The sequence below is a fragment of the Mycobacterium sp. URHB0021 genome (genome assembly GCF_054057895.1).
This window is the reverse complement of sequence record NZ_JBSRZT010000002.1, coordinates 5024745-5478612: the sequence shown is the minus strand read 5'-3', so window position 1 is coordinate 5478612 and position 453868 is coordinate 5024745. Positions and strand designations below refer to the sequence as shown.

Sequence of the window (453868 nt, the reverse complement as noted above, 5' to 3'; positions counted from 1 at the left end):
CCCTGTCGCTGCCGTCACCTGCACCCGCCGCGCCGGCCGCCGCCACGGCGCCGCCGTCGTGGGTCGTGCGCATCTCGGCGCCGACGGCCGCGCCGCAACTCGTGGCTGTCGCGCCCGTCGGCTGGGTGGATCCGCTCTTCGGGCTGACCGGATTGTTGTTGATCCCGATCGCCGGTGCCGCTCTCGGGTACCGGCAGGCCCGGGCGGCCCAACATGCCAAGAGTTTCCGTCAGGCGCTGCCCCAAGCGTGATTACGTGCGCAGATCCTTGCGCAGGATCTTGCCCGACGCCGACTTGGGAACCGCGTCGATGAAGGCGACCTGTCGCACCTTCTTGTACGGGGCGACGTGGCTGGCGACGAACTCGATCACGTCGTCCTCGGTCAGCTCGGCGTCAGACTGCTTGACCACGAACGCCTTCGGCACCTCTTCGCCCTCCGCGTCCTGGACGCCGATCACCGCGGCGTCGGCGATCGAGGGATGGCTCAGCAGTACCGCTTCGAGTTCGGCGGGCGACACCTGGTAGCCCTTGTATTTGATCAGTTCTTTGAGCCGGTCGACGATGTACACGCAGCCGCACGCGTCCACCTGCGCCAAGTCGCCGGTATGCAGCCAGCCCTCGTCGTCGATGGTCTCCCGGGTCGCCTGTTCGTTGCCCAGATAGCCGGCCATCACGTTCGGGCCCTTGTACCACAGCTCCCCGGTGTCGCTGAGACCCTCTGCGGGAGGTTCGATCTCGGTGCCGGTCTCGGGGTCGACGATCTTCGAGGCGGCGTTGGAGATGGTCCATCCGACCGAGCTGAGCGGGGCGACCGACCCCATCTCCCGCTCGCCGCCGTCGAACGGGGTGATGTGGCTGACGGGGCTCAGCTCGCTCATGCCGTAGCCCTGAACCACCCGGCACCCCAGCCGTTCGGCGACGGCGCGGCCGGTGTCGGCATCCAGTGGTGCCGCACCCGACATCACGGTGTCCAGTGAGGTCAGATCGAAGGAATCGATGAGCGGGTGTTTGGCCAGGGCGACCGCGACGGGCGGCGCGATGAAGGCAATGGTGACCTTGTGATCCTGGATGTTGCCCAGGAAGTCCCCGAGGTCGAAGCTCGGCATCACCACCAGCCGCGCGCGGGCGTGCAGGGCGGCGTTGAGCAGCACCGTCATTCCGTAGATGTGAAAAAACGGCAGCACGGCGAGGACTACATCGTCGGCCACCATTCCGTGCAGTGGACGGATCTGCGCGACGTTGGCCACCAGGTTGCGGTGGGTCAGCATCACGCCCTTGGGATTGCCGGTGGTTCCTGAGCTGTAGGGCAGCACCGCCAGGTGTGACGACGGGGCGAAGTGCACCTGCGGCGGCGGCGCTCCCGGGCCGAGAAACTCCGCGGCGTTGGGATGACCGCCGGCATCCTTTCCCTCACCGTCGAGCACGATCAGATCGCCGTCGGCGATTCCTGCAGCCGCCGCGGCCTCTTTCGCCTGCGCCAGCAGGCCCGCAACGGTGATCAGCATCCGGGCGTTCGAGTCGGTCAGCTGCTTGGCGATGTCCTTGGGGGTGAAGAGCGCATTGATGGTGGTGGCCGTCGCGCCGGACCGCAGAATGCCGTGGAATGCGACCGCAAAGCCCGAACTGTTCGGCGACAGTAGGCCGACGACGTCGCCGACGCCGATGCCGCGGGCGGCCAGCGCCCCCGCGAACCCCGAGATGCGGCCGATCATCTCGCGGTAGGTCGTCTCCCTGCCCGACTTCGCATCCACCAGAGCGACCCGATCGAGATCGGTGTCGTCGACGCTGCCGAACAGGAAGTCGTAGACGCTCGTGGACGGGATGTCGACTTCGGGAAAGGGACTCGCGAAACTCATGGCGCCTCCGATCGAATCATGGCTGGGCAGTGTGTGCCCCGCCGGGTCACAGTTCGTCGAGCTGCTTGATCAACCTTTTCGGCGCCGTCAGCCGGAACGATGCGTCGATCAACTCACGCACCTCGTCCCAGTTCACCTTCTTGCGGGCCGCGAGGTCCAGCCCGAGCCACCCCGACGGGCCCATGTAGGCCGGGTAGAAGAAGCGGGTGTCGCGTTCGAGGGCCTTGCGGTCGCTCTCGTCGACCTTGACCAGGATCGAGTACGGGTACTGGGCGTACTCGCCTTTGGTTTCGGTTTTGACACTGCCGCCGTACATCACGAAGATCTTCGGCGCGCAGAACACCGGCCTGCCCCACGAGATCTTCTCGAACGCCTCGGGGAAGCTCAGGGCGATCCCGCGCACGTCCGCCAGGCCCGGATCGCCATCGCTGAACATGATCGGGTGCGGCATGCCGCCAGCGTAACCGGGGGCTTGGTTACCGGAGTCGGGTGTCGGGACGCTCCGATAGCCTGCCAGGGTGAGCCCCAAGGCAACCCCCGGCGCCGAAAAGGCGCTTGCCGAGCAAGCCGACGAGGCGCCGGACGCCGACGTGCGTCGCCGCTGGCAGGAACTGGCCGACGAAGTGCGCGAGCACCAGTTCCGGTACTACGTCCGTGATGCCCCGATCGTCTCGGATGCCGAGTTCGACAAGCTGCTGCGCGAACTGCAGGCACTCGAGAACGAACACCCGGAGTTGCGCACACCCGATTCGCCGACCCAGCTTGTGGGTGGCGCCGGATTCGCCACGGACTTCACCGCCGCCGAGCACCTCGAGCGGATGCTGTCCCTTGACAACGTCTTCACACCCGAAGAGCTCGCTGCGTGGGCGGCGCGCATCAAGAGCGAGATCGGCGATGACGCGCACTACCTGTGTGAGCTGAAGATCGACGGGGTCGCGCTGGCGCTGGTCTATCGCGGCGGCCGCCTGGAGCGTGCGGCCACCCGCGGCGACGGCCGCACCGGCGAGGACGTCACGCTGAACGCCCGCACGATCGACGACATCCCGGAAAAGCTCACTGCCACCAAGGAATTCCCGATCCCAGCGGTGCTGGAGGTGCGCGGCGAGGTGTTCTTCCGGGTCGCCGACTTCGAGGACCTCAACGCCGGGCTGGTCGCCGAGGGCAAGCCTCCGTTCGCCAACCCCCGCAACAGCGCGGCGGGTTCACTGCGGCAGAAGAATCCCGCCGTCACCGCGCGCCGCAAGTTGCGGATGATCTGCCATGGCCTCGGCCGGGTCGAGGGGTTCACTCCGAAGACGCTGCACGACGCCTACCGCGCGCTCAAAGCGTGGGGCCTGCCGGTGTCCGAGCACACCGCCCAGGTGAAAGGCCTGGATGCAGTCACCGAGCGCATCGCGTACTGGGGTGAGCACCGCCACGACGTCGAGCACGAAATCGACGGCGTTGTGGTCAAACTCGATGAGGTCGCGCTGCAGCGGCGGCTCGGCTCGACCTCGCGCGCACCCCGTTGGGCGATCGCCTACAAGTACCCGCCCGAAGAGGCGACCACCAAGCTGCTGGACATCCGCGTCAACGTGGGACGCACCGGCCGGGTGACACCGTTCGCCTTCATGGAACCGGTCAAGGTCGCGGGTTCGACCGTGAGCCAGGCGACCCTGCACAACGCGTCGGAGGTCAAACGCAAGGGTGTGTTGATCGGCGACACCGTGGTGATCCGCAAGGCCGGCGACGTCATTCCCGAGGTGCTCGGCCCGGTCGTCGACCTGCGTGATGGCACCGAACGCGAATTCGAGATGCCCACGGTGTGTCCGGAATGCGGCACCACGCTGGCCCCGGCCAAAGAGGGTGACGCCGACATCCGCTGCCCAAACACCCGGTCGTGCCCGGCACAGTTGCGGGAGCGGGTGTTTCACGTCGCCGGGCGCGGCGCGTTCGACATCGAGGGCCTGGGTTACGAGGCCGCGGTCGCACTCCTGCAGGCCGGCGTCATCACCGACGAGGGCGACCTGTTCGCCCTCACCGAGGCCGACCTGCTGCGCACCGACCTCTTCACGGTCAAGGGTGGCGAGCTGTCCGCCAACGGCAAGCGCCTGCTGGCCAACCTCGGCAAGGCCAAGGCGCAACCGCTGTGGCGTGTGCTCGTGGCGCTGTCGATCCGTCACGTCGGTCCCACCGCCGCCCGCGCGCTGGCCACCGAATACGGAAGCCTGGACGCAGTCATGGCGGCCTCTGAAGAGCAGCTGGCCGTTGTCGAGGGCGTCGGACCGACCATCGCGGCCGCAGTGATCGAGTGGTTCACGGTGGACTGGCACCGGGCGATCATCGACAAGTGGCGTGCGGCCGGTGTGCGGATGGCCGATGAGCGCGACGAGAGCGTCGAGCGGACTCTCGAAGGCCTGTCCATCGTCGTCACCGGCTCGCTGCCCGGGTTCTCCCGCGACGACGCCAAGGAGGCCATCGTGGCGCGCGGCGGCAAGGCCGCCGGTTCGGTGTCGAAGAAAACGGCCTACGTGGTGGCCGGCGATTCACCCGGCTCGAAATTCGACAAGGCCGTCGAACTCGGTGTGCCGGTCCTGGACGAGGACGGCTTCCGTCGCCTCCTGGACAGCGGCCCCGACGGCATCTGACCGACCGCGGTTTGTCGCCCCCCACGACCGGGAACCCGTTCTGCCGACGGCGACAAGGGAGTTCTGATGGCAATCTGCGACACCTGCGGAAACCACTACGACAAGTCCTTCACCGTGACGTTCAGCGACGGCCGCACGGCGACGTTCGACAGCGTCGAGTGTGCCGCTGTGCAGCTGGCGCCCGAGTGCCTGCACTGCGGCTGCCGCATTCTCGGTCACGGCATCGAGACAACCGACGGCATCTTCTGCTGCGCGCATTGCGCACGCAAAGACACCAACGCCGACGTCAACGACCGCTACCCGGTGCCGGCCGGAGGTTGATCGGTCAGCGCAAGATCGTCGCCACGATGCCGGCCAGATAGCCGAGCCGGGCCACCTCGGACGGCCGGAAGTGTGGCCCACCCGCGCGGCCCAGCATGACCGCGGTGCGGTTGTCGCCAAGTGGAGCGGCCGCCAGCGTGGTGTCCATGTCGCGCCACACGCGCGGCACCCAGCCGGCCGTTTCGTCGAGGGCCACCGCGTGGTCCAGCGGCAGCCAGGGTGTCTGGGCCGCCTGCGTTTCGGGGGCGCCGGGACTGCCGACAACCCGCTCTTTCCCCGAGTCGGTCAGCCGCACGACCGTGCACCAGGCGACGCGCAGAATCAGCGGAGCCTCGTCGGCAAGCACCTGCAGCTGCTTGAGCTTCCCGTCCGCCGCGGCGACATGGTCGATCAGCTCCAGTTCCCGATGGGCTTCGAGCAATCCGGTGTGCGGCCGGATGCTGTCCACGTAGACGCCATCAAGGTGCTCGGCGGCGGTGATGAGCATGTCGGGCATCGTCCCTGGCGGCAGCTCGACCACCAGATCGTCGATCGCGTAACCGGCTGCGCGTTCCACCACGTCAAGGGACAGGATGTCGGCGCCCACCGAGCCGAGCGCGACGGCGAGCGAGCCGAGGCTGCCCGGTCGGTCCTCGAGCTGGACCCGCAGCAGATACGAAGGCACGGCCAACACTGTTTCACAGCGTCTGCCCCTGAGCACTCCCGGCGGATTGACGCGCATGCGGGGATGAGGACCCGCTGTGACTAGGCTTGCTTGTCGTGTCGCAGATCTCCCGAGACGAGGTTGCCCACTTGGCGCGCCTGGCCCGACTTGCGTTGACCGATGCTGAGCTGGACAGCTTCGCCGGACAGCTCGACGCGATTCTCGGTCATGTCAGCCAGATCCAGGCCGTCGACGTCACCGGTGTCGAACCCACCGGCAATCCGCTGACGGATGTGAACGTGTTTCGCACGGACATCCCCGAGCCTTGCCTGACCCAGCAGCAGGCGGTGGCCGAGGCGCCGAAGGCCGTCGACGGCAGATTCGCGGTTCCGCGGATTCTGGGGGAGGCCGAATGACCGGCAACGACGTAATCCGGCTGGACGCGGCGACGCTGGGCGCCAAGATCGCCGCCAAAGAGGTGTCGTCGACCGAGTTGACCCAGGCGTGCCTGGATCAGATCGCCGCGACCGACGGCGAGTACCACGCGTTCTTGCACGTGGCCTCCGAACAGGCGTTGGCCGAAGCGGCCCGGGTGGACGCCGCGATCGCCGGCGGCGACGCGCCGCCGTCGCCGCTGACCGGTGTGCCGCTGGCTCTCAAGGACGTGTTCACCACCATCGACATGCCGACGACCTGCGGATCCAAGATCCTCGAAGGCTGGACGTCGCCGTACGACGCGACGGTCACCGCCCGGCTGCGGGCCGCGGGTATTCCGATCCTGGGCAAGACGAATATGGACGAGTTCGCGATGGGTAGCTCGACGGAGAACTCCGCCTACGGGCCCACCCGCAACCCCTGGAACACCGATCGGGTGCCCGGGGGCTCGGGCGGCGGCAGCGCGGCAGCGCTCGCGGCTTTTCAGGCGCCACTGGCGATCGGGTCGGACACCGGCGGCTCGATCCGCCAGCCGGCCGCGCTGACCGCCACCGTCGGGGTCAAGCCGACGTACGGCACGGTGTCGCGGTACGGGCTGATCGCCTGCGCGTCGTCGCTGGACCAGGGCGGGCCCTGCGGGCGGACCGTGCTCGACACCGCGCTGCTGCACCAGGTGATCGCGGGTCACGACCCGAGGGACTCCACCTCGGTCCACGCGCAGGTTCCCGACGTGGTCGCGGCCGCACGTGCCGACGGGGACTTGAAAGGTGTGAAGGTCGGCGTGGTGCGCCAGCTGCGCGGTGAGGGCTACCAGGCGGGGGTGCTGTCGTCGTTCAACGCCGCGGTCGAGCAGCTCACCGCCCTTGGCGCCGAGGTCAGCGAGGTCGACTGCCCGCATTTCGACTACTCGCTGCCGTCGTACTACCTGATCCTGCCGTCGGAGGTGTCGTCGAACCTGGCCCGATTCGACGGGATGCGCTACGGCCTGCGCGCCGGTGACGACGGAACGCACAGCGCCGAAGAGGTGATGGCGTTGACGCGAGCATCCGGCTTCGGCCCGGAAGTCAAGCGCCGCATCATGATCGGGGCCTACGCGCTGTCAGCGGGGTACTACGACGCCTATTACAACCAGGCGCAGAAGGTCCGCACGCTGATCGCCCGGGATCTCGACGAGGCATATGAACGTGTCGACGTGCTGGTATCGCCTGCCACTCCGACCACCGCATTCGCGCTGGGGGAGAAGGTCGACGATCCGCTGGCGATGTACCTGTTCGACCTGTGCACACTGCCCCTGAACCTGGCCGGCCACTGCGGGATGTCGGTGCCGTCCGGCCTGTCGCCGGACGACAATCTGCCGGTCGGCCTGCAGATAATGGCGCCCGCGCTGGCCGACGACCGGCTCTACCGGGTTGGTGCAGCCTACGAAGCGGCACGCGGACCGCTGCCAACTGCGCTGTAAGGGGAGAGGATGGGGTAATGCGGACGCGAGGAGCAGGAGGGTAGATGCGCATCGGAGTTCTCACCGGCGGCGGTGACTGCCCTGGGCTGAACGCCGTCATCCGTGCGGTCGTCCGGACCTGCGACGCCCGCTACGGGTCCTCGGTCGTCGGCTTCCTCGACGGCTGGCGCGGCCTCCTCGAAGACCGGCGGATTCAACTGGCCAACGACGACCGCAACGACCGGCTGCTCGCCAAGGGCGGCACCATGCTGGGTACCGCGCGGACGAACCCGGAGAAGTTGCGCGCCGGGCTCGACCAGATCAAGCAGACGCTCGACGACAACGGAATCGATGTGCTGATCCCGATCGGCGGGGAGGGCACGCTGACGGCCGCGCACTGGCTGTCAGAAGAGAACGTCCCCGTCGTCGGGGTACCCAAGACCATCGACAACGACATCGACTGCACCGACGTGACATTCGGCCACGACACCGCGCTGACGGTGGCGACCGAGGCCATTGACCGGCTGCACAGCACCGCCGAGTCCCATCAGCGGGTGATGCTGGTGGAGGTGATGGGCCGCCACGCCGGGTGGATCGCGCTGAACGCCGGCATGGCCTCAGGTGCCCACATGACGCTGATTCCCGAGCAGCCATTCGATGTCGAGGATGTGTGCCGGCTGGTGAAGCGGCGCTTCCAGCGCGGCGACTCGCATTTCATCTGCGTGGTGGCCGAGGGCGCCAAACCCGCCGAAGGGACGATGCAGTTGCGCAAGGGGGGCATCGACGAGTTCGGGCACGAGCGCTTCACCGGGGTCGCGCAGCAACTCGCCCTCGAGGTGGAGAAGCGCATCAAGAAAGAAGTGCGGGTTACCGTGCTGGGCCACGTCCAACGCGGCGGCACGCCGACGCCGTACGATCGCGTGCTGGCCACCCGGTTCGGGGTCAATGCCGCTGACGCCGCGCATGCCGGGGAGTACGGGATGATGGTGTCGCTGCGCGGGCAGGAGATCGGGCGGGTGCCGCTGGTCGATGCGGTGCGCCAGCTGAAGCTGGTGCCGCAGAGCCGCTACGACGACGCCGCCGAGTTCTTCGGCTGAAGTTCTTTGGCGAGACTGCTCACAGGTCGGCTGAATCGCCCATCCCGCGATCTGGCCGCAGTCTCGACGAGTCCTTCGGCCCTGATTACTAGGATCGAGACCATGACCGTCGCTTCCGCCGCAGAACTCCTCGACTACGCCGACGTCCTGGCACGATACGAACCCGTGCTCGGCCTCGAGGTGCACGTCGAACTGTCGACGGCCACCAAGATGTTCTGCGGCTGCGCCAACAAGTTCGGCTCCGAGCCCAACACTCAGGTATGTCCCGTGTGCCTGGGCTTGCCGGGCTCGTTGCCGGTGCTCAACCAGACGGCCGTCGAATCGGCGATCCGCATCGGGCTGGCGCTCAATTGCGAGATCGTGCCCTGGTGCCGCTTCGCCAGGAAGAACTACTTCTACCCGGACATGCCGAAGAATTATCAGATCTCGCAGTACGACGAGCCGATCGCGATCAACGGCTATCTCGAAGTTCCGCTCGACGACGGCAGCATCTGGCGCGTCGAGATCGAGCGTGCCCATATGGAAGAGGACACCGGCAAGCTGACCCACCTGGGCAGCGACACCGGCCGGATCGAGGGTGCGACGACGTCGCTGATCGACTACAACCGCTCCGGCGTCCCGCTCATCGAGATCGTCACCAAACCGATCGAGGGTACCGGGGACCGCGCCCCGGAGATCGCCAGGGCGTACGTCACCGCCTTGCGTGACCTGTTGCGCGCCTTGGGTGTTTCGGATGTGCGGATGGATCAGGGCTCGATGAGGTGTGACTCCAACGTGTCGCTCAAACCCATCGGTCAGCAGGAGTTCGGCACTCGGACCGAGACCAAGAACGTCAACTCGCTCAAGAGCGTCGAGGTGGCGGTGCGCTATGAGATGCGCCGTCAGGCGGCGGTACTGACATCGGGCGGCCGGATCGTTCAGGAGACCAGGCACTTTCACGAAGATGGCTACACCTCACCGGGGCGCAGCAAGGAAACTGCGCAGGACTACCGGTACTTCCCGGAGCCCGATCTGGAGCCGGTGGCGCCGGACGCCGAGCTCGTCGAGCGGCTGCGGCAGACGATTCCCGAACTTCCGTGGTTGTCGCGCAATCGGATTCAACAGGACTGGGGTATCTCCGACGAGGTTATGCGCGATCTGATCAACACCGGTGCGATCGACCTCATCGCCGCGACCGTCGGGCACGGCGCCTCCAGCGAGGCCGCCCGCGCCTGGTGGGGGAACTTTCTGGTACAGAAGGCCAACGAGTCGGGCGTCGAGCTCGATGCACTGCCGATCACCCCGAAGCAGGTGGCGGCGGTGGTCAAGCTCGTCGACGACGGCAAGCTGTCAAACAAGCTGGCCCGCCAGGTGATCGAGGGTGTGCTCGCCGGCGAAGGGGAGCCCGAGCAGGTGATGACCGACCGCGGCCTGGTCGTGGTGCGCGACGACTCGCTGATCCAGGCCGCCGTCGACGAGGCGCTGGCCGCCAACCCCGATGTCGCGGAGAAGATCCGCGGCGGCAAGGTGCAAGCGGCGGGTGCGATCGTCGGCGCGGTGATGAAGGCGACCAAGGGACAGGCCGACGCCGCGCGGGTGCGCGAGTTGGTGCTGCAGGCCTGCAGCTAGGCCACCGTCAGGTGTAGAAGGTGCGAGGCTGTACGTCGCCGGTCAGGTAATGCGCTCCGACTTCGAGCTTCTTGTAGTCGACTGGATCATGCAACGAGTGCGTGCGAATGTTGCGCCAGTACAGGCCCAGTCCGACCTCACTGCGAGTCGAACTCGACCCGGTTGCCTCATATACGCGCGATGCGACGTCCAGAGCGGTCTCGGCGGACATGATCTTGGCACGCGCGATGCCGACCTCGACTTCGGCGCGGTCAGCGGCGGTGATGTCACAACCGCGAGCGATGAAGTCGTCGAGGCGTGCGTTCCAACGGTCGGTGAGAGCCTCGGTGGCGGCCACTCGCGCCAATAGCTCACCAAACAAGCGTTGCACGAATGGATCACGCGAATAGTGCTCGGCCGAGCCGAGTGGCCAAGCCCGTGGCGGGCGAACGTGATACGGCGAGCCTGCTCTAGCGCGCCTTCGGCGATGCCCAGGTACATGTTGGCAAAACCCAGCTGACTGGCCGGGGATGGAAGGGTCGCGTACGGCTCAGCGTGCCATTCGCCCAAGACGTCGTCGGCGTGCACGAACACGTCGCGGAATTCGACCGAACCGCTCGCAGACAATCGCTGCCCTAGCGCATCCCAGTCGTCAACGTGGGTGACCCCGGCCCGGTCGTGCTTGACGACAGCGGCCAGCACACGGCCGCTGCCCTCCTCAACACCCATGATCACCGTCACGTCGCCGGTGGCGGCACCAGTCGAGTATCGCTTGCGGCCGTTGAGCGCGTAGCCCGATTCGCATGGAGCCAGGGAAAGCGCGGGGTCGATCGGATTGACCGAATCACCCCACAGCCAAGTGCTCGACGCCGATGCCTCGAACCAGTGCTGCCAGCGTTCTGCATCCCCGATGAAGACGATGCCCGACTGAGTGATGTAGCTGTATGCCAAGAGTTGTGCGATCGACGAATCGGCCCGCGCCAATATCCGTACAGCCCGCAGAGCGGTGCTCCAATGCCCACCCGGTCCGCCAAACTCGGTCGGTATCAATAGGTTTGCCAAGCCGGATTCCTTCAACAGCTTGAGTTCGGCATCAGCCTGTTGATTGGCACGATCGCGTGTCAACGCGTCAACGGCCAGGGTGGCGGCCACCCCTTCTGCGATCGAATCCCATAGCTGCGATTCAGATTCACTGGGTGCAGTCGTCCACGGAGTGCGTGCCACTGAGGCTTCTCTTGTGTGTGTCGATGGCCGTGAGCAGCCGCTGTCATATCGCACCGCCGAAAATCAGACAGCGCCGAAATTATTTGTTTTCAACGCCGTTCAGTTTGCAGAAAGTCCTAGTTGCGTTGGTGAACTTCCCGAGCGACGCATCTGGCGCCGGCGCCCGCGAGCGACTCGCCGACCGCGTCTCGCCGCGGCTCGGCGTTGGTTACGTGTTGTCCGCGTTGCTGCGCGGGAAGCCACCGCCCTGCGGGAACAGCGGGAACACGACGTCGTCGAGCTTCTCGGCGTCGCCGGAGGTCTTGTTGACCGTCGCACCCCAGACGTTGCCGTCCGCCGACAGTTGCAAAGCCCAGGCGTGCCCGTGCTGGTCCTGCCGCACCACCTCCGGCTCGCCGGTGACCGCGCCCGTGTCGGGTGCGAGCCGCACGGCCACCGTCTGCTTGGTGTTGACGAGGTTCACCAGCACCGTGCCGTCCAGCGCGGCGCAACCGGCCACCCCCGGTTTGTCGGGCCAGGTCCACACCGTCGACACCTTCGAGTCCTTGGTGATCCGTTGCAACCGGTCGGCCGTCGGTGTCCGGTCGGTGACGTAGAGCGAGCTGTCCGACGGGTCGATGCACATGTCGCCGCCGGCTCCCATGCCGGAAAGCGCCGTTGTCTGCGGCGCCTGGTTGACCGTGGTGGGCTGCTCGATGCGCAGCACCTTGCCGGCCAGCGAACCCGGATCGGCGGCCAGCGCGGGGTCACCCGCGTCGCCGGTCTGGACCAACAGCGTGGTCGGGCTCGTGAAGATCAGCGACCCGGTGTTCCCCGTCGCACCCTTCGGGATGCCGGTCAGGATCGGCTTGGGGATGTCGTCGTCGGCGATCCGGATCACCCGGTTGTCGGTGGGGGTGCTGACGTAGGCGTACATCAGCCGGTCCTGGGAGTAGGTGGGCGAGAGCGTGATGTCCATCAGCCCGCCGTCACCGCTCGGGTCGACCGGGATGACCAGCTTGACCTTGGGTTCTGCGCTGACCGACACCTGTTTGACCGCGCCGGTGACGCGCTCGGCCACCAGCGCCGACTGGCTGTCCGGCAGCATGATCAGACCGCTGGTGCTTTCCAGGCAGCCCTGCATGACACCCGGCGCGGGGCAGGCCTTGGGGAACGGCTTGGGCGGCAGCGGCGGCGGTGGTGGCGGAGTGGACGACGGCCCGGGCGCCAGCTCCGGTTCGGTGGTGAACGGCTGCGACTGGGCCGAATCGAATCGGGCGCATCCCGACCCGACGAGCAACGCCGCACACAGCAGGGCAAGCACACCCCGCACGGGCCCGCGCAGTTTCATGCTGGCCAGGTTACGGATTGTTCAGCGGTACGCGCCACGCTCGCTCCTGCGGCGCGGCTACGAATAGGGCGGCCAAAGCACCGCGCCAATCCTCCATTAAGGGGTGACTAGCACTTACGCTGGGAAACGTGACCAGTCATCCCCATGACCCACGCCCCTGGCAACGGCCCGACGACATGTCCGGGCGGCCCGCGTCTGCGAGCCTGGTCGACCCGGAAGACGATCTACCCTCCGCGACCTACGGCGGTGATTTCGAAACCACCGCGATCCCGCGCTACGACTCTGCGAAGTCCACGACCGACCAACCGTTCGGGCTCATCGGCGATCCCGAACCACTGCCGTATGTGCAGCCGGCCGACCGTCATACCGTGAACCCGTATGTGGCGGCGGAGCCGACGGAGATCGAGCCGATCGACGCCGACGACCGTATCCGCGACCGGCGCGGAACCCAGGACCTCGGGCTTCTGCTGCTGCGCCTCGCGGTGGGCGCGCTGCTGATCGGACATGGCCTGCAGAAGGCGTTCGGCTGGTGGGGAGGTCCTGGCTTGTCCGGCTTCCAGACGTCGTTGAGCGAGCTGGGCTTCAAATACGCCGACATCCTGACCTACGTGGCGACAGCCGGCCAGATCGCTGCCGGTGTGCTGTTGGTGCTCGGTCTGTTCACGCCGGTGGCGGCGGCAGGAGCACTGGCCTACGCGATCACCGGCATCCTCGCCGATGCCATGGCGGCCCACGAAGCCGCGAGGCTGTCGTCGTTCCTCACCGACGGTCACGAATACAAGGTCATCCTGGTATGCGCGCTCGCAGCCATCGTTCTGATCGGCCCCGGACGCTACGGGCTGGATGCCGGCCGCGGCTGGGCCCGGCGCCCCTTCATCGGCTCGTTCGCCGCACTCGTGCTGGGTGTAGGTGCAGGCGTCGCCGTCTGGGTGCTGCTCAACGGCGGCAACCCGCTGGCCTAGTCCGGGCCTAGTTGTAGGGGTTCGGCACCCGGCCCCCGCTGGCCTCGGTCAGAAGCGGCAAGGTCGCGAACGTCACGGCCGGAAGGCGTACTTCCGTGCCGTCCTTGCGTCGCGCCCGCGCCCACGAGCTCTTCCCGAAGCGCAGCCCGTCGATGTCATCCCAGGCGACCGTCTCGCTGGCGGTGAGTGTCCGCACGGTCACGGTGTCCCGGTCGGCGACGGTGCGGTAGCGGATGACCAGCACCGACAACAGGACCGGAATGACGAGAACCAGCGCGAACCACGGTGGCCCCGCGACCACCAGAGCCAACAGGCCCAGGGCCAGAAAGCCGACCGCGAAGTGGGCCATCGGCGAGATGCGGATCACGACCGGAGCGGTCGGCGCCGAGGGGGAGTTCACATCGCCATCCTCCCATCGCGGCGGTTGCTGGCCCGACCCGAGTGCCAGTTCCGCACATCCGCCGGGGACGGCAATTTGACCTTTGACCAGTGCGGAGGTTACCGTCGGTTGTTATGCAGGCCTCGGGATTGCTCGTAGTAATTGGTAAGCGCGTTGATGCCGCGCTTGCCCGCTGCCGGGCATAGCCACCCGCATCAACGCGCGACCCTCGTACAGCAGCCCAGCTGACGGGGGTTTTTTGTTGCCCCACCACCGATTTGAGATCCTAAAGACCGATCCGAACAGGATTCACGAGATATGAGGACACCGTGAGCGCACCCACCACGCGACCACCGGACCAGTCGGCGACCCCGTCGAACGGGGGACATGCCGCGCCGGCCGCGAAGCCGGCACCGAAGGCCGACCCCGGGCAGTCGAAACGGATTGCGCCGCAACAGCTCACCGGCGCACAGGCGGTGATCCGGTCCCTGGAGGAGCTCGACGTCGACGTCATCTTCGGTATCCCCGGCGGTGCCGTGCTGCCCGTCTACGACCCGCTTTTCGACTCGCAGAGGCTGCGCCACGTGCTGGTCCGCCACGAACAGGGCGCGGGCCATGCGGCAAGCGGATATGCCCACGCCACCGGCAAGGTCGGCGTCTGCATGGCGACCTCGGGCCCCGGCGCCACCAACCTGGTGACACCGCTCGCCGACGCCCAGATGGACTCGATCCCGGTGGTGGCGATCACCGGACAGGTCGGGCGCGGGCTCATCGGCACGGACGCCTTCCAGGAGGCCGACATCTCCGGCATCACCATGCCGATCACCAAGCACAACTTCCTGGTGCGCAGCGGCGACGACATCGCGCGGGTGCTCGCCGAGGCGTTCCACATCGCGAAATCCGGCCGCCCGGGCGCGGTGCTGGTCGACATTCCGAAGGACGTGCTGCAGGGGCCGTGCACCTTCAGCTGGCCGCCCGTGATCGACCTGCCGGGCTACAAGCCCAACACCAAACCGCACAGCAGGCAGGTCCGCGAAGCGGCGAAGCTCATCGCCGCTTCGCGTAAGCCGGTGCTCTACGTCGGCGGCGGCGTCATCCGCGGCGACGCCACCGAGCAGCTGCTGGACCTTGCGGAACTGACCGGCATCCCGGTTGTCACCACGCTGATGGCCCGCGGCGCGTTCCCGGACAGCCATCCGCAGAACATGGGGATGCCCGGCATGCACGGTACGGTCTCCGCGGTCGCCGCCCTGCAGCGCAGCGACCTTCTGATCGCACTGGGCACCCGTTTCGATGATCGGGTGACGGGCAAGCTCGACTCCTTCGCGCCCGAAGCCAAGGTCATCCATGCCGATATCGACCCGGCCGAGATCGGCAAGAACCGGCACGCCGACGTGCCGATCGTGGGCGACGTGAAGGCCGTCATCGGTGATCTGATCGAGGCGCTGCGCCGTGACGGAACCATCGACTCGATCAAGATCGACGACTGGTGGGAGTACCTGCGCGGCGTGCAGTCGACGTACCCGTTGAGCTACGGGCCGCAGAGTGACGGCAGCCTCAGCCCTGAGTACGTCATCGAATCCCTGGGCAAGCTGGCCGGCCCGGACGCGGTGTACGTCGCCGGCGTGGGGCAGCACCAGATGTGGGCCGCACAGTTCATCAGGTACGAGAACCCCAAAACCTGGCTGAATTCCGGCGGGCTCGGGACCATGGGTTTCGCCGTCCCCGCGGCCATGGGGGCCAAGTTCGGCCGCCCGGAGGCCGAGGTGTGGGCCATCGACGGCGACGGCTGTTTCCAGATGACCAATCAGGAGCTGGCGACCTGCGCGGTCGAAGGTGCGCCGATCAAGGTCGCCATCATCAACAACGGCAACTTGGGCATGATCCGGCAGTGGCAGACCCTGTTCTACGGGGAGCGGTACTCGCACAGCGATCTGGGCACTCACACCCAGCGCATCCCGGATTTCCTGAAGCTGGCCGAAGCGCTCGGCTGCGTCGGATTACGTTGTGAGCGTGCCGAAGACGTCGAGGACGTGATCAACCAGGCGCGTGCGATCAATGACCGCCCGGTGGTGATCGACTTCGTCGTCGGCGCCGATGCCCAGGTGTGGCCGATGGTCGCCGCCGGCACCAGCAACGATGAAATCCAGGCGGCCAAGGGCATCCGTCCGCTCTTCGACGATCCGGAAGAGGGGCACGCGTGATGGCGACCAGCGGATCGATGCCGACGCACACGCTGTCGGTGCTCGTCGAGGACACCCCCGGCGTGCTCGCCCGGGTGGCGTCGTTGTTCTCCCGGCGCGGCTACAACATCCAGTCGCTGGCCGTGGGCGCCACCGAACAAAAAAACATGTCCCGGATGACCATCGTCGTCTGCGTCGACGAGTCACCGCTGGAGCAGATCACCAAGCAGCTGAACAAGCTGATCAACGTGATCAAGATCGTCGAACAGGAGGAGGACAACTCCGTTTCCCGCGAACTGGCCTTGATCAAGGTACGCGCGGACTCGACCACCCGCAGCCAGGTGATCGAGGCGGTGAATCTTTTTCGCGCCAAAGTCGTTGATGTCTCCAATGAGTCGTTGACGATCGAGGCCACCGGTACCCCGGCCAAGATCGAGGCGTTGCTCCGAGTTCTTGAGCCTTATGGCATCCGCGAGCTCGTTCAGTCCGGTGTGGTGTCCCTGTCCCGTGGTCCACGCGGCATCGGCACGACCAAGTAGAAGCCCAAATAACAAGTCAAGGAAGAAGATTCACAGTGGCAGTAGAGATGTTCTATGACGACGACGCCGACCTGTCGATCGTGCAGGGACGCAAGGTCGGCGTCATCGGTTACGGGAGCCAGGGTCATGCGCATTCGCTGAGCCTGCGCGACTCCGGTGTGCAAGTGAAGGTCGGTCTCAAGGAGGGCTCGAAGTCCCGCGACAAGGTCACCGAACAGGGCCTCGAGGTGGACACCCCCGCCGAGGTCGCCAAGTGGGCCGACGTCGTCATGCTGCTGGCGCCCGACACCGCGCAGGCCGAGATATTCAAGAACGACATCGAGCCGAATCTGGAAGACGGCAACGCGCTGTTCTTCGGCCACGGCCTCAACATCCACTTCGATCTGATCAAGCCGGCCGCGAACGTGACCGTCGGCATGGTGGCACCGAAGGGCCCCGGGCATCTGGTGCGTCGTCAGTTCGTGGACGGCAAGGGCGTGCCGTGCCTGATCGCCATCGATCAGGACCCCAAGGGTGAGGGCGAGGCGCTGGCGCTGTCCTACGCCAAGGGCATCGGCGGCACCCGCGCGGGCGTCATCAAGACCACGTTCAAGGAAGAGACCGAGACCGACCTGTTCGGCGAACAGGCCGTATTGTGCGGTGGCACCGAAGAACTGGTCAAGGCCGGGTTCGACATCATGGTCGAGGCGGGCTACGCCCCCGAGATGGCCTACTTCGAGGTGCTGCACGAACTGAAGTTGATCGTCGACCTGATGTACGAGGGTGGCATCGCCCGGATGAACTACTCGATCTCCGACACCGCGGAGTTCGGTGGCTACATCTCGGGTCCGCGCGTCATCGACGAGGGCACCAAGGATCGGATGCGGGCCATCCTCTCCGACATCCAGGACGGCAGCTTCGTGAAGAAGCTTGTCGCCGATGTCGAGGGTGGTAGCAAGCAACTCCACAAGCTTCGCCAGGAGAGCGCCGAGCACCCCATCGAGGTCACCGGTAAGCAGTTGCGGGACCTGATGAGTTGGGTCGACCGGCCCATCACGGAGACGGCCTAGCACTTGCGGTTTCGGCGGTTTGGTCGCCCCCAACGCGACCATACCGCGCCGAAATCGCCGGAAGACGAGGAAGGGGTCGGTGAGCCAGAGATCCCTGTCGGACGGCGACGACCCGACGCTGCCCCGGTACACGGTGCGGGCCGTCGCGGAGCGGCTGCGGGTACCGACCGCGACTCTGCGCAGCTGGAATCAGCGCTACGGCGTCGGGCCAGTCGACCACACCCCTGGGCAGCACCGGCTCTACAGTGAGGCGGACATCGCGGTCCTTCGCCAGATGCGCGTGATGATCGGCCGGGGAGTCAACGCGGCCAGCGCGGCCCGGGTGGCGTTGGACGCGCTGGCCCCACAGCGCACCGAGATATCCGCGGTGCTGGACGCGGCGTCCGAGTTGGACGTCGCGACGATGAGCGAACTGCTGGACCGCAACGTGCGCCACCACGGTGTCGTCGACACCTGGGATCGCTTGGTACGCGCGGCCTTCGCGCAGATCGAGGCCCGTCAGGCAGACCGCGGCGGCTGTATAGACATCGAACACGCGTTGTCATGGACCGTGTCACGGACGCTGCAACGGGTACCGATGGCCGCCGCCGACGGTGGCGCACCCGTCGTCCTGGCGTGCACCGGAGCCGAGACACACACCCTCGCGCTGGAAGCGCTCCGGGCGGCGCTGGCGGAGTGCGGGCGCCCGGCGCTGATGCTGGGCGCGACCGTCCCGGCCGCGGCACTCGTCGACGCGCTCGCGCACCGGCGGCGCCCTGCCACGGTCGTGCTGTGGGCACACACCGCGGCAACCGCCGATCCCGGGATGGTCAAAGCCGGTCGCGGCGCTGGCGCCGTGGTTGTCGTGGCGGGGCCGGGCTGGGACCCGGCGCTGACCAAGGGCATGTCGCGGCTCGAGACGTTGTCGGACGCGGTGCGACATCTGACGATGTGACGCGTCGTTTGCGCATCGATCGGGTATTTATGACGGATGCCCGACATGACGCTGAGGACTGATGAAGAGTTTGTGGTGCTCCTCGACGAGGATGGGCGAGCGGCCGGAACGGCGGCCAAGGCCGCGGTGCATCACGATGAAACGCCGCTGCACCTGGGCTTCTCCTGTTATCTCTTCGATGCGGACGACCTGGTTCTGGTGACGCGACGTGCCCTCGGCAAGCAGACATGGCCCGGCGTGTGGACAAACTCCTTCTGCGGCCATCCGGCGCCGGGCGAGGATGTGACCGACGCCGTGCGGCGGCGAGCCCGACGCGAGCTGGGCGTCACTGTCGGCGCGCTCGAGTGTGTGCTGCCGCGCTACCGGTACCGCGCGATCGCCGCCGACGGCACCGTCGAGAACGAGATATGCCCGGTGTTCTGCGCCCGCACCGGTTCGGCGGTGTCAGCGGCGCCCGACGAGGTGATGGACTGGCGTTGGGTGGCATGGGACGAACTGCGTGCCGCGGCCGGGGTGCCTTGGGTGATCAGTCCGTGGGCGGCCGAGCAAGTGTCTCTGCTCCAGAGCTCCATTACTTCTTGGCGGGATCGTGTCCCCAGTTCATCAACGAGTAGCGCCACGCCGACTCCTTGATGTCTCCCGAGGGCCGCTGGGCCAGGTGCCGGTGCGCATAGCCGACCACTTTGCGCATGTGCCGGTAGTCGTCATCGGTCAGATCCGATCTCTTGGCTTGCAGGAGTTCGATGATCCGCCGACCGCTGGCATGGCCGGTCGACTCGCCCCCTCCGTCCTTCTGCCCAACTTTCTTCGATTCCTCGGTCTTCAGCCATTTTTCGAGCTCGCCCGGTGTCATGTTGACGGTGTCGTGGAACTCTTTCCATGTCTCCGCACTGTCATCTGTCATCGCGAGGACATACCCGTGCGCTGCGGGTGCGAAGCTCGAACAGGCGCTCGGCGTATTCGATGTCATCCCGCCACAGCCTGCTCGCGGCTCGCCGCATGAAGGGTCTGATCAACGGTGCGGCGTGCAACGCGCGCGCGAATCCCGGCCGGTCGGAGTGAGCGATCACGGCCTCCAGGACCGCCGTGCGTGGGCGCCCGTCCGGGCCGGGGCCGAGTGGTGTGGCGTGCGTTTCCACCACGCTGCCCGCGCCCTCGCCGTCGATGATGCGCATCAGGATGGTGCGCGGTTCAGGGCTGGTGAACTCGGCCACAACCGGGACGCCCAGCCGGCCGACCCGGAACGACACAGCGACGAGGAAACGATCGAGCTCCTCGGGCAGCTCATCGTCGACGCTCGGCGACGAGAGCACCTCGAGCCGGGTGAACGAGTAGGCGTGGAACCACGACCCGTGCCACGGGTCCATTCTGTTGGCGATCACATCCCGCGGCTCACATGTGCCGGCCAGCCGTGCGACCGCGGACATCCGCGCCCCTTCTGGCCGAAGGGCAAGCACCGGCCGCTCGGTGGGCTCCTCACCGCCGACGCCGTCGAGCCGCACCCAGGCGAGCACACCGTCGTCGTATGCGGGGTAGGGCGCCCAGCCGAACGCGGGCCGGCCTTCCAGGCGCAGACCGTGCCAGGCACAGACCAGGGCACCGCAGTCGACGCGTCCGGTGGACAGGTCGGCGCCCAGATGTGGGCAGGCGCCCGGTCCGACGTGCAGCGTCCCGCCTTCGCCACGCCAGGCGACGATCTCCACCCCAGCGACGGTGGCGCCGAACGGTCGCGCACCGATACGGTCAGCGGCCGCGAACGCGTACCAGTTGCCGCTGGGCCGGCGCTGCGAGCGCTGCAACGCCGACTGGATGACGGCGGGTGCAGCGTCACGGTAGGTGGCTCGCTGGGCGGCCCACGCCTGGCGCGAAAGGAGTTCGAACGGCAACGTCTTCGCCAACTTGGCCGCCCAATCGGTGAACATGGTCATCCCGTCGTCTTGGCAGTGCGTTCGGCCAGTCGACGCAGCAGTGCCCAGCGCCCCTGGACGGGCACGGTGTACAGGTCGTGGCCCCTGAGTCCGAACTGCTTGAGCAGCCGGTTCGCCGCCGCCCATCCGGTGGTCGCTGCGCGTTCCATCAACGCCACCGGCAGGTCGATCCGGATGCCGTCACCGGCCAGCGCCAGGCGATCGTGCGGAGTGTCGACGGACGGGCGACCGGCGAAATCGCCGGGCCGGAACCGTGGGCAGTCGTCTCGGCACAGCAGTCGCTCGCCCACGATGGCCGCTCGTTTCGTCTCCGGGTACAGCTCGTGTAGGCGTTGCAGCAGCCGGTCGCGCAGGTCCTCGTCGCGCCGGGTCACCGCATAGGAATGCAGTTCGACGACCGAACCGCCGGTGCGGTGGGCCCATTCGGCCGCCTGGCGCTCGTACCGCTCGAGCACGCTGATGTTGTCCAACGGGGGCAGGCCACCCGTGCCGAGGAATGGCGGACGGTCGCCGTTCACCGCGGTGTCCAGCCACAGCCGGTGCACGACGAACGGCGGCGCGGTGCCCATGCCGGCAACACGGGCGCGCCAGCCGTCACCGCCAAGGCCTGGGGAGCGCGCGACGATCCGCTGCAGACCGGCCACATCGGTGGCCAACACGACGCCGTCGGTTTCGAGGCGGCCCGCGTCGTGGTCGACGACACATCCCTCGCCGACCTCCACTGCCGTCACCGCGGTGCCGGTGTGAAAGCCCACACCACGTGATTGCAGCGTCTCGCGGAGCGGATTCCACAGTGCCGTGTCGAAATTCGCGTTGGCGACGTCGAACACCAGGCCTTCGCTGGAGCCGAGGAAGTAGATGTGGAACATGGCGGCCAGCTCGGCCGCCGACAATTCCGCCGGTTCGGCGAAGAAGCTGCGCGAGAACACCTCGAACGCCAGATGCCGCGCCGCGTCGGGAAAATTGATGTCCCGCAGGAACGTCTCGGCGTCGCGGCCATCGAGCAGATCGTAGATGCCCGGCACGGACACCGCCGCCAGCGGGGCCGCCGCACGGGCGTCGAGACGCACCAGATCCCGGAACCGGAACGTCGGGCTGCGCAACGCGAAAGCCGCCGCGTTGAGCGGCGGGGTTCGAGGCAGGCCGCGGAACGTGTCCCGACGGCCGTGTCCGTCGATCAGCGGGTAGTCCTCGACCGGGGTGAGCATCGACAGTTCAGGGTCGATGCGCCGCAGCAGGTTTCGTAGGTTGTAGTACTGGCGGAAGAATGCGTGGAAGCCACGGTTCATCGCGACCGGCGTGGCGGCCACCGATTCGGTCCAGCCGCCGACCCGGCCGCCCAGATACGGTTCCCGCTCGATGACGTCGACGGTGACCCCCCGTTCGGCGAGACCGGTGGCGGCGGCCAGACCGGCGATGCCCGCTCCGACCACCACTGCCCGCGGGCGCCGCGGCAGCCGCCCGGCGTCCGCCAGCCCGGGGGCCGCGATGTGGGTCACCCGCCGTCGATCCGTCATCGCGGGCGCCTCGGCGAGAAACGTGTGCACGATGTTGCGTTGCCAACCTGGCATCGTCTCGCTGCGCACCGCGGCGAACCCGTTGTCGCGCAATCGCCGACGAAACGCCGAGGCGCCGTCGAACTCGTTCACGCTGCGGCGCAGATACCGGTAGAGCGAGGCGTCGCCGGTACGCCACCGACCCGCGGGAATGATGATCGTCGCGCACACGGTGTTCCAGATCATCGTCGCCGGCCGGGAATCGCGTACCGAGTACTCGTGGACGGCCAGAACCGCTCCCGCGCGCAGCAGTGCCCGGAAAGCGCGCAGTTGCGCGTCACGGTCCGCGACGTTGCGGATGAGGTAGGCGGCCAGGATGCCGTCGAACGGACCCCGAACACCCGCGTCCTCGAGGTCTTCGATGCGGCTGTGCACGAACCTGACCGCGGACGGCCACGGCTTGGCGGCAGCTTCGGCGAGCATACCGGCTGAGCCGTCGACCGCGACGATCTCCGCATGCGGGGCCGCGGCCAGCAGGGCCGCGGTCGAGGCGCCGGTGCCGCACCCGGCGTCCAACACGCGCAGACCGCGGCCCGAGTCCGCAAGCCCCATGCGTTGCGCCGAGATCCGCAGGTGGTGGTGATAGCCCGGATTGGCTCCGACCAGTCTGTCGTAGGCGGCGGCGCCCGCATCGAATGCGGACGGGACATCGGCGACGCTCACCGCTTGACCTCGGTGTCGTGGCGCCCGCGCTGGCGTTCCCACAGCAGCAGCACCGCCGTGACGAGTGCCCAGCCGAACAGGAAATCCTCGATCGGGATGTCGTACGGGAATCGGACGCCGCTGGTGTGGTGCTCATCGTAGATGACAATGGGCGCAGTGAGTTTGGTGAGCCAACCGTCGACGGGTATCTGAAACCCGAACACGATCACCATCGAGATCCAGTAGGCGGGCCTGCGAAACAGGCCCGTGTGCAGCACCCCGAACTCCAATGCACAGACCGCGGCGACGGCGACGAGTGCAGGAAGCGTATAGCCGAGCCCGGTCACGGCGCCCGCACCCGGTGGCGCCGCAGACGTCGCAGGAACGCGAGAATGGCGTCGACGGCGGAATACGTCAGCAGCCCGCAGACCGGTATCACGACGAAGAACAGCAACTCCTCGAGCGGTATCGAGCCCGGCAACCGCACACCTGTGACGAACCGGGGGTTGTAGGTCCAGATGTCGGCGGCGATGGCGACCGCATCCCAGACGATGAAGACGACGGCCACCGGAACCACGGCGAACACCAGCCGCCGAAGCTGGCGGTACACGCCGTCACCGAACATCTCCAGGGGTGCGGTGATCAGCAGGCACGCGCCGAGCACGAACAGGTACTGCCAGCGGTCCAACCTCATGCCCCCTTGTTGAGCAGCCTGGCCCGCCATGCCCTCGCCAGTCCCGTGGCGGCGACCTGCGCGCGCCGCCGCGTCCCGACGGTGGCCCGCTGGCTGAAAATGGCGAAATCGGTCTCCTCGATGCGATCCAGGATCTCCGAGTACAGCGTCAACGCAGCCGCCACGCAGGGACGAGACCGCGGATGCAGCAGGGCGATTCCCCGCGCTGCGTAGGTGTAGATGCGACGGGTGGCGGCGTGCTGCTCGATGAGGGCGCGACGCACCCTGGCGTCGGTGCGCTTCCGATCGTGGCACCACGTCAACACGTCGCGATCGACCTGGTGGGCGGCGAGTTCGTCGGCGGGCAGGTAGACGCGCCCGCGCTCGAGATCCTCGTCGACATCACGCAGAAAGTTGGTCAACTGGAACGCTTTTCCCAGGGCTGCCGCGTACGGCGCCGCTTCCTCTCTGGGGGCCACGGTGCCGAGCACGGGAAGCAGCTGCAGCCCGATGACTTCCGCCGAGCCGTACATGTACCGGTCCAGTGCGGCACGGTTCGCATAGTCGGTGGTGGTCAGGTCCATCCTCATCGAGGCCAGGAAGTCGTCGAACAACTCCCACGGGATCCCATGGGTGCGGGCGCTGTGCACCACCGCGGCCAGCGCCGGGTCGTCATCGCTGGGCACGCCCTGCACCAGCCGGTTGAACATCGCAGTGGCCAGCTGTTGCAGTGCATCAGCGCGCTCGGCGATGGTGACGTCCGGATCGAAGTCGTCGAGGATGTCGTCGGCGCGCCGGGCGAACCCGTAAAGCGCGTGCACGGCGGGACGTTGGGCGGGGGCGAGGAGCCTGGTGGCGAGGAAGAACGTCCGACCGTGTTGCGCGTTGATCATCCGGCAGCGCCGGTACGCGTCCCGGAGCGAAGGATCACGGACTCCCGCGGCGTCCAACTCAGAACTGATCATGTGTGCACCACCCGTGGACGTGAGCTGTGGGCCGGAACGCCCGTTATTCGATCGGCCGCCAGTCGCCCGGAAATCAAGGCCGTCGGCACCCCGACACCGGGTACCGTCGAAGATCCGGCGAGCACGACGTTGTCTACGCCGCGGACGGTGTTGGCCGGACGGAACGGCCCGGTCTGGCCGAAGGTGTGCGCGAGGGCGAACGGTGTGCCCGCCGCCATGCCCTGCCGTGCCCAGTCGGCAGGGTTGACCACATGAAGCAGCTGGGCGTCGACTCCCAGCTGCGGCAGGCGATCGATCACGACATCCATCATCTCGTCCGCGTATGAGGTACCTATGGTCGACCAATCAACCTGTCCGACAGCGGTATTCGGCGCAGGAGCCAGAATGTACAACAGATCCCGGCCCGCAGGCGCCAGGGTGCTGTCGCCTGCGGTGGGACGGGTCACCAACAGCGACGGGTCGCCCATCAGTCGGCCGTCGTCGATGATGTCACGGAACGTCTGACGCCATGCGTCGCCGAAAACCATGGTGTGGTGGCCGATTTCATCGGTCACGGCTCGGCACCCGACGTGCGCGACGACCGCCGACGGCGCGGGGCGCAGCGGCAGCAGCCGGCGTGGCGTGCGTTTCAGAAGACGGTACGTCTGCGGCAGTTCGGTGGTGAGCACGACGGTGTCGGCCTCGATTCGGTCGCCCGCCCTGGTGCGGACGGCCCCGACGCGTCCGTTAGCCCACTCGAGTGCGGAAACCGCTGCTTCGTAACGGAACTCGACGCCTGCATCCGTGGCCGCGGCGGCCAGCGCATCGGGGAGCGCCCGCATGCCCCCGCGGGGGAAGTACACCCCTGCGATGGTGTCCATGTAGGCGATCACGGCGTACACCGCGAGTGCGCGCTGCGGCGGGAGGCCCGCATAGAGCGCCTGGAAGGTGAAGACGCGCAGCAGGCGCTCATCGGTGATGTATCGGCGAATCATCCTGTCCCAGCGGCGGAAGCCGCCGATCGCGGCCAACCGTGCCAGCTGGGGGGTGAGTAGCGACAGCGGCGAGTCGAAGTTCGATGCGATGAAGCCGTCGAACTCGACCCGGTAGAGCCGCGTCAGCCAGTCGCGCAGCCGGAGGTAACCGTCGGCTTGCCCGCCGCCGGCGAAGCGTTCGATCTCGGCGGCCATCGTGGCGCTGTCGCTGTGGACGGCCAGCGCACTGCCGTCGGCGAACGACGCGTGGTAGGCGGGCTCGATCTTCATCAATTTCAGCCGCTCGCCGGTGGATTCGCCGACGGCGGCAAAGGTGTCGTCGATGATGTCGGGCATCGTCAACACGGTGGGGCCGGTGTCGAGGTGATAACCGTTGACGTCGGCACGGCCGACCCGACCGCCGGGGTGTCGACCACGCTCCACCACCGTGACCCGGCGACCGCGGCCGGCGAGGTGGAGCGCGGCTGAGAGTCCGGCCAGCCCCGCGCCGACCACCACGACGTGATCCGTGCGTCCTTCGACGGTGCGCATCAGGCGGCCCGCTGGGCGCAGGCGGCGGCCATGCTGGTCAACGCCATCTGGACTAGCGGGTCGAGGTGACGCGAGTCGATCCAGTCCAGCGCGCGGGTCAACCGCTCCTCGATCATGTGCTCGATCCACTGCGGCGCGCCGGTCGCGGTGATCAGCGACCGCCAGCGGCCGACGTCCACCTCGTCGACGGCGCGAGCGCTCATCAGCTCGGCCAGTTGCCGCCGCAACGACGATCCGGCGAGGTGATGCGCGGCCACCACGACGGACGTCGCCTTCTGGTCGGACAGATCGCCGCCGGCGGGCTTGCCGGTCACCGACGGTGACCCGAAGACGCCGAGGAGGTCGTCGCGCAGTTGAAACGCCTCGCCGACGGCCTCGCCGTAACCGCTCAACAGCGTCATCACCCGCTGCGGGCAACCGGCGAGCGCGGCACCGACTTCGAGCGGTCGGCGAACGGTGTAGTTGCCGGATTTGCGGCGCGAAACATCGAGCACGTCGTCGAGCGCCGGAAACCCGCCGGCGTCGTTGACCAGGTCGGCGAACTGACCGATCGCCAGTTCCGCTCGCATGGCGTCATACCGGGGCCACGCTCTGGTCAGGGCGGACTCGGACAGCCCGCTCTCCCGCAGCATCTGTTCCGCCCAGACCAGGCACAGGTCGGCCAGTAGCACCGCCGCCGACTCGCCGAAGCGGTCAGCCGAACCGCGTAGACCCCGGTCGCGGTGCCACTGTGCGAACGCCACGTGGGCGGACGGTCGGCCGCGCCGGATCGGGGAACCGTCCATGACATCGTCCTGCATCAGCGCGAACGCGTGCAGCAGCTCAAAGCTGGCTGCCGCCCGAAGCGCGGCCTCGTCTTCGTGGGCGCCGCACAGCCAGCCCAGGTACATGAAGGTCGAGCGCAGACATTTGCCGCCGTCGACGAAGCGCAGCAGCACTTCTTCCGCCACGTCGACGCCCGATCCGCCGAGGGCCCGGGCGCACCTGCCCGCCACGAATCGCGCGACCTCGGTCAACACGGCCTCGCGTGTCGCGGTCCGCCAGCTCTCGAACGATGCCTGCTCCTGGCCGATGCGCGTGATCGCAGTTCCGTGCGCCGTGCTCGCCGCGCGGACGTCTACCTCACCGGCGCTCAACGACGTTCTTCTTCCTCATTCGGGCGTGTGTATGGATGTCACTACCCCAAAGGGGGGCTGACGAACCGCTTCAGTGGCCTCGGTTATACCCAGAAACCGGTCCGCGATGCATCGAATGTGCATCGAATGCTATCCGGGTCGGCGATTTCGTCGGGCAGCGCCACGCTCAGCGCAGCTAGGCGGAGGACAAACCGCTCAGGATGTGAAGCGGTCGGTGACGGTGACGACGCGTCTGGCCAGGTGGTCGAGCGCGTTGTTGGTGGCTTCGTCGAATTCGCCGATGTTGTCGTGGTCGGCGATGAGACCGGCACCGTACGGGTTTCCGTCGACGAACTTCACCGGGTCGGTATAGCCCGGCGGAACGATGATGCCGCCGAAGTGCATCAGGGTGACGTACAACGTGAGCAGCGTGGTCTCCTGACCGCCGTGCTTGGTGTTTGACGAGGTGAAGCCGGCGTAGACCTTGTCGGCCAGCTTGCCCTCTGCCCACACGCCGCCGAGCGAGTCGAGGAAATTGCGCATCTGCGAGGCGACCGAACCGAATCGCGTCGGTGAGCCGAAGATGACCGCGTCCGCCCACAGGACGTCGTCGGTGGTGGCGGGCGGGAGCTCCCTGGTGACCTCGTAGTTCGCCGTCCATGCCGGGTTATGCGCGAACGACACCGGATCGCGGGTTTCGGCGACATGCCGGACGCGCACCTCGGCGCCGGCCGCTTCCGCCGCCGCAGCCACACGCTTGGCCATCGACGTGCCGTGTCCGGTCGCCGAATAATAAATGACCGAAACCCTGCTCATGGCGACAAGCTTAGGCTGGGACCGACCCTGCGTTCGTCCACGGGAAATCTATCCAGCGATCTGTGCGACGCCAGACGTAGTCGCAGTCGCGGCGACGTCGTCGTTCTTCGCGTCACATATCTGAGAACGGTAACCCGCGCATGCGCTGCTCGTAGCGCTCGTTCGGCAGAGCGTCGCGCGGTGAGCCATGCGGGCTTTGCGGCAACGCCGTGATGGCGCGCCCTGCCGGGTTGACAGTAGATACGTTTGCTCTTGGGTGTTCGGGCGGGTAGTCCCGTTCCGGCGCATCCCGACACTCAGGCATCCTTTTCGACCTGCAGACAGGGCGAGTTCCACGCATCGCGAAGCACAAGGGATGCTTGCGCGATGGCCGACGATGCCCCGGCGAAATCTTGGACCGGGTTGAGCATGATGAAGTCGCACAGGGTGCCGTGCGAGCGCTCCCGCACCGCCGTCATTCTGGATGCATACGCCTCGGCTTCGTCGCGCAGCAGGTCGTGTTCATCGACGATGACAAACGCTTCCGGCAATCCTGCAACGTGCTCGAGACCGGCCCACAGCGACGCGATCAGTGCGTCGCCATGCTCCGACGCAAGGTGGGAACTCCAGAACCAGGTCATTTCCCTGGGCCGCTTCGCGAGGATCGTCAGCACACCGCCACGCCTGTTCGCGACGGCGTGACGGGTGTCGGGCGGGCGGTCGTATCCGATGGACACCACCGCGGCATGCGCGCCGACCGACAGCTCTCTCACCAGTCGGTCGTGGGCTGACGCATCGCCCGAAACCCAGCCGCCACCATGCAGATACAGCACCACCGGAAGCCTTTCAGCACAGCCGGCCGGTCTGACGATGCGGAGCAGCACCCGGGAACCGCCCACGTCGAGGGCGGTCCACCTGTTCTCGACATCTGGCCCGCTGTTCGCAACGGCCTGTTCCTCGACGTGATCGCCCGCCATTGCGTCACCCATCGATCGGTCGGTGAGATACGTCTCGCACCGCGTCGGCCTTCCCCCGCGTCGGGCCGTCTTCGGCCTGCGAGGCGTATCGGCGAAGGTCGTGAAGCTGACCGACGACCACCCCCGGGCGGTACCGCAGCCTCTCGGTGCCGACTGCCGCGCTTCGACATGCGGCACGGATGTCGAAGCGCGCGGCCATCGCCGTGTCCCGCCGGTTACTCGGGCCAGCCGTTGCCGAGGATGATGTCGACGAAATCGTCGCGGACGAACGACGAGTCATAGTGTTGCAGCACGTCAGCGTTCACCGTTCCGAATGTGCTGTGCGGGCGATGCCGGAAGCCTTCGTTGAAGGCGTGCAGGATCCGGCGCTTGAAATCCGGCCGGGGATGAGCGGCGGTGACCGCGGCGATCTCCTGCGGAGACAGGTCGTCGCGCCCGATACCCAACACGTCGGTCTCCACTCCGGCGGTGACCAGTGCGATTTCGGGATCAAGGAATTCGGGCACGCCCGGGGTGGTGTGCAATGCGATGCTCAACCACACCGTCCGCGCGTCGGCCTCGTCGACACCGTGCTGCAGTAGAAAATCGCGCGCCGCGTTGGCGCTGTCGACCTCGAAGCGCAGGGTCGACGTTTCGCGGAAACGCGCAGTCAATCCGAGATCGTGGAACATCGCGCCGACATAGAGCAACTCGAGATCCGGGTTCAGTCCGCGCAGCCGGCCCTGCAGCGCGCCGAAGAGGAAAACACGACGCGAGTGGTCGAACAACAGATCGTCCTCGGCCTCGCGAATGAACTCGGTGGTCTCCCGAACCATGGCCGTATCGGGGATGTCGACGCCGGCGATCGAGCCGGTCAGTGGGATCGTCATGGTCAATCTCCTTGATCTGGCGGACGAATGCGGGTGCTCGCTACGTTAGAGGCTGCCTCGGGCACGCCCGTGGCGGTATCCGCCGCTGGCTAGCCTTCGCGGCTAGCGCACTGCCCAGTGGCTTCGACTAACCACGGGCACCGCCGGGCCAGGCACTGTCGGTACCGAGAACGCGGTCGAGTTGGCTGCGCGAGCTGATGCCGAGCTTGGCGAACACCTTTCGCAAGTGGTACTGGACAGTTCGCGCGCTGATGTACAGGCGCGCCCCGATCTCGGGATTGGTGAGTCCGTCGCGCGCGAGCTGTGCGACCTGATCTTCTTGAGATGTCAATTGTCGGCCGGAGGAACCGGCGACGCGCTGGCGCGTGGTCCCGCCCGCGGCCTGGAGCTCGCGGTGTGCCCGTTCGGCGAATGCCTCCATACCCATTGCATCGAGCATGCCGTGCGCAATGCGCAGCTGCGCACGTGCTTCGGTGTGGCGTCGTTCGCGCCGCAGCCATTCCCCGGACAGAAGATGGCTGCGGGCGAGCTCAGTGCGAATGCGGGTACGGCCCAACCGCTCTATCGCTTCCGCGTACAGCGTCTCGGCGTCGGCTCCCTCGGTCAACAGTGCCTGTGAACGCGCCTGGATGCCGAGCGCCCAATCGGTTCCGCTGGCACTGGTCATCTCGGTGAGGCCGGCGAGCGCGCGCGCCGCGATGTCGAGTTCGCCGCAGCGCGCCGCGGCCTCGACCAGTTCGACCGCCGCCCATGGTGATACCCCGAGGTCGAAAGGTTCCGGCTCGGTCGCGCGCACAGCGGCCCCCATGGCGGCCCGGTAGTCGCCGATACCGTTGTCGAGGACGGCCTCAGCCCACCGGGCAACGGTGAGCCCGACGCCTTCTCCGCGGCGAAGGACGTCCCGGTTGGTCTCCGCGATCAGCACTGCGGCCTCGGACCGGCGACCGCGGAAGGCGGCCAGGGTCAATGCGCCGTACGGAGTCAGGCTGTCACCGGTGGCGTCCTTGACCGTCTGTGCCTCCTGGTTCATGGCCTCCACAGCGGTCAGGTCGCCGGAGAAGAGCATCATCACCGCACGCGAACTGAGTGCGAGCGGCAGTTCGGTCAGCGCGCCCGCCTCGCGTGCGAATTCCACGTGGCGTGCGGTGAGGACGTCCCAGCTTTCGTCATCCCAGACATGCAGCGCGGCGATGCCCGTCAGCCACATCCACCGAAGCTGCTGTTCTGACGTCGTCTCGCTGCGCGCGGTGTCGACCGCCCGCCGCAAAATCGGCAGCCCCGCAGTGTATCCGGAGTTGTAGTGCGCACACAGACCGTCGAGCAACAGATCGGGCAACCGCGGTGCCGCGGGCGTCGGCGACGTCTCCGCGGCGTGCGCGACTTCTCGCACGCCACCGCCCGCGGCCAGGACTCCGGCGAACATCGCCGCCGAGAACGCCTCCACGTACGTGGTGCGGGAAAGGCCGGCGTCAATCGGCTGGAGCCGTTCGGCGGCCTTCAACAGAAGCGGCGGCGCGTCGCTCCCGCGGCCGGTGACATGGGCCAGCCGGGCCCGGACGAGGTCCGCGCGGGCACGCTGAAAGTCGTTGAGCGGTCCGCCTTCCGCCATCGCGAGCAGATCCAGAGCGGCGTCGAACGCGCCGGCTTCGACTTGGGCGGATGCGGCCGCCAATGCCCGTTCGGAGCGCAAGGCCGGATCGAGCGTCAGCGTCGCAGCCCGCTGGTGGAACGCGGCCGCGGCCGCCAGCCCGCCCCGCGCCCGCGCACGTCCCGACGAGCGTTCCAACTCGTCGGCCACGTCGTCGTCCGGACCGGCCGCGGCGTGCGCCAGGTGCCAGGCGCGCCGGTCAGGATCATGTCGCGAGTCCGTCACTTCGGCCAGTGCACCGTGTGCCACCTGTCTGTCATGCAGTGACGCCGACCGGTAGACCGCCGAGCGCACCAGCGGGTGCCGGAACCGCACCCGTACGCCGAACTCGGCCAGTCCCGCCTCGACCGCGGGGGCCGCGGCGTCGGCGCCGATGCCCAGCCGCGCGGCCGCCGGCCAGAGCAGCCTCGGATCGCCGAGCGGCTCGGCCGCTGCGAGCAGGAGCAGGCGGCGGGTCTGTTCTGGAACGGCGTCCACTCCACGCTGAAAGCTCGTCTCCATCGCGGTCGAGAGCGCCATGGTGCCGGGCAGCCCGAACCCACCCGCCAACTCCTGCACACTCAGCCTGCGCGGCAGTTCCAGCAGGGCCAACGGGTTGCCCCCGGTTTCGACGACGATCTGGTCACGCACCCGTTCGTCCAGCGGGACGCTGAGCACTGCGTCCAGCAACGCACGCGCGTCCGATTCCCGCAGTCCGCCGATCGGCATCTCGGGAAGTGTCCTCATCTCGGGATGCGGGAGCCTGGATGCCACGATCAAGGCCACCGACTCGGCGACCAGTCGGCGTGCCACGAACGAGATGACCTGCACCGAAGCCTGGTCGAGCCACTGCAGATCGTCGACCAGGCACACCAGGGGCCGCGTCTCGGCGACGTCCGCGAGCATGCTCAGGACCGCGAGTCCGACCAGAAGCCGGTCGGGAGCGGGGCCCGTGCTCAGCCCGAACGCCGTGCTGAGGGCCTCGCGCTGGGGCGCGGGTAGACGGTCGAGACGGTCCAGCATGGGTCCGCACAGCTGGTGAAGGGCGGCGTAGGCGAGTTCCATTTCCGATTCCACGCCGGATGCCCGGGCGACCTGGCACGCTTTCGCCTGCTCGGCCACATAGTCCAGCAGGGCGGTCTTGCCGAAACCGGCCTCGCCGTGGACCACCAGGACCCTGCTCTCACCTCGGCGCACCGCGGCCAACAGGTGTTTCAGCTCGTCGCATTCGGCCTGGCGGCCCCTGAGCCCCAGGTTCCGGTGTCGCGAAGTCTCCGGCACCACGGCACCGAAGCTATACCGCATTCGCGGTCGCTGCTTGCGATGACAGCAATACCTGTCGCAATATCTGTCAATCTCGGTCCGCTAGGGCGACAACCTCGGCAGCCGGTCGATGCCGAACTCGCGGCGCAACACCGTTCGCGCTGCGTAATAACCCGACATGCCGTGCACGCCGCCGCCGGGCGGCGTCGCCGACGAACACAGGTAGGCCTTCGGAATGGGTGTGCTCCACGGGTTGACCCGCGGCGTCGGACCCGCCAGAGCGTGCAACAGCGTGTTGCCGCCGACGCCGATGTCGCCGCCGACAAGGTTCGCGTTGTGTCCGGCCAACCGCGCGGCGGTGATCGAACGCACCGCCACCACGATGTCGCGAAAGCCCGGCGCGAAGCGCTCGAAAATGCATGTGACGGCTTCGGCCTGGTCGACAGTCGAGCCCGATGGGACGTGGGCGTACGCCCACAGCGGCCGCCGACCGTTCGCGTCGATGCGGCCCGGATCCGCAAGATGGGGCAGGGCGGCGAGCACCATCGGCCATTCCGCGTGCCGACCGGCGGCGACCTCGCGTTCGGCGCTCGCCATCTGCTCCCGGCTGCCGCCCATGTGCAGGGTCGGCGCGGCGGCAGGGCGCGGATCGGCCCACGGAATTTCACCGGCGAGCACAAAATCCACTTTCGCCACCCCGGGGCCGAACCGATAGCGCTGCAATGTCTTCGCGTAGCGGAGCGGCAACCTGTCGCGGTAGATGGACAACAGAGCGGTGGGGGCGGTGTCGTAGAGGACGACCCCCGATGGTGGTTCGGTGATCTCCTCGCCCGCCGTCAGCGTGCCGCCGTGCGCCGTCAAGTCGGCGATCAATGCGTCGGGGATGGCCTGGCTGCCGCCGACCGGAATCGGCCAGCCGACCGTGTGCGCCAACGTCGCGAGCATCAGCCCGGCGCCGGCGGACACCAGTGACGGCATCTGCGAAATCGTATGTGCAGCAACGCCGGTGAACAGCGCTCGGGCGTCGGCGCCGGCGAGTACGCGCCATGCCGGGGTGCCCTGCTCGAGCAGTCGCCGCGCCACCTGGACCGCGGCGATCGGATCCGGTGGAATCGAGCGCTTGTCGCCGAGCAGGAGCTTGAGCACACCGCCCTCGCGGGCCACCAGCGGGCCGAACAGACGCCGCCACGATTGTCCCTCGGTCAGCTCGGCGCAGGTGCGGTCCAGGTCGTGATAGCCGACGGCGGCGGGCCTGCCGGGCAGCGGGTTGGCGTAGGCGACCTCGGGCACGTTCAGCGTCACCCCGCGGGACGGCAGGTCGAACTCGGCCAGAAACGGCGAGGCCAGGGCGAGTGGATGCACGGCGGAGCAGACGTCGTGCGAGACCCCCGCGAATATGGGGTCGGGCAGGGTCCGCGCGCCGCCGCCCAGGGTGGGCTGCGCCTCGAACACCTGTACCGACAGGCCGGCGCGGGCGCAGATGACGGCGGCGGCCAGGCCGTTGGGTCCGCTGCCCACGACGGTGACGTCCACGCTGGCGATTCTCCCGCCCACCATCCGGTCATGAGGGCCTATTAGTCTGGCCGGGTGAGTCTCCCCGTTGTACTGATCGCCGACAAACTGGCTGAATCCACCGTCGCCGCGCTCGGCGACCAGGTAGAGGTCCGCTGGGTGGACGGCCCGGACCGTGAGAAGCTGCTGGCCGCTGTGCCGGAGGCCGATGCCCTGCTGGTGCGCTCGGCGACGACCGTCGACGCCGAGGTGCTCGCCGCGGCTCCCAAGCTCAAGATCGTCGCCCGCGCCGGCGTCGGCCTGGACAACGTGGACGTGGACGCCGCCACCGCGCGCGGTGTGCTGGTCGTCAACGCGCCGACGTCGAACATCCACAGCGCCGCCGAGCACGCCTTGGCGCTCCTGCTCTCCGCCGCTCGCGAGATCCCGGCCGCCGACGCGTCCCTGCGGGAACACGCATGGAAGCGGTCGGCCTTCTCCGGTACTGAGATCTACGGGAAGACGGTCGGCGTTGTCGGCCTCGGCCGCATCGGCCAGCTCGTCGCCCAACGACTGGCCGCGTTCGGCACACACGTGGTCGCGTACGACCCCTACGTGTCACCGGCGCGGGCCGCACAGCTGGGCATCGAACTGCTGACGCTCGACGAACTGCTGTCGCGCGCCGACTTCATCTCGGTGCATCTGCCGAAGACTCCTGAGACGGCGGGGTTGATCGGCAAGGAGGCGCTGGCGAAGACCAAGCCGGGCGTCATCATCGTCAACGCGGCGCGCGGCGGCCTCGTCGACGAGGAGGCACTGGCCGAGGCGGTGCGGTCCGGACACGTTCGCGGGGCGGGCATCGACGTGTTCGCCAAGGAACCGACGACCGAGAGCCCCCTGTTCGATCTGCCCCAGGTGGTGGTCACGCCGCATCTGGGCGCCTCGACCGGCGAGGCACAGGACCGCGCGGGCACGGATGTCGCGGCCAGCGTGAAGCTGGCGCTGGCCGGTGAGTTCGTTCCCGACGCGGTCAACGTCGGCGGCGGCGTCGTCGGTGAAGAGGTGGCGCCCTGGCTGGATCTGGCGCGAAAGCTGGGCGTGCTCGTCGGTGTGCTGTCCACCGAATTACCCGCCTCGCTGGCGGTGCAGGTCTGCGGTGAGCTGGCTTCCGAAGATGTTGACGTACTGAAGCTTTCGGTGCTGCGGGGGTTGTTCTCCGCGGTGATCGAGGATCCGGTCACGTTCGTCAACGCGCCGTCACTGGCCGCTGAGCGTGGCGTGCAGGCCGAGATCAGCACCGCCACCGAGAGCCCCAACCATCGCAGCGTGGTCGATGTGCGGGCGGTCTATCCCGATGGCTCGGTCGCCAATGTCGCGGGCACATTGTCGGGTCCGCAGTTGGTCGAGAAGATCGTCCAGATCAACGGCCGCAACTTCGATCTGCGCGCAGAGGGGGTCTATCTGATCGTCAACTATCTGGATCAGCCGGGAACATTGGGCAAGATCGGCACCCTGCTCGGCACCGCCGATATCAACATCCATGCCGCGCAACTCAGCGAGGATGCGGACGGACCCGGGGCGACGATTCTGCTGCGCGTCGACCGCGACGTGCCCGCCGATGTGCGTTCGGCGATCTCCGAGTCCGTCGGCGCGAAGCTGCTGGAAGTGGTGGACCTGTCGTGAAACTGGCGATCATCGCCGGTGACGGCGTCGGCCCCGAGGTCATCGGCGAGGCCATCAAGGTGCTCGACACCGTGCTGCCCGGCGTCGAGAAGACGAACTACGATCTCGGCGCCCGGCGCTATCACGCGACCGGTGAGGTGTTGCCCGACGGGGTGCTCGACGAGTTGCGCGACCACGACGCGATCCTGCTCGGTGCGATCGGGGATCCGTCGGTACCGAGCGGCCTTCTCGAGCGGGGCCTGCTGCTGACGATCCGCTTCGCACTCGACCACCACATCAATCTGCGGCCAGCCCGGCTGTATCCGGGAGTGACGAGCCCGTTGGCCGGTGACCCGCAGATTGACTTCGTGGTGGTCCGCGAGGGCACGGAAGGCCCCTACACCGGCACCGGGGGAGTGATCCGCGCGGGCACACCGCACGAAATCGCCACCGAGGTCAGCGTCAACACCGCATTCGGTGTGCGCCGCCTGGTACACGACGCCTTCAACCGTGCCGCACAACGCCGCAAGCACCTGACGCTGGTACACAAGATCAACGTGTTGGCCTACGCAGGGGACCTGTGGTGGCGCACAGTGCAGGAAGTGGCCACCGAGTATCCCGATGTCGAGGTGGCCTACCAGCATGTCGACGCGGCAACCATTCATCTGGTCACCGACCCGGGCCGATTCGATGTGATCGTCACCGACAACCTGTTCGGTGACATCATCACCGACCTCGCCGCGGCGGTGTGCGGTGGGATCGGGCTGGCCGCCAGCGGCAATATCGATGCGACGCGGGCGAATCCGTCGATGTTCGAACCGGTGCACGGTAGCGCCCCCGACATCGCGGGTCAGGGCATCGCGGATCCGACCGCGGCGATCATGTCGGTCGGTCTGCTGCTGTCACATATCGGCGAGCTGGAGGCCGCGGCCCGGGTCGACAAGGCGGTCGAGCAGCATCTGGCGACCCGGGGGCAGGAGAAGTTGTCCACCGTGCAGGTCGGCGATCGGATCGCCTCGAGCCTCTGAGTCGTCCGGTGGCGACCCTCCGACGGCAGTGCTGGCTGTTTGCGATCGGTTCGTCGTTGTTCGCGATCGCCACCGTGCCGGGGCTGTCCGCACTCGCCGGCGCCGGTCTGGCCAACCTGTTGTGTTTCATCGGCTCCTGGTTCTTCACCACCGCGGGCTGGATGCAACTGGTGTTGTCCGGGCCCGCCATGCGGATCGGGTGGTTCTCGGCTGCCACGCAATTCGCCGGCACGATTCTGTTCAACATCAGCACAGGTGCTTCGTTGTACGCGCATGCGGTCGGCCCGGAGCGGCGCCTGGTGTGGGCGCCTGACGCCGTGGGATCGGCGGCATTTCTGGTGAGCGGGGCGCTCGGTGTCGTCGCGGTGACCGCCGTTGTCGGGATCTTCGAGCTCAAATCCCGCGACTGGCAGGCGGAGTGGATCAATGTGATCGGGTGCGTGGCCTTCGGGGTGTCCGCGCTCGGCGCGTTCGTCACCAAAACCGGAGTGACGGAGGACGCCCTGCTGGCCAACGCGGGCACCTTTGTCGGCGCGCTGTGCTTCCTGGCCGCCGCGTTACTGGTGCTGCCGCGCGACTCGCACGCCGGTGACGGGCCCGCGGACTCCTAGGCTTCGCCACGTTGGTGCACCGATTCCACCGTGTACAGATGAGGATCGAAACTGATCGCCATCGAGGCGGCCTCACCCATGTGCTGCCGGGCCGTCGGATCCGCGAGCATCGCCCGATAAGCCTCTACGCTGTCCCACTGCGCGTAGTTGAGGACCCGGGTGCGATCCGTACTGACGTGGATGTTCGCCGACCGGAATCCCGGCCGCTTGCGCATGACGTGTTCGGTTGCGGTGTCGAGCAACGCCGCCAGGTCGGCGGCCCTGTCCGGGTCCACCGTGAAGACGTTGATCAGGGTGGCGTAATCGCTGTTCATCTCGATTGTCGTCATCGCCTTCTCCTTGTCAGGTTCCTTACATTGAAGACCATAGCACTGATGTAAGGTTCCTGTCATGGAGCGTCCTGAAACCGAACCCGCCGTCGGCTATCTGATCAAGCGCGTTCAGCAGTCGTTTCGGCGACGTAGCGATGCCGCACTGAGATCGACGGGATTGTCGATGGCGCAGTACGCCGTCCTGCGGGCGCTCGTCGACCATCCGAATGCCTCCGCATCCGAGTTGTCGCGCCTGTGCTTCGTCACCAGGCAGTCGCTGCAGGACGTGCTCGCCGGTCTGCGGTCGGCCGGACTGGTCGGTGAATCGGGGGAACGCGCGCGTGGGCGCGCTCGATCACTGGAGTTGACGGCTGCGGGAGCGAAGCGGTTGAAGGCCGCACACGCCGCGGTGATCGGTGTGGAAGCGATGATGCTGCAAACGATCTCGCCCGCTGCGCGCCGCCAGGCCGTTGCGGTGCTGATCCGGTGCGCCGAGAATCTCGAGGCGGGCTCAGGGCTCTGACAAGTCAACCTGGCTCGGGCTCGACCGGAACGAACGGCAGCGCAAGAAGCGGAAAAAGCGCGCAGACGGCGAAAGCCGCGGCAAAGCCGGCGATCCCGATCAACCCGCCGAAAAGCGGTGGTGCGATCCCGGCCGTCAGCAATTGGCTGGTGTTCTGAGCGCCCAGGGCGCGCCCACTCCAGAACGGCCCGGCGATCTCGGCGATCGCGGTGAACGCCAACCCGTTGTCGGACACCGTGATCACCGACGCGACCACCATCAGCGCGACGCTGATGGGGGAGTCGAACCAGTCGGTCAGCGCGAGCAGCCCCATGGCGACGGCCGCACCCACCGCGATCGTCCGGATCGGCCGCAGCCGTGAACCGACCAGATCCGACCAGCGGCCCGCGGCGATGCGTCCGGCGGCGCCGCACAGCTGCGCGACCGTCACCATCGTGCCCGCCGCCCCGGCCGACCAGCCGCGGTCGGTCATCAACCAGGCCAGGGTGAACGTCCACACCACGGCCTGGGGTACGACCAGCAGCACCGAGACGGCGTGGATGCGCCACAGCACCGCAGAGCCGCGATACGGGTTGGCCAGATCCTCTTCTGCCGCCTCATGCCGCGGCGGTCGCGGGGGGTCCTTCACCGCGACCGCGCACACGACCGCGGAGATCGCGCACACCACCGCCGGGAACAGAAGCGCCACCGACACCCCGTGACTCTCCGCAAGCCGTGGAATCACCAACGCGCCCAACCCGACTCCCAACGGCTGAGCTGTCTGTCGGATGCCCATGACCAGGCCGCGCTTTTCGGGCGGGAACCAGCCGACCACCAACCGGCCGCTGGCCGAGTTGCTGCTGGCCGCGGCCATCCCGCCGAGAAGGAGGAACGCACCGATGGCGATCAGCGAGTGCATCGACGCGGCCGCGAAGGCCGCTGCCGCCGTCAGCGCCGAGCCCACTGCCAACACAATGCGCTCGCCGACGCGGTCCACGAGATAACCCCAGGCGATCAACGTGGCCACCATGCCGAAACTCGCCATCGACGACAGCAGGCCGGCTCTGGCGAGATCGAGTCCGCGCTCGGAATGCAGGGTCGGGATGAGGAACGCGGCGCCATTGATGAAGACGTTCGCGCATAGCGTCGTGGTGAGCGCGATCACCAGCATTGACCAGCGTCGCACGGTGCTAATCGTTTCGACGGACATGGGGCCATCGTCGCATGTCGTCTCACAATGCTGAATATGCCTTCCAAATGGTGAGATTCGTAGATGAAGGGGCGGCCGGGCGCGGCTCGGGCAATGGCCACTAGGCTGGGATGATGCGTCTTGGTCGAATTGCCAGTCCCGATGGAGTCGCCTTCGTGAGCATCGAAGGGCCGACCGACAACCCGACCGAGGCGATTGCCAAGGAAATCGCCGAACATCCATTCGGAAATCCGGAGTTCACGGGTAGGCAGTGGCCGCTCGCCGACGTACGTCTGCTCGCGCCCATCCTGGCGAGCAAGGTGGTGTGCATCGGAAAGAACTACGCCGCGCACATCGAGGAGATGGGTGGGGGATCGTTCGACGATCCGATCATCTTCATGAAACCCAATACGTCGATCGTCGGTCCCAACATCCCCATCCAATTGCCCGCGGATGCCAGTCCCGTGCACTTCGAGGGTGAACTGGCCGCCGTGATCGGCCGTCCGTGCAAGGACGTCCCGGCGGCGCGTGCCGCCGAGAACATCCTGGGTTACGCGATCGGCAATGACGTGTCGGCGCGCGACCAGCAGAAGAAGGACGGTCAATGGACCCGCGCCAAGGGTCACGACACGTTCTGTCCGATCGGGCCGTGGATCGTCACCGACGTCGACCCCGCCGACCTGGCGATCCGCACCGAGGTCAACGGTGAGGTCAAGCAGGACAGCCGGACGTCGCTGATGATTCACGACGTCGGCGCGATCATCGAATGGATCTCGGCGGTGATGACGCTGCTACCGGGTGACCTGATCCTGACCGGCACGCCAGAGGGTGTCGGCCCGATCGAGGACGGCGACACCGTGAGCATCACCGTCGAAGGTATTGGCACGCTGACCAACCCCGTTGTGCGCAAGGGCAAATCATGAGCGTTGAAGGTGCGGCGGTGCGGGTACGGTTCTGCCCGTCGCCGACGGGCACGCCACACGTCGGGCTGATCCGGACCGCCCTGTTCAACTGGGCCTACGCCCGCCACACCGGAGGCAAACTCGTCTTCCGGCTGGAGAACACCGACGCCCAACGCGACAGCGAGGAAAGCTATCTCGCGATCCTCGACGCACTCAACTGGCTCGGGCTGAACTATGACGAAGGCCCCGACATCGGCGGCCCCTACGCGCCGTACCGGCAGTCCGAACGCGGTGAGATCTATCGCGACGTGGTGCAGCGACTGCTGGATGCGGGCGAAGCCTACGAGGCCTTCTCCACAGCCGAGGAGGTCGAGGCCCGGCATGCGGCCGCCGGCCGGAACCTCAAGCTCGGGTACGACAACTTCGACCGCAACCTCACCGACGAGCAGCGCTCGGCCTTGCGGGCCGAAGGCCGCAGCCCTGTCGTGCGCCTGCGGATGCCCGACGAGGACATCACCTGGCATGACCTCGTCCGGGGCCAGACCACGTTCGGGGCCGGTACGGTGCCCGACTTCGCTTTGACCCGGGCCAGCGGAGATCCGCTGTACACCTTGGTCAATCCCGTCGATGACGCGCTGATGAAGATCACCCACGTGCTGCGCGGCGAGGATATTCTGCCGTCCACCCCGCGCCAGATCGCGCTGTATCAGGCGCTGATTCGCCTCGGCGTGGCCGAACGGGTGCCCGAGTTCGCACACCTGCCGAGCGTGCTCGGAGACGGCAACAAGAAGCTGTCCAAGCGCGACCCTGAGTCGAATCTGTTCGCACATCGCGACCGCGGCTTCATCCCCGAAGGGCTGCTGAACTACCTGGCATTGTTGGGCTGGGGCATCGCCGAGGACCGCGACGTCTTCAGCCTCTCCGAGATGGTGGCCGCGTTCGATGTGGTCGACGTCAACTCCAATCCCGCCCGGTTCGACCAGAGGAAGGCCGATGCGCTCAATGCCGAACACATCCGCCTGCTGAGCGAGGACGACTTCGCCGCGCGACTGCGTGCCTACTTTCTCACCCATGGCCACAACGTCGGCCTGGATGACGCCCAGTTCGCCGAGGCGGCCCGGCTGGTGCAGACCCGCATCGTCGTGCTCAGCGACGCGTGGGGTCTTCTGAAGTTCCTCAACGACGACGAGTTCGCGCTCGACGAAAAGGCTGCGGCCAAGGAATTGCGCGCCGACGCGGTCCCGGTTCTCGCCGCAGCGGTGACTGCGCTCGAAGGCGTCGGGGAGTGGACCACGACCCACATCGAGACGGCGCTGAAGCTGGCGTTGTTGGAAAATTTCGCGCTCAAACCGCGGAAAGCATTCGGGCCCGTCCGGGTGGCGGCCACCGGCGCATCGATCAGTCCGCCGCTGTTCGAGTCGCTGGAACTGCTGGGCAGGGATCGGACCCTGCGCCGGCTGCGCGCGGGACATGAGTACGCGGGCGTCGAGGCGTGAGAAAGCACCCGCGAATCTTTTGGTAGTCTGCACGTCGGCCCGAAAGGAAACGCGGCGGCAGCCAACCGTCGCTCACCGAGGGCCGAAAACGCCTGTGACCAGTGGTTATAGGTCGCCATGGGGTATGGTGTAATTGGCAACACAGCTGATTCTGGTTCAGCCATTCTAGGTTCGAGTCCTGGTACCCCAGCCAATCACTGAATTAGGTCGGCATACCGGCTTGCGTTATGCTGACTTCTCGTTCTGGCCCCCGTCGTCTAGCGGCCTAGGACGCCGCCCTCTCACGGCGGTAGCGTGGGTTCGAATCCCATCGGGGGTACCAGTTTTTTCCGTCGAAACTGCGGCAAGATCGCGGTTTCTTCGAATTTTGCGATCTCCCCGCAGTCTCGCCGAGTGACTGCGGCCGCTCGTTTGTGGCTCAGAGCCGCCGGGTGAGCGCATCCGCGGCGGCCAGAAGGTCGGCGGCCCAGCGCATACCCGGTCGCCGACCCATCCGGTCGATCGGTCCTGACACCGACACCGCGGCGATCACGTTGCCGCGGCTGTCGCGCACCGGCGCCGAGACGCTGGCCACGCCGGGCTCGCGCTCGGCTGCGCTCTGGGCCCAGCCGCGTTTCCGGACCTCAGCCAGCGTCCTGTCGGTGAATCTCGCGGCGGGCAGCACCGCCTGCTGGGTAGCGGTGTCCGCGTAGGCCAGCAGCACTCTGGCGCCGGAGCCGGCCGTCATGGGCAGCATCGTGCCGACCGGCACCGTATCGCGAAGGCCGGCAGGCGGTTCCAGCGCGGCCACACAGATCCGGGAGGTGCCCTCACGCCGGTAGAGCTGCACACTTTCGCCGGTGATCTCGCGCAGCCTGGGCAGCACTGCGGCACCTGCGGCCAGCAGCGGATCGTTGACCTGGCCCGCCAGTTCCGTCAATGCGGGACCGAGTCGCCAGCGCCCTCCGCCGTTGCGGGTGAGCAGCCGATGCGCCTCCAAGCCCGCAGCCAGCCTGTGCGCGGTTGCGCGGGGCATACCCGTGCGCTCGCAGAGTTCAGCCAGTCCGCACGGCGATTCGGCCACCGCGTGCAGCACACCCACCGCTTTGTCGAGCACTCCGATACCGCTATCCTGTCTCACATGCAGATACTAACTTCCCAGATTGTGAGATAGTCAACTATGACCGCCATCGACAAGCCACGCACCATGGCACAGAAAGTGTGGGACGACCATGTCGTCGCCCTGGGCGCCGGTGAGGGTGCTGCCCGCGAGCCCGACCTGATCTACATCGACCTCCACCTCATTCATGAGGTCACCAGCCCACAGGCGTTCGACGGGCTGCGGATCAATGGACGCACGGTCCGGCGCCCCGACCTGACCATCGCCACCGAAGACCACAACGTGCCGACGATCGATGTCGACAAGCCGATCGCCGACCCCGTGTCACGTACTCAGGTGGAGACGCTGCGTCGCAATTGCGAGGAGTTCGGGGTTCGGCTGTATCCATTGGGTGACGTCGAGCACGGCATCGTGCACATCATCGGGCCACAACTCGGACTCACCCAGCCGGGTACCACCGTGGTGTGCGGTGACAGTCACACCTCGACCCACGGAGCGTTCGGCGCGTTGGCGATGGGCATCGGCACCTCGGAGGTCGAGCACGTCCTGGCGACGCAGACGCTGCCGTTGCGTCCGTTCAAGACGATGGCGGTCAACGTCGACGGTGTGCTGCCGCCGGGAGTGAGCGCCAAGGACATCATCCTGGCGGTCATTGCGAAGATCGGCACCGGAGGCGGTCAGGGCCACGTCCTCGAATACCGCGGCAGCGCCATCGAATCGCTGTCGATGGAAGGCCGGATGACGATCTGCAATATGAGCATCGAAGCCGGTGCGCGCGCCGGCATGGTCGCCCCCGACGAAACCACATTCGAATTTCTGCGCGGGCGCCCGCACGCGCCGAAGGGTACCGACTGGGATGACGCAGTCGCGGCGTGGAGCCGGCTGCGTACCGACGAGGGCGCCGAGTTCGATGCCGAGGTCTACCTCGACGCGGCGACGCTGAGCCCATTCGTCACCTGGGGCACCAACCCCGGGCAGGGCGTGCCGCTGTCGGCGTCGGTGCCCGACCCCGCGCTGATGTTCGACGACGGTGAACGACAATCAGCCGAGAAAGCGTTGGCCTACATGGATCTTCGTGCCGGCACGGCGATGCGCGACATCCCCGTTGACGCCGTGTTCGTCGGTTCGTGCACCAACGGCAGGATCGAGGATCTGCGGGTGGTCGCCGACGTCCTGAGGGGCCGCAAGGTCGCCGACGGGGTGCGGATGCTCGTCGTGCCCGGCTCGATGCGGGTGCGCGCACAGGCCGAATCCGAGGGCCTCGGCGAGGTCTTCACCGCCGCGGGCGCGGAGTGGCGGCACGCCGGCTGCTCGATGTGTCTGGGCATGAACCCGGATCAACTTTCGTCCGGCGAACGCTGCGCGTCGACATCCAATCGCAACTTCGAGGGCAGGCAGGGCAAGGGCGGCCGCACCCATTTGGTGTCACCGGCCGTCGCCGCCGCCACCGCTGTTCGCGGCACCTTGTCCTCTCCAGCCGATCTGACCCAGTAACAGGAGAACGTGATGGAAGCCTTCAAGACTCACACCGGCATCGGCGTGCCACTGCGGCGGTCGAATGTCGATACCGACCAAATCATCCCGGCGGTCTATCTGAAGCGGGTCACCCGAACAGGTTTCGAGGATGGATTGTTCGCGGCCTGGCGCAACGATCCCGCATTCGTCCTCAATATGGCTCCCTTCGACAAGGGATCGGTTCTTGTCGCCGGTCCCGATTTCGGCACCGGCTCGTCGCGAGAGCACGCGGTCTGGGCACTCATGGACTACGGCTTCCGAGTCGTCATCTCATCTCGCTTCGCCGATATTTTTCGGGGCAACGCGGGCAAGGCGGGGCTTTTGGCTGCCGAAGTCGCCCAAGATGATGTGGAGCTCCTGTGGAAGCTGATCGAGCAGAATCCGGGGCTGGAAATCACTGTGAATCTTCAAGATCGCAACGTGGTCGCAGGAACGGTCATGGTGCCGTTCAACATTGACGATTACACCGCCTGGCGGCTGTTCGAGGGATTCGACGATATAGGCCTTACGCTGCGTAAACTCGATCAAATCGAGTCCTTCGAGGAGCGCAGGCCGGCCTGGAAACCGAACACTCTGCAACCCTCCGAATAGGCGCCGAACGGCTGAAATCACGGTCCTCAGAACCGGTTCATCAGGGGCCCGGTAGGAGGTCAAGGGCGGCAACCGGATTGCCGAAATGTTCGCTAGCTACGGTTGAAATTGCGCGTGGCTCTTGGAAATCAGTGGTGAAAAGGTTTACCGTGTCCTCTAGTCGGTCCAAAGAGGACCACTGGGTCTCGGAGGTTTTGAATGAACAAAGCGGAGCTCATCGACGTACTCACGGAGAAACTGGGCTCGGATCGTCGGCAAGCAACAGCTGCGGTGGAGAACGTTGTTGACACCATCGTGCGTGCGGTTCACAAGGGTGACAGCGTCACCATCACGGGCTTCGGCGTTTTCGAACAGCGCCGTCGTGCAGCCCGTGTCGCGCGCAATCCGCGCACCGGCGAGACGGTCAAAGTTAAGCCCACCTCCGTGCCGGCATTTCGGCCCGGCGCTCAATTCAAAGCGGTTGTTTCTGGGGCACAGCGCCTCCCGGCGGAAGGACCAGCAGTGAAGCGTGGCGTAACGGCGGGAACAGCGCGGAAGGCCGTCAAGAAGGCCGCCGCCAAGAAAGCAGTGAAGCGGACTCCGGCCAAGAAGACGGCCACGAAGGCCGCTGCCAAGAAGACGGCGGCGAAGAAGGCCCCGGCCGCCAAGAAGACGGCGACGAAGGCCGCAGCCAAGAAGACAGCGACGCGCGCCCCGGCCAAGAAGGCGGCGGCGAAGAAGGCTCCGGCCGCCAAGAAGGCTCCGGCCGCCAAGAAGGCTCCGGCGGCCAAGAAGGCTCCGGCCGCCAAGAAGGCTCCGGCCGCCAAGAAGACGGCACGCAAGGCGCCGGCCAAGAAGGGCCGCCGCTAAGTCACACAGTTCGGTTTCAGGCACGCCGCGGGACATTGCGACCCGCGGCGCGTCTGTGTGCCGTGAGAAGGGCTAGGGCGCTTCGGACTCCGACGCCGCCCACCGTTTTGCATTCATTCCGCCGCGGCGCACTCGCCCCGGGGCACTACTTCTTGGCGGCCAGTGCGCTGCCGATGTGTTCGGCGGCCACCAAGCGGTGCTGTGCCATCGACATCACCCAGGTGCTGCCCTTGCGGTTGCGTGATTTGTCGGGGTGTACCCCGTCGCGGTCACACCACCACTCGATGAGATCCGGAATCACCTTGCCCTGTGTACAGATCACCGGGGTGCCGTCACCGGCCGCGATCTCGAGAACGCGGCGCCGCGCCGCCTTGCGATTCTCCGGATACTCCTCCTCGGTCAGCAGAGACTCGTTGTGGATCGTCGTCCCGAGCTCCTCTGCCAATGGTTCCAGTGTTTGATGGCAGCGCACCCGGTCGGCGGCATACAACTCGGAAGCACCGAATGCCAGCAGTTGGCCGACGAGCGATTCGGCCTGGGCGCGGCCGCGCTTGTCGAGTGGCCTCTTTCGATCGTCACCCTTGTACCGGGATTTGCTGCCCGCGGTGGCGTGTCGGACGATCAGTACCGATTTCGTGTCGATCGGCAGCTTGTCGAAGCGCCGCAACACTTTCCGATCGTCCGGATATTGGAGCTGATTGAGGGCTTCCGATACGGGTAGCCACTTCAGCTCGTCGACCTCGTCATTGGGATTGAAATCGCCGTCGACGCAGCGCGCCGCCCAGTACCGCACCTTCTTGATGCCGTGGTCGACGGGATAGCTCACCGCGGTCAGCCGGCGCCCGAGGATCGCCGTGTACCCGGTCTCCTCGTGCACCTCGCGGACCGCGGTGACGGGTTCGGTCTCACCGGAGTCGACCTTGCCCTTGGGCAGCGACCAGTCGTCGTAGCGCGGGCGGTGGACGATCGCGATCTCTACCGACGCGTCAGACGCGACATCGCCGATGGAACGCCACAGCACGGCGCCTGCGGCCAGAACAACCTTGTCCACCGGGGTCATGTCTCGCGGCATGTCCTTCGGCACGTCAACTCCTGCTGGTCATTCGGGCCGGTCAGGTCGTCACCGTCACGGATGTCGACGGCCTTCCATCAACGAGACCTGATGATCCCGCACATTCTCGCCCTCGTGCGGGGAGGCCGTCCATTTCCCGTCGACGCCGAGTTCCCAGCACCGGGTGCGCGGATCCATCGCGGAATCGAATACATCGTCCAGTTGCGCGGTCAGCCTCGGATCCTTCACCTGTGCCATCACCTCGACCCGCCGGTCCAGATTACGATGCATCATGTCGGCGCTGCCGATCCAGAACTCGTCGATGGCGTGGAAGTGAATGATTCGCGAGTGTTCGAGGAACCGTCCGAGGATCGAGCGCACCACGATGTTGTCGGAGTAGCCGGGGGCGTGCGGCTTCAGTGCGCAGATGCCGCGCACCACGACCTCGACCCGCACACCTGCCTGCGACGCGCGGTAGAGCGCGTCGATGACCTGCTCGTCCACCAACGCGTTGGCCTTCAACCGGATCAGGCCGTCGCCGCCGTCTCGATTGGCGGCGATCTCGCGTTCGATTCGCTCGATGATGCCCTTGCGCACACCATGTGGAGCGACCAACAGGTTGCGGTAGGAGTCCTTGCGTGAGTAGCCCGTGAGCGAATTGAACAGATCGGTGAGATCCGCACCGATGTCGGGCGCGGCGGTCAGCAGCCCGACATCCTCGTACAGCCGCGCGGTTTTCGGGTTGTAGTTGCCGGTTCCGATGTGGCAGTAGCGCCGGATCGTCGATCCTTCCCGCCGCACCACCAGGCATGTCTTGCAGTGCGTCTTGAGCCCGATGAGTCCGTAGACGACGTGCACGCCCGCCCGCTCCAGTGCGCGGGCCCATTTGATATTGGCCTGTTCGTCGAACCGGGCCTTGATCTCAACGAGCGCGACGACCTGCTTGCCGGCCGCGGCAGCGTCGATGAGCGCGTTCACGATCGGTGAGTCACCCGATGTGCGGTACAGCGTCTGTTTGATCGCGAGCACGTTCGGATCGGCGGCGGCCTGTTCGATGAAACGCTGAACGGTGGTGGAGAACGAATCGTAGGGGTGATGCACCAGCACGTCACCGTCTCGCAGCGTCGAGAAGATGCTCTTCGGTGTTTCGCGCTCACCGAACGCAGGCGGCGTCGCGGGCACGAACGGCGGATCCTTCAGTGCCGGCCGGTCCACCTTATAGATCTGCCACAGCGAGGACAGATCGAGCAGCCCGGCGACCTCGATGACGTCGCCGGGGTCCACGTCGAGTTCACGCAGGAGAAGCTCCAACATGCTCTCGGTCATGTCGTCGGAAACTTCCAGGCGGACCGGGGAACCGAAGCGCCGGCGCGCGAGCTCGCGCTCCAGCGCCTGCAGCAGGTCTTCGTCGCGATCCTCTTCCACCTCGAAATCCGCGTTGCGCGTGATCCGGAACGCGTGATGCTCAACGATTTCCAGACCCGGAAAAAGCACGTGCAGGAATGCGGCGATCAACTCCTCCATCGGCAGGAAGCGAACCACATGGGACGTCCCCTGACGGGGGGATAGCTCCACGAAGCGGTCGACGTTGTCGGGCACCTTGATTCGGGCGAAGTGCTGGCCGCCGTCTTCGGGATGCCTGACGGTGATCGCCAGATTCAGGCTCAAACCGCTGACGAACGGGAAGGGGTGGGCCGGGTCGACCGCCAGCGGCGTCAGAACCGGGAAGACCTGCTCGTGGAAGTAGGTGGAGAGCCGCCCCCGTTCGGCATCGTCGAGTTCGGTCCATGTGACGATCACGATGCCTTCGTCGGCGAGTGCGGGACGCACCGAGTCCAGGAATACGTGCGAGTGTCTGCTCGCGATCTGCTGGGTGCGCTCGCTGATCCGGCGCAACTGCTCGCGCGGTGACAGGCCGTCGGCAGAACGCACCGAAAGCCCCATCTCGTCGCGCCGCTTCAGTCCCGCGACGCGCACCATGTAGAACTCGTCGAGGTTCGACGCGAAGATCGCGAGGAACTTCGCCCGCTCCAGCAACGGCAGTGAGGTGTCGGCGGCCAGCGCGAGGACACGCGCGTTGAAGTCGAGCCAGCTCAGCTCGCGGTTGAGGTAACGGTCATCGGGCAGTGCGTTGTCGATGGCGGGAGAGGTTGCCGCGGGGGGCGCCTCGGGCGCCGAGTCGGCGGGATGGACCACGGCCGACCGAGTGACCGACTCCACTTCCCCCGGTCGGGTCTGGGCTTCGGCTTCTGTCATTCCTCAGATGATTCCCTATCGACCAGTTCTGTAGCCAGCGCGGTCGGCGATCACGTCGCTGTCATTCACCTCGTCCGCCCGATGGCCTGTGCAGTCGCCGTACCCACCCCCAGTCGTCGCGCCACGAGCAGGTCGTCGGGTGTGTCGATGTCACACCGCAGTCCCGGCCATGCGCCAGTCAGCTCGATCGCCCCTGAATGGCGATGCTGCTGAGCCGAATCACGGCCGAAGCGCGGCTCGAGCCCCACCCCGAAGGCAAACAGCGCCGACGTTCCCGTTCCGTGTCGATCGCCGACGAAGCTACGTGGGTGGGCGCGCGCGGCGTTGATCGCCTCGGTCAGCTCCTGTGGCTGCAGTGCGGGCAGATCACCCTGCAGCGCAGCGACATTCGGCGTCTCTTCACGTACCGACGCTTCGGCAGCCCTGATGGCGTTGTTCAGTGGGTTGCGGTGGCCATCCGGTGTCGGGTCCACCAGCACGCGGGCACCGAGCTGTCGGGCGGCCTCGCCGGCAACTTCGTCCGGAGTGACAACGGTGACCGAATGCAATGCGGGAACCGTCGATATCGCCGTGATGGTGTCGACCAACATCGCCAGCACGACGCTCTCACGGGTCGCGGCCGAGAAAACCGGCGCCAGCCGGGTCTTCGCCGCCGCGAGCCGTTTCACGGCGATCACCAGCCCGACATCTGCGGTGCCGCTCATGTGCGCCATCCTGCCAGTAGCCGCCGCGCTAGGGTTGGAGCCGTGGTCGAGGCGACTGTGATGGGTGCCGGCGCATGGGGGACGGCGCTGGCCAAGGTGCTGGCGGATGCAGGCAGCGACGTCACGCTGTGGGCACGCCGTCCCGAATTGGCCGCCGAGATCAACGACACCCACCGCAACACCGGTTACCTCGGCGACGTCGAGTTGCCCAAGACGATCCGGGCGACCAGCGACCCCGGCGAAGCGCTTTCCGGTGCATGCACCGTGCTGCTGGCGGTGCCATCGCAGACGTTGCGGGCCAATCTCGAAGGCTGGAAGGACTCGATCGGCGACGACGTGACGCTGGTGAGCCTCGCCAAGGGGATCGAACTGGACACCCTGATGCGGATGAGCCAGGTCATCATGCAGGTCACCGGGGTCGACTCGGCGCGGGTTGCCGTGGTCACGGGGCCCAACCTGGCCAGCGAGATCGCCGACGAGCAGCCGTCGGCCACGGTCGTCGGGTGCACCGACTCGGGCCGCGCGGTGGCGCTGCAGCGCGCGATGGCAACCGGGTACTTCCGTCCGTACACCAATGCCGACGTCATCGGCGCCGAGGTGGGCGGCGCCTGCAAGAACGTCATCGCGCTCGCCTGCGGCATGGCGGCGGGCGTCGGGCTGGGCGAGAACACCGCGGCGGCGATCATCACCCGCGGACTGGCCGAGATCATGCGACTGGGAATCGCGTTGGGCGCCAAGCCGGCCACCCTGGCCGGCCTGGCGGGGGTCGGGGACCTGGTGGCCACCTGCACCTCCCCCCACTCGCGCAACCGTTCGTTCGGCGAGCGGCTGGGCAAGGGCGGCACCATGGAGACGGCCCAACGTGCCGCCGGTGGGCACATCGCCGAAGGGGTTTCGTCGTGCGAGTCGGTGCTTGCACTGGCGGCCAGTTACGACGTCGAGATGCCGCTCACCGATGCGGTGCACCGGGTCTGCCACAAAGGCTTGTCGGTCGACCAAGCGGTTGCGCTGCTACTCGGACGCAGCACCAAGCCGGAGTAGGGGACGTGGACGGTACCTACGGCGACTCCACTCGTAGCGTGAAAGCCGTTGGCTCGGAAGCCTTTCCGGGTGCGGCCGTGGCGCCGCTCCTGGTTCAGGCATCCGCTTACCACATCCCGCCCAGTGAGGACGACAGCCTAGATACGTATGGCCGCAAATCGAATCCGACTTGGCGGCAATTGGAATCGGCGCTGGCTGAACTGGAGGGCGCCACCGCCGCCGTGGTCTTCAGCTCGGGCATGGCCGCGATCACGTCGGTGCTACGCGTGCTCACCAAGCCCGGAACGACACTCGTCGTGCCCGTCGACGGCTACTATCAGGTTCGCCGCTATGCCCAGGAGTACCTTGCGCCGCAAGGGATCACCGTTATAGAGGCAAGATCCGCCGAGATGGTCGATGCCGCCTCCGGCGCCGATGTGGTGTTCGCCGAAACCCCCGCCAACCCGGGTCTCGACGTCGTCGATCTGCATCGCCTGGCGTCGGTCTGCCGCGGTCGTGGTGCGACACTCGTCGTGGACAACACCACCGCCACACCACTCGGCCAACGGCCGCTCTCGTTGGGGGTTGACCTGGTGGTGGCCAGCGCGACCAAGGCGCTGTCGGGCCATCACGATCTTCTCGCGGGTTACGTCGCAGGCAGTCACGCCGACATGATCGCCGCGGTCGAACACGAACGGCTGCTCGCCGGTGCGATCCTCGGCCCGTTCGAGGCATGGATGGTGCTGCGCAGCCTCGGCACCGCCGGTCTGCGGTTCGAACGGCAGTGCCAGAACGCTTCGGCGGTCGCGCTGATGTTGCGAAGCCATCCAGCGGTGCGGTCCGTGCGATACCCGGGGCTGCCCGACGATCCGTCGCATGCGATCGCCACCAGGCAGATGAAGCGCTACGGCGGCATCGTCGCGATGGAGCTGGACAGCGCCGCCGGTGTGCACGCGCTCGTCGAGCGCAGCGCCCTGCTCGTCTCGGCCACCAGCTTCGGCGGCATTCACAGCTCGGTGGACAGGCGTGCCCGGTGGGGGGATCCGGTGAGCTCGGGCTTCGCCCGGATCTCGCTGGGCATCGAGGACACCGACGACCTCATCGCCGACATCGAACAGGCCCTGAGCGGTCATGGATGACAGTTCGGCACAGGACATCACCTTTGCCGACCTGGAAATGCTCGTCGCCTTCGCCCGCACCGAACACTTCGGCAACACGGCGGCCGAGTTGGGCATCAGCGTGGCGACGGTACAGCGCACCATCCGGTCGCTGGAACGCAAGCTCGGTGTTCCGCTGATCGAACAGGCCGGCCGCCGGGTGCGCATGCTGCGGGCGGGCAACGTCCTGGTGCGTGAGGCGAACGCGGTGCTGCGGGCCAGGCAGGACGCCGTCGACAACACTCTGGTCGACGCGGGCCATCCGCAGCGGCTGCTGCGGATCGCTCACACCTTCTCGCTCGGACTGGGATTCGTCCCGCGGGTGCTGGCGGAGCTGCTCACCCAGCATCCCGGCCTGCGGTTCCGGTGCTGGCAGGGCGCGGCCAACGATGTGGTGGCCGCACTGCTGCGCGGCGAGGCCGATGTCGCGTTCACGTCCGTGGCGCCGAGCGAACAGGATTTCGTGGTCGAGCCGCTGTTCATCGAATCGCTGTTGCTGGCGGTGCCGGCCGAGGATCCGTTGGCACAGGAGACCAGGCTCCCGCTGCGTGCGGTCCGTGACCGGTCCTTCGTGTCGATGGAACTCGGGTCGAGCAGCCGTGCGCATATGGTGAATGCCTGTGCCAGAGCGGGTTTCGTTCCCCGGATCACCATCGAGGGAAACGACTTGTTCGTGGTCGAATCCATGGTGGGCGCGGGGCTGGGGGTGTCGATAGTGCCCGAGGGGATGACCGACCACCAACACCCAAGCGTGGTGCGGATCCCGATCATCGATCCGACGCCCGCCGGCCGCACGGTGTTCCTCGCCTATCCGCGGGCCGGCGCGCAATACAAGAGCGTGCACGACCTGGCCAGGATCGCTCGCGGCCATGGCCGACGGCTCCAGAAATCGTTGCAAGAATTGCAATGATTGCGACGGGGGACGGTGTTGTTCCTCGTCAACGACGTTCTTAGTCTCGCTCACATGCCAACTACTGCTGTGATGCGGACCACGGACTTCTGCGACCGGCTGCTCGACGCGGCCGCCCGCCCGTTGACCCCCGCGGTCGCCGCGGCCGCGCAACGGTCCTTGTTCAACGTGCTGGGCACTGTGGTGGGCGCCGCGTGGTCACCGGCCGCCGACGCCATCCTCGGTGCCGCGCGCGAGCTCTCCGGCCGCGGCCGTGTGCAGGTACTGGGCCGGCCCGACATCCTCGACGAGCACTGGGCCGCCCTGTTCACCGGAACCGCCGGTCACTACGACGACTTCGACGACACCCACCTGGCCACCGTGATTCATCCGGCGGCTTCGACGCTGGCGGTGCTTGTCGCGCTTCACGATTCAACGGCTGCGTCGGGTGAGCATTGCCTTCGGGCATTCGCGCTGGGTTGCGAGGCTCAACTGCGGATCGGAAAAGCGATCTCACCGAACCATTACGACCGCGGATGGCACATCACCGGAACGTGTGGGGTCTTCGGTGCGACGGTGGCCGCCGCGGTGCTGCTCGGTCTGGACGATGCCGAATTCCGGGCCGCGCTCGCGGCGGCGTCGACGATGACGATCGGTCATCGCGAGGGCTTCGGGTCGATGACCAAGCCGTTTCACGCCGGAAAGGCCGCGGCCAATGGCGTATTGGCGGCGCGGCTGGGGTTGTCGGGTTATCAGGGCATCGCCGATCCGCTGGGCGACACCGGGGTACTGACGATGTTCGCCGATTCGGTCGACGACGACGAGTTGCTTCGTCCGTGGACCACCGACTGGGAGCTGGAGCGCAACACGTTCAAGCCCTACCCGTGCGGCATCGTGGCGCACCCGGGGATCGACGCCGCGATCGGGGCGGGCGGCCGGATCGACGACGTGACGGACATCGAGTCGGTCGAGGTGAGTTGTCATCCACTCGTGCCGGAGTTGATGGGCGTGCTGCAGCCCGCTGACGGGCTGCAGGCCCGGTTCAGTGCGCGCCACGGTGTGGCCGTGGGGTTGTTGGATGGGCGGGCGGGCCTTCGCGAATTCTCCGACACCCGTGCGACCGCTCCCGATGTGGTGCGCCTGCGTGGTGTCACCGCGTTGGTGCCCAGCAGCGACTGTGCGCGCGATGAGGCCACCATCACCGTGCGTCTGGTGAGCGGCCAGTTGGTCATCGTGCACGTGCCCCACGCCCGCGGCAGCCTGGCCAGGCCCCTCACCGAAGCCGAACTGCTCGGAAAGGTCGATGCGCTGACCGAGCCCGTACTCGGCGCGGGAAGCGCCGCAAGGATCCTGCAACTCGTCGACGGGATCAATTCCGCGGCGGGCTTCGCCGACATCGTCGCCGCCGCGCGTCCGCGGCAGAACGGACAAGCACTGTGACATTCACCGACCACATCATCGGCATCATCAACACGACGCCCGCCGAGCAGGAACTGGTTGCGGCACGCACCCACCTCGAAGCCCTTCATGAGGCGCTGCGAGGGGACGACTGGCCGCTGGCCAACGCCCACCCCGGTGGATCGCCGACGGCGATGAACCGGGCATGGCGAATCGCGATGCAGACCAAGGCGGCTGGACAGGGCTGGCGTTGGCATGCAATCGGCGTCACTGCCGTTGCACTGCAAAATGTGCCATTAGATGCCGTGGCCGAGGAAGCGGCGTCGGCCGTCGCCGCCGGGTGTGCCGTGGCCGACGAGATCGCGGCGGTGCTCGGGTCGTCCGACGCGGCCGACCGGTGGAGCCATCGCAGCATTGCCGGACTCCTGGGCGCCGGTGCCGCCGCCGGTCGCCTCCTCGTACTCAACGACGCCCGGCTGCGCAACGTGGTGGGTCTGTGCGCGACCCAGGCGGCCGGTCTGCGCGACGTGGACGAATCCGAGTCCGGGAGCGTGCAGCTCGCCAAGGTTGCCGCCGACGCGGTGGAGGCCGCGATGCTCGCGCGACATGGGTTCACTTCGGCTGCCGACAGCTTGGGCGGACGTCGGGGGCTGTTGGCGCTGCTGGCGCCGGATGTAGCTGCCGCACGGTATGAGGCTGCACAAGGTTCTGAAGCTTCGACGGCCGCGGGAACGTCAGGGGTTAGGTGATGACTCGGGCGGAGAGCGTCCCCGTTGCCCACGGTGACCAGGACGCTCTGGTCGACGATCACCAACCGGCCGCGCCCGAACGTTCCGTCCTCGCCAAGTCACCGGGCGCCCAGGCGATCTTGGGCGTCGTGGCGGCCGGCTTCGGCGCTGTCGCACTCACCGACGCGTCCGGCCTCCCGATGTTCGGCAAACACGGCGTGCCGGGCCCGGGAATGTTTCCGACCGCGCTCTCGGTCGCCGTGGTTGCGCTCGGGCTGGCACTGGCGGCGGTGTCGGTCGTGCGTCGCCTCCGAATCGGTCGTGCGGCCGAGGGCCAGATGAAGGGCGTCGGAAAGGAGTTTGTGCGCGCGGGGAGCGTGTGGGTCGGCCTGACAGCCAGCCTCCCGTTGATGGGGTTGATCGGATTCGTGCCGGCGACCATTCTGCTCATCGCGTATCTGGTGCTGCTCATCGAACGCATCAGAGGGCTCAAGACCGTCGTGGTGATCGTCGCCGTCCCGGTGATCGCCTACGCCCTCTTCGTCTTCGTCCTCGGCGTGGAGTTGCCCACCGCCGCATTCTTCGAGGGCGTGTGAGCCACCGTCATGACGCCGCCACGGCGTCGCAAGAGGAGAAATGATGGACGCGCTGCACAATCTGCTGACCGGATTCGGGTCCGCGTTCACCCCGATGAACCTGTTCTGGGTGGCCGTCGGCGTCGTGATCGGAACCCTGATCGGAATTCTGCCCGGGCTGGGACCTCCTGCGACGCTGGCGATTCTGCTACCGGTCACCACCAGCCTGCCCCCGACCACCGGCCTGATCATGATGGCCGGCATCTACCATGGCGCCAAGTTCGCCGGTGCCACCACGTCCATCCTGTTGAACATCCCCGCCGAAACCTCTTCGGTGGTCCTGTGTCTGGACGGCCACCCGTTGGCGCGCAAGGGACGGGCCGGCCCCGCGATGGGCATGTCGGCGATCGCCGGATTCATCGCCAGCACCTTCGGGGTGGTGGCGCTGACGTTCGCGGCGCCGGTGGTCGCCCATGTGGCACTGGGTTTCGGTCCGCCGGAGTATGCGGCGCTGATGGCGTTCGGCCTGCTGCTGGTGATCCTGCTGGCCAGTGAGTCGCCCCTCAAGGGGTTCCTCTCGATGTGCATCGGCCTGCTGTTGTCGACCATCGGAATCGACATCTTCACCGGACAGCAGAGGCTGACGTTCGGATCACCCGCACTGTTCGACGGAATCGAGTTCATCGCGATCAGCGTCGGACTGTTCGCCGTCGGGGAGGTCCTGCTCAACGCCGAGAAGAAGATGGGCCGAAGAGTGTTCACCGTGCCCAAGGGCATCAGGAACCTGCTGCCCACCAAGGCTGATCTCAAACAGTCGCGACTGGCCATCGCAATGGGGACAATTTTCGGCTTCTTCATCGGCGCACTGCCCGGCGGCGGTTCGACCGTGGCGTCCTTCCTCTCGTACGAGCTTGTGAAGCGGACGTCGAAGCATCCGGAGAAGTTCGGCAAGGGCGCGATCGAGGGTGTCGCGGGCCCCGAGGCCGCCAACAACTCCGAATCGAGTGCAGCGATGATTCCGCTTCTGTCTCTTGGTCTCCCGGGGACCGCCAGCACCGCGGTGATGCTGGCGGCCCTGCTGCTCTATGGGCTGCAGCCGGGTCCGTTGCTGTTCACCGATCACCCCGAGATCGGCTGGCCGGTGATCGCGAGCCTTTACATCGGCAACATCATGCTGCTCGTGCTGAACCTGCCGATGATCCCGATCTGGGTGCGGATCCTCAAGATTCCCTACTGGGCGCTGTATCCGGCCATCCTGGTGCTGGCGGTGGTCGGTGTGTACAGCGTGCGCAGCTCGATGACCGACGTGTACCTGATGGCGATCTTCGGTCTGCTCGGCTATCTGTTCGGCAAGCTGGGCGTACCCGCGGCGCCACTACTGATGGCGTTCGTGCTGGGGCCGATGGCCGAGAACGCGGTGCGGCAGTCGCTGGTGCTGTCGGACAACGATCCGCTGATCTTCCTGGAACGGCCGATCTCGGCGACGATCTTGGGCGCCGCGGTCCTGGTCGGTCTGGGATTGGTCGTGATGGGGCGGCAGCGGAGGTCGGCGCAGGCGAGACTGCTGGGCGAACCGGCCGAACTCGTCGGAACGAAAGGCGAATGATGGACGTTGCGCGGATCTCGAGGCGCAGCATGCTGATCGGTACCGTCGCCGTCGCACTGGCCGGTTGCGGACTGCAACGCGGCGGATTGCAGAACGGCGTGCCCAGTCGCACGCAGGTGGTGGTGCACACGGGCCCGGGCGGTGGCAGTGACGTCTTCGCCCGCCAGGTCATCAAGTTGATGCAGACCGACCGGCTGATCGACAGCTCCTGGCCGGTGCGCAATCAGACCGAGGGTTCCGGCATCGGGGCGATGTCGTATCTGAGGGGCCGCAAGGGCCGTTCGGACACCATTGCCGCTGTCACGCCCACCTGGCTCGTCACGCCGCTGACCCTGTCGGGCACCTCGGTGTCGATCACCGAGTTGAAACCCATCGCCGCGTTGCTGATCGAACCGCAGATCGTCGCGGTGCGGGCCGACTCGCCGTTCCACACGGTGAAGGACTTCATCGCCGAGGCGCAGCGCAGGCCCGACGGGCTGGTCCAGGTCGGCGGTTCGATCACGGCGACGGATTCGTTGACCGGTAAGGCGTTGCAGGCACGGACCGACACCACGTGGAAGTACCTGACGTTCAGCGACAGCGGCCAGCGGATCGCCGCGCTGTTGCGCAACGACGCACAGATGATGATCGGGGCGTCGACCGATTTCGTGGACCAGGTCAAGGTCGGGGCGATCAGGGTGATCGCCACCGTCGCCGACCGGAAGGTCTCGACATTTCCCGAGCTCACGTCGATCAAGGCGCAGGGCCTCGATGTCGGTCCGCTGCCCGAGGAATTCCGCGGGTTCGTCGGCCCACCGGAGATTCCGCAGCGGGCGCTGAAGTACTACCAGGACACCTTCCACACGTTGGTGAGCGCGCCCGGATGGAATGAATTCGTCGACGAGAATGGTTCCGTGACAGAGTATTTGGACTCAGGCAAATTCGGTTCGTTCCTCAAGCAGCAGAATGATTCGCTGGTCACATTGATCAGCGGGATAGGCCTGGCCGACCAGTGACGACCACTAACGATGCAGCCGTCGGCCTGACCGGCAGACTCGCTGATTTCGCTGCTACGCTGCGGTTCTCGGACCTTCCCGGCGACGTCGTACACGAGGCCAAGCGTGCACTGGTCGATCACGTCGGCGTTGCGATGGCCGCCGCGGCGCACCCCGCCGTCGGCGCGATGCTGCGGGCTTCGCAGCGGTCGGCGGGGCCTGGCGCACACACCGTGATCGGCCGGCCCGAGACCAGGGCACTGGTTTTCGCCGCACTGGTCAACGGATTCGCCGCGCACCTGCTGGACTACGACGACACCTTCAATCCGGGCGATACCACGGTGCACGGAAGCGCGCCGGTGTGGCCGGTGATCTTCGGTCTGGCCGAGCGCATGCCGCTGTCAGGTGCGGACGCGTTGGCGGCCTTCGTGGCCGGCTTCGAGACGGAATGCCGGGTGGGCCGGGCGGCGGGGGACGCGCACTATGAAATCGGTTGGCACGTCACGGGAACCGTCGGACATCTCGGCGCGGCCGCGGCGGCGGGCCGGGTACTGGAGCTGTCACCATCGGTGTTGGCGCAGGCCCTGGGCAGCGCGGGTACCCAGGCGGCCGGCCTCAAGGCCGTCTACGGCACCGACGGCAAGGCGCTGCATGCCGGTAAGGCCGCGATGGACGGCCTGCTCGCGGCGATCATGGCCGACGAGGGCGTCAGCTCTTGCACCGACATCGTCGAGGGTGCCCGCGGCCTTCTCGCTGTGATGTCGTCCGACTCGTCGCCGGGCAAGCTCGTCGACGGTCTCGGTGAGCACTGGAACCTGTTGTCCAACGGGTACAAGGCGTATCCCAGCGGTTCGCTGACGCATCCGTCCATCGACGCCGTCCTCGCGCTACGCGCCGAATTCGGCTTCGGCGCCGCCGACGTCGCGAGGGTGCGCGCCACGGTGAATTCGAAGGCCGCGACGGTCACCGGCAAGGTGGACCCGCGCACCGGTCTGGACGCGAAGTTCAGCCTGACCCACGGTGTGGCGGTGGCATTGACGGCGCCGCGTCCACGACTGGATCACTACACCGACGCCGCGGCGCTCGATCCGGAAATCTCCGCTCTGCGGCACATCGTCGACGTCCGAGCCGACGATGCGGTGGGTAAACGCGCCGCGGTGGTCACCGTCGATCTCACCGACGGCAGGTCGCTGAACCATCGCGTCGAGAACAACACCGGCACCCCCGACAACCCCATGACGGATGCGCAGTTGTCCGCCAAGTTCACCGACAACACTGCGCCCCGGCTCGGCGCTGACAACGCGGCGCGACTGTTGGATGCCTGCTGGAATGTCGAAAGGGCCAAGGAATTCGACGATTTGGTGCGGTTGATGGGAGTGCGGCAGTGAGCGGTGTCGCAGTGGTCACCGGTGGTGCCCGCAACCTCGGACGAGCGATCGTGCTCGCGCTTGCCCGGTCCGGCTACCATGTGGTGGTCAACGCGCGGACGGATCTCGAGGGCGCTGAGAAGGTGGCCGCCGAGGCCCGCGAGATCGGCGTGAGCGCGGTCTGCGCGCTCGCCGACGTCGGTAGCCCCGAACAGGTGCAGCGCATGTTCGCCGCCGCCGACAGCCTGGGCCCGGTCCGGGTGCTCGTCAACAATGCGGCGGTGCGCACCCATGTGCCTGCCTACGACGTCACGGCTACCGACTGGGAGTCGGTGCGGTCGGTGACCCTGGACGGGGCCATGCACTGCGTGTTCGAGGCACTGCCCCGGCTGCGGTCTGCGGGGGGCGGCGCGATGGTCTCGATCATCGGCGGCAATGCGCTGCGTGGGGATGCGCGTCGCTTTCACGTGTCGGCGGCCAAGTACGGGCTCGTCGGCATGACGAAGGGGCTGGCTGCCGCGTGCGCACCCGACGGTATCTCCGTCAACGCCGTCTCGCCCAGCCACATGGAACCCGATCCTGGGATGGCGGCTGCCGAGCAGGAGACGCAGCGGCGCCGTGACGCCGTCGCCGATGCCGTGGCATTCCTGGCTTCACCGTCCGGCGTGGATGTGACCGGCCAGCTGATCGAGGTGGGCGCCGCCCGGTGATCGCCACAAAAGTCGTGGTCGCCATGGCCGGCCGTGCGCCGCGCGATCAGGACGGTAGCCTCTCTAGGTTGTGACTTCCCGCGACCAGACCGGCGCCGCCGGTCGCGTCCGCGTCGCCGTCGTGTACGGCGGACGCAGCTCAGAGCACGCGATTTCGTGTGTTTCCGCAGGTAGTATCCTGCGCAACCTCGATCCGGAGCGCTTCGAGATCGTCGCCGTCGGCATCACGCCCGGCGGATCATGGGTGCTGACCGATGGGCGCCCCGACGCCCTGGCGATCACCGATGGGCGGCTCCCGGAGGTGAGCGGAGCGTCGGGCACCGAACTCACGCTGGCGGCCGATCCGCGTCGCAGCGGACAGCTGCTGTCCCTGGGCCAGGGTGCGGGGGAGATGCTGGCCTCGGTCGACGTCGTCTTCCCCGTGCTGCACGGCCCGTACGGCGAGGACGGCACCATCCAGGGCCTGCTGGAGCTGGCCGGCGTGCCGTACGTCGGCGCAGGCGTGCTGGCCAGCGCGGCGGGCATGGACAAGGAGTTCACCAAGAAGCTGCTCGCCGCGGAGGGCCTGCCGATCGGGGACCAGGTGGTGCTGCGGTCACGCCAGGGATCGCTCGAACTCGATGACCGTGAACGACTCGGGCTGCCGGTGTTCGTCAAGCCCGCACGCGGCGGCTCCTCGATCGGTGTGAGCCGGGTGACCGCATGGGATCAGCTGCCGGCGGCCATCCAACAGGCCCGCAGGCACGACCCCAAGGTGATCGTCGAGGCGGCGATACCCGGGCGCGAATTGGAGTGCGGCGTACTGGAATTCCCCGACGGTCGGATCGAGGCCAGCACGGTCGGCGAGATCCGGGTGGCCGGTGTCCGGGGACGCGAGGACGGGTTCTACGACTTCGAGACCAAGTACCTCGACGATGCCGCCGAACTCGACGTGCCCGCCAAGATCGATGACGAAATCGCCGACGCGGTACGCCGACTGGCGATCCGGGCGTTCCAGGCGATCGACTGTCAGGGCCTTGCACGCGTCGATTTCTTCCTCACCGAGAACGGGCCGGTGATCAACGAGATCAACACCATGCCGGGCTTCACCACCATCTCGATGTACCCGCGGATGTGGGCGGCCACCGGAGTGGACTATCCGACGCTGCTGACCACCATGGTGGAAACGGCACTGAAGCGCGGTACGGGTCTGCGCTAACCCACCGGTGCAGGGTCGACCGGCCTGGCGGGCAGCTTCTCGGCGATGAGGTCGGAAATCTCCTGGATGGGCGTCGGTCCGGCACCCTGGGGCAGCGTCAGAGCGATGTAAACGGCCCTGTCGACGGCGAACCATGTGCTGCGGCCGCCATCTTCCCCGGCCCCTCCTTCGCCCACACCGTCTTCTCCCACCCGGAACCACTGGACCTGGTCGACCACCTGGAGCGGAACGCCCACGACGAACTCGCCGGGACGCTCGACCCCGCAGCGCAGGATCACCGCGTCACCGTCGTCGGCGGGCCGCCATGCCGCCGCGCCGGCCGGGGCGGGATCGGCCGCCTGTGCGCGGTGATAGTCGCCCAGTTGGTCCGGGAGGCTGTCGGTCAGCGCGCCGCAGTCCGTGCTGTCGGCCTTCGGTGCCGGGACGCCGACGATCGGGAGGGGAGGCTGCGTGACGGGGCTCTGCCGAAGCGCCGCGAACACCAGAATTCCGACGACGGCGCCGATCGCGACGAGGACCGCCGCGATGAGCAGTCCCCGCGGTGGGCCGTCGCGGGTCTCGTCATTCACATGCAGAACTCTAGGGCTGCACCCCATTGGCGATGGGACAGGTCAGCGTGCGCGTGATTCCGGTGACCTGCTGCACGCTCGGAACGACGGTGGCCTGCAGGTCGCCGAGGGTGTCTGCGCCGATGCGGACAACGACGTCATAGGGTCCGGTTACGTACTCCGACGTCAACACCCCGGGAAGGGCGGCGAGTTGCTTGGCGACGACCTCAGCGCGGCCCACCTCGGTCTGGATCAGCATGAAAGCCTCGACCACCCGCTGGTCCTCCTTTTCGCTGCCTCGCCTTGCACGCCGCCGGGACCAAACGTACCGCAGGTCGGGCCGGTGTTCAGGCCGGGAATGATGGGGGACATGGCGATCGATGAGCCCGGCCAAACGCTGGCGGAACTGGGCGAGTTCACCGTGATCGACCGGCTGGTCGCGCGACGGCAACAGCCGCCCGAGGTGGCGCTCGGCCCGGGCGACGACGCCGCGGTGGTCAACGCGGGCGACGGGCGGACGGTGGTGTCCACCGACATGCTGGTGGCCGGGCGCCACTTCCGGCTGGACTGGTCCACCCCCCACGACGTCGGACGGAAGGCGATCGCCCAGAACGCCGCGGATATCGAGGCGATGGGGGCGCGCGCCACCGCGTTCGTCGTCGCGTTCGGCGCACCGGGAGACACCCCGGCGACCCAGGCCGTCGAATTGTCCGATGGCATGTGGCACGAGGCCCGGCTGCTGGGTGCCGGGATCGTGGGCGGCGATCTGGTCAGCGCCCCGCTGTGGGTGATTTCGGTGACCGCGCTCGGCGACCTCGACGGCCGTGAGCCAGTCCGCCTCGACGGTGCCCAGCCGGGTGACACGCTCGCAATCGTCGGAGAGCTGGGTCGCTCTGCTGCCGGATATGAGTTGTGGCACAACGATATTGAGGGTTTCGACATGCTTCGTCGTCGCCATCTGGTGCCGGAGCCGCCGTACCGTGAGGGCCGGGCTGCCGCGGATGCGGGCGCCACCGCGATGACCGACGTCTCCGATGGGCTGCTCGCCGACCTCGGCCACATCGCCAAGGCGTCCGGCGTGGGCGTCGACGTGCGGACGGCAGCGCTGACCCTCTATCGGGACGCCGTCGCGGACGCCGCCCGTGCCGCCGGGGCGGATGCGTGGGCGTGGGTGCTCAACGGCGGCGAGGACCATGCGCTGGTCGCGGCGTTTCCGGGCGAGCCGCCCTCGGGGTGGCGGACGATCGGCGTGATTGTCGACGGACCGTCCCGGGTGTTGGTGGACGGCGCTGAATGGACCGGAAGTCGGGGCTGGGAGTCGTTCTGATCAACCGCTCCCACTAGGTTGAACTGTCGTGACGGCACGACCGCTGAATGAACTCGTCGACGAAGGCTGGGCCCGCGCACTGGAACCCGTAGCACCCCAAGTGACTCAGATGGGAGAGTTTCTCCGCACCGAACTCGCCGCAGGCCACCGGTATCTGCCGGCGGGTCCGAGTGTGTTGCGCGCATTCACTTTTCCGTTCGAGCAGGTCCGTGTGCTCATCGTCGGCCAGGACCCGTACCCGACGCCCGGCCATGCGGTGGGGCTGAGTTTCTCGGTCGGCGCCGACGTACGTCCACTGCCACGCAGTCTGGACAACATCTTCAACGAGTACGGCAAGGACCTCGGGTATCCGGCGCCCGCGACCGGCGACTTGACGCCGTGGGCCCAGCAGGGCGTGATGCTGCTCAACAGGGTGCTCACCGTGCGGCCGGGCAATCCGGCCTCGCACCGAGGCAAGGGTTGGGAGGCCGTCACCGAGTGCGCGATCCGGGCGTTGGTGGCCCGCAACCAGCCGATGGTGGCGGTGCTGTGGGGTCGTGACGCCTCCACGCTGAAACCGATGCTGATCGGGGAGGATTGTGTGGCGATCGAATCGCCGCACCCGTCGCCGCTGTCGGCGTCGCGGGGGTTCTTCGGTTCGCGACCGTTCAGCCGCGCCAACGAACTGCTGGAAAAGATGGGCGCCGATCCGATCGACTGGCGCCTGCCGTAGTGGCGACCGGCTCGAGAACCCTAGGCGTCAGGCGACTCGTCTGGTCTTCGCGCGAGCGCTCATCGTCTGGTCTTCGCGCGAGCGCTCATCCGCGCGAGACTTTGCCGGCCTTGAGGCACGACGTGCACACATTGACACGCTGCTTGTTTCCACCCGGGCTGCTCACGGCGCGGACGGTCTGGATGTTGGGATCCCAGCGACGGCTGGTCCGGCGATGGGAGTGCGAAACCGACTTGCCGAAGCCGGGGCCCTTCCCGCAGATATCGCATACGGCAGCCATGTGAACTCCTTGGATCAGTACTTGGGGTCTGGGTTCGGTTCGCCGCGACCGATCGCGGCTCGTCCCGACAACCTGACCAGAATACCGGCCGCCGAAGGTATCGCCAAAATCGGCCGATGGACGTCGCGCAAGCCGCGCCGCCCTGTCCACAGAGGACAACGTTCGATCGGTGGTGTCGCCGCCACTGACTAGGCTGTCGCCCACGACAGCTGGGCGGGTTTCGTGGTGTCTGGTGCCACGTGGGTTGGAGGTGGGATGTCGGCTCGACGGCTCGACGCCTCAGCGTTACGGGACTGGGCGCATACCGCCGTCGGTGACCTGATCACCCACACCGACGAGATCAACCGGCTCAATGTCTTCCCCGTTGCCGACGCCGACACCGGGACGAACATGCTGTTCACGATGCGTTCGGCGTGGGCGCAGGCCGATGCCGGCCCGCACAGCGACGACGTCGTCCAGGTCACCGCGGCGCTGGCCTCCGGGGCGCTGCACGGAGCCCGGGGCAACTCGGGCGTCATCCTGTCGCAGATCCTGCGCGGGCTGTCCGACGTCACCGCGACCGCCGCCGGCGAGCGGGAAACACTGGCCGACATCAACGCGACGGTCTTCGCGGCCGGTCTGCGGCACGCGGTCGGTCTGGCGGTGGCGTCCATGGGCGAGACGGTCCGGGGAACCATCGTCTCGGTGCTGCAGGAGGCGGCGGCCGCCGCGGAACGGGCGGCCGACGACGGTACCGGCCTCGCCGACGTGGTCGTCGCTGCGGCCGATGCGGCTGCTACCGCCCTGACCAAGACCACCGAACAGCTCGATGTGCTCGCAGAGGCCGGCGTGGTGGATGCCGGCGGACGCGGTCTGCTGGTACTGCTGGATGCGATGTGCTCCACCATCGCCGGCCACGCCGCCCGCCGTGAGGCGTACGAACCGTCGTCGCCCGGGGACGCGGTCGCGACAGCCGGCGCATCCTCGCCACGATTCGAGGTGATGTACCTGCTGAGTGGGTGCGACCCGGCCGGCGTCGAGACGCTCCGCGACCGGCTGGATCAGCTGGGCGAGTCGGTGGCGATCGCCGCGTCGGGCGCGGCCGGTCACGGTGGTGGCCACTATTCGGTGCACGTGCATGCCGACGACGCCGGCGGCGCCGTGGAGGCGGCCCTTTCACTGGGCACGCCGAGCAAAATCCAGATCACCTCGCTCACCGGCGAGGCCGGGTCACGACCGTCCGGCGGATGGACCCGGGAGCGAGCCGTCCTCGCGGTGGTCGACGGCGACGGAGCCGAAAAGCTGTTCGCCGGCGAAGGTGCGCAGGTGCTGCGGCGGGAGACCAACGTTCCGGTCAGCGCGAAGCAGCTGCTGCACGCCCTGGTCAACACCGGTGCCGCGCAGATCATGGTGCTTCCCAACGGATACGTGGCTGCCGAGGAACTCGTCGCGGGATGCACGGCGGCAATCGGCTGGGGCATCGACGTGGTGCCGGTGCCTGCCGGGTCGATGGTGCAGGGACTGGCGGCGTTGGCGGTCCACGACGCGGAGCGCCAAGCCGTCGATGACGGCTACACCATGGCGCGCGCGGCAGCCTCGGCGCGGCACGGCTCGGTACGCGTCGCCACCGAGGAGGCGCTCACCTGGGCGGGAACCTGTAAGCCGGGCGACGGCCTGGGCATCTCGGGCGACGAAGTGCTCGTCGTTGGTGACGACGTCAGCGCCGCCGGCGCCGGCCTGATCGATCTGCTGCTGTCCGCGGGCGGCGAACTGGTGACCGTCCTCACCGGTGCCGGCGCCGATCCCGGGGTGGGGCGGGCGCTGCAGGACCACGTCCACAGTGAGCACCTGGGAGCGGAGTTGGTGACCTATCACACCGACCACGACGGCGACGCGCTGCTGATCGGAGTCGAGTAGCCGTGGCCTCGCTCACCGACCGGCTGGATTTCGTCCTCGGCAAGAAGGCGGCCGGGCCGCTCGAGGAACACTTCGGCATCCGCACGGTCAACGACCTGTTGCGCCACTACCCCCGCAAGTACAGCGACGGCATGACGGTGCTCGGCGAGGGGGAGGAACTCGAGGAAGGTGACCACGTCACCTTCGTCGATGTCATCACCAAAGCGGACGCGAGGTGGACGACCCGGCCGCCGAAACGGGAGTACCTGGTCGTTGCCCTGGGCGACCGGCGACCGAAGGTGACGGCGACCTTCTTCAACGCGAAGTACCTGAAGAACACATTGGTCGAGGGGACACGCGTGATGCTGTCCGGCGAGGTCGGTTTCTTCAAGGGCACGCTGCAGCTCACCCATCCCGCGTTCCTCGCGCTGCACGCCAGCGGCAAGACCACCGGAACCAAGTCACTGCGGACGATTGCGTCGGCGTCCGGCGCCACCGGCGATGAGCTTCTGGCCGCATTCGAGCGCGAGTTCTTCCCGATCTATCCCGCCAGTAAGAAACTGCAGAGCTGGGACATCTACGCGTGTGTGCGTCAGGTGCTGGACGTGCTCGATCCGGTCCAGGATCCTCTTCCGGAAGCCTTTGTGCGGCAACATGGTTTGGCGTCCGAGGACGAAGCGTTGCGGGCCATCCACCTTGCCGAGAACACGGCCGAGCGTGAGCGCGCGCGGGAACGCCTGACCTACGACGAAGCCATCGGCCTGCAATGGGGGCTGGTGGGTCGGCGGTACGGCGAGCTGAGCGAGTCGGGGCCCCCGGCTCCGTTGCGAGACGCGGGCCTCGTGGTGGCGATGCGCGCACAACTGCCGTTCGAGTTGACGGACGGCCAGAAGGAGGTGCTCGACGTCATCTCCGACGAGATCGCGGGCACCCGCCCGATGAACCGCATGCTGCAGGGTGAGGTGGGGTCCGGCAAGACCATCGTGTCGGTTTTGGCAATGTTGCAGATGATCGACGCCGGCCATCAGTGCGCCCTGCTGGCCCCGACGGAAGTGCTTGCCGCCCAGCATGCCCGATCGATCCGCGACGTGCTCGGTCCGCTGGCCATGGCGGGGCAGCTCGGCGGCGCGGAGGGTGCGACACGGGTCGCCCTGCTGACGGGATCGATGTCAGCCCAACAGAAGAAGCAGGTGCGCGAGGAGGTTTCGGCGGGGGAGGCCGGAATCGTCATCGGGACGCACGCGCTGCTACAGGACGCCGTGGAATTCGGGAATCTCGGCATGGTGGTCGTCGACGAGCAGCACCGGTTCGGCGTCGAACAACGGGACCGGCTGCGGGCCAAGGCACCTGAGGGCCTCACGCCGCATCTGCTGGTGATGACCGCGACACCGATCCCGCGGACCGTCGCACTCACGGTCTACGGCGACCTGGAAACATCGACGCTGCGTGAACTGCCGCGGGGTCGGCAACCCATCACCACCAACACGATCTTCCTCAAGGAGAAGCCGGCGTGGCTGGACCGGGCGTGGAAGCGCATCATCGAGGAGGTCGCCGACGGTCGGCAGGCATACGTCGTCGCATCGCGCATCGACGAGGACGACAAGACAGCCAACGACAAGAAGGGCGGCCCGCCCGCGACCACCGTCGTGGAGCTTTTCAATCGTCTCCAGCGCGGTCCGTTGTCCGGTCTGCGGATCGGCCTGATGCACGGCCGGCTCTCCGCCGACGAGAAGGATGCCGTGATGGCGGCGTTCCGTGCCGGACAGCTCGATGTGCTTGTCTGCACCACGGTGATCGAAGTCGGTGTCGATGTTCCCAACGCGACCGTGATGCTCGTGATGGACGCCGACAGATTCGGGATCAGCCAGCTGCACCAGTTGCGTGGGCGAATCGGGCGGGGACAACATCCGAGCCTGTGCCTGCTCGCCACCAAGCTGCCCGATGGCTCCAAGGCGGGGCAACGACTCAAGGCTGTCGCCGGCACGTTGGACGGGTTCAAGCTGGCCGATCTGGATCTCGAAGAACGCAGAGAGGGCGATGTGCTGGGGCTCAGCCAGTCCGGTCGCGCCATCACGCTGCGGTTCTTGTCGCTCTCGGCGCATCTGGAAGTCATTCTGGCTGCCCGTGAGCTTTGCGAGTCGCTCTACGCGAAGAATTCGCAGCATCCCGGAATGGCAGTGTTGGCAGCGCAATTCATCGACACGGACCGCGTCGAGTATCTGGACAAGGCGTGAGCCGTAACCGGCTGCCGTGGCTGGTGGCCATCGTTGCGCTGGCACTGGTCGTGGCCTACCAGTCGACGGTGGAGGGTAGCCATCGCGCCGCCGAGTTCACCGCGCAGGCCGATATCCCCACAATCGCACCGGGTGTCGACGTACTCGCGGGCATCGCCGAGATACCGGTGCGCCTGCGTGGCCATGACTACCGCCGGGACGCCTTCGGTGAATCGTGGACCGACGACAATGCCGCCCCCGGTGGCCACAACGGATGCGACACCCGCAACGACATCCTGGACCGAGATCTCGTCGACAAGACCTATGTGTCAATCAAGCGGTGCCCCAACGCCGTCGCCACGGGCACACTGTATGACCCGTACACCAATGCCACGGTGGCGTTCACTCGAGGCAACCAGGTCGGAGCGTCAGTGCAGATCGACCACATCGTCCCGCTGGCGCTGGCGTGGGATCTGGGCGCCCGCTACTGGCCCGACGACATGCGGCTGCGGTTCGCCAACGACCCGGCGAACCTGCTCGCGGTTCAAGGTCAGGCCAATCAGGACAAGGGCGATCACGAACCGGCGGCCTGGATGCCCGCGAACCATGCGTTCTGGTGCCAGTACGCCGTGCAGTTCATCGCGGTGCTGCGGGGCTACGGGCTGCCGGTCGACGCGCCGTCGGCCCCGGTTCTGCGCGACGCCGCCGCGACCTGCCCCGTGAGCTGACGGCCCAGGCCGGCGAGCTGCCTCAGCGTTTCTGAGCTGTCGACTCCCCAGAAGTGTCGCGGTCCAACACTTCGTCGGTGGCGGAGTCGATGCTGACGGCGGCCGGTACCGCCTCGGTCCGCATCACGGCCGGGCGCAGTCGTTCGGGCAGCACGCGCAGGATCGCGGCGATCACGACGACAATGCCGACCGCACAGCCGGCGATCACCGCGGCCGGTGCCACCGGGAAGATGTTCTCGAGGAGCATGTAGCCACCGAAGAGCAGGAACAGCGCCGCGGCAGTCAGTTGGATGAGCCGCTCGGGAAGGTGCTTGCCCGCGACAGCTCCGACCACGATGGCAAGTCCGTCTGCGGCTACCATGCCGAGCGTGGAGCCGATCCACACGCCGACCCAGTCATGGTCGGCGGCGAGGGTGATCGTGGCGAGCATCGTCTTGTCGCCGAGCTCGGCAAGCACGAACGCGGACGCGACGACGAAGAACGCGGGTGCAGTGGCCTTCTGGGCGCGGCTCGCCTCGTCATCGGAGAGTTTGTCGCCTCGCAGCGTCCAGAACCCGAAGAAGACGAACATCGCACCGGCGATCAGCCCGAGCAGGTGCGTCGGCAGGGCAGCGCCGAGGTAGTGCCCGATCGCGACCGAGAGAACGTGTACGGCGGTGGTGGCGGCGGCGATGGCGGCCAACACCACCCACCAGCGATAGCGCAGCGCGAACATCATCGCCACCAGCTGAGTTTTGTCACCCATCTCGGCGATGAAGATCACGGCGAAGCTCAGCAGCAAGGCGGAAAGCACCCACGACTCCTTGGTCGGTGGCTGCCGGTCGGGGACGTGGTACCTGCCTCCGGCCGGCAACCTGAACGGTCAATGCGGCCGAAGGTCTCGCCCACCGGCTACTGATCCGGTCCGGGTAACCGGGCCGCGCGGTGTTACCGCGAGACCAGTATGTCGATTATCCGATTTGGGGCTACTCCCCTTCGCTTTGCCGAGGCTACCCGTTCCTGCGCCGTCCACGCAACTCGACGTGAGCGAAACCTCAATGCGCTCAACAAGTTTGGGTTCCGCCCAAGTAAAGTTGGCGAGCCCAAAACCTCGCTGCCGGGATAACCGGAACTCCAGTAAAGGGTGTGCGCCGGTCTCGTATCGGGCCGCCCCGATCGCCGGTTCGTCAATTTCTGTACCCACTCGAGTTGGGCGTCGATCCCGCCGACGGCCCACATCAACTCGACGAAGGAATCCGGATAACCGTTGTCGGCCAATTGCCGCACGGTGTCGGCCACTGCGCCAGAGCCGTTCCCGGGGCGACATTGATCCGGACGTGGGCGCCGATGACCAGCCGATGCCGAATCCGGCGAGCAGCCGTCCGCGGCTGACTACATCGATAGTGGTGAGCTGGCGCGCCAGTTGCACCGGCGGATACCAGGGTGCGTTGTCGCGACCGTACTACCTCAACCTGAAAACAGACGCGTGCTCATCGCAGCACCGGGTGGTCCAAAAGCCCTGTCCGCATGGAGGTTCGGGGAAGGTTACCGATTCGAGCCTCTGGTTACCACGGTCGGTACCCGCCTTTTGGGCCGGTGACGACAGACTCGCGTCAGGTACCCGTGTACTCGTCGGGATTCGGCCGGAAGCGGGTGCCGCTGTCCAGGCCGTTGAGAGTGGCCATCTCGTCGTCGGTCAACTCGAAGTCGAACACGTCGAGGTTGGACTTGACGCGCTCCGGTGACGAGGACCGGGGGATGACGATGTTGCCCAGCTGGATGCTCCAGCGGATCAACACCTGCGCCGGGGTCTTGCCGTGCGCTTCGGCCACCGACACCACGGTCGGGTTGTCCAGCAGCCTGCCCACACCCAGCGGCCCATAGGCCTCGGTGGCGATGCCGTACCCGGCGTTGACGGCCCGCAACTCGGCCTGGTTCAGCAGCGGATGCAGCTCGATCTGGTTGACCGCCGGTGTGAAGAACGCCAGGTCGATGATGTCCGAAAGGTGCTCCGCGTGGAAGTTGGCGACCCCGATGGACCGGGTCACGCCGTCCTCCTTGGACTTCATCAGACCACCCCAGCTGTCGACGTACTTGCCCTGCTCGCCGGCGGGCCAGTGGATGAGGTAAAGATCGACGTAGTCCAGTCCGAGCCGCTGCAGGCTGGCCCGAATGGAGTCCTGCGACGACTGGAAGCCCTGATCGGCGGTCGCCAGCTTGGTGGTGACGAACAGCTCCTCGCGGGGGACCCCCGACGCGGCGATCGCCCGGCCCACCACCTCCTCGTTACCGTAGGCGGCGGCCGTGTCGATCAAACGGTAGCCCGCCTCCAATGCCGCCAACACGGACTGCTCGGTCTCGCTGTCCGACAGCTCGCCGACGCCGAGGCCGATGATCGGGATCGTGTTCCCGTCGTTGAGCGTGACCGTGGGGATCGCAGCGGCCTGCCCGTGCGATGTGGTCATAACACCTACCCTGTCGAATTGAACGTTCGCGGATCGGGACCCTGTCGAGTTCCATCGCAGTTTTCTCGGGGCCACCGACTTGGGGAAGACGATATTACCGATTTGTATATGCCACCTAATCAGAACCTGCACAGGCGTTTTTCTCTGCGTTGTCGGCGTCGCCGGTCACCGCAGGGGTCGGATGTGCGCGAAGGCCTCAAATATGTCGATGTCGGCGGTCGTCTCCGGCAGAGGCCAACGAATGAGACAGAGGTCGAGGTAGCATTCGCGCACCCTCGAATTCGTCATTCACTGTGATCGAGGGAGCCGCCATGGATCAAAACCTGCCAATACAACCGCCACCCGCCGACCCGCCGAAGGGCCCGGCGCACCCGGCGTCAACGGTTCGGATCAGCCGCAGAGAGGCATTCGTCAACACCGCTTCCAAGGTGACTCTGCGTTCCTTTCCACGGATCCCGGACCCCGTGAAACGCCTTTTGTTGGGCCGCCGTTCGATCACCATCGACGGCAACACGCTGGACACCACGATGCAGTTGTTTCTCGCCGCGCAGCGCGCGGCAGGCCTCGACGGCCTCGTCTCGAGCCCGGACGTCGCCATCGCCCGGAACCAAGTGGAGATCACCGCCAGCGGGTTCAGGCAGGACATCCTGGTCCAGTCGGTGAGCAACCTGTCGATTCCCGGCCCGGCGGGCCCGATCAGGGTGCGCCATTACCGCACCGCGCAGTCCCACGCACCGCTGCTCGTGTTCTTTCACGGCGGTGGATTCGTCATCGGCAGCCTCGACACACACGACGACCTCTGCCGGCTGATCTGTCGCGACGGTGGCATGCATGTGTTGTCGGTGGACTACCGGAGGGCCCCGGAACACAAGGCGCCCGCCGCATCCGAGGACGCCTTCGCGGCATACCGCTGGGCGCTGGAGCACGCCGTCGAACTCGGCGCCAACCCCGACCGTGTCGCCGTCGGTGGGGACAGCGCAGGCGGCAATCTCGCCGCGGTGGTGTCGCTGCTCGCCCGCGACGGGGGCGTTGCCTCGCCGGCACTCCAGCTTCTGATCTATCCGATGGCCAACCCACGCGGGGAGACCAGGTCGTGGACGCTGTTCGCCGAGGGGTTTTTCCTGACCAGGCGCCACCACGAGTGGTTCATGGACCACTACCTCAACGGCGCCGACGTCGACGACACCGACCACCGGGTCGCGCCGCTGCTGGCCGACGACCTGAGCGGTCTTCCGCCTGCGCTCGTGCTGACGGGAGGATTCGACCCGCTCCGCGACGAGGGCAAGGCATACGCCGCGGCCCTGCTGAAAGCGGGGGTGAGGGTCGACCACCGCCACTTCGGGTCGCTCATCCATGCCTTCGTCAATTTGTTTCCTCTCGGCGGAGACAGTGCGATCGCTACCGAGGAAATGATCTCTGCGCTGCGGGGCCATCTCGCCCGCGGTTGACGGACGGACGATCGGCCGCCGGTACTCTTGACGCGTGGCTACCAAACCGAAACGCCCGGCTCGTTACGACCTGAAGGCAGCGGACCGCAAGCGCAACCTGGCGATCCAGATCGGCTTGACCGCGGTCGTGGTGATCTTCGCCGTGGGACTGGTGCTCTACATCGTGATGAACGGCAAGACCACTCCGGCGTCGGGCGAAGCCAAGGCCATTCGGGTGGCGTCGAGCAATGTCATCAAGAAGGAAGGCAGCTCGGACCCCAAGGCCGTCATCTCGATGTACGAGGATTTCCTGTGCCCGCACTGCGGCGAGTTCGAGCAGCAGTTCGGCCCGACGGTGAGCAAGCTCATCGACACCGGCGCGGTGGCCGCCGATTACTACATGGTCGGCATCCTGGACTCGCCGCAGAATCAGAACTACTCGGCGCGGGCGGGTGGGGCCGCCTACTGCGTGGCCGACGAGAGCAACGAGGCGTTCCGCCGCTTCCACGCCGCGCTGTACGCCCAGCAGCCAGGCGAGACGGCATCGTCCTTCCCGGACAATGCCCGACTGATCGAGATCGCGCGCCAGGCCGGCGCCGGCGGTTCGGTGCCGGACTGTATCAACAAGGGCCGCTACGTCGAGATGGTGCAGGGGTTGGCGGCGGCGTCCGGCATCACGGCTACGCCGACGATCCGGATCAACGGCCAGGACTGGCAGGCCACCACTCCCGATGACCTGGTCAAGAAGGTCAAGGAGATCGTCGGCGACGTGCCCGGTCTCGACGGGGCGGCCCCGCCGGCCGCTCCGGCACAACCCGCACCCGCATCATGACCGTCACCGCACACAGCCCGGTCGAACCCACCGAGTCCGCGGCGGGGGAGTCGAGTGCGGTCCGGGTGAGCAGGGCCAGCGCGGTATGGATCCTGATCGCCGGGGTCGTCGGCCTGGCCGCGGCCCTCACGCTGACGGTCGAGAAGATCGAGATCCTGATCAACCCGAATTACGTGCCGTCCTGCAGCATCAACCCGGTGCTCTCGTGCGGTTCGGTGATGCAGACGCAGCAGGCGTCGGCCTTCGGCTTCCCCAACCCGCTGATCGGCATCGTCGCCTTCACCCTCGTCGTCGTAACGGGCGTGCTGGCCGTCGCCAAGGTGTCCCTGCCGCGCTGGTACTGGGGCGGCCTGGCGGCCGGAACCCTCCTCGGCGTTGGTTTCGTGCACTGGCTGATCTTCCAGAGCCTGTACCGGATCGGGGCGCTGTGCCCGTACTGCATGGGGGTTTGGGCGGTCACCATCCCGCTGCTGGTCGTGGTGTCCTCGATCGCGCTGCGACCGCTGGCAGGAAACACGGCGGCCCGGGTGCTCTACACCTGGCGGTGGTCGCTGGTGGCACTGTGGTTCACCGCGCTGATTCTGCTGATCCTCGTGCGCTTCTGGAATTACTGGTCGACCCTGATTTAGTCAGCAGTCCGCGACGGTTAGGGTAGGACGTGATTCCTGGAATTTCCAAAGTCCTTGTCGCTAATCGCGGGGAAATAGCGATTCGGGCTTTCCGTGCCGCCTTTGAGATGGGCATCGCGACTGTCGCGGTGTATCCGTACGAGGACCGCAACTCCCTGCACCGGCTGAAGGCCGACGAGTCCTATCAGATCGGGGAGAAGGGCCATCCGGTCCGCGCCTATCTGACGGTTGACGAGATCATCCGCGCGGCGCGGCACGCCGGCGCCGATGCCGTCTATCCCGGCTATGGCTTCTTGTCCGAGAACCCCGAGCTGGCGGCCGCCTGTGCGGCGGCCGGCATCACCTTCGTCGGTCCCAGCGCCGAGACGCTGGAGCTGACCGGCAACAAGTCGCGCGCCATCGCGGCGGCGCGCTCGGCCGGCCTACCGGTGCTGGCCTCCTCCGCGCCGTCGGCCTCGGTCGACGAGCTGGTCGAGGCGTCGACATCCATGCAGTTCCCGCTGTTCGTCAAGGCGGTGTCCGGCGGCGGCGGCCGCGGGATGCGCCGGGTGACCGGCCCCGAGGCGCTGGCAGAGGCGATCGAAGCCGCCAGCCGCGAGGCGGAGTCGGCGTTCGGCGACCCGACGGTCTATCTCGAGCAGGCGGTGATCAACCCGCGCCACATCGAGGTGCAGATCCTGGCGGACACCGCTGGCAATGTGATGCACCTGTTCGAGCGCGACTGCAGCGTGCAGCGCCGCCACCAGAAGGTGATCGAGCTGGCGCCGGCCCCCAATCTGCCCGCCGACCTGCGTGCCAAGATCTGCGCCGATGCGGTGGCCTTCGCCCAGCAGATCAACTACTCGTGCGCGGGCACCGTCGAGTTCCTCCTCGACGAGCGCGGCCACCATGTGTTCATCGAGATGAACCCGCGGATCCAGGTCGAGCACACGGTGACCGAGGAGATCACCGACATCGACCTGGTGGCCAGCCAGCTGCGGATCGCGGCGGGACAGACACTGGCCGATCTGGGATTGAGCCAGGAGTCGTTGCAGATCCGCGGGGCGGCGATGCAGTGCCGCATCACCACCGAGGATCCCGCCAACGGATTCCGTCCCGACACCGGCCGCATCACCGCCTATCGTTCTCCCGGCGGCGCGGGCATCCGGCTCGACGGCGGCACCGTGCTCGGCGCCGAGATCAGCGCGCATTTCGACTCGATGCTGGTCAAACTCACCTGCCGGGGCCGCGACTTCCAGGCGGCGGTAGCCAGGGCACATCGCGCGCTCGCCGAATTCCGCGTCCGCGGCGTCTCGACGAACATCCCGTTCCTGCAGGCGGTGGTCGACGACCCGGATTTCCGCGCGGGACGGGTCAATACGTCGTTCATCGATGAGCGTCCGTACCTGCTGACGGCGCGGGCGCCGGCCGATCGCGGCACCAAGATCCTCAACTATCTGGCCGATGTCACAGTCAACCAGCCACACGGTCCGCGTCCGTCGACGGTGTATCCGCACGACAAACTGCCCGAGATCGACCTCGGCGCAATGCCGCCGCGGGGCAGCAAGCATCTGCTGACCGAGGTCGGCCCGGAGGGCTTCGCCCGGTGGTTGCGCGAATCGAAATCACTCGGTGTCACCGAGACGACGTTCCGCGACGCACACCAGTCGCTGCTGGCGACCCGCATCCGCACCTCGGGCCTGCTGATGGTGGCGCCCTACATTGCGCGGATGACCCCCGAGCTGCTGTCCATCGAATGCTGGGGCGGCGCGACTTACGATGTGGCGCTTCGGTTCTTGAAGGAAGACCCGTGGGAGCGCCTGGCCGCGCTGCGCGAGGCAGTGCCCAACATCTGCCTACAGATGCTGCTGCGCGGCCGCAACACGGTGGGTTACACGCCGTATCCGGAGTCGGTCACCCATGCCTTCGTGCAGGAGGCCACTGCAACGGGGATCGATATCTACCGCATCTTCGACGCGCTGAACAACATCGAGTCGATGCGGCCGGCGATCGACGCCGTGCGGGAAACGGGCACGGCGGTCGCCGAAGTCGCGATGAGTTACACCGGCGACCTGTCCGACCCCAACGAGAACCTCTACACGCTCGACTACTACCTCAAGCTGGCCGAGCAGATCGTCGACGCCGGCGCCCACGTGCTGGCCGTCAAGGACATGGCCGGACTGCTACGGCCGCAGGCCGCGACCGCACTGGTCGGCGCACTGCGCAGCAGATTCGACCTGCCGGTGCACGTGCACACGCACGACACTCCCGGCGGGCAGCTGGCGACCTACTTCGCCGCCTGGCAGGCCGGAGCGAATGCCGTCGACGGCGCGGCCGCGCCGTTGGCGGGCACCACCAGCCAGCCCTCGTTGAGTTCGATCGTCGCCGCCACCGCACACACCGAGTACGACACCGGGCTGTCGCTCTCCGCGGTGTGCGATCTCGAGCCGTACTGGGAGGCGCTGCGAAAGGTGTACGCGCCCTTCGAGTCCGGGGTTCCCGGCCCGACCGGCCGGGTGTACAACCACGAGATCCCCGGCGGCCAGTTGTCCAATCTGCGCCAGCAGGCGATCGCTCTCGGGTTCGGTGACCGGTTCGAGGAGATCGAGGCCAACTATGCGGCGGCCGACCGGCTATTGGGCCGCCTGGTGAAGGTGACGCCGTCATCCAAGGTCGTCGGCGACCTGGCCCTGGCGTTGGTTGGCGCCGGGATCAGCGCCGACGAATTCGCTTCGGATCCATCGCGTTTCGACATTCCTGATTCGGTGATCGGTTTCCTGCGCGGCGAGCTCGGGGACCCGCCCGGCGGCTGGCCGGAGCCGTTGCGCACCAAGGCGCTTGCCGGCCGGCCCGCCGCCAAACCCCTGCAAGGACTCAGCCCCGAGGACGAAGGGGTGCTTGCGCTGGCAGGACTGAAGCGCCAGGCCGCATTGAACCGGCTGCTCTTTCCTGGTCCGACAAAGGAATACGAGGCCCACCGCGAGCTGTACGGCGACACCTCCAGTCTGTCGGCGAACCAGTTCTTCTACGGGCTGCGACACGGCGACGAGCATCGGGTGAAGCTGGAGCGTGGCGTCGAGTTGCTGATCGGGCTGGAGGCCATCTCGGATCCCGACGAGCGCGGTATGAGAACGGTGATGTGCATTCTCAACGGCCAACTGCGGCCGGTGGTGGTTCGAGACCGCAGCATTTCCACCGAGATCCCGGCGGCGGAGAAGGCCGACCGGACCAACCCCGGCCACGTGGCCGCGCCGTTCGCCGGTGTGGTGACCGTCGGGGTTTCGGTCGGTGACCAGGTCGCCGCCGGACAGACGATCGCCACCATCGAGGCCATGAAGATGGAGGCCGCCATCACCGCACCGAAGGCCGGGAAGGTCGACCGCATAGCGGTTTCGGCCACCGCGCAGGTCGAAGGTGGCGATCTGCTCATGGTGGTCAGCTGACTCGCATCGTCGCCGGCACACTCGGCGGACGGCGAATCACGGTGCCGCAGCATCGATCTGGACGCGGCACCCGGCCGACCACCGACCGCGTGCGTGAAGCGCTGTTCAACGTGCTCGCGGCGCGCATCGAGTTCACCGGTGCATCGGTGCTCGACCTGTACGCCGGCTCCGGTGCGCTGGGCCTGGAGGCGCTGTCACGCGGGGCGGCGTCGGCACTGTTCGTCGAGGCCGACCACCGCGCGTGCGCCGTGATCGCCCAGAACATCGCGTCGCTCGGGGTGGTCGGGGCGACGGTGCGACGCGGGAGTGTAGGGGCGGTGCTCGCGGCGGGTGCCGATCGGCCGGTCGATCTGGTATTCGCCGACCCCCCTTACGAACTCGGCGAAACAGAGGTCGGCGAGATCCTCGCGGCACTCGTCGAAGGCGGCTGGACGGAGCCGGGCACGATAGCGGTCGTCGAGCGAGGCGCATCGGGGTCCGCACTGAAATGGCCTGATGGCTGGACGGCGTGGCCGCGGCGGCGCTACGGCGACACCCGCCTGGAGCTCGCCGAGCGGATCTGAACTGCTGATAGCGTCATCGATCATGAGCGGCGCGGTATGCCCCGGGTCCTTCGACCCGGTGACACTCGGCCATATCGACATCTTCGAGCGGGCGGCCGCACAGTTCGACGAGGTCGTCATCGCGGTGCTGATCAATCCGAACAAGCAGGGCATGTTCACCCTCGACGAGCGCATCGCGATGATCGAGGAGTCGGCGGCACACCTGCCCAACCTTCGCGTGGAGTCCGGCCAGGGGCTGGTCGTCGACTTCGCCAAGTCCCGCGGACTCACCGCGATCGTCAAGGGTCTGCGCACCGGTACCGACTTCGAGTACGAGCTGCAGATGGCCCAGATGAACAAACACATCGCCGGTGTGGACACCTTTTTCGTCGCGACCACTCCGCGCTATTCGTTCGTGTCGTCATCGCTGGCGAAGGAAGTCGCGACGCTGGGCGGCGACGTCCACGAATTGCTGCCCGACGCCGTCAACGTGCGGCTTCAGGCAAAGCTCAAGGATTAGCGGCCGCCACCGACGGGTAGACGAGGGATTGGCGCACTCAATCGCGCCGAAAACCAAACTTCACCGAATTTGCGAGGTACCGCCGTGGTCGAAACATTCGTTCAATCCACCGATGACGTGGTCAAGTTTTTGCGGGACCAGCACAACCTGATCAAGGACATGTTCGACGAGGTGCTGTCCGCTTCCGAGCCGAAGGCCCGCGAGAAGGCGTTCACCGAGCTGCGCGCGCTGCTGGCCGTCCACGAGACGGCCGAAGAGATGGTGGTCCATCCTCGCGCCAGGGCCCTTGACGGCGGGGATGCCATCGTCGATGCCCGGCTGAAGGAAGAACATGAGGCCAAGGAGCAGCTGTCGAAGCTGGAGAAGATGGATATCGGCTCCGACGAGTTCCTCGATGAGCTCACGAAATTCCGCGACGACGTCGTCGAACACGCCGAGCGCGAGGAAAACGAAGAGTTCAGCAAGTTGAAAGACAAGCTTGACTCCGGTGACCGGAAGCGCATGGTGGCCGCGGTGCAGGCCGCCGAGGCCATCGCGCCGACGCGCCCTCATCCCGGCGTCGAGTCCGCGAAGGCCAACTTCGCCGTCGGGCCGTTCGCCTCGATGCTCGACCGCGCCCGCGACGCCATCAACGCCGTGCTTCGATAGTCAGGGCGCGCTGGGCAGCGTCGTCGCGTTGAAGCACAGCCTGCCGAAGCACCGGCCCAGCTGAAGCTCGGCCCCATCCGGTGTTGACATAATGTGCAGGAAGCAATTCACACGAGAGTTGCGGCCTGGGGTGCGGGCACGGCAAAAGCAGCCGGTGGGCGACACACCGGTGGCGGAAGCTGAGTCACATGGGTAACACCAGGCACACTGGTAACTGTCAACTACGCCTGGAGGGTGTCGCCGTGTACCGAGTCTTTGAAGCGCTTGACGAGCTGGGCGCGATTGTGGAAGAAGCCCGCGGCGTGCCGATGACCGCGGGCTGCGTCGTACCCCGCGGTGATGTCCTCGAACTGATCGACGACATCAAGGACGCGATACCCGGCGAGCTCGACGATGCCCAGGACGTGCTGGATGCCCGGGACGCGTTGCTGCGCGACGCCAAGCAGCATTCGGAGTCGATGGTGTCGACGGCCACGACCGAAGCCGATTCGCTGATCAACCACTCGCGTGCCGAGGCCGACCGGCTGCTGGCCGACGCAAAGGCACAGGCCGACCGGATGGTCGGCGAGGCCCGCCAGCACAGCGAGCGCATGGTCGGGGAGGCCCGCGAGGAGGCGACCCGCCTGGCGGCCACGGCCAAGCGGGAGTACGAAGCCGCCGTCGGACGCGCCAAGACCGAGGCCGACCGCCTCATCGAAAACGGAAATCTGGCCTACGAGAAAGCGGTTCAGGAAGGCATCAAGGAGCAGCAGCGGCTGGTTTCGCAGACCGAAATCGTCCAGACGGCCACCGCGGAGGCCACCAGACTGATCGACTCGGCACACGCCGAGGCTGATCGGCTCCGCGGCGAATGCGACATCTACGTCGACAGCAAGCTCGCCGAATTCGAGGACTTCCTCAACGGGACATTGCGCTCGGTCGGGCGTGGGCGCCATCAGCTGCGCACCGCCGCAGGCACGCACGACTACGCCGCGCGGTAGCGGCGCTGGCCGAATCCGCCGTCGTTCGCGGTAGCGGCCGCCGTAGGATTGCATTCATGGCGACGCATGCGAAGACGGCGGCGCGCCGCGACTCACGATCGCCGCTCGTGATCAACGTTTCCCGGCTCGGCCGACGGCCCGGTTCGATGCTGACCGTGCACGAGACGGTGCCCAGCCCCTCGCGCATCGGGCTCGACCTGATCGCGATCGACGAAGGCGCGCCCCTCGAGCTGGATCTGCAGATTCAATCGGTGTCGGAGGGCGTGCTGGTGACCGGAACGGTATCGGCGCCGACGTCGGGGGAGTGCTCGCGATGCCTGACGCCGATCACCGGGGATGTCGAGATCGATCTGACCGAATTGTTCGCTTATCCCGATTCCGCGACCGATGAGACGACGGAGTCCGACGAGGTGGGCCGAGTGGTTTCCCGAGGCGGGGCTGACACCGTCGATCTCGAGCAGCCGATCGTCGACGCCGTCGGGCTCGCGCTGCCGTTTGCGCCGCTGTGCGGACCGGATTGCGTCGGGCTGTGCCCGCAATGCGGCGTCGCGCTGGCCACCGCCGAGCCGGGACACCACCACGAGCAGATCGATCCGCGCTGGGCGAAGCTGTCCACGATGCTGGATCGGGATGACAAGTGAGCGCCGACCGCGCGGAGCTCCTCAAGGCGCTGGGTGTCGAACTGTCCGCCGAGCTACTCACCATGGCGCTGACCCACCGCAGCTTCTCGTACGAGAACGGCGGCCTGCCCACCAACGAGCGGCTGGAGTTCCTTGGCGACGCCGTGCTCGGGCTGACCGTGACCGAGGAGCTGTATCACCGCCATCCGGACCGCTCCGAGGGCGACCTGGCCAAGTTGCGGGCCAGCATCGTCAACACCCACGCGCTGGCCGATGTCGGACGCCATCTCTCCGATGCCGGTCTCGGCTCGTATCTGCTGCTGGGTAAGGGCGAGGAGAATTCGGGTGGCGCCGACAAGTCGAGCATCCTCGCCGACGGAGTCGAATCTCTGCTCGGAGCAATCTATTTGGAGCACGGAATCGCGGTGGCGCGTGAAGTGATCCTGCGGTTGTTCGGGTCCCTGATGGACACCGCGCCGACGCTCGGAGCGGGTCTGGACTGGAAGAGCAGCCTGCAGGAACTGTCCGCATCGCGGGGAATGGGCGCGCCGTCCTATCTGGTCACGTCCACCGGTCCTGACCACGACAAGGAATTCACGGCGACCGTCGTCATCACCGAAACCGAGTACGGCAAGGGCGTCGGCCGCACCAAGAAAGAGGCCGAACTCAAGGCCGCGGCGGCGGCGTGGAACACGCTCGCTCCTGGTGTAGATGCCTGAGCTTCCCGAAGTAGAGGTCGTTCGGCGGGGGCTGCAGGCGCACATCGCGGACAAGACGATCACCGCCGTGCGGGTGAATCATCCGCGGTCGGTCCGCCGTCACGAGGCGGGTCCGGCCGACCTGACGGCCCGGCTGCTGGACACCCGCATCACCGGTACCGGGCGCCGCGGCAAGTACCTCTGGCTGACGCTCGACGACGGATCGGCGCTGGTGGTGCATCTGGGGATGAGCGGGCAGATGCTCCTCGGGCCGGTCCACAACGAGGGGCACCTGCGGATCGCGGCCCTGCTCGACGACGGCACCACGCTGAGCTTCGTCGACCAGCGCACGTTCGGCGGCTGGATGCTCGCCGACATGGTCACCGTCGACGGCACCGATGTCCCGGTGCCGGTCGCGCACGTCGCCCGCGACCCGCTGGATTCGCGGTTCAACCGCGATGGTGTCGTTACGGTGTTGCGGCGCAAGCATTCCGAGATCAAGCGTCAGTTGCTCGACCAGACCGTGGTGTCGGGTATCGGCAATATCTACGCCGACGAGGCACTGTGGCGGGCCAAGATCAACGGCGGCAGGCTCGCCTCGTCGTTGACCCGCAAGCAACTCGGGGAACTGCTCGATGCCGCCGCCGAGGTGATGACCGAAGCGCTCGGGCAGGGCGGCACATCGTTCGACTCGCTGTATGTCAACGTCAACGGCGAGTCGGGCTACTTCGAGCGTTCTCTGGACGCGTACGGACGCGAAGGCGAGCCCTGCCGCCGCTGCGGTGCGGTGATGCGGCGGGAGAAGTTCATGAACCGCTCCTCGTACCACTGCCCCAAATGCCAGCCGCGCCCCCGCGCCCGTCGCCCCTGACTGCGCCGAGAAGGAATGCGGGGCTGCAGCTACGCGCTGTTGACGACGAGGAATTGTGTTTCGGCGAAAGGTAGAAAAGAGCCATGACGGAACTGTGGGTGGAGCGCACCGGTGTGCGTCGGTACGCCGGGCGAAGCTCGCGCGGCGCGGAGGTGCTGGTCGGCTCGGAGGACGTCGAAGGCGTCTTCACACCCGGCGAGCTGATGAAGATCGCGCTCGCCGCCTGTAGCGGGATGAGTAGCGACGCTCCACTGCGCCGGCGCCTCGGCGACGACTACACCACCACGATCCAGGTGTCCGGACCTGCCGATCGCGACCAGGAGCGCTACCCGCTGCTCGAGGAACACATGGAACTCGACCTGTCCGGGCTGTCCGAAGATGAGGTGGCGCGGGTACTCACCGTCGTGGCGCGGGCGATCGATCAGGTCTGCACCGTCGGCCGGACGCTCAAATCCGGGACAAAAGTGACGTTTGAGGTCAGTGATGCAGGAGTTAGCTGAGGTACGTCTGACAGCATGGGTGCACGGCTACGTTCAGGGGGTCGGCTTCCGCTGGTGGACGCGGTCCCGGGCACTGGAACTCGGATTGACCGGCTACGCCTCGAACCGGCCCGACGGCCGCGTGCAGGTCGTCGCGCAGGGCCCGCGAAACGCCTGCCAAAAGCTCCTTGAACTGCTTGAAAGCGGAAAGACGCCGGGCAATGTCGCCAAGGTCGTCGCCGATTGGTCAGAAGCCGGCGACTCGCTAGCGGGGTTCACCGAGCGGTAGCCCGACCGGCGGTAGTGTGGCACGTCGTGCACCTCAAGAGCTTGACGCTGAAGGGCTTCAAGTCCTTTGCTTCCCCCACGACTCTGCGTTTCGAGCCGGGGATCACATGCGTCGTCGGGCCGAACGGGTCGGGTAAGTCGAATGTGGTCGACGCGCTGACCTGGGTGATGGGTGAACAGGGGGCCAAGACCCTTCGCGGCGGCAAGATGGAGGACGTCATCTTCGCCGGGACGTCCTCGCGCGCGCCGCTGGGCCGCGCCGAGGTTACCGTCACGATCGACAACTCCGACAATTCGCTTCCGATCGAGTACTCCGAGGTGTCGATCACCCGCCGGATGTTCCGCGACGGAGGCAGCGAATACGAAATCAACGGCACCAGTTGCCGATTGATGGATGTCCAGGAACTGCTGTCCGACTCGGGCATCGGCCGCGAGATGCATGTGATCGTGGGTCAGGGCAAGCTCTCCGAGATCCTGGAATCGCGTCCGGAGGATCGGCGGGCCTTCATCGAAGAGGCCGCCGGGGTGCTCAAGCACCGCAAGCGCAAGGAAAAGGCCGTCCGCAAACTCGATTCGATGTCGGCCAACCTCGCGCGACTGACGGATCTGACGACCGAACTTCGCCGGCAGCTCAAACCGCTCGGCAGGCAGGCCGAGATGGCCCGGCGCGCCCAGACCATCCAGGCCGATCTGCGCGATGCCCGGCTGCGCCTGGCCGCCCACGACCTCGTCACCCGCAAGGCCGAGTTCGACAACACCGACCAGGCCGAGACCAGTCTGCGTCGAGAACACGACGAGCTGGCCACCGGGCTGGAGACCAAGACCGTCGAGCTGCAGGCCCACGAGGCGGCCGTGGAGGCGCTGAGCCAGCGCGCCGACGTCGCCCAACAGAGCTGGTTCCGGCTCTCGGCGCTGGCCGAACGGGTGAGCGCGACCGTCCGCATCGCCAGCGAGCGGGCACAGCACCTGGACGCGGAGCCGGAGGTGTCCGGCGGCCCGGACCCCGACGCCCTCGAAGCACAGGCCGAGGAGGTGGCCGAGGAAGAACGGCAGCTGCTGGACGAGCTGACCGAATCCCGCACCCGGCTCGAGGCCACCCGCGCCGAGCTCACCGAATGCGAGCGCGTCGCAGCCGAGGCCGAACGCGCGCACCTCGCCGCCGTGCGCGCCGAAGCCGACCGGCGCGAGGGACTGGCGCGGCTGGCCGGCCAGGTCGACACCATGCGCACCCGCGTGGAATCGATCGACGAATCCGTCGCCCGGCTGTCCGCGGGCATCGACGAGGCGGCCACCCGCGCGCAGCAGACGCAGGCCGAGTTCGAGACCGTGCAGAGCCGGGTCAGTGAGCTCGACGCCGGCGAGGTCGGGCTGGACGACCACCATGACCGCACCGTCACCGCGCTGCGGCTCGCCGACGAGCGCGTCGCCGAATTGCAGGCCGGCGAACGCGGCGCCGAACGTCAGGTGGCTTCGCTGCTGGCGCGCATCGAGGCGCTCTCGGTCGGCCTCGACCGCAAGGACGGTGCCGCCTGGTTGCAGAACAATCTCAGCGGAGCAGGGCTTTTCGGGTCGATCGCCAACCTGCTGAAGGTCCGCCCGGGTTACGAGGCGGCGGTGGCGGCGGTTCTCGGCGCGGCCGCCGACGCCGTTGCCGCCGAGAGTTTCGGAGCCGCCCGGTCCGCGGTGGCCGCGCTCAAGGAGTCCGACGGTGGGCGCGCCGCGATCGTGCTCGGCGACTGGCCTGCGGCGTCCACCGTTCCCGCGGCGCCGCCACCGGCCGGCGCGGTGTGGGCGATCGATCTGGTGGACACTCCACCGCGGTTGCAGGGCGCGATCACGGCGATGTTGTCCGGTGTCGCCGTCGTCGCTGATCTGACCGCGGCGCTCGACCTGGTGGCGACCCGGCCCCAGCTGCGTGCCGTCACGACCGACGGAGATCTGGTCGGCGCGGGCTGGGTCAGCGGCGGCTCGGACCGCAAACCCAGCACGCTCGAGATCGCGTCCGAGGTGGAAAAGGCACGCAACGAACTGGCCGCCGCCGAGAAGCAGGTCGGCGAGCTGTCTGCGGCATTGTCCGGCGCGCTTGCCGAGCAGGCGTCCCGCCAGGACTCGGCCGAGCAGGCCCTGGCCGCGCTCAACGAATCCGACGCCGCGATATCGGCGATCTACGAACAACTCGGTCGGCTCGGCCAGGACGCCCGCGCCGCCGACGACGAGTGGCAGCGGCTCATCCAGCAGCGCAACGAACTCGAGGCGGGCCGCACCCGGACAGTCGAGGAACTCGCCGAACTCGAACAGCGCCTGCACAATGCCCAGCAGGAGCCGACGTTCGAGTCCGAACCCGTCGACCGTCAGGAGTCGATGGCCGCCGCCGAGGAGGCCCGCACCGCCGAGGTGGAGGCGCGGCTGACCGTACGTACTGCCGAGGAGCGCGCGAACGCCGTTCGGGGACGGGCGGATTCACTGCGTCGCGCCGCCGCCGCCGAGCGGGAGGCGCGAGTGCGGGCGCAGCGGGCCCGTGAGGCACGCGTACACGCCGCCGCCGTGGCCGCCGCGGTTGCGGAATCGGGCCGCGTGGTCGCCCAGCGACTGGGCGCCGTGGTGTCGGTGGCATCACGCATCCGCGATCAGGTCGCCACGGAACGTCAGCAGCGGGCCGCCGCACTGGCGCACGCCCGCGAAGAGGTCAACGTGCTCGGCGCCAAGATCGCCTCGCTGACCGACGCGCTGCACCGAGACGAAGTCGCGAAAGCCCAAGCGGCACTGCGTATCGAGCAACTCGAACAGCAGGTACTCGAGCAGTTCGGGATGGCGACCGCGGACCTGGTCGCCGAGTATGGGCCCGACGTCGCACTGCCGCCGTCGGATCTGGAGATGGCCGAGTACGAGCAGGCCCGCGAACGCGGTGAGCAGGTCACCGCGCCTGCGCCGATGCCGTTCGACCGGCCGACCCAGGAACGCCGGGCCAAGAAGGCTGAGCGGGAGCTCAACGAGCTCGGCCGGGTCAACCCGCTGGCACTGGAGGAGTTCGCCGCGCAGGAGGAGCGTTACAACTTCCTGTCGACTCAGCTCGAGGACGTCAAGGCGGCCCGCAAGGATCTGCTCGACGTCATCGCCGACGTCGATGACCGCATCCTGCTGGTGTTCGCCGAGGCGTACGCGGACGTGGAACGCGAATTCCAGCAGGTGTTCTCGACTTTGTTCCCCGGTGGTGAGGGCAGGCTGCTGCTCACCGATCCCGACGACATGCTGACCACCGGCATCGAGGTCGAGGCCCGTCCACCCGGTAAGAAGATCAAGCGGCTGTCGCTGCTGTCCGGTGGCGAGAAGTCGCTGACGGCGGTCGCCATGCTGGTGGCGATCTTCCGGGCCAGGCCGTCGCCTTTCTATGTGATGGACGAGGTGGAGGCGGCGCTCGACGACGTGAACCTGCGCCGGCTCATCAGTCTGTTCGAGCAGCTTCGTGAGCGCTCGCAGCTGATCGTGATCACCCACCAGAAGCCGACGATGGAGGTCGCCGACGCGCTGTACGGCGTCACCATGCGCGACGACGGCATCACCGCGGTGATCTCGCAGCGCATGCGCGGCCAGGAACTGGTCGCCAGCACCAACTAGCCCTCGACGCGGCTGACGGCTCCTCGGCGCAACTCCACCAGGTTCGACGCGCCGCAGCCGTGCAGGCAGATCAGCAGCTCGTCGACGAAACGTTGCAGCCAGTCCACCACCGCGGCGGGGGATTCGATGGCCGGGGCGAGCAGCGGCTTGGCGACCGCGACCGCGTCGGCGCCCATCGCCAGCGCCTTGGCGGCGTCCATGCCGGTGCGAATTCCGCCGGAGGCGACGAGCGGGATGTGGGGCAATGCCCGCCGGACCTCCTGCAGCGCCTGGGCAGTCGGGATGCCCCACTCGGCGAGCGCCGGATAGCGCACCTCGCCGTAGCGGACGAATTGTTCCACCCGCGCCCACGACGTGCCGCCCGCTCCGGCGACATCGACCGCGGCGATCGGCAGGTCCACGAGTTGGGCCGCCGCGGCCGCACCTATGCCGTGGCCGACCTCTTTGAGCATCACCGGATAGCCGATCGATCCGGCGATCTCGCGCAGCCTGGCAACCGATCCCGAGAAATCGGTGTCACCCTCGTGTTGCATCGCCTCCTGAAGTGGATTTGTGTGCACCGCAAGCGCATTGGCACCAACATCGTCGAGCACCCCGGCGAGCGCCGGCACGATCGATTCGCTGAGCTGAGCCAGTCCGATATTGCCGATCAGCAGTGCGTCGGGAGCCAGGTCCCGGACCCGGAAACTCGTCGATGCCGCCGCGTTGTCGAGCATGATGCGCTGCGAGCCCAGCATCATGCCGATCCCCAGTTCCTGGGCCGCGGTCGCCAGGTTGCGATTGATGGTGGCCGACAGTTCGGCGCCGCCGGTCATCGATCCGATCAACACGGGTGCCCGCAACCGCACACCGAGGAACTCGGTGCCCAGCTCGACGTCGTCGAGATTGGTCTGGGTGAGCGCGTTATAGGGCAGCCGGTAGCGCTCCAGGCCGGTGGTCACCGTCTGGTATTCGACGGCTTCGGTCAGGCACACGTCGATGTGGCGCCGTTTGCGGCTGCCGAGCTTCGTAGCGGAGGCGCCGGGGTCGAGCGTCACCGGCTAGTCACCCTGACACAATGGCCTCGTGACAGGGACCGGGATAGAGCTGTGGATCGCAATAGCGGTCATCGCCATTCTGCTGGTGGTCGCCCTGGTCGTCGGACTGGTGCGATACCGGCGCCGACAGATCAGGCTGTCCTCTACAGACACTGCCACGCCGATCGACCGATCCGGTGGATATACCACCTCATCAGGCATCACGTTCAGCAAGTCGGCGCCTGCCGAGCCGGTCGAACGCATCGACACCAGCGGGCTGCCTGCCGTCGGCGATGACGCCACCATTCCGCGCGACGCGCCGAAACGGCCCATTGCTGACGTGCAGCTGCCGGATACGCCGGTCCGGGAGGCCGGGCCGACGCTCCCCGAGACGGCGCCGCCACCCGTAGTGCCGCCCGCGCCGCCGCCACCCGTAGCGCCGCCCGCGCCGCCGCCACCCGTAGCGCCGCCGGCGCCGCCGCCTGAGGTAGCGCCGCCGCATGAGGTAGTGCCCCCCGCCCCGCCACCCGAGATGGCGCCGGTCGAGGAAGAGACGCCGGTGGCGGTCGAGGAGATCGCACCCACGGAGGGCCGGCTGGACCGGCTGCGCGGGCGGCTCGCCAAGTCGCAGAACACCCTGGGCCGCAGCATGCTGGGCCTGCTCGGCGGCGGCGACCTCGACGAGGCGTCGTGGGAGGAGGTCGAGGACACGCTGCTGATCTCCGATCTCGGCCCTGTCGCCACGGAATCGGTGGTGACCGCCCTGCGGTCGCGGATGGCCAGCAGCCGGGTGCGGACCGAGGCGGATGCGCGCGCGGTGCTGCGCGAGGTGCTCGTCGCCGAGCTGCAGCCCGCTCTCGACCGCTCGATCAAGGCGCTGCCGCACGATGACAAGCCGTCGGTCCTCCTGGTGGTCGGCGTCAACGGAACCGGCAAGACGACGACGGTGGGCAAGCTGGCGCGGGTACTGGTCGCCGACGGTCGCCGGGTCGTGCTCGGCGCCGCCGACACATTCCGCGCGGCCGCGGCCGACCAATTGCAGTCGTGGGCGTCTCGGGCAGGTGCGGAGGTCGTGCGCGGTGCCGAGGGAGCCGACCCGGCATCGGTGGCCTTCGACGCCGTCGACACCGGCATCGAGCACGGTGCCGACGTCGTCGTGATCGACACCGCGGGTCGGCTGCACACCAAGACCGGCCTGATGGACGAGCTCGGCAAGGTCAAGCGCGTCGTCAGCCGGCGTGCCGCCGTCGACGAGGTGCTCCTGGTGCTGGATGCGACGATCGGGCAGAACAGCCTCCCGCAGGCCCGGGTGTTTGCCGAAGTCGTGGACATCACCGGTGTCGTGCTGACCAAACTCGACGGCACCGCAAAGGGCGGAATCGTCTTCCGCGTACAGCAGGAATTGGGTGTTCCGGTCAAACTCGTCGGCCTCGGCGAAGGTCCGGACGACCTCGCTCCGTTCGAGCCCGGAGCGTTCGTCGACGCCCTTCTCGGCTGAGGAGAGCTCGTCAAAACGCACGATGTAACACCTGCGAAACGTAAGCGGCGCATCCGTTCACACGAGCGAAACGCAGTAGCGTCGTAGCCGAAACAACCACTCAGCATTGTCTTGGACCAGGCCAACGGTCGCAAAACCTTTGCGGCCCTGCCTTGTCGAAGGAGGAAACGGCGAGTGGACGGATTCCCGATAATGGGCATCCCCGACACCGGGGATACGGCATGGATGCTGGCGTCATCAGCGCTCGTGCTGCTGATGACGCCAGGTCTGGCGTTCTTCTACGGCGGCATGGTGCGCGCCAAGGGCGTCCTCAACATGATCATGATGAGCATCAGCGCGATGGGTGTCGTGACGGTGCTGTGGGTGCTGTACGGCTACTCGATGGCATTCGGCAACGACGTTGGCAATCTGTTCGGTAACCCGGCGCAGTACTTCGGCCTCAAAGGCCTCATTGCCGGCAATGCCTCAGCGGCGGTTGTCGCCGATCCGTCGGCCGGAGTCGAGGCCGCAGACGCCGTCAACATTCCACTCGCCGGGACGATCCCGCAGCTCGTGTTCGTGATGTTCCAGTTGATGTTCGCGATCATCACCGTCGCGCTGGTCTCCGGCGCCGTCGCCGATCGGCTCAAGTTCGGCTCCTGGTTGGTCTTCGCGGGCTTGTGGGCGACGTTCGTCTACTTCCCGGTTGCGCACTGGGTCTTCGCGTTCGATGGGTTCACCGCCGAGACCGGTGGCTGGATCGCCAACAAGCTCAAGGCGATCGACTTCGCCGGTGGTACGGCGGTCCATATCAACTCTGGCGCCGCGGGTCTGGCGTTGTGCCTCGTGCTCGGTCGGCGTAAGGGTTGGCCCACCTCTCCGATGCGGCCGCACAACTTACCGTTCGTGATGCTGGGTGCCGGTCTGCTGTGGTTCGGCTGGTATGGGTTCAACGCCGGTTCGGCCCTGAGCTCGGGTGGTATCGCCGCGACGACGTTCGTGACCACCACCGTGGCGACCGGAACCGCCATGCTCGCCTGGCTTCTCGTCGAGAAGATCCGTGACGGTCACCCAACCACCCTGGGCGCGGCCTCGGGCATTGTCGCCGGCCTGGTCGCGATCACGCCTTCCTGTTCATCGGTCAACGTGTTCGGCGCGCTCGTCGTCGGATTCCTCGGCGGCGCGATCTGTGCGCTGGCGGTCGGGCTGAAATTCAAATTCGGCTTCGACGATGCACTCGACGTGGTCGGGGTTCACATGGTCGGTGGTCTCACCGGCACCCTGCTGATCGGCTTCCTCGCCACTCCGGAGGCGCCCGCTGCCGTCAAGGGCCTCTTCTACGGCGGTGGATTCGATCAACTGTGGCGCCAGGCGGTGGGCGCGTTCGCAGTTCTTGCGTACTCGTTCATCGTTACGACTATCTTGGCGTACATCCTGAAGTTCACCATCGGCCTGCGCCTGGGTGAAGAAGACGAGGCCGACGGCATCGACGAGGCAGAGCATGCCGAAACCGGCTACGACTTCGCAACTGTCGGAAGCAGCTCGGTTCTCGGCCGCAGCTCGGAGGAATGAGGGAAATGAAGCTGATCACTGCGATCGTCAAGCCGTTCACGCTCGAGGACGTCAAGACCGGCCTTGAGCAGACGGGAATTCTCGGAATGACCGTCAGCGAAGTGCAGGGCTACGGACGCCAAAAGGGCCACACCGAGGTGTATCGCGGCGCGGAGTATTCGGTCGATTTCGTGCCGAAGGTCCGCGTCGAGGTCGTGGTCGACGACTCCGCCGTCGACAAGGTGGTGGATGTCATCGTCCAGGCCGCACGCACCGGCAAGATCGGTGACGGCAAGGTCTGGGTGAGCCCGGTCGACACCGTGGTCCGGGTGCGCACCGGCGAGCGGGGTGCCGACGCCCTTTGAGCCATCCGTCAGTTGAGACGCCGTCTCCCGGCAATGCACCGTGTGAGCGCTGATAGTCAGGCCGGGGGAGGACACGAAATGGCAAAGCAGAGACCAGATCCCGCCTCCGGGGCCCCTCGTTGGGAGGGGCCGGCGGCGGGCTTGTCGCGTCCGGCCACCGATCTGGCGGCCGCGGCCGGACAGCTGCTCAAGGGTGGTTCGCGTCAGCTGGATTCGGCCGCACTGCGAGATGCGTTACTGGACCTGCACGAGTTCTGGCTCACTACCAAGGCCACCGAGATCGGCATCACGCCCACCAGCGGCTTCGCGATTGTCGCCACCGGCGGGCTGGGACGTGGCGAGCTGTTGCCGTATTCGGATCTCGACCTGATGCTGCTACACGACAACATGCCCGGTGACGCGGTGAGTCAGGTCGCCGAGTTGTTGTGGTATCCGTTGTGGGACGCCAACATTCGGATCGACCACAGCGTGCGTACGGTGCCGGAGGCAATCACGGTCGCCGGTGAGGACATCTCCGCGGGACTGGCCATGCTGGAGGCGCGGCACATCGCGGGCGACTCCGATCTGTCGACCCTGCTGGTCGGCGGCGCTCGTCGGCAATGGCGCACCGGGATCGCCTCTCGTTTCGACGAACTCGTCGCGCACACCGAGGCACGGTGGCAGCGCAGCGGCCAGATCGCGCACCGCGCCGAGCCTGATCTCAAGGGCGGCCGCGGTGGACTCCGCGACATCCAGCTGCTCAACGCGCTGGCGATCGCGCAACTGGCCGACGTCTACCCGAGCCGCTCGTTGGCCTCACCGATCGCCACCCTGGGCGAGGCGCACCTGGCGCTGCTCGACGTCCGCACCGAACTGCACCGGGTATCCGGCCGCGGCCGCGAACTATTGCTCGCCCAACACGCCGACGAGATCGGTGCCGCCCTGCGCATCGGCGACCGATTCGACTTGGCACGCGTGATCTCGGACGCCGCGCGGACCATCAGTTTCTACGTCGACGCCGGGCTGCGCACCGCCGCGAATGCGCTGCCGCGGCGCGGCCTGGCCGCCTTCCGCCGGCCCGTGCGCCGTCCAGTCGACGAGGGCGTCATCGAATTCGCCGGTGAGGTGATCCTGGCGCGTGATGCCCGGCCCGAGCGCGACCCCGGCCTGATCCTGCGTGTCGCGGCCGCGTCGGCCACCACCGGTCTGCCCATGGCTGCCTCCACGCTCGCCCGCCTGTCCGAGACCGCACCGGAGCTGCGGATGCCCTGGCCGCGGCAGGCCCTCAAGGATCTGCTGGTGCTGCTGGCGGCCGGACCACCGGCGACCTCGACCATCGAGGCGCTCGACCGCACCGGACTGTGGGGCCGGTTGTTCCCCGAGTGGGGCGCGGTCCGCGACCTGCCCCCGCGCGACGTCGTGCACATCTGGACGGTGGATCGCCACCTCGTCGAAACCGTTTCGCGGGCAAGCGCTTTCACTACCCGGGTGTCCCGGCCCGACCTGCTGGTGCTCGGCGGACTGGTGCACGACATCGGCAAGGGCCGCGGCGGCGACCACAGCATCATCGGCGCGGAGTTGGCCACGCAGATCGGCACGCGGCTGGGGCTGTGGCCCTCCGACGTCGAGCTGCTCTCCACGATGGTCCGCCACCACCTGCTGCTGCCGCACACCGCGACCCGTCGTGATCTGCAGGACCCGAAGACCATCGCCGAGGTCGTCGACACGTTGGGCGGGGACTGGGTCCTGCTCGAGCTGTTGGCAGTGCTGGCCGAGGCCGATTCGCTGGCTACCGGCCCGGGCGTGTGGGGGGACTGGAAGGCGTCGCTGATCGGCGACCTGGTCCGCCGCTGCCGTCTGGTGATGGCGGGCGAACCGCTTCCGCAACCCGATCCCATCGATCCGCGTTTCCTGTCGCTCGCCTCCGACGGCGTGCACGTCGAGCTGACGCCGGGGGGCAGTCCGCACATCTACAACGTCACGATGATCGCGCCCGACCGCCGCGGATTGCTGTCGAAAGCCGCCGGGGTGCTCGCGCTGAACTCCCTGCGCGTGCACTCGGCATCCGTGAACGGGCACGACGGGTCGGCCATCACCACCTTCGTGGTATCGCCACACTTCGGGTCCCCGCCCGCCGCCGAACTGCTGCGGCAGCAGTTCATCCTCGCCCTGGAGGGGGAACCCGACGTGCTGGCGTCGCTGGATCGCCGCGACCGCGACGCCGCCCAATACGGCACCGGACGCGCGGGTGAGACGCCGGCCGGGGTGCCGATCAACCATGCCCCGGCACCGCCGCGGATCCTGTGGTCGGACGGCGCGGCGCCGGGCGAGCTGATCGTGCAGATCCGCGCCACCGACCGGGCCGGCCTGCTGGCCCGGCTGACGGCGGTGTTCGAACGCGACGGCGTGGACATCGCCTGGGCCAAGGTCACCACCCTGGGGTCGTCGGTCGTCGACGTGTTCGGCATCACCACCGTCGGAGACGCCGGCGAGGTCCGCGCCGACCTGGAGCGCGACCTGTTCGCCGTGCTACCGGCGCCGGCGCCGGCGAAGCGGGTTTCCGAGGCCAGTTAGGGCCGGCCGTTCCGGGCCCACCCGCGTGCGGGGCGAGAGCGCAGACACTCAGGGAAGTAGGCTTGCGGCGTGTTTGAATCGCTATCCGACCGGCTGACCGGCGCCCTGCAGGGGCTGCGCGGCAAAGGGCGGTTGACCGACGCCGATATCGACGCGACGGCCCGCGAGATCCGGCTGGCGCTGCTGGAGGCCGACGTATCGCTGCCCGTGGTGCGCGGGTTCGTCGCCCGCATCAAGGACCGCGCCAGGGGCGCCGAGGTTTCCGGCGCGCTCAACCCCGCCCAGCAGGTCGTCAAGATCGTCAACGAGGAACTCGTCGCCATCCTCGGCGGCCAGACTCGTCAGCTGGCGTTCGCCAAGACCCCGCCGACGGTGATCATGCTCGCCGGTCTGCAGGGCTCCGGTAAGACGACATTGGCCGGCAAGCTCGCGAAATGGCTTCGCGAACAAGGTCATACGCCCCTGCTCGTCGCATGTGACCTGCAGCGGCCCGGTGCCGTCAACCAGTTGCAGATTGTCGGGGAACGCGCCGGTGTCCAGGTGTTCGCGCCCCATCCGGGCGTTGGACCGGACGGCCGCAGTGGCGATGGACAGGCCGGTCCCGCAGATCCGGTCGCCGTCGCCGCGGCCGGTCTGGCCGAGGCCAGGGCCAAGCACTACGACGTCGTTGTTGTGGACACCGCGGGCCGACTGGGCATCGACGACGAGCTGATGGGTCAGGCGGCCGCCATCCGGCGGGCGGTCGACCCCGACGAGGTGCTGTTCGTGCTGGACGCGATGATCGGCCAGGACGCCGTGACCACCGCGGAGGCGTTCCGCGAAGGCGTCGGCTTCACCGGCGTCGTGCTGACCAAGCTGGACGGCGACGCCCGCGGTGGCGCGGCCCTGTCGGTGCGCGAGGTGACCGGCGTGCCGATCCTGTTCGCGTCCGCCGGTGAGAAGCTCGAAGACTTCGACATCTTCCACCCCGACCGGATGGCCGGCCGGATCCTCGGCATGGGCGACGTGCTCACCCTGATCGAGCAGGCCGAGCAGCACTTCGACGCCCAGAAGGCCGAGGAGGCGGCGGCCAAGATCGGCTCCGGGGAGCTGACCCTGGAGGACTTCCTCGAGCAGATGCTGGCCATCCGCAAGATGGGCCCCATCGGCAACCTGCTCGGCATGCTGCCCGGCGCCGGGCAGATGAAGGACGCGCTCGCCGCCGTCGACGACAGCCAGCTCGACCGGGTCCAGGCCATCATCCGGGGCATGACGCCCGCCGAACGGGCCGACCCGAAGATCATCAACGGCTCACGACGGCTGCGGATCGCCAACGGCTCCGGGGTGACGGTCGGGGAGGTCAACCAGCTCGTCGACCGGTTCTTCGAGGCGCGCAAGATGATGTCGCAGATGGCCGGACAGATGGGAATGCCGTTCGGCCGCAAGGGTTCCACCACCCGCAAGGCGGCGAAGAACAAGAAAAAGGGCAAGAAGGGCGGGCGAGGACCGACACCGCCCAAGACGCGCAATCCGTTGGGCGCAGCCGGGATGGCTGGAATGCCGCCCGGGTTCCCCGACCTGTCGAACATGCCGAAGGGCCTCGATGAGCTGCCGCCGGGCCTGGCCGACATCGACCTGTCGAAGCTCAAATTCCCCAAAAACTGAGCCGGACAACTGATTTGACCTCGAGCACAGCTCTGCATGTTCGTGGCCGCGGATTGCCGGACGGAGAGCCGGTGGAGTGGTGGATCGTGGACGGCCACCTCAGTGTCGAGCCCGTCGGTCCCGCCGAGACCGTCTTCGATGGCGGCTGGATCCTGCCGGGACTGGTCGACGCGCACTGCCACGTCGGGCTCGGCGAGCACGGGGAGATCGAACTCGACGAAGCGGTCACGCAGGCGGAGACCGAGCGGGCCGCCGGCGCGCTGCTGCTGCGTGACTGCGGTTCGCCCACCGACACCCGTAGCCTCGACGACCACCCCGACCTGCCGACGATCATCCGCGCCGGGCGGCATCTGGCCCGGCCGAAGCGGTATCAGCGCGGCTTCGCGATCGAACTCGGCGATGAGTGGCAACTGCCCGACGCGGTGGCCGAGCAGGCGCGCTGGGGCGACGGCTGGGTCAAGCTGGTCGGCGACTGGATCGACCGCGGGATCGGCGATCTCGCGCCGCTGTGGTCCGACGACGTGCTCGAGGCGGCGATCGAGGCCGCCCACGCCAACGGGGCCCGCGTCACCGCGCACGTGTTCAGCGAGGACGCCCTGCCGGCGCTGATCAGGGCGGGCATCGACTGCATCGAGCACGGCACGGGGCTCACGGACGACACCGTCGACCTGATGGTGCAACACGGCACCGCACTGGTGCCCACGCTGATCAACGTGGAGAACTTTCCCGGCTTCGCCGATGCCGCGAGTAAATACCCGGTGTACGAGCGCCACATGCGGGAGTTGTACAAGTCCTGCTATCCGCGGATCGCGGCAGCCCGCGAAGCCGGTGTGCCGATCTATGCGGGCACCGATGCGGGCAGCACGATCGCGCACGGCCGCATCGCCGACGAGATCGAGGCGCTCAAGGGCGTCGGCATGACGCCGACCGAGGCGCTCGGTGCGGCGTCGTGGGATGCCCGCGCGTGGCTGGGCCGGCCCGGGCTGGAGCACGGCGCGCCTGCCGACCTGGTGTGCTACACCGAGGATCCGCGGACCGGCGTCGGCGTGGTCGACGATCCCGCCGCGGTGATCCTGCGCGGCCGTGTCTATTAGCTGCGAAGGTGCACGAACTCGCGGTTCGCCCGGCGTGTCGGCCGCAGACACGCACGCTCGCATGAGTGAAGGCGACTACGGGGATTGGCTGAAACCCCAGTCGAAGAGCCCGATGGCCTGCCCGTAGAGATCGCCCGTGCCGTACATCTCGACCACGATCAGCCGCCGGTTGCCCCGCTGGGCGGCCGTGACGAAGGTATTGCGCGCCAGGTTGGTGAAGCCGGTCTTGCCGGCGAACGTGCCGGGATAGCGCGTCAGCAGCTGATTTTGGTTGGTGATGGTCTTGCCGGGAAACTGCGCGGACTGCTGCCGCATTATGGCGGCGATCAGCGGGTAGGCCAGCGCGGTGCGGTAGATGACGGCGAGGTCATGGGGAGTGGTGATCGATTCCCATCCCGGCCCGTCGAGCCCGGACGGTGACGAGGCCTTGGTGCTCCGAGCGCCCAGGCTTGCGGCCTTGCGGTTCATCGCAGCGACCGCAACCTGCTGCCCGCCGAGCATGTCGGCGAGCATGTTGGCGGCGTCATTTCCCGACACCATCAGCAGCGCTTCCAGCAGCTGGAGTGTGGTGTAGGCCTGGCCGGGCTTCAACCCCACACAGGAGCACTCGACCTCGGTGTGAGACTGGTTGGCGCGCGCGAAGTTGTCTGGCCGAAGGTGTTCGAGTACCACCATGGCGAGCAGCGGCTTGATGGTACTGGCCGGTGCGTGCGGTTCATAGGGGTTGCGGGAGGCCAGGATTCGCCCGGTGTCGAGGTCGGCGAGCAGCCATGCCTCGGCGGGGCCGTCCGGAATCGCCACCGTGCCTGCGGGCTCGATGCCGGGTTCGGCCGACGCCGCCGCGGTGGCTACGACCGTCAGCAGAAGCGCGGTAGCCAACGTGGCCAACACTTTTCGCACGGCCGCTGAGCGTAACCGGTGCGGACATTTATTTCGGTGGCGCCGAGATCTCGGATCCGTTGCAGATCAAGAACTTTTGATACCGCTAGGTTTTAGAGCGAACCAACGCTGACCTGACGGTCCTGGGCGAAGCCCCAGTCCAGCAGGCCGGCGGCCTGGTCCCAGTACGTCGGGCCGCCTTCCTTGATCAGGCCGTACATCATTGCGATCACCAGACGACGCCCGTCGCGGTCGGCGGCGGCGACGAACGTCTTCTTCGCCGCGTCGGTGAAGCCGGTCTTGCCGCCGAGCGTGCCGGGGTAGCGGTGCAGCAGTTCGTCCTCGTTCACGATCGGCCTGTCGCCGGCGTCGGACGGGAACATCGCCGCGGGCTGCGCGGTGATCTGGGCGAACGTCGCATTGGCCATCGCGGCCCGGAAGATGATCGCCAGATCGCGGGGTGTGGTGGCGCCGGAGCCACCAGGGCCGTCCAGGCCGGACGGGGTGCTCGCGTGCGTGTTCAGCGCGCCGAGGGAGGCCGCCTTGGCATTCATCTTCGCCACCGCGGTGTCATACCCGCCGATCATGTCCGCCAGCGCATTGGCCGCATCGTTGCCCGACATCAGCAGCACCGCGTCGAGCAGTTGGCGTGCGGTGTAGGTGCGGCCGGGTTTGATCCCGGCGCAGCTGCACTCGACATGAGTGTCCGCGTCGGTGCCGACAACCGTCGCGTTCAGGTCGGGCAGCTCATCGAGTGCCGTCAGCGCCAGCAAGGTCTTGATCGTGCTGGCCGGTGGGTGGGCGACGTCCATCTCGCGGCCGGCCAGGACCTGACCGGTGTCCATATCGGCGACGATCCATCCCGGGGCGGGCCCATCGGGGACCGGCACACTGCCGACGGGCTGAATGTCGGCATCCGCCGATGCGATCGGCGCCACGGACCCGAAGACCACAGCCAGACAAGCGGCGACTACCGCAACGAACCTACCCATGGATACAGCAGCTTAACCCCGATGACTGATTGACGCCCTGCCGGTGTTGAATCGACGCATGTTGAGCCTGGAAGAGATCTCCGACCGCCTCGAACTCGGGAAGTTGCTCATCGACTACTCGGAGGCCGTCGACGGCCGTCGCTTCGACGAACTCGACGAACTCTTCACGGCTGACGCCTACATCGACTACCGCGCCACCGGCGGAGTCGACGGCACGTATCCGGAGGTCAAGAAGTGGTTGGCGGAAGTCCTGCCTACGTACTTCTCGGTGACCTCGCACATGTTGGGGTTGCCGTCGCTGCGCATCGATGGTGACCGTGCGACGGGCCGGACCTTCTGCTTCAACCCGATGGTGCTCAAGGGCGACAAGCTGGCCATCATGCAGGTCGGCGTCTGGTACGAGGATGAGTTCGTTCGCACTGCCCAGGGCTGGCGGATGAGCAGGCGCGTCGAGGAGAAGTGCTTCGACAAGGTGATCTGACTCCGGCACGCGGTGCGCTGAGGCAGGAATTTCACTGGTAGCGCCTGGTCTGGCACAATGGGCGGCTGTCTGCTCGCAACCCGCTCGTCATGACTCGGAGTGATCCGCCTCCGGCTCCTCCCTGGGCGCTTGCGCGGTGGTCACACACGTAAGGCAAAACCGGGTCAGGGCGTCCGCCCCGATCGCTGAATTGCAGCGTGGCAACCTCAGGAGAAGTGCTTCATCATGGCTGTGAAAATCAAGCTCACCCGGCTCGGCAAGATCCGCAATCCCCAGTACCGAATCGCCGTTGCCGATGCGCGTACGCGCCGCGACGGCCGCTCGATCGAGGTCATCGGCCGCTACCACCCGAAGGAAGACCCGAGCCTCATCGAGATCGACTCGGAGCGCGCCCAGTACTGGCTCGGAGTCGGTGCCCAGCCCACCGAACCCGTCCTGGCGCTGCTGAAGATCACCGGTGACTGGCAGAAGTTCAAGGGTCTGCCCGGTGCCGAGGGCACGCTGAAGGTCAAGGAGCCCAAGCCCAGCAAGCTGGACCTGTTCAACGCCGCGTTGGCGGCGGCGGACGGAGCGCCGTCGGGCGAGGCGACCCAGCCCAAGAAGAAGAAGGCGCCCGCCAAGGCGCCTGCCAAGAATGCCGAGCAGACCCCACAGGTTGCCGACACGACCGAGCCCAAGGCCGACGCGCCGGCCGAGCAGGCCGCACCGGCGGAGTCGGCTGCGCCGGCCGAGTCGGCGGCGTCGGCCGAGACCACCGAGAGCTGAGCGCGGCGATGAGCTCTGTCGTCGTCGACGCCGTCGAGCACCTCGTTCGCGGGATCGTGGACAACCCCGATGATGTTCGGGTCGACATGGTGACCAGCCGCCGAGGGCGGACCGTCGAGGTGCACGTGCACCCTGAGGACCTTGGCAAGGTCATCGGTCGGGGCGGGCGCACCGCGACGGCGCTGCGCACACTGGTCGCAGGCATCGGCGGCCGCGGCATCCGCGTCGACGTGGTGGACACCGACCAGTAGCAGTGGACCTCGTAGTCGGGCGGGTCGTCAAAGCGCACGGCATCACCGGTGAGGTCGTCGTCGACGTCCGCACCGACGATCCCGACGGCCGGTTCGCGCCGGGCAGCACCCTGCGGGGGCGAGCCAAGGGTGGCGCCGTGCGCGACTACGTCGTCGAGTCCGCCCGCGACCACGGTGGCCGGCTGCTGGTCCGGCTCGCGGGCGTGGCCGACCGCGACACGGCCGATTCGTTGCGCGGCAGCCTCTTCATCGTGGACTCGGCAGACCTCCCGCCGATCGACGATCCCGACGAGTACTACGACCACCAGCTGGAGGGCCTTCGGGTGCGCACCGTGGCCGGTGTCGAGATCGGGACGGTCGCGGAGGTCCTGCACACCGCCGCGGGCGAGTTGCTGTCGATCAGGGGAGAAGGCGACGACGGCGAGGTGTTGGTGCCGTTCGTCAGCGCCATCGTGACATCGGTATCACTGGAGGATCAGACCATCGAGATCGATCCGCCCAAGGGTCTGCTGGAACTGAGCTGAGCGGACGTCATGCGAATCGACATCGTCACGATCTTTCCGGAATATCTGGACCCGTTGCGACAGTCGTTGCCGGGCAAAGCAATCGAAGCAGGCATCGTGCAGCTGGCCGTCCACGATCTACGGCGCTGGACCCGCGATGCGCACCGTTCGGTCGACGACTCGCCGTACGGCGGCGGGCCCGGCATGGTGATGAAGGCTCCGGTGTGGGGCGAGGCGCTGGACGAAATCTGTTCGGCGGACTCGCTTCTGGTGGTGCCGACGCCCGCGGGCCGGCTCTTCACCCAGGTGGACGCGCAGCGGTGGACCGCCGAGAGGCACGTGGTCTTCGCCTGCGGTCGGTACGAGGGCATCGACCAACGGGTGATCGACGACGCCGCCCGACGGATGCGCGTCGAGGAGGTCTCGATCGGCGACTACGTGCTGCCGGGAGGGGAGTCGGCGGCGTTGGTCATGATCGAGGCCGTCGTGCGGCTGCTTCCCGATGTTCTCGGCAATCCTGCTTCACATCAGAATGATTCGCATTCAGTGCAGAATCTGGGTCTGCTCGAAGGGCCCAGCTACACTCGGCCGCCGAGCTGGCGGGGCCTGGATGTGCCCGAGGTATTGCTGTCGGGCGATCATGCGAAGGTCGACGCCTGGCGGCGCGAACAGGGACTGCAGCGGACGCGGGAGCGGCGTCCCGATCTGCTCGGCTAAATCCGCCCGCCCGGGAACATCGTCTTGACGGCCTGGGTGATCGTGTTGCGTGCGGTGATGTCATTGGTCGGCTGCATCGAGCCGATCACCATCACATACCGACGATTGGCGCCGATCACGCCGGTGGACATGTGCATCCAGTTGCCGCCGTTCCAGCAGCACATCCAGCCCTGCTTGACGGCGACCGGTTCGGCATAGAGCCCATCGGGGATGCCGAACCGCTGCGGGTACCCGTCGATGCCGTTTGGCGTGGACTGCGCGAGATTGGACATGATGACGCTGGCCTGTTCTGGCGGGAGCCCGCCAGTGCCATTGAGCAGCATGTCGTAGTAGTGGACCAGATCGGTGGGGGTGCTCGTGGTGTTGAACCAGCGCCCGTTGTAGGGCGCCTTGGTGGCGCCCAGCCCATAACGCGCGGTGACTCGCGAGATGATCGCGCTGCCGCCGCTGCGGTTCCAGAAGTTCTCGGCGGCGTTGTCGTCGGAGGACCGCAGCATGACGTCCAGCGCCTGCCGGTCGGTGGGGGAGAGCTGGGTCTGGCCCTTCGACTCCTGCAGCAGCAGGTCGTCGGCGATGAAGAGTTTGGCCACCGAGGCGATGGGCAGTGAGTCGTTGCCGCTGGAAATGGTCTGGCCGGTGTTGCGGTCGAGCACCGTCAGGGAGATGTCCGCACCCGCCTTGGCGGCGTCGGAACTGGCCTGCGCGGCACGTGCCTGCAACCCGTCGAACGTGGCGGCCGGCTCGTCAGGCGGGGCCTCCGGCAGCGGGGCCATGGTTCCCATGGGGGCGACCACGGTCAGCTGCGGGCCAGCCGCTTCCGGCGGTGTACCGTACACCTTGGCCTCGCAACCTGCGACAACCGGGACCACAGCGGCGACCGCTGCGATCGCCGTGACCAGCCTCGACGGCCGCCGTCGCATGACCCCTCCCTCAGTGTTTTCCAACCGAACCCGGGCCTGCCGCATGGTTCCCACGGGTGAGCCAAGCCTAACGGTTGGGAGGATGATCCGCCTGCTTAGGCTCCCTATGCGTTTCGGGTCCGCGCGGCCACGATCCGGGGCTCTTCACCGGATTTCGAAGTTCGACGCCCATCTGGCACAATTGAGCAGTTGTCTGCAGGACGTGGGGAGGCGAAAACTCCACCCGCTGCGAGATGCACCCAGATCCGCCCGAATACATCGGCTCGGCCCGTGACCCCTCGCGAAGCCACCCAGGAGCCGCCAACAACAAGGAAGTGTCACCGATGAACACGCTGGATTTCGTCGATCAGACGTCGCTTCGCGACGACGTCCCGGACTTCAGCCCCGGCGACACCGTGAACGTGCATGTGAAGGTCATCGAGGGTTCCAAGGAACGGATCCAGGTCTTCAAGGGTGTCGTTCTGCGTCGGCAGGGCGGCGGGATCCGCGAGACCTTCACGGTGCGCAAGGAAAGCTACGGCGTCGGCGTCGAGCGGACCTTCCCCGTGCATTCGCCCAACATCGATCACATCGACGTCGTCACCCGTGGTGACGTGCGCCGCGCGAAGCTGTACTACCTGCGTGAGCTGCGTGGCAAGAAGGCCAAGATCAAGGAGAAGCGCTGACTTCGGTTTCGAACGGAGTCTGATCCTTGGAAGACGAGCAGCGCGGCGGTGAGCATCGCGCTGACTACTCTGATGCGGTGACCGGATCTACCGAACCCGACGGGTCCCCCGCTGAGCACGCGCTCGACACGGACCAGTCGGATACCGACGGAAAGCACGCGCTGACCGACGAGCCACCGAAGAAGCGCGGAGCGGTGCGCGAAGGCGCCATCCTCATCGCCATCGCCCTGGTCCTGTACTACGTCATGCTGACGTTTGTCGCCCGGCCGTATCTGATCCCGTCGGAGTCGATGGAGCCGACACTGCACGGCTGCACCGGATGCGTCGGTGACCGGATCATGGTGGACAAGGTGACGTACCGGTTCTCCTCCCCGCAGCCCGGCGATGTGATCGTGTTCAAGGGTCCGCCCAATTGGAACATCGGATACAAGTCGATTCGGTCGACCAATACCGCAGTCCGCTTTGTGCAGAACGCGCTTTCGTTCGTAGGCTTCGTGCCGCCCGACGAAAATGACCTGGTGAAGCGCGTGATCGCGGTCGGCGGGCAGACGGTCGAGTGCAGGATGAACACCGGGCTGACGGTGGACGGCAAGCGGCTCAACGAGCCGTTCCTGAACTTCGTGACGATGAACGTCGATCCCACCAATCCCTACGCCGCTTGTCTCGGCAACGAGTTCGGGCCGGTGAAGGTGCCCGAGGGCCGGCTGTGGGTGATGGGCGACAACCGCACCCATTCCGCCGATTCCCGGGCGCACTGCGCCAACACGCCGGTTGACGCACAGCGCGGATTGCTGTGTACGGGGGACCCGACACTCGGCACGGTGCCGGTGGACAATGTCATTGGAAAGGCACGGTTCATCGCATGGCCGCCGTCGCGTTGGGGTGGAGTGGCTTCGGTGAATCCGCAGACGACCTCCTAGGAGCTGCACTTGCCGGCGACTTGGCCTCCGCGAACGGTGATCCGGAAGTCTTCCGGCCTGCGCACGCTGGAATCGGCGCTGTACCGCGGCGGTCTTGGACCGGTGGCCGGCGTCGACGAGGTCGGTCGTGGCGCATGCGCGGGTCCGCTGGTGGTGGCGGCGTGTGTGCTCGGACCAAACCGACTGGAGAGCCTCGCCGCATTGGACGACTCGAAGAAACTGAACGAGAAAGAACGCGAGCGGCTGTTCCCCCTGATCCGGCGGTATGCGCTGGCGTATCACGTGGTGTTCATCCCGTCGGTGGAGGTGGACCGGCGCGGCGTGCACGTGGCCAACATCGAGGGCATGCGGCGGGCGGTGGCGGGTCTGATGGTCCGGCCCGGCTACGTACTGTCCGACGGATTCCGGGTACCCGGCCTGCCGATGCCCTCGCTCCCGGTGGTCGGCGGTGATGCGGCCGCGGCCTGCATCGCCGCGGCCAGCGTGCTGGCCAAGGTCAGCCGGGATCGGCTGATGGTGAAGATGGAGGCCGAGCACCCGGGATACGGTTTCGCCGAGCACAAGGGTTACAGCACGCCGGCGCACAGCGCGGCGCTGGCCGACCTGGGGCCGTGCAGCCAGCACCGGTATTCGTTCATCAACGTGCGCCGGCTCGTCACGGTGGACAGTGAGCTGGGCCCGGTGTTGGTGCCTGAAGACGTAGCTGACTGGGGACCTGAGCAGCGCAGTGAACTCGGGTAGGGGATGATGGGATCAGATGAATATGAAGGACAGCTGAGCGGATGAGTGCCGAAGATCTCGAGAAGTACGAAACCGAGATGGAGCTCTCGCTCTACCGCGAATACAAGGACATCGTCGGGCAGTTCAGCTACGTCGTGGAGACCGAGCGGCGGTTCTACCTGGCCAACAGTGTCGAATTGGTGCCCCGCAATTCGGAGGGTGAGGTCTACTTCGAACTGCGCCTCGCCGACGCCTGGGTGTGGGACATGTACCGGCCCGCGCGGTTCGTCAAACAGGTGCGGGTGATCACGTTCAAGGACGTCAACATCGAAGAGGTCGAGAAGCCCGAGCTGCGCCTGCCGGAGTAGGCTTCGCGGTCGCGCCGCTATGCTGCGACCGTGGACGGACCACTGTTGCCCGGCTACCGGCGCCAGTGGATCGAGACCGAGCCCGGCGTTCGGATTTTGGTGGTCACCGGTGGTGACGGGCCCGGGCGGCCGCCGCTTCTGCTTCTTCACGGCCATCCGCAGACCCACGCGATCTGGCACCGGGTGGCCCCCGCTCTGGCACAGATCCACACCCTTGTCCTGCCGGATCTCCGTGGCTACGGCGATTCGTCGAAACCGGCGGGGGACGAGCGCCACCAGGCCTACTCGAAGCGGACGATGGCCAACGACATGGTGGCGGTGATGAACAGACTCGGACATCGACGCTTCGCTGTGCTGGCCCACGACCGCGGAGCTCGGGTGGCGCACCGGATGGCCGCCGACCACCCCGATGCCGTGAGCCGAATGGCGCTCCTCGACATCGCCCCGACGCTGGCGATGTACGAACAGACCACCGAGGCCTTCGCACGTGCCTATTGGCACTGGTTCTTCCTGATTCAGCCGGCGCCGTTGCCCGAACGGCTCATCGAAGCCGACCCCGGCGGCTACCTGAACTTCGTGATGCGCCGCCGGCCCGGCAGGGATCCGTTCGATCCGCGGGCCTTCGCGGAATACCGGCGGTGCCTCGCGTTGCCGGGAAGCGCACACGGGACATGCGAGGACTACCGCGCCGCGGCAGGGATCGACCTCGAGCATGATCGCGCCGATCGCGACGCGGGTCGCAAAATCGCACTTCCCCTCATGGTGCTGTGGGGAGCCGACGGAATCATCGCGCGTTGCTTCGATCCGCTCGCCGAGTGGCGCCGTGTCGCCGCCGACGTCCGCGGTGGCGCCGTGCCGTGCGGTCACTACATTCCCGAGGAAGCTCCCGATGCGCTTCTCGCCGAAGTGATCCCGTTCCTGACCGCCGCTGGACCGGAAGCAGGCCACCATCACTGAGTTGCCGTCGGCGTCGCCGAATGGCAACCTGATGAAATTGTGACATCACCATAAATCGCCCCCTACCGCGTCGACATCGAGCGTGAACCCCACATCCGTTGCGCGATGAATCCGGGCGAAGCGGAAGGCCATAGTGCCGGTCACGCGGCGGTAGCGGCCACCGCGATGCGGGTCGTCAATGCGCTTCCGTTCGTCGTCGACGCGACACCAGGGCTGCTGAGTTCGCTCGAAACATGCCGAGCACGCTGGCGCGGTACGCATTCGGCAACTCCGCGCGGCATTGCGTCACGGACATGAATCAGCGACGCGCGGGTCCCGATGTCGCGAAATACGTTCTTCGGAATCCGCTCTGAATTTGCACTTCGTCACCGAAGCGGTCCAGGACGTTGGTGTTCCCCCAACTCAACGCGTCCAGCTTCTCCGTCGGTGACCCTTGGGGGCGCAGCACCTTCATCCATCCGGCCGACCTTTCGTCGCCTAACCCCTGGCCACGGGGTCGGCCCTGCGCATATCAACTCTTGGGCGTTGACCGCGATCAGTGTGGATTGTTGACGACCCACGAGAGGCAACCGGGGTGGTGACGGCAAGCGATGATTTCGTTGGCGCTGGGCGCAGACCCCGCGACCCGCGGGGGGCCGGAAGGCAGGCTACAACTTTGGAGGTACGGCTGGAGCGGCATCACGCCGTCGTAGCAACCCGAGGGCGCAGCGCTGCCCTGGGCGGCAGTGCCTATCGCAAAGGGCGTCAGCGCGATGAGGAAAAGGAGTGCCGCTAATGTGCTCACGGCCATTCGCTTCAGTATTCGGACTACATGCATAACAACCGTTTGAACCGTTTTGGTCGGCTAATTATTCCGCCGTGATGGCGCGATTCGTTCCTTGCGTTGACGCCCTCTGGCCGCATCGTCATGGACGAACAAAGTTTACGTTCTCACACCGAGCGCACCCTTCAGACCTGGAGATGGCCTGTCCCATGAGAGCGGCGCCGACCGACGCCGGCATGGGAGCGGGCAGGGACGCCACGCCGTATCCGATGCTGAAAATGCTGCATGCGACGCACCGGTCCCCCCGGCTGGCCGGAGGTGGGAATCCTACCAACGCCCAAGAGGGTCAACAGATTTACAGTGCGTGTTCATTTGACGCCGTGAAAAGCCGTATTCGCTGACCACGAGACGTTCTCCACCCGGTGCTATGAGGCGATCGTGCGGCCGCTGCAGGGACCGACCATCCCTCGAGATCCAGGGCGAGCATCACGTCGACCGCAAGCTGCATGAGTTCGCCTTCGCGGGCGCGTCGAGATCCGCAAACCCTTGGCAGCGAGAAGCGGGTGCCTGCCATCGGGATGAACGAAAGTTCGCCGACACCAATGTGTTCCGCGTCGATCGGCCCAAACGTCCGCGAGCAGAATGCATTCATCCGCGGTGTGCATTCCTGCCCGGGTGCGCCGCTGGCCCGAGCGGAGGGCCGGATATTGCTCAACCGAATCGTCGACCGAATGGCGGGAATCACGATCTCCGAGGATCATCAGGACAGGCTCGCGGCGATCTCGTCGAAGGCGGCGATGGTCGGGAACAGCTTGGTGGCGTCCTGGGGGAGCGGCCAACTCGACAGCTTCGCCGCCACCACACCGGCGGACCGGTTGACATAGATCATCTGGCCGTGAATTCCCAGGCACAGCAATACGTTGTCGCCGGCGTGCGGGAACCAGCACTGATTCCGGTACATCCCGCCGGGCATCCGGTTGTCGTCCGGGCTGGCGGCGAAGGCCTCCCGCGAATCGGCGCCGCCGGCGAACGTGTCGGCGATCCAGGACGCGGGCACCACCTGTTCACCGGTCAACGAGGCCCCGTCGTTGAGAAACAGCGAACCGAATCTGACCAGATCGCGCAACGACGCGTTGATGCCGCCGTCGAACATGCCGGTGCCGACGGAGTCGACACCGATGGTGGCATCGTTCTCGGCCCCCAGCCTGCTCCACAACAGTGATGACATCAACTCCGGCATCGGCATGCCGCCGACGGCCTCGCAGACCCAGCCGAGCACATCGGTTTCGCACGATCGGTAGTGGAAGGGACCGCCGTGCGGCGACTCCTGCCGCAGAGTGAGGAGAAAGTCGTACATGGTGGTCGGGAGGTCGGGAACCGTTCGCGGCGCCCACCCGATGGCCTGCTCGAGAAGCCTCACCTCGGCCAACGGGTTCAGGTAATCCTCGGAGAATGCGATCCCCGATCGCATGTCGAGCAGCTGTCGTACCGTCGCGCCCGCGTACCCCGAGGTGGCGAGCCCGGGCACATAGGTGGTCAGCAATGCATCGACGTCCAGTGCGCCGCTTCCGGTCAGTGCACCCGCGACCTGGGCGATCAACGACTTGCTCACCGACATCAGCAGGTGTGAGGTGTCAGCGGCCATTCCGCCGTAGTAGTGCTCCTCGATCACTTGCCCGTGCTGGGTGACGATCCAGCCATCGGTCGCGGTGGCCGCCATCACCGTGCCCACGGTGGACCGCTTCCCGTTGGTCTCATCCTCCACCGGAATGTCGGACAGCTCGCCCGGCGCCGACGGAAGCGCCACGACCGGGCCAGTGCCGCGAGAGATCACGGCAACCGGCAGAAACTCGGCTACGTGCTGGAAGGTCCAGTGCAGTTGTGACGCCGACTGCCAATTCGCCAGGGTCACGTCGGTCGGGACGCGCCCCGGGTTGCCACCGAGCACCATGGCGACGACTGTAGTTGCTCCCGCCCGCCTCCCCGAAGCTCAGCCCGATTTCAGCCCGACATTGGCCGGTGGGGTGGCGGGCTCGGTGATCGGGGTACCCGCGTATTGGGTGCGAATCGAGTCGATCAGATGACGCGCCCGGATCGCGAGCGCCGTTTTGCCGCCGTTGTCGACCTGTAGCCGGCCCTTGGTGACGAGCACGCCGAGGTCGGCCCCCTTCCAGCGGTAGTCGCCGGGACCGTAGATGCGCAGGAAGAACACCTCGGACTCGTTCTGCAGCTGGTGCCAGTCCAACGCCGCTCGCCGGAACACCAGCGCCCCGGACTTGTCGAGTGCGTACTGGCCGGTGCGCGGCGTCGCCGTGAGTTGCTGGACGATGTCGTCGGTTTCCTTCATGACCATCTGGCTCCAGACGTCGGCGGACGCCAACTCCTCCCAGCGGTCGTTGATCTCGTCGATGTCGAGGTCGAAATCGACGTTCATGTATTCGAGGATGTGGAACAGGAACAGCGGCACGTCGGCGTACGCTCCCGCCGTCACATTGGTGATCGACGACGCGCCGCTGATTCGCGGGTTCAACTCGCCGAGGTACACCTCACCGGTGTCGGTGTCGACCAGCACATCCACTTCGAAGAATCCGCGATACCCCTCCTTGGCCAGCCGGTCACCGAGTCGCCGGACCAACTGCGTTGCCGTTCGGCGGCTTTCGCCCGTCAGCACTTCGGGAAACATCTCGTTGCCGCACCATCCGCCACGGGACGGCGTGAGTTTCTTGTATCCGATCAGCTCCGACATGAAAGGGCCGACGACGGTCCCACACCGGGTGAGCACCGCCTCCACCGCTACAGGCCGGTTGTTGATCCGGCGCATGACCTTGATCTCCTCGCCGACGATGTCGGCGGAGTGCTTCTTCCAGTCGGCTTCCGAAGAGATGAAGAACGTGGTCTTGCCGGAGTCGCCGTAGGGGGTCTGCACCACGAGTTCGTCGCCTAAACCCGCCTTTTCGGCCACCGCCCGGAGTCCGGCCCAGTCGTCGACGCGGGTGAGTACGTTGGGCACGCTCGGCGCACCCGCATCGTTGCCGAGTCGGGTGGTCACTATCTTGGAGTCGAGGTGCTGACGGAGGCTGGCCGCCGGCAGGATCAGGTCATAGCCGAGTTCTTTGCAGATGTCCTCGGTTTCGCTGTCGAAGAAGACCATTGCCACCTTGGGCCGGACGCCCCGGGGAGTCGCGGCGTCGATGTAGGCACGTACCTCCGGATTGGTCAACAGCCAATTGTTGATCTCCTCGCCACTCTCGAACTCCTGATACGGCTTGTCCTTCGGGGTGAAGACGCGCGGGTGGGCGCCGTCCCAGGCGTCGTAGTAGGTGACGTAGGAAAAATTGCGCACCCAGCGGTCGAGGCCCAACAAGTTGAACGGTGTGGCGCCGAAGAAGATGATGGGCACGTCATTCGTCCGGAAGAAGTGCCGTACCTCGGAGATGTTTTTCAGCCTGCGCCGCTGTTGCGTCGTGCCTGAGGCGAAGGCAGCGTCCGTTCCCACGCTGATCTCGCGGGACTTCGCCTGTGTGGCCTTCGCCGTCGCGCGCTGTGCGGTTGCCCGTTTGGCCGGAGACGGTTTGACCGCAGGCGCCTTCTTCGCCATCGTCTTCGACGAACGTCGTGCTCGAACGGGCCGGTCAGTCATGGCGTGCACCTCGCTGTACGTCGGATAGTCCGACCCTAGGACGCCGGAAACGCGAATGGACCGGGTTGGCCGGAAGTGCCACATGAAATGCTGCAGATCAGTGATCGGTGTGCGCGGACGTCACCGCGGTCGTGGCGACGACACCGCAGAGCACCGTCCGGGTGATCGACTCTGCCCGCGATCGATGAAACGACCGTCCCTCGTTCAAGATTGCGTAGACAATGCCTCCGACGATGGCGTCGGCCGCCACTTGGGCCGTCGCATCGTCCAGGGCAGCAGCGATCAGTCGCGCCTTCACGCCGTCATGCAGTGGGGTACTGAACCCGGCGCGCAGGCGGGTGGCGGTGTCCTGGTGTTCCATTCCCGCAGCGGTGAGGGTGCGCAGCATGGCGTTGCCCCGCGTACTCGTGAGGGTGGCGGCAAGCCTCCCGGCCCAGTCGCTGAGATCGGCGCCGATGTCCGCAGTGTGCTCCACAGGCGCGAGTAGCTTGTCCGCGTCCTCGAGCACGACATCGGCGACGAGGGCATGCCTGCTGGGCCACCACCGATAGATCGTCTGCTTGCCGACCCCGGCGCGACCGGCGACGGCTTCGATACCGAGCCCGTCGAATCCGCGCTCGAGCAACAGCTCACGAGTGGCCTTGACGATCGCCACCCTCGACTTCTCGCTGCGCCTCCGCGGAGCTGCCCCGCCGGGCTTTGCGTGGTGAATCACCGCACCGTAGTCTGCCATAAGACGAGACGTTGCGTCTCGTTTCGATCGGAGGAGTGTGCCGTCAATCACGTTGGTGATCGGCGGTGACTACATCCGCAGCCGTGTCGCGCTGAGCAGATGGTGCTGCGTTACGCCTCGAAGAAGGGCCTGCCTGCGGTGGCGATGTGCGTGTCGACCACCTACGGACCGCGCGACTTCCTGCCGACACGGCACGGCGGCATGGTCGCCGCGGCCGTGCGTGGCAAGCTGCCGTTCTCCATCAAGGGCTACAACGGTGAGGCGGTTGGCATCGAAGACGCGGCCTGCGTCCGATACGAACCGGATTTGGGGTGGTTCGGGGATAGTTCGGCACGCTGCATCCGAATCGACACGTATCGCTGATCTTCGTCAACCTTTGTGGCCGCGTGTCTCGGTGGCATCAGTGGCGGCCCATGACGCGGGTCAGCCGAACCGCTCGATCACCTCTGTACCCGGAAAGCGGTCAGAGGGCAGACCTATGAAGAAGTGTCGATCCACGCTTTTACAGCGGAGCCTGAGCAATAACCAGCTTTCGGTATGCATGAATTCCACTGGTTTGCCAAGCCTTTCGTTAATGTCGGTCAAGCTATCCGCCTGCGCTTTGCAGGGATGAGTGGAGATGTTTGCGCTGGTCCGAGAGATCCTGGTCGGCGAACGTCTCGTCCACGAGGTCGAGAAGACACTCGTCTGCGATGCAGGCGGTGCCGATGTTAGCGGGGCGAGATGCGGCGACCATGTGGAGCGACGCGCTCACTACCTGAGTCGTGAACGCGGGCAGGTCGACGATGTGGATCGGTAGGTGACTCTCGCGATTGCGGTACCGCTGACCTGCGCGTCTGGCGAGCCGGTAAATGCGCTGTGACCGTCTTGTGATGTCAGTCACCTGACTGCTCATCCGGCGCCTCTGACGTCGTCAGTACCTGTGTCGGGGTTTGTTTCCAACAAATTAGGAGTGAGTGTGATTGGTGTTTCAGCGCGGTCGTACGTGGCGGCCGGATTGGCCACTGCGGTCGCGGGAGTGATGGTAGCGAGTCCGATGTTGGCGCAGAGACAGATTCAGCTTCCGTCGGTGTCATCGGCGGGGGTCGAGCTGTCTGCATTGGTGTCGGATGCCGAGCGCGCGGCAGAGCGCGCGGGAAGTGGTGCTGTGGCCGGAGTCAGGGCGGCCAGGGATGCCGTCGGTCGCACCGTCGAGTCGGCGCCGCGGGGGGCCGCAACCGCGGCGGCAGCCGTCGAGAGGAATCCCCTGATCAGGGCGGCGGCGGTCAACATGACAGCGAATGCTGTCAAAGCCATTGCGGATTCGAAGGCTAGGCATGCCGCGAATGCATCTGCAGTGCAGAGTAATTCCGCAGTGGCACCTGCAGTGACACCGTCGCCCTCCGTCGCAGCGGCATCAGTTGATCCGAGTGCCGTCGTCGACGTTCCGCTCCTGGTGGTCGACGTCGGGTTGGACATAGCCGCGAATCTCGGCGCCATCCCGTCGGACCTGCTGTTCAACGCCAGCAACCTCGTATTCGACTTGGCCACACATCAGGGCGATTTCCAAGAGGATCTAGGATTTCTCGCGAATGTCATCCCGAACGACCTGCAGAACCTGGTGGCCGACGTTTCGACCGATGTCCAGGATATCGGGGCCGCGTTAGGTTTCGGTGTTGGCCCTGATGATGGAAATGACGCGATCAGTGCCCTGAAAGCGATCAACACGAAGCAAACGAGTGCCGTCGCAGTAACCAAAAAGCCCGCGGGTGAGCAGGGGGCCGAGGCTACTGCAAAGGCGGGCGACACGAAGTCGGCCACCGACACGAAGTCGGCCACCGACACGAAGTCGGCCACCGACACGAAGTCGGCCACCGACACGAAGTCAGCCACCGACACGAAGTCAGCCACCGACACCAAGTCAGCCACCGACACCAAGTCGGCCACCGACACCAAGTCGGCCACCGACACCAAGTCGGCTGACGACACCAAGTCGGCTGACGACACCAAGTCGGCCACGGACGCCAAGGGCGGCGCTCAGTCAACGTCTGACTCGTCGACTTCTACCGCGCATCAGAATGCTCCTTCGTCGGGCAACGGCACGGGGAAGAACACCGGTGTGACGAAGACCGGGAGCGCCGGACACACCGGTGCTGTGTCGGGGACGTCGTCGCGTGGAGGCCGTTCGGCCACGTCGGGTGCAAGCGGTTCGCCGGCCAAGGGTGCTAGTGCCGGCGACTCGGGTCCGAAGCACGCCGCAGCGAAGAATGGTGGCGACGGTGCGGGAGGTGCCAAGGGCGCCAAAGCTTCCAAGGGCGGCAATAAGTAAATCATCTGACTGCAAACAGGCCCCCGGGTTTCCACAACCCGGGGGTCTGTTCGCATCCGTGTGATGTCGGCCACATGTGTGGGTGTCCGCTGGACCTCCAGGCGTCAGTATCGGTGTCGCGGTACCGACAATTGGTATCAGGATACCGATAATGAGGAGTGAGTGTGATTGGTGTTTCAGCGCGTTCCTACGTGGCGGCAGGACTGGCCACAGCGATCGCGGGGGCGGCGGTAGCCAGTCCAGCGCTAGCGCAGAAGGCGGTTCAACTGCCGTCGGTGTCATCAGCGGGTGTAGAGCTATCCGCGTTCGTGTCGGATGCTGAGCGCGAGGCGCAGCATGCGATGAGTGATGCTGCGGTCGGAGTCAAGGCCGTCGCGAATGTCGTTCATCGTGCCGCTGGATCGGCCGTGCAGGGAACGGCAACGGCAGCAGCGGGTTTCAAGAACAATCCGCTGGTGCAGGCGGCGGCGGTGACCGTGGTGGCAAAGGCCGTCAATGCCGTTGTGGATTCGAAGTCGAATCATGCGACGAACACAGCTGCGGTGCAGAATAATGCCGCAATCGCGCCTGTTGCCGCGACGTCGCCGGCTGTCACAGCGGCATTTCCAGACCTGCCTGACCTGAGCAGGATCGTCGCCGTTCCGTTGCTGTTGGCCGATATTCCCGTGGTCTTGACGTCGGAGGCCCTCTCCACACTCGGCGAAGACGCGGGTTCTGGTCTGCGAAATGTTCTCGAGGGCTTTGCTTTCGGCGACATCAAGGAGGTGCAACAAGGTTTCCAGCAGATTGGAAATACCATTCCGGATTTCCTCAATCGTGCCAACACCGACTTTCAAGAGCTCACGCGGCGGGTTGAAGAGGCGTTCGGTGTGGACACCGGTGTCGACGATGGCGATGCGGTGGTGAGTGCCATGAAGGCGATTGATGCGAAGAGTTCAGGCACCGTGGACTCCGCGAAGGCTGATGACGCCAAGGGCGGCACCAAGACGACCGACACCAAGGCCGCCGACAGCACCAACGCTGCGGACGCCAAGAGGACCGACGACGCCAAGGGCGGCACGCACTCAACGTCGAAGTCGTCGACGGCTGCCGGGCATCAGAACGCTCCTTCGTCGGTCAACGGCACGGCCAAGAAGAACGGTGCGACGAAGAGTGAGAACGCCGCAGACAACGGCGCTTCGTCGGGAAGGACGTCGCATGGAGGCAACGGTTCGGGCTCTGGGGCTTCCACCGCGGGCGTAAGCGGCTCGAAGGCTTCTACCTCCGGCGCAAGCGGGTCTGGAGCTTCTACCTCGGGCGCGAGCGGCTCAGCGACCAAGCACGCCGTTGGCGCCGGCGACTCGGGTCCGAAGCACGCATCTGCTGGCGCGAAGAAAGGCAGCGACGGTGCGGGAGGCCCCAAGGGGAGCAAGGGCGGCAAGTAGGTAACACATGCTGAGCACGCGGCAGTGCCCTGGGTGCCAACCACCCGGGGCCTGCTCGCGCTTGACCTTTTGAGCCTCAGCGAGAGCTCGTCACCCGCGATACCGAGCGCAGGGCATGGTGACGGATCTGCGCTGCGACAGTCCCCGATACCGACGGTCCGTTGGACGCCGCCGCGCGACTGTCCGAGCGGCACGCGACCTATGATTGCCGGCCTTCATCGCTTGCCGGCGGTGACATCGCCTTGGCGAAGTAGACGCGCCGGAACCCGTCCTGCACCGCCCGGCCGGTCTCTCGGTGACCGTGACGGGGATAGAAACTGAGGTTCTCCGTCATCGCCTCGTTCGTGTACAGCCGGACCTCGTTCAGCCCGAGTTCAACGGCGTCGCGTTCGGCTCGTTCGAGCAGGCGCCGACCGTAACCGCCACCCTGCGCGTCGGGGGATACTGCGACGGTCTCGAGCAGAAGGTGGTCACCGCGGTCTTCGGTCACCAGCGCCCCACGAGAACTCCGCGACGGTGGAGCAACCACACGCGTGAATTTCGCACGGCCGCGGTGTAGTCCGTCGTCATCGGGGCGGGGGGCCTGCCGATGCGTTCGACGTACTTGCCGTAGGCGGCATCGATCAACCGTTGGATATCGGACACATCGGCCGTCGTGGCCCGTCGCATCGACATCTCGGACACGGTCGCCAGCCTAAGCAATCGGGGGCGTGGAATTGCATCGGCTGACAGACTGGACCCGTGCGATCGACACCGCAGTGCTGGCTCACCGACATGGATGGTGTCCTCGTCCGTGAAGAACACGCTCTACCAGGGGCCGCGGAATTCCTACAGCGACTGACCGAGCTGGGGCGGCCGTTCCTCGTGCTGACGAACAACTCGATCTTCACCCCCCGCGACCTGTCCGCGCGGCTGGCCCGGTCGGGGCTCACCGTCCCGGAGGACTTCATCTGGACCTCGGCGCTGGCCACCGCGACATTCCTGAACGACCAACTGCCCGGCGGTTCGGCGTATGTCATCGGCGAGGCGGGCCTGACGACCGCACTCCATGCGCTCGGATACACGCTCACCGACACCGAACCCGACTACGTCGTGCTCGGCGAGACCAGGACCTACTCGTTCACGGCGATCGCCAAGGCGATCCGTCTCATTCTGGGCGGCGCCCGGTTCATCGCCACCAATCCCGACGCCACCGGGCCCTCGGCCGAGGGCCCGCTGCCCGCCACCGGCTCCGTCGCCGCCATGATCACCAAGGCCACCGGCCGCGAACCCTACTTCGTCGGCAAGCCGAACCCGATGATGTTCCGCAGTGCGCTGAACCGGATCGAGGCCCATTCCGAGAACACCACCATGGTCGGCGACCGGATGGACACCGATGTCGTAGCGGGCATCGAGGCCGGACTCGAGACGATCCTGGTTCTCACCGGGTCGACTGCCGTCGAGGACATCGACCGCTACCCGTTCCGGCCCAGCCGGGTCCTGCCGTCCATCGCCGAGGCTATCGAGCTGGTGTGATTCCCGTCGAGCGCGCGCCGTACTCCACCTGTGTCCGGGGAGTGTTCGTCGACTGCGTGCAGGTCACCGAGAGCTGAGTGCGATGGCCGAGATCGAGTTGATCGGTGTTCCGTTCGACGGCTACGGCCGGGCCGGTAACCAGGCGCGGGCGGCCGCCGCCCTGCGCGACGCCGGACTGCTCGACGCATTCGAACATCATCACGTCGCCGAGCATGGTGACCTCGATCTGCCCGCTGCCGACCAGGCGCGAGGCGCTTCGACGAGCCTGATCAACGAACGCGCGTTGCTGGCGATGACCGCCGCCCTCAACACTCGGGTGGGTTCTGCGCTTGCGGCAGGGCGATTTCCGTTCGTCTACGGCGGCGACTGCTCGATGCTGCTGGGCATCGTCACCGGCCTGCGCGACCACGTCGGCGACACCGGATTGGTGTTCGTCGACGGCCATGAGGACACCATGCCGCTCGACGTGTCCGAGGACGGGGAGGCGGCCAACACCGAGATCGGACTGCTTCTCGGGCTGACCGGACGGCTGCTCACGGGTGAACTCGGTGAGCGGCTGCCTGCGCTGAAAGCCGAGCACCTGGTTGTGCTCGGACCCCGCGACGATGCCTGGCGGCACCAGTTCAATGTCGGAACGCTCGCCGACAGCGGGGTGTGGGTGGCCCCGCTCGCCGAGGTCGCCGACGATCCGACGGGAACCGGGCGTCGCGCGATGACCCACGTAGCTCACCGCGTCAACCGCTGGTGGCTACACATCGATCTCGACGTGCTAGACCCTGTGGAATTCAGTGCGCAGGGGCTACCCCACATCGCCGATGAGCCAAACGGTCTGACGTGGGAGCAGCTCGCTGATCTGGTCATCGCGTTCTTCAGCACGTCGACCTCGTGTATCGGCGCGAGCATCGCGATCTACGATCCCGACCAGGACCCGGACGCGATTTGTGCCCGGCAGATCGTGACATTCATCCGAAACATTGTGTCAAGACCGACAATTCGCCGCTAGCTCAGGAGTTCTGTGCCCGAACCGCTTGACGACTACTTCACTGCAACCATCGGTGCGATGAGTGCAGCGCCCTCCGTGCCCGCGCCCGGCGAGCCCATTCGGGCGGACACTTCGCTCACGGTCAAGGACTGCCTGACGTTGTTCGACGCGCAACTCGGCAGCCGCCACCTCGATCTGGCGGCTCGTGCGTTGCGTGCCCAAGGCCGGGGCTTCTACACGATCGGATCGTCGGGCCACGAGGGCAATGCCGCCGTCGCGGCCGCGCTGCGCCCCACGGATCCGGCGTTGCTTCACTACCGGTCGGGCGGCTTCTTCCTGGCCCGCGCCGCCCAGGTTGGCGGCCGAGACCCGTTGCGCGACATCATGCTGGGAATGATGGCGGCGACGGAGGAGCCGATCGCCGGGGGGCGTCACAAGGTCTTCGGCCGCCACGACCTCAACATCATCCCGCAAACCTCCACCATTGCCTCACACCTGCCACGGGCGGTCGGTGTCGCCTTCTCCATCGCTCGTGCAAAGAAACTCGGTGTCACCTGCCCATGGCCCGACGATGCGGTGACGGTGTGCAGTTTCGGCGATGCTTCGGTGAACCATTCGACGGCCGTCGGCGCCATCAATACGGCGTTGCACTCGGCGTACCAGGGTGTACCGATGCCGCTGTTGCTCGTGTGCGAAGACAACGGGATCGGAATCAGCGTCAAGACACCCCGCGGGTGGATCGGGCAGGCCTACGGAAAACGGGACGGCCTCGCGTATTTCGACGCCGACGGCACCGACGTGGCAGCTACGTTCGACGCCACCACCGCCGCGGCCTCATGGGTGCGCGCCCACCGGCGCCCGGCGTTCCTGCACCTGCGAATGGTCAGGCTGCTGGGGCATGCCGGGTCCGATTTCGAGCCGGCCTATCGCCGGCCCGACGAGATAGCCGCGGACTACGACGCAGACCCGTTGTTGTGCACCGCGAAACTTCTGATCGAAAGCGGGGCACTGGCACCCGCCGAAGTGCTCGAGCGCTATGCGGCGATGCGCGCCAACGTCCTTCGCCTCGGCGAAGACGTCGCCGGTGCGCCAACGCTCGACAGTGCACAGGACGTGGCGGCTCCGCTCACCACCAGCCTCGAAGAAGCCGTGGCCGCCTCTCCGGAGTCTCTCGCCGCCGCGATCAGGTCCGTCGAGTCCGACGCACCGGTGACGGTGGCCCAAGCGATCAACCGTGCGCTGCATGACATTTTGGACCGCTACCCGGAGGCAATGATCTTCGGTGAGGACGTGGCCCGCAAGGGCGGCGTCTACGGCGTCACGCGCGGGTTGCTGAACAAGACGAGTTCGGCGCGGGTGTTCGACACATTGCTCGACGAACAGTCGATCCTGGGTCTGTCGCTCGGCGCTGGGGTGTCGGGGCTGCTTCCGATACCGGAGATCCAATACCTGGCCTACGTTCACAACGCCGCCGACCAGATTCGCGGTGAAGGCGCGACGCTGCAGTTCTTCTCCGATCGGCAGTACCGCAACCCGATGGTGGTGCGCATCGCGGGTTACGGATATCAGAAGGGCTTCGGGGGGCACTTCCACAACGACAACTCGGTTGCCGCGCTCCGCGACATTCCCGGCCTGGTGATCGCGTCCGCCGCCCGGCCCGACGACGCCGCGGCGATGCTGCACACCTGCGCCGCAGCCGCGAGAACGGCGGGCGTCGTGTGTATCTTCCTGGAACCCATCGCGCTGTATCACACCCGGGACCTGTACGACGACGGCGACGACCTCTGGCTGGCGCCGTGCCCGACGTCCGCGGTGTCGGTCGGCCGGGCACGCACCTACGGAGAAGGGACGGATCTGACGATCCTCACGTTCGCCAACGGGCTGCGGATGAGCCTGCGGGTGGCACGGCGGATCGAGTCTCTCGGCATCCGCGCTCGGGTCGTCGACCTGAGGTGGCTGGCGCCGCTGCCGGCCGCGGACATCATCAGGGAAGCCGAGGTTTCCGGGCGGACGCTGATCGTCGACGAGACTCGTGAGACCGGCGGGGTGGGGGAAGGCGTCCTTGCCACGCTCGTCGAGCACGGCTACGCCGGCGCGGTGATGCGGGTGGCCAGCGCCGACAGTTTCATCCCGCTGGGAGACGCCGCCTTGCATGTGCTGCTCTCGGAGGACACGATCGAGGCCGCGGCGATCAAACTCGCCCACGGCTGACGAGCCCGAAGCGTGTCCTGCATCACCGAGGTTCGCTGTGTATTCGCCAAGGCTATGGGCGTCCCGTTCCCATAGCTATGTCATGACGGTGCCGGTAAGGCCTTGTCGGTCAATGCCGTCGAGTTAGCCAAAATGTTGCGTGGCGAATGGCGGACCGGTGCTGGGGCGGTGGCAATTGTGCCTGTCCAGACGAGGCGACCCGCGTCGTCGGACTGAACATGTCAGAGCTCGGCAAGGTAGCCGACAACCGATGATTCGCCTGACACCGGGGCAAATACCGGCACCTAGCGATCGCCTGACAATTCACCTACAGACGCTTGTCAGCGGGAACGACTGTCGGCTCCGAGGGGTTATCACTGTTATAGAGAAATGATTCCGCTGTAGGGCCGGGCAGTTCGCTATCGACCCGTGGCAATCTCCGTGGGAGCAGACAATGAGCATTATTCGAGTCAAGATTTTTGCCGCCGCGATGGGTTGTTGCGCCTTGATGGCGGCCGCGCTGTTGACCGTCATCTATCCCGAACAGACATCGCGCTACGTCGCAGGCGGATCGGGCGACTCCGCCACCACCACCGTCTACACGCAGCCGCAAGTCCCGGCGATGAAGCTCAACCCCAGCGCGATGAACCTCGGCGGGACCGCGACAGCCGCACCGCCGGCGGCCACACTGGCCACGTCGATGGCCGCACCGACTTACAAGGCCACAGCGGCGCCGGGATGTGTCAACAACGGACAGTGCCCTTAACGCACGAGATCAAACTTGCGGCACGCGTTCGAGCGATCGGCGCAGCGGTGGTCGTTGCGCCGATCGGGTTGGGCCTGTTGGCATCTGATGGCTTGACCGGGACTCGGGTAGCCCGAATTTGTCGGACCCCTCTGCGATGATGGGGTTATGTCTTCGACCGCGTCGCTTGAGGTGCCGGTGGTGCGGGCTGGGGAGCGTGTTGAGGTGTTGTTCGGGGAGTTGTCGGAGTTGGCGGGGCAGCGCAATGCCATTGATGGGCGCATTGTGGCGATCGTGGCGGAGTTGGATCACGACGGGTTGTGCGGGTCGACGGGGGCGCGGTCGATCGCGGCGTTGGTGGCCTGGAAGCTGGGCGCCTCGTCGGGCAACGCCGCCACGATCGCCGCCGTGGCGCACCGGTTGCCCGGGTTTCCCCGCTGCGGGCAGGGGATGCGGGAGGGTCGGCTGTCGTTGGATCAGGTCGGGGTGATCGCCGGCGGCGCCGCTGATGGCTCTGATGAGCATTATGCGGAGTTCGCCCGTGTGGCCTCGGTGTCGCAGTTGCGCACCGCGGTCAAGCTCGAACCCCCACCCGACCCCGACGCCCAGCCCGAGCCGCAGCCCGAGCCCGAGCCGGAGCCGCGGGTTTCGATCAGCTCCACCTCCGATGAGCAGTTCTGCTATTACCGGATCACGTTGCCGCATCTGGAGGCGGCGAAGTTCGACGCGGCCCTGGGGTCTCATCGTGAGGCCCTGGTCGCCGAGTGGAAACGCGATCACGCCGCCGGCGGCGACGCGTCCGGGCGGCGGCCGCCGCTCCCGTCCACCGGCGCGGCGTTTCTGCGGCTAGTGGATGCCGGCTGGGACGCTGAGGCGGCGGCCCGCCCGCACGGCGCGCGGACCACGGTGGTGGTGCATGTGGATGTGCACGACCGGGTGGTGCAGTTGCATCTGGGTCCGCTGCTGTCGGCTGCTGATCGGCGTTACCTGAGCTGTGATGCCACCTGCGAGGTGTGGTTTGAGCGGGCCGGGGTGCCGATCGGGGCGGGGCGGGCGTCTCGGGTGATCAGCCGCCGGTTGCGCCGCGCGCTGGAGTACCGCGACCGCAGCTGCGCGGTGCCGGGGTGTGCGGCCACCCGGGGTTTGCATGCTCATCACCTGTGGCATTGGGAAGACGGCGGCCCCACCGAGTTGGACAACCTGGTGCTGCTGCTGTGCCCCTATCATCACCGGCTGCATCACCGCGGCGGCATCACCATCACCGGACCCCCAGCCCAGTTGTGCGTCACCGACAGCGCCGGGCGCACCCTGAGCCCGGGGTCGCTGGCCCGCCCCCCAACCCGACCCCCACCGGCGGTCCCACCCTGTCCGGGTCCCACCGGCGAACGCGCCCACTGGTGGTGGTATCAACCCTTCCAACCCCAACCACCACCCACACTGAATTAGGTTCCATCACCGGGCCGGTCACCACCGAAGCGCAACCGGGTTGGGGCGTAACGAAATCCGTGCGTGACACGCGGGCAGCTACCCCATTGTGAAATCGAGGCTGACAACCAGATCTCGCATCGCTGCCGACCGCCATCCAACGCCCTCACCAGCATCCGCGCCCGCCTGAGCGCTCCTGGGCCTGCCAGCCCACGCGCTCATGGTCATCACCAGTCAACACCGATCTCGCCGCACTAGCCGGCCGTTCGCAGTGACCGCGCCGATGGTGTGTAGTCGTCGAGGTCTAGGAGCTTGAGTCGGCCAGGTGGTGCGGCAGTGCGTCGACCTCTTCGGCGAGCACCTTCTGGGCCGCGTTCTCGTCGACGACAGGCGGCCATCCAGTCCGATCCGAATCACCTTCTGCCGAAAGATCTCCAACGGTTCATCGAGAAGCGCCGTGCGGTCGTGACGGCCGTCGAGCAGGGGAATCAGATGGCGCTCCACCGGTGAGAGGGGACCCATCTCGTGCCAGGTATTGAACACGACCGCGTCGTCGTCATCGCGTATCAGGCGGGCCATCCGCCTGATTGCCGACGCGAGCCGGATCGGTGAGCCGACCGCGGCGTGGGTCACCGCGTCCAGTCGAATTCGAGCCTGCCCCTGCAGGATCAGGATCTCCAGCAGGCTGTCGATCCGACCTGTGAGGTCATTGTGCTGGCGTTCGCTGTGCATTTACCAAGGCGACAGCTTGGGCGGTCAGATGCCGTTGGCCCGGGCGCTGATAGCTTAGCCAGATGACCGCAATACCCGATCCGACCCGACCGCTGAGTGGCGTGCGGATCGTCGAGATCTCCAGCTTCGTCGCGGCGCCGTTGGCCGGGATGACACTCGCCCAACTGGGAGCGGAGGTGATCCGGGTAGACCCGATCGGTGGCGCGGCGGACTATCGCCGGTGGCCGGTCACCGACGACGGTGAGAGCATCTACTGGGCCGGACTGAACAAGGGCAAGCGTTCGGTGGCCGCCGACATGCGCTCCGACGAGGGGCAAGATCTGGTTCAACGGCTGATCGCCGACAGCGGCGTCCTCATCACGAATGTAGTCGGCCGGCAATGGCATTCGTATGAGTCATTGGAGCGGCTGCGTCCCGACCTGATCCACGTGGAAGTGTCCGGCCGTGCCGACGGAGGTACGGGCGTGGACTACACCGTCAACGCCGGCATCGGGTTTCCCTTGGTGACGGGGCCGACGGAGCTTGCGGCACCGGTCAACCACGTACTGCCGGCCTGGGACGTCGCCTGCGGTATCTACACCGCATTGGCCGTCGTCACGGCATTGCGGCACCGCGACGCCACCGGCCACGGTCAGCAGATCAGCATCCCCTTGGAGAATGTGGCCCTGGCGACGGCGGGCAATCTCAGCTTTTTCACCGAGGTGATGGTCAACGGCGCCGCACGGGACCGCATCGGTAACTCTGTTTATGGGCAGTACGGGCAGGATTTCACCAGCAACGACGGCGTGTCATTCATGATCGTCGCCCTCACCGGTAGGCATTTCCGTGATCTGACCGAGCTCACCGATACGACGAAAGCCGTTGCTGCGCTCGCGGAAACGCTCGATGCGGACTTCACCGACGAAGGCGAGCGGTTTCGACACCGCGACGCCCTCACGGGGCTGTTCGCCGAATGGTTCTGCCAGCGCAGCGGCGACGAGATCAGCGCCGCACTGTCGGCGACATCCGTACTGTGGGATCGCTACCGCACCTTCGCTGAAGCGGCCACCGACGAAAGGTTGAGCGCCAACCCGATGTTCAGCCCATTGCAGCAACCCCGCATCGGTGAATACCTGGCGCCCGGCCTGCCGATGTCCATCGACGGCGTCTACCCGCCGGCCGCCGCCGCTCCCGCCCTCGGCGACGACACTGCCGCCGTGCTGACGGAATGGTTGGGGCTCAACTCGGCCGATGTAGAGCAACTCGTCCAGACAAGAACGGTCGCAACCGGTTCCGACGACAGTCGGGTCCGGTGAGCGCGCTGCTGAATCTGCTCGAACTGCGGGCGGGTGATGACGAGGATACCTGGATCGGACCGGCGAGCGGACCCGACGGAAAGCGTGCCTACGGCGGGCAGTTCGTCGCGCAGAGTCTGGCCGCCGCGCGCAGGACCGTCGACGCCGGCCGGTCACCGACCAACATGCATCTGCAGTTCATTCGTGGCGGCGAGGCAGGAGACGCAGTCGAATACGGCGTCACCAGGGTGTTCGACGGCCGGACCGCGGCGGCCCGGCGCGTCGAGTCCCGGCAGAACGACCGCCTGCTGACCACGGCGACGGTGTCGTTTGCCGACGACATGCGCGGACCGCAGCACGGCGCGCGGTCGCCGGCGTCCACCGATCCCGACTCGCTGCCTCGGACTGGACCGGCCGGCCCGGCGCCGTCGCTGCCGTTGGACGAACTCGACATCAGGATCGCCGACGAGGGCTCGGGGCCGGAGTTCGTCCGCCACCTGTGGTGGCGGGCAACGGTTCTGCTCCCGGACGATCCGATGCTGCACACACTCGTGGCGACGTACGTGACGGATATCTACATGATCGACCCCGCCCTGCAGGTCCACGGGCATTCGATGAAGGACCGCAGCCATCGCAGCGGCACCACGGACTCGTCGATCTGGTTTCACCGACCCGTTCGCGCCGACGAGTGGAATCTGCTCGAATCGCGCTCACCGGCCGCGGCACGCGGTCGCGGGGTGGTGACCGCGAGTCTGGTCCGCGCCGACGGTGTCATCGCCGCGACGCTGGTCCAGGAAGGCCTTATCGCGGAGCGGGAACCGACCGCGAACTGAGCGCTGCGCGCCGGTCACGAAGCCGCCGCCGCAGTACCGTCACGAGTTGTGTCACCAACACACCCACAGCGATCGATGCAGCGACCCCGACGGCCGGATGGCCCTCGAACATCGCGTACACCTGGTAGTGGACCAGGTAGGTATACAGCGATGCCTCCGCAAGGATGCCCGTGGCGACGGTCAACGGCGCGGGGACGCGAATTGTCGGCAGCCAGATGAGCAGGATGAGTCCGACGAGCACGAAGGCTTCCCTGAACGTGCTGTCGAAGTACCCGTGCAGGCTGACGGCGAGCGCGCCGGTTACCAGCGCCCGCTGCAACGTCGTCGACGCCTTCGCCGCCGCCCAGCCGATGGCGAAGAACCAGAACGCCAGCATGGTGAACCAGGCGTCGCGGCCCAGACCCAGGCCGAGAACGTCATAGCGCAATGCCAGACCGGCGACCAGGAAGGCGACCGCCACGGCGAACGGCCATCGCCGCTCCAGGCGGTCCACGAGCGGGAGCCAGAACAGGACGGCCAGGGCGACCAGTGTCCACACCAGCACCTCGACGAACCACAGCCGGCCCGCCGTCATGCTGTCGTGTGGACCGAGGAACTTGTTGGCCAGCAACAAATTCGTCGGGGTGTAGTCGTCGGTGATCACGAGTGCGATGACCACCCAGATCACCGATGGCACCGCGATCCACCCGATCGTGTTGCGCAGGTGCCGCACTCGGCTGGGCCGAGGCAATGGGGTCAGGCAGAACCGGCCGAAGTTGTATCCGGCGATTCCGAGCAGGAGGTGTGCGCCGCCCCACAGTTCGAACAGCTCGGCATGGGAGCCAACGATCAGCACGATCGCCAGTGCGCGCAACGCGACGCTGGTCTCCAGCGTCGCTGCGCGCAACGGCCACGACCGCCGGCTTGGCTTGGGTATCCGTTCGAGTTCGCGAAGCGGTAATCGCTCCCAGCCGGCCGGCAAGCTACCCAGCTTGTATTCCAGGCCTACCGACATGGTCACGTACGTCAGCGAGTTGCCGCCGAGGTCGACGAAACTCGCGTCCGGGTCGATCGTCGCCGGGTCGATCTGCAACACGTCGGCGAACAGCACGCGCAGCCCGTCGGCCTTGGGAGTGCCCGCGTTCGCGTTGCGTGCCAGTTTCCGCACGGTGTGGTAGTCGGGCTTACCAGACGACAACATCGGAAGCTCGTCGACGGTCACCACGCGCACGGCGCCGGGAGGAACGCCGGCAGCGTGGGCGGTCAGCCGTTGAACGTCATGTCTATTGGATACGGTGATGGCCACCGCGATGTGCTCGCCGTCGTCGGTGCAGAAGGCCGTCACACCGCTTTCTCGTAGCGTCGACTCGAGTCGCTGCAGATCGATGCGTAGCCCGAACATCTTGGTGAAGCGGCTGCTCCGGCCGATCACTTCGTACAGGCCGTCCGGGTCGCGCCGGGCGATGTCACCCGTGTGCAGCGTGTCGACGGTCTTCCCGAGCATCAGGTCCTGTGGGGCGTGCGCGTAACCCATCATCACGTTGGGGCCGCAGTAGACGAGTTCGCCGACGGCATCACCGCTGATGCCTTCCAGCGGCTCGATCGTGAACGATCCGCCGGGTATCGGACGGCCGATCGAGGTCGGCCGCGACAGGGCGAGTTCCGGTGGCAGGTACGCCATTCGGGCGGTCGCCTCCGTGGCCCCGTACATGACGAACAGGTCCCAACCCCGCTGCTGTGCCAGCCCGGCGAACCGGCGGACCCGCTCGGAGGCCATCCTGCCGCCGGCCTGCGTGACGTACCGCAGATGCGGCAGATCCATGCTGTCGAAGCCGACGCGTTCGAGCAGTTCGAACGTGTAGGGCACCCCGGCGAACGCCGTTCCGCGGCACGAGCGGAAGAGGTGCCAGAACTTGTCGTCGACGACAGAGAGGTCGGTGAGGATCAGTCCCGCCCCGGTCAGCAGGTGACTATGGATCACCGACAGCCCGTAGCAGTAGGACATCGGCAATGTGGTTGCCGCCCGGTCATTTTCACGGATGCCGAGATATTCGGCGATAGAGGCCGCATTGGCGATGAGATTGCTCTGCGACAACCGCACCAGTTTCGGCGAGCCGGTACTGCCCGAGGTGGACATCAGGAGTGCGAGATCGTCGTGCAGCCGGTGGCCGCCTCCGCCGGGTCGGTGCCGGACTCCGTCTCCGTCGATGACGATGTCGGGTTCGTAGGTGTGCAGCATCGGCGAGTTGTCGCGATCGGCAGGCGCCGGCAGCACCACGTGTCGAGCGGCGAGCGCCCCTAGGTAGTACACGAGCGTGGTGAGGTCGTTGCGGGCTTCGAGCAGCACGAGGCGACGCGGCGTGCCCAGTTCGTGTGCGGTGTCTGCGACTCGATCGGCCAGCTCGCGGTAGCTCAGCCGCCCGGTTGCCGTCGCCACGGCGACGCGTTCGCCGTGGTGGTCGAGGTGCTCGACGAGTGGGCTCATGGCAGCACCACCCCGCTGCCCACGACCTCGATCCGCACCTTGGCGTCGATGCGCGGTGGGTTCAGGCTGTGTTGTCGCACGATGAGCGGTGCCGCGTCGCCGGCCGGATCGATGGTCAACAGCACGTCGTGGCCGAGGAATTCCGTGGCGATCACCGTGCCTACCCCGTTGATCGGTTCACTGTCGGTGATCACCGTTGCGACAAGCTGTTCGGGTCGCAGCGCCAGCGTGGCGGTCCCGTCGGCAACGTCGGTCTGGACCGGAATCCGCCCGAGCGCGCAGTCAGCGACCCCCGCAGTGACAGTGCAGGGCAGCGAAATACAGTCGCCGAGGAACTCGGCGGTGAACCGATCGTTGGGTTGCCGGTACACCTGCTCCGGCGTACCGACCTGGGTAAAGCGGCCGTCTCTCATGACCGCTACCTGATTCGAGATCGAGAGCGCCTCTTCTTGATCGTGAGTCACCAGCAGTGTGGTGACGCCCGCATCCGTGAGCAGACCGGCGACGGCCTTGCGGGTGGACGCCCGCAGCCCGGTGTCGAGTGCACTGAACGGCTCATCGAGCAGCATCAGCACGGGTTGGCGAGCGAGAGCGCGGGCGAGCGCGACACGCTGTTGTTGACCTCCGGAGAGCTCGTGCGGACGGCGCGACGCGAATGAGCTGTCCAGCGAGACGGTTTCGAGCAACTCGACCACCCGCGTCTTGACCTGCGCACCGCGCGTCGACCCGCGCAGGCCGTATGCGATGTTCTGGCCGACGGTCAGGTGCGGGAACAGGGCGCCGTCCTGGGCGACGTAGCCGATCCCCCGACGATGAGGTGCCACAGCGCGTTCCGCGCTCGCCACCCGGCGTCCGTCGATGGTGATGGTGCCCGCGTCGGGCGCCTCGAACCCGGCGATGAGGCGCAGCAGTGTCGTCTTGCCGCAGCCGGACGCCCCGACCACGGTCGTCGTCGTACCCGCCGTCAGGTCCAGATCGATGTCGTGCAGCACGGAGTGGTCGTGGAACGACTTTGCGAGTCCGCGGATCTGCACGGTGGCGGGGGCGATCGTCACAGCGCCGCTACTTTCGTCGACTGGCGGAACAGCACCAGTGTCAACGGGATTGCGAGCACGACGAGCATCAGCGCATACGGCGCGGCGGACGCGTAGTCGATCTCGCTGGAGAACGACCAGAACAGCATCGACAATGTCCGGGTGCCGGTGGGTGCGAGCAGCAGTGTCGCGGTCAGTTCCGTTGCCACCGCGACGAACACGAGCGATGCGCCGGCGGCCGCCGCGGGTGCGGTCAGCCGCAGGGTGACTCGGAAGAATGTCGCGGAAGGCGAGCTGCCCAGCGACCGTGACGCCTCCTCGAGGCCGGGCGGGACCTGGGCGAGGCCGGCGCGGACGTTGACCAGTGCCCGTGGCATGAACAGCAGAACATAGGCGACGACGATGAGCACGACACTCTGGTACAGCGGGCGCGCGAAGTGGATGGTCACGGTCACCAGCGCGAGTGCGGTGACGATACCGGGCAGGGAGCTGGTGATGTAATTGGCGCCCTCGACCGCCCGCGCCAGCACACCGCTGGAGCGCACCGCCACCCACGCGACCGGAAACGCGAGGATCGTCGTCAGCACGGCGGCAGCCGATGCCAGCCCGATGGTCTGCCCGAGGGCATTCGCCATATCGTCGAGCGCCCACACCCTGGCGCCGCCGATCCACAGCCAGCGCAGGATCGTCCACACCGGCACCCCGAGCGCCAGCACCGTGAGTCCGGCCAGAGCTACCTGCGCGGGTAACGCGATGCGGCCCAGGCGGATCGGGGTCGCTACCCGCGGGGCGCCCGAGCCGAGGCGGGCGTACCTGATTCGTCCTCGCGCGAGCGCCTCGGCGACGAGGAGCACCAGACACAGCAGCACGAGCACACCGGCAAGCATGCTTCCGGCCGCGCCATCGAACGTGACCTGAAACTGCTGGAAGATCGCGACGGTGAACGTGTCGAACCGCACCATGGCGAAGGCGCCGAATTCGGCGAGGAGATGTACCGCGATCAGCAGCCCGCCGCCGAGAATCGCAAGCCGCAGCTGCGGCAGCACGACGCGGAAGAACACTCCGACCGAATCGGATCCCAGCGCCCGCGCCGATTCCTCGACGGCCGGATCGAGCCGGCGCAGGGTCGCGGCCACGGGCAGATACATGAACGGAAAATACGACAGGGTGGTGACCAAGACTCCCGCCAACAGCCCGTTCAGGGACGGGATCACGCCGACCCACGCATAGCTGTTGACGAATGCCGGAATGGCCAGTGGGGCAACGAACAACGGACGCCATAACGTCCGGCCCGGGAGGTCCGTGCGCTCCACCAGAAAGGCCACCGCAACGCCGATCCCGACACAGAGCGGCACCGTCACGACCACCAGCGCGACGGTGTTGACCAGCAGCTCGGCGACCCGCGGCCGGACCACCAGGTCATACGCGCGGGTCCATCCGACAGAGACCGCCCCCCAGAGCATATAACCCAGCGGGATGCACGTGGCGGCAACGAGTATCGCAACGGTGGCCGAGACGAGCGGGCCCGGACGGACGCCCGCTTCCGACCGCGGAACCGGTGCCGCGGGGCGTGAGACGGGGGTAGCGACCACCTACAGCAAGCCCGCCTTCGTCATCAGATCCGAAACCTTCTGCGCGTCGAGCGTCGAGGGGTCGACCTTGGGTGCCTGCAGCGAGTCGAGCGGCGGCAGAGCGGCATTCGCGGGTACGTCGCTGGCCACCGGGTACTCGAACGAGGTGCCCTTCTCGAGCACTTCCTGCCCGGCCTTGCCGGTGATGAACTTGATGAATTGCTGCGCCTGGTCCTGTTTCTTGCTGGACTTGAGCACGCCACCACCGGACAGGCTGACGAACGCGCCCGGATCCTGATTTTTGAAGTAGTGCAACTCGGTGTTGCCGCTGCCCTCCTTGGTCCCGGCCTGGTCGCGGAACCAGTAGTAGTGGTAGATGATGCCGCCGTCGACCTCACCGGCGTTGACGGCCTTCATGGTGGCGATGTTGTCGTTGTAGATCTTGGCGTTCGTCTTCATGCCTCTCAGCCATTGCGCGGTGGCGGGCTCAGCCTCGAGCTGAAGCAGGGCCGACACGATGGCTTGGAAGTCCGCCTTGGCCGGCGCCCCGCCCCACCGGCCCCGCCATGCGGGCTGCTCCAGATCCAGCATGGATTTCGGCAGCTGATCGGGTTGCAGCCGGGTCTTGTTGTAGACGAAGACGGTGCTGCGTGCCGCGACGCCCGTCCACTTGCCGGTAGCCGGACGGTACTGCGCGGGAATCTGGTTGAGGGTGTCGGCGTTCAGGTCGGCGAACAGTCCGGCTTTCTCCACCGCGGCCATGGCCGGGGAGTTCTCGGTCAGGAAGACATCGGCGGGCGACCCCGAGCCCTCCGCGATCAGCTGGTTGCCGAATTCGGTGTCCCCGCCCTGCCGGTAGGTGACCTTGATGCCCGTCTCCTTGGTGAAGGCGTCGATCCACTCCTTCGTCAGCGACTCGTGCTGGGCGTTGTAGATCAGCAGTTCGTCGCCGTCCCCGGAGTTGGAGCACGCCGTCGCACCGACGACGACGGCGAGCGCTGAGAGGAGTGCGGCGATCCGGCTCCAACGAGGTCGCATTCAGCAGATCCCTTCCTGGCTCCTGCCGTATAGCGGGCGGCCTGTACTTTAGCTGAGGGTTACCTAATGAACATACCCTGCGCACCACCGTCGGTTGTCGATGTGGCGGGGCTCCGGTTCCCATGGCCGCGGTCGCGTTGCTGGCGGGAGCGCCGCGGGTTCAACGCCGGAGGACTTCACCTCATTGCGAAGGCGGGCGGCGGTCGGGGGCAGTACGTTGTCTGGGAATCAGGGGTCGGAGACCCACCGCAACCAGACTGAGGGAACGAACTGATGAGAACTTCGGCAACGGCGGTGCGCCGCGGACTTTTCGGAACGATCGCGGGTGGCGTGCTCGGCGGCGTGGTGGCGGGGACCATCGCGGTGCCGGTGGCCGACGCGGCGGACCAGTGCTCGGCGAGCGGACTGGCCAGCACGGCCAGCGGCGTGCTGGCCTCGGCGGGCACCTACCTGGACGCTCACCCGGGCGCCAATGACGTGCTGACCGCGGCCGGGTCGCAGCCGAGAGATCAGGCCAAGTCGAGCGTCGAGTCATACTTTTTGGGCCACCCCGGCGAGTTCCTGGACTTGAAGGGCATCGCCCAACCGCTGACCGACCTGCGCAACCAGTGTGGTGTTTCGGTCACACCGGGACAGCTGGCGGCGCTCGTCGAATCGTTCCAGCCGTAAGTCCGGGCTCGAAGGATCGCTACATTCGGCCGTGCCGACTTCGGACGAAGCTGTAGGCCCCGAAGGCGGCCAGCCCGAGGGCGGCGATGATCAGCAGGAACTTGCCGAAGGGCGCGTGGCCGAGTGACTTGACCGCCGCGTCGAGGCCCGACGCCTTTGACGGGTCTGCTTGCAGTGTCGCGATGATCACCAGCACGCCTGCCCCGGCGAGCACCAAACCCTTTGCGGCATAACCGGCGACGCCGGTCGCGGTCACCGCGGTTCCACGTGACACCCGGAGATCTTCGAGGAACTTCTTCGACACGCCCTTGTAGACGTGGTAACCACCGACCGCCAGGAGTCCCAGGGCGACGGCAATGAGAACGGCTTTGCCCCAACCCGATTGCATCATCTGAGCGCTCATGCCGGCGTTCTGTTGGGCGGTCTGCTGACCGCTGCCCATCGCGAAACGAGCGGCGGACAACGCGATCGCAAAGTTGACGATCGCCAGCGCCAGCGGTTTGGCGCGTTTCCATGCGGGGAATTGGTCGCTGTTTTGGCCCGATCGCTCGCCGGACCGTTCGCCGGGCTTCGCGCCGATCAGTGCCTCAGCGATCCGCCACAACCCCAGTGCCGCCAGCCCCACCGCGGCGACCCACAAAATCGCGGTGCCTCCTGGCTGATCCGACAGTGTCGCGAGCGCACCCGATTGGTCGGCGTTGCCGCCGGAGCCGAAGGCGAGTCGGAGGATGATGTATGCCACCACGAGGTGCAGCAGACCGCTGACGGCGAACCCCGCGCGGGCCGCGTACTCGAAGGCGTCGCTGTTGGTGGCCTTACCTGCCATGCTCCGTACGGAGTTGTCGACCATGAATCCTCCTGCGCGCCTGGGGGGCCGTTGATGGATGGCCCCGTATACCCCTTTTTTGACGGCGGCGAACCCGTGTGTGCCTCCCGGGGCCGGCGTTACTCCGCCGAACACGGACCCTTAGCGGCGATCGCCGTAATCTGTGGGCGTCATTGTCTTGAATGACACGTCGATGGGTGCTGCAATCACCACTGGGACTAGGTGACGAGGGAGCGCAATGGGAAACTACAACCCCGCGATGCAGAAGGTGCGCTTGGCCGACGTCGCAAGCGACGCCCACGGCTTGATCTCCAAACGAACCGCCGAACTCGATGGCCTCTCCGTGACCCAGGTGACGTTCGACAAAGGCGCCCGCTGGTCCAACGATCTTAAGGAGTACGCGGGCACAGAGCTCTGCGAGCTTCCGCATGTCGCACTGGTGATCAGCGGCGCTCTGGGAGTGCGGATGAAGGACGGATCCGAAGAAATCTTCTCGGCGGGCGACGTGATGCTCCTCCCGCCAGGCCACGACGCCTGGGCAGTCGGCGCCGAGGCATGCACGTTCGTCGAGTTCTCCCGCGGGAACGACTACTACGCGTGATCGACGGCTGATACTGCCGGTTTCGTATACCGCTTTTTGGCGGCGGCGATACCGAATCGCTTCGTTTGTGGATGGCCGGCCGGGTGGGGATGGACTGCCGGCGAGTCGGCTTCCTCGTCGTGTCGTGTCGGTCCCGGCTCGCATGGTGAGGACATGACGACATGGACGCGTGCCGACATCGGCGCGTTGGGCGAACAGCTGGCGGTCGACCATCTGTGTTCGCTGGGGCTGCGGGTGTTGGCGCGGAACTGGCGCTGCCGGTATGGCGAGCTGGATGTGATTGCGGTCGACGACAAGTCGAGGATCGTGGTGTTCGTCGAGGTGAAGACCCGCACCTCCGACCGGTTCGGGGGCGTGGCGCAGGCCGTGACGCCGGACAAGGTGCGGCGGCTTCGGCGGTTGGCCGGATTGTGGCTGGCCGCCCAGGACGGCAGTTGGTCCGCAATACGCATCGATGTCGTCGGGGTGCGCATCGGGCGGCGACGCACCCCGGAGATCACCCATGTGCAAGGAGTGGGCTGATGACTCTGGGGCGGGCGTTCTCGGTGGCGGTGCGCGGTCTCGACGGCGAGATTGTCGAGATAGAAGCCGACATCACCTCGGGGCTTCCCGGCGTGCACCTGGTCGGCTTGCCGGATGCCGCGCTGCAGGAGTCGCGGGATCGGGTGCGCGCGGCGATCACGAACTGTGGCTACGACTGGCCGATGGTCCGACTGACGCTGGCGTTGTCACCGGCGACGCTGCCGAAGATGGGTTCTGTCTACGACCTGGCGATCGCGTCCGCAGTGTTGTCCGCGAATGCGAAGACGGCGTGGGAACGGCTGGAGAAGACGGTGCTGCTCGGTGAACTGGCGCTGGACGGGCGGCTGCGTCCCGTCAAGGGTGTGCTGCCCGCGGTGCTGGCCGCCAAGCGTGAGGGCTGGCCGGCGGTGGTGGTCCCGGTTGACAACCTGGCTGAAGCCAGCCTCGTCGACGGCATCGACGTGTGGGGCGCGCGGACATTGGGCCAGTTTCAATCCTGGCTGGCCGCGAAGGAGCAACTGGACGTCCGGATCGACGCTCCGCCTTCGGCGCCGGAAGAGTCGGTCGATCTCGCCGATGTCGTCCGACAGACGCAAGCCCGATACGCGGTGGAGGTCGCCGCGGCCGGTGCGCACCATCTGATGATGACGGGGCCGCCCGGTGTCGGCAAAACGATGTTGGCGCAACGGCTTCCGGGGCTTTTGCCGCCGCTCACGGAAAGCGAGTCGCTGGAGGTGACGGCGATTCACTCGGTCGCCGGCTTGTTGTCAATCGGTACGCCGCTGATCACCCGGCCGCCGTTCGTGGCGCCGCATCACACGTCGAGTGTCGCGGCGTTGGTCGGCGGCGGCTCCGGGATGGCCCGGCCCGGCGCGGTCAGCCGTGCCCACCGGGGTGTGCTGTTCCTCGACGAATGCGCCGAGATCGGCGTCAGCGTGATGGAGGCACTGCGTACACCGTTGGAAGACGGTCAGATCCGGCTTGCCCGGCGGGACGGTGTGGCGTGCTATCCGGCGCGGTTTCAGTTGGTGCTCGCCGCGAATCCGTGCCCGTGTGCGCCGTCGGACCCGCGGGATTGCATCTGCACCTCGAATGAGAAGCGGCGATACCTGGGCAAGCTGTCGGGTCCGCTACTGGATCGGGTCGACCTGCGGGTGGAGATGCACTCGGCACGGGCGGGCACATTCGCCGCGGAGGAGGGGGAGTCCAGCGCCCGTGTTCGGGATCGCGTGGCAGCGGCCCGCGCGGCGGCAGCACAACGCTGGGCACCGCACGGCATCACCACCAACGCCGAGGTCAGCGGCGCCTTGCTGCGGCGCAAGTTTCGACTGGCGGCCGCGGCGATGGAACCGCTGCGGCTCGCGCTGGACCGTGGTGTGCTGAGTATCCGGGGGATGGATCGCACGTTGCGGGTCGCGTGGACTCTGAGCGATTTGGAGGGTCGCACATCCCCCGGGCCCTCAGAAGTGAGTACGGCGCTGAGTTTCCGGCAGGGAGGCGCGGCGCGATGAGTGATGACGTGCGCCGTGCCTGGGCCTACCTGTCGCGCGTCGCCGAACCGCCATGCGCGGAACTGTCGGCATTGGTTCGTGACCGGGGGCCAGCGGAGGCCGCGGACCGCATTCGACGAGGCGCCGTCACGGAATCGCTCATGCGGTTGACCGAAGCGCGCCGTCACATCGATTGCGCTCGTGAGGATTTGGAGGTGATCGACCGGCTCGCCGGACGGTTGATCACCGAAACGGACACCGAGTGGCCCGGGTTGGGCTTTGCGGCATTCTCCGGCGGGGACGCGCGGCAACGGCCGGATGCCCATCCACCGATGGCGCTGTGGGCGGTGGGGCCGGCCCGATTGGACGATGTCGCGCATCGGGCGGCGGCCATCGTCGGGACCCGGGCCGCCACCGCGTACGGCGAACATGTGGCGGCCGACCTGGCCGCTGGTCTGGCGGCACGCGATGTGGCGGTCGTGTCCGGCGGGGCCTACGGCATCGACGGAGCGGCGCATCGCGCGGCGCTGGCCGCCGACGGGTTCACTGTCGCGGCGCTGGCCGGCGGTATCGACGTGCCCTACCCGACGGGTCACACCGCGCTGTTGGGGCGGATCGCGGAAGAAGGTGTGGTGATCAGCGAATATCCGCCGGGTGTCCGGCCGGCGCGCCATCGCTTCCTCACCCGGAATCGATTGGTCGCGGCACTCGCGGGTGCCACCGTGGTCGTCGAGGCGGGCGCGCGCAGTGGGGCCGCCAACACCGCGGCGTGGGCGCGGGCCCTGGGGCGGCACGTGTGCGCGGTCCCCGGCCCTGTCACGTCGTCGGCGTCGGTCGGATGTCATGCGCTCCTGCAGGCCGGCGCGAATCTCGTCACCCGGGCCGAGGAGGTCGTTGAATTGGTAGGACATGTCGGCGAGTTCGCCCCGGAGGCGGAGCGGCCGTCATCGGTGCTCGACGGCCTGGCCGAGGCCGAGCGGCGGGTCTACGAAGCGCTGCCTGCGCGGGGTGCCCGGACGGCCGACGAGGTCGCGGTGGCCTCGGGTTTGCCGGCCATGCAGGTTCTCGGCCCGCTGTCGATGCTGGAAGTTTGCGGGCTGGTCGTCCGCCAAGACGGTAGGTGGAAGCTGGTAACTGGGCGAGCCTGAGGGGGACGGGCCAAGTAGTCCACCGTGGCCCGCCGGTGGCCCGCCTAACGCTCGTATCCTCGACGAGGGTCGGGGTACGAGCAGGAGGTAGAAGTGGCGGGACGTCCGGTGCAGACATTCGAAGTGGTGCGCAGTGAACAACTGGCTCCGCACCTGGTCCGCGTCGTCCTGGGCGGCCGTGGCTTCGACACGTTCAAGCCCAACGACTTCACCGACGCCTACGTCAAGCTCGTGTTCGTCGAACCCGACGTCGATGTCGCCGCGTTGCCGCAACCGCTGACGCTCGACAGCTTCAATGATCTGCCTGCCGAACGGCGCCCCGTCGTGCGGACCTATACCGTCCGCAACGTGGACACCGAGCGCCGCGAAATCACCATCGATTTCGTCGTGCACGGTGAGCACGGTGTCGCCGGTCCATGGGCGGCCGCGGCCACTCCCGGTCAGCCCGCCTACCTGATGGGCCCCAGCGGCGCCTATGCGCCGGACCCGGCCGCCGACTGGCACCTGCTCGCCGGGGACGAGGCCGCCCTGCCCGCTATCGGCGCGGCGCTGGAAGCGCTGGCGGACGACGCGGTCGGCAAGGCCTTCCTCGAGGTCGGCGGGCCCGACGACCAGATTGCGTTGACCGCCCCGCCCGGAGTCGAGGTGACGTGGGTCTACCGCGGCGGTCGCGCGGATCTCGTGCCCGAGGAGAAGGCGGGCGACAACGCGCCGCTGATCACCGCGGTCACCGAAGCGGCCTGGTTACCCGGCCAGGTTCAGGTCTTCATCCACGGCGAAGCGCAGACGGTGATGCACAACCTGAGGCCGTACATTCGCAAGGAACGTGGTGTCGAGGCCAAATGGGCGGCCTCGGTTTCCGGCTACTGGCGGCGCGGACGCACCGAGGAGACCTTCCGACAGTGGAAGCGCGAACTCGCCCGGGCAGAGGAACAGCCGAGCAACTGATCGACGGGCGAGAGGCAAGGCCGATGGCGTTTGGGGATTTCCAGCTAGAGATCTACCTGAAGGGATTGTCCGGCGTACTGCCGTCGATGCCGATGTCGTTTGCCGAACTGGAGGCCAGGGCGCAGTCGGCGATGTCGCCGTCGATCTGGTCCTACGTGGCCGGCGGTGCCGGCGACGAGCGGACCCAGCGCGTCAACGTCACGGCGTTCGAGAACTGGGGCCTGATGCCACGGATGTTCGTCGGCGCCGACGACCGTGACCTGTCCGTCGACCTGTTCGGCCTGTCGTTGCCCTCTCCGGTGATGATGGCGCCGGTAGGAGTCATCGGCCTGTGCTCTCAGGACGGGCACGGCGACCTCGCGACGGCTCGCGCCGCAGCTCGTACCGGTGTGCCGATGATCGCATCGACGATGTCCGCCGACCCCATGGAGCAGATCGCCGCCGAATTAGGTGACACCCCAGGCTTTTTCCAGCTCTACACCCCGTCGGACCGCGATCTGGCTGCCAGTTTCGTTCATCGCGCCGAGGCGGCCGGCTTCAAGGGCATCGTCGTCACGCTGGACACCTGGATTCCCGGTTGGCGCCCGCGGGACCTCACGACATCGAACTTTCCGTTCCTGCGGGGGCACTGCTTGGCCAACTACACCAGCGATCCCGTATTCCTGGACAGCCTGGACCACACTCCCGAGGAGAATCCGCAGGCCGCCACGCTGCGCTGGATTCAGGTCTTCGGCAATCCGCTCACGTGGGACGACCTGCCCTGGTTGCGTTCGCTGACCGATCTGCCGCTGATCGTCAAGGGCATCTGCCATCCCGATGACGCGCGACGCGCCAAAGACGGTGGTGTGGACGGAATCTACTGCTCCAACCATGGTGGCCGGCAGGCCAACGGCGGGGTCCCCGCCATCGACTGCCTGCCCGCGGTCGCCGAGGCCGCCGACGGTCTGCCGGTGCTGTTCGACTCGGGAATCCGCAGTGGACCCGACATCGTCAAGGCGCTCGCGTTGGGCGCCGATGCCGTCGTCATCGGTCGACCCTACGTTTACGGGCTTGCACTGGGCGGGGTCGACGGGCTGGTCCACGTCCTGCGGTCGCTGCTCGCCGAGGCCGATCTCACCATGGCCGTCGACGGGTATCGGTCACTCAAGGAGTTGACGCCCGAGGCGCTGCGGCGCGTCACCTGAGCCAGTGCCTCCGCGTCTGCGACGGTAGGAGAGTGGACGCGATACTCGAGGAGTTCGACGAGTACCTCGCGCTGGAGCGTGGCCGCTCCGACCACACCCGCCGGGCGTATCTGGGCGATCTGCGGTCGCTGTTCGCCTTTCTGGCCGAACGCGCGCCCGACCCGAACTTGGCGGGCGTGACCCTGCCGGTTTTGCGGTCGTGGCTCTCCGCGCAGGCGGCCGCGGGCGTGGCGAGGACCACGCTGGCGCGGCGCACCTCGGCAGTCAAGACCTTCACCTCCTGGGCGGCGCGGCGCGGGCTGATGTCCGGTGATCCGGCGGCCCGGTTGCAGGTGCCCAAGGCGCGCCGGACACTGCCATCGGTACTGCGTCAGGACCAAGCACTCGATGCCATGGCGGCCGCCAATTCGGGTGCGCAGCAAGGTGATCCGCTGGCACTGCGGGACCGGTTGATCGTCGAACTGTTGTATGCCACGGGTATTCGCGTCAGCGAGCTGTGCGGGCTGGACATCGATGACGTCGACACCCCCCGGCGACTGCTGCGCGTGCTGGGCAAGGGCAACAAACAGCGCACCGTGCCGTACGGCGAGCCGGCCCAGGTGGCGCTGGCCGCGTGGCTGTCCGATGGGCGCCCGGCGCTGGCCATCGCAGAATCGGGGCCGGCGCTGCTGCTCGGAGCCCGTGGCCGACGGCTGGACCCGCGGCAGGCCCGAACCGTCGTGCACCAGACCATCGCCGCCGTCGACGGTGCGCCCGACATCAGCCCGCACGGGCTTCGGCACAGTGCCGCCACGCATCTGCTCGAGGGTGGCGCCGATCTGCGCGTCGTGCAGGAGCTGCTCGGTCACTCGACGTTGGCGACCACGCAGCTCTACACCCATGTGACGGTCGCGCGGCTGCGTGCGGTCCACGACCAGGCTCACCCCCGCGCCTGACGTCGCGCCCTAATGGGATTTCCGGTAGCTGACTCGCCCCGCAGCAGCCCGGGCTTCTGTCTCGGCGAAGCTGACGCTAGCGCAGCAACGCAATGACTTTGGCGATATCCGGCATCGCCGACGGGCGGCCCGGCCATTGGTCGAAGACAGTCCAGTAGCTCACCCCGAACCGCCGCTGACGTTCGGTGAGATGCTCTGCCATCTGCTCGTGTGTGCCGAGCAGGACGAAGGGCGAGTCGAGGACGAACTGCGGCGAGATCCCGCCGAACGCGGCGGCGAGTTCGGCCGCCGAGGCTTGGCGGTCGTCGGTTTCCACCACGAACTGGATCAACGCGTTGAGTTCGATGGACTCGAAGCGGTTGCCTGCGGCCTCGCGCACGATCCCGATGCGATCCCGCAGTCCCGCGCTGTCGAAGTGCGTCAGGTTGACCTTGGTGGCGTCGCGGTTGTGGCTGAATCCGGCCAGCCCGGCGATGTCGGCCACCCGGCCGGCGAGCTGCAACACGCGTGACCCGTTGCCGCCGATCAACAACGGCACCGAAACTTCGGGCGCCGCAACGAGTTCGCCCGCGGCGGCCCGGACACAGTAGTGGGCGCCGTCGACGTCGACGGCCTCCCCGGCCAGCAGTCGACGGATGATATTCGCCGATTCGATCAGTCGGTCGACACGCGTGCCGCCGGGATCGAACCGGATGCCGGCCGCGTCGTACTCGGATTTCATGTGTCCGGCGCCGAGACCCAGCTCGAACCGACCGCCGGAGATCGCGGCGACCGTGGAGGCCTCCCGCGCTGTCTCGACGGGATGTCGGAGGTCGTTGTTGAGCACCAGCGTCCCGGTGTGCAGGCGCGAGGTGGCGACCGCCGCGGCCGTCGCGCCCGCGAACGGCGACAGCGACGCGACGAGATGGTCGGGAATCGTCAGCACGTCGAACCCGGCAGCTTCCACCGAGACCGCGAAGTCGCCGAAGTCGGCGCCGCGGGGCAGTGCGGAGTGCAGGCCGAATCGCGGAGGGCGTGAGCGGTGGGCTTCGGAGGCGGCGTCGGTCATGCCACCGACGGTAGGCGCGTCTATCCGGTGACGATCAGGACAAGGCTCCACACGACGAGGACGGCCAGCGCCGACATCTGGGCCACGGTCGCCACGGTGACGCCTGGATCGCATACGACATCTCCTTGAGCGGAGAGGTTTCCGGCGGCGCTGACCGGTCTGCCGGCACCGGCTCGTGGAATCGGTGAAAGTACAGCTGGATCAGCGTCGCTCCGATCCACATCCCGCCGAGGAAGCTGACCGCTTCGACCCCGCGCCACAACAGCAGGCACGACAAGACGACGGTGAGCCCGAGAACGATGACATCGGACAGGCGGTGGCCGACGGCTTGTCGCAATAGCTCTTGTCCAGCGCTTCGCGACGCTTGCGGTAGGGGTATCGAGCATGATCCCAGCCTGCGAGCAGCGTTCCGCGGGTTCGGGATCTGTACGCCCACGACGGGTTGTTCAGCCGCGCGGCGACCGTGAACGTGCGCAAAGTCGCGTTGTTGACCGGCGTGTTGGCCGCAGACACGCTCGGTCGCGGTCAGGGGTGCAGCGGTTTCAGGCGGATCGGCGTGCTGGCCAGCAGTCCCAACGGGTCGACATAGTCGGCGCGGGCGGCCGCCCCCCACATCGCACCCCAGTGCAGGCACGCCGCGACCGCACAGCCGGGATGGCCCGCCGACAACTCACCGATCAGCGCCCCGCCGGCGACCAGCTGCCCGACCCGCACCACCGCCCGCACCGGCTCGTAACTGGTGCGCAGCCCGCCGGGGTGGGCGATCGACACCAACGGGCGCCCCGCCAGCTCACCGGCGAACACCACCGTGCCTCCGCCACCCGCATAGACCGGCTGGCCAGGCGTCCCGGACAGGTCCACGCCCCGGTGGCCGCGGTTCCAGTTCGGCGTCGGAGCGTCGAACGTGCGCATCACCGCAGGTCGGGGGCGTAACGGCCAGTCCAGCCTGCCATCGGCGGCGCCAGCGGACGGCGCCCAGGCCACAGCCACGGCCAGCATTGCCACCAGCTTGCGCATCTGACCAGTTCAGCGCGCTGCCCCGACTCGAACCAGCCCGACGAGCGATGCTGTGGATGGCGGACGCGGTGGGGAAAAGCATCCTTTCCAGCGTGTAAACTTCTGACCGCAGCTCGCTTGCGCGGGCTGACTTCGCGTGTCTGCACCATGGCCCCCATTGGCGGTCATACCCGGATGCCGGCGGTCTCGTCCCGAACTTCTCGGAACGAGTCCGGCAACCAGCGGGCACCAGGGCTCGGCGTCACCCGACGCTGCGCGTCAACCGACAACAAGAGGACATGGCCAACACTATGGCTGTCGTAACCATGAAGCAGCTGCTGGACAGCGGCACCCACTTCGGGCATCAGACCCGACGCTGGAATCCCAAGATGAAGCGGTTCATCTTCACCGACCGCAACGGCATCTACATCATCGATCTGCAGCAGACGCTGACGTACATCGACAAGGCGTACGAGTTCGTCAAAGAGACTGTCGCCCATGGCGGCAGCATCATGTTCGTCGGCACCAAGAAGCAAGCGCAGGAGTCCATCGCCGAAGAAGCGACCCGCGTCGGCATGCCCTATGTGAACCAGCGCTGGCTGGGCGGCATGCTCACCAACTTCTCCACCGTGCACAAGCGGCTGCAGCGCCTCAAGGAACTCGAGGCGATGGAGCAGACCGGTGGCTTCGAGGGTCGCACCAAGAAGGAAATTCTGATGCTGACCCGCGAGAAGAACAAGCTGGAGCGCAGCCTCGGCGGTATCCGCGACATGCAGAAGGTGCCGTCGGCGATCTGGGTCGTCGACACCAACAAGGAGCACCTGGCGGTCGCGGAGGCTCGCAAGCTGAACATCCCGATCATCGCGATCCTGGACACCAACTGCGATCCCGACCTCGTCGACTACCCGATCCCGGGCAACGACGACGCGATCCGCTCGGCCGCACTGCTGACAAAGGTCGTCGCCTCGGCGGTTGCCGAGGGGCTGCAGGCGCGCGCCAACGTGGGCCGCAACGGCGACAAGACCGAGACCGAGGGCGCCGCCGAACCGCTGGCGGAGTGGGAGCAGGAGCTGCTCGCCGGTGCCACCGCCACCGCTGACCCGGGGGCAGCCGAGGCCGCACCCACCACCGAAACCCCTCAAGAGTCATAGGGAAAGGCTGAAATGGCGAACTACACCGCTGCCGACGTCAAGCGCCTTCGGGACCTGACGGGCGCCGGAATGCTCGACTCGAAGAACGCGCTGGTGGATGCCGATGGCGACTTCGACAAGGCCATCGAGCTGCTGCGCATCAAGGGTGCCAAGGACGTCGGCAAGCGTGCCGAGCGGGCGACGGCCGAAGGGCTGGTCGCCGCCAAAGACGGCGCGCTGATCGAACTCAACTCCGAGACGGACTTCGTCGCGAAGAACGCCGAGTTCCAATCGGTGGCCGATCAGATCGTCGCCGCGGCGGCGGCCGCGAAGGCGACCGACGTCGACGCGCTCAAGGCCGCCAACGTGGGCGATACGACCGTGGAGCAGGTCATCGCGGACCTGTCCGCCAAGATCGGCGAGAAGCTCGAGCTTCGCCGCGCCGCCTACTTCGCCGGCACGGTCGAGACCTACCTGCACAAGCGGGCGGCCGACCTGCCGCCGGCCGTTGGTGTGCTGGTGGAGTACACAGGCTCCGACAAGAGCGCAGCCCACGCGGTCGCTCTCCAGATCGCCGCGCTCAAGGCCAAGTACCTGACCCGCGACGACGTGCCCGCCGATGTCGTCGCTAATGAGCGCCGTATCGCCGAGGAGACCGCCCGCAACGAGGGCAAGCCCGAGCAGGCGCTGCCCAAGATCGTCGAGGGCCGCGTGACCGGTTTCTACAAGGACGTCGTGCTGCTGGATCAGCCGTCGGTGTCCGACAACAAGAAGACGGTCAAGGCTCTGCTCGACGAGGCAGGCGTGACCGTCACCCGGTTCGTGCGGTTCGAGGTCGGTCAGGCCTGACGACGATGGCGGGTGAGGAACGAGCCCGCTGAGGAGTCCGGCCAATCGGAACTGGCCTAGCAGCCAGCTACGCAAAGGCCCCCACCTCCGGGTTGGGGGCTTTTGCGTTTCCGGGCTCGGCTTGCCACGCTTCGGCGGTACGTATTGGTACCGTCTCTGCATGACACGCATTCACGCCTTCGGCGACGACGCCCTGGGCGAGCTCGACGCGGTCGGTCTGGTCGAAGCGCTGAGCGCCGGCGACGTGTCGGCTTCCGAACTCGTCGACGCCGCCATTGCGCGCACCGAGGCCGTCAACCCGAGCCTCAACGGCCTGGCGTACCAGGCATTCGAGCGGGCGCGGCGGCGGGCCCGGTCATCGCGCCCCTACGGTGGTTACTTCGACGGCGTGCCGACTTTCGTCAAGGACAACGTCGACGTCGCGGGCATGCCCACCATGCAGGGCGCCGATGCGTGGGAACCGCATCCCGCGCCCGCCGACGGCGACTGGGCGCGCACCTTTTTGGCAACCGGGCTCATCCCGCTGGGCAAGACGCAGCTGTCGGAGTTCGGGTTCAGCGCGGCCGCCGAGCATCCGCGGATCGGCCCGGTGCGCAACCCGTGGAACCCCGACCACACCGCCGGCGCGTCGTCGTCCGGCTCGGCCGCATTCGTCGCCGCCGGCGTGGTGCCGATCGCCCATGCCAACGATGGCGGCGGCTCGATCCGAATTCCCGCCGCCTGCAACGGGTTGGTGGGATTGAAGCCGACCCGCGGCCGGTTGCCGCTGGACAAGCAGATGCGGCAGATGCCCCTGCGGGTCGTGCACAACGGTGTGGTGACCCGGTCGGTCCGCGACACCGCAGCGTTCTTCCGCGAGGCCGAGCGGATATCGCACAACCCGAAACTGCGGCCGATCGGCGCCGTCACCGGGCCGAACGATCAGCGGCGCAGCGTCGCGGTCATCACCCGTTCGTTGTTCCGGGAAGCCAGCCCGGAGATCCGCGAGCTGACCCTCAAATCGGCGGCACTGCTGGAAGAACTCGGTCATCGCGTGGAGTACCTGGACACCCCTCCGGTTCCCGATACCTTCGCCGACGATTTCGTGTTGTATTACTCGTTGTTGGCTTTTGCCTTGGTGCGCAACGGCACTCGCGTGTTCGGCAAGAGTTTCGACCGCGGCAGGTTGGACAACCTCAGCCTCGGATTCGAGCGTCACGCCGCCCGCAACATGCACCGAATGCCCCTGGCGATCGCGCGGCTGCGCGCTGTTCGACGACGGACCGCGCGGCTGTTCGGCACCTACGACGCGGTGCTGACGCCGACGCTGGCCGACCCGCCGCCGCCGATCGGACATTTCGATCCCACTGCCGAGTATCAACAGATCATCGATCGGCTCATCGACTGGGTGGCGTTCACACCGCTGCAGAACGCCACCGGCGAACCCGCGATCTCGCTGCCGCTCGCCGAATCGGCGCAGGGTCTGCCGGTCGGCATGATGTTCTGCGCCGCGGCGGGGGACGAGGCCCGGCTGCTGCAGCTGGCCTACGAACTCGAAGAGGCGCGTCCGTGGGCGCGGATCCGGTGACGTCCGCCTGAACCAGGACGAGCAGACGCCGACCCGCGCCTCATCCGAGTCGTCATGTGAGACTGCGTCTGCCCGCTTGAGTCGCCACCCACACCCTCAAACGAGCGGCGACTTAGCTGCGGTCTCCCTTCGTGAGCCGAATGCGGACGGTGGCGGACGGACAAGCATGTATGCGCTAGTAGGGCGCTTGATTAACGCTAGTGTAAATTTATCGAGGAGGTTAACTCCGGAATGCTGAGCGGGCATTGAATCGGTCCGAAATCGCTTATTTGGGGTCGGAGCCGATGGTCACCAGAATGCGTTTGAACAGAGTGCGCTGGTCGGTGGTCAGGTCCGCCATCACCCGCCCCTCCGCGGCGCGAACACCCGCATCCGTGCGATTCAGCAGCTCCCGGCCTTCGCGGGTCAGCTCGGCCGGCAGCGACCGTCCGGACGCCACGCTGGCCGGCCGGCTGACCAGTCCACGCTCCTCGAGGCTGCGCATCACCATGTTCATGGCCTGCGGAGATACGTTGGTGTCGCGGGCGAGTTCGGCGTTGGAGCGGCCGGGGAGCTTCGACAATATCCGCATGCAGATGTATTGGGGGAATGCCAATCCGAGCGGATCGAGGACACCCGTCGTGACCTCGGACCGCAGCGCGTTGTTGGCGCGGTACAGCAGGTAGCCCAGCGGCTGATCCTCGAGGGACTCGTTCATATCAATCATCTTGACATATATCAATCTCATTGATATCCATGAGACATGACTACACCACAACCACAAGAAATGTTCGAATCGGCATATCGCGGCGAGGCCGAGGAGTTCGAGGGTCAGCGCCCGCCGTGGAGCATAGGGGAGCCCCAGCCGGAGATCGCGGCGCTCATCGAGGCGGGCAAGTTCCACGGCGACGTGCTCGACGCCGGCTGCGGTGAGGCCGCAACGGCACTGCACCTCGCAGGCCAGGGATTCACCACGGTCGGCCTCGACCAGTCGCCGACCGCGATCAGGCTGGCCCGCGAGGAAGCCGAAAAGCGTGGCCTGACCAGCGCGACCTTCGAGGTGGCCGACATCAGCGCGTTCACCGGCTACGACGGCCGGTTCGGCACCATCGTCGACTCGACTCTGTTCCATTCAATGCCCGTCGAACTGCGAGAGGGTTACCAGCAGTCCATCGTGCGGGCGGCGGCACCGGGCGCGTCGTATTTCGTGCTGGTCTTCGACGCCAACGGCTGGCCCGAGAGCGGGCCGGCCCACCCCGTCACCGAGCAGGAGCTTCGCGATGTGGTGTCGAAGTACTGGATCGTCGACGAGATCCGGCCGGCCCGCATCCACGCGAACGTGCCCGAGGCATTCGCCGCCGGTTTCGCCCAGTTCGTCGGCGCGGAGATCCGGGACGAACCCAATGGGCGCAAGTCGGTGCCGGCCTGGTTGCTGTCGGCGCATCTGCCCGGCTGATCTGCTGGCTAACCCGACACCTACCGACCCCTTGGCGGTTCAAGGCCCGCGATAGGGCAGGATGAGGGGCGCCGTCCCTGGCCTTGCGCCGGGATGGCGATCTCTTGCGAGAACCCCGAAGGAGTCGGATGGCGGAACCCACCACCACCAACGGCGCCGGAGCATCGCCGCCGATAAGGCCGATGTACTCGCGCGTCCTGCTCAAGCTTGGCGGTGAGATGTTCGGCGGCGGGGAGGTAGGCCTCGACCCCGACGTGGTGGCGTTGGTGGCCCGGCAGATCGCCGAGGTGGTCCGCAGCGGAGTGCAGGTTGCCGTCGTCATCGGCGGCGGCAACTTCTTCCGCGGCGCGCAACTGCAGCAGCGCGGCATGGAGCGCACCCGTTCGGACTACATGGGCATGCTCGGCACCGTGATGAACAGCCTTGCACTGCAAGACTTTCTGGAGCACGAAGGCATCGCGACGAGGGTGCAGACCGCCATCGCGATGGGCCAGGTGGCCGAACCGTACATCCCCTTGCGGGCGGTGCGTCATCTCGAAAAGGGGCGCGTGGTGATCTTCGGCGCCGGCATGGGCCTGCCGTACTTCTCCACCGATACGACGGCAGCGCAGCGGGCTCTCGAGATCGGCGCCGAGGTGGTGCTGATGGCCAAGGCCGTCGACGGCGTCTTCACCGCCGATCCGCGTGAGGACCCCGACGCCGTACTCCTCACCGCGATCAGCCACCGTGAGGTCATCGACCGCGGACTGAAAGTCGCCGACGCCACTGCCTTCAGCCTGTGCATGGACAACGGCATGCCGATCCTCGTCTTCAACCTTCTCACCGACGGCAATATCGCGCGGGCGGTGGCAGGTGAGAAGATCGGAACACTGGTCACCACCTGACGGTCGACCGGGCACTCAGCGCATTGCGCGCACGCGAGGAGCAGAAGGAGACAACTCACCGTGATCGACGAAACGCTCTTCGACGCCGAGGAGAAGATGGAGAAGGCGGTGTCGGTGGCCCGCGACGACCTGTCGTCGATTCGCACCGGACGTGCCAACCCCGGCATGTTCTCCCGCATCAACATCGACTACTACGGCTCGATGACACCCATCACGCAGTTGTCGTCCATCAACGTGCCCGAGGCGCGTCTGGTGGTCATCAAGCCGTACGAGTCCAATCAGCTGCGAAACATCGAGGACGCCATCCGCAACTCCGACCTCGGCGTCAACCCCACCAACGACGGCAACGTCATCCGCATCGCGATCCCTCAGCTGACCGAGGAGCGCCGCCGCGACCTCGTCAAGCAGGCCAAGGCCAAGGGTGAGGATGCCCGGGTGTCGGTGCGCAGCATCCGCCGGAAGGCCATGGAGGAGCTGCACCGCATCCGCAAGGACGGCGAGGCCGGTGAGGACGAAGTCAGCCGGGCGGAGAAGGACCTCGACAAGACCACCCACACCTACACCAGCCAGATCGACGACCTCGTCAAGCACAAAGAGGGCGAGCTGCTGGAGGTCTAAGTGACCGATCAGCAAGCTTCTCCAGTGGCACACACCGAGCCCGGTCCGACGGAGCCGGCCAAGAAGGCGTCCCGGGCCGGCCGCAACCTGCCGGCCGCGATCGGCGTCGGCGTTGTCCTCGGCGGGATCGCGATCGGAATCCTGCTGTTCGCGCCGATCGGATGGCTGCCCGTGCTCGCGGTGGCGATGCCGATCGCCACCCACGAAGTCGTTCGCCGACTCCGCGAGGCGGGCTACGTCCTGCCCGTGATTCCCCTGTTGGTCGGCGGCCAGGCCATGATCTGGTTGACCTGGCCGTTCGGGCCGGCCGGTTTGTTGGGCGCGTACGGCGGAACGGTCGTCGTGTGCATGGTCTGGCGCCTGGTCGGACAGGGGCTCCGCGAGCCACCACAGAACTACCTGAGGGACATTTCGGCCACCGTGTTGATCGCGACATGGATACCGCTGTTCGCCGGCTTCACCGCGCTGCTGATCTTTCAGGATCACGGCGGTGCCCGCGCGTTCACCGTGATCGCAACGGTCGTCTTCGCCGACATCGGCGGATATGTCGCCGGCGTGCTGTTCGGTAAACACCTGATGGTGCCCGCGATCAGCCCGAAGAAGTCGTGGGAGGGACTGGGCGGCTCGCTGCTGTTCGGTGTCACGGCAGCGGTGTTGATCGTGGCGTTTCTGATGGGCAAACCGGCCTGGGTCGGCGTGCCGCTCGGTCTGATGCTGGTGATCACCGGCGTCCTCGGCGATCTGGTCGAATCGCAGGTCAAGCGTGATCTCGGCATCAAAGACATGGGCACGCTGCTACCCGGGCACGGGGGCCTGATGGACCGGATCGACGCGATGCTGCCGTCGGCCGTCGCGGGCTGGATCGTGCTGACGCTGCTCGCGTGAGTGCTCAGTGGCCGGTCAGGTAACGCTCGACGGTCGGCCCGACCAAGGCCACGAGGTCGTCAACGGGGGTCGACGCGATCGGCTCGATCTTCAGTTGATACCGCGCGAACGCCAATCCCATGAGATGGCTGGCCACCAACTCCACGCGTAGCTCGGCGTCGGAAACCTTGAACTCTGCGGCGACGCGCTCTGCCATCGGTCCGGCGAGCGCATCGTGCAACATGCTGCGGGCCTGCGGCTGTATCGAGGCTGACCGCCACAGCGTCAGCAGCGGTTCGAAGACCCCGCCGTCGTCCCAGTGTTCGAGGAAACCGCGCACGAGCCTGCGCCCGATCTGCTCGGTGCTCTCGTCGAGGAGCGACGCCATCTGGTGCAGCGGGTGCTGGGGTCCGGTGAGCACCGAGGCGCCGAACAACCCTTCTTTGTTGCCGAAGAAGTAGTAGACCATCGCGACGTCGACTCCGGCGTCGCCCGCGATTTTTCGGACCGTCGCCCGCTCATAGCCGTCACGCATGAAGTTCTCACGCGCCGCGTCGACGATGCGTTGTTTGTTCTGCTGACCGGTGCGCCACCGGCCGGTGCGCCGCGCTTCGGGCATGTCCGAAGCGTACTTCAACGCATGTTGATGTATTGCGGAGGCGGTCGTATCCTCGTTCTTGAACCGCTGTTGAAGAAGGAGGACGACGATGAAGACGCTGGAACGACGACTGTGGTGGCGGCACATCCTGTCATTTCTGCTCTTCCCGGCGACGATGGCGATCGTCATACCGGCACTGATCGTGGGCTGGGCCGACGTGCGGGTGCCGGATGCGGGCTCGCCTTTGACGGTCGGACTGATGAGCGTCGGTGTGCCGTTGATCGTGGGCGGACTGGTGATGCTGTGCTGGACGGTCTACCTGTTCGATCGGGTCGGCGAGGGAACGCTGGGCATCGGAGATGTGCTGGGGCAGCCGGTCAAACTGGTGGTCCGCGGTCCCTATCGCCACGTTCGTAATCCGATGATCAGCGGCGTGTTGGCGATGCTGCTCGGGGAAGCCGCTGTCGCCGCCTCCGGCTGGCTCTTACTCTGGTTCGCAGTGTTCTTCGCGGTCCTGACGACTGCGATCCAGGTGTGGGAAGAGCCCCATCTAGCGCGCCGATTCGGGGCCGAATATGTCAGTTACCGCCGGAATGTGCCTCGCTGGATCCCACGCGTGTCGGGCTGGGAGCCGAGTCGCTGACGTTTTCGGGGGCGCGCTCGCGCTGACGGCGTGAGCCCCGCACGTTGAGCCAGCACGCCGCTGCTCCGATGAGCAGACCCACGGCGATTCCGATATCCGGACGCTGGCCGAGCAGCAGCCACGACAGCACGCCCGCAATGGCCGGGATGACGGCGAACAGCATGGCGACCGCCGCGGCGCCGTGGTTGTTGACGGCGCGGACGTACATCGTCATGCACAGGGCCGCGTTGAGCAGGACGACCGCGGCCACCACGCCCGCCGCCTTCCACGGGTCGGTCACGTTGAACGGCATCAGCGTGGCCAGCACGACGACGGGCAGTACGCAGGCCGCGTTCTGCAACGCTGCCGTGGCGCGAAAGTCCACGCCCGAGATGAATCGCTGCTGATAGACCCCGCCGGCGGCCACACTGAACAACCCGACGAGGAGTAGCAGCACAACGGGGTCGACGCCACCCACCGCCAGCAAGCGGCCCGCGCAGGCCGCCAACACGGCAAGCACCCCCAACGCCAGCGCACCGACCCTCATCCACGACAGGCTCTCGCCCAGGAACATCGCGGCGAGGAGCGCGGTGACGACGGGGTTCATCGAGATGATCACCGCACCCAGCACGGCCGGCGCGCCGTGCATCAATGCCAGGTAGAGACAGGTGAACAGCAGTCCCTGCGCCAGTAGGCCGCTGACCAACACGTGGGCCAGGGTGCGGCCAGTGGGCCACGTCACTCGCGCGATCAACGCCCATCCCGACAGCAGCACAGCCGCCAGACCAAACCTGAAGACCAGTACCGCCATCGGTGACATCGCCGAAACCGCAAGAGCACCAATCGGATAACCGAGGGCATACACGAATGCCAGCGAGGAAGCCGTGCGAGCAGACATCGTGGGCATCGCCATGGTTCCCATAGTTGCGACCAACGTCGCCGGTCGCCATTCAATTTCCGCCGTCGATGGATGAGATACTGACCGAAGCTCATGGCCACATCTCTGCCCCTGGTTTTCGACGCACCCCGCCGCGCGATGCCGCCGCGTCACCTGGCCGACCTCGACGAGGCCGGCCGTGCCGCAGCCGTCGCGGACCTCGGGCTGCCCGCTTTTCGCGGTAAACAGCTGGCCAACCAGTACTACGGCCGGTTGACCGCGGACCCGAACCAGATGACCGACCTGCCCGCGGCGATGCGCGATCATGTCGCCGAAGCGTTGTTCCCGAAATTGCTCGACGCGGTGCGCGAGATCGAGTGTGATGCGGGGGAGACGCGCAAGATGCTGTGGCGTGCGGTCGACGGCACCACCTTCGAGTCGGTGTTGATGCGTTATCCCGACCGCAACACCGTGTGCATTTCGTCACAGGCGGGCTGCGGCATGGCATGCCCCTTCTGCGCAACCGGGCAGGGCGGGTTGAACCGCAACCTGTCGACGGCCGAGATTCTCGAGCAGGTGCGGGCGGCGGCTGTGGAGTTGCGGGACCGCGACGGTGACGGGATTGCGCGCTCCGCACGCGGTGATGGGATTGCGCGCGCCGCACGCGGTGATGGGATTGCGCGCGCCGGCAGGCTTTCCAACATCGTCTTCATGGGCATGGGAGAGCCGCTGGCGAATTACAACCGGGTGCTCGCCGCGCTGCGCCGAATCACCGCCGCGCCGCCGAACGGCTTCGGCATCTCGGCGCGTTCGGTGACGGTGTCCACCGTGGGGCTGGCGCCGGCCATCCGTAGGCTGGCCGACGAACGGCTCAATGTGACGCTGGCGGTGTCGCTGCACGCCCCCGACGACGAGCTGCGCGACACCCTGGTGCCGGTCAACAATCGATGGAAGGTCAGCGAAGTCCTCGACGCCGCAAAGTATTACGCCGATACCACGGGCCGGCGCGTGTCGATCGAATATGCGTTGATCCGCGACATCAACGACCAGCCGTGGCGCGCCGACCTGCTGGGCAAGCGCCTGCACGGTGCGCTCGGCCCGCTGGTGCACGTCAACCTGATCCCGCTGAACCCCACCCCCGGCAGCCAGTGGGACGCCAGCCCGAAGGCCGCCGAACGCGAATTCGTCAGGCGGGTCCGCGAACGCGGGGTCTCGTGCACAGTGCGTGATACGCGTGGCCGCGAAATAGCCGCGGCCTGCGGTCAATTGGCCGCCGAGGGCTGAGCTTTCGCCGGCGCGTTGACGGTCCACACGGAGACCAGGGTGCTGAAGTCCCCGGCGAAGAAGTCCGTCACCTCATCGAGCGAACCCGCGATCACACCGCCGAGGAGTAGGCGATGAACGCGTCGTCAGTGAACACCGACCGGTAGAGTGCCCAGTCCTTGGTGTCCACCGTGCGGGCGTACGTGGTGAGCAGAGCGGCGATCTCGAGTTTGTCGCAGGGGTTTTCGGGATCGATCATTCCGGCATCCCGATGGTCTTGACCGCCAGATCTTCCTTGTAGCCTTCCTCGCCGTTGCGATACCCGAGGCCACTCTGCTTGGTGCCGCCGAAGGGGCTGGTGATCCCGAAGTGGCTCTTGGCGTTGATGGTGACATTGCCCGTGCGCATCCGCTTGGCGACTTCGAAGGCCCGGTCGATGTCGCCCCCACTGACCTCACCGGACAGCCCGCAGATCGAGTTGTTCGCGATCGCGATGGCCTCGTCATCGGTGTCGTACGGCGTTGCCGCGAGCACGGGCCCGAAGATCTCCGCATGGGCGACTTGCGATTCCGGGTCGACATCGGCGAGCAGGGTCGCTGCCACGTAGTAGCCGGTCGCCAGGTTCTCCGGAATGCCGCCGCCGGTGACCAGCCGGACGCCCGAGTCGATGCCGCTCTTGATCAGCCCGAGTACCTTGTGCCGCTGGGTCTCGCTGATCTGGGGGCCGTGCATGTTGCCGGGTGTCCACAGATCACCGACGGGGAAGCCTTCTATCATGGACTTGAGAATGGCGAGGGTCTGCACATCGGTCAAGCACACAGCTCTACAAATTCAGGCCAGAGTGTCAGCGCGTTGGTGGATCTTCCGGGTGGCCGTGCGGCGCCGTGGCCGGGCAGCTCCGCTCAGGTCGAGGGATCGGCCGGCTTGATGCCCACCGCGTGGCGCAGCTGGGCGAGGAACTGGTCGTCGTCGTCGCTGCGCACGATGTAGTGCGATATCGCGACGCGGATGGCGGTGGCCGCCTTGACGGCGCCGTTGGGACCCGGCATCAGCCGCTGAAGACGCGTCCGCATCACCGGAATGATCCGCGCCAGTTGTGCGATCACCACCTCGGGCTCGATGTCCACCAACCGGACACCCGAATAGGACTGCTGGTAGGCGACGATGAATCTCAGTGCGGCGTCGAGCTTTTCAGTGCCCCGCAGGTCTGCCGTCGCCCTGCTGATACCGGTGTCGAACATCTCTCGTTCGAAGACCCCGAAGGCGTCGAGCAGTTCCCCTTTGGAGGCGAACCACCGATACAGCGTGGGCCGAGAAACGCCGGCCTGCAGCGCGACCTCGGACAGGCTCAGCTTGGTCTGGCCACTGCGTCCGAGGACTTCGGAGGTCGCCACGAGGATCCGGCGTCTCGTCGAACTGTCGTCGACGATCCCGGATGTGTCACGTAGTGGTTCGTTCACGTTCCCGGCCTCGATCGCTGTCGTTTCGATGATGGTATGCCGTGAGAACGCTGGTGAGGGCAGCGGCACGGCAGGTGCCGTTCACAGAGACTTCTGCAGCAGTGCCATGGTGTCGAGGTAAACGCGCCAACGGTGCGTCGCAATTCTTCCAGCGCGATCGCCTCGGCCTGCATACCGCCCAAACCGCGGTTATCAGCGCCGCGACATACGCGTAGAGCGCTCCGTGCCGGTAGCGCTCCCACAGGACGCCTGACCGAGTTCGGGGCCGCCCGCGGCCGCCGGTAGACGTACAGCAGATCGCGTTGGTGGCGTACGCGGTCGTCAACGCGGTGATTAGGGTGTAGGCGAGTTCCCGGCCGGGGTGGCCGCGCCGTACGGCCTGCCAGTCGAGCAGTCCCGCCTCTCCGTTGCGGAAGTACAGATTCCCCCGGGTGCGCGCCACCCTGCATGACTATGCGGCGGTTCGTCGATGAGCCGCGACGGCGCGGTAGTTCTCGTCGAAGAAGCGGCCGGTCAACGGATCGAACACCGAACCGTACGAGGCCGGCACGCCGGTCAGTTCAGGTGCGAGTCGGCCGGCCTGCCGACTTCACCCATCAGCCGGATGGCTGCGATCGCCGCCACCATCTTCACGAACACCGATTCCCCGACGGCATCGCCGGCCCGCTGTGCCGGCCACCAAGCCTCCAGTCCGAGCCGGCGTATTCATCGAGTTTTACAAATAACCGCCAATGTGCAAACCCTATCGAAGGGATGACCATGGCCGGACCATCGAAGGCATCAGGGTCGGGAAGCGCACCGCAGAGATCATCGCCCAATTGGAGACTATGCGGATCAGAGCAATACATACCACCGGGGGATACTCCGATGGCCAGCGGTTCCTGTTGAATACGAAAGGGATTGGGCTGTTGACCCACCCGGGTCTGGCCGAATCGGGCCTTGACGACAGGCCGGACGACGGCCCGGATCCGCGCGACGCAGTCGACCCTGAACATCCTTGGTGCAAAGGCCACGCCGCGGTGACTTGCCCCATACAGTGAAGGGGATGTGGCGTCGACGCGGAGGGTTCGACCGGTTGTGTTCTGCGGTGGCAGAACTCGAGCTCCCGCCTGCCGTGTTCAAGACGTGCCCGTGGGAACCGCGGACGCTCGTCGAGACCGGTCTGCGCCAGTGGCTGCGGTGCTGCGGCGCCGCGATGCGCGACAACCAGGTGATCGGAATGCCGTCCCACGCGGTCGACGAGGCGTGGCACGGCCTGATCCTGTGCACCGCGCGATATTCGGCCTTCTGCGAGGCGGCGTATGGCCGGTTCCTGCATCACCATCCCGAGGGCGGTGCACCATCCGGCGTCGTGAATACCTCCGGTTCGATGGACGATCAACTCCGCAGGACGGTCATCGCGTGGGCGATGGTCGCCCAACGGGGCGAGAAGTGTGTCCTCTGGGATCTCGACACCCATGTCGGCGTGGAGCGTCCGTGGGGCTTCGATCTGGTCCGAGTCGCCGAGATCGAAGCCGCTTTGAGCGAGGTCGGCGCCGGCAAGGCGTGACGGTCACCCGGTGGCCGTCCGCTCGTCGAGCAGTCCGACGGCGTCCCGGTCGGTGACCGCGTTGCCGCCGGTGGCATGACGTCCGGCGGTGCCCGAATGCGCGTCGAGCACCTCCACGGCCCGAACGGGTGTGTCTAGGGCGTGGCTGAACCACTCGGGCGTCAGTTCGTCGGGGTGGGCGGAATGGTCATGGCGTACGTCCGGGTGGGTGGTGCTTGACGCGGGCCGCATGGCGAAGCTGGTCCAGGAATTCGCCGTGATAGTCGCTGCGCACGAGGTGATGCGAAATCGCCACGCGCACCGCCGTCGCCGCGGCGACCGATCCGGGCATGAGGCGCTCCAGTCGTTTCGCGCATGAGGGGTAATACCTGTGCGAGTCGCGTGATCACCTGCGCGGGTTCGATGTCGATCATCCGCAGCCCGGGATAGGCCTGTTGGTACTCGACGATGAGCCGCAGCGCCGCGTCGAGTCCGTCGCCGGCCGGGAGGTCGGCGGTGGCTTCAGCGACGGCGCGCTCGTACCGGCAACGGTCGAGGCATCGCCATAGCTTTACAAAAAAATAGTGCAGGTGTCACGCTGAGTTTGTGACAGCCGCTCGCGAACACTGCTCCGGCGCGGAGACGTTGGCCCGACTCGGCGTGACCTGGCTGCAGGTGTCCGTCCCGGGGGACAGCGTGGCGCATGCGGTCGAGGTGATCGAACGCTTCGGCAGCGCGGTCATCAAGGGCGTGTGACCGACACCAGACAACATCGCGGATGCGATGCCCCGATATTGACATGGCGGTAAGCCGTCAGCGCGGCTCGAGAGGGAGGGGCCATGCCGGCCACAAGCTGTCAGACCTGCTCGAACCCGCTCCGAGATGATGCCAGGTTCTGCGACTCCTGCGGAGCGCCCGTATCGACCGATGCCGACAACGCGGAGTACAAGCAGATCACTATCCTGTTCGTGGATGTCGTGAACTCGATGGGCATCGCTGCCGCGCTGGGTGCCGAGCGATTGCGCGAGGTGATGACCGAACTGATCGACCGTTGCACGACGGTGGTGCGGCGGTACGGCGGGACTCTCGACAAGTTCACCGGCGACGGCGTCATGGCGTTGTTCGGCGCGCCGATCGCACTGGAGGACCATGCGCTTCGGTCCTGTCTGGCGGCGCTGGCAATCCAGTCCGAGATCAAGGCCCTGGCCGAACGACTGCAGAAGAGTGACGGGGTGGAGCTGCATGTCCGCATCGGGCTGAACTCCGGCGAGGTGATCGTCGGTGAACTCGGGTCGTCGCCGTTCTCCTTCACGGCGGTTGGCGAGCACGTGGGGATGGCGCAGCGGATGCAATCGGCAGCCGCGCCGGACACCGTGCTGCTCGCGGAGTCCGTGGCGTGGTTGGTGGACGGAGCCGTCGTGCTCGGCGAACGCGAGTGGGTGCACATAAAGGGTGCGGCGGACGCCGTGCCCGCACGACGCCTGATTGCGGCGAAACAGCGACCCGATCGCGCGGGCCATGAGTTGACTTTCGTCGGGCGCACACGGGAACTCCACTACGCCACGGGGATGCTCGACGGGGCACTGGCCGGCGGCGGGGGCGTGCTCGGGGTGGCCGGGGCACCGGGGATCGGTAAGAGCCGCTTTGTCCGAGAGTTGTGCGCGGGGGCGACGTCGCGGGGCATGGTTGATTTCGCCGCCCACTGTGAATCACACGCGCGGGCGATCCCGTCGCATGTGCTGGCGGCGCTGCTGCGAGCGGTGTTCGACGTCAATGATTCGGATCCGGCCGTTGCGCGCCAACGGGTACGGGACCGGACGCCTGACGGGAATGCCGACGACCTGGTGCTGCTGGACGACCTGCTGGGAATCGGGGACCCCGAAATCTCGCTGCCGGAGATCGACCCGGACGCACGCCGGCGCCGACTCATGCAGCTGTTGAACGCCGCATCGCTGGCCAGATCGACCCCGGCGGTCTTCGTGATCGAGGACGTGCACTGGATAGACGACGTGAGCGAATCGATGCTCGCGGGCCTGGTGTCGGTGATCCCGCAGACCAGGTCCCTGGTCGTGTTCACCTATCGGCCGGAGTACCGCGGCCCACTCAGAAACGTCGTCGGATCTCACACGATTGCGCTCACCCCGCTGGATGATTCGCAGACCACCGCCGTTGTCGAAGAGTTGCTCGGGTCGCACGCCTCGGTGTCGGGATTGGCCGCGCAAGTCGCGGACCGGGCGGCCGGAAACCCATTCTTTGCCGAGGAGATCGTGCGCGACCTCGCTGAGCGCGGGGTCATCGACGGACGACCCGGTGACTATGCCTGCGCGGGCGATGCCACCGTCGCCCACGTCCCCGCCACCCTGAAGGCCACCATTGCCGCCCGCATCGACCGCCTCGGAGTGCCGGCCAAGCGAACGCTCAGCGCTGCGGCGGTCATCGGGTCACGTTTCGGGTCGGACCTGCTGGACGAGCTGGTGCCGAGCACCTTGATGGCCGAGTTGATCGAGGCCGAGTTGGTCGACCAGGTGATGGCCGTCCCACGCCCGGAATATTGTTTCCGCCATCCCATGATCCGCACCGTCGCCTATGAATCCCAGTTGAAGTCGGGACGCGCCAAGCTGCATCGCCGCCTGGCCGCCTGCATCGAAGAGTCGGATCTCGTGTCCGCCGACGCCAACGCCGCCTTGATCGCCGAACATCTCGAGGCCGCTGGAGATCTCCGGGAGGCCTTCGCGTGGCGCATGCGCGCGGGCGCGTGGTCGGCCACCCGTGACATCACGGCCGCCAGGATGAGCTGGCAGGTAGCCAGAGGGCTGGCCGATCGACTGCCGGCCGACGACCGCGATCGGGTGGCGATGCGGATCGCCCCCCGGACGCTACTCTGCGGAACAGCCTGGCGCGCAGGCGGTATCGCGACCGACAACGGTTTCGAGGGACTGCGCCAGCTGACGGCGGCCGCGGGAGACAAGTTGTCGCTGGCGATCGGCATGGCGGGGGTGTTGGCGCAGCTGACCATGAACGGCAAGTTCGCCGAATCGTCGTTCTTTGCAACGGAACTCGCGGAGACCCTGGAGTCGATCGGCGATTCCACCATGACCGTCGGACTGCTGTACGGAGCGATCTACGCCAAGGGCGAGGCTGGGGAGATGGCGGCGTGCCAGCGGTTGGCGCAGCGCGTCATCGATCTGGCCGACGGTGATCCGGCCAAGGGCAATCTGGTGCTCGGGTCGCCGCTGGCGCTGGCGACCATCGCCCGTGGAGTCAGTCGATGTGCGCTGGGCTTTCCGGGCTGGCGCGACGATCTCGCCGACGGCATCACGATGGCGAGACCCTTCGACCCGATGAGCAGGGCGCTGGTCGTCACGTACAAGTATGCATTCGGCATCACCACCGGCGCTCTTCTTGCCGACGCAACAGCGATGACCGAAACCGCTGAGGCACTGGAGGTTGCGGAGGCGTCCGGCGATGACGTGACACTGTGGATGGCGCAAGTCACCCGGGGCATGACGCTCATTCATCACACCGACCGACATCGAGCGGCCGGCTTCGAGTTGCTCACCCGCAGTCGTGAGGCGGCCGCCCACGAGTTGTCGAACGTGATGGGTGTGATGATGATCGACGTGCATCTCGCGTGGGAGCTGCTGCGCCGGGGTGACATCGAGGGTGCAGTCGAATTGTCCAGGGCCGTCATCGAGGATCAGCTCACCACGGGCGAATTCCTGTACCGCGGACGGGCGACCACAGTTCTCGTGGAGTCGCTGCTGGCCCGCGGCGGCGACGCTGACCTGGCGGAAGCGGAGCTGGCGATCGAACGGCTGGCGACGGTGCCGACGGAGCCGCGGTACGTCGTCTTCGAGATCGCGTTGTCTCGACTTCGAGCGCTGTTGGCCAGAGCGCGCGGCGACGAACCCCGGTGCCGCAGGCTGCTCGCAGCGCATCGGGACCTGGTGGAATCATGCGGATTCGAACAGTACATCGAGAGTGCCGCCGCACCGAAACTGCGGTGAGTGCGCGATCTCGCCCGAATTTGCGATCTGGCCGCAGTCTCGGCGCCGGAAGCGGCTCAGAACGCGTCCTCCGGCAGGCTCATGATCTCGTCGTCGAGCGACTCGATGACGCCACGGAGCGAGGTGAGCTTCGGCAGCATGTTCGCGCCGAAGAACGCCGCGGTGGCGATCTTGCCCTCATAGAACGCCGCATCGGCGGCGGGCGGGTTGGCGTCCAGCGCAGCCTGCGCGACCTCGGCCTGCGCGAGCAGACGCCACCCGATGAGCAAATCGCCGACCGCGAGCAGGAACCGTACCGATGCAAGGCCGACTTTGTAGATCTCCGTGGGCCGTTCGGCGGCCGACATCAGATAGCCGGTCAGAGTGGCCGTCATGGCTTGCACGTCTTCGAGTGCGGTACGCACATGGGCGGCCTGCTTCTTCAAGCCGGCGTCGCAGTTGTCGATGGTCTCGCTGATCTGCGACGCGACGTGCGCCAACGCCTCACCCCGGTCGCGAACGAGCTTGCGGAAGAAGAAGTCCAGTGCCTGGATCGCGGTGGTGCCCTCGTAGAGCGAATCGATCTTGGCGTCGCGGATGTACTGCTCGATCGGGTAATCCTGGAGGAAGCCCGATCCGCCCAGCGTCTGCAGCGATTCGGTCAGGATCTCGTAGGCACGCTCGGATCCGACGCCCTTGACCACCGGCAGCAACAGGTCGTCCACCCGGTGCGCCATGCCGGGATCTGCTCCCGAAACAAGCTGCGCGACATCGTCGTTCTGATGGGCCGCAGCGTACATGTACAGCGCGCGCAGCCCCTCGGCGTAGGCCTTCTGGGTGAGCAGGCTGCGCCGGACATCCGGATGGTGCATGATCGTCACCCGCGGCGCCGTCTTGTCGGTCATCTCGGTCATGTCGGCGCCCTGTACCCGCTCCTTGGCGTAGGCGAGTGCATTCAGGTAGCCCGTCGACAGCGTGCCTGCCGACTTGACGCCGATGGTCATGCGGGCGTTCTCGATGACGGTGAACATCTGCGCGATGCCGTTGTGCACATCACCGACGAGATAGCCGACCGCGGGGACGCCATGCGCACCGAACGTCAACTCGCAAGTCGGTGACGACTTCAGACCCATCTTGTGTTCGAGTCCGGTCACGAAGACCCCGTTCCGAGGGCCCAGTTCGAGGGTGTCGGGGTCGAAGAGGTAATTCGGCACGTAGAAGAGGCTCAACCCCTTCGTGCCCGCGGCCGCACCCTCGGGGCGAGCCAGCACCAGGTGAAAGATGTTCTCGGCAGTGTCGCCGACGTCGCCGCCGGAGATGAACCGCTTCACGCCCTCGATGTGCCAGGTGCCGTCCGGTTGGCCGATTGCCTTCGCGCGACCCGCCCCGACGTCGGAACCCGCATCCGGCTCCGTCAGCACCATGGTTGCCGCCCAGCCACGCTCGAGACCCTTTGCTGCCCAAAGCCGTTGTTGCTCGTTGCCTTCGATGGCCAGCGCGTGTGCCATGGCCGGCCCGAGGGCGTAGAAAAAACCTGCAGACGGATTGGCGCACAGCAGCATCTCGTGGATCGCCCACGTCAGCGCCGCCGGGGCGGGCACGCCGCCGATCTCCTCGGCGATGCCGATGCGCCACCATTCGGCGTCCTTGACCGCCTGCACGGACTTGGCCAATTCCGGTGGCACAGAGATGGTGTGAGCGTGGGGGTCGAACACCGGCGGGTTGCGATCCGCGTCAGCGAACGACTCGGCGACCGGACCCTCGGCCAGGCGGGCAACCTCGTCGAGCATCGTCCGGACGGTGTCGGAGTCGAGCTCGCCGTAGTGGCCCGCGTCGAGAACCTCGCCGAGGTTCAGCACCTCGAACAGGTTGAAGTTGATGTCACGAACGTTGGCGATGTAGTGGCCCAAGGCTCTTCCCTTCACACTGACGACTACCCGGCAGTGTGTCTGAGCAGGGAAAACGTACGCAACCGTAACCTACGGTGACGAAACCGTAGGGTGCGACGTCAGGCCGGCGGGTGTGACGCGCGTCATACGCACCGCCTCAGCCGGCAGCCCCGCCCAATCCCGGCAACTCGGCGACGACGTCGGCCCCCGCGGCGTCGAAGCTGAGAAATCCCTTGATGGGTAGGGTTTCCGACAACGGGTCCTGATAACTCCACGCCACGTCATCGATGATCGTGCCGCCGATGACGGCCGACCAGTACGTCGCGTCGCGCTTGTAGTTGCAGTAGCTCGCGGTGTCCGACCGCCGCAGCAGATCGGTGCGGACCAGCGACGGGTCGACGCGGTGATACGGGTTCGGTAGAAGTGCCCGAGCCTGCGTCCTCCTCCAGCCATCGACGGCATCCCATGGCACGCGCAGGTAACCGGGCGCCTCCGGTTCGGGGTCGCCGGAAACGCCGCCGATCTCGTCGGCGGGGAACACATAGCTCAGCGGATGACCCCGCCGGTGCACCATCAGCGCGCGCTCGGTGTCGATCACCGTCCGGCCGTCGCGGATGCCCTGAACGCGGCGCGGGCGGGGTTCGATGAACACCAGATCAACGGCGTAGACGCACCGATGCTCTATACCGAGACACCCGAAGTCCACATGCACACCCTCAAAGTCGGCGTCCTGGACGTGTCGGGCGTCGATGGCGGCTTCACCTTCGATGTGTTCCGTCGGGTCGCCTATCCGCGGACCGCCCCCGGTGGGCGGCGGGAACTGGACCAGCTGATCGGCGAAATCGCCAGCACTCCTCTGGACCGCCGCCACCCCCTGTGGGAGATGTATCCGGTGTGTAGTTACGTCGACCAGCTCGCGATCTCGGTGCTGACCGACGACGTGACCCTCGACGATCCACCCGAGGTCATCGATGCGATGCTCGAGGCGTTCATCGAAATCAGAACCGCTGCCGGACTTCCGGCCATCTCACCTCTGTGGGTGAGGTTATGCCACTGGCCGCGGCGGCGCGCTGATCCGTGCCCGCGCGCCCGAAAGTGTTCCTGCCGGCGACGGTGGAGTATCTGGACCCGACCCTTCATCAGCCGCGACAACAGCCTCGACGGCGCCCCGCCCGCCGATGCCGGCATCCGGTCGAGTTCGGTCGTCGCGTCGACCCCGTCGAGCACCGGTTGAGTGCGGCGGCGGGGGCATTCAAGTCGCACGCGCTCACCGCCGCCGCGGTGTCCGGGGATTCGGGTGCACGGACAGAGACCGTATTCCGAATCGGGACCGGATCGTTCCGCACGCTCTATTCGGTGTGAGGCCGCTCGGCTACCTGATCCAGCCGCGGCGGCGCAGCCACCAGTCACGCCCCACCAGGACGACGAGGAGCACCGCGAACCCGATCAGGAAGATGTCCTCGACATGGCCGACGTGGTTGCCGCGCAGCATGAGCAGAAGAAAGCCGGCCGAGAGCAGGCCGCCGATCTGAATCAGCCGGGGGTTCTCCTTGGACCAGCCCCATTCCGCGGACGGCACATCCTCGACGTCGACATCGATGCGTCGTTCCACCTCGGTGTTGGCCACGGCTGCTCCTCACGTCGCTGATCCCTGCCGCCATTCTGGCACAGGCCTACTACACACGCCGTAGGGTCATCCGTCATGGCGAAACTGTTCGCGGGAAAGGTCGCCTTCATCACCGGTGCGGCCAGGGGCCAGGGCCGCTCGCACGCCGTACGGTTCGCTGAAGAGGGCGCCGACATCATCGCGTTCGATCTGTGCGACCAGATCGACAGCATCGCCTACCGCATGGCGACCCCGGAGGACCTCGACGAGACGGTCAACCTCGTCGAGAAGACCGGTCGACGCATCGTGGCCGAACGGGGCGACGTCCGTGATCTCGATCGGCTGAAGTCCGCCGTCCGCGACGGCGTCGCCGAACTCGGGCGGATCGACTTCGTGCTCGCCAACGCCGGAGTCTTCCCGGCCTTCGGCGACGAGCGACTGCAGATGGCGGCCTTTGTCGATGCGGTCGACGTGATGCTCAAGGGCGTCTACTTCACGATCGAGGCGGCGCTTCCCGCGATGCTTGCGCACGGCGACGGAGGGGTGATCGTGATCACCAGCTCGGCGGCCGGTTTCAAGTCGGTGAGCACGAACTTCGAAACGATGAGTCACGGCGCGGCCGGCTACACCGCGGCCAAGCACGGCGTCATCGGCGTGATGCGGCACTATGCAACGTCGCTGGCGGACAAGAACATTCGTGTCAACACCGTCCACCCCGGCGGCGTGGCGACGCCGATGATCCTCAACGAGGCCTCGGGACGCTTCATCGGCGAGCACGAAAGCTTCGGTGCCGCGCAACAGCCGCTGCTGTCCATCCCGCCGATCGAGCCGGAGGCCGTCAGTGACGCGATGGTGTATCTGTGCGGACCGTCCGGCCGGTACCTGACCGGCGTCGCGCTTCCGATCGACGGCGGCCTGACGCTCAAGTGATGGTGCCGTAACGGCGCAGCGCCTCGGCCCGCTCCCGCTTGTGGTCGACGATCGGCTCCGGATATCCCGACGGCCGGTTGCCGTCGAGCTTGTGCACATCGGCCACATCGGCCAACTCCGGCACCCACCGGCGCACGTAGTCGCCGGCGGGGTCGAACTTCGCACCCTGGGTGATCGGGTTGAACACCCGGAAATACGGTGCCGCGTCGGTCCCGCAGCCCGCCGCCCACTGCCAGCCGTGCTGATTGTTGGCCATATCGCCGTCGACCAACTGCTCGAGAAACCACCGTGCACCCCACTGCCACGGCAGATGCAGATCCTTGACCAGAAACGAGGCGACGATCATCCGCACCCGGTTGTGCATGAACCCGATTTCGGCGAGTTGGCGCATCCCGGCGTCGACGATCGGAAACCCGGTGCGGCCGGTCTTCCACGCCTCGAAGGCCTTCTTGGCGTCGCGACCCTGGTCGACTTCGATCGCGTCGAACGACTTGTTCCAGTTCCACCACACGCTGTCGGGCCACTCGTGCAGGACCGACGCATAGAAGTCGCGAAACGCCAACTCCCGCAGGTACGCCTGCGCGCCCGTGCCGCGGCCCAGATCGGCCGCCATCGTGCGGGGGTGGATCGTGCCGAATTTCAAGTGGGCGGACATCCGGCTGGTGCCGTCCAGATCGGGCCGGTTGCGGTCTTGGGAGTAATCTCCCAGGCCGCTCGTGACGAACTTCTGCCACTCGCTCCGCGCCACGGATTCTCCGGCGGGAATGTCCAATTCGACTCCGGCGTCGGGGATCTCGACGCCGCCCGGCAACTCGGCCGGGTCGATCCACCGTGCCGACTTCGGTCCCGTTTCGGCGGGCGGCCGCCAGCCGTGGCGTCGCCACGCGTCGTAGAAGGGGGTGAACACCTTGTAGGGCGTGCCGTCGCCCTTGATGACCCGGCCCGGTGACACCAGGTACGGCGATCCGCAGGCCAGGAGCGGGACGTCGCCGAGGGCGTCGCGCACCGCGTCGTCGCGCCGGCGCCCGAACGGCGAGTAGTCGCCCGACACGTGCACCGAAGTGGCGCCGATTGCTCTGGCCACCGCGGCGATTCGCTGGTCCGGACGGCCACGGGTGACGAACAATCGGCCGTCGAGGCCGTCCCGCAGATCCCGCAGCGCGTCGTACAGGTACTGCAGCCGGCGCGGCCCTGACGTCGCCATCAGTCGCGGGTCCAGGACGTAGCAGGCCAGCACCTCTTGATCGTCGGCGGCCGCGTCCTGCAGCGCCGGCAGGTCGTGCAGTCGCAGGTCGCGCCGGAACCACAACAGAGTGGGCATGCCTAGATGCTGCCCGAATTTGCCCGCAAACAAACCAGTGTCGCGACTGACGGAACGGTGACATGTATGCAGTTCCGGTCTGGAACGGCGTTCATGACCACCTCGGAGGACGTCGCCTGGCCCGAATGCTCGACGACGCCGGCTTCAACGGCATCGTGTGCTCCAATCCGGATGGACATCGTCGCAACCACCCTGCTCGGCCGTCTGAAGCAGTCAACCGGGCGCTATGAGATGCGTTGACTACCGGTGCCGGCGTCGCCGCGGTCGCGGCCGTCGAACCTGAAGACGGCGAGCCGACCGGCGAGCGCCTCGAACTCGTCGGGTGCGCCCGTGCGCACCAGCCCCGAGCGCTTCGCGAAGCCGACGCCCACCGGCACCTTGACCGCGAACGCCCTGAGCACCGGACCCGCCTCCGCCGCACTGAGTTCCACCATCTTCACGGGTCGTGACCTGCGGCCACGAGAAAGGGTTCCAGTGCCGGCGGCCCGTGCGTTGGCCGCCCAGTCCGCACCCGGGTAGCCGGCCACCACATACAGGTGGCCGTCGTGCTCGAACGGCGTCATCGGGGTGCTGCGCGGGCGGCCCGACTCGCGCCCCGGCACCGTTAGCACCATTGCCGGCCCGGTCGGGATACCGAGCTTCTGAACGGCCCGCACGAGTTTGTTCATCGGCTTGAGGTAGCTGGGTGGATGGAGCACTGACATGGCACATCTCCTTGTCTAATTGGTGAACAGATGCCGATGGGCCAGGACGGCTTCGGCGAAAGTCGTGGCCGGGCGGTCGAGAATCTTGTCGACGTCATGGGTCACCAGCGCCGGCTTTCCGACCGTGGCCGACAAGAAGGCGATGTACGCATCGCCGAACTCGGCGGGAAACCCCAGACCGATGAAGCGTTGCCGCACCATCTCGGTGGGCGCCTCCCGGTAACTCAAGGTGCGGCCGAGCACCGCACCGATGACGCCCACGAGGTCGGTGTTCGTGAAGGCCTGCGGCCCGGTCAGCGGAATCCTCTGAGCGATAAGGTCGTCGGTCAGCAGCGCCCGTGCCGCGACCGCCGAGATGTCACGCTCGACGATGGGTGCGGTCGATGCCGCCGCGAACGGCCCGGTGACCACATCGCCGGCCTGTAACTGAGGTGCCCACATGCCGAAGAAGTTGGTGGCGAACACCGTTGGACGCAGACTCACCCATTCGAGACCGGAATCGGCGGCCAACTGCTCGGTTTCCCTGTTGCGGTCGCCGCGGAAGCGCGACGGCTGGCGGGAGAAGTCGTCATCGGCGTTGATGGCGGACAGCGCGACGAGGCGCCGGACCCCGCGGCGGCGGGCCGCCTCGACCACGTCGGCGAGTTCGTCGCCGAGGGCGCGAGAATTGAGAAACACGGCCGACGAGCCGGGAAGCCCCTCGGCCGCCGACGCCACCACCTCCACACCGGCGGGAAACGAGGCGTGATCCGGATCGCGGGTGACCGCGCGGACCCGTGCGCCCGCAGCCGCCAGTTCAGTGACCAGAGGGCGGCCGACGTTGCCGGTGGCGCCCGTGACGAGAATTGCGTTCATGCGATCAAGGACGACGCGGCGGCCGAGAAAGTTACCCGCCGGGTTCGGTAACTTTCGGCGGCACTGCCCCGTCGTACCGTCATGAGCGGTTCCGCGCCGGTGGAGGTGGCATGGCGAGACCATCGCCCCTACCTGGTGAATCTCGCGTATCAGATGCTCGGCGACATCGGTGATGCCGAAGACGTCGCGCAGGAGGCGTTCCTGCGACTGTCCCGGACGGACCGGTCGGAGATCGACGACGTCCGCGCCTGGCTGACCGTCGTTGCCGGGCGTCTCTGCCTCGACCAGCTACGGTCGGCGCGCGTCCGCCACGAACGGCCCGACGAGTCGGGCGCTGCCGAAACCGCTCCCGCGGCCGGCCTCGATCCCGCCGATCGGGTCACCCTCGACGACGAAGTCCGCATCGCGTTGCTCGAGGTGTTGCGGCGGTTGAGCCCCGGTGAGCGGGTGGCGTTCGTGCTTCACGACGTCTTCGGTCTGCCGTTCGACGAGATTGCCGAGACGGTCGGCAGACCGGTCGGCACATGTCGCCAACTCGCGCGGCGGGCGCGCGCGAAGTTCTCCGGCGCGGCCGCACGGCGGCCCGACATCGACGACGTCGAACATCACGACGTCACCGAGAAGTTCATCACCGCCTGCGCGAACGGTGACCTGCAGGCGTTGATCTCGGTTCTGGATCCCACGGTGTGGGGCGTCGGCACGATCCTGGCCGACCCTGCGCCGCCGCCGCAGGTCAATCACGGAGCCGAGGAGGTGGGCCGCAATCTGCTGCGCTATCTCGGAAGCGATGCCACCCTGGTCAGCGGACCGGTCGGTGAACCCGTGCTGCTGGCGTTCGCACACCGTCGGCTGTTCGCCGTGGTGATGCTGACCGTACGCGGCGGCCGCATCCTCAAGATCGAGGCCACAGTGGATCCGTCGGCGGCACGCCGCCGGTGACTCGAAATGGACTCGCAGGCGTTATAGAGGAAAGTCACAGAGCCCGTACAGCCACTGGCCAGCACGGCGCTTAATGTGACATCTGGGCCTGATCAAGGACGCCCGAGGAGGACCGCCGTGAGCGTTCTGAGCGCCGAGTTGACCACCGCTCAGTCCAGCGCGCTGCGGGTAGCCGAGCATGTCTACCGCGGCAGCAGCCATTTCACGCCGGCCAAACTCGAAGCGTTCGTGGCGATCGCGGAGGAGGGCGGCCTTTCGGCGGCATCGCGACGGCTGCATGTGAGCCAGCCCGCCCTGTCGCAAACCATCAACGCGCTCGAACGCCAGCTCGGCATCAAGTTGTTGGAGCGCAGCAACACCGGAGTACGGACGACTCCACACGGGCTGACACTGCTCGCCGAGGCGCGCGCATTCCTGGCGCATCACGACAGGATTCTCCGAAAGATGGCTGAGCACAACAGGGAACGGCCGGTCATCAACCTCTGCGTGCCGGCGGAACTGAGTCCGGCGCTGCTGCAGGCGCTGGCCACGTACGCCGCCGGGAGCCCCTCGCCACATGTGCGGGTGCGGCAGCTGTCCCTGCCGGAACAGTTCGTCGCACTCCGCACCGGGAAGCTCGACCTGTCGGTGACGCTTGAACGACCCAACGGACCCGAGTTCGACACGATGCTGTTGAAGCGCGACAGCCTCGGCGTGGTGGTCGCATCGCACGTCGCCGATCGGCTGACCGGGCCCGGTGGCATCCGGCTGGCGGACCTGTCGGCATTGGAATGGATCCGGTTCGCCCGCGCCGACAGCCCGAATTGGTACGACGAGATGACCGCGGTTCTGCGAAGCCATGGCATCAACGCCGACAACGCCGACAGCGACGAACTGCCGCCGATCACCTCGATCATGTTCGCCGCGGTGAGTGGAGGCCGGTCCTTCGCGCTGGCGCCCGAGAGCTGGGTGAGCCCGATCCCGGACCAGGTGACGTGGCGTCCGCTCGCGGGCCAGCCGCTGATGAGGCGCACCTGGGCGGTGTGGCCGGCCAATTCCAGGAGAACCGACGTCGCCGATCTCCTCGCGGCATTCGAGGCGGCGTCGGTCGCGGATCATCCGTAGGTGAACGAAAAGGCCTGCAGCCCTCGGCTCAGCCGGACCTCCACCAATCCGCGCCGCGCCGTGCCGTCGGCGACGATCTGACGCAGCGTGGGTGCTCCGCTGACGGGAATCTCCCTGGACCTCCCGTCGCGGACCACCGTCACGGTGCCGGTACCGCCCACCACCAGGTACACATTGCGGGCACGGTAGTTCAGCGCGATGCCCGACTCCGGGCCACCGGCGGTGGCGCCCTGGTAATCCAGGGTCCACGCGCCGCGATAGGCGAACGTGTCATCGGCAAGGCGATCCGGGTAGCGGAACGTCGCATCGCCCTCGTCGTAGCTGCCCACCCCGCCGTAGTTGACCACCTTGCCCACTCCCAGGTAGGTCTCCGGGGTCAACTCGGCGGTGGGGGTGGAGTCGACGTCCTCCGTCGGCGCGGGCAGTTCGGTCCCGGGGTTCGCATCCGAGAGGAGCTGGCGGATAAGGTTTTCCGTGATGTTGTAGTCGCCCTCGCCGAACTTGATGTGCCGGACGATGCCGTCCGCGTCGATGAGGTACTTCGCCGGCCAGTACCGATTGCGATAGTTGGTCCAGGTCGAGTGGCTGCTGTCGAGTGCCACGGGATAGGTGATGCCGAGGTCTTCGGCGCCGCTGGCGACATTCGCGGGAACCCGCTCGAACGCGTACTCCGGGGTGTGCACCCCGATCACCTCGAGGCCGGCGTCGTTGTAGGCCTTGTACCAGTCGACGATGTGCGGGATGGCGCGTTGGCAGTTGATGCACGAATACGCCCAGAAGTCGACCAGAACGACCTTGCCCCGCAACGACTTCAGGTCGGCCGGTGAATTGTTGGGAGTGTTCAGCCAACCGGAGATTCCGGTGACGTCGGGGGCGGTGCCGCACGATTCCAGGACCGGGGCGCCGTCGGTGCAGTTGGCCAACTCCCTGTTCTGATCGTTGACCAGCCCGCCCAGATTCAGCTTGCCGCGCAGCTGTTCGTCATCGACGGCACTCTTCTGAAGGTTGCCCGTGTAGTCAGGGATGGCTCGCTGCAGCGCGGCAGGCAGGTTGAACACCAACGCCACCGCCAACAGTATTGTCACCACACCTGCCCCGATCCGGATCTCACGCTGCTTGCGCCGAAATGCCGCGACGCGTTCGGCGGCCTGACGGCCCGCCAGCGCGAAGAACAGCAGCGGCAGCGCGGCCCCGACGGCGAACGACAGCGTCAAGACCACCGTCGGCAGGCCGATGGTTCCGATGGCACCGGCGATGACGATGGCCGCGAGGACCGGCCCGGCGCAGGGCACATAGAGCACGCCGAGGGCAAGTCCGATGCCGAATCCGCTGTTGCCGGAACCGAACCGCCTCTGCGGCAGTCGGGAGAACGGCTTCTCGAGCAACGCCTCGACCTTGGGGAAGATGAGTCCGATGCCGATGGCCGCCAACGCGACAAGCGCGACCCATCTGAGCGCGTCCTGAGGCAGATGCAGCAACGACAACAGCGCCGAACCGGCCAGGGTGACGACGCTGAAGCTGAGCACCAGCCCCGCGATGATGCGGTAGGGCCGCAGCCTTTCGGACAGCGAGGGCCCGGACTTGACCGCCGTCGCCGTCCCGCCGCCTTCCTCGCCGCGGGATTCGGCGCGCGCGCTCTGTGCGCCGGAGAAGAAGACGACCGGCAACACGGGCAGGATGCATGGCGAGATGCCGGTGATCAAGCCACCGATGAAGCCGATCAGGGCAAGTGTGAACATGCCAGTTATTCGGAGCCACAACACATTCGGATGGGCGATAGCACAAAACAGCCCGGCCGTGGAGCCGGGCTGTTTTGGGTTCGGTTGTGTCGAGGGCTAATTCGCCGGCGGCATCAGCACGGTATCGATCATGTACACGGTGGCGTTGGCCGTCCGCACGCCGCCGCACACCACGCCCGCGCCGTTGACCTTGAGGTTGTTGCCCGCACCGGTCACCGCCAGGTCGCCGCCCTGCACCGTCGTGTGGGTGCCGACGACCTGAGCGGGACTCGCCTGGCCGGGCACCACGTGGTAGGTGAGGATGCTGTTGAGCAGTGCCGAATCAGTCTTCAGCTTCTCGATGGTCGCAGGATCGATCTTTGCGAACGCGGCATCGGTGGGTGCGAACACCGTGAACTGGCTGCCGTTGAGTGTGTCGACGAGGTTCACGTTCGGGTTGAGCTTGCCCGACACCGCGGCGGTCAGCGTCGTCAGCATCGGGTTGTTGGATGCGGCGACGGCCACCGGGTCCTGCGCCATGCCGGTCACCGAACCGGGGCCGGTCGGATTCTGCGCGGCATAGTCCGCGCAAGCCGCGCCGACCAGGCCGCTGGCGGCATCCATCGGCGCGTCCATCGGGGCCGGTGCGGCGCTCGGCGCCACCGCACTGGAACTCGTGATGGGCTCGGCCGTCGCGGACGTGGACGTGTCACTCGAACAAGCCGACACGCTCAGGATCGCTGCCGAGGCCAAGCCTGCGGCCGCGAGAGTCTTGCGGTTGACGATTCTCATGGTGCTGTCTGCTCCCTTGTCGCGGGCGGACCGGGCGGCCCACCCTCTGCACTGACACCCGGGATTCGGAGTGACGGCCGTCACGGATGCCGCGCAGCGGGGTGCGTCACACATGCGTCACTTTTGCGGCACGGCCCGCAACGGGCGGCGCTTAGTGGGTTTGCCTCCGAAGCGGCACAATGGGTCGGTGACCACGAACGACCGCCTTCGAGTGCTGATCCTGGGCAGCACCGGCTCGATCGGCACCCAGGCGCTCGAGGTCATCGCTGCCAACCCGGATCGCTTCGAGGTCGTCGGGTTGGCCGCTGGTGGCGGCAATCCCGAGCTGTTGGGGCGGCAACGCGCAGAGACGGGCGTCGCGAACATCGCCGTCGCCGACGATGCCGCCGCCGCCCGGGTCGGTGACGTCACCTACTCCGGACCCGAGGCGGCCACCCGGCTGGTGGAGACCACCGAGGCCGACGTCGTTCTCAACGCCCTCGTCGGGGCGCTCGGACTGAAGCCCACGCTGGCGGCGCTCGCCACCGGTGCACGGCTGGCCCTGGCGAACAAGGAATCGCTGGTCGCCGGCGGGCCGCTGGTGGTGAAGGCCGCCAAGCCGGGACAGATCGTGCCCGTCGACTCCGAACACTCGGCCATGGCGCAGTGCCTCCGCGGCGGCAGCCCGGAGGAAGTCGCCAAGATCGTCCTCACGGCGTCGGGCGGCCCGTTCCGCGGCTGGCCCGCCGAGCGTCTCGAGGGCGTCACGCCCGAGCAGGCCGGAGCGCATCCGACTTGGTCGATGGGCCCGATGAACACCCTCAACTCTGCATCGTTGGTCAACAAGGGCCTCGAGCTCATCGAGACCCACCTGCTCTTCGGCGTCCCGTACCCCCGCATCGAGGTCGTCGTCCATCCGCAGTCGATCGTGCACTCGATGGTGACTTTCACCGATGGCTCCACCGTGGCGCAGGCCAGCCCGCCGGATATGAAACTGCCCATCGCGTTGGCGCTGGGCTGGCCGTCCCGGGTGCCCGGAGCGGCCCGAGCGTGCGACTTCTCTACCGCCTCCACCTGGGAGTTCGAGCCACTCGACGCCCGTGTATTTCCCGCCGTGGAGCTCGCGCGGCGTGCCGGTGAGGGCGGCGGTTGCCTGACCGCGGTGTACAACGCCGCCAACGAGGAGGCCGCGGCGGCCTTCCTGGATGGGCGCATCCGGTTCCCGGCAATCGTGCGCACCATTGCCGGGGTGCTGCGCGCTGCCGACCAGTGGGCGGCCGAACCCGCTACCGTGGATGACGTACTTGATGCGCAACGCTGGGCCCGTGACCGGGCGAGGGGCGCTGTATCCCGGGAGGTCGTCACCGCCAAATGATGTGGGTTTTGGGCGTCGTGCTGTTTGCGCTGGCCATTCTGTTGTCGGTGGCCCTGCACGAATGTGGGCACATGTGGGTCGCGCGGGCCACCGGGATGAAGGTGCGACGGTACTTCGTCGGCTTCGGCCCCACGCTGTGGTCCACCCGCCGGCCGAATCGGCTGGGCTCCACCGAGTACGGGGTGAAGGCGGTCCCGCTGGGTGGGTTCTGCGATATCGCGGGCATGACGTCGATCGAGGAGTTGGCGCCCGACGAACACGAGCGCGCCATGTTCCGGCAGAAGACGTGGAAGCGCGCGGCGGTGCTCGCCGCGGGGCCCGCCATGAACTTCGTCATCGGGCTGGTGCTCATCTATGCCATCGCAGTCGTGTGGGGTCTGCCCAACCTGCATCCCCCGACCACCGCCATGGTCGGTGAAACCGGTTGTGTCGCAGCGCAGATCAGCAAGGACAAGCTGGCCGAATGCACGGGCCCCGGACCGGCCGCCGAGGCGGGAATCCGATCCGGTGACGTGATCGTCAAGGTCGGCGACTCGTCGGTGGGAACTTTCGAGGAAGCCAGGACCGCGCTTCAGAAGGCGTCCGGGCCGACCCCGGTGGTCTTCGAGCGCAACGGCGAAAAGATCGCCGCGGTGGTCAACGTCGCCCGGACCCAGCGGCTCGACGACAAGGGCGACAAGATGTCGACGGTGGGAGCCATCGGCATCAGCGCCGCACAGTTCGGACCGACGCACTACAACCCGTTCTCCGCGGTGCCCGCGACGTTCGCCTTCACCGGCGACCTCGCCGTCGAACTGGGCAAGTCGCTGGCCAAGATTCCGACCAAGATCGGTGCGCTCGTGCACTCGATCGGCGGCGGAGAGCGCGATCCCGAGACGCCGATCAGCGTGGTCGGCGCCAGCATCATCGGCGGTGACACCGTCGAGCACGGGCTGTGGGTGGCGTTCTGGTTCTTTCTCGCGCAGCTGAACTTCGTGCTCGGCGCCATCAACCTCGTGCCGCTGCTTCCGTTCGACGGCGGCCACATCGCGATTGCGGTGTTCGAGAAGCTTCGCAATATGATGCGGAAGGCGCGCGGCATGGTGGCCGCGGCGCCGGTGAACTATCTCAAGCTCATGCCCGCCACTTACGTCATTCTGGTGGTGGTGGTCGGCTACATGCTGCTGACCGTGACCGCTGACCTGGTCAACCCGATCAGGTTGTTCCAGTAGGGGAGAATTCATGTCCGTCGGTTTAGGCATGCCGGCCCCGCCCGCACCGACGCTCGCGCCTCGGCGCAAGACCCGTCAGCTGATGGTCGGGGACGTCGGCGTCGGAAGTGATTACCCGGTGGCCGTGCAGTCGATGTGCACCACCAAGACCCACGACATCAACGCGACGCTGCAGCAGATCGCCGAGTTGACCGCGTCGGGCTGCGACATCGTCCGGGTGGCGTGTCCGCGACAGGAGGACGCCGACGCGCTGTCGGCGATCGCCACGAAGTCCAAGATCCCCGTGATCGCCGACATCCACTTTCAGCCGAAATACATCTTCGCCGCGATCGACGCCGGATGCGCCGCGGTGCGGGTGAACCCGGGAAACATCAAGGAGTTCGACGGCCGCGTCGCCGAAGTCGCGAAAGCGGCAGGCGCTGCGGGCATTCCGATCCGCATCGGCGTGAACGCCGGATCGCTGGACAAGCGCTTCATGGAGAAGTACGGCAAGGCGACCCCGGAGGCGCTGGTCGAAAGCGCCCTGTGGGAGGCGTCGCTGTTCGAGGAGCACGGCTTCGGCGACATCAAGATCAGCGTCAAGCACAACGACCCCGTCATCATGGTCGCCGCCTACGAGCAGTTGGCGGCCAAGTCCGACTACCCACTGCACCTCGGCGTCACCGAGGCCGGCCCGGCGTTTCAGGGCACGATCAAATCCGCCGTCGCGTTCGGCGCCCTGCTGTCCAAGGGCATCGGCGACACCATCCGCGTCTCGCTGTCGGCACCGCCGATCGAGGAGGTCAAGGTCGGCAACCAGATCCTCGAGTCGCTCAACCTGCGGCCCCGGTCACTGGAGATCGTGTCCTGTCCGTCCTGCGGCCGCGCCCAGGTCGACGTGTACACGCTGGCCAACGAGGTCAGTGCGGGACTGGACGGGCTGGAGGTTCCGCTGCGCGTCGCGGTGATGGGCTGCGTCGTCAACGGTCCGGGCGAGGCCCGAGAGGCCGACCTCGGGGTGGCGTCCGGGAACGGCAAGGGTCAGATCTTCGTCAAGGGCGAGGTGATCAAGACCGTCCCCGAGGCGCAGATCGTCGAGACACTGATCGAAGAGGCGATGCGAATCGCTGAAGAGCGCGGAACAGATGCGAGCGGTTCGCCGGTTGTGACCGTAAGCTAAAGGACGGCCCCTGTGAGCGGGGTCACCTACCTCCCGCCGGGATTCGCAGAAAGAGTCAGCATGTCGGCTCCGCCTCTGTTTCGTCTTGTCGACGAGCGCCGGGTGTCCGTTGTTCGCGATGCCGCGGCGGTGCGTCGGGTGCTCGACGACGATCCGGTCGGATCATGCATGGTGGCGTCCCGGGTGTGCGAGCACGGCGTCGAGCCGTCGGCGATCGGCGGCGAGTTGTGGACACGGCGGCGGGCCAGTGAATCCCTCTGCTACGCAGGCGCGAACCTCATTCCGCTGCGCGGCGAATCGGGCGATCTGCACGCCTTTGCCGACAAGGCGATGAGCCAAGCGCGGCGGTGCTCGTCGTTGGTGGGCCGCGCCGAGCTGGTCATGCCGATGTGGCAGCGGCTCGAGCACGTCTGGGGCCCCGCGCGCGATGTGCGCGAGCATCAGCCGTTGATGGCGCTGTCGGGTGCACCGCAGAGCGCGATGGACCCCGCGGTGCGACCGGTCCGCATCGACGAGCTGGACGCATACCTGGTGGCGGCCATCGACATGTTCATCGGCGAGGTCGGCATCGACCCGCGGATCGGTGACGGCGGTCGCGGTTACCGTCGCCGGGTCGCCGGGCTGATCGCCACCGGCCGGGCGTGGGCCCGCTTCGAGCGCGGGCAGGTCGTGTTCAAGGCAGAGGTCGGGTCGCAGTCACCCACCGTCGGCCAGATCCAAGGCGTGTGGGTGCATCCGGATTGGCGCGGCCGCGGCCTGGGCACCGCCGGCACGGCGACGCTGGCGTCGGCCGTGGTTCGTGGCGGCCGCATCGCCAGCCTTTACGTGAACAGCTTCAACACCGTCGCCCGAGCGACCTATGCCCGCATCGGTTTCACTCAGGTCGGCACGTTCGCCACCGTGCTGCTGGACTGACGGCCCGCGAGCCGGACAACGGCCTGGGATAGTGACTTTCACCAAAAGCGATATTTTGACGGCCAACACCGTTGCGGTGGTTAGGCTCACGGCATGGCTGAGCTTGATCCGAAAGTCGCCCGCAGGGAGATCGCCGACGCACTGGTGCGCGCGCTCGAACGGCGGCACGAGGTGCTCGACGTCATCGTCACCTCGGAGGACTACGACGCCGCCATCGAGTCAATCGCCACGCTCCTCGAGACGACGCCGGAGTGCGGAGAAGCGGTACTGAGGCTGTCGTTTGACCGGCTCACCAAGGTGTCGCGGCGTCGAATTGCCGCCGAGCTCGAAGATCTGAACAAAGAACTCAGCTTCACGAAGGGAAACCAGCCGGCGAGTACCGGCGCCAACCTGCAACTGCGGCCCTTCTCGGCCGAGTCCGACCGCGACATCTTCGCCGCCCGCACTGACGACGTCCGTGCGGCGGGCGACGGCTCCGGGGCCCCCGCCGGAGACCTCGACGAGGAGATTCGCGATGCGATCGGTCGTCTCGAAGCCGAAGAGGCGGCGTGGTTCGTCGCGGTCGACGGTCCGGAGAAGGTCGGCATGGTGTTCGGCGAGCTGGCCGGTGGCGAGGTGAACGTGCGGGTCTGGATTCACCCGGCCCACCGCAAGCAGGGTCTGGGCACGGCCGCGCTGCGGAAGTCACGCTCGGAGATGGCCGCCTATTTCCCGGCGGTGCCGTTGGTGGTGCGCGCGCCGGGGGCCGGTGGGTACGGCGCGTAGTTCGACGTTTCGAAGCACGGACGCGCCGCCTGCGGCGACAGTCACGGTTCGATCTCGGTGCGCCTTCGTGGATATCACGGGCAACCCTTCTAACATCTGCCCCAATGGCAACATGGATCTCATCAGCATCACGTGCGGCCAGCGTGCTGACGGCCGTCGCCGTGGTCGCATCGCTCAACGCCTGCACCCCGAAACCCAATGGGCCCGAGCCGGTGGCCGAGCAGTTCTTCGCCGCACTGGCCAAGGGCGACACGGCCGCCGCGGCCGAACTCAGCGACCATCCCGCGGACGCCAGGGCCGCGCTCAACGAGGCATGGGCCGGGCTGCAAGCGATCAGCCTCGACACGCAGATCCTGGGCTCGCGCTACGCCGAGGACACCGGCAGCATCTCCTACCGCTACACCTGGCACCTGCCCAAGCACCGCACCTGGACCTATGACGGACAGCTGAACATGGTGCGCGACGAGGGGCACTGGGAGGTCCGCTGGAGCGCAACCGGACTGCATCCGAAACTCGGCGAGCACCAGACCCTGGCATTGCGGGCCGACCCGCCGCGCCGCGCGTCGGTGAACGAACGGGGCGGCAGCGACGTGCTGGTGCCAGGCAACCTGTACCACTACACGCTGGACGCCAAGGCGGCAGGCGGTGCGCTGATGTCGACCGCCCGGGCGGTCGCCGACGCACTCCGCCCGTTCGACGACACCATGGACGCCCAACGTCTCGCCGAGCAGGCGAGCTCCTCGAAGGATCCGCTGAGTCTCATCACGTTGCGACAGTCCGACCACGACAGGGTGGCGCCTGCCATCGCCGCGCTGCCCGGTGTGGTCGTGACGCCACAGGCCGACCTGTTACCCACCGACGACGCCTTCGCGCCGGAAATCGTCAGTCAGGTCAAGTCCGCGGTGATCGACGAACTCGACGGCCAGGCCGGCTGGCGAGTGGTCACGGTCAACCAGAACGGCGTCGACGTCGACGTGCTCAACGAGGTGCAAGGCGCCGCCGCGCCGTCGGTGACCATCAGCCTGGACCGGGCGGTGCAGAACGCCGCGCAGGGCGCGGTCAACACCACCGGCAAGAAGGCGATGATCGTGGCGATCAAGCCGTCGACGGGGGAGATCCTGGCCGTCGCACAGAACGCCGCGGCCGATTCCGAGGGACCCCTCGCCACGATGGGCCTGTACCCGCCCGGCTCGACCTTCAAGATCATCACCGCCGGCGCCGCCATCGACCGCGATATGGCCACTCCGAACACGCTGCTCGCCTGCCCTGGGCACATGGACATCGGACAGCGCACCATCCCGAACTACGGCGGGTTCGACCTCGGCACGGTACCGATGTCGCGGGCGTTCGCCAGTTCGTGCAACACCACGTTCGCCGAGCTGGCCAGCAGGATGCCGCCGCGTGGGTTGACCACCGCCGCCGCCCAGTACGGCATCGGCCCGGACTATCAGATCGACGGCATCGACACCGTCTCCGGCTCGGTTCCGCCGACGGTGAACCTCACCGAGCGCACCGAGGACGGCTTCGGGCAGGGCAGGGTGCTCGTCAGCCCGTTCGGGATGGCAATGGCCGCGGCGACGGTGGCGGCGGGGAAAACGCCTGTGCCGCAACTGATCGAGGGCCGCCCCGCGACCGTCACCGGGGACCGGGCGCCGATCACGCCGAAGATGCTCGACGGCCTGCGACCCATGATGCGGCTGGTGGTCACCAACGGCACCGCCGACGACCTGCAGTCTGCCGGCGACGTGCGCGGCAAGACCGGTGAGGCCGAATTCAACGGTGGATCCCACGCCTGGTTCGCCGGTTACCGTGGCGACATGGCATTCGCGGCGCTGATCGTCGGGGGCGGCAGCTCGGAGTACGCGGTCCGGATGCTCAAGGGCATGTTCGAGGAGCTGCCGCCGGATTACCTGGACTGAGCGCTACTCGAGAGGGTCGGTCGGAACGCCGTAACACTCTTGCCGGAGGCGCTGGCGTCGCTGTCCGTGAGCTGAGCTGCAGCGGTACCGTTGACAGCGGTATGACGGACATCAATCACGACCCCGCGGCGATGCGCATTTCGGACGCGGACCGCAACGGCACGTTGCGGCGGCTGCACAATGCGGTTGCGCTCGGGTTGATCGACATCGAGGAATTCGAGGAACGCTCGGCGCTGGTGTCGCGCGCCCGGTTGCATTCGGATCTGGATTCTCTCGTCGGCGACCTGCCGGGCCCCGGTGCGCTCGTCACCTCGGCGACCGACCGGGTGGAGTTGCGCGGCGTGCTCGGGTCGCTCAAGCGCCAGGGTGAGTGGATCGTGCCCACCCGGCTGGCGCTGCACCGCCGGATGGGGTCGATCGACCTCGACCTGACCAGGGCCCGCTTCGCCGGCCCGATGGTGGTCATCGAGCTCGACATGAAGTTCGGCGGGCTGGAGCTGCGGCTTCCCGACGGAGCAAGCGCCTCGATCGACGACGTCGAGGTCAACGTCGGCAGCGCCCATGACTACCGCAGGGACGCACCCGCCGACGGCACCCCGCACGTCATCCTGACCGGCAAGGTGGTGTGCGGGTCGGTGGCGGTCCGCGGTCCGCGCAAGTCGTGGCTCAAACGCGGCGGCTGAACTTTCGCCGAGAAGAAGGCAGGGTCGTTGAGGGTTGCGGCTCAACGACCAGGAATTCCATTTCGCCGTCAGACGGTCGCCTCAGGGCAGCAACCAGCTGTGACTATCCTGGCGTTATGCCTGTCCGCACCGCTCTTCGTCCCGGCACGCTGTCACCGACGCTGCCGGTGCCCCGTTCGATCGCCCGTCCCGAATACGTGGGCAAGTCGACAGCGCACGAGGGCACCGAGCCATGGGTGCAGACGCCCGAGGTGATCGAGAAGATGCGCGTGGCGGGCCGGATCGCGGCGAACGCACTCGCCGAGGCGGGCAAGGCCGTCGCCCCCGGAGTGACGACCGACGAGCTGGACCGCATCGCCCACGAGTACATGGTCGACCACGGCGCCTACCCGTCGACGCTCGGCTACAAGGGATACCCGAAGTCCTGCTGCACCTCGCTGAACGAGGTCATCTGCCACGGCATCCCGGATTCGACGGTGATCGAGGAGGGCGACATCGTGAACATCGACGTCACCGCCTACCTCGACGGTGTGCACGGCGACACCAATGCCACCTATTTGGCCGGCGATGTCGCCGAGGAGCACCGGCTGCTCGTCGAGCGCACCCACGAGGCCACCATGCGCGCGATCAAGGCGGTCAGGCCGGGCCGCCAGCTGTCCGTGGTCGGCCGCGTCATCGAATCGTTCGCAACCCGATTCGGCTACAACGTGGTTCGCGACTTCACCGGCCATGGCATCGGCACCACATTCCACAACGGGCTGGTGGTGCTGCACTACGACCAACCGGCCGTCGAGACCGTGCTGGAGCCGGGCATGACGTTCACCATCGAGCCGATGATCAACCTCGGCGCGCTGGACTACGAGATCTGGGACGACGGCTGGACGGTGGTGAACAAGGACAAGAAGTGGACCGCCCAGTTCGAACACACGCTGGTGGTCACCGACGACGGCGCCGAGATCCTCACCCTGCCGTGAGCCGCTCCGGTGCCCTGCTTGTGGCAGGCACCACGTCCGACGCCGGGAAGTCCATGGTGGTCGCCGGGCTGTGCCGGCTGTTGGCCCGCAAGGGCCTTCGCGTCGCGCCGTTCAAGGCCCAGAACATGTCCAACAACTCGGCGGTTACCGTCGAAGGCGGCGAGATCGGCCGCGCGCAGGCCATGCAGGCGCGCGCGGCGGGCCTGGCGCCGAGCGTGCGGTTCAACCCGATCCTGCTGAAGCCCGGCAGCGACCGCACCTCGCAGCTGGTCGTCAAGGGCCGCGTGACCGATACCATCGCGGCCAAGGACTACATCGCCCACCGCGACCGGCTGGCCGAACTGGTTTCCGATGAATTAGCCTCGCTGCGAAGTGAATACGACGCGGTGATCTGCGAGGGCGCCGGTTCGCCCGCCGAGATCAACCTGCGGGCAACGGACCTGGCGAACATGGGGTTGGCCCGCGCCGCGGAGTTACCCGTGATCCTGGTCGGCGACATCGACCGCGGCGGTCTGCTGGCGCATCTGTTCGGGACGGTCGCTGTGCTCGAACCCGAGGACCAGCGGCTGATCTCCGGGTTCGTGGTCAACAAGTTCCGCGGTGACCCCGCGCTGCTGGCACCGGGGCTCGACCAGCTCAGTCAACTGACCGGCCGCCCGACCTACGGTGTGATTCCGTATACCGATGGCCTCTGGCTCGACGCCGAGGACTCGGTTTCTGTGCTCGCCCACCGTGTGGTGGGCGATCCTGAGCCACCGCGCGGTGCCGAGTGGCTGCGGGTGGCCGCGATCCGTCTGCCGCGCATCTCCAACTCCACCGACGTCGAGGCGCTGGCGTGCGAGCCCGGCGTGCTGGTGCGCTGGGTCAGCGACCCGGCCGACCTCGCCGACGCCGACGCGGTGGTGATCCCCGGGAGCAAGGCCACCGTGGCCGATCTCGGCTGGCTTCGTGACCGGGGGTTGGCCGACGGCATCATCGCACACGCCACGGCGGGCAGGCCGGTGCTGGGTATCTGCGGCGGGTTTCAGATGCTGTGCCGGCGCATCGACGACCCCGTCGAATCGAAGGCCGGTCCGGTCGAGGGCCTCGGTCTGCTGGATGCCGACATCGTGTTCACCCCAGACAAGACATTGCGGCACCACGACACCGGAGTGCGCGGTTACGAGATCCACCACGGACAACTTGCCCGGTCGACCGAAGACGACTGGTTCGGCGTCGGTATCCGGCGCGAGACGGTGTACGGCACGCACTGGCACGGACTGTTGGACAACAACGACTTTCGTCGACGGTGGCTGGCGGAGGCCGCGGCGCACAGGCCCGGATTCGTGGTCGCCGGGGAAATCGACGTCACGGCCCGCCGCGACGGCCAGCTTGACCTGATGTCTGACCTCCTCACCGCGCACCTCGACGTCGACGCCGTCCTCGCCCTGTTGGACGACGGCCCACCGGACCGGCCGACGATCGTCTCCTCAACCTGACAGGCCGGCGTCACCCGGCCGGCCGTGTCCCTCACGCACCTTCTGGCCGGGCATTGCGCACGACGTGCGGGTGATCAGCGAAACCGGCAGCACGGTCCGCCGCCGCAGCCGCCGGTCGGGCTGGTCCAGCCGGGCGAACAGCCGGTCGGCGGCGAAGCGTCCCATCGCATCGCCGTCCTGGTGGATCACCGTGACCGCGGGCCGCAGCGCCGCCGCTGTCGGGAAGTCGCCGAAACCGACCAGCCCGATATCTTTACGGCGCAACACCTTCAACACCGACACGAGCGCTATCGTGCAGCGGGCGTTCGAGGAGAACACTGCGGTCGGCGGGTCGGGCGCATGGAGCATGGTCCGCAGCGCGGTCGTCAGCGTGGGGATGTCCAGGGCACCGACATGCACGTGGTGATGCGGCAGGCCCGCTTCCCGCAGCGCCTGCTGCCAGCCGTCGAGCCGCAGCAGGCCCGTCACCGTGTCGTCGCCCATGAACGCGATGTTGCGGTGCCCGTGCGACATCAGGTGGCAGGTGGCATCCCGCCCGCCGCCGACGTCGTCCTGCACCACCGCATCGGCGGTCAGTCGCCCGGGTTCCCGATCGACGAACACCAGCGGGGTGCGCTTCTGCCACGGCCGCAGATACGACATGTCGCGGCCGACCGGACAGATGATCATTCCTGCCACCTGGCGCTTCAGCACCGCCTCGATGGACCGCTGCTCGTGCGTCGGCTCCCATCCGACGCTGGTCAGAATGACGGCGACATCGCGCCTGCTGGCCTCACGCTCGACGGCGTCAATGATGCTGGCGAAGAAGGGATCAGCCACGCCGGGTACCGCCACACCGATCGCGGCGTCGCGTCCGGCCCGGAAGGTGACCGCGAGCATGTTGGGTACGTATTGCAGCTCGTCGATCGCCCGCTCGACCCGTTCCCGCACCTCGGCGGATACGTAGCGGTCGTTGTTGATCACGCGCGAAACCGTCTTGGCGCTCACCCCGGCGTGGTGGGCAACGTCGCGCATGGTTGCCATCGACCGTCCCTCCTCGCTCGGTCAGCGGCCAGTATGTCACCGATGTCAGACCATGCGGGCCGGAATTCCTGACACCGGTGACATAGACGGGAATGTGGCGTACTGTCCCGCACAGGCCAACGGCCGCGTGACGCAGGTAACAGAACAGAAAGGCGCCGGACGGGTGACTGCGCAACCGCAACTCCTGCCCCCGAATGTGGTGTCCCATTGGTACGCGGGCGGGCCGGCGCTGGCCGCCTGGCGTGGACTGCCGCCGGTCGGTGAACGCTCACCCGAGGAGTGGATCGGCGCCACCGTCGCGCGATTCGGCGAGCCGGACCTCGGTCCCGCCCACCTGGCCGACGGCGCGCGACTGCACGACGCCGTCTGTGGCGATCCGCGCGGGTGGCTCGGCCGTGACGACGGCGAACCGGGCGACACCGGCGTGCTGGTGAAACTGTTGGACGCCGGCCAACGGTTGCCCGTGCATGTGCACCCCACGCGGGCTTTCGCCTCCCGGCATCTCGGGTGCGCCTACGGCAAGACTGAAGCGTGGTACATCCTGGCGACCGATGGCGACGAAGCCGCGGTGTGGGTCGGCTGGCGTGAAAGTGTTGAGCCCAAACGACTCTCGGATCTGGTCGACGCGCAGGACACCGAGGCGATGCTGGCACTGATGCACCGGATCCCGGTGCGGCCGGGCGACGGGGTGCTCGTGCCGGGTGGCACCCCGCACGCGATAGGACAGGGCATCCTGCTGGTGGAGGCTCAGGAACCGACCGACCAGTCGATCCTGCTCGAGCGCGTCAACACCAGCGCATCCGAGGCCGAGATCTTCCTCGGTCTGGACCGCGAGGTGGCGCTGTCGGCCGTCGACTCCGCGCCGCTGCCCGACATCACCCAGTTGATGCGGCACACCGACCATCGAAGCGTCGATGCCCTGACGCCGGTGCTGCCGGAGGCCGCGGCCCCGTACTTCCACATGGACCTGCTCGCGCCGGGGGTCGACATGCCTGCGGGCTTCGCCGTGGCGGTGGTGCTGTCCGGCGCCGGGTCGCTCCACGCAGCGCGCGGTGACTCCATCTCAGTGTCCACCGGGAACACACTGGTCGTGCCCGCGTCCTGCGGTGCGTGGCGCGTCGATGGCGATGTCCGCTTGCTGGCGTGCCGGCCCGGTGACTCCTGGCCACCGCAGCGCGTACCGACCTCAGGGGAAGGCGCAGCATGACCGCACTGCTGGAGGCACGCGGCCTGTCGCGCAGCTTCGGCCACGTTCGCGCGCTGGACGGCGCGGACTTCGACGTCAACCCCGGGGAGGTGGTCGGACTGATCGGCGACAACGGGGCAGGCAAGTCCACGCTCATCAAGGCGCTGTCGGGCAATCTCGACCTGGACGCCGGTCAGATCTACTTCGACGGCAGCCCGGTCCAGCTGTCCGGGCCGCGGCAGGCAGAAGAGCTGGGCATCGAGGTGGTGTACCAGGACCTGGCGCTGGCACCGCATCTCAATCCCGTCCAGAATGTCTTCCTCGGCCGTGAAATTCTGCGGAACGGAATCCTGGGTCGTCTCGGGTTCATGGACGAGAAGGAGATGCGCCGCCTCGCGGTCGCGTCCTTCGCCGAACTCGGCGCCACGGTGAAATCGCTTGCCTCACCGGTCGGTTCGATGTCGGGCGGACAGCGCCAGGGAATCGCGATCGCGAGGGCGATGGCATGGGCGAAGAAGATCCTGATTCTCGACGAGCCCACCGCGGCGCTGGGTGTTGTGCAGACCAAGAACGTGCTCGAGTCGGTCAAGCGGGTGCGGGACACGGGCATCGCCGTGGTGTTCGTCAGCCATTCCATGCCGCACGTGCTCGAGGTGTGTGACCGTATCCAGGTGCTGCGTCTTGGCAAGCGGGTCGCCACCTACCCGGGACACGGCACGACGGTGGAGAAACTCGTCGGTGCCATGACGGGCGCACTGGACGCGAGGGAGGGCGTCGCTTGAATACCGTCGCCAACGAGAAGGCCGTGGTGACCGGTGGCGCCGACGAGTTCGACCCGGCGCAATCGTTCGTCAAGCGGGTGGTCGGGTTGCAGGCGTTCTGGATCCTCGGCGTCCTGATCGCCATCTGCCTGGCCTTCACCGTCCTTGCCGGCGGCCGCTTTCTGTCCACCGGGAACTTCTCGCTGATTTCACAGAACGTCGCGGTGTGGGCGGTGCTCGGCGTCGGCATGACGTTCGTGATCATCACCTCCGGCATCGACCTTTCGGTCGGCTCGGTGCTGGTGTTCGCCTCCGTGGTGTCGGCGAAGGTGATGGAGGCGATGGGCGGCACGGGCCCCGGTGTGGCGGCCGCCGGCCTGATCACCGCGATTATGGGCGGCATGGTGTGGGGCGTCGTCAACGGTGTGCTGGTGGCCGTGGCCAAGGTGCCCGCGCTCATCGTCACCCTCGGCACGCTCTCCGTCGCGCTGGGGCTGGCCCAGGTGCTGACCGGCGGCATCGACATCCGCTCGGTCCCCGCCGAGCTGACCGACTTCAGTGTGTACACAAAAGTTCTGGGCATCCCCGGCCTGCCGTTCGTGGCGCTGGTGGTCGTCGTCATCGGCGGAATCCTGCTGCACAAGACCAGGTTCGGCCGATACACCTACGCGATCGGCTCGAACGAGGAGGCTGCCCGCCGTACCGGCGTCAAGGTCACCCGGCACCTGGTGCTCGTCTACGCGTTGGCAGGCACGCTCGCCGGCATCGGTGCGATTCTCACGCTGGCCCAGTTCGGCACCACGACCATCGCCGGCCAGTCGCTGACGAATCTCAACGTCATCGCCGCGGTGGTGATCGGTGGCACGTCGATCTTCGGCGGTGAGGGCAGCATCTTCGGCACCGTCGTCGGCCTGTTCATCCCGGCGGTGCTGCAGTCCGGGTTCGTCATCATCGGCGTGCAACCGTTCTGGCAGGGTGTCGCGGTCGGCTCGGTCCTCATCGCCGCCGTCTACGTCGACCAGTCCCGACGCGCCGCCGCCCTGCGCGGCGCGCGCTCACGAAGCCTGTTCAAACGCAGAAAATCGCAACGAAAGGAACGCCGGTGAACCGTAAGCGCGCAATGCTGGTCGCGGGGGCATTGGGGTCGATAGTGCTCGCCCTCCCGTCCTGCACGTCGTCGAAGCCGCAGTCGGAGGGCTCGAGCCCGGGTTCGGCTTCGGCTCCGGCGATGACCGGCGCCGCGCCCGCGGCGGCGGCCACCACCGTGACCGCACCGCCGAAGGCCAGCAAGAACTACAACATTGCGTTGTTGCAGGGGGTCACCGGCGACCAGTTCTACATCACGATGCAGTGCGGCGCCCAGGATGAGGCCGCCAAGCTCGGCGTCAGCGTTTCAACACAGGGCCCGCAGAAGTTCGACCCGACGCTGCAGAAGCCGATCGTCGACTCCATCGTGGCAAGCAAGCCGGATGCGTTGCTGGTCGCACCGACCGATGTCCAGGCCATGCAACAGCCGCTGCAGCAGGCGGCCGCCGCCGGGATCAAGGTGGTCCTCGTCGACACCACGACCAACGACCCGTCGTATGCGGTGTCGCAGATCGCCAGCGACAACGAGGGTGGCGGCCGGGCGGCGTTCGAAGCGATCAAGAAGCTGCACCCCGAGGGCGGCAAGGTGATGGTGATGAACATCGACCCGGGCGTCTCCACGACCGACGCGCGGGCCAAGGGCTTCGAGGAAGCGGTCAAGGAGGACAGCAAGTTCCAGTACGTCGGCGTCCAGTACAGCCACAACGACCCGGCGACCGCCGCACAGCTCATCGGCGCCCAGCTGCAGAAGGACCCGGATCTCGTCGGCGTCTTCGCCACCAACCTGTTCTCGGCCGAAGGATCGGCGACCGGAGTCCGGCAGGCGGGCAAGAGCGGCCAGGTGCAGGTCGTGGGATTCGACGCGGGACCGAATCAGATGCAGGCGCTGCGGGAGGGCACCGTCCAGGCGCTCGTCGCGCAGGATCCCGGGCTGATCGGCAAGTACGGCGTCGACGAGGCGGTGACTGCGCTGGAGGGCGGCGAGAACACCAAGAAGGTGCAGACCGGCTTCACGATCATCACCAAGGAGAACCTCGAGGGTGAGGGCGGCGCGGCGGCCTACAAGTCGAACTGCTGATCGGTACTGACGACGTCGACCAGGCGCGACACCGTATCGGCGACCGCGTCGCGGGCGGCCCGCAACGCCTTGCGGGGGTCCGCTCCGCCGGTGAGGGTCTGCCGCAGGGCGCCGCTGTAGGCCACGTTGAGCGCGGTGCCGATGTTCACCTTCACGATGCCGGCGTGCACGGCGGCTCGCAGTGTGTGGTCCGGGACGCCCGAGGACCCGTGCAGGACAAGCGGAACCGGCAGCGCATCCCGCAGTGCGCCGATCAGTTCGAGGTCGAGTTCGGCGGTCTGGCTGGTCATGGCGTGTGAGCTGCCGACGGCGACGGCCAGTGCGTCCACGTCCGTCGCGGCGACGAACTCGGCCGCCTGCCGGGGATCCGTGCGTACCCCGGGCGCGTGCGCATCGGACGCCTGGGTGTCCTTCCCGCCGACATATCCGAGTTCGGCCTCCACCGCGAGGCCCTGCGCGTGCAGCTGCCGGACGGCCTCGGCGGTGATGGCGGCGTTCTGTTCGTACGGCAGCGCCCCGGCGTCGACCATGACGGAGGAGTAGCCGGCCGCCGCGGTGGCGTGCCACAGGCCGGCCGTCTCGACGTGATCGAGGTGCAGGCTCGCCGGGACCGCCGCCTCGGACGCCAGGGCGGCCAGCGCAGCGGCCAGTGGCCGGAGCCGGCCGCCGTGGAATTTCACGGTGTTCTCGCTGACCTGCAGGATCACGGGTCCACCCGCTCGTTCCGCACCGGCCAGGATGCCTTCCGCGTGTTCGAGCGTGATCACGTTGAAGGCCGCGACGCCGGAACCGATCGACCGGGCGTGGTCGACGAGCGTCGCCGTGGTGACCAGCGGCATGATCCTCCTACTTGACGAGTCCCCAATTGAACGCAACCATATCCATGTAAACCCAATTGGGCAATGCCCTGCGATCGGAGAGTGATGTCCGCCTTCGCCGGTCTGGACGTCGGTACGACGTCCAGCAAGGCCGTCGTCTACGGCGAGGACGGCGCCGTGCTCGGCATCGGGCGCGCCCCCACGCTCTGGGACGTTGGGCCGCAGGGCGCCCAGACCGATGCGGAAACCCTCTGGCGCAGCGCCCGTGACGCGTTGAGCGAGGCGGCTGCCGCGGCGGGGCGGCCCGTGACCGCGGTCGGCGTCACCAGCATGGGGGAGTCCGGAGTCCTGACCGACGCCCACGAGCGGCCGCTGGCAGCCGTCATCGCGTGGCACGACGACCGCGACGGCGCCGAAGTGACCGATCTCATCCACCGGCTCGGCGTCGAGGCGTTCGGTGGGATTGCGGGAAAGCCGGCGCGAGGCCAATTTTCGTTGACGAAGCACCGCTGGCTGCTCGATCACGAACCATCCACCCGGGCCGCCACGACGCGCTTCGACGTCGGTGGTTGGGTGGTGCGGCGCCTCGGGGGCGACGTCGTCCTCGAGCTGTCGCTGGCCGGCCGCACCGGCTGGCTGGACGTGGCGGCGCGCGACTGGTGGGACGACGCGCTGTCCTGGTCGGGGGCCGCGCGCGGGCTAATGCCGCCGCTCGTTGCGGCGGGTGAACCGGTCGGACGGGTGACCTCCGAGGAGGTGGGTCCGCTGCTGAGGGGTGCACTGCTGACGCTCGCCGGACACGATCATCAGGCGTCGGCGCTGGGCGCCGGGGCCGGCGGTCCGGGTGACGAGCTGGATTCATCGGGGACGGCCGAAGCTCTGGTGCGCACGGTGTCGTCGGCGCCGAGTCGTGCCGACGCCGCCCGGCTGGCCGCTGCCGGCATCACCACCGACCCGAGCATCCAGCCGGACCACTGGACCCTGCTCGGCGGCACCGAGGGTGGCCTGGCGCAAAACCGTGCGCTCGAGATGCTGGGCGTCGATTCCGACGGACTGGCGCCGCTCGACGCCGCCGCAGAGCGGGCGTCCGGGGGCCGCGTCGTCGTCGGCGGCCTCGGATCCGACGCGCTCACCATCGGCGGGATCTCCGGCGGGGTGGGGCCGGGCGACATCTGGAAGGCGGTCGTCGCCGCTGCCGCCGACGAGGCACTGACGCTGCACCGGGTGATGGACGAGGTCGTCGGTCCCGCCGTGCGCGTCGTGGTCACCGGCGGGTGGCGGCACAGCGCAGAAGTCATGCGCGCCAAAGCCGCTCGCTTCCCGGCGCTGGAGGTCTCATCCGTCGACGAGGCGGGCACGCTGGGCGCCGCGACGCTCGCCGCGCGGGCGGCCGGTGCGATCGGCCGCTCCGACCATCTGGGCAACCAGTGACATCGCCCGAGCGGACTTGGTTCGCCGACGAACGGCATGCCGAGGTACTCCGCATGCTGGCCGCCCAACGTCGCGTCGAAAGTGCCGTTTTGGCAAGGCACTTCGGTGTCAGCGCCGAAAGCATTCGCAAGGATCTGGCACACCTCGAAGCGCGTGGCCTGTTGCGTCGCGTGCATGGCGGCGCCGTGCCCAGCCGGCGCCTGGCCGAAGAGCCCGATGTCGGCACGCGCACCGAGAACGCCGAGCAGAAGCTGGCCATCGCGAAGCACGCCCTTCGATTCGTGCCGGACGGCGGCGCGCTCCTGTTCGATGCCGGAACCACCACCATGCGGCTGGCCGAACTGTTGCCGACCGACCGTGATCTGGTGGTGTACACCAACGCGCTACCGCTGATGTCGATGCTGCTGCAACGCGGGGTCGCCGTGGTCGGTCTCGGGGGCCGGTTGCGGTCGGAGACGGCGGCTGCCGTCGGGCCGCTGACCGTGGCGGCGCTGGCCGAGATCAACGTCGACGTCGCGTTCCTCGGCACCAACGCGCTGTCCTACAAACGGGGGCTGACCACGCCCGACCCCGACGAAGCCCTGGTCAAGAAGACGATGTTGGCAGCCGCCCGGCAACGGATATTCCTGGTTGACTCAAGCAAATTCGGTGGTGAGAGCCTGGCCCGCCATGCCACGCTCGAGGACATCGACGTCCTGGTCACCGACAGCGCCGTCAGTGCCGAACAGCGTCGGCTCCTGCTCGCCGCCGACGTCACCCTCGAGGTGGCGCAATGATCACCACCGTTACGCCGAACCCCAGCCTGGACCGGACGTTGCACCTGCCCAGGTTCGTCCCGGGCGACGTCAACCGCGCCACCGCGACGATGGTGGAGCCGAGCGGCAAGGGCGTGAACGTCGCGCTGGCCCTTCACGGTGTCGGCGTGCCGGCACGTGCGGTGCTCCCGGTGGGCGGCAGCGCAGGTGACGAGATGGCCGCGCTTCTCGACGATCTCGGGCTCGACCATGTCGATGTGCCGATCGCCGGGGTGCTGCGCTCGAACATCACGCTGGTCGAGGCCGACGGGCGCACCAGCAAGGTGAACGAGCCGGGGCCGGAGCTGTCGGAGGCCGAAGCCGACGCACTGTGCGCAAAATCGTTGTGCCTCAGCACTTCCGGCGATTGGGTGGTGTGGGGGGGCAGTCTTCCCTCGGGGTTCACGCCGCAGCGGCTCGCCGCCATCGTCGCCGAGAGCAGGGCCGCCGGCCGGTTCGTCGCGCTCGACTGCTCCGGGTCGCCCCTGAAACATGTGCTGGCGCAGCAGGGCGGCGCGCTGCCGCATCTGGTGAAGCCGAACGCCGAGGAACTCGCCGAGGTGACGGGTCGGTCGCTGCGGACGGTCGGCGATGTGACCGATGCGGCGCAACTGCTGCACGCACGCGGTGTGCGCATCGTCCTGGTCAGTCTGGGGAGCGACGGCGCGCTGCTCGTCGACGCGGACCTGCCGCAGCCGTTGCACGGCACCGCGGCGGTTCGGCGGGTCGTCAACACCGTCGGCGCAGGCGATGCTTTCCTCGCGGGCTGGCTCGCTGCCGTCGACGCCGGAGCGACCGGTGCCGATGCGCTGGCCAACGCGCTGCGCTTCGGCGCCACCGCGGTCGAGCACGAGGGCACGCTGCTCGGCGTACCCGATTCGGGCCGCCCGGTCAGCATCGTCGCCGCGGCGGCGCAGCTGCCACTCAACCGTTGACGGGTTCGCCGAGCAGTTCCTGATCCACGCCGACAAGGACTTTCACGTGCTGCCCACCGCCCGACAGTGCATACGCATCGGCGACCTGGCGCAGCGGCACCACGGCGGTGACGATCTCGTCGACGTTCACCTCGTGGTCGACGAGAAGACGGATCGACTCGGCGTAGTCCTCCGGCAGGTAGGTGGCGCTGCCCTGGATGCGGACCTGGTGATCCTGGACGATCGCCAACGGGACCGCCACGTCGCCCGTCGGCACGCCGACGATGACGACGGTGCCGCCCTTGCTCGCCATCTCGATGGCCTGCCGGACCGTGGGTGTCACCGCAACACAGTCGAAAACGACGTCGGCGCTCTCGCCGAGCGCGGCGCGCGTCTGCGCCACGATGTCACCGGCGGCGGCGTCGAGCGCGACATCGGCGCCGAGGCGTACCGCACGCGCACGTTTCTCGGCCAGCGGGTCGGTGACCACGATGTGCTTCGCGCCGTGCGCCCGCACGACGGCCAGGACGAGCAGTCCGATGGTTCCCGCTCCGAGGATCACGACGGCCTTGTCACGGACGTCTCCGGCGAGGCGGACGGCGTGGACGGGAGTGGACATGGGTTCGATGAGCGCTGCGGCCCGGTAGTCCAAAGCGTCGGGTATGACGTGAATGCGATCCGCGGGGATGGTGAAGAAATCGGCCATCCCGCCCTGCTCGTAACCGCATCCGAAGAACCGCAGGTTCTCACACAGGTTCTCGGTGCCCCGGCGACACTGCTTGCACTCCCAGCACGGAAGGTCGGGTTCGACGGTGACCCGCTGACCGACCTCGACGCTGTCGACGCCCGCTCCCCGCGCCACGACCAGACCGACGACCTCGTGACCGGGGTGGTAGGGCAGCGCGATGAACGGGTGGCGCCCGTGCGCGGCATGGGTGTCCGATCCGCACACGCCGGAGACCACCGAATGCACCAGTACCTCGCCCGCCAATGGCTCGGGCGTAGGGGAGTCGACGATATCGATCGAGTCGGGCGAAACCACAACGCGGCGCATCCGTTCGGGTACACGCATGAGGACCTCCTGGGGTGAGTGCAGAACTACCCGCCGGTTGGCGGCAGGATCGTGCCCGCGGCGATGGTCAGTCGGCCTCCGTGGAAGCGGACGCCGCTCAGGTCGGCAACGGCGAAGGTGACAGGGCCGGCGGCCGCGGGGGCGCCGACCCCGATCACGGTGGCGACGCCTGCCGCGCGCGCCGCCTCGATTCCGGCGGGCGCGTCCTCGAACACCGCGCACCGGGTCGGCGACAGCCGCAGGCGCTGCGCGGCGAGCAGGTACGGGTCGGGGAAGGGTTTCCCGTTCGCCACGTCTTCGCCGGTGATCAGGACGTCCGCGGGCGGCAAACCGGCCGACGCCATCCGCGCGGTGGCCAGTGCGCGGTTGCCCGATGTGACGACCGCCCAGCGTCCGGCAGGGCAGGAGTCGAGGAGCTGGCGCGCACCGGGTATCGCGTCCACATCGGTGGCGCAGTCCAGCTCCTGCTGTTTGAGCTCGGCCACCGCAGTGGCGACATCGCCTGGAACGCTTATCAATTCGCCAACAAGGTCGCTGATCCGACGACCGTGCTCGATGTCGCGGTGAAAATCGAACCCCGGTGCCCAACGCTCGGCCCAGAGATTCCAGGCAACCGCCGCAGCGCTGTGCGAGTCGACGAGGACGCCGTCGCAGTCGAGCAGAAGACCGTCGACGTCAAAGGTCGCGACGTCGAAGCCGGCGGTATTGCCGTCGGTCACGAGGACACCCATGTCACCATCGCCGCCAGGCTATATGACACCGATGACAGAGCGTGTGATGATGGGCCTTCACCTGCTCATCCCGATATCGAAAGCGAGCAGCCATGGCCGACTTCACGGGTCGCGCAGTGCTGGTGACCGGCGCGACGGGCGGTATCGGGGCGGCCACCGTGCGTCGACTCGTCGGACACGGAGCGACGGTGTATGCCGGTGGGCGCAACAGCGCCGAACTCGCCCGACTGGAGAACGAGACGGGTGCGCGGCCGGTGCCGTTCGATCTCACGTCCGAAGACGAGATCCGTGCCGCGCTGTCGGGCCTTGAGCTGTGGGGCGTGGTGAACTGCGGCGGATTCGGCGGTGAGATCGCGACGCCGCAGGACACCGACATCGCGGTGTTCGACAAGGTGATCAGCATCAACGCCCGAGGCAGTCTGCTGGTCATCAAATACGTGACACCGGGCATGATCGAGCGCGGCCGCGGCGGGTCCATTGTCAACGTCGCCAGCCAAGCGAGTCTGGTGGCACTGTCCGGCCATATTTCCTACGGTTCGTCCAAGGCCGCGCTGGACAACATCACCCGGGTGAGTGCGCTCGAACTGGGCAAGCACAACATCCGGGTGAACAGTGTCAATCCCACCGTGGTGATGACCGAGATGTCGGCGTCCTACTGGGGACGCCCCGACGTCGGGCCGGCTTTCCTGGCCCAGATGCCACTCGGCCGGTGGGCCACCGAGGAGGAGATCGCCGCGCCGATCACCTTCCTGCTCAGCGATGACGCCTCGATGATCACCGGGGTGTCGTTGCCCATCGACGGCGGATACACCTGCCGTTAGACGTTGCCGGACGTCATGATCGACACCACGCCGACGTTCGCCGCAGCCGCCGGATGGCGTGTCGTCTCGGTAACCTGTGAAGATGACCGGGCGCCACGCAGCTAAGACTGTGGTGGCCGCCGCGTTGGTCGCGGTGCTCAGCGGCTGCGCAAACACGACGGCCGGAAGCGCGACCTGGCCGGGGGCCAGGCTCGAGAAGGCGGTACTGAAAGCGGCCGACTTCCCGTCCGGCGTCGACTACGACCGCGTGACCAGGCGGCCGGGCCAGCCCGACGGAGTGGGTGGACCGCCCACGATGTTGTCCAATCCCGAAGGCTGTTCGGACGGTCTCACCCGCGCGATCGCCGACACGGCCGAGCGCGGGCCTGGCAGCGCGGCAGAGTACGTCGTGGGTTATGACGGCGCGCGGATCGTCATGACGGTGTTGTCCTGGCCGCTCGATCTCGACCGCCTGTCGGCCACGGCCGATCGCTGCGCGCAGTTCGAGGCGTACTTCGACAGCTCGGCGCCCGGTATCCCGATGACCACCACCAGGATGCAGACGTCGCGACCCGACGCGTTGGTGTATCAGCAGACCATGCGATTGGGCAATGAGGAGAGCAGCGCCTACTTCTCGTTCGAAAATCTGGGCCAGATGGCCGTTTTCGGCATCGCGTTTCCCACGCCGAATCCAGCAATCACTGTCAAAGCCTCGCTGCCGCAGACGTTTCTGGACATCGCGGCAAAGCAGGCGGAGCGCGCGGCGGCAGCCTGAGGCGCGGATTGAGACGGCGAAAACTCGCCCCGGAACACAGGTGTTGGCGCTAACGTGTCCGAATGCCTTCCACCATGGTTACCGTCGACGGCTTTCCCGTGCCCGTCGACGTTGCGGGCCCGGACAAGGGCTCGGTCGTGGTGGTGCTCGGTGCCGCTCATCACTCACCGTCGGCCTACGACGCGGTATGCCAACGACTCCATACCGCGTCGTTGCGGACCATCATCATCGGCCCGGACCCGCGGCTGACGGCGAAGTTGGTGGTCGGGATCCTCGATGCGCTCGACGTGCGGTGGGCGCTGCTGGTCGGCGACCGGGTGGGTGGTGAGTTGGCGTGGGAGCTGGCTGCCACCCGATTGGACCGATTCATCGGGCTGGTGGTGATCGATCGCGGTCATCCACGCGTTGCCGATCTCAACGGCGTGGTCCGCGACGACGGCTGCCCGCCGGTGGAGATGAACACCACGGCACTGGTCAGCACACCGGCGTCGAGGGCGGTGGCCAAGGCCAGCCAGCGCTACGTCTACGGCGAGTTCCGGCTCGTCGACCTGCTGGGGCGGCGCAATGCGCAGGACGCCACCGCGCAGCTGGCGGCCGAGATCGTGATGCGAACCAGCACCTGGTAGCCGGGTGCGGTCAGTCCGGCGCTTCGGAAGGTGTCCACGCCTGGGGAAGCGCCGGTGTGCCCGGGAACAGATAATCGACGAAAGCCTTTGCGGTGGGCTGTGGTTCGTGGTTGGCCAGGCCAGGCCGCTCATTGGCTTCGATGAACACGTAGTCCGGTTCGGTGACGTCGGGCACGAGCAGGTCGATCCCGGTCACCGGAATCCCGATCGCGTCTGCGGCCTTGACCGCGACCGCGCACAGATCCGGATGGACCTCGGCGGTGACGTCGTGGATGGTTCCGCCCTGGTGCAGGTTGGCCGTCCGGCGGACCCGCAGCCGGGTTCCTTCGGGCAGGACGTCGTCGAACGACAAGCCCGCTTCGCGGACGGTGCTCTCGGTGACGGCGTCCACCGGTATGCGTGATTCGCCGCCCGTCGCAGCCGCCCGACGCCTGCTCTGGGTCTCGATCAGTTCGCGGACGGTGTGCTTGCCGGTGCCGAAGATTTCCGCGGGCCTGCGGATCGCGGCGGCCACCACCTTGCCGTCGATGACGACCAGCCGCAGGTCGTCACCCTTTGCGCGTTGTTCGATTAGCACCTCGGGGTGATGCTCGCGGGCCCGGGCCAGCGCGGCGTCGAGTTCCTCGGCGCCGTCGACGCCGACCGTGATGCCGTTGCCCTGCTCGCCGCGGGTCGGCTTCACCACGACGTCACCGACCTCTTCCAGGAACGCGTGATCCTCTTCGCCGAAGGTGGCCAACCGGCCTTTGGGGACGGCGATGCCCGCCTCGGAGACGATGCGCCGGGTCAGCCGTTTGTCGTCGCAGCGGCTCATCGCCACCGCGGAGGTGTACTCCGACAGTGACTCTCGGGTGATCACAGTGCGACCGCCCTGGGACAGTCGCATCTCGCCCGCCTCGGCGTCGAGCACCTCCACCCAGATCCCGCGGCGCATCGCCTCGTCGGCGATGATGCGCGCGTAGGGGTTGAGGTCGTCGACGGTCTCCGGCGGATGAGTGAACAGCGGTTCGTTGATCGCGTTCTTGCGTTTGACCGCCATCACCGGCACGCGGGTGAAGCCCAGCTTCTCGTACAGCGCGATCGCGGCCTCGTTGTCGTGGGCCACCGAAAGATCCATGTAGGCGCGGCCGCGGCCGCGATAGATGTCGGCAAGTCTGCCGGTCAGCGCCGCACCGACACCGGGCAGGCTCGCCGACGGGTCCACTGCCAGCGTCCAGAGGCTGGAGCCGTCCTCGGGGTCCGAGAACAGCCGTTCGTGGTCGACACCGGTGACCGTGCCGATCACGGTGCCGTCGTCGTCGCGCACCGCGAGCAGGTAGTCCACCGGATTCTGGTGCAGGTGGTTGTCCCAGATGACGTCGGTCGGTGCGGGCACCATCCCGCAGCGCACGAACACGCGGTTCATCTCGTCGGCATCGGCGGGGCGTTCCAGCGTGCGCACCGTGAAGCCGTTCTGTGGTCCCTGCGCGGTTCTATCGGCGGTGAACCGCAACCGGTAGGTGTGGCTGGGGTCGATGAACAGCTCCGCGGGAGCCATCGAGACCAGTACCTGCGGCTCGCGGGCGTAGATGCAGATGTCCCGCCGGCCGCGGCCCTCCTGGCGCAGCACCTCGGCAAGCTTTGCCGGATCGGCGAAGGTCTGGCCGAAAATCAGTCGGCCCCAACCCAGTTCGAGTGACACATCGTCAGCCATCGCGTCGACCAGGTGTTGCGGCGACGCGTCGTGCAGGCCCAGCGTGATGGCCTCGGGATGATCCTCGTGCGGTTCGACGGCGGTCATGCCGCGGGACCTGTCACGCCGTGACGCTGCAGCCACAGTTCCAGCAGCGCGATCTGCCAGAGCTCGTTGCCGCGCAACGGGGTCAGCCTGCCGTTGGGGTCGCCGAGGAGGTGGTCGACCGCCTCGGGGCGGAACAGTCCGCGTTCCTTGGCCGCGGGCGCGTAGAGGGCGTCGCGGACCAGCTGGAGATATGGCCCCTCCAGATGAGTGAGCGCCGGAACCGGGAAGTAACCCTTGGGGCGGTCGATCACGTCGGCGGGAACCACCCGGCGGGCCGCCTCCTTCAGCACACCCTTGCCCTCGTGCGCCGTCTTCAACTCCGGGGGACAGGTGGCGGCCAGTTCGACCAACTCGTGGTCGAGGAACGGTACCCGGCCTTCCAACCCCCAGGCCATGGTCATGTTGTCGACGCGTTTGACCGGGTCGTCGACGAGCATCACGGTGGTGTCCAGCCGCAGGGCCCGGTCGACGCCGGTTTCGGCGCCCGCGTGGGCGAAATGCTCGGTGACGTACGCCCCGCTCGGGTCGCCGTCGGTGAGGAACTGTGAGGTGACCAGCGCACCGACCCCCTCGGGACCGCGGTCGAAGAACGCGCTGCGGTAGCTGGCCACCGAGCCGTCCAGCGACGCCGCGCCGGGCTCACCCATCGGGGGATACCAGTGATAGCCGGCGAATACCTCGTCGGCGCCCTGACCGGACTGCACGACCTTGACGTGCTTGGCCACCTCCTGGCTGAGCAGGTAGAAAGCGACGCAGTCGTGGCTGACCATCGGTTCGCTCATCGCGCCGATCGCGCCGTCGAGCGCGGGCAGCATCCGGTCGGTGCCGATGCGGATCTGGTGGTGATCGGTCGCGAACCGCTCGGCGATGATGTCGGAGTAGCGGAACTCGTCGCCCTTGACGCCGCCGACCGATTCGAAGCCGATGGAGAACGTCTTCAGTCCCTGTTGGCCGGCCTCGGCGAGCAGGCCGACGATCAGGCTGGAGTCCACACCGCCCGACAGCAGGCACCCGACCGGTACATCGGCCACCAACCGGCGTTCGACGGCCACCCGCAGCGAGGCGAGAACCGCGTCCCTCCAGTCCCGTTCGGACCAGTCGGCCCGGTCAGCGTTCCGGGTGAAGCCGGGCTCCCAGTAGGTGGTCGTGGTGACGCGGCCGTCCGGTTCGATCGCGACCAGCGACGCGGGGGGCACCTTGCTCACCCCGCGCAGGATCGTGCGCGGTGGCGGGACGACCGAATGGAAAGTCAGGTAGTGATGCAGCGCGACCGGGTCGATCCGGGTGTCGACGCCCCCACCGGCGAGCAGGGCCGGCAGTGATGACGCGAACCGGATGCGGTGGCTGTCCCCGGTCAGGTAGAGGGGTTTGATGCCCAGGCGGTCACGGCCGAGCAGCACCCTGCCGCCGTCCCGCTCGACGATGGCGAAGGCGAACATGCCCAGCAGATGGTCGACGAAGCGGTCGCCCCAGTGGTGATAGGCCTTGAGCAGGACCTCGGTGTCGCTGGTGGAGAAGAAGCGGTAGCCGTGCCCGCTCAGCTCGCGCCGCAGATCCTGGTAGTTGTAGATGCAGCCGTTCCAGGCGACTGCCAGGCCCAGTTCCGAGTCGATCATCGGCTGGGCGCCGGCCTCGGACAGGTCGATGATCTTCAGCCGGCGGTGGCCCAGCGCAACCCGCCCCTGCGACCACACACCCGCACCGTCCGGGCCCCGCGGCGCCATCGTCTCCGCCATGGCCGAGACAGCCCTCACATCGGGGTTCTGGCCGTCGAGACGCACCTCACCGGTGGCTCCACACACCCGAAGGACACTACCCGAGTTCGCGCCGACGGACACTCGGCGGCCATGTGACGTTTGCCGGATGGGCCGACGGGGGTGGTTGCTAGGAGACGCCCTCCAGCGCCTCGCCGGTTTCGTCGACCTGCTTGATCGGACCGGTGAACCAATTCTTCACCGACACGTGCCAGTAGATGTAGAGCAGGATCAGCACGCCGCCGACGAGTAGCGGGGTGTAATTCACGAACTTCCATTCGAAGCTCCCGCCCCAAGGCACACCGCCGATGGACGTCGGGAACAGCGCGATAATCGACGTCACGGCGATCTCGATCAGCGCGACGGGCGCCATCCACTTGTGGTGCCCCCGCAGATTCCATCGGCCTACCTGGAATGAATCTCCGAGTTTCCAGCGGTAGTAGATCGGCACGGCGAAGCACAGGTACAGCCCGACCACGCCGATCGACACCACTGCGTAGAACGCGATGGGGGCGGGTGCGCCGTTGATGTCGACCGCGACGAGCGCGGGCAGTGTGATGATCGCGGCCAGCACCGCGGTGACCATGACCCCGTTGGCGGGGATCCTGTTCTTGCTCACCTTGGACCACAGCTGGTGACCCGGGACGGCGCGGTCGCGGCTGAACGCGAACAGCATTCGCGACGCACTGGTCTGGCAGGCGGTGGTGCAGAAGAACTGGCCCGCGCTCGAGATCAGCAGCACGATGGCCACCCACTGGGTGTCCAGCGCCTGCGCGAAGATGACCTGCACGAGGCCGCCGCCCGCCGTCACCTCGTCCACGTTCTGAACCGCGAACAGGAACGACAGCAGCAGGATCCAGCCACCGATGGCCGAATAGAAGATCGAGCGCCAGATGCCCTTGGCCGCACCGTCGGCCGCGCTCTTGGTCTCCTCGGACAGATGCGCCGACGCGTCATAGCCGGTGATCGTGTACTGGGTCAGGATCGCGGCGATCGGCAGCACGAAGATCAGCCAGCCGAACCCCTTGTCGCCGTTGAACATTCCGGTGTTGTTGACGGTCGTGGCGAATACGTCGCTGAAGCTGGCGTGCCGCTTGGGAAGCAGGAAGAGGATGAGGATGACGGCCGCCGCGCCCGCCACGTGCCACCACACGGAGATGTTGTTGATGACGGCCAGGAGATGGCTGGAGAAGATGTTGATGGTCGCCGACACCGCCAGGATGATCACGAACATGATGAAGACCCTGGTCAGGCTGTAGCCCGCGGCCCAGGTTTCGCTGAATGTGGATAGCGTCAGATCCAGGAACGTGGCGCAGCCGTAGGCGACCGACGCCAGGATGGCGATCAATCCGATCAGGTTGAGCCAGCCCGTGTAGAAGCCGGCCTTGGCGCCGCCGAGTTTGCTTGCCCACCAGTAGATGCCGCCCGAGGTCGGATACGCCGACACCAGTTCGGACATGCACAGCCCGATGATCAGGATGAAGGCCGAGACAATCGGCCAGCCCCACGCGATGGCGGCCGGGCCGCCGTTGTTCCAGCCGAGGCCGAACGAAGTGAAGCAACCCGCCAGGATCGAGATGATCGAGAACGAGATGGCGAAGTTGCTGAAGCCGGACCAGCTCCGGTTCAGCTCCTGCACGTAGCCGAGGCTGGCGAGATGTTTCTCGTCGTCGTCGAGCAGTTCGTGACCCTCTGGCATGGCGGTCTCCTTAGCCTTGAACGGGGGCGGTACTCACGCTCACTGACTAGGAACAATAGAGCGCCATTGGTCGGTTGTCCTACCTTTGGCGGTGACGGATGCGTAAACCTTGACGGGCTCAGAATCCTTGACGGTGGAGTTCGCCCCTCGCTATTGTCCAAGTTGTCTGACAACTTGCGCCTCAATCCCGAGGAGGGGCCATGGCGGAGAACAAGCGGGCGGTCGGATCGGTCACCTATCAAGAGGCTGGCCACGGATACTTCGAGAAGCGGAAATTGCGGCGTCATGCCGCCTTCTGGTCGCTCTGGGCACTCGGTGTCGGAGCGGTCATCTCGGGCGACTTCTACGGCTGGAACCTCGGCCTGGACGCCGGCGGTTTCGGTGGCCTGCTGATCGCCGCGATCGTCATCACGATCATGTATTACGGCCTCTGCTTCTCCATCGCGGAGATGTCGCCTGCCCTGCCTCACACCGGCGGCGCCTACTCGTTCTCCCGATCGGCCATGGGCCCGTGGGGCGGCTTCATCACCGGGTTGGCCGAGAACATGGAGTACGTGATCACGCCTGCGGTGGTCGTCGGCGCGATGGGCTTCCTCTCGCATGACATCGTCTTCGATCTGACCGGGGCCGATGGGTGGTGGAACAGCCCGGTGTTGTGGTGGGCCGTCTACTACATCATCTTCGTCGGCATCAACATCCTCGGTATCGAGATCACCATGCGGTTCACCGTGGCTGTCACCGTCGCTGCGCTGGCCATTCTCGCGTTCTTCTTCGTCGCGGTCGTCTTCAGCGGGAAATTCGATGCCGGCCTGCTCACCAACATGCCGCCGGAGGAGGGGGGCAGCAGCTTCCTGCCCAAGGGCATCGCCGGAATCTTCCCCGCCCTGCCGTTCGCGATCTGGTTCTATCTCGCGATCGAGGAACTGCCGTTGGCCGCCGAGGAATCCCACGATCCCAAGCGCGACATCCCCCGCGCGACGATCTGGGGCCTCACCACGCTCATGGTGTTCGCCGTCGGCATCCTGTTCCTGAACACCGGGGTCGGCGGCGGCGCCGCGGAGATCGGAACGTCGGCGACCCCGTTCTTCGACGGGTTCAAGGCGGTATTCGGCGAGGGTGCGGGCGCTTCGTTACTGGGTCTTCTCGCGCTGATCGGGCTCATCGCCAGCTTCTTCACGATCATCTACGCCTACGGCCGCAACACCTACTCGCTGTCTCGCGCGGGCTATTTCCCGCAGAGCCTTTCGATCACCCACCCGACCAGGAATACGCCATACGTCGCGCTCATTGCCGGTGCGGTAATCGGCTACGCGCTTTCGCTCGTCATCTACTTCGCCGGGCAGAGCGAGAACGCGCTTGCGGGCAAGATCGTGGGCGCGCTGCTGTACATGGCCGTGTTCGGCGCGGTGATCTCCTACTTCATGCAGTGCCTGGCGTTCATCATGCTGCGGCGCAAGCTACCGAACATCGAGCGTCCGTACCGGAGCCCGTTAGGTGTCTGGGGCGCCGCGATCGCCGGTGCGATCGCGCTGGTGGCGCTCGTCTCGCTGTTCCTCAACGAGGACTACCGGCCGGGGGTCTACGGGACGCTCATCTACTTCCTGGCCGGACTTCTCTACTTCGCGGTCAGGGGGCGACACAAGTTGGTGCTGTCACCGGAAGAAGAATTCGCGATGTCGCAGGGCCAGTACGGCGTGAACTTGGAAGAGGAGGGCTACGGCGCGGTTTCCGTTGCCGACATCAGGCCGGACAGCCCGCAGACTCGCACCGAAACCTGAGGGGGTGGTGTCGGTGGTTCTGGGAGTCGCAGTCGACTCGCAGAACGTAAAGGCGGCTGCCCTCGACGCGGGCAGTGACGTCGCCGCCGCTACGGGCGATACCCAGCTCTAGGCTCGTTACATGCCTGGGCGAACTCTGCTCGCTGACCGGTTGCGGGACGTGTTGCTGGAGGAAATCGTCAATTCGCGGTGGGGGCCTGGGACGAAGTTGCCGACCGAGGGCCAGCTCGCCGAGCGCTTCGGGGTGTCACGAGCCACGGTGCGTGACGCGGTCAGCGCGCTTATCGAGGCCGGTTATGTCGTGCGTCGACGTGGTTCGGGAAGCTATGTCACCGAGCGCCGCCGGATGCCCCACGGCCTCGATTCGACGCTGAGTTATCGCGCGATGATCGAGAACGCCGGCTTCAGGGCCGGGATGCATGTGGTTGAAGCGGTGTTGGAGCCCTGCGCGGTGGACGACGGTCCCCTGCGGCTCCGTCCGGGCGACACCGTCTTGGCGGTCGAACGTGTGCGCACGGCCGACGATCGACCGGTGATCTACTCGCGCGATCGGATTCCCGCCCGCCTTCTCCGCCCCGGACTGGACCTACGCGCACTCGATCCCTCGCTGTTCGCGCTGCTGCGATCTTCGGGGCATGAGGCGGACCACGCCACGGCGACGCTGCGTGCGGTGGCGAGTACGGACCGCGTCGCGAAAATGCTGGGTATCCGGCGGGCAAAACCGTTGCTGTACATCGAAGAGATCGACTATGACCGGGAAGGGACGCCGGTCATGGTGTCCAGGGAATGGCACGTCTCCGAAGCATTCGATGTCCGGATCAACCGGACGGCCCACACGCGAAGCGAGTACAGGGATGCTGCGTCTGCCGAGTCCTCGGACCCCGCCGCCAGCCAGTAGAGTGCTATTGGTCGGTTGTCCGACCTTTGAACGTTAAAGTTACATCGATCTTCGCGTGATCATCTCGTCGAGAGGGAGCAACCGTGAGCCCCAAGACCGGCATGTTGTCGCAAACCGACCTCGAGCGGTTGGTCGCCGCCGGCGAAATCGACACGGTGATCGTCGGGTTCTGCGACATGCAGGGTCGGTTGACCGGCAAGCGGGTGTCGGCACGGCTGTTCGTCGAGGAGGTGGCCGAGCACGGCGCCGAATGCTGCAATTACCTGCTTTCCGTCGACGTCGACATGAACACCGTGGACGGCTACGCGATGTCGAGTTGGGAAACCGGCTACGGCGACATGGTGATGAACCCGGACTTCGCCACGCTGCGGCTGATCCCGTGGATACCGGGCACCGCGTTGATGATGGCCGATCTGACGTGGACCGACGGCAAGCCGGTCACGCAGGCGCCGCGCAGCATCCTCAACCAGCAGATCGACCGACTCGCCGAGCGCGGGTTGGTGCCCAACATAGGCACGGAACTCGAGTTCATGGTGTTCGACGACAGTTTCCGCGCGGCGTGGGCGGCCGGTTATCGCGGCCTGACACCCGCCACCGACTACAACGTCGACTACAACATGCTCGCGTCGACCCGGATGGAGCCATTGCTGCGCGACATCAGGTTGGGCATGGAGGGCGCGGGCATGTACTGCGAGGGCGTCAAGGGCGAGTGCAACTTCGGCCAGCAGGAGATCGCGTTCCGTTACGATCACGCCCGGGTCACGTGTGACAACCACACCATCTACAAGAACGGCGCCAAGGAGATTGCCGACCAGCACGGCAAGAGCCTGACCTTCATGGCGAAATTCGATGAGCGCGAAGGCAACAGCTGCCATATCCACATCTCGTTCTGCGGTGGTGACGGTGGAGCGGTGTTCGCCGATCCCGACGACGAACTCGGGATGTCGTCGATGTTCCGCAGCTTCATCGCCGGACAACTGGCCACACTTCGCGAGTTCACGCTGTTCTACGCGCCGAACATCAACTCCTACAAGCGCTTTGTCGAAGGCAGCTTCGCGCCCACGGCGGTCGCGTGGGGGTTGGACAACCGAACCTGCGCGCTGCGTGTCGTCGGTCATGGGCCCGGCATGCGGATGGAGAACCGGGCACCGGGCGGCGACGTCAACCAATATCTGGCGGTGTCAGCGCTGATCGCCGGCGGGCTGTACGGCATCGATAATCAGCTGGAGCTTCCGGAAGCGTTGGAGGGCAACGCGTACACCAGTGGTGCCGAACGGCTGCCGACGACACTGGGCGAGGCCGCCGAGCTGTTCGACAAGTCAGAGATCGCGCGCGCCGCGTTCGGCGACGATGTCGTCGAGCACTACCTCAACTACGCGCGCGTCGAACTGGCCGCATACAACTCCGCGGTCACCGACTGGGAAAGGGTTCGTGGCTTTGAGCGCCTCTAGTCACAGGCCGGTGATCGGCCTGACCACCTACCTGCAGCAGGCGAAGACCGGGGTATGGGATGTGCGGGCCGGCTTCCTGCCCGCCATCTACCTCGAGGGCGTCAACAGCGCGGGCGGAATCGCGGTGCTGCTGCCTCCGCAGCCGGTCGACGACCAGATCGCGTCACGCATACTCGACGGGCTCGACGGACTGGTCTTCACCGGCGGAAGGGATCTCGATCCGGCGAGCTACCGCCAGCAGCCCCACCCCGCCACCGACCAGGCGGTGGCCGAGAACCGGATGCGCGATGCCTTCGAATTCGCGTTGCTTCGCGGCGCGGTGCGCCGGGGCATCCCCGTGCTGGGCATCTGCCGTGGCGCCCAGGTGCTCAACGTCGCGATGGGCGGCACTCTGCATCAGCACCTGCCCGACGTCCTCGGTCACACCCACCATCAGCAGGGCAACGCGGTCTTCGCGACGTCGTCGATCCGCACCGTGCCAGGCACCCGGGTGGCGGCGCTGATCGGCGAGTCGTCGGACGCCCAGTGCTACCACCACCAGGCCATCGACCAGCTGGGCCAGGGACTCATCGTCAGTGCGCAGGACGCCGACGGTGTCATCGAGGCGGTCGAGATCGACCCGGCGCAGAAGCCGGACACGTGGGCATTGGCGGTGCAGTGGCACCCTGAGGAGCGGTTGGACGACCTGCGCCTTTTCGCGGGTGTGGTCCAGGCAGGTGCGGCGTACGCGACACACAAGAAAGTGGCTCCCGAGGGTAGGAGCGCTGGGGGCACTCCCCAGGCAAGCGGGGGCCCCACCCGCTCGGAGAGCAGGGGGACGACTGGGGAGAGGACAACGGCATGACTACCAGCAATGTGGTCAATCCGGCCACCGAGGAATTGCTGCGCACCGTCGAGCAGACCGACGAGGCGGCCGCCGACGACGCGGTGGCCCGCGCCGTCGTCGCGCAGAAGGCCTGGGCGCGGCTGGCGCCCGCCGAACGGGCCGCGGGACTGCGGGCGTTCGCGGCGGTGGTCAATGCCCACGTGGACGAGCTGGCCGCGCTTGAGGTCGCCAACTCGGGCCATGTGATCGGCAACGCGCGGTGGGAGGCCGGTCACGTCCGCGACGTGCTGCAGTTCTACTCCGCCAGTCCGGAACGCCTGTCGGGCAAGCAGATTCCGGTGGCCGGTGGGCTCGACGTCACCTTCAACGAGCCGCTCGGCGTCGTCGGGGTGATCGCGCCGTGGAACTTCCCGATGACCATCGCGTCCTGGGGTTTCGCACCGGCGCTGGCCGCGGGCAACGCGGTGCTGCTGAAGCCGGCCGAGATCACGCCGTTGACGTCGATCCGGCTGGGCGAACTGGCCGTCGAGTCCGGCCTGCCCGCCGACCTGTTCCAGGTGCTGCCCGGGAAGGGGTCGGTGGTGGGGGACCGGTTCGTCACCCACCCGGACGTGCGCAAGATCGTGTTCACCGGCTCCACCGATGTCGGCACCCGCGTGATGGCGGGCGCTGCCGCCCAGGTGAAGCGGGTCACGCTCGAGTTGGGCGGCAAGAGCGCCAACATCGTGTTCGACGACTGCGATCTGGAGAAGGCCGCGGCCACGGCGCCGTACGGGGTGTTCGACAACGCCGGCCAGGACTGCTGCGCCCGCAGCCGAATCTTGGTGCAGCGCAGTGTCTATGACCGGTTCATGGAATTGCTGGAGCCGGCGGTCAAGGGTGTCGTGGTCGGTGACCCCGGCGCGGAGGACACCGAGATGGGTCCGTTGGTGTCCAGGTCCCACTGGAACACGGTGGCCTCCTATGTACCCGACGACACGTTGGTGGCGTTCCGCGGCGATGCACCCTCGGGTCCGGGCTACTGGTTCCCGCCCACCGTGCTGACGCCGTCGCGGACCGACCGCACCGTGATGGAGGAGATCTTCGGGCCGGTGGTGACGGTGCTCGCATTCGATGACGAGGCGGATGCGATCAACCTGGCCAACGACACTCCGTACGGCCTGTCGGGGTCGATCTGGACCGACAACCTGTCGCGGGCGCTGAGAGTCTCGCGGGCGGTGGAAACCGGCAACCTCTCGGTCAATTCGCACTCGTCGGTGCGCTACAACACGCCGTTCGGCGGCTTCAAACAGTCCGGGTTGGGCCGCGAGCTCGGTCCGGACGCGCCGCTGTCCTTTACCGAAACCAAGAACGTTTTCTTCTCGATCGGAGATGCATAGATGGATCTGACCCAGCGCTTGGCGGGCAAGGTGGCGGTGATCACCGGTGGCGCCAGCGGCATCGGCCTGGCCACCGCGCGCCGGATGGGCGCGGAGGGAGCCACCGTCGTCATCGGCGACATCGACCCGACGACCGGTAAAGAGGCGGCCGACGAACTGGGCGGAACCTTTGTGCCCGTGGATGTCTCCGACGAGGTGGCAGTCGACACGCTGTTCGATACCGCCGCCAAGACCCATGGCTCGGTCGACATCGCCTTCAACAACGCGGGTATCTCGCCGCCGGAGGACGATCTCATCGAGAGCACCGGGCTGGACGCGTGGCAGCGGGTGCAGGACATCAACCTCAAATCGGTGTTCCTGTGCTGCAAGGCGGCGCTGCGCTACATGGTGCCGCAGCAGAGCGGCTCGATCATCAACACGGCGTCGTTCGTCGCGGTGATGGGGTCGGCGACGTCGCAGATCTCCTACACCGCATCCAAGGGCGGCGTGCTGGCCATTTCGCGGGAACTCGGTGTGCAATACGCCCGGCAGGGCATCCGCGTCAACGCGTTGTGTCCCGGTCCGGTAAACACGCCGCTACTCCAGGAGCTGTTCGCCAAGGATCCGGAGCGCGCCGCGCGGCGGCTCGTCCATGTTCCCGTCGGGCGATTCGCGGAGCCGGCCGAACTCGCGGCCGCAGTGGCGTTTTTGGCCAGCGACGACGCGTCGTTCATCACCGCCTCCACGTTCCTCGTCGACGGCGGCATCAGCGGCCACTACGTCACTCCGCTGTAAACGCATGTCGGTCGACCCGGACGTACCGCTGGCAAGTGATGCATTGCTGCGCCCGGTGCGGCCCGGGAACGCGTTCGAGGACACCGTCGAACGGCTGTTGCAGACCATCCGGCTAGGGGTGCTGCAGCCCGGCGAATCGCTACCGCCCGAACGGGAGCTGGCGGCCCGGCTCGGCGTCAGCCGAGACACCGTGCGGGAGGCGATCAAGTCGTTGGCCGATGCGGGCTACCTGGTGTCCCGGCGAGGGCGCTACGGCGGCACCTTCCTCGCCGACGAACTGCCCGGTCATACCGGCGACATCCCGGGGGTGACTCGCGCGGAGATCGACGACGCGTTGCGGCTGCGCGAGATCCTCGAGGTCGGCGCCGCGCGGATGGCGGCGCAGCGCACCCTGACCGCCGCCGAGCGGGAAGGTCTCTGGTCCCGCCTGAATGACGTGCGCGGCGCCGAGCCCAGCGATTACCGGCGTCTGGACTCGAGGCTGCACCTGGCGATCGCAGAGGCCGCGGGGTCGCCGTCGCTGGTGCCGCTGCTCGCCGAGAATCGGATGCGGCTCAACCGCCTGCTCGATCAGATTCCGCTGCTACGGCGCAACATCGCCCATTCCGACGAACAACACGAGGCCATCGTGATCGCGATCTTGGCCGGCAACTTCGAGGAGGCCGCCACGGCGATGCACGCGCATGTCGCGGGCTCGGCGGCCCTTTTGCACGGGTTTCTGGACTAAATTCAAGGCGTGGAACACCCTGGGAACCAGGTACAGGTGCAGCGTGCATCGTCGGCACTGGCCGATGTCGACACCCCGGTGTGGACCCAGCGTTTCGATTTGCTGTCCGACCCCAACCGGTTGGAGATCCTGCTGAGCCTGCACCGGGCGCCGGGCATCTGTGTCGGCGACCTGGCCGCGGCGCTGGGCCGGTCGGAGAACGCGGTCTCGCAGGCGCTGCGGGTACTGCGTCAGCAGGGCTGGGTGAGTTCCACGCGGATCGGGCGGGCGGTCAGCTATCGGCTCGAAGACGAGATCGTGCACGACCTACTGCACTGGATCGGCGCACGCCACGCCTGAACGTGTGGCGGGAAGATATCGCTGCGTCGACTGACGAAGTCGGTGGCCGCGCTTGGCCGTCGCGGAGCCCACAGCGATGGCGAACCCGAGAATGAAGAGCCAGCCGACCAAACCAGCAGCGATGACCGTCATGTCTCTCCCGGGGTGCGCGGCCGCATTGGCCGTCCATGGGAAATAACTCATCGCCGCCGTCCGCCATTCGGTGCGTTGTTCTGCGATGCCTGCAGAACCTCCCCGAAGCGATGTCGAAGCTGTCATCCTCGAAGGGAGAAAACACCATGAAGACTCCCGAAGATGCCGGCGTTGACCGCGCGCTCAAGGCCAAACATCGCGCGCTGTGGGCGACCGGCGACTATCCCGCCGTCGCCGCAGAGCTGATTCCGTCGCTGGGGCCCGAGCTCGTGCGCGCAGCCGGCGTGCGGCCCGGCGACAAGGTGCTGGACGTCGCCGCCGGCTCGGGCAATGCCGCCATCCCGGCAGCCATCGAAGGTGCGGTCGTCACGGCAAGCGACCTGACCCCGGAGTTGTTCGAGGCCGGCCGCCGGATCGCGGCAGACCGCGGCGTAGAGCTCGAGTGGGTCGAGGCCGACGCCGAGGCGCTGCCGTTCGCGGGCGACAGCTTCGATGTCGTGATTTCCTGTGTGGGCGCGATGTTCGCGCCGCATCATCAGGCGGCCGCAGACGAACTGCTGCGGGTCGTCAGGCCCGGCGGAGCGGTGGCGATGATCAACTGGACACCGGAGGGTTTCATCGGCAGCTTGTTCAAGACGATGAAGCCGTACGCGCCGCCTCCGCCACCGGGCGCCAGCCCGGCACCGCTGTGGGGCGATGAGAACCACATCCGCGAACTGTTCGGCGACCGGGTTGTCGACCTGACGATGCGGCGCCAGATCGTGGTGCTGGACCACTGCCTCGAACCGGTCGAGTTCCGTGAGTACTGGAAGCGCAACTACGGGCCGACCATCGCGGCGTACACGTTCAACGCCGAGCAGCCCGACCGGGTCGAGGCTCTGGACCGTGACTTCCTCAGTTTTCTGACGACCTGGGATCGGGGCGGCGCCGGGCGGTCATCCTGGGACGCCGAGTATCTTTTGGTCACCGCCGCCAAGCGGTGAGTCGGCCCGGACGCCGACATGAACATCTGTTCATCTAGACAGATGATGGGTTGCGGACATAGGCTCGGGTGGTGACCCTCGCAGCACCCTCCGAACCCGCTCAGGCCACCAAATTCGACCGAACCGATTGGACGACGATTGCCGCGATCGGCATCGTCGTGATCGCCCTGCACCTGTTCGGGTGGGGCGTGCTGGTATTCGGGGTCGCACCTCAGCACATCACGCTCGGATCGGCGGGCGTGTTCGGCGTCGGGCTGGGTGTCACCGCCTACCTACTCGGCGTGCGGCACGCATTCGATGCCGACCACATCGCCGTGATCGACAACACCACCCGCAAGCTGGTCGGAGAGGACACCCGGTCGCTGTCCGCCGGATTCTGGTTCTCGCTGGGCCATTCCAGCGTCGTTTTCGGATTGGCCTTCCTGCTGGCGATCGGTGTGCGCGCGATCGTGGGGCCGGTGCAGGACGAGGGCTCGCCCCTGCTGCAGACCCTCGGCCTGATCGGGTCCCTCGTCGCGGGCACCTTCCTGATCCTGATCGGGCTGACCAACTTCTTCGCCGCAGTCGGTATCGCGAAGGTGTTCCGCGCGATGCGCAACGGTGAGTACGACGAGGCCGAACTCGAACACCAACTCAATCAACGCGGCTTCCTGGCCCGGCTGCTCGGCCGGTTCATGCGACGGGTGAGCAAGCCGTGGCATCTGTACCCGGTGGGGCTGTTGATGGGGCTGGGCTTCGACACGGCGACGCAAGTGGCGTTGCTGGTGCTGGCCGCGGGCACGGCGGCGTTCACGCTGCCCTGGTACGCCATCCTGGTGCTTCCTGTGCTGTTCGCCGCCGGGATGAGTCTGTTCGACGCCCTTGACGGGATTTTCATGTCGCGGGCCTACGGCTGGGCGTTCCTCAAGCCGGTCCGCAAGGTGTACTACAACTTGACGGTCACGGTGCTGTCGGTCATCGTCGCGCTCGTCATTGGCGTCATTCTGCTCGCAGGTCTGCTCGCCGACCGGCTCGGGCTCCATTCGGGCCCGCTGGCTGCGATCGGCTCGCTGAACCTGGAGTTCGTCGGGTTCATGATCGTCGGGTTATTCGTCGCGGCCTGGCTGATCGCATTGGCGGTCTGGCACTTCGGACGCGTCGAGGAGCGCTGGACGGCGGTGGCCGACTGATGCAGTCCGGACGCCCTGCCGTCCGGCTGATTTCACGCTAGAGGCCCGAGCGCTCGAGCGCGTCGTCGAACTCCTCGGCGGCGTCCTTGTCGCTCTTGCCGGCCGCGCGCGCCCGCTCGTACACCGAGAAGAGACGCGGCCCGACCCGTGCGTAGCGCTCGTCCCATTCTTCGGAATCGCGGCGCCAGTAGCCGATCGTGTCCAATTGGTCTGACTGCCATTGTTGTTCGCGGCGCAGGTAGTTGCGGACCGCACGCGCCTCGCCCGCTTCTCCGGCGAACCAGCAGTAGCCCCGCCCCGGCACGCGGCAGTACTGGGCCGCGAGGGCCGCCAGCACGCTTGCTGCGCCGCCGTTTCCCGTCCCGACCGACTCCACCACCGGAATCGCCGGATGGTCGGGCAGATAGCCCAGATCGTCACCGTCGAGCACCTCGATGATGGCGATCGACTCGATATCGGGTTGTTGATCGATGAGCCGGGCCAGTGCAGGCAAGCCCGCCATGTCGGCGACGAGGACCTGCCAGTCAGTGGCCGCAGGCGGTCGGTACCACGACCGTGCATGCGCGAGGGTGACCGCATCGCCGGGCGCCGCACGTCTCACCCAGTCGGTGCCGGTGCCGCGGCCGTGCATCACGAAGTCGACGATTATCCGGTTGTTGATCGCGTCGTGTTCGCGAACCGTGTAGCTCCGGCCCGACGGAGCGGATTCCTCGTCGACTGCCGAAAAATAAAGTCCGACCGCGGCATCTGGTGCGTACGGAAGATCGAGACCGGTCAACTCGGGGACGTCCAGTTCCACGCGGACCAGATGCGGGTTCAGATCGACGGTCGTGATGACCCGGCCCAGCGCGGACGGCGCACTCAATGCCGTCGCGACGGCGGCCAGGGCGGCTCTCCGCAGAGCGCCAGCAGAGCGTTCTCGATCACCTCCGGCAGTGCGGGGTGGATCCAGTACTGACCCCGCGCCATGTCCTGGGCCGCCAGGTTGAAAGTCATCGCCTGAATCAGCGGCTGGATGAGCGAAGATGCCTGGTGGCCCATGATGTGCGCGCCGAGGATCGTGCCCTTGTCGTCGTCGACGATGATCTTCGCGATGCCTGCGGTGTCCTCCATCGCCCAGCCGTAGGCTACGTCGGCGAAATCTTGAACCTTGACCTTTATTTTGTAACCCTTCGCCCTGGCCTCGTTTTCGGTCAGCCCGACACTGGCGATCTGCGGATCCGTGAAGACGGCTGACGGCACGTAGCGATGGTCGGACGGCATCAGCGCGTCGGTGTCATCCCAGTCCTGGAGGAGGTTGTGCTTGACCCTGCGGGCCTCGTGGTTGGCCACGTGCTTGAGCTGAAAATCCGACGAGATGTCGCCCAGCGCATACACATTGCGTGCGGTGGTGCGTTGAAACTCGTCGACGACGACCTGGCCGTCGGCGCCGACCTTCACGCCCGCGCGCTCAGCATCGAGCAGGTCTCCGTTGGGCTTCCTGCCGGTGGCGACGAGGAGCAGGTCGCCGTGCACCTTCGAGTCGTCCTGGCAGCGTAGTTCCACGCCATCGCCGTCTCGCCGCAGGCTCTTGACCTCGCGATGGTTCAGCAATTCCCACTTCTTGCCCGCGATGTCGGTGAACCGCTCGCAGATGGTGTCGTCGTGACCGCGCAACAGGGTGCTGCCCCGGATCATCATCGTGACGCGGCTGCCCAGGGAGGAGAAGACATGCGCGAACTCGCACGCCACGAAGCCGCCGCCGACGATGACGAGATGCTCAGGCACGTCGGCGATGCGCATGACCGTGTCGCTGGTGTGGTAGCGCACTCCCGACTCCGCGATCGACTCCGGGATGACGGCCCGTGAACCGGCCGCGATCACCACCTTGTCGGCGGTGAACTGGGCGCCATCATCGGTGCGCAGCGCGTAGCGCCCGTCCGGAAGGGGATCGCCGAACCTGGCGTGGCTCTTGAACACCGAGACGTTGGGTGAGGAACTGCGGTAGTTCTCCCCGCCCACGGCCAGCGGGTCGATCCGGCCGAAGACGCGGGAGACGATGTCGCCGAAGCGAACGCCGTCCACGTGGGCGTCGACACCGTATCTGGCGGACTCCCTGGCATTTTGCGCCACCTCCGCCGCGTACACGAACATCTTGGTCGGGATACAGCCGACGTTGAGGCAGGTGCCGCCGAACACCCCCGCCTCACAGATTGCCACCTTCTTGTCGTCGTAGCGTTCGTCCAGGATGGTATTGCCCGAACCGGTTCCGATGATCGCGATGTCGAAGTGGGCCATGGTTGTCATCCTCGTTCGGGTTGTGGGGTGGCGCCATTGGTCTCCGACCAGATGGTGTACCAGTTCAGCCAGCTGTCGAGTTCGTGGTAGGCCGTTTGCCGAGATTCCGCGACGGACAGGAACACATCATGCTTGGCGTCGGCGATCGGCACGACCGTGCTGCGATTGCCGATGCAGCCGGCCCAGCGGGCGATCTGGTTGACGTCGAGCACGGCGTCGCCGCGTTGGATGGCGTCGACTTTCACGGGGTCGTTGGCCTCGCGCACGCTGCGGTCCGATCGCAGGATCAAGTTCGGCACGCCGACGTCGAGACCGCGGTGCAGCCGGGCGTGCCCGCGCCGGATGGCGTGGATCCAGCCGAGCGTCACCGGGAATCCCCCGATCGGTTTCCACTTCAGGTCGTAGTCGAAATCGCCGTGATATTCGCGGTGCAGGGTCGAGCCGTAGCCGCCCGCGGTCGGCGACCGAATCACCATGCGCTTGCGCACCCGCGACATCGCGGCGATGGCCGCGGCCGTCGGCGGGATGCGAAGAAAGGCGGGCCCCTGCAGATCCAGCCAGGGGCTGTTGAGCACCAGGCCGGTGAGGTTTCTGATTCGGGTCACCCCCCGGCCGCGCAAGCGATCCAGCCAGAGCGACACGACCAGCCCGCCCGCCGAGTGCCCGTAGACGAGCACCTTCGCGGGCGAGACACCGTTGATGATGTCGAGCGTGCGGTCCAGCTCGGTGTCGTAACGGGCGAGGTCGGTGGTGAAGTGCGGGGTCTGGCCCTCCCGCCATGATCGCCCGCATTTATGCAGGTCGAGCGCGTAGAAGGTGAACCCGCGGGCCGCGAAATGGTCCGCCAGCTCGGTGTTGAAGAAGTAATCGGTGAACCCGTGCACCAGAAGGACGGCGCGGCCGGCGGTGGGGTCGGGATCGCCGCGGCGGACGACGGTCGCGATTAGCTGTCCTTCTCCGTCGGGGTCCGCCCCGAGGGCAATGGTCTGCTGCCAGTAGCCCGGCAGCACATCGGGCTCCCATTCAGGCACGACAGTTACCTTAATCGCGACGTGCCGGCGGCCGGCGTCGACGGAGGCGGACGTCACGTGGTCGGCCGGTTGGCGTACCGGGCGGCGGGATAACCTGAACACCGAGAAGCCGTGACTAGCGGGCCGTGCGACCACCACGAAGGACCAAGGATCCGGTGTCTGAACAAGACTTAGCCAAGACCGCCAAGACCGACGTTGTGCTGGTGGGGGCGGGCATCATGAGCGCCACGCTGGGCGCGATGTTGCGCCTCCTGGAGCCGGACTGGTCGATCACGCTGGTCGAGCGCCTCGACGGCGCGGCCGCGGAGAGCAGCGACCCGTGGAACAACGCCGGCACCGGGCATTCCGCCCTGTGCGAGCTGAACTACACCCCGGAACGCCCCGACGGCTCCATCGACATCAGCAAGGCCGTGCACGTCAACGAGCAGTTCCAGGTGTCGCGGCAGTTCTGGACCTATGCGGTGGAGAACGGGGTGCTGCCCGATGTGCGCAGCTTCCTCAACCCGATCCCGCACGTCAGCTTCGTACACGGCGCGGAGAACGTCGACTACCTCAAGCGCAGGCACGATGCGCTGCTCGGCAACCCGCTGTTCGCCTCGATGGAGTTCATCGACGACAAGGACGAGTTCAGCCGGCGGCTTCCGCTGATGGCCGCCCAGCGCGACTTCTCCGACCCGGTGGGGCTGAACTGGACGCAGGACGGCACGGACGTCGACTTCGGCTCGCTGTCGCGACAGCTCATCGGCTATAGCGCCGAGCGGGGGATGACCACGCTGTTCGGCCACGAGGTGCGCAACCTGAACAAGGAGTCGGACGGCAGCTGGACGTTGAAGGTCGCCAATCGTCGCACCGGCCAGACGCGCAAGCTGAACGCGAAGTTCGTGTTCGTCGGCGCCGGTGGCGGTGCGCTGCCGCTGCTCCAGAAGGCGGGCATCAAGGAGGCCAGGGGATTCGGCGGCTTCCCGGTCGGCGGCGAGTTCCTGCGCACGCAGAACCAGGCGCTGACCGCCGGGCATCAGGCCAAGGTGTACGGGCTGCCGCCGCTGGGCGCGCCGCCGATGTCGGTGCCGCACTTGGACACCCGGGTGATCAACGGCAAGTCCTGGCTGCTGTTCGGCCCGTTCGCGGGCTGGACGCCGAAGTTCTTGAAGCAGGGCAAGCTGACCGATCTGCCGTTGTCGGTCAAGCCGAACAACCTGGTGTCGATGCTCGGTGTCAGCGTCACCGAGCTGGGGCTGGTGAAGTACCTCGTCGGCCAGCTGATGTTGTCCGAGGCCGACCGGGTGGATGCTCTGCGTGAATTCGCGCCGAGCGCAGTGGATTCCGACTGGGAGCTGGACGTGGCCGGGCAGCGGGTGCAGGTGATCCGGCGGGCCAAGGGCAAGGGCGGCGTCCTGGAGTTCGGCACCACGGTGCTGACCGCCGACGACGGCAGCATCGCCGGACTGCTCGGCGCATCGCCCGGCGCGTCGACTGCGGTGCCGGCGATGTTCGACGTGATGGAGCGTTGCTTCGCCGACCGGTATGCCGGCTGGCTGCCCAAGCTCAAGGAGATGGTGCCGTCGCTGGGCGCCGAACTCTCCAACGAGCCGCGCCTTTTCCAGGAGGTGTGGGCGCACGGCACCAAGGTGCTCAAGCTCGACAAGCCAGCCAGCGGAGTGCCTCCCACCCAACAGCCGCACGAGACCGGTTCGGACACCGTCAATTCGGCTACCGCGGCGACTGTCTGACCGTGGTCAGCGAATGACGGTGGCGCTGCGCCGCAGCTGGGCCAAGGACCTCGACGCCAGGACGCTCTACGAATTGCTGAAGCTGCGCGTCGAGGTGTTCGTCGTCGAGCAGGCCACTCCCTACCCCGAATTGGACGGGCGTGACCTGTTGGCCGAAACGCGTCACTTCTGGCTCGAAGGCGTCGACGGCGAGGTCATCTCCACGTTGCGGTTGATGGAAGAACATCCTGGCGGCCAGAAGGGCTTTCGGATCGGCCGGGTGTGTACGAAGCGCAGCGCGCGCGGCCATGGCCACACCACCCGCCTCATGCAGGCGGCCCTGGCCGAGGTGGGCGACTTCCCCTGCCACATCGACGCGCAGACCTATCTCGAGGAGATGTATCTCGGCCACGGATTCGTCCGTGACGGGGAGGAATTCCTCGATGACGGCATCCCGCACGTGCCGATGGTGAAGCCCGGAATCGGGCAGTCGTGACAGCACAGTATCCGTTCAGCGCGCTCGTCGGTCATGACCGGCTTCGGCTGGCCCTGCTGCTGTGCGCGGTGCGGCCCGAGATCGGTGGGGTGTTGATCCGGGGCGAGAAGGGCACCGCGAAATCGACTGCGGTGCGAGGCTTGGCGCAGGTGCTCACGGCGGTCCCCGGCGGCGGTGGCCAGCTGGTCGAGTTGCCGATCGGCGCCACCGAGGACCGCGTCGTCGGATCCCTTGACCTGCAGAAGGTATTGCGCGACGGTGAGCATGCGTTCTCGCCGGGGCTGCTGGCCCGCGCCCACGGCGGCGTGCTCTATGTCGACGAGGTCAACCTGCTGCACGACCATCTCGTCGACGTACTGCTCGACGCCGCGGCGATGGGCCGCGTGCATGTCGAGCGTGACGGCATTTCTCATAGCCACGAGGCGCGCTTCGTGTTGATCGGCACCATGAATCCCGAAGAGGGCGAACTGCGGCCGCAACTGCTGGACCGGTTCGGGCTCACGGTCGACGTGCACGCCTCTCGTGATGTCGAGGTCCGGGCCGACGTCATCCGTCAGCGGTTGGCGTTCGAGGCCGACCCCGCGACGTTCGCGCAGCGGCATGCCGAGGCCGACGCAGAGTTGGCCCACCGCATCGCCAGGGCCCGCGCCTCGCTCGCCGAGGTCACGCTGCCGGACAACGAGTTGCGTCGAATCGCGGCGCTCTGCGCGGCGTTCGACGTCGACGGGATGCGCGCCGATCTGGTGGTGGCCCGGACGGCCGTCGCGCATGCGGCGTGGCAGGGGCACACCACCGTGACCGAGGACGACATCCGGGTGGCCGCCGAACTCGCCTTGCCGCACCGCCGGCGCCGGGATCCGTTCGACGACCCCGGGCTGGATCCCGGGCGTCTCGACGAGGCGATGGAACAGGCCTCCCAAGCCGAATCGGAGGCCGCGCCGGAGCCGGATCCCGACCCGCCCGGCGGGGGGGAATCGGCCCCCGAAGTCTCTGACCAGGCGGCGCCGCAACGCAATTCGAACGCTGCCAGCCGTCCGAGCGCGGCCCCGTCCGCGGTATTCCGGACGCGGGCCCTCGTCGTGCCCGGCGTGGGGGAGGGGGCGCCCGGCAGGCGTTCCCGCGCGCGCAACCGCACAGGCACCGTGGTTTCGGCGACCACCGACCGCGAGGCCGGTCACGGCGTTCACGTGTTCGCGACACTGCTCGCCGCGGCCGGACGCCAGCGTGGGCCTGGCGGTCCGCGGCCGGGGCCCGATGATGTGCGGCGGGCAGTACGGGAGGGCCGCGAGGGCAATCTGGTGATCTTCGTCGTCGACGCCTCGGGATCGATGGCTGCGCGCGACCGGATGGCCGCGGTCAGCGGCGCGGTGCTGTCGCTGTTGCGCGACGCCTATCAGCGGCGCGACAAGGTCGCCGTGATCACCTTCCGCGGGCAGGATGCGCAGGTGTTGCTGCCGCCGACCACATCGGTGCACATCGCGGGGCGCCGCCTGGCGAGGTTCGACACGGGCGGCAGAACTCCGCTGGCGCAAGGGTTGCTCGCCGCCCGCGATCTCGTGGTCCGGGAGAAGGCGCGCGACCGGGCCCGGCGCAGCCTGGTCGTGGTGCTCACCGACGGACGTGCCACGGGCGGGCAGGATCCGCTGGGCCGGACCTGGGTCGCCGCCGATCGGCTGCTCGCCGAGGGTGCCGCCGCCGTCGTGGTGGACTGCGAAACATCGCATGTGCGACTGGGTTTGGCCGAGCAACTGGCCGGGCATCTGGGCGCACCGTCGGTTCGCCTGGCTGCGCTTCGCGCCGACGCCCTGACCGCCCTGGTCAAAGGCCAGGGCGACCGCAGCGCAGCATAGGAGGCTTCGGATGCCACAGGGCCGGCCGGTCACGGTTCCCGATGACGGATTGTCCACGCGCGCGCGCCGCAATGCGCCGCTGCTCGCGGTGCACACCGGCGCGGGTAAGGGAAAGTCGACCGCCGCCTTCGGGATGGCGCTACGCGCCTGGAACCAGGGTTTCGACGTCGCCGTGTTCCAGTTCGTCAAGAGCGCCAAATGGAAGGTCGGTGAGGAAGCCGCCTTTCATGAACTGGGCCGGCTGCACAACGAGCACGGCGTCGGCGGTCCCGTCGAGTGGCACAAGATGGGCGCGGGCTGGTCGTGGTCGCGCAAACACGGCACCGACACCGATCACGCCGCCGCCGCGGCCGATGGATGGGCGGAGATCACGCGCCGGCTGGCCGAGCAACGCCACGACTTCTACGTGCTCGACGAGTTCACCTATCCGTTGAAGTGGGGATGGGTCGACGTCGAGGAGGTCGTCACGACGCTGACCCAACGCCCGGGCACCCAGCACGTCGTCATCACCGGCCGCGACGCTCCCCAGTCTCTGCTGGACGCCGCCGATCTCGTCACCGAGATGACGAAGGTCAAGCACCCGATGGACGCCGGCCGCAAGGGCCAAAAAGGAATCGAGTGGTGACTCACGACTTTGCGCGAGCGTGCGTGTCTGCGGCCGACACGCCGCGGTTTTCCGCGAGTTTGCGCACGCTCGCCAATGTGGGGACAAGATGAGTAGCGTTCCGGCCGTCGTCATCGCCGCACCCGCATCGGGCAGTGGAAAGACTACGGTGGCAACGGGTTTGATGGGAGCGCTGCGCCGGGCCGGACGTCGGGTGGCGCCGTTCAAGGTCGGCCCCGACTACATCGACCCGGGCTATCACGCATTGGCCGCACGCCGGGCGGGCCGCAACCTCGACCCCGTCCTGGTCGGCGATGTGCTGATCGGCCCGTTGTACCGGCACGGCAGCGCGGGCGCGGACATCGCGGTCGTCGAGGGCGCGATGGGGCTGTTCGACGGCCGCATCGATGCGAACGCTGGTGGCACGGCGCAGGGATCGACCGCCCACGTGGCAGCACTCATCGGCGCCCCGGTGATCCTCGTGGTCGACGCCCGTGGCCAGAGCCAGAGCATGGCCGCGCTGCTGCACGGGTTTTCGACGTTCGATCATTCGGTCCGGATCGCCGGCGTCATCCTCAACCGGGTCGGGTCGCTGCGTCACGAGGACGTCCTGCGGCAAGCCTGTGAACATGCGGGAGTCCGGGTCTTCGGCGCGATCCCGCGGGCCGACGAACTGTCGCTTCCGTCACGGCATCTGGGCTTGGTCACGGCGGTGGAACATGGCCGCCAGGCCGGTGCCGCCGTCGAGGCGATGACGGCGTTGATCGGACGCCACGTCGACCTGGTGGGAATCGCCGACCTGGCCAGAAGTGCCGTCACCGGACACGCATGGGATCCCGTCGTCGCCGCACCCGCGCCGGAGCGCGTGACCGTCGCACTGGCGGCAGGCAAGGCGTTCAGCTTCGGTTACGCCGAGCACGGCGAGTTGCTCAGGGCGGCCGGAGCAGAGGTCGTCGAGTTCGACCCGCTGACCGACTCGTTGCCCCCGGACACGTCCGCGCTGGTGCTGCCCGGCGGCTTCCCCGAGCAGTTCAGCACCGAGTTGTCCGGCAATGACGTTGTTCGGCAACAAATCCGGGAGCTCGCCCGCACCGGTGCGCCGATCCACGCCGAATGCGCCGGCCTGACCTATCTGGTCGACGAACTGGACGGCTACCCGATGTGCGGCGTGCTGTCCGGGTCCGCCCGATTCACTGACCGGCTGACGCTGGGCTACCGGGAAGCCGTCACGGTGGTGGACTCGCCGTTGCACGCCATCGGCGATCGAGCCGTCGGGCATGAATTTCACCGGACGACAGTGGCATTCGCCGAAGGTTATCCACCGGCGTGGGTGTACAGCGGCGCCGTCGTGGACCGGGTCCACGACGGCGCGGTCGACGACGGTGTGCACGCCGGGTACCTGCACACCCATCCGGCCGCACACCCGCATGCGATCACCCGCTTCGTCACCGCGGCTGCACCCTCTAAGCTCGCCGGGTGACCGATAACGCGTACCTCGTCGGCCTGCGCCTGGCCGGCAAGAAGGTCGTCGTCGTCGGTGGCGGCTCGGTGGCGCAGCGGCGGTTACCGCTTCTGATCGCCAGCGGCGCCGACGTCCACCTGATCACCCGCAGCGCCACGCCCGCCGTCGAGGCGATGGAGGGAATCTCCTTGGAAACAAGAGAGTTCCGGGGCGGCGACCTCGACGACGCCTGGTATGTGATCGCGGCCACCGACGACGCAGACGTCAACGCGGCGATCGTCGCCGAGGCAGAACGCCTGCGCATCTTCTGTGTGCGCGCCGACATCGCGCGCGAGGGCACGGCCGTCACACCGGCCTCCTTCGAATACGAGGGCCTGTCGGTCGGTGTGCTGGCCGCCGGCGACCACCGACGGTCGGCCGCTATCCGGTCAGCCATCCACGAGGCGCTTCAGCGCGGCGTGATCACGGCCGAGGCGCCGGGTGTGCTGCCGGGCGGGGTCGCCCTCATCGGGGGCGGGCCGGGCGATCCGGAGCTGATCACCGTCCGCGGCCGGCGCCTGCTGGCGCACGCCGACGTCGTCGTGGCCGATCGGTTGGCTCCGCAGGAGCTACTGGCCGAGCTGCCGCCGCACGTCGAGGTCATCGACGCCGCGAAGATCCCGTACGGACGGGCGATGGCGCAGGACGCGATCAACGAGGTGCTCATCGACCGGGCCCGGGCGGGCAAGTTCGTCGTGCGTCTCAAGGGTGGCGACCCGTTTGTCTTCGCGCGCGGTTTCGAAGAGGTCCTGGCGTGTGCCGACGCTGCGATTCCGGTCACAGTCGTGCCGGGTGTGACGAGCGCCATAGCCGTGCCGGCGCTGGCGGGCGTTCCGGTCACCCACCGGGGCGTGACGCACGAGTTCGTGGTGGTCAGCGGCCATGTTGCGCCGGACCATCCCGAATCGTTAGTGAATTGGAATGCGCTGGCCGCGATGACGGGCACGATTGTGTTGCTGATGGCGGTCGAGCGCATCGAGCTTTTCGCCAAGGCGCTGCTGGACGGCGGCCGACCTGCGGATACCCCGGTGTTGGTGGTGCAGCACGGCACGACCACCGCGCAGCGGACGTTGCGAGCGACGCTGGAGGATGCGCCCGAACGGATCCGGTCGGAGGGCGTTCGACCCCCCGCAATCATCGTGATCGGGGCGGTCGCGGCCTTCGGCGGATAAAGGATTCTTAAGATTACTGTAAGGTAACCAGCTATGACTGCTCTCAACGACGCAGAGCGCGCAGCCATGCAGCGCGACGCTGAAGGCGGGGCAAACCGGGCGGTTCCCACGCACGTGGACCGTGCGTCGGCGGGGCGAACCCGCAGGTACCCGGAGTGGTTGCCGTCGCGCCGGTTCTTCGCCGGGGTCATCGCGATCGGCGGTATGCAGCTCCTGGCGACCATGGACAGCACGGTCGCCATTGTCGCGCTTCCTAAGATTCAGGACGAACTGAGCCTGTCCGACGCGGGCCGGAGCTGGGTGATCACCGCGTATGTGCTGACCTTCGGCGGGCTGATGCTGCTGGGCGGTCGCCTGGGCGACACCATCGGCCGCAAGCGCACCTTCATCGTGGGTGTCGCCCTGTTCACCATCGCCTCGATCCTCTGTGGCATCGCCTGGGACGAGACCACGCTGGTGATCGCGCGGCTGTTGCAGGGCGTCGGCTCCGCGATCGCCTCACCGACCGGGCTGGCGCTCATCGCGACGACCTTCCCCAAGGGTCCCGCCCGAAATGCCGCCACCGCGGTGTTCGCCGCCATGACCGGCGTCGGTTCGGTGATGGGCCTGGTCGTCGGTGGCGCGCTGACCGAGGTGTCGTGGCGGTGGGCGTTCCTGGTGAACGTCCCCATCGGATTGCTGATGATTCATCTGGCCCGCAAGACACTGCGGGAAACCCACCGCGAACGGCTGAAGCTGGACGCGACCGGTGCCGTGCTGGCCACCCTGGGATGTACGGCCGCGGTCTTCGGCTTCTCGATGGGTCCCGAAGAAGGCTGGCTGTCGCCGGTGACGCTTGCCTCGGGGGGCGTGGCGTTCGCCTGCCTGGCCGCGTTCCTCTTCGTCGAGCGCACGGCCGACAACCCAGTGCTGCCCTTCGACTTGTTCCGCGACCGCAACCGCGTCGCCACGTTCGCGGCGGTCTTCCTGGCCGGCGGCGTGATGTTCACCCTCACGGTGCTGATCGGCCTGTACGTGCAGGACATCATGGGCTACAGCGCACTGCGCGCGGGCATCGGGTTCATCCCGTTCGTGATCGCGTTGGGCATCGGGCTGGGCTTGTCCTCGGCCCTGGTATCGCGGTTCCCGCCGCGGGTGCTGGTGATCGCCGGCGGCGTGCTGGTGCTGGCGGCGATGCTCTACGGCTCCACGCTCAACGGCGGCATTCCGTATTTCCCGAACCTGGTGCTGCCGATCACCGTCGGTGGCTTCGGCATCGGCATGATCGTCGTTCCGCTGACCGTCTCCGCGATCGCGGGGGTCGGCTTCGATCAGATCGGCCCGGTGTCGGCGATCGCTTTGATGCTGCAGAACCTCGGCGGGCCGGTGGTGCTGGCGGTGATCCAGGCCGTCATCACCTCGCGCACGCTGTACCTGGGCGGCACCACAGGCCCGGTGAAGAACATGGACAGCTTCCAGCTGCACGCCCTGGATCAGGGCTACACCTACGGCCTGCTGTGGGTGGCCGCCGTCGCGGTGATCGTCGGCGTGGTGGCGCTGTTCATCGGCTACACCTCCGAGCAGGTTGCGCATGCGCAGGAAGTCAAGGACGCGATCGACGCCGGAGAGCTTTAGCTCGGCATCGGGCAGTGGAGAGCTTTAGCTCGGCGTCGGGCAGTGGAGAGCTTTAGCTCGAGGTCCCACTGAGCCGTCACCCCTTCTCGGTAGGCTGGCAATCCATGTCTGCGGTGGGGGGTTCTGGGGGCTCGACGGAACGCACCGCGTCGCCGTCTTCACAGCCGCTGTCGTCCTCCGTGCTCGGGATCGCGATCGTCGCGATCACCGGCATGCAGCTGATGTCGACGCTCGACGGCACCATCGTGATCGTCGCCCTGCCGCGGATGCAGGCCGAGCTGGACCTCTCCGACGCCGCCAAGAGCTGGGTCATCACCGCCTATGTGTTGACCTTCGGCGGTCTGCTGCTGCTCGGTGGGCGCGTCGGTGACGCGATCGGTCACAAACGGGCATTCCTTTCCGGAGTCGGTGTCTTCACGATCGCGTCGTTGGTGTGCGGTCTCGCCACCGACAGCGGGACGCTGATCGTCGCGCGGGCGGTCCAGGGCACCGGCGCCGCGGTGGCGGCCCCGACCGGGCTCGCGCTCATCGCGACGACCTACGCCGTCGGGCAGGCCCGCAATCGCGCGATGGCCGTGTCGGCCGCCATGCAGGGCATCGGGTCCGTGCTCGGGCTGGCGCTCGGCGGTGCGCTCACCGTGATCTCGTGGCGTCTGGCGTTTCTGATCAACGTGCCGATCGGCATCGTGATCGTGGCGATCGCGGTCTACCGGATCGGCGAAACGCACCACGAACGCCTCAAACTCGACATCACCGGCGCCCTGCTGGCCACGCTCGGCTGCACCGCGGCGGTGCTGGTCTTCACCCAGGGCCCAGCGCGGGGCTGGATCGATCCGTGGGTGTTCAGCGCCGCTGCGGCGGCGGCGGTGTTCTTCACCGCCTTCCTGCTCGTCGAGCGCACCGCCCAGAACCCGTTGGTACCGTTCTCGGTGTTCGACAACCGCAACCGGGTGATGACGTTCGTCTCGCTGTTCCTGGCCGGCGGTGTGATGCTGACGCTGACGGTGATGATCGGCCTGCTGGTGCAGGACGTGCTGGGCTACTCCGCGCTCAAGGCCGGCATCAGCTTCATTCCGTTCGCGATTGCCTTCGCCCTCGGCAGTGCGCTCGCGGCCAAGCTCGCACCACGCGTCAAACCGCGGTGGCTGATCATCGGCGGCGGGGTATTCGTGCTTGCGGCAATGCTTTACGGTTCGACGCTGACCCGCTACATCCCGTACTTCCCTGACCTTTTCGCCGCGATCGTCGTCGGTGGTTTCGGAATCGGGATGATCGCGGTGATCCTGCCACTGTGCGCGGTCGCCGAGGTCGGGCCGCTGGAGATCGGACCGGTGTCGGCGATCACGCTGATGGTGTACAACCTCGGCGGGCCGGTGGTGCTCGTCGTCATCCAGGCGGTGCAGACGTCGCGCACGCTCTACCTGGGGGGGACGACCGGGCCCGTCAAGAACATGACGCCGGCGCAGCTCGACGCGCTGGGCTACGGCTACACCTACTCACTGCTGTGGGTGGCCGGGATCGCGGTGATAGTCGGGGTCGCCGCGTTCTGGATCGGCTTCTCCGCGCGCCAGATCGCGACTGCGCAGCACACCCGCGAGGCCGTGGAGGCGGGCGAGCTGTAGATAGTCTGACGCCGTGGACGACGACACCCGCGCCACCCGTCAACAGATCTCGGACGCGGTCGGCCCAGCCGGCTGGCGCCTCATCCTGGGTGCCATCTACTCCCAGGTGCAGACCGCCGCGCTTGCGGAGGCCGCGGAGGCGTCCTCGCTCAGCGTTTCGGCTGTCGCCGCCGACGGGCAGGGGCATCTGACGGTCGACATCCGTGCGGAGCGCGCTGTGCTGCGGCTGCAGTCCGCCGACACCGGCGGGGTCACCGGGCACGACATTCGGCCGGCGCACGAGATATCACGCTCGCTGACGGATCTGTCCGACGGGCTCATCGACCCCCTGGGACGCGAAGCGGCGATCTGGTTCCAGCAGATGGATGCGCCGCGGCCGCAGCGCAATCGGATCCACGTGGACATCGACGTGCCGCACGAGGCGACCGGTGCCCGGATCGGGGCGGCGCTTGCGGCGGGCGGCGCACTGCTCAGCGATCGACGGGCGCCCGCGTACTGGGTGCTGGCCGATCCGGAGGGCAACGAGGCGTGCGTAGGTACCTGGCAGGGACGGGATTGATGTGACGAATCGACACGAGGCAGCCGAGCAACCCGAAACCCTGCAAGACCGTTTCAGGGATGCCATCGCGCCGCGCACGCTGATGCTCGGCGTGGGCGTGTTGCTCCTGCAGTTCGGGTTCATCTTCTCCTACATCGGCGCGTTCCACGCTCCCCGGCCGTACCGCATACCGGTGACCGTGGTGGCACCCGCGCAGGTGTCCGGACAGCTCATCGACCAGCTCAACGCCATCGCCGGACAGCCCGTCACCGCAACGACATCGGCCGATGCGGACGAGGCGCGCAACGCCCTGCGCATCGGCGCAACCTCCGCCGTGTACGTCGTCAACCCCGAGGGCACCGACGATTCACTTCTGGTCGCCTCCGGCGGCGGCACGGCGGTGGCCACCGCGGTGGAGGAGCTGTTCACCAAGGCCGCGGCACAACAGCATCGGACGTTCACCATCGACGACGCGGTGCCGCTGCAGGAAGGCGACGCCCGCGGCCTTTCGGGCTTCTACCTGGTCATCGGGTGGGCGGTCGGCGGCTATCTGTTCGCCGCGATGCTCGGCATCGCGAAGGGATCGCGGGCGGCGACATTCCCGCGGGCGCTGTGGCGCCTCGGCGCGACGGTCCCGTACGCGCTGGCGTCCGGCATCGGCGGCGCGGTGATCGCGGAGCACGTCCTGCATGCGCTCGGCGGGCATTTCTGGGCCGTCGCCGGCATCGGGGTCCTTGTCACGCTGTCGGCCGCCACCGTGACGATCGCGCTGGAAACACTGTTCGGCGTCATCGGCATCGGCCTGACCGTCGTCATCTTCGTGATCCTCGGCAACCCATCGGCGGGCGGCGCCTATCAGCCCGCCCTGTTGCCCGCCTTCTGGCGGGTCATCAGCGGTGCGCTGCCCAATGGCGCAGGTACAGACGCTATCCGGCGGATCGTCTACTTCGGTTCGCACGGCATCACGCAGCACATCGTGGTGCTGCTGCTGTGGACGGCCGGAGGCGTCGTCGTCACGCTGGCCGCCTCGGCGCTGATGCACAGATCGAAACGACCGGCCTGACGCGCGCGGACACCCCGCACGCCCATCAGTAAGGTGGTCCGCTGTGATCACCCGGATGTCCGAGCTGTTCCTGCGTACCCTGCGCGACGATCCGTCCGACGCGGAGGTGCCCAGCCACAGGCTGTTGATCCGCGCCGGCTACATCCGCCCGATCGGGCCGGGCCTGTACAGCTGGCTGCCGCTGGGGCTGCGAGTGCTGCGCAAGGTCGAGAAGGTCGTGCGGGACGAGATGAACGCCATTGGCGGACAGGAGATCCTGTTTCCGGCGCTGCTGCCGCGGGCGCCGTACGAGACGACCAACCGCTGGACCGAGTACGGCGACGGCGTGTTCCGGCTGCAGGACCGTCGCAAGAACGACTATCTGCTGGGACCGACGCACGAAGAACTGTTCGCGCTGACGGTCAAGGGGGAGTACAGCAGCTACAAGGACTTTCCGCTGCTGCTGTTCCAGATCCAGACCAAGTACCGCGACGAGGCCCGGCCGCGGGCGGGCATCCTGCGCGGCCGGGAGTTCATCATGAAGGACTCCTACTCGTTCGACGTCGACGACGACGGGCTCAAGGCCGTCTATCACCGCCACCGCGACGCCTACCAGCGGATCTTCGCCAAACTCGGTGTCCGCTACGTCATCGTCTCCGCGGTGTCGGGCGCCATGGGCGGCAGCGCGTCCGAGGAATTCCTGGCCGAAAGCGAGATCGGCGAGGACACCTTCGTCCGGTGCCTGGAGTCGGGATACGCGGCCAATGTGGAAGCCGTGGTCACTCCGGTACCCTCGTCGCTGCCGACCGATGGCCTGCCGGAGGCCGAGGTGCACGACACACCGGACACCCCGACCATCGCCACGCTGGTGGACTGGGCCAACGGCGCAGAACTCGGCCGCGAGGTCACGGCTGCCGACACGCTCAAGAACGTGCTCCTCAAGACCCGTCAGCCGGGTGGGGACTGGGAGCTGCTGGCCATCGGCGTCCCGGGCGACCGCGAGATCGACGAGAAGCGGCTCGGCGCTGCGCTCGACCCGGCCGAGTACGCGCTGCTCGACGATGCCGACTTCAAAAAGCATCCGTTCCTCGTCAAGGGCTATGTCGGTCCGAAAGGCTTGCTGGCCAACGGCGTTCGCTATCTCGTCGATCCGCGGGTGGTCGACGGCACTTCGTGGATCACCGGGGCGGATGCGCCTAACCGGCATGTGGTCGGTCTGGTCGCCGGGCGCGACTTCGTCGCCGACGGCACGATCGAGGCCGCCGAAGTGCGCGACGGTGATCCGTCGCCGGACGGTGCGGGCACGCTGGTGTCGGCCCGCGGCATCGAGATCGGCCACATCTTCCAGCTCGGCCGCAAGTACACCAATGCGTTCACGGTGGATGTACTGGGCGAGGACGGAAAACCGGTGCGCCTCACCATGGGTTCGTACGGCATCGGGGTGTCGCGGTTGGTGGCGGTGATCGCCGAGCAGCAGCATGACGACCTGGGGTTGCGCTGGCCGTCGACGGTATCGCCGTTCGACACCCATGTGGTGATCGCCAACAAGGACAGCGCCGCGCGCGCCGGGGCGACCGAGCTGGCCGCGGACCTGGACCGGCTGGGCGTCGAGGTACTGCTCGACGACCGTCAGGCGTCGCCGGGGGTGAAGTTCAAGGACGCCGAATTGCTCGGCGTGCCATGGATCGTCGTGGTCGGGCGCGGGTGGGCGGACGGCGTGCTCGAGTTGCGGAACCGGTTCACGGGCGAGACTCGGGAGATCCCGATCGACGAGGCCGCGACAGAGATCTCGACGGCACTAACGGGTTAGCCGGGTCGTCGCGCGTGGCTACTCGGACCCGCCGGGGAACGCGACCGTGATCGGCCAGATGCCGAGCACCCGGCTCCAGCGGGCCGCCGCGACCGCGGTCTGGGTCAGTGCGGTCACCGCGAACGCGCGCTCGTCCTCGGCCTTGGCCTGCTCGATGACGGCGCGCCATGCCACCGCCGCGTCCTCTTCCATCCGCACCGCCAGGTTCGCCGCGTCCGTGGGGCTGTCCACTTCGATCGGCAACTGGTAGCCGGCGGCAGGCAGCGGCGCGTCGACCGATCGCGACTCGAGCGACTTGATCGCCGCCTCCCGCCGGTTCCGGTGCTCGGCCATCGATGCGGACACCAGGTCGTTGACGTCGGGTGTCGAGTGCGCGGACACCAGCCCGTAACCGTAGATCGTGGCGTGCTCAGTCGCGATCGCGTCGAAAAGGGCGCCGTCGGCTGGGTCCTGTGGGCGCGCCGGGTCGGTGGGCTCGGCGGCGCGCGATGACGTCGTGGTCGTCGTCGTGGTCGTGGTCGTCGTGGTCGTCGTGGTCGTCGTGGTCGTCGTCGGGGTCGAAGGGGTCGTTGGTGTCGGTCTCGGAGCTGTCACTGCGCCTCCGGCGGCGCCAGCGCCACGGTGCAGGCGGCTGTGCAGGATGCCGAGATGGACCCCAACAGACCGGCCCGGTACCCGGCGTACTTGGCCGCCAGCGCAGCGGTGCTGTTCGCCGAGTCCCGCAGCGCGCCGATGACGTCGGCGGCGGTGGGCGGTTTGGCAGGCACGGCGGTGGGGGTGGTCGGCGTCGTCGTCGTCGCGGCCTGCTTGCCGACCATCCGGACCAGCTCATCGGACAACGCCTCGGCGTGGGCCGCACGCTCGGACGCCACCTCCGTCAGCGCCTGCGAGATCGGGCCGCGCGCGGCGGCCGCGGCGTCCGTGGCCAGCGCGCTGTCGGCGCGGGCCCGGTCGAGTTGCGAGGTGAGCTCGCCGACTTCGGGCGGCGGGGGCTCCTGTCCGCAGGCCGCCGACGTCGCGCCGAGCAGCGCCAAAGCCGTCGCCCCGATCAGAACGCGTCGTCGACTGACCGTCGGCAGGGGGCTCGGCACGAGCAACATCCTGCCATTGCCCGGGTGACGCCAGCGTGCCGACAAGCCGGGCACGGTGACTCCGAGGCAACGGTGGGTATTCGCTGGAGCCCACGCAGCGTTTGCCGATTGGCGCCGCGGCGCTGGCGTATCGTAGATAGTCGGTTCCAGGTTGTACCGCGGGGAATCGAGACCGGACAACTCAAGATGAGGAGCTCGCCGTGACGGAGCGGTCTGCGGGATTACCGTCGCAGAAACAGGTGATCGAGCTACTCGACGGTGAGTTCGCGCGCGCCGGTTACGAAATCGAAGATGTGGTGATCGACGGTGCAGCGCGTCCGGCCCGCATCACGGTCGTGGCAGACGGCGACGAGGGTCTGGACCTGGACTCGATCGCGGCGCTCGCCCGGTCGGCATCCGCGCTGTTGGACGGCACCGATTCGACGTCGGGGTCTGCCGCCCCGTATGTCCTGGAGGTCACTTCGCCCGGTGTCGATCGCCCGTTGACCACCGAGAAGCACTTTCGACGTGCCCGCGGCCGGAAAGTCGAACTGACGTTGGCCGATGGATCGCAACTGACCGGCAGGTTGGGCGAAGTCCGCGCTGAAACCGTGCGGCTGGTGGTGCGCGAGGGCGGGCGGGGCAGCCTCGCGGTTCGTGAACTGCCGATGGCAGACATCGTCAAAGCCGTTGTCCAAGTTGAGTTTTCGCCGCCAAATCAGCGGGAGCTCGAACTGGCCGGACAATCCGGAAAGGAGGCCGGACCGTGAACATCGACATGGCCGCGCTGCACGCCATCGAGGCGGACAAGGGGATCAGCGTCGATGTCGTCGTCGACACGATCAAATCGGCGCTGCTGACCGCTTACCGGCATACCGAAGGGCACGAGGCGGACGCCCACATCGACATCGATCGCAAGACCGGTGTCGTCAAGGTGCTCGCCCGCGAGACCGACGGCGACGGCAACGTCATCCACGAATGGGACGACACCCCAGAGGGTTTCGGCCGAATCGCGGCCACCACCGCACGTCAGGTGATCCTGCAGCGGCTTCGCGATGCGGAGAACGAGAAGAACTACGGCGAGTTCTCCGCACGGGAAGGCGACATCGCCGCAGGTGTCATCCAGCGAGATGCGCGGGCCAACGCGCGTGGGCTCGTCGTCGTCCGGATGGGCAGCGAGACCAAGGGATCCGAGGGCGTCATTCCGAGCGCCGAGCAGGTGCCCGGTGAGCGCTATGAACACGGCGACCGGCTGCGCTGTTATGTCGTCGGGGTGTCGCGGGGCGCGCGCGAGCCGCTGATCACCCTGTCCCGCACGCACCCCAACCTGGTGCGCAAGTTGTTCTCACTGGAGGTGCCGGAAATCGCCGACGGCTCGGTCGAGATCGTCGCGGTGGCGCGCGAGGCCGGACACCGCTCCAAGATTGCCGTCACGTCGCGGGTGCCCGGGCTGAACGCGAAGGGTGCCTGCATCGGGCCGATGGGCCAGCGGGTGCGCAATGTGATGAGCGAGCTGTCCGGCGAGAAGATCGACATCATCGATTACGACGAGGATCCGTCCCGGTTCGTCGCCAACGCGTTGTCGCCCGCCAAGGTGGTGTCGGTATCGGTCATCGACGAATCAGGGCGCGCGGCGCGTGTCGTGGTGCCCGATTTCCAGCTGTCGCTGGCGATTGGCAAGGAGGGCCAGAACGCGCGGCTGGCGGCGCGGTTGACCGGCTGGCGGATCGACATCCGCAGCGATGCGGCGCCGGTCAACAAGCCCGAGCACCACCCGGATGCGGCCCGCGGCGCGGTTCACGACCGGTAACGACGCGGCTACCAGCACAGCCGTTTCGGTTCGCAGGGGCGGGGACGGTAGACTCAGCTGTGATCCAGCGCGAGACTTCGGCTCGGATGCAGAAAAGCGCCATCGACCCCTCGGGTGGACCGGTTCGGACATGCATCGGCTGCCGGAAGCGAGAGCTGGCCGTCGAACTGCTTCGAGTGGTCGCTGTCGGCGATGGGAACGGCGAATACGCCGTAACCGTTGACGCAGCGAGGAAACTTCCGGGGCGGGGTGCGTGGCTGCATCCCGACGAGGAGTGTGTACACGCGGCAATCCGGCGGCGAGCATTCGCCCGAGCGCTGCGCATCACCGGTTCACCAGACACCACCGCGGTGTTAGAGCACTTTGGCGCTGTCAGCAGCGCTCGAGGTCTCGACCCACCCGGAGACAGAACAGGTAGCGAGAAATATGAGCACACCGTGAAGTCCCGATGACCATGTGTCATAGCTAACCCAAGGCGCGGCGCCGACCACCGCTGACGCCTCTAGAGATGGAGATGTAGTGGCAGGTAAGGCTCGCGTACACGAGTTGGCCAAGGAACTCGGTGTTACCAGCAAGGAAGTGCTCGCCCGGCTCAATGAGCAGGGTGAATTCGTTAAATCCGCGTCCTCAACAGTGGAGGCGCCCGTCGCGCGCAGGTTGCGCGAATCATTCGGCGGAGCAAAGCCCGCTGCTGCGCAGAAGGTCAGGAGCGAGGCCAACGGTTCGCCGGCCAAGCCCGCGGCTCCCTCCCGACCGGTACCGGAGCGGCCGCAGGCGCCCAAGCCGGCGGCACCCGTAGAACCGGCTCCGGCTCCGGCTCCCGCTGTTGCGGCGACGCCGCCCCCCGCGGCTCCCGCACCGGCGGCTCCTCCTGCCGCACCGGCCCGCCCGGCTCCGACGCCTGGGGCCACGCCAGGGCCACGTCCCGGCCCCGTGCCGGGTGCGCCCAAGCCCGCCGCCCGGACTCCGCGCGTCGGCAACAACCCGTTCTCGTCCGCGCAACCGGTCGACCGGCCGATTCCGCGTCCGCAGGCGCCCCGCCCGGGTGCCCCGAGGCCCGGTGCCCCCCGCCCCGGCGGTGCCTCACCAGGCAACATGCCGCCGCGCCCCGCCGGCCCGCGGCCCGGCGCTCCCGGCGGTCGCTCGGGTGGACCCCGCCCAGGCCCCGGCGGTCGTGGCCCCGGTGCAGGCACCGGGGGTCGTCCCGGCGGCGGCGGCGGTGGTGGCGGTAACTACCGCACCGGCGGACCCGGTGGTGGCGGCGGTGGTGCCCCCGCAGGCGCTGGCGGCGGTGGATACCGTGGTCGCCCCGGCGGCGGCGGTGGCGGACGCCCGGGCCAGCGCGGCGGTGCCGCCGGTGCCTTCGGCCGTCCTGGCGGAGCGCCCAAGCGCGGCCGCAAGTCGAAGCGGCAGAAGCGCCAGGAATACGACTCGATGCAGGCCCCGGTTGTCGGTGGCGTGCGGTTGCCGCACGGCAACGGCGAGACGATCCGGCTGGCCCGCGGCGCGTCCCTGTCGGACTTCGCCGAGAAGATCGACGCCAACCCGGCCTCGCTGGTGCAAGCGCTGTTCAACCTCGGTGAGATGGTCACCGCGACTCAATCCGTGGGTGACGAGACCCTGGAGCTCCTCGGCGGCGAGATGAACTACGTCGTGCAGGTTGTGTCCCCTGAGGACGAGGACCGCGAGCTGCTGGAGTCCTTCGACCTCACCTACGGCGAGGACGAGGGTGGCGAGGAGGACCTCGAGACCCGTCCGCCGGTGGTGACCGTCATGGGCCACGTCGACCACGGCAAGACCCGACTGCTGGACACGATCCGCAAGGCCAACGTCCGCGAGGAGGAAGCCGGCGGCATCACCCAGCACATCGGCGCCTATCAGGTCGAGGTCGATCTCGACGGCACCATTCGGCCGATCACCTTCATCGACACCCCCGGTCACGAGGCGTTCACCGCCATGCGTGCCCGCGGCGCGAAGGCCACCGACATCGCGATCCTGGTGGTCGCCGCCGACGACGGCGTCATGCCGCAAACGGTGGAGGCCATCAACCACGCACAGGCCGCTGATGTGCCAATCGTGGTGGCGGTGAACAAGATTGACAAGGAGGGCGCCGACCCGGCCAAGATCCGGGCCCAGCTCACCGAGTACAACCTGGTGGCCGAGGACTTCGGTGGCGACACGATGTTCGTCGACATCTCGGCCAAGCAGGGGACCAACATCGAGGCCCTGCTCGAGGCGGTCGTGCTGACCGCCGACGCGGCACTGGATCTGCGGGCCAACCCCGATATGGAAGCCCAGGGTGTGGCCATCGAGGCGCACCTGGACCGCGGTCGCGGACCGGTGGCCACCGTCCTCATTCAGCGTGGCACCCTGCACGTCGGCGACTCGGTGGTGGCCGGCGATGCCTACGGCCGCGTGCGGCGCATGGTGGACGAGCACGGTGAGGACGTCGAGGCGGCGCTGCCGTCGCGGCCGGTGCAGGTCATCGGCTTCACCTCGGTGCCGGGCGCGGGCGACAACTTCCTCGTCGTCGACGAGGATCGCATCGCCCGCCAGATCGCCGATCGGCGCAGCGCGCGCAAGCGCAACGCGTTGGCCGCGCGTACCCGCAAGCGGATCAGCCTCGAGGACCTGGATTCGGCGCTGAAGGAAACCAGCCAGCTGAACCTCATCCTCAAGGGCGACAACGCCGGCACGGTCGAGGCGCTGGAGGAAGCCCTGCTGAACATCCAGGTCGACGACGAGGTGGAGCTCCGTGTCATCGACCGCGGCGTCGGTGGCGTCACCGAGACGAACGTCAACCTGGCGTCGGCCTCGGACGCGATCATCATCGGGTTCAACGTGCGGGCCGAGGGCAAGGCGACCGAGCTGGCCAACCGCGAGGGTGTGGAGATCCGGTACTACTCGGTGATCTACCAGGCCATCGACGAGATCGAGAGCGCGCTCAAGGGCATGCTCAAGCCGATCTTCGAGGAGCGCGAGCTGGGCAGGGCCGAGATCCGTGCCATCTTCCGGTCGTCGAAGGTCGGCAACATCGCCGGCTGCCTGGTGACCTCCGGCATCATCCGGCGCAACTCGAAGGCCCGGCTGCTCCGCGACAACGTCGTGGTCGCCGAGACCATGACGGTGCAGTCGTTGCGCCGGGAGAAGGACGACGTGACCGAGGTGCGGGACGGCTACGAATGCGGTCTGACGCTGTCGTACTCCGACATCAAGGAAGGCGACGTCATCGAGACCTACGAGCTCGTGGAGAAGGAGCGCGTCTAGATGGTCACCGACGAGCGCTTGCGCGAGGAGCATGTCACCGACGAGCGCTTGCGCGAGGAGCAAAGTGGTTGATGTCGGTCGGGCGCGCAAGCTGGCCAAGCGCATCGGCACCATCGTCGCCTCGGTCATCGAGTTCGAGATCAAGGATCCCCCGTTGGCCTTCGTGACCATCACGGACACGAAGGTGACGGGAGACCTGCATGACGCCACGGTGTACTACACGGTGCGCGGCCAGACCCTGCAGGACGAACCCGACTACGCCGGCGCGGCAGCCGCGTTGGAACGGGCGAAGGGAACCCTGCGGACCAAGGTCGGTGCCGGCACCGGTGTGCGGTTTACGCCGACACTGTCATTTGTCTTGGACAAGGTGCCCGACACCGCCGCCCACATGGAAGAACTGCTGGCGCGCGCCCGGGCGGCGGATGAGGATTTGGCCAGAGTTCGGCAGGGTGCCAAGCACGCGGGTGACGCAGACCCGTACCGTGTGAGCGGGGAGGAAACCGGCGGGGACCCCGACGACGTTGAGGACACCGGTGACCGCGATCGACAAGACGACTGATATCCCTGTAGCAGGGGACCGTGTCGACGCCCGCAGCGCCGCTGACCTGTTATCCGCTGCGGCCACCGTCAGTGTCGTCTGCCACGTCTATCCCGACGCCGACACCATCGGCGCAGGCCTTGCGCTGGCCTTGGTGCTCGACCATGCGGGCAAGGGCGTTCAGGTCAGCTTCGCTGCGCCCGCATTGCTGCCCGAATCGCTGCAGTCGCTGCCGGGTGGACACCTTCTGGTGGCTCCCGATGCGCTGCTCCGTGACGCCGACCTGGTCGTGACGGTCGACATTCCTAGCGTCAACCGACTGGGAGCGCTGCGAGAACTGGCCGATCCCGAGCGCGAGGTGCTGGTGATCGACCACCACGCCTCCAACCAGCTGTTCGGCAGCGCCAACTACGTGGACCCGGCGGCGGATTCCACCACCATGCTGGTGGCAGAAATCCTCGACGCGTGGGGTAAGCCGATCGACGCGGGCGTCGCCCATTGCCTGTATGCCGGACTGACCACCGACACCGGATCGTTCCGGTGGGCCAGTGCCCGCGCACATCGGCTGGCCGCCCGCCTTCTCGAACTCGGCGTCGACAACGCCTCGATCAGCCGCGCCCTGCTCGACACACACCCGTTCGCGTGGCTGCCGATGCTGTCGCGGGTGCTGGCCTCCGCGCAGTTGCTGCCGGACGCCGCCGGCGGCCGCGGCCTGGTGTATGCCGTTGTCGGACATCATGAGTGGGCGAACGCGCGTCCCGAAGAAGTCGAGAGCGTCGTCGACATCGTGCGTACCACGCAGCAGGCCGAGGTCGCCGCGGTGTTCAAGGAGATCGAGCCGGGGCACTGGTCAGTGTCGATGCGCGCGAAGTCATTCGACCTTTCCGCCGTCGCCAGCGCCTTCGGTGGAGGCGGTCACCGGTTGGCGGCCGGCTACTCAGCGACCGGGTCGGCCGACGACGTCGTGCAGGCCTTGTATGTAGCACTTGGCTGAGACGGAGGGCGATCTGCCGGTCGCCGCTGCCACCGGTCGTCGCATCGCCGGTCTTGCTCTGCCCGCTCTCGGCGTGTTGGCCGCCGAACCGATCTATCTGCTCTTCGACCTCGCCGTGGTGGGCCGCCTCGGCGCCCTGCCACTGGCGGGGCTGGCGATCGGTGGGCTGATTCTGAGCACTCTCAGTTCGCAGATGACCTTCCTGTCCTACGGCACGACGGCCCGCTCGGCCCGGTTCTTCGGTGCCGGTGATCGCGGATCGGCGGTGGGTGAAGGGGTACAGGCGACATGGTTGGCGCTGGGTCTCGGCGTCCTCATCGTCGTCGCGGTGCAGGCCCTCGCGGTGCCGCTGGTGTCGGCGCTGGCCGCGGGCGGAGATATCGCCGCTGAGGCGTTGCCGTGGGTGCGGATCGCCATAGTCGGTGTTCCCGCGATCCTGGTCTCCGCGGCCGGCAACGGCTGGATGCGTGGCGTGCAGGATACGGTGCGCCCCTTGCGCTATGTGGTCGCCGGCTTCGCGCTGTCAGCGGTGCTGTGCCCGCTCCTCGTGTACGGCTGGCTGGGCCTGCCGCGACTCGAACTCGTCGGCTCGGCCGTGGCCAACCTGGTGGGGCAGTGGGTGGCCGCGGTGCTGTTCATCGGCGCCCTACTGGTCGAACGCGTGCCGCGGCACATCCAGCCGGCAGTGCTGCGCGCCCAGATCGTCATGGGCCGCGACCTGCTACTGCGGACAATGGCGTTCCAGGCGTGTTTCGTGTCCGCAGGCGCAGTCGCCGCGCGGTTCGGCGCGGCCGCCGTGGCCGCGCATCAGGTGGTTCTGCAACTCTGGAACTTTCTTGCGCTGGTGCTGGATTCACTCGCCATCGCCGCGCAGTCACTGGTCGGTGCGGCGCTGGGGGCCGGTGACCTGGCGCACGCGAAATCGGTGGCGTGGCGGGTCACCATTTTCTCGGCCCTGGCCTCGGTGGTGCTGGCCGTGATCTTCGCAGTCGGCGCCTCGGTGTTCCCCAGCGTCTTCACCGACGACCGGTCGGTACTCGATGCGATCGATGTGCCGTGGTGGTTCATGGTCGCCCAATTGCCGATCGCCGGTATTGTTTTCGCGCTCGACGGGGTACTGCTGGGGGCAGGCGATGCGAAGTTCATGCGCAACGCGACGCTGATCAGCGCACTGGCCGGATTCCTGCCGTTGATCTGGTTGTCGCTCGCATACCGCTGGGGGCTGTTCGGAATCTGGTCGGGCCTGAGCACTTTCATGGTGCTGCGGTTGTTGTTCGTCGGCTGGCGCGCATTCTCGGGCCGCTGGCTGGTGCCCGGTATCGGTTAGTGTGTCGCGTCTGAATCCGTGCCATATATTTGGACAGGGAATCAAGCATCTCGTCGGGGGTTTTGGTCCAGCGGAACGGTTTTGGGTCGTCGTTCCATGTGTGATGATCCAGTCGTGGACGTCGTTTTCCAGTGCGGCGACGCTTTTGGGGACGCCGCGGCGCAGTAGTTGGTCGGTGAGCAGACCGAACCAGCGTTCCACCTGGTTGATCCACGATGAGCCGGTTGGAAGTGCGGCACGAAGCGGGTGGGTTGTCCGCCAACGTTTTACCGCCGGGGTTTTGTGGGTGGAAGCGTTGTCGAGAACCAGGTACATGTCCGGCAACACAGTTCGTGTCCGCATCGCCAGTCCGGCCGCACTCGTTCGTCGCCGCGGCCGATCGGGCAGGGCCTGTTGGCATCTGATCCCGGCCGGGTTGGGGTGGCCCGAATTTGTCGGACCTGGCTGTGATGATGGGGTTATGTCGTCGACCGCTTCGCTTGAGGTGCCGGTGGTGCGGGCTGGGGAGCGGGTTGAGGTGTTGTTCGGGGAGTTGTCGGAGTTGGCGGGGCAGCGCAATGCCATTGATGGGCGCATTGTGCAGATCGTCGGGGAGTTGGATCACGACGGGTTGTGCGGGTCGACGGGGCGCGGTCGATCGCGGCGTTGGTGGCCTGGAAGCTGGGCGCCTCGTCGGGCAACGCCGCCACGATCGCCGCTGTGGCGCACCGGTTGCCCGGGTTTCCCCGCCGCGGGCAGGGGATGCGGGAGGGTCGGCTGTCGTTGGATCAGGTCGGGGTGATCGCCGGCGGCGCCGCTGATGGCTCCGATGAGCATTATGCGGAGTTCGCCCGGGTGGCCTCGGTGTCGCAGTTGCGCACCGCGGTCAAGCTCGAACCCCGACCCCAACCCGACCCCGACCCCGACGTCCAGCCCGAGCCCGACCCGGAGCCCGAGCCGCGGGTTTCGATCAGCTCCACCTCCGATGAGTAGTTCTGCTATTACCGGATCACGTTGCCGCATCTGGAGGCGGCGAAGTTCGACGCGGCCCTGGCTTCTCATCGTGAGGCGCTGGTCGCCGAATGGAAACGCGATCACGCCGCCGGCGGCGATCAGTCCGGGCGGCGGCCGCCGCTCCCGTCCACCGGCGCGGCGTTTCTGCGGTGGTGGATGCCGGCTGGGACGCCGAGGCGGCGGCCCGCCCGCACGGCGCGCGGACCACGGTGGTGGTGCATGTGGATGTGCACGACCCGGGTGGCGCAGTTGCATCTGGGTCCGCTGCTGTCGGCTGCTGATCGGCGTTACCTGAGCTGTGATGCCACCTGTGAGGTGTGGTTTGAGCGGGCCGGGGTGCCGATCGGGGCGGGGCGGGCGTCTCGGGTGATCAGCCGCCGGTTGCGCCGCGCCCTGGAGTACCGCGACCGCAGCTGCGCGGTGCCCGGGTGTGCGGCCACCCGCGGCCTGCATGCCCATCACCTCTGGCATTGGGAAGACCGGGACCCACCGGCGAACGCGCCGACTGGTGGTGGTATCAACCCTTCCAACCCCAACCACCACCCCCACCCAACTAAGTCGAGCACCAGGGCCGATCCCGGCCGCCACGATATCGAAGCCCAACCGGATGGGGGCATACGGAAGTCCGTTCGCAATACGCGGGCAGGTACCGCATGGTGAAATCGAGGCTGACAACTAGATCTCGCATCGCTGCCCGACGGGCTATCCAACGCCCTCACCAGGATCCGCGCCCGTCTGCGCGCTCTTGGGCTGCGAGCTCAAGACTGCATCTGCTCACGCAAATCATCACTTAACACCGCAGGCGCAACAATCAGACTCGGCACCCGTATTAACGACTCACAACACTTACATGTCTGCGACTCGCGCAATCAGCGCCCATCCATGCTCATTGGTCCGCACATTCAGGTCGGCGAAGCCCGCCTCGGCCAGCCGGGCAGGCAACGTCGACGGGTCGACGGGGTTGTAGGTGTCGCCCCCGTGGTGCGCCTCCAACTCGGCGCTGCCGAGGCTGTCGCTGGCCACCAGCGGTGCGCCGGGGCGCAGCACGCGGGCGATCTCGGCGAACAGGCGGTCCTGCAACTCGACCGAGGGCACGTGATGCAACATCGTGAAGCACGCGGCGCCGGAGAACCGGTTGTCCTGGTACGCCAGCGATGTCGCGTCGCCGTGCACGATCTTCACCGACGGCATACCGGCGAACCGGTCGGTCAGCATTGCGGCGAGCTCGTCGTCGATCTCCACCGAGGTGAGCCGCGGCACGGCACCGCTGAGCACGTCGGTGGTGGCACCGTATCCCGGCCCGACCTCGAGCACGTCATCACCGAGGTCGGTCCCGTCGAGGGCCCACGGGAGGATGACTTCTCGAATCGTCTGGCGCCATTCGTCGCTTCCGCATATCTCATGCGCTTTGTTCACACCGGCAGCCTAGACGCGCTCAGCGCACCTGTGCCCGACCTCGCTGCAACACCGCATCCCGATTGGCGGCGATGTCGTCACCGGTTGCGCTGGACATCCACTGCCGGGCCGACGCGGCTTCGATCCACAGCCCGCCGCTGGTACTGGCGTCGTCGATGCGGTGACAGGACGCCAGCAGCGCCCGGACCGCCTTCTGGTTGTTGCCGACGATCGAGGCGGCGACCCGGCGGACGGTCGGCAGTAACTGGTCATGGGGCACCACCTCGGTCACCAGGCCCGCCCGCAGCGCCTCGTCCGCGGACAGGTAGTCGCCGGTCAAGCTCATCCGGCGGGCCATGCCGACGCCGACTTTCTGCGGCAGCCGCACACTCAACCCCCATGTAGGTAGCAGCCCGACGCGGGCGTGCGTATCGGCGAAGCGGGCATTGTCCGAAGCGATCAGGATGTCGCAGTACAGGGCGAATTCCAGGCCACCGGTGACCGCCGCGCCGTTGATCGCGCCGATCACCGGTTTGGTCATCGGCGGCCACTGCGGCGAGATGTCGGGCAGCTCGGTGGAATTGCCGAGCTCCTTGAGGTCCAGCCCGGCGCAGAACACCGGATCGGTCCCGGTGAGGATGACGACGTCGACCGTGTCATCGGTTTCGGCGTCACGCAGTGCGCGAAAGAAGCGCCTGCGCAACTCGGTTGACAGCGCATTGCGTGACTGCGGCCGGTTCAGCGTCAGGGTGCGCACCCGGTCTTGCGTGTCGACGAGCAGCACGTCGTCGTTCGTCATGGCTTCAACCTATCGAGAATTACGACAATGTCCGAAGCCACGCCGCCGAGCGACGCCGAGCGTGATAATGACGGCGGGCCGGGCTAGCAAAGGACGAATTCGATGAAGAAGCTCACAGCAACGCTGTTCGCGGCGACGGCGATGGCGGTCGCACCGCTGGCAATAGCGCCGGTGGCGCAGGCCGACATCTGCGCGGGTGCCCACGGACGCCATGTCGGGGTGGGCGGCTGTACCAACATCGCCGGTGACGTGGCGACGGGCGTGGCCATCGCGTCGGCCACCGACCCCTACGTTCCCGGCGAGATACCGTGCTACACGGTCGAAGGTGTGCCGTACTACACGCCACCCGGCGATCCCTGCTAGCCGGCGCAGGTGCTGAGCAACCTCGCCGACCGGTGAAGGCGAGGTTGCTTGACCGGGCGGCACCTATCGTGGAGGCATGTGCCGAAACATCACCGAGCTACGCGGCCTGGAACCGGCGGCGACCGCCGAGGAGATCGAGGCCGCCGCCCGCCAGTACATCCGCAAGGTCAGCGGCATCACCCGGCCGACGGCCGCCAATGCCGCGGCGTTCGAAGAAGCGGTGGCCGAGGTCACCGCGACCACCAGCCGGCTGCTGGCAGGCCTGCCACCGCGGCGGCAACCACCCAAAACCGTGCCGCCACTGCGCCGGCCTGAGGTGCGGGCCCGGCTGAATCTGGCATGACGGCAACCCTGACGCAGCCCGCGCTCAAGGAATGGAGTGCGGCCGTCCACGCGATGCTCGACGGCCGGCAGACCGTGCTGTTGCGCAAAGGTGGAATCCACGAAAAGCGGTTCGCCGTGACGGCATCGCGCTTCCTGCTGTTCCCGACCGTCGCGCACAGCCACGCAGAACGGGTGCGACCCGAACACCGGGATCTGTTGAGGGTCTCGGCCCGTGACCGTACCGACGATCAGGTGCTGGTGCGTGCGGGCGCCAACGTCGTCGCCGCCATCGAAGTGAACCGGCCCGAGTCGCTCGAAGACATCGCGGCGCTGCACATCTGGACCGATGAATCGATTCGCGCCGACCGGGTGGACTTCCGGCCCAAACACCGGCTCACGGTGCTGGTGGTGCAGGCGTGCCCGCTCGTCGAGCCAGTTGCCCTGGCCCGGTCACCGGACTACGCCGGGTGCAAGAGCTGGGTGCCCCTGCCCGTCGACCCGAATTGGGGTGCGCCGGTATACGACGAGACCTATCTACAGACGATCGCCGACAGGGCGCGCCGCGCCGTAGGTTGATCACTCATCGGTGTACTACGACCTTGCCGATCATGCGGCCCGACTCCACCTGCTCGTGTGCCCGCCGGATGCCGGCCGCCGTGAAGTCGTTGACGGCGCTGGTCACAGTGGTGCGGAGCACGCCGCGGTCGACCAACGAGGCGGCCTCGGTCAGCAGCCGCTGCTGGGCGGCGATGTCGTAACCGAACAGTGGTCGGGTGAACATCAGCTCCCAATGCCACGCGATGCTTTTCTCCTTGAGTGGCAACAGGTCCAGACCCTCCGGCTCGTCGATCGCGGTGATGTGGCCGAACGGGCGGACGATCTCCGCGTACGTGTCGATGTTGTCCCGCGAGTGCGGGGAGAACACGAAGTCGAGGCCATCCGGTGCGACGCCGAGAGCCTGGGCGCGCAGATCGTGGTGATCGATGACGACGTCGGCGCCCATCTGCGTGGCCCACTGCCGGGAATCATCGCGACTGGCGGTGGCGATCACGCGGACTCGGGTCAGGGCCTTGGCGAGTTGGATCATCACCGATCCCACCCCGCCCGCGGCGCCGACCACCAGCAGATCCCCGGTCGATTCGGCGCCGAGGCCGAACCGTTCGAACAAGGTCTCCCAGGCGGTGATGGTCGTCAACGGCAGCGCAGCGGCGTCGGCGTACGACAGCGATACCGGCTTGTGCGCCACAATGCGCTCGTCGACCGCATGAAACTGTGCGTTGCTGCCCTGCCGGCTGATATCGCCGGCGTACCAGACGTCATCACCGACGGCGATCGTCGTCACCTCGACCCCGACGGCCTCGACCACACCGGCCGCGTCGAAGCCGAGGATCACCGGCGAGTCCGCTTCAGGAAGCGAGGCGCGGCGCTTGACGTCGGCCGGATTGACCGAAACGGCTTCGACGCGGACCAGCGCATCGTGCGGTCGAAGTTCCGGTACCGGCATATCGAGATCCTGTAGCGCATCAGGGTTTTCGATCGGTAGCCCGGCGAACGAGCCGATGGCGGTCATGGTGCTCATACCGCGATGGTAGGGGCAGAGCCCCAAGTGCCCGTCGACCGGTGCGTCAGGTAGCCGGCGACGGCGGTTGCGGTCCGGCCGGCAAGACCAGCCGCGAAGTGCCGCCTTCGGCGAGGTGAATGGTGTGTCTCGCCGGGCGCAACTCGCGGCCCGTGATGACGGGTTCGCCGGTGCCCAGATTGCGGACGAACCGCGGATGCGAACCACCGGCGATGAGGACCCGGATTCGCGATCCGGCCCGAAACCGATGTGCCACGGGGTCAAGGTCTATCCGCAACGTACCGGAATCGACTGTCAGCCTACGGAATCCATCGCTGACGTTGCGCGATCGGCCCTTGCTGTCGACCTCGCTGACGCGGACCCAGACGTCGTTGTGGGGGTTGTCGGACGTGTGCGCGAGTTCGATCACCGGGGTGCCGACGACGTAGAGATCCGAGTGCAGCGGGTCGGCGGTGAAGGTCAGGACGTCGGCCCGCAGCGACAGCTTGGTGTCGGTGCGATAGCCGCCCTCCGGAGAGAGCAGACGACCGCCGATGGTGGGTGTGGGGTCGTTGGGGTCGTAGGTGAATGTCGACGGATGCGCGTCGGCAGCCGGCGCCGCGTCGCCGAGGCGGTTGCCCGGCTGCAGATACAGGACGCGCTCGGGCATGGCGGGCGGCCAGTCGGGCAGGTCGATCCAGCCATGGTGGTTGACCTCGATGCGTACCGGGCTGCGACCCGCGATGGCACCGTCGTCGCCGAGATGCGTGTGCAGCCAGGCCAATGTCTCACGGAGCACCATGGGTGCGGCTTTCGCCATCAAGTTGGAGTGTGTCCAGGCCCCCACGGTCAGTGCGGTCGGTACGCCGCGGCCGGTCAACCGCTGATACTGCGCCAGCGTCTGCTCGAGGAAGAGGTCCTGCCAGCCGCCGATAAGCAGTATCGGAACTTCGCTGCTGTCAAGGGCTTTGGTGGCGTTTAGGGTCGCCCAGAATGCATCGCCGGCGTCGGGGTGCTCGAGCCAGGACTCGAATCAGGGTGCACCGGCGCCGAGCAGTGCCCTGGTCGACTCGCCGAGCGGCAGGCCGTTCGCGGCCTGCGCCACAGCGCGACGCGAGCGCACCTGCCGGACGAGCGCGCTGACCCTGCCCGGGTCCTCCTGGTGGGCGACCATGTCGCTCCAGCCCAGGAAGTCGTTCAGCGAGAACGAGCCGGTGCCCCACGACGAGGCATTGAAGTCGTGCGGACCGACGACGATCACCGCCGCCTTCATTTCCGGCGGAGGATCGGTGAGCAGCGCCCACTGGGTGAAGCCGAGGTACGACAGCCCGATGGTGGCGAACGAACCCGTGAACCACGGCTGGTCGCGCAGCCACACCGCGGTGTCCGCTCCGTCGGCCATCTCGTTGACCATCGGCGTGAATTCGCCGCCTGAGCCGAAGGTTCCGCGGACGCTCTGGAACACGACGTGGTAGCCGCGTGTGGCGTAGGCGCCTGCATACAGTCGGGCGAACGCCCACCCGCGGCCATACGGTCCGCGCACCAGCAGCGTGCCCGCGGGCGTCGATGTCGCAGGCTCGTAGTGTTCGGCGAGCAACTCCACGCCGTCGCGCATCGGCACGCGCAATCGCCGGTGGACGGTGAAGTCGGTGGTTTGCGGTGGCAGGCGCAGGAGGCCCGCGACGGCGCGGCCGGTGAATTGCCTGATCCGCGAGCGGGGAGGTGACGACGGGGCGGCGGTAGAAACGGCAGTCACCTGACCGAGGTTACGCAGGGGGAGGATTGTCGCCATCGATCGCCTCGACCACCGTGGCCATCAGCCACTGCACCGCACGGGTCACGTCGGTGCCGTCGACGCCCCATGCGCCGACGAGCCGCTCGTAGCTCGGCAGGTTACACAGCACGTCGAGAAGGCAGGCGGCCAACCGTTGCTGGCTATCCGCCCACCGCGGTGTCTCGGCCGAAACGGATGCGTTCGTCGACGCTGACGAAGGTCGGGTCGCTCGGCTCCTTAGTGGACAAACTGGTGGCGCAGCGGCGTTCGGAATCACATGACGACATTCGCGCTGGGGCACGGGGCATGGCCATCGGGCCGGAGATCGGGCGCAGTCTGGCCGATCAGGGGAGTCGCGAGCAGATCCTCGATCCGGTGTACGAGTCTGGTCTGAGCGAGCCCCGGCGTTCGACGTCGTCGCCGTCCTGCTGAGCCTGGCGTGACCGGTAGAGATGACTAGTAGACGTAGTACGGGCTCAGCTCATGCGCGCGCTGCAGATTCGTCTGCAGGCAGTCGGGGTTGTCGGCCGATTCGATCGGTGAGTAGAACAGCGACTGCTGGATGACGCCATAGCTGGTCTTGAACGCGACCATGCAGGTGATCCACCAGCGGTCGTTCCAGTCGGTGGGCTTCATGATCCAGTACTGCGCGGCGCGGTGGCCGTTGATGTCCATCTCGAGCGCATCGGCCGGGATGGTCGCCTCGTAGGTGCGCCAGACGAACGCCTCGACGGCCATCTGGTAGTTGCCGGCGTCGTAATGGCAACGGAGGCTGTCCTCGGGCGTGGGCGGTGTGAATGCCAGCCCGATCCGCTGGATCACATCGAGGGGAATGTCCTGGCACGGGTCGAATGGTCGCGGGTTGACCGTTTCGACCACCGGCCATTTGATCGTCGTCGAGACATCGGACAGGGGCGCCGCCGTCGATCTCAACTCGACGGTGTGGCTGCCTACGGCGCCGACCGGATTGGTCTGCCAGACCACGACAACCGCCGTGACCAGCGCACACAGCGCCGACAGCAGTCGCAACCTGGCGACCATCCCACCCCCTGTTGTCATGGCGGCCGAGCCGCCGGCATGCGCCCGACCCTGCGGGGAGTGTAGCGGCCCCCGACCCGCGTCCGGCGAGAAAATGAGAACAGGTTCTAGTTGCCGGACGGGGTGTGCGGGCCGCCGCAAGTACGCTGGTCGGTTGTGACACGCGACGACAGACGCCCGACGCTGTGGGCGATCAGCGACCTCCATACGGGTCACACCGGCAACAAGCCGATCACCGAAGCGCTGCATCCCGTGTCTCCCGACGACTGGTTGATCGTCGCGGGAGACGTCGGCGAGCGCACCGACGAGATCCGCTGGGCGCTGGATCTCCTGCGCAAGAGGTTCGCCAAGGTCATCTGGGTCCCCGGAAACCACGAGCTGTGGACCACCAACCGGGATCCGATGCAGATCTTCGGGCAGTCGCGCTACGACTACTTCGTCAACATGTGCGACGAGATGGGGATCCTCACCCCCGAACACCCCTTCCCGGTGTGGAATGAAGAAGGCGGCCCGGCCACCATCGTGCCGATGTTCCTGCTCTACGACTACACCTTCCTGCCGCAGGGCGCCGCCACCAAGGCCGAGGGGCTGGCGATCGCACGCGAGCGCAACGTGGTCGGCACAGACGAGTTTCTGCTGTCGTCGGAGCCGTATGCGACGCGCGACGCGTGGTGTCGCGACCGGGTCGCCCACACGCGCAAGAAACTCGAAGACCTCGACTGGATGACGCCGACCGTGCTGGTGAACCATTTTCCGCTGGTCCGGGAGCCCTGCGACGCGATGTTCTACCCGGAATTCTCGCTGTGGTGCGGCACCACAGCGACCGCCGATTGGCACACCCGCTACAACGCCGTCTGCTCTGTCTACGGGCACCTGCACATTCCCCGCACCACGTGGTACGACGGTGTTCGGCACGAAGAGGTCTCGGTGGGTTACCCGCGGGAGTGGCGGCGCCGCAAGCCATATCGATGGCTGCGGCAGGTGCTGCCCGATCCCAAGTATCCGGCCGGATACCTCAACGAGTTCGGCGGCCACTTCGAGATCACTCCGGACATGCGGGATAGTGCCGAGAAGATCCAGCAGCGCATCAAGGACAGGCAGGCGAGGTGATGAGCGCTTGCGCGAAGAACAGACGATCATGAGCAACGCAGCTCTGCTCTCGGAGGTGTTGCCGGCTTCTTCGCATCAGCTTGCCGCCGCCGAGATGTACACCGACCCGCCGGAACTGGCGCCGTTGCCCGAAGAAGAGCCGTTGATCGCCAAATCGGTGGTGAAACGGCGCAATGAGTTCATCACCGTCCGGTATTGCGCGCGTATGGCGTTGAGTGAGCTGGGAGTGCCACCGGCGCCGATCCTCAAGGGGGACAAGGGTGAACCGTGCTGGCCCGACGGGGTGGTCGGCAGCCTGACGCACTGCGAGGGTTTCCGGGGCGCCGCCGTCGGCCGCCACGGCGATGTCCGCTCGATGGGTATCGACGCCGAACCCCACGGTGTGCTGCCCAACGGTGTGCTCGACGCGATCAGCCTGCCCGAAGAACGCAGCGCCATCCATGCCCTGCCGGGGGCATTGCACTGGGACCGAATCCTGTTCTGTGCCAAGGAAGCGACGTACAAGGCGTGGTATCCGGTGACTCACCGCTGGCTGGGCTTCGAAGACGCGCACATCACCTTCGACGTCGACGACTCCGGCACGGCCGGTGGGTTCGTGTCGCGCATCCTGATCGATCCGGCCGCTCTGAGCGGGCCGCCACTGGAAACGCTGTCGGGTCGATGGTTGGTGCGAGACGGCTTGACGCTGACGGCGATCGTACTGTGACCGACCCTGGACTCGTGGTCGTCGACAAGCCGCGGGGAATGACCAGCCACGACGTCGTCGGCCGCTGCCGGCGCATCTTCGGCACCCGAAAGGTCGGGCATGCCGGGACGCTGGACCCGATGGCCACCGGAGTGCTGATCGTCGGCATCGATCGGGCCACCAAGATCCTGGGCCAACTCACCGCGACGGACAAGTCCTACGATGCCACGATGCGGCTGGGTCAGGCGACCTCCACCGACGATGCCGAAGGCGAAGTGCTGCGCACGGTTCCGGCGCAGCACATCGACGGCAACCAGATCCACGGCGCCGTCGCGGCGCTGCGCGGCGACATCGACCAGATCCCCTCTGCGATCAGCGCGGTCAAGATCGGCGGCAAGCGGGCCTACCTCCTGGCGCGAGAGGGACAACCCGTCGAGCTCGCCCCGCGTCGCGTCCACATCGAGCGGTTCGACGTGCTGGCGATCCGGCGCCAGCCCGAAGGTCTGCACGGCTTCGTCGACGTCGACGTCGCGGTCGACTGTTCCAGCGGCACCTATATTCGCGCGCTGGCCCGCGACATCGGCTCAGCCCTGAAGGTCGGCGGGCATCTCACGGCGCTGCGGCGCACCCGGGTCGGCCGGGTGGGTTTGGCGGAGGCCCGCAGCCTCGACGAACTCGCCGACCTGCCGCGGCTGTCCTACAGCCTCGATGAGGCGTGCCTGCAGTCTTTCCCGCACCGCGACCTGACCGCCGACGAGGTGGAGCACACCCGGCACGGACGCCCGCTGAAACCCGCGGGCATCGAAGGGGTCTACGCGGCAATCGGACCGGACGGGCGTGTCATCGCACTACTTGCCGACGAGGCGAATCGCACGAAGCCGGTGGTGGTGCTGCGACCGGCGACGCTCGACGCTCGCTAGTCATGTCCGGCCCACGAGCGGTGTATGCAGCCATGGCGGGCGCCGTGGGCGCGGTCCTCCTTGGCGAGTTCGCGGCGTGGCGGGCCAGCAGGCAGTACCTGCCGTGGCGTGCCCCGCGGTTCGACGAATCCGGCACGAAGACGGTCGTCGTGCTCGGCTGTCCGTCCGCGCCCGACGGTTCGCCGTCGTGGGTGCAGCGCCACCGGATCCGCATTGCCCTACGGTGTTACCGCCGCGGCGACACCGTCATCTTCTGTGGCGGGATCACCCGGGGAAGCGCGCGCTCAGAGGCGGCGGTGATGGCCGATCACGCGGTGAGCCTGGGCCTGCCGCGGGATTCGGTCGTCGTCGAAGGATGCTCGCAGACGACGTGGCAGAACATCGAGAACGCTTTGCCGCTGATCGGTCCGGGGCCAGTGGTCGTCGCCTCCAACACCTTTCATGCGCGCAGAGCCCGGCGGTACATCTGGCTGCAGGACAGGGCGATCGGCGGTCGCCTCCGCAGGGGATGTGACTACCGCCCGGGCGAACTCTTCTGGCTCAAGCCGTTGATGGCCGTGGTCCGCAGATGAAGTTGATCAGGAGCAACTGATAAGTCTAGCCTGATCGATATGGTCATCGACAGACAGACTGAGGATGTGGCGAGAGCGCTGCTGTTGTGCGTGGGAATGCTGCGTCGACGGCTCCGCCAGACACCGGTCGACGGCGAACTGAGCTTCCCGGAAACGGCGGCCCTGGGACGTCTCGATCGCGGTGGTCCCGCCGCCTCCGCCGATCTGGCCCGACTGGAGCAGATCAGCCCGCAGTCGATGGGGGCCACACTGAGTGCGCTTGAGGCGCGCGGCTTCGTCAAACGTCAGCCCGACCCCCACGATGGCAGGCGAATCCTCTTGTCGATCAGCGCCTCCGGCAGACGCGAGCTCAACAGGCGCCGCAATGCCCGCATCGAACAACTCGCCCGTGGGCTCGCGGACTTCACCGAATCCGAACTCGATCAACTGGCCGCCGCGGTCCCGTTGATCGAACGACTCGCATACCGCCTGTAGATGGCGACCCGACAGCAGGAAACCGAAACCCGCGACAACTACCGCTGGGTGGCGTTGACCAATACCACCGCGGCGGTCTTCATGTCGGCGCTCGATGGGTCGATCGTCATCATCTCGCTGCCCGCGATCTTCCGCGGCATCCACCTGGACCCGTTGGCACCGGCCAACATCACCTATCTGCTGTGGATGATCATGGGCTATCGGCTGGTTCAGTCGGTGCTGGTGGTCACCCTGGGCCGCATCGGCGACATGTTCGGCCGGGTGCGGGTCTACAACCTGGGCTTCACCGTGTTCACCGTCGCGTCCGTGCTGCTCTCGTTCGACCCCTTCGATGGTTCAGCGGCGGCACAGTGGCTGATCGGCTGGCGACTATTGCAGGCCGTGGGCGGATCGATGCTGATGGCCAACTCGGCGGCAATCCTCACCGACGCATTCCCGCCCGACCGGCGAGGGTTTGCGCTCGGCTTCAACCAGGTCGCGGCGCTTTCCGGGCAATTCGTCGGGCTGGTGGCCGGCGGCCTGCTGGCCGCGTGGGACTGGCGCGCGGTGTTCTGGGTCAACGTGCCCGTCGGCGTTTTCGGCACCGTCTGGGCCTACCGGCGGCTGCGTGACAACGGCGAGCGGCACCGGGGCCGTATCGACTGGTGGGGCAATATCACCTTCGCCGTCGGTCTGTCGGCCGTTCTCGTCGCGATCACCGCCGGGATACAACCGCGCGGTGCGCATCCCACCGGCTGGCACAGCCCGTTCGTTCTGAGCACGCTGCTGGTCGGCATCGTCGTGCTGATCGTCTTCGTGCTCATCGAGTCCCGGGTGGCCGAACCGATGATCCGCCTGAGCCTGTTCAAGATCCGCGCGTTCAGTGCGGGTAATGCCGGGGCGCTGGCGGCGGCCCTGGCGCAGGGCGGCCTGCAGTTCATGCTGATCATCTGGTTGCAGGGCATCTGGCTGCCGCTGCACGGCTACGACTATGCCGACACCCCGTTGTGGGCGGGCATTTTCATGTTGCCGTTGACCGCTGGATTTCTCATCGCCGGCCCGACCGCGGGCGCGTCGTCGGACCGGTTCGGTGCGCGTGGCATCGCGTCGGTCGGCATGCTGTTGTTCGGGCTCAGCTTCGTCGGGTTGATGCTTCTGCCGATCAACTTTCCCTATTGGGCGTTCGCATTGTTGATCGCGCTCAACGGGGTTGGCAATGGCATGTTCGCGGCGCCGAACACGTCGTCCATCATGGGCAGTGTCCTGCCCAGCGAGCGCGGGGTGGCGTCGGGTATGCGGGCGACGTTCCAGAACAGCGGCACCGCGTTGTCGATCGGGGTGTTCTTCTCGCTGATGGTCGTCGGCCTGGCGGCCAGCCTGCCCGGAGTGCTCACCGGTGGGCTGCAGGACCAGGGCGTGCCGCATGCGCTGGCCGCGCAGGTGGCGGGTCTGCCGCCGGTGTCGACGCTGTTCGCCGCCGTGCTGGGGGTCAATCCGCTGGAGCACCTGCTGGAACCGAGTGGCGTGCTGACACATCTGCCCTCGCAGAACCGCGATTTGATCACTGGTAGCGAGTTCTTTCCGAACCTGATCTCGGGCCCCTTCCATCACGGGCTGATGGTCGTGTTCGGGGTGTCAGTTGCCTTGGCGGCGTTGGCCGGAATTGCCTCACTGGCACGGGGGCGTGTCGGCGAGCGCGGAACCGACTGATCTCAAGATGGGGCGTAGAGGCTCTCGAACCGCTCGATCGACTTCTCGATGTCGCCCTTGACCGCCCGTGCGGCGGCGATGCCGATGGGTCCGAAGAGTGGTCGGCCGCCGAGGTCGATCCTGACCGTGAACGTACTGCCCGCGTCCGTCGGTGCGACGTTCATTGTCAGCTTGTACTTGGTGCCCCCGACGCCGTCACCGGTGATCTCGATCGACTTCGGCGGATCGTATTTCCGGATCGTCCATGTCACACGGTTGCGCATCCCCTTGGCGCCCGCCACACCGACGATGGTCGTGCCGACCGCGAGTTCGTCGGGCAGATCCGACCGCCACCCCTGGTGCATCGTCAACCAGTCGCCCAGCTCTGAGAGGTCGGAGACATGTGCCCACGCATCGTCGGGACGCAGGGACAACTTCCGGGATAACTCGACCTTGGCCATCGGCTAACCGACCACCCAGATCGCTTCTGCCGCAGGGCTTCCCAAATCGACCGTGGTGGCCGCGTCTACCGATCCCTCGGGACCCTCGACAGCCACCGAGATCATCCCGGCGAAGTCGCGGCGGGCCAGCACCCGCAGCCGCGAGTCGAGGCTGATACCGACGCTGTCGAAGTACCGCAACATCTCAGGGTCGGCGTCGGAGATACGGGCGACGGTTCCGGCGTCACCGTCCGCGCAGACCGAGAGCTGGCGCGCATCCGGAGTGGGTACCTGCCCGTTGGCAGCCGGTATCGGATCGCCGTGTGGGTCGCGGGTGGGGTGGCCCAGCTTGGCGTCGATCCGGTCGAGCATCCGGTCGGACACCGCGTGCTCGAGCACCTCGGCCTCGTCGTGCACCTCGTCCCAGCCGTAGCCCAGCTCGCGGACCAGGAAGGTTTCCATCAACCGGTGCCGGCGGACCATGGCCAGCGCGGCCTGCCGGCCCGCCTCGGTGAGCGTCACCGCGCCGTATTTCTCGTGATTGACCAGGCCCTGGTCGGCCAGCTTGCGGATGGACTCCGAGGCGGTGCTCGCCGACACGCCGATCCGCTCGGCCAGCATCTTGGTGCTGACCTTTTCCCGGGACCATTCCTGGGCGGTCCAGATGACTTTCAGATAGTCCTGGGCAACCGTCGTCAGGTCGCGAGGGTTACCGTCAGGGCTCACAGCAACAAAGTTTAGGCAGTCATCAACTGATCCGGGGATCTCGCGCCGCCGAGCCGATGCGCGCGTCGTAGGCTAGCGCTGTGCAGCGCTGGCGGGGACAGGACGAGATCCCGACGGACTGGGGCCGATGTGTGGTGACCATCGGCGTCTTCGACGGCGTCCATCGCGGTCATCAGGAACTGATCAGTCACGCGGTCAAGGCGGGGCGATCCCGGGGCGTGCCGACGGTGTTGATGACGTTCGATCCCCACCCGATGGAAGTGGTCTTCCCGGGCAGCCATCCCGCTCAGTTGACGACCCTGACCCGACGCGCCGAGCTGGTCGAGGAGATGGGCATCGACGTGTTCCTGGTGGTGCCGTTCACCACCGATTTCATGAAGCTCACCCCCGAGCGCTACATCCACGAGCTGCTCGTCGAGCGGCTGCACGTGGTGGAAGTCGTGGTGGGGGAGAACTTCACCTTCGGCAAGAAGGCCGCCGGCAACGTCGGATTGCTGCGCAAGGCCGGTGATCGGTTCGGGTTCGCGGTCGAAGGCATGTCGCTGGTCGCCGAACACCACAAGGACGAGAGTGTGACGTTCTCCTCGACCTACATCCGGTCCTGCGTGGACGCCGGCGACCTGGTCGCCGCCGCGGAGGCGCTGGGCCGGCCGCACCGGGTCGAGGGTGTGGTGGTGCGCGGTGACGGCCGGGGCAAGGTGATGGGGTTCCCGACAGCCAACGTCGCCCCGCCGATGTATGCGGCCATTCCCGCTGACGGCGTGTATGCCGCCTGGTTCACCGTCTTGGGCCACGGTCCGGTGATGGGCACGGTCATCCCCGGTGAGCGGTATCAGGCCGCGGTTTCCGTCGGCACCAACCCGACGTTCAGCGGCCGCACCCGCACTGTGGAGGCGTTCGTCCTCGACACCACCGCCGACCTGTACGGCCAGCACGTCGCGGTCGACTTCGTCGCCCGCATCCGCGGCCAGGAGAAATTCGACTCGGTGGACGATCTGGTGGCCGAGATGGGCGTCGACACCGAACGGGCTCGCACGATTCTTTCTGCACAGTGATGCACTGCTAGACTGCCTGCCGACCCGGCGTGTGCTGCAGTTCGCGGTGGCCGCGCTGTTCAGGGCCTGAGGGCTCCGATGTTCGCGGACCGATTGATGGAGTTGAATTCGTGGCGCTCACTGCCGAACAGAAAAAAGACATTCTGGGCCAGTACGGCCTGCATGACACCGACACGGGCTCGCCGGAGGCCCAGGTCGCGCTGCTGACCAAGCGGATCGCGGACCTGACCGAGCACCTGAAGGTGCACAAGCACGATCACCACTCGCGGCGGGGGCTGCTGCTGCTGGTCGGCCGGCGCCGCCGGCTGCTGAAGTACGTCGCTCAGGTCGACGTGGCGCGCTACCGTTCGCTGATCGAACGCCTGGGCCTGCGCCGCTGACACAATTCGTGGCCGCAGTGGAATTGTCTCGAGGTGCGAACACCTCCGAATACGTCCTTGGTAGCGACCAGGCTGAGATCGCCCGGCTGCAGACGCAGGCCTTGATGATCGCCGAACCGACAGCTCTTCTCCTTGAGCGCGGCGGCGTCCGTCCAGGCATGCGGGTTCTCGACCTGGGGTCGGGGCCCGGCGACGTCGCTTTCCAGGTGGCCCAGATGGTCGGGCCCGACGGATTCGTGATCGGCGTCGAGCGAGACCCCGCGCAGCTCGCCACCGCCCAGCAGCGCCTCGCCGAAACCGGTGTGCGCAATGTCGTCTTCCGCAATGGCGACGCACGCACCTTCACCGATGACGAGCCGTTCGACGCCATTGTCTGCCGGCTGTTGCTGATGCATCTGCCCGACGCTGTCGACGTGCTGGCCCACCACATCCGCAACCTGCGGCCGGGGGGAATGTTCGTCGCCGTCGACTACGACATGGGCGGGTCTCGCGCGCTTCCCGAGGTGGCGCTGTACTCGCGCATCCAGGAGTGGCTGCGGTCGGCGTTCGCGCATTCCCATGTCGATCCGTTTGTGGGGCAGCGCTTCCCCGTGATGTTCGCTCAGGCGGGTTTCGTGGATGTGAACGCGCTCGGCCTACAGGTGTACTGGCCCCCCAACAGCCGCCCCGCCGTCGCCTACCTGGTCGGTGTCGTGCGAGCGATGAAGGACGCGATAGTGAACTCCGGTGTCGCGACCGAGGAAGAGATCGGTCTGGACACGCTCGAACAGCGACTCGCCGACGAAATCCAGGCCGCGAATGCGGTGTGGACGACGCCGACGGTGGTCGGCGGCTGGGGCCGGCGAGCCGTATAGGCGTCTCCTGACGCGCGGTTGGGGGTCGCGTACCTGCTGCAATGTAAGATGAGTTCGTTCGCCAGCCGTTTGGAGCGAACAATGGGTGCGGTACTCGCAGATCCGCGAGCGCCGTTCCCGCGTGTCATGTCAGGACCCGCCTGATCGCGCGGTCTTCGGTAGTGGCAGCCGGGAGGGTATCCCGGCCGCTTCGATCGATGGCCGTAGCCGCATCAAGGCCAGTGTCTCTGCGGGGCTGTTTCGCATCCTGCGCGTGACGACGCGAAACAGCTGAACATGAATCCAGAGAGGCCATACGGACGTCCATGTCTGTAGTTGAAATTGAAGACGGTGTGTACGAATCCACCGCCGTGCTCGACAACGGGAGCTTTGGCTCCCGCACCATCCGATTCGAAACCGGCCGGCTCGCCCAGCAGGCCGCCGGCGCCGTCGTCGCCTACCTCGACGACGAAACCATGCTGCTGTCGGCCACGACCGCCAGCAAGAGCCCGAAGGACCACTTCGACTTCTTCCCGCTGACGATCGACGTCGAGGAGCGCATGTACGCCGCCGGGCGCATCCCCGGCTCGTTCTTCCGGCGAGAGGGCCGGCCGTCCACCGACGCCATCCTGACCTGCCGCCTGATCGACCGTCCGCTGCGCCCGACGTTCATCTCCGGCCTGCGCAACGAGGTCCAGGTCGTGGTCACGATCCTGAGTCTGAATCCCGACGACCTGTACGACGTGCTGGCCATCAACGCCGCGTCGGCGTCCACCCAGATCTCCGGCCTGCCGTTCAACGGTCCCGTCGGCGGTGTGCGTGTCGCGCTGATCGACGGCACCTGGGTGGCGTTCCCGACCGTCGAGCAGCTCAAGCGGGCGGTGTTCGACATGGTCGTCGCCGGCCGCAAGGTCGAGGCCGACGGAAAAGATGACGTCGCGATCATGATGGTGGAGGCCGAAGCCACCGAGAACGTCATCGAGCTGACGGCCGGCGGCGCACAGGCGCCGACCGAGACCGTTGTCGCCGAGGGCCTGGAGGCCGCCAAGCCGTTCATCGCCGCGCTGTGCAGCGCGCAGCAGGAGCTGGCGGATCGGGCCGCCAAGCCCACCGGCGAGTTCCCGGTCTTCCCCGAGTACGGCGAGGACGTCTATTACTCGGTGGCCTCGGTGGCCACCGACGAGCTGTCCAAGGCGCTGACCATCGCGGGCAAGACGGAACGCAATGACCGCACCGAGGAGATCAAGGTCGAGGTGCTCGAGCGGCTCGGTGAGCAATTCGCCGGACGCGAAAAGGAGATCGGCGCGGCATACCGTTCGCTGACCAAAAAGCTTGTGCGTCAGCGCATCCTGACCGACCACTTCCGTATCGACGGTCGCGGCATCACCGATATTCGCGCTCTCTCGGCCGAGGTTGCGGTGATTCCGCGGGCGCACGGCAGCGCGCTGTTCGAGCGGGGCGAGACCCAGATCATGGGCGTCACGACGCTGGACATGATCAAGATGGCCCAGCAGATCGACTCGCTGGGGCCCGAGACCAGCAAGCGCTACATGCACCACTACAACTTCCCGCCGTATTCGACCGGGGAGACCGGCCGCGTCGGCTCGCCCAAGCGTCGCGAGATCGGCCATGGCGCGCTCGCCGAGCGCGCGCTGGTACCGGTGCTGCCGAGCGTCGAGGAATTCCCCTACGCGATCCGGCAGGTGTCGGAAGCGTTGGGCTCCAACGGTTCGACATCGATGGGTTCGGTGTGCGCCTCGACGCTCGCGCTGCTGAATGCCGGTGTGCCGCTGAAGGCTCCGGTCGCGGGCATCGCGATGGGCCTGGTGTCCGACGATATCGAAGTCGAGGGTGGCGGCACCGAGCGGCGTTTCGTCGCGCTGACCGACATCCTCGGCGCCGAGGACGCCTTCGGTGATATGGACTTCAAGGTCGCCGGTACCAAGGAGTTCGTCACCGCGCTGCAGCTGGACACCAAGCTCGACGGCATCCCGTCGCAGGTGCTGGCGGGGGCGCTGTCGCAGGCCAAGGACGCGCGGCTGACCATCCTCGAAGTGATGGCCGAGGCGATCGACCAGCCCGACGAGATGAGCCCGTACGCGCCGCGGATCACCACGATCAAGGTGCCCGTGGACAAGATCGGCGAGGTCATCGGGCCCAAGGGCAAGATGATCAACTCGATCACCGAGGAGACCGGCGCGTCGATCTCCATCGAGGACGACGGCACTGTGTTCGTCGGCGCCAGCAATGGCGAAGCGGCGCAGGCCGCGATCGACAAGATCAACGCGATCGCCAACCCGCAATTGCCCAAGATCGGTGAGCGGTTCCTCGGAACGGTAGTCAAGACAACCGATTTCGGTGCCTTTGTGTCGTTGCTTCCGGGCCGTGACGGGCTTGTGCACATCTCCAAGCTCGGCCGGGGCAAGCGCATCGCGAAGGTCGAGGATGTCGTCAAGGTCGGCGACAAGCTGCGTGTGGAGATCGCCGACATCGACAACCGCGGCAAGATCTCGCTGATCCTCGTCGCCGAAGAAGACGGTGCAGAGGCACAAGAGAACGCGCCGGCGCCCGCCGATGCCGCAACCGCCAGCAGTTAGGGCCTTGCGTCGCGGGCAGCGCGACGACGAAAAATCCGCAGCCGTCCGGCGTACCACGTTGCCGGGCGGCCTGCGGGTGGTCACCGAGTACATCCCGTCGGTGCATTCGGCGTCCGTCGGCGTGTGGGTGGGTGTCGGGTCGCGCGACGAGGGTGCGAGCGTCGCGGGCGCGGCACACTTCCTGGAACACCTGCTGTTCAAGTCGACCCCGACCCGGACGGCCGTCGAGATCGCGCAGGCGGTCGACGCGGTCGGCGGGGAGTTGAACGCCTTCACCGCCAGGGAACACACCTGCTACTACGCGCACGTGCTCGACACCGATCTGGAACTGGCCATCGACCTGGTGGCCGATGTGGTGCTGCGGGGCCGCTGCGCCGCCGATGACGTCGAGATCGAACGCGACGTCGTGCTCGAGGAAATCGCGATGCGCGACGACGATCCGGAGGACACGCTGGGCGACGTCTTCTTGTCGGCGATGTTCGGCGGCCACCCGGTCGGCCGGCCGGTGATCGGCAGCGTCGACTCCATCTCGGCGATGACCCGCGCGCAGCTGCACTCGTTTCACCTCCGTCGGTACACGCCGGAGCGGATGGTCGTCGCGGTCGCCGGAAACATTGAGCACGACGACGTCGTCAGACTGGTGCGGGAGTACTTCGGGCCGCGTCTGGTGCATGGCCGGGACCCGGTGCCGCCGCGCAAGGGCACCGGTAAGGTGCCGGGCCGGCCGACGCTCGAACTCGTCAGCCGCGACGGCGAGCAGACCCATCTGTCGATGGGCGTGCGCACCCCGGGCAGGCACTGGGATCATCGGTGGGCCCTGTCCGTGCTCAACAATGCGCTCGGTGGTGGGCTGAGTTCGCGTCTGTTTCAACAGATTCGGGAAACGCGAGGATTGGCGTACTCGGTCTATTCGACGGTGGACACCTTCTCCGACAGCGGCGCCCTGTCGATTTACGCGGGATGCCTGCCGGAACGGTTCGACGAAGTGGTCCGGGTGACGATCGACGTGCTCGAAACGGTCGCCCGCGACGGCATCACCGAATCCGAATGCCGGATCGCCAAGGGATCGATGCGCGGTGGACTGGTGCTGGGGCTCGAGGATTCCGGGTCACGGATGAACCGCATTGGCCGCAACGAGCTGAATTTCGGCGAGCATCGCAGCATTGCCGCGACCCTGGCGAAGATCGACGAGGTCACGCTCGACGAGGTGAACGGGGTCGCGCGGCAGCTGTTGTCGCGTCCCTTCGGCGCCGCGATCCTGGGCCCGCAGCGATCCAAAAGGTCATTGCCCCAGCGGCTTCGGAGCATCGCCGGCTGATCGGTAACCTAGGCGCGATGACTTCGGTATCCCGACGACATGTACTGTTCGGCGGCCTGGCGCTCGCAACGGCGGCCGCATGTTCCAGCAAGACGGTTCTCGCGGACCCGGTCCAGCCGCTGCCGCCGATCGAAGATCGAATCGGCGCGCTGGAACGCCGTCACAACGCAGTAGTCGGCATTTATGGCCAGAACCTCGACTCGGGTAAGACCGTGTCTCATCGAGCCCAGGACTTGTTCGCGATGTGCTCGACCTTCAAGGCCTACGCCTCGGCCCGAGTGCTGCAGATGGCCGAACACGGTGAGCTCTCGCTGGACCAGAAGGTGTTCGTCGAGCCGGGCGCCGTGGTGGCCAATTCACCGGTCACGGGCCCGCGCGCAGGCGGCGACATGACGCTTGCGGAACTGTGCCAGGCGGCTCTGCAGGTAAGCGACAACACCGCGGGCAACCTACTGCTCAAGACGATCGGGGGCCCGCCGTCCATCACGGCGTTCGCGCGCAGCATCGGCGATGACCGGTCGCGGCTCGACCGATGGGAGACCGAGCTGAACTCCGCCGTGCCCGGCGACCCGCGCGACACCAGCACGCCGGAGGCGCTCGGGACGGGTTATCGCAGTCTGCTCGCCGGAAACGCGCTAGGACCGTCACAGCGAAGTCAGCTCGAGGGGTGGATGCGGGGAAATCAGACCTCGAGCGTGCGGGCCGCGCTCCCGCCCGGGTGGACGACCGCCGACAAAACCGGGAGCGGGGACTATGGAAGCACCAATGACGTCGGAATCGCCTACGGACCCGCAGGCCAGCGGCTTCTGCTCGCCATCATGACGAAATCGCAGGTCAACAACCCGAAGGTGGAGAACCTGCGCCCGCTGATCGGCGAGCTCGTCACTCTGGTTCTGCCCTCGCTCTGAGAGTGGGTGCCAGTTAGAGGGAAACACCCGATTCCTCGGCGGCCCTTCTTGTCATACGTTCGCCCTGCACAGTAGCCATGCTGGAATACCAGGCGGGCACCCGAGACGGACGGAAAGACATGCGGGGACAGCAAACGAGCGCAGTTCTCACCGGAATCGGCATGCGCGCCATCGCCGACGACACGGCGCCCCGAGCCGTTCTGCATGGCTTCGACCGGACCAGCGCGGCGCCTGGGGGGACGCGCGCACCGATCATGATGCAGTCGGTGGCAGTGGTCGACGGTCACGACGCCACCCATGCGGCGATCGAGTCCTGGTGCTCCCGAACGAATCCGCAGATCCGCTTCGCGGGTAGTTATTTCTCTGCCGAGCAGTTTCTCGAGGCTCATCCCTCGTCGGCTCTGCCCGGGGTCGGTGCTGTAATCCTGGAGCTCGAACAGGCGCATCATCGCGTCGATTTCACCGTCCTCGACCGACTCGTGCAGCGTCGGCACGAGGTGATCGTGTACTCGCATGCCTCGAGCGAAGAGGTGATTCTCACGTCGTTGGATCGAGGCGCGCGCACCTACGTGGCCAAATCGGAGCGCAAGGATCACCTGTTGGCAGCGATCCGCGCGGCCGGCACCGACACCCCGTACGTCGGGCCGCGGATGGCGAGGGCGATGCACAACTACGGTACGGTCGGCCGGCCGAACCTCGCGCCGCGCGAACGGGAAGTGCTGATCGCCTGGGTCCGCACCGAAAGCAAAGACCTGGTCGCGCAGCAACTGGACATTGCACCGACAACCGTCCGCACGCATCTGCAACGGGTTCGCGCCAAATATGCCGCGGTGGGGCGTCCTGCCACGACGAAGGCCTCGTTGGTGGCCAGGGCGATTCAGGACGGCATCATCAACGTCGACGACATTTAGGCGTCGGATGCGGCCTCGCGGCCGCTGACATCTACGGACAACGGGTCACCGCCGTCGACGGGTTGGTTCACGGAGACGCCACCGCCCGATAATGGACAGAGCAGGCGACGAACGTTCGTTCAGGCGTCGTCGCGGCTGGGAAAGCGATGGCCCTGCCGACCGGCAACCCCTCGAAGCCGGACGGCGCGCCATCGGTTCATATGCGTAGTGAACTACGCAAGATTGCGGGACGGACGATTACCGCAGAATCGTGTCCAGCAAATGGCTGTCAGGACGAGAAAAATCCGACGCGCCGCTTCTGATGAGGCGGCGCGCCGGGGGAGGGGAGACGGAAGGGGTCAGCCGAGCAGCATCGCCGGATCGGTGAACGGCAGGCCGAGGTCGGAGGCCACCGGTTCGGACAGCAGGGCACCTTCGTGTGTCGAGAGGCCCTTGGCCAGCGCGGCATCGGCTGCGCAAGCGGCCTGCCAACCCTTGTCGGCCAGCTTCACCACGTATGGCATGGTCGCGTTGGTGAGGGCGAAGGTCGACGTCCGCGGCACCGCGCCCGGCATATTGGCCACGCAGTAGAAGACGGTGTCGTGAATGGCGAACGTCGGGTCGTCGTGGGTGGTCGGCCGTGAGTCCTCGAAGCAGCCACCCTGGTCGATCGCGATGTCGACGAGTACGGCACCCGACTTCATATGCGCCACAGTCGAATTGGTGACCAGCTTGGGGGCCTTGGCGCCCGGGACCAGCACTGCGCCGATGACCAGGTCGGCCTTCTTCACGGCTTCCTCGAGTTCGAGCATCGAGGAGTAACGGGTCTCGATGCCACCGTGGAACTCGCCGTCGATCTTGCGCAGGGTGTTCACGTTGAGGTCGAACACCGTGACGTGCGCGCCCATGCCCTTGGCCACCCGCGCGGCGTTGTAGCCGGCCACGCCGCCGCCGATGACCACGACCTCGGCCGGTGCGACGCCGGGGACACCGCCCATCAGCACGCCGCGGCCGCCGTGGCTGCGCATCAGGTGATAGGCGCCAACCTGGGCGGACAGGCGGCCGGCGACCTCACTCATGGGAGCGAGCAGTGGAAGGGCGCCGTCGGCGGTCTGGACGGTTTCGTAGGCGATGGATGTGGTGCCGGAAGCCATCAGCGCATCGGTGCAGGGCTTAGATGCCGCGAGGTGCAGATAGGTGAAGACGGTCTGGCCCTTGCGCATCCGGCCGTACTCGGCCTCGATCGGCTCCTTGACCTTCAGGAGGAGCTCGGCCTCGGCCCAGACCTCGTCGGCGGTGTTGACCATCTGCGCGCCGACGGCCTTGTAATCGCGATCGGAGATCGCTGAACCTTCGCCGGCTCCGGCCTCGATCAGGACCTCATGGCCGCGGCGGGTGAGTTCGGCGACGCCGGCCGGCGTGATGGCCACTCGGTATTCGTGGTTCTTGATCTCGGTCGGGATTCCGACGCGCATGATCGCTCCTCTGAGTCGAATTGGACTACATAGATTGTGAAGAACATACGGCGAAAAGGCAATGATTATGATGATCATTCGTTACAATCCCCGAATGCCAGAAGAATCATCGATAAGGACAACGCCTCCGGGCGGTCGACCGAATGATGTTCATGCCGTTGACCTCGATGACGTCGACCGGCGCATTCTCACCGCCCTGCACGCCGACGCGCGGATGTCCAACAGCGCGCTGGCCGAGCTGGTCGGCATCGCCGCTTCGACGTGTCACGGCCGGGTCCGGCGGCTCGTCGACCTCGGAGTGATCCGCGGCTTCTACGCGGACATCGACCCGACAGCAATCGGATTGACCCTTCAGGCGATGATCTCGGTGAGCCTGCACTCCAATGCCCGCGGCAAGATTCGCAACTTCATCGGACAGATCCGGCGCAAGCCCCAGGTGATGGATGTCTACTTTCTGGCCGGTGCCGACGATTTCCTCCTACACGTCGCCGCGCGGGACACCGACGATCTGCGATCGTTCGTGGTGGAGAACCTCAATGCCGACGCCGACGTGGCGGGCACCCAGACCTCACTGATCTTCGAACACCTGCGCGGCGCATCTCCTCTCTAGGGGCCGTCGTGCGGTGTAACCCGCGCGCATACCTCTGATTGGGCTACCACGGCCCATCTGACGGGCCGGCTGTAACGAATGACGTGCAGCTGCACACGACAGCCAAGCCCATAACCCTTGTCTTCGAGAGGAAGAACAATGAAGTCCTTCGCAATAACTGTCGCCGCCGCGGCGGCCGGCGTTGCAGCGCTGGGACTTGCCGGCGCCGCCAACGCGGTTCCGTCAGGACCCACGACCGCATCTCAGACCGTCAGCGAGCTACAGTCTGACGGCTACCACGTCATCGTCAACAAGGTCGGCACCGCTGCGCTGGACCAGTGCGTGGTCAACTCGGTGCGCCCAGGTCAGACGTTCTCCCGGATGGACTCCGGTGCACCCGGCGCCGGACAGGACATCGTCACCACGGTCACAGCGATGACGGTGTACGTCGACGTGACATGTTGACGGTCACGCTGTGAACGTCTTTGCGCATCCGTGTCTTCGATCCGCCCGGCTTGATCAGCCGGCCGAGATCACGGCTGTTTGCCTCGGGTGGCTTCGGTGACGCGTCGCTGCGCTTCCCCGGCGGAGATCCGCAAGCGCCGGGACAGAATTTCCGCCCAGGACCCGGCACCGAACTGTGCAGGCGCCGATTCGGCGATGACCGTGGCGAGCAACCGTCGGTGGGTGCCGGCCAACAGCTGGTCCAGTTCGTCCATTCGCTTCAGAAGGGCCCGCCGCTCCGCAGGGGTCAGCGCCTGCCAAGGGAGCCGGGCCACGGTGTTTTGTGCATCCGCCGCGGCATCGAGGGCCGCGATCCATTCAGCTTTGTTCGAAATCATGTTCGAATGCTATGCCGGCACCCCGACAAGCTCAGCGCGTCGGGCGGCGGTCGCGATCGGGCTAGGGTGGCCCCATGCGAGTCGGAGTTCTGGGTGCCAAGGGCAAGGTCGGCGCGACCATGGTGCAGGCGGTTGAGGCGGCAGAGGACCTCACCTTCACCGAGGGGATCGACGCGGGCGATGCGCTCAGCCTGCTGGTCGACGGTCAGACGGACGTCGTCATCGACTTCACCCATCCCGATGTGGTCATGGACAATCTGAAGTTCCTCATCGACAACGGCATCCACGCCGTGGTGGGCACCACCGGCTTCACCGACGAGCGGCTGAGCCAGGTGAAGACGTGGCTGGTCCGCAAGCCCGACGTCGCCGTCCTGATCGCCCCGAACTTCGCCATCGGCGCCGTGCTGTCAATGCATTTCGCGAGGCAGGCCGCGCCGTACTTCGAGTCCGTCGAAGTCATCGAATTGCACCATCCCCACAAGGCCGACGCGCCGTCGGGAACCGCGGCACGCACCGCCCGGCTGATCGCCGAGGCGCGAAAAGACCTGCCGCCGAACCCCGATGCCACCAGCACCGGCCTCGAGGGCGCCCGCGGCGCCGACGTCGACGGGATTCCGGTCCATTCCATCCGCTTGACGGGACTCGTCGCGCATCAGGAGGTGCTGTTCGGCACGCACGGCGAGACGCTCACGATCCGGCACGACAGTCTGGATCGCACCTCATTCGTGCCCGGCGTGCTGCTCGCGGTGCGGCGGGTGGCGGAGCGCCCTGGCCTCACCGTGGGCATCGAGCCCTTACTCGACTTGGCATGAGCGAAGGCGCACGCGCACTGCGCATCCAGCTGGTCATCGGCTTCATGTGCGTGGCACTCGTCGTCTACTTCTGGATGCTCGGACGAATCGCGATGGCGTTCATCACGTCCGGCCGGCCCGCCGCGATCGCGCTGGGATTGGCCCTGCTGATCATGCCGCTGATCGGTATCTGGGTGATGGTCAGCACGGTGCGGGCGGGGCTCGCACATCAACGACTGGCCCGCATCGCCCGCGAGGAGGGGATGGAACTCGACGTCAGCTCACTGCCGCGGATGCCGTCCGGACGAATCCAGCGCGACGCCGCCGACGCGCTGTTCGCGACCGTGCGCGGTGAACTCGACGACGATCCCGACAACTGGCGGCGCTGGTACCGCCTGGCGCGGGCGTATGACTATGCCGGGGACCGGAGCCGCGCCCGGGAGGCGATGAAGAAGGCGGTCGAGATGCAGGAACGAGCGTGACCAAGATTCTGCTGGTCGTCCATCACACGCCGTCGCCGGGCACCCGCGAGCTGCTGGAGGCAGTTCTTGCGGGCACCAGAGATTCCGGCATCGAGGGCGTCGACATCGAGGTCCGGCCGGCCCTGGCGGCGACTATCCCCGACATGCTCGAGGCGGACGGCTATCTGTTCGGCACCACGGCGAACTTCGGCTACATGTCCGGTGCACTGAAACACTTCTTCGACACCGTCTACTACCCGAGCCTCGACCATGTGGCCGGTCGTCCGTACGGACTGTGGGTCCATGGCAATAACGACACGGTCGGTGCCGTCAACGCGGTAGAAAAGCTTGCGACCGGGCTTGAGCTCACCAAGGCGGCGGACGTGCTCGAAGTCGTCGGCACGATCGACGCCGGCGTCCGCGAACGGGCGTACGAGCTCGGCGGCACGCTCGCCGCAGTGCTGATGGACTGACGAAGGAGACAGCGGATGCCTGGATTTGCCGAACTCGCCCTGGGAGCAGCACCGATCGCCGGTGGCGCGCTGTTGGGCGCGGCGGCGGGAACCTTCAAGGGGCCCGACGTTCGCGCCTTGATCATCAAGGACATGGACCTGTTGGACCGGCTTCCCGACGACCAGCCCGAACTGAAGGCCCGGCTGAAGGCCAGCATCGACGAGCGCATCAACGACCTTGTCCTGGCCACCGAAAAGGGCAGGGAGATCCGCCAGCTGGCGGCCTCCTATCAGGGTAATTGGCGCGACATCGTCGTGTTCATCTGCGTCATCCTGTTCACGATCATCTGGTGGAATGTCAGCCACAGCCGGTCCAACTGGCTGATCATGTTCATCGTCCTGATCGTCTTGTCGATCCTCGCGGGCGTGTACGCGGCCCGCGGCATCTTCCGGGGGCTCGCGAGCTTCATGCACTCCCGGGGAAAGCGGCCGGCGCCGGAATCTCAGTAGTGGTACGTGTCCGACGGCGCCGGGATGTGGGCCGGATCGTCGACGTCGTCGAACTCCGATTCATGGATGCCGTAGGCGCGGGCCAGATCGAGAATCTTGGTGGCGCGGGCGATCCGAGGCAGGTCTGATCCGTTACGGATCTCACCACCATCGCGTTCGTACTCGACGAAAAACTCCTTGGCCCAGCTGATTTCCTCGACTGACGGCGAGAGACCCTCGTTGACGGTCGGGCACTGATCGGGGGTGAGACAGATCTTGCCGGTCATCCCGAATTCCGCGGACACCGCCGTCGCCTCGCTGAGCTTCAGCGCGCTTGAGCCGACCGTCGGGCCGTCGATCGCGCTAGGCAGATGCGCTGCCTTCGCGGCGATCGTGAACCGCGAGCGCGCATAGGCCAGCGTGGCCGGATTTTCGCCGAAACCGGTGTCGCGGCGGAAGTCACCGATGCCGAAGGCCAGCCGGAAGGTGCCCTTCGCCGCGGCGATCGCCGTGATCCGCTCCAGGCCGCGGGCTGTCTCCACCAAGGCCACGATCGGGACGTCCGGCAGCCGTTTCGCGGTCTCGGTGATGTGGTCGACCGATTCGACCATTGCCAGCATCAGCCCACCGACGCCGGTGCCGGCCAGTGTCTCGAGGTCATCGGCCCACCAGCGGGTTCCGAAGCCGTTGACGCGGACCCAATCGCGGTTGCCCGCGGCCAGCCAGCGCACCACGTTCTCGCGCGCGGCGGCCTTGTCCTTGGGCGCGACGGCGTCTTCGATATCGAGGACCACGATGTCGGCGCGGGAGTGAACTGCGGGCGCGAATCGCTCGTAGTGCGAGCCGTTGACGAGCAGCCAACTCCTGGCCAGCACCGGGTCGATCCGGGATCCGGCGTCGCTGGGATCCGGCTCGCCGGAGATCTTCTGGTCGTACACGCGTTCATGGTCGCCTACCCGCCCGGACAGGCGCGACGCGGGGTGCGGCGTCAGGCGAGGTTGGTCTCGAACAGGTCCTGCAACGCGATCCAGTGCCGTTCGGCGGCTTCCTCGTCGTAGGGCGGGTTGTCGGGCACCGCGAACCCGTGGGCGGCCGGGTAGAACTCGACCGTGTGGGTGACGTCGGCCGCGGTCAGCGCCTTGTCCAGGGTCTCGGCATGCTCCGCGGTGAAGCCGCCGTCGTTTTCGGCGCCTGCGACATACACCGTCGCCTTGATCCGGTCGGCGAGCAGGTGCGGACTGCTCTGGTCCTCGGTGACCAGTCCACCACCGTGGAACGATCCGGCGGCGGCCACCCGGTCGGGCACTCGGCCGGCCACCGTGACCGACGTACGGCCACCCATGCAATACCCGCAGACGCCGAACGCGTCGCCCTTGACCTCGGGCCTGGCGGCCAGGAAGTCGAAGAACGCCCCGGCGTCGGCGGCCATCATGTCCGGGGTGATGCTGCCGATCATGCCCATCAGTCGCTTGCGCTCGTCGGGGTCGCTGAACGCGGTCTGCATGTCGAACGGCTGCCACTCCCCGTGGCGGTAGTAGACATCCGGCAACAGCACCGCGTGTCCGAAGCCGGCCAACCTGGCGGCCATCTCCTGGAACGTGTCGCGCACCCCGCCGGCGTCGACGTACATCACGACCGCCGACCATGGGCCCGGACCGTTGGGGGTGTGCAGTGTCACGGGGCAGGTGCCGTCGGGTGTGGTGACGGTGGCGGAGATGCTCGGCATGCCTTCGTTCTACTCCACGTCCCTCGACGTAAGCTGACCGAGTGTCGATCGCCACGCCATACGAGGATTTGCTGCGTCTGGTGCTCGAGCGGGGCACGCCGAAATCGGACCGCACCGGAACCGGCACCCGCAGCGTGTTCGGTCATCAGATGCGCTACGACCTGACCGCCGGTTTCCCGCTGATCACCACCAAGAAGGTGCACACCAAATCGATCGTCTACGAGCTGCTGTGGTTCCTGCGGGGCGACTCCAACGTCGGCTGGCTGCAAGAGCACGGCGTCACCATCTGGGACGAATGGGCCAGCGACACAGGCGATTTGGGTCCCGTTTACGGCGTTCAGTGGCGGTCCTGGCCGACGCCGTCCGGCGAGCACATCGACCAGATCGCCGCCGCCGTCGAGTTGCTCGAGAGCGACCCGGACTCCCGGCGCAACATCGTGTCGGCATGGAACGTGGGCCAGATCCCGCAGATGGCGCTGCCGCCCTGCCACGCGTTCTTCCAGTTCTACGTCGCCGACGGCAAGCTGTCGTGCCAGCTCTACCAGCGCAGCGCCGACCTGTTCCTCGGTGTGCCGTTCAACATCGCCAGCTATGCGCTGCTCACGCACATGATTGCCGCGCAGACCCGACTGGACGTGGGGGAGTTCATCTGGACCGGCGGTGACTGCCACATCTATGACAATCACGTCGCCCAGGTCACCGAGCAGTTGAGCCGCGATCCTCGGCCGTATCCGGAACTCGTGCTGGCGCCCCGAGATTCGATCTTCGACTACACCTACGATGACATCGCGATCCTCAACTACGACCCGCACCCGGCGATCAAGGCCCCCGTCGCGGTATGAGGTCTGCTCGCAGGACCGAATCGACGATGATGACGGCCTGCTTGCAGGGCCGGAACGGACAGCGATGACGACGGTCGGAGTGATCTGGGCTCAGTCGACCTCTGGTGTCATCGGCCGCGACGGCGGGATCCCGTGGCGGGTGCCCGAGGACCAGGCCAGGTTCAAGGAGCTCACGATGTCCCGTACGGTCGTCATGGGCCGGCTGACCTGGGAATCGCTGCCGTCGAAGGTGCGCCCCCTGCCGGGACGGAAAAATGTCGTACTCACCCGGCAAGCTGGCTACATGGCCGACGGCGCACATGTGGTCTCGACTCTCCAAGAAGCCTTGACTGACGACCTCACCTGGGTGATCGGTGGTGCGCAGCTCTATTCGCTGGCGCTGCCTCTCGCGACGCGATGCGAGGTCACCGAGGTCGAGGTCGACCTGCCGCGCGACGACGGTGATGCGGTGGCTCCCGTGCTGGACGAATCGTGGGTGGTTGACGCGGGGCATTGGCTCACCAGCAGCTCCGGCCTGCGTTACCGGTTCTTCAGCTACGTTCGGCCGTGACAACGCTGACGGCCGATGCGGCCCGCCGGGTCGGGGTAGCCGCTCAGGGCTTCTACGAGGCCAGGCCGGGGGGCGCCGTCACCCGCGCGCATCTGCGTCGGATCATCTCGCGAATCCAAGTGCTGCAACTGGATTCGGTGTCGGTCGCGGTACGCGCACATTACGCGCCGCTGTTCAGCCGGCTGGGTCCGTACGATCGTGACATCCTCGACCGGTCGGCGTGGAGCCACTCGGCCCGCTCGCCGCGGCTTCTGGTGGAGTACTGGGCGCACGAGGCGGCGCTGATGGCGGTGGACGACTGGCCGCTCCTGCGGTGGCGGATGCGGGAGTACACCCACGGGCGCTGGGGCACCCAGATCGTCAAGAAGAACCCGAAGCTGGCCGATGACATCATCGCCGCCGTCACCGAACTCGGGCCCTCGACCGCCGGCCAGATAGAGGCGCATCTGGGCGCCGTACAACGTGGCAGGAAAGGTCCGTGGTGGGACCGCAGCGACACCAAGTGGGTGACCGAGGCGTTGTTCGCCGCCGGGGTGCTGACGACGGCCACCCGCGTCGGGTTCGCCCGTCACTACGACCTCACGGAAAGGGTGCTACCACCTGAGGTGGTCGCCCGCGAAGTCGACGATGACGAGGCGGTGCGGGAACTCACGCTGCGGGCCGCCACCGCGCTGGGGGTGGCGACCGAGGCCGACATCCGTGACTACTTCCGGCTCGGGGCGAAGATGGTCAAGCCCGCGATCGCCGAGCTGGTCGATGCGGGCGAGATCGAGCGCGTCGAGGTCGAGAACTGGGGTGCGCCGGCATATCTGCGGTCGGGGCAGATCGTTCCGCGGCGTGATCGCGGCACCGCACTGCTGTGTCCGTTCGATCCGCTCATCTTCTTCCGGCCCCGGGTGGAACGGCTGTTTGATTTTCACTACCGCATCGAGATCTATACCCCCGCCCCGAAGCGGCAGTACGGCTACTACGTGTGGCCGTTTCTGCTCGACGGCCGGCTGGTCGGCCGGGTCGACCTGAAAGCCGAACGCACCCGGGACGCCTTGAACGTCGTGGGTGCGTTCGCCGAGTCCGGCCAGGAGCCGTCCCGGGTGGCCGAAGCGCTGGCCACCGAGCTGCAGACGATGGCGTCCTGGCTGGGTCTCGGTGAGGTTACGGTCGGGAAGCGGGGAGTTCTGACGAGTGCTCTGGCGCGGGCCCTGCGGTGACACCGCGCACCCTGTTGACGACGTACACCACGACGCCCATGCCCAGCCAGACGATGCCGCCGATCTTGGCCAGCGAGTCGGCGTTGAACAACACGTAGGCGATGATCACGAACCCCAGCGCGGGCACCACCAGGTGCAGCAGGTAGTTCTTCGACTTCTTGCGACCCACGTAGTACCAGATGACCGAGATGTGCAGCAGGCAGAATCCGAACAGCGCGCCGAAGTTGACCAGCGACGTGATCAGCCCGATCTGGCCGACGAAGAACAGCACGAGCACCAGGCTGATCGCACTGACCGCCAGGATCGCCGCCATCGGCACCTGCCGCGAACTGATCCTCGACAGGAAGCTCGGCAGCTGGCGGTCCCGGCTCATCGAGAACAGCAGCCGGCTGGTCGCGGCCTGGGCGGCCATGGCGTTGGCAAATCCGACGGCCAGCACGTTGACCACGAAGAAGGCGTTCATCCAGCCGGTGGTCGACGCCGCCCGGACCAGATCGAAGAACGCGTTGCCGGCTTCGTCGTCGCTGAAGGATTCGCGGCCGCCGGCCAGCAGACTGGCCAGCCACGTCTGCGTGACGAACAGGAACGCCACGATGAAGAGCGCGCCGATCATGGCCTTGCCGGCAGGGTTGCGCTTACCCGTGGATTCCTCTGCCAGAGTGGAGATTCCGTCGAAGCCAAGGAAGCTCAGCACGGCGATCGACAGCGCGGACGCGATCAGCGGCGCACTGACGAGCTCTGGGTTCCAGATTGGCGAGGTGCTCCAGCCGACATCGGGCAGGCTCTGACCGCTGATGGCGCGGACCGCGATGACCACGAAGATCACCACGAAGACCAGTTCGATGGCCAGGAACACGCGGTTGGCCATCTTGAGCGAGTCGACACCGAGCAGGTTGATGACCGTGTTGACGACGACGAACACAACGGCCCACATCCACCGCGGCGTACCCGGGAACAGGCCGATCATCGATTCGGCGGCGAACACATACAGCAGCGTCGGCACCAGCAGGTAGTCCAGCAGGATGGCCCAGCCGGCGAAGAAACCGGCGCCGGGATGGATTCCGCGGCCGACATAGGAGAACACCGATCCGGCCAGGGGAAACGACTTGGCCATCTGCGCGTAGGCCACCGCGGTGAACACCATGGCCACCAGGCCGATGACGTAGACCAGCGGGACCATGCCCGATGCGCTGTTGTAGACCGTGCCGAAGATCGCCCACGGTGCGATCGGCACCATGAAGACCAGCCCATAGACCAGCAGGTCGACGGTGGCAACGGAGCGGTGCAGTTCCTGTTTGTAGCCGAAGGATTCCAGCGTGCGCTGTCCGTCGGCACGGGTTTGTGAGGCTGAGACGTCCATAGAAGATCCTGTAGTCCTGTCGGTCGAGGGGGTCAGAGGCCGGCGGTGTCGTGACCGGCGAGGAATTCGGCGACGACGGCGCGGAATTCCTCGGGCTTCTCCAGGTGGGTGCAGTGACTGCTGTCGGGAAAAACGTGGCTGCGGGCGTCGGGGATGTTTTCCACGTACGGTCGCCAGGTCGCCGGGGTGGCCTCGTCGTATTCGCCTGCGATCACCAGGGTGGGAACGGCGATTGACGGCAGCCTATCGATGATGCTCCAGTCGCGCAGCGTGCCGAGGACGTGAAACTCGTTGGGCCCGTTCATCGTGTGGTAGACCGTCGGCTCGGACTCCATCTGTTTCTCGCTGTCGACGAAGTCCTGGGGCATCGGTACCACCCGGCACACGTGACGTCGGTAGAACTCATGCGTCGCGGCCAGGTATTCCGGATCGGTGAGGGAACCGTCCGCTTCGTGCCGCTGCAACGCGTCCCGGGTCTCAGGTGGCAGCTGCGCGCGCAGTTCGGCAGCGCCCTCAACCCACAGCTGCATCGAGGCGGGGGAGTTGCAGATCGACAGTGTCCTCAGGCCCGGCGGTTGCAGCACCGCGATCTCGGCGCCCAACATCCCGCCCCAGGACTGCCCCAGCAAGTGGTAATTCTCGACGCCGAGCGCCGTTCGCACGGCGTGAAACTCCTCGACGAACAGCTCCGGCGTCCAGAAGTCGACGGGTGCGTCGGGTAGGTGAGTGCTTGCCCCACAACCGACTTGGTCGTAGTGGATGACGGTGCGGCCCGTCTCGTCGGCGATCTCGGCGATGTTCGCGACGTAGTGGTGGGCCATCCCCGGTCCGCCGTGCAGGACGAAAAGCGGCAGCGCCCCGGGTCGCGGATTGTCGTGTGCGGTGATATGCACCCAGGTTTCATAGCCGCGGAAGGGCACCATGCGCGTCTCGCGATTCACGTCGAACAGCATGGACCAGTAAAGGTCTTGTGGCAAGACCATTGAGTACGATCGATGTCGAGGTGACGAAGGAGGGCGCGGCTCAATGGCTCACGATGGCGGACCGGCCGGGCCGGGGCTGCTTGCCCAGCAAATCGAAACGACTTCGCGCGTCGACGAGATCACCGACCGGTTGATCACCGCGATCGCGATCGGAGAATATCTGCCCGGTGCGCGGCTGCCGGTCGAGCGTGAGTTGTCGGCGTCCCTGGGGGCGGGCCGGATGACGGTGCGGGCCGCGCTGGCTCGCCTCGTCGACCGCGGCCTGCTCGAAACCCGCCGCGGCCGCGGTGGAGGTTCCTACGTGCTGGATCAGTGGCCCGAGTCGTCGACAGAGGTGGTGGGACGCACACTGAGCAAGCGCCTCGGCGAGCTGCGAGATCGCTGCGACGCGGTGTGCCGGTTGCAGGGTGCGGTGTGCCGGGCCGCGACGGAGGCGCGGTCGGACGCGGACCTCGAGCGAATCCGGCGCACACTCGAGGCGTACCGCGGGGCGGACACCGGACTGGCGGCGCAGCAGGCGGACAGCCGATTCCACCTGGCGATCATGGACGCCGCCCACAACGATGTTCTCAAGGCGGTCCTGTTGGATCTCCAAACGACCATCAGCATCGGCTCGCCCGCGCACCTGTGGGGCGAGCCGTCGCGGATGCGAGAGATGGAGAAGCGGGCCTTGGATGAGCACCAGGCGCTGCTGACGGCGATAGCCGACCGCCGCGGTGACGACGCCGACGCGCTGGCGCGCACGCACGGCGCGATCGACTTCGAGCACATCACCGCGGCAATGCGCCGCGCCGGCGCCCTCGCCGACTGACGCACTACCGTCAGTTCAGGGGAATGTCGTTGTCGCCCTTCGATTCCTGATACTGCCGCGACAGCGCCGCATAGACATCGCGGATGCGTTGATTCTGCTCGTGTAGCTGGGCGCGTTGCGGCTCGGGCTCGGCTTCGATCAGGGTTGCTACCGACCGGGCGGTCCAGAAGGCGTTGCTGTGCCGGTAGTTCCCGTTCTCCACCCCGAACACCTCTTTGAGGATTCGCAGGTCGTGCGGGATGCCGAAGGCGTCCCGGGAATCCTCGTAGGTGTAGAAGTAATAGAAATTGTCGAAGCCGGCCCAGGTGATCGCAGACAGGCAGAGCGGGCAGGGTTCGTGGGTGGACAGGAATAACAGGTCGCGGGTCGGCGGTCGCCCGGGCAACTCGTAGAACTGGTTCAGGGTGCTGACCTCGCCGTGCAGAAGTGGATTGTCGGTCTCGCTGTTGGTGCCTGCGATCACCAAGGACAGGTCCGACTTGCGCAGGAGTGCGGCACCGAAAACCTTGTTCCCCGCACTGACGCCGCGCTCGGTCATCGGCAGGATGTCCCGTTCCATGACCTCGAGCAGGCGAGGAGCGAGCGTTGTTGCTGCCATGGCGCTCACCCTAACGCGACAGACCGGCCTGCAACGCCGCAAACGCCGCGTCGACGAGCGCGACGTAATCTTCGTCGACGCCATCGGCCCAGGCCATGACGGCCGGGGCCATCGCTCCGAGCGCGGCGGAGGCCTGCGCCGTTGCGGCGAAGTCGGGTTCGGATAAGCCCGCGCGGCGGGCCAGGGCCCTGGCCAGCATGTCGCGGGTGTCCTCCTGGGCGATGAGATTTCGGGCCCGCAGCACCGGATTGCGCAGGATGAGTCGGACGCGGGCCAGCAGGGCGTCGCGGTCGGTGGCGATGATCTGCTCGAGTCCGGCCCGGAGCGCCGCGTGGATGGCGGCGAGCGGCGGTTCGTCGGCGGGGCGCGCCACGATGAGCTCCTCGATGAGCGGATCGTAGTCGTCGTACTCGACGACGTCCTCCTTACGGGGGAAGTATCGGAAGAAGGTCATGTGCGAAACGCCCGCCGCGGCCGCGATCTCCTCGACAGTCGTTGCGTCATAGCTTTTCTCGGTGAACAGGCGGAGCGCGTGCTGCTGGATCGCGTGCTTCGTCGCCGCTTTCTTGCGCGCACGCCAGTCGTCGGTCATCTACTGAGCACTCCGGACGGCTGGCCGAGTGTGGCGTCAAGCCATGTGCGCAGCGCTGACGCTTCGGTACCGCGCCATGCCAGGTGGCCGTCGGGTCGGACCAGCAGGGCGGCACCGTTCCCGCGAAGGGAGACCACCTCACCGAGTCGGGCTTTGGCGGCATCGGTCAGCCAATCACCTCCGATGAGCGCCCACCCGGGGCCCAGCGATTCATACAACCGAACGGTGGTCCCGTCGCTGCGCATGCACGTCCGGTCGGCCACACGATCGCCCGCACGCAGCCCCGGCCGCCGCCGCCATCGCGGTATGCCCAGCGGTCCGCCTCGGTATGAAACCTGAAGCTGTGACGCCCTTTCGGCAATCATGCGCTGCACCCATGCGCGGTTCATCAGGGGGACCGCCAGGTGGTCGCGAAGCAGGCGGGCCGCCCGGCTCTGGCCGACGGCGACTTCGGTGACCCCGCTCGTGGTCTCCAACACGCTTTCGGCGACGGGGCGGCGTTCGGTCTGGTAGCTGTCGAGCAGTCGCTCATCGGCGTGACCGGCAATGACCAAAGCCAGTTTCCACGCGAGGTTCTCGGCGTCGCCGATCCCGGTGTTCATACCCTGACCGCCGAGTGGACTGTGGATGTGTGCGGCGTCCCCGGCCAAGAAGGTCCGCCCCCGTCGATAGGTATCAGCGAGGCGGCGCTGAATACGAAACGACGAAGTCCACTCGACCGACCGAATCGTGCCGTTCGCCTCAGCGGCCAGGCGCAGCGCGAGGTAGTCGACGATCTCCTGCCGGCCGGGGTCGTCACCGGCTTCGGGCGGGGCCGGGGCCATCACCCGCCAGAGGTCGTGGCCGGGCAGTGGGAACGCCGCCAGTGCGGTGTCACCCCGCAGCCACGAGACCGCACCGGTTCGCGGGCGGTCGATGTCGGCGTGGACATCGGCGAGCAGGAACCGTTCAACCAGGGGCACACCCGGGAATCCGACACCCATCGACTTGCGGATCACACTGTGGGCGCCATCGGCGCCGACGACCCAGCCGGCATCGACCTCGGAGCCGTCCTCGAATCGCAGAGTCACCTTGTCGGCGCCGAACATGAGGCCGCTGACGGGTCGGCCCCACTCGACGGCGCCGCCGAGCGCCGTCAGCCGGTCGCGCAGCGCCTCCTCGATGTCGGCCTGCGAAATGAGCAGAGCGCGGGGGCCGCCGAGCCGCGTCGGTGCTCCGAGCTCCATCGTCGCCAGCCGTCGGCCCTCGACGTTGATCACGACGCTCAGCACAGGAAGGCCCCGCTCAGGCAGATCGGCGAGCGCGCCCAGTCGGTCGAGCACCTCCACGCCCCGCGGCTGCAGACCCAGGGCGCGCGACGTCACCGCCGGTCCCGGCGCCTTGTCGACCACTCGCACGGCGATACCGGCGGCCCGCAGACCACAGGCCAGGGCCAATCCCGTCGGGCCCGCTCCGACCACCACGACGTCTGCCTGCACAAGAGCCTCCTACGTTAGTCAACTAACATATTAGTTGACTAACGCAACCCGCGGAAAGGTCCACGTTAGGGTGAGCCGTGGCCGAGACGGCGCCGCTGCGCGTGCAACTGATTGCCAAGACCGAATTCGCGGCACCGCCGGACGTGCCGTGGAGCACAGACGCGGACGGCGGTCCGGCGCTGGTGGAGTTCGCCGGACGGGCCTGCTATCAGAGCTGGTCGAAACCGAACCCGCGGACCGCGACCAATGCCGCCTACCTTCGCCACATCATCGACGTCGGACATTTCTCGGTGCTCGAGCACGCGAACGTGTCGTTCTACATCACCGGTCTTTCGCGGTCATGCACCCATGAGTTGATCCGGCACCGCCATTTCTCGTATTCGCAGCTGTCCCAGCGCTACGTTCCCGAACACGAATCGCAGGTCGTCGTGCCGCCGGGCATCGAGGGTGACGCGGAGCTGGAAGCGCTGTTCAGGGCGGCCGCCGACGCGAGCCGCGCGACGTATGCCGAACTGCTCGACAAGCTGGAAGCGAAGTTCTCCGACCAGCCCAACGCCGTGTTGCGTCGTAAACAAGCCCGGCAGGCGGCTCGCGCGGTGCTACCCAACGCCACGGAAACTCGCATCGTAGTCACAGGGAACTACCGGGCATGGCGGCATTTCATCGCGATGCGTGCCAGCGAACACGCTGACGTGGAGATCCGCAGCTTGGCGATCGAGTGTCTGCGCCAGTTGATCGGCGTCGCGCCGCAGGCCTTCTCCGACTTCGAGATCTCCGTGCTGGCAGATGGCACCGAAGTGGCGACGAGTCCGCTAGCGACAGAGGCGTAGCCGAGGCCTGACCGGATCCGGTCCACCGAACTCAGAGTTTCAGCGGGTAATCTTGTTCCCCGTGAGTACCAGCGGATTCGACGTGACCGCCCACTTGGGTACCGTGCTGACCGCAATGGCGACTCCGTTCAAGCCCGACGGCTCGCTGGACACCGAGGCCGCGGCCCGGCTGGCCGCCCGCCTGGTCGACGCGGGCTGCGACGGCCTGGTGCTGTCGGGCACCACGGGCGAGTCACCGACGACCACCGACGACGAAAAGGTCGCGCTGTTACGCGCCGTGCTGGCCGCGGTCGGCGACCGGGCACGGGTCATCGCCGGGGCGGGCACCTACGACACCGCGCACAGCGTGCATCTAGCGAAGGCATGTGCGGCCGAGGGGGCACACGGTCTGCTCGTGGTGACGCCGTATTACTCCCGCCCGCCGCAGGCCGGTCTACTCGCGCACTTCACCGCCGTCGCGGATGCCACGCCGCTGCCGATGATTCTCTACGACATTCCGCCGCGGTCAGTGGTGCCGATCGAATGGGACACCATCCGCAGGCTGGCCGAGCACCCCAATATCGTCGCCATCAAGGACGCGAAGGGCGACCTGCACGGCGGGGGGCAGATCATCGCTGAGACTGGTCTGGCGTACTACTCCGGTGACGATGCGCTGAACCTGCCATGGCTGGCGATGGGAGCCGTCGGTTTCATCAGCGTATGGGCACATGTCGCCGCCGGCCAATTGCGAGACATGTTGTCGGCGTTCAACTCCGGTGATGTTGCCACCGCACGCAAGATCAACGTGACCCTCGCGCCGCTGAGCAATGCCCAGTCGCGACTGGGTGGCGTCACCCTCGCCAAGGAGGGCCTGCGCCTGCAGGGCTTCGAGGTCGGCGACCCACGCCTGCCGCAGCTTCCGGCCACGCCCGAGCAGATCGAGGCGTTGGCCGCCGATATGCGCGCCGCCGCGGTGCTCCGGTAGTGAACTCCGAACTCAGACCACCGGGGCCGCTGGCGCCGGGCGCACTGCGGGTCACCGCGCTCGGTGGAATCAGCGAAATCGGTCGCAACATGACGGTATTCGAGCATCTGGGCCGGCTGCTGATCGTGGACTGCGGCGTGCTGTTCCCGACCCATGACCAGCCCGGCGTCGACCTGATTCTGCCCGATCTCCGTCATGTCGAGCATCGTCTCGACGACGTCGACGCGTTGGTGATCACCCACGCCCACGAAGACCACATCGGCGCGATCCCGTTCCTGCTCAAGCTGCGACCCGACATCCCCATCGTGGGTTCGAAATTCACGATCGCACTGATTGCGGAGAAGTGCCGCGAACATCGCATCAAGCCGGTGTTCACCGAAGTCGCCGAGGGCCAGCGATCCACCCATGGCGTGTTCGAATGCCAGTACTTCCACGTCAACCACTCGATCCCAGGCTGTTTGGCGATCGCGATCCACACCGGTGCGGGCACGGTGCTGCACACCGGTGACATCAAGCTCGACCAACTTCCGCTCGACGACCGGCCGACCGACCTGCCGGGCATGTCTCGGTTGGGCGACGCGGGAGTTGACCTGTTCCTCTGCGATTCGACGAATTCTGAGATCCCCGGCGTCGGTCCGTCGGAGAGCGAGGTCGGCCCGGCGCTGCACCGGTTGGTCCGCGGTGCCGAGGGACGCGTGATCGTCGCGTGCTTCGCGTCGAACGTCGATCGGGTGCAGCAGATCATCGACGCAGCGGTGGCGCTTGGGCGGCGGGTGTCGTTCGTCGGCCGTTCGATGGTGCGCAACATGGGAATCGCGCGCGATCTGGGGTATCTGCACGTCGACGACTCCGATGTGCTCGACATCGGTGCCGCCGAGATGATGCCGGCCGACCGGGTCGTGCTGATCACGACCGGAACGCAGGGCGAGCCGATGTCGGCGCTGTCGCGGATGTCGCGTGGTGAGCACCGCAGCATCACGCTGACCGCAGGCGATCTGATCATCCTGTCGTCCTCACTGATCCCGGGTAACGAGGAAGCCGTCTACGGAGTGATCGACGCACTGGCCAAGATCGGCGCCCGCGTTGTCACCAATACCCAGGCCCGTGTCCATGTTTCGGGCCACGCCTATTCCGGCGAACTGCTGTTCCTCTACAACGCGGTGCGGCCGCGCAATGTGATGCCGGTGCACGGCACCTGGCGGATGCTGCGGGCCAATGCGAAACTGGCCGAACGCACCGGCGTTTCCGGGGACAACATCGTGCTGGCCGAGAACGGGGTCAGCGTCGACCTGGTGGGGGGCAGGGCGCGTGTCGCGGGCGGAGTCACGGTCGGGAAGATGTTCGTCGACGGTCTGATCACCGGCGACGTCGGCGACGCCACCCTCGGCGAACGACTCATCCTGTCTTCGGGTTTCATCGCGGTGACGGTTGTCGTGCGGCGCGGGACCGGCAAACCCGCCGGACCGGCGCACCTGCACTCTCGCGGCTTCTCCGAGGATCCCAAGGCGCTGGAACCGGTGGCGGTCAAGGTGGAAAAAGAACTGGAGAACCTTGCCTCGGACAACGTCACCGATCCCACCCGAATCGCGCAGTGCGTTCGCCGCACCATCGGAAAGTGGGTGGGCGAGACCTACCGGCGCCAACCGATGATCGTGCCGACGGTCATCGAAATCTGATCGCGTTCTCCCGTCACCCGCGAAACTGTATTCCAGCAGAAGAAGTGCGACTAGAGGCCTGCTGGAATACCGTTTCGGCGCGAATTCGCCGGCCGGGCTACACTTTCTCCGCGTATGCGGTCCACTCGATCTGTGACGCGGTGAGGTCCCGGCCCGCGGGCCGGACGTAGTTGCGTTCGATGTAGTCCGGACCGGCCTGCTCGACGAGCCGCCAACCGTATCCGGCCATGAACGCCGATACGTCCTCGGGCTGGATCCCGAAGTCCCACATCTGCTGCCGCACCCGGAATCTGCGGTACAGGGTCTCGGCGCCGAACATGTTGGTGCCGTCCAGGAAGTCCTTGCGGATGTAGGTGAAGACCAGTCGGCTACCTGGCGCGGCGCCGCGGAGATGTTCGAGCGTCGCGCGCGCCGCGGCCTCGGTCAGGTACTGCGTGACGCCCTCCCAGATGACGAATGTCCGCGCGTCACTTCGGTATCCTCGCTCGGTGAGCTTTGTCGCAAGGTCGTCGTTCTCGAAGTCCACCGGCACCAAGTGAACTGACGGCGGCACCGCGCCCACCGCCCGCTGCACCACCGCTCGTTTACGCGTGATGTTCTCGGGCAGGTCGACCTCGAAGACCGGGACGTCGCTGCGCCGGGCCAGTCGGTACGCGCGGGTGTCGAAACCGGCCCCCAGCACCACAACCGCGTCGACCTCGGAAAGCACTTCGTCGAGTCTCTCGTCGATGAATCGCTTCCGGCCGGCCAGATTCGCCCACAGTCCGGGACCGGCGCGCTCAGAACCCCAGATCATGAGTCGCCGTAGTGGAGCCAGGCGCGTGGCGTCCACCACCGCCCGCAGGCCTCCCGGCAGAAAGGACCGGGCCAAATCGTCGGACACCAGACGTCGGTCCGCCGGCTCGTTCTGTTCCACGGCGGCCAATACCATCGGGCCGAATGCCGTCTGGGTGACCGAGTGCTCGCCTGCCATGAGTGTCAGCGCTTGTTGACGGCACCCGCGTCCACCGGAAGCGTCGTGCCCGTGACGTATCTGGCGGAGTCCGAGACCAGCCATGCCACCGCGTTGGCGATGTCCTCGGGTTCCACCACCGGCACCGGCAAGGCGTTGCCCAGGTCCCGTGGGCCGTCGGGCGACCGGCTGACCTCGTCCAACCACCCACGGACGAACTCGTTGTTGATCATCGGCGTGTTCACTCCGGTCGGATGCACGGTGTTGACCCGAATGCTGTGCTTGGCAAGGAGATTCGCATATTGGCGCATCAGGCCGACCATGCCGTGTTTGGCGGCGGTGTAGCCGAGTGCCCCCGGATCATCTCCACCCATCCCGACCAGACCCGCCACGGAACTGATCAGCACGATCGCGCCACCGTCGCCCTGCTCGATCATCGTCGGGATGGCGGCCTCGACCGTGTGGAAGGCGCCGGTGAGGTTGACGTCCAGCACGTCACGCCAGCCCGCATACCCGTTCTGCATCGGGGCGATGCCGGCGTTGGCGACCACGATATCGAGCCGGCCGAGTTTGTCGAGGCCATCCTGCAGCGCGGCCCGCAGCGCCTGCTGGTCGCGAACGTCGGCCTGCCGGGCGACGATTCGCGCGCCGGCGTCCTCGACGAGCTTCACCGTTGCGGCCAGATCGTCGGGCGTGGCCAGGGGGTAGGGAACCGACGCGATCTGCGAACAGATGTCGATCGCGATGATGTCGGCGCCGTCGGAAGCCAGTCGAACGGCCTCCGCCCGCCCCTGGCCGCGGGCTGCGCCGGTGATGAACGCGACCTTGCCCTGCAGCGACGACATCAGGGCCGCAGCTGGCCCTTGGCCGGATCACCTGCGACGACGGGCTGGAGCATCTTGATGTCCGGCGCACCGTCGAGGTGTTCGCCGATCGTGCCGAACAGCGTTCCGACCGCCGGCGCGGTGCTGTGGGTCTTCAACGCGTCGGCATCCGCCCACTGTTCGACGAAGATGAAGACGCCGTCGGCTTCGTGCAAGGCGTACAGCTCGCACCCGGGCTCCTGATGCACCGCCTCGATGGCCCGCTTACACGCATCCCGAACGGTGTCCACGGATTCGGGCTTGGCGGTCAGGGTGGCGACGACGACGACAGGCATGAGTGATGACTCCTCGGTGACGGGGGACGAGTCGCCACGACGGCGACATCCGGTGCTGGCCGAGTGTCCAGCCTACTCACGCGCACGCGGCTCAGCTCACGTCCGACCCGATCATGAATGCGACGGTGGGCAAGCCCAGAATCGTCAGCCCGATCGCGTCCGCCGGCGCACCTGCGAACGGGTTTCCGGCTCGTGCGGATTCCCCGGGCGATGATGTTCTCACCCGGGCCGCGACGAGGGTCCCCATCGCCGAGCGCCCTGCTTGAGGGCGGCGGCGTCGCAGCGGGCGGTGAAGCGGTGGCTTCGGTCCATTTCGGCACCGTAGGGCGCCTTTTACCGGAATCGATATGAATCTGTGACCCGTGTGGCACATGGTGAAGGTGGGGCGAATGCGACTAGGCTGGCAGCCATGGCTAGTAAGACCGCCGCTCGCTCCGGCACGCGTTCTACCAGGTCAAAGGGCGGTTCACGAGGCGGCTCCCGGCCGGCGCGACCGTCGGCACCTCGTCGGAAGCCCGCCCCGCGCCGCAACCCCTCTCCGATCTCATCGGCCGGGGCCACCGTCGGCCGGGGTGTTCGGGCCGGCTGGTTGATGCTGGCCAAGGGAGCCGGATCGACGGCGCGGTCGGTCGGCCGGGCCCACGACATCGAGCCCGGTCATCGTCGCGACGGCATCGCGCTGGCGCTGCTGGGGATTTCGGTGGTGATCGCCGCGAGCTCCTGGTTCGACGCCGCACGGCCCATCGGCGCATGGATCGACACGTTCCTACGGGTGCTGATCGGTTCGGCTGTCGTGCTCCTGCCGATTGCGCTCGCCGCGGTCGCGGTGGTGCTGATGCGCACCGAACCCGATCCCGACTCGCGACCGCGGATGGTTCTCGGTTCGACGATGATCGCGCTGCCCGCACTGGGGCTGTGGCACCTGTGGTCCGGTTCGCCGATGGATCCCGTCGCACGTGAGCACGCCGCCGGATTTCTGGGCTTCGCCATCGGCGGGCCGCTGTCGGACGGGTTGACGGCGTGGATCGCCGCGCCGTTGTTGTTCATCGGAGTGCTCTTCGGCCTGTTGCTGGTGACCGGCACGACGATCCGCGAGGTTCCCGAGACCCTGCAGCGGATGTTCTCCACCCGGGGATTCCGTGGCGAGGTGTACGACGACGACGAGTACGAGGACGGCCAGCCGTCCGCCGCGGGATCCGAGGACTTCTCCGACGGTTATTACGACGAGCCCTCCGCCTACGCCGACGACGAACCGCAGGCATGGCCCGGCGAGGCGGAAGCGGCCGCGTTCAACGGCACGCCGATGGAGAACTACCCGATCGATGACGAAGCGCCGACCGTTCCCGAGCCGACGGCCCGGGCGCGCCGCAAGAAGCCGGCCAAGCCCGCCAACACCGAGGTGCTGTCGCTGGACCGTGTCGTCGACGGTCCGTACACGCTGCCGTCGCTCGAGCTACTTGTCGCGGGTGATCCCCCGAAGCTTCGCAGTGCGGCCAACGACAAGATGGTCGATGTCATCGGTTCGGTGCTGCAGCAGTTCAAGGTGGATGCCATCGTCACCGGCTGCACCCGCGGCCCGACCGTCACCCGCTACGAGGTCGAGCTCGGTCCCGGTGTCAAGGTCGAGAAGATCACCGCGCTGCAGAAGAACATCGCCTATGCGGTGGCCACCGAAAGCGTCCGGATGCTGGCGCCCATCCCGGGCAAGTCCGCCGTCGGTATCGAGGTGCCCAACACCGACCGGGAGATGGTGCGGCTGGCCGATGTGCTGACCGACCCCTCCACCCGACGCGACCACCACCCGCTGGTGATCGGTCTGGGCAAGGACATCGAAGGCGAAATGATCTCGGCCAACCTGGCCAAGATGCCGCACCTGCTGGTGGCCGGCTCGACGGGCTCGGGCAAGTCGAGCTTCGTCAACTCGATGCTGGTGTCGATCCTCGCTCGGGCCACACCCGACGAGGTCCGGATGATTCTGATCGACCCCAAAATGGTGGAACTCACGCCCTACGAAGGCATTCCACACCTCATCACGCCGATCGTCACCCAGCCGAAAAAGGCGGCGGCCGCGCTGGCGTGGCTCGTCGAGGAGATGGAGCAGCGCTACCAGGACATGCAGGCCAGCCGGGTGCGCCACATCGACGACTTCAACAAGAAGGTGAAGTCCGGCGAGATCACGACACCTTTGGGCAGCGAACGCGTGTACAAGCCCTACCCCTACATCGTCGCGATCGTGGACGAGCTGGCCGACCTGATGATGACCGCGCCACGCGATGTGGAGGACGCCATCGTCCGGATCACCCAGAAGGCCCGCGCCGCAGGCATCCACCTGGTGCTGGCCACCCAGCGCCCGTCCGTCGACGTGGTCACCGGACTCATCAAGACCAACGTGCCATCGCGGCTGGCGTTCGCCACCTCGTCGCTCACCGACAGTCGGGTGATCCTGGACCAACAGGGCGCAGAGAAGCTGATCGGTATGGGGGACGGTCTGTTCCTGCCCATGGGCGCCAACAAGCCGATTCGTCTGCAGGGTGCCTTCATCAGCGACGACGAGATCCACGCGGTCGTGCAGGCATGCAAGGACCAGGCCGAACCCGAGTACACCGAGGGCGTGACCAAGGCGAAGACCAACAGCGAGCGCACCGACGTCGATCCCGACATCGGTGACGACATGGATGTTTTCCTGCAGGCCGTCGAGCTGGTGGTGTCCAGCCAGTTCGGTTCGACGTCGATGCTGCAGCGCAAGCTTCGAGTCGGTTTCGCCAAGGCCGGCAGGTTGATGGACTTGATGGAGACCCGTGGCATCGTCGGGCCCAGTGAGGGATCCAAGGCGCGCGAAGTGTTGGTCAAGCCCGACGAGTTGGCGGGGACGTTGGCGCTGATCCGTGGCGGTTCGGACGCAAACGGCACCGACGACGACGAAGCCTGAGCTTGTGAAGGCGAGGAGTCGGCGCAGACGATTCCGACGACGACGAAGCCTGAGCTTGTGAAGGCGAGGAGTCGGCGCAAACGGCACCGACGACGACGAAGCCTGAGCTTGTGAAGGCGAGGAGTCGGCGCAGACGATTCCGACGACGACGAAGCCTGAGCTTGTGAAGGCGAGGAGTCGGCGCAGACGATTCCGATTGATCTTTAACAGGTTTCGTATTCATTCGAGAGCTGCAGCTCCAGGTCGGAACCCGAAGTCTGGCCCTCGCGGAAGTAGCAACCGCCGACCACGATCGCGGCGGACTCGTGTCCGTAAACGTTCAGCGTGACCTCCCTGTCGAAGCGGGGCAGTACCGCCGCAACGGACTCGGCCGTCCTGATGGTGCGTTCCCGGCGGTCGGGCCCGTCGGCGATTTCGATGGTCACCGAGGTTCCCGCGTGCTTCTCCGAGAAGGAAGTGGACGTGTCGACCTCGAGTTGATCGGCGGCTCCGACGAGACCGTTGATCGCGGTGAACATCGCCATCTGAGTGGCGGTCGGGGGCTCCGGACTGGAGTTGTACTCGTGTGGCTTGTGGGTGTCGTCGGTGACGACAGCGAGCCGCCATGTCACGTCGGCCCGGTCGCCGATGTCCTTGGCGAGCACGTCGGTCTGCATCGGGTCGACATTGTTTCGCAACGTGAGGTCCACGGAGGGGACGCGACTGCCGGAGTCCCACGCCTGTTCCAGGCTGGCGTGCGCGGTGACAGGTGAGCGTGCGGCGTGCATCCACAGCCGGATGCTGTCCGCGAACTGATGGGTGTCGGCGGGGAACTCTTGATCGGACGGATTGAACCAGAACTGCGCCTGCGAGAAGTCCGGGGCGTACGGGTTCGGGTGATAAACCGCGGGATAGAGCAGGTGCAGGCGGGCGTCGTGGCCACGCAGTTCGCTACGGATGCGGTCGAGGACCGCTTTGCCGATCGCGACGGCTTGGTCGTCGGTCACCGCCATCGACAACCGGACGTCGAGCAGGAAGGTGCGCCGTTCGCCGAGGCTCCAGATGTAACCCAGGTCTGTCTCGACGACGCCCGGCATCGCCGCGATCTGGCGTTCGATCGACTCGGCTTCTCCTCGGCGATCGCCGATCAGTCCGCACCCCGAGACCACTCCCATGACCGCGACACCGACGAGGCCGAGCAAACTCCGGACGATCACCGGAGCGACGAACCGCCGCCAGCGGCATCTGCAGGTCCGCCGCACTGATCGTTCAACACCTCACTTAGGCACTCTCCGCGCTGACAGCCCGCCTCGACGTAGGGCGGGTACGGCATTGCGGTGGGTCTTTCGCTGGCGCGAGGCGATCAGTGCGGTGGTGCCAGGAACTGCTGCCCCGAGCGCCACGATGACCGCTCCACGACGCATTTCCCCACGATACGCCTCACAGCATCAACACCATTCGGGTGTTACCCAAGATGTTGGGCTTGACGTAAGACAGGTCGAGGAACTCCGCAACACCCGTGTCGTAGGAGCGGCACATCTCTTCGTAGACCTCGGCGGTGACGGGGGTGCCGTCAATTTCTGCGAACCCGTGGCGACTGAAGAACTCGACTTCGAACGTCAGGACGAAGATGCGTTCGAGCTGTAATTCCCGGGCCACCTCGAGCAGTCGGTCGACGATCGCGTGCCCCACACCGTGGCCCCTCACGGCCGGGTGCACCGCGACGGTCCGGATCTCGCCGAGATCGGACCACAGCACGTGCAACGCGCCGCATCCGATCAGTTCGCCGGCCCGTTCGGCGATCCAGAACTCCTGGACCGCCTCGTAGAGCGTCACCAAGTTCTTCTCCAGCAGGATCTTGCCGGAGTAGATGTCGACGAGTGCCTTCATGGCGGGCACATCCGAGGTACGGGCCCGCCGGACGACGAGCTGATCGGAATCTCCGCTCACAGGTGGAGAGTATCGGTTCGAGCAACCGATATTCTGTTGCAGTGCCGGGACAACCCCATACCGATCCAGTCGTCCCGCGCGCCCGCGTGGCGAACATCGCAAATGTGCTGACCGGTGTGCGAATGGTATTGGTTCCGGTGTTCCTGGTCGTGCTCTTCGTCGGTGATGGGCATGAAACCCATTGGCGGATAATCGCTTTCATCGTGTTTGCGGTAGCCGTCATCACCGATCGGTTCGATGGCGCACTGGCCCGCAGCTACGGCATGGTTACCGAATTCGGCACGCTCGCAGACCCGATCGCGGACAAGGCGCTCATCGGGGCGGCACTGATCGGACTGTCGATATTGGGCGATCTGCCGTGGTGGGTGACCGTGGTGGTGATGGTCCGTGAGATCGGAGTCACTGTCCTGCGAATCGCGGTCCTGCGTCACGGCGTCATACCGGCCAGCCGGGGCGGCAAGCTCAAAACCCTCGTTCAGGCGGTGGCGATCGGTTTGTTCGTGCTGCCGCTGCACGTGCTGCCCGGTCCGTGGCTGATCGCCGCGTGGGGAATCATGTGGGCAGCGGTCGTGCTGACGGTGCTCACCGGGGTGGATTACGTGGTCTCGGCCGTGAAGGATTCCCGTGGACGACCCGCTCGTCACTGAGGATGCCCGCACCCTCGTCGCCGACCTGACGGTGCGCAAGCAGAGCGTGGCCACCGCCGAATCCTTGACGGCGGGTCTGCTGGCGGCCACCCTGGCCGGCGTTCCCGGCGCCAGCGTCGTCCTGCGCGGTGGCCTGATCACCTATATCGAGGACACCAAGATCTCCCTGGCCGGGGTGGCGCCGCAGCTGCTCGACGCCGTGGGCCCCGTCGCCGAACCCACCGCACGGGCGATGGCCGTCGGCGCCCGGCAGCGCTGTGCCGCCACCTGGGGCATCGGGCTGACCGGCGTTGCCGGCCCCGAGCCGCACGGCGGCCACCCGGTCGGCACGGTCTTCCTGGGCCTGGCCGGTCCGGTGGACACCGAGGTCGTCCAGTTGGCGCTCAGCGGAACCCGGTGGGAAATCCGGGTCAGGGCGGTCGCCGAGGCGATCGCCAGGCTGCGCGCACTGGTCGAACAACAGTGATCTGTGGCATTCGGGAACCATCGCGACCGCCCGCAGCGTTGCCCTAGTAGCCAAGCCGGCGACGAAGGAGGGCACGATGACAGGATTGCTGCGTGAGGTGATCGGCGACGTGCTGCGCCGTGCTCGCACCGAGCAGGGGCGCACCCTGCGTGAGGTGTCCGATTCCGCCCGGGTCAGCCTGGGGTACCTGTCGGAGGTCGAACGCGGCCGCAAGGAGGCGTCCAGCGAACTGCTCAGCGCCATCTGCGGCGCCCTGGACGTCCCGCTCTCGCGGGTGCTCTCCGATGCCGGCGACGACATGGCCCGCGAGGAACTCGCATCGCTGAACCGGGGGCCGGCCGCCTCCACTCGCATCGACGCCACCACGAAGGTTGTCATTCCGCAGATCGTGTCCATGGCGGTCGCCTGAGTCGACCGCGGCACCGATCTCGGAAAACGCCCGCGGGGGTGTGGCGATCTGCACAGAACCGATAAGTTGGCACTAGAGCAAGCGCAGGTGCCCGCGGCGGGCAACCACCACACTGGCATAGATCGACGACATGAAGGCGGAGTGAACTAAATGGCCAATCCGTTCACCAAGGCGTGGAAGTACCTCATGGCGCTGTTCAGCTCGAAGGTCGACGAGTACGCCGATCCGAAGGTGCAGATCCAGCAGGCCATCGAGGACGCCCAACGCCAGCATCAGGCGTTGACGCAGCAGGCCGCGCAGGTGATCGGTAACCAGCGCCAGCTGGAGATGCGGCTGAATCGCCAGCTTGCCGACATCGAGAAGCTGCAGGTGAATGTGCGTCAGGCGCTGTCCCTGGCCGATCAGGCCACCGCAGCCGGCGATGCTGCCAAAGCCACCGAGTACAACAACGCCGCGGAGGCGTTCGCCGCCCAGTTGGTGACGTCCGAGCAGAGCGTCGAGGACCTCAAGGGCCTGCACGACCAGGCGCTGCAGGCCGCCGGTCAGGCCAAGAAGGCGGTCGAGCAGAACGCCATGATGCTGCAGACCAAGATTGCCGAGCGGACCAAGCTGCTCAGCCAGCTCGAGCAGGCCAAGATGCAGGAGCAGGTGAGCAATTCGCTCCGGTCGATGAGTGAGCTGGCCGCGCCGGGCAACACCCCCAGCCTCGATGAAGTTCGCGACAAGATCGAGCGCCGCTACGCCAACGCGATCGGCTCGGCCGAGCTGGCGCAGAACTCGGTGCAGGGCCGGATGATGGAAGTACAGCAGGCCAGCGTCCAGATGGCCGGCCATTCCCGGCTGGAGCAGATTCGGGCCTCGATGCGCGGTGAGCAGTTGCCTGCGGGCGGGACGGCCGCCTCGGCTCCCGCCGCCCCCGCGACCAATCCGCAGGCGACGCCGGAAAACCCGCTGTCGCAATAGATCTCATGGGGATGGCAGTGAACTCACGGACCGGTCGACCAGAAGCCTGGCGGTCACTGATGCAGCGAGGTGTGGACACCGCTGCAGAGTGGTCCGACGTACTGGCGGAAAAGCTGAATGCCGCAGCCGATCCCAGGGCCAAGCTGCTGCGTAAGCGGCGCTGGGCGTTGCGGTTGACGCTGTTCTTGACCGTTTCGTGCGTGTTCTGGGTGGGCGTCACGGCGTTGCTTGCCTCGTGGAGCACGCCGGTGTGGGCGCTGTTCATACCCGCGCCGATCGCGGTGGGCGCGGCTTTTCTGGCGACCTTGGCGTTCCTGCGGTATCGCTGGCTTCGGCGAGAACCGTTGCCGCCGCAGCGCTCACGCCGGCTGCCGCCGTGGGGTTCCGCGGCCCGCGGGCCGATGGCGGCCATGGCCGCCTCCGAACGCGGACTGTCGAGCCTTCTCGGCGTGATGGAGCGCGGCCGGATGCTGCCGGCCGACGAGCTTCGCGACCTGTCCGCGGCGGCGAACCAGACCGCTGCCACAATGGCCGCCACCGCCAACGAGGTGGTGTCGATGGAGCGGACGGTGCGCGCGGCGCCGCAGTCGCGGTCACATCTGGTCCCGACCATCAACGCGTTCACCGCGCAGCTCGACCACGGCGCGCGTCAGTACAACGAGATGGTCACCGCCGCTGCTCAACTGGTGTCGGCCGCCAACACCGGGTCGCTGTCGAGTTCGCCGATGTCGCAGCAGCGCTACCGCGACGAGTTGGTCAACGCGACGGATCGGCTGATGGGTTGGGCGCAGGCCTTCGACGAGTTGGGCCACCTCCGCCGCGCCTAGCAGTCCGCTCAGACGTCGTGGGAGCCGGACGGTCCGGATCGGGGGCCGTACTTCTCGATGTACGCCTGGTGGATGTGGGCGTTCTTCTGCCGGGCGTGCTCGTCGGCAAGCTTGGGATCCAGGCCGTGCTTGGCCAGCATGTGGCGGCGCCACACCTTGTTCAGCGCGTGTGAGAAGAACACGAACGGAATGAGGATCGGCAACGTCATCGACAGGTGCACGTCCAGCGTCGTGGGAATCAACCAGAACGGGGCCAGGATCAGAAACGCCGGGATGAACACGCGGACCATCATCCGGACGGTCGCGCCCTTACCCGCCAGGTCGTTTCGCACCCAGTCGCGCATCGAGTCGGGTAGCCGGCGGCCGTAGCAGTAGCCGATGTACTGGAGCATGTTCGGCTTGGTGCGGGTGCGGTCGTTCATCTAGAAGGACGGTCGCAGGGCGGGAATGGCCATCGCCGCGACCGCCCGCAGCGGTGCCTTGACGAGGATGTCGAAGTTGTCGAAGTAATCGCGCCACAACGTGATCTGGCCGTTGTGCACCTCGAATGTGCCGCAGACCCAGAATTGAAGGCGGATAGGGCCGAAGATCAGGGCGTCGGTGCGCTCGGTCAACACGTTGGCACCGTCGACGGCGACCCGGTGGAACTTCACTGCGAATCCTGCTCGGCCCTGGCCTCTGCGGAACAGCTTCATGATTCGCCGGCGTCCACGCATGGTCGGCCAACCGACGTTTTGCCAGACGAGATGCTCAGAGACCAATGCCTCCGCGGCGTCGAAGTCCTCATCTTGCAAGGCGTAGAGGAACTTCTCGACCGTTCGCGCGTTGTCGACGTCTGCTATCGATGGAGCCTGGTCGGTCATGGTCACAGCGTAGCCGCCGGAGGCTGTGGCAGGGTAAGTCGATGCGCGTCGCCGTCGTTGCTGGGCCCGATCCGGGGCACGCCATTCCGGCGATCGCGCTCTGCCTTCGCTTCGCAGCGGCCGGTGATGCCGCGACGCTGCTCACGGGCGCCGAGTGGCTGGACACCGCCCGAGCGGCCGGGTTGGCTGCGGTCGGGCTCGAGGGCCTCGATCCCACCGACCAGGACGATGACGCCGATGCCGGAGCGAAGATGCATCAGCGGGCCGCCAGAATGGCCGTGCTCAACGTGCCGCGGTTGCGCGAGTTGGCGCCGGAACTGGTGGTCTCCGACGTCATCACGGCCTGCGGGGGACTGGCCGCCGAACTGCTCGGCGTGCCGTGGATCGAGCTCAATCCGCATCCGCTGTACCGACCGTCGAGAGGCTTGCCCCCGGTGGGCAGTGGGCTGGCGCCGGGGAGAGGAGTTCGGGGGCGGCTGCGCGACACCGTGATGCGTGCGCTGACCGCTCGCTCGTGGCGCGAAGGGTTGCGCCAGCGTTCGGCGGCACGCATCGGGATCGGCTTGCCCGCAGTCGATCCGGGTCCGCTGCGAAGCCTGATCGCCACATTGCCTGCGCTGGAGGTGCCCCGCCCGGACTGGCCCGCGGAGGCGGTCGTGGTCGGCCCCCTGCACTTCGAGCCCACCTCCTCGGTCTTGCAGCCGCCGCCTGGATCCGGTCCGGTGGTGGTGGTCGCACCGTCGACGGCAGCTACCGGTGCCGGCGGACTGGCGGAACTGGCGCTGGCGAGCCTGACGCCGGGGGAGGTGCTGCCCGAAGGGACCCGGGTGGTCGTGTCGCGGCTGGCGGGTCCCACGGTCGAGGTACCGCCGTGGGCGGTGGTCGGCCTGGGCCGTCAGGACGAACTTCTGGCGGGGGCGGACCTGATGATCTGCGGCGGCGGGCACGGCATCGTGTCCAAGACACTGCTCGCCGGGGTGCCCCTGGTCGTCGTCCCCGGCGGCGGCGATCAATGGGAAATCGCCAATCGTCTTGTGCGACAGGGAAGTGCGCGGCTGGTACGGCCGCTGACCGGTGAAGCGCTGGCCGCCGCGGCCACCACGGTGCTCTCGGCGCGGGAGTACCGCGACGCCGCCCGGCGGGCGGGCGCCAGCGTCTCGGAGGTGGCCGATCCGGTACGGGTGTGCCATGACGCGCTGATGGCGCAGGCGTAGGTTGGGTCGAGTGCGGCTGACGGAATTCCAGGACCTCGTCGAGGGGCAGTTCGGCGCTGTGCGTGCCACATCGCTGCTGGTGGACCATGTATTGACCGGCCTCGGCGGCCGCACGGCGGCTCAGGCCACCGAAGACGGCGTCGACCCGAGGGATGTGTGGCGAGCGCTGTGCGCCGACTTCGACGTCCCGCGTGATCAGTGGTGAATCGCTAGCTTCCGGAAGTCAGGCTTGTAAGCTTCACCGTGCCGAGGTACGGACTCAGATGCTGCCTCGGCTACCCGCGCCCCGTCGAGCGGCAACCGATCTCAGGATGTTTCCGCAAGCCGAGATCGGTTCGGGTTTCCGTGACCAGGTCGAGCGTCTGCTGAGTCGCCCCGGCCAACGCCGCAGCCTCGGCATCGGTCAGGGCGCCGCACAGCCAGTCCCAGTGCGCTGCCACGATGGTGCCCGGCACTGGCGCGGGTGCCAGCGCGGAACCGTCGAGGCTCCACCGAACCCGCTCGGCCGCGGGCTCACCGAGGGCCAGAACACCGGCTTGGAACACCAGCGGTGATGAGACGATCACGGCGTGCTCGGGCTCGACGGACTCGACGGTGCCCCACCGGATGCGGCAGTCCTGCATGACCTGCAGGGGGGTGGTGGGGTCGCGGTCGAGGAACCGTATCCACGGGTACACCACGAGGACGTGGAAGCTGTGGTGCGCCAGCGCCTGAGCCGGGCGGGCCAGTTCCCCGAGTAACCCGGCGACCTGCCCGGTGAACGCCGCGCGCAAGCGCACCAGCAGTTCGTCGGCGTCCACCTTGTCGAGCATGGGGCCGCCGACCCAGTAGCTCCGGACGACGTCGTCCTCGAGTGGGTCGGCGATTCCCGCGGCGTCGGCGATGGCCTGGAGATAAGGCCAGGCGCCGTCGAATTCGTCTGCATGCGAGGCCAGTTCGCCGATGGCGGCACCTTCCGGGCCGCAATACCCCAGCTGGTTGGGCGGGAACGCGTAACTGGCGAAGAGGCTCCGACCGGTCATTCAGCAGATCCGGGGGAGTTGTTCGCCGATCGGCAGATCGACCACCCGGGTCCCGCCGAGCGCCGTTCTCGCCGACACCATTCCGGGGTGTTCGGGCACGCATCGGCCGATGACCGTGGCGCGACCGCCATACGGATGCGAACGCATCGCCTCCAGCACCCGGTCGGCGTCGTCGGCGGGTACGACGGCGATCAGCTTGCCCTCGTTGGCCACATAGAGCGGATCAAGGCCCAGCAGGCCGCAGGCGTCGCGGACTTCGGCCGGGATCGGTATCACGCGTTCGTCCAGCGATATCCCTACCTTCGCGGCCTTGGCGATCTCGTTGAGCGTGGCCGCCACACCACCCCTGGTCGGGTCGCGCATCGCATGGATGTCGGCGCCGGTCTCGATCATGGCGGCGACCAGCCCGTTCAACGGTGCGGTGTCGCTGGTGACCGTGGTGGCGAACTCCAGCCCGGCCCGGCAGCTCATCACGGCGACGCCGTGGAGACCGATGTCGCCGCTGACGATGACCACGTCACCCACCGCTGCCCGCTGCGGACGGATGTCGACGCGTGGGTCCACGAGGCCGATACCCGCCGTGTTGATGTAGACGCCGTCGCCGTGGCCCGCATCGACTACCTTGGTGTCGCCGGTGACCAGCTTGACGCCGGCAGCCATCGCGGCGGTACCGACCGCCTGGGCGACGCGAGCGAGTTCGTCGAGCGGCGTGCCCTCCTCGAGGATGAACGCCGTTGACAGCACTGCCGGTCGGGCGCCGGCCATCGCCAGATCGTTGACGGTGCCGTTGACGGCGAGGTCACCGATGGTGCCACCGGGGAAGGCCAGCGGTTTGACGACGAACGAGTCGGTCGAGAAGGCCAGCCGGGCGCCGCCGACCTCGATGATCGCCGAGTCGCCCATCCCGGCGTCCGCCGCGGGCCCGAACGCCGGCAGGAAGAGGTGCTCGATGAGTTCGCCCGACATCGCTCCGCCGCCGCCGTGCCCCATCACGATGTTGGGCGAGTCGCGAAGCGGCGCGGGACACACCCACGCCTCCATGTCGATGGTCGCCGGTGATACGGAACGCCCATTGGATGTCTCAGGCATGTGTCACCTCGAGGCGCCGGTACAGGTAATACGCCGCACACGCGCCCTCAGCCGAAACCATGGTTGCGCCAAGGGGATTGCGCGGCGTACACAGTGTCCCGAATGCGGCGCACTCGTGGGGCTTGATGAGGCCCTGGAGCACCTCGCCGGAGCGGCAGTCGGCTGATTCTTCGGTGTGGATGTCGGTCACGGAGAACCGGTGCTCGGCGTCGTACTCACGATAGGCATGCGACAGTCGCCAGCCGCTGCTCGGAATCATGCCGATGCCGCGCCACGCTCGGTCGGTGACCTCGAAGACGTCCAGCAGCATGGCTTTTGCCGCTGGATTGCCGAGCCCCTGTACGGCGCGGGGGTAGGCGTTCTCCAGTTCGTGGCGTCCGGACTCCAATTGCAGAACCGTGCGCCGGATGCCCTCGAGAATGTCGAGTGGCTCGAATCCGGTGACCACGATCGGTATCCCGTACTTGTCGCAGAGCGGCGGGTATTCCTCGGTGCCCATCACCGTGCACACGTGGCCGGCGGCCAGGAAGGCCTGCACCCGGCACGTCGGCGACTCCATGATGGCCGAGATCGCCGGCGGCACCAGCACATGCGACACCAGCAGCGAGAAGTTCTCGATGCCAAGCCGCTTCGCCTGGTAGACCGTCATCGCGTTGGCGGGCGCGGTGGTCTCGAAGCCGATCCCGAAGAACACCACCTGTTTGTCCGGGTTCTCCCGCGCGACGGTCAGCGCGTCCAGCGGTGAATACACCACCCGCACGTCGCCGCCCTGGCTCTTCACCTGGAACAGGTCCTTGTCACTGCCGGGCACCCGCAGCATGTCCCCGAACGAGCAGAAGATGACGTCGGGCCGCGACGCAATCTCCAAGGCCTTGTCGATGGTCTCCAGCGGGGTGACGCAGACCGGACAGCCGGGCCCGTGGATCATCTCGATGGTGTCCGGCAGCAGCTGGTCGATGCCGTGCCGGATGATCGAATGCGTCTGGCCGCCGCACACTTCCATGATCGACCAGCGGCGGCTGGTGGCGGACTTGATCTCGTCGATGAGCTTGCCCGCAAGGGCGGGGTCGCTGAACTCGTCCAGGTACTTCATGACTTCACCTCGGCATTGCCGTTCGTTTCGGATGACGCATTGGGGTTGCCGAGACCCGCCTGTCGGGCCGCCAGTTCGAAGCCGTCGCCGAACTCCTCCTTGAGCACCCCGAGGTGCTCGAACTCGGCCAACGTCCTCCTCGCCGACTCCTCGTCCAGCCGCTGGAGTGCGAACCCGACGTGGACGACGACATACTCGCCGACCTCGGCGTCGGGTATGTACTGCATGCAGACGTCCTTCTTGACGCCGCCGAAGTCGACCTCCGACATCAGTGTTCCGTCGCGGTCCTCAACGCTGAGGATCTTCCCTGGTACCGCCAGACACATCGGCGTCTCCCTTCTCTATCCATCCCTGTCGGGCCCTAGCCCGAATTGCCCACCAACAGTTGGCCGAGAGCGATGCCGCCGTCGTTGGGCGGCACGCGACGATGCGTCATCACGTCGAATCCCCTGCGGTGCAGTTCGCGCAGCGAGAGTCGCAGCAGAAGTGCGTTCTGGAAGACCCCGCCCGACAGCGCGACCGGATGCCTTCCGTCCTGTCCGTCGTTGGCCAGACCGACGATCAGATCGACCACGGCGCGATGGAATCTCGCCCCGATCACACCGGAAGACACGCCGGCGCGGACATCGTCGATGACAGCGGCCAGCACCGGCGCCGGATCGATCACCGCGGGCTCACCGCCGTCCACGGCGAATGCGTAACCGGTCCGCCCACAATCGGCATCGCGGGAGAGGCCCTCGAGTTCGATGGCCGCCTGCGCCTCGTACGCAACGACCTGACGCACGCCGGCCAACGCGGAGACTGCGTCGAACAGCCGGCCCATGCTCGACGTCGGCACGCAGCCCAGCCCGGTCTCGAGTTGATGTGCCAGCACCCGCCGCTCGTCGGCCGGGCATGCCCGCACCGGTGCCAGGTCAGGCTCCCACGTCAGTCCTGCGGCCCACAGGTGGGCCAACGCCATCCGGTAAGGGCGAAGCACACTGACGTCGCCGCCGGCCAGCGGTACATATTTCAGCCTGGCCAGCCGTCGATAGCCCTTGTAGTCGGCCAGCAGCACCTCGCCGCCCCAGATCGCGCCGTCGGGGCCGTAACCCGTCCCGTCGAACGCGAAGCCCAGCACCGGTGCAGATCCGTCCAGGCCATGCTCGGCCATGACCGCCGCGATGTGCGCGTGATGGTGCTGAACGGCCCGGACCGGACGGCCATCGGCGTTGCGCTGGGCCCAGGTGGCCGATCGGTAGAGCGGATGCGCGTCGGCGACAAGGACTTCGGGAGTGACGGCCGTCAGCTCCCGCAGATGTTTCTGTGCGGAGTCGAACGCGGCCAACGTCGCCAGGTCGTCCATGTCGCCGATGTGCTGACTCAACCAGGCGTACTTGCCCTCGGCCACCGCCATCGTGTTCTTCAGGTCCGCGCCGACCGCCAGCGTCGGGGGCACCGCGACCGGTAGCGCGATGGGCAGCGGTGCATACCCTCGGGACCGGCGGATCGGCAATTCGTCCCCTTCGCCTGAATTGTCGTCTCCGCCGACGGTGCCTGAATTGTCGTCTCCGCCGAGGGAGACCACCCGGACGACGGAGTCGTCGCACGGCACCAGGATGGCGCGATCGTGCATCAACCAGCCGTCCGCGAGATCCGAAAGCCGCTCCAGTGCCTCGTCGTCGGTGAAGCAGATCGGTTCACCACCGAGATTTCCCGAGGTCATCACGAGCACATCCGGTGCCGGTTCGTCGCCCGGCAACCCGAAGAGCAGCGCGTGCAGGGGTGCGTAGGCGAGCATCACGCCCAGATCCGGATTGTGCGGCGCGACCGAATCGGCGACCGGCGCGCCGGGCACCCGCGGCACGAGCACGATCGGGCGCTGGAACCCGGACAGCACTCGTGCAGAGCCGGCATCGATGTCGGCGACGCGGCGCGCGGCACCGAGGTCGGGCACCATCACGGCGAACGGCTTGTCACCGCGTCTCTTTCGCCTGCGCATTTGGGCGACGGCGCGCTCGTTGGCGGCGTCACAGGCCAGGTGATATCCACCGATGCCCTTGACCGCGAGCACCCCGCCGTCGCGCAGCAGCCGCCGAGCGTGGCTCAGTCCCGCTTCGGTGTCGGCGGTGCGGCCGCTGCCGTCCCGGTAGCGCAGCATCGGACCGCAGTTCGGGCAGCACACCGGCTGGGCATGAAACCGGCGGTCGGTGGGGTCGCTGTATTCGTGCGCACAGTCCGCGCACATCGCGAAGGTCGCCATCGTCGTGGCTGACCGGTCGTAGGGGAGTGAGGCGATGATCGTGAACCGCGGACCGCAGTTGGTGCAGTTGACGAAGGGGTGTCGATAGCGCCGGTTGTCGGGGTCGCGTTGTTCGGCGGCGCATTCGGCGCACATTGCGACATCTGGTGAGGCCAGGGTCCGGCCACCGTCGGTGCGCGAGGTGTCGGCGATGGTGAAGCCGGTACCGCCGACGACCGGGATCGGCTGGGTGTCAACGGTTTCGACGACGGCCAGCGGCGGCGGGCCATCGCTGAGCCGGTTCAGGAACTCGTCGACGTCGGCAGGCGCACCCTCCACCTCGATGATGGCACCGGAACTGTCGTTGCGCACCGATCCGGTAAGGCCGAGCGCGGCCGCGGTCGTGTAGACGAACGGCCGAAAACCGACGCCCTGCACCACCCCGTGCACGCTCACCCGCAGCCGGCGCCGGTCGGTCATGGCGGGTCCTCCGGCTCGCCGCGGCCCATGAGTTGCAACCCGGCCATCGCGGCGTCGGCACCCGCCTTGTCGGTCTTCTCGACGGCGAAACCCATGTGGATGATCACCCAGTCACCCGGGTTGAACGTCTCATCGGGCAGCATCCCGATGTTCACCTTGCGGTGCTCACCCGCGACATCGACGAGCGCCAGCTGGTCGCCGTATCCGTCGAGCATTCCGACGACCTGACCGGGGATTCCCAGACACATGATTCAGCCCTCCGCCACGGACGTTCGGGCCAACAGGTCCGCCACCACGTCCTGCACGGCTTTCGCGGCGACCGGCACGGCGTCGGCCACAGCGCCGGACAAGCCGATGCCCTCCTCGACGCTGGCGACTTCGCATCCGATGACGATCGTCGGCGGCGGCGTGCCGCCCAGCGCGTTCAGGCTCGCGAACACGGCGCCCGGATCCATCGCGTGTGCGTCGAAGCCGACCGTCGCGGCCAGGCTTTCGTGGTCAGCCTCGATGATGTGGACGGTGCCGGGAGCGCCCTGGTCGGGAATGGCGTCGACGAGTATCAGCGCTTCACACCCGTCGAGCAGGTCGTACGCCAGGTGCATGCCGCGGATGCCGTAGTCCGCCAGTTGCACCCGCGGACCCGCGAGTTGTGGTGGGACATGGCGCATCACCTCGGGTCCGAAACCGTCGTCACCGAAGAAGATGTTGCCGATGCCGGCTACCAGGATGCGTGTCGTGGCGTCACCTACATCTGCCGGATCTTCAAGTAGCGCTGCAGATCCGGTATCGACCGCACCCCGATCACCACACCACCGAGGACCACTGAGCCAACCACGCCGAGTGCCACCCAGCCCACTACGCTCATTTCTGATTCCTTTCACTCAACGGTTCGACTTCGTCCGGTGCGAAGTACAGATAACGTCCGTACCAGTCGTGCAGGTCGGCCGCGGGATCATCCTCGACGACGACTCCGACGTGCTGGTTGCCCTCGACGTCCTCGTGCACCGAGGTGACCAGGGCCGTCTTGCCGGCGAAGAAGATGTCCTGTGCGTCGGCCCGGCGCGACGGTCGGAGCACCACCCGGCTGCCACGCATCACCCGGACCCCGTTCACCAGAACCGCGTCGATGCCTGGTTGAACGGCATTGTCGGCCAGCGGATCCCACCAATCCACGCCGTCGGGGATCTCGGGTATCAGATGCGGCTCGTCGAGCGCATGGGGGTCCCGCAGCACGCCATGGAGGTTCATCATCGCCTCGGGCGACATCGAGTCACACCGGTCGATGATCTTGGCGGCCAGCGGATCGGTGGCGCGGGCCTGCGCCTTCTCCTCGTCGGTCATCGTCATCACCCGCAACGTGAGGATCTCGTCGATCTCGGTGGAGTCGTACAACGCGCCTTCGCTCTGTTCGGCGATCTCGGGATGGTCATAGAGGATGATCGGCGACGCCAGCATCACGTCCGTCTCGCCCGGCCGGCCTGCCAGCACCGGGAAACACCGGTGCTGACGACAGCGGGCAACCGCGTCGGCCGCGGAGTCGGGCGGCTCGAGCAGCGACACGAATTCGCCGCCGTCGATCAGAACGATGAGGTGCGTGCCGATCAGGGACACGGCGATGGCCTCGTCCTTGTCGGCGGGCGGGGCGCCGATATTGCGGACCGCAAGGCTGATTCGCAGCAGTCCGCCATCCGGCTCGGCCGTCAGCGTCAGTTCGCCGCGCAGTTCTCGGCCGGCCGCGCACCAGCCGGCCGCCGTCGACCGGCTCGACGCCGCGGCCGCCCGAAACGGTGATCGGGAGTGTCTGCGGCGCGGCGAGATCGGCCTCACCGAATGGTCCGAAGGACACCTCGCACTCGATCGCTTCGTCCCAGGTGAGCCAGGATTGCCCACCCGCGGTCAGTTCGTCGACCGGTTCGTAGGCAGTGTTGCCGCTGTTGCCACCGGCCACCTCGCGCTCGGCGGTTCGGCGTTGCAGTTGCAGGCAGCGGACCACGATCGTCAGTGCCGCGGCCGGCCCCGGGTCGAGCAGCACCTGGGCCGACATGGTGTCGTCCTCGCCGATGCCTCGCTCGGCGGCCTGCTGCGGGCCGAGCACACCGAACTGCCACCGCGACTGGTTCTTTCCCGATGTCGCCCGGTACGGGTAGAGCAGGTAGCCCTCGTAGAGCACCGCGTCGGCGATGGCGCGGACCCGATCCCAGTCGGTGGTCACGGCCGGTCCCTGGCGGTGTCCGAGGCCAAGAGAGACTGGATCGCGTCGTCCATCCCGAGGAGACCGCGCGCGGATTTGTACCTCGCCAGCTCGGCGATGGTGTCGTGGTCCAACCGCACCCACCCGGTGCTGGGGTAGTGCAACCGGACGAGCTCGCGCCACACCGGCACCGGCATGTCGTAATGATCCTCGCGATCCCACGGCACCTGTTGCACCGCGAAGTTGGTCGGCCCCTTGAGGAAAACCGTGCCACTGAAGAGGAATTGCAGCGGAATCACGCCGTCGCGCAGCGCATGGAAATACTTGGACGCGGTAACCTCGAAGTCGTAGGTGCACTCCAGCGGCAGATCGATCTGCGTGGCACCGGTGAAACCCTGCACCATCGCGCTGCCGTGCTGGAACAGGAAGTTGTGTTGGGTCGTGCCCCAGCGTTCCCGCGGACCGAACATGTCGAGCAGCCCTCCGGCCTCTTCGTCGGAGTAACCGCGCCGGAGCGGCTCGATGCGCACCTGGCAGCGCAGCGCGATCGCGTGCACGGGATCGTCTCCGTCGGCCGCGATACCGACGCGCGCGGTCAACACCGGTGTCACCGCGTACTGTTCCGGGGACACGTCGAGCACCGCGAACGTCACCTCGGTCACGGTGCGACCGCCTTGCCGCGCGCCGCGACGTGCTCGAAGAACTCGTCGATGAACTGGCGGACATGCTGGCCGCCGTCGAAGCCGTGCCACAGCATCCGCAACCGCCCGACGAACTCATAGCATGCGTCGATGGGCACCAGGTAGCACTCGGGCGGCGTCTCTTCTTCCTCGGGCACGCGCACGATCAGCGCTTCGGTGTCCTCGGCGAGCATGTCCACCCGCGGGTCGGCCGCCCGGATCCCGTTCCACGCGGACAGATCCAGTTCGGATTCAGTGGCCCCCGCCGGGCCCGGGTAGAACGCCACGGTGCGGTCCAGTGCCGAGTTGTGGAAGAAGAACGCCAGCCCGACCGGAATCTGCAGCAGCTGCCATTCGCGCCTGCCGAGCGCGAACCCGGGAAACGAGAGGTAGCGATCGGGTACCGCCCGGAAGCGCAGCGTGGCGGCGGTGTCGGTGAACAACAGGTAGCAGCCGCGGCATACGCACATCAGCTGCCGTCCTTCGACATTCACGACATGCTGGTGTTCGTCGGCGATCTGCTCCGAGCACATCTCGCAACGCTCGCCTGCCGGCTGGGGAGCGCTGCGGTTGGCGCGAATGCGCGCCAGGACGTCGTAGGCGCCGGTCATGCCATGCCCGCTCCGCTCTGTTCGGCCGCCACCGCGATCGACAGCACGCCGTCGCGGGCCAGCAGCGGGATCGGGTCGAGATGCACTGCCGGATCGGCTTCGTCGATGCCGGCGCCGGCGCGCACCACGTCGAAATGCGCGTGGCACAGCGGACAGCGCAGCACCGCGTCCGCGGCCGAAGCACCCATCCGGCGGTGCAGCGCGGCCCCGGCCAGCGAGCCGTCGCACTTGCCGCAGCGGTCCTGGTAGGCGAACAACTCGTCGCCCAGCCGGCACGCCACCACGGTGATGCCTGCAACCCGGAACCCGCCCACTTCGCCCGGTCCGAGCTCGGCCAGGTCGGGCGCCGCGTGCCAGGTGGTCGGGCCATGGCCGTTCTGGTGCACCCGGGACAGCAGCGACTCGGCCGGGATCAGGCTGGGGGACGCCGCCTTGGCCTCCTGCGTGGCAACCACTTCGATCGATGCGATCTCCGGCGCCGCCGCGCGCACCGCGTCGTCGACCGTCAGCTCCAGCGTCACCGCCGATGACGGACAGGACTTGCAGCTGCCCGCGAACTGGAGGCGCACCACCTGACCGTCGGGACCGTCGAGGATGTCGAGCAGGGTGACGTCACCGCCGTGCGAACCCAGGTAGGGCCGAACGCTGTCGAGCGCGTCCTCGATGCGCCGTGCGACGCCGTGCGGGTGCAGGCCGTGCACCAGCATCAGGCTGGCCACCAGGTCGTCGTCGGCGAACCGTTCGACCAGCGCCGGGTCGGCGGCGGCGGCGATCCGCAGCATGCGTGCCAGCCCCGCGCCGTAGAGATCGGTCACCTCACCGACCAGCTGAGCCGCCCGCTCGTGCGCGGCGGCCCCGCCCGCCGCGGTCGCGTCGAGCAGCGTCTGGATCCGATCGCCCGCCGTGCGCCACTGCGCGTCGTCCTGGGTTTCGTCCGGGCCTGGCAGTGTCGACGGGGCCATACGCTATTCCCCGGTTACGGATTGGGTCGGCGAGTGCAGTCTCTCCAGCGTCTTGCCGTTGCCGAGGTACATGTGCACCCCGCACGGCAGACACGGGTCGAAGCTACGCACCGTGCGCATGATGTCGATGCCCTTGAAGTGCTCCCGGTCGTTCTCCTCGAAGATGGGCTGGCCCTGCACCGCATCCTCATACGGTCCCGGCGTGCCGTAGCTGTCCCGCGGATTGGCGTTCCACGGTGTGGGCGGATACGGGTGGTAGTTCGCGATCTTGCCGTCGCGGATCACCATGTGATGGCTCAACACGCCCCGGACCGCCTCGGTGAAGCCGCAGCCGATGCCCTCGTCGGGCACCGTGAACTTCTCCCACGTCTTGGTGCGGCCGGCCCGGATTTCGACGAGTGCCTTCTCGGCGAAGTGCAACGCACAGGCGGCGGCGTAGGCCTGGAAGTACGTCCGGGCGCGATTTCGCTCGATCGTATTGCTGCCGTACTGCGGGATCTTCCACTCGAATTCGACCGGTCCCTTCAGTGCGGTCTTGGGCAGGTTGATCTGCACACTCTGGCCGGTCGCCTTGACGTAGCCGATATCGACGAGGCCGGCGAGCGCCGTGGACCACAGCCGGGCCAATGGGCCGCCGCCGGTGTCCAGTGCGAGGTGATCCTTGCCGTCGAACCACCGCGGGGCCATCACCCAGCTGTAGTTGTTGTCGAAATCGCGCTTCTGCGGCCTGGGGTTGGTGTGCTGGTTCCACGGGTGGCGCCGGTCCACCGGGTTGCCCAGCGGATCGTTCTTGACGAACATCTCCTGGTCGGTCCAGTCGTCGTAATAGGAGTGGCCCAACAGGATTCGGATACCGAGGTTGATGTCGACCAGCGAATGGGTGTGCAGCTTTCCGTCGATCACCACGCCCGGCGTGACGAACATGGCGTTGCCCCACCGCTCCATGTCCTTGTACTCGAAGTTGCACACCTCGGGATCCTGGAACGAGCCCCAGCAGCCGAGCAGGGTGCGCCGCAGCCCCACCTGGTCGTAGCCGGGCAGCGCCTCATAGAAGAAGTCGAACAGATCGTCGTGCATGGGCACGACCTTCTTCATGAACTCGACGTAGCGCATCAACCGGGACATGTAGTCGGTCATCAACTGAATCGTCGCCGTGGTGCCCACGCCACCCGGATACAGCGTGGACGGGTGGACGTGCCGGCCTTCCATGAGGCAGAACATCTCTCGCGTCCACCGGCTGACCTGCAGCGCCTCGCGGTAGAACTCGCCGGTGAAGGGGTTGAGCGCCCGCATGATGTCGGCGATGGTGCGGTAGCCGTGCGCATCGGCGTGCGGTGACTGGGTGTTCTCCGCCTTGGCCAGCACACTGGGATTCGTCTCGGACACCATCTTCTCGCAGTAGTCCACGCCGACCAGGTTCTCCTGGAAGATGTTGTGGTCGAACATGTACTCGGCGGCCTCACCGAGGTTGACGATCCACTCGCCGATGTGCGGCGGCTTGACGCCGTACGCCATGTTCTGGGCGTAGCACGAGCAGGTGGCATGGTTGTCGCCGCAGATCCCGCAGATGCGGCTGGTGATGAAGTGCGCGTCGCGTGGATCCTTGCCCTTCATGAAGATCGAGTAACCGCGGAAGATCGACGAGGTGCTGTGACACTCGACGACTTCGCGGTTCTCGAAGTCGATCTTGGTGTAGATGCCGAGACTGCCGACGATGCGGGTGATGGGATCCCACGCCATTTCCACGAGCTGGCCGGGGTCCCGCTTCACATGTGACGGTTCGGGGATGATCGTTGTCATCGGATTGTTCGCTTTCGTCTAATGAGCAGCGTTGGAGGACTTTTCGGCAAACGCCGTGGTAGTGCGCTCCGCCATACCGGAGGCGCGCCTGCGCGAGCCCAGGCGGGCCCGCACCTACCAGGTGCGGGTCGCTCCGGTCGTGAGTTGCGTGCCGGGATGGCGCCATTTTGGTTCTTTGTCCACCGTGCGGCCGGTGACGTGTCGCAGGCTTCTGATCACCGAGCCGTACAGGCCCGACGCCGTCGTGGAAACCTTGCCGCCCGGCGGTTCGTCCATGAACGGCATGAACTTGTCCGGGAAGCCGGGCATCGTGCACCCGATGCAGATGCCGCCGACGTTCGGGCATCCGCCGATGCCGTTGATCCAACCGCGCTTGGGCACGTTGCACTTGACGACAGGGCCCCAACAGCCCAGCTTCACAATGCATTTCGGTGACCCGTACTCGGTCGCGAAGTCGCCCTGCTCGTAGTAGCCGGCTCGGTCGCACCCCTCGTGCACAGTAGCGCCGAACAGCCACTTGGGCCGTAATGCATCGTCGAGCGGAATCATCGGGGCCTGGTCGGTCGCCATGTACAGCAGATAGGTCAGGGTCTCGGACATGTTGTCGGGATGGGCCGGGCAACCGGGCACACACACGATCGGGATGCCGGCCTTACTCTTCCAGTCCCAGCCGAGATAGTCCGGCACACCCATGGCTCCGGTCGGATTACCGGCCATCGCGTGGATTCCGCCATACGTGGCACAGGTGCCCACCGCGACGATCGCGGTGGCCTTGGGTGCCAGCCGGTCCAGCCATTCGCTCGTCGTCATCGGCTGGCCGGTGGCGGGGTCGTTGCCGAAACCGCACCAGTAGCCTTCGTTTTTGATCTTCTCGTTGGGGATGGAACCCTCGACGACCAACACGAACGGTTCCAGCTCGCCTCGGTCCGCCTTGAAGAACCACTCGAGAAAATCGTCCGCGCCCCCATTGGGTCCGCACTCGAAATCAATCAGGGGCCAATGCACGGCGATCTTCGGCAGACCGGGAAGGGCGCCAAGCGCGATCTCCTCGATGCTGGGTTGCGTGGCGGCAGTCAGCGCCACCGAATCGCCGTCACAACTCAAGCCGCCGTTGATCCACAGAACGTGGATCAAGGCCTCTTCTGCTTTGACTGCTGCCTCACTCGGCATATGACACAGCTTTCCGGGAGCCGGGCTGGGGCTCTCATGTCCGGGAGCCGGGCTGGAGCTCCCAACGTCATCGTCGACGCGACGCCCGGGTGTCGAGCGCTGATTCTCGGTTTACTCCGGGGACTATGTCTTGTCAACGGATCCTTGTGACATATGGGAGGCCGTAATCTTGTTTGCGCGAACCGCGATCCAGTCGTACCAATCCGCGATACCATCACCGCCAGTCGCAGACAACGTCAGAATATTTACGCCAGGGTTGATTGATCGCGCATACGCCGCACACTTGTCGAGGTCGAAATCGACATACGGCAAGAGGTCGGACTTATTGATGATCACTAGTCCCGCGGCGGCAAACATGTGGGGATACTTCAGCGGCTTGTCGGCGCCCTCCGTCACGGAGATGACTACGACTTTGCTGTCCTCGCCGAGATCGAACAGCGCCGGACACACCAGGTTGCCGACGTTCTCGATGAACAACAGTGAGTCGCGCGGTGGATCCAGCGTGTCCAGAGCCCGCCGAACCATCGCCGCGTCGAGATGACAACCGGCGCCGGTGTTGACCTGGACCACCCGCGCCCCGGTCGCCTGGATGCGCTCGGCATCGAGCAACGTCTCCTGATCGCCCTCGATCACGGCGATCGGGCGGCCGGCGCCCATCTCGCGGATGGTCCGTTCGAGCAGCGTTGTCTTGCCCGCCCCGGGTGAGCTGGTCAGGTTGAATGCGAGGATGTTGCGTGCGGCGAGCCATTCGCGGTTCTGCTCGGCGAGCAGGTCGTTCTTGGCCAGGACCTTCTGCTCCAGCGAGATGGTCTGGGTGCGCACTTGACGGTCATGGTCATGGCCTTGATGGTCGTGCGGGTGGGTGTGCGGATGCGGGTGGTCGTGCGGGTGCGGATCGCCGGCCAACGTGATGGTGGCCCCGTCATCACCGCAGCCGCAGGTTGCGCACATGGTCAGCTCACTTCCATCGAGAGAATCCGAAGGTCCCGTCCCGCGATCACTTCGACGTCGGCGCTTCCGCACGGGCACAACAGGATCGGGTCCTGCAGTTCGAAGCTCTGCCCGCAGCTGCGGCAGCGCGCCGAGCCGGGTTGCACGTTCACTTCCAGGCTGGCGCCGTCGGCCACCGTGCCCTCGGTGGCAAGCTCGAAGCAGAACTGCATGGCGTCGGGCACGACCGCGCACAGCGCCCCGACCTCGATTTTGACGCTCTGCACGGCGCGGCCCGCGGCGTGCTCGCACACCGCTTCGACGACACTCTGCGTCAACGCCATCTCGTGCATGTCTGCCCCGTCCCGGGCCGGTTGACCCCACCATAGGTCCGGACTTGCAGGGGCGTCTAGCGATCGGGTGCGGCAGGGCCGGCTGACATGGAAGACGGGGCAGATTTCGGTGGTGTCATCCTGTCGTCGTCGCACACGCACACCAGTACGGGCATCTTCAGGGCGGACGCTGTCCGCACTGGCGGGTAGAAGGGCAGGCGCAGCATCAAACGTGCACCGAACTCATTGCGCCACAATGATCCTGACTGACCATGGCCTCGAATCCCGGCTTTGCGTCGGGAGTTGTCATCGCCGCGAGGGTGCCGGGCGCGCCGACAGCGGCGATCAGCACGGGCGCCCGGCGGCGCCAGCTCCTGAACTGCTCGTGCAAGCCTTGGCAGTAGCCCGCACGGCGTTGCGGAGCGGAACCCGGGCGAGTGTGGGCAACGCGTCGGTGAAGGGCGCCTGTGCGATGACGGCCGCGATCGACGGGTCGGCGGCAGGGACGGCCAGCACGTGATCGCCGCTGAACGACGATCCCCACAACTCGATGCGCCGCGGGTCGACCCCGTCGTCTCGTGCCGCGGAGAGAATCCGTGGGCCATGACGACGCACGGTGCGTTGAGCTGGCGCGACGATACGCCCCCGACCAGGGTCGTCTGGCCTTTCGGGCGGCGACTTGCGGCCCGCTCCGCGACATACGGCGTGTCAGCTTGAATCGAACAGGTGTTCGTCTACTGTGGGCAGTGTTCGACGGCTAGACGCTGAGCGACGGGGAGGGCGTGAGCCCGAGTTGTCGGTGGCGACCTCTAGCGTCACGGCCAACTGATCGACAACCGATCACCGAACATCCAGAGGACGGAGACCACCCCCATGGTGCAGGCACCTGATCGCGAGAAAGCCCTCGAGCTGGCGCTCGCGCAGATCGACAAGAACTTCGGTAAAGGCTCGGTGATGCGACTCGGCGAAGAGGTGCGTCAGCCGATCTCGGTCATTCCCACCGGCTCGATCGCCCTGGACGTGGCGCTCGGGATCGGTGGTCTGCCGCGCGGCCGCGTCGTCGAGATCTACGGTCCGGAATCCTCCGGTAAGACCACCGTGGCGCTGCACGCGGTCGCCAACGCCCAGGCCGCCGGCGGGATCGCTGCGTTCATCGACGCCGAGCACGCGCTGGACCCGGATTACGCCAGCAAGCTCGGCGTGGACACCGACTCGCTGCTGGTGTCCCAGCCGGACACCGGTGAGCAGGCACTGGAGATCGCCGACATGCTGATCCGCTCCGGCGCACTGGACATCCTGGTCATCGACTCGGTCGCCGCGCTGGTGCCGCGCGCCGAGATCGAGGGTGAGATGGGCGACAGCCATGTCGGCCTGCAGGCCCGGCTGATGAGCCAGGCGCTGCGGAAAATGACGGGCGCGCTGAACAACTCGGGGACCACCGCGATCTTCATCAACCAGCTGCGCGAGAAGATCGGGGTCATGTTCGGTTCTCCCGAAACAACCACGGGCGGGAAGGCCTTGAAGTTCTACGCCTCGATCCGGTTGGACGTCAGGCGAATCGAGACCCTCAAAGACGGTACCGACGCGGTGGGCAACCGCACCCGGGTCAAGGTCGTCAAGAACAAGGTGTCGCCGCCGTTCAAGCAGGCCGAGTTCGACATTCTCTACGGCAAGGGCATCAGCAAGGAAGGCTCGCTCATCGACATGGGTGTCGAGCAGGGCTTCATCCGCAAGTCGGGCTCCTGGTTCACCTACGAGGGCGAGCAGCTGGGCCAGGGCAAGGAGAACGCCCGTAACTTCATGATGGAGAACACCGAAATCGCCAACGAGATCGAGAAGAAGATCAAGGAGAAGCTCGGCATCGGCGCGGTGATGACCGACGACTTGAACGATGACAGCGTCCTACCCGCCCCCGTCGACTTCTGAGTCCTTGGGGCCATTCCGCGAAGAGCAGGCGCCGGACCTCCGCGCACGTGAGGACCAGGCCAGAAACCTGTGCCTGCGCCTGCTCACCGCGAGGGCGCGGACCCGCGCCGAGCTGGCCGGACAGTTGGCCAAGCGCGGATATCCCGACGAGGTGAGCGGCCGTGTCCTCGACCGGCTTGGTCAAGTCGGCCTCGTCGATGACGCGGACTTCGCCGAGCAATGGATCCGCTCGAGGCGGGCCAATGCCGGTAAAGGTAAGCGCGCGTTGGCCGCCGAGCTGCGGACCAAGGGTGTGGACAACGAGGTGATCACCGCCGCGCTGGCGGGAATCGATGCGGGCGCCGAGCGCGAACGGGCTGAGCAACTGGTCCGCGACCGGCTGCGTAGGGAGAAGCTCGGTGACGACGACACCAAGATCGCGCGCCGACTCGTCGGCATGCTTGCGCGCCGCGGTTACAGCCAGACGACGGCGCTGGATGTGGTCACGGGGGAGTTGGCCGGCGAGCGAGAACGGCGCAGGGTTTAGTCGCCCTCGTGGTCGCTGACTTTCGGGCGGTCACCGTTGTCGCGGTGGGGGTGATGCCGGCCGCCTGAACCGGGGCCGCTGGTGCTCGATGGCGAGGTCGTGTCGGTCGCCCGCCGGTGAGTGCCGTCGGGTCGGCCGTGTGTCATCGCCGGCGGAACCGCCTTCGGCGGACGCGATACAAGGTCGGCCGCGTCGTCGTCGCGATTCTTCTTGGGCGTGTCGGAGGCCGACTCGCGTTCTGCATCAACCGGTCTCACCTTCTTCGGTTGGTCGGCACGCTCTGTTGACCGGCCGGTACTCGACGCGGTCGCCAACCGGGGTGGAGGCTGCGGGGTGTGCGTAGTCTGCGCCGCCGTTGCCGTTGCCGTTGCCGGAGCCGGAGCCGGACCCAGCGATGCGGCGAGTGCGCCTATCGCGTCGACCGGTGTCGCCACCAGGTTCCCCAGGAAATTGAGCTGAAAGCTCACGTACCTGGCGGCGAAGGCAACCAACTCGCTGCCTGCGTCGAATTCGACCTGCGCGAATGTCTGCAGGGCCCGGCCGATGGCGTCGGGGACCGGTGTGCCGGCCTGGATGTCTTGAAGCAAGGCGCCGGGAATCGCGAATTCGCGTCCGAACAAGTCGACGCCGGTCGCGAGGAAGTCTCCGACGAACGTGACGTGGAAGCCGGCCTGCTGGGCAACGGGATCCAGAGGCGAGACCAGCGCGGGTGCGGCGGTTTGGCGCAGCAGCGGCGGCGGGGGTGGTGCAGGTGGTGTCGGCGACGATCTAACCGCCAGTGGCTGCGTCGCTGCCGCGAACATCACCGCCGGTGAGTTCACGGGCAGGGGTGGTTGTCTCACCACCGACGGATTGATCACCACGGCGGCGACCCCTACGGCGGCGAATCCGGTGGTGAGGCGCGAGCGAATCCAGGTGTCCATGGCGACCCTCCATTGGGTGCGCCGGCCGATCAGCCGACTGCCGGCGATTTTGCGCGAACCACTCTTCAGGACACGTGCGAGTCGGGTGCAGGGTTCAAATCGAGCCGCCGGCGCCGGCGCCGAACGCGCCCTGCGTGACGGGTTGGTCGGCCTTCAGCGGTTCCGGACCGCGTCGCGAACGCCGCATCCGTCGCTCGACCCATGTGGCGAACCAGGACAGCGAGAAGTTGACGGTGATCATCAAGACGGCGATGACGATCAGCGAGGGAATGTAGTTGCTGTATGCTGCACCGACATTCGTGCCCTGCCGGACCATTTCCAAGAACGTGATCTGGTAGCCGATTGCGGTGTCCTTGAGCACCACCACCAGCTGTGAAATCAGCACCGGCAACATCGACGTGATCGCCTGCGGCAGCAGGATGGCGCGCATGGTCTGGCCCCAGCGCAGACCCAGTGCTGACGCCGCTTCCCCCTGTCCACTCGGGAGCGCCTTGACCCCGGCGCGCACAATTTCGGCGATCACAGAGCCGTTGTAGAAGGTCAGGCCGGTGATGACGCCCGCCAGCGCCAGATGTTTCGACGGGAAGACGTCGTACTGCGCGTAGAGAAAATACGCGAAGATCATCATGATCAGCACGGGCACCGCGCGGAAGAATTCCACGAACACCGAGCACGACCAGCGGATCACCGGGTGAGTGGACATCCGCCCCACGCCGAGCAGGAAGCCCAGCGCCAGCGCCAGCACGATCGACACCGCGGCGGCGGTCAACGTGCCCTGGATGCCCGGCAGCACGTACGTCTTCCACAGGTTGGCCGTCAGGAACGGCTCCCACTTCGCCGCGGTCAGCTGGCCCTTGTCCTTGAGTCCCGAGTAGGCCAGCCACAGCACGAACAGGGTGACGACGACGGAGACTGCGGAGATGACTCGGTTGCGAACCCGCGCCCGCGGTCCGGGCGCGTCGAAGAGGACTGAACCGGCCATCTACCGTGCCACCGCCAGTCGCTTACCGAGCCACCCGAAGAACAGCCCCATCGGCAGCGTCAAGATGACGAACCCGAACGCGAAGATGGCGCCGATGTAGAGCAGCGCCGCCTCGTTCTCGATCATCGCCTTCATCAACAACGCGGCCTCCGCGACTCCGATCGCTGATGCGATCGTCGTGTTCTTCGTCAACGCGATCAACACCGAGCCGAGCGGAATGATCACAGCGCGAAACGCTTGGGGCAGTAGGATGATTCGCAGATTCTGACTGAACGTCAATCCCAACGACCGCGCCGCTTCAGCCTGGCCGAGGGGCACCGTGTTCACCCCGGAGCGCACCGTCTCACACACGAACGCCGCCGTGTAGACGGTGAACCCGAGCAGCGCCAGCCGGAAGTTGCTGTCCTCGATCGACGTCAGCGACTTCGAATCCACGAAGGTGATGCCAAGCGTCTGGGCCAGTCCAAACGAGCAGAACAGGATGATGAGTGTCAGCGGTGTGTTGCGCACGACGTTGACGTAACCCGTCCCTATCCAGTTGAGCATCGGCACGGGTGAGAGCCGCATCGCAGCCAGCAGCGTGCCGAGGACCAGTGCACCGATGGCCGAATACACGGTCAACTGGATCGTGGTCCAGAACGCCTCGAAGATCTGGCTCTGGTACTTGCTGAACAGCTCCACGTCGGCGGGTTACCGCTTACTTGTCGACCGGTGGCGGCGTCGGTGCAGTGATACCCGCGGGGCCGAGGTTCTTGTCGAACGCCGCCTTCCATGCGCCGTCCTGCTCCATCTTGGTGATCGCGTCGTTGATCTTGGTCTGCAGCTCGGTGTCGCCCTTCTTCATGCCGACGCCATAGCGCTCCTCGGAGAACGGCTTGCCGACGATCTTGAACACGCCCGGACTCTGGGCCGCGTAACCGGCCAGGATGACCTCGTCGGTGGTCACCGCGTCGACCGCACCGTTCTTGAGCGCCTCGACACATGCGGAGTAGGTGTCGTACTGCTGTAGCTGCACGCCGGGGTACTTGTCCTTGATGCGCTGCGCCGGTGTGGAACCCGACACTGAGCACAGCTTCTTGTTGTTCTGCAGCGATTCGGCGCCGGTGATGTCGGTGTTGTCCGCCTTCACCAGCAGGCTCTGCCCGGTGATCAGGTACGGCCCGGCGAAGTCGACCTTCTCCTTGCGCGCGTCGGTGATCGAGTAGGTGGCAGCGATGAACTTGACCTGATCGTTCTGGATCAGCGTCTCGCGCTGGCCGGACGGAGCTTCCTTCCACTCGATCTTGTCCTCGTTGTAGCCGAGTTCCTTGGCGATGTACTTCGCCACGTCGACGTCGAATCCGCTCATCGTGCCGTCGGGATTCTTCAGCCCGAGGCCGGGTTGATCGAACTTCGTTCCGACGACGATCGTGTCGCCGCCGCCACCACCGCCACCGCCGCCGCACGCGGTCGCCGCGAACGGGAGGCTGATGGCGAGCGCGATGGCGGCTGCTGCGCGCATTGGGAAGGACGGCATGGTTGGTTCCTTTCGCCGAAGCTTGAAGGTCGTCAGTGCTTGAGAATCTTGCCGAGGAAGTCCTTGGCGCGATCGGTCTGCGGGTTTTCGAAGAACGAGGCCGGTTCGGAGGCTTCGACGATCGCGCCGTCGGCCATGAAAACCACCCGGTTGGCGGCGCCGCGCGCAAAACCCATCTCGTGCGTCACCACGAGCATCGTCATGCCCTCCTTGGCCAGCGAGGTCATCACCGACAGCACCTCGCTGATCATTTCGGGGTCCAGCGCGCTGGTCGGCTCGTCGAACAGCATCACCTTCGGGTTCATCGCCAGCGACCGGGCGATCGCGACGCGCTGCTGCTGGCCTCCGGACAACTGCGCCGGATACTTGTCGGCCTGATTGGCGACGCCGACCCGTTCGAGCAACGTCATGGCGGTCTCGCGGGCCTTGTCCCTGGACGCCTTGCGCACCTTCATCGGCGCCAAAGTGACGTTGTCGAGAATTGTCTTGTGCGCGAAGAGATTGAAGGACTGGAACACCATCCCGACGTCCGAACGCAACTGCGCCAGCTTGCGTCCCTCGGCGGGCAGCACCTCACCGTCGATCGCGATGGTCCCGGAATCGATCGTCTCGAGCCGATTGATGGTGCGGCACAACGTCGACTTGCCCGACCCCGACGGCCCGAGCACCACCACCACCTGCCCGCGGTCGACCTTCAGGTTGATGTCCTTGAGCACGTGCAGGCTGCCGAAGTGCTTGTCGACCGCCTCCATCGAGATCATCGGCGTATCTGACTGAGTCGGAGCTACCTCTCTCACATCCGACCCCGTTTTCTCCATGGGTGCAGACATTACCCAGGGAACGCCCAGCTTGCCTGGAACTCGTCAATCCGCCCAAATCGTCGCGTCGGACCGTCCGTACCATGAGAGCCGTGACTTCAGCGGTGACGCGACAGGCGGCGGCGGACAGTGCCCTTCGCCAGAAGGCGCGCACCTACCAAGTCCGTACCTACGGCTGCCAGATGAATGTGCACGACTCGGAGCGCCTCGCCGGGTTGCTGGAGGCCGCCGGCTACCAGCGGGCCGCCGACGGCGCCGATGCCGACGTGGTGGTGTTCAACACATGCGCGGTCCGCGAGAACGCCGACAACAAGCTCTACGGCAACCTCAGCCACCTCGCGCCGCGCAAGCAGGCCGACCCGAACATGCAGATCGCCGTCGGCGGCTGTCTGGCCCAGAAGGACCGGGCCGCCGTGCTGCACCGGGCGCCCTGGGTCGATGTGGTATTCGGCACCCACAACATCGGTTCGCTCCCGACGTTGCTCGACCGTGCCCGCCACAACAACGCCGCGCAGGTCGAAATCGTCGAGGCGCTGCAGGAATTCCCCTCGGCACTGCCCGCTGCCCGCGAATCCGCTTACGCGGCATGGGTTTCGATATCCGTCGGATGCAATAACACGTGCACGTTCTGCATCGTGCCCGCTCTGCGCGGCAAGGAGGTCGACCGCAGGCCGGGCGACGTGCTGGCGGAAGTGCAGTCCCTGGTGGATCAGGGTGTCCTGGAGATCACCCTGCTGGGGCAGAACGTCAACGCCTACGGAGTTTCGTTCGCCACGGACGAGCGCTTGCGCGAGGACCCGACGACATGGGACGAGCGCTTGCGCGAGCACCCGACGACATGGGACGAGCGCTTGCGCGAGGACCCGACGACATGGGACGAGCGCTTGCGCGAGGACCCGACGACATGGGACGAGCGCTTGCGCGAGGACCCGACGACATGGGCGGCTCAACCCCGCGACCGCGGTGCGTTCGCCAAGCTGCTGCGGGCGTGTGGGCGCATCGAGGGCCTGGAACGGGTGCGGTTCACCTCGCCGCATCCGGCCGAGTTCACCGACGACGTGATCGATGCCATGGCCACGACCCCGAATGTCTGCCCGACGCTGCACATGCCGTTGCAGTCCGGTTCCGACCGCATACTGCGGGCCATGCGGCGGTCCTATCGCGCCGAGCGCTACCTGGGCATCATCGACAAGGTGCGAGCGGCGATCCCCGACGCCGCGATCACCACCGATCTCATCGTCGGGTTCCCCGGCGAGACCGAAGAGGACTTTCAGGCCACCCTCGATGTGGTCGCCCTGGCCCGGTTCTCCAGCGCCTTCACCTTCCAGTATTCCAAGCGGCCGGGAACCCCGGCGGCAGAACTGGCCGGACAGGTGCCGAAAGATGTTGTCGCCGAGCGTTATCAACGGCTGATCGCGCTGCAGGAGAAGGTGTCGCTCGACGAGAATACGGCGCTGGTCGGACGGACCGTCGAGCTGCTGGTCGCCACGGGGGAGGGTCGCAAGGACGCCAGCACCGCGAGGATGTCGGGCCGTGCCCGTGACGGCCGGCTGGTGCACTTCAATCCACACGGGCAACCTGATATCGGGCCGGGGGACATCGTCACCACGACGGTCACCGGAGCCGCACCACACCACCTGCTCGCCGACGGCGAAGTGCTCAGCCACCGGCGTACCCGCGCAGGCGAAGTGCACGCCGCGGGTCAGCGGCCCGCCGGAGCCGCGGAGCCGGCGACATCCAGCCTGAGCGTCGGTCTCGGTATGCCCGGCATCGGGGCGCCGGCCGAGGCGCCGTCGTCGACCGGATGTGCCCGGTGACCGCCGGGGACAACAACGGCGACTTCGCGGACTTCAAGGGCGAGATCGAGGCCGCGGAGCAGCGAATCGCGCGTGAAATCGATCCTGGTGCAAGGGCATTGGTGATCGCCATCGGCGTGTTCGTACTTCTGCTGACCTTCATCCTGCCGCACACCGGCGCGGCGAAGGGGTGGGACGTGCTGGTCGGCGATGACGCGGCGGTCCGCGTCGCGGTGGCGCTGCCGTCGCGGGTGTTCACCTGGCTGGCACTGGTCTTCAGCGTCGGGTTCTCCATGCTGGCACTGCTGACCCGCCGCTGGGCGCTGGCGTGGATCGCCCTGGCCGGCTCGACCGTCGCGTCGATCACGGGTCTGCTCGCGGTGTGGTCACGGCAGACCGCAGCCCATCCACATCCTGGACCGGGGATCGGACTGATCATCGCGTGGATCGCGGTGATCGTGCTGGCCATCAACTGGGCGCGAATCGTCTGGGCCCGTACGGCGCTGCAGCTGGCTGCCGAGGAGGAACGCCGCCGAGTCGCCGGCGAACGTCAACAGCGGGGGCTGCTGGAAACCTTCGACGACGAAAACGGCGGGGATCAGGCCGGCCCCGAGAAGCGCTAGGACCTCCTTCCCAGAGCGTCGGCCGCCGCCTCGGCCCATTGCCGCCACTGTTCGGCGCTGGCCCGCGCGGCCTCGGCGTCCTTGGTACGTCCGGCGGCCGCCGCTTTCTCGGCCTGTCGTTCGAATTGTTCGGCGCGGTCCCGGAATTGATCGGCCCGTGCCTGGGCCTCGGGGTCGACGCCACCACGGGTGGGGGCGTCGCGGACCTTCTTCTCCACTGCGCGCAGCCTGCGCTCCAGATCGGCGCCACGCTCGCGGGGCACCTTGCCGATCGCGTCCCACTTGTCACCGATCGTGCGCATCGCGGCCCGGGCGGCGTCCAGATCCGACGTGTCGAGCTTCTCCGCCTCGGCGAGCAGCGCTTCCTTGGCCTCGGCATTCGCGCGGAACTCCGAGTCGCGTTCGGCGCTGGCGGCGTTGCGTGCAGAATAGAAGGTGTCCTGGGCCGCCTTGAACCGGTGCCACAGTGCGTCGTCGACGTCCTTGGCAGCGCGCCCTGCCGCCTTCCACTCGGTCAGCAGGTCGCGAAACGCCCCGCTGGTGGCGCCCCAGTCGGTGGAGCCGGACAGTTCCTCGGCGCGCTCGCACAGCGCCTCCTTGGCCTGGCGGGCACCCGCGCGGTCCCGGTCGAGTTCGGCGAAGTGGGAGCCGCGCCTGCGGTTGAACGTCTCCCGGGCGGCCGAATACCGCTTCCACAGCGCGTCGTCGGTCTTGCGATCGAGACCGCTGATCGTCCGCCACTCGTCGAGGATCTCGCGTAGCCGGTCTCCTGCGGCCTTCCACTGTCCCGAGTTCGCGGCCAGCTCCTCGGCCTCGGCGGCCAATGCCTCCTTGCGCGCGGTCTGGGCGGCGCGGTGCTCCTCGCGCCTGGCCTTGTCGGCCGCTGCCGTCTCGTCGGCGTGCTCGACGATGGCGGACAGGCGGGCCGCCAGTGCGTCGACATCACCCAGCACATGGGCGGATTCGAGGGTCTCGGCCAGCGCCGCTGCCGCCGCTTTGATCTTGCGGGCTTCGCCGGTCCCGGACTCCAGCCGGGTCTCCATCAACACGACCTCGGTGTGCAGATCGTCGAACCGCCGGCCGAAGTGTGCGAATGCGGCCTCGGGGTCGCCGGCCTGCCACGAGCCGATCACCCGCTCACCGGAACCGGTGATCAACCACACCGTGCCGTCTGGATCGACGCGGCCGAACCGGTGCGGGTCGACCGACGATGGGGTGGCGACCGCCGGTGCATGCCCGCCGGGGCGTGGGGCTGGACGCGGCGGTCCGGGTCGGGGGGCGGGTTTCGGCGTGGGCGACACACTGCCCGGCTCGCTGGTAGTCATATCCGTTTCCTCGTACCCTCCGCACGGGTAGTCCCGCGCACCTGCCGCGCAACGCGGCGCCTCATAGCTGTTCGACCGTTATTCAAACAGGTTGCCGCGCCCCGTGCCCACGCCTTTGCAATGGGATTTGCCTAGGCTCGTTCGAACAACCTCAGGAGGTCGGGCATGGCCAAGGCGGACATCGCCGCCCTATTGGCTCTCGGCGCCGCATTCTTCATCGCCATCGGCGACGTCATCCACCAGCGTTCGGCGCACGAGGTCACCGATGAGCAGGTCAGCCACGTCGCGCTGTTCATGCGCCTGCTGCGGGACCGCCGATGGTGGCTCGGCAGCCTGGTCGCCGCCGCGGGATTCGCGCTGCAGGCAGCGGCGCTCGGGCTGGGGTCGGTGCTGTTGGTGCAGGCGCTGATGGTCACCGCCCTGCTGTTCGCTCTACCGATCAACGCGCGGTTGACCCATCGGCGGGTGACGCGCTGGGAATGGACCTGGGCCATCCTGCTGGCCGCGGCGGTCGCGTTGATCGTCACCGTCGGAAATCCCAGTGCGGGCCATTCCCGCGCGTCGCTGGCGACGTGGATCGAGGTAGCCGCCGTGCTGGGGCCGGCCCTGGTGCTGTGTGTGGTGGGCGCGCGGATCTGGTCGGGACCGGTTAGTGCGGTGCTGCTGGCGCTGGTCTCCGGTGCGCTGTGGGGACTGTTCGCGGTGCTCACCAAGGGTGTGGTGGACCGGATCGACGACGGTGTGCTGGCACTGCTGCGCACGCCGGAGCTGTATGCCTGGGCGCTGGTGGCGATTGCGGGGACGGCGTGGCAGCAGTCCTCGTTCCGAGCCGGGTCGCTGACCGCGTCGCTACCGACCATGACTGTCACCGAGCCGGTGGTCGGCTCGGTGCTCGGGGTGGTGGTGCTGGGCGAGGCGCTGCGGCCCGGGGAGTCCGGATGGCTGATTCTGATCGTCGCCGTGGTGGTGATGGTCGTCGCGACGGCCGCGCTGGCGCGTGGCGAGGCCGTGAGCACCGCTGCCGGACAATCCGGCTGACCGGCGGCCGTTAGGTTGGTTGCGTGCTGAGCGCCATCGCGATCATTCCGTCGGCACCCGTCATGGTTCCCGAGCTGGCCGGCGGCGCCGCCGCGGAACTGGTGGGCCTGCGCACGGCGGTGTTCGCCGCCGCATCCTCGCTTCCGGCCCGGTGGGTTGCGGTCGGGGTCGGGCCGGCCGACGGCTTCGTGGGAACCGACGGAGTCGGCACGTTCGCCGGCTATGGCGTCGACCTTCGGATCACGTTGTCGCCGAACCCCGGCGCCGATCTGGCTCCACTGACCGGTCGCGAACGTGAGATCGCCCTGCTTGTCGCCGAGGGGTTGTCCAACCTCGAAATCGCTGATCGGCTGGTCATTTCCTCTCAGACGGTCGAAGGAAATCTCTACCGCATCCTCAGACGCATCGATTTGACCTCCCATCGCGACGGACTACCGCTCTGCGCGCTGATCGCGGGCTGGGTGCGCGGCCAGGCCGCACCCGAGGCGCGGGTCTCGGTGCAGGTGTACGCCGACGATCTCGACGTCGACACCGCAGTCGACCGCGGCCGACGGCTGCGCGCCGACATCGACGAGGCGGCCGATTCAATCGGCGTGCTGGTGGTGGCCGACGGCCTGCACACCCTCACCCAGCCGGCGCCCGGCGGCTACGACCCCGACTCCATCCCCGTTCAGGCCGCACTCGACGACGCGCTGGCCCGCGGCGATGTCGCCGCACTGACTCTGCTGCCCGACGGCGCCGTGGGACGGGTGGCCTACCAGGTGCTCGCCGGGCTGGTGGAGCCGGCGCCGCGGTCGGCCGAGGAGTTCTACCGCGGCGCGCCCTACGGCGTCGGCTACTTCGTCGGCGTCTGGCAGCCATGAGCCGGCCCATCGCGATCATCGGGCCGACCGGCACCGGGAAGTCCGCGCTCGCGCTGGCGGTCGCCGAGCGTGTGGGGGGCGAGATCGTGAACGCCGACGCCATGCAGCTCTACCGCGGCATGGACATCGGCACCGCCAAGCTGCGCGAAACTCAACGTCGCGGCATCCCGCATCACCAGCTCGACGTCCTCGCGGTGACGGAGACCGCGACCGTCGCCCGCTACCAGCAGGCCGCGGCCGCGGACGTCGAGGCCGTCGCGGGCCGCGGAGGGGTGCCGCTCATCGTCGGCGGGTCGATGCTGTACGTCCAGTCGCTCCTGGACGCGTGGTCTTTCCCGGCCACCGATCCGCAGGTGCGGTCCAAGTGGGAGGACCGGCTCGCCGAAATCGGCGCCGGTCGTCTGCACGAGGAGCTCGCCAGGGTCGACGCGACAGCGGCGGCTTCGATCCGGCCCACCGACGGGCGCCGCATCGTGCGGGCACTGGAGGTGGTCGAGCTCACCGGGAAGCCGTTCGCCGCCTCGGCGCCCACCATCGGCGCCCCCCGCTGGGACACGGTGATCATCGGATTGGACTGGGACACGGCGGTTCTCGATGACCGGTTGGCGCAGCGCACCGACAAGATGTTCACCGACGGTCTGGTTGACGAGGTGTCGACGCTGCTGGGCCGCGGCCTGCGCGACGGTGTCACCGCGGCGCGGGCGCTGGGTTATGCGCAGGTGATCGCCGATCTCGACCGCGGTGGCGACGGCGCGGCCGCGCGGGAGCCGACGTTCATGGGCACCCGCCGCTATGTCCGCAGGCAGCGGTCATGGTTCCGCCGTGACCACCGGATCACTTGGCTGGACGGGTCGTCGCCGGACAATGTGGACAACACGCTGCGCGTATGGCGGCACGTATCCTGAGCTGGTGAAGTTCGCCAAAGGTCACGGCACGCAGAACGATTTCGTGCTGCTGCCCGACCCGGACGGACGGCTGACCCTGACGCCGCCCGCGGTGGTCGCGCTGTGCGACCGGCGCCGGGGCCTGGGAGCCGATGGCGTCCTGCGGGTGACCACCGCCGCGGCGGCGCAGGCGGCCGGTGTGTTCGACCGGCTGCCCGAAGGTGTCCAGTCGGGCGATTGGTACATGGACTACCGCAACGCCGACGGTTCGATCGCCCAGATGTGCGGCAACGGCGTGCGGGTGTTCGCGCACTACCTGCGCGTCAGCGGGCTGGAGAGTCGCGATGAGTTCGTCGTCGGATCCCTGGCCGGGCCGCGGCCGGTGGTGCTGCACGCCTGGGACACCAGCACCGCGGACGTCACGGTCGAGATGGGCAAGGTCAGTCAACTCGGCACGGGGGAGGCGATCGTCGGCGGCAGGCCGTTCGCGGGTCTGGCGATCGACGTCGGCAATCCCCACCTTGCCTGCGTGGACCCCGTCATGACCAGCGACGAACTCGCGAGCCTGGATGTCGCCGCACCGGTGGGGTTCGACCGCTCACAGTTCCCCGAGGGAGTGAACATCGAGGTGCTGACCGCGCCTCGGGATGGCGAGGTCACGATGCGGGTACACGAGCGGGGTGTTGGCGAGACCCTCTCCTGCGGCACCGGGACCGTCGCGGCCACGGTCGCCGCGCTGGCGTTCGGCGGGGTCACCACGGGCAGGCTCGACGTGCGGATTCCCGGCGGCAAGGTCACCGTCGCGGTCACCGACGCGTCCAGCTTCCTGCGCGGGCCGTCGGTACTGGTCGCCCAAGGCCAGATCTCTGAGGAATGGTGGCAGGGTGCGCAACGTTAATTCAGATGCGCGAGCGACATAGCCGTGCAAATCTGTAATCGCTTATGACTCATCCTGAATTTCCGCTCAACACCCCCAGCGTGGGTGAACTCGCCCTCGAGGACCGCACGGCGCTGCGCCGCGTGGGCAGTTTGTCGACCGAACTCGCCGATGTCTCCGAGGTCGAGTATCGCCAGCTGCGGCTGGAACGTGTGGTGCTCGTCGGTGTGTGGACAGACGGCAGCGCCGCCGACGCCGACGCCAGCCTTGCCGAGCTGGCCGCGCTCGCCGAGACCGCCGGGTCCGAAGTGCTCGAAGGCCTCATCCAGCGCCGTGACAAGCCCGACCCGTCGACATATATCGGCTCGGGCAAGGCGCAGGAACTGCGCGAGATCGTCGTCGCCACCGGTGCCGACACCGTCATCTGCGACGGTGAACTCAGCCCGGCGCAACTCAACGCGTTGGAGAAGGCGGTCAAGGTCAAGGTCATCGACCGGACCGCGCTGATCCTCGACATCTTTGCCCAGCACGCCACCAGCCGGGAAGGCAAGGCCCAGGTGGCCTACGCGCAGATGGAGTACATGCTGCCCCGGTTGCGTGGTTGGGGCGAATCCATGTCGCGGCAGGCCGGTGGACGGGCCGGCGGGGCGGGGGGCGGGGTGGGCACCCGCGGACCTGGCGAGACGAAGATCGAGACCGACCGGCGCCGCATCCGCGAACGGATGTCCAGGCTGCGTCGCGACATCAAGGACATGAAGAAGATTCGCGACACGCAGCGGGGTGGGCGCAGGCGCAGCGAGATTCCCTCGATCGCGATCGTCGGCTACACCAACGCCGGTAAGTCCAGTCTGTTGAACGCACTGACCGGCGCAGGAGTCCTGGTCGAGAACGCGCTGTTCGCCACGCTCGAACCGACAACGCGCCGCGGCGAATTCGCCGACAGCAGGCCGTTCGTGCTGACCGACACGGTGGGATTCGTGCGGCACCTGCCCACTCAGTTGGTCGAGGCATTCCGGTCCACCCTGGAAGAGGTGGTGGGGGCTGATCTGCTGGTGCATGTGGTCGACGGTTCCGATGCCAACCCGCTGGCGCAGATCACGGCGGTGCGGCAGGTGGTCAACGAGGTGATCTCCGAACAGGATAGCAAGCCGGTCCCAGAATTGTTGGTGGTCAACAAGGTTGACGCCGCCGATGCTCTGGCCTTGGCGCAGCTGCGGACGGCGCTGCCCGACGCGGTGTTCGTATCTGCCTATACCGGTGAGGGACTGGATCGACTGCAGCAGCGAATGGCCGAGATGATCACCCCCACCGACACCATGGTCGACGTGACGATCCCTTATGACCGCGGCGATCTGGTCAACCGCGTGCACGCGGACGGCCGTGTCGACGCCACCGAGCACACCGCCGACGGCACCAGGATCAAGGCGAGGGTGCCCATTGCGCTCGCGGCCAACCTGCGCGAGTTCGCGACGTACTAGTGGTGTGTCCTGTAATTAATTGATGATTCCTTGGTAGGCTTCACGCCATGAGGCAACCCGTTCCGGCTCTGTCGGTGTCTACAGGGCAGCGTGAGGTTCTCGAGTCGGTGGCGCGGTCGCAGTCCGCGCCGCATCGCGAGGTGGTCCGCGCGCGGGCGTTGTTGATGGCGGCCGACGGTCGGGCGAACACGGCGATCGCGGAATCGTTGTCGGTGTCGCCGGGGTCGGTCAGCAGCTGGCGCGCCCGGTTCGCCGAGGAGGGGCTGGTCAAGTTCGCCCAAGTCCGCGAGGGCCGGGGTCGCAAGAAGACGATCCCCCAGGACAAGATCGATGAGATCGTGGATCTGACACTGAACTACCGTCCCGAGGGCGAAACCCATTGGAGCTGCCGGACCATGGCCGCGGCTACCGGGGTGTCGAAATCGACTGTGCAGCAGGTGTGGTCGGCCCGGGGCCTCAAACCGCACCGGGTCGAGACGTTCAAGCTGTCCAACGATCCGAACTTCGAGGAGAAGCTGGTCGATGTCGTGGGGCTCTATCTGAATCCCCCCGAGAAGGCCATCGTCTTGTGCGCCGATGAGAAGTCCTCGGTGCAGGCGCTCGACCGCACCCAGGCATCGCTGCCGATGGTCAAGGGGCGGGGCGAGACGATGACCCACGACTACAAGCGCCACGGCACCACCACCCTGTTCGCCGCTCTGAACGTGCTGACCGGCATGATCATCAGCCAGTGCATGCCCCGGCACCGGCATCAGGAATGGTTGAAATTCCTCAAGAGCATCGACCGGCAGGTCCCCAAGGACCTGCAGATCCACCTGATCCTGGACAACTACGCCACCCACACCCACGACGATGTCCGCCAGTGGCTGGATAAACACCCCCGGTTCCACCTCCACTTCACCCCGACATCGTCGTCCTGGCTCAACCTCGTCGAACGCTGGTTCCGGGAACTGACCGACAAAGCGTTGCGGCGCGGGGTCTTCCACTCAGTGCCGGACCTCGTCGCCTCCATCCAGGAATACATCGACGCCCACAACAACGACCCCAAACCCTACGTGTGGACCGCCACCGCCGAGTCCATCCTGGCCAAAGTCGCACGCGGCCGGATCACACTCGAAAAAGTCAGCTAAAAGCAGGACACACCACTAGATCCTGCCCTCCAGCCGAACCGACTGCGTTCGTCGCCGCACTCCCAGCGGCATTGTCGCTCAACGCCTTCCGCTCACGCCGTCGTCAGCGAGGAAGTGGCTCGGAGGCCGGCACAAGCCGAATTCATCCCGGCCCGCGGCAGAGACGTACGCCACGTTCTGACGGCGGTGGCCGAGATCGGGCCTCGGGTGCGGTATCCTTGGCAGCGAGCGTTGCGCGTCGGGGAATGACGCCAACACATCACAGCCACGATCAGCCACAAGGACTCTCTTCGCGGCGATCGATCTTGCCGACCGGCAAAATCGTAACTGTGTGCCTGCAGCACTCCGCCTGGCGGTTAGCGCGGCCCACACCCCCATGCCTGAAAGGCAGTAAAACGTGACCTCGGACACATCCTTCACCGACCTCGGTGTACGAGACCCTCTCCGGAGAGTCCTCGAAAGCCAGGGCATCACCAGCCCGTTCCCGATTCAGGCGGCAACGCTTTCCGACAGCCTCGCCGGTCGTGACGTACTCGGCCGAGGAAAGACCGGCAGCGGCAAGACACTGGCATTCTCCATCCCGCTGGTCAGCCGGCTGTCCGACGCGAAGAGACGCCCGTCACACCCAGCCGGGTTGGTGCTGGCGCCGACTCGCGAACTGGCCACCCAGATCACCGCGGTGCTCGAACCGCTCGCGGCGCCCTACGGGCTGAAGGTGGCCACCATCTTCGGTGGTGTGCCGCAGGGCAGGCAGGTGACCGCGCTGAGGGCGGGTGTGGACATCGTCGTGGCGTGTCCAGGCCGGCTGGAAGACCTGATGAAGCAGCGCCACATCAGCCTCGACGCCATCGAGATCACCGTGCTCGACGAGGCCGACCACATGGCCGACCTCGGTTTCCTGCCCGGCGTCACCCGGATTCTGGCGGCCACACCGGCCGGCGGTCAGCGGCTCCTGTTCTCCGCGACCCTCGACAACGGCGTGGACAAGCTGGTCCGCCGCTTCCTGCGCAACGAGGTCCTGCACTCCGTCGACGAGATCAGCGCGCCGCCGCCGGCGATGACCCACCACGTGTTCCACGTCGCGGGCGCGGCCGCCAAGAAGGACCTCGTGCAGGCGCTGGCATCCGGGAGCGGACGTCGAATCCTCTTCATGCGCACCAAGCATCAGGCGCGCAAGCTGGCCAAGCAGCTCACCGAATCAGGAGTGCCGTCGGTCGATCTGCACGGCAACCTGTCGCAGCCTGCGCGCGATCGCAACCTCGCCGCGTTCAGCGCGGGCGAGGCCCGGGTGCTGGTCGCGACGGACATCGCCGCCCGCGGGGTGCACGTCGACGAGGTCGAACTCGTAGTCCACGTCGATCCGCCGATGGAGCACAAGGCATATCTACACCGGTCCGGCCGCACCGCGAGGGCCGGCAGCGCGGGTGATGTGGTGACCGTGGTGCTGCCCGAACAGCGCCGTGACACCCAACAGCTGCTGCGGCGCGCGGGCATCACCGCACAACCGCAACAGGTTGCGGCCGACTCGGACGTGGTGCGCACACTCGTCGGTGAAGTCGCGCCGTACCGCGCGCCCGCACCGAAGTCGGCCCCGCCGGCCCGGCCGGCCGATGGACACCAGCGCCGTCGCCGCGGTTCGTCGGGCCGGGGTCAAGGCCAGGGCCAGGGGCAGCCGAACGCCGCCCGGCACGGCGCCAACCGCCGAGGTGACAACGGCGGCCGACGCCCAAGGGCCAAGCAGTCCGCTGCGCATTAGCGCGATTTCAGCCGACGTCGTAGACGTCGGCTGCGGGCGCGGCCATCACTCGCTGCGCCAGATGCGCTTTCAGCTCGTCGAGCCGCGACTCCTGCCGGCCGCTGCGTTTCTCGGTCCGGGCCAGGTCGACGAACTCGTCGGTGACGAACCCGTCGCGGAGCAGAAGCGTCGCGGTCTGCCTGCCGATGGTGACGACGAAAACGAAGTCCTCCAGCAGCCGTCCGCGATCGGAGCGGACCAGCGAACGGTCGACGACATATCGCCCGTCGCTGACCGCGCGCGTGACCGCCTCGAAGCCGTCTCGCGCGCCGGGCCCGCGGAACGCCGTGCGCACGGTGATCGAGCGGCGATCCGGTGGCCCGTCGGGGGAGAGGGACGCGAAGGCGCGTTCCAGGACCTTGAACGCCATCGCCACGCCGGCGGGTGAGTGACCCCCGTGGTAGCGCATCATGTCGTCGAGCGTGAAGGTTATCGGCCGCCCGCGTTCTTCGACAGTGAGCGATTCGGTCATCTCTCTACCGGCGCGGCGTGATCACCGGCGGCTCGTGCGCCCGCACCGGGGGCAGCGGACCATCGAACTTCTCGATCTGCACCAGCACATGCGCGCCGGTGCAGCCGCGCGCCAGCGATGACGTGCCGACGTCCTCGGTCAGCACGTTCGGGTTGCCGTGCACGCACATCGCATCCGGGTCCGCGGGGTCGAGCGGGTCGAACCATGCCCCGGTCGACAGCTGTACCACCTTGGGACGCACACGGTCATCGACCACCAGGCCGGCCAGGCAGGCGCCGCGGTCGTTGAATACCCGCACCACGTCGCCGTCGACCAGCCCGCGCGCGTCGGCATCGGCCGGATTCATCCGGATAGGTTCGCGCCCTTGTACTTTGGAGGCCTGACTAGTGGCGCCACCGTCGAGCTGACTGTGCAACCGCGATGCGGGCTGATTGGCCAGCAGATGCAGCGGATAGTCGGCCGCCCGGGCACCGCCCAGCCATTCGGTGGGTTCGTACCACTTGGGGTGGCCCGCGCAGTCGTCGTACCGGAACCCGTCGATCTCCCGCGAGAAGATCTCGATGAGACCGCTCGGTGTGCCCAGCCGATGGGTCTTGGGGTCAGCGCGGAAGTCGCCGAGCAATGTCAGGCCCGTCTCGGTGGGTAGCTGCAGCCTGCCCCGTTGCCAGAATTCGTCGAAGGTCGGTACCGTGAAATCCAGTCCCGCGGCCCACTTGTCGTACATATGGGTCAGCCACTGTCGGGCGGTGCGGCCCTCGGTGAATTTCTCGGCGAACCCCAACCGCCCCGCTACGGCGGTGAACGTTGCGTAATCATCGCGGGACTGCGCATACGGTTCGGCCAGTTGCGGCATGGCCACCAGAAGCGGGTCGTTGCGGGAGCCGGAGAAGTCGTCGCGCTCGAACGCCGTCGTCGACGGCACCACGATGTCGGCGTGCTTGGCCATCGCCGTCCAGTACGGGTCGTGAACGACGACGGTGTCCACCCGCCCCAGGGCCCGGCGCAGCCGCGCGATGTTCTGGTGGTGGTGAAACGGATTCCCGCCGGCCCAGTAGACCAATTTGATCTCGGGATACGTCAACTGCCGGCCGTTGAAGTCGAATGGCTGACCGGGGTGCAGCAGCATGTGGCTGACCGCTGCGACGGGGATGAACGTCCGGACGGGGTTGAGCCCCTGCGGCAGCGACGGCAACGAACAGCGCAGCGGCGGCAGCCCCGGTTCGTTCATCGAGCCGTAGCCATGTCCGAAACCACCTCCGGGAAGGCCGATCTGACCCAGCATCGCCGCCAGCGTGAGCCCCATCCAGGGGGCCTGCTCGCCGTGCCTGGTCCGCTGCAGCGACCAGCTGACCGTGACGATGGTGCGCCCGGCCGCCATCCGCCGGGCCAGCGCGGTGAGATCGTCGGCCGCCAGCCCGCAGATCGCCGAGGCCCACTGCGGCGATTTGGGCACGCCGTCGTCGGTACCGAGCAGATAGCGCTCGAACCGCTCGTAACCCGTGCAGTAGGTGCGGAGGAACTCGCGGTCGGCCAGCGATTCGGTGGCCAGTACATGCGCGAGCGCGAGCATGATCGCCACGTCGGTGCCGGGTACCGGTGCGTGCCAATCGCTGTCACCATCCGCGTCGTCACGCAACGGGGAGAACGACACGACCCGGCCGCCGCGGGCGCGGAACCGGCGCAAGGCATCGCGAGCCGGATGCGCGGTGGTGCCGCCGTGATTCGTCCCGGTGTTCTTCATGGCCATCCCGCCGAAACACACCAGCAGATCGGTGTGCTCGACGATGACCTCCCACTGGGTGGATCGCTTGAACAGGTCATCATGCGTGCCGACCACTCGCGGCATGATCACACCGGTCGCGCCGAGGCTGTAGGAGTGGCGGGAAAAGGTGTATCCGCCAAGCAGTTTGAGGAAGCGGTGAATCTGGCTCTGGGCGTGGTGGAAGCGGCCGGCGCTGGCCCAGCCGTACGAGCCGCCGTAGATCGCCTCGTTGCCGTGGACGTCGATGACCCGCCGGAGCTCGTCGGCCAGCAGCTCGGTGAGTTCGTCCCACGACACCGCGACGAATTCGTCGGCGCCCCGTCTTGCGCTGGGTCCCGGACCGTCATGCAGCCAGCCCCGCCGGACCGCAGGGCCCGCGACACGCGCGGAGTTCCGGAGCGAACCCACCAGATTTCCCAGCAGCGGCGACGGGTCGACATCACCCTCGAGGGGCTCGACCGAGGCGATGTCACCGGCCTCCATGCCCGCGCTGAACGCGCCCCAGTGCGTGAGGCTGATCGGAGCCGAGGCCATGGCCCGAGTCTAAGGGCCCGGAGACACCGCCTTCGGTCAACCAACCATCCGGTTGGATGGGGTATTTTGTCGGTAACAGCCCGTACCAGTCACGGAGGTCAGCCCAATGGGCGATGTCGTCAAGTACGACCGCACCCTGTTCGAGCCCGAGCACAATCTGTTCCGCGAGTCCTATCGCGCATTCCTGGATCGGCACGTGGCGCCGTACCACGACCAGTGGGAAGAGGAGAAGATCGTCGACCGCGGCGTCTGGTTGGAGGCGGGCAAGCAGGGCTTCTTGGGCATGGCCGTGCCGGAGGAGTACGGCGGCGGTGGCAATCCCGACTTCCGCTACAACGTGATCGTCACCGAGGAGACCACCGCCGGGCGCTACAGCGGCATCGGCTTCGGCCTGCACAACGACGTGGTCGCCCCGTATCTGCTGCGGTTGGCCACCGACGAGCAGAAGCAGCGGTGGCTTCCGCAGTTCTGCACCGGAGAAATCATCACAGCGATCGCCATGACCGAGCCCGGAACGGGCAGTGACCTGCAGGGCATCAAGACCCGGGCCGTCAAGGACGGTGACTACTACATCCTCAACGGCGCGAAGACGTTCATCACCAACGGTATCAACGCCGATCTGGTGATCGTGGTCGCCCGAACCGACCCGGACAAGGGCGCACTGGGCTTTTCACTGCTGGTCGTCGAGCGTGGCATGGAGGGCTTCGAGCGCGGCCGCAAACTCGACAAGATCGGCCTCGATGCGCAGGACACCGCCGAATTGTCGTTCACCGACGTGAAGGTGCCCGCCGACAACCTCCTCGGCGAAGAGGGCCAGGGCTTCGTCTACCTGATGCAGAACCTGCCGCAGGAGCGCATCGGGATCGCCGTGATGGCGGCCGCGGCGATGGAGGCGGTGCTCAAGTCCACTCTGCAATACACGAAGGAACGCAAGGCATTTGGCCGTCCCATCGGCAGTCAGCAGAACAGCCGGTTCCTGTTGGCCGAACTCGCGACCGAGGCCACCGTGGTGCGCATCATGGTCGACGAGTTCCTCAAATTGCACCTCGAGGAGAAGCTGACGGCCGAGCAGGCCGCGATGGCGAAGTGGTATTCGACCGAAAAGCAGGTCGCTCTGATCGACCGCTGCCTACAGCTGCACGGCGGTTACGGTTACATGCGTGAATATCCGGTCGCGCGGGCCTATCTCGATTCTCGCGTGCAGACCATCTACGGCGGCACGACCGAGATCATGAAGGAAATCATCGGCCGCAGCATGGGTGTCTAGGGGCCGCCAGGTATTTTCTCTGTGTGGCACGGCCATGGTCCTTGGTTATCGACGTCTGCTGACGCACAGTTGACGGGCGCGATACTTTTCAAGGAATTTTGTGCCGACGCGGGGAGGACGAATGAGCGGGCAGTGGACCGTGCGCAGCACGGTTTTCGGTCGCGTGGCCATCGGGGTACTGGCGGCCGCGGCGGCACTGCTGCTGTCACCCGTCGCTGCGGCGACCCCGGAGTCCGACGCCAACGACGCGATCAGCGCCGCCTACGACGCCGGCGGTGGTGACACCGGTCCGCTCGGGCCGAGGGACGGCGACGTCTACGCCGTCGGTCCGGGATTCGGGCAGAACTTCGCGGGCGGCAAGATTTACTTCACCCCGGCGACCGGTGCCCACATCATGACCGGCGCGATCCTCGACAAGTTCGATTCGCTGGGCGGGCCCGCCGACAGTGACCTGGGCTTTCCCACCATCGACGAGGGTGCGGGGCGGGCCCCCGACAGCCGCAACACCACGTTCAGCGCAGCCGACAACCCGGTGATCTTCTGGACCCCGGCCACCGGAGCCCGCGTGGTGCGGGGTGCCATCAACGCCGCCTGGGACAAGCTGGGTGGATCCGCCGGCACACTCGGCGTGCCGGCCGAGGATGAAACCTATGACGGCGACGTCGTAAGCCAGGCTTTCACCGGTGGCGAGTTGTCCTATGACACGAAAAAGAAGACGTTCACCACTGTTCCGCCCGACCTCGGCGGCCAGCTGACCGACCTCACGATTCCGGAAGACCCGACCTCTGCCATCAATGCCGCGCGGCGTGCGGCCGGCGGACCGCTCGGCCCGCTGGGCGCACCGGACGGCGCGGTGTACAAGATCGGGGCCGACGGATTCGGGCAGAACTTCGCCGGCGGCAAGATCTTCTACAGTCCGGCGACCGGCGCCAATGTCGTGACCGGGCAGGTACTGGCCAAGTACGACAGCGTCGGGGGCCCGGAAGGCGACCTGGGCTTCCCCACCGGCAACGAGGCGGACGGCGGTGCGCCGAACAGTCGGGTCAGCACCTTCGCGGCCAAGGACCAGCCCTTGATCTTCTGGACTCCGGACTATGGCGCAGTCATCGTCCGTGGGGCCATGAACGCCGCCTGGCAGAAACTGGGTGGCGCCACGGGTGACCTCGGTGTGCCGATGGCCGATCAAACCGAGAACGGCGAAGTCATCACCCAGCGGTTCGCCGGTGGTGCGGTCTCGTGGGACGCTTCGACGAAGAAGTTCAGCACGGAACCCGCCAACCTGGCCTCCGGACTGGCCGGGCTGGACGTGCCCGGACAAGACCTGCCCAAGGCGACGAACGGCGCACAGGCCGCAAATGACAACGGCAACAACTCGTCTCATTGGACCTGGTGGTGGTTGCTCGCCATCGTGCCGATTCTGCTTCTCGTCGGACTCGTGGCCTTGGCCGCGGTGCACCGCCGCCGTCGCCGCGCCGGCGATTCGCAAGCGGTCCGCGATGACTCGCAGCCATTCGACGCCGCCCAGGTGGGCGCGCCCGGGAACGAGGAACGTGACGATCGGACCGGCCAGATGTTCGGCGACCGATACGCCCAACAAGGTCTGGGATCGTTGTCGCCGGTGAGCACGTGGGGCACCACCCATGACACCGCAACCGGGGAATCCGACACCACGCAGAGTGCGGTGACGGAGGAGGAAGAAGACCCCGACAAGGTCGATACCGCGCCAACGCGGATCGAGAAGGATGCCTCGGACGTCGACGCCGCGGATGTCCAGAGCGCGGACGTCGAGACCGCGGACGTCGACGCCGCGGACGTCCAGAGCGCGGACGTCGAGACCGCGGACGTCCAGAGCGCGGACGAGGAGAGCGAATTCGATACCGCGGCCGTGAGAAGCGAGTTCGATACTGCGGACGGGACAAATGAAACGGACATCGCGGAGGCGATCCGGAGTATCAGCCTTGGAGCGAGCCCACGACCGGAGCGGGACCCGTTGACCGACACCGGCCGTCACGCCCGCATTGTGATCGACGAACCCGAACCCGCCCAGACCGCGCTTCGCCTGCCCCTCGACGACCCCAACCAGGCGCCGGACGGATATCCCATCAAGGCCGACACGAAATCGGGGCTGTACTGGGCGCCCGGCAGCGCGCTCTACGACGACGCGCGCGCCGAGATCTGGTTCGCCAGCGAGGAGTTCGCGATCACGAACGGCTTCGTTCGGGGCGATTAGGTTTGTTCGGGGCGATCAGGTCAGCGGTGACTAGATCTTGCGGATGACGGTGACGACCTTGCCGAGCACCGCCGCGTCGTTACCCGGGATGGGCTCGAACGCTGGATTGTGCGGCATCAGCCACACCTGACCACGAGTCCGCTTGAATGTCTTGACCGTGGCCTCTCCGTCGATCATCGCTGCGACAATGTCGCCGTTGTCGGCCACGTTCTGCTGACGTACCACGACCCAGTCCCCGTTGCAGATGGCCGCGTCGACCATCGAGTCGCCGACCACTTTGAGCAGGAACAACGATCCCTCGCCGACCAGCTCCTTCGGCAGCGGAAAGACGTCCTCGACGGCCTCCTCCGCGAGTATCGGCCCACCCGCCGCAATGCGACCCAACACCGGCACGAAGGTCGGTTCGGGTAGCGTGTCGGATCCGGCCACGTCGGTGGCGACGATGGGGGTCACCACGTCGTCGGCGCCCCGCACGTCAACGGCCCGCGGGCGGTTGGGATCGCGCCGCAGATAGCCTTTTCGCTCCAGTGTGCGGAGCTGGTGCGCGACCGACGATGTCGAGGTGAGGCCGACGGCGTCGCCGATCTCCCTGATGCTGGGTGGATAGCCCCGGCTGGTCACCGAGGCGCGGATGACATCCAGAATGGTGCGCTGACGCTCGGTCAGACCTGTGTCGAGACTTCGGCGTCCGCCTGTGCTGCCAGCACTGTCCGTGTCGTCGCTCATGGCGCCGAATGTAGTCGGGCCCGCTTCAATAATCAAACATGTGTTCGAGGCGTGTCGGATATCGGCGCCGGGTTCCGGCGACGGACCCGGCGCGCGCCCGAGTTGTCGGAGGGGCGATCTATCGTTTCGCAACAGTTCGATCACACGTTCTATAACTCGAACACATGAGCGAGTATGTTCGAACACAGTTGCGAATGATGGTGGAGCTATCACGGAGCGAAAGGCGGGCAGATGACGATCCTCGACACCCGGGAAATCCCGGCGGAGCCGATGGTCAGGCCGGGACCCCGGCCTGCTGACGTGCGACGGCGGCCGCGCTCGGGCCGGCCCGGCGGGGCGCCGGTACGCTACCGCGGCACCGGTGTGATGATGTCGCGGGCGTCGCACCGCAGACGGCCCATCACGCCGCTCACCACCGTGGTGCTCGCGTTGGTCGCCGCGGGGATCACGGTGTGGTTGGGGCTGGTAGCCCAGCTCGGCGGCGTCGTGGGGAGCACCGCCGAGGTGCCGAACCGGCTGGCGGTGATCCAAGTTCAGACCGGTGAGACGCTGCAGCACGTGGCACATCGCGTCGCGCCCGACGCCCCTGTCGGTCAGGTGGTCGAGCGCATCCGCGAGCTGAACCAGCTCGACTCCGTGGCGCTCGACGCCGGCCAGACGCTCATCGCGCCCGTCGGCTGACGCCGCGCGATGAGTGGTGAAAGGCGTTCTTGCACAATAGCCCCGATGAGCACTCGCGCCGTCCGCGCGCCGATTTCCCCAGCGCCGGGCCACGCGGGGGCCGCGCAGGTAGGCTCGGAGAGGTTCGAGGTACGTGATTGTCGGCGCGGCGAGGGAGCGGTGATGCACTGTCCGTTCTGCCGTCATCCCGATTCCCGCGTGGTTGATTCGCGCGAAACAGACGAGGGTCAGGCCATCCGGCGACGCAGATCGTGTCCCGAATGCGGCAGGCGGTTCACCACGGTGGAGACGGCGGTACTGGCGGTGGTCAAGCGCAGCGGCGTGACCGAGCCGTTCAGCCGAGAGAAGGTCGTCAAGGGCGTGCGCCGGGCCTGCCAGGGGCGACAGGTCGACGATGATGCGCTGAACCTGTTGGCCCAACAGGTAGAGGACGCCGTGCGGGCCGCCGGTTCGCCCGAGGTGCCCAGCCATGAAGTCGGTTTGGCGATCCTGGGGCCGCTTCGCGAGCTCGACGAGGTGGCCTACCTGCGCTTCGCATCGGTCTACCGGTCGTTCTCGTCGGCCGAAGACTTCGAGCGGGAGATCGAAGCCCTGCGTGCGCACCGAGAGGTGCCCGCCACGGGCTGACCGACGATCGTCAATCGATCTGCTTGATGCCGTCGTCGACCACTCGGCCCGAAATGCGAACCCAGCCTTCGGGGCTCCACCTCGTCTGGATCAGCGAACCCTTGCCCTGCACGATCGTCAGGTCGCGGCTGAGGTAGTCGGTGATACGCACCGCCGCGGCGCCCGTGGCCTCGTCCTCGACCACACCGAGATCGGTGGCGAACATTCTGGAGCGCAGCGCTCCTTGCTCGCGGTCGGTCCAGGTCCACAGGTAGTGGTTCACGTCGTCCGGATAGTCGGCCGGGTCGGCGGCCAACAGTTCCTCGGTCGACTCGAGCTCGTGGATCGCGAACTCCGGCGCCCATTCCGAACGTGCACTCACGGACGTCAGTTCGTCGTCGTAGGCGATCTGGACGACACCGGCCGGCACCTGCAAAGTATGAACGGGAGTGCCCCGGTCCCGCAGCCACCACGATGCGCCCACGGTTGGATGCCCGGCAAAGGGCAATTCGGTAGCAGGGGTATAGATGCGGGCGTGGGCGGTACTGGTTCCGGTTTTCGGTAGATCGATGAATACCGTTTCGCTGTAACCCAATTGGGTGGCGATGCGCTGGTGGTCGCCGGGCCCCACCGTGCTGGCATCCACCACGCCCAGGGGATTGCCGAACTTGCCGTCGGGGGCGGTGAATACGCGCAGCACTGTCACGTCGATGGCCATGCGCCGATGCTACGTGGTGTTCGGGAGGCGCCGACTAGGTGGCGCTGCGCTCGTCGGCGCCCATCGCGTCGAGCACCGCGACGCGGGTGCCGACGGGCCCCGATATGGCACCCTCGCTGATGCCGTCGCGGAGCAGGCCGCGCAGGTATTCCTGGTCGTAGAGGGCGGGTTCGGTGGAATCGATGAACTGCTCGACGACCTCGACGAAGCGGTCGGGATCATCATGGAAGGGGAAATGCCCGGAGCCGTCGAAGATCTCCAGCTGCGAGCCGGGCATCGCGGCGTGTGCCATCCGGGCATGGCTGACCGGGATGACCGAATCATGGGAGCCCCAAATGAGCTGAACAGGAACGGATTGCGTCAAATAACATCGATCCAGCATGGTGACCACCTGACCGCGCCAGTCGACGACGGCGCGCAGTGTGCGCGCGAATGCCGACGATGCCGTCGGTTCCGGAAGGTCGGCCAGGATGCGCAGCACATCGGGCAGGTCGCGGCCGAGCCCCGTTGACCCGAATACCGCTCCGCCGATGCGACCCAGCACCTGAAGTGCGGGAAGCACAAGCGGCAGACGCAGGAAGGCAAGCGCCTCGCTCCCCATCGGCAGCGACGCGATGCGCAGGGCGACGTTGACATCCTTGGTCACACCGCCGGCGCCCACCAGAATCAGCCGGTCCACCAATTGCGGGAACTGGTACGCGAATTGCATTGCGACGCCGCCGCCCAGCGAATGGCCGACCACCGTCACCTTGTCGATGTCCAGTACGGACAGCAGGTCCCGCATGCCGTTCGCATACGCCGCCACCGAATAGTCGGCGCGCGGCTTGTCGGATTTGCCGTGACCCAGCAGATCGGGCGCGATCACGGTAAACCGCTGCGCCAGCTTGGATTGCACGGTGCTCCACGTGGTGGAGTTGTCACCGATGCCGTGGATCAGCAGGATCGCCGGGCCCGAACCGGCCACCCGGAAGGCCCGCTGGTACCCGTGGATGGTGCGAAACTGCAGCGATGGCGTGAGTTCGCGCACGGTGCGCAGGTTCGGCTTGCGCTTAGACATTGGGCCGGGTCATTCTGCCAACTTCGTTATCGGGCCGGTGAGGCTGCGGTTAGTTGTCAGGATCTTCTTTGAACTTGTCGCCGGCCTGTTGTGCGAGGAACCGCTCGAACTCGGCACCGAGTTCATCCCCGCTGGGTAGCTCTTCGTCATGCGCCAGCAAGGACCGGTTCTCCTGAGCGGCAACGAACGCATCGTACTGATGCTCGAGCGCCGTCACCACTTGAGCGACTTCGGGGCTTGCCTCGACCTGCTCGTTGATCTTCTGGTGCACCTCGGCGCCGGCCTCCGACAAGGCGGCCAGCGGGATTTGCAGCGAACCGCTTCTGGCGACCTCGGCCAGCAGTGCCTCGGCGGCGGCGGGATAGTCGGTTTGAGCCAGGTAGTGCGGCACGTGGACGGTGTATCCGACCACCTCGTGGCCGTGCTGAGCCATCCGGAACTCGATGAGGTTCGACACGCTGCCGGGCACCTGGACCTCACCCACCCACGGCGTGTGTTCGCTGATCAGCTCCTTGTCGTTGGCGTGCGCAGTCATGGTGATCGGCCGGGTGTGTGGCACGGCCATCGGAATGGTTCCCAGACCGATGACCCGCCGGACGGCCAGTCGCTCGGCCAGTAGGCGCACCGCCGTGATGAACCGCTCCCACCGCAGATCCGGCTCCAGGCCTGCGAGCAGCAGAAACGGCGTGCCGACACTGTCATGCAGCGCGTAAAGATTGAGTTCGGGCTCCTCGTAGTGGGTGAAATGGTCGGTCTTGAACGTCATCAGCGGACGCCTGGACCGGTAGTCGAGCAGTTCGTCGATCGCGAAGGACGCCACCAGTTCGGTGTCCAGGGAGTTCTTCAGGTGCTCGGCGGCCAGCTTGATGGCGTGCCCGGCGTCGGAAAAGCCTTCCAGGGCGTGGATCAGCACCGGCCCGCGGCCGTCGGCCGACGACAGCTGCGGAGCCGGGAACTCCAACTCGTACATCCCGGTCTGGTCAGGCTGGTACTGCTGCTCTGGGATATCTGGCTGGTCAGCCATTTGCTTCGCCTCCTCGCCACGGGTGCGACCGTGGACTCGTCGGACCGTGACACCTAGTGTCGCGCATTTCGCGGTGGACGCCATTGCAGCCCCACCCATCTGTCTGAACAAGACTCCGCCGATGTCGCATTCCACCTCGGGTGGCCGGCGCGGAGAATGCCCGAACCCGGGCCTCGACGGTTTGCCGACAGCGGGCAGCCGGCAAACCTCAAGCGCACCATATCCGCTGTTCGGGCAAGATCGTTTAATGCACAGCTGCGCACGCCGCCGGGCAGTCCTGATGATGGGACTCTTCGCCCTGTTGACGGCTTCGTGCGCCCACCCGGCGGTCGCCATCCGCGACCCCAGCACCGCCGCGGCCGCGGAGCCGGAGGCGCCGCCGACGGCACGATCGGTGCCTGCCGATCCGAGGGTGGGGGCGGTGTTCATCGGCGGCGATTCGCTGCACGCGTGCAGCGCCGGCGTGCTGGACTCCGCAAACGGAGACCTGATTCTCACCGCGGCCCATTGCCTGTCCGACGGCACCGACGCCACGTTCGTTCCGGGATTCAACAACGACGCCGCCCCCGAGGACTACTGGCACGTCGACGCGGTCTATCTGGACCCGCGCTGGGTGCGAAGCCAGGACCCGATGGCCGACTTCGCGATCGCGCGGGTCAGCCGCGCCGCGGGCGGAACCGTGGAGGCGCGGGCCGGCGGCGGTCTGAAACTGGTGGCCGCTCCCGCGCCGGGCAGCGTCGTCAGCGTCACGGGGTATGCGATGGGGGTCGGCGGCGGACCGATCGGCTGCCGGGTCCCGACCGGGCGCCCGAGGCAGGGGTTTCCCGCGCTGCCGTGCGCGGCGCTCGTCGACGGAGTCAGTGGTGCACCGTGGATCGAGGGCTCAACGGTCAGCGGCTTGATCGGCGGCCTCGACGGGGGCGGTTGCCAAGACCAAAGCGATTCGTACTCGCCGCCTTTCGACGATGCGATCACGGCGCTGCAGAAACGTGCCGAGGCCGGCGGACCCGCCGACAGCGCGCCGGTGGCTTTCGCGGACGGCTGCCGATGACGGTGGCGGTCAGGCCCTGAACTGGTTCAGCGCGCGCAGTTTGTTCATCACGTCCAGCGCTGCGACCTTGTACGCCTCCGAGAACGTCGGGTAGTTGATGACCGCGTCGACGAGGTACTCGATGGTGCCGCCGCAGCCCATCACGGCCTGGCCGATGTGCACCAGCTCGGTGGCCGCGGTGCCGAAGATGTGGACCCCGAGGATCTTCAGGTCTTCGGTGGAGACCAGCAGCTTGAGCATGCCGTAGGAGTCGCCGGCGATCTGTCCGCGCGCCAGTTCGCGGTACCGGGAGACACCGACCTCGTAGGGGATCGAGTCTTTCGTCAGATCCACCTCGGTCGCGCCCACATAGGACACCTCCGGGATCGAGTAGATGCCGATCGGCTGCAACTCGGTCATGCCCTGACACGGCTCGCCGAATGCGTGGTAGGCGGCCAGCCGGCCCTGATCCATCGACGTCGCGGCCAGGGCCGGGAAGCCGATCACGTCGCCGACGGCGTAGATGTGGTCGACCTTGGTCTGGAACTGGTCGTCGACGAAGATCCGTCCACGGTTGTCGGTCTCCAGCCCGGCGTTTGCCAGATCGAGGTGGTCGGTCTGACCCTGCCGGCCGGCCGAGTACATCACCGTTTCGGCGGGGATCTGCTTGCCGCTGGCCAGTGTCGTGACCGTGCCCGCCGCCCCGACGTCCACGGCCGTCACCTCCTCACCGAAGCGGAACGTCACCGCCAGATCGCGCAGGTGGAACTTGAGGGCCTCGATGATCTCCGGATCACAGAAATCCAGCATGGAGTCCCGCTTCTCCACCACGGTGACCTTGGTACCCAGCGCGGCGAACATCGAGGCGTATTCGATACCGATGACGCCGGCACCCACCACGACCATCGACGTGGGCAAAGACTTGAGGTCGAGGATGCCGTCAGAGTCCAGCACGCGGTTTTCATCGAACTCGACACCCGGTGGCCGGGCCGGCTTGGTGCCTGTGGCGATCACCACGTACTCGCCGCTGATCGTGGTGCGCTCGCTGCGGTTGGGCTCCTCGACCAGAATCGTGCGCGCATCGACGAAGCGGCCGTGGCCCTCGATGAGATCGATCCGGTTGCGCATCAGCTGCGACCGGACGACGTCCTGTTCCTTGCCGATGACGTGCGTGGTGCGGGCCAACAGGTCGGCCGGGGTGATCTTCTCCTTCACGCGGTAGCTGGCGCCGTACAGTTCGCGCTGGCTCATGCCGGTGAGGTAGACCACCGCCTCGCGCAGCGTCTTGGACGGGATGGTGCCGGTGTTCACGCACACCCCGCCGAGCATCCGACCGCGTTCGACGACCGCGACGGTTTTCCCGATCTTCGCCGCTGCGATGGCGGCTTTCTGGCCTCCCGGACCTGAACCGATGACGACGAGGTCGTATTCGAGCGTGGAAGCCATGGGGACAAGATGTACGCCGGTTGTGGCGATCCTGCACGCCGACTGACATCAATAATTCGTGAATAGATTCAACTTGTCCCTGCAGACGGCCGGGCGGTCGCGCGCGCCTGACCGAACCCTCAACCGGCAGATGAGACTATGAGGGCAATGGTCGGCACATTGTCGAGGTGCTTGCGCGGGTCGCAAGTAGGGGTCGGCTGCATGCTGGTGTTGACGACGGCTTGGTCGGCCGGCTGCACCCGTGCGGTCGTCGGTGCCGCTGGCCCGATGGTGCCGGGCGGCGTCGCCGCCGCGATTGCGGTGCCAGACCTACTGGTCGAGCCCGCGCGGTTCCCTTCCCAATACGCGGCGGCGGTGCTCGACAGGACGGCGGTCTACCGCGCGCTGCAGGACGTCGACGGGGTGGCCGCCGGGTCCGTGGTGACCCCGCCGGAGTGCGCTCCGTCGCCGGTGGCCGTGGAGAACACCGCGGCGGCACAGGGCACCGACACCCAGACCGCCACCACCCTCATCGTCGCCGTGACCCGGCCCAGCTCGCCGCTGCGGGCCAGGGCCGATCAGTTGACGGCCTGCCCGGCCTTCACGACCCTCCAGGACGGAGACAGCTCGACGGTGACGGTGAGCGTGCTGCCTGCCCCGCCGATCGACGCGGACGACGCCTATGCCGCCGAGCAGAGGGTCACGTCCGAGGTGTCCGGCTCGGTGCGGCGGTCACTCACGTTGGCCGCGCAGGTCGACGACGTTCGGGTCAGCGCCACCTGGCTGCGCGAGGGTGAGCCCGGCACCGCGCCCGATACCGCGCCGGACACCCAGGTGCTGGACGCGTTGTTCACCGCCGCGGTGCTGAAGGTGCATCGCGTAAGTGGGCCCTGAGTTCGTCCGCGGGTTCATCCCCAGTCGCGAGTTCATCCCCAGGCCATATCGGCGCGGCCCGTCTGCGATGCGATTTCGACGGCGGGTGCTGCGACGTTTCTCCCATGACGACATCGCAAACACCCGACTTCCATCTGAACCGGCCCGGCGTGCTGATCGCGGCGCTGCCCGCCGTGCTCGGTTTCGTGCCCGAAAAATCCCTCGTCCTGGTCACTGTGGACCGTGGCGAAATGGAGTGCGTCATGCGGGTGGACCTTTCGGACGCCCTGGCGGACTCGGTCGGACAGATCGCCGACGTGGCGGCGGCGGCAAGCCCGGACGCGGCGATCGCGGTGATCGTCGATGACGACGGTGCGGCCTGCCGGATGTGCAACGACGATTACCGCCAACTGGCGGGGGCGCTGACGACCGCGCTGGCGGGATATGGCATCGAGTTGCTCGCCGCTCACGTGGTCGACCGGGTGGCCGAGGGTGGCCGTTGGCATTGTGCGGACGGCTGCGGGAGCTCGGGCATGGTCGATGACCCGTCGGCGTCACCGCTGGCCATGGCGGCGGTGCTGGAGGGGCGCCGGCTGTATGCCCGGCGGGCGGAACTGCAAGAGGTCATCGACCTGGCCGACTCCGCCCGCAGCGCAGCGCTGGCCACAACCATCCGTCGTGGCACACAGCGCGGACGAAGCGGCGACGACCGTTCCGAGGCGGCCGCACGCCGAGACATACACGGCGCCATCGCCGCGGCCACACGGGTGTCCCGCGGCGAGGCACTGACCGACACCGAGCTGGCCCGCCTGGCGCGCTCACTGACCGACACCCGGGTGCGGGACACGCTCTACGCGCTGGCGGTGGGGCAGACCGCGGATGCGGCCGAGGCGTTGTGGGCGACGCTCGCCCGCACGCTGCCCGAGCCGTGGCGGGTAGAAGCCCTGGTTCTGTTGGCGTTCTCGGCCTACGCGCGCGGCGACGGACCGTTGGCCGGTGTGGCGCTGGAAGCGGCGCTGCGCTGCGATCCTGCCCACCGGATGGCGGGCATGCTCGACAGCGCGCTGCAGTCCGGGATGCGTCCGGAAAAGATCCGCGAACTCGCTGTCACCGGCTACCGGCAGGCCGACCGGCTCGGGGTGCGGCTCCCGCCCAGGCGGTTGTTCGGCAGGCGAGCGGGGTAGCTCAGACCTTCTCGACCTTGACTGTGTGGGCCATTTCGTGGGGCAGCTCGACCTGCTCGTGGCCGGGAATCATGATCATGACGCCGCCCCTGTCGTTGGTCTGTACGGTCACCCGCGCGTTGGGCACGACCCCGGCGTCCTTGAGCCGCGCGATGAGGTCCGCGTCGCCCTGGACGTGTTCGGTCAGCTGCCGCACGACGACCGCGACCGGCATGCCTGCCGGAAGCTCGGTCAGGCGCACCAGGCTCAGCTGGTCGCTGACCAGATCGTCGACACCGAGTTCGGAGAGCCCCGGAATGGGGTTGCCGAACGGCGAGGTGGTCGGGTTGTTGAGCACCTGGACCAGACGGCGTTCGACGTCCTCGCTCATCACGTGTTCCCAGCGACACGCCTCGGCATGCACTTCCTCCCATGGGAGTCCGATCACGTCGACGAGCAGCCGCTCCGCGAGCCGGTGCTTTCGCATCACCGAGATGGCCAGCGCGCGGCCCTTGTCGGTCAGTTCCAGGTGCCGGTCGCCTGCGACGTGCAGCAGGCCGTCACGTTCCATCCGTGACACGGTCTGGCTGACGGTGGGGCCACTCTGCTCGAGACGTTCGGCGATGCGGGCGCGCAACGGCACCACGCCCTCCTCCTCGAGGTCGTAGATCGTCCGCAGGTACATCTCGGTGGTATCGACAAGATCGTTCATAACGCAACCCTCCGTCACGCCAGAGTCTACCGGTCTAGCTGCTGCAACTGGGATCCATCGTCATCCGACACAGCAACCGCAAAGCAGAAATGCCCGCCGGTGACCGGCGGGCATTTCGGACCGCAAACTAGCTGGCGTAGGAGCGCAGCCGGTCGGCGCGTTCGCCGTTGCGCAACTTGGCCATCACCTCGCGCTCGATCTGACGGACCCGCTCGCGGGATAGCCCGAAGAGCTTGCCGATCTGGTCGAGGGTGCGGGGCTGGCCGTCGTCGAGGCCGAAGCGCAACCGGATCACCTGCTGCTCGCGCTCGTCCAGCGTCGCGAGCACGTGCCGGATGTCGGTGTGGAGCAACTCGGAGATGACGGCGTTCTCGGCCGACATCGCCTCGGCGTCCTCGATGAAGTCGCCCAACGGCGCTTCCTCGTCGCTGCCGACCGGCATGTCAAGGCTCACCGGATCGCGACTGTGCTCGAGCAGGTCGGTGATCTTCTCCACCGGGATGCCCGATTCGGCCGCGAGCTCTTCGTCGGTCGCCTCGCGGCCCAGGTTCTGGTGCATCTCACGCTTGATCCGCGCCAGCTTGTTGACCTGCTCCACCAGGTGGACCGGCAGCCGGATGGTGCGGCTCTGGTCGGCCATGCCGCGGGTGATCGCCTGACGGATCCACCAGGTGGCGTACGTGGAGAACTTGAATCCCTTGGTGTAGTCGAATTTCTCCATCGCCCGGATCAGGCCCAGGTTGCCCTCCTGGATCAAGTCCAGCAACGGCATCCCGCGGCCGGTATAACGCTTCGCCAGAGACACCACCAATCGCAGATTGGCCTCGAGCAGATGGCGCCGGGCAGCCTCCCCGTCGCGGACGACCGCGGCGAGATCACGTTTGCGACTGTCTCCCAACCGCTTCCGTGTATCGAGTAAGAACTGCGCATAAAGCCCGGATTCGATGCGCTTGGCGAGTTCCACCTCATCGGCGGCATTGAGTAAGGCCGTTTTGCCAATGCCGTTGAGATACACGCGCACAAGATCGGCGGCTGGACTCTGGGCGTCCAGGTCGCCCTCGATGCGGGTGGTGGTGGCATTTGCCATGACGGCCTCCTGATCATCTCGATCTGTCATGAGCTACAACGCCCATGCGCCGCTAAGAGTTCCCACCAGTAAGCCGCTTCACACGTTCTGATCTGCGGTTATTGGATGGCGACCTTAGAATCTGCTGAGAAATCAGCCAGAAGTCCCTCAGGTGGGCTCATCATCGGACGATTCCCGCGTCTCCGGTTGCGGCCATGACTGAGCACGGCGCTCCAGAGACGGCCGCTCGGCAGTGGGAAACAGGGGAATGTGCCGGGGCACCTCGTAGCGGCGCGGTTCTTCTGCGCGGCGCGGAGGGCGGTCGTTCGCGATCAGCACAGCGATCCACGGCAGCGGGATCGACGCCACCAGGATTGCCAAGGAGATCAGACCGTTGTGCCAGATTCCGTAAGCCACCGCGGCGAGGACGAGTGCCGGGATGCGGAACGACATGATGGTCAGGTACTTGCGCACCCGCCGGCGATGCTGTTCCTCGTATGCGGGGGCCGCGCGGGTGATCAGGACGGGCCGGCCGTCATCGTCGAAACTCAGCTCGGGGCCTTGTTTCATACCTCCACTCTCGCACATCGAGGCCCAGCTGAGGCGGGCCGGTTTCTTACCGAAGTATTGCCAGGCAAAATGGACGCATGCAGACCCAGACGATCGAGCGCACCGACACCGACGAACGCGTCGACGACGGGACCGACAGCGACACCCCGAAGTACTTCCACTACGTCAAGAAGGACAAGATCGCCGAGAGTGCCGTCATGGGCACCCACGTCGTCGCGCTCTGCGGCGAGGTGTTTCCGGTGACGCGGGCCGCCAAGCCCGGATCGCCGGTGTGCCCGGACTGCAAGAAGATCTACGAGCAACTCAAGAAGTAGCGCCGTCGATCTTGGCCGTGGTCGTGGGCTTGTCGGGTGCGGCAGCGGCGACGCCGTTTCCGTTGAGTGATTCGGCTTTCCCCTCCAGCCACCAGCGGAATCGCTTCGCGTGCGTGTCCGGGGCAGGCCACTCCTCTTCGATGGCGGCGTTCAACTCGGCGCCGATCATGATCGCGAATCCCAGGAAGAACGCGAACAACAGAAACGCGATCGGGGTCGCCAGCGCGCCGTAGGTGTAGCCGGTGCGGGTGATCCAGGTCAGGTAGAGCCGCAGCCCGTATGTGGCTACCAGGAAGACCACGGCCGCCAGCACCGAACCGTAGATCAGCCGATGCGATGGCAACGGCCTGGGCAGCGACACCCGGTACAGGATGTTCATCGAAACGGCCAGGCCGAGGAACAGCACGGGGTAGTAGCCGAACTGCAGCACGTTGTCCCAGCTGTCCGGGATGTACTCGGCCACCTTGCGCGGGCCGAGGGCCACGAGTGGCGCCATCGCGATCGCGCCCACCAGCATGATGACGTAGAGGCCGAGCGCGTAGAACCGTTGCCGCACCGGGTGCCGGAGCGGCGTCTGGTCGTGCGCCTCCACGATCGAGTCGACGAACGCCGAGATGGCCGAGGAGCCGGCCCACAACGAGATCACGAAGCCCAACGACACCACCTCGCCGCGAGCACCTTTGACGATGTCCTGGACGGTGGGAGCGATGATCTCGTTGGTCACGTTCTGGGAGAAAAAGTGCCCGGCCGCGCTGATCAGCTGCTCCTGGATCGTCGGCAGGGTGTCCGGGCCGAACAGCGGCGCGACATAGGCCAGACTGCCCAACATCCCCAACAGCAGCGGGGGCAATGACAGCGCACACCAGAACGCGGCCTGCGCCGACTCCGAGAAGATCGAATCGTCCCAGCTTCTCGACAGCGTGCGTCGCGCGAGATGCGAAATGTGGTGACGGGATGGCTTCACCGGTGGGCGCTGGTCAATCATGACCAGTCCAGCATTACTGACGACAGGCAGTCCTGCCCACCTTCGAGGTTTGTCGAGCGCGCCGTCGAGCGGCTCAGGCCTCCAGCGGGCTAACTTCGATCACGGCAGCCAACTCGACCAATTTGCTTTCATGCTCGTTGGCGTGGTGCTGGCAGAACAGTAACTCCGCACCGGAAGGAAGCTTTGCCCGTACACGCGCGGCGGCCCCGCAGCGGTCGCAGCGGTCAGCCCTGGTGAGTTCGGGACTGGTGAGCGTTGCGTTCATGGCCACCTCCGTAGTGCCGTGCGTAGGTCTACTCTGTCAGACGTTTTCGGTTCCGGGCTTGTTCCCCGGGGGTTTACCGGTGTGTCGTGTCTCACCCTTCCGTCAATTTGCGGGCGAGGCACGCTGGCGGTATGAAACCGTCGCCGAGCGTCCTGGTCCACCTCTGCAGCGCCGATGACTGGCTGCTGGGTCAGAAGCGGGGCGAGCTCCGTCCCGACTCGCTGCGCGCAAACGGATTCGTCCATCTCTCGACGCCTGAGCAGGTGCATCTGCCGGCGAACCGGCTATACGCCGGCCGCCACGACCTGGTGCTGCTCCGAATCGATCCCGCACGTCTGTCCTCTGAAATAAGATGGGAACCCGGCGTCGCGACGGATCCCGATGCGATGGTGTTCCCGCATATATACGGGCCTCTACCTGCGGATGCTGTGATAAGTGTCACGTCGTACCGGCCCGGTTCCGACGGCCGGTTCGCGCCCCTGCCGCACTAGTCGTCGGCGACGAGCGCGTCGGCCTCGATCTCCACCACCAACTCCGGCGAGATGAGCGCCGACACCTCGACCATCGTGGCGGCCGGGCGGATGTCGCCGAACACCTCGGCGTGCACGGCTCCGACCTCGCGCCACCGCGAGATGTCGGTGACGAAGATGCGGGTGCGCACCACGTCGGACATGGCGGCACCGACTTCGCGCAGGGCGACCTCGATGCGCCGTAGGGCTTCCCGCGTCTGGGTCGCGCTGTCCGGACCCGACGCGGTCGTGCCGGCGACCATGATGTGCCGCCCGAGGCGGACCGCGCGTGAGTATCCGACGGCGGACTCGAAGTCCGAACCCGAGGAGACGATGCGACGCTCGGTCATCAGTCCAAGCTAGTTCCTCGCCCGGTCCCGCCTGCGGCCCCAACCCGTGTCGGGGCCGGTTTACAAACTGTGCATTGACTGACAACTTAAACTGACCCGTCGTGGGCATTCTTGTTGGCTTCGCGCCGTGGATCGTCTATTGGATTCTGGTCGGCAACGTCCCATTCGCCACCGCTGTGTTGGTGGCCCTCGCGATCGCCGTCGTGTCGTTCGCGATCGGACGGGTCAAAGGGTCGCCGGGGCGCACACTCGAAATCGGTGCTATCGGAACGTTTTTGCTGTTGACGGTCCTCACGTTCACCCTGAGCGAGGCCGTCATGGAGCGGTGGATGCAGCCGCTGAGCAATGCGGGAATCTTTGTCGTCGCGCTCGTCGGCGTCCTCGTCGGCAGGCCATTCGTCCGTGAGTTCGCCGAAGTGGACCAGCCCAAGGAAGTCGTCGAGAGCGACGTGTTCGCCAGGATCACCAAGCTGCTGACGTGGATCTGGGTGGCCGCATTCGCCGGCATGACGGTCTCATCGGCGATCCCACCGATAGTGCAGGGCGATGCCACGATTCTGGACACCAAGACCCCGCTGTCCTTTGTCTGCTACTGGGTCATCCCGTTCGCCCTGCTGGGCTGCGCGGCGCTGGCCTCGCGGGTGCTGCCCGAGCGGATGGCACCCCCGCCCGGGGACATCGTCCGCAAGACCACGTTCGTCGCGTTCGCCGAAGCGGAGATCGACCAGCTGATCTACCTCGCCACCGAGCATGCCAACCGTGAGGTCGGCGCGGGTCAGGAGGCCTACGACATCAGGATCGGCAGCAAGGGCATTCCGCTGGTGGGCGACGAGACCCGGGAGGCATGGCCGTCGAGCTACAAGGTCCGTGAGCGCAAGCGCTGACGCGACGGCGATCGTCAGCGGTGGCCGCCACCACCGCCCCCGCCACCCGAGTGGGGTGCGCCGGCATTGAAGCCGGGTTCGGCCACTTCGTCCTCGGTGAGTTGGTCGCCGAAGTCGGGCACCATATTGGGTACGCACTGCATGGAGTAGCTGTCGGTCGTCTCGCTGTCCGAACATCCGTCCTGGCCGACGGCGGCGGGGTGGATGGTCGGCAGAACCGGCGTTGCGACCGCGGGTGCGAGGCCGATGGCCACGCCGCACGCCGCGGCGCGGAGCATCCGTCGAGAGGTCCGGCTCATAGCCCTGAACCTAGGGCGGCCCGGTGGCCGCCATGGCCGGAGTCAGGTGATCCACAGCAAAGTCTCGATCGCCGAGGCCGAGATGGCGATGCGGCTCAGGCCGGGACGGCCTCGATGATCGACACCGGCGTGACCGTGTCGACGACGCGGGTCAGCCGGAAGCCGGCCCGGGCGAACAGGTTCGCGTACTCGGCGCGGGTGCGCTCCCTGCCGCCGACGGTGATAAGCATCTCGATGTCGAGCTGAAATCCGAGGGACGAGTTCGCCTCTTCGGGCAGGACCATCTCCAGCAGCAGCAGCAGCTTGCCGTGCGGCGCGATCGCGGTACGAATGTTCCGCAGAATCGCCAACGCGGAGTCGTCGTCCCAGTCGTGAATGATGTTCTTCATCACGTAGGCGTCGGCGCCGTCGGGAACCCGTTCGAGGAACGAGCCACCTTCCCGAGCGCATCGGTCCGCCACCCCGGCGGCCTTCAGCGTCGCGTCGGCGCCCTCGACCACCGAGGGCAGGTCGTAGAGCAGTCCGCGGGCCTGGGGAGCGCGGCGCAGGATCGTGGACAGCAGGGCGCCGTGACCGCCACCCACATCGGCGATGAGCGTGAAACCGGTGAAATCGTAATGGCCCAGCGCGATTTCGTTCGTGATGCCGCTCGTGGCGGTCATCGCGTTGTTGAAGACCTCGGCCAGTTCCGGATTGGTGTCGAGGTAAGCGAAGAACGGCATACCACGCAGCTTGTCCACCGACGGCTCACCGGTCTGCACTGAGTGAATCAGGTTGCCCCATTCCTCCCATCGGGTGCGGTGGCCGATGAACAGCACCATGTCCCGCATCGAGCCAACGGCGTCCGAGCGCAGCGCCTCGCCGATTTTGGTCAAGGCGAATTTGCCGTCGCGTCGTTCTTTCAGCAGGCCCTTGCTCGCCAACGCACGCATCAGTCGGTACAGCGCGTCGGGATGCGCGCCGACACGTTCGGCGATGTCGGCTGGGCGCCGGGGACCGCTCGAGAGCTGGTCGGCGACGCCGGGTTTGGCCGCCACCCAGATGATTTGGGTAGTCCACGCGCCGGTGGCCAGCTCCAAGACTGCGAGACCCGGCGGCACCGTCGAGCGATGGATCTGCTGCAGGACTGCGCGGACGCGGTCGATCGCCCGGACCAACCGAACCGGCGGGTCCTTCTTCTGTTTTTCGGGCATGTCCTCAGTCGAGGTAGTCGCGCAGGACCTGGGAACGGCTGGGATGGCGCAACTTGGACATGGTCTTGGACTCGATCTGCCGGATGCGTTCGCGGGTGACGCCGTACACCTGGCCGATCTCGTCGAGTGTGCGGGGCTGACCGTCGGTGAGTCCGAACCGCAGCCGCACCACGCCGGCCTCGCGCTCGGACAGCGTTTCGAGCACCGACTGCAGCTGGTCCTGCAGCAGCGTGAACGACACCGCGTCCACGGCCACCACGGCCTCACTGTCCTCGATGAAGTCGCCGAGCTGGCTGTCGCCCTCATCGCCGATCGTCTGGTCGAGCGAGATCGGCTCACGCGCGTACTGCTGGATCTCCAGCACCTTCTCCGGCGTGATGTCCATTTCCTTGGCAAGCTCTTCGGGCGTGGGCTCGCGGCCCAGGTCCTGCAGCAGCTCACGCTGGATCCGGCCGAGCTTGTTGATCACCTCGACCATGTGCACCGGGATGCGGATGGTGCGGGCCTGGTCGGCCATCGCGCGGGTGATGGCCTGCCTGATCCACCAGGTTGCGTAGGTGGAGAACTTGTAGCCCTTGGTGTAGTCGAACTTCTCGACGGCGCGGATCAGGCCGAGGTTGCCCTCCTGGATCAGGTCGAGGAACGCCATGCCGCGGCCGGTGTAGCGCTTGGCCAGCGACACCACCAGCCGCAGGTTTGCTTCCAGCAGATGGTTTTTCGCGCGGTCGCCGTCGCGGCAGATCCAGGACATGTCGCGGCGCTGGGCGGCGGGCAGTTTCTCACCCTTCTCCACGTACTCCACCATCAACTGGGTGGCGTAGAGGCCGGCCTCGATGCGCTTCGCGAGCTCGACTTCCTCCTCGGCGTTGAGCAGTGCGACCTTGCCGATCTGCTTGAGGTACGCCCGCACCGAGTCGGCGGAGGCGGTCAGCTCCGCGTCCTTACGCGCCTGACGCAGCGCTTCGGACTCCTCCTCGTCCCACACGAAGTCGCCCGAGGCCTTGTCCTTCTCGGTGGGCTCCGCGATGTCGTCGTCCTCGGCCACCGGAACGGCCGCGGCCGCGGGTTCTGCGTCGCCCTCGGCGCTGTCGTCGGCGGAGTCGGTCGATTCGTCCTCGTCGACCTCGATGTCCTCGAGCTCGATGTCGGCCACGTCGACCTCGAGTTCGTCACCGGGTTCGGCTTCGAGTTCGTCGGTGGTCTCCAGCCCACCCTCGGTGAGTTCATCGGCGGTGGCTCCGCCCTCGGCCGAGGTGGCCTTCTTCGCTCTGCCGCGGGTGCCGGGGCCCCCCGCCTTGGCGGGTGCGGCCTTGGTGGTCTTGGCCGGCGTGCGCCCCTTCACCGTGGTGCCGGGCTCCGCCTTCGCCGCCCGCGGAGTGGATTTGGCTGCCCGCTTGGCGGGCGCCGATCCGTTCGCGGCCTTCTTGGCGGGCGCCTTGGTAGCGGTGCGCTTCACCGGCTCATCAGTTGCCGGGCTTGCCTTTGTCGCTGCCACGTACACCCTTTCGGTCTTGCGTAATCCGGTGGGCATGGGCGTGCACCACCGAAAAGCGTCGGCTATGTCGAATGTGGCGTCGTTATCGACTCGGATACTCGCCGCTATCTCCGTAGGCGGCCGCCGTCGACCATTGTAACGACAGTGTGGGATAACACCGTCCCGAGCGGCAAATTCGAACCGCTTTGGGCGTGGCTACTTCGCAGTAGCAGTCACATCGAGCGCCGCGGCCATGGCCGCGCCGACGATTCCCGCGGTGTTTTGCAGCGCCGCGGCCACCACCGGCGTGCGGTTGGTCAGCAGCGGAATCCATTTGTCGGCCTTGCGGCTGATTCCGCCGCCGGCGATGAACAGGTCCGGCCAGATCGCGTTCTCGATGGCTACCAGCACTTTCGTCACTTCCTTGGTCCAGCGCTCGTAGCTCCAGCCCTTGTTCTCCTTGATCGAGGACGCGGCCCGGTGCTCGGCCTCCTTGCCTGCGACCTCGAGGTGGCCGAATTCGGTGTTGGGCAGCAGTACGCCGTTGTGGATCACGGCCGAGCCGATGCCGGTACCGAAGGTCAGCAGCACGATGACCCCTGAGTTGTCCTTACCCGCGCCGAATTTTTCCTCGGCCAGACCCGCGGCGTCGGCGTCGTTGAGGACGATCACTTCCTGGCCGTCGAGAGCGGACGCGATGACCTGCTGCGCATTCACGCCGATCCAGCCCTTGTCCACGTTGGCGGCCGTCTGGACGATTCCGTCGGTGACCACGCCGGGGTAGGTGACGCCGAGTCTGTCGGTCCACTTGAACTCGCGGACGACCGCAGCGATGGTCTCGGCGACGGCTTCGGGGGTGGCCGGCTGCGGCGTGGGCAGCTTGAACCGTTCGCCGATCAGCTGACCGGTGTCAAGGTCGACGATGCCGCCCTTGACGCCGCTGCCGCCGACGTCGATGCCGAACCCGCGGCGCTGCGAGCCGCCGTTCGTGGCGGGATCTGCGGCGGGTGAATCGGTGGCGGTCATGAATACTCCTCTGTACCGGCCGGGCGAGATGCGACTGACACATTAGTGGCTCGAGATGCCGCCCGGGTGGCTGTCGGACAACCGGTTACCCAGATTTGTGCTGCGATGGTGTGGTGACCGAAAACGACACCGATCCTGTGCTGTTGCGCACGGTCGCCGAGCAGTTGGCGACCGAAGCCGCTCATTTCGTCAGACAGCGCCGGGTTGAGGTTTTCGGGAGCTTTGCGACATCGCACGACGACCGATCGGTGCGCACCAAGAGCACGCCGACCGACCCGGTCACCGTCGTCGACACCGAAACCGAGCGGTTGTTGCGCAGCAGACTCGCCGAGTTGCGCCCCGGTGAACACATCCTCGGTGAGGAGGAGGGCGGCCAGGCGACGGGATCCGACGGGCGCCTGACGTGGGTGCTCGACCCCATCGATGGCACCGTCAACTTCGTCTACGGGATCGAGACGTACGCCGTGTCGGTCGCTGTGCAGCGTGACGGCACATCAGTGGCCGGTGCCGTGGCCGATGTCGGCGGCGATGCGCTGTACTCGGCGGCTGTCGGCCATGGCGCGCGGGTCCACCGAGTCGGCGTGACGGCGCCGCTGGCCTGCAGTGCTGCCGATCAACTGTCAATGTCGTTGGTGGGCACCGGATTCTCCTATATGCCGGAGGCGCGATCCCGGCAGGGGGAAACGTTGGCGAAGTTGCTGCCGATGGTGCGCGACATTCGCCGGATGGGCTCCGCCGCGCTCGATCTGTGCATGGTGGCCACTGGTCAGCTCGACGGCTACTACGAGAACGGTGTGCACGTCTGGGACTGGGCGGCGGCCGCGCTGGTGGCGGCGGAGGCGGGCGCGACGCTGCGGCTGCCCAGTGCCGATGCCGGAGCGGGGCTGGTCATCGCGGCCGCCAGGGGCATCGCCCGCGAGCTGACGGAGGCGTTGCGCGGTGCAGGAGCATTCCAAAGCTGATGCGCTCGGGTGCAACGCTGATCGGCTAGCAGGTGCCGGTGTGGATCTTCGACAGCAGCGTGGGGTCGGCCGCCTGCGTGGCGTCGGGTCGAAGGCTCGCCAGCACAGCGTCGATGTCGTCGCTGTGGCTCAGTTCGGTGAACTCGGTGCCGATGGCCAGATCCACGGTGTCATCGGTCCGCTGGTCCTGGAACAGCTCGGTGCACGGGGCGACGAGCCAGACCGCGGCTGCGTTCGCCCGGCCCGCCGGCCCGAACCGGATCTGGCCCTGGCATTGCAGGCGGGTGTTGGCATACACCGCGTCGTTGGCGGCGGCGGGTTCGGTGAATCCCAGGTCACGCAGTTCGCCGGCCACTTCGCCGGCCTGACCGCCCTGCCCGCTCGCATTCAGCACGCGGATCTTGGTGTCGGCGAGCTTGGCCGGCGTGACGTCGGTCATCGAGCTGCGCGACACTTCTTCACCCAGCGGCGCCGGGGCGTTCGGATCGGCTGCCGGCGGCGGTGCGTTGCAGACGGCCGCCTCGCGCACGTCGGGCGGGCGGGACAGCGCGATGACCCACACCAGCACCGACACCACCGCCAGCGCCACGAACAGCAGGATTCCCGGCAGGAAGTTACGGCGACGGAAGGGGCGGCCGTGTTTGTCGAACGCGGTTCCGTCTGTGATTTGCGCGACCACCAGTGCACTCTAAGGCCAACTTGGGACGGCCCTTCGAGCGGCGCGAACAGCGATGTGACGTAAATCACAGTGGAACGCGTGTCAATACGGGCACGAATCGTTTGGAAGATGCGTTCGACGCTGGTACAAAGCTCTGCTGCACGACGTTTACGGAGGGGATACCAGGATGGCTACCGATTACGACGCCCCGAGGCGCACGGAGACCGATGACGTCTCCGAGGATTCGCTCGAGGAACTGAAGGCGCGGCGTAACGAAGCGCAGTCGGCGGTAGTAGATGTCGATGAGTCCGAGTCCGCCGAATCGTTCGAACTGCCCGGCGCCGATCTGTCCGGAGAAGAGCTCTCGGTTCGGGTGATTCCGAAACAGGCCGACGAGTTCACCTGCTCGAGTTGCTTCCTCGTTCACCACCGCAGCCGGCTTGCGAGCGAGAAGAACGGCGTGATGATCTGCACCGATTGCGCGGCCTAGCTCAAGCGCGGAGTGCCTTCAGGACACGCTCAGGGTGCCGACAGCTCACCAACCAATACGGGGTGGGGTCGTCAGGGTCGTCGAGCACCAGAAGCACCATCGGACCGACCCAGGCCCGGTGCACCACGAAGGCGGCCGGGTCAAGCTGCCGGCCCAGCGCTGCCGACTTCGCCGACCGCGGTACCTCCGCCGCCCGGGAAACGACGCTGTTCGGCAGGTGAGCGGCACCGGCCCACAACTCGGTTTCAGCGGCGCCGACGACCACGCGCACCTCGGTTCGGCCGAACCAGAGCAGCACCACCGCCGCGACGGGCAGCAGAACCGCGTACGGCAGCCAGATGGGCAGCGCAGATACGCCCTGGTTCACTTCCAGCGCGATCAAGGCGGCCAGTCCGAATCCCGGCGGCCACCACCACCACGGCACGGACAACCGTTCGCGGTAGCGCACGGATTGCGACGTGGCGCGCGTGTCGGTCACTCGGTCAAGAGTAATCTCTGACGTCGTGTCCACCTCTCTGGCGGTCGTGCGCCTGGATCGTGATCTGCCGATGCCCAGCCGTGCCCATGACGGCGACGCGGGCATCGACTTGTGCAGTGCACTCGACGTCGAGCTGGCGCCCGGGCACCGGCAGCTGGTGCCGACAGGCATCGCGGTGGCCATTCCGTATGGAATGGTCGGGCTTGTGCATCCGCGCTCGGGATTGGCTGCCCGCGTTGGGCTTTCGATCGTCAACAGTCCGGGGACCATCGACGCCGGCTACCGCGGCGAGATCAAGGTGGCGCTGATAAACCTCGACCCCGAGACGCCGATCACCGTGCATCGCGGAGATCGCATCGCGCAGCTGCTGCTGCAGCGGGTCGAGCTGCCCGAGCTGGTCGAGGTGACGTCATTCGACGAGGCTGGACTGGCCGATACATCCCGTGGTGACGGCGGCCACGGTTCCTCCGGCGGACATGCGAGTTTGTGATGACAAGAGGAAGACACAGCAGCGACGACGCTGACGACGGCGACGACACCGCCGACGTCGAGCTGGACGGCCCTTTCGACATCGAGGACTTCGACGATCCGGCAGCGGCGACGCTCGCCCGGCTCGATCTCGGCTCGGTGCTGATCCCGATGCCGGAAGCGGGCCAGGTTCAGGTGGAGCTCACCGAGACCGGTGTGCCCAGTGCGGTGTGGGTGGTCACGCCCCACGGCCGCTTCACCATCGCTGCCTACGCCGCGCCGAAGTCGACCGGGCTGTGGCGAGAGGTCGCCACCGAACTGGCCGACTCGCTGCGCAAGGACGTGGCAAAGGTCAGCATCGAGGACGGGCCGTGGGGTCGTGAGGTCGTCGGGGTGGCGGCCGAGGGTGGGGGCGTCGTCCGGTTCATCGGCGTCGACGGCTACCGGTGGATGATCCGCTGTGTGGTGAACGGTCCCCAGGAGAACATCGACGGACTGGCGGATGAGGCCCGAAACGCATTGGCCGACACAGTTGTTCGTCGTGGCGACCAGCCTCTGGCGGTTCGCACGCCGCTACCCGTCCAGTTGCCGGAGCCGATGGCCGCGCAGCTGCAAGCCGCCGCCGAGCAGGCCGCGGCACAGGCGGCGCAGGCCGCCGGGCAGGAGCCGCCGCCGGCGGAGCCCGCCGCCCGCCGCACGCAGGGGTCGGCGATGCAGCAGCTCCGCACCATCACGGGTGGGTAGAGCTGGGTGGGTCAATGACCCAGCTGGGTAGAGCTGGGTGGGTCAATGACCCAGCTGGGTAGAGCTGGGTGGGTACCTCAGTCCGCGTCGGACAGCGCGGCCACGCACGCCGCGCCGAGCACCGCGGGATCAGCGCCCATCGCATCGAGGGTGACGGTGCGTAGGGCCGCCCGCGGCGCCGCCGACACCCACTCCAGCGCGACCCCGACGGGGTGCACCGGGTCGTCGGTCGCGGCGGCGACTCCCATGGGCACGGCGAGCGCCTCCAACTCTCCGCACGTCGGTGCGACATAGCGGGCGGCTTCGTCCATCGCGTCGGGCAGCGACGGCCATTGCCCCACCCACGACCGCGTGAGTTCGGCGGCCAGCCACGGGGGGCTGGAGGCCTGCATCCGAGCCGTCGCCGAGGCGAGCCCGTCACGGCGCAGCGCATCCGCGGTGTGGCGGGCGGCCAGCGCGGCGGGTGCGGACTCCGGCGAACCTGTCCAGGCGGGCAACGCGGCGAGTACCGCCACGGCGCGACCGGGCCGGGCAAGTGCCCACGCGGTGGCCACCGCGGCGCCGATGGACACTCCGCCGACGGCGATCGGCCGCGTCCGCGCGGCGTTGTCCAGCGCGTCGCGGTAGCCCTCGACGAGGCGGTCAGGCTGCGGTGCCGGGGTGACGACGACCGCCCCCGCATCGTGCAGTGCGGCAGAAAATGCCCGGTAGACGTAGTCGTCGTCGGATCCGGTACCCGCCAGCAGAACCGTCGTCACACCATGCAGATTGAGAGCCATCTCACGATCGTGCCGGGTGAGTGGACTGCTCGGCGTGGCGACCCCGGCCCCACGTGGCATATCGGAACCAACAGGTCTACCGTGGCGTTGGTTGGAAGGGATCCACGGTGGATTCCCAGAAGGTCAGGTGGGACCTATGGCTACGGCTGAAGGGTATCTGCGCCGGCTCACTCGCCGGCTGACGGAGGACCCGGAGCAACTCGATGTCGAAGAGCTCAATGACGAAGCCGCCAACACCGGCGCCCAGAAGGCGATCGACTGTCGACGGGGTCAAGAAGTGACGATGGTCGGCACTCTGCGAAGCGTCGAATGCAACGGCAAGGGCTGCTCCGGTGGTGTGAAGGCGGAGTTGTTCGACGGAACCGACACAGTGATGCTGATCTGGCTCGGCCAGCGCCGCATCCCGGGAATCGAATCGGGCCGAACCCTCAAGGTGCACGGCCGCGTCGGACAGCTGGAGAGCGGCGTCAAGGCGATCTACAACCCCCATTACGAGATTCAAAAGTGACCGACCCCGGACCTGAACCGGGGAAGCAACACAAGGCCAACGCAGTCCTCGAGCAGATGGGCGGCATCAGTGGCCTGATCTACTCCTCGTTGCCCGTAGTGGTCTTCGTGCCCGTCTCCACCGCCTTCGGTCTGAAGGCGGCGATCGGAGCGGCGCTGGGCGTCGCGGCCGTCATCCTGGCGTGGCGGCTGGTCCGTCACGAGTCGACGCAGCCGGCGATCTCCGGCTTCATCGGGGTCGGAATCAGCGCGCTCATCGCCTACATCGTGGGGGAGTCCAAGGGCTACTTCCTGCTCGGCATCTGGATGTCGTTGTTCTGGGCGGTCGTGTTCGCGCTGTCGGTGCTGATTCGCCGGCCCGTCGTCGGCTACCTCTGGGGGTGGGTCAACTCCCACGACCGGGGGTGGCGGAAGGTGCGCCGCGCGGTGGTGGCCTTCGACGTCGCGACCGTGGTCTGGGTGCTGGTCTTCACGGCCCGGTTCGTCGTCCAACACCATCTGTACGACGCCGACAAGACCGGTTGGCTCGGTGTCGCCCGGATCGCGATGGGCTGGCCGCTGACGGCGGTGGCCGCCCTCGTCACCTATCTGGCCATCAGGGCGGCCCAGCGTGCCGTGCATGCGCACACCGGGTCCGGTGACGACATGCAGCCGGATCAGCCGGTCGGCGACCCCGAACCCGAACAGCGAGGCATCAGCCAACCGGATGCCCGCTGAGAGCGGCACCGACCGCCCGCTCGTCGCGGTCGCGGTGCTGGCCTCGTTCGTGGCATTTCTGGACGGCTCGGTGGTCAACCTGGCGCTGCCGGCGATCGGCCGCGACCTCGCATCCGGGGGTTCGAGCGGACTCGTGTTGCAGCAGTGGGTCATCGACGGCTATCTGCTGACCCTCGGTGCGCTGATCCTGGTCGCCGGTGCCATCTCCGATCAGTTCGGCAGGCTCGCGGTGCTGCGGATGGGGACAGTCGTGTTCGCGGTCTCCTCGCTGCTGTGCGCATTGGCGCCGACCGGCTGGGTGCTTGTCGCGGCGCGGTGTCTGCAGGGGGTGGGGGCCGCGTTCCTGGTGCCGAGTTCCCTGGCGCTGATCAACTCCCGGTTCTCCGGCGCCGCGCAGGCACGCGCCATTGGCACCTGGACCGCGTGGACGGGCACGGCGTTCGTGATCGGCCCGCTGCTGGGCGGCGTGCTCGTCGACGCGCTGAGCTGGCGGTGGATCTTCGGGGTGAACCTCGTTCCGCTGGTGGTGACGTTGTTTCTGACCACCAGGCTGTCGGCCGACCGCATGGAGAGCCGGACCGGCAGTCGCATCGATTACGTCGGGGCCGCGCTCAACGCTGTCGGACTGACCGGAACCGTCTATGCGCTCATCGAGGGGCAGCGGCTCGGATTCTCCGATCCGGTGGTGCTCTTCGCCCTCGCGGCCGGCCTGGCCAGTCTGCTCGCGTTTCCATTCTGGGAGCGCCGCACGCCGCAGCCGATGTTGCCGCTGAACATCTTCGCGACGCGCAACTTCGCGGTCGGCAATCTGGCGACGGTGTTCCTGTACGCGGCCGTGTCGCTCGGCATTCTCATCGTCGCACTGTTCATGCAGGAGACCGCGGGCCTGTCGGCGACGCAGGCCGGTCTGGCGACGCTGCCGCTTCCGGTGCTGTCGTTCCTCCTGGCCCGCCGGTTCGGCATGCTGGCCGGAGTGCACGGGCCACGCCTGTTCATGGCGGTCGGACCGCTGGTCGCCGCCATCGGCTATCTGCTGATGATGACGGCCAGGGAGCCGTTCGACTTCTGGACGCAGATGCTGCCCGGGCTGGTGGTGTTCGGCTTCGGTATGTCGATCACGGTGTCGCCGCTGACGGCGGCGATCCTGGCCGCCGTCGACCCCGCTCAGAGCGGCATCGGGTCGGCGGTCAACAACGCGGTCTCGCGGATAGCCGGCCTGATCGCGGTCGCGTTCATGGGTGTGATCTGCGGTGGCGTCGTGGATTTCGCGGGTTTCCGGCGTGGGGCCCTGGTGATCACCTGCCTGTTCGCTGTGGCCGGGATCGTGTCGGCGGTGGGTATCCGCAACGCGCAGTACGACTTCCATCGCGTCACCCCCGAGGACGCGGCGCGCTGCCGCGACCGGGCCACGCCGCCACCGGCCTACACCGACGGGTGAGGAGCCTCAGCGCGACTGGGGGTGCAACAACAGCTCGCGCAGCTCGTCCTCGACCTCGGTGACGGTGACGAACAGCAGCTCGTCGCCGCCCTCGAGCGGCTCGTCACGCTCGGGCACGATCACCCGCGGCCCCCGCAGAATCGTGACCAGCGCTGCGTCGCGGGGCAGTTCGAGCCGCTTGACCGGCTTCCCGCCCCACGGCGTGTCGTCGGGCAGGGTGATCTCCACCAGGTTGGCGTGGCCCTTGCGGAATTCCATCAGCCGCACCAGGTCGCCGACGGCGACGGCCTCCTCGACGAGTGAGGCGAGCATGCGGGGGGTGGACACCGCGACGTCGACACCCCAGTTCTCGTCGAAGAGCCACTCGTTGCGAGGATCGTTGACGCGCGCGACCACCCGCTGCACGCCGAACTCGGTTTTGGCGAGCAGACTGACCACCACGTTGACCTTGTCGTCGCCGGTCGCCGCGATCACCACGTCGAACTCGTGGAGTCGCACCGATTCGAGCAAGCTCAGCTCGCACGCGTCACCGAGACGCCAGTGGGCCGCCGGAATCGCGTCGACGTCGATGTGGTCGGGGTTGCGCTCCAGCAGCGTGACGTCATGGGTTTCGACGAGCTCCCTGGCGATGGACCGGCCGACCGCACCCGCCCCGGCAATCGCGACTTTCATGCGCTCTCGCTGTCCTCACTCGGCGGCAACGCCGCGATGGCCAGGGCCTCGGCGATGTGCCCGGCGATGGCCGCCATGTACACCTGATCACCCGCCTGGACCACCGACTTGGGGTCGGGCAGCAGACCCTGGCCGAAACGGATCATGAACGCCACCCTGGCTCCCGTTGCGGTCTCGAGATCGGTGATGCGCCGGCCGACCCAACCCTCGTGCAGTGCCAACTCGGTCACGCCCACATTGCCGGTCGGGTCGCGCCACTTGGTGGTCTCGGTCTCGCGGGTGAGCACGTTGAGCAGTCGGTCGGTCGTCCACGGCACCGTAGCCACCGTCGGGATACCGAGGCGCTCATAGACCGCCGCGCGCTTCGCGTCGTAGATGCGGGCGACGACGCGTTCGACGCCGAACGTCTCGCGGGCCACCCGCGCCGAGATGATGTTGGAGTTGTCGCCGGAGGACACGGCGGCGAAAGCGCCGGCCTCCTCGATCCCGGCCCGCAGCAGCACGTCGCGGTCGAAACCCATGCCGAGCACGCGCTCACCCGAGAACTCGGGGGACAGCCGGTGGAAGGCGGTGCCGTCGCGGTCGATGACCGCCACGTCGTGCCCGATCCGCGCCAGGCTGTCCGAGAGCGATGCACCTACCCGGCCGCAGCCCATGACTACTACCCGCACCTGACGTCCCTTCCGGCCGTGGCCAAAAAGCAGTCTGTGAACCCGCCCACACGGAACGCTACAGCTATTGGCCCATGGGCCTACTCTTGGCTCTCGTGTCCAGACTTTCGACCGTCGCCCGGCGGCTCGTACTAGGCCGGCCTTTCCGCAGCGACAAGCTGGCGCACACGCTGCTGCCCAAGCGGATCGCCCTTCCGGTGTTCGCATCGGATGCGTTGTCATCGGTGGCCTACGCGCCGGAGGAGATCTTCCTGGTGCTGTCCGTTGCCGGGCTGGGCGCCTACGCGCTGACACCGTGGATCGGGCTGGCCATCGCGGGGGTCATGCTGATCGTGATCGCCAGCTACCGGCAGAATGTGCACGCCTATCCTTCGGGCGGTGGCGACTACGAGGTGGTCACCACCAACCTGGGGCCGACCGCAGGCCTGACGGTGGCCAGTGCCCTGCTCGTGGATTACGTCCTCACGGTCGCGGTGTCGATGTCCTCGGCGATGTCGAACATCGGGTCGGCGGTGCCGTTCATCGCCCATCACAAAGTGATGTTCGCCGTCCTCGCGATCCTCATACTGGCGTCGATGAACCTGCGCGGCATCCGGGAATCCGGCACCGCGTTCGCAATCCCCACCTACGCCTTCATGATCGGGATGTACCTCATGCTCGGCTGGGGGTTCTTTCAGATCTTCGTCCTCGGCACGCCGCTTCGCGCCGAATCGGCCGGCTTCGAGATGCACTCGGAGCACGGGGACATCCTGGGATTCGCCATGGTGTTCCTGATCGCACGGGCGTTCTCGTCCGGCAGTGCGGCGCTGACCGGTGTCGAGGCGATCAGCAACGGGGTACCGGCTTTCCGGAAACCGAAGTCGCGCAACGCCGCGACCACGCTACTGCTGCTCGGCGTCATCTCGGTCAGCCTGTTCATGGGCATCATCATGCTGGCCAAGGAAACCGGTGTGCAGATGGCCGAACGGCCGGAGGAGCAGCTCGTCGGCGCGCCGCCCGGCTATCACCAGAAGACACTCATCGCCCAGCTGGCCGATGCCGTCTTCCACGACTTCCCGATCGGTTTGTTCCTCATCGCCGGCGTGACCGCGCTGATTCTGGTGCTCGCCGCGAACACCGCCTTCAACGGGTTTCCCGTGCTGGCCTCCATTCTGGCCCAGGACCGCTTCCTCCCGCGCCAGCTGCACACCCGCGGTGACCGGCTGGCGTTCTCCAACGGCATCCTGTTCCTGGCCTTCGCGGCGATAGCCTTCGTGGTCGCGTTCCGCGCCGAGGTCACCGCGCTCATCCAGCTTTACATCGTCGGCGTGTTCGTGTCGTTCACGCTCAGCCAGATCGGGATGGTCCGGCACTGGACCCGGCTGCTGCGCACCGAAACCGATTCGGCCATGCGCCGCAAGATGATGCGGTCGCGGGTCATCAACACCATCGGCTTCGTGTGCACCGGCACCGTGCTGATCATCGTGATCGTCACCAAGTTCCTCGCGGGCGCCTGGATCGCGATCCTGGCGATGAGTGCGCTGTTCGTGGTCATGAAGATGATCCACAAGCACTACGACACCGTCGCCCGCGAGCTCGAGGAGCAGGCCGCCGCCGAGGAGGAGGGCGCGATGGTGTTGCCGAGCCGCAACCATGCCGTGGTGCTGGTCTCCAAGCTGCACCTCCCGACGATGCGGGCGCTGGCCTATGCCCGCGCCACCCGCCCCGACGTGTTGGAGGCGATCACCGTGAGTGTCGACGACGCCGAAACACGTGCGCTGGTGCACAAGTGGGAAGACAGCGATATCAGCGTGCCGCTGAAGGTGATCGCCTCGCCGTACCGCGAGATCACCCGTCCGGTGCTCGAGTACGTGAAACGGGTCAGCAAGGAGTCGCCGCGGACGGTGGTGACCGTGTTCATCCCCGAGTACGTCGTCGGGCACTGGTGGGAACAGGTGCTGCACAACCAGAGTGCGCTTCGGCTCAAGGGCAGGTTGCTTTTCGAACCCAACGTGATGGTGACGTCGGTGCCCTGGCAGCTCAGTTCGTCGGAGCGGCTCAAGACGTTGCAGCCGCAGTCCGCTCCCGGTGATGCACGCAGGGGATTCCTCGATTGACAGAGCAGACCGAGGCGACCGGGGCAGAGGCGACACCGTCGCCGTCCGACCTCGTCCTGACGGTGGGCGCGCCGGCGAACGGCGGTAGCTGCGTCGCACGCCACGACGGCCGGGTGGTGTTCGTCCGCTATGCGCTGCCGGGGGAGACGGTCCGGGTTCGCGTGGTCGGCGACCACGGGTCCTATTGGCACGCAGATGTTGTCGAGGTGATCGAGGCGTCGGCCGATCGCATCGACTCGCTGTGCCCGATCGCCGGCGTCGATGCGGCGGGCTGCTGCGATATGGCCTTCGTCGAACCGGCGGCCGGACGGCGACTCAAGGGCGCGGTGGTAGCCAACCAGTTGGCCCGGCTGGGCGGGTATGAGTGGCCTGACGAGAAGGACGCCGCCGCCGAGACCGTCGGCGACCGCGGCGTGACAGAGTGGCGAACACGCGTGCGCCTGGACACGTCCACCGAGGGACGCGCCGGCTTCCACCGCTACCACAGCTCGGAACTGGTGACCGAGCTGCACTGCGCGCAACTGCCCCCGGGCATGCTCGACGACCTACGGGAGAGGGCCTGGCCGCCGGGCGCCCAGCTGCATGTCGTCCTCGACGACGACGGCGACCGGCACGTGGTGCAGTCCGGTCCGCGCACCGGACGCAAGTCGTCGACGCAGGTGATCGAGGGAAGCTACGAGGCGACGCAGCGGGTGGGTGAGCGGGTCTGGCGCGTTCCGGTGACCGCGTTCTGGCAGGCGCATCGCGACGCGGCCCGGCTGTACAGCGAGATGGTGGCGGGCTGGGCGCGTCTGGATCCGGGGATGACGGCGTGGGATCTGTACGGCGGCGCTGGGGTTTTCGCCGCCGCGCTGGCCGGCGGCGTCGGCGAGGGCGGAAACGTGGTGACGGTCGATACATCTCGTGGCGCGTCGCGGTCGGCGCGCACGGCGCTGGCCGACCTCGGCTGTGTCTCGGTGATCACCGACTCGGTGCGTCGCGCGTTGGCTGCCCAGCGCCGCCGTGCCGATGTGGCGGTGCTGGACCCGCCGCGATCCGGCGCGGGCCGTGAGGTGATCGATCTGCTGGCCGCCGCCGAAGTGCCCCGGATCATCCATATCGGTTGTGAGGCAGCTTCCTTCGCCCGCGATGTCGGCCTGTACCTCGGCCACGGATACACCGTCGAGGAACTCCGGGTTTTCGACTCGTTCCCGCTGACGCATCACGTCGAGTGCGTCGCGGTGCTCACTCGTTGAGCGCGTTCGGTTCCCCCGGCGGATGGGTATCTGGGGCAATATGCAGACGTTCCTACCTGTTCCAGGTTTCAGCGAGGCCGCGCGCATACTCGACAGGCGTCGCCTGGGCAAGCAGCGGGTCGAGGCCATCCAGGTTCTCAGGGCGCTGACGGTCACTGGCTACGGATGGCGTCGGCATCCGGCCGCGGCGATGTGGGCCGGCTACGAAGAGGCGCTCACCCGCTACGGACTGGATGTCTGCGAGGTGTGGTGTGCCCACGGCAACGCCGATACCTGTGCATCCACCCTGGTGACCGACCTGACAACGGCGACCGGACTCGACGCTGTCCGGGGGCAGGTCGAGTTGGCTGCGGCCGGCGAGCTTCCGCCCTGGCTGGGCGATGACCGTTTTCACCTCAGCCACCAGTCAGCGCTGGTTCGCAAGGATCCGGCACACTATCGGACGTATTTCCCGGATGTACCGGACGATCTGCCGTACGTGTGGCCGTTGTCGGACCGGCAACGGCGTATCCCCGCGCATTAGTGGCGCACGGTGACAGACGAGCGGGCTAACCGGTCGTCGGCGCCGCGGCGGTGTGGGGGCCGAACTCATTGGCGATGACGTTGACGGCGTTGGCCGGAAACCCGCCGCGACGGGCGTGCTCGCGGATTGCGTCTTCGTCGTCGGCTTCGTGCACGCAGTAGATCTTGTCGCCCGCGACATAGCTGGTGATCCACCGGTACGGCACACCGAGCGACGCCACGACGTCGTTGGATTTGCCTGCGATCTCGGCGAGTTGCGATTCGGTCAGCTCGCTGGCTCCGGGGATCTCGCGTTCGATGACATAGCGCTTCATGGTCGTTCTCCCGTCTGGTGATTGGTGCCGCGGCGGCAACCGCGGGCAGAGACAATGTTGGGCGACATCGACCGGCCGGTCATGGGGAAAAGTTCCCTATCTTTCACCCGGTATGTCATATCTGCCGGTCAGGGGGGTGCAGCGCACTAACATCAATCGCCGTGAGGCTCACCGAGCGCGATGAGGAGCTCGGCCGGCTCCGGACCCGAGCCGACGAGGCCAGGGCCGGGCGCGGCGCCATGGTGATGGTCTGCGGTGAATCGGGTGCCGGCAAGACCTGCCTCGTCGAGTCGTTCGTCGCGGAATGGGTGCGCGACGAACGCGTGCTCTGGGGCATGTGCGACCCATTGCCCACGCCACGGCCACTCGGTCCGATCCACGACCTCGAGCACCGGCTGGCGGCTCGCACCAGGGACGTGCTGGAGCGAAGCGATCAGCCCTACGATATCTTCGCCGCTGTCTTCGACGACTTGCGCACTGCACCTTCAGTTCTCGTCCTCGATGATCTGCACTGGGCGGACCAGGGCACCATCGACCTCTTGAGGTTCGTGCTGCGCCGCGTCTCGCAGACGCAATCGTTGGCCATCGGGATCGTCCGCGAGGACGAAGTCGGCCTCGGACATCCGATGCGGGTACTTCTCGGCGACGTCGCCCGGTCCGCACGGGCCGACTCGCTGTCGATGCCCCCGCTCAGCGTCGCAGCGGTGGAAGCCCTTGTCGGCGACCGTCCCGTGGATCCCGGCTGGCTGCATCGCGTCACGGCAGGCAATGCCTTCTTCGTCTCCGAGATGCTCGACCACGACGGCGACAACCTTCCGACCACGGTTCGCGACGCGGTGCTGGCCCGTGCGTCCGGTCTGGATTCGGCAGCGTGGGACCTGCTGAACCTGCTGACCTGCTCGCCGGGGGCGATCCCCGACCACCTGCTGGTCGACCTTGGGGGTGACGCTGCCCGCCTCCCGGGCGTTGAGGGAAGCGGGGCTCATCCACCGAAGCTCGCGCGGCGTGGCATTCCGCCACGACCTGTGCCGGCTCGCGATCCGCAGTGTGATTCCGCCGGGCGCCGAGCCGCGATTGCATCGACGGTTGATGGAGGCGTACGAGGTGTCCGCGCACCCTGATCCCGCGGTGCTGACGCATCATGCGCTCGGCGCCAACGATCTCGAGACCGTCAGGCGTGCCGCTCTCGACGCCGGCACGGCGGCGGCGCGGTCGGGCGCACACACCCAGGCCGCCGAGTTCTTCACGATTGCCCTCGACAGTGGCAGCGCGTCGACGCCGCGGCAGGAAGCCGAACTGCTCGAGTTGCTCGCCGGTGAGTTCTATCTGATCGATCGCCTCGAAGATGCAATCATCGCGTGCCGGCGCGCGATGCGGATCCGGCGCGAGCTCGGCGAGTCCGCCGCGGTGAGCGCCGATCATCAGTCGCTCGCGGTCTACGAGTGGTACAACGCCAACCGCGAGAGCGCGCAGGACCATGCCGCGGAGGCGATGACGGTGCTCGACGCCGCGGGCGACGATGCGGCTCAGCTGGTGCAACTCGGTCACGCGTTCGCGATGCAGGCGTATCTGGCGGTGCAGGCCACCGACCTCGGTAACGCTCGACAGCTTGTGGCCCAGGCGCGCGAAATCACGGACCGGACAGGCGATTCCGATCTGAATATTCGGGTCAGCCTGATCGAGAACTACGGTGTGCTGCTCGCCGGCGAGATCAGCGGGCGCGAGAAGATCCTGTCGATCCTCGAGGGTGGGCCCGAGAACGTCAACGAGCTCTATTCGAGCGGATGGAGCAACTTGACGTACCTGGACGTCGAGCAGCGTCGCCTGGACATCGCCGCAGACCTTCTCGACGTCAGCATCCCGTTGATGCACGAACACGACCTGCCGATCTGCCGGGTATGGCAGACGGGTGCGCGCGCGAGACTGCAACTGCTCGTGGGGGAGTGGGATGACGCCACGGCGGATGCCGACGTGGTCTTGAACAGTCCGAGCGCGCCGCTGGCCCGCACCTGGCCGCTGGTCATTCGGGCGCTGGTGGCCCTGCGCCGGGGAGGTGGGGGACGCGACGCCATCGACGACGCATGGGCCTTGGCGTGCAGGTTCGGGGAGCCGCTGCGCACGCTGCCCGCGGCCGCCGCGATCGCAGAGCTCGCCTGGACCACGGGTGTCGCGGACGACCGGCTGGCCATGTGCAGAAAGATCTTGGTCGATGGGCCGGTCACGGGTCTGGAATGGTCGCGCGGCGAGCTGGCGGTCTGGCTGCGGCGGCTGGGTCAAACCGTCGATGTGCTCGGCGTGGCGGAGCCGTACCGGTTGTTGCTCGACGGGGCTCACGAGGCGGCGGCAGACAAGTTTCACCGGCTGTCAATGCCCTACGACACCGCCCTCGCCCTCGTGGACTCCGGAGATCCCGCCCTCGTCCGCCGGGCCCTGGACATTCTCGATCGGCTCGGCGCCGATGCGGTGGCCGCGAGAGTGCGCCGTGACCTGCGGTCACAAGGAGTGACCGCGGTGCCCGCCCGGCGGCGCTCGTCGACGCTGACCAACCCCGTCGGGCTGACCGCGCGTCAGGTCGAGGTGCTGCGCTTGCTCGACGAGGGGCTCACCAACGCCGAACTCGCTGAGCGGCTGTACTTGTCGGTGAAGACGGTCGATCATCACGTTTCGGCGATCCTGGCTAAACTCAACGTGACCAAACGGCGTGCGGCCGTGCGCCGAGCCCGGGAGATGGGGGTTCTCGGCTAACGCCGTGGCTATCCCTTGTTGCGAACGGCGAAGTAGGCGTCCAGAACTCGATCCGGCATGATGCGTCGCGCGATCTCGCCGCTCCACGAATCGGCGCCCAGGCGGTAACGGGGCCGTGGGCGCCTGGCGGTCAACGCGGTGGCGACGGCATGGGCGTAATCCGTTGACGTCGCCTTACGGGCCCGTGCCCGCGCCTCGTTGGCTTCCAGATCTGAGGTGAATCGGGCGCGGTAGACGTCGGCGACGTCGGCGGGAGTCGCGGCGAAGATCGCGTCGGCGGATTCGCGCATCTTGCCCCAGATCGGTGTCGCCACGATGGGAGGATGGATCACCGACACACTGACCCCCAACGGACGAAGCTCGCGACGAAGCGCGTCGCTGAGCCCCTCCTTGGCGAACTGAGCTGCCGAGTACGCCCCCAGGTATGGCGGCGCAACGATACCGAGGCCAGAACTGACGTTGACGATCCTTCCGCCGGATGCGCGCAGTAAAGGAAGAAACTGTTGGGAGACTGCGAGCGCACCAATGACATTCGTTTCCAATTGGACGCGCATCACATCTATCGGAACGCATTCGAGTGGCGCGGTGACAGCAATGCCGGCGTTGTTGACAACAGCCCACAGTCCGATGCCGCCACACCCGTCCGACACGAAATCCCCGGCTCGCGCGATCGACGCCGTATCGGTGACATCGAGCATCATGGGGATGATTTCGCCCGCCGACGGCGCCAGACCGGAAAGGCCGGCGGCGCTCAGGTCGGTACGCACACCCGCGAACACGCGAAAGCCAACCTCGCTGAGATGGATGGCGGCGGCTCGTCCCAGTCCGCTCGATGCACCGGTGATGACCACTGACTTCGACCCTGCCGGCGTCAGCCTCGCAGATCTGATCACACGCCCCCCACCCGGGCTAGTCGATGGCGCACAGCAGAGCCTGTACGCAGCCGTCCGCGAAGCGCTGCGCGGATGCCTCGGATACCACACCGTCGATATAGAAGAAATTCCAGAAGAGTTGGTCGTGGCAGGCGTTGACGATCGCCACGAAGTAGCCGCTGATCGATATGTTGACCGCGAGCTGAGCGCCCGACAGCCGCCAAGCACCGACATGCGCCGGGAAGTCGTAGCGGCCCATGTTGGAGATACAGACGTTTCCGGGGCCGTGGCGATCGATGAAACGGAAAACCCTGGAGCTCTTGGCCACCGACGCAGGGCACAGGAAGCGCATCGCATAGACCAATGCAAGGTGCTGGCCGAATCGGCTGCGTCGACGGGCCGCCCTCTTGACCTGCCGTGCGATCGACCACAGGTCGACGTCGTCGCCGAAGCGCAGTATCGACTGCCACATCGCCACGTAAGCTCCGACTTCGTCGGCCGCGACCGGAGGATCGAGTTCGGCGCGGATGCTGACCGGCGCGCCGATGCAAATTTGCCCCGAATTGTTCTGCGCCGCAGCCGGTCCGATCACCATTGCCATCGCGGCGGTCAGTGCGCAGTGCACGGTGACGCCCTCTGACCGGCACCGCTGCACGAGCGCGTCGAGTTGGGTCGAGGTGAGTGTGCGCCGCAGCAACCGCGTCCTACGCTGCGGCGCCGGGACGATCGACTCGGGTACCAGCCGGCGAGGGCGCGTCACCACAGCCGCAAGGCGGCCTGCTAGTTCGCTTGCCGCGACGGTGGCGAGGCCACGCACGCCGCGATAACGGGCGGGCAGCAGGTCCTCGGGAGCGTCGACGACGGACCGCGACTCGACGACGTCGTCGCCACACCCTGCCACGGACAGGCGACTCGCGTGCTCGACCAGTTTGCGCAGGAGACAGAGCGCGGTCAAGCCGTCTGCGATGATGTGCGACACCGTCAGCAGCAGGTCATGTGCTTCGTCCGGGAAATCCAGCACGACATCGACGATCCGGATCAGCGGACCTCGTTGCCAGTCCAGCGGCGTGCCCAGTTCGCACTCCTCGACTTGACGTTCCCATTCGCGGTCGTCACCGTGCACGCTGCGGATCGGTGTCGGACCCGCCGAGGGCACGAACGCCGGGTTCCTTCCGCGACTGTCTGAGGTGATCGACACTCGTAGCAAGGGATACTCGGCGCTGAGAGCGGCCGCCGCCCGCTCGAGCAAGCCTGCCCCGATATGCCCGCGAACATGGACCCGCGCCACTCCGGTGACCGGTGAAACCTGATCGGCGATCCAGAACCACCTTTCGGTGGGGCGCAGCGGCCGTCGTACTTGGGGCGCCACCCCGGACCCTGTCCCGAGCCGGTCCGCTGTCCTGTGAATGATCATCGAATCACCTTGTCGGGCTCGTTGTTTCCAGGTCGCACGGTTCGCCCGGGTTCGCTTCTCGTCCGTTGTGGGTCCGGGACAGGAACCGGGGCGCCCACCAGTTCGCGTTACCCAACAGCCGCATTGCCGCGGGCATCAGCAATGCGCGAATCAGCGTGGCGTCCACCAGGATCGCCAAGGTCAGACCGATGCCCAGCATCTTCGTGAACGACACCTGCGAGGTGGCCATCGCGATGCAGACGATCGACATGATCGCGGCGGCCGCCGTGACAATGGGGCCGACGCGTTGCAGCCCGTACCTCACCGCCGCGTTGGTGTCGCCGTGGGCGCGGAATTCCTCGGTGATTCTCGAGAGCAGGAACACCTCGTAGTCCATGGACAGCCCGAACGTCAGGCAGAACATCAATACCGGCGATAACGCCGCGAGTGTTCCGGTCGCGGTGAAGTCTCCCACCAGCCATTTGAGGTGGCCCTCCTGAAAAATGAACACCATGGCGCCAAGCGTGGCCGAGAGGCTGAGCAGGTTGAGCACAATCGCTTTCAACGGGAGTACCACGCTGCCGGTGAAGGCGAACAGGAGCGCGAACGTGGCCAGTACCATCACCCCGGCCGCCAGTGGAATGCGCGCAACCAAGGCATCATTGGTATCGACATTCTCGGCGGTGAGTCCACCGACCAGCACGGTTCCCGGCGCAGGGCTGTGACGAATCTGCGCCAGCAGGTGATCGGCGTCCGAACTGTACGGGTCGACGTCGGGAAGCACGGTCAGCTGGGCGCCATCGGACCGCGGCCCCGGCGTCCCGGTGATTCGTTGTCCCTCGGCATAACTCGCCGACGGCGTGGCCACCGTCACCACGTGCGGCAGCCGCGACAGCGTACTCGCGAAATCGTCGAGCTCACCCGCCGTGACGGCACCGTCGATGACGACGTCCATGGCGCCAGTGGGCTGTGCGGGGAAGTCGTTTCGGATCGTGTCACCGACACGGCGGCTTTCCACCGTCGGGGGCACCGCGCGGTCGTCGGTGATACCGACATGGATCTGGGTGAATGGCGCGCCGAGGAGCAGGAGGAAGAACAACACCGCACCGCCGACGAGCACCGGCCGTCGCATCACCATTTGCGCACTGCGGAACCAGAATCGCTTCTCCAAAGGGGTCGCGGAGCCGGGCCGCAGCCGCAGCGCGCGGCGAAGGTCCAACGAGTCGATGCGGTGTCCGAGAATTTTCAGCAGCGCCGGAAGTACCACGATGGCGGCAACCGCGGCAATCGCGACGACCCCGAGGCATGCGTAGGCGATCGAACGCAGGGCCATGATCGGGAAAACGAGCATCGCCGACATCGACAGCGCCACCGTCACCGCGGAAAAGACAACGGTGCGTCCGGCGGTCCGCACCGACGTGATGATGGCGTCGTCCAGCCCGAGTCCTGCGTCGCGTTCTTCCCGGAATCTGGTCACCACGAACAAGCTGTAGTCGATCGCCAGGCCCAGACCCAGGATGGTGGTGAGGTTGAGCGCGAAGTTCGACACCGTGGTGAACTGGGCGAGCAAGGTCAGCAGACCCATGGTGCCCACGATCGAGCAGATCCCGATGACGAGTGGCAATCCGGCTGCCACAAGGCTGCCGAACACCAGCACCAGCAGCAACAGGATCACGGGTAACGCGATTATCTCGCTGGTCGCGACGTCCTTGGCAAGTTGATCGGTGACGTCGACATAGCTGACCGACTCGCCGCCCAGTTCGAGCTTCAGGGGGCCGCTGTACGTGCCCCTCAACGTGTCGATGAGATGCCTGACAACATTGTCGAACTCGTGTCCGTCGTCTTGGGCATGGGCCACGATCAGTGCCTGGGATCCGTCACGGCTGCGCAAGTTCTCCGATCCCGCGGCGCTCCAATACGACGTGACCGCGTCGACGCCTGTCGTGTCGGCGAGCTGTCGGGTGATCCGTTGTCCGGCGGCGACGGCGTCGGGATCGTCGACTGATCGGCCCGGGGTGTTGGTGGCGAGGATGACGATGTTCGGCTTGCCGGCGTGGAAACGTTGCGACAGCAGGTCGGCCGCTCGCCCCGATTCCGACGGCTCACTCAAGTAGCCACCGCCGGAGAGCCGGTTGGCCACGTCGTTGCCGTATGCGAAGGCCGCGATCAGCAAGGCGAGCGTCACCACCAGCACCGTCTTGGGCCGCGAGACGGCCAGGCGCGCAGACCGGGTCAGCATGGTCAGCGCTCCTCACCGGCCGCAATGACCTCGGATACCGCCTTTCGCAAGGCGGCCGTGGTGTTTTCGATGAGCGTCTCGGCACGCCGGGACGAGATGATGTCGTCGATGTAGCCGAGATTCAATGCCAGTTCGTCGTGGCTCTCGGCGACGGTCAGCATGAGGTATCCGCTGATGGACATCCCTGAGGCGAACTGGACAGCGGACAGCCGCCAGTCGCCGATGCGCGTCGGAAATCCCGAGACGTCGAGCAGGGTCATGCACATGTTGCCGGGACCGCGGGCATCGAGCAGTTTGACGACGCCGTCGGCCTTTGCGGGCGTACTCGGGGTCAGCAGACCCAGGGTGCCCAGCGCCGCCAAGTGGTGGCGGCGCCGGATCCCGTTGCGTAACCCGGCATCAAACGACTGTGCGGACTGCCACAGTGGTCGCCCTGATCGGCAGGCGCCGGGGAGGGCCAGTATCGCCTGGAAGCTGCCGATCGTCTCGGTGTCGAGTGGTTCGGCCAGGTGGTCTCGGAACGGCACCGACACGCCGATCGTGAAGTCCGCGTCTCGGACGCCCGCGTCCGCGCCCGCCGCAGCTGCCAGTGCGGCCGCGATGACCGCCTCACACCGAATGTGCCGACGCCGGCACTCGGAAAGTAACGCGCGGTATTCGGTGCCACCGATCGTGCGATGAGCGAGGCGGGTGAACCGTTCCTCCGGCGGGACCTGGGCTTCGGGGGACAACCGCATCGGCGATACCCGGCGGTCCCTGATCGCGTCTGCGGCCAATCGGGCCAGCCCGTGGCCCTTTCCGCGGAGTCCCTGAAAGGTGTCGGGCACAAGGCGTTCGGGCCCGGATGGGGTGGCGAACTCCGGCGCCCAGTCCGGTGCACCGCCCGCGGCCAGCTCCAGCACCTGGCGGGCCAACGAGACCACCGAGACGGCGTCGGCAATCGAGTACGTCGAGGTGAGCACGAAGTCGTGGACGTCGGGCTCGACGGTGATGAGGGTCGCGCGCAGCAGGGGCGCGTCGGGCTGAAAGCGGTCGCGCAGTTCGCGGTCGATCTCGGTCAGCCAGGAGCCTCCATGCACCATTCGCAGCGGAATCGGTCGGAGCCGCGCGGGGACGAACCGCGGGTTCGTGCCACGGTCGCTGTGTATGGCGGTACGCAGTATCGGGTGGCGATGCACGAGGGCGTCCAGTGCGGTCCGGATGGCCTGCGCGTCGACACCGCCGCTGATCCGCACACTGGCGGCGATGTGCAGCGGCGCCGCCTGATCCGCTGTCCAGTGCCAGCGTTCCAGCGGAGAGAGCCGGCGCGGTGCAGGCTCGAACCGCTGCCCATCGCCGAAACCCGGCCAGATCATCGGCTTGGTCATCGACGCCAGCAGCTGCTTTTCGCTTGTGTGCCGGACGAAACGGTTGCGGGCGGCGGCAACGGCCGGGTTGGTGGTCTGCTCGATTCGGCCCAGTGACCGCGATCCGTCGACGAGTGCGGTTGTGCGGGCGAGACGCCGCCGCTCGTAGGCGCGCAGCGCGGTTTCCGGGTCGCTGTGCGTGGCAAGCGCATGCGCGAGCACCACGGCGTCTTCGATCGCGGAGTTGGCGCCCTGGCCGAGGCTGGGCAGCATCGGATGCGCGGCATCACCGAGCAGGGTGACTCGGCCGCGACCCCACCGCGACAGCGGTGGCCGATCCTGCGCGGGCAGTGCGAGAATATCTGATTCTGTTGTCCCGGAGATTATTTCGCCGATTTCCGGGGCCCAGGCACGGAATCGGCGCGACAGATCAGCTTTCCTGTGCGGCCAGTGCGCGGCCAGGTCGGGGTCGGTGGACATGGTCGCCCACCAGTAGGTGTTGTCGTGACCGATGTCATGCACGCCGAACCGCATACCGCGACCCCAGAAGTGCGCGGATTCGCCCTGGGCGACGGCGGGATGGCGGAACGGCGCGAGCGCCAGCCAGCACACGAAACCGCCCGGCCGGGGGACTGCCGCGCCGTGCAGTTGCGCGCGAACGGTGGAGTTGATGCCGTCGGCGCCGATGAGAATGTCGGCGCACAGCTGCCTGCCGTCGGCCAATCGGAGTCGCACGCCGTCCTCGCAGTTGTCGAATCCGACCGCCTCGACGCCGGCCTCCACATGGAGATCACATCCCGCGGCGTGCCGCAACACGGCGTGAAGATCCCTGCGCGCCAACACCACCGAGGATGCGCCGAGGCTGGCGTCGGTCGCCGCCATCTCCAGTCGGCGTAACAGCGCGCCATCGGCAGCGCGGAAAGTGAAGGTGGTCACCCGGCCACCGACGCGCAGCAATTCCTCGTCGAGCCCGATGCCCAATGTTCGCAGCGCGGCCATCGCATTGCTCTGTACCGAGAGCCCGAAGCCGGCGGCGCGCGGCTCGGGCGCGCGTTCACACAACGTCACATCGACGCCGGCGCGACGGAGCGCCACGGCTGCAGTCAAGCCGCCGATTCCGGCCCCGAGCACGATGGCGGAGCGACTACCGGTAGAGGTTCGTTCGGTCGCTGTGGTGCTCATCGATGGTCCGATCCGGCAGGGCTCTTGGAATGGGTCTCCTCAAGCAGTTCGCCGAGATGGCCCGCCAGCGTGATGGCGTTCGGCTTCTCGATCATCGTCAGATGGGTGCCCGGAGTCTCGATCACCGTCAGCCGGCCGGTGGCATACCGGTCCCAGCCGTTGGTCGAGTCGCCGTACAGCGATCCGGCGTATTCGTGAGCCGGTCGCAATAACTCGGGCAGCGGTTCGGCTGCCCGAAGCAGGGTGACGGCACAATCGCACACCTGCGGCTGATACCGCTCGAACGCCAACATCCCGCCACGGAACACCTCGAAGAGCCGCCGCACCATCTCCCGTGAACCGGCGCGCGGAAGAACGCGATGCTCGACCGCTTTGCCGAGGATGAAATCGAGAACCTCGTCAACACCGTCGAGTCCGGCCGGTAGGCGATCGACCGGTGCGTCCGCGCCGCGCTTGGCCGACAACAGCTCCCACATGAACGATTCGTAGAGCAATTCGACCGGGAGTTCTGCTTCGACGCCGCCCCGCAGGGCCGCACTGTCCAACAGCAGTACGGAGCCGGTCTCCAGGCCCTGGGCCGCCAGCTGGCAGGCCATTTCGAAGGCGATCACGCCACCGAGTGACCAGCCTCCGATGTGATACGGCCCGTGCGGCTGGACGCGGCGGATCGCCTCGACATAGCCGCGGGCCATCTTCGAAATGGATTGCGAAGCTTCCGATCCGGGTTCGATGCCCGGCGCCTGCACGCCGTAGAGCGGCTGTTCCGGCGGCAAGTGCCTGCTCAGTTCGACATAGCACAGGACGTTGCCGCCGATCGGGTGGACCAGGAACAGCGGCGGCCGGCTTCCGGTCGGCTTGATCGGGACGCATGGGTCGAATTCAACGGCGACACGGTCCCGGACCCGGTCGGCCAAGGCCGCCACCGTCGGGCTGGCGCTCAGGCTCGACACCGGGATCGACAGCCCATAGCGCTGTTCCATGGCCACGATCAACCGCACCGCGGACAGGGAGTCCCCGCCCAGGGACGAGAGCTCGTCGAACACACCGACCTGAGGCACACCGAGCACGTCGGCCACGAGTTCGGCGATCACGGCCTCGTGTTCGTCGCGTGGCGCGACGTGCCCGACCGCACGTGTTCGCAGCACAGCGGTGACCAGTTCCCGATCGGCTCGCTTACCGCTGGCCGTGCGGGGGAGGGCATCGAGCCATTCGAATCGGACGGGAATCATGTAGTCGGGCAGTGTGTCCCGGAGCGAGTTGAGAATGGCGCCCTCTGTGTATTCGTCGGCGTCGCCGATCAGGAAGGCCACCAGTTGGGTGCCCGAGCTGGAGCCATCGGATGAGGGCCGGGCGATCACGGCCATCTCGGTGATGCCGGCATGGGGCGCCGCCGCCTGCCGCAACGCCAGTTCGACCTCGATCGGCTCCACCCGGTGGCCGCGCACCTTGACCTGGGTGCCGAGGCGACCGTCGGTGACCAACGCCCCGTCAGGCAGGCGGCGCCCGATATCGCCGGTGCGATAGAGCCGCACACCTGGCCGCACCGGATGCGACCGGAACACCTCGTCGGTGAGGTCCGGCCTGCCGTGGTAGCCGTCTGCCAGGGCGGCTCCGGCGATATAGATCTCACCGGGGGCACCGTCGGGCACCGGCAGGCCCTGCTGGTCCAGCACCAGTATCTCGACGTTGTCGATCGGGGTACCGATTGGCGGCAGGGCGGGGAATTCCCGCGGATCACCTGTCATGGTGAAGCGGGTGACGACGTGGGTTTCGGTGGGACCGTACTGGTTTTCGAGAATGACACCGTCGATGGCGGCGCAGAGTTGTCGGATCTCGTCGGTGATCCGCAATTGCTCCCCTGACGAGGCGATGATCCGCAGATGTGACGGCACCGTCGCGCGGGCGACGACGATATCGGCGAGTGCCTGCAACGCCACGTACGGCAGAATGACCCGCTCGGCCTGCGTGTCGTCGAGCGTGCGCAGCAGCGTCGGCAGCTCATGACGCTCTTGCGCCGTCAACAGGATCAGGCGGCCCCCGCCGCACAGCGTCGAATAGATCTCCTGGAACGCGACATCGAAGGACAGCGGAGCGAATTGCAGCGTCGACGGCGCCCGGCCCGCTTCGGCCAGCCAGCCGCTGGGAACCGACAGCTGCCATCGGATCAGGTTCGCCAGCGCACGGTGCGGCATCACCACGCCCTTGGGGGTCCCGGTCGAGCCCGACGTGAACAGCACGTAGGCGGCGTGCTGCGGATCCACCACCGGCAGGGCGCCGGGAGGCGGTGGGGTTGATGCGAGGAGGTCGGCAAGACGGATCCGCGGGCAGTGCGGATCGATCAGCGATTCGTTGGCCGAGTCGATGATCACCGCGGCCGGTTGCGCCTGGCCCAGCATCGCGTTGAGGCGGGCCGTCGGGTAAGTGACGTCCAGCGGCACGCAGGCCGTCCCGGCCATGGCGATGCCGAGCACGGTCGCGATCAGCTCGGGGGAACGGTCGACGGCCACGGCGATCCGGTCGCCGGGCTGTGCGCCGCACGCGAGCAGGCCCCCAGCAATGCGGCATGCCGTGTCGTCGAGTTCACCGTATGTCACTGTGCGGGAACTGAACTGTAGCGCGGTGGCGTCGCGGTGCCGGGCCGCTACGTCGCGGAAAACCTCGATCACTGAGGTAGGGGTGTGGCAGGTATCGGGCAGATTGCAGCTGGATGTGTGCGTGGGGTAACTGACCTGTTCGGTGGGTGTGGTGGTGATGTGGTGGAGGACACTGACGTAGGTGTGAGCGATCTGGTCGAGTTGATCAGGGGTGTACAGGGTGGGATCGCCGTCGATGCGCAGGGTTGTGGTGCCGTCGAGGGGGTTGCGGAGCACGTTGACGAGTAGAGCGAAGTTGGTGTCCTCGTGGACGTCGACGTTGAGTAGTTCGACGTCCAGTGAGCGCAGTGTGGCGCCTGCGGCGTGGAAGTTGGCGTAGTTGAAGGCGACGTCGACGGCGATGTCGAGGTGGTGCTGAATCTCGAAGAGGGGCAGTCGTTGGTGGGGTGCGCTGGCGCGGTCTTGGTCGAATACCGCGTGCACCACGTCGCGCCAGGTGCAGTCGTCGGTGTTCACGCGGATGGGCACGGTGTTCAAGAACAAGCCCGCGATGCGTTCGGCGTGCGCACGTTCGGGCCGGCCGTGGGTGACCACGCCTGAGGTGATGTCACGCTGGCCGGCGAAAAGTCCGATGGTGAGAAGGTGGGCGGCCAGGAACACCGCCTTGACGGGTACGTGTTCGGCGCCGGCGAGTCGCACGACATCGGCGATCAATGGTGCGGCAATGTCCAGCCTGCGCTGCACCCGCGACATCGGGACGGGACCGCCGTGCGTGGTGTGGGGGCGCATGCCAGGGATCTGGACCGGTGGAGCGTCGGCCAGCAATTGCGTCCAGTACGCGCGGTCGGCAGGATCGTTGATGGAAAGGTGCTCGGCGCGGACGTATTCGGCGAATGACGGGACGGCGGATTCATCGACCGCCGGGACTGGATCACCGTCGAGGTGCCGGTATTCCTGCAACAGTTCGGCGACGATGGTCGCCACGCTCCAGCCGTCGAGGATTGCGTGGTGAAACGCGAACACCAGGTCGATGCGGTCGCCCAGCAGGAAGACGCAGAAATGGTAGAGCCCCGGTCGATCCAGTTGATACGGGTCATGTCGGTGACGTGAAACATGCTGATTGACGGTGGATTGCGCGTCATCGGGTGTCACCGCACTCAGATCGACGATGTCGACGGGTACCTCGATGCGCGGGTACACCAACTGGAGCGGTTCGGAGAACCCGCCGAGATCGAACGCCGTGCGCAACACGGGATGGCGCGCGACCAGCCGGTCCAGCGCGGTGCGGAACGCCCGCTCATTCCACCGCATGCGCAGCGAGTACCGGAAGACGTCGTGGTACATCGGCGAATTCAGCCGCTCGGTGCTGTGAAACACCATGCCCAACTGCAACAGGGTCAGGGGATAGGCGTCCTGGAGATGAACCAGTCGAGCCCGATCGACCCCGGCGACCAGATCGAAGGGCTCGGTCGGCGTCGGCACATCCGAACCGAGGACAACATGGCCGGCCAACTCGGCCACCGTCGGGTGGACGGCGATATCACGGGTGGTCAACAACAGCCCCCGCTCCTCGGCCAGCGCCCGAACCCGCAGCGTCAGAATCGAGTCGCCACCCAGATCAAAGAAATTGTCGTGAACCGAGACTGCGCCGACATCAAGGACATCGCGCCACACACCGGCCAGAACCGACTCCACATCCGTACGCGGAGCGCACCACTGGGTATCCACCAACCCGCGATAACCCCCCGTCAATTTGGCCCGATCCGCTTTGCCGCTCGGAGTGAGCGGGATCTCGTCAACGTGCTGAAAGCCGGCGGGAATCATGAAGTCCGGCAGCATCTGCGACAGGTGCCGGCGCAGCTCGGCAGCCGCGAGCTCTGCCGTCGCCACGTAGAATGCCACCAGATATGTGCCACGCCAGGGCGTTTCGGCGTCGATAACCACAGCGTCGGCGACGCCAGGAGCGCTCATGAGGGCGTTCTCGACCTCTCCCGGCTCGACGCGGTTGCCTCGGATCTTCACCTGGCGATCGATGCGACCCAGGTATTCGAGCTGACCGTCGGCCAACCATCGCGCGAGGTCGCCGGTCCGGTACATCCGGTCGCCGTCGTGGAACGGGTCGCAGACGAACTTCTCGGCCTGCAGGTCGGGTCGGTTCAGGTATCCGCGCGCCACACCGACGCCGGCGATGCACAACTCGCCCGCCACCCCCGTCGGCTGCGGCTGCCCCGATGCGCCGAGCACATACAGTCTGATGTTGTCGATCGGCCTGCCGATCGGCACGCGCCGCAGCGGCTGGTCGGCAGCGGTGGGGCAATCGAAAAACGATACGTCCACGGTTGCCTCGGTCGGCCCATAGAGGTTTACCAGCCGTGGTGCCGCCGTGCCGCGTCCCGCGAACGCCCGGTTCCAGCGCATCACCTGGTGCGGCCGCAGTGGTTCGCCGCTGCAGAAGACCACCCGAAGGCTCTCGGCCTGCTCGACCGCCTCGGGGGCGGCCTCGAGCTCGTCCAGGAACGGTGTGAGCATAGAGGGAACGAAATGCATTACCGTGACCCGCCACTCGGCTACCGCTCGCAGGATCTCGCGTGGGTCCTTCTCCGAACCGGGGGCAAGCAGCGCAACCTTGGCACCCTCGATCGCCCACCAGAACAGCTCCCACACCGACACGTCGAAGGAGATGGGCGTCTTCTGCAGGATCACATCATCGGCACCGATCGGATACCGACGCTGCATCCACGCCAGCCGATTGATCACCGAACGATGCTCCACGACAACGCCTTTAGGTCGCCCCGTGGATCCAGAGGTGTAGATGACGTAGGCGGCGTCGGTGGCCGCCGGCGCCGGCAAAACCGCAGGCAGGGGGCCGGTCGCCCACGATCCGGTGGTGATCGTCGCCGCATCCCCCATCGAGGGGGAGCCGGTGTGGTCGGTGAGGACGACCTTGGCGCTGCTGTCCTCGAGCAGGTAACGAATCCGCTCGGCCGGATAGCCGGGGTCTATGGGCACGTAGGCGGCGCCGGCGTGCAGGGCGGCCAGAACCGCGATCACCATATCGGGGCCGCGTTCGAGTCGCACAGCGACGCGATCGCCGACCCCGACGCCGTGCCGGCGCAAGAGATTCGCGAACCGAACGGTTCGTTCGGCGAGTTGGTCGTAGGTGACCGGCCCGGCATCCGGACACATCATCGCGACCGCGTCGGGGATTCGGGCGGCCTGTCCCATGACACGGTCGATCACTGTGGATCGATCCGGGAAGGGAACCGCCGTTGCCCGGCGCCGGTCGGTCAGCACATCGAGTTCCTCGCCTGTCAGCATCGGCAACGCGCTGGGCTCCACGTCAAGAGCGTCGATACCCGCGTACAGCAGTGTCTTGATCTGCCGTTCGACGGACTCGATCGGGTTGTCGACGTCGAACACGTCGGTGGCGCAGTTCATCACCAGCTTCAGCGGGCCGTCCTGGTCGAGTTCGTAGACGTTGATGGCGAGCGTGAGCAGGCCAGAGCCCTGGGACAGATCTTCGACACTCTGCACGAATCGGGGTAACTCGCCGACACCCGGCAGCCGCAGGTAGTTCACGGTGACGTCGAAGAACGGGCCCGACGGCAACCCGCCGCGCCGCAGCTCGCCCATCACGTCGCCCAGCGAAAGTCGCTGACGCGCTATGCGTTGCACAACGCCGGACCGTAGGTCGGCCACCACTTCCGCCAACGACCGCTGGGTGCCGAGGTCGACGCGCAGCGGCAGCATGTTGGCGAAATGCCCGCCAACGGTTCTTCTTTCGGCGGAATTGGTTCGGTTGGTGAGCGGGATGCCGAGGGTGACCTCGGGGACCCCGAGCACGCGGGTCAGGTACGTTCCGACGATCGCACACAGGTAAGGAAAGAACAAAGTATCCTTCTCCCGCAGGCGATTCAAGAGCGAGCGGTCGATCCATGCATGATGCTGTCGCATCGTCGAATGGGGTGCTCCCGAGGCTGGGCGATCGAATAGGGCAGGCGTCGCGGTGGACAGCTGGTCGATCAGAGAGTCGCGGTCCCTGGCCCATTTTTCAGATCCGCGGTAGGCGCGTTCGGATTTCAGGCTGTCGATGAACGACGTCGGTGGTAACGCGGCTGGGCTGCCAGTCGTGGTCAGGCAGGCGTACTCCGCCAGCCAGTAGGCGGCGAAGTTGAACAAGCCGGTGGCATCCATCGCCACGTGATGCGAAAGCAACAGCACTCGCAGCGAGGATGCGCCTTCGCGAACCATCATGACCCGCAGGGGAACTCCTGCGGCGAGGTCGATGGGCCTGTCTACCGCCGAACGTATCAGGGTTTGTGCCGCGTCTTCGGGGTCGGCCGCTGTGGTGACGTCCCGTCGCTCAATCGGGGGTGGTTTTTCGGCGAGCACCTGATAGGGCACGCCTTGTGACATCCCGAACTGCAGACGCAGCCCGTCGTTTTGTTCCCATACGCGGGCAATGCACTGCGCGAGCACGTCGGTATCGAGGTCGCCGACGAGGTGTGCGGCTATGGCGGTGACGTAACTCGGCGCGCCGGGGGTGAGCTCGTTGCTCGTCCAGATATCACGCTGATAAGCCGTGAGTGCATGGCGGCCGTCGTTGGCCGGCAAATGTGACACGTCGGCGTGCGAACCGCGTAAATGGTGCTGGTCGGCCGATGCCGTCGAGAATTGGCTGCTCGATGTCATGGTGCCCCCCGAAAGTGGTGTTGCCCCGATTTGGGCTACGCCGGACCAGACCCGCTCGGGGCGCGCCCGTCCGGTCTGACAGTTCCGAGTTTGGATGGTCGCGATTCGGATAACGCGCGTAATCAGCTACCTGATTTGTAATGGGCGGTACTCGGTAGGTCGCTTCCGCCATCCACTCGACGGCATGCTATATGTCGGGCCCTTCGGGGCCGCGCGTGGACAGCCAGCCAAGGTGTTCGAAACGAACTTCGGGTAGCCCTTCGCAGTTTTCGAGTAGTTACTTACTCGCGCCCGAGGATGTGCACGCGGTCAACAATGCGATGACAGTAAGTGCCACCGAAAGAACACGATCCAGACGATCCTCAAACCATGGACAGAAGCTTCAGTCCGTATTCGTCAGTCGGTGGTTCCCGAACACACATCCGTTTGCCAGACACACTCATTTGAGGAATCCTGATGACCAATTCCACACACGCCACCCTGTTGGCCATCCTTCAGTCCGACCTCGCGATGGACCCTGGCCGCGTGCATTTCGACTCAACACTGATCGGGGACCTGGGTTTCGACTCGGTGGCCTTCGCGATCGGCGTCGTGGCAATCGAGGAAAGATTTGACCTCAGACTCTCGGAGGAGAAACTGTTCGCTTGCGAAACCATCGGAGATGTCGTGCACCTGATCGACATTTCCCGAGATTTGGCCCATGAGACCTTTGCGCCGGTCGGCGGCGAGGCCGGCCTGGCCACCTCAAGCCGGCCATGAGCCTCGTCACCCCCCATCTCGTCGGCCGGGCGGACAGGGACTTCTCGACGGCGCTGGACCACGTGTTCAGCGCCGAGGTCGTCCAGCTCGTCGAGGATGCAGAGCTGCGAGGAGCGTTTCCCCGTCAACTCATCGAAATGCTCGGGCGCGAGGGCATATTCGCTGCCAAATGGCCCGAGGGCGTCCACCCGAACGTGTCCCGGCTGATTTCGCTTGCCGAGCGCCTCGGTGGACTCGGCTCAGCGGGGATCGCGGTGGGAGTGAGTCTGCACGACGCTGCGATCGCGATCCTGCGCCGCTTCGGCAGGAACATGTACTTGAGAGACATCGCCACCGCAGCAATCGCGGGCGAGACCGTGCTGTGCATCGGCGCATCGGAAACCGGAGGAGGCTCGGATCTGCAGAACGTCAAGTCCACAAATGTCGCAGAGAACGGTGGTTACCGCCTTCGCGGACACAAAAAGTACGTCTCTCTCTCGCCGATCGCGGACATCGCCCTGATAGTCGTTCGAGGCGTGGCCACCGACGGTTCAGGGCGCCATGGCGATGTCGCGCTGTTCGCCGTCCCCACCGAGCAGCTCTCGATCGGAGACGTGTACACCAAAGTCGGAGCCAGCTGCCTGGACACCGCCCCGCTCAGCTTCGATACCTGGGTGCCGCCCGAGGCCATGATCGCCCGCCCCGGAACGGGTCTTGCCGCCATCAGCTGGGGCCTCGCACACGAGCGCCTGTCCGTCGCGGGCCAAGTGGTCGGTGCCTGCGACCTCGCCATCGGAGTGACGGTGGCAAGGATGAAGCAACGCGAACAATTCGGCGTGCCCCTGTTCGACCATCAAGCCCTGCGTCTGCGCATCGCGGACTTGCACGCGCGGGTCGACGTACTCCGCTGGGCACTGCTCGGCATCGCCACCGAAGGATCACAACTCAACCTCCGTACCTCTGCAGCGATGAAGGTCACGGCGGCCCGCCTCGGCGAAGAGGTGATCTCCGAATGCATGCACATTTTCGGCGGCACCGGCTACCTCCCCGACCAATCGCCACTCGGACGCTGGTGGAGGGATATGAAGCTGGGCCGAGTCGGCGGCGGTACCGACGAGGTCCTCTGGGAACTTGTCGCCGCCACACTGCGTCCCGACTTCGCCAACCTCCAGCGATTTGTCCACGAATGAACCTCCAACCATCTCCTGTCCCGCACAAGGAACTGCCGTGAGTACCTTGGCTGATGAAATGTTCACCGCCGCTTTGACTCTCGGCAAGGGCCTGGTTACCGGGGAACCACACGCCCCGGTCCGGCACACCTGGGCCGAGGTCCACCGCACCGCAAGCCGGATGGCGGGATCCCTGGCCCGCGCCGGTGTCCGGCCCGGCGACCCGGTGGCGATCCTGGCCGGCGAACCGGTTGACATCGCGCCCCTCGTCCAGGCCGTCTGGATGCGCGGAGGGTCCGCGACGATGCTTCATCAGCCCACGCCCCGCGCCGACCTGGTGGTGTGGCTCCAGGACACGCTGACTGTCCTGGCCATGATCGGTGCACACACGGTGCTGGTCGGCGAGCCCTTCGGGCCTGCCGCAGCTGTCCTGATCGAGAACGGCATATCCGTTCACCCCGTGGAATCCCTGTCCGATGGCAGCCCGGTCGAACCCTTCGACAGCGCCGAAGAAGACATCGCGCTCCTGCAACTCACCTCCGGCTCGACCGGGATCCCGAAAGCAGTCGCGATCTCACATCGCAACCTCCATCAGACCATCCGCGCCATGGCGGAAGCAGCGAAGGTCGTCGACCCCGCTACCGAGGTCATGGTGAACTGGCTGCCCCTCTTCCATGACATGGGATTGATCGGCTTCTTGGTCGCGCCGATGGCGGTCGGTGTCGAATCCGTCTGCATCACACCGACAGAATTCCTCAGGTCACCTCTGCTGTGGCCGGCGCTCATCACCAAGTACGGCGGCACCATGACCGCGGCGCCCAACTTTGCATATACGGTGCTGGCCCGGCGTCTGAACCATGCGGCAGACGACGCCTACGATCTGTCCAGCCTCCGCTTCGTCCTCAACGGCGCCGAGCCCATCGACAACACCACCATCACCACGTTCCTCGAATCCGCCCGCCGCTTCGGGCTCAAGGAAACCGCACTGATCGCCGCCTACGGAATGGCCGAAGCGACGCTCGCCGTGTCTTTCACCAAACCCGGTGACACGGTCGGCGTCGATACCGTGGACACCCAGGCTATCGAGACCGCGGCCCGGGCCTGGCCCAGCAAGGGCACGGACACCCGCAGCTTCGTCAAACTCGGCTTCCCGCTGCCCGGTATCGAACTCCGCGTCGTCGACGGAGCCGGCTCAACGTTGCCGCACCGTCAGATCGGCGAATTCGCGATCCGCGGGGCCGCGGTCACGCGCAGCTATGTGACCCCCGCCGGAAGCCGACATGCGCTGGACGCAGACGGATGGCTGGCAACCGGGGACCTGGGGTATCGCACCGAAACCGGCGAGATCGTGGTGTGCGGCCGAAAGAAGGACATGATCATCGTCGCTGGGCGCAATATCTTCCCCACCGACATCGAACGCGCGGCCGGACGGGTCGATGGGGTCCGGCCGGGCAACGCCGTCGCGATACGGCTCACGTCTCCGGCTCAACGAGAGAGTTTCGCGGTCGCCGTCGAGTCACACGAACACAACAACTCTCGGGACAAGCGAAGAATCATGAACGAGGTGTCACGAGCCGTCTACACCGAAATCGGAGTCAGCCCCGGCCTCGTTGCGGTCGTCGGGCCCGGGACGCTGCCCAAGACCCCGTCCGGGAAACTCCGCAGATCCGCCACCTACTCCATTGTCGAGGCTGCACTCGAAGAGCATGACGGAAGTCTGGACCGTGCCCTGAGTCGTTAATTCGGTTGCAGTATTTGCCGATTGATTCGCGTGTGTCGTCTCAGGTGGGTTCCAGGGTCGGCTGTCGGTGTTGAGTGCCGTAGCGAACCGAGGATGGGTTGGCAGCCAAGGCTTTATCGCCGGGGTGTTATGCGCGGCCGATATTGGGCTGACCGATGACGAGCGGGCCGGGCATCGCGGAGTCTGCTGATGGCGTCCGATCAGGTTGTGCCTATTGGCATCTGGATCCCCGGTGGGACTCGGGTGGCCCGAATTTGTCGGACCTGGCTGCGATGATGGGGTTATGTCGTCGACCGCTTCGCTTGAGGTGCCGGTGGTGCGGGCTGGGGAGCGTGTTGAGGTGTTGTTCGGGGAGTTGTCGGAGCTGGCGGAGCAGCGCAATGCCATTGATGGGCGCATTGTGCAGATCGTCGCGGAGTTGGACCACGACGGGTTGTGCGGGTCGACGGGGGCGCGGTCGATCGCGGCGTTGGTGGCCTGGAAGCTGGGCGCCTCGTCGGGCAACGCCGCCACGATCGCCGCTGTGGCGCACCGGTTGCCGGTGTTTCCGCGCTGCGCGCAGGGGATGCGGGAGGGTCGGCTGTCGCTGGATCAGGTCGGGGTGATCGCCGGCGGCGCCGCCGATGGCTCCGATGAGCATTACGCGGAGTTCGCCCGGGTCGCCTCGGTGTCGCAGTTGCGCACCGCGGTCAAACTCGAACCCCCACCCGAACCCGACCCCGAGGCCCAGCCCGACCCCAAGTCCCAGCCCGACCCCAAGTCCCAGCCGCAGCCCGAGCCCGAGCCGGAGCGCGAGCCGCAGCCCCGGCCGGACCTTGGCCCGGAGCCCGAGCCGCGGGTTTCGATCAGCTCCACCTCCGATGAGACGTGCACCCAGTCTCGGATCACGTTGCCGCATCTGGAGGCGGCGAAGTTCGACGCGGCCCTGGGGTCTCATCGTGAGGCCCTGGTCGCCGAGTGCAAACGCGATCACGCCGCCGGCGGCGATCAGTCCGGGCGGCGGCCGCCGCTCCCGTCCACCGGCGCGGCGTTTCTGCGGCTGGTCGATGCCGGCTGGGACGCCGAGGCGGCGGCCCGCCCGCACGGCCAGCACACCACGTGGTGGTACACGTCGATGTGCACGACCAGGTGGCGCGGTTGCATCTGGGGCCGCTGTGCCCCTACCATCACCGGCTGCACCACCGCGGCGGTATCATCATCACCGGACCCCCAGCCCAGTTGTGCGTCACCGACACCGCCGGGCGCACCCTGAGCCCGGGGTCGCTGGCCCGCCCCCCAACCCGACCCCCACCGGCGGTCCCACCCTGTCCGGGACCCACCGGCGAACGCGCCGACTGGTGGTGGTATCAACCCTTCCAACCCCAACCACCACCCCCACCCACCTAGGTTCAATCACCGCAGCCGGTCACCGCCAGCGCTGCAGGGCCATCCGCGGTCCAGACATGGGGTCATAAGTTGTCGATCCAGGCTCGGACATCGGCGTTGAGTTGCTGGATCGCCTACCGGCGCAACCCAATCAATGACACAGGACACTAACCTCCGGCGGCGAAGTGTCGCTGCAGGCGCCGGTGCCGGTGCCCGAACAGGGTCTTTACGCCAACGGCGACCACCGGTGTCAGCACGCGAATCGGTCCCCGTAACTCGAACGTGATGCGGTCGCGGACAACGGTTTTCTCGCCTTCGTCGGCGATGCTGCGTTCGTGGCGCCACTGCCGCATGGTCATCATCGTGGACTGTTCGTCGAAGCGCCGGCCGGGTTCGAGGTCGACGATGCAGAGCCGGTCGTAATCGAACGGCAGCACCCCGAACAACCGCATCCAGCACCTTCCGACGGGTATGCCGATCGGCAGGTCGTCGACGTCCATCCCGTCCATGCCGCGCGGCATCGACATGGTCATCCAGGGCCGTAGTTCGTCGTTGATGCCCTCCGGCGTGACCACGCGCGCCCAGACCCGTTCGGCGGGCGCATCGATGATGCTCTGCCGTTCGATGATCGCCATCGACGCCGAACGTATCCGACCCGTCGTCGCAACGGGCCGCTGCCTTCGATAACGCCCCTCAGCCGAAGGCGAAATACCGAAGCCACAGATAGGGCGCGGCGACGGCGATGGTCAGCACGGTCACCATCGAGCCCTTGCGGGTGAACTCCCAGAAGCTGATCGGGTGACCTTCGCGGGCCGCGATACCGAGCATCACCACGTTCGCACTCGCACCGACGGCGGTCATGTTGCCGCCGAAACCCGCCCCGAGTGCCAGTGCCCACCACAGGGCCTGCGCCTGAGCGGGGTCTGGAATGGTCGTGGCGAGGTCGGCGACCACCGGCGTCATCGTCGCCACGTACGGGATGTTGTCGATGACGCCCGAAAGCAGCGCCGAGGCAAAGAGAATCAACATCGTCGCCAGCAGTGGGCTTCCGCCGGTCGCGTCGCCTGCGAGCCGCGCCAGGTCGCCGATGACACCGGTCTTCACCAGTGATCCGACCAGGATGAACAGGCCGGCGAAGAACAGCAAGGTCTCCCACTCGATGCCGGCGAGGTAGTGCCTCTGTTCGACGCCCGCAATCAGCACCAGCACACCGGCGCCGATCAACGCCACGACGGAAGGTTCGACGTGGATGACCGAGTGGGCGATGAACGCCGCGAAAACGAGGACGAGCACGACGGCACTCTTGATCAACAGGCGCGGATCCCGGATCGCCTCCCGTTCGTTCAGCGACATGACTTCGGCGACCCGGTCCGCATGCACGGTGAGCGAGCCCCGGAACAGCAATGGCAGCGCCGCGACAAAAACCGCCATCGTGATGATGACGACCGGCGCCAGGTGGACGATGAAGTCGTTGAACGACAGATTCGCCCGGCTGCCGATGATGATGTTGGGTGGGTCGCCGATCAGGGTCGCCGCGCCGCCGATGTTGGAGGCGAAGACCTCGGCGATCAGGAAGGGCACCGGGTTCATGTCGAGGCGTTCGCACACCAACAGCGTCACCGGCGCGATGAGCAGCACCGTGGTGACGTTGTCCAGCAGCGCCGAAGCCGCCGCGGTGATGAGGATCAGGAGGACCAGTACCCGGAGGGGGGATCCGCCCGCCCGTTTGGCCGCCCAGATCGCCGTGTACTCGAAAACCCCCGTCTGGCGCAGCACCCCGACGATCACCATCATGCCAAGCAGCAAAAATATGACGTCCCAGTCGATTCCGGTCTCGTGCGAGTAGAACACGTCCTGGGAACCGACGACGCCCAGGGCGACCACGATCGCCGCTCCACCGAGGGCGACCTTGACCTTGTGGATGCGCTCCGTCGCGATGAGGACGTAGGCGACGACGAAGACGATTACCGCGACGGTGGGCACCGGATCACTCCCCGGTGCCTGGGGCGCTCAGTGTGACCCGAGCGCCACCTGAAGCAACCTCGGCGCCGTGATGACGCCGATGAGGCCGTCGCGTCCCATCACCGCCACGAGGGGCGAACGGTTGGCCGCCATGGTGGCGGCCACTTCGACGATGGTGTCGTCGGCCTTCACGGTCGTCATGTGCGGCGCTGGTTTGGGCAGCACCGCTTTGACCGATTTTCCGCTCAGCTTGTCGACAATCCGGTCGGCCATCGACTCGCTGAGCACACCGGCCAGCGACGGATCTTCCTGTACGTAGGCGGGCACCAGGAGGCGGACCACCTGTGATGCCGGCAAGATCGTCACGGGCTTGCCCGCCTGATCGGTGACCACCAGACCGGGCAGTCGACGGTCGGCCAGCAGGTGCACGGCATCGAGCGCATCGGAGTCCAACTCGACGACGGGAAACTCCTCGGCGATCTGATCGGCGTGCACACCCGAACGCTACGTCGCCGCCACCGACATGCGGCGGGATCCTGACGGCTTTTTGGCGGCGGTCCCCGCCGAAACCCTGTCGCATCGTCACCCGGGAACTCCGATGGCCGTCGTGTAAGTCGCCACGTGTCGTGTGCGACTGCCGACCAGACTTCCCGGCACTCCATGCGTAAAGATGCCGTAAATGGCCATCACGGGCAACCGGAACTTAGACTCTGCTCAATGGCCACCCGCCTGCTGACCCGCGGTTCGTGGCCCGAGACGCAGCGCTTCTCCGAGATCCTCCGCAAGGAAACCGTGGGCGGTGTGCTGCTTCTCCTGGCCGCCGCGGCAGCGCTGGGGTGGGCGAACTCGCCCTGGTCCGCCACCTACCACGCGGTGTCGGAGTTCACGTTCGGCCCGGAGGCGATTCACCTGCGGCTGCCCGTGTCGTCATGGGCGGCCGACGGCCTGCTGGCGATCTTCTTCTTCGTCGTCGGGCTCGAACTCAAACGCGAGTTCGTCGCAGGAGACCTGCGGGATCCCCGGCGCGCCGCTCTGCCGATCGCGGCCGCCGTCGGCGGAATGATCGTGCCCGCCGGCATTTTCATCGGTATCAACGTGATCAGCGGACACCCCGAGAACCTCGACGGCTGGGCGGTGCCCATCGCCACCGACATCGCGTTTGCACTCGCGGTGCTGGCCGTGCTGTCCACGCACCTGCCGAGCGCGCTGCGCACATTCCTGTTGACGCTGGCCGTCGTCGACGATCTGCTCGCCATCACCGTGATCGCCGTCTTCTTCACCGACCACCTGTCGCCGGGTTTCCTCGCGCTGGCACTGATCCCGATCGCGCTGTTCGGCCTGGCCGCTCAGCGCGGACTGCACCAATGGTGGGTGCTGCTGCCGCTGGCGGTCGCGGCCTGGACGTTGATGCATGCCAGCGGTGTGCACGCCACCGTCGCGGGTGTCGTGCTGGGCTTCACCGTGCCGGTGCTCGGCCGGCACGCGTCGGCCGAGGCGTTCGAGCACGCCGTGCGGCCGCTGTCCGCGGGATTCGCGGTGCCGGTGTTCGCGTTCTTCGCCGCCGGCGTCACGGTCGGCGGCTGGTCAGGGCTCGGCGACTCGCTGCTTCGCCCGGTCACCGACGGTGTCATCGCCGGCCTCGTCATCGGCAAACCCCTCGGGGTGTGGTTGACGGCGTTCCTGTTGGCCAAATTCACCCACGCCAGCCTCGACGACGACCTCGCCTGGCGCGACGTTCTCGGTGTGTCGCTCCTGGCCGGCATCGGCTTCACCGTGTCGTTACTGATCGGCGAGCTGGCGTTCGGATACGGCACCCCGGCGGGCGCCGATGTCAAGATCGGCGTGCTCGTCGGCTCCGTTGTCGCAGGTGTATTGGCTTCCGGTGTGCTGCTGAGCAGAAACGCAGCGTATCGCCGCATTCATCGGCTCGAGACCGCCGACGACGATGCCGACGGCGTGCCCGACATCTACGGTGCGCGACAGGACTGATGCGGATGCCCTGCGTACACTGGCCTGATGCTTCAACAGATCCGCGGCCCCGCTGATCTGCAGCACCTGTCCCAGCCGCAACTGTCCGACCTGGCCCGGGAGATCCGCGAGTTCCTGATCCACAAGGTTGCTGCGACAGGCGGGCACCTCGGCCCCAACCTCGGCGTGGTCGAGCTCACCCTCGCGCTGCACCGCGTGTTCGATTCGCCGCATGATCCGATCATCTTCGACACGGGCCATCAGGCCTACGTGCACAAGATGCTGACGGGGCGCGCCCACGACTTCGACACGCTTCGTAAGAAGGACGGCCTGTCCGGCTATCCGTCGCGCAGCGAAAGCGAGCACGACTGGGTCGAGTCCAGCCATGCGAGTTCGGCGCTGTCGTATGCCGACGGCCTGGCCAAGGCGTTCGAGCTGAGCGGGCACCGCAACCGGCATGTCGTCGCCGTGGTCGGTGACGGCGCGCTCACCGGCGGCATGTGCTGGGAAGCGCTGAACAACATCGCGGCCGCGCGCCGACCAGTGGTGATCGTCGTCAACGACAACGGCCGCAGTTACGCGCCCACCATCGGCGGATTCGCCGACCACCTGGCCGGCCTGCGACTGCAGCCGGGTTACGAGCGGCTGCTGGAGGAGGGCCGCAAGGCGGTCCGCGGCGTCCCGCTGATCGGCGAGATCTGTTACCAGTGCATGCACAGCGTCAAGGCCGGGATCAAGGACGCACTCTCGCCCCAGGTGATGTTCACCGACCTCGGCGTGAAGTATGTGGGCCCGATCGACGGCCACGACGAGCACGCCGTCGAGGCGGCGTTGCGAAGCGCCCGCGGGTTCAACGCGCCGGTCATCGTGCACGTCGTCACCCGCAAGGGCATGGGGTACGGACCCGCCGAGAACGACGAGGCCGAGCAGATGCACTCCACCGGGGTGATCGACCCGGAGACCGGCCTGGCCACCTCGGTGCCCGGCCCCGGCTGGACGTCGACGTTCTCCGAGTCGCTGATCCAGTACGCCGCCAAGCGCCGCGACGTCGTGGCGATCACGGCGGCCATGCCCGGTCCGACCGGGCTGACCGCCTTCCGCCAGCGCTTCCCAGACCGCTTCTTCGATGTCGGCATCGCGGAGCAGCATGCGATGACGTCGGCCGCCGGCTTGGCCATGGGCGGAATGCACCCCGTGGTGGCGATTTACTCGACGTTTCTGAACCGGGCGTTCGACCAGGTCATGATGGACGTCGCGTTGCACAAGCTGCCGGTGACGATGGTGCTCGACCGCTCAGGCGTGACAGGACCCGACGGCGCCAGCCACAACGGCATGTGGGACCTGTCGATGCTCGGCATCGTCCCCGGACTGCGGGTGGCCGCACCCCGCGACGGCGCGCGTCTGCGCGAAGAACTCGGCGAAGCGCTCGACATCAATGATGGCCCGACAGCCATTCGGTTCCCGAAAGGGGATGTCGGCGAGAATGTTTCGGCGCTGGAGCGGCGCGACGGAGTGGACGTGCTCGCGGTGCCCGCCGATGGGCTCTCCGACGATGTGCTGGTGGTGGCGGTCGGGCCGTTCGCGGCGATGGCGCTGGCGGCGGCTGAACGGCTGCGCAATCAGGGCATCGGCGTGACGGTCGTCGATCCGCGGTGGGTGCTGCCGGTGCCCGACGCCATCGGAGACCTTGCCACCGCGCACAAGTTGGTGGTTACCATCGAGGACAACGGGGTGAACGGGGGCATCGGCTCCGCGGTGTCGGCGGCGTTGCGCCGGGGCGAGATCGACGTACCCTGCCGTGACCTGGGATTGCCCCAGGTGTTCTTCGCCCAGGCGTCGCGCGGTGAGGTGCTCGCCGAGGTCGGCCTGACCGACCGCAACATCGCCCGTCAGATCACCGGCTGGGTGGCCGCGCTGGGCGCACCGGTGGGCGAGGGTGTCGTCAGCGAGCGCCTCGACTGAGTTCAGCGCGCGACCGGGGCGATGCGGTTCTCACTGCTCTCAATGCAGCCGCAGACGTTCGGGCGGCCCCGTGAGCGCCGCCTTCACTCGCCGGCTCAGGTCGTCGACCAGTATTTCGCTGTCGTCGTTCTCGACGCCCTCGAGTATCACGTAAGCCACTTCGTCGGCGGCGGCCTTGGCGACCTCGATGTCTCGGGTCATGTCGGCGTCGATGTACCCGACGTGCACACCCGTCACGAGTGTGCCCTGCGGCTGCAACGCGATTCGCAGCGAGTTCGTGGCGGACCAGAGTGCGGCCTTGGAGCAGCCGTACGCGCCGGTGCCGGACATCCACGACAGCACGGAGACGATGTCGATGAGCGCACCACCACCGTTGCGGGCCAGGATCGGGGCGAACGCTCTGGTCACCCTCAGCACTCCGAAGAAATTCGTTTCGAACACCGCACGAATGTCGTGCCAGTCGCCGTCGAGCAGGGACGGCCGGCCGGCGTTGGTGCCGGCATTGTTGAAGACGATGGTGGCGTCTGAAGCGGTATCCGCCAACTCCGCAACGGAAACCGCGTCGGTCACATCGCAGGGGACCCAGACGACCCTCGGGTCGCCATCCGGCTCCGGTTTGCGGGCGGTGGCATAAACCCTGGCGGCTCCCCGTCTGAGGAGCTCGTCGACGATCGCCTTGCCGAGTCCGCGCTGTCCGCCGGTGACCACTGCCGTCGATCCGTACACGTCCACCATTGATGTTCCCTTCCCCGACCGAGGCGCCCGTTTGGCTTAACCGCTGGAAAGGGGAAGGTATTCAGTGCGGCTACATTTCCCGTGGCGCCGTAGCCTCGGATGATGGATGCGGAACTCGAACGCTGGAAGGCCGCCGGCCGGCACTTCGACTATCTTGGCTTCGACGTTTTCTATCGGGTCCTGGGCAGCGGCCCCGACCTGCTGCTCATCCATGGATACCCGTTCAGCTCATGGGACTGGGCTCCGCTGTGGGACCGGTTGACCGCACGATTCCGCGTGATCGCGCCGGACATGCTGGGCATGGGCTTCTCCGAAAAACCCGTCGCCTACCAGTACTCGGTCCACGACCACGCCGACATGCACGAGGCGTTGCTGGCTCACCTCGGCGTCACATCGACGCACATCCTGGCCCACGATCTCGGTGACTCGGTCGGCCAGGAATTGCTGGCCCGTCATGAGTTCTCCGAGCAGGCATACGGGCAGCGTCGCATCGAATCCATCACCTGGCTCAACGGCGGCCTGTTCAACGAGGCCTACACCCCCCGGCTGTTGCAGAAGGTGTTGTCGCGGACACCGTTGGGGGACATCATGAGTCCGCTCCAGAACAGCTCGGTTTCCCGTCGCCTGATCGAACCCACGATCAACGAGTTGTTCGGTCCCGACACCAAGCCGTCGCGCCGCATGCTTGACCTGTTTCACGAAATCCTGGCGTACAACGACGGCAAACGCGTAACCCACAAGGTAGGCAGGTTCATCAACGACCGCTACGCCCATCGCAATCGGTGGGTGCGGGCGATGCGCCAGACGGATATCCCGATGAGGTTGATCGACGGGCCGGTCGACCCCAACTCGGGCAGGCACATGGCGCGACGCTACTCCGAGGTGATCCCCGAACCGGACGTCGTGATGCTCGACGACACCGTCGGGCACTGGCCGCAGATCGAAGCCCCCGACGCGGTGCTGGCCCATTTCCTGGCCCACGTCGACCGGGTCATTGCTGGCTGACGAGAGCGTCCGCGAGAACGGTCACGACGAGTTCACGCTGCCAGGGGCGGGCCTGCGCGTCCCGCAGGAACTCGTCGACCACGGCGGCCGTGTCGGCGACCGGCTGCCAGTCCCAGCACAGTCTGCGGACGACCTCGGGCGAGACGAGGTTCTCGGTCGGCACCGAAACACGTTGTGACACCTCGGCAAGCCCGGCACGCGCCGCCTCGAGCCGAGCCGCCGCCTCCGGTTTGCGGCGCAGCCACCTCGACGCGGGCGGCGGCCCGTTCGAGGGTTCCTGTGCCGCCGGCGGGTCCTCCGTGGTGCGGGCCCGCGCGAGGGCGTCCAGCCAGACCTGCGCGCTGCGGCGCTGCCTGGCGCCGCCGAATATGGGCAGCGCGGTGAGTTTCTCGACCGAATCCGGATTGACGGTGGCCGCGTTGATGATCGCGGCGTCGGGCAGGATCCGTCCCGGCGCGATGTCCCTGCGCCGTGCGATGGTGTCGCGGGTGGTCCACAGTTCACGCACCGCCGCGAGCGTCCGCGCGTCCCGCACCTTGTGGATCCCCGATGTGCGGCGCCATCGGTCGCGCCGCGTCGGCGTACCCTCGAAGGTGCGCAGGTATTCGAATTCCTGTGCCGCCCAGTCGGTTTTGCCCTGCTCCTCGAGTACCGCGGCGATCGCGTGGCGCAGCTCCACCAGCACCTCGACATCCAGCGCGGCATAGTTCAGCCAGTCCGTCGGCAGCGGGCGCTTCGACCAGTCGGCGGCGCCGTGGCCCTTCGTCAGTTGCAGCCCCAGCAATCGCTGCACCATCGTTGCGAGATTCACCCGGTCGTAACCGGCCAGCCGGCCCGCCAGCTCGGTGTCGTACAGCCTCGCCGGCCGCATGCCGACCTCGGCCAGACACGGCAGGTCCTGATCGGCTGCGTGCAGAACCCACTCGTCTTCACCCAACACCTCCGCGACGGGCGCGAGCGTGGCGATCGGATCGCCTCCGTGGCTCACCGGATCGATCAGCACCGTGCCCGCACCCGCCCGGCGGATCTGGATCAGGTAGGCGCGATTGGAATACCGGAAACCCGACGCACGTTCGGCATCCACCGCGAACGGGCCGTCGCCGGAAGCCAGTAAATCTGCTGCCCTTGCGATTTCGCGCGAACTGACGGACAGATCGGGGACCCCGTCGCGGGGCTTCAGCAGCGGCGTGGCCTCCGGCTCCGCGGTCTCGGTGTCGTCGGTGGCCGCGTCGGAGCCCGGCTCCTCGGGGTGAGCCATCGTCAGGCGCGTGTACGGGAGTTCAGGTCGGTGACACCATCGGGGGGCAGACCGGCGGCGTGCTCGAGCACCTCGCAGAAGGCCTGTACGTGCGGACCCAACTCCAGCGTCGTCGCCGTCCACGAGGCCCTCAGCTCGAGTTGGTGGGCGCGCGGCGGGCCGGAGATATCGCCGTAGCGCACCGACGTGGTGGCCGTGACGGTGCCACCGAGGGCGGTGACGTGCTCGGCCCGCGACTCCAGCGCCTCCACCAGCCAGCTCCACGCCACCTCGGGCAGCAGTGGGTCGACGGCCTCGGTGGAGTCCAGATCGGCCTGGATATAGGCCACCAGCCGCATCGTGCCGTCCCAGGCCTCGGCGCCGTCAGGATCGTGGAGCAGGATCAGCCGGCCGAACGCGTCGCCGTCCGAGCGTTCGGGGACGACCGCCGTCTCGGGATGCCTGACCTCGGCGCCCAGCGCATAGCTGTACGGGGCCAGCCGCTGCGGCGGCCGGATCGGGCCGAGCTCGATCTCCGGTCGCACGGTGGTGGCGCTCATCGCCGCCACCGCTTCGCGGAACTGAGCCGGTTCGGCGGTGGTCACGCCGTTTGACGCTAGCCCATTCGGGCAGCTCTGTGCGCAGGCGCGCCGATTTTGGCGGGGTTGTGACAGCCGACGACACGCGACCGGCCCGGACGGCGGGCGCTGCGGGGAAACCCGCGGGAAGGTAACTGGCCGGCGGCCGGCCGAGGTGATGACGCATGGCAGCATGGAGGGCGATGAATACGCGCCGCGACCTGCCCGAGTCGGCCTATCTGGCCGCCGTCAACGGCCGGAAACCCCAGCGCCTGCCGGTGTGGTTCATGCGACAGGCCGGACGGTCTCTCCCCGAGTACCGGGCGCTGCGCGCAGCGAACACGATGATGCAGGCCTGCTTCGATGCCGAGTTGATCACCGAGATCACGCTGCAGCCGGTGCGCAGGCACGGCGTCGACGCGGCGATCCTGTTCTCCGACATCGTGGTGCCGCTGCGGGCCTCGGGCATCGAGCTGGACATCGTGCCCGACGTCGGTCCGGTGATCGAGCACCCGGTGCGCGGCATCGCCGACGTCGAGGCCATGAAACCGCTTGAGCCGCAGCAGGTTGCGCCCATCGCGGATGCGGTGAAGATGCTCGTCTCCGAGCTCGGGCCGGTTCCGCTGATCGGGTTCGCGGGCGCGCCCTTCACTCTCGCGTCCTACCTCGTGGAGGGCGGTCCGAGCCGCAACCACGAACGGACCAAGGCGATGATGCTGGCCGACCCCGGCACCTGGCACGCGCTGATGACGGCGCTGACGGACCTGACCGTCGCGTTCCTGCAGGAGCAGATCGCCGCCGGGGTGGACGCGATTCAGTTGTTCGACTCATGGGCCGGGACCCTGTCCGCCGCCGACTACCGCAGCCATGTGCTTCCACACAGCACGCGGGTGTTCGAAGCGCTGGCCCCGACGGGTGTGCCGATGACCCACTTCGGGGTCGGCACCGCCGAACTGTTGGGCGCGATGGCCGAGGCTGTCTCGATGGCGGACGCGAAGATGGTGGGGGTCGACTGGCGGACGTCGCTGACCGACGCCGCCGCCCGGGTCCCGGCCGGCACCGCGCTGCAGGGCAACCTCGATCCGGTGGTGCTGCTGGCCGGCTGGCCGGTGGTCGAGCGGGCGGCGCGCGCCGTTGTGGCGGACGGCAGGGGAGCTGTCGACGCGGGCGCGGCGGGCCATGTCTTCAACCTGGGCCACGGCGTGCTGCCGGGTACCGACCCAGGCGTGATCACCGACCTCGTCGCATTGGTGCATTCACTGTGAGTGTGTCGTATTGCATTGTCGGCGGCGGCATTTCGGGACTTGTCGCGGCGTACCGGCTGCGGGTGGCGGCCGGCCCCGATGCGTCGATCACCGTCTTCGACCCCGCCGACCGGCTGGGCGGCGTGCTGCGCACGGAACGCGTCGGCGGGCAGCCGCTCGACGTCGGAGCGGAGGCGTTCGTCGCCCGCCGACCCGAGGTACCGGCGCTGCTGGCCGAGCTCGGGCTGGCGGCCAAGCAGATCGGCACCACCGGGGCGCGTCCGCTGCTCTATAGCCAGGGGCGGCTGCACCCGCTGCCGGCGGACACGCTCAACGGCATCCCGTCGCGGCCGCAGGCCCTGGCCGGGCTGGTCGACGACGCCACCGTGGCGCGCATGCTCGACGAATCCGCCCGTCCGTTGTCCTGGCGGCCGGGCGACGATCCCTCGGTCGCCGAACTCGTCGGTGACCGGTTCGGTGAGCAGGTGGTGGCCCGCTCGGTCGACCCGCTGTTGGCCGGTGTGTACGCGGGCTCCGCGGCCACCATCGGCCTGCGTTCGGCCGCGCCGACGCTGGCGGCGGCGCTGGACCGGGGCGCGCGCAGCCTGACCGGGGCGGTCCGCGAGGTGTTGCCGCCGCCGGCCGTCGGTTCGGTGTTCGGCGCGGTCGAGGGCGGATACACCGTGCTGGTCGAGCGGCTGATCCAGAAGTCCCGCCTGCAGTGGGCGCAGGTCGCCGTCGAGCGGGTCGGCGGCGCGCCGGGTGGCTGGGAGTTAATCGACGACGAGGGTGCGCGCTGGCGTGCGGACGCGGTGGTGCTGGCGGTGCCGGCGCCGCGGCTGCCCAGGCTGATCGCCGACATCGCCCCGCGGCCCGCCGCCGCGGCCCGCCGTATCACGGTGGCCTCGACCGCGCTGGTCGCACTGGCGTTGCCCGGCGGTACGCCGATGCCCAACCAGTCCGGCGTCCTGGTCGCGAGCGGCGAACCACTGCACGCCAAGGCGATCACCCTGTCGTCGCGCAAATGGGGCCGGCGCGGCAACGCCGAAATGGTGCGCTTGTCGTTCGGCCGGTTGGGTGACGACCTGGCCCGCAATGCCGGAGACGAAGATCTGTTGTCGTGGTCGGCGCAGGATCTCCTGACGGTCTTCGGGTTCGCCGTCGAACCGGAGGATTGCCGCGTGCTGCGCTGGATCGACGCGATGCCACAATACGGGCCGGGCCACGGCGCTCTCGTCGCCGAACTGCGGGCCGGCCTGCCCCCGAAACTGGCGGTGGCGGGCGCGTACCTGGACGGCATCGGGGTGCCTGCCTGTGTGGCCGCCGCCACCAGGGCGACCGCGTCGCTGATCACCGCCGACGTGGCACGATAGGCAGATGGCCAAGCTCGACTTCGACACCCTCAACTCCACCATCCGCTACCTGATGTTCTCGGTCTTCGCGGTGCGTCCCGGGGCGCTGGGTGACAAGCCGGCGGACCGCGACAGAGTGGCCGACGAGACCGCGACCTTCCTCAAGCAGCAGGAGGACGGTGGCGTGGTCGTTCGCGGCCTCTACGACGTCGCCGGTCTCCGTGCCGATGCCGACTTCATGATGTGGACCCACGCAGAGACGATCGAGGCGCTGCAAGCCACGTACTCCGATTTCCGCCGGACGACCACCCTGGGGCGAGCCACCACACCGGTGTGGAGCAGCGTCGCGCTGCACCGCCCCGCCGAATTCAACAAGAGCCATATCCCGGCGTTCCTGGCCGGCGAGGAGCCGGGCGCCTACATCTGCGTGTATCCATTCGTCCGGTCGCTGGACTGGTACCTGCTGCCCGACGACGAGCGAAAACAGATGCTGGCCGAGCACGGCATGGCCGCCCGCGGTTACAAAGACGTCCGGGCCAACACCGTGCCGGCGTTCGCGCTCGGTGACTACGAGTGGATTCTGGCCTTCGAGGCGCCCGAGTTGCATCGCATCGTCGACCTCATGCGTGACCTTCGGGCCACCGACGCGCGTCGCCACGTGCGTGAGGAAACCCCGTTCTTCACCGGCCCGCGGATCCCCGCCGAAGAACTCGTCGCCAAGCTCCCTTAGACCCTTTTTCGGCACCGCCCGGCTGTACGATTCGCGAAATGAGCGACGCCTTCATCCTTGGCGGTGTAAGGACCCCGTTCGCGCGATACGGCGGCGCGCTGTCGCATATCCGGCTCGACGAACTGCTGGGTATGGCGATGAAGGGCGCATGCGAACGTGTGGGTGTCGGCCTCGACCGGGTCGAGGACATCGTCGCCGGCTGCGTCAACCCCGCCCATGAGGGAATGGGGGATGTCGCGCGCTGGGCGGCGCTGGCGGCGGGCTTCCCCGACAGTGTCGCAGGGGCCACGATCAATCGCTTCTGCGGCTCGTCGCTGAGCGCGACCGTGAACCTCAGTCATGCGATCAAGGCCGGCGATCTCGGCGTCGGCATCGCCTGCGGCGTCGAGTCGATGTCGCGCTCGGGCTGGGCCTCCATGAAGGGCGACGCACCGTTCTTCCCCCGGGGACCCGTCATCCTGCTCGACACCATGTGGGCCGGCGCAGGCGGCCCACCCAACCCCGCGTTGCTGGCCCGCAACGCCTACATCGCCATGATCGAGACGGCGCAGAACGTTGCCGACCGCTACGGGCTGACCCGTGAGGAGATAGACGCGTTCGCGTTGCGGTCCCAAGGACGCGCCAAGGCCGCGCGTGATTCCGGCCGCTTGGCCAAAGAGATCATGCCCGTACAGATTGCGGCGACGAAAAAGACGGCGGCGAGCGTCTTCGAGCATGACGACTTCATCCGCGACGACACCACCGCCGAAAAGCTGGCCGCGCTACCGGTGCAACCCGGCACCTCCCAGATGACGGCCGCCAATTCCACTCCGCTGACCGACGGCGCCAGCGCGGTCGTCCTGGCGTCGGGGGAGAAGGCAGCAGAACTCGGTATCGAGCCGTTGGCCCGCGTGCTGTCCTCCGCGGTCTACGGGATCGACCCGCTGGTCATGGGTCTGGCGCCGGCGTGGGCGATCCCGCTGGCCATCGGCCGCGCCGGACTCACTCCAGAGCAGATCGACGTATGGGAGGTCCATGAGGCCTTCAGCGCCCAGGCACTCGGTGTGCTTCGCGAACTTCCCAATCAGCTCGGTGGGTTCTCCGTTCCTGATGAGAAGCTCACTCCGAACGGCGGCGCCGTCGCCATCGGACACCCTTTCGGCGCCACGGGAACCCGTTACGTCCTGACGTTGGCGACCGAGCTACGGGAGCGCAATGCGCGCTACGGGGTCGCCGGCGTATGCATCGGCTCCGGCCAGGGCGCGGCCATCGTCCTGGAGAACTCACACGCCGGTTGAGGCAGCGAGCACCCGGCAGCGGACAACGCTGACCGTTCTGACGTCGGGATCCTCCTCATGGCACTGTCGGACGCGGCATTCCCGTACCTCACAGCTCACAATGCCTACTTCAGCGCCAGCCTCATCGACTTGGGTTGGGCCGCAGGCCTGCTCATCATCGGTGTGGCGGCACTTCTCACATGCCTCAAGCCCATCGGAGACGAGGCGTCGCCATTACCGGCGCGGACGTCGATGTGGCTGCCATATGTACCCGTCATACTCGCCGCGGCGATCTGCGCCCCGGCCGTTCTTTCGTCACCAGGCATGGGTCCGCTGCTGATAGCCTCGTCGCTCTTGATCGGCGCCGTGCTGATCCGCCAGTTCATCATGGTCGGCGAGAACCGCCAGCTGCTGAACACCGTCGCCGACCAAGCGCTGCGCGATCCGCTGACCGGTCTGGCGAACCGGGTGTTGTTCAACGATCGGCTGGCCCACGCGATGCAAGTCCATCAACGGGACGATCAGCTGGTCGCGGTGTTGTCGCTCGTTCTCGACGATTTCAAGCTGGTCAACGACAACCTGGGGCACCCGGCCGGTGACGATCTGTTGGTTCTGGTCGCCGAACGGCTGCAGGGCTGCGCGCGGGCCAGCGATACGGTGGCCCGTCTCGGCGGTGACGAGTTCGCAGTGCTGATGGAGGGCAGAGCCGAACACTCGCGGCTGATCGCCCGCCGCGTGGCCCAGGCGTTCGACGACCCGTTCGTCATAGACGGGCATGATCTCATCATCCGGCCCAGCGTCGGACTGGCCGTGGCGTCGCCAGACGACCCCGACATCTCGGCGGACGAACTGCTGAAACAAGCTGACGTGGCGATGTATTCGGCGAAACGATCGCGGGTCGGGGGTGTTCATGCCTTCACCCCCGACATGCATCTCATCGAACCGTCCGAACTCGACGTGTCAGCCGACGCGAACCGGGGCGCCGCGGCGGTACGGCTGCTGGGCGAACTGCGGCGCGCGATCGACCACGTCGACCTGAGCCTGGTCTACCAACCCAAGTTCGATCTGCGCGACGACGACATCGTCGGCGTCGAGGCGCTCATCCGCTGGCCTCACCGCGATCGGGGACTGCTCGGGCCGGAGCGTTTCCTGCCGCTGGTCCGCGAACACGGCCTGATGGGATCGGTGACCCAACTCGTGCTGGCGCAGGCCCTCGACGATGTGGCGGAATGGCACGCGCAGGGCTTCGCGGTGCCGGTTGCCGTCAACATCTTTTGCGCCGTCCCTGGGTGACCTGGATCTGTCCCAGCAGATCAGTCGCGCACTCCATCGACGCCTTCGGAAGCGGTTACGCCGCACTGTGGTACCTGCGCGAGCTGCCCGTCGACGAAGTCAAGCTCGACAGAAAATTCATCGAACCGATCCTGGTCAATCCGCGGGTCGCTGCGATCGTCCGCGGCGTCATCGACCTCGCTCACACGTTGGGCGTGACGCCGGTTGCGGAGGGTGCGGAGAACGCCGACACAGCGTTCAAGCTCCTCGAGTACGGCTGCGAGGTGGCTCAGGGCTACTTCTACAGTCCACCCGTGGCCGCTCCCGCGATGCTCGCGTCTCACGGCCCGTGAGGCCTCGTGCGGCGCCGGCCACGTTCGGTTAGTGGGCGGCGCTATCCTCGCGAACATGACTGCTGCCGAAGAACCCAATCGTTTCGAAGAGCTGTACCGCGACGAGCGGACCGCGCACGGATTGCCTGCCGCCACACCGTGGGACATCGGTGGTCCGCAACCGGTCATTGCGCAGTTGGTCGCGCTCGGCGCCGTCAAGGGCGAGGTGCTCGACCCCGGCACCGGCCCCGGCCACCACGCCATCCACTACGCGTCGAAGGGTTTGTCGGCCACCGGCATCGACGCGTCGCCGACGGCCATCGAACGCGCGCGCCAGAACGCCCAGAAGGCGGGAGTGTCGGTGGACTTCCAGGTGGGGGACGCGACCAAGCTGGAGGGGCTCGACGACCGCTTCGACACCGTCGTCGACTCTGCCTTCTATCATGTGTTCAGCGATGAACATGAACTGCAGAAGGCGTATGCGCGGGCCCTGCATCGCGCCACCAAACCCGCAGCACGCCTGTACATGTTCGAGTTCGGCGACCACAACGTGAATGGCTTCACGATGCCGCGCGCCCTGACCCAGGACGACTTCCGTCGGGTGTTCCCGGACGCCGGCTGGGAGATCACGTACCTGGGCCCGACCACCTACCAGGGAAACATCAGCGTCGAGACCTTCGAGATGATGGCCGCACGCAACCCGGACATGGCCGACCGGATGGAGCCGTTGCTGGAACGGCTCCGGGTCATCGAACCGTGGCTGGTGGACGGCCGCGTACACATGCCCTTCTGGGAGCTGCACGCCACCCGGATCGACTAGCCCCGATCAGCTCGTGGGTGCCAGCCGCAGCGAAATCGAGTTGATGCAGTAGCGCTGATCGGTCGGCGTCGGGTAGCCCTCACCCTCGAAGACGTGGCCGAGGTGGCTGTGGCAGTTGGCGCATACCACCTCGACGCGCCGCATGCCCAGCGAGTCGTCTTCCCGCAGAATCACCGCGTCGGAGTTGGCCGGATCGAAGAAAGATGGCCAGCCGCAGTGGGATTCGAACTTCTCGGTGCTACGGAACAACTCGGCTCCGCAGGCGCGGCATTCGTACACGCCCTCGATGTCGGTGTCGGTGTATTCACCCGTGAACGGCCGTTCCGTGCCGGCCCGTCGCAGCACCGCGAACTCCTCGGGTGTGAGCTTCTGGCGCCACTCGTCATCAGTCAGTTCCACTTTGGGTTGTGGAGTCGTCATGCGTCCACGCTAGCGATATCCAGGACGATCCGGAATCGCGCCCCACCCGACATCATGCGTTCGTAAGCTTTCGGCGCGTCATCCAGCGCCATCACCTCGACCATCGGCTTGACGCCGTGCGCGGCGCTGAAAGCCAGGTTCTCCTCGTTCTCGATCGGAGTCCCGGTCAGCACGCCGACGATCGAGCGGCCACCGACGATCAAGTCGCTCGTCTGCACCGCGATGGGTTCGGTGCCCAGGCCGCCGTCGCCACGATCACGTCAACACCGCCCAGCTTCTGCAGCGCCGCGCCGGGATCGTCGGCCGCAGTGTCGATGTACTCGTCGGCGCCCAGTGTCATCGCCAGCCGGGCCTTCTCGGGGCCGCGGGCGAGGGCCACCGTCCGGTAGCCGAGCTGCTTCGCGTACTGGAGTCCGAGGTGGCCGAGGCCGCCGATGCCCTGAATCGCCACCGTCGCGCCTGCGGGCGCATCGGCCTGGCGCAGCGCGTTGAACATCGTGATTCCGGCACACATCAGGGGCGCGGCATCGAGTGGATCCAGCCCGTCGGGTATGCGGACCAGGCCGTTGGCGCGGGCGTACACCATCTCGGCGTATCCGCCGTCGTCGACGGTACCGGGTAGCGCCTGGTCCGTGCAGTTCACGAAATCGCCCCGCCGGCAGAAGGCACACTCGCCGCAGTGGCCGCCGAGGTAACCGAGGCCCACGAGATCGCCGGTCTGCCAGCCGGACACAGCGGCGCCGACGGCATCGACGACGCCGATGATCTCGTGACCCGGGACGACCGGCCGGCCGGGATCGGGGCGCAGCACGCCCTCGACGCCGAGGAAATCGCTGTGGCATACCCCGCAGCTGAGCACCCGCACCCGCACGTGACCTGGCTCGGGTTCGACGATGTCGCGATCGACCAGCTCGAACTGGTGCTGTCCTGTCACTTGGTACGCGCGGTACGTTCGCATTAATCGACCCCTAGGTATAGTCAGATTGACACAGCTGGTTCAGGGGAGGTAACCGTCCGGCGCGCAGAATTCATTCCCGGGGGCGCCGACCGCCCCGATTACGTCCGCGCGACGGGCTGGGACTCCGCTGGCCGCTCGTCAGCCACCCACGGCGGGTCGATGCCGCGGTCGAGTCGGCCCTCCGATTTGGCGTCGAGGTACCGGAAGTACAGCACGCAGAAGACCACCACGAGCATCAGCGCCCAGCCGTAGGTCACGCGCAGGTACTCCAACGCGCGGCCCGTCGTCGGCCAGTGCCCCAGCAGCCACCGGTCGGCGCTCATGAAGCCGTAGATCGCCAGCCAGGCGGGCCAGTTGCGGATCACCGAGTTCCGCAGCACCACCGTCATCAGAAACGGGAACAACATCATCGAGTAGTAGCCCTGGCCCAGGGAGGACACCAGCCAGGAGGCAATGAGCAGCACACCGGACGACGTCGCCATCCAGAACAGCGGATCGCGGGTGCGGTAGTGCTTGTACAACAGCCACACGCTTGCGAGGGCCAGCGCCGCGAATCCGATGCGCAGCAACCAGATCAGCCACATCGGCAGGCCGTAGTAGATCCCGTTGCCCTGGATCGAGCTGTTGAAGTAATCGCGGATGGAGAAGATGTAGGGCAGCGTGCGGGTGACGAAGTTCATCGGGTCACTGATCAACGGCCAGGCCGCGGCGTTGAACGCCAGCGGCACCAGGCTCGCGGTGACCAGCGCGCGCCACTGCCGGTTCAGCAGCGGCAGCAACAGCAGTGGCGCCAGCACCGGTTTGACCACCAGTGACAGGCCGACGGCCACGCCCGCCCACCATTCGTGACTTCGTTTCCCGTCGAGCAGCCAGCCGAAGAACAACACCTCCAACAGCAGGATGCAGCCGTTGATGTTGGCGAAAACCAGTGTGTTGATCACGCTTTCGGTGCAGAACATCGCCACCAGCAAGGCGGGGAAGGCGACCGACCCGGCGCTGAACTTGAACAGACGCAAGAGGAGATAGGCGGCGATGATGATCGCGATCGTGTTGAACGTGATGAACCAGTACCGTGACGCGTCCACCGGGAGATAGCCGAACGGCGCCATCAACAACGTGCCGCCCGGCGGATACAGGTAGTGCGGGTCGACGTAGTCGAGGTGCTCGTTGTAGATGTCCCAGCCCATCTTGAAGTTCACGACGGCGCGGTACACCGGCCCGTAGTCGTCGGTGATGTAGCCGTTGGTGGCCAGCACGTAACTGCGATGGATGATGAACACGATCGCCAACGGCCAGAGGATGGTGCGCAGGACGGCCGAGGTGCTCGGTGGGACGGTGCGGGGCCGGAAGGCGGCCGTGACAAGATCGCGCACCAGCGCACCGTACACCGACGCCATCGGACCCAGTGTCAGGCCGGGCAGTACGTGTCGGTGGCCGGAAGGTTGCCGCTTTGCAGGTACCCGGTGACCGGGGGCAGCGCGCACGGCGAGTAGATGCTGGCGCCATGGCCGATGCCCTGCCAGATCACGCGCTTGTTCGAGGTGCCCGCGTTGATGACGGTGGCGGCGACGGCGGCAACTCCCTCGTTGCCGACGATCGGATCGTTCTGCACGCCCAGCAGCAGCACGGGGATCTTCAGGTTCTTGGGTTCCTGCGGAGCCGACCCGCTGGGCCAGTTCAGGCACTTGACCATGTCGAGCGCTCCGACCGCGCCGAACTGCGGATACAGCTTGGGCCAGGCGACCACGAGCTCGCGAACCCGGTCGGGAGTGGGCCGGTTGAGCGCGTCGCTGCAGCCGTTGACGAACTGGCCGTCGGTCTGGCGGAGGTTCTCCGCCTGGGTGATCAGGTTGGTCATCTGGTTGTCGTTGCCGGATCGTGCGGCGGCCACCGCCGAGGCCAGATCGTTGCCGGCGCCGACGCGGTCTCCGCGCGGATAGGCCAGTGCGGTGGTGATGGCGTCGACGACTGCGGAGACCGAGGCGCCGCCGGGCCCGCGACCGTCACGCGCGTCCGACAGCAGCGCGTCGATCGCGCCCTTGGGGTCCGGGGCGAGTTGGCAGTTGGTCGCGACGCACTGCGCAGACCACGCGTCGAGTGCGGCCTGTTCACCCTTGATGCGCTGTTCGGTGGCCGCTTCGGCGGCGATGCCAAGCGGCAGCGGGGAATCCAGGATCAGGCGCGCGACCTTGTTGGGATGCGAACCGGCGTAGGCCAGCGCCACCTGAGCGCCGTTACCGATGCCGAGCAGCGCCAGCGTGGGCACGTCCCACGTGCTGCGGAGTCGTTCGATGTCCTCGGCGGCGTGCGAGTTGTCATAGGCGGAGTCACCCGGCGCGATGGTGTCGGTGCAGCTGGTGGTCGCCGTCATGGTGATCGCGCCGAGATTGGCCACCGGATCGTCGCCGGACTGGAACTGCGCCTGGTCCAACATCTCTTGACGGTCGAAGAGATCTCGGCAGTCCAGCGCGCCCGACATGCCGGTGCCACGACGGTCGACCGCGACGATCGGATGAGCCTTGAGCACGTCGGCGCCCGCGCGGCCGAGCCACACCGGCAACTGGGTCGACGACGGGAGGTCCGAACCGGTTGTCATCACCAGCGGTCCGGCATCCGACGGGGTGTCCACCGACGTCGCTCGCACCACGCCGATGCTGATCGTGCCGGTGGCGCCGTTGATGGGGTCGAGGTCGGCGTCGTAGCTGGCGCAGTCCAGCTTGACGCCGGGCAGGGGTTGCACCGCCGCGTCGCTGAACACCCGCGACGTGCAGTCGCGCCACGACAGGTCGTTTTTGGGTGCTGCGATCGGCGGCGGTCCGGTGGGTGGCTTGGTGGTCTGCGGCTGTCCCTGTGGGCGTGCGCCGGAGTCGGTGGCATAGCGGGGATTGGCGGCCAGACCTGGTGCGCAGCCGGCCAGCAAAGTGGACAGCACCACCGCTGAGGTGCTCAGCACCCGGACCAGACCTCGCCCTTGCATGCCGACCACAGTACTGATCACCGGAGTGGTTGCTCCTGACCCGAGCGCTCGTGGGTGTCACTCGGCGCGGACGTAGCGCGTGTACAGATAGCCGTCGTCGTCGGTGAGTACGTGGGCGCGCCGCATCGTGTTGTGCAGTAAGCCGGGGCCCGAGAGGATTCGCCTGGCCACACCACCGACCAGGATCGGTGCCACGGTCAGGCACAGGTCGTCGAGCAGGCCGGCCTCGACCAGTGTGCCGAGGAACAGCGGCCCACCCTCGGTGAGCACGCGGAAGAGCTCGCGTTCGGCCAGGATCCTGAGCATCGTGCCGATGTCGACGGTGTTCGGTTGCGACCCCGATGCGTCGATGACCTCGGCGACCCCCCCGAGACGATGCTGGGTGTCGTCGTAGGCCTGGGCCGCCGTCAGGATCATCGGGGGCACCTCGGTACGGGTGAACAACCGGGCATCCGGGTCGAGGTCGCCGGACCGGGTCACGACCGCGATCGGTGGCACTTCCGCCTGTCCGCGCTGCTGCCGGGCCTGACGTTGGGCGACGGAAAGCTGCGTTCCGGAGTAGTTCTCGACGCGCACCGTCGCCGCACCGACGACGATGACGTCGGCGAGCTCGCGTAGCAGGGCGAACAGGGCGCGGTCGCCGGCCCCGGCCAGCCCCCCGGCCTTGCCGTCGTCGGTGGCACCGCCGTCGAGGCTGGCGATCATGTTGCCGCGCACCCAGCAGGTGTGTAGCTGGTCGGGATAGGCGTAGAGCGCGTACAGGCCGTCCTCGTCGACGGCGTCGACCGGGCCCAACACTGTGAGCTGCATCCCGCCACCCGCATCGGACATACGCAGAATTGCAACACGCCGCTATGGTGCCTGCATGCAGGGGTCCAGCGGTGTCGGTCATCTGGTCGATCGGCACCCCAGCGTCACACCGGAGCGGCTGATCGCCCAGCTCGTCCCGCCGCCCACGTTTTCCGACGTCAGCTTCGAGACGTACAAACCCGACCCGAAAGAGGCGTCGCAGGCGGCGGCGGTGCACTCCTGCAGGCAGTTCTGCGAGCAGGCGGTGATTCGGCGAGCGGGCAAGAAGAAGCTGTTCGGCAAGCGGGAGGGGCTGCCCGGCGTCGGGATCTACCTCGACGGCGGATTCGGCGTCGGCAAGACCCACCTGCTGGCGTCGTCCTATTACGCGGTGCCCGGGCCGAAAGCGTTCGCCACGTTCGGCGAACTCACCCAGCTGGCCGGCGTGTTCGGCTTCGTGGAGAGCGTCGACCTGCTGGCTGACTACGTCGTGGTGGCCATCGACGAGTTCGAGCTCGACGACCCCGGCAACACGACGCTGATCTCACGCTTGCTCTCGCAACTGGTGGAACGCGGGGTGTCGGTGGCGGCGACGTCGAACACCCTGCCTGAGCAGTTGGGCGAGGGCCGATTCGCCGCGCAGGACTTTCTGCGGGAAATCAACACGCTCGCTTCGATTTTCACCACGGTTCGGATCGAGGGACCCGACTATCGCCACCGCGACCTACCGCCCGCGCCCAAGCCGCCGAGCGACGAGGACGTCGCTACCCGCGCCGCTGGGCTGCCGGGGGCGACACTCGATGACTTCGACGCGCTGTGTACCCACCTGGCTACGATGCATCCGTCGCGGTATCTGACGCTGATCGAAGGGGTGACCGGTGTCTTCATCACCGGGGTGCACCCGATCGATGACCAGAATGTGGCGTTGCGGCTGGTGTCCCTGACCGACCGGCTCTACGACGCGGGCATCCCCGTGGTGGCTTCGGGCACCAAGCTGGACACGATCTTCAGCGAGGAGATGTTGGCGGGCGGATTCCGGAAGAAGTACCTGCGGGCGACATCGCGTCTCCTCGCGCTGACGGCCGCCGGTCAGCGCAACGAATAGCGGACGCTACAGCGGGCGCACCATCACATAGTCGTTCTCGACACCGGCTCCGAGCCGAAAGGTTTTGGTGCCGTTGACGGTAAAGCCGTGTTTGGTGTAGAAGCGCTGCGCGCGCTCGTTGTGCTGATTGACGCCCAGCCACACGCTTTTGGCGTCGAGCTCGACGGATCGCTGCAGCGCGGCGGTCATCAGCGCAGCCGACACGCCGGCGCCGTGGCCGTCGGGCAGCACGTACATCTTCGACAGCTCGACGGCGGGCCGAAGGGTCACCGCACGCTGAACGTCGTCGTCATCGGGTACGCCGCGAATCAGCAAGGCATAGCCGATCATTCGCTCGTCGTCGTGCGCAGCGACCACGATCCGGTCGGGATCGGCGAGGTAGTCGAGAAACCGTGCCTCGGAGAGGTTCTCGTCGATGAACGCGGCGATGTTCTCGGGCGTCACCGACGGGGGACAGGCGAGCGGGAAGGTGCGGGCGGCGACTTCGGCGAGTTCCTGCACTTCGGAGGCGTCGACGACGGTGACGTGGATAGCCATCCGGCTACGGTAGCGGTGCTCCCGGTTGCCAGATATTCCACTGGGCGAGGTGCTGGCCGGTCTGCGGATTGAGCAGGACCACATTCGTCACGAGCGCGCGGTACACCTGCCAGTAGACGGCGCCGTCGACGGTGGCCCCCGGCGGCGCATTACGCAGGGCGTTCTCCAGCGCATCGGGTGCGTCGGTGTGCTTGGACACGTACGCGTCGGCGTACGGTGTCACGCCGGTGAATGTGAACGCGAGGGCCATCGCGTACGGGTTGGGCGCCGCGACGGTGTGGATGGTGATCGGGGCCTTCCACGGGCCGCCCTGATTGATCCACCGCGGCGAACCGGTCGCGGCGTAGCCGGGCGGCGGCGGATCGACCGGTAGGACGTCGTGGACGGTGACGTCGGCGACGATGCCCTTGAACTCGACGTGCAAGGTGTCACCGAGATTGCCGATCGGGGTGCCCTCGGCCGAAGCCGGCGGCGCCACGAGGGCGGCAACGGCCGCGAACAGGGCGACGAAGACCACGATGCTGCGGCGCATTACCGCATGATGGCACAAACTGAAACGTGTTACAGCCGGTTGGGGTCAGGAGGCCCAGGGGCCGGTGCCGCCCACCTTCTCGATTCGCACCCTGTTCACGAACCCTTCGGGGGCGTTCGCCGGCGGGAAGTGCTCGTCGGCGCCCAGCATCACCTTCGCCAGTTTCTTGAGCAGCGCGGGGGCGCCGCCTTCGACGATCCGGGCGGTCCCGGTGATCGTCAGATAGTTCGTCAGCTGACCGGGTGCCGGCTTGGACAGGATGGTCACGGCGACGCGTGGATCGCGACGGATGTTGCGGGTCTTGCGATATTCCGCGAGGTGTCCCGAGACGAGTTCGTCGCCGTCCGGTGTGGATTCCAGCGCCATCCAGATCACGGACGCCTGCGGGCTGCCGTCGGGGTTGAGCGTGACCAGTGTCGCGTCGGTGCCGGATCCGATGAGTTCACGGGCGGCGTCGTTGAGTTTCATGTCCCTGTTCTACCGCCGCGCGTCGACTTTCATGCCCGGTTAGGCCGCCTCGAGGTCCAACAGCATCGTCTTTGCCAGTGGTCCGCCCGCGTACTGTCCGGCCGAGCCGCCCGACCGCACCACGCGGTGGCAGGGGATCACCACCGGCAGCGGGTTGCGGGCGCAGGCGGTTCCGACGGCACGCATTGCCCGCGGTGAGCCGACCGCCGCAGCCACCTGTGCGTAGCTCTCCCGCCGGCCGTAGCCGATGTCGCGTAGATGCTCGACAACCTCGCGGCGGAAGCCTTCGGCGAGCCGCAGATCGACGGGCAGCTCGAAGCTGGTGCGGCGCTTGGCGAAATACTCGTCGATCTGTCGTGCCGTGGGGTCCAGGCGCGCTGGGGCGTGTAGCACCCGCGGGCTCACCAGGTCGGCCAGACGGGCCAGTACCGCGTCGTGGCCCTCGATGTCATAGGCCACCCGGACGAGTCCGACTGTCGTCGCGGCCAGCAGCAGCGTGCCGACCGGGGTGTCGATGGTGCGGTAGGCCACGTCCAGCAGTCCGCCGCTGTCGGCGCTGCGTTCCAGGCGTCGATGCAACCGCGCCAGATCTGCTTCGTCGGCCTCGATCTCGTCGAAGAGGTTGGTAGTCACGCTGTTTCGTCCTCACGATAGTGTTTGCGGAGCGTTTTGAGTCCATCGGCGGCAGCGCGTCGGGCCGCGTCGGGGGAGTTGCCGAGCAGTTCGGCGATCTCGGCGAACGGCAACCCGGCGAGGTGGTGGTAGGCCACCGCATGGCGTTGTTTGGTAGGCAGCCGTTGCAACGCGGTCCAGAGGTCGGGATGGCGGGCCGCCGGGTCGGCGTGTGCCGCGGGCCGGTCAGGAAGGGTCTCGGTGGGCACCGCTCTACGGGAGCGGGCCCGCCCGGCGTCTATGGCGCGGCGGTGAGCGATCGTCACCAGCCAGGCTTCGACGTTGGCGTCGGGCGGCAGATCGGGATAGGCGCGCAGCGCCGACAGGAACGTCTCCGACCAGGCGTCCTCGGCATCGACCGGGCCGACAACGGCACGGCAGACCCGCAGCACCGTCGCACCGTGCTCGGCTACCACGTCCTCGAACGGTCGCACCCTCACATCATGAAGTCGCGGGCGGCCACCGCGATGTGAGATGGGCTCAGTCGGCCTCAGGTGGGGTCGGCGACGTCGGCGAGGTCAAAGCTTCCAGGATGCGGATGATGTCGCCCTCCGTGCGGTCCTTGTCCAGGCCGGCGCGGTGCAGCGTACCGTCGCCATCTTCCTGTTCGATTAGCGCGAGCAGCATGTGCTCGGTGCCGATATAGTTGTGCCCCAATCGAAGTGCCTCGCGGAAGGTCAACTCGAGAGCCTTCTTGGCCGGACCGTTGAACGGGATCATCGCCGGCATGTTCTTGCTGCGCTCCGGCAGGGTGACGGCCGCGCGCAGGGTTTGGGGCTCGACCGCCTGCGCCTTGATGAGCAGGGTGGCCAGCGCCTCGGGGTCCTCCAGCAGTCCCAGCAGCAGGTGGTCGGTGGAGATCTCGTCGTTGCCCGCGGCGTGAGCCGCGTTCTGGGCGGCCACCACGGCGTTGCGGGCACGCGGGGTGAACCGGCCGAAGCCCGCGCTGGGGTCCAGCGCCGAGGGGCTGTCCAGGTCGGGGGACTTTGGCACGAAGCGCTTCTGCGCAGCCTGCTTGGTGACGCCCATGCACTTGCCGATGTCGGTCCAGGACGCTCCGGACCGGCGGGCCTGGTCGACGAAGTGGCCGATGAGGTGATCGGCGATCTCGCCGAGGCACTCGGCGGCCAGCATGGCGTCGGTGAGTTGATCGAGCGGCTCGGAGTGGACCCCTTTGATGGTGTTGATGAGGTCGTCGAGTCGGACCGGGTAAGCGATCTTGGTGGGCTCGGTGGTGAACTGCTCGGCCATGCGTCAACTGTAGGTTGACGATTCACATTCGTCAACCGCTGGTTGACGATGGTGTCCGGCCGCAGGGTAGCCGCGCCGCACGGCGCGGGCCGATCTGCGCACGGATCTGGCTAACGATCGTCCGCGCGATCAGCCGCTACTCAGGGCGGGTGCCGCAATCGTGCGCTGGACTTCGATGCGTTCGCTCATGGCACGCATCGTGACAGCGCGGTGCGGTTCGCAGAGCCGGTTTCGGTGCACGGCATTCGGGTAATAGCGGACCGGTATGCAATCACAACGCGAATCCCCGGCCACGCAGCCGCCGTTGCTGCGCCAGGCGATCGCGTTCATCCACGACAACGCCGACGCCGACATCGGTTTGAGCGAAATAGCGGCCTCGGTCAATGTCACGCCCAGGTCGGTCCAGTACATGTTCCGTCGAAACCTGGGAACCACCCCGCTGGAGTACTTGCGGCGCGTCCGCCTGGACCGCGCGCATCGCGACCTTCAAGCCGCCGACCCGAGCGTCGACACGGTCACGGCGATCGCCTACCGATGGGGTTTTGCGCACGCGGGCAGGTTCAGCATCGCGTACCGGGAAGCCTTCGGCATGCCGCCGAGCAGGACGCTACGGACTTAGCGGCCGCGATCAGCCCGGGAAAAATCCCTCGCGGGTGAAGAAGCCGGGCTGCCACCCCTGTTCACCGAGGCAGAGCAGCGGCCGGCCGTCGGGAGCCTGGGCCGCCGCTTGTGGCTTCGGGCACGGCGAGCCGATGTTCTGCACGCCGAACAATTCGTAGGTGGCCACCCAGAAGCCGGTGTAAACCGGCGGCCATTGGTTCGCGATCCAGCGGCATTGAAGGGCTTCGCCGCCGGGACCACGTCCGAACGTGAAGAAATCCATGTTGTCGCACGGAGCGGCGAGGTGAGCGTCGTAATTCATGCCGGGCACATCGGCGGAGTAGTGCCCGGGCTTGTCGGGATACATCGGTCCGGGGTCGGCGAACACGGTCGGAGCCACGCCGACGGCAGCACCGGCGATTGCAGCGGCGACGAAGAGTTCGCGAATCATGTCCCACCCCTAGGCCTGATGACCGGTTGGTCTGCCGGAGAGCCTAACGGGTCGGGCCGCAGGGACGGACACTTTCCGGGACCAGCCCGCCTTCTGCCGGTCAGGGCAACGCAATCGGACGCGGTGCACATGCGGCGAGGGCCCGCCAGCAATGCTGATCATGTTGCCGGACAGTGAATATTTCTCGCCGTACTCAGCCTCAGGGCGATGCTGTTTATCGTGAAAATGCTTGTGACCTGGTTGAACATGACCTACCCTGATTGCTGGAGTCGAACGAGGGCCCGGGGGACAGTTTTCGCGAGCTACCATCATGCGCGGATTCGCACGGGAGGGAGAGGCGACGTGAATCGCCACCTGCACCATTGCAATGCGCATGCGCCGGTCGACCCAAATACGCCGACCTATGCGTCTGGGCCTAGACCGCCCGCGCACATCTGTGGCGCCTTCGCGTCCGACTTCGAACGCCGAGCCGCCTTGCGGACCTTTTTCCGTGTCGGTCTGATCGCGGGTGAGCGCTGCGCGGTGTTGGTCGATGACGAAGATCCGTCGGACACGTTGTCCACGATCGGCTCCGCCGCCGAACTCGATCAATGGCAAGAGGCGGGATCGCTGCGGGTGTTGACCACGCCGATTCCGGAAGCTTCACGCTACGGACTCACCGTGGGCGAGAAGATCGACGTCTGGGCAGGCCTGATCGAGCTCGCACGGGAACGGCCGACGCGTATCGGCGGCGAGGTGACCTGGTGGCTGCACCATGTGAGCGTGGACAAGCTGCTGGCCTATGAAGAAGACCTGGAAAGGTCCATGCCGGCGGGACTCTCCGCGCTGTGCCTCTACGACCGCAGGTACTTCGAGTCCGACGTCCTGGACACCGCCATGCGGCTGCACACCCATAAGGTCACCGCCAACCGGATGTTCGTCGAGAACAAGGACTACCGGCCAAGTAACGAGTTCGTTTAGCCGTTCAGGCTTTCGCGCGTGCCACCCACAGAAAAAACGAAGCCGTCGCCGGAAGCGTGCAGCGCGATTGCTGCGTCTAGCCGGCGTGGCTTCGTAGGGAGCAGACCACTCGACGTGCAAGTCGAAGAGCGGAAAGCCAACCACCAGGTCGAGTGACCATGCTCCCAAAAAGTTAAACGTCGAATTTGACAAAAATCTTCCACAACCGGAATCGGCGCCCGCCGGGCAGCCGTGGATCAGAGGATGCCACGGCCCGAGGTATCGCCGTGGCATCGATTGGCCGGCCCACCCATAGGTCCCCCACCACGGCCCGTTGCCGCGGACTTGGTAGTAAAACCTCGGGCCGCGACAACTGAGGATATTGAACAACGCGTCATTTATGACCGCAACCGACTTGACGAATGTTCAGCCTCTTGTCCGCAACTCCTCAGCCCGTGGTGTCGTGCTCGACTAGCCGCCGACCGGCATCGAAGCAGCGCAGCGCTGCGCCGGCGGCCGCGGCGACGGTGAGCTCGAAAATCTCATCCTCGGTGTGTCCGGCGGAGGTGAGACGGCCGATGTCGGCGTCGGTGATTTGGTATGAGGCATCGCGGACCGTTGCGGTGTAGGAGTGCCACGGTTCGGGAAGCGGGTCACCGGTCGCGGCGGCCCTCCGCAATCCGGCGTCGGTGGTGGCCGGCGCGTCCAGCACCGCATGGCGAAGGTCCTCTACGGCATTGCCGTGGCTGGTGGCTTCGCCGCCGGCGAGCAGGAAGCCCGGGAAGCGGTAGCCGAACCGGTGAAGGGAGCGGGTACCGCTGTGCAGCTGGCCCTCGCGCAGGGTGAAGCCGAATGCGTTGGCAAGCCGGCCGATGATGTTGAACACCAGGCTGACGTGGAGAGCTCCCACGACGGCGTGTTCGGGCAGGCCGGCCACCCCGACCGCGCCATCGGGGGTGCGGGCAAGGGAGGCCAGGAAGTCGCGGACGGCCCGCAGCTCGGGCCGTGTCGAGGCGGGATCGTTCGGATCGATGTCGCCGTCGCTGGCGATGCGGGTGAGCTCGGCATGGGTATCGGTGCAGAACGGGCACTGCAGCAGCTGTGCCGTGCACATCGCCAGGTACTCCCGTTCGCCCGCCGTCCAGTACGACGGCCCGCGCATCGCGTCGACGGTCAGCTCCAGTAGTGGGCGGGCGAAGAATCCCGGCCGGTACAGCAACATCTTCACGATGTCGGGGCTGTCGACGCGGGACGCGGCTGCGGTGAGCGTGAGGAACAGCTTGGCGCGACGGCGGTGGCCGTGGTCGAGGATGGACAATCTCATCGGGACTCCGTGAGGTCGAGGTCGTGCAGACGGTGGGCGAGGAACCGTCGGTCGGCGGGGTTGGGGGCGAGTTCGTGTGCACGTCGGTACTCCGCCGCGGCCGCTGCCGGCCGGCCCATGCGGCACAGCAGATCGGCGCGGGCGGAGTGCAACAGGTGGTAGCGGTCGAGCCCGTCGATCCGGTCGATCAGCACCAGTCCCTCATCCGGGGTGGTGGCCATGGCCACGGCGACGGCGTGGTTCAGCGCCACCACCTGCGACGGCGTCATCGTCAGCAGTTCGGCGTAGAGGGCGGCGATGCGCGGCCAGTCCGTCTCGTCGGAGGTTGGAGCCTGGGCGTGCTGGGCGGCGATCGCGGCCTGCAGTTGGTACGGCCCCGGCCTGCCCAGCCGCAGAGCCCGGCCCAGAAGCCCGATGGCTTGGGCGATTCGGGCCTGATCCCAGAGGGACCGATCCTGATCGCCAAGCAGGATGACATTGCCGGTGGCGCTGTAGCGGGCCGCCGCGCGGGAATCGTGCAACAGCAGCAGTGCGACCAGGCCCAGCGCTTCAGGCTCGTCGGGCATGAGCGTCGCGACGAGGTTGCCGAGCCGGATCGCTTCCTGACCCAGGGCGCGGTGCTCGGAGTCGTGGGCCGCGGTGTAGCCCTGGGTGAAGATCAGATAGACCACCGAGAGAACAGCCGAGAGCCGGTCGGGCAGCAGGTGATCGGCGGGCACCTCGAAGCTGATGCCGGCGTCGCGGATCTTGCGCTTCGCGCGTACCAGGCGCTGCGCCAGCGTCGACTCGGAGACCAGGAAGATACGGGCGATCTGCGCGGCGGTCAGCCCGGCGACGGCCTGCAGCGTCAGTGCGACGCGCACATCTTCGGCCAGCGCGGGATGGCAGCAGGTGAAGATCAGGCTGAGCCGCTCGTCACCCATCCTCAGCAGGCTGCCCGCATCGAACTCCGTCATGGTGGTCACCACCTCGGCCTCTGCGCTGACCTGGGCGAGCTTCTCGCGGCCGATCCGGGTGCGGCGCAGCCGGTCGATCGCGCCGTTGCGGGCTGCGGTGAGCAACCACGCGATGGGATCGTCCGGCGCCGTATCGCCCCATTTGCGCAACGCGAGTGCGCAGGCGTCCTGCAGCGCATCCTCGGCAAGCTCGAAATCCCCGAGTGCGCGGATCAGCGCGGCCAGCATCCGGCCACGGTGTTCGCCGTAGACCTGCTGAAGGACCGGCGCCGGGCTCATTCGCGGATGGCCGCCACATTCGCGGGCGAGTGATCCAGGCCCGGCACGTCCACGATCGGCCGCACCTCGATCGCGCCCACCTCGGCCATCGGGCACAGCGCGGCGAGTTCCAGCGCTTCGTCGAGGTCGCGGCAATCGAGGAGATAAGTACCGCCGAGGTGTTCGTGGGTCTCGGCGAACGGACCGTCGGTGACCAGCGTCTTGCCGTCGCGCACGCTGACCGTGGTGGCAGTGTGCTCGGGCTGCAGTGGATGTCCAGTGACGAACACGCCGCGGCGCCGGCACTCGTCTGCAAAGGCGTTCACTCTGGCGAGCGATTCGGCGAAGTCCGGATCGCCCGGTTCGGGCCGTTCGCAGTTGTAGATCAACAGCATGTACTGCATATGTCCTCCACTCATCCACGCCTGGGCGTCTGAGAACGCCTGGCCCGCTGAAGAAGATGACGAACAACTCGACCGTATCTCGACACTCGCCGGCGGTCTTTTTTCCTACCCGCGGCCGCCGCGGAGACGGCTGGGCCGACAGGGGCTCGCACGTCGCGGTCCGGCCGCGAGCGGACAAGCGTCAGTCCTCACTGCATTCGTTATTACGGCAACGGGTTTGAGTTTCGACGCGGATCGGCGTCGACGATTCGGTTAGCTCGGTGGTCACCGTTCTGCCCATCAGGGGCTGGCCGCAGGATTCGCAGGCGGCTTCGATCCGCCGCCACGCCGTCGCTCGCTCCACAGGGCCTCCTTGTCGGTGACCCAGGCTAAACCGTGCCATTGGGGGATGGCAGCGTTTTGCGTGACGTCGATCCAAGTGTTACCGCGGTCGCCGCGTTCGGGTCGGCGAGCTCCGGCTGCGCTAGCTGCTTAACGGCAGGGCTGCTTCTCCGGGTGACTCGCCTCGCGCGACGCCTGGGCCGCAGCCAAGCCCTTCCCCCCGTCCCGCTTAACGGAGCAATGTACCCGTGAAATCAGGCGCCTAATACCATCGCGGCTGGTAAAGCGATGCGGGAGCGATGCAATCAGGTCGAAGCGCTGATGCTGCTGCTCTTACGATCATCAAACGTTGGTCCGAGCGGAGGCGGCAAATTGATGGAACGTGTTGCCGGCCTGAGCGCGGTACTTCTCGGTGGGTGTGCGCTTTATGCAGACGAAGCCCCCGCCGTTCGGTGCGCACCTCTGCTGGACGCTCGACGACGGGGGCCTCGCTGGGTGGACTGCGGATGTACGAATGGAAATGCAGAACACCCGCGTCCTGATAACCCGGCGTCGGCAGCCCAAACCCAACCCCCTCCTCTCAGGGGACCGCAGCCGAAACATCGAGGGCAGCGGGTCAGCGGCCGCGCCTCCCACGAAGAGCGGCTTTGTTTTCCCATCGGCCGCCGACCCACCATTGCGGGAGCCAAGGTCAGGGCTTCGCTCCGCGCCGCGAATTGACGCCCACGCCAATTACGTCGCACCGTAGGTCGGTCCGCCAATCGCCCCTCGGTGGTGCCGTCTCCACCGGACGCCGGAGATGCGGACCTCAACGTTGAGGTCGCGGCGACGTTCGCCCAGCGGAGAGGTCAACTCACCGGCCCTGAGATGGCGGCTTATGCCGTCGAAATAGCGATTCTGCTGAGGTAATCCGCAGACGTTCTGGTCTTCCCACTCGAGCGCCGAGAGCGCGCCGGCGGGAAGCAGAAACCGGTGGGGGACTGGTCCTGAATGCTTGCGGCCCTGCGTGGCGTCCTCCCGTACTGAGAAAGCCGCTCCAGCACATGTGGTGCACGCCCGCGTAGCTGTCCAGATGTCTGCTTCTAGCCGCCAATGCTGGTGCGCGATACTGGGATTGAACCAGTGACCTCTTCCGTGTCAGGGAAGCGCTCTCCCGCTGAGCTAATCGCGCCTGGATCCACTTGGAGGTGGAGACGGGAATCGAACCCGTGTGCACGGCTTTGCAGGCCGTTGCCTCACCACTCGGCCACTCCACCGCTGGGGTTGATGCCAATGCACCTTCGAGCGGATGACGGGATTCGAACCCGCGACCCTCACCTTGGCAAGGTGATGCGCTACCAACTGCGCTACATCCGCGCGCCACGAGCGAGATCGTCGCCCGTCGCGAAGGACGACGATAGTCCACTGACGCGTAGCCGCACAAATCTGGGCCACCGGGTTTCCGATTGAGATCAGAACAGGCGATACGCCTCTCGTGAAATCGAGAAGCCGTGGCCGGTCTGGATATCGCGGCACGCGATGCCCGAGTCGGCGCTCTCGCAGCGGAGAATTCCGGCCTTGATCGAATCGCCATAGGGCAGTACCTCATCGGGGCCGAATGCGGTGTCGCCGGCGCACACGAATTGAGCCTGCTCGCCTGGTCCGAGTGAGATCCCCTGCCCGTAGTCGAACTCGCAATCCGCGGGCCGGGCCGGTGCCGCCCAATCCCGATCGATGATGTCGCAGCGTGCCCAGTCCGCGTCGAGCGTGCAGGCGACATTTCCCGTCGGCGAGATGAAACCGGTGAGCTCGGTCACCTCCCGGTCGGTCGACGCGGGGCCGGTCAGTTTGTCTAGCCGTGCGGCCGGCTCTGACGCCGACGTAGGCGCGGCGGTCGAGGGCGCACTCTCCGCCTGTAGGGCCGATGATCCGCCGCCGCATCCGGCGAGCGCCAAAATCGCGGTGAACCCGCCGACCGCCGGCACCACACGGTGGACCATCGCGCGACCATAACCCGCTGCCCGCGCCATTGCGGGGTGCTCGCGGATTCAGCTTGGATATCGGTGCGTGCTAATCTTCGACGTCGTTCGACCATGTTCGGTCGGCTCCCGGTCTCGTAGCTCAGTGGGAGAGCGTCCGCCTCACACGCGGAAGGTCGCTGGTTCGAAACCAGCCGGGACCACCATGATGTTTCCGCGTTTCGGGGCCGATCCGAATGGCCTTCCACGTCGTCAGAGTTATCTGGCGTTGTCCTTCGGCGGTCCGGCCTGCTCGACGAGTTCGGTGGCGATCTGGATCAGCGGAACGTTGGAGTCCTGAGACAGTTTGCGCAGCACGTCGAACGCCTGGACCGCGTCGACGCTGTAGCGCTCCATGATCATGCCCTTGGCCTGACCGATGGTGTCGCGGCTGGCCAGCGCGCGCTTGAACTGGTCTTCGCGGCGTGCGGCGTTCCACGCGACCGACGAGTGGGCGGCGAAGATCAGGCCGATCTCGCGTGAATGCGTGTCGAACGCGTTGGGCTCTTCTGAGTACACGTTGAGTGCGCCCATGGTTTCCCCGGCGATGAACATCTGGAAGGCCATGATCGATCGGATCGGCGTCGCCTCCAATGCGTCCTGCCGGTACAGCGGAAAGCGCTTTTCGGTCTCCAGATCGGCGACGTAGACCGTCTTCTCCTCCCACGCCGCGGTCAGGCACGGACCCTGGCGATGCCGCTGCTGAACCTCGTCGAGCAGGATCGGCCACTTGTGCGTCGCCGCCGGTGTCTCGATGTGCTTGGCGTTGCGGGTGAGGGTGATTCCCGCGTACTGGGCACCGTGGATCTCCATGGCCGCATGCTCAGCCAGTTCGGCGACCACGGTGTCCGCGTCGGTGTCCCGTCGGCTGTGTAGGTCCTGCACCAGCTCAGCGATGCGGAAGTGGGTGGAATCCACCCCGGTTGATTCTGTCACCGTGAAATCCGATCGTCGTGCTGCGCTAGGCCCTCAAGGTTACTGCGCCGCAGCCCAGCCGAGGAACTATGAGCAATAACGCACGCCGGGGTTGCCATCGTCACCGCCCCCCGGCCGTCAGGCCGGGCCGGTCACGACCAGGTGATGCCCGTCGGAAAGGCGCAGAGCAAACTCACGCAATCCCCATGGCTGCAAGATCGGCGCTGTGGCAATAGTGGCCTCCGCTGCGGTCGCACGGCCGTAACACTCGTCAAACCCGGTGCCCACATCGATGGACACCGTGATGGGCGGGATGGGCGGGCTCGCCGCGGCCAGCCGGAGCCCGGGCCCCACGCTCCACTGCCCGAAAACCACGCCTGCGAGTGTCGGCGGGTCGCCAACGAGGAACTGCGTCCTGGCCCCGAACACCGACCGCAACAAGCCGAGCTGCGAGGCGATGTTGCGGACGGGAATGGTGACCTCGACGCTGAGCACGGCGGCCGCTTCGGGCGCACGCGACCGCCCCAGGACGATCGACTCATGCGGATGGTCGCGGTGCGGATACCGCTGCGCCAGCCGGCCGCGCTCGGTCAGACCGACCCGGCGGGCAGTCGACAGGGAACGCCGATTCGTCGATTCGATCCACGCTTCGACCCGAGAAAGACCCAACGACGCGAACGCATAATCGATGACCGCGCCGGCCGCCTCGGTGATGAGGCCGCGTCCCCACGCCCGTCTGGTGAGCATCCAGCTCAGCCCGGGCACCGCCACGTCGCCCAGGAACCCGATCAGCCCGACGGTCGCCCCCGCGTCCCGCACCGCCCACAGGTGCGCACCCTCGCCGTCGAGAAAATTCGTCAAGTCTCGACGGGTGTCCGCGACGTCGAGGCGCAGCGGCGTGTTCCACCACCGCATGACGTCGGGGTCGCTGAAGGCTTCTTGCAGCAGCTCCGCGTCACGGGCTGGATCCAACGGCGCCAGCATGAGCCTGGCGGTTCTCAGTTCCAACCGCTTCCTCCTGTCTCAGGCATCGATCCGGCGGTCAAACCCCACTGCCAATTCCACTTTCAACGTCCGGCGCAAACGGTTCACAGCGCCTTCAGGTATCGCTGTGTCACCAGCCGTTGGATCAACGCGGTGACGGGAGCGCCGAACCTGCTCCACCACGCGCCGTGCCGCGAGAACGCGGTCACCTCCGCGGAGACCTCGTCGGTCGCGGCGTCGTAGCGCACGGCGAAGCGCTCCTCACCGGACTCGGCGTGGCCCGGCAGCGTCCCGTAGGCAAAGCCGCGCAGGTCGGGTTCGTCGACGACGTAGACGACGCGGCACGGGGCACGAACCGGACCCAGGTGGACGATCACCTCCGATCCGACCTCGGCGACTTCTGACGTCGCCTCCACGCGCAACCCGGCGCCGCGCAGCATCCCCCAGCGCATGCCTCTGGCGGCCGCTTCGTCGAAGCGGGCGCGTCCGCGTCCGATGACAGCGGACTTCTGCACGTGGCGGTAGCCGTCGGGCAGCCGCCCGGCCGTCGCGCCCACCTCCGCGTAGGTCAGCCGACGCCCAGCCAGGTCGCTCAATTTCACAGGGACACCATGACATTGCAGGTATAGGTTTTGACACATGACCACGCAAAGCGTTGCTGAAGCATCAGGCACTTTCAGCTTCGGCAGTGACCTCACTGTCAACCGCCTCGGATTCGGCGCCATGCGCCTCACCGGTCAGGGAATCTGGGGCCCGCCCGAGGACCACGACGAGTGCATTCGCGTCCTGCGCCGCGCCCCCGAGTTGGGCGTCAACTTCATCGATACCGCGAACTCCTACGGCCCGTATGTGGCCGAGGAACTCATCCGCGAGGCACTCCATCCCTACGACGGAGTGGTGATCGCGACGAAGGCCGGGCTGCTGCGCACCGGACCCGACGTCTGGCCGGTGCTGGGCTATCCCGCATACCTACGCCAGGAATGCGAGATGAGTCTGCAACGTCTCGGCGTCGACACCATCGACCTGTTCCAGCTGCACCGGATCGACCCGAAGTTTCCCGCCGAAGATCAGATCGGCGAGCTGGTGGCTCTGCAACAGGAGGGCAAGATCCGCCACATCGGACTCTCCGAGGTCAACGTCGAGCAGCTGGAGGCGGCTCTGGACATCGCCCAGATCGTGTCCGTGCAGAACATGTACAACCTCACCTCGCGCGCCGCAGAACCTGTTCTCGACGCATGCGAAGCGCGGGGGATCGCGTTCATCCCGTGGTTCCCGCTGGCGTCGGGGCCGCTGGCGGCGCCCGACGGCCCGCTGGAGCGCATCGCGGCCGACCACGACGCCACCGCCTCACAGTTGGCTCTGGCATGGCTGCTCAAGCGTTCACCGGTGATGCTGCCCATCCCCGGCACCTCGAAGGTCGCGCATCTGGAGGAAAACGCGGCGGCCGCCACCATCGAGCTGTCCGACGAGGAGTTCGAGACGCTGAGTAAAGCCGGGGCGGCCCAACAGTAGGTCAGGCAATACGGTGGGCGGGTGACCACCGAACGGCCTGTCGATCCGCACCCCGGCGGCGGATTCAACCCGCCGGTCCCCACCACCGCAGGTGGACCCGACTACGGCCGGTTCGTCGAAGCCGTCCGCACACTGCAGGATCACACCCGCGCCGCCGACGCCCCCGATGAGGTGATCAGCGAGGCCGCCGACCTCATCGAAAAGGTGTCGAGCCTGCTCGCGCCGTATCACGCCGACGAATGGGCGTCACCGTCGGGCCGGCGCATGGACCTGCCGAACCGCGGGAACATCCTGCAGGTGCCGGCGGACCTGCACAAGGCCGCCGACGGGCGCATCGGCGGCACGGTGCAGTTCCGCCGCTTCCACCTCGGCCGCAACGGCGCCGCGCACGGTGGCGCGGTCGCGATGTTGTTCGACTCGCTGCTGGGCTATACGGCGTTCCGGCTCAGCCGCAGCCGGGCCCAGCGCACCGCATACCTGCACATCGACTACCGCAAGATCGCGCCCGTCGAGAAGGAGTTGCAGGTCGAAGCGCGTATCGACGACATCGAGGATCGCAAGATCTTCGTTTCCGGCCGCATCCTCGACGGTGACGCCGTGGTGGCCGAGGCACATGCGTTGTTCGTCAAGCTGAAGCCGGGACAGCCGTGACGCAGGACAAGCAGGACAAATCGAACCTCCGCCGCCGGTGGGCGCGGTGGCGCGACCGACTGCGGGAGCGCCGCAGAGCGGAGTTCGTTTACCGCATAGTCGTCGCGGTGATCGGGCTCGTGGTCCTGGGCGTCGGCATCATCGCGATCCCGTATCCCGGTCCGGGCTGGGCCATCGTCTTCGTCGGGCTGGGCATTCTGGCCACTGAGTTCGACTGGGCACGACGGCTGCTCGCCTATGCCAGGGAGCGCTACGACAAGGTGATGGAGTGGTTCCAGCGCCAACACTGGGCAGTGCAGATCATCGGTGGAGTCTTCACGGCGCTGATCGTGGCCGGCACGCTGTGGCTGCTGGGTGCACTCGATTGGTCGGCGGAACTCGTCGGCATCGACCGCGGGTGGTTGAACAGCCCCATCGGCATCGGATCGTGAGCATCCACCCCGATAACATGGTCGCGTCCTGAGATTTGACCACCTGAGCAGTAGGAGAGTCACCGATGAGCGCCCCCGCCAGCCCCGCCCTCGCAGCCCCGATCCGGGTCGCTGCCGGGACCACTGCCGGGGCAGCGGTCCGCGACGCCGGCCTGCCGGGCCGCGGCGCTCCCGACGCGATCGTCGTGGTCCGCGACGCCGAGGGCCGCCTGCACGACCTGTCATGGACACCCGAAGCCGACACCGACGTGACGCCGGTCGCCGCGGATACCGACGACGGGCGCAGCGTCATCCGGCACTCGGCCGCCCACGTTCTGGCCCAGGCGGTGCAGGCCCTGTTCCCCGAGGCGAAACTCGGCATCGGGCCGCCGATCACCGACGGGTTCTACTACGACTTCGACGTCCCACGGGCATTCACGCCGGATGATCTCGAGGCGCTGGAGAAACGCATGCGCCAGATCGTCAAGGAAGGCCAGCTGTTCTCCCGGCGCGTCTACGAATCCAAAGGGCAAGCGCGCGAAGAACTTGCCAACGAGCCGTACAAGCTCGAACTGGTCGACGACAAATCCGGCGATCCCGACGTGATGGAGGTCGGCCCCCCCGGTTCTGATGACGAGCTGACCGCCTACGACAACCTCAATCCCCGTACCCGTGAACGCGAATGGGGCGATCTGTGTCGTGGTCCGCACATTCCCACGACCAAGTACATTCCGGCGTTCAAGTTGACCCGTAGCTCGGCGGCGTACTGGCGCGGCAACCAGGACAACGCCAGCCTGCAGCGCATCTACGGCACCGCTTGGGAATCACAAAAGGCGCTCGACAAACACCTCGAGTTCATCGAGGAGGCGCAACGGCGCGACCACCGAAAGCTCGGCGCGGAGCTGGACCTGTTCAGCTTTCCCGACGAAATCGGTTCCGGCTTGGCGGTTTTCCATCCGAAGGGTGGCATCATCCGGCGTGAGCTGGAGGACTACTCGCGGCGTAAACACAATGAGGCCGGGTACGAGTTCGTCAACAGTCCGCACATCACCAAGGCGGAGCTGTTCAAGATCTCCGGCCACCTCGACTGGTACGCCGACGGCATGTTCCCGCCGATGCACCTCGACGCCGAGTACAACGAGGACGGCACGGTACGCAAGCCCGGCCAGGACTACTACCTGAAGCCGATGAACTGCCCGATGCACTGCCTGATCTTCCGTTCTCGGGGACGGTCGTATCGCGAACTTCCATTGCGGCTCTTCGAGTTCGGCACCGTCTACCGTTATGAGCTCTCCGGTGTGGTGCATGGGCTGACCCGGGTTCGCGGCCTGACCATGGACGATGCCCACATCTACTGCACGCGTGATCAGATGCGCGACGAGCTGACCTCGCTGCTGCGCTTCGTGCTCGATCTGCTCGGCGACTACGGCTTGACCGACTTCTATCTGGAACTGTCCACCAAGGACCCGAAGAAGTTCGTCGGCTCCGACGAGCTGTGGGAGGAAGCCACCGGCGTGCTGGCCGAGGTCGGCGCGGCATCCGGGCTGGACCTGGTGCCGGACCCGGGTGGGGCGGCGTTCTACGGTCCCAAGATCTCGGTTCAGGTCAAGGACGCGCTGGGCCGCAGCTGGCAGATGTCGACCATCCAGCTCGACTTCAACTTCCCGGACCGGTTCGAGCTGGAATACACCGCGGCCGACGGCAGCCGGCAACGGCCGGTGATGATCCACCGCGCCCTGTTCGGCTCGATCGAGCGGTTCTTCGGCATCCTCACCGAGCACTACGCCGGTGCATTCCCGGCGTGGCTGGCGCCGGTTCAGGTGGTCGGCATCCCGGTCGCCGACGGACACGTTCCGTACCTCGACGGCCTTGCCGCGCAGCTGAAGCTGCGCGGCATTCGGGCCGCCGTCGACAGCAGCGACGACCGGATGGCCAAGAAGATTGTCAACCACACCAACCAGAAGGTGCCGTTCATGCTGCTGGCCGGCGACCGCGACGTGGAAGCCGACGCCGTCAGCTTCCGTTTCGGTGACCGCAGCCAGATCAACGGCGTGCCACGCGACCAGGCCGTGGAGGCGATCGCCAACTGGATCGCCAGGCGTGAGAATGTCGTTCCCACAGCCGAATTGCTCAAGGTGGGCACTGACCCGTGACGGATCAGCCAGACGACCACACGATCGTCGACCATGGGGTCGGTGAACCCGATCACTTGCAGAGACTGTGGACCCCTCATCGAATGACCTACATCGCCGAGGCCCCGATGAAGAAGGGGGCGTCGGCGTCCGAGAAGTCCAAAGAGCCGTTCACCGACATTCCGACGCTGTCCGACGAGGACGGTCTCGTGGTGGCCCGTGGTGAGCTGGTCTACGTCGTGCTGAACCTGTACCCGTACAACCCCGGCCACTCGATGGTGGTGCCCTACCGCCGGGTCTCCGAGCTCGAAGACCTCACCACCGACGAGAGCGCAGAGCTGATGGGGTTCACCCAGAAGGTGATTCGCGTCATCAAAGCGGTGTCCCAGCCGCACGGCTTCAACGTGGGGCTCAACCTCGGCAGCTCGGCCGGCGGATCGCTGGCCGAACACCTGCACATGCACGTGGTGCCGCGGTGGAGCGGCGACGCCAACTTCATCACGATCATCGGAGGCTCGAAGATCGTTCCGCAGTTGCTGCGCGAAACCCGTGAGCTGCTCGCCACGGAATGGGCGAATCAGCCGTGAGCAATTTCTACCTGATGACCCGCGCGGCCTACACGAAACTCAGCACGCCTCTCGCCAAGGCCGCGCTGCGGGCCGGGCTGACCCCGGACAGCGTGACGATCATCGGCACGGCGGGCACCGTCATCGCCGCATTGACGCTGTTCCCGATCGGGCAGCTGTGGTGGGGCTCATTCTCGGTGTTCATCTTCGTGCTCGCCGACATGCTCGACGGGGCGATGGCCCGGGTGCGCGGTGGTGGTACCCGCTTCGGCGCGGTGCTGGACGCCACCTGCGACCGGATCGGTGACGGTGCCGTCTTCTGCGGGCTGCTGTGGTGGGCCGCGTTCGGGCTGAGGAGCCCCTCGCTGGTGGTCGCCACCATGATCTGCCTGGTGACTTCCCAGGTCATCTCCTACATCAAGGCACGCGCCGAGGCGAGCCGCCTGTCCGGCGCGGGCGGACTGATCGAGCGCCCGGAGCGACTGATCATCGTGTTGGCCGGCGCGGGGCTGTCTGGCGTGCCGTTCCTGCACGTGCCCTGGTTGGTGCACGTCGCGATGTGGGTGCTCGCCGCGGCGAGCGTGGTGACTCTCGGTCAGCGCCTGCACACCGTGCGGACATCGCCGGGCGCGATGGAGCCACTCGAGAAGACCGGGCAGAACCCGCCCAGCGGAGACGAGCCGTGACCGGCGCCCCGGCCGGACCGAATTCGGATCGCGGCAGTCGTTTCTCACTGACGGGCCAATTCACCGACTGGGGCTATGCGGCCGGCTGGCGAATCGTCCGAGCCATGCCGGAACTGATGGCGCGCAACGCGTTTGGTGCCGGTGCGCACTACGCCGCCCGAGGTGGCGGCCCCGCGCAGTTGCGCAAGAACCTGGCACGCGTGCTGGGGATGGATCCCGCCGAGGTGCCGGACGGCCTGATTCGTGCTTCGCTGGCCTCATACGCCCGATACTGGCGGGAGGCGTTTCGCTTGCCGACCATGGATCACGAAGCGCTGGGTCGCCGGCTCCACGAGGTGGTGGTGGGCAGCGAGCACATCGAAGCCGCCCTCACCGCCGGCCGTGGCGTGGTGCTGGCGCTGCCGCACAGCGGCAATTGGGACATGGCCGGAGTGTGGCTGGTCTACAAGCACGGCACCTTCACCACCGTGGCCGAACGACTCAAACCCGAGTCGTTGTACAACCGCTTCATCGCCTACCGGGAGAGCCTGGGCTTCGAGATGCTTCCCCTGACCGGTGGCGACCGGCCGCCCTTCGAAGTCCTGGTCGACAGGCTGGCGGGCAATGGGCTGGTGTGTCTGATGGCCGAGCGTGACCTCACCCGCAGCGGCGTCCAGGTCGACTTCTTCGGGGAGGCGACCCGCATGCCCGCCGGCGCGGCGAAGCTGGCGATCCAGACCGGAGCCACGTTGTTGCCCGCGCACAGCCACTACGACCGGGACGACATGGTCATCACGATGTCCCCGCCCCTGGACACGACGTCGGGCGACGTCACCACCATCACCCAGGCACTGGCCGACCGGTTCGCCCGTAACATCGCCGCGCACCCGGCCGACTGGCACATGATGCAGCCCCAGTGGCTCGCCGACCTCTCGCAAGAGCGGCGCGCGAAGCTGGCCGGCGAGCCGTCGACGGGGGGGACCAGCTGATGCGCATCGGCATGGTCTGCCCGTACTCCTTCGACGTTCCAGGCGGCGTCCAGTCGCACGTGCTGCAGTTGGCCGCGGTGATGCACGACCGCGGCCATCAGGTCAGCGTGCTTGCACCGTCCTCGCCGCACGTCTCGCTGCCCGACTACGTCGTGTCCGGCGGCAAGGCCGTGCCGATTCCGTACAACGGGTCGGTGGCCCGGTTGCGGTTCGGCCCCGCCACACACCGCAAGGTCAAACAGTGGCTCGTCGAGGGTGAATTCGACGTCCTGCACCTGCACGAGCCCAACGCGCCCAGTCTGTCGATGCTGGCGCTGATGATCGCCGAGGGGCCGATCGTGGCGACGTTTCACACATCGACGACGAAATCGTTGACGCTCAGCGTGTTTCAGGGGATTCTGCGGCCGTGGCACGAGAAGATCGTCGGCCGCATCGCGGTGTCGGACCTGGCGCGGCGCTGGCAGATGGAGGCGTTGGGCTCCGACGCTGTCGAGATTCCGAACGGGGTCGACGTCGCGTCGTTCGGGTCCGCTCCGCTGATCGAGGGCTATCCGCGGCCGGACAGGTCCGTGCTGTTCCTCGGCCGATTCGACGAGCCGCGCAAGGGCATGGCGGTGCTGCTGCGCGCGCTGCCCGCGCTGGCGGAACGCTTCGGTGACATCGAGATCCTGATCGTCGGCCGCGGCGACGAGGAGGAGTTGCGTGAGGAAGCCGGCGCGCTGGCCGGGCATCTGCGGTTTCTCGGGCAGGTCGACGACGAGACGAAGGCGTCGGCGATGCGCAGCGCCGACGTCTACTGCGCACCCAACATCGGCGGCGAGAGTTTCGGCATCGTGCTGGTCGAGGCGATGGCCGCCGGGACCGCGGTCGTGGCCAGTGATCTCGATGCGTTCCGGCGGGTCCTCGACGACGGCAGGGCGGGCCGCCTGGTGTCCGTCGACGATGCCGATGCGCTGGCCGCGGGGTTGATCGACGTGCTGGCGAACGACGCCACCCGCAACGGCTACATCGAGGCGGCATCCGAGGCGGTCCGCCGTTACGACTGGTCGGTCGTTGCCCGCCAGATCATGCGGGTCTACGAGACGGTGGCCGGGGCGGGGGCGAAGGTGCGGGTGGCCGGCACCGCCAAGAGCGTCGCGACCGGGAGGCGTAGTTGATCACCTGGATCGTGATCATCGCGCTGGCGCTGCTGGTAGTCGTGCTGCTGCTGGTCGGTGCATGGGCCTTCCAAACCGCCAACCGGCTCGACCGGCTGCACGTCCGCTACGACCTGTCCTGGCAGGCGCTGGACGGCGCCCTGGCCCGGCGTGCCGTGGTGGCCCGGGCGGTCGCGGTCGACGCCTACGGCGGCGGACCCCAGGGTAAGAGGCTGGCCGCGTTGGCCGACGCCGCCGAGCGTGCGCCGAAGACAGCCCGGGAGGCCGCCGAGAACGAGCTGTCCGCCGCCCTGGCGCTGGTCGACCCGGGGTCCCTGCCCGCGGCGCTGGTGGCCGAGCTCGCCGACGCCGAGGCGCGGGTGCTGCTGGCCCGGCGATTCCACAACGACGCGGTGCGTGACACCTTGGCGCTGCGGGAGCGGCTCGCGGTGCGCACCCTGCGGCTGGGCGGGACCGCCGCGCTGCCAACCTATTTCGAGATCGCCGAACGGGCGGAAACCCCCGCGCCTCGCGAGGCCGGTTCTGTCAGCCGCCGCACGTCGGCACGCATCGTGCTGCTCGACGAGGACGGTTGTGTCCTGCTGTTCTGCGGGTCCGACCCGGCCGCGGTGGACGTCCCGGCGCCCCGCTGGTGGTTCACCGTCGGCGGGGCGATGCAAACCGGCGAGACGCTCGCCGAGGCCGCCGCGCGCGAACTCGACGAGGAGACTGGACTGCGCGTCGACCCGGCCGACATGCTGGGCCCGGTGTGGCGGCGCGACGCGGTCATCGATTTCAACGGGTCGGTGATCCGCAGCGAGGAGATGTTCTTCGTGCACCGCACCCGGCGCTTCGAGCCGTCGACGGCCGGCCGGACCGGTCTGGAGCGGGCCTACATTCACGGGCACCGCTGGTGCGATGCGACAATGATCAGCGATCTGGTTGCCAAGGGCGAAACGGTGTACCCGCTGCAGTTGGGCGAGCTGCTCGACGAGGCAAACGTGCTGGCCGAGGCCCGGGACGGCGCCCCGGAGCGGCAGTTGCAGTCGATCCGCTGAACTGCGGAATCAACGGATTTGCCGCCACCTTTAGACTGGATCAGTAGCGAGTTGGAGGAGATAGCAGTGGAAACCGCAGCTGGAACGAACGGGTCGGCGCAGACCGGCACCGCGCGGGTCAAGCGCGGCATGGCTGAGATGCTCAAGGGCGGCGTGATCATGGACGTCGTCACCCCCGAGCAGGCCCGCATCGCCGAGGGGGCCGGTGCCGTCGCCGTGATGGCGCTCGAACGAGTGCCCGCCGACATCCGCGCGCAGGGCGGGGTGTCGCGGATGAGCGACCCCGACATGATCGAGGGCATCATCGAAGCCGTCACGATCCCGGTGATGGCCAAGGCCCGGATCGGGCACTTCGTCGAGGCGCAGATCCTGCAGAGCCTCGGCGTCGACTACGTCGACGAGTCCGAGGTACTCACGCCGGCCGACTACACCAACCACATCGACAAGTGGAAATTCACCGTGCCGTTCGTCTGCGGCGCCACCAACCTCGGCGAGGCGCTGCGCCGGCTCACCGAGGGCGCGGCGATGATCCGCTCCAAGGGTGAGGCCGGTACCGGTGACGTCTCCAACGCCACCACCCACATGCGCAAGATCGGCGGCGAAATCCGTCGGCTCACCTCGCTGTCCGAAGACGAATTGTTCGTCGCCGCAAAGGAACTGCAGGCCCCGTATGACCTCGTCGTCGAGGTGGCGCGGGCCGGCAAGCTGCCGGTGACACTGTTCACCGCCGGTGGCATCGCGACACCGGCCGACGCCGCGATGATGATGCAACTCGGGGCGGAGGGCGTGTTCGTCGGCTCGGGCATCTTCAAGTCGGGTGACCCGGGCGCGCGCGCGGCGGCGATCGTCAAGGCCACCACGTTCTACGACGACCCCGATGTGCTGGCCAAGGTGTCGCGCGGGCTGGGGGAAGCCATGGTCGGCATCAACGTGGAGGACATCGCGCAGCCTCACCGGCTCGCCGAGCGCGGCTGGTAATACGGCTGCATGTCGATCGAGAAGATCCTCGACCTGGAGCAACTCGAGGTCAACATCTACCGCGGAAGCGTGTTCAGTTCCCCGTCGGGCAACTGGCAGCGCACGTTCGGCGGCCAGGTGGCGGGTCAGTCGCTGGTGTCGGCGGTCCGCACGGTCGACTTCCGCTATCAGGTTCACTCGCTGCACGGCTATTTTTTGCGGCCGGGAGATGCCAAGTCGTGCACGGTGTTCATCGTCGAGCGGCTCCGCGACGGTGGTTCCTTCGCGACCCGTCGCGTGAACGCCGTCCAGCACGGCGAGACGATCTTCTCGATGTCGGCATCGTTCCAGACCGACCAGAGCGGCATCGAACACCAGGACGCGATGCCGCCATCGGCTCCGCCGCCCGACGGCCTGCCCGAGCTCACGTCGGTGCGAGCGTTCGACGACGCCGGCTTCAAACAGTTCGAGGAGTGGGACGTCCGCGTCGTGCCGCGCGATCAGCTGGTGCCGGAGCCGGGCAAGGCATCTCAGCAGCAGGTGTGGTTCCGTCATCGCGACCCGCTGCCCGACGACCCGGTGCTGCACATCTGCTCGCTGGCGTACATGAGCGATCTGACCCTGCTCGGCTCGGCGCAGGTGCATCACGTCGAGGAGCGTCCGCATCTGCAGGTCGCGTCACTGGATCACGCGATGTGGTTCATGCGGCCGTTCCGCGCCGACGAGTGGTTGCTGTACGACCAGTCGTCGCCGTCGGCGTCGGGTGGACGGTCGCTGACGCAGGGCAAGATCTTCACGCAGACCGGCGAGATGGTGGCGGCCGTCGTGCAGGAAGGTCTGACCCGCTACCAGCGCGACTACCGCCCGGACCGCGGATGAGCGGCCCCCACGTCGGAGTGCTCGCGCTGCAGGGGGACACCCGGGAGCACCTGGCCGCCCTGCGCGAAGCCGGCGCGGAATCGTCCACGGTGCGTCGCATCGGCGAACTCGAAGCCGTCGACGCACTGGTCATCCCCGGCGGGGAGTCCACCACGATGAGCCACCTGTTGAGGGAGTTCGGACTGCTCGAGCCGCTGCGGGCCCGGCTGGCCGAGGGCATGCCGGCGTACGGATCGTGCGCAGGCATGATCCTGATGGCCACCGAGATCCTGGATGCGGGAGCGGCCGGGCGGGAAGCCGCTCCCCTCAAGGCCATCGATATGACCGTGCGGCGCAACGCCTTTGGCCGCCAAGTCGATTCATTCGAAGGCGACATCGCGTTCGACGGCCTCGACCGTTCCGTGCATGCGGTCTTCATCCGCGCGCCGTGGGTGGAGCGGGTCGGCCCCGACGTGCAGATCCTCGGCCGCGCGGCCGACCATATCGTCGCGGTGCGTCAGGCAAAGATGCTGGCGACGTCGTTTCACCCGGAGATGACCGGCGACCGGCGCATCCACGCGTTGTTCGTCGATATTGTGCGCGGCCGCGGCTGAGTGGCTAGCGGATCGGGAGGCCGGTGACCGCCCGGCCGATGACCAGGCGTTGAATCTCGCTGGTGCCCTCGAAGATGGTGAAGATCTTGGCATCTCGATGCATCCGCTCGACCGGATAGTCGCGGGTGTACCCGTTGCCGCCGAGAATCTGGATCGCCTCGTCGGTGACGTAGACGGCCGTCTCACTGGCCACCAGTTTGGCCATCGACCCCTCGGCGTTTTCGAAGGGCTTACCGTTGCGAGCCATCCAGCCCGCGCGCCAGACCAGCAGGCGGGCCGCATCGACGCGTGCCTTCATATCGGCCAGTTTGAAGGCGATGGCCTGGAATTCACCGATCTTGCGGCCGAACTGTTCACGCTGGCGCGCATAGTCGAGGGCGTACTCGTAGGCCGCGCGGGCGACTCCGACGGCCATCGCGCCGACGGTCGGGCGGGTGCGCTCGAAGGTCGCCATCGCGGCCTGCCCGGCCGCCTTCTTGCCCTCGCGGACCCGCGCGATGCGCTCGTCGAACTTGTCCTTGCCGCCGACGATCAGGCGGCCGGGGAGCCGGACGTCTTCCAGCACCACCTCGGCGGTGTGGGAGGCCCGGATGCCGTGCTTGAGGAACTTCTGGCCCTGTTTGAAGCCCGGTGTGTTCGGCGGGATGATGAAGGTCGCCTGCCCCCGGGTGCCGAGTTCGGGATGCACGGAGGCCACCACGATGTGCACCTCGGCGATGCCGCCGTTGGTCGCCCACGTCTTGGTGCCGTTGAGCACCCATTCGTCGGACGCCTCGTCATAGCGCGCCCGGGTGAGGATCGCGCCGACGTCCGACCCGGCGCCGGGCTCCGACGAGCAGAAGGACGCCACCTTCGGATCATCGACCGTGCCGAACATCTGCGGCAGCCACTCACCGAGCTGTTCGGGGGTGCCGTTGGCGGCCAAGGAGGCCGCGGCCAGCCCGGTGCCCAGGATGGACAGTGCGATTCCGGCGTCGCCCCAGAACAGTTCCTCGAAGACGACGAGCATTCCGAGGCCGGAGGGCTCGGCGGCCTGTTCGGCGAACAGCTCCATCGAGTAGAGGCCGACCTTGGCCGCCTCCTGGATGATCGGCCACGGCGTTTCTTCGCGTTCGTCCCACTCCGCTGCGGCCGGCCGGACGACGTCGGCGGCGAATTCGTGGACCCAGTCCCGAACGTGAACGACGTCGGGCGGTAGCTCGAGTGAGTAAGACATGTAGTCGCGGTCCTTTCGGGGGCACGATCCGCGCTGTGGACTGAACAGCCACCTACCTTACTCCTGAGTAAGTTCTACAGCAAAAGCGTTGTGGCCGACCTAACAGCGCCTAGGCCGACCGGCACCGCAGCCAGTCGATGTTCATCGGAATGATGTCGGGCGCTCGTCGAACCTGGCCTGCGCGTCGATTTCATACGTGTACACGGCCTTACCTGGCGATCGCGGCGAAGTAGTCGCCACTGCACGCTGGTCGTCGAGCGCGACGCCGCACCGATATAGCCGTCGGGCCGCACCAGCACGCGACCGCCGTCCCGCAGGCCGAAACGCTTGGCCGCCAACCCGTCTGGTCGGCGCTCACCTGGTCGTAGCCACCGACCGGCGTGTCGTCGGCGGCGATGAGCACCTGACCCTGTCCGGCGGGCCCGCGGCCGGGGCCGGTATCTCCGCCGCGATGGTCAGGATGGTGTGCGGGGCATTGGCGGCGCCGCACTGGCCGCCCTCGCCCTGAACGGCAGCGGCCAGCTTCCAGGCGAGGTTGAACGCGTCCTGCATGGCGGTGTTCATGCCTTGCCCGCCCGCGGCATCGCCGGCGAGGAACACTCGGCCATATCGGTAGGCGGGCACCTGGCCGTGGTGGATTTCGAAGCAGGTGAGCCAGCGGCTGCTCGTGATGGTGACGCCGCCGACCCGCTCGTCGAGATTTTCTGGAGGGCGTCCTGGGTGGGATGGAGGTTGAGCGCCGCGCCACGCTCGTCGTGGATCTCCGCCATCAGGCGGGCCCGCCCGTCCCGCATCGGCATCATGATCACCGGGCCCTCGGGCGCGAAGACCGTGTACATCGACTCGGCATCCATGTCGCTGTCGGCGTCGCAGTCGCAGTCGCCCAGGATGAACCGCTCACCCTTGAACAGGGTCAGCTGGACACCGTCGGCTTCCTGTGTCAGTTCGACGAGCTCGACACCCCGGTCGACGGTCACGCCGAGCCCCGAAAGCCGCTCGTCGAGCACCCGTTCGGTCTCGGTCTGGGAAGTCAACAGCGAGAACGGGAGCGCGCTGTCGACGCCGCCGAACTCAACGTGAAAGAGCTCGCTGCCGTTGCTGAGCATCCTCATCGCGGTGGACTTCACGCCGGTGGCGACCACGTGAATCGCGATAGCCCGGGATTCGGTGGTCGGCTCGGGCAGCTTGTCGATGACCCGGATTCGGATGCCGCGGCGGGTCAGCTCGCAGGCGGCGACCAGGCCGACCGGTCCCGCGCCGACGACGACGTCCGGGTTCGATCGCCCCAGGTCCGCGCGACGAACGCGGCGTGCTGGCCGCGAAGATCCTTTCGGCGGCCAGGACCGCTTTCGCCGAAACCGGCTGGGCGGGGCACGACGATTCGCGCGGTGGCCCGGGAGGCCGACGTCGACCCCGCGCTGGTCTATCACTACTTCGGATCGAAGGAGGGGTTGCTCGACGCGGCGACGAACCCTCCACGGCGATGGCTCGAGAACGTGGCGAAAACTTCGACCACGCCAGCGCGCTGTTGCGGCTGAGGCTGGGCGCTTGGGCAGACGACGAGATCGGTCCGGTGTTGCGCGCTGTGGTGCAAACCGCCGCGCACGAGTCGAGCACCCGCGAGAAGCTGCGGATGGTCGTGCAGAGCAGCCTGATGGGGTGTCCCAACTCGGCGTCGACGAGCGCGATCGCGCGGTGCGCAGTGGGCTGCTCTCGTCGCAGATCATGGGCCTGGCGATGATGCGCTACGTCTGCAAGATCGACCCGGTGGCGTTGATGACAGACGATGAGGTCGTCGCGGCCATCGCGCCGAATCTCCAGCGCTACATCGAGGGCGACATCGGAGTGACGCAGATTCGGTAAGGCATAAAGCTCCACGTAGACTCGTTGATCGAACTCTGAAGTGTTCTGAAAGAGGTAGTACCTGCATGAGCGGCCATTCCAAGTGGGCCACCACCAAGCACAAGAAGGCGATCATCGATGCTCGTCGCGGCAAGAACTTCGCGAAGCTGATCAAGAACGTCGAGGTGGCCGCGCGCGTCGGCGGTGGCGACCCGGGTGGGAACCCGACGCTGTACGACGCCATTCAGAAGGCCAAGAAGAACTCGGTGCCCAACGACAACATCGAGCGGGCCCGCAAGCGTGGCGCCGGTGAGGAAGCCGGCGGCGCCGACTGGCAGACCATCACCTACGAGGGGTACGGACCCAACGGTGTCGCGGTGCTGATCGAATGCCTGACCGACAACCGCAACCGGGCGGCCGGCGAGGTGCGTGTCGCCATGACCCGCAACGGCGGCAACATGGCCGACCCCGGCTCGGTGTCCTATCTGTTCTCCCGCAAGGGAGTGGTCACACTGGAGAAGAACGGCCTGACCGAGGACGACGTGTTGACCGCGGTGCTCGAGGCCGGTGCCGAAGACGTCAACGATCTCGACGACAGCTTCGAGATCATCTGTGAGCCAACGGATCTGATTGCGGTTCGGACAGCGCTCCAGGATGCCGGTATCGACTACGAGTCTGCCGAGGCCAGCTTCCAACCGTCGGTGACGGTGCCCGTCGACCTCGACGGCGCCCGCAAGGTGCTCAAGCTCGTCGACGCGCTCGAGGACAGCGACGACGTCCAGGACGTTTACACCAACCTCGACATCCCCGACGACGTCGCCGCCGAACTCGACAAAGAGGACTAGCCTCACCGGCGCTGGGGTCAGGCCGGCTTGATCAGATCCAGCTGCTGCAGGACGGTCACTCCGTCGTCCAGCCCGATCTCCTCGACGATCAGGCCGTCAACGACCTTCAGAACCGACGTTCCGGTGAATCGCATCGTCTTGCCGCTGCCGGCCGGCAAGGCACCGATCGGCATGTCGTCGAACGCTTCACCGGTCTGAGTGCCACCGCCGATCCACTGGCCCACCACGTAGTCGCCTTCGGCGATCAGATCAGCGGTAGCGTCGAACGCCAAGTCCGGGAACGCCGCGCGGAACTTGGCGGCGAAGGCCCGTACCTCGTCGCGGCCACGGCATGGGGTGTGCAGCGAATACTCGAAGCGGATGTCCGGTGCGGCCAGTTCGGCGATGACATCGGGGTTGAAGTTCTCCCCCCAGAATTCGGTGAACCACCGTCCGACAACCGCCTTGTTCTCCTCGATTGTCATTGAATGTTCCTTTCTACGTTGACAACTGAAGCACTGTCGGGTGGACGCGCTCACAACGTAGACGTGGACCGATGTTCAAATGTGAGGCCGCCGGCGGAAAGCCCCACTGCGCCCCAATTGACGACGAAGGGCTAGTACCTCAGCACCACCCGGTAACTGCGTCATGCGAACGGCCAGCCATCCTCGGCTCGCACTGTCCGCCCGCGCCGGTCCGTTGGCCGTCGTTGGTGCAGCAGCCCAGGCGCACGCCATCAGGCGGCCATGAGGAAGTCGCCGATCGCGCGGGCGGTCCGTGCCGGCTGGTCGATCATGGTCAGCACGTAGGCGTCCTCGACCTGTTGCAGCCGCCCATTGGGCAGCAGCGCCGCGAGTCGCTCGCCGTGGTCGGCGGGCATCACCGGGTTGCGGCTCCACAACACCAGGGCCGGCCCGTCGAAATCCGCGAGACGGTTGGTGGCCCGGATCAGGTCGGGCCGGTCGAATCGGGTGCGGCAGTATTTGACGAGGTCGGCCCGGATCAGCCGGTCGGTGAGCCCGGCGGCGAGCCATTCATCGACAATGTGTTGTGGGACAGGGTTTTTCGCCATCTGGCCGAATATGAACCATTGCCGGCGCAGCCAGCCGATCTTGAGTTGGCGCATGGCCAGCGAGACCGTCAGCGTGTTCCGGCTTGCCAGCCACGCGACCTTGCCGGGAAATCCCGGCGGAAAGTTGTCGAACGCCTCCGACGGGCAGAGCACCATCCGTGCGACGCGTTTGTCGCGGCCGGTGTCGGTGAGGAACAGCGGACCGCCCCAGTCGCTGACGACGAGGGTCACGTCGGTCAGGTGCAGCGCGTCGAGGAAGTCGGCGACGATGCCCACCATCCCGGGCATTGTGAGGTCGGCGTCTTTGCGCATCGGCATGCGGTGCCCGCCCAGTGGCAGCACGGGAAGTAGGTAGCGGAAGCCCGGTGGCAGCAGCGGTAGTGCCAGGTTCCATTGCGCGTCGTTCATCAGCAGGCCGTGTAGCAGCACGACCGGAGAACCGTTCGGGTCGCCCTCCTCTCGGTATTCGATGGTTCCGGCCGTGACGTCGGCGTGCTTCATGGCTGGCCTTCCAGCGATTAGAACGTATATTCTAGAATTTGTGTTCTAGTCTGTCAGGAGGAGGCGACGATGGCAAGGTCCACCCGTGAATCGATCCTGACCGCAGCCGCAGAATTGATGCGGCGCAAGGGCTACGGCGCGGTCGGTATGAAGGACATCGCCGAGGCGTCCGGCGCGCCGATCGGGTCGCTGTACCACCACTTTCGCGGCGGCAAGGTGCAGATCGTGGGCGAGGCGTTGATCAACGCGGGGCTCGCGTACGGGTTGCTGATTCCGTCGATCGTCGACGAGTACAGCGATCTGGGCATGGCCATCGAGGGGGTTTTCGCCCAAGCCGCCGAGGATATGGCGGCCACCGGTTTCGCCAACATGTGCCCGGTCGCCGGCGTCGCGGCCGAGATCGCCGACACGGTCGAGGAATTACGCGTCGCCGCCGCCGGGGTGTTCACCGCCTGGCTCGACGGCGGCACCGCCTACTTCCAGGCCCGCGGGCTGGACGGCATGCTGGCCCGCGATCTGACGATCACCCTGATCGGTGCGCTAGAGGGTGCTTTCGTGCTCGCGCGGACGGTACGCAACACCGAGCCGCTGCTGGCGGCCGGTCGTGTGCTGGCGCCGCAATACCGCGGAGTCACGCTGACCGAACACGCTCAGCGGGTGCCGTTCGACCTGACGAAGTCGTCCTCGTAGTCGACGGTGTCGTCGAACGCCCGGGCACGCTCGTCGGCCTCGGGACTACCGGAGAACAGGCTGGATCCCACGCGCAGCGTCTCGCCGTCGCCGTCGCGGCGGGCAACCGGCTCGGGGGCCGGCCCGGTGGGCTCGATGCGTTGTGTCGGCACCACGCCGCCGGTGCGCTGCACCCAGTCGACCATCCCTTCACGCACCGCGCACCGCAGGTCGAACAATGCGCCGGCGTTGGGGGCGCTGACGACGATCCGAACCCGCACCACGCCGCCGACGGCGTCGGTCACCTGCAGCACCCCGCGGCGGCCGTCCCACTGCTCACTGGCGGCCAGCAGCCGGTCCAGTTCGGCGCGCATGTCGTGGAACGGCACGGAGAAGTCGACGTCGAACTCGACCGCACCCATGATCTCGGTGGCGCTGCGTGTCCAGTTCTCGAACGGGGTTGTGGTGAAGTAGGTGCAGGGCAGCACCAGCCGCCGCTCATCCCAGAGCCGGACGACCACATAGGTCAGGGTGATCTCCTCGATGCGGCCCCACCAGCGGCCTTCCTCGAGTTCGACCACGTCGCCGACGCGGATCGCGCCGGAGAAGGCGATCTGCATGCCGGCGAACACCGCGCCCAGCGACGTCTGCGCGGCGAGGCCGGCGACCACCGACAACACCCCGGCCGAGGCGAACAATGTGGTGCCGATGTTGGAGAACGACGGGAACGTCATCAGGATCGCGGCCACGCCGAGCACCACCACAACCGCGACCGCGAGCCGGCGCAGCACCGTGACCTGCGTACGGATCCGTCTCCATACGCGGTCGGCGTCGGTGATGTCGTCGTCTCCGCCGCCGTAGCGGGCAATGGTGCGCCGCTCGGCGACCAGCACCAGGCTGGTGGCCAGGCAGGTGAGCGTGGCGATCACCACGATCAGCAGGCAGTGATCCACCCAGCCGCGCCAGGCATCGGCCGCATCGGAGGTTCGCTGCACCGCAATCGACGCGGCAAAGGCCATCAACACGGCGCGCACCGGCACACGGGTCAGCACGGCGACGTCGCAGATCACGGCGCTGCGGCGCCCGATGCGCCTCAGCACCCGGGTGAGCACCACCCCCAGCAGATATGCGGCCACCACGGCGCCGGCGACCCAGGCCAGGGTGACGGCGAGATTGGTTGCGGACTGCAGTTCATTCGCGTCGGGCATCGTGTGAGTTCAGCTCCCACGGATCGGGGACGGGGTCGGTTGCGACGTTAGCGGGGGCCGGCCGCGCCGTCACATCGACCTCGCGTCAGGCGTGTCCCTGCCCCGGGGTGTCCCGCCCGGCCACTAAGCTCTCGAACAGATGTTCACAGGAGGGCTGGCGTGCGGGTGATGGGAGTCGACCCCGGGTTGACGCGCTGCGGGTTGTCCGTGATCGAGAACGGACGCGGCCGGCAGGTGACGGCGCTGGACGTCGACGTGGTCCGCACCCCCGCCGACGATCCGCTGTCGAGACGGCTGCTGACCATCAGCGACACCGTCGAACACTGGATGGACACCCACCTGCCCGACGTCATCGCGATCGAGCGGGTGTTCTCCAATCAGAATGCATCGACCGCGATGGGCACCGCGCAGGCCGGCGGCGTCATCGCATTGGCGGCGGCGAAGCGCAACATCGACGTTTATTTCCACACCCCGAGCGAGGTCAAGGCCGCCGTCACCGGCAACGGCCGCGCCGACAAGGCGCAGGTGACTGCGATGGTGACCAGAATCCTTGCGCTGCAGACGAAGCCGACACCTGCCGACGCTGCCGACGCGCTGGCGCTGGCGATCTGCCACTGCTGGCGGGCGCCCATGATCGCACGGATGGCGCAGGCGGAGGCCATGGCCGCCGAACAGCGCCGCAAGTATCAATCCAAACTGGCGAAACTGAAGGCGGCACGATGATCGCATCCGTTCGCGGCGAGGTCCTCGACATCGCACTCGACCACGTAGTCATCGAGGCGGCCGGCGTCGGCTACAAGGTGATGGCGACGCCGTCGACGCTGGCGACTCTGCGGCGCGGCAGCGAGGCCAGGTTGATCACCGCGATGATCGTGCGCGAGGATTCGATGACCCTGTACGGGTTCGCCGACTCCGACGCCCGCAATCTGTTTTCGACGCTGCTCGCGGTCTCCGGCATCGGACCGAGCATCGCGCTCGGCGCGCTGGCCATCTACGACGGCCCGACCTTGCGGCAGAAGATCGCCGACGGCGACGTCACCGGACTGACCAGGATTCCCAAGGTCGGGAAGAAGACCGCCGAACTACTCGTGCTGACGCTGCGCGACAAGATGGGGCCGATCGCCTCGGCGGCGGGCGCCATGGCCCTCAGTGGCCACGCGGTGCGCGGCCCCGTCGTGGAAGCCCTTGTCGGACTTGGCTTTGCGGCCAAACTCGCCGAGGAGGCCACCGACAAGGTGCTGGCCAACGAACCGGAGGCCACCCAATCCACCGCGCTGCGGGCCGCGTTGTTGATGCTGGGCAACAAATGAGCCGCTTCGACGACGACGAACCCGAAGACACCTCCGACCGGGAGGTCTCCGCCGCGCTGACCGTCGGCGAAGGTGACATCGACGCCAGCCTGCGGCCGCGGACGCTGCGCGAGTTCATCGGCCAGGCGCGGGTTCGCGAACAGTTGCAACTCGTCCTCGAGGGTGCCAAAAATCGCGGCGGCACACCGGATCACATCCTGCTGTCCGGCCCGCCCGGACTGGGCAAGACCTCGTTGGCGATGATCATCGCGGCCGAACTCGGTTCCTCGCTGCGGGTCACCTCGGGTCCTGCGCTGGAACGCGCGGGCGATCTCGCCGCGATGCTGTCCAACCTGGTCGAGCACGACGTGTTGTTCATCGACGAGATTCACCGCATCGCCAGGCCGGCCGAGGAGATGCTTTATCTGGCGATGGAGGACTTCCGCGTCGACATCATCGTCGGGAAAGGCCCTGGCGCTACCTCGATTCCGCTCGAGGTCGCGCCGTTCACCCTGGTCGGCGCGACCACCAGGTCCGGGGCCCTCACCGGCCCGCTGCGGGACCGGTTCGGCTTCACCGCCCACATGGACTTCTACGAACCCGCCGAGCTCGAGCGGGTGCTCGCGCGGTCTGCGGGAATCCTCGGGATCGAGCTGGGCGCTGAGGCGGGCGCCGAGATCGCCCGGCGTTCGCGTGGCACCCCACGCATCGCCAACCGGTTGCTGCGCCGCGTCCGCGACTACGCCGAGGTGCGAGCCGACGGAGTGATCACCCGCGATATCGCCAAGTACGCGTTGGAGGTCTACGACGTCGACGAACTCGGACTGGACCGGCTCGACAGGGCCGTGTTGTCGGCGCTCACCCGCAGTTTCGGCGGCGGCCCGGTCGGGGTGTCCACCCTGGCCGTCGCCGTTGGAGAGGAAGCGACCACGGTCGAGGAGGTGTGCGAGCCTTTCCTCGTTCGTGCCGGAATGATCGCCCGCACCCCGCGTGGCCGTGTCGCCACCGCGCAGGCATGGACGCATCTCGGCATGAGCCCGCCCGCAGGCGTCGGCGGACTGGGACAGCCGGGCCTCTTCGGCTAGCGAAGGGAACACCGTAATGCTCATCGCGGGCTCGGTACTCGCGGTTCTTGCTGCGCTGCTGCACGTGTACATCTTCGTGATGGAGTCGCTCACCTGGACCTCGCCACGGACTCGTGCGACGTTCGGCACCACGGAGCAGGAGGCACAGACCACCAAGTTGCTGGCCTTCAACCAGGGGTTCTACAACCTGTTCCTCGCCATCGTGACGGCCAGCGGAGCGGTCTTCATCGCCACCGGTTGCACAGCAGTCGGTGTCGCGTTGGTGCTCGCCGGTGTGGGATCGATGTTCGCCGCGGCTGTCGTGCTGCTCGCCTCGTCGCCGGACAAGGCGCGCTCCACCGTCATCCAGGGACTGTTCCCGCTCATCGCGATCGTTCTCGTCGTGGTGGGCGTGGCGATGTAGCGTCGCCGGCGTGTGGTGGCGACGGCTCGGCGTCCTGCTCGCGGCCCTTGTCGTGTCGGTCGCTTCCGGCTGCGCCGGTGATTCGGCGGGTGCGGCCGAAATGCGGTCGGGTCTGGTCGACATCGGCAACGGCCGCACGTTGTTCCTGGACTGTCAGGGGCATGGTTCGCCGATCGTCTTCATCATTCCCGGGCTCGGCAGCTATGCCGAAGCGTGGAATGTGGTTGTGCCGCCGGACGATCCGATCCGGTCATCGCCGTACGACATCATCGGCGAGGCCAGGCTGACGCCGAGTCCCGATGCGGTACAGCCGACCGTGGCCAGGACGACACGGGTGTGTTCATACGACCGGCCCGGCACGCGGTTCGATGGCGCCGACCGATCCACCGCAGTGGCGCAACCGCACACCATTGCGCAGGACGTCGACGACATCGTGATGTTGTTGTGTACGGCCCAGCTGGCCGGCCCGTTCGTCGTCGCCGCACATTCCTACGGCGGCCTGATCGCCGACCTTCTCGCGCGTACCCGCCCGGATCTGATGGCGGGCCTAGTGTTCGTGGACCCGACCTCGGAATACCTGCCGAGTCTGGGCAGTCCGGCGCAGAACGCAGCATTCGATCGGGCGCTGGAGGATGGTGGCAGTGACGGCGCGGAGGGGGTGAAGGTCGGTCAGGCATTCGCCACCGTCGAGAGCGCGCCGCCGCTGCCGCAGGTCCCCGCCATCGTGCTGAGCTCGGACAAATTCGCGCCCCAGGTTCTGACGCCCGCGAACTACACACTGGCCCTGATCCATCAGGCCAACGACAGGTTGGCCGCCGCACTGGGCACGACCAACGTCATCGCCACGGGCAGCGGGCACAACATGATGCTGTACCAGCCGAAGTTCGTCGCCGACAACATCATCGACGTCGTCGAACGGGTCCGATCCTAGAGCAGGCCGAGCAGCTGCAGATCGGTGATGTATTTGACGATCACCTCCCGCGTCACGTGCGGAATGTCCTTGTCCGGGCCGATCTTGGCGTCCTGCACCGCCGCCCGGAATCGGTCGGTCGAGGCGATCGATCCGCAAACCGGCGTATCCGGGTGCTGGTAGTTGTGCAGCAGCGGCAGCAGCGAGGCCTGGCGTTGCCGCTCGGGCAGTGCGCGCATGGTGGTCTCGAACCGGGCCAACCATGCGCCGTAGTCACCGATACGCGTCACCGGGTAGCCGGCGTCGATCAGCCAGTCGACGTAGGTATCCATGCCGATGCCGTCGTCGTAAGGGTTCATCACGTGATAGGTCTCGAACCCGTCCACGACCCGCTCGCCGAGCGTCGAGATCGCCTCGGCGATGAATTCGACCGGAAGGCCGTCATAGTGGGCCCGCGGGCGGTTGCCATCGGCATCGAGCTGGTAGAACGACTCGGGTGCGACACCAGTGGCCACCAGGCTGAGCATCATCCGGGTGAACATGTCCGGCAGGTTGAGCTGGCCGGCGTAGGTGGTGTCGGCCAGGATCATGTCGCAGCGGAACACCGATGCCGGCAGCCCGCAGAGATCGTGTGCTTCCCGCAGGAGCACCTCGCCTGCCCACTTGCTGTTCGAGTAGCCGTTGGCGTAGCTGTCGTCGACCTTGCGCGTGGCGCTGATCTGGCGGATGTCGGCGTCTTCGGTGAATTTGGACAATTCGATTCCGGCGCCCACGCCGATCGTCGACACGTAGACGAACGGCTTGCGCTTCGTGGTGAGCGCGATGCGGATCAGCTCTGCGGTACCGAGTGCGTTGGGGCCGAACAGCTGGCTGTAGGGCAGCACGTGGTTGACCAGCGCGGCGGGATCGACGATCAGATCGACCGTGTCGGCCAGCCGCTGCCAAGTCTGTTGATCCAGGCCCAGATTGGCCTCGCCCTTGTCGCCGGCGATGACCTCGAGATGATCGGCGGCCAGCCGGCGGTAATGGGTCAGCAGCTTCGGATCGCCGCTGTCGAAGGTCTTGTCCAGGCGGCCACGCGCCTCCTCGTCGGACTTGGCCCGCACCAGGCAGATCACCTTGCCGTCGACCAGGTCCATCCGCTCGAGCCATTCCAGCGCCAGGTACCGGCCGAGGAAACCGGTCGAGCCGGTGAGTAAGACGGTGCGGACCTCGCGGCTCGGACCGGGCAGCGATGTCGCCGCGTTCAGGGTCTGCTCGTCGAGGAACTTGTCCAGTGTGAGGTCGCGGGCGTGGGCCTCCGTAGCGTCGCGTCCGTGCACCGAGGCGAACGTCGGCCGCTTCGTGCCCGGTTGCCTCTCGGCCTCGATGTATGCTGCGATCGAGGCAAGATCGCTGGCCGGGCTGACGATCACCCCGACGGGCACATCGATACCGAAGATGTCGTGCAGCAGGTTGGCAAATGTCAACGCCGACAACGAATCCCCACCCAGATCGGTGAAGTGGGCGTCGGCCTGCAGATCACTTGCCGCCGCACCGAGCAGCGCGCCGGCCGCGCGGCTGAGCGTCTCGAGGACGGGGCGGTCGGCGCCATCCTGGCGCAGGAGCCGTAGCTCGCCTTCCTGACCTTCGGCCAGTTGGATGTAGAGCTGCTCGAGCTGATCGCCGTAGCGCTCCTTGAGCTTCGGGCGCGCCAGCTTGCGAATGCCGGTGAGCAGACCGTTCTCGAGTGTGAACGGCGTGGTCTCGATGATGATGTCGCGCGGGATCTCGTAGGACTGCAATCCTGCAGCCTTGGCGACGTCCTGAAGTGATTGGCTGACAGCCGCTTTCACGTCGTCACGGGTCAGCGCTTCTGCGGCCGGAACCACCACGGCCAGCAGATACGACCGGGCGCTGTTGCCGTAGACGTAGATCTGCCGCACCAGCGGGCTGTCTCCGAAGACCGCTTCGAGCTTGGAGACGGTGACGAACTCGCCCTGCGACAGCTTGAGGACGTTGTTGCGCCGGTCGAGATAGACCAGCTGGTCGGGTCCGGTTTCGGCGACGATGTCGCCGGTGCGGTAGTAGCCGTCCTCGTCGAACATCTCGGCGGTGACTTCCGGGCGCTTGTAGTAGCCGGGGAACAGGGTGTCGGACTTGACCAGGAGTTCACCCCTGGGGTGCGGCCGGTCGGTGTGGAAGTAGCCGAGTTCGGGCACGTCGGCGAGCTTGTAATCGGTCACCGGTGGCCGACTCACGCGACCGTCGACGAACACCGCGCCGGCTTCGGTCGATCCGTAGCCGTCGATCAGGTGGATGTCGAGCAGGTCTTCCACCCATGCCTTCATCTCCGCGGAGATCGGCGCCGACCCGGTCATCGCCATGACATACCGTCCGCCGAGCAGCTTTTCTCGCTGTTCGGCCAGAACCTCGGCTTCTGTAGCGGCGCGATCCCCTGCACCGGACGCGCGACGGTCCACCTCGCTCTGCACGTGGTTGTAGATCATGTCCCAGATGCGCGGCACGAAGCTCATCTGAGTAGGGCGCACCAGCGCGAGATCGTCCAGGAACGTCGAAAGATCGCTCTTGGCGGCAAAATACGCGGTTCCGCCGGCGCCGAGCGTGCCGTAGAGCAGACCGCGACCCATCATGTGGCTCATCGGAAGGAAGCTCAGCGTGATCGACGGTTCGACGTGGTCGTCACCCCATCGTGCGGCCGCGGACCGGCGCCACGCGTTGGCGACCAGACGCTCCGGGTACATCGCGCCCTTCGGCGTCCCGGTGCTGCCGGAGGTGTACACCAGCAATGTCAACGAATCGGGGCCGGGGGAGATGAACCACTCGCGAGCGGGCAGCTGCTGCCCCCGCTCGATCACGTCGACGAGGGTGTCCACCTCGACGGTGCTGCCGGCTTCGTACAAGCGTGTCTTCGCCGCGGCCAGCGCATCGCGCTGGTCATCGACCTGCGGTCGGTAGTCGAACACGACCAGCCGCGATGCGTTGTGCGCGTCCAGCACCAGATCGACCGCGTCGGAGAGGTAGTCGACGCTCGAGGCGATCAGGGTCGGCTCGGTCTCGGCGACGATCGGCCGAAGCTGGGTGAGGGGCGCGCTGGTCTGCAGCGGCACCGACACCGCGCCGACGGCAATCAGGGAAACGTCGACGATGGTGTAGTCGACGCTGGTGAACCCGAGCAGGGCCACGCGGTCACCGGGCTGCACCGGATCGCCGGCCAGCGCGTTCGACACCGCGGTGACGCGCTCGGAGACCTGGCGATAGGTGATCGTGTCGAAGTGGGGCAGCAGTTGCACCGTGGTGCGCCCGGTCGCCGCATCCGTGATCGGTTGGACGGCACGCTGGCCCAGTGCGGGACGGTCGGAATAACCGTCGAACACGGTCTGCACGAGCCGAGGCAGGCGCAGCCCAGGCTGTGCCGTCTGAGCGGAAACTTCCTCGCTGGGCCGGGCGTCTGCGAACTGCTGGTCGGTGGCGTACAGGTCGGCGATGCGGCGGACGAGCCGCGCTTCGCGAGTATCAGTCGACATCAAAAGTCCTCAGAACAAATCGGGAGAAGAGGGGCGCGACGGTGCGCCTATGTCTCGTAACGTTAGCAAAACTAACTTTAATCCCGGAAGCAGCCGGACTGTCAGTGTGCTGTGCGTGTCAGCGACTGCAGGTCACGCGACCAAGTGTCGGGTCGTCGTCCGGGCGCCCGCCGTGTCCCACGGCGTGATACCGGCCACACCGACGCTCGCCGGCCCATTCAGTGCCTCCATCGGTTATCCCGGTACGAGTTTGGGTATTCGCCTCGACGACTGAGGAGGCATCATGAGAGACACACGTGCTGATGTGCGCGGCGGCAGGTTGCGAATGCCTCGCAGCCGTGGCGCGGCGAGCGGATTTCTGTTAATCCTTTTGGGGATCTGGGGCGCGCTGATCCCGTTTGTCGGTCCCTTGTTCGACTTCGGATTCTCTTCCGATCAGGCGTGGATATGGACCACCACGCGGGGGTGGCTCGAGGTACTGCCGGGTGTGGTCACGGTGGTGGGCGGCTTCCTACTGCTGACGTCACGCAACCGCGCGACGGCGATGCTCGGTGGCTGGCTGACGGTGCTGGCCGGCGTCTGGTTTGTGGTCGGCCGCGACTTGGCCGGCCCACTGGGCATCGGTGAAGCCGAAACACCGGCCGGAGAGACCGCAGCCAAGCTGGCGTGGCTGTCGCTGAGCTACTTCTACGGCCTTGGCGCGCTGATCGTCTTCCTGGGCGCCGTCGCGCTGGGGCGGGTGTCGGTCCGCAGCGCCCGCGACATCGCGTATGCCGAACGACCGGTCACCGCGTACGAAGCGCAGCCGGTGGCGTCTGACGAGGTGACGGAGATTCAACCGGCGGTCGAGCCGGAACCACGGCGGCACCGGAGCTGGTCTGGAATATTCGGCCGGCGTCACACCCACGTGCACTGACCTGATTGCTGAGCAGACGCGAAGTCACCCGATACGCCGACCAAGAGGGTGACTTCGCGTCTGTTCGCTCATGAGTGACGCGCGAACTCTTGAGGGAGTTGCACGCGCGACGTCAGGCCGAGCTTGTTGTAGACATGGCGCAGATGCGACTGCACCGTCTGGTCGCCGACATCTGCGCGAAGTTCTTCACGCCGACCAGCTTCGACCACCGGCGCTCGATGTCGGCGACGCGGTCGCCGGCGTGGGCCATGAGATCGCGCCCCCGCTTCGTCAGCTCGATCAGCTTGGCCCTTCCATCGGCCGGAATGGGGCGCCGCGTCAGATCGCCCAGGTCGGCGCCGGTTGCTGGGCACCGTCACGCGGGCGCATATAACCTAGCCCGTGTACGCCATCACGTGCTTGATGCGGGTGTAGTCGTCGAAGCCGTACATCGACAGGTCCTTGCCGTGGCCGGACGACTTGTAGCCGCCGTGGGGCATCTCGGCGACCAGTGGGATATGGGTGTTGATCCACACGCAGCCGAAGTCCAGCGCCGCCGACACCCGAAGCGCCCGCGACACATCCTTGGTCCACACCGATGATGCCAGCCCGTACTCGGTGCCGTTGGCCCACGCGATCGCCTCGTCCTCGTCGGAGAACGACTGCACGGTGATCACCGGGCCGAAGATCTCCTCCTGGACCAGCCGGTCATCCTGCAGCAGCCCACCGACGACCGTCGGCTCGACGTAGAAACCCTGGTCGCCCTGGCGTCCTCCGCCGACTGCGACCTTGGCATGCGACGGGACGTCCTCGAAGAAGCTGAGCACCCGCTTCATCTGGTTGACGTTGTTGACCGGCGGCACCCAGGCGTCCTCGTCGTCGGCGGCCTTACCGAAGGTCGTCGTGGCGCCCTTGGCCTGCTCGGCGAGCGCCTCCGTGAGGTCGCTCGCGACGGAGGCCCGCGCCAGCACGCGGGTGGCTGCGGTGCAATCCTGGCCGGCGTTGAAGTAGCCGGCCGTCGCGATGCCCTCCGCCGCCGCGGCGATATCGCTGTCGTCGAAGACGATTACGGGCGCCTTGCCGCCCAATTCCAGATGTGTGCGCTTGAGATGACCGCCGGCGCTGACCGCAACCGCACGGCCGGCGGCGACGGAACCGGTGATCGACACCATCTGCGGGGTGGGGTGCGCGACGACGGCTGCGCCGGTCTTCCGGTCGCCGCACACCACATTGAGCACACCCGGCGGGAAGTGCCTGGCCGCGATCTCGGCGAGCATCACCGTCGTCACCGGCGTGGTGTCGCTGGGCTTGATCACGACGGTGTTGCCCGCGGCGATGGCCGGACAGAACTTCCAGATCGCCATCATCATCGGGTAGTTCCACGGGGAGACCTGGCCGATCACACCGACGGGTTCACGCCGGATCCACGACGTGTGGTTCTCCATGTATTCACCGGCCGACTTGCCCTCCAGCATCCGCGCCGCACCGGCGAAGAACCGGATCTGGTCGACCATCGGCGGGATCTCCTCGGCCATGGTCACGTGGTTGGGCTTGCCGGTGTTGCGTCCCTCGGCGGCGACCAGATCGCCGGCCGCCTTCTCGACGTCGTCGGCGAAGTCCAGCAGCGCCTTCTGCCGGCGCGACGGCGTGGTGCGCTTCCAATCGGCGAACGCCTTCGACGCGGCGGCGTAGGCGTTGTCGATGTCCCGTTCGTTGGAGATGGGTGCGGTCGTGTACTCCTCGCCCGTGGTCGGATCGACCAGTGGCATGGTCGCCCCGCTCACCGAGTCGACGAGTTCGCCGCCGATGAAGTTCTGAACCTTGGTCATCTGGATCAGCTCCTGATTCTTAAAGGTCCGCCAGGACAAGAGCGAGCACGTCGAGGCCCTCGACGAGAAGGTCGTCGCTGATCGTCAGCGGAGGGAGGAAACGCAGCACGTTGCCGAATGTGCCGCAGGACAACACGATTACGCCCGCGGTGTGGGCACCCGCGCACAGCGCCTTGGTGAGGTCCGCGTCGGGTTCGAGGCCGCCGGGCTTGACCAGCTCCATGGCGATCATCGCGCCACGGCCACGGACGTCGCCGATGCGGTCGTCTTCGGCCTGCAACCGACCCAGCCGGTCCTTCATCAGCGTTTCGATCTCGCGGGCCCGCTCCACCAGACCGTCGGCCCCAATCGTCTCGATGGTGGCCAGCGCGGCCGCGCAGGCAACCGGATTTCCGCCGTAGGTACCACCGAGACCGCTGACGTGCGGGGCGTCCATGATCTCTGCGCGGCCGGTCACCGCCGACAGCGGCAGCCCGTCGGCGATGCCCTTGGCGGTGACGATCAGATCAGGCACGACGCCTTCGTGTTCGCAGGCGAACATCGCGCCCGTCCTGGCGAACCCGGTCTGTACCTCGTCGGCGATGAAGACCACGTTGTTCTTGCGGCACCAGTCCAGTAGCGCGGGGAGGAAGCCGTCGGCCGGCACGATGAAGCCGCCCTCGCCCTGAATCGGTTCGATGATGACCGCTGCCAGGTTGTCCGCACCCACCTGCTTGTCCATCACGCTGATTGCTCGTTTGGCGGCCAGTTCGCCGTCGGTGGCCATCTCCTTGCCAAACTCGGAGTCCCGGAAGGGGTAGGAGAGCGGCGCCCGGTAGATCTCGGGGGCGAAGGGCCCGAAGCCATGCTTGTACGGCATCGACTTGGCGGTCAGCGCCATCGTCAGGTTCGTCCGCCCGTGGTAGGCGTGATCGAACGAGACCACCGCCGATTTGCGGGTGTAGGACCGGGCGATCTTGATGGCGTTCTCCACCGCCTCGGACCCCGAGTTGAACAACGCCGTTCGTTTCTCGCCGCTGCCCGGTGTGAGCCGGTTGAGTTGTTCGGCGACTGCGACGTAGCCCTCGTAGGGCGTGATCATGAAACAGGTGTGGGTGAAGTTGGCCACCTGCTCGCGGACGGCGGCGACGACGCGCGGCGACGAGTTGCCGACCGTGGTGACCGCGATACCGGACCCCAGGTCGATGAGCCGGTTGCCGTCGACGTCCTCGACGATGCCGCCGAACGCCCGGGCCGCATAGACCGGCATCGTGTTGCCGACCCCGCGCGCGACCGCGGCGCTCTTTCGATTGATCAGCTCCTGCGACCGGGGTCCGGGTATCGCGGTGGCGAGATACCGGCTCTGCTCGACGGTGCTCATTTCCGCCTCCTGAAGAACGGGGTTTTCGACGCTTGCCGACGTCGCGGTTGAGCCTAGTCGCAGCCACACCGATTCGATCAAAAACTCCGGCACCCCTGGCCGACATCCTCCGTCGAATCACAACATGACAACGGATTTCGTTGCATTCGAGCAATCCCGCTCGTGATGACACACCCCTTCGAGCATGACGCCCCACGGGTCGAGCCAGAAGGTCGCGATCGCGGCGACGGAGTCGTGCGCAGCGCGCACCGCCGTCCTGGTCGGCACCATGAACGCCAGATGTTGCAGACCGGGCCTGTGCCGCGAGTACTGCGACTCGTCGGCCGCAGGTTAGAGGAATCGGCCAGAAGAAGAGGTAGTGCCCGGCTTGCCGCCGCACGGGCGGTAGGCGAACTCGTCGTCGGCCTCCGGAAACGCCTCGAAACCGACGAAAGGCGTGATCACCTCGTGGTAAGCCTTCGCTGTCCGCAGAGCGGGGACGTTGATGCCGACGTGTCCGCGCACTACGCGACGCGAACAGCCGATCGCGGGCGGCAGGGGGGCTCGGCCATCGGCGGCAGCAATGGCACACTGGTCACGATGAGGCCCCTGACCTGCCGGTCTGGATGCCGTGACCGCAAGACCGAAACGAAAGACAGAAGTTCTGATGGATCTTGTCGTATTCCTGCCACTGCTGATCATCCTTGGCGCTTTCATGTTCTTCGCCTCGAGGCGCCAGAAGAAGGCCATGCAGGCCACCATCGACCTGCACAACTCGCTGCTGGTCGGCGACCGCGTCCACACCACATCCGGCCTACGGGCCACCATCGCGGGCATCACCGACGACACCGTCGACCTGGAGATCGCGCCCGGCGTCGTCACCACCTGGATGAAGCTGGCCGTCCGCGATCGCATCACCGACGACATCGACGACGTTGAGGATGACGAAGCCGGTACCGACGTCGACGAAACTCCCGAGTCGACCGCTACCGAGCTCACGGAGCACCCGAACACCAAGACTGATAACTGAGCATTCAGCATGAGGACGTACCCTTTGCGGGGCTTACGGACTGACTGATATCGAGGAGACCCTGACAACGTGGCATCGTCTTCGGCGCCAGTGCACCCTGCCCGCTACCTGTCGCTCTTCCTGGTTCTGCTGGTAGGCGCATTTCTTCTGGTGTTCCTGACGGGTGACAAGAAGGCCGACCCCAAACTCGGCATTGATCTGCAGGGCGGCACGCGCGTCACCCTGACCGCGCGCACACCCGACGGATCCAAGCCCACCCGCGACGCACTGAATCAAGCGCAGCAGATCATCAGCGCGCGCGTGAACGGTCTGGGTGTGTCGGGGTCTGAGGTGATCATCGACGGGGACAACCTGGTCATCACCGTCCCCGGCAATGACAGCAGCGAGGCGCGCAACCTGGGCCAGACGGCGCGGTTGTACGTCCGGCCCGTGATCCACGTGATCCCGGCGGAGGGCGCGACGCCGCCGGGGGCGGGCCAGCCCGGGGCGCCCCCGGGAGCACCGGGCGCACCACCCGGCGCGCCTCCGGGAGCACCCGGCGCACCGGGCGCACCGGGCGCACCGCCTCCCGGTCTTCCGCCCATCGCTCCGGCCGAGCCCGGCGCTCCCGTGGCACCGCAGGCACCGCCGGCGGGAGAGCAGGCCCCGCCTGCGCCGCAGCCCCGCCCGTATCCGCAGGAGCCGGCGCCGACGCCCGCGCCGCCGGCCCCGCCAGGGCAGACGCCGGCACCGCCGCCGGGAGCGCCGAAGAAACCGCAGACGCTGGCCGAGCGCATTGCCGACGAAAAGCAGTTGCGGCAGAGCACCGATCAGCAGATCCAGATCCTGGCGCTGCAGTTCCAGGCCACCCGCTGCGACGAGGATGACGTCCTGGCCGGCAACGACGATCCGAATCTGCCTCTGGTCACCTGTTCGCAGGACGGCAAAGAGGTGTATCTGCTGGACAAATCCATCATCAGCGGCACCCAGATCAAGACGGCTGACTCCGGACTCGATCAGCAGCAGGGCCGGTACGTCGTGACGGTGGAGTTCAACAGCGAAGCGTCCAAGATCTGGGCCGACTTCACCGCGGCCAACGTCGGCACCCAGACCGCCTTCGTGTTGGACTCGAAGGTGGTCAGCGCGCCGCAGATCCAGGAGGCGATTCCCGGCGGTACCACCCAGATCACCGGCCAGTTCACCGCCGACTCCGCGCGCGAATTGGCCAATGTGCTGAAGTACGGGTCGCTGCCGTTGTCATTCGAGTCGTCGGAGGCCGAAACCGTCTCGGCGACATTGGGTTTGTCGTCGCTGCGGGCCGGCCTGATCGCCGGCGCGATCGGTCTGGCGGCGGTGCTGCTGTATTCGCTGCTGTACTACCGGGTGCTCGGGTTGCTCACCGCGCTGTCGCTCGTGGCCTCCGGCGCAATGGTTTTCGCGATCCTGGTGCTGCTCGGCAGATACATCAACTACACATTGGACCTGGCTGGCATCGCAGGTCTGATCATCGGTATCGGCACTACAGCCGACTCGTTCGTGGTGTTTTTCGAACGCATCAAAGACGAGATACGAGAAGGCCGTTCGTTCCGGTCTGCGGTCCCGCGCGGTTGGGCACGGGCGCGGAAGACGATTCTGTCGGGTAACGCGGTGACCTTCCTGGCGGCGGCGGTGCTCTATGTGCTGGCCGTCGGGCAGGTCAAGGGCTTCGCGTTCACGCTGGGCCTGACGACGATCCTCGACGTGGTTGTGGTGTTCCTGGTGACCTGGCCGCTGGTGTACCTGGCGTCGAAGTCGCCGACCCTGGCCAAGCCGGCCTTCAACGGCCTCGGCGCGGTACAGCAGATCGCCCGCGAACGACGAGCGGCCGCGCACGCGACGGGACGGGGATAACACCATGGCCGCCAAGCATTCATCCGACGTCACCGAGTCCGACGCCGTCGAGGCGCCCGACCTGGAAGCCTCGGCAGCGGGAGCGCCACGGCACGGCTTCTTCGTCCGTCTGTACACCGGCACCGGCGCCTTCGAGGTCATCGGGCGCCGCAAGATGTGGTACGCGATCAGCGGAGCCATGGTGGCGGTGGCGATCGTCAGCATCCTGGTGCGGGGCTTCACCTTCGGTATCGACTTCGAGGGTGGCACCAAGGTGTCGATGCCGGTCGCCGGACAGTCGGGCGACGCCACCACCCAGCAGGTCGAGAACGCGTTCAGCAAGGCGCTCGGCAAAAGTCCCGAGTCGGTGGTGATCGTCGGCAACGGCAGTTCGGCCACCGTGCAGATCCGCTCGGAGACGCTGACCAACGACGAGACCGAACAGCTGCGCAACACGTTGTTCGACGCGTTCCACCCCAAGGGCGGCGACGGTCAGGCGAGTAAGCAGACGATCAGCGACTCGGCGGTGTCCGAGACGTGGGGCGGTCAGATCACCAAGAAGGCACTGATCGCGCTCGTGGTGTTCCTGCTGTTGGCCTCCATCTACATCACCTGGCGCTACGAGCGCTACATGGCGATGGCGGCACTGGCGACGCTGGTCTTCGACCTGGTGGTGACCGCGGGGGTGTATTCACTCGTCGGTTTCGAGGTCACCCCGGCGACGGTCATCGGGCTGCTGACGATTCTGGGCTTCTCGCTCTACGACACCGTCATCGTGTTCGACAAGGTCGAGGAGAACACCCACGGCTTCGAGCACACAACCCGGCGCACGTTCGCCGAACAGGCCAACCTCGCGATCAATCAGACGTTCATGCGCTCGATCAACACCAGCCTCATCTCGGTGCTGCCGATCATCTCGTTGATGGTGGTCGCCGTCTGGCTGCTGGGCGTCGGCACCCTGATGGATCTGGCGCTCGTCCAGCTGGTCGGCGTCATCGTCGGAACGTACTCGTCGATCTTCTTCGCCACCCCGCTGCTGGTCAGCCTGCGGGAACGCACCGCACTGGTGCGCAACCACACCCGTCGGGTGCTCAATCGGCGTAAGCCGGCGGCCGCCAAGACCAGCGACACCAAGACCAGCGACGACGACGCCGACGCTGAGACCAGCGACGGCGAACCGGCGACCGTCGCGGCCGGACTCACCGAGACGCCGCCGGCCGAAAAGCCGGCTCCTGGCGCGCGTCCGGTCAGGCCGACGACCAGCAGGACCGGACGACCGTCGGGTAAGCGAAACCCCCGGCGGCGGTAGGTCGGATGGCCGCCGGAATCAAACGGGGAAGCGTACTGGCGGCCGTGCTGTCGTTGATCGGTGGCCTGGGCCTGTCGGCCTGCGGCGACAGTCACGCCGACTCGATCGACTACGCGGTCGACGGGGCGTTGGTCACCTACAACACCAACACCGTCGTCGGCGCCGCGTCCGGCGGCCCGCAGGCGTTCGCCCGCGTGCTGACCGGATTCAACTATCACGGACCCGACGGGCAAATCGTGGGCGATCACGACTTCGGCACCGTCTCCGTCGTGGGACGGGCGCCGCTGGTGCTCGACTACGAGATCAACGCCAACGCGGTGTATTCCGACGGCAAGCCGATCACGTGTGACGACATGGTGCTCGCCTGGGCGGCGCAGTCCGGCCGGTTTCCGGCGTTCGACGCCGCCAATCGCGCCGGCTACAGCGACGTCGCATCGGTCGATTGCGCGCCGGGGCAGAAAAAAGCCCGTGTCTCGTTCGCGCAGGACCGTGGATTCATCGACTTCGGCCAGTTGTTCGCGGCGACATCGATGATGCCGTCGCACGTCATCGCCGACGAACTCGGTCTAGGAGACGCCGGCGTCACGTCTGCGATCGCCAACAACGACGGCCCGGCCGTCGAGCGCATCGCCCAGGTGTGGAACAACACCTGGACGCTCAAGAGCGATATCGACCTCAAGCGGTTCCCGTCGTCGGGGCCGTACAAGATCGAATCGGTCACCAAGGACGGCGCCGTTGTGCTGGTGGCCAACGACAAGTGGTGGGGCGCCAAACCCGAGACCGCCAAGGTCACCGTGTGGCCGCGCGGCGCCGACATCCAGGACCGCGTCAATCAGGGCTCCTACGATGTCGTCGACGTCGCGGAGGGTTCGTCGGGCACGCTGAACCTGCCCGACGACTATGTGCGCACCGATTCGCCGTCGGCCGGTATCGAGCAGCTCATCTTCGCGCCGCAGGGCCCGCTGGCCGCCCCACCGGCGCGACGCGCGCTCGCGCTGTGCACCCCGCGTGATGCGATCGCGAAGAACGCCGAAGTGCCGATTGCGAACTCGCGGCTGAATCCGGCGACCGAGGATGCGTTCGGCGCCACCGAAGGGGCCGTCGAGGCGGGCCAGTTCGCGGTCGCCAACCCGGACGCGGCCCGCGGGTCGATCAACGGTCAGCCGCTGA

The 453868-nt window shown here is 67.0% G+C and carries 442 protein-coding genes, 6 tRNA genes and 16 pseudogenes (2 of these 464 only partly in view); 270 read left to right on the top strand and 194 right to left on the bottom strand.

The annotated features are described in order from the left end of the window. Window positions 1-251, top strand: partial view of a hypothetical protein gene (locus ACVWWN_RS29410; RefSeq protein ID WP_457147013.1) — the end only. It extends 673 nt beyond the left edge of the window; 251 of the gene's 924 nt are visible here — the last part of the coding sequence; the start codon falls outside the window, past its left edge; it ends in the stop codon at window positions 249-251. On the opposite strand, the gene ACVWWN_RS29405 is transcribed toward ACVWWN_RS29410, so the two are convergent. Beyond that, window positions 252-1856 (bottom strand): 4-coumarate--CoA ligase family protein, encoded by a 1605-nt coding sequence (locus tag ACVWWN_RS29405; RefSeq protein ID WP_457147012.1) that lies wholly within the window; start codon window positions 1854-1856, stop codon window positions 252-254. Between the two features lie 46 nt (window positions 1857-1902). Next, entirely contained in the window at window positions 1903-2307 is a 405-nt protein-coding gene (locus ACVWWN_RS29400) for an MmcQ/YjbR family DNA-binding protein (RefSeq protein WP_457147011.1), read from the bottom strand. Between the two features lie 67 nt (window positions 2308-2374). On the opposite strand from ACVWWN_RS29400, the gene ligA reads away from it, so the two are divergent. Both ligA and ACVWWN_RS29390 read left to right on the top strand, forming a co-directional pair. Next, complete coding sequence (gene ligA / locus ACVWWN_RS29395; RefSeq protein ID WP_457147010.1) at window positions 2375-4483, top strand: NAD-dependent DNA ligase LigA; 2109 nt, start codon at window positions 2375-2377, stop codon at window positions 4481-4483. Between the two features lie 66 nt (window positions 4484-4549). After that, entirely contained in the window at window positions 4550-4804 is a 255-nt protein-coding gene (locus ACVWWN_RS29390; RefSeq protein ID WP_457147009.1) for a hypothetical protein, read from the top strand. 4 nt (window positions 4805-4808) lie between these two features. Here ACVWWN_RS29390 and ACVWWN_RS29385 read toward each other — a convergent pair whose 3' ends face one another. Further along, the gene (locus tag ACVWWN_RS29385) at window positions 4809-5468 is read right to left on the bottom strand and encodes an amino acid-binding protein (RefSeq protein ID WP_457147008.1); all 660 of its coding nucleotides are present in this window, start codon (window positions 5466-5468) and stop codon (window positions 4809-4811) included. A 95-nt stretch (window positions 5469-5563) separates the two neighbouring features. On the opposite strand from ACVWWN_RS29385, the gene gatC reads away from it, so the two are divergent. The 4 genes from gatC to gatB all read left to right on the top strand — a co-directional run bounded on the left by gatC (window position 5564) and on the right by gatB (window position 10025). Next, complete coding sequence (gene gatC, locus ACVWWN_RS29380) at window positions 5564-5863, top strand: Asp-tRNA(Asn)/Glu-tRNA(Gln) amidotransferase subunit GatC (protein WP_457147007.1); 300 nt, start codon at window positions 5564-5566, stop codon at window positions 5861-5863. Then, entirely contained in the window at window positions 5860-7341 is a 1482-nt protein-coding gene (gene gatA / locus ACVWWN_RS29375; protein ID WP_457147006.1) for an Asp-tRNA(Asn)/Glu-tRNA(Gln) amidotransferase subunit GatA, read from the top strand. Before gatC ends, gatA begins: the two co-directional genes overlap by 4 nt. A gap of 44 nt (window positions 7342-7385) precedes the next feature. Beyond that, on the top strand, window positions 7386-8417 hold the full coding sequence (locus ACVWWN_RS29370; RefSeq protein ID WP_457147005.1) for an ATP-dependent 6-phosphofructokinase: 1032 nt from the start codon (window positions 7386-7388) through the stop codon (window positions 8415-8417). Window positions 8418-8519: 102 nt separating this feature from the next. Beyond that, complete coding sequence (gene gatB / locus ACVWWN_RS29365; protein ID WP_457147004.1) at window positions 8520-10025, top strand: Asp-tRNA(Asn)/Glu-tRNA(Gln) amidotransferase subunit GatB; 1506 nt, start codon at window positions 8520-8522, stop codon at window positions 10023-10025. Between the two features lie 7 nt (window positions 10026-10032). On the opposite strand, the gene ACVWWN_RS29360 is transcribed toward gatB, so the two are convergent. From ACVWWN_RS29360 to ACVWWN_RS29350, 3 genes and pseudogenes are all read right to left on the bottom strand, one after another. Then, window positions 10033-10395: a hypothetical protein gene (locus tag ACVWWN_RS29360; RefSeq protein ID WP_457147003.1), complete on the bottom strand. Its 363-nt coding sequence runs from the start codon at window positions 10393-10395 to the stop codon at window positions 10033-10035. A gap of 533 nt (window positions 10396-10928) precedes the next feature. Beyond that, window positions 10929-11156 (bottom strand): annotated as a pseudogene (locus tag ACVWWN_RS29355) (acyl-CoA dehydrogenase family protein); the annotation flags it as partial. 280 nt (window positions 11157-11436) lie between these two features. Beyond that, on the bottom strand, window positions 11437-12558 hold the full coding sequence (locus ACVWWN_RS29350) for a PQQ-dependent sugar dehydrogenase (RefSeq protein ID WP_457147002.1): 1122 nt from the start codon (window positions 12556-12558) through the stop codon (window positions 11437-11439). Window positions 12559-12686: 128 nt separating this feature from the next. On the opposite strand from ACVWWN_RS29350, the gene ACVWWN_RS29345 reads away from it, so the two are divergent. Beyond that, complete coding sequence (locus ACVWWN_RS29345) at window positions 12687-13520, top strand: DoxX family protein (protein ID WP_457147001.1); 834 nt, start codon at window positions 12687-12689, stop codon at window positions 13518-13520. Between the two features lie 7 nt (window positions 13521-13527). Here ACVWWN_RS29345 and ACVWWN_RS29340 read toward each other — a convergent pair whose 3' ends face one another. After that, window positions 13528-13869: a PH domain-containing protein gene (locus ACVWWN_RS29340; RefSeq protein ID WP_457149326.1), complete on the bottom strand. Its 342-nt coding sequence runs from the start codon at window positions 13867-13869 to the stop codon at window positions 13528-13530. Between the two features lie 359 nt (window positions 13870-14228). On the opposite strand from ACVWWN_RS29340, the gene ACVWWN_RS29335 reads away from it, so the two are divergent. From ACVWWN_RS29335 to idi, 5 genes are all read left to right on the top strand, one after another. Then, complete coding sequence (locus ACVWWN_RS29335) at window positions 14229-16103, top strand: acetolactate synthase large subunit (protein ID WP_457147000.1); 1875 nt, start codon at window positions 14229-14231, stop codon at window positions 16101-16103. Beyond that, the gene (ilvN, locus tag ACVWWN_RS29330; RefSeq protein WP_457146999.1) at window positions 16103-16621 is read left to right on the top strand and encodes an acetolactate synthase small subunit; all 519 of its coding nucleotides are present in this window, start codon (window positions 16103-16105) and stop codon (window positions 16619-16621) included. The genes ACVWWN_RS29335 and ilvN overlap by 1 nt, the downstream gene beginning before the upstream one ends. Before the next feature lie 47 nt (window positions 16622-16668). Continuing rightward, entirely contained in the window at window positions 16669-17670 is a 1002-nt protein-coding gene (ilvC, locus tag ACVWWN_RS29325) for a ketol-acid reductoisomerase (protein WP_457149325.1), read from the top strand. 79 nt (window positions 17671-17749) lie between these two features. Then, complete coding sequence (locus ACVWWN_RS29320) at window positions 17750-18604, top strand: MerR family transcriptional regulator (protein ID WP_457146998.1); 855 nt, start codon at window positions 17750-17752, stop codon at window positions 18602-18604. A gap of 45 nt (window positions 18605-18649) precedes the next feature. Continuing rightward, the gene (idi, locus tag ACVWWN_RS29315; protein ID WP_457146997.1) at window positions 18650-19237 is read left to right on the top strand and encodes an isopentenyl-diphosphate Delta-isomerase; all 588 of its coding nucleotides are present in this window, start codon (window positions 18650-18652) and stop codon (window positions 19235-19237) included. On the opposite strand, the gene ACVWWN_RS29310 is transcribed toward idi, so the two are convergent. The 14 genes and pseudogenes from ACVWWN_RS29310 to ACVWWN_RS29245 all read right to left on the bottom strand — a co-directional run bounded on the left by ACVWWN_RS29310 (window position 19176) and on the right by ACVWWN_RS29245 (window position 34052). Beyond that, window positions 19176-19508: a DUF3140 domain-containing protein gene (locus ACVWWN_RS29310; RefSeq protein ID WP_457146996.1), complete on the bottom strand. Its 333-nt coding sequence runs from the start codon at window positions 19506-19508 to the stop codon at window positions 19176-19178. The genes idi and ACVWWN_RS29310 overlap by 62 nt on opposite strands. Further along, complete coding sequence (locus tag ACVWWN_RS29305) at window positions 19498-20532, bottom strand: DUF5914 domain-containing protein (protein ID WP_457146995.1); 1035 nt, start codon at window positions 20530-20532, stop codon at window positions 19498-19500. The genes ACVWWN_RS29310 and ACVWWN_RS29305 overlap by 11 nt, the downstream gene beginning before the upstream one ends. Then, the gene (locus ACVWWN_RS29300) at window positions 20529-22049 is read right to left on the bottom strand and encodes an FAD-dependent oxidoreductase (protein ID WP_457149324.1); all 1521 of its coding nucleotides are present in this window, start codon (window positions 22047-22049) and stop codon (window positions 20529-20531) included. The genes ACVWWN_RS29305 and ACVWWN_RS29300 overlap by 4 nt, the downstream gene beginning before the upstream one ends. Window positions 22050-22115: 66 nt before the next feature. Beyond that, window positions 22116-22751 (bottom strand): annotated as a pseudogene (locus ACVWWN_RS29295) (class I SAM-dependent methyltransferase); the annotation flags it as partial. Next, a complete protein-coding gene (locus tag ACVWWN_RS29290) occupies window positions 22748-23077 on the bottom strand; it encodes a lycopene cyclase domain-containing protein (RefSeq protein WP_457146994.1) in 330 nt (109 codons plus the stop codon). The gene ACVWWN_RS29290 and the pseudogene ACVWWN_RS29295, both read right to left, overlap by 4 nt. After that, the gene (locus tag ACVWWN_RS29285) at window positions 23074-23418 is read right to left on the bottom strand and encodes a lycopene cyclase domain-containing protein (protein WP_457149323.1); all 345 of its coding nucleotides are present in this window, start codon (window positions 23416-23418) and stop codon (window positions 23074-23076) included. The genes ACVWWN_RS29290 and ACVWWN_RS29285 overlap by 4 nt, the downstream gene beginning before the upstream one ends. 2 nt (window positions 23419-23420) lie before the next feature. Next, entirely contained in the window at window positions 23421-24368 is a 948-nt protein-coding gene (locus ACVWWN_RS29280; protein ID WP_457146993.1) for a phytoene/squalene synthase family protein, read from the bottom strand. Continuing rightward, the gene (gene crtI / locus ACVWWN_RS29275) at window positions 24365-25873 is read right to left on the bottom strand and encodes a phytoene desaturase family protein (RefSeq protein WP_457146992.1); all 1509 of its coding nucleotides are present in this window, start codon (window positions 25871-25873) and stop codon (window positions 24365-24367) included. Before crtI ends, ACVWWN_RS29280 begins: the two co-directional genes overlap by 4 nt. Then, window positions 25873-27009, bottom strand: a complete 1137-nt coding sequence (locus ACVWWN_RS29270; protein ID WP_457146991.1) for a polyprenyl synthetase family protein — start codon at window positions 27007-27009, stop codon at window positions 25873-25875. The genes crtI and ACVWWN_RS29270 overlap by 1 nt, the downstream gene beginning before the upstream one ends. Before the next feature lie 195 nt (window positions 27010-27204). Further along, window positions 27205-27804 carry an NAD(P)H:quinone oxidoreductase gene (wrbA, locus tag ACVWWN_RS29265; RefSeq protein ID WP_457146990.1) on the bottom strand — a complete coding sequence of 200 codons (600 nt, stop codon included), beginning with the start codon at window positions 27802-27804 and terminating at the stop codon, window positions 27205-27207. Between the two features lie 296 nt (window positions 27805-28100). Then, the gene (locus ACVWWN_RS29260) at window positions 28101-28772 is read right to left on the bottom strand and encodes an alpha/beta hydrolase (protein ID WP_457146989.1); all 672 of its coding nucleotides are present in this window, start codon (window positions 28770-28772) and stop codon (window positions 28101-28103) included. Between the two features lie 203 nt (window positions 28773-28975). Then, on the bottom strand, window positions 28976-29629 hold the full coding sequence (locus tag ACVWWN_RS29255; RefSeq protein ID WP_457146988.1) for an HD domain-containing protein: 654 nt from the start codon (window positions 29627-29629) through the stop codon (window positions 28976-28978). Between the two features lie 127 nt (window positions 29630-29756). Next, window positions 29757-32561 carry an AAA family ATPase gene (locus ACVWWN_RS29250; protein ID WP_457146987.1) on the bottom strand — a complete coding sequence of 935 codons (2805 nt, stop codon included), beginning with the start codon at window positions 32559-32561 and terminating at the stop codon, window positions 29757-29759. A 60-nt stretch (window positions 32562-32621) separates the two neighbouring features. Further along, window positions 32622-34052 (bottom strand): phytoene desaturase family protein, encoded by a 1431-nt coding sequence (locus tag ACVWWN_RS29245; protein ID WP_457146986.1) that lies wholly within the window; start codon window positions 34050-34052, stop codon window positions 32622-32624. A 54-nt stretch (window positions 34053-34106) separates the two neighbouring features. Between ACVWWN_RS29245 and serA the strand changes: the two genes are divergently transcribed. From serA to ACVWWN_RS29230, 3 genes are read left to right on the top strand one after another with little or no spacing between them, the layout of a single operon-like run. Further along, complete coding sequence (serA, locus tag ACVWWN_RS29240; protein WP_457146985.1) at window positions 34107-35693, top strand: phosphoglycerate dehydrogenase; 1587 nt, start codon at window positions 34107-34109, stop codon at window positions 35691-35693. After that, entirely contained in the window at window positions 35690-36700 is a 1011-nt protein-coding gene (locus tag ACVWWN_RS29235; protein WP_457146984.1) for a 3-isopropylmalate dehydrogenase, read from the top strand. Before serA ends, ACVWWN_RS29235 begins: the two co-directional genes overlap by 4 nt. An 8-nt stretch (window positions 36701-36708) precedes the next feature. Continuing rightward, a complete protein-coding gene (locus ACVWWN_RS29230; protein WP_457146983.1) occupies window positions 36709-37311 on the top strand; it encodes a hypothetical protein in 603 nt (200 codons plus the stop codon). Here the strand turns inward: ACVWWN_RS29230 and ACVWWN_RS29225 are convergent. After that, window positions 37308-37640 (bottom strand): antibiotic biosynthesis monooxygenase family protein, encoded by a 333-nt coding sequence (locus ACVWWN_RS29225; protein ID WP_457146982.1) that lies wholly within the window; start codon window positions 37638-37640, stop codon window positions 37308-37310. The genes ACVWWN_RS29230 and ACVWWN_RS29225 overlap by 4 nt on opposite strands. Window positions 37641-37701: 61 nt before the next feature. On the opposite strand from ACVWWN_RS29225, the gene ACVWWN_RS29220 reads away from it, so the two are divergent. After that, the gene (locus tag ACVWWN_RS29220; RefSeq protein ID WP_457146981.1) at window positions 37702-38145 is read left to right on the top strand and encodes a MarR family winged helix-turn-helix transcriptional regulator; all 444 of its coding nucleotides are present in this window, start codon (window positions 37702-37704) and stop codon (window positions 38143-38145) included. Between the two features lie 4 nt (window positions 38146-38149). Here the strand turns inward: ACVWWN_RS29220 and ACVWWN_RS29215 are convergent, their stop codons facing one another. Next, on the bottom strand, window positions 38150-39334 hold the full coding sequence (locus ACVWWN_RS29215) for an MFS transporter (protein ID WP_457146980.1): 1185 nt from the start codon (window positions 39332-39334) through the stop codon (window positions 38150-38152). Window positions 39335-39447: 113 nt separating this feature from the next. Here ACVWWN_RS29215 and ACVWWN_RS29210 point away from each other — a divergent pair, with 113 nt between their 5' ends. From ACVWWN_RS29210 to ACVWWN_RS29195, 4 genes are all read left to right on the top strand, one after another. Further along, a complete protein-coding gene (locus tag ACVWWN_RS29210) occupies window positions 39448-40236 on the top strand; it encodes a fumarylacetoacetate hydrolase family protein (RefSeq protein WP_457146979.1) in 789 nt (262 codons plus the stop codon). Next, window positions 40233-41711 (top strand): glutamate--tRNA ligase, encoded by a 1479-nt coding sequence (gene gltX, locus ACVWWN_RS29205; protein ID WP_457146978.1) that lies wholly within the window; start codon window positions 40233-40235, stop codon window positions 41709-41711. The genes ACVWWN_RS29210 and gltX overlap by 4 nt, the downstream gene beginning before the upstream one ends. Window positions 41712-41829: 118 nt before the next feature. Then, window positions 41830-41904, top strand: a tRNA-Gln gene (locus ACVWWN_RS29200). Window positions 41905-41957: 53 nt separating this feature from the next. Beyond that, window positions 41958-42033 (top strand) — tRNA-Glu (locus ACVWWN_RS29195). A 96-nt stretch (window positions 42034-42129) separates the two neighbouring features. On the opposite strand, the gene ACVWWN_RS29190 is transcribed toward ACVWWN_RS29195, so the two are convergent. Continuing rightward, entirely contained in the window at window positions 42130-42831 is a 702-nt protein-coding gene (locus ACVWWN_RS29190) for an IclR family transcriptional regulator (protein WP_457146977.1), read from the bottom strand. Window positions 42832-42870: 39 nt separating this feature from the next. Here ACVWWN_RS29190 and leuC point away from each other — a divergent pair, with 39 nt between their 5' ends. The 3 genes from leuC to ACVWWN_RS29175 all read left to right on the top strand — a co-directional run bounded on the left by leuC (window position 42871) and on the right by ACVWWN_RS29175 (window position 45765). Next, complete coding sequence (gene leuC, locus ACVWWN_RS29185; RefSeq protein WP_457146976.1) at window positions 42871-44304, top strand: 3-isopropylmalate dehydratase large subunit; 1434 nt, start codon at window positions 42871-42873, stop codon at window positions 44302-44304. A gap of 12 nt (window positions 44305-44316) precedes the next feature. Continuing rightward, window positions 44317-44916, top strand: coding sequence for a 3-isopropylmalate dehydratase small subunit (leuD, locus tag ACVWWN_RS29180; RefSeq protein WP_457146975.1), 600 nt, complete (start codon window positions 44317-44319; stop codon window positions 44914-44916). Between the two features lie 198 nt (window positions 44917-45114). Next, a complete protein-coding gene (locus tag ACVWWN_RS29175; protein WP_457146974.1) occupies window positions 45115-45765 on the top strand; it encodes an HU family DNA-binding protein in 651 nt (216 codons plus the stop codon). A gap of 145 nt (window positions 45766-45910) precedes the next feature. Here the strand turns inward: ACVWWN_RS29175 and mutT1 are convergent, their stop codons facing one another. The 3 genes from mutT1 to cofC all read right to left on the bottom strand — a co-directional run bounded on the left by mutT1 (window position 45911) and on the right by cofC (window position 49776). Continuing rightward, window positions 45911-46837, bottom strand: a complete 927-nt coding sequence (gene mutT1, locus ACVWWN_RS29170) for an 8-oxo-(d)GTP phosphatase MutT1 (RefSeq protein ID WP_457149322.1) — start codon at window positions 46835-46837, stop codon at window positions 45911-45913. A gap of 54 nt (window positions 46838-46891) precedes the next feature. After that, on the bottom strand, window positions 46892-49072 hold the full coding sequence (locus ACVWWN_RS29165; protein WP_457146973.1) for an RNA degradosome polyphosphate kinase: 2181 nt from the start codon (window positions 49070-49072) through the stop codon (window positions 46892-46894). Window positions 49073-49137: 65 nt separating this feature from the next. Next, window positions 49138-49776: a 2-phospho-L-lactate guanylyltransferase gene (cofC, locus tag ACVWWN_RS29160; protein WP_457146972.1), complete on the bottom strand. Its 639-nt coding sequence runs from the start codon at window positions 49774-49776 to the stop codon at window positions 49138-49140. Between the two features lie 42 nt (window positions 49777-49818). Between cofC and ACVWWN_RS29155 the strand changes: the two genes are divergently transcribed. From ACVWWN_RS29155 to ACVWWN_RS29105, 11 genes are all read left to right on the top strand, one after another. Next, complete coding sequence (locus ACVWWN_RS29155) at window positions 49819-50817, top strand: NAD(P)H-dependent glycerol-3-phosphate dehydrogenase (RefSeq protein WP_457146971.1); 999 nt, start codon at window positions 49819-49821, stop codon at window positions 50815-50817. Window positions 50818-50822: 5 nt separating this feature from the next. After that, on the top strand, window positions 50823-51935 hold the full coding sequence (locus tag ACVWWN_RS29150; protein WP_457146970.1) for a cystathionine gamma-lyase: 1113 nt from the start codon (window positions 50823-50825) through the stop codon (window positions 51933-51935). After that, on the top strand, window positions 51928-52863 hold the full coding sequence (locus tag ACVWWN_RS29145) for a LysR substrate-binding domain-containing protein (RefSeq protein ID WP_457146969.1): 936 nt from the start codon (window positions 51928-51930) through the stop codon (window positions 52861-52863). Before ACVWWN_RS29150 ends, ACVWWN_RS29145 begins: the two co-directional genes overlap by 8 nt. Window positions 52864-52917: 54 nt before the next feature. Beyond that, complete coding sequence (locus ACVWWN_RS29140; protein WP_457146968.1) at window positions 52918-54282, top strand: MmgE/PrpD family protein; 1365 nt, start codon at window positions 52918-52920, stop codon at window positions 54280-54282. Beyond that, window positions 54279-54989: an MmgE/PrpD family protein gene (locus tag ACVWWN_RS29135; RefSeq protein ID WP_457146967.1), complete on the top strand. Its 711-nt coding sequence runs from the start codon at window positions 54279-54281 to the stop codon at window positions 54987-54989. The genes ACVWWN_RS29140 and ACVWWN_RS29135 overlap by 4 nt, the downstream gene beginning before the upstream one ends. Then, a complete protein-coding gene (locus ACVWWN_RS29130; RefSeq protein ID WP_457146966.1) occupies window positions 54989-55564 on the top strand; it encodes a tripartite tricarboxylate transporter TctB family protein in 576 nt (191 codons plus the stop codon). Before ACVWWN_RS29135 ends, ACVWWN_RS29130 begins: the two co-directional genes overlap by 1 nt. A 43-nt stretch (window positions 55565-55607) precedes the next feature. After that, window positions 55608-57149, top strand: a complete 1542-nt coding sequence (locus tag ACVWWN_RS29125) for a tripartite tricarboxylate transporter permease (RefSeq protein ID WP_457146965.1) — start codon at window positions 55608-55610, stop codon at window positions 57147-57149. After that, a complete protein-coding gene (locus ACVWWN_RS29120; RefSeq protein WP_457146964.1) occupies window positions 57146-58144 on the top strand; it encodes a Bug family tripartite tricarboxylate transporter substrate binding protein in 999 nt (332 codons plus the stop codon). The genes ACVWWN_RS29125 and ACVWWN_RS29120 overlap by 4 nt, the downstream gene beginning before the upstream one ends. Then, complete coding sequence (locus ACVWWN_RS29115; protein WP_457146963.1) at window positions 58141-59511, top strand: MmgE/PrpD family protein; 1371 nt, start codon at window positions 58141-58143, stop codon at window positions 59509-59511. The genes ACVWWN_RS29120 and ACVWWN_RS29115 overlap by 4 nt, the downstream gene beginning before the upstream one ends. Next, on the top strand, window positions 59508-60200 hold the full coding sequence (locus ACVWWN_RS29110) for an SDR family NAD(P)-dependent oxidoreductase (RefSeq protein WP_457146962.1): 693 nt from the start codon (window positions 59508-59510) through the stop codon (window positions 60198-60200). The genes ACVWWN_RS29115 and ACVWWN_RS29110 overlap by 4 nt, the downstream gene beginning before the upstream one ends. Before the next feature lie 70 nt (window positions 60201-60270). Continuing rightward, complete coding sequence (locus ACVWWN_RS29105; protein ID WP_457146961.1) at window positions 60271-61398, top strand: D-alanine--D-alanine ligase family protein; 1128 nt, start codon at window positions 60271-60273, stop codon at window positions 61396-61398. On the opposite strand, the gene ACVWWN_RS29100 is transcribed toward ACVWWN_RS29105, so the two are convergent. Continuing rightward, window positions 61395-61967 carry a DUF3515 domain-containing protein gene (locus ACVWWN_RS29100; protein WP_457146960.1) on the bottom strand — a complete coding sequence of 191 codons (573 nt, stop codon included), beginning with the start codon at window positions 61965-61967 and terminating at the stop codon, window positions 61395-61397. The two genes, ACVWWN_RS29105 and ACVWWN_RS29100, sit on opposite strands and share 4 nt — an antisense overlap. Window positions 61968-61977: 10 nt before the next feature. Further along, window positions 61978-62220, bottom strand: coding sequence for an Lrp/AsnC ligand binding domain-containing protein (locus tag ACVWWN_RS29095; protein WP_457146959.1), 243 nt, complete (start codon window positions 62218-62220; stop codon window positions 61978-61980). 96 nt (window positions 62221-62316) lie between these two features. On the opposite strand from ACVWWN_RS29095, the gene ACVWWN_RS29090 reads away from it, so the two are divergent. Both ACVWWN_RS29090 and ACVWWN_RS29085 read left to right on the top strand, forming a co-directional pair. Next, entirely contained in the window at window positions 62317-63273 is a 957-nt protein-coding gene (locus ACVWWN_RS29090) for a thiamine-phosphate kinase (RefSeq protein WP_457146958.1), read from the top strand. A gap of 28 nt (window positions 63274-63301) precedes the next feature. After that, window positions 63302-63985 carry a uracil-DNA glycosylase gene (locus tag ACVWWN_RS29085; protein ID WP_457146957.1) on the top strand — a complete coding sequence of 228 codons (684 nt, stop codon included), beginning with the start codon at window positions 63302-63304 and terminating at the stop codon, window positions 63983-63985. Between the two features lie 85 nt (window positions 63986-64070). Here the strand turns inward: ACVWWN_RS29085 and rpmB are convergent, their stop codons facing one another. Then, window positions 64071-64265 carry a 50S ribosomal protein L28 gene (gene rpmB, locus ACVWWN_RS29080; RefSeq protein WP_457146956.1) on the bottom strand — a complete coding sequence of 65 codons (195 nt, stop codon included), beginning with the start codon at window positions 64263-64265 and terminating at the stop codon, window positions 64071-64073. 255 nt (window positions 64266-64520) lie between these two features. On the opposite strand from rpmB, the gene ACVWWN_RS29075 reads away from it, so the two are divergent. The 3 genes from ACVWWN_RS29075 to ACVWWN_RS29065 are packed head-to-tail and all read left to right on the top strand — an operon-like array spanning window position 64521 to window position 69081. Further along, on the top strand, window positions 64521-66161 hold the full coding sequence (locus ACVWWN_RS29075) for a DAK2 domain-containing protein (RefSeq protein ID WP_457146955.1): 1641 nt from the start codon (window positions 64521-64523) through the stop codon (window positions 66159-66161). A gap of 2 nt (window positions 66162-66163) precedes the next feature. Then, window positions 66164-68374 (top strand): ATP-dependent DNA helicase RecG, encoded by a 2211-nt coding sequence (gene recG / locus ACVWWN_RS29070; RefSeq protein WP_457146954.1) that lies wholly within the window; start codon window positions 66164-66166, stop codon window positions 68372-68374. Continuing rightward, a complete protein-coding gene (locus tag ACVWWN_RS29065; protein WP_457146953.1) occupies window positions 68371-69081 on the top strand; it encodes an HNH endonuclease family protein in 711 nt (236 codons plus the stop codon). The genes recG and ACVWWN_RS29065 overlap by 4 nt, the downstream gene beginning before the upstream one ends. A 22-nt stretch (window positions 69082-69103) precedes the next feature. On the opposite strand, the gene ACVWWN_RS29060 is transcribed toward ACVWWN_RS29065, so the two are convergent. Together ACVWWN_RS29060 and ACVWWN_RS29055 are read right to left on the bottom strand one after the other, a co-directional pair. Further along, entirely contained in the window at window positions 69104-69874 is a 771-nt protein-coding gene (locus tag ACVWWN_RS29060) for a TMEM165/GDT1 family protein (RefSeq protein ID WP_457146952.1), read from the bottom strand. Between the two features lie 799 nt (window positions 69875-70673). Continuing rightward, window positions 70674-71525 (bottom strand): aldo/keto reductase, encoded by an 852-nt coding sequence (locus tag ACVWWN_RS29055; protein ID WP_457146951.1) that lies wholly within the window; start codon window positions 71523-71525, stop codon window positions 70674-70676. Between the two features lie 311 nt (window positions 71526-71836). On the opposite strand from ACVWWN_RS29055, the gene ACVWWN_RS29050 reads away from it, so the two are divergent. From ACVWWN_RS29050 to smc, 14 genes are all read left to right on the top strand, one after another. Beyond that, a complete protein-coding gene (locus ACVWWN_RS29050; RefSeq protein ID WP_457146950.1) occupies window positions 71837-72973 on the top strand; it encodes an alpha/beta hydrolase in 1137 nt (378 codons plus the stop codon). Between the two features lie 34 nt (window positions 72974-73007). Continuing rightward, complete coding sequence (locus ACVWWN_RS29045) at window positions 73008-73784, top strand: DsbA family protein (RefSeq protein WP_457146949.1); 777 nt, start codon at window positions 73008-73010, stop codon at window positions 73782-73784. After that, complete coding sequence (locus tag ACVWWN_RS29040; RefSeq protein ID WP_457146948.1) at window positions 73781-74413, top strand: vitamin K epoxide reductase family protein; 633 nt, start codon at window positions 73781-73783, stop codon at window positions 74411-74413. The genes ACVWWN_RS29045 and ACVWWN_RS29040 overlap by 4 nt, the downstream gene beginning before the upstream one ends. A gap of 41 nt (window positions 74414-74454) precedes the next feature. Next, window positions 74455-77835 (top strand): pyruvate carboxylase, encoded by a 3381-nt coding sequence (locus tag ACVWWN_RS29035; protein WP_457149321.1) that lies wholly within the window; start codon window positions 74455-74457, stop codon window positions 77833-77835. Beyond that, window positions 77832-78398 (top strand): 16S rRNA (guanine(966)-N(2))-methyltransferase RsmD, encoded by a 567-nt coding sequence (rsmD, locus tag ACVWWN_RS29030; protein WP_457149320.1) that lies wholly within the window; start codon window positions 77832-77834, stop codon window positions 78396-78398. Before ACVWWN_RS29035 ends, rsmD begins: the two co-directional genes overlap by 4 nt. A 22-nt stretch (window positions 78399-78420) precedes the next feature. Continuing rightward, a complete protein-coding gene (coaD, locus tag ACVWWN_RS29025) occupies window positions 78421-78897 on the top strand; it encodes a pantetheine-phosphate adenylyltransferase (RefSeq protein ID WP_457146947.1) in 477 nt (158 codons plus the stop codon). Between the two features lie 84 nt (window positions 78898-78981). Then, window positions 78982-79545, top strand: a complete 564-nt coding sequence (locus ACVWWN_RS29020; protein ID WP_457146946.1) for a hemerythrin domain-containing protein — start codon at window positions 78982-78984, stop codon at window positions 79543-79545. Between the two features lie 242 nt (window positions 79546-79787). Next, the gene (gene sepIVA / locus ACVWWN_RS29015; protein WP_457149319.1) at window positions 79788-80525 is read left to right on the top strand and encodes a cell division protein SepIVA; all 738 of its coding nucleotides are present in this window, start codon (window positions 79788-79790) and stop codon (window positions 80523-80525) included. Between the two features lie 56 nt (window positions 80526-80581). Further along, a complete protein-coding gene (locus ACVWWN_RS29010) occupies window positions 80582-81166 on the top strand; it encodes a YceD family protein (protein WP_457146945.1) in 585 nt (194 codons plus the stop codon). Next, window positions 81163-81864 (top strand): ribonuclease III, encoded by a 702-nt coding sequence (gene rnc, locus ACVWWN_RS29005; RefSeq protein ID WP_457146944.1) that lies wholly within the window; start codon window positions 81163-81165, stop codon window positions 81862-81864. The genes ACVWWN_RS29010 and rnc overlap by 4 nt, the downstream gene beginning before the upstream one ends. Continuing rightward, window positions 81857-82714, top strand: coding sequence for a DNA-formamidopyrimidine glycosylase (mutM, locus tag ACVWWN_RS29000; RefSeq protein ID WP_457146943.1), 858 nt, complete (start codon window positions 81857-81859; stop codon window positions 82712-82714). The genes rnc and mutM overlap by 8 nt, the downstream gene beginning before the upstream one ends. An 83-nt stretch (window positions 82715-82797) precedes the next feature. Next, window positions 82798-83214: an OsmC family protein gene (locus ACVWWN_RS28995; protein ID WP_457146942.1), complete on the top strand. Its 417-nt coding sequence runs from the start codon at window positions 82798-82800 to the stop codon at window positions 83212-83214. Next, window positions 83198-83482: an acylphosphatase gene (locus ACVWWN_RS28990; protein WP_457146941.1), complete on the top strand. Its 285-nt coding sequence runs from the start codon at window positions 83198-83200 to the stop codon at window positions 83480-83482. Before ACVWWN_RS28995 ends, ACVWWN_RS28990 begins: the two co-directional genes overlap by 17 nt. A gap of 26 nt (window positions 83483-83508) precedes the next feature. Then, window positions 83509-87096 (top strand): chromosome segregation protein SMC, encoded by a 3588-nt coding sequence (gene smc, locus ACVWWN_RS28985; RefSeq protein ID WP_457146940.1) that lies wholly within the window; start codon window positions 83509-83511, stop codon window positions 87094-87096. On the opposite strand, the gene fni is transcribed toward smc, so the two are convergent. Further along, on the bottom strand, window positions 87093-88133 hold the full coding sequence (gene fni, locus ACVWWN_RS28980; protein WP_457146939.1) for a type 2 isopentenyl-diphosphate Delta-isomerase: 1041 nt from the start codon (window positions 88131-88133) through the stop codon (window positions 87093-87095). The two genes, smc and fni, sit on opposite strands and share 4 nt — an antisense overlap. 28 nt (window positions 88134-88161) lie before the next feature. On the opposite strand from fni, the gene ftsY reads away from it, so the two are divergent. From ftsY to ACVWWN_RS28950, 6 genes are all read left to right on the top strand, one after another. Next, window positions 88162-89610, top strand: a complete 1449-nt coding sequence (gene ftsY / locus ACVWWN_RS28975; protein ID WP_457146938.1) for a signal recognition particle-docking protein FtsY — start codon at window positions 88162-88164, stop codon at window positions 89608-89610. A 174-nt stretch (window positions 89611-89784) separates the two neighbouring features. Next, on the top strand, window positions 89785-91161 hold the full coding sequence (locus ACVWWN_RS28970) for an ammonium transporter (protein ID WP_457146937.1): 1377 nt from the start codon (window positions 89785-89787) through the stop codon (window positions 91159-91161). Window positions 91162-91166: 5 nt separating this feature from the next. Continuing rightward, the gene (locus tag ACVWWN_RS28965; protein ID WP_003881099.1) at window positions 91167-91505 is read left to right on the top strand and encodes a P-II family nitrogen regulator; all 339 of its coding nucleotides are present in this window, start codon (window positions 91167-91169) and stop codon (window positions 91503-91505) included. Between the two features lie 78 nt (window positions 91506-91583). Then, window positions 91584-94058: a [protein-PII] uridylyltransferase gene (locus ACVWWN_RS28960; RefSeq protein WP_457146936.1), complete on the top strand. Its 2475-nt coding sequence runs from the start codon at window positions 91584-91586 to the stop codon at window positions 94056-94058. A gap of 69 nt (window positions 94059-94127) precedes the next feature. After that, entirely contained in the window at window positions 94128-95702 is a 1575-nt protein-coding gene (gene ffh, locus ACVWWN_RS28955; RefSeq protein WP_457146935.1) for a signal recognition particle protein, read from the top strand. Next, window positions 95699-96796, top strand: coding sequence for a metal-dependent hydrolase family protein (locus ACVWWN_RS28950; protein WP_457149318.1), 1098 nt, complete (start codon window positions 95699-95701; stop codon window positions 96794-96796). The genes ffh and ACVWWN_RS28950 overlap by 4 nt, the downstream gene beginning before the upstream one ends. 75 nt (window positions 96797-96871) lie before the next feature. Here the strand turns inward: ACVWWN_RS28950 and ACVWWN_RS28945 are convergent, their stop codons facing one another. Both ACVWWN_RS28945 and ACVWWN_RS28940 read right to left on the bottom strand, forming a co-directional pair. Beyond that, the gene (locus ACVWWN_RS28945; protein ID WP_457146934.1) at window positions 96872-97696 is read right to left on the bottom strand and encodes a D-alanyl-D-alanine carboxypeptidase family protein; all 825 of its coding nucleotides are present in this window, start codon (window positions 97694-97696) and stop codon (window positions 96872-96874) included. A gap of 92 nt (window positions 97697-97788) precedes the next feature. Continuing rightward, the gene (locus ACVWWN_RS28940; RefSeq protein WP_457146933.1) at window positions 97789-98667 is read right to left on the bottom strand and encodes a D-alanyl-D-alanine carboxypeptidase family protein; all 879 of its coding nucleotides are present in this window, start codon (window positions 98665-98667) and stop codon (window positions 97789-97791) included. Between the two features lie 58 nt (window positions 98668-98725). Between ACVWWN_RS28940 and ACVWWN_RS28935 the strand changes: the two genes are divergently transcribed. The 5 genes from ACVWWN_RS28935 (at window position 98726) to trmD (ending at window position 101384) form a co-directional block, all read left to right on the top strand. Continuing rightward, window positions 98726-99148: a nuclear transport factor 2 family protein gene (locus ACVWWN_RS28935; RefSeq protein ID WP_457146932.1), complete on the top strand. Its 423-nt coding sequence runs from the start codon at window positions 98726-98728 to the stop codon at window positions 99146-99148. A 225-nt stretch (window positions 99149-99373) separates the two neighbouring features. Next, window positions 99374-99913 carry a 30S ribosomal protein S16 gene (gene rpsP / locus ACVWWN_RS28930; protein ID WP_457146931.1) on the top strand — a complete coding sequence of 180 codons (540 nt, stop codon included), beginning with the start codon at window positions 99374-99376 and terminating at the stop codon, window positions 99911-99913. A gap of 8 nt (window positions 99914-99921) precedes the next feature. Further along, complete coding sequence (locus ACVWWN_RS28925; RefSeq protein WP_099040063.1) at window positions 99922-100164, top strand: RNA-binding protein; 243 nt, start codon at window positions 99922-99924, stop codon at window positions 100162-100164. Between the two features lie 2 nt (window positions 100165-100166). Further along, window positions 100167-100688: a ribosome maturation factor RimM gene (gene rimM / locus ACVWWN_RS28920; protein ID WP_457146930.1), complete on the top strand. Its 522-nt coding sequence runs from the start codon at window positions 100167-100169 to the stop codon at window positions 100686-100688. Window positions 100689-100697: 9 nt separating this feature from the next. Continuing rightward, a complete protein-coding gene (gene trmD, locus ACVWWN_RS28915; protein WP_457146929.1) occupies window positions 100698-101384 on the top strand; it encodes a tRNA (guanosine(37)-N1)-methyltransferase TrmD in 687 nt (228 codons plus the stop codon). Here the strand turns inward: trmD and ACVWWN_RS28910 are convergent. Further along, a complete protein-coding gene (locus tag ACVWWN_RS28910) occupies window positions 101381-102304 on the bottom strand; it encodes a serine hydrolase (RefSeq protein ID WP_457146928.1) in 924 nt (307 codons plus the stop codon). The two genes, trmD and ACVWWN_RS28910, sit on opposite strands and share 4 nt — an antisense overlap. A gap of 323 nt (window positions 102305-102627) precedes the next feature. On the opposite strand from ACVWWN_RS28910, the gene rplS reads away from it, so the two are divergent. The 7 genes and pseudogenes from rplS to ACVWWN_RS28875 form a co-directional block, all read left to right on the top strand. Beyond that, the gene (gene rplS, locus ACVWWN_RS28905; protein ID WP_457149317.1) at window positions 102628-102969 is read left to right on the top strand and encodes a 50S ribosomal protein L19; all 342 of its coding nucleotides are present in this window, start codon (window positions 102628-102630) and stop codon (window positions 102967-102969) included. A gap of 77 nt (window positions 102970-103046) precedes the next feature. Further along, window positions 103047-103889 (top strand): signal peptidase I, encoded by an 843-nt coding sequence (lepB, locus tag ACVWWN_RS28900; protein ID WP_457146927.1) that lies wholly within the window; start codon window positions 103047-103049, stop codon window positions 103887-103889. A gap of 9 nt (window positions 103890-103898) precedes the next feature. After that, on the top strand, window positions 103899-104630 hold the full coding sequence (locus tag ACVWWN_RS28895) for a ribonuclease HII (protein ID WP_457146926.1): 732 nt from the start codon (window positions 103899-103901) through the stop codon (window positions 104628-104630). Between the two features lie 41 nt (window positions 104631-104671). Continuing rightward, on the top strand, window positions 104672-104977 hold the full coding sequence (locus tag ACVWWN_RS28890) for a DUF2469 domain-containing protein (RefSeq protein ID WP_015306240.1): 306 nt from the start codon (window positions 104672-104674) through the stop codon (window positions 104975-104977). Window positions 104978-105007: 30 nt separating this feature from the next. Beyond that, a complete protein-coding gene (locus ACVWWN_RS28885) occupies window positions 105008-105934 on the top strand; it encodes an alpha/beta fold hydrolase (RefSeq protein WP_457146925.1) in 927 nt (308 codons plus the stop codon). Between the two features lie 57 nt (window positions 105935-105991). Next, window positions 105992-106197 (top strand): annotated as a pseudogene (locus tag ACVWWN_RS28880) (dihydrodipicolinate reductase); the annotation flags it as partial. 1062 nt (window positions 106198-107259) lie between these two features. Then, window positions 107260-107458 (top strand): annotated as a pseudogene (locus ACVWWN_RS28875) (cytochrome P450); the annotation flags it as partial. On the opposite strand, the gene ACVWWN_RS28870 reads toward ACVWWN_RS28875, so the two are convergent. From ACVWWN_RS28870 to ACVWWN_RS28860, 3 genes are all read right to left on the bottom strand, one after another. After that, entirely contained in the window at window positions 107458-108648 is a 1191-nt protein-coding gene (locus ACVWWN_RS28870; protein ID WP_457146924.1) for a serine hydrolase domain-containing protein, read from the bottom strand. The pseudogene ACVWWN_RS28875 and the gene ACVWWN_RS28870 overlap by 1 nt on opposite strands. Window positions 108649-108687: 39 nt before the next feature. Beyond that, a complete protein-coding gene (locus tag ACVWWN_RS28865; RefSeq protein ID WP_457146923.1) occupies window positions 108688-110337 on the bottom strand; it encodes a biotin carboxylase in 1650 nt (549 codons plus the stop codon). 97 nt (window positions 110338-110434) lie between these two features. Beyond that, the gene (locus tag ACVWWN_RS28860) at window positions 110435-111070 is read right to left on the bottom strand and encodes a TetR/AcrR family transcriptional regulator (RefSeq protein WP_457146922.1); all 636 of its coding nucleotides are present in this window, start codon (window positions 111068-111070) and stop codon (window positions 110435-110437) included. Between the two features lie 61 nt (window positions 111071-111131). Between ACVWWN_RS28860 and ACVWWN_RS28855 the strand changes: the two are divergent. After that, window positions 111132-111355, top strand: a pseudogene (locus ACVWWN_RS28855) (NAD-dependent epimerase/dehydratase family protein); the annotation flags it as partial. Window positions 111356-112126: 771 nt separating this feature from the next. Here the strand turns inward: ACVWWN_RS28855 and ACVWWN_RS28850 are convergent. Then, window positions 112127-112342 (bottom strand): hypothetical protein, encoded by a 216-nt coding sequence (locus ACVWWN_RS28850; protein ID WP_457146921.1) that lies wholly within the window; start codon window positions 112340-112342, stop codon window positions 112127-112129. 82 nt (window positions 112343-112424) lie between these two features. On the opposite strand from ACVWWN_RS28850, the gene ACVWWN_RS28845 reads away from it, so the two are divergent. Both ACVWWN_RS28845 and ACVWWN_RS28840 read left to right on the top strand, forming a co-directional pair. Continuing rightward, entirely contained in the window at window positions 112425-113378 is a 954-nt protein-coding gene (locus ACVWWN_RS28845) for a hypothetical protein (protein WP_457146920.1), read from the top strand. Between the two features lie 191 nt (window positions 113379-113569). Continuing rightward, window positions 113570-114802 carry a hypothetical protein gene (locus tag ACVWWN_RS28840; RefSeq protein ID WP_457146919.1) on the top strand — a complete coding sequence of 411 codons (1233 nt, stop codon included), beginning with the start codon at window positions 113570-113572 and terminating at the stop codon, window positions 114800-114802. A gap of 199 nt (window positions 114803-115001) precedes the next feature. Here ACVWWN_RS28840 and ACVWWN_RS28835 read toward each other — a convergent pair whose 3' ends face one another. After that, window positions 115002-115292 carry a GNAT family N-acetyltransferase gene (locus tag ACVWWN_RS28835; protein WP_457146918.1) on the bottom strand — a complete coding sequence of 97 codons (291 nt, stop codon included), beginning with the start codon at window positions 115290-115292 and terminating at the stop codon, window positions 115002-115004. Beyond that, window positions 115289-115486: a hypothetical protein gene (locus ACVWWN_RS28830; RefSeq protein WP_457146917.1), complete on the bottom strand. Its 198-nt coding sequence runs from the start codon at window positions 115484-115486 to the stop codon at window positions 115289-115291. The genes ACVWWN_RS28835 and ACVWWN_RS28830 overlap by 4 nt, the downstream gene beginning before the upstream one ends. A 57-nt stretch (window positions 115487-115543) precedes the next feature. Here ACVWWN_RS28830 and ACVWWN_RS28825 point away from each other — a divergent pair, with 57 nt between their 5' ends. The 5 genes from ACVWWN_RS28825 (at window position 115544) to ACVWWN_RS28805 (ending at window position 121680) form a co-directional block, all read left to right on the top strand. Next, window positions 115544-116317, top strand: a complete 774-nt coding sequence (locus ACVWWN_RS28825; protein WP_457146916.1) for an HAD-IIA family hydrolase — start codon at window positions 115544-115546, stop codon at window positions 116315-116317. Window positions 116318-116399: 82 nt separating this feature from the next. Continuing rightward, window positions 116400-117320, top strand: coding sequence for an arginase family protein (locus ACVWWN_RS28820; protein WP_457146915.1), 921 nt, complete (start codon window positions 116400-116402; stop codon window positions 117318-117320). Between the two features lie 12 nt (window positions 117321-117332). Further along, the gene (locus ACVWWN_RS28815; RefSeq protein WP_457146914.1) at window positions 117333-119510 is read left to right on the top strand and encodes a thiamine pyrophosphate-dependent enzyme; all 2178 of its coding nucleotides are present in this window, start codon (window positions 117333-117335) and stop codon (window positions 119508-119510) included. Window positions 119511-119943: 433 nt separating this feature from the next. Next, complete coding sequence (locus ACVWWN_RS28810; protein ID WP_457146913.1) at window positions 119944-120255, top strand: hypothetical protein; 312 nt, start codon at window positions 119944-119946, stop codon at window positions 120253-120255. A gap of 147 nt (window positions 120256-120402) precedes the next feature. Beyond that, the gene (locus tag ACVWWN_RS28805; protein WP_457146912.1) at window positions 120403-121680 is read left to right on the top strand and encodes a DUF222 domain-containing protein; all 1278 of its coding nucleotides are present in this window, start codon (window positions 120403-120405) and stop codon (window positions 121678-121680) included. 213 nt (window positions 121681-121893) lie between these two features. On the opposite strand, the gene ACVWWN_RS28800 is transcribed toward ACVWWN_RS28805, so the two are convergent. Beyond that, a complete protein-coding gene (locus tag ACVWWN_RS28800; RefSeq protein ID WP_457146911.1) occupies window positions 121894-122391 on the bottom strand; it encodes a hypothetical protein in 498 nt (165 codons plus the stop codon). Between the two features lie 62 nt (window positions 122392-122453). Between ACVWWN_RS28800 and ACVWWN_RS28795 the strand changes: the two genes are divergently transcribed. Together ACVWWN_RS28795 and ACVWWN_RS28790 are read left to right on the top strand one after the other, a co-directional pair. Continuing rightward, entirely contained in the window at window positions 122454-123686 is a 1233-nt protein-coding gene (locus ACVWWN_RS28795; RefSeq protein ID WP_457146910.1) for a CoA transferase, read from the top strand. Then, the gene (locus ACVWWN_RS28790) at window positions 123683-124498 is read left to right on the top strand and encodes an acyl-CoA thioesterase (RefSeq protein WP_457146909.1); all 816 of its coding nucleotides are present in this window, start codon (window positions 123683-123685) and stop codon (window positions 124496-124498) included. The genes ACVWWN_RS28795 and ACVWWN_RS28790 overlap by 4 nt, the downstream gene beginning before the upstream one ends. On the opposite strand, the gene ACVWWN_RS28785 is transcribed toward ACVWWN_RS28790, so the two are convergent. From ACVWWN_RS28785 to ACVWWN_RS28770, 4 genes are read right to left on the bottom strand one after another with little or no spacing between them, the layout of a single operon-like run. Further along, window positions 124467-126962 (bottom strand): AMP-binding protein, encoded by a 2496-nt coding sequence (locus ACVWWN_RS28785; protein ID WP_457146908.1) that lies wholly within the window; start codon window positions 126960-126962, stop codon window positions 124467-124469. The two genes, ACVWWN_RS28790 and ACVWWN_RS28785, sit on opposite strands and share 32 nt — an antisense overlap. Next, window positions 126959-128017: an ABC transporter ATP-binding protein gene (locus ACVWWN_RS28780; RefSeq protein ID WP_457146907.1), complete on the bottom strand. Its 1059-nt coding sequence runs from the start codon at window positions 128015-128017 to the stop codon at window positions 126959-126961. The genes ACVWWN_RS28785 and ACVWWN_RS28780 overlap by 4 nt, the downstream gene beginning before the upstream one ends. Then, window positions 128014-129588 (bottom strand): ABC transporter permease, encoded by a 1575-nt coding sequence (locus ACVWWN_RS28775; RefSeq protein ID WP_457146906.1) that lies wholly within the window; start codon window positions 129586-129588, stop codon window positions 128014-128016. Before ACVWWN_RS28775 ends, ACVWWN_RS28780 begins: the two co-directional genes overlap by 4 nt. Beyond that, complete coding sequence (locus tag ACVWWN_RS28770) at window positions 129589-130605, bottom strand: iron ABC transporter substrate-binding protein (RefSeq protein ID WP_457146905.1); 1017 nt, start codon at window positions 130603-130605, stop codon at window positions 129589-129591. A 273-nt stretch (window positions 130606-130878) separates the two neighbouring features. Between ACVWWN_RS28770 and ACVWWN_RS28765 the strand changes: the two genes are divergently transcribed. After that, complete coding sequence (locus tag ACVWWN_RS28765; RefSeq protein WP_457146904.1) at window positions 130879-131274, top strand: heme-binding protein; 396 nt, start codon at window positions 130879-130881, stop codon at window positions 131272-131274. A 19-nt stretch (window positions 131275-131293) separates the two neighbouring features. On the opposite strand, the gene ACVWWN_RS28760 is transcribed toward ACVWWN_RS28765, so the two are convergent. Then, complete coding sequence (locus ACVWWN_RS28760; RefSeq protein ID WP_457146903.1) at window positions 131294-132124, bottom strand: DUF1206 domain-containing protein; 831 nt, start codon at window positions 132122-132124, stop codon at window positions 131294-131296. A gap of 214 nt (window positions 132125-132338) precedes the next feature. Here ACVWWN_RS28760 and ACVWWN_RS28755 point away from each other — a divergent pair, with 214 nt between their 5' ends. From ACVWWN_RS28755 to ACVWWN_RS28725, 7 genes are all read left to right on the top strand, one after another. Further along, window positions 132339-132701: a hypothetical protein gene (locus ACVWWN_RS28755; RefSeq protein ID WP_457146902.1), complete on the top strand. Its 363-nt coding sequence runs from the start codon at window positions 132339-132341 to the stop codon at window positions 132699-132701. A gap of 153 nt (window positions 132702-132854) precedes the next feature. Continuing rightward, window positions 132855-133223, top strand: coding sequence for a YraN family protein (locus ACVWWN_RS28750; RefSeq protein ID WP_457146901.1), 369 nt, complete (start codon window positions 132855-132857; stop codon window positions 133221-133223). Then, window positions 133223-134734 carry a YifB family Mg chelatase-like AAA ATPase gene (locus tag ACVWWN_RS28745; RefSeq protein WP_457146900.1) on the top strand — a complete coding sequence of 504 codons (1512 nt, stop codon included), beginning with the start codon at window positions 133223-133225 and terminating at the stop codon, window positions 134732-134734. The genes ACVWWN_RS28750 and ACVWWN_RS28745 overlap by 1 nt, the downstream gene beginning before the upstream one ends. Further along, on the top strand, window positions 134731-135861 hold the full coding sequence (gene dprA, locus ACVWWN_RS28740; RefSeq protein ID WP_457146899.1) for a DNA-processing protein DprA: 1131 nt from the start codon (window positions 134731-134733) through the stop codon (window positions 135859-135861). Before ACVWWN_RS28745 ends, dprA begins: the two co-directional genes overlap by 4 nt. Window positions 135862-135954: 93 nt before the next feature. Further along, on the top strand, window positions 135955-136809 hold the full coding sequence (locus ACVWWN_RS28735; RefSeq protein ID WP_457146898.1) for a siderophore-interacting protein: 855 nt from the start codon (window positions 135955-135957) through the stop codon (window positions 136807-136809). A 23-nt stretch (window positions 136810-136832) separates the two neighbouring features. Further along, window positions 136833-137993 (top strand): alpha-hydroxy-acid oxidizing protein, encoded by a 1161-nt coding sequence (locus tag ACVWWN_RS28730; protein WP_457146897.1) that lies wholly within the window; start codon window positions 136833-136835, stop codon window positions 137991-137993. Between the two features lie 32 nt (window positions 137994-138025). Further along, window positions 138026-138928: a tyrosine recombinase XerC gene (locus ACVWWN_RS28725; RefSeq protein WP_457146896.1), complete on the top strand. Its 903-nt coding sequence runs from the start codon at window positions 138026-138028 to the stop codon at window positions 138926-138928. A 76-nt stretch (window positions 138929-139004) separates the two neighbouring features. Here ACVWWN_RS28725 and ACVWWN_RS28720 read toward each other — a convergent pair whose 3' ends face one another. From ACVWWN_RS28720 to ACVWWN_RS28710, 3 genes and pseudogenes are all read right to left on the bottom strand, one after another. Next, on the bottom strand, window positions 139005-139976 hold the full coding sequence (locus ACVWWN_RS28720; protein WP_457146895.1) for a TIGR03621 family F420-dependent LLM class oxidoreductase: 972 nt from the start codon (window positions 139974-139976) through the stop codon (window positions 139005-139007). A gap of 34 nt (window positions 139977-140010) precedes the next feature. Next, window positions 140011-140313 carry a hypothetical protein gene (locus ACVWWN_RS28715; RefSeq protein ID WP_457146894.1) on the bottom strand — a complete coding sequence of 101 codons (303 nt, stop codon included), beginning with the start codon at window positions 140311-140313 and terminating at the stop codon, window positions 140011-140013. Window positions 140314-140510: 197 nt separating this feature from the next. After that, window positions 140511-140945, bottom strand: a pseudogene (locus tag ACVWWN_RS28710) (M23 family metallopeptidase); the annotation flags it as partial. A 338-nt stretch (window positions 140946-141283) separates the two neighbouring features. Between ACVWWN_RS28710 and rpsB the strand changes: the two are divergent. The 3 genes from rpsB to ACVWWN_RS28695 all read left to right on the top strand — a co-directional run bounded on the left by rpsB (window position 141284) and on the right by ACVWWN_RS28695 (window position 144518). Next, window positions 141284-142123: a 30S ribosomal protein S2 gene (rpsB, locus tag ACVWWN_RS28705; RefSeq protein ID WP_457146893.1), complete on the top strand. Its 840-nt coding sequence runs from the start codon at window positions 141284-141286 to the stop codon at window positions 142121-142123. A 12-nt stretch (window positions 142124-142135) separates the two neighbouring features. Next, entirely contained in the window at window positions 142136-142951 is an 816-nt protein-coding gene (tsf, locus tag ACVWWN_RS28700; RefSeq protein WP_457146892.1) for a translation elongation factor Ts, read from the top strand. A gap of 160 nt (window positions 142952-143111) precedes the next feature. Beyond that, window positions 143112-144518 carry an amidase gene (locus ACVWWN_RS28695; protein ID WP_457146891.1) on the top strand — a complete coding sequence of 469 codons (1407 nt, stop codon included), beginning with the start codon at window positions 143112-143114 and terminating at the stop codon, window positions 144516-144518. A gap of 265 nt (window positions 144519-144783) precedes the next feature. Here the strand turns inward: ACVWWN_RS28695 and ACVWWN_RS28690 are convergent, their stop codons facing one another. Further along, window positions 144784-145224, bottom strand: a complete 441-nt coding sequence (locus ACVWWN_RS28690) for a MarR family winged helix-turn-helix transcriptional regulator (protein WP_457149316.1) — start codon at window positions 145222-145224, stop codon at window positions 144784-144786. 36 nt (window positions 145225-145260) lie between these two features. Here ACVWWN_RS28690 and ACVWWN_RS28685 point away from each other — a divergent pair, with 36 nt between their 5' ends. The 4 genes from ACVWWN_RS28685 (at window position 145261) to ACVWWN_RS28670 (ending at window position 148340) form a co-directional block, all read left to right on the top strand. Continuing rightward, window positions 145261-145953 (top strand): class I SAM-dependent methyltransferase, encoded by a 693-nt coding sequence (locus ACVWWN_RS28685; RefSeq protein WP_457146890.1) that lies wholly within the window; start codon window positions 145261-145263, stop codon window positions 145951-145953. 128 nt (window positions 145954-146081) lie between these two features. Continuing rightward, window positions 146082-146837 carry a UMP kinase gene (gene pyrH / locus ACVWWN_RS28680; RefSeq protein ID WP_457146889.1) on the top strand — a complete coding sequence of 252 codons (756 nt, stop codon included), beginning with the start codon at window positions 146082-146084 and terminating at the stop codon, window positions 146835-146837. Window positions 146838-146897: 60 nt separating this feature from the next. Next, complete coding sequence (gene frr, locus ACVWWN_RS28675) at window positions 146898-147455, top strand: ribosome recycling factor (RefSeq protein WP_457146888.1); 558 nt, start codon at window positions 146898-146900, stop codon at window positions 147453-147455. Continuing rightward, complete coding sequence (locus ACVWWN_RS28670) at window positions 147456-148340, top strand: phosphatidate cytidylyltransferase (RefSeq protein WP_457146887.1); 885 nt, start codon at window positions 147456-147458, stop codon at window positions 148338-148340. 4 nt (window positions 148341-148344) lie between these two features. On the opposite strand, the gene ACVWWN_RS28665 is transcribed toward ACVWWN_RS28670, so the two are convergent. After that, on the bottom strand, window positions 148345-148938 hold the full coding sequence (locus tag ACVWWN_RS28665) for a TetR/AcrR family transcriptional regulator (RefSeq protein ID WP_457146886.1): 594 nt from the start codon (window positions 148936-148938) through the stop codon (window positions 148345-148347). A gap of 88 nt (window positions 148939-149026) precedes the next feature. Between ACVWWN_RS28665 and ACVWWN_RS28660 the strand changes: the two genes are divergently transcribed. Next, window positions 149027-149560, top strand: coding sequence for a methyltransferase family protein (locus ACVWWN_RS28660; RefSeq protein WP_457146885.1), 534 nt, complete (start codon window positions 149027-149029; stop codon window positions 149558-149560). On the opposite strand, the gene ACVWWN_RS28655 is transcribed toward ACVWWN_RS28660, so the two are convergent. Further along, on the bottom strand, window positions 149496-150446 hold the full coding sequence (locus tag ACVWWN_RS28655; RefSeq protein ID WP_457149315.1) for a DMT family transporter: 951 nt from the start codon (window positions 150444-150446) through the stop codon (window positions 149496-149498). The two genes, ACVWWN_RS28660 and ACVWWN_RS28655, sit on opposite strands and share 65 nt — an antisense overlap. A gap of 84 nt (window positions 150447-150530) precedes the next feature. Between ACVWWN_RS28655 and rlmN the strand changes: the two genes are divergently transcribed. After that, window positions 150531-151700: a 23S rRNA (adenine(2503)-C(2))-methyltransferase RlmN gene (gene rlmN, locus ACVWWN_RS28650; RefSeq protein WP_457146884.1), complete on the top strand. Its 1170-nt coding sequence runs from the start codon at window positions 150531-150533 to the stop codon at window positions 151698-151700. Between the two features lie 91 nt (window positions 151701-151791). On the opposite strand, the gene ACVWWN_RS28645 is transcribed toward rlmN, so the two are convergent. From ACVWWN_RS28645 to ACVWWN_RS28635, 3 genes and pseudogenes are all read right to left on the bottom strand, one after another. After that, the gene (locus ACVWWN_RS28645; protein ID WP_457146883.1) at window positions 151792-151938 is read right to left on the bottom strand and encodes a nuclear transport factor 2 family protein; all 147 of its coding nucleotides are present in this window, start codon (window positions 151936-151938) and stop codon (window positions 151792-151794) included. Further along, window positions 151935-152474: pseudogene (locus tag ACVWWN_RS28640) on the bottom strand (aldehyde dehydrogenase family protein); the annotation flags it as partial. The gene ACVWWN_RS28645 and the pseudogene ACVWWN_RS28640, both read right to left, overlap by 4 nt. A gap of 107 nt (window positions 152475-152581) precedes the next feature. Beyond that, on the bottom strand, window positions 152582-153139 hold the full coding sequence (locus tag ACVWWN_RS28635; protein WP_457146882.1) for a TetR/AcrR family transcriptional regulator: 558 nt from the start codon (window positions 153137-153139) through the stop codon (window positions 152582-152584). 1045 nt (window positions 153140-154184) lie between these two features. Between ACVWWN_RS28635 and ACVWWN_RS28630 the strand changes: the two genes are divergently transcribed. Further along, window positions 154185-154688, top strand: a complete 504-nt coding sequence (locus ACVWWN_RS28630; protein WP_457146881.1) for a hypothetical protein — start codon at window positions 154185-154187, stop codon at window positions 154686-154688. Between the two features lie 3 nt (window positions 154689-154691). On the opposite strand, the gene ACVWWN_RS28625 is transcribed toward ACVWWN_RS28630, so the two are convergent. Together ACVWWN_RS28625 and ACVWWN_RS28620 are read right to left on the bottom strand one after the other, a co-directional pair. Further along, window positions 154692-154919 carry a hypothetical protein gene (locus tag ACVWWN_RS28625; protein WP_457146880.1) on the bottom strand — a complete coding sequence of 76 codons (228 nt, stop codon included), beginning with the start codon at window positions 154917-154919 and terminating at the stop codon, window positions 154692-154694. Beyond that, a pseudogene (locus tag ACVWWN_RS28620) lies at window positions 154876-155221 on the bottom strand (TetR/AcrR family transcriptional regulator); the annotation flags it as partial. The gene ACVWWN_RS28625 and the pseudogene ACVWWN_RS28620, both read right to left, overlap by 44 nt. A 52-nt stretch (window positions 155222-155273) precedes the next feature. On the opposite strand from ACVWWN_RS28620, the gene ACVWWN_RS28615 reads away from it, so the two are divergent. Next, window positions 155274-155423: a hypothetical protein gene (locus ACVWWN_RS28615; protein WP_457146879.1), complete on the top strand. Its 150-nt coding sequence runs from the start codon at window positions 155274-155276 to the stop codon at window positions 155421-155423. Window positions 155424-155506: 83 nt separating this feature from the next. Beyond that, window positions 155507-158674 (top strand): AAA family ATPase, encoded by a 3168-nt coding sequence (locus ACVWWN_RS28610; RefSeq protein WP_457146878.1) that lies wholly within the window; start codon window positions 155507-155509, stop codon window positions 158672-158674. Between the two features lie 56 nt (window positions 158675-158730). Here the strand turns inward: ACVWWN_RS28610 and ACVWWN_RS28605 are convergent, their stop codons facing one another. Next, complete coding sequence (locus ACVWWN_RS28605) at window positions 158731-160563, bottom strand: acyl-CoA dehydrogenase (protein WP_457149314.1); 1833 nt, start codon at window positions 160561-160563, stop codon at window positions 158731-158733. Between the two features lie 136 nt (window positions 160564-160699). Next, entirely contained in the window at window positions 160700-161248 is a 549-nt protein-coding gene (locus tag ACVWWN_RS28600; protein WP_457146877.1) for a DUF427 domain-containing protein, read from the bottom strand. On the opposite strand from ACVWWN_RS28600, the pseudogene ACVWWN_RS28595 reads away from it, so the two are divergent. Next, window positions 161219-161431, top strand: a pseudogene (locus ACVWWN_RS28595) (wax ester/triacylglycerol synthase domain-containing protein); the annotation flags it as partial. The gene ACVWWN_RS28600 and the pseudogene ACVWWN_RS28595 sit on opposite strands and share 30 nt — an antisense overlap. 483 nt (window positions 161432-161914) lie before the next feature. Here ACVWWN_RS28595 and ACVWWN_RS28590 read toward each other — a convergent pair. Beyond that, window positions 161915-162169, bottom strand: coding sequence for a DUF2631 domain-containing protein (locus ACVWWN_RS28590; RefSeq protein WP_457146876.1), 255 nt, complete (start codon window positions 162167-162169; stop codon window positions 161915-161917). A gap of 75 nt (window positions 162170-162244) precedes the next feature. Here ACVWWN_RS28590 and ACVWWN_RS28585 point away from each other — a divergent pair, with 75 nt between their 5' ends. After that, window positions 162245-163078, top strand: coding sequence for a mycofactocin-coupled SDR family oxidoreductase (locus ACVWWN_RS28585; RefSeq protein ID WP_457146875.1), 834 nt, complete (start codon window positions 162245-162247; stop codon window positions 163076-163078). On the opposite strand, the gene ACVWWN_RS28580 is transcribed toward ACVWWN_RS28585, so the two are convergent. The 3 genes from ACVWWN_RS28580 to ACVWWN_RS28570 all read right to left on the bottom strand — a co-directional run bounded on the left by ACVWWN_RS28580 (window position 163071) and on the right by ACVWWN_RS28570 (window position 165958). Continuing rightward, a complete protein-coding gene (locus ACVWWN_RS28580; RefSeq protein ID WP_457146874.1) occupies window positions 163071-164399 on the bottom strand; it encodes a cryptochrome/photolyase family protein in 1329 nt (442 codons plus the stop codon). The two genes, ACVWWN_RS28585 and ACVWWN_RS28580, sit on opposite strands and share 8 nt — an antisense overlap. 224 nt (window positions 164400-164623) lie before the next feature. Next, window positions 164624-165103, bottom strand: coding sequence for a nitroreductase family deazaflavin-dependent oxidoreductase (locus ACVWWN_RS28575; protein WP_457146873.1), 480 nt, complete (start codon window positions 165101-165103; stop codon window positions 164624-164626). Between the two features lie 15 nt (window positions 165104-165118). Beyond that, window positions 165119-165958, bottom strand: coding sequence for an NAD(P)H-binding protein (locus ACVWWN_RS28570; protein ID WP_457146872.1), 840 nt, complete (start codon window positions 165956-165958; stop codon window positions 165119-165121). Window positions 165959-166039: 81 nt separating this feature from the next. Between ACVWWN_RS28570 and sigI the strand changes: the two genes are divergently transcribed. Both sigI and ACVWWN_RS28560 read left to right on the top strand, forming a co-directional pair. Further along, window positions 166040-166897, top strand: a complete 858-nt coding sequence (gene sigI, locus ACVWWN_RS28565; RefSeq protein WP_457146871.1) for an RNA polymerase sigma factor SigI — start codon at window positions 166040-166042, stop codon at window positions 166895-166897. Window positions 166898-167014: 117 nt separating this feature from the next. Beyond that, window positions 167015-168001 carry a LysR family transcriptional regulator gene (locus ACVWWN_RS28560; RefSeq protein ID WP_457146870.1) on the top strand — a complete coding sequence of 329 codons (987 nt, stop codon included), beginning with the start codon at window positions 167015-167017 and terminating at the stop codon, window positions 167999-168001. On the opposite strand, the gene ACVWWN_RS28555 is transcribed toward ACVWWN_RS28560, so the two are convergent. Continuing rightward, a complete protein-coding gene (locus ACVWWN_RS28555) occupies window positions 167992-169740 on the bottom strand; it encodes a cytochrome c biogenesis protein DipZ (RefSeq protein ID WP_457146869.1) in 1749 nt (582 codons plus the stop codon). The genes ACVWWN_RS28560 and ACVWWN_RS28555 overlap by 10 nt on opposite strands. Window positions 169741-169836: 96 nt before the next feature. Further along, window positions 169837-170511, bottom strand: coding sequence for a fasciclin domain-containing protein (locus ACVWWN_RS28550; protein WP_457146868.1), 675 nt, complete (start codon window positions 170509-170511; stop codon window positions 169837-169839). A gap of 211 nt (window positions 170512-170722) precedes the next feature. Here ACVWWN_RS28550 and dxr point away from each other — a divergent pair, with 211 nt between their 5' ends. The 9 genes from dxr (at window position 170723) to ACVWWN_RS28505 (ending at window position 180969) form a co-directional block, all read left to right on the top strand. Then, window positions 170723-171865, top strand: a complete 1143-nt coding sequence (gene dxr / locus ACVWWN_RS28545; RefSeq protein WP_457149313.1) for a 1-deoxy-D-xylulose-5-phosphate reductoisomerase — start codon at window positions 170723-170725, stop codon at window positions 171863-171865. After that, the gene (locus ACVWWN_RS28540; RefSeq protein ID WP_457146867.1) at window positions 171862-173076 is read left to right on the top strand and encodes a M50 family metallopeptidase; all 1215 of its coding nucleotides are present in this window, start codon (window positions 171862-171864) and stop codon (window positions 173074-173076) included. Before dxr ends, ACVWWN_RS28540 begins: the two co-directional genes overlap by 4 nt. 10 nt (window positions 173077-173086) lie before the next feature. Continuing rightward, window positions 173087-174235 (top strand): flavodoxin-dependent (E)-4-hydroxy-3-methylbut-2-enyl-diphosphate synthase, encoded by a 1149-nt coding sequence (gene ispG / locus ACVWWN_RS28535; protein ID WP_457146866.1) that lies wholly within the window; start codon window positions 173087-173089, stop codon window positions 174233-174235. A gap of 60 nt (window positions 174236-174295) precedes the next feature. Continuing rightward, window positions 174296-175150, top strand: a complete 855-nt coding sequence (locus tag ACVWWN_RS28530) for a GNAT family N-acetyltransferase (protein WP_457149312.1) — start codon at window positions 174296-174298, stop codon at window positions 175148-175150. Window positions 175151-175243: 93 nt separating this feature from the next. Continuing rightward, complete coding sequence (locus ACVWWN_RS28525) at window positions 175244-175915, top strand: GNAT family N-acetyltransferase (RefSeq protein ID WP_457146865.1); 672 nt, start codon at window positions 175244-175246, stop codon at window positions 175913-175915. A 104-nt stretch (window positions 175916-176019) separates the two neighbouring features. Further along, a complete protein-coding gene (locus tag ACVWWN_RS28520) occupies window positions 176020-177834 on the top strand; it encodes a penicillin-binding transpeptidase domain-containing protein (RefSeq protein ID WP_457146864.1) in 1815 nt (604 codons plus the stop codon). A gap of 101 nt (window positions 177835-177935) precedes the next feature. After that, a complete protein-coding gene (locus ACVWWN_RS28515; RefSeq protein ID WP_457146863.1) occupies window positions 177936-178517 on the top strand; it encodes a DUF1707 SHOCT-like domain-containing protein in 582 nt (193 codons plus the stop codon). Window positions 178518-178633: 116 nt separating this feature from the next. Further along, window positions 178634-179491 (top strand): type I methionyl aminopeptidase, encoded by an 858-nt coding sequence (gene map, locus ACVWWN_RS28510; protein WP_457146862.1) that lies wholly within the window; start codon window positions 178634-178636, stop codon window positions 179489-179491. Continuing rightward, complete coding sequence (locus ACVWWN_RS28505; RefSeq protein ID WP_457146861.1) at window positions 179488-180969, top strand: cobyric acid synthase; 1482 nt, start codon at window positions 179488-179490, stop codon at window positions 180967-180969. Before map ends, ACVWWN_RS28505 begins: the two co-directional genes overlap by 4 nt. On the opposite strand, the gene ACVWWN_RS28500 is transcribed toward ACVWWN_RS28505, so the two are convergent. Next, the gene (locus ACVWWN_RS28500; RefSeq protein ID WP_457146860.1) at window positions 180961-181992 is read right to left on the bottom strand and encodes a LacI family DNA-binding transcriptional regulator; all 1032 of its coding nucleotides are present in this window, start codon (window positions 181990-181992) and stop codon (window positions 180961-180963) included. The genes ACVWWN_RS28505 and ACVWWN_RS28500 overlap by 9 nt on opposite strands. A gap of 163 nt (window positions 181993-182155) precedes the next feature. On the opposite strand from ACVWWN_RS28500, the gene ACVWWN_RS28495 reads away from it, so the two are divergent. From ACVWWN_RS28495 to ACVWWN_RS28480, 4 genes are read left to right on the top strand one after another with little or no spacing between them, the layout of a single operon-like run. Then, entirely contained in the window at window positions 182156-183199 is a 1044-nt protein-coding gene (locus tag ACVWWN_RS28495) for a class I mannose-6-phosphate isomerase (RefSeq protein ID WP_457146859.1), read from the top strand. Continuing rightward, on the top strand, window positions 183196-183960 hold the full coding sequence (locus tag ACVWWN_RS28490; protein ID WP_457146858.1) for an ATP-binding cassette domain-containing protein: 765 nt from the start codon (window positions 183196-183198) through the stop codon (window positions 183958-183960). Before ACVWWN_RS28495 ends, ACVWWN_RS28490 begins: the two co-directional genes overlap by 4 nt. Beyond that, on the top strand, window positions 183957-185045 hold the full coding sequence (locus tag ACVWWN_RS28485; RefSeq protein WP_457146857.1) for an ABC transporter permease: 1089 nt from the start codon (window positions 183957-183959) through the stop codon (window positions 185043-185045). The genes ACVWWN_RS28490 and ACVWWN_RS28485 overlap by 4 nt, the downstream gene beginning before the upstream one ends. Beyond that, entirely contained in the window at window positions 185042-186103 is a 1062-nt protein-coding gene (locus tag ACVWWN_RS28480; RefSeq protein ID WP_457146856.1) for an ABC transporter substrate-binding protein, read from the top strand. The genes ACVWWN_RS28485 and ACVWWN_RS28480 overlap by 4 nt, the downstream gene beginning before the upstream one ends. On the opposite strand, the gene ACVWWN_RS28475 is transcribed toward ACVWWN_RS28480, so the two are convergent. After that, the gene (locus ACVWWN_RS28475) at window positions 186085-186942 is read right to left on the bottom strand and encodes a class II fructose-bisphosphate aldolase (RefSeq protein WP_457146855.1); all 858 of its coding nucleotides are present in this window, start codon (window positions 186940-186942) and stop codon (window positions 186085-186087) included. The genes ACVWWN_RS28480 and ACVWWN_RS28475 overlap by 19 nt on opposite strands. An 84-nt stretch (window positions 186943-187026) precedes the next feature. Here ACVWWN_RS28475 and ACVWWN_RS28470 point away from each other — a divergent pair, with 84 nt between their 5' ends. Genes ACVWWN_RS28470 through ACVWWN_RS28460 form a run of 3 tightly spaced genes read left to right on the top strand, consistent with a single transcriptional unit; the run spans window position 187027 to window position 190081 of the window. Further along, entirely contained in the window at window positions 187027-188352 is a 1326-nt protein-coding gene (locus tag ACVWWN_RS28470) for an FGGY family carbohydrate kinase (RefSeq protein ID WP_457146854.1), read from the top strand. Continuing rightward, window positions 188349-189128, top strand: coding sequence for a DeoR/GlpR family DNA-binding transcription regulator (locus ACVWWN_RS28465; protein WP_457146853.1), 780 nt, complete (start codon window positions 188349-188351; stop codon window positions 189126-189128). Before ACVWWN_RS28470 ends, ACVWWN_RS28465 begins: the two co-directional genes overlap by 4 nt. Then, on the top strand, window positions 189125-190081 hold the full coding sequence (locus ACVWWN_RS28460) for a 1-phosphofructokinase family hexose kinase (protein WP_457146852.1): 957 nt from the start codon (window positions 189125-189127) through the stop codon (window positions 190079-190081). The genes ACVWWN_RS28465 and ACVWWN_RS28460 overlap by 4 nt, the downstream gene beginning before the upstream one ends. On the opposite strand, the gene ACVWWN_RS28455 is transcribed toward ACVWWN_RS28460, so the two are convergent. Continuing rightward, complete coding sequence (locus ACVWWN_RS28455) at window positions 190071-191132, bottom strand: zinc-dependent alcohol dehydrogenase (RefSeq protein WP_457146851.1); 1062 nt, start codon at window positions 191130-191132, stop codon at window positions 190071-190073. The genes ACVWWN_RS28460 and ACVWWN_RS28455 overlap by 11 nt on opposite strands. 26 nt (window positions 191133-191158) lie before the next feature. After that, the gene (locus tag ACVWWN_RS28450) at window positions 191159-191863 is read right to left on the bottom strand and encodes an HAD-IA family hydrolase (RefSeq protein ID WP_457146850.1); all 705 of its coding nucleotides are present in this window, start codon (window positions 191861-191863) and stop codon (window positions 191159-191161) included. 92 nt (window positions 191864-191955) lie between these two features. Here ACVWWN_RS28450 and ACVWWN_RS28445 point away from each other — a divergent pair, with 92 nt between their 5' ends. From ACVWWN_RS28445 to ACVWWN_RS28435, 3 genes are all read left to right on the top strand, one after another. Next, entirely contained in the window at window positions 191956-192684 is a 729-nt protein-coding gene (locus tag ACVWWN_RS28445) for an SDR family oxidoreductase (protein ID WP_457146849.1), read from the top strand. An 82-nt stretch (window positions 192685-192766) separates the two neighbouring features. Further along, a complete protein-coding gene (locus tag ACVWWN_RS28440) occupies window positions 192767-193438 on the top strand; it encodes a hypothetical protein (RefSeq protein WP_457146848.1) in 672 nt (223 codons plus the stop codon). Between the two features lie 62 nt (window positions 193439-193500). After that, entirely contained in the window at window positions 193501-194064 is a 564-nt protein-coding gene (locus ACVWWN_RS28435) for an alpha/beta fold hydrolase (RefSeq protein WP_457146847.1), read from the top strand. A 10-nt stretch (window positions 194065-194074) separates the two neighbouring features. Here the strand turns inward: ACVWWN_RS28435 and ngg are convergent, their stop codons facing one another. The 3 genes from ngg to ACVWWN_RS28420 all read right to left on the bottom strand — a co-directional run bounded on the left by ngg (window position 194075) and on the right by ACVWWN_RS28420 (window position 199297). Then, window positions 194075-195844, bottom strand: coding sequence for an N-acetylglutaminylglutamine synthetase (gene ngg / locus ACVWWN_RS28430; protein WP_457146846.1), 1770 nt, complete (start codon window positions 195842-195844; stop codon window positions 194075-194077). After that, window positions 195841-197646, bottom strand: a complete 1806-nt coding sequence (locus tag ACVWWN_RS28425; RefSeq protein ID WP_457146845.1) for an N-acetylglutaminylglutamine amidotransferase — start codon at window positions 197644-197646, stop codon at window positions 195841-195843. Before ACVWWN_RS28425 ends, ngg begins: the two co-directional genes overlap by 4 nt. Before the next feature lie 82 nt (window positions 197647-197728). Further along, window positions 197729-199297: an amino acid permease gene (locus tag ACVWWN_RS28420; protein ID WP_457146844.1), complete on the bottom strand. Its 1569-nt coding sequence runs from the start codon at window positions 199295-199297 to the stop codon at window positions 197729-197731. A 200-nt stretch (window positions 199298-199497) separates the two neighbouring features. Here ACVWWN_RS28420 and ACVWWN_RS28415 point away from each other — a divergent pair, with 200 nt between their 5' ends. From ACVWWN_RS28415 to nicT, 10 genes are all read left to right on the top strand, one after another. Beyond that, a complete protein-coding gene (locus ACVWWN_RS28415) occupies window positions 199498-201075 on the top strand; it encodes an amino acid permease (protein ID WP_457146843.1) in 1578 nt (525 codons plus the stop codon). A gap of 121 nt (window positions 201076-201196) precedes the next feature. Beyond that, the gene (locus ACVWWN_RS28410; protein ID WP_457146842.1) at window positions 201197-201973 is read left to right on the top strand and encodes a GntR family transcriptional regulator; all 777 of its coding nucleotides are present in this window, start codon (window positions 201197-201199) and stop codon (window positions 201971-201973) included. An 83-nt stretch (window positions 201974-202056) separates the two neighbouring features. Continuing rightward, window positions 202057-203424, top strand: a complete 1368-nt coding sequence (locus tag ACVWWN_RS28405; protein WP_457146841.1) for a glutamine synthetase family protein — start codon at window positions 202057-202059, stop codon at window positions 203422-203424. Continuing rightward, complete coding sequence (locus ACVWWN_RS28400) at window positions 203411-204268, top strand: gamma-glutamyl-gamma-aminobutyrate hydrolase family protein (protein WP_457146840.1); 858 nt, start codon at window positions 203411-203413, stop codon at window positions 204266-204268. The genes ACVWWN_RS28405 and ACVWWN_RS28400 overlap by 14 nt, the downstream gene beginning before the upstream one ends. Beyond that, a complete protein-coding gene (locus ACVWWN_RS28395) occupies window positions 204265-205629 on the top strand; it encodes an aldehyde dehydrogenase family protein (RefSeq protein WP_457146839.1) in 1365 nt (454 codons plus the stop codon). The genes ACVWWN_RS28400 and ACVWWN_RS28395 overlap by 4 nt, the downstream gene beginning before the upstream one ends. Beyond that, entirely contained in the window at window positions 205630-206403 is a 774-nt protein-coding gene (locus ACVWWN_RS28390; protein WP_457146838.1) for a 3-oxoacyl-ACP reductase, read from the top strand. 4 nt (window positions 206404-206407) lie between these two features. Further along, window positions 206408-207130 (top strand): FadR/GntR family transcriptional regulator, encoded by a 723-nt coding sequence (locus ACVWWN_RS28385; protein WP_457146837.1) that lies wholly within the window; start codon window positions 206408-206410, stop codon window positions 207128-207130. Then, complete coding sequence (locus tag ACVWWN_RS28380; protein WP_457149311.1) at window positions 207131-207469, top strand: ArsR/SmtB family transcription factor; 339 nt, start codon at window positions 207131-207133, stop codon at window positions 207467-207469. 278 nt (window positions 207470-207747) lie between these two features. Then, window positions 207748-208584: a class I SAM-dependent methyltransferase gene (locus tag ACVWWN_RS28375; RefSeq protein ID WP_457146836.1), complete on the top strand. Its 837-nt coding sequence runs from the start codon at window positions 207748-207750 to the stop codon at window positions 208582-208584. A gap of 71 nt (window positions 208585-208655) precedes the next feature. Further along, complete coding sequence (gene nicT / locus ACVWWN_RS28370) at window positions 208656-209753, top strand: Nickel transporter NicT (RefSeq protein WP_457146835.1); 1098 nt, start codon at window positions 208656-208658, stop codon at window positions 209751-209753. Window positions 209754-209790: 37 nt separating this feature from the next. Here the strand turns inward: nicT and ACVWWN_RS28365 are convergent, their stop codons facing one another. From ACVWWN_RS28365 to ACVWWN_RS28355, 3 genes are read right to left on the bottom strand one after another with little or no spacing between them, the layout of a single operon-like run. Beyond that, window positions 209791-210618: a siderophore-interacting protein gene (locus tag ACVWWN_RS28365; protein WP_457146834.1), complete on the bottom strand. Its 828-nt coding sequence runs from the start codon at window positions 210616-210618 to the stop codon at window positions 209791-209793. Beyond that, window positions 210615-212030, bottom strand: a complete 1416-nt coding sequence (gene mtr / locus ACVWWN_RS28360; protein ID WP_457146833.1) for a mycothione reductase — start codon at window positions 212028-212030, stop codon at window positions 210615-210617. Before mtr ends, ACVWWN_RS28365 begins: the two co-directional genes overlap by 4 nt. A gap of 5 nt (window positions 212031-212035) precedes the next feature. Beyond that, window positions 212036-213061 (bottom strand): alpha/beta hydrolase, encoded by a 1026-nt coding sequence (locus ACVWWN_RS28355; RefSeq protein WP_457146832.1) that lies wholly within the window; start codon window positions 213059-213061, stop codon window positions 212036-212038. A gap of 155 nt (window positions 213062-213216) precedes the next feature. Between ACVWWN_RS28355 and mqo the strand changes: the two genes are divergently transcribed. From mqo to ACVWWN_RS28300, 11 genes are all read left to right on the top strand, one after another. Next, window positions 213217-214791 carry a malate dehydrogenase (quinone) gene (gene mqo, locus ACVWWN_RS28350; RefSeq protein ID WP_457146831.1) on the top strand — a complete coding sequence of 525 codons (1575 nt, stop codon included), beginning with the start codon at window positions 213217-213219 and terminating at the stop codon, window positions 214789-214791. Window positions 214792-214804: 13 nt separating this feature from the next. After that, a complete protein-coding gene (locus tag ACVWWN_RS28345; protein WP_457146830.1) occupies window positions 214805-215266 on the top strand; it encodes a GNAT family N-acetyltransferase in 462 nt (153 codons plus the stop codon). Beyond that, window positions 215263-217116 carry a magnesium chelatase subunit D family protein gene (locus ACVWWN_RS28340; protein WP_457146829.1) on the top strand — a complete coding sequence of 618 codons (1854 nt, stop codon included), beginning with the start codon at window positions 215263-215265 and terminating at the stop codon, window positions 217114-217116. Before ACVWWN_RS28345 ends, ACVWWN_RS28340 begins: the two co-directional genes overlap by 4 nt. A 10-nt stretch (window positions 217117-217126) precedes the next feature. Next, entirely contained in the window at window positions 217127-217741 is a 615-nt protein-coding gene (gene cobO / locus ACVWWN_RS28335) for a cob(I)yrinic acid a,c-diamide adenosyltransferase (protein WP_457146828.1), read from the top strand. Between the two features lie 88 nt (window positions 217742-217829). Beyond that, window positions 217830-219200 carry a cobyrinate a,c-diamide synthase gene (locus tag ACVWWN_RS28330; RefSeq protein WP_457146827.1) on the top strand — a complete coding sequence of 457 codons (1371 nt, stop codon included), beginning with the start codon at window positions 217830-217832 and terminating at the stop codon, window positions 219198-219200. Then, window positions 219197-220393 carry a uroporphyrinogen-III C-methyltransferase gene (gene cobA, locus ACVWWN_RS28325; RefSeq protein WP_457146826.1) on the top strand — a complete coding sequence of 399 codons (1197 nt, stop codon included), beginning with the start codon at window positions 219197-219199 and terminating at the stop codon, window positions 220391-220393. The genes ACVWWN_RS28330 and cobA overlap by 4 nt, the downstream gene beginning before the upstream one ends. Window positions 220394-220426: 33 nt before the next feature. After that, window positions 220427-222007 carry an MFS transporter gene (locus ACVWWN_RS28320; protein WP_457146825.1) on the top strand — a complete coding sequence of 527 codons (1581 nt, stop codon included), beginning with the start codon at window positions 220427-220429 and terminating at the stop codon, window positions 222005-222007. 104 nt (window positions 222008-222111) lie between these two features. After that, the gene (locus tag ACVWWN_RS28315) at window positions 222112-223629 is read left to right on the top strand and encodes an MFS transporter (RefSeq protein ID WP_457146824.1); all 1518 of its coding nucleotides are present in this window, start codon (window positions 222112-222114) and stop codon (window positions 223627-223629) included. Between the two features lie 13 nt (window positions 223630-223642). Continuing rightward, complete coding sequence (locus ACVWWN_RS28310) at window positions 223643-224188, top strand: VOC family protein (protein WP_457146823.1); 546 nt, start codon at window positions 223643-223645, stop codon at window positions 224186-224188. 1 nt (window position 224189) lies between these two features. Next, window positions 224190-225230, top strand: a complete 1041-nt coding sequence (locus ACVWWN_RS28305) for an ABC transporter permease (protein ID WP_457146822.1) — start codon at window positions 224190-224192, stop codon at window positions 225228-225230. 43 nt (window positions 225231-225273) lie between these two features. Next, window positions 225274-227019, top strand: coding sequence for a proline--tRNA ligase (locus ACVWWN_RS28300; RefSeq protein ID WP_457146821.1), 1746 nt, complete (start codon window positions 225274-225276; stop codon window positions 227017-227019). Between the two features lie 18 nt (window positions 227020-227037). Here the strand turns inward: ACVWWN_RS28300 and ACVWWN_RS28295 are convergent, their stop codons facing one another. Continuing rightward, the gene (locus tag ACVWWN_RS28295) at window positions 227038-227613 is read right to left on the bottom strand and encodes a ferritin-like domain-containing protein (RefSeq protein ID WP_457146820.1); all 576 of its coding nucleotides are present in this window, start codon (window positions 227611-227613) and stop codon (window positions 227038-227040) included. Further along, complete coding sequence (locus ACVWWN_RS28290) at window positions 227610-228119, bottom strand: hypothetical protein (protein ID WP_457146819.1); 510 nt, start codon at window positions 228117-228119, stop codon at window positions 227610-227612. Before ACVWWN_RS28290 ends, ACVWWN_RS28295 begins: the two co-directional genes overlap by 4 nt. Before the next feature lie 191 nt (window positions 228120-228310). On the opposite strand from ACVWWN_RS28290, the gene rimP reads away from it, so the two are divergent. The 7 genes from rimP (at window position 228311) to ACVWWN_RS28255 (ending at window position 236025) form a co-directional block, all read left to right on the top strand. Then, window positions 228311-228859, top strand: a complete 549-nt coding sequence (gene rimP / locus ACVWWN_RS28285) for a ribosome maturation factor RimP (protein ID WP_457146818.1) — start codon at window positions 228311-228313, stop codon at window positions 228857-228859. After that, window positions 228856-229899 (top strand): transcription termination factor NusA, encoded by a 1044-nt coding sequence (gene nusA, locus ACVWWN_RS28280; protein WP_457146817.1) that lies wholly within the window; start codon window positions 228856-228858, stop codon window positions 229897-229899. Before rimP ends, nusA begins: the two co-directional genes overlap by 4 nt. A 59-nt stretch (window positions 229900-229958) precedes the next feature. Then, complete coding sequence (locus tag ACVWWN_RS28275) at window positions 229959-230351, top strand: YlxR family protein (RefSeq protein WP_457146816.1); 393 nt, start codon at window positions 229959-229961, stop codon at window positions 230349-230351. 67 nt (window positions 230352-230418) lie between these two features. After that, window positions 230419-233166: a translation initiation factor IF-2 gene (gene infB / locus ACVWWN_RS28270; protein ID WP_457146815.1), complete on the top strand. Its 2748-nt coding sequence runs from the start codon at window positions 230419-230421 to the stop codon at window positions 233164-233166. 64 nt (window positions 233167-233230) lie between these two features. Continuing rightward, the gene (gene rbfA / locus ACVWWN_RS28265) at window positions 233231-233725 is read left to right on the top strand and encodes a 30S ribosome-binding factor RbfA (protein ID WP_457146814.1); all 495 of its coding nucleotides are present in this window, start codon (window positions 233231-233233) and stop codon (window positions 233723-233725) included. After that, window positions 233700-234698, top strand: coding sequence for a DHH family phosphoesterase (locus ACVWWN_RS28260; protein WP_457146813.1), 999 nt, complete (start codon window positions 233700-233702; stop codon window positions 234696-234698). Before rbfA ends, ACVWWN_RS28260 begins: the two co-directional genes overlap by 26 nt. A gap of 13 nt (window positions 234699-234711) precedes the next feature. Further along, window positions 234712-236025: an MATE family efflux transporter gene (locus ACVWWN_RS28255; protein WP_457149310.1), complete on the top strand. Its 1314-nt coding sequence runs from the start codon at window positions 234712-234714 to the stop codon at window positions 236023-236025. Window positions 236026-236038: 13 nt separating this feature from the next. Here ACVWWN_RS28255 and ACVWWN_RS28250 read toward each other — a convergent pair. Then, window positions 236039-236343, bottom strand: a pseudogene (locus tag ACVWWN_RS28250) (transposase); the annotation flags it as partial. Window positions 236344-236637: 294 nt separating this feature from the next. Here ACVWWN_RS28250 and ACVWWN_RS28245 point away from each other — a divergent pair. The 3 genes and pseudogenes from ACVWWN_RS28245 to ACVWWN_RS28235 all read left to right on the top strand — a co-directional run. After that, on the top strand, window positions 236638-236997 hold the full coding sequence (locus ACVWWN_RS28245; protein WP_457146812.1) for a DUF222 domain-containing protein: 360 nt from the start codon (window positions 236638-236640) through the stop codon (window positions 236995-236997). A gap of 21 nt (window positions 236998-237018) precedes the next feature. Then, window positions 237019-237366 (top strand): annotated as a pseudogene (locus tag ACVWWN_RS28240) (hypothetical protein); the annotation flags it as partial. A gap of 131 nt (window positions 237367-237497) precedes the next feature. Beyond that, window positions 237498-237575, top strand: a pseudogene (locus ACVWWN_RS28235) (hypothetical protein); the annotation flags it as partial. 289 nt (window positions 237576-237864) lie between these two features. On the opposite strand, the gene ACVWWN_RS28230 reads toward ACVWWN_RS28235, so the two are convergent. Together ACVWWN_RS28230 and ACVWWN_RS28225 are read right to left on the bottom strand one after the other, a co-directional pair. Then, complete coding sequence (locus ACVWWN_RS28230) at window positions 237865-238434, bottom strand: class I SAM-dependent methyltransferase (RefSeq protein ID WP_457146811.1); 570 nt, start codon at window positions 238432-238434, stop codon at window positions 237865-237867. 19 nt (window positions 238435-238453) lie between these two features. Then, on the bottom strand, window positions 238454-239212 hold the full coding sequence (locus ACVWWN_RS28225; RefSeq protein WP_457146810.1) for an enoyl-CoA hydratase: 759 nt from the start codon (window positions 239210-239212) through the stop codon (window positions 238454-238456). 102 nt (window positions 239213-239314) lie between these two features. Here ACVWWN_RS28225 and ACVWWN_RS28220 point away from each other — a divergent pair, with 102 nt between their 5' ends. The 3 genes from ACVWWN_RS28220 (at window position 239315) to ACVWWN_RS28210 (ending at window position 240475) form a co-directional block, all read left to right on the top strand. Continuing rightward, entirely contained in the window at window positions 239315-239575 is a 261-nt protein-coding gene (locus ACVWWN_RS28220; RefSeq protein WP_457146809.1) for a hypothetical protein, read from the top strand. Between the two features lie 76 nt (window positions 239576-239651). Continuing rightward, a complete protein-coding gene (locus ACVWWN_RS28215; protein ID WP_457146808.1) occupies window positions 239652-239918 on the top strand; it encodes a DUF2277 family protein in 267 nt (88 codons plus the stop codon). Beyond that, window positions 239915-240475 (top strand): DUF1802 family protein, encoded by a 561-nt coding sequence (locus ACVWWN_RS28210; RefSeq protein WP_457146807.1) that lies wholly within the window; start codon window positions 239915-239917, stop codon window positions 240473-240475. The genes ACVWWN_RS28215 and ACVWWN_RS28210 overlap by 4 nt, the downstream gene beginning before the upstream one ends. Window positions 240476-240479: 4 nt before the next feature. Here ACVWWN_RS28210 and ACVWWN_RS28205 read toward each other — a convergent pair whose 3' ends face one another. The 3 genes and pseudogenes from ACVWWN_RS28205 to ACVWWN_RS28195 all read right to left on the bottom strand — a co-directional run bounded on the left by ACVWWN_RS28205 (window position 240480) and on the right by ACVWWN_RS28195 (window position 243382). Then, window positions 240480-241478, bottom strand: a complete 999-nt coding sequence (locus tag ACVWWN_RS28205; protein ID WP_457146806.1) for a zinc-binding alcohol dehydrogenase family protein — start codon at window positions 241476-241478, stop codon at window positions 240480-240482. 46 nt (window positions 241479-241524) lie between these two features. Then, window positions 241525-243249: pseudogene (locus ACVWWN_RS28200) on the bottom strand (CocE/NonD family hydrolase). After that, window positions 243224-243382, bottom strand: coding sequence for a hypothetical protein (locus ACVWWN_RS28195; protein ID WP_457146805.1), 159 nt, complete (start codon window positions 243380-243382; stop codon window positions 243224-243226). The pseudogene ACVWWN_RS28200 and the gene ACVWWN_RS28195 overlap by 26 nt, the downstream one beginning before the upstream one ends. 26 nt (window positions 243383-243408) lie before the next feature. Between ACVWWN_RS28195 and ACVWWN_RS28190 the strand changes: the two genes are divergently transcribed. Then, window positions 243409-243663: a hypothetical protein gene (locus tag ACVWWN_RS28190; protein WP_457146804.1), complete on the top strand. Its 255-nt coding sequence runs from the start codon at window positions 243409-243411 to the stop codon at window positions 243661-243663. Between the two features lie 24 nt (window positions 243664-243687). Here ACVWWN_RS28190 and ACVWWN_RS28185 read toward each other — a convergent pair whose 3' ends face one another. Next, window positions 243688-244272 carry a DUF3558 domain-containing protein gene (locus ACVWWN_RS28185; RefSeq protein ID WP_457146803.1) on the bottom strand — a complete coding sequence of 195 codons (585 nt, stop codon included), beginning with the start codon at window positions 244270-244272 and terminating at the stop codon, window positions 243688-243690. A gap of 153 nt (window positions 244273-244425) precedes the next feature. Here ACVWWN_RS28185 and ACVWWN_RS28180 point away from each other — a divergent pair, with 153 nt between their 5' ends. From ACVWWN_RS28180 to ACVWWN_RS28155, 6 genes are read left to right on the top strand one after another with little or no spacing between them, the layout of a single operon-like run. After that, window positions 244426-245379 (top strand): metallophosphoesterase family protein, encoded by a 954-nt coding sequence (locus ACVWWN_RS28180; RefSeq protein WP_457146802.1) that lies wholly within the window; start codon window positions 244426-244428, stop codon window positions 245377-245379. Between the two features lie 28 nt (window positions 245380-245407). Next, on the top strand, window positions 245408-246085 hold the full coding sequence (gene pptT / locus ACVWWN_RS28175) for a 4'-phosphopantetheinyl transferase PptT (RefSeq protein ID WP_457146801.1): 678 nt from the start codon (window positions 245408-245410) through the stop codon (window positions 246083-246085). After that, entirely contained in the window at window positions 246040-246984 is a 945-nt protein-coding gene (gene truB / locus ACVWWN_RS28170; RefSeq protein ID WP_457146800.1) for a tRNA pseudouridine(55) synthase TruB, read from the top strand. The genes pptT and truB overlap by 46 nt, the downstream gene beginning before the upstream one ends. 2 nt (window positions 246985-246986) lie before the next feature. Beyond that, complete coding sequence (locus ACVWWN_RS28165) at window positions 246987-247556, top strand: YdcF family protein (protein ID WP_457146799.1); 570 nt, start codon at window positions 246987-246989, stop codon at window positions 247554-247556. A gap of 39 nt (window positions 247557-247595) precedes the next feature. Next, complete coding sequence (locus ACVWWN_RS28160; RefSeq protein WP_457146798.1) at window positions 247596-248030, top strand: MarR family winged helix-turn-helix transcriptional regulator; 435 nt, start codon at window positions 247596-247598, stop codon at window positions 248028-248030. Beyond that, complete coding sequence (locus ACVWWN_RS28155; RefSeq protein WP_457146797.1) at window positions 248031-249719, top strand: MFS transporter; 1689 nt, start codon at window positions 248031-248033, stop codon at window positions 249717-249719. Between the two features lie 2 nt (window positions 249720-249721). Here the strand turns inward: ACVWWN_RS28155 and ACVWWN_RS28150 are convergent, their stop codons facing one another. Then, window positions 249722-250159 carry a type II toxin-antitoxin system Rv0910 family toxin gene (locus ACVWWN_RS28150; protein WP_457146796.1) on the bottom strand — a complete coding sequence of 146 codons (438 nt, stop codon included), beginning with the start codon at window positions 250157-250159 and terminating at the stop codon, window positions 249722-249724. Window positions 250160-250162: 3 nt separating this feature from the next. Continuing rightward, window positions 250163-250864, bottom strand: a complete 702-nt coding sequence (gene mntR, locus ACVWWN_RS28145) for a manganese-binding transcriptional regulator MntR (protein WP_457146795.1) — start codon at window positions 250862-250864, stop codon at window positions 250163-250165. 80 nt (window positions 250865-250944) lie between these two features. On the opposite strand from mntR, the gene ACVWWN_RS28140 reads away from it, so the two are divergent. The 7 genes from ACVWWN_RS28140 to ACVWWN_RS28110 all read left to right on the top strand — a co-directional run bounded on the left by ACVWWN_RS28140 (window position 250945) and on the right by ACVWWN_RS28110 (window position 258866). Beyond that, complete coding sequence (locus ACVWWN_RS28140) at window positions 250945-251919, top strand: bifunctional riboflavin kinase/FAD synthetase (RefSeq protein ID WP_457146794.1); 975 nt, start codon at window positions 250945-250947, stop codon at window positions 251917-251919. Window positions 251920-252029: 110 nt separating this feature from the next. After that, window positions 252030-252299, top strand: a complete 270-nt coding sequence (gene rpsO, locus ACVWWN_RS28135; protein WP_457146793.1) for a 30S ribosomal protein S15 — start codon at window positions 252030-252032, stop codon at window positions 252297-252299. A gap of 17 nt (window positions 252300-252316) precedes the next feature. Beyond that, on the top strand, window positions 252317-253153 hold the full coding sequence (locus ACVWWN_RS28130) for a methyltransferase domain-containing protein (protein WP_457146792.1): 837 nt from the start codon (window positions 252317-252319) through the stop codon (window positions 253151-253153). A 305-nt stretch (window positions 253154-253458) separates the two neighbouring features. Beyond that, window positions 253459-255729, top strand: a complete 2271-nt coding sequence (locus tag ACVWWN_RS28125) for a polyribonucleotide nucleotidyltransferase (RefSeq protein WP_457146791.1) — start codon at window positions 253459-253461, stop codon at window positions 255727-255729. Continuing rightward, on the top strand, window positions 255707-257047 hold the full coding sequence (locus ACVWWN_RS28120; protein WP_457146790.1) for a M16 family metallopeptidase: 1341 nt from the start codon (window positions 255707-255709) through the stop codon (window positions 257045-257047). The genes ACVWWN_RS28125 and ACVWWN_RS28120 overlap by 23 nt, the downstream gene beginning before the upstream one ends. Window positions 257048-257064: 17 nt before the next feature. Continuing rightward, window positions 257065-257955: a class A beta-lactamase gene (gene bla, locus ACVWWN_RS28115; protein WP_457146789.1), complete on the top strand. Its 891-nt coding sequence runs from the start codon at window positions 257065-257067 to the stop codon at window positions 257953-257955. 77 nt (window positions 257956-258032) lie between these two features. Beyond that, complete coding sequence (locus tag ACVWWN_RS28110) at window positions 258033-258866, top strand: LuxR C-terminal-related transcriptional regulator (protein WP_457146788.1); 834 nt, start codon at window positions 258033-258035, stop codon at window positions 258864-258866. Between the two features lie 338 nt (window positions 258867-259204). Here ACVWWN_RS28110 and ald read toward each other — a convergent pair whose 3' ends face one another. Continuing rightward, window positions 259205-260320: an alanine dehydrogenase gene (gene ald / locus ACVWWN_RS28105; RefSeq protein WP_457146787.1), complete on the bottom strand. Its 1116-nt coding sequence runs from the start codon at window positions 260318-260320 to the stop codon at window positions 259205-259207. A 94-nt stretch (window positions 260321-260414) separates the two neighbouring features. Between ald and aldR the strand changes: the two genes are divergently transcribed. Both aldR and ACVWWN_RS28095 read left to right on the top strand, forming a co-directional pair. Then, window positions 260415-260930 carry an HTH-type transcriptional regulator AldR gene (gene aldR / locus ACVWWN_RS28100; protein WP_457146786.1) on the top strand — a complete coding sequence of 172 codons (516 nt, stop codon included), beginning with the start codon at window positions 260415-260417 and terminating at the stop codon, window positions 260928-260930. A gap of 138 nt (window positions 260931-261068) precedes the next feature. Next, window positions 261069-261374, top strand: a complete 306-nt coding sequence (locus ACVWWN_RS28095; RefSeq protein ID WP_457146785.1) for a hypothetical protein — start codon at window positions 261069-261071, stop codon at window positions 261372-261374. A 68-nt stretch (window positions 261375-261442) separates the two neighbouring features. On the opposite strand, the gene ACVWWN_RS28090 is transcribed toward ACVWWN_RS28095, so the two are convergent. Continuing rightward, entirely contained in the window at window positions 261443-261751 is a 309-nt protein-coding gene (locus tag ACVWWN_RS28090) for a hypothetical protein (RefSeq protein ID WP_457146784.1), read from the bottom strand. Between the two features lie 74 nt (window positions 261752-261825). On the opposite strand from ACVWWN_RS28090, the gene dapB reads away from it, so the two are divergent. Genes dapB through ACVWWN_RS28070 form a run of 4 tightly spaced genes read left to right on the top strand, consistent with a single transcriptional unit; the run spans window position 261826 to window position 263965 of the window. Beyond that, entirely contained in the window at window positions 261826-262563 is a 738-nt protein-coding gene (dapB, locus tag ACVWWN_RS28085) for a 4-hydroxy-tetrahydrodipicolinate reductase (RefSeq protein ID WP_457146783.1), read from the top strand. Continuing rightward, window positions 262560-263024 carry a hypothetical protein gene (locus tag ACVWWN_RS28080; RefSeq protein ID WP_457146782.1) on the top strand — a complete coding sequence of 155 codons (465 nt, stop codon included), beginning with the start codon at window positions 262560-262562 and terminating at the stop codon, window positions 263022-263024. Before dapB ends, ACVWWN_RS28080 begins: the two co-directional genes overlap by 4 nt. Next, window positions 263021-263476, top strand: a complete 456-nt coding sequence (locus ACVWWN_RS28075; protein WP_457146781.1) for a flavodoxin family protein — start codon at window positions 263021-263023, stop codon at window positions 263474-263476. The genes ACVWWN_RS28080 and ACVWWN_RS28075 overlap by 4 nt, the downstream gene beginning before the upstream one ends. A gap of 15 nt (window positions 263477-263491) precedes the next feature. Continuing rightward, complete coding sequence (locus ACVWWN_RS28070) at window positions 263492-263965, top strand: hypothetical protein (RefSeq protein WP_457146780.1); 474 nt, start codon at window positions 263492-263494, stop codon at window positions 263963-263965. On the opposite strand, the gene ACVWWN_RS28065 is transcribed toward ACVWWN_RS28070, so the two are convergent. Together ACVWWN_RS28065 and ACVWWN_RS28060 are read right to left on the bottom strand one after the other, a co-directional pair. Further along, entirely contained in the window at window positions 263959-264882 is a 924-nt protein-coding gene (locus tag ACVWWN_RS28065) for an HpcH/HpaI aldolase/citrate lyase family protein (protein WP_457146779.1), read from the bottom strand. The two genes, ACVWWN_RS28070 and ACVWWN_RS28065, sit on opposite strands and share 7 nt — an antisense overlap. 50 nt (window positions 264883-264932) lie before the next feature. Continuing rightward, window positions 264933-265670, bottom strand: a complete 738-nt coding sequence (locus tag ACVWWN_RS28060; RefSeq protein ID WP_457146778.1) for a dienelactone hydrolase family protein — start codon at window positions 265668-265670, stop codon at window positions 264933-264935. A gap of 41 nt (window positions 265671-265711) precedes the next feature. Between ACVWWN_RS28060 and ACVWWN_RS28055 the strand changes: the two genes are divergently transcribed. The 3 genes from ACVWWN_RS28055 to ACVWWN_RS28045 all read left to right on the top strand — a co-directional run bounded on the left by ACVWWN_RS28055 (window position 265712) and on the right by ACVWWN_RS28045 (window position 268270). Further along, window positions 265712-266512: a thymidylate synthase gene (locus tag ACVWWN_RS28055; RefSeq protein WP_457146777.1), complete on the top strand. Its 801-nt coding sequence runs from the start codon at window positions 265712-265714 to the stop codon at window positions 266510-266512. A gap of 64 nt (window positions 266513-266576) precedes the next feature. Then, a complete protein-coding gene (locus ACVWWN_RS28050) occupies window positions 266577-267062 on the top strand; it encodes a dihydrofolate reductase (protein ID WP_457146776.1) in 486 nt (161 codons plus the stop codon). Beyond that, window positions 267059-268270, top strand: coding sequence for a winged helix-turn-helix domain-containing protein (locus ACVWWN_RS28045; RefSeq protein WP_457146775.1), 1212 nt, complete (start codon window positions 267059-267061; stop codon window positions 268268-268270). The genes ACVWWN_RS28050 and ACVWWN_RS28045 overlap by 4 nt, the downstream gene beginning before the upstream one ends. On the opposite strand, the gene ACVWWN_RS28040 is transcribed toward ACVWWN_RS28045, so the two are convergent. Beyond that, window positions 268215-269630, bottom strand: coding sequence for an APC family permease (locus ACVWWN_RS28040; protein WP_457146774.1), 1416 nt, complete (start codon window positions 269628-269630; stop codon window positions 268215-268217). The two genes, ACVWWN_RS28045 and ACVWWN_RS28040, sit on opposite strands and share 56 nt — an antisense overlap. A 32-nt stretch (window positions 269631-269662) precedes the next feature. Further along, window positions 269663-270607 (bottom strand): proline iminopeptidase-family hydrolase, encoded by a 945-nt coding sequence (locus tag ACVWWN_RS28035; protein ID WP_457146773.1) that lies wholly within the window; start codon window positions 270605-270607, stop codon window positions 269663-269665. Window positions 270608-270656: 49 nt separating this feature from the next. Between ACVWWN_RS28035 and ACVWWN_RS28030 the strand changes: the two genes are divergently transcribed. Continuing rightward, window positions 270657-271424 carry a FadR/GntR family transcriptional regulator gene (locus tag ACVWWN_RS28030; protein WP_457146772.1) on the top strand — a complete coding sequence of 256 codons (768 nt, stop codon included), beginning with the start codon at window positions 270657-270659 and terminating at the stop codon, window positions 271422-271424. Window positions 271425-271434: 10 nt separating this feature from the next. Here the strand turns inward: ACVWWN_RS28030 and ACVWWN_RS28025 are convergent, their stop codons facing one another. Genes ACVWWN_RS28025 through ACVWWN_RS28015 form a run of 3 tightly spaced genes read right to left on the bottom strand, consistent with a single transcriptional unit; the run spans window position 271435 to window position 274092 of the window. Continuing rightward, window positions 271435-272022, bottom strand: coding sequence for a nucleoside deaminase (locus ACVWWN_RS28025; RefSeq protein WP_457146771.1), 588 nt, complete (start codon window positions 272020-272022; stop codon window positions 271435-271437). 10 nt (window positions 272023-272032) lie between these two features. Beyond that, a complete protein-coding gene (locus tag ACVWWN_RS28020; protein WP_457146770.1) occupies window positions 272033-272614 on the bottom strand; it encodes an acyl-CoA-like ligand-binding transcription factor in 582 nt (193 codons plus the stop codon). Further along, window positions 272611-274092 carry an FAD-dependent monooxygenase gene (locus ACVWWN_RS28015; protein ID WP_457146769.1) on the bottom strand — a complete coding sequence of 494 codons (1482 nt, stop codon included), beginning with the start codon at window positions 274090-274092 and terminating at the stop codon, window positions 272611-272613. The genes ACVWWN_RS28020 and ACVWWN_RS28015 overlap by 4 nt, the downstream gene beginning before the upstream one ends. A 77-nt stretch (window positions 274093-274169) precedes the next feature. Here ACVWWN_RS28015 and thyX point away from each other — a divergent pair, with 77 nt between their 5' ends. The 3 genes from thyX to ACVWWN_RS28000 all read left to right on the top strand — a co-directional run bounded on the left by thyX (window position 274170) and on the right by ACVWWN_RS28000 (window position 277562). Further along, window positions 274170-274922 (top strand): FAD-dependent thymidylate synthase, encoded by a 753-nt coding sequence (thyX, locus tag ACVWWN_RS28010; RefSeq protein WP_457146768.1) that lies wholly within the window; start codon window positions 274170-274172, stop codon window positions 274920-274922. A gap of 61 nt (window positions 274923-274983) precedes the next feature. Continuing rightward, complete coding sequence (gene dapA, locus ACVWWN_RS28005) at window positions 274984-275886, top strand: 4-hydroxy-tetrahydrodipicolinate synthase (RefSeq protein ID WP_457146767.1); 903 nt, start codon at window positions 274984-274986, stop codon at window positions 275884-275886. Further along, the gene (locus ACVWWN_RS28000; RefSeq protein ID WP_457146766.1) at window positions 275886-277562 is read left to right on the top strand and encodes a ribonuclease J; all 1677 of its coding nucleotides are present in this window, start codon (window positions 275886-275888) and stop codon (window positions 277560-277562) included. The genes dapA and ACVWWN_RS28000 overlap by 1 nt, the downstream gene beginning before the upstream one ends. Window positions 277563-277659: 97 nt before the next feature. Here ACVWWN_RS28000 and ACVWWN_RS27995 read toward each other — a convergent pair whose 3' ends face one another. From ACVWWN_RS27995 to ACVWWN_RS27985, 3 genes are read right to left on the bottom strand one after another with little or no spacing between them, the layout of a single operon-like run. Beyond that, window positions 277660-278535, bottom strand: a complete 876-nt coding sequence (locus ACVWWN_RS27995; RefSeq protein ID WP_457146765.1) for an SAM-dependent methyltransferase — start codon at window positions 278533-278535, stop codon at window positions 277660-277662. A gap of 5 nt (window positions 278536-278540) precedes the next feature. Next, entirely contained in the window at window positions 278541-279359 is an 819-nt protein-coding gene (locus ACVWWN_RS27990) for a mycofactocin-coupled SDR family oxidoreductase (RefSeq protein WP_457146764.1), read from the bottom strand. Continuing rightward, window positions 279359-279673, bottom strand: coding sequence for a putative quinol monooxygenase (locus ACVWWN_RS27985; RefSeq protein WP_457146763.1), 315 nt, complete (start codon window positions 279671-279673; stop codon window positions 279359-279361). The genes ACVWWN_RS27990 and ACVWWN_RS27985 overlap by 1 nt, the downstream gene beginning before the upstream one ends. A 592-nt stretch (window positions 279674-280265) precedes the next feature. Between ACVWWN_RS27985 and ACVWWN_RS27980 the strand changes: the two genes are divergently transcribed. Next, entirely contained in the window at window positions 280266-282602 is a 2337-nt protein-coding gene (locus ACVWWN_RS27980; protein WP_457146762.1) for a DNA translocase FtsK 4TM domain-containing protein, read from the top strand. Between the two features lie 203 nt (window positions 282603-282805). Here ACVWWN_RS27980 and ACVWWN_RS27975 read toward each other — a convergent pair whose 3' ends face one another. Next, on the bottom strand, window positions 282806-283798 hold the full coding sequence (locus ACVWWN_RS27975) for a hypothetical protein (protein ID WP_457146761.1): 993 nt from the start codon (window positions 283796-283798) through the stop codon (window positions 282806-282808). Between the two features lie 223 nt (window positions 283799-284021). After that, window positions 284022-284531, bottom strand: coding sequence for an amino-acid N-acetyltransferase (locus ACVWWN_RS27970; protein WP_457146760.1), 510 nt, complete (start codon window positions 284529-284531; stop codon window positions 284022-284024). Window positions 284532-284572: 41 nt separating this feature from the next. Between ACVWWN_RS27970 and pgsA (ACVWWN_RS27965) the strand changes: the two genes are divergently transcribed. The 5 genes from pgsA (ACVWWN_RS27965) (at window position 284573) to pspM (ending at window position 287843) form a co-directional block, all read left to right on the top strand. After that, window positions 284573-285178, top strand: a complete 606-nt coding sequence (pgsA, locus tag ACVWWN_RS27965; protein WP_457146759.1) for a CDP-diacylglycerol--glycerol-3-phosphate 3-phosphatidyltransferase — start codon at window positions 284573-284575, stop codon at window positions 285176-285178. After that, window positions 285156-285644 carry a CinA family protein gene (locus ACVWWN_RS27960; protein ID WP_457146758.1) on the top strand — a complete coding sequence of 163 codons (489 nt, stop codon included), beginning with the start codon at window positions 285156-285158 and terminating at the stop codon, window positions 285642-285644. Before pgsA (ACVWWN_RS27965) ends, ACVWWN_RS27960 begins: the two co-directional genes overlap by 23 nt. 76 nt (window positions 285645-285720) lie before the next feature. Next, window positions 285721-286053, top strand: coding sequence for a transcriptional regulator ClgR (clgR, locus tag ACVWWN_RS27955; protein ID WP_457146757.1), 333 nt, complete (start codon window positions 285721-285723; stop codon window positions 286051-286053). Between the two features lie 150 nt (window positions 286054-286203). After that, window positions 286204-287016: a phage shock protein PspA gene (pspA, locus tag ACVWWN_RS27950; protein ID WP_457146756.1), complete on the top strand. Its 813-nt coding sequence runs from the start codon at window positions 286204-286206 to the stop codon at window positions 287014-287016. 11 nt (window positions 287017-287027) lie between these two features. Next, the gene (gene pspM / locus ACVWWN_RS27945) at window positions 287028-287843 is read left to right on the top strand and encodes a phage shock envelope stress response protein PspM (protein ID WP_457149309.1); all 816 of its coding nucleotides are present in this window, start codon (window positions 287028-287030) and stop codon (window positions 287841-287843) included. Window positions 287844-287851: 8 nt separating this feature from the next. On the opposite strand, the gene ACVWWN_RS27940 is transcribed toward pspM, so the two are convergent. Both ACVWWN_RS27940 and ACVWWN_RS27935 read right to left on the bottom strand, forming a co-directional pair. Beyond that, window positions 287852-288265 carry a DUF5313 domain-containing protein gene (locus ACVWWN_RS27940; protein WP_457146755.1) on the bottom strand — a complete coding sequence of 138 codons (414 nt, stop codon included), beginning with the start codon at window positions 288263-288265 and terminating at the stop codon, window positions 287852-287854. Next, window positions 288266-288706: a limonene-1,2-epoxide hydrolase family protein gene (locus ACVWWN_RS27935; protein ID WP_457146754.1), complete on the bottom strand. Its 441-nt coding sequence runs from the start codon at window positions 288704-288706 to the stop codon at window positions 288266-288268. 41 nt (window positions 288707-288747) lie between these two features. Between ACVWWN_RS27935 and ACVWWN_RS27930 the strand changes: the two genes are divergently transcribed. Both ACVWWN_RS27930 and ACVWWN_RS27925 read left to right on the top strand, forming a co-directional pair. After that, entirely contained in the window at window positions 288748-289920 is a 1173-nt protein-coding gene (locus ACVWWN_RS27930) for a glycosyltransferase (protein WP_457146753.1), read from the top strand. A gap of 10 nt (window positions 289921-289930) precedes the next feature. After that, window positions 289931-290125 (top strand): DUF3046 domain-containing protein, encoded by a 195-nt coding sequence (locus tag ACVWWN_RS27925; RefSeq protein ID WP_457146752.1) that lies wholly within the window; start codon window positions 289931-289933, stop codon window positions 290123-290125. A 70-nt stretch (window positions 290126-290195) separates the two neighbouring features. Here ACVWWN_RS27925 and ACVWWN_RS27920 read toward each other — a convergent pair whose 3' ends face one another. The 17 genes and pseudogenes from ACVWWN_RS27920 to ACVWWN_RS27840 all read right to left on the bottom strand — a co-directional run bounded on the left by ACVWWN_RS27920 (window position 290196) and on the right by ACVWWN_RS27840 (window position 305116). Beyond that, window positions 290196-290942 (bottom strand): DUF6390 family protein, encoded by a 747-nt coding sequence (locus ACVWWN_RS27920; protein WP_457146751.1) that lies wholly within the window; start codon window positions 290940-290942, stop codon window positions 290196-290198. Then, complete coding sequence (gene hypE / locus ACVWWN_RS27915) at window positions 290943-292031, bottom strand: hydrogenase expression/formation protein HypE (RefSeq protein WP_457146750.1); 1089 nt, start codon at window positions 292029-292031, stop codon at window positions 290943-290945. It abuts the gene before it with no gap. Then, entirely contained in the window at window positions 292024-293124 is a 1101-nt protein-coding gene (gene hypD / locus ACVWWN_RS27910) for a hydrogenase formation protein HypD (protein WP_457146749.1), read from the bottom strand. Before hypD ends, hypE begins: the two co-directional genes overlap by 8 nt. Further along, window positions 293121-293450 (bottom strand): HypC/HybG/HupF family hydrogenase formation chaperone, encoded by a 330-nt coding sequence (locus ACVWWN_RS27905; protein ID WP_457146748.1) that lies wholly within the window; start codon window positions 293448-293450, stop codon window positions 293121-293123. Before ACVWWN_RS27905 ends, hypD begins: the two co-directional genes overlap by 4 nt. Before the next feature lie 35 nt (window positions 293451-293485). Beyond that, window positions 293486-295825 carry a carbamoyltransferase HypF gene (hypF, locus tag ACVWWN_RS27900; protein ID WP_457146747.1) on the bottom strand — a complete coding sequence of 780 codons (2340 nt, stop codon included), beginning with the start codon at window positions 295823-295825 and terminating at the stop codon, window positions 293486-293488. After that, entirely contained in the window at window positions 295822-296073 is a 252-nt protein-coding gene (locus tag ACVWWN_RS27895) for a HypC/HybG/HupF family hydrogenase formation chaperone (RefSeq protein WP_457146746.1), read from the bottom strand. The genes hypF and ACVWWN_RS27895 overlap by 4 nt, the downstream gene beginning before the upstream one ends. A 3-nt stretch (window positions 296074-296076) precedes the next feature. Further along, window positions 296077-296553 carry a hydrogenase maturation protease gene (locus ACVWWN_RS27890; protein WP_457149308.1) on the bottom strand — a complete coding sequence of 159 codons (477 nt, stop codon included), beginning with the start codon at window positions 296551-296553 and terminating at the stop codon, window positions 296077-296079. A gap of 17 nt (window positions 296554-296570) precedes the next feature. Further along, a complete protein-coding gene (locus ACVWWN_RS27885) occupies window positions 296571-296690 on the bottom strand; it encodes a DUF6893 family small protein (protein ID WP_457149307.1) in 120 nt (39 codons plus the stop codon). After that, window positions 296687-298037 (bottom strand): annotated as a pseudogene (locus tag ACVWWN_RS27880) (hypothetical protein). The gene ACVWWN_RS27885 and the pseudogene ACVWWN_RS27880 overlap by 4 nt, the downstream one beginning before the upstream one ends. Next, the gene (locus ACVWWN_RS27875) at window positions 298034-298678 is read right to left on the bottom strand and encodes a DUF6084 family protein (protein WP_457146745.1); all 645 of its coding nucleotides are present in this window, start codon (window positions 298676-298678) and stop codon (window positions 298034-298036) included. Before ACVWWN_RS27875 ends, ACVWWN_RS27880 begins: the two are co-directional and overlap by 4 nt. Beyond that, window positions 298675-299307, bottom strand: a complete 633-nt coding sequence (locus tag ACVWWN_RS27870; protein ID WP_457146744.1) for a DUF5947 family protein — start codon at window positions 299305-299307, stop codon at window positions 298675-298677. Before ACVWWN_RS27870 ends, ACVWWN_RS27875 begins: the two co-directional genes overlap by 4 nt. Then, window positions 299304-300269 (bottom strand): NifU family protein, encoded by a 966-nt coding sequence (locus tag ACVWWN_RS27865; RefSeq protein ID WP_457146743.1) that lies wholly within the window; start codon window positions 300267-300269, stop codon window positions 299304-299306. The genes ACVWWN_RS27870 and ACVWWN_RS27865 overlap by 4 nt, the downstream gene beginning before the upstream one ends. A 3-nt stretch (window positions 300270-300272) precedes the next feature. After that, the gene (locus tag ACVWWN_RS27860; protein ID WP_457146742.1) at window positions 300273-302069 is read right to left on the bottom strand and encodes a nickel-dependent hydrogenase large subunit; all 1797 of its coding nucleotides are present in this window, start codon (window positions 302067-302069) and stop codon (window positions 300273-300275) included. Window positions 302070-302183: 114 nt separating this feature from the next. Continuing rightward, window positions 302184-303239: an NADH-quinone oxidoreductase subunit B family protein gene (locus ACVWWN_RS27855; RefSeq protein ID WP_457146741.1), complete on the bottom strand. Its 1056-nt coding sequence runs from the start codon at window positions 303237-303239 to the stop codon at window positions 302184-302186. A gap of 123 nt (window positions 303240-303362) precedes the next feature. Continuing rightward, window positions 303363-304190, bottom strand: coding sequence for a hydrogenase nickel incorporation protein HypB (gene hypB / locus ACVWWN_RS27850; RefSeq protein ID WP_457146740.1), 828 nt, complete (start codon window positions 304188-304190; stop codon window positions 303363-303365). Between the two features lie 2 nt (window positions 304191-304192). Further along, window positions 304193-304522 carry a hydrogenase maturation nickel metallochaperone HypA/HybF gene (locus ACVWWN_RS27845; RefSeq protein ID WP_457146739.1) on the bottom strand — a complete coding sequence of 110 codons (330 nt, stop codon included), beginning with the start codon at window positions 304520-304522 and terminating at the stop codon, window positions 304193-304195. A 324-nt stretch (window positions 304523-304846) separates the two neighbouring features. Further along, window positions 304847-305116: a hypothetical protein gene (locus tag ACVWWN_RS27840; RefSeq protein ID WP_457146738.1), complete on the bottom strand. Its 270-nt coding sequence runs from the start codon at window positions 305114-305116 to the stop codon at window positions 304847-304849. Window positions 305117-305374: 258 nt separating this feature from the next. Here ACVWWN_RS27840 and recA point away from each other — a divergent pair, with 258 nt between their 5' ends. Together recA and recX are read left to right on the top strand one after the other, a co-directional pair. After that, on the top strand, window positions 305375-306427 hold the full coding sequence (gene recA / locus ACVWWN_RS27835; protein WP_457146737.1) for a recombinase RecA: 1053 nt from the start codon (window positions 305375-305377) through the stop codon (window positions 306425-306427). Further along, window positions 306393-306953 carry a recombination regulator RecX gene (gene recX / locus ACVWWN_RS27830; RefSeq protein ID WP_457146736.1) on the top strand — a complete coding sequence of 187 codons (561 nt, stop codon included), beginning with the start codon at window positions 306393-306395 and terminating at the stop codon, window positions 306951-306953. The genes recA and recX overlap by 35 nt, the downstream gene beginning before the upstream one ends. On the opposite strand, the gene ACVWWN_RS27825 is transcribed toward recX, so the two are convergent. The 5 genes from ACVWWN_RS27825 to ACVWWN_RS27805 form a co-directional block, all read right to left on the bottom strand. Then, window positions 306950-307876: a hypothetical protein gene (locus ACVWWN_RS27825; RefSeq protein ID WP_457146735.1), complete on the bottom strand. Its 927-nt coding sequence runs from the start codon at window positions 307874-307876 to the stop codon at window positions 306950-306952. The genes recX and ACVWWN_RS27825 overlap by 4 nt on opposite strands. 94 nt (window positions 307877-307970) lie before the next feature. Then, the gene (locus ACVWWN_RS27820; RefSeq protein WP_457146734.1) at window positions 307971-308858 is read right to left on the bottom strand and encodes an amino acid ABC transporter permease; all 888 of its coding nucleotides are present in this window, start codon (window positions 308856-308858) and stop codon (window positions 307971-307973) included. Then, window positions 308859-309539: an amino acid ABC transporter permease gene (locus tag ACVWWN_RS27815; RefSeq protein ID WP_457146733.1), complete on the bottom strand. Its 681-nt coding sequence runs from the start codon at window positions 309537-309539 to the stop codon at window positions 308859-308861. It abuts the gene before it with no gap. Window positions 309540-309555: 16 nt separating this feature from the next. Beyond that, window positions 309556-310374, bottom strand: coding sequence for a glutamate ABC transporter substrate-binding protein (locus ACVWWN_RS27810; RefSeq protein ID WP_457146732.1), 819 nt, complete (start codon window positions 310372-310374; stop codon window positions 309556-309558). A 32-nt stretch (window positions 310375-310406) separates the two neighbouring features. Continuing rightward, window positions 310407-311135: an amino acid ABC transporter ATP-binding protein gene (locus ACVWWN_RS27805; protein ID WP_457146731.1), complete on the bottom strand. Its 729-nt coding sequence runs from the start codon at window positions 311133-311135 to the stop codon at window positions 310407-310409. Window positions 311136-311275: 140 nt separating this feature from the next. Here ACVWWN_RS27805 and ACVWWN_RS27800 point away from each other — a divergent pair, with 140 nt between their 5' ends. Beyond that, entirely contained in the window at window positions 311276-313009 is a 1734-nt protein-coding gene (locus tag ACVWWN_RS27800) for a MiaB/RimO family radical SAM methylthiotransferase (RefSeq protein WP_457146730.1), read from the top strand. Then, entirely contained in the window at window positions 312997-313611 is a 615-nt protein-coding gene (locus tag ACVWWN_RS27795; protein WP_457146729.1) for an Rv2732c family membrane protein, read from the top strand. The genes ACVWWN_RS27800 and ACVWWN_RS27795 overlap by 13 nt, the downstream gene beginning before the upstream one ends. Here ACVWWN_RS27795 and ACVWWN_RS27790 read toward each other — a convergent pair. Further along, window positions 313608-314936 (bottom strand): DUF349 domain-containing protein, encoded by a 1329-nt coding sequence (locus tag ACVWWN_RS27790; RefSeq protein ID WP_457146728.1) that lies wholly within the window; start codon window positions 314934-314936, stop codon window positions 313608-313610. The genes ACVWWN_RS27795 and ACVWWN_RS27790 overlap by 4 nt on opposite strands. 165 nt (window positions 314937-315101) lie before the next feature. Between ACVWWN_RS27790 and ACVWWN_RS27785 the strand changes: the two genes are divergently transcribed. The 7 genes from ACVWWN_RS27785 (at window position 315102) to ACVWWN_RS27755 (ending at window position 322962) form a co-directional block, all read left to right on the top strand. After that, window positions 315102-315974, top strand: coding sequence for a DMT family transporter (locus ACVWWN_RS27785; protein ID WP_457146727.1), 873 nt, complete (start codon window positions 315102-315104; stop codon window positions 315972-315974). Between the two features lie 23 nt (window positions 315975-315997). Then, complete coding sequence (locus tag ACVWWN_RS27780) at window positions 315998-316837, top strand: LuxR C-terminal-related transcriptional regulator (protein ID WP_457146726.1); 840 nt, start codon at window positions 315998-316000, stop codon at window positions 316835-316837. Continuing rightward, a complete protein-coding gene (gene miaA, locus ACVWWN_RS27775) occupies window positions 316834-317742 on the top strand; it encodes a tRNA (adenosine(37)-N6)-dimethylallyltransferase MiaA (RefSeq protein WP_457146725.1) in 909 nt (302 codons plus the stop codon). The genes ACVWWN_RS27780 and miaA overlap by 4 nt, the downstream gene beginning before the upstream one ends. A gap of 4 nt (window positions 317743-317746) precedes the next feature. After that, window positions 317747-318619 carry a diaminopimelate epimerase gene (dapF, locus tag ACVWWN_RS27770; RefSeq protein WP_457146724.1) on the top strand — a complete coding sequence of 291 codons (873 nt, stop codon included), beginning with the start codon at window positions 317747-317749 and terminating at the stop codon, window positions 318617-318619. Between the two features lie 44 nt (window positions 318620-318663). After that, window positions 318664-320076: a GTPase HflX gene (gene hflX / locus ACVWWN_RS27765; RefSeq protein ID WP_457146723.1), complete on the top strand. Its 1413-nt coding sequence runs from the start codon at window positions 318664-318666 to the stop codon at window positions 320074-320076. A gap of 47 nt (window positions 320077-320123) precedes the next feature. Continuing rightward, window positions 320124-321206, top strand: a complete 1083-nt coding sequence (locus ACVWWN_RS27760) for an IS630 family transposase (protein WP_457142590.1) — start codon at window positions 320124-320126, stop codon at window positions 321204-321206. Window positions 321207-321603: 397 nt separating this feature from the next. Further along, a complete protein-coding gene (locus ACVWWN_RS27755; RefSeq protein WP_457146722.1) occupies window positions 321604-322962 on the top strand; it encodes a DEAD/DEAH box helicase in 1359 nt (452 codons plus the stop codon). 7 nt (window positions 322963-322969) lie between these two features. Here the strand turns inward: ACVWWN_RS27755 and ACVWWN_RS27750 are convergent, their stop codons facing one another. Next, window positions 322970-323473: a hypothetical protein gene (locus ACVWWN_RS27750; protein WP_457146721.1), complete on the bottom strand. Its 504-nt coding sequence runs from the start codon at window positions 323471-323473 to the stop codon at window positions 322970-322972. 4 nt (window positions 323474-323477) lie between these two features. Beyond that, window positions 323478-325769 carry a molybdopterin-dependent oxidoreductase gene (locus tag ACVWWN_RS27745; RefSeq protein WP_457146720.1) on the bottom strand — a complete coding sequence of 764 codons (2292 nt, stop codon included), beginning with the start codon at window positions 325767-325769 and terminating at the stop codon, window positions 323478-323480. A gap of 106 nt (window positions 325770-325875) precedes the next feature. Between ACVWWN_RS27745 and ACVWWN_RS27740 the strand changes: the two genes are divergently transcribed. Together ACVWWN_RS27740 and ACVWWN_RS27735 are read left to right on the top strand one after the other, a co-directional pair. Next, entirely contained in the window at window positions 325876-327036 is a 1161-nt protein-coding gene (locus ACVWWN_RS27740; protein ID WP_457146719.1) for an acyl-CoA dehydrogenase family protein, read from the top strand. Between the two features lie 121 nt (window positions 327037-327157). Then, entirely contained in the window at window positions 327158-329266 is a 2109-nt protein-coding gene (locus ACVWWN_RS27735) for an LGFP repeat-containing protein (protein ID WP_457146718.1), read from the top strand. Window positions 329267-329296: 30 nt separating this feature from the next. Here ACVWWN_RS27735 and lexA read toward each other — a convergent pair whose 3' ends face one another. Continuing rightward, entirely contained in the window at window positions 329297-329992 is a 696-nt protein-coding gene (gene lexA / locus ACVWWN_RS27730) for a transcriptional repressor LexA (RefSeq protein WP_457146717.1), read from the bottom strand. Between the two features lie 231 nt (window positions 329993-330223). Between lexA and ACVWWN_RS27725 the strand changes: the two genes are divergently transcribed. Beyond that, window positions 330224-330673: a LysM peptidoglycan-binding domain-containing protein gene (locus tag ACVWWN_RS27725; protein WP_457146716.1), complete on the top strand. Its 450-nt coding sequence runs from the start codon at window positions 330224-330226 to the stop codon at window positions 330671-330673. A 162-nt stretch (window positions 330674-330835) separates the two neighbouring features. After that, entirely contained in the window at window positions 330836-331300 is a 465-nt protein-coding gene (nrdR, locus tag ACVWWN_RS27720; protein ID WP_457149306.1) for a transcriptional regulator NrdR, read from the top strand. 10 nt (window positions 331301-331310) lie between these two features. Here the strand turns inward: nrdR and ACVWWN_RS27715 are convergent, their stop codons facing one another. Genes ACVWWN_RS27715 through ACVWWN_RS27705 form a run of 3 tightly spaced genes read right to left on the bottom strand, consistent with a single transcriptional unit; the run spans window position 331311 to window position 334078 of the window. Next, entirely contained in the window at window positions 331311-331997 is a 687-nt protein-coding gene (locus ACVWWN_RS27715) for a PhzF family phenazine biosynthesis protein (protein WP_457146715.1), read from the bottom strand. A gap of 34 nt (window positions 331998-332031) precedes the next feature. Then, window positions 332032-333054, bottom strand: coding sequence for an alpha/beta fold hydrolase (locus tag ACVWWN_RS27710; protein ID WP_457146714.1), 1023 nt, complete (start codon window positions 333052-333054; stop codon window positions 332032-332034). 49 nt (window positions 333055-333103) lie between these two features. Further along, window positions 333104-334078, bottom strand: a complete 975-nt coding sequence (locus tag ACVWWN_RS27705; protein ID WP_457146713.1) for a proteasome assembly chaperone family protein — start codon at window positions 334076-334078, stop codon at window positions 333104-333106. Between the two features lie 247 nt (window positions 334079-334325). On the opposite strand from ACVWWN_RS27705, the gene ACVWWN_RS27700 reads away from it, so the two are divergent. Further along, entirely contained in the window at window positions 334326-335129 is an 804-nt protein-coding gene (locus tag ACVWWN_RS27700) for a trypsin-like serine peptidase (RefSeq protein ID WP_457146712.1), read from the top strand. Window positions 335130-335138: 9 nt separating this feature from the next. Here the strand turns inward: ACVWWN_RS27700 and sthA are convergent, their stop codons facing one another. Further along, window positions 335139-336554, bottom strand: coding sequence for a Si-specific NAD(P)(+) transhydrogenase (gene sthA, locus ACVWWN_RS27695; RefSeq protein WP_457146711.1), 1416 nt, complete (start codon window positions 336552-336554; stop codon window positions 335139-335141). Between the two features lie 201 nt (window positions 336555-336755). Here sthA and ACVWWN_RS27690 point away from each other — a divergent pair, with 201 nt between their 5' ends. Together ACVWWN_RS27690 and ACVWWN_RS27685 are read left to right on the top strand one after the other, a co-directional pair. Then, a complete protein-coding gene (locus tag ACVWWN_RS27690) occupies window positions 336756-337427 on the top strand; it encodes a hypothetical protein (RefSeq protein ID WP_457146710.1) in 672 nt (223 codons plus the stop codon). Window positions 337428-337531: 104 nt separating this feature from the next. Beyond that, a complete protein-coding gene (locus tag ACVWWN_RS27685; RefSeq protein ID WP_457146709.1) occupies window positions 337532-338590 on the top strand; it encodes a DUF4192 domain-containing protein in 1059 nt (352 codons plus the stop codon). Between the two features lies 1 nt (window position 338591). On the opposite strand, the gene ACVWWN_RS27680 is transcribed toward ACVWWN_RS27685, so the two are convergent. The 3 genes from ACVWWN_RS27680 to ACVWWN_RS27670 all read right to left on the bottom strand — a co-directional run bounded on the left by ACVWWN_RS27680 (window position 338592) and on the right by ACVWWN_RS27670 (window position 340917). After that, window positions 338592-339281, bottom strand: coding sequence for an iron dependent repressor, metal binding and dimerization domain protein (locus ACVWWN_RS27680; protein WP_457146708.1), 690 nt, complete (start codon window positions 339279-339281; stop codon window positions 338592-338594). A gap of 127 nt (window positions 339282-339408) precedes the next feature. Beyond that, complete coding sequence (locus ACVWWN_RS27675; protein ID WP_457146707.1) at window positions 339409-340398, bottom strand: sigma-70 family RNA polymerase sigma factor; 990 nt, start codon at window positions 340396-340398, stop codon at window positions 339409-339411. 117 nt (window positions 340399-340515) lie between these two features. Beyond that, window positions 340516-340917 carry a DUF3099 domain-containing protein gene (locus ACVWWN_RS27670; protein ID WP_457146706.1) on the bottom strand — a complete coding sequence of 134 codons (402 nt, stop codon included), beginning with the start codon at window positions 340915-340917 and terminating at the stop codon, window positions 340516-340518. A gap of 77 nt (window positions 340918-340994) precedes the next feature. Here ACVWWN_RS27670 and ACVWWN_RS27665 point away from each other — a divergent pair, with 77 nt between their 5' ends. Then, a complete protein-coding gene (locus tag ACVWWN_RS27665; RefSeq protein WP_457146705.1) occupies window positions 340995-341231 on the top strand; it encodes a DUF3039 domain-containing protein in 237 nt (78 codons plus the stop codon). On the opposite strand, the gene ACVWWN_RS27660 is transcribed toward ACVWWN_RS27665, so the two are convergent. Further along, a complete protein-coding gene (locus ACVWWN_RS27660; protein WP_457146704.1) occupies window positions 341221-342216 on the bottom strand; it encodes a YihY/virulence factor BrkB family protein in 996 nt (331 codons plus the stop codon). The genes ACVWWN_RS27665 and ACVWWN_RS27660 overlap by 11 nt on opposite strands. A 73-nt stretch (window positions 342217-342289) precedes the next feature. Next, on the bottom strand, window positions 342290-342481 hold the full coding sequence (locus tag ACVWWN_RS27655) for a DUF7455 domain-containing protein (protein ID WP_457146703.1): 192 nt from the start codon (window positions 342479-342481) through the stop codon (window positions 342290-342292). Window positions 342482-342612: 131 nt separating this feature from the next. Here ACVWWN_RS27655 and ACVWWN_RS27650 point away from each other — a divergent pair, with 131 nt between their 5' ends. Continuing rightward, entirely contained in the window at window positions 342613-342972 is a 360-nt protein-coding gene (locus ACVWWN_RS27650) for a DUF952 domain-containing protein (RefSeq protein WP_457146702.1), read from the top strand. On the opposite strand, the gene ACVWWN_RS27645 is transcribed toward ACVWWN_RS27650, so the two are convergent. After that, complete coding sequence (locus ACVWWN_RS27645) at window positions 342969-343340, bottom strand: RidA family protein (RefSeq protein ID WP_457146701.1); 372 nt, start codon at window positions 343338-343340, stop codon at window positions 342969-342971. The two genes, ACVWWN_RS27650 and ACVWWN_RS27645, sit on opposite strands and share 4 nt — an antisense overlap. A gap of 101 nt (window positions 343341-343441) precedes the next feature. On the opposite strand from ACVWWN_RS27645, the gene ACVWWN_RS27640 reads away from it, so the two are divergent. Then, window positions 343442-344224, top strand: a complete 783-nt coding sequence (locus ACVWWN_RS27640; protein WP_457146700.1) for a hypothetical protein — start codon at window positions 343442-343444, stop codon at window positions 344222-344224. 14 nt (window positions 344225-344238) lie between these two features. Here ACVWWN_RS27640 and ACVWWN_RS27635 read toward each other — a convergent pair whose 3' ends face one another. The 4 genes from ACVWWN_RS27635 to ppgK all read right to left on the bottom strand — a co-directional run bounded on the left by ACVWWN_RS27635 (window position 344239) and on the right by ppgK (window position 348216). Continuing rightward, window positions 344239-344523 (bottom strand): hypothetical protein, encoded by a 285-nt coding sequence (locus ACVWWN_RS27635; RefSeq protein WP_457146699.1) that lies wholly within the window; start codon window positions 344521-344523, stop codon window positions 344239-344241. A 95-nt stretch (window positions 344524-344618) separates the two neighbouring features. Then, window positions 344619-345716, bottom strand: a complete 1098-nt coding sequence (locus ACVWWN_RS27630) for a methyltransferase (RefSeq protein ID WP_457146698.1) — start codon at window positions 345714-345716, stop codon at window positions 344619-344621. A 4-nt stretch (window positions 345717-345720) separates the two neighbouring features. Then, complete coding sequence (locus ACVWWN_RS27625; RefSeq protein ID WP_457149305.1) at window positions 345721-347211, bottom strand: RNA polymerase sigma factor; 1491 nt, start codon at window positions 347209-347211, stop codon at window positions 345721-345723. Between the two features lie 195 nt (window positions 347212-347406). Continuing rightward, window positions 347407-348216, bottom strand: coding sequence for a polyphosphate--glucose phosphotransferase (gene ppgK, locus ACVWWN_RS27620; RefSeq protein WP_457146697.1), 810 nt, complete (start codon window positions 348214-348216; stop codon window positions 347407-347409). Between the two features lie 113 nt (window positions 348217-348329). Between ppgK and ACVWWN_RS27615 the strand changes: the two genes are divergently transcribed. Further along, window positions 348330-349178, top strand: a complete 849-nt coding sequence (locus ACVWWN_RS27615; protein WP_457146696.1) for an inositol monophosphatase family protein — start codon at window positions 348330-348332, stop codon at window positions 349176-349178. Between the two features lie 25 nt (window positions 349179-349203). Here the strand turns inward: ACVWWN_RS27615 and cei are convergent, their stop codons facing one another. Next, the gene (cei, locus tag ACVWWN_RS27610) at window positions 349204-349857 is read right to left on the bottom strand and encodes an envelope integrity protein Cei (RefSeq protein WP_457146695.1); all 654 of its coding nucleotides are present in this window, start codon (window positions 349855-349857) and stop codon (window positions 349204-349206) included. 166 nt (window positions 349858-350023) lie between these two features. On the opposite strand from cei, the gene ACVWWN_RS27605 reads away from it, so the two are divergent. Then, window positions 350024-350326 carry a DUF4193 domain-containing protein gene (locus ACVWWN_RS27605; RefSeq protein WP_024445904.1) on the top strand — a complete coding sequence of 101 codons (303 nt, stop codon included), beginning with the start codon at window positions 350024-350026 and terminating at the stop codon, window positions 350324-350326. 1 nt (window position 350327) lies between these two features. On the opposite strand, the gene ACVWWN_RS27600 is transcribed toward ACVWWN_RS27605, so the two are convergent. Further along, entirely contained in the window at window positions 350328-350804 is a 477-nt protein-coding gene (locus ACVWWN_RS27600; RefSeq protein WP_457146694.1) for a DUF3093 domain-containing protein, read from the bottom strand. Between the two features lie 25 nt (window positions 350805-350829). On the opposite strand from ACVWWN_RS27600, the gene dut reads away from it, so the two are divergent. Further along, complete coding sequence (dut, locus tag ACVWWN_RS27595; protein WP_457146693.1) at window positions 350830-351294, top strand: dUTP diphosphatase; 465 nt, start codon at window positions 350830-350832, stop codon at window positions 351292-351294. Beyond that, window positions 351294-352016, top strand: a complete 723-nt coding sequence (locus ACVWWN_RS27590; RefSeq protein ID WP_457146692.1) for a DUF3710 domain-containing protein — start codon at window positions 351294-351296, stop codon at window positions 352014-352016. Before dut ends, ACVWWN_RS27590 begins: the two co-directional genes overlap by 1 nt. Window positions 352017-352093: 77 nt before the next feature. On the opposite strand, the gene ACVWWN_RS27585 is transcribed toward ACVWWN_RS27590, so the two are convergent. Next, window positions 352094-352795 (bottom strand): alpha/beta hydrolase, encoded by a 702-nt coding sequence (locus ACVWWN_RS27585; RefSeq protein ID WP_457146691.1) that lies wholly within the window; start codon window positions 352793-352795, stop codon window positions 352094-352096. A gap of 136 nt (window positions 352796-352931) precedes the next feature. On the opposite strand from ACVWWN_RS27585, the gene ACVWWN_RS27580 reads away from it, so the two are divergent. Genes ACVWWN_RS27580 through ACVWWN_RS27570 form a run of 3 tightly spaced genes read left to right on the top strand, consistent with a single transcriptional unit; the run spans window position 352932 to window position 355457 of the window. Next, on the top strand, window positions 352932-353303 hold the full coding sequence (locus tag ACVWWN_RS27580) for an OB-fold nucleic acid binding domain-containing protein (RefSeq protein WP_457146690.1): 372 nt from the start codon (window positions 352932-352934) through the stop codon (window positions 353301-353303). Beyond that, a complete protein-coding gene (locus ACVWWN_RS27575; RefSeq protein ID WP_457146689.1) occupies window positions 353300-354019 on the top strand; it encodes a DUF3159 domain-containing protein in 720 nt (239 codons plus the stop codon). The genes ACVWWN_RS27580 and ACVWWN_RS27575 overlap by 4 nt, the downstream gene beginning before the upstream one ends. Then, entirely contained in the window at window positions 354009-355457 is a 1449-nt protein-coding gene (locus ACVWWN_RS27570; RefSeq protein ID WP_457146688.1) for an MFS transporter, read from the top strand. The genes ACVWWN_RS27575 and ACVWWN_RS27570 overlap by 11 nt, the downstream gene beginning before the upstream one ends. A 6-nt stretch (window positions 355458-355463) precedes the next feature. Here ACVWWN_RS27570 and ACVWWN_RS27565 read toward each other — a convergent pair whose 3' ends face one another. Next, a complete protein-coding gene (locus tag ACVWWN_RS27565; protein ID WP_457146687.1) occupies window positions 355464-356129 on the bottom strand; it encodes a potassium channel family protein in 666 nt (221 codons plus the stop codon). Next, window positions 356126-356800, bottom strand: coding sequence for a potassium channel family protein (locus tag ACVWWN_RS27560; protein ID WP_457146686.1), 675 nt, complete (start codon window positions 356798-356800; stop codon window positions 356126-356128). Before ACVWWN_RS27560 ends, ACVWWN_RS27565 begins: the two co-directional genes overlap by 4 nt. A 95-nt stretch (window positions 356801-356895) precedes the next feature. Between ACVWWN_RS27560 and ACVWWN_RS27555 the strand changes: the two genes are divergently transcribed. Genes ACVWWN_RS27555 through ACVWWN_RS27545 form a run of 3 tightly spaced genes read left to right on the top strand, consistent with a single transcriptional unit; the run spans window position 356896 to window position 360654 of the window. After that, on the top strand, window positions 356896-358896 hold the full coding sequence (locus ACVWWN_RS27555) for an APC family permease (RefSeq protein WP_457146685.1): 2001 nt from the start codon (window positions 356896-356898) through the stop codon (window positions 358894-358896). Beyond that, window positions 358893-360131 (top strand): class I SAM-dependent RNA methyltransferase, encoded by a 1239-nt coding sequence (locus tag ACVWWN_RS27550; protein ID WP_457146684.1) that lies wholly within the window; start codon window positions 358893-358895, stop codon window positions 360129-360131. The genes ACVWWN_RS27555 and ACVWWN_RS27550 overlap by 4 nt, the downstream gene beginning before the upstream one ends. A gap of 40 nt (window positions 360132-360171) precedes the next feature. Beyond that, window positions 360172-360654: an MSMEG_6728 family protein gene (locus tag ACVWWN_RS27545; RefSeq protein WP_457149304.1), complete on the top strand. Its 483-nt coding sequence runs from the start codon at window positions 360172-360174 to the stop codon at window positions 360652-360654. Window positions 360655-360679: 25 nt separating this feature from the next. Here ACVWWN_RS27545 and ACVWWN_RS27540 read toward each other — a convergent pair whose 3' ends face one another. After that, window positions 360680-360967, bottom strand: coding sequence for a DUF4242 domain-containing protein (locus tag ACVWWN_RS27540; RefSeq protein WP_457146683.1), 288 nt, complete (start codon window positions 360965-360967; stop codon window positions 360680-360682). A gap of 161 nt (window positions 360968-361128) precedes the next feature. On the opposite strand from ACVWWN_RS27540, the gene ACVWWN_RS27535 reads away from it, so the two are divergent. Together ACVWWN_RS27535 and ACVWWN_RS27530 are read left to right on the top strand one after the other, a co-directional pair. Continuing rightward, on the top strand, window positions 361129-362088 hold the full coding sequence (locus ACVWWN_RS27535; RefSeq protein ID WP_457146682.1) for an AAA family ATPase: 960 nt from the start codon (window positions 361129-361131) through the stop codon (window positions 362086-362088). Continuing rightward, window positions 361973-363712 (top strand): response regulator transcription factor, encoded by a 1740-nt coding sequence (locus ACVWWN_RS27530; RefSeq protein WP_457146681.1) that lies wholly within the window; start codon window positions 361973-361975, stop codon window positions 363710-363712. The genes ACVWWN_RS27535 and ACVWWN_RS27530 overlap by 116 nt, the downstream gene beginning before the upstream one ends. An 8-nt stretch (window positions 363713-363720) precedes the next feature. Here ACVWWN_RS27530 and ACVWWN_RS27525 read toward each other — a convergent pair whose 3' ends face one another. From ACVWWN_RS27525 to ACVWWN_RS27505, 5 genes are read right to left on the bottom strand one after another with little or no spacing between them, the layout of a single operon-like run. Then, the gene (locus ACVWWN_RS27525) at window positions 363721-364563 is read right to left on the bottom strand and encodes an SDR family NAD(P)-dependent oxidoreductase (RefSeq protein ID WP_457146680.1); all 843 of its coding nucleotides are present in this window, start codon (window positions 364561-364563) and stop codon (window positions 363721-363723) included. Window positions 364564-364621: 58 nt separating this feature from the next. After that, window positions 364622-365998 (bottom strand): phthiocerol/phthiodiolone dimycocerosyl transferase family protein, encoded by a 1377-nt coding sequence (locus ACVWWN_RS27520; RefSeq protein ID WP_457146679.1) that lies wholly within the window; start codon window positions 365996-365998, stop codon window positions 364622-364624. 4 nt (window positions 365999-366002) lie between these two features. Continuing rightward, the gene (locus ACVWWN_RS27515) at window positions 366003-368216 is read right to left on the bottom strand and encodes an MMPL family transporter (protein ID WP_457146678.1); all 2214 of its coding nucleotides are present in this window, start codon (window positions 368214-368216) and stop codon (window positions 366003-366005) included. Between the two features lie 2 nt (window positions 368217-368218). Next, window positions 368219-370744, bottom strand: coding sequence for an FAD-dependent monooxygenase (locus tag ACVWWN_RS27510; protein WP_457146677.1), 2526 nt, complete (start codon window positions 370742-370744; stop codon window positions 368219-368221). Beyond that, window positions 370741-378030 (bottom strand): amino acid adenylation domain-containing protein, encoded by a 7290-nt coding sequence (locus ACVWWN_RS27505; RefSeq protein WP_457146676.1) that lies wholly within the window; start codon window positions 378028-378030, stop codon window positions 370741-370743. The genes ACVWWN_RS27510 and ACVWWN_RS27505 overlap by 4 nt, the downstream gene beginning before the upstream one ends. A 456-nt stretch (window positions 378031-378486) precedes the next feature. Between ACVWWN_RS27505 and ACVWWN_RS27500 the strand changes: the two genes are divergently transcribed. From ACVWWN_RS27500 to ACVWWN_RS27485, 4 genes and pseudogenes are all read left to right on the top strand, one after another. Further along, the gene (locus ACVWWN_RS27500; RefSeq protein ID WP_457146675.1) at window positions 378487-378789 is read left to right on the top strand and encodes an acyl carrier protein; all 303 of its coding nucleotides are present in this window, start codon (window positions 378487-378489) and stop codon (window positions 378787-378789) included. Then, complete coding sequence (locus ACVWWN_RS27495) at window positions 378786-379958, top strand: acyl-CoA dehydrogenase family protein (protein WP_457146674.1); 1173 nt, start codon at window positions 378786-378788, stop codon at window positions 379956-379958. Before ACVWWN_RS27500 ends, ACVWWN_RS27495 begins: the two co-directional genes overlap by 4 nt. 37 nt (window positions 379959-379995) lie before the next feature. Beyond that, window positions 379996-381678: a fatty acyl-AMP ligase gene (locus ACVWWN_RS27490; protein ID WP_457146673.1), complete on the top strand. Its 1683-nt coding sequence runs from the start codon at window positions 379996-379998 to the stop codon at window positions 381676-381678. Window positions 381679-381961: 283 nt separating this feature from the next. Next, a pseudogene (locus ACVWWN_RS27485) lies at window positions 381962-383064 on the top strand (DUF222 domain-containing protein). A 146-nt stretch (window positions 383065-383210) separates the two neighbouring features. Here ACVWWN_RS27485 and ACVWWN_RS27480 read toward each other — a convergent pair. From ACVWWN_RS27480 to ACVWWN_RS27470, 3 genes are read right to left on the bottom strand one after another with little or no spacing between them, the layout of a single operon-like run. Further along, window positions 383211-383678, bottom strand: coding sequence for a hypothetical protein (locus tag ACVWWN_RS27480; protein ID WP_457146672.1), 468 nt, complete (start codon window positions 383676-383678; stop codon window positions 383211-383213). Between the two features lie 58 nt (window positions 383679-383736). After that, complete coding sequence (locus ACVWWN_RS27475; protein WP_457146671.1) at window positions 383737-385026, bottom strand: SLC13 family permease; 1290 nt, start codon at window positions 385024-385026, stop codon at window positions 383737-383739. 27 nt (window positions 385027-385053) lie between these two features. Then, on the bottom strand, window positions 385054-385500 hold the full coding sequence (locus ACVWWN_RS27470) for a CBS domain-containing protein (protein ID WP_457146670.1): 447 nt from the start codon (window positions 385498-385500) through the stop codon (window positions 385054-385056). Between the two features lie 222 nt (window positions 385501-385722). Between ACVWWN_RS27470 and nhaA the strand changes: the two genes are divergently transcribed. Next, window positions 385723-386994: a Na+/H+ antiporter NhaA gene (nhaA, locus tag ACVWWN_RS27465; RefSeq protein WP_457146669.1), complete on the top strand. Its 1272-nt coding sequence runs from the start codon at window positions 385723-385725 to the stop codon at window positions 386992-386994. Between the two features lie 27 nt (window positions 386995-387021). Next, a complete protein-coding gene (dxs, locus tag ACVWWN_RS27460; protein ID WP_457146668.1) occupies window positions 387022-388935 on the top strand; it encodes a 1-deoxy-D-xylulose-5-phosphate synthase in 1914 nt (637 codons plus the stop codon). A 39-nt stretch (window positions 388936-388974) separates the two neighbouring features. Here dxs and ACVWWN_RS27455 read toward each other — a convergent pair whose 3' ends face one another. Next, the gene (locus ACVWWN_RS27455) at window positions 388975-389670 is read right to left on the bottom strand and encodes an SDR family oxidoreductase (protein ID WP_457146667.1); all 696 of its coding nucleotides are present in this window, start codon (window positions 389668-389670) and stop codon (window positions 388975-388977) included. A gap of 102 nt (window positions 389671-389772) precedes the next feature. Between ACVWWN_RS27455 and ACVWWN_RS27450 the strand changes: the two genes are divergently transcribed. After that, window positions 389773-390675 carry an alpha/beta fold hydrolase gene (locus ACVWWN_RS27450; protein WP_457146666.1) on the top strand — a complete coding sequence of 301 codons (903 nt, stop codon included), beginning with the start codon at window positions 389773-389775 and terminating at the stop codon, window positions 390673-390675. Here the strand turns inward: ACVWWN_RS27450 and ACVWWN_RS27445 are convergent. Together ACVWWN_RS27445 and ACVWWN_RS27440 are read right to left on the bottom strand one after the other, a co-directional pair. After that, window positions 390662-391933: an HRDC domain-containing protein gene (locus ACVWWN_RS27445; RefSeq protein ID WP_457146665.1), complete on the bottom strand. Its 1272-nt coding sequence runs from the start codon at window positions 391931-391933 to the stop codon at window positions 390662-390664. The genes ACVWWN_RS27450 and ACVWWN_RS27445 overlap by 14 nt on opposite strands. A 2-nt stretch (window positions 391934-391935) precedes the next feature. Beyond that, window positions 391936-392472, bottom strand: coding sequence for a DUF3000 domain-containing protein (locus ACVWWN_RS27440; RefSeq protein ID WP_457149303.1), 537 nt, complete (start codon window positions 392470-392472; stop codon window positions 391936-391938). Between the two features lie 221 nt (window positions 392473-392693). On the opposite strand from ACVWWN_RS27440, the gene hemE reads away from it, so the two are divergent. From hemE to ACVWWN_RS27405, 7 genes are read left to right on the top strand one after another with little or no spacing between them, the layout of a single operon-like run. Continuing rightward, window positions 392694-393755: a uroporphyrinogen decarboxylase gene (gene hemE, locus ACVWWN_RS27435; RefSeq protein WP_457149302.1), complete on the top strand. Its 1062-nt coding sequence runs from the start codon at window positions 392694-392696 to the stop codon at window positions 393753-393755. After that, window positions 393752-395107 carry a protoporphyrinogen oxidase gene (locus ACVWWN_RS27430; RefSeq protein WP_457146664.1) on the top strand — a complete coding sequence of 452 codons (1356 nt, stop codon included), beginning with the start codon at window positions 393752-393754 and terminating at the stop codon, window positions 395105-395107. Before hemE ends, ACVWWN_RS27430 begins: the two co-directional genes overlap by 4 nt. 4 nt (window positions 395108-395111) lie before the next feature. After that, a complete protein-coding gene (gene hemQ, locus ACVWWN_RS27425) occupies window positions 395112-395816 on the top strand; it encodes a hydrogen peroxide-dependent heme synthase (RefSeq protein ID WP_457146663.1) in 705 nt (234 codons plus the stop codon). Between the two features lie 38 nt (window positions 395817-395854). Further along, window positions 395855-397093 (top strand): thiolase family protein, encoded by a 1239-nt coding sequence (locus ACVWWN_RS27420; protein ID WP_457146662.1) that lies wholly within the window; start codon window positions 395855-395857, stop codon window positions 397091-397093. Window positions 397094-397150: 57 nt separating this feature from the next. After that, window positions 397151-398365, top strand: a complete 1215-nt coding sequence (locus ACVWWN_RS27415) for a putative bifunctional diguanylate cyclase/phosphodiesterase (protein WP_457146661.1) — start codon at window positions 397151-397153, stop codon at window positions 398363-398365. Continuing rightward, window positions 398362-398697, top strand: coding sequence for an EAL domain-containing protein (locus ACVWWN_RS27410; protein WP_457146660.1), 336 nt, complete (start codon window positions 398362-398364; stop codon window positions 398695-398697). The genes ACVWWN_RS27415 and ACVWWN_RS27410 overlap by 4 nt, the downstream gene beginning before the upstream one ends. 55 nt (window positions 398698-398752) lie before the next feature. Next, window positions 398753-399496 carry a class I SAM-dependent methyltransferase gene (locus tag ACVWWN_RS27405; protein WP_457146659.1) on the top strand — a complete coding sequence of 248 codons (744 nt, stop codon included), beginning with the start codon at window positions 398753-398755 and terminating at the stop codon, window positions 399494-399496. 6 nt (window positions 399497-399502) lie between these two features. Here the strand turns inward: ACVWWN_RS27405 and msrB are convergent, their stop codons facing one another. From msrB to ACVWWN_RS27375, 6 genes are all read right to left on the bottom strand, one after another. Then, window positions 399503-399916, bottom strand: a complete 414-nt coding sequence (gene msrB / locus ACVWWN_RS27400; RefSeq protein ID WP_457146658.1) for a peptide-methionine (R)-S-oxide reductase MsrB — start codon at window positions 399914-399916, stop codon at window positions 399503-399505. Continuing rightward, window positions 399913-400119 (bottom strand): hypothetical protein, encoded by a 207-nt coding sequence (locus ACVWWN_RS27395; RefSeq protein ID WP_457146657.1) that lies wholly within the window; start codon window positions 400117-400119, stop codon window positions 399913-399915. The genes msrB and ACVWWN_RS27395 overlap by 4 nt, the downstream gene beginning before the upstream one ends. Continuing rightward, complete coding sequence (locus tag ACVWWN_RS27390) at window positions 400116-400850, bottom strand: alcohol dehydrogenase catalytic domain-containing protein (protein ID WP_457146656.1); 735 nt, start codon at window positions 400848-400850, stop codon at window positions 400116-400118. Before ACVWWN_RS27390 ends, ACVWWN_RS27395 begins: the two co-directional genes overlap by 4 nt. A gap of 122 nt (window positions 400851-400972) precedes the next feature. Next, entirely contained in the window at window positions 400973-402271 is a 1299-nt protein-coding gene (gene aftC, locus ACVWWN_RS27385; RefSeq protein ID WP_457146655.1) for an arabinofuranan 3-O-arabinosyltransferase, read from the bottom strand. An 11-nt stretch (window positions 402272-402282) separates the two neighbouring features. Further along, window positions 402283-403851: an alpha/beta hydrolase gene (locus ACVWWN_RS27380; RefSeq protein WP_457146654.1), complete on the bottom strand. Its 1569-nt coding sequence runs from the start codon at window positions 403849-403851 to the stop codon at window positions 402283-402285. Between the two features lie 57 nt (window positions 403852-403908). Further along, window positions 403909-404682 (bottom strand): pyrimidine reductase family protein, encoded by a 774-nt coding sequence (locus ACVWWN_RS27375; RefSeq protein WP_457146653.1) that lies wholly within the window; start codon window positions 404680-404682, stop codon window positions 403909-403911. On the opposite strand from ACVWWN_RS27375, the gene zapE reads away from it, so the two are divergent. Then, window positions 404681-405745 carry a cell division protein ZapE gene (zapE, locus tag ACVWWN_RS27370; protein ID WP_457149301.1) on the top strand — a complete coding sequence of 355 codons (1065 nt, stop codon included), beginning with the start codon at window positions 404681-404683 and terminating at the stop codon, window positions 405743-405745. The two genes, ACVWWN_RS27375 and zapE, sit on opposite strands and share 2 nt — an antisense overlap. A 6-nt stretch (window positions 405746-405751) precedes the next feature. Here zapE and ACVWWN_RS27365 read toward each other — a convergent pair whose 3' ends face one another. Genes ACVWWN_RS27365 through ACVWWN_RS27340 form a run of 6 tightly spaced genes read right to left on the bottom strand, consistent with a single transcriptional unit; the run spans window position 405752 to window position 409205 of the window. Next, window positions 405752-406282, bottom strand: a complete 531-nt coding sequence (locus ACVWWN_RS27365; protein WP_457146652.1) for a GNAT family N-acetyltransferase — start codon at window positions 406280-406282, stop codon at window positions 405752-405754. 4 nt (window positions 406283-406286) lie between these two features. Next, window positions 406287-406814 carry a hypothetical protein gene (locus tag ACVWWN_RS27360; protein ID WP_457146651.1) on the bottom strand — a complete coding sequence of 176 codons (528 nt, stop codon included), beginning with the start codon at window positions 406812-406814 and terminating at the stop codon, window positions 406287-406289. Between the two features lie 45 nt (window positions 406815-406859). Then, window positions 406860-407282, bottom strand: a complete 423-nt coding sequence (locus tag ACVWWN_RS27355) for a PPOX class F420-dependent oxidoreductase (protein WP_457146650.1) — start codon at window positions 407280-407282, stop codon at window positions 406860-406862. A gap of 39 nt (window positions 407283-407321) precedes the next feature. Beyond that, the gene (locus tag ACVWWN_RS27350) at window positions 407322-407915 is read right to left on the bottom strand and encodes a methylated-DNA--[protein]-cysteine S-methyltransferase (protein WP_457146649.1); all 594 of its coding nucleotides are present in this window, start codon (window positions 407913-407915) and stop codon (window positions 407322-407324) included. Next, window positions 407912-408388: an RNA polymerase sigma factor gene (locus ACVWWN_RS27345; RefSeq protein ID WP_457146648.1), complete on the bottom strand. Its 477-nt coding sequence runs from the start codon at window positions 408386-408388 to the stop codon at window positions 407912-407914. The genes ACVWWN_RS27350 and ACVWWN_RS27345 overlap by 4 nt, the downstream gene beginning before the upstream one ends. A gap of 46 nt (window positions 408389-408434) precedes the next feature. Then, entirely contained in the window at window positions 408435-409205 is a 771-nt protein-coding gene (locus ACVWWN_RS27340) for a Clp protease N-terminal domain-containing protein (RefSeq protein WP_457146647.1), read from the bottom strand. 265 nt (window positions 409206-409470) lie between these two features. Here ACVWWN_RS27340 and ACVWWN_RS27335 point away from each other — a divergent pair, with 265 nt between their 5' ends. Continuing rightward, a complete protein-coding gene (locus tag ACVWWN_RS27335) occupies window positions 409471-409824 on the top strand; it encodes a helix-turn-helix transcriptional regulator (protein ID WP_457146646.1) in 354 nt (117 codons plus the stop codon). A gap of 9 nt (window positions 409825-409833) precedes the next feature. Here the strand turns inward: ACVWWN_RS27335 and ACVWWN_RS27330 are convergent, their stop codons facing one another. Continuing rightward, entirely contained in the window at window positions 409834-410256 is a 423-nt protein-coding gene (locus ACVWWN_RS27330) for a hypothetical protein (protein WP_457146645.1), read from the bottom strand. A gap of 207 nt (window positions 410257-410463) precedes the next feature. Here ACVWWN_RS27330 and ACVWWN_RS27325 point away from each other — a divergent pair, with 207 nt between their 5' ends. After that, window positions 410464-411216: an MEDS domain-containing protein gene (locus ACVWWN_RS27325; RefSeq protein WP_457146644.1), complete on the top strand. Its 753-nt coding sequence runs from the start codon at window positions 410464-410466 to the stop codon at window positions 411214-411216. 427 nt (window positions 411217-411643) lie between these two features. Here ACVWWN_RS27325 and ACVWWN_RS27320 read toward each other — a convergent pair whose 3' ends face one another. From ACVWWN_RS27320 to ACVWWN_RS27290, 7 genes are all read right to left on the bottom strand, one after another. Further along, window positions 411644-412519: a hypothetical protein gene (locus ACVWWN_RS27320; RefSeq protein WP_457146643.1), complete on the bottom strand. Its 876-nt coding sequence runs from the start codon at window positions 412517-412519 to the stop codon at window positions 411644-411646. Continuing rightward, window positions 412516-413754: an RNA polymerase sigma factor gene (locus tag ACVWWN_RS27315; RefSeq protein ID WP_457146642.1), complete on the bottom strand. Its 1239-nt coding sequence runs from the start codon at window positions 413752-413754 to the stop codon at window positions 412516-412518. The genes ACVWWN_RS27320 and ACVWWN_RS27315 overlap by 4 nt, the downstream gene beginning before the upstream one ends. Continuing rightward, entirely contained in the window at window positions 413751-414137 is a 387-nt protein-coding gene (locus tag ACVWWN_RS27310) for a YciI family protein (protein WP_457146641.1), read from the bottom strand. The genes ACVWWN_RS27315 and ACVWWN_RS27310 overlap by 4 nt, the downstream gene beginning before the upstream one ends. 1417 nt (window positions 414138-415554) lie before the next feature. Beyond that, a tRNA-Val gene (locus tag ACVWWN_RS27305) sits at window positions 415555-415629 on the bottom strand. An 11-nt stretch (window positions 415630-415640) separates the two neighbouring features. Beyond that, a tRNA-Cys gene (locus ACVWWN_RS27300) sits at window positions 415641-415714 on the bottom strand. Between the two features lie 27 nt (window positions 415715-415741). Then, window positions 415742-415814: transfer RNA gene (locus ACVWWN_RS27295), tRNA-Gly, on the bottom strand. Window positions 415815-415909: 95 nt separating this feature from the next. Then, window positions 415910-416437 (bottom strand): DUF6636 domain-containing protein, encoded by a 528-nt coding sequence (locus tag ACVWWN_RS27290; RefSeq protein WP_457146640.1) that lies wholly within the window; start codon window positions 416435-416437, stop codon window positions 415910-415912. Window positions 416438-416547: 110 nt separating this feature from the next. Here ACVWWN_RS27290 and ACVWWN_RS27285 point away from each other — a divergent pair. Continuing rightward, window positions 416548-416622: transfer RNA gene (locus tag ACVWWN_RS27285), tRNA-Val, on the top strand. 52 nt (window positions 416623-416674) lie between these two features. On the opposite strand, the gene ACVWWN_RS27280 is transcribed toward ACVWWN_RS27285, so the two are convergent. The 3 genes from ACVWWN_RS27280 to ACVWWN_RS27270 all read right to left on the bottom strand — a co-directional run bounded on the left by ACVWWN_RS27280 (window position 416675) and on the right by ACVWWN_RS27270 (window position 418956). Next, on the bottom strand, window positions 416675-417391 hold the full coding sequence (locus ACVWWN_RS27280) for a GAF and ANTAR domain-containing protein (RefSeq protein WP_457146639.1): 717 nt from the start codon (window positions 417389-417391) through the stop codon (window positions 416675-416677). Window positions 417392-417508: 117 nt separating this feature from the next. Continuing rightward, on the bottom strand, window positions 417509-418378 hold the full coding sequence (locus tag ACVWWN_RS27275; protein WP_457146638.1) for a GNAT family N-acetyltransferase: 870 nt from the start codon (window positions 418376-418378) through the stop codon (window positions 417509-417511). 80 nt (window positions 418379-418458) lie between these two features. Next, entirely contained in the window at window positions 418459-418956 is a 498-nt protein-coding gene (locus ACVWWN_RS27270) for a DUF1990 domain-containing protein (protein ID WP_457146637.1), read from the bottom strand. Window positions 418957-418993: 37 nt separating this feature from the next. Here ACVWWN_RS27270 and ACVWWN_RS27265 point away from each other — a divergent pair, with 37 nt between their 5' ends. The 12 genes from ACVWWN_RS27265 to pdxT all read left to right on the top strand — a co-directional run bounded on the left by ACVWWN_RS27265 (window position 418994) and on the right by pdxT (window position 429902). Continuing rightward, entirely contained in the window at window positions 418994-419866 is an 873-nt protein-coding gene (locus ACVWWN_RS27265; RefSeq protein WP_457146636.1) for an aldo/keto reductase, read from the top strand. A gap of 21 nt (window positions 419867-419887) precedes the next feature. Further along, complete coding sequence (locus ACVWWN_RS27260; protein ID WP_457146635.1) at window positions 419888-420517, top strand: PaaI family thioesterase; 630 nt, start codon at window positions 419888-419890, stop codon at window positions 420515-420517. After that, the gene (locus tag ACVWWN_RS27255; RefSeq protein WP_457146634.1) at window positions 420514-420948 is read left to right on the top strand and encodes a TIGR02611 family protein; all 435 of its coding nucleotides are present in this window, start codon (window positions 420514-420516) and stop codon (window positions 420946-420948) included. The genes ACVWWN_RS27260 and ACVWWN_RS27255 overlap by 4 nt, the downstream gene beginning before the upstream one ends. Window positions 420949-421013: 65 nt before the next feature. After that, entirely contained in the window at window positions 421014-423080 is a 2067-nt protein-coding gene (gene thrS, locus ACVWWN_RS27250; RefSeq protein ID WP_457146633.1) for a threonine--tRNA ligase, read from the top strand. Then, window positions 423077-423646: an HIT family protein gene (locus ACVWWN_RS27245; protein WP_457146632.1), complete on the top strand. Its 570-nt coding sequence runs from the start codon at window positions 423077-423079 to the stop codon at window positions 423644-423646. The genes thrS and ACVWWN_RS27245 overlap by 4 nt, the downstream gene beginning before the upstream one ends. Continuing rightward, window positions 423643-424311: a phosphatidylinositol phosphate synthase gene (pgsA, locus tag ACVWWN_RS27240; protein ID WP_457146631.1), complete on the top strand. Its 669-nt coding sequence runs from the start codon at window positions 423643-423645 to the stop codon at window positions 424309-424311. Before ACVWWN_RS27245 ends, pgsA (ACVWWN_RS27240) begins: the two co-directional genes overlap by 4 nt. Next, the gene (locus tag ACVWWN_RS27235; RefSeq protein ID WP_457146630.1) at window positions 424308-425279 is read left to right on the top strand and encodes a phosphatidylinositol mannoside acyltransferase; all 972 of its coding nucleotides are present in this window, start codon (window positions 424308-424310) and stop codon (window positions 425277-425279) included. Before pgsA (ACVWWN_RS27240) ends, ACVWWN_RS27235 begins: the two co-directional genes overlap by 4 nt. Continuing rightward, window positions 425279-426436: a glycosyltransferase family 4 protein gene (locus ACVWWN_RS27230; protein ID WP_457146629.1), complete on the top strand. Its 1158-nt coding sequence runs from the start codon at window positions 425279-425281 to the stop codon at window positions 426434-426436. Before ACVWWN_RS27235 ends, ACVWWN_RS27230 begins: the two co-directional genes overlap by 1 nt. Beyond that, a complete protein-coding gene (locus ACVWWN_RS27225) occupies window positions 426433-427473 on the top strand; it encodes an NUDIX hydrolase (RefSeq protein ID WP_457146628.1) in 1041 nt (346 codons plus the stop codon). Before ACVWWN_RS27230 ends, ACVWWN_RS27225 begins: the two co-directional genes overlap by 4 nt. A gap of 66 nt (window positions 427474-427539) precedes the next feature. Then, entirely contained in the window at window positions 427540-428451 is a 912-nt protein-coding gene (pdxS, locus tag ACVWWN_RS27220) for a pyridoxal 5'-phosphate synthase lyase subunit PdxS (protein ID WP_457146627.1), read from the top strand. A 9-nt stretch (window positions 428452-428460) separates the two neighbouring features. Next, window positions 428461-429309 (top strand): acyl-CoA thioesterase II, encoded by an 849-nt coding sequence (gene tesB / locus ACVWWN_RS27215; protein ID WP_457146626.1) that lies wholly within the window; start codon window positions 428461-428463, stop codon window positions 429307-429309. After that, complete coding sequence (gene pdxT, locus ACVWWN_RS27210; RefSeq protein WP_457146625.1) at window positions 429306-429902, top strand: pyridoxal 5'-phosphate synthase glutaminase subunit PdxT; 597 nt, start codon at window positions 429306-429308, stop codon at window positions 429900-429902. Before tesB ends, pdxT begins: the two co-directional genes overlap by 4 nt. A 4-nt stretch (window positions 429903-429906) precedes the next feature. Here pdxT and ACVWWN_RS27205 read toward each other — a convergent pair whose 3' ends face one another. The 3 genes from ACVWWN_RS27205 to ACVWWN_RS27195 all read right to left on the bottom strand — a co-directional run bounded on the left by ACVWWN_RS27205 (window position 429907) and on the right by ACVWWN_RS27195 (window position 432341). After that, on the bottom strand, window positions 429907-431118 hold the full coding sequence (locus ACVWWN_RS27205) for an acyl-CoA dehydrogenase family protein (RefSeq protein ID WP_457146624.1): 1212 nt from the start codon (window positions 431116-431118) through the stop codon (window positions 429907-429909). 354 nt (window positions 431119-431472) lie between these two features. Further along, on the bottom strand, window positions 431473-431742 hold the full coding sequence (locus ACVWWN_RS27200; RefSeq protein ID WP_457146623.1) for an FAD-dependent monooxygenase: 270 nt from the start codon (window positions 431740-431742) through the stop codon (window positions 431473-431475). Beyond that, complete coding sequence (locus ACVWWN_RS27195; RefSeq protein ID WP_457149300.1) at window positions 431679-432341, bottom strand: FAD-dependent monooxygenase; 663 nt, start codon at window positions 432339-432341, stop codon at window positions 431679-431681. Before ACVWWN_RS27195 ends, ACVWWN_RS27200 begins: the two co-directional genes overlap by 64 nt. A gap of 56 nt (window positions 432342-432397) precedes the next feature. On the opposite strand from ACVWWN_RS27195, the pseudogene ACVWWN_RS27190 reads away from it, so the two are divergent. Both ACVWWN_RS27190 and ACVWWN_RS27185 read left to right on the top strand, forming a co-directional pair. Continuing rightward, window positions 432398-432981: pseudogene (locus ACVWWN_RS27190) on the top strand (TetR/AcrR family transcriptional regulator). A gap of 65 nt (window positions 432982-433046) precedes the next feature. Then, on the top strand, window positions 433047-433805 hold the full coding sequence (locus ACVWWN_RS27185; RefSeq protein WP_457146622.1) for a YebC/PmpR family DNA-binding transcriptional regulator: 759 nt from the start codon (window positions 433047-433049) through the stop codon (window positions 433803-433805). 17 nt (window positions 433806-433822) lie between these two features. Here the strand turns inward: ACVWWN_RS27185 and ACVWWN_RS27180 are convergent, their stop codons facing one another. Both ACVWWN_RS27180 and ACVWWN_RS27175 read right to left on the bottom strand, forming a co-directional pair. Beyond that, window positions 433823-434269: an ester cyclase gene (locus ACVWWN_RS27180; protein WP_457146621.1), complete on the bottom strand. Its 447-nt coding sequence runs from the start codon at window positions 434267-434269 to the stop codon at window positions 433823-433825. A 251-nt stretch (window positions 434270-434520) separates the two neighbouring features. Next, the gene (locus ACVWWN_RS27175; RefSeq protein WP_457146620.1) at window positions 434521-435357 is read right to left on the bottom strand and encodes an alpha/beta fold hydrolase; all 837 of its coding nucleotides are present in this window, start codon (window positions 435355-435357) and stop codon (window positions 434521-434523) included. Between the two features lie 69 nt (window positions 435358-435426). On the opposite strand from ACVWWN_RS27175, the gene ACVWWN_RS27170 reads away from it, so the two are divergent. Beyond that, entirely contained in the window at window positions 435427-436047 is a 621-nt protein-coding gene (locus tag ACVWWN_RS27170; RefSeq protein ID WP_457146619.1) for a TetR/AcrR family transcriptional regulator, read from the top strand. On the opposite strand, the gene ACVWWN_RS27165 is transcribed toward ACVWWN_RS27170, so the two are convergent. Continuing rightward, window positions 436008-437234 carry a mechanosensitive ion channel family protein gene (locus ACVWWN_RS27165; RefSeq protein ID WP_457146618.1) on the bottom strand — a complete coding sequence of 409 codons (1227 nt, stop codon included), beginning with the start codon at window positions 437232-437234 and terminating at the stop codon, window positions 436008-436010. The genes ACVWWN_RS27170 and ACVWWN_RS27165 overlap by 40 nt on opposite strands. Before the next feature lie 159 nt (window positions 437235-437393). Here ACVWWN_RS27165 and ruvC point away from each other — a divergent pair, with 159 nt between their 5' ends. Genes ruvC through ACVWWN_RS27140 form a run of 5 tightly spaced genes read left to right on the top strand, consistent with a single transcriptional unit; the run spans window position 437394 to window position 440942 of the window. Continuing rightward, window positions 437394-437957 carry a crossover junction endodeoxyribonuclease RuvC gene (gene ruvC / locus ACVWWN_RS27160; RefSeq protein ID WP_457146617.1) on the top strand — a complete coding sequence of 188 codons (564 nt, stop codon included), beginning with the start codon at window positions 437394-437396 and terminating at the stop codon, window positions 437955-437957. After that, window positions 437954-438544: a Holliday junction branch migration protein RuvA gene (gene ruvA / locus ACVWWN_RS27155; RefSeq protein ID WP_457146616.1), complete on the top strand. Its 591-nt coding sequence runs from the start codon at window positions 437954-437956 to the stop codon at window positions 438542-438544. The genes ruvC and ruvA overlap by 4 nt, the downstream gene beginning before the upstream one ends. Then, window positions 438541-439608, top strand: coding sequence for a Holliday junction branch migration DNA helicase RuvB (gene ruvB / locus ACVWWN_RS27150; protein WP_457146615.1), 1068 nt, complete (start codon window positions 438541-438543; stop codon window positions 439606-439608). Before ruvA ends, ruvB begins: the two co-directional genes overlap by 4 nt. 16 nt (window positions 439609-439624) lie before the next feature. Then, the gene (locus ACVWWN_RS27145) at window positions 439625-440011 is read left to right on the top strand and encodes a DUF1304 domain-containing protein (RefSeq protein WP_457146614.1); all 387 of its coding nucleotides are present in this window, start codon (window positions 439625-439627) and stop codon (window positions 440009-440011) included. A gap of 10 nt (window positions 440012-440021) precedes the next feature. Beyond that, on the top strand, window positions 440022-440942 hold the full coding sequence (locus ACVWWN_RS27140) for an alpha/beta fold hydrolase (RefSeq protein ID WP_457146613.1): 921 nt from the start codon (window positions 440022-440024) through the stop codon (window positions 440940-440942). Here ACVWWN_RS27140 and car read toward each other — a convergent pair. Beyond that, on the bottom strand, window positions 440939-444448 hold the full coding sequence (car, locus tag ACVWWN_RS27135) for a carboxylic acid reductase (protein ID WP_457146612.1): 3510 nt from the start codon (window positions 444446-444448) through the stop codon (window positions 440939-440941). The genes ACVWWN_RS27140 and car overlap by 4 nt on opposite strands. Window positions 444449-444731: 283 nt before the next feature. Between car and ACVWWN_RS27130 the strand changes: the two genes are divergently transcribed. Beyond that, entirely contained in the window at window positions 444732-445364 is a 633-nt protein-coding gene (locus tag ACVWWN_RS27130; RefSeq protein WP_457146611.1) for a hypothetical protein, read from the top strand. A gap of 374 nt (window positions 445365-445738) precedes the next feature. Here the strand turns inward: ACVWWN_RS27130 and ACVWWN_RS27125 are convergent, their stop codons facing one another. The 3 genes from ACVWWN_RS27125 to ACVWWN_RS27115 all read right to left on the bottom strand — a co-directional run bounded on the left by ACVWWN_RS27125 (window position 445739) and on the right by ACVWWN_RS27115 (window position 449036). Beyond that, window positions 445739-447172 carry a gamma-aminobutyraldehyde dehydrogenase gene (locus tag ACVWWN_RS27125; protein ID WP_457146610.1) on the bottom strand — a complete coding sequence of 478 codons (1434 nt, stop codon included), beginning with the start codon at window positions 447170-447172 and terminating at the stop codon, window positions 445739-445741. A gap of 19 nt (window positions 447173-447191) precedes the next feature. After that, entirely contained in the window at window positions 447192-448532 is a 1341-nt protein-coding gene (gene gabT, locus ACVWWN_RS27120) for a 4-aminobutyrate--2-oxoglutarate transaminase (RefSeq protein ID WP_457146609.1), read from the bottom strand. Window positions 448533-448862: 330 nt separating this feature from the next. Next, window positions 448863-449036 carry a hypothetical protein gene (locus ACVWWN_RS27115; protein ID WP_457146608.1) on the bottom strand — a complete coding sequence of 58 codons (174 nt, stop codon included), beginning with the start codon at window positions 449034-449036 and terminating at the stop codon, window positions 448863-448865. A 142-nt stretch (window positions 449037-449178) separates the two neighbouring features. Here ACVWWN_RS27115 and yajC point away from each other — a divergent pair, with 142 nt between their 5' ends. The 4 genes from yajC to ACVWWN_RS27095 all read left to right on the top strand — a co-directional run. Continuing rightward, on the top strand, window positions 449179-449541 hold the full coding sequence (yajC, locus tag ACVWWN_RS27110) for a preprotein translocase subunit YajC (RefSeq protein WP_457146607.1): 363 nt from the start codon (window positions 449179-449181) through the stop codon (window positions 449539-449541). Window positions 449542-449610: 69 nt separating this feature from the next. Beyond that, window positions 449611-451410: a protein translocase subunit SecD gene (secD, locus tag ACVWWN_RS27105; protein ID WP_457146606.1), complete on the top strand. Its 1800-nt coding sequence runs from the start codon at window positions 449611-449613 to the stop codon at window positions 451408-451410. 4 nt (window positions 451411-451414) lie between these two features. Beyond that, window positions 451415-452698, top strand: a complete 1284-nt coding sequence (secF, locus tag ACVWWN_RS27100) for a protein translocase subunit SecF (protein ID WP_457146605.1) — start codon at window positions 451415-451417, stop codon at window positions 452696-452698. Between the two features lie 5 nt (window positions 452699-452703). Then, on the top strand, window positions 452704-453868 hold the 5' portion of the coding sequence (locus ACVWWN_RS27095; RefSeq protein WP_457146604.1) for an ABC transporter substrate-binding protein. 491 nt of this gene lie beyond the right edge of the window; 1165 of the gene's 1656 nt are visible here — the first part of the coding sequence; it begins with the start codon at window positions 452704-452706; its stop codon lies off the right edge, out of view.

Excerpts from the sequence above, each read along its gene's own strand:
- ACVWWN_RS29405 (WP_457147012.1), bottom strand. The coding sequence starts at position 1,856 with ATGAGTTTCGCGAGTCCCTTTCCCGAAGTCGACATCCCGTCCACGAGC.
- ACVWWN_RS29400 (WP_457147011.1), bottom strand. The coding sequence starts at position 2,307 with ATGCCGCACCCGATCATGTTCAGCGATGGCGATCCGGGCCTGGCGGAC.
- ACVWWN_RS29390 (WP_457147009.1), top strand. The coding sequence starts at position 4,550 with ATGGCAATCTGCGACACCTGCGGAAACCACTACGACAAGTCCTTCACC.
- gatA (WP_457147006.1), top strand. The coding sequence starts at position 5,860 with ATGACCGGCAACGACGTAATCCGGCTGGACGCGGCGACGCTGGGCGCC.
- ACVWWN_RS29370 (WP_457147005.1), top strand. The coding sequence starts at position 7,386 with ATGCGCATCGGAGTTCTCACCGGCGGCGGTGACTGCCCTGGGCTGAAC.
- gatB (WP_457147004.1), top strand. The coding sequence starts at position 8,520 with ATGACCGTCGCTTCCGCCGCAGAACTCCTCGACTACGCCGACGTCCTG.
- ACVWWN_RS29350 (WP_457147002.1), bottom strand. The coding sequence starts at position 12,558 with ATGAAACTGCGCGGGCCCGTGCGGGGTGTGCTTGCCCTGCTGTGTGCG.
- ACVWWN_RS29340 (WP_457149326.1), bottom strand. The coding sequence starts at position 13,869 with ATGGCCCACTTCGCGGTCGGCTTTCTGGCCCTGGGCCTGTTGGCTCTG.
- ilvN (WP_457146999.1), top strand. The coding sequence starts at position 16,103 with ATGGCGACCAGCGGATCGATGCCGACGCACACGCTGTCGGTGCTCGTC.
- ilvC (WP_457149325.1), top strand. The coding sequence starts at position 16,669 with ATGTTCTATGACGACGACGCCGACCTGTCGATCGTGCAGGGACGCAAG.
- idi (WP_457146997.1), top strand. The coding sequence starts at position 18,650 with ATGACGCTGAGGACTGATGAAGAGTTTGTGGTGCTCCTCGACGAGGAT.
- ACVWWN_RS29310 (WP_457146996.1), bottom strand. The coding sequence starts at position 19,508 with ATGACAGATGACAGTGCGGAGACATGGAAAGAGTTCCACGACACCGTC.
- ACVWWN_RS29305 (WP_457146995.1), bottom strand. The coding sequence starts at position 20,532 with ATGACCATGTTCACCGATTGGGCGGCCAAGTTGGCGAAGACGTTGCCG.
- ACVWWN_RS29300 (WP_457149324.1), bottom strand. The coding sequence starts at position 22,049 with ATGACGGATCGACGGCGGGTGACCCACATCGCGGCCCCCGGGCTGGCG.
- ACVWWN_RS29280 (WP_457146993.1), bottom strand. The coding sequence starts at position 24,368 with ATGATCAGTTCTGAGTTGGACGCCGCGGGAGTCCGTGATCCTTCGCTC.
- crtI (WP_457146992.1), bottom strand. The coding sequence starts at position 25,873 with ATGCGCACCGTCGAAGGACGCACGGATCACGTCGTGGTGGTCGGCGCG.
- wrbA (WP_457146990.1), bottom strand. The coding sequence starts at position 27,804 with ATGAGCAGGGTTTCGGTCATTTATTATTCGGCGACCGGACACGGCACG.
- ACVWWN_RS29260 (WP_457146989.1), bottom strand. The coding sequence starts at position 28,772 with ATGGGTGACGCAATGGCGGGCGATCACGTCGAGGAACAGGCCGTTGCG.
- ACVWWN_RS29255 (WP_457146988.1), bottom strand. The coding sequence starts at position 29,629 with ATGACGATCCCACTGACCGGCTCGATCGCCGGCGTCGACATCCCCGAT.
- ACVWWN_RS29250 (WP_457146987.1), bottom strand. The coding sequence starts at position 32,561 with ATGCGGTATAGCTTCGGTGCCGTGGTGCCGGAGACTTCGCGACACCGG.
- ACVWWN_RS29225 (WP_457146982.1), bottom strand. The coding sequence starts at position 37,640 with ATGACGACAATCGAGATGAACAGCGATTACGCCACCCTGATCAACGTC.
- ACVWWN_RS29220 (WP_457146981.1), top strand. The coding sequence starts at position 37,702 with ATGGAGCGTCCTGAAACCGAACCCGCCGTCGGCTATCTGATCAAGCGC.
- ACVWWN_RS29215 (WP_457146980.1), bottom strand. The coding sequence starts at position 39,334 with ATGTCCGTCGAAACGATTAGCACCGTGCGACGCTGGTCAATGCTGGTG.
- ACVWWN_RS29210 (WP_457146979.1), top strand. The coding sequence starts at position 39,448 with ATGCGTCTTGGTCGAATTGCCAGTCCCGATGGAGTCGCCTTCGTGAGC.
- gltX (WP_457146978.1), top strand. The coding sequence starts at position 40,233 with ATGAGCGTTGAAGGTGCGGCGGTGCGGGTACGGTTCTGCCCGTCGCCG.
- leuC (WP_457146976.1), top strand. The coding sequence starts at position 42,871 with ATGACCGCCATCGACAAGCCACGCACCATGGCACAGAAAGTGTGGGAC.
- leuD (WP_457146975.1), top strand. The coding sequence starts at position 44,317 with ATGGAAGCCTTCAAGACTCACACCGGCATCGGCGTGCCACTGCGGCGG.
- ACVWWN_RS29175 (WP_457146974.1), top strand. The coding sequence starts at position 45,115 with ATGAACAAAGCGGAGCTCATCGACGTACTCACGGAGAAACTGGGCTCG.
- mutT1 (WP_457149322.1), bottom strand. The coding sequence starts at position 46,837 with ATGCCGCGAGACATGACCCCGGTGGACAAGGTTGTTCTGGCCGCAGGC.
- ACVWWN_RS29165 (WP_457146973.1), bottom strand. The coding sequence starts at position 49,072 with ATGACAGAAGCCGAAGCCCAGACCCGACCGGGGGAAGTGGAGTCGGTC.
- cofC (WP_457146972.1), bottom strand. The coding sequence starts at position 49,776 with ATGAGCGGCACCGCAGATGTCGGGCTGGTGATCGCCGTGAAACGGCTC.
- ACVWWN_RS29145 (WP_457146969.1), top strand. The coding sequence starts at position 51,928 with ATGGATGACAGTTCGGCACAGGACATCACCTTTGCCGACCTGGAAATG.
- ACVWWN_RS29140 (WP_457146968.1), top strand. The coding sequence starts at position 52,918 with ATGCCAACTACTGCTGTGATGCGGACCACGGACTTCTGCGACCGGCTG.
- ACVWWN_RS29130 (WP_457146966.1), top strand. The coding sequence starts at position 54,989 with ATGACTCGGGCGGAGAGCGTCCCCGTTGCCCACGGTGACCAGGACGCT.
- ACVWWN_RS29125 (WP_457146965.1), top strand. The coding sequence starts at position 55,608 with ATGGACGCGCTGCACAATCTGCTGACCGGATTCGGGTCCGCGTTCACC.
- ACVWWN_RS29120 (WP_457146964.1), top strand. The coding sequence starts at position 57,146 with ATGATGGACGTTGCGCGGATCTCGAGGCGCAGCATGCTGATCGGTACC.
- ACVWWN_RS29090 (WP_457146958.1), top strand. The coding sequence starts at position 62,317 with ATGGCGATCGATGAGCCCGGCCAAACGCTGGCGGAACTGGGCGAGTTC.
- rpmB (WP_457146956.1), bottom strand. The coding sequence starts at position 64,265 with ATGGCTGCCGTATGCGATATCTGCGGGAAGGGCCCCGGCTTCGGCAAG.
- ACVWWN_RS29075 (WP_457146955.1), top strand. The coding sequence starts at position 64,521 with ATGTCGGCTCGACGGCTCGACGCCTCAGCGTTACGGGACTGGGCGCAT.
- ACVWWN_RS29055 (WP_457146951.1), bottom strand. The coding sequence starts at position 71,525 with ATGACCACATCGCACGGGCAGGCCGCTGCGATCCCCACGGTCACGCTC.
- ACVWWN_RS29050 (WP_457146950.1), top strand. The coding sequence starts at position 71,837 with ATGGATCAAAACCTGCCAATACAACCGCCACCCGCCGACCCGCCGAAG.
- ACVWWN_RS29040 (WP_457146948.1), top strand. The coding sequence starts at position 73,781 with ATGACCGTCACCGCACACAGCCCGGTCGAACCCACCGAGTCCGCGGCG.
- coaD (WP_457146947.1), top strand. The coding sequence starts at position 78,421 with ATGAGCGGCGCGGTATGCCCCGGGTCCTTCGACCCGGTGACACTCGGC.
- ACVWWN_RS29010 (WP_457146945.1), top strand. The coding sequence starts at position 80,582 with ATGGCGACGCATGCGAAGACGGCGGCGCGCCGCGACTCACGATCGCCG.
- mutM (WP_457146943.1), top strand. The coding sequence starts at position 81,857 with ATGCCTGAGCTTCCCGAAGTAGAGGTCGTTCGGCGGGGGCTGCAGGCG.
- ACVWWN_RS28995 (WP_457146942.1), top strand. The coding sequence starts at position 82,798 with ATGACGGAACTGTGGGTGGAGCGCACCGGTGTGCGTCGGTACGCCGGG.
- ACVWWN_RS28990 (WP_457146941.1), top strand. The coding sequence starts at position 83,198 with ATGCAGGAGTTAGCTGAGGTACGTCTGACAGCATGGGTGCACGGCTAC.
- ACVWWN_RS28965 (WP_003881099.1), top strand. The coding sequence starts at position 91,167 with ATGAAGCTGATCACTGCGATCGTCAAGCCGTTCACGCTCGAGGACGTC.
- ACVWWN_RS28960 (WP_457146936.1), top strand. The coding sequence starts at position 91,584 with ATGGCAAAGCAGAGACCAGATCCCGCCTCCGGGGCCCCTCGTTGGGAG.
- ACVWWN_RS28940 (WP_457146933.1), bottom strand. The coding sequence starts at position 98,667 with ATGGGTAGGTTCGTTGCGGTAGTCGCCGCTTGTCTGGCTGTGGTCTTC.
- ACVWWN_RS28935 (WP_457146932.1), top strand. The coding sequence starts at position 98,726 with ATGTTGAGCCTGGAAGAGATCTCCGACCGCCTCGAACTCGGGAAGTTG.
- rpsP (WP_457146931.1), top strand. The coding sequence starts at position 99,374 with ATGGCTGTGAAAATCAAGCTCACCCGGCTCGGCAAGATCCGCAATCCC.
- ACVWWN_RS28925 (WP_099040063.1), top strand. The coding sequence starts at position 99,922 with ATGAGCTCTGTCGTCGTCGACGCCGTCGAGCACCTCGTTCGCGGGATC.
- trmD (WP_457146929.1), top strand. The coding sequence starts at position 100,698 with ATGCGAATCGACATCGTCACGATCTTTCCGGAATATCTGGACCCGTTG.
- ACVWWN_RS28910 (WP_457146928.1), bottom strand. The coding sequence starts at position 102,304 with ATGCGACGGCGGCCGTCGAGGCTGGTCACGGCGATCGCAGCGGTCGCC.
- rplS (WP_457149317.1), top strand. The coding sequence starts at position 102,628 with ATGAACACGCTGGATTTCGTCGATCAGACGTCGCTTCGCGACGACGTC.
- ACVWWN_RS28890 (WP_015306240.1), top strand. The coding sequence starts at position 104,672 with ATGAGTGCCGAAGATCTCGAGAAGTACGAAACCGAGATGGAGCTCTCG.
- ACVWWN_RS28870 (WP_457146924.1), bottom strand. The coding sequence starts at position 108,648 with ATGGTGCTCGGTGGCAACCCGGGGCGCGTCCCGACCGACGTGACCCTG.
- ACVWWN_RS28865 (WP_457146923.1), bottom strand. The coding sequence starts at position 110,337 with ATGACTGACCGGCCCGTTCGAGCACGACGTTCGTCGAAGACGATGGCG.
- ACVWWN_RS28860 (WP_457146922.1), bottom strand. The coding sequence starts at position 111,070 with ATGGCAGACTACGGTGCGGTGATTCACCACGCAAAGCCCGGCGGGGCA.
- ACVWWN_RS28850 (WP_457146921.1), bottom strand. The coding sequence starts at position 112,342 with ATGTTGACCGCCGCCGCCCTGATCAGGGGATTCCTCTCGACGGCTGCC.
- ACVWWN_RS28820 (WP_457146915.1), top strand. The coding sequence starts at position 116,400 with ATGGCCGAGATCGAGTTGATCGGTGTTCCGTTCGACGGCTACGGCCGG.
- ACVWWN_RS28810 (WP_457146913.1), top strand. The coding sequence starts at position 119,944 with ATGAGCATTATTCGAGTCAAGATTTTTGCCGCCGCGATGGGTTGTTGC.
- ACVWWN_RS28805 (WP_457146912.1), top strand. The coding sequence starts at position 120,403 with ATGTCTTCGACCGCGTCGCTTGAGGTGCCGGTGGTGCGGGCTGGGGAG.
- ACVWWN_RS28800 (WP_457146911.1), bottom strand. The coding sequence starts at position 122,391 with ATGCACAGCGAACGCCAGCACAATGACCTCACAGGTCGGATCGACAGC.
- ACVWWN_RS28795 (WP_457146910.1), top strand. The coding sequence starts at position 122,454 with ATGACCGCAATACCCGATCCGACCCGACCGCTGAGTGGCGTGCGGATC.
- ACVWWN_RS28785 (WP_457146908.1), bottom strand. The coding sequence starts at position 126,962 with ATGAGCCCACTCGTCGAGCACCTCGACCACCACGGCGAACGCGTCGCC.
- ACVWWN_RS28770 (WP_457146905.1), bottom strand. The coding sequence starts at position 130,605 with ATGCGACCTCGTTGGAGCCGGATCGCCGCACTCCTCTCAGCGCTCGCC.
- ACVWWN_RS28765 (WP_457146904.1), top strand. The coding sequence starts at position 130,879 with ATGAGAACTTCGGCAACGGCGGTGCGCCGCGGACTTTTCGGAACGATC.
- ACVWWN_RS28760 (WP_457146903.1), bottom strand. The coding sequence starts at position 132,124 with ATGGTCGACAACTCCGTACGGAGCATGGCAGGTAAGGCCACCAACAGC.
- ACVWWN_RS28755 (WP_457146902.1), top strand. The coding sequence starts at position 132,339 with ATGGGAAACTACAACCCCGCGATGCAGAAGGTGCGCTTGGCCGACGTC.
- ACVWWN_RS28750 (WP_457146901.1), top strand. The coding sequence starts at position 132,855 with ATGACGACATGGACGCGTGCCGACATCGGCGCGTTGGGCGAACAGCTG.
- ACVWWN_RS28745 (WP_457146900.1), top strand. The coding sequence starts at position 133,223 with ATGACTCTGGGGCGGGCGTTCTCGGTGGCGGTGCGCGGTCTCGACGGC.
- dprA (WP_457146899.1), top strand. The coding sequence starts at position 134,731 with ATGAGTGATGACGTGCGCCGTGCCTGGGCCTACCTGTCGCGCGTCGCC.
- ACVWWN_RS28730 (WP_457146897.1), top strand. The coding sequence starts at position 136,833 with ATGGCGTTTGGGGATTTCCAGCTAGAGATCTACCTGAAGGGATTGTCC.
- ACVWWN_RS28720 (WP_457146895.1), bottom strand. The coding sequence starts at position 139,976 with ATGACCGACGCCGCCTCCGAAGCCCACCGCTCACGCCCTCCGCGATTC.
- rpsB (WP_457146893.1), top strand. The coding sequence starts at position 141,284 with ATGGCTGTCGTAACCATGAAGCAGCTGCTGGACAGCGGCACCCACTTC.
- tsf (WP_457146892.1), top strand. The coding sequence starts at position 142,136 with ATGGCGAACTACACCGCTGCCGACGTCAAGCGCCTTCGGGACCTGACG.
- ACVWWN_RS28695 (WP_457146891.1), top strand. The coding sequence starts at position 143,112 with ATGACACGCATTCACGCCTTCGGCGACGACGCCCTGGGCGAGCTCGAC.
- ACVWWN_RS28690 (WP_457149316.1), bottom strand. The coding sequence starts at position 145,224 with ATGATTGATATGAACGAGTCCCTCGAGGATCAGCCGCTGGGCTACCTG.
- ACVWWN_RS28685 (WP_457146890.1), top strand. The coding sequence starts at position 145,261 with ATGACTACACCACAACCACAAGAAATGTTCGAATCGGCATATCGCGGC.
- pyrH (WP_457146889.1), top strand. The coding sequence starts at position 146,082 with ATGGCGGAACCCACCACCACCAACGGCGCCGGAGCATCGCCGCCGATA.
- ACVWWN_RS28665 (WP_457146886.1), bottom strand. The coding sequence starts at position 148,938 with ATGCCCGAAGCGCGGCGCACCGGCCGGTGGCGCACCGGTCAGCAGAAC.
- ACVWWN_RS28660 (WP_457146885.1), top strand. The coding sequence starts at position 149,027 with ATGAAGACGCTGGAACGACGACTGTGGTGGCGGCACATCCTGTCATTT.
- ACVWWN_RS28655 (WP_457149315.1), bottom strand. The coding sequence starts at position 150,446 with ATGCCCACGATGTCTGCTCGCACGGCTTCCTCGCTGGCATTCGTGTAT.
- rlmN (WP_457146884.1), top strand. The coding sequence starts at position 150,531 with ATGGCCACATCTCTGCCCCTGGTTTTCGACGCACCCCGCCGCGCGATG.
- ACVWWN_RS28645 (WP_457146883.1), bottom strand. The coding sequence starts at position 151,938 with ATGATCGATCCCGAAAACCCCTGCGACAAACTCGAGATCGCCGCTCTG.
- ACVWWN_RS28630 (WP_457146881.1), top strand. The coding sequence starts at position 154,185 with ATGTGGCGTCGACGCGGAGGGTTCGACCGGTTGTGTTCTGCGGTGGCA.
- ACVWWN_RS28625 (WP_457146880.1), bottom strand. The coding sequence starts at position 154,919 with ATGCGGCCCGCGTCAAGCACCACCCACCCGGACGTACGCCATGACCAT.
- ACVWWN_RS28610 (WP_457146878.1), top strand. The coding sequence starts at position 155,507 with ATGCCGGCCACAAGCTGTCAGACCTGCTCGAACCCGCTCCGAGATGAT.
- ACVWWN_RS28585 (WP_457146875.1), top strand. The coding sequence starts at position 162,245 with ATGGCGAAACTGTTCGCGGGAAAGGTCGCCTTCATCACCGGTGCGGCC.
- ACVWWN_RS28580 (WP_457146874.1), bottom strand. The coding sequence starts at position 164,399 with ATGCCCACTCTGTTGTGGTTCCGGCGCGACCTGCGACTGCACGACCTG.
- ACVWWN_RS28575 (WP_457146873.1), bottom strand. The coding sequence starts at position 165,103 with ATGTCAGTGCTCCATCCACCCAGCTACCTCAAGCCGATGAACAAACTC.
- ACVWWN_RS28570 (WP_457146872.1), bottom strand. The coding sequence starts at position 165,958 with ATGAACGCAATTCTCGTCACGGGCGCCACCGGCAACGTCGGCCGCCCT.
- sigI (WP_457146871.1), top strand. The coding sequence starts at position 166,040 with ATGAGCGGTTCCGCGCCGGTGGAGGTGGCATGGCGAGACCATCGCCCC.
- ACVWWN_RS28555 (WP_457146869.1), bottom strand. The coding sequence starts at position 169,740 with ATGTTCACACTTGCCCTGATCGGCTTCATCGGTGGCTTGATCACCGGC.
- ACVWWN_RS28550 (WP_457146868.1), bottom strand. The coding sequence starts at position 170,511 with ATGAGAATCGTCAACCGCAAGACTCTCGCGGCCGCAGGCTTGGCCTCG.
- ACVWWN_RS28540 (WP_457146867.1), top strand. The coding sequence starts at position 171,862 with ATGATGTGGGTTTTGGGCGTCGTGCTGTTTGCGCTGGCCATTCTGTTG.
- ispG (WP_457146866.1), top strand. The coding sequence starts at position 173,087 with ATGTCCGTCGGTTTAGGCATGCCGGCCCCGCCCGCACCGACGCTCGCG.
- ACVWWN_RS28530 (WP_457149312.1), top strand. The coding sequence starts at position 174,296 with ATGTCGGCTCCGCCTCTGTTTCGTCTTGTCGACGAGCGCCGGGTGTCC.
- ACVWWN_RS28525 (WP_457146865.1), top strand. The coding sequence starts at position 175,244 with ATGGCTGAGCTTGATCCGAAAGTCGCCCGCAGGGAGATCGCCGACGCA.
- ACVWWN_RS28520 (WP_457146864.1), top strand. The coding sequence starts at position 176,020 with ATGGCAACATGGATCTCATCAGCATCACGTGCGGCCAGCGTGCTGACG.
- ACVWWN_RS28515 (WP_457146863.1), top strand. The coding sequence starts at position 177,936 with ATGACGGACATCAATCACGACCCCGCGGCGATGCGCATTTCGGACGCG.
- map (WP_457146862.1), top strand. The coding sequence starts at position 178,634 with ATGCCTGTCCGCACCGCTCTTCGTCCCGGCACGCTGTCACCGACGCTG.
- ACVWWN_RS28500 (WP_457146860.1), bottom strand. The coding sequence starts at position 181,992 with ATGGCAACCATGCGCGACGTTGCCCACCACGCCGGGGTGAGCGCCAAG.
- ACVWWN_RS28490 (WP_457146858.1), top strand. The coding sequence starts at position 183,196 with ATGACCGCACTGCTGGAGGCACGCGGCCTGTCGCGCAGCTTCGGCCAC.
- ACVWWN_RS28475 (WP_457146855.1), bottom strand. The coding sequence starts at position 186,942 with ATGCCGCTGGTCACCACGGCGACGCTCGTCGACCACGCCCGGTCGATC.
- ACVWWN_RS28470 (WP_457146854.1), top strand. The coding sequence starts at position 187,027 with ATGTCCGCCTTCGCCGGTCTGGACGTCGGTACGACGTCCAGCAAGGCC.
- ACVWWN_RS28460 (WP_457146852.1), top strand. The coding sequence starts at position 189,125 with ATGATCACCACCGTTACGCCGAACCCCAGCCTGGACCGGACGTTGCAC.
- ACVWWN_RS28455 (WP_457146851.1), bottom strand. The coding sequence starts at position 191,132 with ATGCGTGTACCCGAACGGATGCGCCGCGTTGTGGTTTCGCCCGACTCG.
- ACVWWN_RS28450 (WP_457146850.1), bottom strand. The coding sequence starts at position 191,863 with ATGGGTGTCCTCGTGACCGACGGCAATACCGCCGGCTTCGACGTCGCG.
- ACVWWN_RS28445 (WP_457146849.1), top strand. The coding sequence starts at position 191,956 with ATGGCCGACTTCACGGGTCGCGCAGTGCTGGTGACCGGCGCGACGGGC.
- ACVWWN_RS28440 (WP_457146848.1), top strand. The coding sequence starts at position 192,767 with ATGACCGGGCGCCACGCAGCTAAGACTGTGGTGGCCGCCGCGTTGGTC.
- ACVWWN_RS28435 (WP_457146847.1), top strand. The coding sequence starts at position 193,501 with ATGCCTTCCACCATGGTTACCGTCGACGGCTTTCCCGTGCCCGTCGAC.
- ngg (WP_457146846.1), bottom strand. The coding sequence starts at position 195,844 with ATGACCGCCGTCGAACCGCACGAGGATCATCCCGAGGCCATCACGCTG.
- ACVWWN_RS28420 (WP_457146844.1), bottom strand. The coding sequence starts at position 199,297 with ATGCCAGAGGGTCACGAACTGCTCGACGACGACGAGAAACATCTCGCC.
- ACVWWN_RS28415 (WP_457146843.1), top strand. The coding sequence starts at position 199,498 with ATGGCGGAGAACAAGCGGGCGGTCGGATCGGTCACCTATCAAGAGGCT.
- ACVWWN_RS28410 (WP_457146842.1), top strand. The coding sequence starts at position 201,197 with ATGCCTGGGCGAACTCTGCTCGCTGACCGGTTGCGGGACGTGTTGCTG.
- ACVWWN_RS28395 (WP_457146839.1), top strand. The coding sequence starts at position 204,265 with ATGACTACCAGCAATGTGGTCAATCCGGCCACCGAGGAATTGCTGCGC.
- ACVWWN_RS28390 (WP_457146838.1), top strand. The coding sequence starts at position 205,630 with ATGGATCTGACCCAGCGCTTGGCGGGCAAGGTGGCGGTGATCACCGGT.
- ACVWWN_RS28385 (WP_457146837.1), top strand. The coding sequence starts at position 206,408 with ATGTCGGTCGACCCGGACGTACCGCTGGCAAGTGATGCATTGCTGCGC.
- ACVWWN_RS28375 (WP_457146836.1), top strand. The coding sequence starts at position 207,748 with ATGAAGACTCCCGAAGATGCCGGCGTTGACCGCGCGCTCAAGGCCAAA.
- mtr (WP_457146833.1), bottom strand. The coding sequence starts at position 212,030 with ATGGCCCACTTCGACATCGCGATCATCGGAACCGGTTCGGGCAATACC.
- ACVWWN_RS28345 (WP_457146830.1), top strand. The coding sequence starts at position 214,805 with ATGACGGTGGCGCTGCGCCGCAGCTGGGCCAAGGACCTCGACGCCAGG.
- cobO (WP_457146828.1), top strand. The coding sequence starts at position 217,127 with ATGCCACAGGGCCGGCCGGTCACGGTTCCCGATGACGGATTGTCCACG.
- ACVWWN_RS28330 (WP_457146827.1), top strand. The coding sequence starts at position 217,830 with ATGAGTAGCGTTCCGGCCGTCGTCATCGCCGCACCCGCATCGGGCAGT.
- ACVWWN_RS28320 (WP_457146825.1), top strand. The coding sequence starts at position 220,427 with ATGACTGCTCTCAACGACGCAGAGCGCGCAGCCATGCAGCGCGACGCT.
- ACVWWN_RS28315 (WP_457146824.1), top strand. The coding sequence starts at position 222,112 with ATGTCTGCGGTGGGGGGTTCTGGGGGCTCGACGGAACGCACCGCGTCG.
- ACVWWN_RS28290 (WP_457146819.1), bottom strand. The coding sequence starts at position 228,119 with ATGTTGCTCGTGCCGAGCCCCCTGCCGACGGTCAGTCGACGACGCGTT.
- ACVWWN_RS28225 (WP_457146810.1), bottom strand. The coding sequence starts at position 239,212 with ATGACGAACGACGACGTGCTGCTCGTCGACACGCAAGACCGGGTGCGC.
- ACVWWN_RS28220 (WP_457146809.1), top strand. The coding sequence starts at position 239,315 with ATGAAGAAGCTCACAGCAACGCTGTTCGCGGCGACGGCGATGGCGGTC.
- ACVWWN_RS28215 (WP_457146808.1), top strand. The coding sequence starts at position 239,652 with ATGTGCCGAAACATCACCGAGCTACGCGGCCTGGAACCGGCGGCGACC.
- ACVWWN_RS28210 (WP_457146807.1), top strand. The coding sequence starts at position 239,915 with ATGACGGCAACCCTGACGCAGCCCGCGCTCAAGGAATGGAGTGCGGCC.
- ACVWWN_RS28205 (WP_457146806.1), bottom strand. The coding sequence starts at position 241,478 with ATGAGCACCATGACCGCCATCGGCTCGTTCGCCGGGCTACCGATCGAA.
- ACVWWN_RS28185 (WP_457146803.1), bottom strand. The coding sequence starts at position 244,272 with ATGGTCGCCAGGTTGCGACTGCTGTCGGCGCTGTGTGCGCTGGTCACG.
- pptT (WP_457146801.1), top strand. The coding sequence starts at position 245,408 with ATGAGCAACGCAGCTCTGCTCTCGGAGGTGTTGCCGGCTTCTTCGCAT.
- truB (WP_457146800.1), top strand. The coding sequence starts at position 246,040 with ATGGTTGGTGCGAGACGGCTTGACGCTGACGGCGATCGTACTGTGACC.
- ACVWWN_RS28165 (WP_457146799.1), top strand. The coding sequence starts at position 246,987 with ATGTCCGGCCCACGAGCGGTGTATGCAGCCATGGCGGGCGCCGTGGGC.
- ACVWWN_RS28160 (WP_457146798.1), top strand. The coding sequence starts at position 247,596 with ATGGTCATCGACAGACAGACTGAGGATGTGGCGAGAGCGCTGCTGTTG.
- ACVWWN_RS28155 (WP_457146797.1), top strand. The coding sequence starts at position 248,031 with ATGGCGACCCGACAGCAGGAAACCGAAACCCGCGACAACTACCGCTGG.
- ACVWWN_RS28150 (WP_457146796.1), bottom strand. The coding sequence starts at position 250,159 with ATGGCCAAGGTCGAGTTATCCCGGAAGTTGTCCCTGCGTCCCGACGAT.
- ACVWWN_RS28125 (WP_457146791.1), top strand. The coding sequence starts at position 253,459 with ATGTCTGTAGTTGAAATTGAAGACGGTGTGTACGAATCCACCGCCGTG.
- ACVWWN_RS28120 (WP_457146790.1), top strand. The coding sequence starts at position 255,707 with ATGCCGCAACCGCCAGCAGTTAGGGCCTTGCGTCGCGGGCAGCGCGAC.
- bla (WP_457146789.1), top strand. The coding sequence starts at position 257,065 with ATGACTTCGGTATCCCGACGACATGTACTGTTCGGCGGCCTGGCGCTC.
- ACVWWN_RS28110 (WP_457146788.1), top strand. The coding sequence starts at position 258,033 with ATGCTGGAATACCAGGCGGGCACCCGAGACGGACGGAAAGACATGCGG.
- ald (WP_457146787.1), bottom strand. The coding sequence starts at position 260,320 with ATGCGCGTCGGAATCCCGACCGAGATCAAGAACCACGAATACCGAGTG.
- aldR (WP_457146786.1), top strand. The coding sequence starts at position 260,415 with ATGCCAGAAGAATCATCGATAAGGACAACGCCTCCGGGCGGTCGACCG.
- ACVWWN_RS28095 (WP_457146785.1), top strand. The coding sequence starts at position 261,069 with ATGAAGTCCTTCGCAATAACTGTCGCCGCCGCGGCGGCCGGCGTTGCA.
- ACVWWN_RS28090 (WP_457146784.1), bottom strand. The coding sequence starts at position 261,751 with ATGATTTCGAACAAAGCTGAATGGATCGCGGCCCTCGATGCCGCGGCG.
- dapB (WP_457146783.1), top strand. The coding sequence starts at position 261,826 with ATGCGAGTCGGAGTTCTGGGTGCCAAGGGCAAGGTCGGCGCGACCATG.
- ACVWWN_RS28080 (WP_457146782.1), top strand. The coding sequence starts at position 262,560 with ATGAGCGAAGGCGCACGCGCACTGCGCATCCAGCTGGTCATCGGCTTC.
- ACVWWN_RS28070 (WP_457146780.1), top strand. The coding sequence starts at position 263,492 with ATGCCTGGATTTGCCGAACTCGCCCTGGGAGCAGCACCGATCGCCGGT.
- ACVWWN_RS28060 (WP_457146778.1), bottom strand. The coding sequence starts at position 265,670 with ATGCCGAGCATCTCCGCCACCGTCACCACACCCGACGGCACCTGCCCC.
- ACVWWN_RS28050 (WP_457146776.1), top strand. The coding sequence starts at position 266,577 with ATGACGACGGTCGGAGTGATCTGGGCTCAGTCGACCTCTGGTGTCATC.
- ACVWWN_RS28040 (WP_457146774.1), bottom strand. The coding sequence starts at position 269,630 with ATGGACGTCTCAGCCTCACAAACCCGTGCCGACGGACAGCGCACGCTG.
- ACVWWN_RS28030 (WP_457146772.1), top strand. The coding sequence starts at position 270,657 with ATGGCTCACGATGGCGGACCGGCCGGGCCGGGGCTGCTTGCCCAGCAA.
- ACVWWN_RS28025 (WP_457146771.1), bottom strand. The coding sequence starts at position 272,022 with ATGGCAGCAACAACGCTCGCTCCTCGCCTGCTCGAGGTCATGGAACGG.
- ACVWWN_RS28020 (WP_457146770.1), bottom strand. The coding sequence starts at position 272,614 with ATGACCGACGACTGGCGTGCGCGCAAGAAAGCGGCGACGAAGCACGCG.
- ACVWWN_RS27995 (WP_457146765.1), bottom strand. The coding sequence starts at position 278,535 with ATGGCAGGCGAGCACTCGGTCACCCAGACGGCATTCGGCCCGATGGTA.
- ACVWWN_RS27990 (WP_457146764.1), bottom strand. The coding sequence starts at position 279,359 with ATGTCGTCGCTGCAGGGCAAGGTCGCGTTCATCACCGGCGCAGCCCGC.
- ACVWWN_RS27985 (WP_457146763.1), bottom strand. The coding sequence starts at position 279,673 with ATGCCTGTCGTCGTCGTCGCCACCCTGACCGCCAAGCCCGAATCCGTG.
- ACVWWN_RS27980 (WP_457146762.1), top strand. The coding sequence starts at position 280,266 with ATGCTGGCCAAGGGAGCCGGATCGACGGCGCGGTCGGTCGGCCGGGCC.
- clgR (WP_457146757.1), top strand. The coding sequence starts at position 285,721 with ATGACAGGATTGCTGCGTGAGGTGATCGGCGACGTGCTGCGCCGTGCT.
- pspA (WP_457146756.1), top strand. The coding sequence starts at position 286,204 with ATGGCCAATCCGTTCACCAAGGCGTGGAAGTACCTCATGGCGCTGTTC.
- pspM (WP_457149309.1), top strand. The coding sequence starts at position 287,028 with ATGGCAGTGAACTCACGGACCGGTCGACCAGAAGCCTGGCGGTCACTG.
- ACVWWN_RS27940 (WP_457146755.1), bottom strand. The coding sequence starts at position 288,265 with ATGAACGACCGCACCCGCACCAAGCCGAACATGCTCCAGTACATCGGC.
- ACVWWN_RS27935 (WP_457146754.1), bottom strand. The coding sequence starts at position 288,706 with ATGACCGACCAGGCTCCATCGATAGCAGACGTCGACAACGCGCGAACG.
- ACVWWN_RS27930 (WP_457146753.1), top strand. The coding sequence starts at position 288,748 with ATGCGCGTCGCCGTCGTTGCTGGGCCCGATCCGGGGCACGCCATTCCG.
- ACVWWN_RS27920 (WP_457146751.1), bottom strand. The coding sequence starts at position 290,942 with ATGACCGGTCGGAGCCTCTTCGCCAGTTACGCGTTCCCGCCCAACCAG.
- hypE (WP_457146750.1), bottom strand. The coding sequence starts at position 292,031 with ATGCCTGAGACATCCAATGGGCGTTCCGTATCACCGGCGACCATCGAC.
- hypD (WP_457146749.1), bottom strand. The coding sequence starts at position 293,124 with ATGAAGTACCTGGACGAGTTCAGCGACCCCGCCCTTGCGGGCAAGCTC.
- ACVWWN_RS27905 (WP_457146748.1), bottom strand. The coding sequence starts at position 293,450 with ATGTGTCTGGCGGTACCAGGGAAGATCCTCAGCGTTGAGGACCGCGAC.
- hypF (WP_457146747.1), bottom strand. The coding sequence starts at position 295,825 with ATGACCGACCGGCGCCGGCTGCGGGTGAGCGTGCACGGGGTGGTGCAG.
- ACVWWN_RS27895 (WP_457146746.1), bottom strand. The coding sequence starts at position 296,073 with ATGTGTCTGGGAATCCCCGGTCAGGTCGTCGGAATGCTCGACGGATAC.
- ACVWWN_RS27885 (WP_457149307.1), bottom strand. The coding sequence starts at position 296,690 with ATGAGCGTAGTGGGCTGGGTGGCACTCGGCGTGGTTGGCTCAGTGGTC.
- ACVWWN_RS27870 (WP_457146744.1), bottom strand. The coding sequence starts at position 299,307 with ATGACCGGCGCCTACGACGTCCTGGCGCGCATTCGCGCCAACCGCAGC.
- ACVWWN_RS27865 (WP_457146743.1), bottom strand. The coding sequence starts at position 300,269 with ATGGCCCCGTCGACACTGCCAGGCCCGGACGAAACCCAGGACGACGCG.
- ACVWWN_RS27860 (WP_457146742.1), bottom strand. The coding sequence starts at position 302,069 with ATGACAACGATCATCCCCGAACCGTCACATGTGAAGCGGGACCCCGGC.
- ACVWWN_RS27855 (WP_457146741.1), bottom strand. The coding sequence starts at position 303,239 with ATGCCGAGTGAGGCAGCAGTCAAAGCAGAAGAGGCCTTGATCCACGTT.
- hypB (WP_457146740.1), bottom strand. The coding sequence starts at position 304,190 with ATGTGCGCAACCTGCGGCTGCGGTGATGACGGGGCCACCATCACGTTG.
- ACVWWN_RS27845 (WP_457146739.1), bottom strand. The coding sequence starts at position 304,522 with ATGCACGAGATGGCGTTGACGCAGAGTGTCGTCGAAGCGGTGTGCGAG.
- recA (WP_457146737.1), top strand. The coding sequence starts at position 305,375 with ATGGTGCAGGCACCTGATCGCGAGAAAGCCCTCGAGCTGGCGCTCGCG.
- recX (WP_457146736.1), top strand. The coding sequence starts at position 306,393 with ATGACAGCGTCCTACCCGCCCCCGTCGACTTCTGAGTCCTTGGGGCCA.
- ACVWWN_RS27825 (WP_457146735.1), bottom strand. The coding sequence starts at position 307,876 with ATGGACACCTGGATTCGCTCGCGCCTCACCACCGGATTCGCCGCCGTA.
- ACVWWN_RS27820 (WP_457146734.1), bottom strand. The coding sequence starts at position 308,858 with ATGGCCGGTTCAGTCCTCTTCGACGCGCCCGGACCGCGGGCGCGGGTT.
- ACVWWN_RS27810 (WP_457146732.1), bottom strand. The coding sequence starts at position 310,374 with ATGCCGTCCTTCCCAATGCGCGCAGCAGCCGCCATCGCGCTCGCCATC.
- ACVWWN_RS27805 (WP_457146731.1), bottom strand. The coding sequence starts at position 311,135 with ATGATCTCGATGGAGGCGGTCGACAAGCACTTCGGCAGCCTGCACGTG.
- ACVWWN_RS27800 (WP_457146730.1), top strand. The coding sequence starts at position 311,276 with ATGAGAGCCGTGACTTCAGCGGTGACGCGACAGGCGGCGGCGGACAGT.
- ACVWWN_RS27795 (WP_457146729.1), top strand. The coding sequence starts at position 312,997 with ATGTGCCCGGTGACCGCCGGGGACAACAACGGCGACTTCGCGGACTTC.
- ACVWWN_RS27790 (WP_457146728.1), bottom strand. The coding sequence starts at position 314,936 with ATGACTACCAGCGAGCCGGGCAGTGTGTCGCCCACGCCGAAACCCGCC.
- ACVWWN_RS27785 (WP_457146727.1), top strand. The coding sequence starts at position 315,102 with ATGGCCAAGGCGGACATCGCCGCCCTATTGGCTCTCGGCGCCGCATTC.
- miaA (WP_457146725.1), top strand. The coding sequence starts at position 316,834 with ATGAGCCGGCCCATCGCGATCATCGGGCCGACCGGCACCGGGAAGTCC.
- hflX (WP_457146723.1), top strand. The coding sequence starts at position 318,664 with ATGACTCATCCTGAATTTCCGCTCAACACCCCCAGCGTGGGTGAACTC.
- ACVWWN_RS27760 (WP_457142590.1), top strand. The coding sequence starts at position 320,124 with ATGAGGCAACCCGTTCCGGCTCTGTCGGTGTCTACAGGGCAGCGTGAG.
- ACVWWN_RS27750 (WP_457146721.1), bottom strand. The coding sequence starts at position 323,473 with ATGACCGAATCGCTCACTGTCGAAGAACGCGGGCGGCCGATAACCTTC.
- ACVWWN_RS27745 (WP_457146720.1), bottom strand. The coding sequence starts at position 325,769 with ATGGCCTCGGCTCCGATCAGCCTCACGCACTGGGGCGCGTTCAGCGCG.
- ACVWWN_RS27740 (WP_457146719.1), top strand. The coding sequence starts at position 325,876 with ATGGGCGATGTCGTCAAGTACGACCGCACCCTGTTCGAGCCCGAGCAC.
- ACVWWN_RS27735 (WP_457146718.1), top strand. The coding sequence starts at position 327,158 with ATGAGCGGGCAGTGGACCGTGCGCAGCACGGTTTTCGGTCGCGTGGCC.
- lexA (WP_457146717.1), bottom strand. The coding sequence starts at position 329,992 with ATGAGCGACGACACGGACAGTGCTGGCAGCACAGGCGGACGCCGAAGT.
- ACVWWN_RS27725 (WP_457146716.1), top strand. The coding sequence starts at position 330,224 with ATGACGATCCTCGACACCCGGGAAATCCCGGCGGAGCCGATGGTCAGG.
- nrdR (WP_457149306.1), top strand. The coding sequence starts at position 330,836 with ATGCACTGTCCGTTCTGCCGTCATCCCGATTCCCGCGTGGTTGATTCG.
- ACVWWN_RS27715 (WP_457146715.1), bottom strand. The coding sequence starts at position 331,997 with ATGGCCATCGACGTGACAGTGCTGCGCGTATTCACCGCCCCCGACGGC.
- ACVWWN_RS27710 (WP_457146714.1), bottom strand. The coding sequence starts at position 333,054 with ATGTCTAAGCGCAAGCCGAACCTGCGCACCGTGCGCGAACTCACGCCA.
- ACVWWN_RS27705 (WP_457146713.1), bottom strand. The coding sequence starts at position 334,078 with ATGGCTGACCAGCCAGATATCCCAGAGCAGCAGTACCAGCCTGACCAG.
- ACVWWN_RS27700 (WP_457146712.1), top strand. The coding sequence starts at position 334,326 with ATGCACAGCTGCGCACGCCGCCGGGCAGTCCTGATGATGGGACTCTTC.
- sthA (WP_457146711.1), bottom strand. The coding sequence starts at position 336,554 with ATGGCTTCCACGCTCGAATACGACCTCGTCGTCATCGGTTCAGGTCCG.
- ACVWWN_RS27690 (WP_457146710.1), top strand. The coding sequence starts at position 336,756 with ATGCTGGTGTTGACGACGGCTTGGTCGGCCGGCTGCACCCGTGCGGTC.
- ACVWWN_RS27685 (WP_457146709.1), top strand. The coding sequence starts at position 337,532 with ATGACGACATCGCAAACACCCGACTTCCATCTGAACCGGCCCGGCGTG.
- ACVWWN_RS27680 (WP_457146708.1), bottom strand. The coding sequence starts at position 339,281 with ATGAACGATCTTGTCGATACCACCGAGATGTACCTGCGGACGATCTAC.
- ACVWWN_RS27675 (WP_457146707.1), bottom strand. The coding sequence starts at position 340,398 with ATGACAGATCGAGATGATCAGGAGGCCGTCATGGCAAATGCCACCACC.
- ACVWWN_RS27670 (WP_457146706.1), bottom strand. The coding sequence starts at position 340,917 with ATGAAACAAGGCCCCGAGCTGAGTTTCGACGATGACGGCCGGCCCGTC.
- ACVWWN_RS27665 (WP_457146705.1), top strand. The coding sequence starts at position 340,995 with ATGCAGACCCAGACGATCGAGCGCACCGACACCGACGAACGCGTCGAC.
- ACVWWN_RS27660 (WP_457146704.1), bottom strand. The coding sequence starts at position 342,216 with ATGATTGACCAGCGCCCACCGGTGAAGCCATCCCGTCACCACATTTCG.
- ACVWWN_RS27655 (WP_457146703.1), bottom strand. The coding sequence starts at position 342,481 with ATGAACGCAACGCTCACCAGTCCCGAACTCACCAGGGCTGACCGCTGC.
- ACVWWN_RS27650 (WP_457146702.1), top strand. The coding sequence starts at position 342,613 with ATGAAACCGTCGCCGAGCGTCCTGGTCCACCTCTGCAGCGCCGATGAC.
- ACVWWN_RS27645 (WP_457146701.1), bottom strand. The coding sequence starts at position 343,340 with ATGACCGAGCGTCGCATCGTCTCCTCGGGTTCGGACTTCGAGTCCGCC.
- ACVWWN_RS27635 (WP_457146699.1), bottom strand. The coding sequence starts at position 344,523 with ATGAGCCGGACCTCTCGACGGATGCTCCGCGCCGCGGCGTGCGGCGTG.
- ACVWWN_RS27630 (WP_457146698.1), bottom strand. The coding sequence starts at position 345,716 with ATGCCCGAAAAACAGAAGAAGGACCCGCCGGTTCGGTTGGTCCGGGCG.
- ppgK (WP_457146697.1), bottom strand. The coding sequence starts at position 348,216 with ATGACCGCCACCGATTCACCCGCCGCAGATCCCGCCACGAACGGCGGC.
- ACVWWN_RS27605 (WP_024445904.1), top strand. The coding sequence starts at position 350,024 with ATGGCTACCGATTACGACGCCCCGAGGCGCACGGAGACCGATGACGTC.
- ACVWWN_RS27590 (WP_457146692.1), top strand. The coding sequence starts at position 351,294 with ATGACAAGAGGAAGACACAGCAGCGACGACGCTGACGACGGCGACGAC.
- ACVWWN_RS27585 (WP_457146691.1), bottom strand. The coding sequence starts at position 352,795 with ATGGCTCTCAATCTGCATGGTGTGACGACGGTTCTGCTGGCGGGTACC.
- ACVWWN_RS27580 (WP_457146690.1), top strand. The coding sequence starts at position 352,932 with ATGGCTACGGCTGAAGGGTATCTGCGCCGGCTCACTCGCCGGCTGACG.
- ACVWWN_RS27570 (WP_457146688.1), top strand. The coding sequence starts at position 354,009 with ATGCCCGCTGAGAGCGGCACCGACCGCCCGCTCGTCGCGGTCGCGGTG.
- ACVWWN_RS27565 (WP_457146687.1), bottom strand. The coding sequence starts at position 356,129 with ATGAAAGTCGCGATTGCCGGGGCGGGTGCGGTCGGCCGGTCCATCGCC.
- ACVWWN_RS27545 (WP_457149304.1), top strand. The coding sequence starts at position 360,172 with ATGCAGACGTTCCTACCTGTTCCAGGTTTCAGCGAGGCCGCGCGCATA.
- ACVWWN_RS27540 (WP_457146683.1), bottom strand. The coding sequence starts at position 360,967 with ATGAAGCGCTATGTCATCGAACGCGAGATCCCCGGAGCCAGCGAGCTG.
- ACVWWN_RS27520 (WP_457146679.1), bottom strand. The coding sequence starts at position 365,998 with ATGATCATTCACAGGACAGCGGACCGGCTCGGGACAGGGTCCGGGGTG.
- ACVWWN_RS27515 (WP_457146678.1), bottom strand. The coding sequence starts at position 368,216 with ATGCTGACCCGGTCTGCGCGCCTGGCCGTCTCGCGGCCCAAGACGGTG.
- ACVWWN_RS27510 (WP_457146677.1), bottom strand. The coding sequence starts at position 370,744 with ATGAGCACCACAGCGACCGAACGAACCTCTACCGGTAGTCGCTCCGCC.
- ACVWWN_RS27505 (WP_457146676.1), bottom strand. The coding sequence starts at position 378,030 with ATGACATCGAGCAGCCAATTCTCGACGGCATCGGCCGACCAGCACCAT.
- ACVWWN_RS27500 (WP_457146675.1), top strand. The coding sequence starts at position 378,487 with ATGACCAATTCCACACACGCCACCCTGTTGGCCATCCTTCAGTCCGAC.
- ACVWWN_RS27495 (WP_457146674.1), top strand. The coding sequence starts at position 378,786 with ATGAGCCTCGTCACCCCCCATCTCGTCGGCCGGGCGGACAGGGACTTC.
- ACVWWN_RS27480 (WP_457146672.1), bottom strand. The coding sequence starts at position 383,678 with ATGGCGATCATCGAACGGCAGAGCATCATCGATGCGCCCGCCGAACGG.
- nhaA (WP_457146669.1), top strand. The coding sequence starts at position 385,723 with ATGGCCACCCGCCTGCTGACCCGCGGTTCGTGGCCCGAGACGCAGCGC.
- dxs (WP_457146668.1), top strand. The coding sequence starts at position 387,022 with ATGCTTCAACAGATCCGCGGCCCCGCTGATCTGCAGCACCTGTCCCAG.
- ACVWWN_RS27455 (WP_457146667.1), bottom strand. The coding sequence starts at position 389,670 with ATGGTGGACGTGTACGGATCGACGGCAGTGGTCACCGGCGGACAGCGC.
- ACVWWN_RS27450 (WP_457146666.1), top strand. The coding sequence starts at position 389,773 with ATGGATGCGGAACTCGAACGCTGGAAGGCCGCCGGCCGGCACTTCGAC.
- ACVWWN_RS27445 (WP_457146665.1), bottom strand. The coding sequence starts at position 391,933 with ATGGCTCACCCCGAGGAGCCGGGCTCCGACGCGGCCACCGACGACACC.
- ACVWWN_RS27440 (WP_457149303.1), bottom strand. The coding sequence starts at position 392,472 with ATGAGCGCCACCACCGTGCGACCGGAGATCGAGCTCGGCCCGATCCGG.
- hemE (WP_457149302.1), top strand. The coding sequence starts at position 392,694 with ATGAATACGCGCCGCGACCTGCCCGAGTCGGCCTATCTGGCCGCCGTC.
- hemQ (WP_457146663.1), top strand. The coding sequence starts at position 395,112 with ATGGCCAAGCTCGACTTCGACACCCTCAACTCCACCATCCGCTACCTG.
- ACVWWN_RS27420 (WP_457146662.1), top strand. The coding sequence starts at position 395,855 with ATGAGCGACGCCTTCATCCTTGGCGGTGTAAGGACCCCGTTCGCGCGA.
- ACVWWN_RS27415 (WP_457146661.1), top strand. The coding sequence starts at position 397,151 with ATGGCACTGTCGGACGCGGCATTCCCGTACCTCACAGCTCACAATGCC.
- ACVWWN_RS27405 (WP_457146659.1), top strand. The coding sequence starts at position 398,753 with ATGACTGCTGCCGAAGAACCCAATCGTTTCGAAGAGCTGTACCGCGAC.
- msrB (WP_457146658.1), bottom strand. The coding sequence starts at position 399,916 with ATGACGACTCCACAACCCAAAGTGGAACTGACTGATGACGAGTGGCGC.
- aftC (WP_457146655.1), bottom strand. The coding sequence starts at position 402,271 with ATGGCGTCGGTGTACGGTGCGCTGGTGCGCGATCTTGTCACGGCCGCC.
- ACVWWN_RS27380 (WP_457146654.1), bottom strand. The coding sequence starts at position 403,851 with ATGCAAGGGCGAGGTCTGGTCCGGGTGCTGAGCACCTCAGCGGTGGTG.
- ACVWWN_RS27375 (WP_457146653.1), bottom strand. The coding sequence starts at position 404,682 with ATGTCCGATGCGGGTGGCGGGATGCAGCTCACAGTGTTGGGCCCGGTC.
- ACVWWN_RS27365 (WP_457146652.1), bottom strand. The coding sequence starts at position 406,282 with ATGGCTATCCACGTCACCGTCGTCGACGCCTCCGAAGTGCAGGAACTC.
- ACVWWN_RS27360 (WP_457146651.1), bottom strand. The coding sequence starts at position 406,814 with ATGCGCCGCAGCATCGTGGTCTTCGTCGCCCTGTTCGCGGCCGTTGCC.
- ACVWWN_RS27355 (WP_457146650.1), bottom strand. The coding sequence starts at position 407,282 with ATGAAACTCAACGACGCCGCCCGTGAACTCATCGGATCCGGCACCGAC.
- ACVWWN_RS27340 (WP_457146647.1), bottom strand. The coding sequence starts at position 409,205 with ATGGCCGAGCAGTTCACCACCGAGCCCACCAAGATCGCTTACCCGGTC.
- ACVWWN_RS27335 (WP_457146646.1), top strand. The coding sequence starts at position 409,471 with ATGCAATCACAACGCGAATCCCCGGCCACGCAGCCGCCGTTGCTGCGC.
- ACVWWN_RS27330 (WP_457146645.1), bottom strand. The coding sequence starts at position 410,256 with ATGATTCGCGAACTCTTCGTCGCCGCTGCAATCGCCGGTGCTGCCGTC.
- ACVWWN_RS27325 (WP_457146644.1), top strand. The coding sequence starts at position 410,464 with ATGCTGTTTATCGTGAAAATGCTTGTGACCTGGTTGAACATGACCTAC.
- ACVWWN_RS27320 (WP_457146643.1), bottom strand. The coding sequence starts at position 412,519 with ATGAGATTGTCCATCCTCGACCACGGCCACCGCCGTCGCGCCAAGCTG.
- ACVWWN_RS27315 (WP_457146642.1), bottom strand. The coding sequence starts at position 413,754 with ATGAGCCCGGCGCCGGTCCTTCAGCAGGTCTACGGCGAACACCGTGGC.
- ACVWWN_RS27310 (WP_457146641.1), bottom strand. The coding sequence starts at position 414,137 with ATGCAGTACATGCTGTTGATCTACAACTGCGAACGGCCCGAACCGGGC.
- ACVWWN_RS27290 (WP_457146640.1), bottom strand. The coding sequence starts at position 416,437 with ATGGTCCACCGTGTGGTGCCGGCGGTCGGCGGGTTCACCGCGATTTTG.
- ACVWWN_RS27265 (WP_457146636.1), top strand. The coding sequence starts at position 418,994 with ATGACCACGCAAAGCGTTGCTGAAGCATCAGGCACTTTCAGCTTCGGC.
- thrS (WP_457146633.1), top strand. The coding sequence starts at position 421,014 with ATGAGCGCCCCCGCCAGCCCCGCCCTCGCAGCCCCGATCCGGGTCGCT.
- ACVWWN_RS27230 (WP_457146629.1), top strand. The coding sequence starts at position 425,279 with ATGCGCATCGGCATGGTCTGCCCGTACTCCTTCGACGTTCCAGGCGGC.
- tesB (WP_457146626.1), top strand. The coding sequence starts at position 428,461 with ATGTCGATCGAGAAGATCCTCGACCTGGAGCAACTCGAGGTCAACATC.
- pdxT (WP_457146625.1), top strand. The coding sequence starts at position 429,306 with ATGAGCGGCCCCCACGTCGGAGTGCTCGCGCTGCAGGGGGACACCCGG.
- ACVWWN_RS27205 (WP_457146624.1), bottom strand. The coding sequence starts at position 431,118 with ATGTCTTACTCACTCGAGCTACCGCCCGACGTCGTTCACGTTCGGGAC.
- ACVWWN_RS27185 (WP_457146622.1), top strand. The coding sequence starts at position 433,047 with ATGAGCGGCCATTCCAAGTGGGCCACCACCAAGCACAAGAAGGCGATC.
- ACVWWN_RS27180 (WP_457146621.1), bottom strand. The coding sequence starts at position 434,269 with ATGACAATCGAGGAGAACAAGGCGGTTGTCGGACGGTGGTTCACCGAA.
- ACVWWN_RS27175 (WP_457146620.1), bottom strand. The coding sequence starts at position 435,357 with ATGAAGCACGCCGACGTCACGGCCGGAACCATCGAATACCGAGAGGAG.
- ACVWWN_RS27170 (WP_457146619.1), top strand. The coding sequence starts at position 435,427 with ATGGCAAGGTCCACCCGTGAATCGATCCTGACCGCAGCCGCAGAATTG.
- ACVWWN_RS27165 (WP_457146618.1), bottom strand. The coding sequence starts at position 437,234 with ATGCCCGACGCGAATGAACTGCAGTCCGCAACCAATCTCGCCGTCACC.
- ruvA (WP_457146616.1), top strand. The coding sequence starts at position 437,954 with ATGATCGCATCCGTTCGCGGCGAGGTCCTCGACATCGCACTCGACCAC.
- ruvB (WP_457146615.1), top strand. The coding sequence starts at position 438,541 with ATGAGCCGCTTCGACGACGACGAACCCGAAGACACCTCCGACCGGGAG.
- ACVWWN_RS27145 (WP_457146614.1), top strand. The coding sequence starts at position 439,625 with ATGCTCATCGCGGGCTCGGTACTCGCGGTTCTTGCTGCGCTGCTGCAC.
- car (WP_457146612.1), bottom strand. The coding sequence starts at position 444,448 with ATGTCGACTGATACTCGCGAAGCGCGGCTCGTCCGCCGCATCGCCGAC.
- ACVWWN_RS27130 (WP_457146611.1), top strand. The coding sequence starts at position 444,732 with ATGAGAGACACACGTGCTGATGTGCGCGGCGGCAGGTTGCGAATGCCT.
- ACVWWN_RS27125 (WP_457146610.1), bottom strand. The coding sequence starts at position 447,172 with ATGACCAAGGTTCAGAACTTCATCGGCGGCGAACTCGTCGACTCGGTG.
- gabT (WP_457146609.1), bottom strand. The coding sequence starts at position 448,532 with ATGAGCACCGTCGAGCAGAGCCGGTATCTCGCCACCGCGATACCCGGA.
- yajC (WP_457146607.1), top strand. The coding sequence starts at position 449,179 with ATGGATCTTGTCGTATTCCTGCCACTGCTGATCATCCTTGGCGCTTTC.
- secF (WP_457146605.1), top strand. The coding sequence starts at position 451,415 with ATGGCCGCCAAGCATTCATCCGACGTCACCGAGTCCGACGCCGTCGAG.